At 64.4% G+C, this 461373-nt stretch carries 405 protein-coding genes, 2 tRNA genes, 5 pseudogenes and 1 riboswitch (2 of these 413 running past the window's edge); of the genes and pseudogenes, 213 read left to right on the top strand and 199 right to left on the bottom strand.

Going from position 1 to position 461373, the window contains the following annotated elements; all coding sequences use genetic code 11:
* A protein-coding gene (locus IVB18_RS02605; RefSeq protein WP_247987782.1) for a carbonic anhydrase family protein crosses the window boundary here: on the top strand, positions 1–93 show its 3' portion. It extends 660 nt beyond the left edge of the window; 93 of the gene's 753 nt are visible here — the last part of the coding sequence; its start codon lies off the left edge, out of view; it ends in the stop codon at positions 91–93.
* Here the strand turns inward: IVB18_RS02605 and IVB18_RS02600 are convergent.
* Positions 90–416, bottom strand: a complete 327-nt coding sequence (locus tag IVB18_RS02600; protein ID WP_247987781.1) for an antibiotic biosynthesis monooxygenase — start codon at positions 414–416, stop codon at positions 90–92. The two genes, IVB18_RS02605 and IVB18_RS02600, sit on opposite strands and share 4 nt — an antisense overlap.
* A gap of 152 nt (positions 417–568) precedes the next feature.
* Between IVB18_RS02600 and IVB18_RS02595 the strand changes: the two genes are divergently transcribed.
* The 3 genes from IVB18_RS02595 to IVB18_RS02585 all read left to right on the top strand — a co-directional run bounded on the left by IVB18_RS02595 (position 569) and on the right by IVB18_RS02585 (position 2915).
* Positions 569–1402 carry an AraC family transcriptional regulator gene (locus IVB18_RS02595; RefSeq protein ID WP_247987780.1) on the top strand — a complete coding sequence of 278 codons (834 nt, stop codon included), beginning with the start codon at positions 569–571 and terminating at the stop codon, positions 1400–1402.
* An 83-nt stretch (positions 1403–1485) separates the two neighbouring features.
* Positions 1486–2433 (top strand): 2-dehydropantoate 2-reductase, encoded by a 948-nt coding sequence (locus IVB18_RS02590; RefSeq protein WP_247987779.1) that lies wholly within the window; start codon positions 1486–1488, stop codon positions 2431–2433.
* Complete coding sequence (locus IVB18_RS02585) at positions 2430–2915, top strand: cupin domain-containing protein (RefSeq protein ID WP_247987778.1); 486 nt, start codon at positions 2430–2432, stop codon at positions 2913–2915. The genes IVB18_RS02590 and IVB18_RS02585 overlap by 4 nt, the downstream gene beginning before the upstream one ends.
* A gap of 21 nt (positions 2916–2936) precedes the next feature.
* On the opposite strand, the gene IVB18_RS02580 is transcribed toward IVB18_RS02585, so the two are convergent.
* The 5 genes from IVB18_RS02580 to IVB18_RS02560 all read right to left on the bottom strand — a co-directional run bounded on the left by IVB18_RS02580 (position 2937) and on the right by IVB18_RS02560 (position 7516).
* Positions 2937–4580, bottom strand: a complete 1644-nt coding sequence (locus IVB18_RS02580) for a lysine--tRNA ligase (RefSeq protein WP_247987777.1) — start codon at positions 4578–4580, stop codon at positions 2937–2939.
* Between the two features lie 254 nt (positions 4581–4834).
* Positions 4835–5743, bottom strand: a complete 909-nt coding sequence (locus tag IVB18_RS02575; protein WP_247987776.1) for a transporter substrate-binding domain-containing protein — start codon at positions 5741–5743, stop codon at positions 4835–4837.
* A gap of 248 nt (positions 5744–5991) precedes the next feature.
* A complete protein-coding gene (locus tag IVB18_RS02570) occupies positions 5992–6582 on the bottom strand; it encodes an SCO family protein (protein ID WP_247987775.1) in 591 nt (196 codons plus the stop codon).
* 24 nt (positions 6583–6606) lie between these two features.
* Positions 6607–6801: a hypothetical protein gene (locus IVB18_RS02565; protein WP_247987774.1), complete on the bottom strand. Its 195-nt coding sequence runs from the start codon at positions 6799–6801 to the stop codon at positions 6607–6609.
* Between the two features lie 244 nt (positions 6802–7045).
* On the bottom strand, positions 7046–7516 hold the full coding sequence (locus tag IVB18_RS02560; RefSeq protein WP_247987773.1) for a hypothetical protein: 471 nt from the start codon (positions 7514–7516) through the stop codon (positions 7046–7048).
* Positions 7517–7764: 248 nt separating this feature from the next.
* Here IVB18_RS02560 and IVB18_RS02555 point away from each other — a divergent pair, with 248 nt between their 5' ends.
* From IVB18_RS02555 to IVB18_RS02540, 4 genes are all read left to right on the top strand, one after another.
* On the top strand, positions 7765–9423 hold the full coding sequence (locus IVB18_RS02555; protein ID WP_247987772.1) for an FAD-binding dehydrogenase: 1659 nt from the start codon (positions 7765–7767) through the stop codon (positions 9421–9423).
* A gap of 11 nt (positions 9424–9434) precedes the next feature.
* A complete protein-coding gene (locus tag IVB18_RS02550) occupies positions 9435–10340 on the top strand; it encodes a PHB depolymerase family esterase (RefSeq protein ID WP_247987771.1) in 906 nt (301 codons plus the stop codon).
* Between the two features lie 91 nt (positions 10341–10431).
* Positions 10432–10782: a RidA family protein gene (locus IVB18_RS02545; protein WP_247987770.1), complete on the top strand. Its 351-nt coding sequence runs from the start codon at positions 10432–10434 to the stop codon at positions 10780–10782.
* Positions 10783–10940: 158 nt separating this feature from the next.
* Entirely contained in the window at positions 10941–11306 is a 366-nt protein-coding gene (locus IVB18_RS02540; RefSeq protein ID WP_247987769.1) for a nuclear transport factor 2 family protein, read from the top strand.
* Between the two features lie 192 nt (positions 11307–11498).
* Here IVB18_RS02540 and IVB18_RS02535 read toward each other — a convergent pair whose 3' ends face one another.
* The 11 genes from IVB18_RS02535 to IVB18_RS02485 form a co-directional block, all read right to left on the bottom strand.
* Positions 11499–12347 (bottom strand): amidohydrolase family protein, encoded by an 849-nt coding sequence (locus IVB18_RS02535; RefSeq protein ID WP_247987768.1) that lies wholly within the window; start codon positions 12345–12347, stop codon positions 11499–11501.
* 3 nt (positions 12348–12350) lie between these two features.
* Positions 12351–13328, bottom strand: coding sequence for an aldo/keto reductase (locus IVB18_RS02530; protein WP_247987767.1), 978 nt, complete (start codon positions 13326–13328; stop codon positions 12351–12353).
* A gap of 91 nt (positions 13329–13419) precedes the next feature.
* Positions 13420–14352, bottom strand: coding sequence for a sugar-binding protein (locus tag IVB18_RS02525; RefSeq protein WP_247987766.1), 933 nt, complete (start codon positions 14350–14352; stop codon positions 13420–13422).
* 91 nt (positions 14353–14443) lie between these two features.
* A complete protein-coding gene (locus IVB18_RS02520; RefSeq protein ID WP_247987765.1) occupies positions 14444–15526 on the bottom strand; it encodes an ABC transporter permease in 1083 nt (360 codons plus the stop codon).
* The gene (locus IVB18_RS02515) at positions 15526–16284 is read right to left on the bottom strand and encodes an ATP-binding cassette domain-containing protein (RefSeq protein WP_247987764.1); all 759 of its coding nucleotides are present in this window, start codon (positions 16282–16284) and stop codon (positions 15526–15528) included. The genes IVB18_RS02520 and IVB18_RS02515 overlap by 1 nt, the downstream gene beginning before the upstream one ends.
* Positions 16285–16296: 12 nt before the next feature.
* Entirely contained in the window at positions 16297–17619 is a 1323-nt protein-coding gene (gene xylA, locus IVB18_RS02510) for a xylose isomerase (RefSeq protein ID WP_247987763.1), read from the bottom strand.
* Positions 17620–19074, bottom strand: coding sequence for a xylulokinase (gene xylB, locus IVB18_RS02505; protein ID WP_247987762.1), 1455 nt, complete (start codon positions 19072–19074; stop codon positions 17620–17622). It abuts the gene before it with no gap.
* 81 nt (positions 19075–19155) lie between these two features.
* Complete coding sequence (locus IVB18_RS02500) at positions 19156–20211, bottom strand: LacI family DNA-binding transcriptional regulator (protein WP_247987761.1); 1056 nt, start codon at positions 20209–20211, stop codon at positions 19156–19158.
* Between the two features lie 96 nt (positions 20212–20307).
* Entirely contained in the window at positions 20308–20769 is a 462-nt protein-coding gene (locus IVB18_RS02495; protein WP_247987760.1) for a GNAT family N-acetyltransferase, read from the bottom strand.
* Positions 20770–20779: 10 nt separating this feature from the next.
* Positions 20780–21361 carry an XRE family transcriptional regulator gene (locus IVB18_RS02490; RefSeq protein ID WP_247987759.1) on the bottom strand — a complete coding sequence of 194 codons (582 nt, stop codon included), beginning with the start codon at positions 21359–21361 and terminating at the stop codon, positions 20780–20782.
* Between the two features lie 229 nt (positions 21362–21590).
* Positions 21591–21664, bottom strand: a tRNA-Gly gene (locus IVB18_RS02485).
* A gap of 175 nt (positions 21665–21839) precedes the next feature.
* On the opposite strand from IVB18_RS02485, the gene IVB18_RS02480 reads away from it, so the two are divergent.
* From IVB18_RS02480 to IVB18_RS02460, 5 genes are all read left to right on the top strand, one after another.
* The gene (locus tag IVB18_RS02480; RefSeq protein WP_247987758.1) at positions 21840–22418 is read left to right on the top strand and encodes a methylated-DNA--[protein]-cysteine S-methyltransferase; all 579 of its coding nucleotides are present in this window, start codon (positions 21840–21842) and stop codon (positions 22416–22418) included.
* A gap of 9 nt (positions 22419–22427) precedes the next feature.
* Positions 22428–23267 carry an AraC family transcriptional regulator gene (locus IVB18_RS02475; protein ID WP_247987757.1) on the top strand — a complete coding sequence of 280 codons (840 nt, stop codon included), beginning with the start codon at positions 22428–22430 and terminating at the stop codon, positions 23265–23267.
* Between the two features lie 56 nt (positions 23268–23323).
* Entirely contained in the window at positions 23324–23683 is a 360-nt protein-coding gene (locus IVB18_RS02470) for a VOC family protein (RefSeq protein ID WP_247987756.1), read from the top strand.
* Positions 23684–23811: 128 nt separating this feature from the next.
* The gene (locus IVB18_RS02465; protein ID WP_247987755.1) at positions 23812–24213 is read left to right on the top strand and encodes an SRPBCC family protein; all 402 of its coding nucleotides are present in this window, start codon (positions 23812–23814) and stop codon (positions 24211–24213) included.
* 171 nt (positions 24214–24384) lie between these two features.
* Positions 24385–24873, top strand: coding sequence for a hypothetical protein (locus IVB18_RS02460; protein ID WP_247987754.1), 489 nt, complete (start codon positions 24385–24387; stop codon positions 24871–24873).
* A gap of 57 nt (positions 24874–24930) precedes the next feature.
* Here the strand turns inward: IVB18_RS02460 and IVB18_RS02455 are convergent, their stop codons facing one another.
* The 4 genes from IVB18_RS02455 to IVB18_RS02440 form a co-directional block, all read right to left on the bottom strand.
* Positions 24931–25629: a hypothetical protein gene (locus IVB18_RS02455; RefSeq protein WP_247987753.1), complete on the bottom strand. Its 699-nt coding sequence runs from the start codon at positions 25627–25629 to the stop codon at positions 24931–24933.
* A gap of 166 nt (positions 25630–25795) precedes the next feature.
* On the bottom strand, positions 25796–27241 hold the full coding sequence (locus IVB18_RS02450) for an MATE family efflux transporter (protein ID WP_247987752.1): 1446 nt from the start codon (positions 27239–27241) through the stop codon (positions 25796–25798).
* A gap of 168 nt (positions 27242–27409) precedes the next feature.
* A complete protein-coding gene (locus tag IVB18_RS02445; RefSeq protein ID WP_247987751.1) occupies positions 27410–28462 on the bottom strand; it encodes a hypothetical protein in 1053 nt (350 codons plus the stop codon).
* Positions 28463–28630: 168 nt separating this feature from the next.
* Positions 28631–29737, bottom strand: coding sequence for a 2'-deoxycytidine 5'-triphosphate deaminase (locus tag IVB18_RS02440; protein WP_247987750.1), 1107 nt, complete (start codon positions 29735–29737; stop codon positions 28631–28633).
* Between the two features lie 109 nt (positions 29738–29846).
* Positions 29847–29926, top strand: a riboswitch (SAM riboswitch).
* Positions 29927–29999: 73 nt separating this feature from the next.
* On the opposite strand from IVB18_RS02440, the gene IVB18_RS02435 reads away from it, so the two are divergent.
* Positions 30000–31196, top strand: coding sequence for an O-succinylhomoserine sulfhydrylase (locus IVB18_RS02435; RefSeq protein WP_247987749.1), 1197 nt, complete (start codon positions 30000–30002; stop codon positions 31194–31196).
* A gap of 74 nt (positions 31197–31270) precedes the next feature.
* On the opposite strand, the gene IVB18_RS02430 is transcribed toward IVB18_RS02435, so the two are convergent.
* Genes IVB18_RS02430 through IVB18_RS02420 form a run of 3 tightly spaced genes read right to left on the bottom strand, consistent with a single transcriptional unit; the run spans position 31271 to position 34332 of the window.
* Complete coding sequence (locus tag IVB18_RS02430) at positions 31271–32269, bottom strand: SGNH/GDSL hydrolase family protein (protein ID WP_247987748.1); 999 nt, start codon at positions 32267–32269, stop codon at positions 31271–31273.
* A gap of 12 nt (positions 32270–32281) precedes the next feature.
* The gene (locus IVB18_RS02425) at positions 32282–33079 is read right to left on the bottom strand and encodes an SGNH/GDSL hydrolase family protein (RefSeq protein ID WP_247987747.1); all 798 of its coding nucleotides are present in this window, start codon (positions 33077–33079) and stop codon (positions 32282–32284) included.
* Positions 33079–34332, bottom strand: coding sequence for an OpgC domain-containing protein (locus IVB18_RS02420; protein ID WP_247987746.1), 1254 nt, complete (start codon positions 34330–34332; stop codon positions 33079–33081). Before IVB18_RS02420 ends, IVB18_RS02425 begins: the two co-directional genes overlap by 1 nt.
* 178 nt (positions 34333–34510) lie before the next feature.
* Between IVB18_RS02420 and apaG the strand changes: the two genes are divergently transcribed.
* The gene (apaG, locus tag IVB18_RS02415; protein WP_247991945.1) at positions 34511–34903 is read left to right on the top strand and encodes a Co2+/Mg2+ efflux protein ApaG; all 393 of its coding nucleotides are present in this window, start codon (positions 34511–34513) and stop codon (positions 34901–34903) included.
* Between the two features lie 25 nt (positions 34904–34928).
* On the opposite strand, the gene IVB18_RS02410 is transcribed toward apaG, so the two are convergent.
* From IVB18_RS02410 to IVB18_RS02400, 3 genes are all read right to left on the bottom strand, one after another.
* Positions 34929–35936, bottom strand: coding sequence for an Hsp33 family molecular chaperone (locus tag IVB18_RS02410; protein ID WP_247987745.1), 1008 nt, complete (start codon positions 35934–35936; stop codon positions 34929–34931).
* 243 nt (positions 35937–36179) lie between these two features.
* Positions 36180–37115, bottom strand: coding sequence for an ornithine carbamoyltransferase (gene argF / locus IVB18_RS02405; RefSeq protein WP_247987744.1), 936 nt, complete (start codon positions 37113–37115; stop codon positions 36180–36182).
* Positions 37115–38323 (bottom strand): aspartate aminotransferase family protein, encoded by a 1209-nt coding sequence (locus IVB18_RS02400; protein ID WP_247987743.1) that lies wholly within the window; start codon positions 38321–38323, stop codon positions 37115–37117. The genes argF and IVB18_RS02400 overlap by 1 nt, the downstream gene beginning before the upstream one ends.
* A 452-nt stretch (positions 38324–38775) precedes the next feature.
* Here IVB18_RS02400 and IVB18_RS02395 point away from each other — a divergent pair, with 452 nt between their 5' ends.
* Complete coding sequence (locus IVB18_RS02395; protein ID WP_247987742.1) at positions 38776–39288, top strand: GcrA family cell cycle regulator; 513 nt, start codon at positions 38776–38778, stop codon at positions 39286–39288.
* Between the two features lie 301 nt (positions 39289–39589).
* Here IVB18_RS02395 and phoB read toward each other — a convergent pair whose 3' ends face one another.
* From phoB to IVB18_RS02345, 10 genes are all read right to left on the bottom strand, one after another.
* Positions 39590–40297, bottom strand: a complete 708-nt coding sequence (phoB, locus tag IVB18_RS02390; RefSeq protein WP_247987741.1) for a phosphate regulon transcriptional regulator PhoB — start codon at positions 40295–40297, stop codon at positions 39590–39592.
* Positions 40298–40319: 22 nt separating this feature from the next.
* Positions 40320–41036: a phosphate signaling complex protein PhoU gene (gene phoU, locus IVB18_RS02385; RefSeq protein ID WP_247987740.1), complete on the bottom strand. Its 717-nt coding sequence runs from the start codon at positions 41034–41036 to the stop codon at positions 40320–40322.
* 11 nt (positions 41037–41047) lie between these two features.
* Entirely contained in the window at positions 41048–41869 is an 822-nt protein-coding gene (gene pstB, locus IVB18_RS02380) for a phosphate ABC transporter ATP-binding protein PstB (protein WP_247987739.1), read from the bottom strand.
* Positions 41866–42711 (bottom strand): phosphate ABC transporter permease PstA, encoded by an 846-nt coding sequence (pstA, locus tag IVB18_RS02375; protein WP_247987738.1) that lies wholly within the window; start codon positions 42709–42711, stop codon positions 41866–41868. The genes pstB and pstA overlap by 4 nt, the downstream gene beginning before the upstream one ends.
* A gap of 4 nt (positions 42712–42715) precedes the next feature.
* On the bottom strand, positions 42716–43705 hold the full coding sequence (pstC, locus tag IVB18_RS02370) for a phosphate ABC transporter permease subunit PstC (RefSeq protein WP_247991944.1): 990 nt from the start codon (positions 43703–43705) through the stop codon (positions 42716–42718).
* Positions 43706–43855: 150 nt separating this feature from the next.
* Positions 43856–44866 (bottom strand): phosphate ABC transporter substrate-binding protein PstS, encoded by a 1011-nt coding sequence (gene pstS / locus IVB18_RS02365; protein ID WP_247987737.1) that lies wholly within the window; start codon positions 44864–44866, stop codon positions 43856–43858.
* Between the two features lie 145 nt (positions 44867–45011).
* Positions 45012–46310 (bottom strand): ATP-binding protein, encoded by a 1299-nt coding sequence (locus tag IVB18_RS02360; RefSeq protein ID WP_247987736.1) that lies wholly within the window; start codon positions 46308–46310, stop codon positions 45012–45014.
* A gap of 32 nt (positions 46311–46342) precedes the next feature.
* A complete protein-coding gene (locus IVB18_RS02355; RefSeq protein WP_247987735.1) occupies positions 46343–47398 on the bottom strand; it encodes a lysylphosphatidylglycerol synthase domain-containing protein in 1056 nt (351 codons plus the stop codon).
* A 458-nt stretch (positions 47399–47856) separates the two neighbouring features.
* Positions 47857–48153 carry a hypothetical protein gene (locus IVB18_RS02350; protein WP_247987734.1) on the bottom strand — a complete coding sequence of 99 codons (297 nt, stop codon included), beginning with the start codon at positions 48151–48153 and terminating at the stop codon, positions 47857–47859.
* 2 nt (positions 48154–48155) lie between these two features.
* Positions 48156–49550: an OmpA family protein gene (locus tag IVB18_RS02345; protein ID WP_247987733.1), complete on the bottom strand. Its 1395-nt coding sequence runs from the start codon at positions 49548–49550 to the stop codon at positions 48156–48158.
* Positions 49551–49715: 165 nt separating this feature from the next.
* Here IVB18_RS02345 and IVB18_RS02340 point away from each other — a divergent pair, with 165 nt between their 5' ends.
* Positions 49716–50774 carry a polysaccharide deacetylase family protein gene (locus IVB18_RS02340; RefSeq protein WP_247987732.1) on the top strand — a complete coding sequence of 353 codons (1059 nt, stop codon included), beginning with the start codon at positions 49716–49718 and terminating at the stop codon, positions 50772–50774.
* Positions 50775–50798: 24 nt separating this feature from the next.
* Positions 50799–51446 (top strand): annotated as a pseudogene (locus IVB18_RS02335) (SDR family oxidoreductase); the annotation flags it as partial.
* Between the two features lie 229 nt (positions 51447–51675).
* Here the strand turns inward: IVB18_RS02335 and boxB are convergent.
* The 4 genes from boxB to IVB18_RS02315 form a co-directional block, all read right to left on the bottom strand.
* Positions 51676–53112 (bottom strand): benzoyl-CoA 2,3-epoxidase subunit BoxB, encoded by a 1437-nt coding sequence (boxB, locus tag IVB18_RS02330; protein WP_247991943.1) that lies wholly within the window; start codon positions 53110–53112, stop codon positions 51676–51678.
* A gap of 131 nt (positions 53113–53243) precedes the next feature.
* Positions 53244–54932 carry a 2,3-epoxybenzoyl-CoA dihydrolase gene (gene boxC, locus IVB18_RS02325; RefSeq protein WP_247987731.1) on the bottom strand — a complete coding sequence of 563 codons (1689 nt, stop codon included), beginning with the start codon at positions 54930–54932 and terminating at the stop codon, positions 53244–53246.
* A 222-nt stretch (positions 54933–55154) separates the two neighbouring features.
* Positions 55155–55973 (bottom strand): alpha/beta hydrolase, encoded by an 819-nt coding sequence (locus tag IVB18_RS02320; protein ID WP_247987730.1) that lies wholly within the window; start codon positions 55971–55973, stop codon positions 55155–55157.
* A gap of 255 nt (positions 55974–56228) precedes the next feature.
* Positions 56229–57770: a benzoate-CoA ligase family protein gene (locus IVB18_RS02315; RefSeq protein WP_247987729.1), complete on the bottom strand. Its 1542-nt coding sequence runs from the start codon at positions 57768–57770 to the stop codon at positions 56229–56231.
* 137 nt (positions 57771–57907) lie between these two features.
* Here IVB18_RS02315 and IVB18_RS02310 point away from each other — a divergent pair, with 137 nt between their 5' ends.
* Both IVB18_RS02310 and IVB18_RS02305 read left to right on the top strand, forming a co-directional pair.
* On the top strand, positions 57908–58816 hold the full coding sequence (locus tag IVB18_RS02310; RefSeq protein ID WP_247987728.1) for a helix-turn-helix transcriptional regulator: 909 nt from the start codon (positions 57908–57910) through the stop codon (positions 58814–58816).
* 13 nt (positions 58817–58829) lie between these two features.
* On the top strand, positions 58830–59225 hold the full coding sequence (locus IVB18_RS02305) for a group II truncated hemoglobin (RefSeq protein ID WP_247987727.1): 396 nt from the start codon (positions 58830–58832) through the stop codon (positions 59223–59225).
* A gap of 75 nt (positions 59226–59300) precedes the next feature.
* On the opposite strand, the gene IVB18_RS02300 is transcribed toward IVB18_RS02305, so the two are convergent.
* Together IVB18_RS02300 and IVB18_RS02295 are read right to left on the bottom strand one after the other, a co-directional pair.
* A complete protein-coding gene (locus IVB18_RS02300; RefSeq protein ID WP_247338730.1) occupies positions 59301–59633 on the bottom strand; it encodes a PRC-barrel domain-containing protein in 333 nt (110 codons plus the stop codon).
* An 86-nt stretch (positions 59634–59719) separates the two neighbouring features.
* The gene (locus IVB18_RS02295; RefSeq protein WP_247987726.1) at positions 59720–60505 is read right to left on the bottom strand and encodes an IclR family transcriptional regulator C-terminal domain-containing protein; all 786 of its coding nucleotides are present in this window, start codon (positions 60503–60505) and stop codon (positions 59720–59722) included.
* A 115-nt stretch (positions 60506–60620) separates the two neighbouring features.
* Between IVB18_RS02295 and IVB18_RS02290 the strand changes: the two genes are divergently transcribed.
* From IVB18_RS02290 to IVB18_RS02280, 3 genes and pseudogenes are all read left to right on the top strand, one after another.
* Complete coding sequence (locus IVB18_RS02290; protein ID WP_247987725.1) at positions 60621–61979, top strand: aromatic ring-hydroxylating dioxygenase subunit alpha; 1359 nt, start codon at positions 60621–60623, stop codon at positions 61977–61979.
* Between the two features lie 111 nt (positions 61980–62090).
* Positions 62091–63527, top strand: a complete 1437-nt coding sequence (locus IVB18_RS02285) for a glutamine synthetase family protein (protein ID WP_247987724.1) — start codon at positions 62091–62093, stop codon at positions 63525–63527.
* Between the two features lie 204 nt (positions 63528–63731).
* Positions 63732–65456: pseudogene (locus IVB18_RS02280) on the top strand (IS1634 family transposase).
* A gap of 141 nt (positions 65457–65597) precedes the next feature.
* Here the strand turns inward: IVB18_RS02280 and IVB18_RS02275 are convergent.
* On the bottom strand, positions 65598–67394 hold the full coding sequence (locus IVB18_RS02275; RefSeq protein ID WP_247983193.1) for an IS1634 family transposase: 1797 nt from the start codon (positions 67392–67394) through the stop codon (positions 65598–65600).
* Between the two features lie 487 nt (positions 67395–67881).
* Between IVB18_RS02275 and IVB18_RS02270 the strand changes: the two genes are divergently transcribed.
* Positions 67882–68259 (top strand): hypothetical protein, encoded by a 378-nt coding sequence (locus IVB18_RS02270; RefSeq protein WP_247987723.1) that lies wholly within the window; start codon positions 67882–67884, stop codon positions 68257–68259.
* Positions 68260–68454: 195 nt separating this feature from the next.
* On the opposite strand, the gene IVB18_RS02265 is transcribed toward IVB18_RS02270, so the two are convergent.
* Genes IVB18_RS02265 through IVB18_RS02250 form a run of 4 tightly spaced genes read right to left on the bottom strand, consistent with a single transcriptional unit; the run spans position 68455 to position 71779 of the window.
* Entirely contained in the window at positions 68455–69168 is a 714-nt protein-coding gene (locus IVB18_RS02265; protein ID WP_247987722.1) for an ABC transporter ATP-binding protein, read from the bottom strand.
* Positions 69161–69928, bottom strand: a complete 768-nt coding sequence (locus tag IVB18_RS02260) for an ABC transporter ATP-binding protein (RefSeq protein WP_247987721.1) — start codon at positions 69926–69928, stop codon at positions 69161–69163. The genes IVB18_RS02265 and IVB18_RS02260 overlap by 8 nt, the downstream gene beginning before the upstream one ends.
* Positions 69921–70865 carry a branched-chain amino acid ABC transporter permease gene (locus IVB18_RS02255; protein ID WP_247987720.1) on the bottom strand — a complete coding sequence of 315 codons (945 nt, stop codon included), beginning with the start codon at positions 70863–70865 and terminating at the stop codon, positions 69921–69923. The genes IVB18_RS02260 and IVB18_RS02255 overlap by 8 nt, the downstream gene beginning before the upstream one ends.
* On the bottom strand, positions 70862–71779 hold the full coding sequence (locus tag IVB18_RS02250) for a branched-chain amino acid ABC transporter permease (RefSeq protein ID WP_247987719.1): 918 nt from the start codon (positions 71777–71779) through the stop codon (positions 70862–70864). The genes IVB18_RS02255 and IVB18_RS02250 overlap by 4 nt, the downstream gene beginning before the upstream one ends.
* A 422-nt stretch (positions 71780–72201) precedes the next feature.
* Here IVB18_RS02250 and IVB18_RS02245 point away from each other — a divergent pair, with 422 nt between their 5' ends.
* Entirely contained in the window at positions 72202–73506 is a 1305-nt protein-coding gene (locus IVB18_RS02245; RefSeq protein ID WP_247984493.1) for an IS701 family transposase, read from the top strand.
* Positions 73507–73766: 260 nt separating this feature from the next.
* Here IVB18_RS02245 and IVB18_RS02240 read toward each other — a convergent pair whose 3' ends face one another.
* The 3 genes from IVB18_RS02240 to IVB18_RS02230 form a co-directional block, all read right to left on the bottom strand.
* Entirely contained in the window at positions 73767–73985 is a 219-nt protein-coding gene (locus IVB18_RS02240) for a hypothetical protein (protein ID WP_247987718.1), read from the bottom strand.
* Between the two features lies 1 nt (position 73986).
* Entirely contained in the window at positions 73987–74643 is a 657-nt protein-coding gene (locus IVB18_RS02235; RefSeq protein ID WP_247987717.1) for an acyl-homoserine-lactone synthase, read from the bottom strand.
* Positions 74644–74728: 85 nt separating this feature from the next.
* A complete protein-coding gene (locus IVB18_RS02230; RefSeq protein ID WP_247987716.1) occupies positions 74729–75457 on the bottom strand; it encodes a LuxR family transcriptional regulator in 729 nt (242 codons plus the stop codon).
* A 163-nt stretch (positions 75458–75620) separates the two neighbouring features.
* Here IVB18_RS02230 and IVB18_RS02225 point away from each other — a divergent pair, with 163 nt between their 5' ends.
* The 10 genes from IVB18_RS02225 (at position 75621) to IVB18_RS02180 (ending at position 85650) form a co-directional block, all read left to right on the top strand.
* Entirely contained in the window at positions 75621–75797 is a 177-nt protein-coding gene (locus IVB18_RS02225; RefSeq protein WP_247987715.1) for a hypothetical protein, read from the top strand.
* A 228-nt stretch (positions 75798–76025) separates the two neighbouring features.
* Positions 76026–76964, top strand: a complete 939-nt coding sequence (locus IVB18_RS02220; RefSeq protein WP_247987714.1) for a LysR family transcriptional regulator — start codon at positions 76026–76028, stop codon at positions 76962–76964.
* 132 nt (positions 76965–77096) lie between these two features.
* Positions 77097–77984 carry a shikimate dehydrogenase gene (locus tag IVB18_RS02215; RefSeq protein WP_247987713.1) on the top strand — a complete coding sequence of 296 codons (888 nt, stop codon included), beginning with the start codon at positions 77097–77099 and terminating at the stop codon, positions 77982–77984.
* Between the two features lie 57 nt (positions 77985–78041).
* Positions 78042–79172, top strand: coding sequence for an ABC transporter substrate-binding protein (locus tag IVB18_RS02210; RefSeq protein ID WP_247987712.1), 1131 nt, complete (start codon positions 78042–78044; stop codon positions 79170–79172).
* Positions 79173–79368: 196 nt separating this feature from the next.
* Positions 79369–80244 carry a branched-chain amino acid ABC transporter permease gene (locus tag IVB18_RS02205; protein ID WP_247987711.1) on the top strand — a complete coding sequence of 292 codons (876 nt, stop codon included), beginning with the start codon at positions 79369–79371 and terminating at the stop codon, positions 80242–80244.
* Positions 80241–81239, top strand: a complete 999-nt coding sequence (locus tag IVB18_RS02200) for a branched-chain amino acid ABC transporter permease (RefSeq protein WP_247987710.1) — start codon at positions 80241–80243, stop codon at positions 81237–81239. The genes IVB18_RS02205 and IVB18_RS02200 overlap by 4 nt, the downstream gene beginning before the upstream one ends.
* Entirely contained in the window at positions 81236–81979 is a 744-nt protein-coding gene (locus IVB18_RS02195) for an ABC transporter ATP-binding protein (RefSeq protein WP_247987709.1), read from the top strand. Before IVB18_RS02200 ends, IVB18_RS02195 begins: the two co-directional genes overlap by 4 nt.
* 10 nt (positions 81980–81989) lie before the next feature.
* Positions 81990–82727 (top strand): ABC transporter ATP-binding protein, encoded by a 738-nt coding sequence (locus IVB18_RS02190; protein WP_247987708.1) that lies wholly within the window; start codon positions 81990–81992, stop codon positions 82725–82727.
* Entirely contained in the window at positions 82724–83782 is a 1059-nt protein-coding gene (locus IVB18_RS02185; RefSeq protein ID WP_247987707.1) for a Gfo/Idh/MocA family oxidoreductase, read from the top strand. Before IVB18_RS02190 ends, IVB18_RS02185 begins: the two co-directional genes overlap by 4 nt.
* Complete coding sequence (locus tag IVB18_RS02180; protein ID WP_247987706.1) at positions 83779–85650, top strand: sugar phosphate isomerase/epimerase and 4-hydroxyphenylpyruvate domain-containing protein; 1872 nt, start codon at positions 83779–83781, stop codon at positions 85648–85650. Before IVB18_RS02185 ends, IVB18_RS02180 begins: the two co-directional genes overlap by 4 nt.
* A 195-nt stretch (positions 85651–85845) precedes the next feature.
* Here IVB18_RS02180 and IVB18_RS02175 read toward each other — a convergent pair whose 3' ends face one another.
* The gene (locus tag IVB18_RS02175; RefSeq protein ID WP_247987705.1) at positions 85846–87018 is read right to left on the bottom strand and encodes an ABC transporter substrate-binding protein; all 1173 of its coding nucleotides are present in this window, start codon (positions 87016–87018) and stop codon (positions 85846–85848) included.
* A gap of 299 nt (positions 87019–87317) precedes the next feature.
* Between IVB18_RS02175 and IVB18_RS02170 the strand changes: the two genes are divergently transcribed.
* Positions 87318–88583, top strand: coding sequence for an NAD(P)/FAD-dependent oxidoreductase (locus tag IVB18_RS02170; RefSeq protein WP_247987704.1), 1266 nt, complete (start codon positions 87318–87320; stop codon positions 88581–88583).
* 179 nt (positions 88584–88762) lie between these two features.
* Here the strand turns inward: IVB18_RS02170 and IVB18_RS02165 are convergent, their stop codons facing one another.
* From IVB18_RS02165 to IVB18_RS02155, 3 genes are read right to left on the bottom strand one after another with little or no spacing between them, the layout of a single operon-like run.
* Positions 88763–89974, bottom strand: a complete 1212-nt coding sequence (locus IVB18_RS02165) for an ABC transporter substrate-binding protein (RefSeq protein ID WP_247987703.1) — start codon at positions 89972–89974, stop codon at positions 88763–88765.
* Between the two features lie 58 nt (positions 89975–90032).
* Positions 90033–90356, bottom strand: coding sequence for a 2Fe-2S iron-sulfur cluster-binding protein (locus IVB18_RS02160; RefSeq protein ID WP_247987702.1), 324 nt, complete (start codon positions 90354–90356; stop codon positions 90033–90035).
* Between the two features lie 12 nt (positions 90357–90368).
* Positions 90369–91589, bottom strand: coding sequence for a cytochrome P450 (locus IVB18_RS02155; protein ID WP_247987701.1), 1221 nt, complete (start codon positions 91587–91589; stop codon positions 90369–90371).
* Between the two features lie 83 nt (positions 91590–91672).
* On the opposite strand from IVB18_RS02155, the gene IVB18_RS02150 reads away from it, so the two are divergent.
* Positions 91673–92179 carry a MarR family transcriptional regulator gene (locus IVB18_RS02150; RefSeq protein WP_247987700.1) on the top strand — a complete coding sequence of 169 codons (507 nt, stop codon included), beginning with the start codon at positions 91673–91675 and terminating at the stop codon, positions 92177–92179.
* 416 nt (positions 92180–92595) lie between these two features.
* Here IVB18_RS02150 and IVB18_RS02145 read toward each other — a convergent pair whose 3' ends face one another.
* Positions 92596–94452 carry a feruloyl-CoA synthase gene (locus IVB18_RS02145; protein WP_247987699.1) on the bottom strand — a complete coding sequence of 619 codons (1857 nt, stop codon included), beginning with the start codon at positions 94450–94452 and terminating at the stop codon, positions 92596–92598.
* Between the two features lie 153 nt (positions 94453–94605).
* Here IVB18_RS02145 and IVB18_RS02140 point away from each other — a divergent pair, with 153 nt between their 5' ends.
* The 3 genes from IVB18_RS02140 to IVB18_RS02130 all read left to right on the top strand — a co-directional run bounded on the left by IVB18_RS02140 (position 94606) and on the right by IVB18_RS02130 (position 98338).
* Complete coding sequence (locus tag IVB18_RS02140) at positions 94606–95112, top strand: MarR family transcriptional regulator (RefSeq protein WP_247987698.1); 507 nt, start codon at positions 94606–94608, stop codon at positions 95110–95112.
* 194 nt (positions 95113–95306) lie between these two features.
* Positions 95307–97115: an allophanate hydrolase gene (gene atzF, locus IVB18_RS02135; RefSeq protein WP_247987697.1), complete on the top strand. Its 1809-nt coding sequence runs from the start codon at positions 95307–95309 to the stop codon at positions 97113–97115.
* A gap of 182 nt (positions 97116–97297) precedes the next feature.
* Positions 97298–98338, top strand: a complete 1041-nt coding sequence (locus IVB18_RS02130; RefSeq protein WP_247986947.1) for an IS110 family transposase — start codon at positions 97298–97300, stop codon at positions 98336–98338.
* 307 nt (positions 98339–98645) lie between these two features.
* Here IVB18_RS02130 and IVB18_RS02125 read toward each other — a convergent pair whose 3' ends face one another.
* The 10 genes from IVB18_RS02125 to ugpB all read right to left on the bottom strand — a co-directional run bounded on the left by IVB18_RS02125 (position 98646) and on the right by ugpB (position 109915).
* Complete coding sequence (locus tag IVB18_RS02125) at positions 98646–99368, bottom strand: GntR family transcriptional regulator (protein ID WP_247987696.1); 723 nt, start codon at positions 99366–99368, stop codon at positions 98646–98648.
* A gap of 4 nt (positions 99369–99372) precedes the next feature.
* Positions 99373–99765: an oxalurate catabolism protein HpxZ gene (hpxZ, locus tag IVB18_RS02120; protein WP_247987695.1), complete on the bottom strand. Its 393-nt coding sequence runs from the start codon at positions 99763–99765 to the stop codon at positions 99373–99375.
* Positions 99766–99777: 12 nt separating this feature from the next.
* Complete coding sequence (locus IVB18_RS02115; RefSeq protein WP_247987694.1) at positions 99778–101172, bottom strand: AtzE family amidohydrolase; 1395 nt, start codon at positions 101170–101172, stop codon at positions 99778–99780.
* A 7-nt stretch (positions 101173–101179) separates the two neighbouring features.
* Positions 101180–101359 carry a DUF4089 domain-containing protein gene (locus IVB18_RS02110; protein ID WP_247987693.1) on the bottom strand — a complete coding sequence of 60 codons (180 nt, stop codon included), beginning with the start codon at positions 101357–101359 and terminating at the stop codon, positions 101180–101182.
* A gap of 18 nt (positions 101360–101377) precedes the next feature.
* Positions 101378–103108, bottom strand: a complete 1731-nt coding sequence (locus IVB18_RS02105; RefSeq protein ID WP_247987692.1) for an ABC transporter ATP-binding protein — start codon at positions 103106–103108, stop codon at positions 101378–101380.
* A gap of 313 nt (positions 103109–103421) precedes the next feature.
* Entirely contained in the window at positions 103422–104321 is a 900-nt protein-coding gene (locus tag IVB18_RS02100) for an ABC transporter permease (RefSeq protein ID WP_247987691.1), read from the bottom strand.
* Positions 104322–104386: 65 nt separating this feature from the next.
* The gene (locus tag IVB18_RS02095; protein WP_247987690.1) at positions 104387–105400 is read right to left on the bottom strand and encodes an ABC transporter permease; all 1014 of its coding nucleotides are present in this window, start codon (positions 105398–105400) and stop codon (positions 104387–104389) included.
* 120 nt (positions 105401–105520) lie between these two features.
* Positions 105521–107143 (bottom strand): ABC transporter substrate-binding protein, encoded by a 1623-nt coding sequence (locus IVB18_RS02090; protein ID WP_247987689.1) that lies wholly within the window; start codon positions 107141–107143, stop codon positions 105521–105523.
* Between the two features lie 258 nt (positions 107144–107401).
* Positions 107402–108370, bottom strand: coding sequence for an aminoglycoside 3'-phosphotransferase/choline kinase family protein (locus IVB18_RS02085; RefSeq protein WP_247987688.1), 969 nt, complete (start codon positions 108368–108370; stop codon positions 107402–107404).
* Positions 108371–108589: 219 nt separating this feature from the next.
* Complete coding sequence (ugpB, locus tag IVB18_RS02080; RefSeq protein ID WP_247987687.1) at positions 108590–109915, bottom strand: sn-glycerol-3-phosphate ABC transporter substrate-binding protein UgpB; 1326 nt, start codon at positions 109913–109915, stop codon at positions 108590–108592.
* A gap of 202 nt (positions 109916–110117) precedes the next feature.
* On the opposite strand from ugpB, the gene IVB18_RS02075 reads away from it, so the two are divergent.
* From IVB18_RS02075 to IVB18_RS02010, 14 genes and pseudogenes are all read left to right on the top strand, one after another.
* Positions 110118–110654, top strand: coding sequence for a hypothetical protein (locus IVB18_RS02075; RefSeq protein WP_346732606.1), 537 nt, complete (start codon positions 110118–110120; stop codon positions 110652–110654).
* Between the two features lie 6 nt (positions 110655–110660).
* On the top strand, positions 110661–112739 hold the full coding sequence (locus tag IVB18_RS02070; protein WP_247987685.1) for a HAMP domain-containing sensor histidine kinase: 2079 nt from the start codon (positions 110661–110663) through the stop codon (positions 112737–112739).
* Complete coding sequence (locus IVB18_RS02065; protein ID WP_247987684.1) at positions 112709–114454, top strand: DUF3369 domain-containing protein; 1746 nt, start codon at positions 112709–112711, stop codon at positions 114452–114454. The genes IVB18_RS02070 and IVB18_RS02065 overlap by 31 nt, the downstream gene beginning before the upstream one ends.
* A gap of 33 nt (positions 114455–114487) precedes the next feature.
* Positions 114488–115225, top strand: coding sequence for a response regulator (locus IVB18_RS02060; protein WP_247987683.1), 738 nt, complete (start codon positions 114488–114490; stop codon positions 115223–115225).
* A gap of 433 nt (positions 115226–115658) precedes the next feature.
* Complete coding sequence (locus IVB18_RS02055; RefSeq protein ID WP_247987682.1) at positions 115659–116270, top strand: sigma-70 family RNA polymerase sigma factor; 612 nt, start codon at positions 115659–115661, stop codon at positions 116268–116270.
* A 489-nt stretch (positions 116271–116759) separates the two neighbouring features.
* A complete protein-coding gene (locus IVB18_RS02050) occupies positions 116760–117467 on the top strand; it encodes a cytochrome c biogenesis protein CcdA (RefSeq protein WP_247987681.1) in 708 nt (235 codons plus the stop codon).
* A gap of 28 nt (positions 117468–117495) precedes the next feature.
* Complete coding sequence (locus tag IVB18_RS02045) at positions 117496–118059, top strand: thioredoxin family protein (protein WP_247987680.1); 564 nt, start codon at positions 117496–117498, stop codon at positions 118057–118059.
* 145 nt (positions 118060–118204) lie between these two features.
* A complete protein-coding gene (locus tag IVB18_RS02040) occupies positions 118205–119614 on the top strand; it encodes a cytochrome ubiquinol oxidase subunit I (RefSeq protein WP_247987679.1) in 1410 nt (469 codons plus the stop codon).
* Positions 119611–120621: a cytochrome d ubiquinol oxidase subunit II gene (cydB, locus tag IVB18_RS02035; RefSeq protein WP_247987678.1), complete on the top strand. Its 1011-nt coding sequence runs from the start codon at positions 119611–119613 to the stop codon at positions 120619–120621. The genes IVB18_RS02040 and cydB overlap by 4 nt, the downstream gene beginning before the upstream one ends.
* The gene (locus tag IVB18_RS02030) at positions 120621–120749 is read left to right on the top strand and encodes a DUF2474 domain-containing protein (protein WP_247987677.1); all 129 of its coding nucleotides are present in this window, start codon (positions 120621–120623) and stop codon (positions 120747–120749) included. The genes cydB and IVB18_RS02030 overlap by 1 nt, the downstream gene beginning before the upstream one ends.
* Before the next feature lie 17 nt (positions 120750–120766).
* A pseudogene (locus IVB18_RS02025) lies at positions 120767–120850 on the top strand (thioredoxin); the annotation flags it as partial.
* A gap of 84 nt (positions 120851–120934) precedes the next feature.
* Positions 120935–121909: a hypothetical protein gene (locus IVB18_RS02020; protein ID WP_247991942.1), complete on the top strand. Its 975-nt coding sequence runs from the start codon at positions 120935–120937 to the stop codon at positions 121907–121909.
* Between the two features lie 348 nt (positions 121910–122257).
* Complete coding sequence (locus tag IVB18_RS02015; protein WP_247987676.1) at positions 122258–122851, top strand: L,D-transpeptidase; 594 nt, start codon at positions 122258–122260, stop codon at positions 122849–122851.
* 111 nt (positions 122852–122962) lie between these two features.
* The gene (locus IVB18_RS02010; RefSeq protein WP_247991941.1) at positions 122963–124000 is read left to right on the top strand and encodes an amino acid ABC transporter substrate-binding protein; all 1038 of its coding nucleotides are present in this window, start codon (positions 122963–122965) and stop codon (positions 123998–124000) included.
* A gap of 138 nt (positions 124001–124138) precedes the next feature.
* Here IVB18_RS02010 and IVB18_RS02005 read toward each other — a convergent pair whose 3' ends face one another.
* The gene (locus IVB18_RS02005) at positions 124139–125278 is read right to left on the bottom strand and encodes an acyl-CoA dehydrogenase family protein (RefSeq protein WP_247987675.1); all 1140 of its coding nucleotides are present in this window, start codon (positions 125276–125278) and stop codon (positions 124139–124141) included.
* Between the two features lie 126 nt (positions 125279–125404).
* Positions 125405–126619, bottom strand: a complete 1215-nt coding sequence (locus IVB18_RS02000) for an acyl-CoA dehydrogenase family protein (protein ID WP_247987674.1) — start codon at positions 126617–126619, stop codon at positions 125405–125407.
* 156 nt (positions 126620–126775) lie between these two features.
* Between IVB18_RS02000 and IVB18_RS01995 the strand changes: the two genes are divergently transcribed.
* Entirely contained in the window at positions 126776–127321 is a 546-nt protein-coding gene (locus IVB18_RS01995; RefSeq protein WP_247987673.1) for a carboxymuconolactone decarboxylase family protein, read from the top strand.
* A 110-nt stretch (positions 127322–127431) separates the two neighbouring features.
* Positions 127432–127926 carry a VOC family protein gene (locus IVB18_RS01990; RefSeq protein ID WP_247987672.1) on the top strand — a complete coding sequence of 165 codons (495 nt, stop codon included), beginning with the start codon at positions 127432–127434 and terminating at the stop codon, positions 127924–127926.
* Between the two features lie 93 nt (positions 127927–128019).
* Here the strand turns inward: IVB18_RS01990 and IVB18_RS01985 are convergent, their stop codons facing one another.
* On the bottom strand, positions 128020–129252 hold the full coding sequence (locus tag IVB18_RS01985; RefSeq protein ID WP_247987671.1) for an MFS transporter: 1233 nt from the start codon (positions 129250–129252) through the stop codon (positions 128020–128022).
* Positions 129253–129487: 235 nt separating this feature from the next.
* Here IVB18_RS01985 and IVB18_RS01980 point away from each other — a divergent pair, with 235 nt between their 5' ends.
* The gene (locus tag IVB18_RS01980) at positions 129488–131248 is read left to right on the top strand and encodes an IS1634 family transposase (RefSeq protein WP_247983291.1); all 1761 of its coding nucleotides are present in this window, start codon (positions 129488–129490) and stop codon (positions 131246–131248) included.
* A gap of 164 nt (positions 131249–131412) precedes the next feature.
* On the opposite strand, the gene IVB18_RS01975 is transcribed toward IVB18_RS01980, so the two are convergent.
* Positions 131413–132660: an MFS transporter gene (locus IVB18_RS01975; RefSeq protein ID WP_247987670.1), complete on the bottom strand. Its 1248-nt coding sequence runs from the start codon at positions 132658–132660 to the stop codon at positions 131413–131415.
* A 187-nt stretch (positions 132661–132847) separates the two neighbouring features.
* Here IVB18_RS01975 and IVB18_RS01970 point away from each other — a divergent pair, with 187 nt between their 5' ends.
* Positions 132848–134917, top strand: coding sequence for a prolyl oligopeptidase family serine peptidase (locus IVB18_RS01970; RefSeq protein ID WP_247987669.1), 2070 nt, complete (start codon positions 132848–132850; stop codon positions 134915–134917).
* A 205-nt stretch (positions 134918–135122) separates the two neighbouring features.
* On the opposite strand, the gene IVB18_RS01965 is transcribed toward IVB18_RS01970, so the two are convergent.
* Positions 135123–135797, bottom strand: a complete 675-nt coding sequence (locus tag IVB18_RS01965) for a DUF938 domain-containing protein (RefSeq protein ID WP_247987668.1) — start codon at positions 135795–135797, stop codon at positions 135123–135125.
* A gap of 243 nt (positions 135798–136040) precedes the next feature.
* Here IVB18_RS01965 and soxX point away from each other — a divergent pair, with 243 nt between their 5' ends.
* The 10 genes from soxX (at position 136041) to IVB18_RS01915 (ending at position 143722) form a co-directional block, all read left to right on the top strand.
* Positions 136041–136394 (top strand): sulfur oxidation c-type cytochrome SoxX, encoded by a 354-nt coding sequence (gene soxX, locus IVB18_RS01960; protein WP_247991940.1) that lies wholly within the window; start codon positions 136041–136043, stop codon positions 136392–136394.
* A 27-nt stretch (positions 136395–136421) separates the two neighbouring features.
* The gene (gene soxY, locus IVB18_RS01955) at positions 136422–136913 is read left to right on the top strand and encodes a thiosulfate oxidation carrier protein SoxY (RefSeq protein WP_247987667.1); all 492 of its coding nucleotides are present in this window, start codon (positions 136422–136424) and stop codon (positions 136911–136913) included.
* A 12-nt stretch (positions 136914–136925) separates the two neighbouring features.
* On the top strand, positions 136926–137237 hold the full coding sequence (gene soxZ / locus IVB18_RS01950; protein ID WP_247987666.1) for a thiosulfate oxidation carrier complex protein SoxZ: 312 nt from the start codon (positions 136926–136928) through the stop codon (positions 137235–137237).
* Complete coding sequence (gene soxA / locus IVB18_RS01945; protein ID WP_247987665.1) at positions 137237–138100, top strand: sulfur oxidation c-type cytochrome SoxA; 864 nt, start codon at positions 137237–137239, stop codon at positions 138098–138100. The genes soxZ and soxA overlap by 1 nt, the downstream gene beginning before the upstream one ends.
* Positions 138097–138402, top strand: coding sequence for a hypothetical protein (locus tag IVB18_RS01940; protein WP_247987664.1), 306 nt, complete (start codon positions 138097–138099; stop codon positions 138400–138402). The genes soxA and IVB18_RS01940 overlap by 4 nt, the downstream gene beginning before the upstream one ends.
* 54 nt (positions 138403–138456) lie before the next feature.
* Positions 138457–140208 (top strand): thiosulfohydrolase SoxB, encoded by a 1752-nt coding sequence (gene soxB / locus IVB18_RS01935; protein WP_247987663.1) that lies wholly within the window; start codon positions 138457–138459, stop codon positions 140206–140208.
* Positions 140205–140663, top strand: coding sequence for a hypothetical protein (locus IVB18_RS01930; protein ID WP_247987662.1), 459 nt, complete (start codon positions 140205–140207; stop codon positions 140661–140663). Before soxB ends, IVB18_RS01930 begins: the two co-directional genes overlap by 4 nt.
* Before the next feature lie 235 nt (positions 140664–140898).
* Entirely contained in the window at positions 140899–141939 is a 1041-nt protein-coding gene (locus IVB18_RS01925) for an MBL fold metallo-hydrolase (RefSeq protein WP_247987661.1), read from the top strand.
* Between the two features lie 86 nt (positions 141940–142025).
* Entirely contained in the window at positions 142026–142178 is a 153-nt protein-coding gene (locus tag IVB18_RS01920; protein WP_247987660.1) for a hypothetical protein, read from the top strand.
* 335 nt (positions 142179–142513) lie between these two features.
* On the top strand, positions 142514–143722 hold the full coding sequence (locus tag IVB18_RS01915) for an MFS transporter (RefSeq protein ID WP_247987659.1): 1209 nt from the start codon (positions 142514–142516) through the stop codon (positions 143720–143722).
* Between the two features lie 96 nt (positions 143723–143818).
* On the opposite strand, the gene IVB18_RS01910 is transcribed toward IVB18_RS01915, so the two are convergent.
* A complete protein-coding gene (locus IVB18_RS01910) occupies positions 143819–145156 on the bottom strand; it encodes an MFS transporter (protein ID WP_247987658.1) in 1338 nt (445 codons plus the stop codon).
* A 144-nt stretch (positions 145157–145300) separates the two neighbouring features.
* Between IVB18_RS01910 and IVB18_RS01905 the strand changes: the two genes are divergently transcribed.
* From IVB18_RS01905 to IVB18_RS01890, 4 genes are read left to right on the top strand one after another with little or no spacing between them, the layout of a single operon-like run.
* On the top strand, positions 145301–145954 hold the full coding sequence (locus IVB18_RS01905) for an ABC transporter ATP-binding protein (RefSeq protein WP_247987657.1): 654 nt from the start codon (positions 145301–145303) through the stop codon (positions 145952–145954).
* The gene (locus IVB18_RS01900) at positions 145951–148413 is read left to right on the top strand and encodes an FtsX-like permease family protein (RefSeq protein ID WP_247987656.1); all 2463 of its coding nucleotides are present in this window, start codon (positions 145951–145953) and stop codon (positions 148411–148413) included. Before IVB18_RS01905 ends, IVB18_RS01900 begins: the two co-directional genes overlap by 4 nt.
* Positions 148403–149485 carry a lipocalin-like domain-containing protein gene (locus IVB18_RS01895; protein ID WP_247987655.1) on the top strand — a complete coding sequence of 361 codons (1083 nt, stop codon included), beginning with the start codon at positions 148403–148405 and terminating at the stop codon, positions 149483–149485. Before IVB18_RS01900 ends, IVB18_RS01895 begins: the two co-directional genes overlap by 11 nt.
* Before the next feature lie 27 nt (positions 149486–149512).
* Entirely contained in the window at positions 149513–149899 is a 387-nt protein-coding gene (locus IVB18_RS01890; RefSeq protein ID WP_247987654.1) for an MAPEG family protein, read from the top strand.
* Between the two features lie 331 nt (positions 149900–150230).
* Here the strand turns inward: IVB18_RS01890 and IVB18_RS01885 are convergent, their stop codons facing one another.
* The 4 genes from IVB18_RS01885 to IVB18_RS01870 all read right to left on the bottom strand — a co-directional run bounded on the left by IVB18_RS01885 (position 150231) and on the right by IVB18_RS01870 (position 157391).
* Positions 150231–151271, bottom strand: coding sequence for an IS110 family transposase (locus IVB18_RS01885; RefSeq protein WP_247987653.1), 1041 nt, complete (start codon positions 151269–151271; stop codon positions 150231–150233).
* A 216-nt stretch (positions 151272–151487) separates the two neighbouring features.
* A complete protein-coding gene (locus IVB18_RS01880; RefSeq protein WP_247987652.1) occupies positions 151488–152681 on the bottom strand; it encodes an ABC transporter substrate-binding protein in 1194 nt (397 codons plus the stop codon).
* 337 nt (positions 152682–153018) lie between these two features.
* Complete coding sequence (locus IVB18_RS01875; RefSeq protein ID WP_247987651.1) at positions 153019–156177, bottom strand: multidrug efflux RND transporter permease subunit; 3159 nt, start codon at positions 156175–156177, stop codon at positions 153019–153021.
* Positions 156174–157391, bottom strand: coding sequence for an efflux RND transporter periplasmic adaptor subunit (locus IVB18_RS01870; protein WP_247987650.1), 1218 nt, complete (start codon positions 157389–157391; stop codon positions 156174–156176). Before IVB18_RS01870 ends, IVB18_RS01875 begins: the two co-directional genes overlap by 4 nt.
* A gap of 347 nt (positions 157392–157738) precedes the next feature.
* Here IVB18_RS01870 and IVB18_RS01865 point away from each other — a divergent pair, with 347 nt between their 5' ends.
* The 7 genes from IVB18_RS01865 (at position 157739) to IVB18_RS01835 (ending at position 166474) form a co-directional block, all read left to right on the top strand.
* Positions 157739–158893: an iron-containing alcohol dehydrogenase gene (locus IVB18_RS01865; protein ID WP_247987649.1), complete on the top strand. Its 1155-nt coding sequence runs from the start codon at positions 157739–157741 to the stop codon at positions 158891–158893.
* 17 nt (positions 158894–158910) lie between these two features.
* The gene (locus tag IVB18_RS01860) at positions 158911–160461 is read left to right on the top strand and encodes an AMP-binding protein (protein ID WP_247987648.1); all 1551 of its coding nucleotides are present in this window, start codon (positions 158911–158913) and stop codon (positions 160459–160461) included.
* A 358-nt stretch (positions 160462–160819) separates the two neighbouring features.
* Positions 160820–162418, top strand: coding sequence for an ABC transporter substrate-binding protein (locus IVB18_RS01855; protein ID WP_247987647.1), 1599 nt, complete (start codon positions 160820–160822; stop codon positions 162416–162418).
* Positions 162419–162460: 42 nt separating this feature from the next.
* Positions 162461–163408, top strand: coding sequence for an ABC transporter permease (locus tag IVB18_RS01850; RefSeq protein WP_247987646.1), 948 nt, complete (start codon positions 162461–162463; stop codon positions 163406–163408).
* Between the two features lie 182 nt (positions 163409–163590).
* Positions 163591–164484, top strand: coding sequence for an ABC transporter permease (locus tag IVB18_RS01845; protein WP_247987645.1), 894 nt, complete (start codon positions 163591–163593; stop codon positions 164482–164484).
* Entirely contained in the window at positions 164484–165491 is a 1008-nt protein-coding gene (locus tag IVB18_RS01840) for an ABC transporter ATP-binding protein (RefSeq protein WP_247987644.1), read from the top strand. The genes IVB18_RS01845 and IVB18_RS01840 overlap by 1 nt, the downstream gene beginning before the upstream one ends.
* Complete coding sequence (locus IVB18_RS01835) at positions 165488–166474, top strand: dipeptide ABC transporter ATP-binding protein (protein ID WP_247987643.1); 987 nt, start codon at positions 165488–165490, stop codon at positions 166472–166474. The genes IVB18_RS01840 and IVB18_RS01835 overlap by 4 nt, the downstream gene beginning before the upstream one ends.
* Positions 166475–166624: 150 nt before the next feature.
* Here the strand turns inward: IVB18_RS01835 and IVB18_RS01830 are convergent, their stop codons facing one another.
* The 7 genes from IVB18_RS01830 to IVB18_RS01800 all read right to left on the bottom strand — a co-directional run bounded on the left by IVB18_RS01830 (position 166625) and on the right by IVB18_RS01800 (position 175582).
* Positions 166625–168601: an acetyl-CoA carboxylase biotin carboxylase subunit gene (locus IVB18_RS01830; protein WP_247987642.1), complete on the bottom strand. Its 1977-nt coding sequence runs from the start codon at positions 168599–168601 to the stop codon at positions 166625–166627.
* On the bottom strand, positions 168598–170214 hold the full coding sequence (locus IVB18_RS01825; protein ID WP_247987641.1) for a carboxyl transferase domain-containing protein: 1617 nt from the start codon (positions 170212–170214) through the stop codon (positions 168598–168600). Before IVB18_RS01825 ends, IVB18_RS01830 begins: the two co-directional genes overlap by 4 nt.
* Positions 170215–170327: 113 nt before the next feature.
* Complete coding sequence (locus IVB18_RS01820) at positions 170328–171194, bottom strand: 3-keto-5-aminohexanoate cleavage protein (RefSeq protein ID WP_247987640.1); 867 nt, start codon at positions 171192–171194, stop codon at positions 170328–170330.
* A gap of 219 nt (positions 171195–171413) precedes the next feature.
* Complete coding sequence (locus IVB18_RS01815) at positions 171414–172214, bottom strand: AraC family transcriptional regulator (protein ID WP_247987639.1); 801 nt, start codon at positions 172212–172214, stop codon at positions 171414–171416.
* Positions 172215–172504: 290 nt separating this feature from the next.
* On the bottom strand, positions 172505–173161 hold the full coding sequence (locus IVB18_RS01810) for a glutathione S-transferase family protein (RefSeq protein WP_247987638.1): 657 nt from the start codon (positions 173159–173161) through the stop codon (positions 172505–172507).
* On the bottom strand, positions 173161–174327 hold the full coding sequence (locus tag IVB18_RS01805; RefSeq protein ID WP_247987637.1) for an acyl-CoA dehydrogenase family protein: 1167 nt from the start codon (positions 174325–174327) through the stop codon (positions 173161–173163). The genes IVB18_RS01810 and IVB18_RS01805 overlap by 1 nt, the downstream gene beginning before the upstream one ends.
* A 118-nt stretch (positions 174328–174445) precedes the next feature.
* Entirely contained in the window at positions 174446–175582 is a 1137-nt protein-coding gene (locus IVB18_RS01800) for an acyl-CoA dehydrogenase family protein (protein ID WP_247987636.1), read from the bottom strand.
* Between the two features lie 270 nt (positions 175583–175852).
* Here IVB18_RS01800 and IVB18_RS01795 point away from each other — a divergent pair, with 270 nt between their 5' ends.
* Both IVB18_RS01795 and IVB18_RS01790 read left to right on the top strand, forming a co-directional pair.
* On the top strand, positions 175853–177406 hold the full coding sequence (locus IVB18_RS01795) for a long-chain fatty acid--CoA ligase (protein WP_247987635.1): 1554 nt from the start codon (positions 175853–175855) through the stop codon (positions 177404–177406).
* Positions 177407–177479: 73 nt separating this feature from the next.
* Positions 177480–178703, top strand: coding sequence for an ABC transporter substrate-binding protein (locus IVB18_RS01790; protein ID WP_247987634.1), 1224 nt, complete (start codon positions 177480–177482; stop codon positions 178701–178703).
* A 49-nt stretch (positions 178704–178752) separates the two neighbouring features.
* Here the strand turns inward: IVB18_RS01790 and IVB18_RS01785 are convergent, their stop codons facing one another.
* Both IVB18_RS01785 and IVB18_RS01780 read right to left on the bottom strand, forming a co-directional pair.
* On the bottom strand, positions 178753–180258 hold the full coding sequence (locus IVB18_RS01785) for a hypothetical protein (RefSeq protein WP_247987633.1): 1506 nt from the start codon (positions 180256–180258) through the stop codon (positions 178753–178755).
* 57 nt (positions 180259–180315) lie between these two features.
* Positions 180316–181086 carry a helix-turn-helix transcriptional regulator gene (locus tag IVB18_RS01780; RefSeq protein ID WP_247987632.1) on the bottom strand — a complete coding sequence of 257 codons (771 nt, stop codon included), beginning with the start codon at positions 181084–181086 and terminating at the stop codon, positions 180316–180318.
* Between the two features lie 186 nt (positions 181087–181272).
* Here IVB18_RS01780 and IVB18_RS01775 point away from each other — a divergent pair, with 186 nt between their 5' ends.
* The 3 genes from IVB18_RS01775 (at position 181273) to IVB18_RS01765 (ending at position 185367) form a co-directional block, all read left to right on the top strand.
* Entirely contained in the window at positions 181273–183537 is a 2265-nt protein-coding gene (locus IVB18_RS01775; protein ID WP_247987631.1) for a marine proteobacterial sortase target protein, read from the top strand.
* Between the two features lie 101 nt (positions 183538–183638).
* Positions 183639–184208: a class GN sortase gene (locus IVB18_RS01770; protein ID WP_247987630.1), complete on the top strand. Its 570-nt coding sequence runs from the start codon at positions 183639–183641 to the stop codon at positions 184206–184208.
* Positions 184209–184374: 166 nt separating this feature from the next.
* Complete coding sequence (locus IVB18_RS01765) at positions 184375–185367, top strand: glycosyltransferase (RefSeq protein WP_247987629.1); 993 nt, start codon at positions 184375–184377, stop codon at positions 185365–185367.
* 542 nt (positions 185368–185909) lie between these two features.
* Here IVB18_RS01765 and IVB18_RS01760 read toward each other — a convergent pair.
* Complete coding sequence (locus tag IVB18_RS01760) at positions 185910–187064, bottom strand: glycosyltransferase (RefSeq protein WP_247987628.1); 1155 nt, start codon at positions 187062–187064, stop codon at positions 185910–185912.
* Positions 187065–187221: 157 nt separating this feature from the next.
* On the opposite strand from IVB18_RS01760, the gene IVB18_RS01755 reads away from it, so the two are divergent.
* Both IVB18_RS01755 and IVB18_RS01750 read left to right on the top strand, forming a co-directional pair.
* Positions 187222–189441, top strand: a complete 2220-nt coding sequence (locus IVB18_RS01755; RefSeq protein ID WP_247987627.1) for an acetate--CoA ligase family protein — start codon at positions 187222–187224, stop codon at positions 189439–189441.
* Between the two features lie 150 nt (positions 189442–189591).
* On the top strand, positions 189592–190404 hold the full coding sequence (locus tag IVB18_RS01750; protein WP_247987626.1) for an MlaD family protein: 813 nt from the start codon (positions 189592–189594) through the stop codon (positions 190402–190404).
* A gap of 3 nt (positions 190405–190407) precedes the next feature.
* Here IVB18_RS01750 and IVB18_RS01745 read toward each other — a convergent pair whose 3' ends face one another.
* The 9 genes from IVB18_RS01745 to urtA form a co-directional block, all read right to left on the bottom strand.
* Entirely contained in the window at positions 190408–193479 is a 3072-nt protein-coding gene (locus IVB18_RS01745; RefSeq protein WP_247987625.1) for an autotransporter outer membrane beta-barrel domain-containing protein, read from the bottom strand.
* Between the two features lie 289 nt (positions 193480–193768).
* Complete coding sequence (locus IVB18_RS01740) at positions 193769–194809, bottom strand: aliphatic amidase (RefSeq protein ID WP_247987624.1); 1041 nt, start codon at positions 194807–194809, stop codon at positions 193769–193771.
* Between the two features lie 59 nt (positions 194810–194868).
* Positions 194869–195231, bottom strand: coding sequence for a zinc ribbon domain-containing protein (locus tag IVB18_RS01735; protein ID WP_247987623.1), 363 nt, complete (start codon positions 195229–195231; stop codon positions 194869–194871).
* A gap of 191 nt (positions 195232–195422) precedes the next feature.
* Positions 195423–196652, bottom strand: a complete 1230-nt coding sequence (fmdA, locus tag IVB18_RS01730) for a formamidase (protein WP_247987622.1) — start codon at positions 196650–196652, stop codon at positions 195423–195425.
* Positions 196653–196678: 26 nt separating this feature from the next.
* The gene (gene urtE, locus IVB18_RS01725) at positions 196679–197368 is read right to left on the bottom strand and encodes an urea ABC transporter ATP-binding subunit UrtE (protein ID WP_247987621.1); all 690 of its coding nucleotides are present in this window, start codon (positions 197366–197368) and stop codon (positions 196679–196681) included.
* Between the two features lie 257 nt (positions 197369–197625).
* Complete coding sequence (urtD, locus tag IVB18_RS01720; protein ID WP_011083791.1) at positions 197626–198381, bottom strand: urea ABC transporter ATP-binding protein UrtD; 756 nt, start codon at positions 198379–198381, stop codon at positions 197626–197628.
* Positions 198382–198391: 10 nt separating this feature from the next.
* Positions 198392–199534 carry an urea ABC transporter permease subunit UrtC gene (urtC, locus tag IVB18_RS01715; protein WP_247987620.1) on the bottom strand — a complete coding sequence of 381 codons (1143 nt, stop codon included), beginning with the start codon at positions 199532–199534 and terminating at the stop codon, positions 198392–198394.
* Positions 199535–199552: 18 nt separating this feature from the next.
* Positions 199553–200479, bottom strand: a complete 927-nt coding sequence (gene urtB / locus IVB18_RS01710) for an urea ABC transporter permease subunit UrtB (RefSeq protein ID WP_247987619.1) — start codon at positions 200477–200479, stop codon at positions 199553–199555.
* Between the two features lie 143 nt (positions 200480–200622).
* A complete protein-coding gene (gene urtA, locus IVB18_RS01705; protein ID WP_247987618.1) occupies positions 200623–201882 on the bottom strand; it encodes an urea ABC transporter substrate-binding protein in 1260 nt (419 codons plus the stop codon).
* 167 nt (positions 201883–202049) lie between these two features.
* Between urtA and IVB18_RS01700 the strand changes: the two genes are divergently transcribed.
* Positions 202050–205421 carry an ATP-binding protein gene (locus tag IVB18_RS01700; RefSeq protein WP_247987617.1) on the top strand — a complete coding sequence of 1124 codons (3372 nt, stop codon included), beginning with the start codon at positions 202050–202052 and terminating at the stop codon, positions 205419–205421.
* The gene (locus tag IVB18_RS01695; RefSeq protein WP_247987616.1) at positions 205405–206325 is read left to right on the top strand and encodes a response regulator; all 921 of its coding nucleotides are present in this window, start codon (positions 205405–205407) and stop codon (positions 206323–206325) included. The genes IVB18_RS01700 and IVB18_RS01695 overlap by 17 nt, the downstream gene beginning before the upstream one ends.
* Positions 206326–206552: 227 nt before the next feature.
* Here the strand turns inward: IVB18_RS01695 and IVB18_RS01690 are convergent, their stop codons facing one another.
* Together IVB18_RS01690 and IVB18_RS01685 are read right to left on the bottom strand one after the other, a co-directional pair.
* Complete coding sequence (locus tag IVB18_RS01690; protein WP_247987615.1) at positions 206553–208055, bottom strand: NAD(P)/FAD-dependent oxidoreductase; 1503 nt, start codon at positions 208053–208055, stop codon at positions 206553–206555.
* A 125-nt stretch (positions 208056–208180) separates the two neighbouring features.
* On the bottom strand, positions 208181–208939 hold the full coding sequence (locus IVB18_RS01685; RefSeq protein WP_247987614.1) for a trypsin-like serine protease: 759 nt from the start codon (positions 208937–208939) through the stop codon (positions 208181–208183).
* 110 nt (positions 208940–209049) lie between these two features.
* Between IVB18_RS01685 and IVB18_RS01680 the strand changes: the two genes are divergently transcribed.
* Positions 209050–209685: an HAD-IA family hydrolase gene (locus IVB18_RS01680; RefSeq protein WP_247987613.1), complete on the top strand. Its 636-nt coding sequence runs from the start codon at positions 209050–209052 to the stop codon at positions 209683–209685.
* A 6-nt stretch (positions 209686–209691) separates the two neighbouring features.
* On the opposite strand, the gene mtnA is transcribed toward IVB18_RS01680, so the two are convergent.
* The 3 genes from mtnA to IVB18_RS01665 all read right to left on the bottom strand — a co-directional run bounded on the left by mtnA (position 209692) and on the right by IVB18_RS01665 (position 212144).
* Positions 209692–210801 carry an S-methyl-5-thioribose-1-phosphate isomerase gene (gene mtnA, locus IVB18_RS01675; RefSeq protein WP_247987612.1) on the bottom strand — a complete coding sequence of 370 codons (1110 nt, stop codon included), beginning with the start codon at positions 210799–210801 and terminating at the stop codon, positions 209692–209694.
* Between the two features lie 18 nt (positions 210802–210819).
* Complete coding sequence (locus tag IVB18_RS01670) at positions 210820–211695, bottom strand: S-methyl-5'-thioadenosine phosphorylase (RefSeq protein WP_247987611.1); 876 nt, start codon at positions 211693–211695, stop codon at positions 210820–210822.
* Positions 211696–211871: 176 nt separating this feature from the next.
* A complete protein-coding gene (locus tag IVB18_RS01665) occupies positions 211872–212144 on the bottom strand; it encodes a phosphopantetheine-binding protein (RefSeq protein WP_247987610.1) in 273 nt (90 codons plus the stop codon).
* 357 nt (positions 212145–212501) lie between these two features.
* On the opposite strand from IVB18_RS01665, the gene IVB18_RS01660 reads away from it, so the two are divergent.
* From IVB18_RS01660 to IVB18_RS01645, 4 genes are all read left to right on the top strand, one after another.
* Positions 212502–213719, top strand: coding sequence for an acyl-CoA dehydrogenase family protein (locus IVB18_RS01660; RefSeq protein ID WP_247987609.1), 1218 nt, complete (start codon positions 212502–212504; stop codon positions 213717–213719).
* A 100-nt stretch (positions 213720–213819) separates the two neighbouring features.
* The gene (locus IVB18_RS01655; RefSeq protein ID WP_247987608.1) at positions 213820–214800 is read left to right on the top strand and encodes an amino acid--[acyl-carrier-protein] ligase; all 981 of its coding nucleotides are present in this window, start codon (positions 213820–213822) and stop codon (positions 214798–214800) included.
* Between the two features lie 37 nt (positions 214801–214837).
* The gene (locus IVB18_RS01650; protein WP_247987607.1) at positions 214838–215713 is read left to right on the top strand and encodes an acyl-CoA acyltransferase; all 876 of its coding nucleotides are present in this window, start codon (positions 214838–214840) and stop codon (positions 215711–215713) included.
* Between the two features lie 218 nt (positions 215714–215931).
* The gene (locus tag IVB18_RS01645) at positions 215932–218796 is read left to right on the top strand and encodes a PAS-domain containing protein (RefSeq protein WP_247987606.1); all 2865 of its coding nucleotides are present in this window, start codon (positions 215932–215934) and stop codon (positions 218794–218796) included.
* 52 nt (positions 218797–218848) lie between these two features.
* Here the strand turns inward: IVB18_RS01645 and IVB18_RS01640 are convergent, their stop codons facing one another.
* Positions 218849–220543, bottom strand: coding sequence for a bifunctional diguanylate cyclase/phosphodiesterase (locus IVB18_RS01640; RefSeq protein WP_247987605.1), 1695 nt, complete (start codon positions 220541–220543; stop codon positions 218849–218851).
* A gap of 220 nt (positions 220544–220763) precedes the next feature.
* Between IVB18_RS01640 and IVB18_RS01635 the strand changes: the two genes are divergently transcribed.
* Entirely contained in the window at positions 220764–221024 is a 261-nt protein-coding gene (locus IVB18_RS01635) for a hypothetical protein (protein ID WP_247987604.1), read from the top strand.
* A gap of 6 nt (positions 221025–221030) precedes the next feature.
* Here IVB18_RS01635 and IVB18_RS01630 read toward each other — a convergent pair whose 3' ends face one another.
* The 3 genes from IVB18_RS01630 to mtgA form a co-directional block, all read right to left on the bottom strand.
* Positions 221031–221684, bottom strand: a complete 654-nt coding sequence (locus IVB18_RS01630; RefSeq protein ID WP_247991939.1) for a hypothetical protein — start codon at positions 221682–221684, stop codon at positions 221031–221033.
* Positions 221685–221839: 155 nt separating this feature from the next.
* Positions 221840–222022: a 50S ribosomal protein L32 gene (rpmF, locus tag IVB18_RS01625; protein ID WP_007598106.1), complete on the bottom strand. Its 183-nt coding sequence runs from the start codon at positions 222020–222022 to the stop codon at positions 221840–221842.
* Between the two features lie 167 nt (positions 222023–222189).
* Complete coding sequence (gene mtgA, locus IVB18_RS01620; RefSeq protein WP_247987603.1) at positions 222190–222864, bottom strand: monofunctional biosynthetic peptidoglycan transglycosylase; 675 nt, start codon at positions 222862–222864, stop codon at positions 222190–222192.
* 161 nt (positions 222865–223025) lie between these two features.
* Between mtgA and IVB18_RS01615 the strand changes: the two genes are divergently transcribed.
* Positions 223026–223949 carry a polyprenyl synthetase family protein gene (locus IVB18_RS01615; RefSeq protein ID WP_247987602.1) on the top strand — a complete coding sequence of 308 codons (924 nt, stop codon included), beginning with the start codon at positions 223026–223028 and terminating at the stop codon, positions 223947–223949.
* A gap of 7 nt (positions 223950–223956) precedes the next feature.
* A complete protein-coding gene (locus IVB18_RS01610; RefSeq protein WP_247987601.1) occupies positions 223957–224646 on the top strand; it encodes a DUF1345 domain-containing protein in 690 nt (229 codons plus the stop codon).
* Positions 224647–224797: 151 nt separating this feature from the next.
* Here the strand turns inward: IVB18_RS01610 and IVB18_RS01605 are convergent, their stop codons facing one another.
* Both IVB18_RS01605 and IVB18_RS01600 read right to left on the bottom strand, forming a co-directional pair.
* Positions 224798–226630, bottom strand: coding sequence for a caspase family protein (locus tag IVB18_RS01605; RefSeq protein ID WP_247987600.1), 1833 nt, complete (start codon positions 226628–226630; stop codon positions 224798–224800).
* Positions 226631–226812: 182 nt separating this feature from the next.
* Positions 226813–227241, bottom strand: coding sequence for a GFA family protein (locus tag IVB18_RS01600; protein ID WP_247987599.1), 429 nt, complete (start codon positions 227239–227241; stop codon positions 226813–226815).
* Positions 227242–227335: 94 nt separating this feature from the next.
* Here IVB18_RS01600 and IVB18_RS01595 point away from each other — a divergent pair, with 94 nt between their 5' ends.
* From IVB18_RS01595 to IVB18_RS01585, 3 genes are all read left to right on the top strand, one after another.
* Complete coding sequence (locus IVB18_RS01595; RefSeq protein WP_247987598.1) at positions 227336–227710, top strand: nuclear transport factor 2 family protein; 375 nt, start codon at positions 227336–227338, stop codon at positions 227708–227710.
* A 148-nt stretch (positions 227711–227858) separates the two neighbouring features.
* A complete protein-coding gene (locus tag IVB18_RS01590; RefSeq protein ID WP_247983422.1) occupies positions 227859–229040 on the top strand; it encodes an IS110 family transposase in 1182 nt (393 codons plus the stop codon).
* A gap of 862 nt (positions 229041–229902) precedes the next feature.
* Positions 229903–231510 (top strand): Na+/H+ antiporter, encoded by a 1608-nt coding sequence (locus tag IVB18_RS01585; protein ID WP_247987597.1) that lies wholly within the window; start codon positions 229903–229905, stop codon positions 231508–231510.
* A 130-nt stretch (positions 231511–231640) separates the two neighbouring features.
* Here the strand turns inward: IVB18_RS01585 and IVB18_RS01580 are convergent, their stop codons facing one another.
* The 5 genes from IVB18_RS01580 to IVB18_RS01560 form a co-directional block, all read right to left on the bottom strand.
* Positions 231641–232387, bottom strand: coding sequence for an N-acetylmuramoyl-L-alanine amidase (locus IVB18_RS01580; protein WP_247987596.1), 747 nt, complete (start codon positions 232385–232387; stop codon positions 231641–231643).
* A gap of 56 nt (positions 232388–232443) precedes the next feature.
* Positions 232444–233340: a TauD/TfdA family dioxygenase gene (locus IVB18_RS01575; RefSeq protein ID WP_247987595.1), complete on the bottom strand. Its 897-nt coding sequence runs from the start codon at positions 233338–233340 to the stop codon at positions 232444–232446.
* Between the two features lie 143 nt (positions 233341–233483).
* On the bottom strand, positions 233484–234767 hold the full coding sequence (ispG, locus tag IVB18_RS01570) for a flavodoxin-dependent (E)-4-hydroxy-3-methylbut-2-enyl-diphosphate synthase (protein ID WP_247987594.1): 1284 nt from the start codon (positions 234765–234767) through the stop codon (positions 233484–233486).
* Between the two features lie 12 nt (positions 234768–234779).
* Positions 234780–235733: a DMT family transporter gene (locus IVB18_RS01565; protein WP_247987593.1), complete on the bottom strand. Its 954-nt coding sequence runs from the start codon at positions 235731–235733 to the stop codon at positions 234780–234782.
* Positions 235734–235768: 35 nt separating this feature from the next.
* Positions 235769–236263, bottom strand: a complete 495-nt coding sequence (locus IVB18_RS01560; RefSeq protein ID WP_247987592.1) for a transcriptional repressor — start codon at positions 236261–236263, stop codon at positions 235769–235771.
* A 155-nt stretch (positions 236264–236418) separates the two neighbouring features.
* Between IVB18_RS01560 and IVB18_RS01555 the strand changes: the two genes are divergently transcribed.
* The 3 genes from IVB18_RS01555 to IVB18_RS01545 are packed head-to-tail and all read left to right on the top strand — an operon-like array spanning position 236419 to position 239618.
* Positions 236419–236901, top strand: a complete 483-nt coding sequence (locus IVB18_RS01555; protein ID WP_247987591.1) for a MarR family transcriptional regulator — start codon at positions 236419–236421, stop codon at positions 236899–236901.
* A complete protein-coding gene (locus IVB18_RS01550) occupies positions 236894–238057 on the top strand; it encodes an HlyD family secretion protein (protein ID WP_247987590.1) in 1164 nt (387 codons plus the stop codon). Before IVB18_RS01555 ends, IVB18_RS01550 begins: the two co-directional genes overlap by 8 nt.
* A 4-nt stretch (positions 238058–238061) precedes the next feature.
* On the top strand, positions 238062–239618 hold the full coding sequence (locus tag IVB18_RS01545) for an MDR family MFS transporter (protein WP_247987589.1): 1557 nt from the start codon (positions 238062–238064) through the stop codon (positions 239616–239618).
* Between the two features lie 154 nt (positions 239619–239772).
* On the opposite strand, the gene IVB18_RS01540 is transcribed toward IVB18_RS01545, so the two are convergent.
* From IVB18_RS01540 to pcaF, 5 genes are all read right to left on the bottom strand, one after another.
* On the bottom strand, positions 239773–240837 hold the full coding sequence (locus IVB18_RS01540) for an ecdysteroid 22-kinase family protein (RefSeq protein ID WP_247987588.1): 1065 nt from the start codon (positions 240835–240837) through the stop codon (positions 239773–239775).
* A gap of 177 nt (positions 240838–241014) precedes the next feature.
* A complete protein-coding gene (locus IVB18_RS01535; RefSeq protein ID WP_247987587.1) occupies positions 241015–242706 on the bottom strand; it encodes a methyl-accepting chemotaxis protein in 1692 nt (563 codons plus the stop codon).
* A 259-nt stretch (positions 242707–242965) separates the two neighbouring features.
* Positions 242966–243568: a protocatechuate 3,4-dioxygenase subunit alpha gene (gene pcaG, locus IVB18_RS01530; protein WP_247987586.1), complete on the bottom strand. Its 603-nt coding sequence runs from the start codon at positions 243566–243568 to the stop codon at positions 242966–242968.
* Position 243569: 1 nt separating this feature from the next.
* Positions 243570–244271, bottom strand: a complete 702-nt coding sequence (gene pcaH, locus IVB18_RS01525; RefSeq protein ID WP_247987585.1) for a protocatechuate 3,4-dioxygenase subunit beta — start codon at positions 244269–244271, stop codon at positions 243570–243572.
* A gap of 190 nt (positions 244272–244461) precedes the next feature.
* On the bottom strand, positions 244462–245670 hold the full coding sequence (pcaF, locus tag IVB18_RS01520) for a 3-oxoadipyl-CoA thiolase (protein ID WP_247987584.1): 1209 nt from the start codon (positions 245668–245670) through the stop codon (positions 244462–244464).
* Between the two features lie 305 nt (positions 245671–245975).
* On the opposite strand from pcaF, the gene mutS reads away from it, so the two are divergent.
* Complete coding sequence (mutS, locus tag IVB18_RS01515) at positions 245976–248714, top strand: DNA mismatch repair protein MutS (protein ID WP_247987583.1); 2739 nt, start codon at positions 245976–245978, stop codon at positions 248712–248714.
* Positions 248715–248717: 3 nt separating this feature from the next.
* Here the strand turns inward: mutS and IVB18_RS01510 are convergent, their stop codons facing one another.
* From IVB18_RS01510 to IVB18_RS01490, 5 genes and pseudogenes are all read right to left on the bottom strand, one after another.
* Entirely contained in the window at positions 248718–249518 is an 801-nt protein-coding gene (locus tag IVB18_RS01510; RefSeq protein WP_247987582.1) for a hypothetical protein, read from the bottom strand.
* A 170-nt stretch (positions 249519–249688) separates the two neighbouring features.
* Positions 249689–250198 carry an OsmC family protein gene (locus IVB18_RS01505; protein ID WP_247987581.1) on the bottom strand — a complete coding sequence of 170 codons (510 nt, stop codon included), beginning with the start codon at positions 250196–250198 and terminating at the stop codon, positions 249689–249691.
* 54 nt (positions 250199–250252) lie between these two features.
* Positions 250253–251038: an ABC transporter ATP-binding protein gene (locus tag IVB18_RS01500; protein WP_247987580.1), complete on the bottom strand. Its 786-nt coding sequence runs from the start codon at positions 251036–251038 to the stop codon at positions 250253–250255.
* A gap of 2 nt (positions 251039–251040) precedes the next feature.
* On the bottom strand, positions 251041–251877 hold the full coding sequence (locus IVB18_RS01495; protein ID WP_247991938.1) for an ABC transporter permease: 837 nt from the start codon (positions 251875–251877) through the stop codon (positions 251041–251043).
* Positions 251878–252211: 334 nt separating this feature from the next.
* Positions 252212–253182: pseudogene (locus IVB18_RS01490) on the bottom strand (aliphatic sulfonate ABC transporter substrate-binding protein).
* A 187-nt stretch (positions 253183–253369) separates the two neighbouring features.
* Here IVB18_RS01490 and IVB18_RS01485 point away from each other — a divergent pair.
* The gene (locus IVB18_RS01485; protein WP_247987579.1) at positions 253370–256159 is read left to right on the top strand and encodes a [protein-PII] uridylyltransferase; all 2790 of its coding nucleotides are present in this window, start codon (positions 253370–253372) and stop codon (positions 256157–256159) included.
* 148 nt (positions 256160–256307) lie between these two features.
* Here the strand turns inward: IVB18_RS01485 and IVB18_RS01480 are convergent, their stop codons facing one another.
* Positions 256308–256838, bottom strand: a complete 531-nt coding sequence (locus tag IVB18_RS01480; protein WP_247987578.1) for a methylated-DNA--[protein]-cysteine S-methyltransferase — start codon at positions 256836–256838, stop codon at positions 256308–256310.
* A 97-nt stretch (positions 256839–256935) separates the two neighbouring features.
* Between IVB18_RS01480 and IVB18_RS01475 the strand changes: the two genes are divergently transcribed.
* The 3 genes and pseudogenes from IVB18_RS01475 (at position 256936) to IVB18_RS01465 (ending at position 260048) form a co-directional block, all read left to right on the top strand.
* Positions 256936–257292, top strand: coding sequence for a DUF1304 domain-containing protein (locus tag IVB18_RS01475; RefSeq protein ID WP_247991937.1), 357 nt, complete (start codon positions 256936–256938; stop codon positions 257290–257292).
* 133 nt (positions 257293–257425) lie between these two features.
* On the top strand, positions 257426–258652 hold the full coding sequence (locus tag IVB18_RS01470) for an ABC transporter substrate-binding protein (protein WP_247987577.1): 1227 nt from the start codon (positions 257426–257428) through the stop codon (positions 258650–258652).
* Positions 258653–258821: 169 nt separating this feature from the next.
* Positions 258822–260048 (top strand): annotated as a pseudogene (locus IVB18_RS01465) (ABC transporter substrate-binding protein).
* Positions 260049–260164: 116 nt separating this feature from the next.
* On the opposite strand, the gene IVB18_RS01460 reads toward IVB18_RS01465, so the two are convergent.
* Entirely contained in the window at positions 260165–260590 is a 426-nt protein-coding gene (locus tag IVB18_RS01460) for a DUF1330 domain-containing protein (protein WP_247987576.1), read from the bottom strand.
* A 166-nt stretch (positions 260591–260756) separates the two neighbouring features.
* Here IVB18_RS01460 and IVB18_RS01455 point away from each other — a divergent pair, with 166 nt between their 5' ends.
* A complete protein-coding gene (locus tag IVB18_RS01455; protein ID WP_247987575.1) occupies positions 260757–262967 on the top strand; it encodes a penicillin-binding protein 1A in 2211 nt (736 codons plus the stop codon).
* Positions 262968–263327: 360 nt separating this feature from the next.
* Here the strand turns inward: IVB18_RS01455 and IVB18_RS01450 are convergent, their stop codons facing one another.
* From IVB18_RS01450 to IVB18_RS01435, 4 genes are all read right to left on the bottom strand, one after another.
* Positions 263328–264167 carry a SprT family zinc-dependent metalloprotease gene (locus IVB18_RS01450; protein WP_247987574.1) on the bottom strand — a complete coding sequence of 280 codons (840 nt, stop codon included), beginning with the start codon at positions 264165–264167 and terminating at the stop codon, positions 263328–263330.
* A gap of 217 nt (positions 264168–264384) precedes the next feature.
* Positions 264385–265713, bottom strand: coding sequence for a polyhydroxyalkanoate depolymerase (phaZ, locus tag IVB18_RS01445; RefSeq protein WP_247987573.1), 1329 nt, complete (start codon positions 265711–265713; stop codon positions 264385–264387).
* A gap of 121 nt (positions 265714–265834) precedes the next feature.
* Positions 265835–266653: an ABC transporter permease gene (locus IVB18_RS01440; protein WP_247987572.1), complete on the bottom strand. Its 819-nt coding sequence runs from the start codon at positions 266651–266653 to the stop codon at positions 265835–265837.
* A complete protein-coding gene (locus tag IVB18_RS01435; protein ID WP_247987571.1) occupies positions 266650–267453 on the bottom strand; it encodes an ABC transporter ATP-binding protein in 804 nt (267 codons plus the stop codon). The genes IVB18_RS01440 and IVB18_RS01435 overlap by 4 nt, the downstream gene beginning before the upstream one ends.
* A 147-nt stretch (positions 267454–267600) precedes the next feature.
* On the opposite strand from IVB18_RS01435, the gene IVB18_RS01430 reads away from it, so the two are divergent.
* Both IVB18_RS01430 and IVB18_RS01425 read left to right on the top strand, forming a co-directional pair.
* Positions 267601–268911: an ActS/PrrB/RegB family redox-sensitive histidine kinase gene (locus IVB18_RS01430; protein WP_247987570.1), complete on the top strand. Its 1311-nt coding sequence runs from the start codon at positions 267601–267603 to the stop codon at positions 268909–268911.
* A 103-nt stretch (positions 268912–269014) separates the two neighbouring features.
* The gene (locus tag IVB18_RS01425) at positions 269015–269569 is read left to right on the top strand and encodes an ActR/PrrA/RegA family redox response regulator transcription factor (RefSeq protein WP_247987569.1); all 555 of its coding nucleotides are present in this window, start codon (positions 269015–269017) and stop codon (positions 269567–269569) included.
* Positions 269570–269674: 105 nt separating this feature from the next.
* Here IVB18_RS01425 and IVB18_RS01420 read toward each other — a convergent pair whose 3' ends face one another.
* Positions 269675–270166 carry an MmcB family DNA repair protein gene (locus IVB18_RS01420; protein ID WP_247991936.1) on the bottom strand — a complete coding sequence of 164 codons (492 nt, stop codon included), beginning with the start codon at positions 270164–270166 and terminating at the stop codon, positions 269675–269677.
* Between the two features lie 296 nt (positions 270167–270462).
* Between IVB18_RS01420 and IVB18_RS01415 the strand changes: the two genes are divergently transcribed.
* Positions 270463–272163, top strand: a complete 1701-nt coding sequence (locus tag IVB18_RS01415; RefSeq protein WP_247987568.1) for an alpha-amylase family protein — start codon at positions 270463–270465, stop codon at positions 272161–272163.
* A 142-nt stretch (positions 272164–272305) separates the two neighbouring features.
* Here IVB18_RS01415 and IVB18_RS01410 read toward each other — a convergent pair whose 3' ends face one another.
* Positions 272306–273907 carry an alpha-amylase family glycosyl hydrolase gene (locus IVB18_RS01410; RefSeq protein WP_247987567.1) on the bottom strand — a complete coding sequence of 534 codons (1602 nt, stop codon included), beginning with the start codon at positions 273905–273907 and terminating at the stop codon, positions 272306–272308.
* Positions 273908–274089: 182 nt separating this feature from the next.
* Here IVB18_RS01410 and IVB18_RS01405 point away from each other — a divergent pair, with 182 nt between their 5' ends.
* Positions 274090–274785, top strand: a complete 696-nt coding sequence (locus tag IVB18_RS01405) for an MBL fold metallo-hydrolase (protein ID WP_247987566.1) — start codon at positions 274090–274092, stop codon at positions 274783–274785.
* Positions 274786–274790: 5 nt separating this feature from the next.
* On the opposite strand, the gene IVB18_RS01400 is transcribed toward IVB18_RS01405, so the two are convergent.
* Entirely contained in the window at positions 274791–275159 is a 369-nt protein-coding gene (locus IVB18_RS01400) for a helix-turn-helix domain-containing protein (protein WP_247987565.1), read from the bottom strand.
* A 141-nt stretch (positions 275160–275300) separates the two neighbouring features.
* Here IVB18_RS01400 and IVB18_RS01395 point away from each other — a divergent pair, with 141 nt between their 5' ends.
* Both IVB18_RS01395 and IVB18_RS01390 read left to right on the top strand, forming a co-directional pair.
* Positions 275301–275627, top strand: coding sequence for a hypothetical protein (locus IVB18_RS01395; protein ID WP_247987564.1), 327 nt, complete (start codon positions 275301–275303; stop codon positions 275625–275627).
* A gap of 160 nt (positions 275628–275787) precedes the next feature.
* Positions 275788–276828, top strand: a complete 1041-nt coding sequence (locus IVB18_RS01390; protein ID WP_247987014.1) for an IS110 family transposase — start codon at positions 275788–275790, stop codon at positions 276826–276828.
* A gap of 316 nt (positions 276829–277144) precedes the next feature.
* On the opposite strand, the gene IVB18_RS01385 is transcribed toward IVB18_RS01390, so the two are convergent.
* A complete protein-coding gene (locus IVB18_RS01385) occupies positions 277145–278323 on the bottom strand; it encodes a PHB depolymerase family esterase (protein WP_247987563.1) in 1179 nt (392 codons plus the stop codon).
* 130 nt (positions 278324–278453) lie between these two features.
* Positions 278454–279866, bottom strand: a complete 1413-nt coding sequence (locus tag IVB18_RS01380; protein ID WP_247987562.1) for an MFS transporter — start codon at positions 279864–279866, stop codon at positions 278454–278456.
* 242 nt (positions 279867–280108) lie between these two features.
* On the opposite strand from IVB18_RS01380, the gene IVB18_RS01375 reads away from it, so the two are divergent.
* Both IVB18_RS01375 and IVB18_RS01370 read left to right on the top strand, forming a co-directional pair.
* Complete coding sequence (locus IVB18_RS01375) at positions 280109–281344, top strand: LLM class flavin-dependent oxidoreductase (RefSeq protein WP_247987561.1); 1236 nt, start codon at positions 280109–280111, stop codon at positions 281342–281344.
* A gap of 141 nt (positions 281345–281485) precedes the next feature.
* Positions 281486–282862, top strand: coding sequence for a cytochrome P450 (locus IVB18_RS01370; RefSeq protein ID WP_247987560.1), 1377 nt, complete (start codon positions 281486–281488; stop codon positions 282860–282862).
* A gap of 126 nt (positions 282863–282988) precedes the next feature.
* Here the strand turns inward: IVB18_RS01370 and IVB18_RS01365 are convergent, their stop codons facing one another.
* Positions 282989–283828 (bottom strand): glucose 1-dehydrogenase, encoded by an 840-nt coding sequence (locus IVB18_RS01365; protein WP_247987559.1) that lies wholly within the window; start codon positions 283826–283828, stop codon positions 282989–282991.
* A gap of 174 nt (positions 283829–284002) precedes the next feature.
* On the opposite strand from IVB18_RS01365, the gene IVB18_RS01360 reads away from it, so the two are divergent.
* The 13 genes from IVB18_RS01360 (at position 284003) to IVB18_RS01300 (ending at position 301762) form a co-directional block, all read left to right on the top strand.
* Complete coding sequence (locus IVB18_RS01360; RefSeq protein WP_247987558.1) at positions 284003–284968, top strand: sensor histidine kinase; 966 nt, start codon at positions 284003–284005, stop codon at positions 284966–284968.
* Between the two features lie 218 nt (positions 284969–285186).
* Entirely contained in the window at positions 285187–286923 is a 1737-nt protein-coding gene (locus tag IVB18_RS01355; RefSeq protein WP_247987557.1) for an EAL domain-containing protein, read from the top strand.
* A gap of 304 nt (positions 286924–287227) precedes the next feature.
* Entirely contained in the window at positions 287228–288667 is a 1440-nt protein-coding gene (locus IVB18_RS01350) for a sigma 54-interacting transcriptional regulator (protein ID WP_247987556.1), read from the top strand.
* A gap of 195 nt (positions 288668–288862) precedes the next feature.
* On the top strand, positions 288863–290173 hold the full coding sequence (locus tag IVB18_RS01345; protein WP_247987555.1) for an MFS transporter: 1311 nt from the start codon (positions 288863–288865) through the stop codon (positions 290171–290173).
* 124 nt (positions 290174–290297) lie between these two features.
* Entirely contained in the window at positions 290298–292352 is a 2055-nt protein-coding gene (locus IVB18_RS01340) for an acyl CoA:acetate/3-ketoacid CoA transferase (protein ID WP_256476686.1), read from the top strand.
* A gap of 105 nt (positions 292353–292457) precedes the next feature.
* Positions 292458–293642, top strand: a complete 1185-nt coding sequence (locus tag IVB18_RS01335) for a substrate-binding domain-containing protein (protein WP_247987554.1) — start codon at positions 292458–292460, stop codon at positions 293640–293642.
* A gap of 63 nt (positions 293643–293705) precedes the next feature.
* Positions 293706–294485, top strand: coding sequence for an ABC transporter ATP-binding protein (locus IVB18_RS01330; RefSeq protein WP_247987553.1), 780 nt, complete (start codon positions 293706–293708; stop codon positions 294483–294485).
* Positions 294482–295204, top strand: a complete 723-nt coding sequence (locus IVB18_RS01325; RefSeq protein WP_247987552.1) for an ABC transporter ATP-binding protein — start codon at positions 294482–294484, stop codon at positions 295202–295204. The genes IVB18_RS01330 and IVB18_RS01325 overlap by 4 nt, the downstream gene beginning before the upstream one ends.
* Positions 295201–296211, top strand: coding sequence for a branched-chain amino acid ABC transporter permease (locus IVB18_RS01320; RefSeq protein ID WP_247987551.1), 1011 nt, complete (start codon positions 295201–295203; stop codon positions 296209–296211). Before IVB18_RS01325 ends, IVB18_RS01320 begins: the two co-directional genes overlap by 4 nt.
* Complete coding sequence (locus tag IVB18_RS01315; protein ID WP_247987550.1) at positions 296208–297293, top strand: branched-chain amino acid ABC transporter permease; 1086 nt, start codon at positions 296208–296210, stop codon at positions 297291–297293. The genes IVB18_RS01320 and IVB18_RS01315 overlap by 4 nt, the downstream gene beginning before the upstream one ends.
* A 174-nt stretch (positions 297294–297467) precedes the next feature.
* The gene (locus IVB18_RS01310) at positions 297468–300581 is read left to right on the top strand and encodes an EAL domain-containing protein (protein WP_247987549.1); all 3114 of its coding nucleotides are present in this window, start codon (positions 297468–297470) and stop codon (positions 300579–300581) included.
* A 1-nt stretch (position 300582) separates the two neighbouring features.
* Positions 300583–301626 (top strand): diguanylate cyclase, encoded by a 1044-nt coding sequence (locus IVB18_RS01305; RefSeq protein ID WP_247987548.1) that lies wholly within the window; start codon positions 300583–300585, stop codon positions 301624–301626.
* 59 nt (positions 301627–301685) lie between these two features.
* Positions 301686–301762 (top strand) — tRNA-Arg (locus tag IVB18_RS01300).
* Positions 301763–301815: 53 nt separating this feature from the next.
* On the opposite strand, the gene IVB18_RS01295 is transcribed toward IVB18_RS01300, so the two are convergent.
* Both IVB18_RS01295 and IVB18_RS01290 read right to left on the bottom strand, forming a co-directional pair.
* Complete coding sequence (locus tag IVB18_RS01295) at positions 301816–302109, bottom strand: hypothetical protein (protein WP_346732691.1); 294 nt, start codon at positions 302107–302109, stop codon at positions 301816–301818.
* Between the two features lie 212 nt (positions 302110–302321).
* The gene (locus IVB18_RS01290) at positions 302322–303008 is read right to left on the bottom strand and encodes a DNA-3-methyladenine glycosylase I (RefSeq protein WP_247987546.1); all 687 of its coding nucleotides are present in this window, start codon (positions 303006–303008) and stop codon (positions 302322–302324) included.
* Between the two features lie 208 nt (positions 303009–303216).
* Between IVB18_RS01290 and IVB18_RS01285 the strand changes: the two genes are divergently transcribed.
* Positions 303217–304044, top strand: coding sequence for a metallophosphoesterase (locus tag IVB18_RS01285; protein ID WP_247987545.1), 828 nt, complete (start codon positions 303217–303219; stop codon positions 304042–304044).
* Here the strand turns inward: IVB18_RS01285 and IVB18_RS01280 are convergent.
* From IVB18_RS01280 to IVB18_RS01265, 4 genes are all read right to left on the bottom strand, one after another.
* Entirely contained in the window at positions 303983–304468 is a 486-nt protein-coding gene (locus tag IVB18_RS01280) for a cyclic nucleotide-binding domain-containing protein (RefSeq protein WP_247987544.1), read from the bottom strand. The genes IVB18_RS01285 and IVB18_RS01280 overlap by 62 nt on opposite strands.
* Positions 304469–304673: 205 nt before the next feature.
* Positions 304674–305414: a di-trans,poly-cis-decaprenylcistransferase gene (locus IVB18_RS01275; RefSeq protein ID WP_247987543.1), complete on the bottom strand. Its 741-nt coding sequence runs from the start codon at positions 305412–305414 to the stop codon at positions 304674–304676.
* 30 nt (positions 305415–305444) lie between these two features.
* Positions 305445–305819, bottom strand: a complete 375-nt coding sequence (locus tag IVB18_RS01270; protein WP_247987542.1) for a transcriptional regulator — start codon at positions 305817–305819, stop codon at positions 305445–305447.
* Positions 305806–306423, bottom strand: coding sequence for a hypothetical protein (locus tag IVB18_RS01265; RefSeq protein WP_247987541.1), 618 nt, complete (start codon positions 306421–306423; stop codon positions 305806–305808). The genes IVB18_RS01270 and IVB18_RS01265 overlap by 14 nt, the downstream gene beginning before the upstream one ends.
* A gap of 199 nt (positions 306424–306622) precedes the next feature.
* Here IVB18_RS01265 and IVB18_RS01260 point away from each other — a divergent pair, with 199 nt between their 5' ends.
* Complete coding sequence (locus IVB18_RS01260; RefSeq protein WP_247987540.1) at positions 306623–307873, top strand: trypsin-like peptidase domain-containing protein; 1251 nt, start codon at positions 306623–306625, stop codon at positions 307871–307873.
* Between the two features lie 167 nt (positions 307874–308040).
* On the opposite strand, the gene IVB18_RS01255 is transcribed toward IVB18_RS01260, so the two are convergent.
* From IVB18_RS01255 to IVB18_RS01235, 5 genes are all read right to left on the bottom strand, one after another.
* Complete coding sequence (locus tag IVB18_RS01255; RefSeq protein WP_247987539.1) at positions 308041–308778, bottom strand: thioredoxin family protein; 738 nt, start codon at positions 308776–308778, stop codon at positions 308041–308043.
* 21 nt (positions 308779–308799) lie between these two features.
* A complete protein-coding gene (locus tag IVB18_RS01250; RefSeq protein ID WP_247987538.1) occupies positions 308800–309144 on the bottom strand; it encodes an SRPBCC domain-containing protein in 345 nt (114 codons plus the stop codon).
* Entirely contained in the window at positions 309144–309608 is a 465-nt protein-coding gene (locus IVB18_RS01245) for a metalloregulator ArsR/SmtB family transcription factor (protein ID WP_247987537.1), read from the bottom strand. Before IVB18_RS01245 ends, IVB18_RS01250 begins: the two co-directional genes overlap by 1 nt.
* 105 nt (positions 309609–309713) lie before the next feature.
* Positions 309714–309992, bottom strand: a complete 279-nt coding sequence (locus IVB18_RS01240) for a DUF3551 domain-containing protein (RefSeq protein ID WP_247987536.1) — start codon at positions 309990–309992, stop codon at positions 309714–309716.
* Positions 309993–310152: 160 nt separating this feature from the next.
* On the bottom strand, positions 310153–311127 hold the full coding sequence (locus tag IVB18_RS01235; protein ID WP_247987535.1) for a tripartite tricarboxylate transporter substrate binding protein: 975 nt from the start codon (positions 311125–311127) through the stop codon (positions 310153–310155).
* Between the two features lie 126 nt (positions 311128–311253).
* Between IVB18_RS01235 and IVB18_RS01230 the strand changes: the two genes are divergently transcribed.
* Both IVB18_RS01230 and IVB18_RS01225 read left to right on the top strand, forming a co-directional pair.
* The gene (locus IVB18_RS01230; RefSeq protein ID WP_247987534.1) at positions 311254–311664 is read left to right on the top strand and encodes a VOC family protein; all 411 of its coding nucleotides are present in this window, start codon (positions 311254–311256) and stop codon (positions 311662–311664) included.
* Positions 311665–311798: 134 nt separating this feature from the next.
* Positions 311799–313376, top strand: coding sequence for an AMP-binding protein (locus IVB18_RS01225; protein WP_247987533.1), 1578 nt, complete (start codon positions 311799–311801; stop codon positions 313374–313376).
* Positions 313377–313553: 177 nt separating this feature from the next.
* On the opposite strand, the gene IVB18_RS01220 is transcribed toward IVB18_RS01225, so the two are convergent.
* The 3 genes from IVB18_RS01220 to IVB18_RS01210 form a co-directional block, all read right to left on the bottom strand.
* Entirely contained in the window at positions 313554–314648 is a 1095-nt protein-coding gene (locus IVB18_RS01220) for an HD domain-containing phosphohydrolase (protein ID WP_247987532.1), read from the bottom strand.
* 280 nt (positions 314649–314928) lie between these two features.
* Positions 314929–317211, bottom strand: a complete 2283-nt coding sequence (locus IVB18_RS01215; RefSeq protein ID WP_247987531.1) for a molybdopterin cofactor-binding domain-containing protein — start codon at positions 317209–317211, stop codon at positions 314929–314931.
* The gene (locus tag IVB18_RS01210; RefSeq protein ID WP_247987530.1) at positions 317208–317699 is read right to left on the bottom strand and encodes a (2Fe-2S)-binding protein; all 492 of its coding nucleotides are present in this window, start codon (positions 317697–317699) and stop codon (positions 317208–317210) included. Before IVB18_RS01210 ends, IVB18_RS01215 begins: the two co-directional genes overlap by 4 nt.
* A gap of 486 nt (positions 317700–318185) precedes the next feature.
* On the opposite strand from IVB18_RS01210, the gene IVB18_RS01205 reads away from it, so the two are divergent.
* From IVB18_RS01205 to IVB18_RS01195, 3 genes are all read left to right on the top strand, one after another.
* Complete coding sequence (locus tag IVB18_RS01205) at positions 318186–318950, top strand: alpha/beta fold hydrolase (protein ID WP_247987529.1); 765 nt, start codon at positions 318186–318188, stop codon at positions 318948–318950.
* A gap of 22 nt (positions 318951–318972) precedes the next feature.
* On the top strand, positions 318973–319320 hold the full coding sequence (locus IVB18_RS01200) for a hypothetical protein (protein ID WP_247987528.1): 348 nt from the start codon (positions 318973–318975) through the stop codon (positions 319318–319320).
* Between the two features lie 137 nt (positions 319321–319457).
* Positions 319458–320129, top strand: a complete 672-nt coding sequence (locus IVB18_RS01195) for a dienelactone hydrolase family protein (protein ID WP_247987527.1) — start codon at positions 319458–319460, stop codon at positions 320127–320129.
* Positions 320130–320149: 20 nt separating this feature from the next.
* Here the strand turns inward: IVB18_RS01195 and IVB18_RS01190 are convergent, their stop codons facing one another.
* Positions 320150–320380, bottom strand: a complete 231-nt coding sequence (locus IVB18_RS01190) for a hypothetical protein (protein ID WP_247987526.1) — start codon at positions 320378–320380, stop codon at positions 320150–320152.
* Between IVB18_RS01190 and IVB18_RS01185 the strand changes: the two genes are divergently transcribed.
* A complete protein-coding gene (locus tag IVB18_RS01185; protein ID WP_247987525.1) occupies positions 320379–320861 on the top strand; it encodes a hypothetical protein in 483 nt (160 codons plus the stop codon). The two genes, IVB18_RS01190 and IVB18_RS01185, sit on opposite strands and share 2 nt — an antisense overlap.
* A 170-nt stretch (positions 320862–321031) precedes the next feature.
* Here IVB18_RS01185 and IVB18_RS01180 read toward each other — a convergent pair whose 3' ends face one another.
* The 3 genes from IVB18_RS01180 to IVB18_RS01170 all read right to left on the bottom strand — a co-directional run bounded on the left by IVB18_RS01180 (position 321032) and on the right by IVB18_RS01170 (position 323057).
* Complete coding sequence (locus tag IVB18_RS01180; RefSeq protein WP_247987524.1) at positions 321032–321775, bottom strand: polysaccharide biosynthesis/export family protein; 744 nt, start codon at positions 321773–321775, stop codon at positions 321032–321034.
* A 177-nt stretch (positions 321776–321952) separates the two neighbouring features.
* Positions 321953–322609: a peptide-methionine (S)-S-oxide reductase MsrA gene (msrA, locus tag IVB18_RS01175; RefSeq protein ID WP_247987523.1), complete on the bottom strand. Its 657-nt coding sequence runs from the start codon at positions 322607–322609 to the stop codon at positions 321953–321955.
* A 130-nt stretch (positions 322610–322739) separates the two neighbouring features.
* Entirely contained in the window at positions 322740–323057 is a 318-nt protein-coding gene (locus IVB18_RS01170; protein ID WP_247987522.1) for a hypothetical protein, read from the bottom strand.
* 376 nt (positions 323058–323433) lie between these two features.
* Between IVB18_RS01170 and rpsT the strand changes: the two genes are divergently transcribed.
* The 11 genes from rpsT (at position 323434) to IVB18_RS01115 (ending at position 339426) form a co-directional block, all read left to right on the top strand.
* Positions 323434–323700 (top strand): 30S ribosomal protein S20, encoded by a 267-nt coding sequence (rpsT, locus tag IVB18_RS01165; RefSeq protein WP_247425792.1) that lies wholly within the window; start codon positions 323434–323436, stop codon positions 323698–323700.
* Positions 323701–324941: 1241 nt separating this feature from the next.
* Positions 324942–326354 (top strand): chromosomal replication initiator protein DnaA, encoded by a 1413-nt coding sequence (gene dnaA / locus IVB18_RS01160; RefSeq protein WP_247987521.1) that lies wholly within the window; start codon positions 324942–324944, stop codon positions 326352–326354.
* 387 nt (positions 326355–326741) lie between these two features.
* Positions 326742–327860, top strand: coding sequence for a DNA polymerase III subunit beta (dnaN, locus tag IVB18_RS01155; protein WP_247987520.1), 1119 nt, complete (start codon positions 326742–326744; stop codon positions 327858–327860).
* Positions 327861–327990: 130 nt separating this feature from the next.
* Positions 327991–328356: a DUF559 domain-containing protein gene (locus IVB18_RS01150; RefSeq protein ID WP_247991934.1), complete on the top strand. Its 366-nt coding sequence runs from the start codon at positions 327991–327993 to the stop codon at positions 328354–328356.
* Positions 328357–328442: 86 nt separating this feature from the next.
* Entirely contained in the window at positions 328443–329579 is a 1137-nt protein-coding gene (recF, locus tag IVB18_RS01145; protein WP_247987519.1) for a DNA replication/repair protein RecF, read from the top strand.
* Between the two features lie 253 nt (positions 329580–329832).
* Positions 329833–332268, top strand: a complete 2436-nt coding sequence (gyrB, locus tag IVB18_RS01140) for a DNA topoisomerase (ATP-hydrolyzing) subunit B (RefSeq protein ID WP_247987518.1) — start codon at positions 329833–329835, stop codon at positions 332266–332268.
* Positions 332269–332902: 634 nt separating this feature from the next.
* A complete protein-coding gene (locus IVB18_RS01135; RefSeq protein WP_247987517.1) occupies positions 332903–334234 on the top strand; it encodes an IS110 family transposase in 1332 nt (443 codons plus the stop codon).
* Positions 334235–334511: 277 nt separating this feature from the next.
* Positions 334512–335843, top strand: a complete 1332-nt coding sequence (locus IVB18_RS01130) for an IS110 family transposase (RefSeq protein ID WP_247987517.1) — start codon at positions 334512–334514, stop codon at positions 335841–335843.
* A gap of 167 nt (positions 335844–336010) precedes the next feature.
* Positions 336011–337306 (top strand): UDP-N-acetylglucosamine 1-carboxyvinyltransferase, encoded by a 1296-nt coding sequence (gene murA / locus IVB18_RS01125; RefSeq protein WP_247987516.1) that lies wholly within the window; start codon positions 336011–336013, stop codon positions 337304–337306.
* A gap of 246 nt (positions 337307–337552) precedes the next feature.
* Entirely contained in the window at positions 337553–338944 is a 1392-nt protein-coding gene (locus tag IVB18_RS01120; RefSeq protein WP_247987515.1) for an MATE family efflux transporter, read from the top strand.
* Entirely contained in the window at positions 338941–339426 is a 486-nt protein-coding gene (locus tag IVB18_RS01115) for a DUF2867 domain-containing protein (RefSeq protein ID WP_247987514.1), read from the top strand. Before IVB18_RS01120 ends, IVB18_RS01115 begins: the two co-directional genes overlap by 4 nt.
* Here the strand turns inward: IVB18_RS01115 and IVB18_RS01110 are convergent, their stop codons facing one another.
* Entirely contained in the window at positions 339427–340542 is a 1116-nt protein-coding gene (locus IVB18_RS01110; RefSeq protein ID WP_247987513.1) for an FUSC family protein, read from the bottom strand.
* Positions 340543–340666: 124 nt separating this feature from the next.
* Here IVB18_RS01110 and IVB18_RS01105 point away from each other — a divergent pair, with 124 nt between their 5' ends.
* The gene (locus tag IVB18_RS01105) at positions 340667–342037 is read left to right on the top strand and encodes an MmgE/PrpD family protein (RefSeq protein WP_247987512.1); all 1371 of its coding nucleotides are present in this window, start codon (positions 340667–340669) and stop codon (positions 342035–342037) included.
* A gap of 206 nt (positions 342038–342243) precedes the next feature.
* On the opposite strand, the gene IVB18_RS01100 is transcribed toward IVB18_RS01105, so the two are convergent.
* Positions 342244–343671 (bottom strand): serine hydrolase, encoded by a 1428-nt coding sequence (locus tag IVB18_RS01100; RefSeq protein ID WP_247987511.1) that lies wholly within the window; start codon positions 343669–343671, stop codon positions 342244–342246.
* 145 nt (positions 343672–343816) lie between these two features.
* Positions 343817–344878 (bottom strand): helix-turn-helix domain-containing protein, encoded by a 1062-nt coding sequence (locus IVB18_RS01095; protein ID WP_247987510.1) that lies wholly within the window; start codon positions 344876–344878, stop codon positions 343817–343819.
* Positions 344879–345148: 270 nt separating this feature from the next.
* Here IVB18_RS01095 and IVB18_RS01090 point away from each other — a divergent pair, with 270 nt between their 5' ends.
* The 3 genes from IVB18_RS01090 to IVB18_RS01080 all read left to right on the top strand — a co-directional run bounded on the left by IVB18_RS01090 (position 345149) and on the right by IVB18_RS01080 (position 349566).
* The gene (locus IVB18_RS01090; RefSeq protein WP_247987509.1) at positions 345149–346066 is read left to right on the top strand and encodes a pirin family protein; all 918 of its coding nucleotides are present in this window, start codon (positions 345149–345151) and stop codon (positions 346064–346066) included.
* A 78-nt stretch (positions 346067–346144) separates the two neighbouring features.
* Entirely contained in the window at positions 346145–347059 is a 915-nt protein-coding gene (locus IVB18_RS01085; protein WP_247987508.1) for a phosphoribosylaminoimidazolesuccinocarboxamide synthase, read from the top strand.
* Between the two features lie 290 nt (positions 347060–347349).
* Positions 347350–349566, top strand: coding sequence for a SulP family inorganic anion transporter (locus tag IVB18_RS01080; RefSeq protein ID WP_247987507.1), 2217 nt, complete (start codon positions 347350–347352; stop codon positions 349564–349566).
* 88 nt (positions 349567–349654) lie between these two features.
* Here IVB18_RS01080 and IVB18_RS01075 read toward each other — a convergent pair whose 3' ends face one another.
* Positions 349655–350536, bottom strand: a complete 882-nt coding sequence (locus IVB18_RS01075; RefSeq protein WP_247987506.1) for an NAD(P)H-binding protein — start codon at positions 350534–350536, stop codon at positions 349655–349657.
* Between the two features lie 117 nt (positions 350537–350653).
* Here IVB18_RS01075 and IVB18_RS01070 point away from each other — a divergent pair, with 117 nt between their 5' ends.
* A complete protein-coding gene (locus IVB18_RS01070; protein ID WP_247987505.1) occupies positions 350654–351466 on the top strand; it encodes an AraC family transcriptional regulator in 813 nt (270 codons plus the stop codon).
* A 74-nt stretch (positions 351467–351540) separates the two neighbouring features.
* Here IVB18_RS01070 and IVB18_RS01065 read toward each other — a convergent pair whose 3' ends face one another.
* On the bottom strand, positions 351541–353034 hold the full coding sequence (locus tag IVB18_RS01065) for an NAD-dependent succinate-semialdehyde dehydrogenase (RefSeq protein WP_247987504.1): 1494 nt from the start codon (positions 353032–353034) through the stop codon (positions 351541–351543).
* Between the two features lie 110 nt (positions 353035–353144).
* Entirely contained in the window at positions 353145–353465 is a 321-nt protein-coding gene (locus tag IVB18_RS01060) for a hypothetical protein (protein WP_247987503.1), read from the bottom strand.
* Between the two features lie 345 nt (positions 353466–353810).
* Here IVB18_RS01060 and IVB18_RS01055 point away from each other — a divergent pair, with 345 nt between their 5' ends.
* On the top strand, positions 353811–355004 hold the full coding sequence (locus tag IVB18_RS01055; RefSeq protein ID WP_247987502.1) for a serine hydrolase domain-containing protein: 1194 nt from the start codon (positions 353811–353813) through the stop codon (positions 355002–355004).
* Positions 355005–355160: 156 nt separating this feature from the next.
* Here the strand turns inward: IVB18_RS01055 and IVB18_RS01050 are convergent, their stop codons facing one another.
* Positions 355161–356162 carry an adenosine kinase gene (locus IVB18_RS01050; protein ID WP_247987501.1) on the bottom strand — a complete coding sequence of 334 codons (1002 nt, stop codon included), beginning with the start codon at positions 356160–356162 and terminating at the stop codon, positions 355161–355163.
* 123 nt (positions 356163–356285) lie between these two features.
* Here IVB18_RS01050 and murJ point away from each other — a divergent pair, with 123 nt between their 5' ends.
* The 16 genes from murJ to trmB all read left to right on the top strand — a co-directional run bounded on the left by murJ (position 356286) and on the right by trmB (position 371435).
* The gene (gene murJ, locus IVB18_RS01045) at positions 356286–357818 is read left to right on the top strand and encodes a murein biosynthesis integral membrane protein MurJ (RefSeq protein WP_247987500.1); all 1533 of its coding nucleotides are present in this window, start codon (positions 356286–356288) and stop codon (positions 357816–357818) included.
* 104 nt (positions 357819–357922) lie between these two features.
* A complete protein-coding gene (gene trpS, locus IVB18_RS01040; protein WP_247987499.1) occupies positions 357923–358975 on the top strand; it encodes a tryptophan--tRNA ligase in 1053 nt (350 codons plus the stop codon).
* Between the two features lie 108 nt (positions 358976–359083).
* Positions 359084–359578: a universal stress protein gene (locus IVB18_RS01035; protein WP_247991933.1), complete on the top strand. Its 495-nt coding sequence runs from the start codon at positions 359084–359086 to the stop codon at positions 359576–359578.
* 318 nt (positions 359579–359896) lie between these two features.
* On the top strand, positions 359897–360466 hold the full coding sequence (locus IVB18_RS01030) for a NifU family protein (RefSeq protein WP_247987498.1): 570 nt from the start codon (positions 359897–359899) through the stop codon (positions 360464–360466).
* An 87-nt stretch (positions 360467–360553) separates the two neighbouring features.
* Positions 360554–361249 carry a tRNA (adenosine(37)-N6)-threonylcarbamoyltransferase complex dimerization subunit type 1 TsaB gene (gene tsaB, locus IVB18_RS01025; RefSeq protein WP_247987497.1) on the top strand — a complete coding sequence of 232 codons (696 nt, stop codon included), beginning with the start codon at positions 360554–360556 and terminating at the stop codon, positions 361247–361249.
* Positions 361246–361731, top strand: a complete 486-nt coding sequence (gene rimI, locus IVB18_RS01020) for a ribosomal protein S18-alanine N-acetyltransferase (protein WP_247987496.1) — start codon at positions 361246–361248, stop codon at positions 361729–361731. The genes tsaB and rimI overlap by 4 nt, the downstream gene beginning before the upstream one ends.
* Before the next feature lie 37 nt (positions 361732–361768).
* Entirely contained in the window at positions 361769–362224 is a 456-nt protein-coding gene (locus IVB18_RS01015; RefSeq protein ID WP_247987495.1) for a Fur family transcriptional regulator, read from the top strand.
* The gene (locus IVB18_RS01010) at positions 362224–362904 is read left to right on the top strand and encodes an HAD family hydrolase (protein WP_247987494.1); all 681 of its coding nucleotides are present in this window, start codon (positions 362224–362226) and stop codon (positions 362902–362904) included. Before IVB18_RS01015 ends, IVB18_RS01010 begins: the two co-directional genes overlap by 1 nt.
* Positions 362905–363092: 188 nt before the next feature.
* Positions 363093–364490, top strand: coding sequence for a tRNA (N6-isopentenyl adenosine(37)-C2)-methylthiotransferase MiaB (miaB, locus tag IVB18_RS01005; protein WP_247987493.1), 1398 nt, complete (start codon positions 363093–363095; stop codon positions 364488–364490).
* A 64-nt stretch (positions 364491–364554) separates the two neighbouring features.
* Positions 364555–365553 (top strand): PhoH family protein, encoded by a 999-nt coding sequence (locus IVB18_RS01000; RefSeq protein ID WP_247987492.1) that lies wholly within the window; start codon positions 364555–364557, stop codon positions 365551–365553.
* A gap of 59 nt (positions 365554–365612) precedes the next feature.
* The gene (gene ybeY / locus IVB18_RS00995) at positions 365613–366110 is read left to right on the top strand and encodes an rRNA maturation RNase YbeY (protein ID WP_247987491.1); all 498 of its coding nucleotides are present in this window, start codon (positions 365613–365615) and stop codon (positions 366108–366110) included.
* A gap of 13 nt (positions 366111–366123) precedes the next feature.
* Positions 366124–367239, top strand: coding sequence for a hemolysin family protein (locus IVB18_RS00990; protein WP_247987490.1), 1116 nt, complete (start codon positions 366124–366126; stop codon positions 367237–367239).
* A complete protein-coding gene (lnt, locus tag IVB18_RS00985; protein ID WP_247987489.1) occupies positions 367236–368849 on the top strand; it encodes an apolipoprotein N-acyltransferase in 1614 nt (537 codons plus the stop codon). The genes IVB18_RS00990 and lnt overlap by 4 nt, the downstream gene beginning before the upstream one ends.
* A gap of 222 nt (positions 368850–369071) precedes the next feature.
* Complete coding sequence (locus tag IVB18_RS00980) at positions 369072–369485, top strand: helix-turn-helix transcriptional regulator (RefSeq protein ID WP_247987488.1); 414 nt, start codon at positions 369072–369074, stop codon at positions 369483–369485.
* A gap of 85 nt (positions 369486–369570) precedes the next feature.
* Complete coding sequence (locus IVB18_RS00975; protein WP_247987487.1) at positions 369571–370728, top strand: M20 family metallopeptidase; 1158 nt, start codon at positions 369571–369573, stop codon at positions 370726–370728.
* The gene (gene trmB / locus IVB18_RS00970) at positions 370725–371435 is read left to right on the top strand and encodes a tRNA (guanosine(46)-N7)-methyltransferase TrmB (RefSeq protein WP_247987486.1); all 711 of its coding nucleotides are present in this window, start codon (positions 370725–370727) and stop codon (positions 371433–371435) included. Before IVB18_RS00975 ends, trmB begins: the two co-directional genes overlap by 4 nt.
* Positions 371436–371492: 57 nt before the next feature.
* Here the strand turns inward: trmB and IVB18_RS00965 are convergent, their stop codons facing one another.
* Positions 371493–372575 (bottom strand): DUF2336 domain-containing protein, encoded by a 1083-nt coding sequence (locus IVB18_RS00965; RefSeq protein WP_247987485.1) that lies wholly within the window; start codon positions 372573–372575, stop codon positions 371493–371495.
* A gap of 368 nt (positions 372576–372943) precedes the next feature.
* Between IVB18_RS00965 and rimP the strand changes: the two genes are divergently transcribed.
* The 8 genes from rimP (at position 372944) to pnp (ending at position 383295) form a co-directional block, all read left to right on the top strand.
* Positions 372944–373705: a ribosome maturation factor RimP gene (gene rimP, locus IVB18_RS00960; RefSeq protein ID WP_247987484.1), complete on the top strand. Its 762-nt coding sequence runs from the start codon at positions 372944–372946 to the stop codon at positions 373703–373705.
* A 2-nt stretch (positions 373706–373707) separates the two neighbouring features.
* Positions 373708–375318 (top strand): transcription termination factor NusA, encoded by a 1611-nt coding sequence (gene nusA, locus IVB18_RS00955; protein WP_247987483.1) that lies wholly within the window; start codon positions 373708–373710, stop codon positions 375316–375318.
* A 23-nt stretch (positions 375319–375341) separates the two neighbouring features.
* Positions 375342–376025 (top strand): RNA-binding protein, encoded by a 684-nt coding sequence (locus tag IVB18_RS00950; RefSeq protein WP_247987482.1) that lies wholly within the window; start codon positions 375342–375344, stop codon positions 376023–376025.
* A gap of 72 nt (positions 376026–376097) precedes the next feature.
* On the top strand, positions 376098–378785 hold the full coding sequence (infB, locus tag IVB18_RS00945; RefSeq protein ID WP_247987481.1) for a translation initiation factor IF-2: 2688 nt from the start codon (positions 376098–376100) through the stop codon (positions 378783–378785).
* 155 nt (positions 378786–378940) lie between these two features.
* Entirely contained in the window at positions 378941–379375 is a 435-nt protein-coding gene (gene rbfA / locus IVB18_RS00940) for a 30S ribosome-binding factor RbfA (RefSeq protein WP_247987480.1), read from the top strand.
* Entirely contained in the window at positions 379372–380490 is a 1119-nt protein-coding gene (gene truB, locus IVB18_RS00935) for a tRNA pseudouridine(55) synthase TruB (protein WP_247987479.1), read from the top strand. Before rbfA ends, truB begins: the two co-directional genes overlap by 4 nt.
* Positions 380491–380492: 2 nt before the next feature.
* Positions 380493–380762, top strand: coding sequence for a 30S ribosomal protein S15 (gene rpsO / locus IVB18_RS00930; RefSeq protein ID WP_247425875.1), 270 nt, complete (start codon positions 380493–380495; stop codon positions 380760–380762).
* A 376-nt stretch (positions 380763–381138) separates the two neighbouring features.
* Positions 381139–383295, top strand: a complete 2157-nt coding sequence (pnp, locus tag IVB18_RS00925) for a polyribonucleotide nucleotidyltransferase (RefSeq protein WP_247987478.1) — start codon at positions 381139–381141, stop codon at positions 383293–383295.
* 76 nt (positions 383296–383371) lie between these two features.
* On the opposite strand, the gene katG is transcribed toward pnp, so the two are convergent.
* A complete protein-coding gene (gene katG / locus IVB18_RS00920; RefSeq protein WP_247987477.1) occupies positions 383372–385540 on the bottom strand; it encodes a catalase/peroxidase HPI in 2169 nt (722 codons plus the stop codon).
* Between the two features lie 113 nt (positions 385541–385653).
* Between katG and IVB18_RS00915 the strand changes: the two genes are divergently transcribed.
* The 3 genes from IVB18_RS00915 to IVB18_RS00905 are packed head-to-tail and all read left to right on the top strand — an operon-like array spanning position 385654 to position 387652.
* Positions 385654–386580, top strand: a complete 927-nt coding sequence (locus IVB18_RS00915) for a hydrogen peroxide-inducible genes activator (RefSeq protein ID WP_247987476.1) — start codon at positions 385654–385656, stop codon at positions 386578–386580.
* 14 nt (positions 386581–386594) lie between these two features.
* A complete protein-coding gene (locus IVB18_RS00910) occupies positions 386595–387059 on the top strand; it encodes a GNAT family N-acetyltransferase (protein WP_247987475.1) in 465 nt (154 codons plus the stop codon).
* Entirely contained in the window at positions 387056–387652 is a 597-nt protein-coding gene (locus IVB18_RS00905; RefSeq protein WP_247987474.1) for a glutathione S-transferase family protein, read from the top strand. Before IVB18_RS00910 ends, IVB18_RS00905 begins: the two co-directional genes overlap by 4 nt.
* Positions 387653–387666: 14 nt before the next feature.
* On the opposite strand, the gene fabI is transcribed toward IVB18_RS00905, so the two are convergent.
* From fabI to fabA, 3 genes are all read right to left on the bottom strand, one after another.
* Positions 387667–388473 carry an enoyl-ACP reductase FabI gene (gene fabI, locus IVB18_RS00900; RefSeq protein ID WP_247987473.1) on the bottom strand — a complete coding sequence of 269 codons (807 nt, stop codon included), beginning with the start codon at positions 388471–388473 and terminating at the stop codon, positions 387667–387669.
* Between the two features lie 165 nt (positions 388474–388638).
* A complete protein-coding gene (gene fabB / locus IVB18_RS00895) occupies positions 388639–389862 on the bottom strand; it encodes a beta-ketoacyl-ACP synthase I (RefSeq protein ID WP_247987472.1) in 1224 nt (407 codons plus the stop codon).
* A gap of 39 nt (positions 389863–389901) precedes the next feature.
* A complete protein-coding gene (fabA, locus tag IVB18_RS00890) occupies positions 389902–390423 on the bottom strand; it encodes a bifunctional 3-hydroxydecanoyl-ACP dehydratase/trans-2-decenoyl-ACP isomerase (RefSeq protein WP_247987471.1) in 522 nt (173 codons plus the stop codon).
* A gap of 350 nt (positions 390424–390773) precedes the next feature.
* Between fabA and irrA the strand changes: the two genes are divergently transcribed.
* Positions 390774–391265 (top strand): iron response transcriptional regulator IrrA, encoded by a 492-nt coding sequence (gene irrA, locus IVB18_RS00885; protein WP_027531564.1) that lies wholly within the window; start codon positions 390774–390776, stop codon positions 391263–391265.
* Positions 391266–391426: 161 nt separating this feature from the next.
* Here the strand turns inward: irrA and IVB18_RS00880 are convergent, their stop codons facing one another.
* Positions 391427–391957, bottom strand: coding sequence for an SH3 domain-containing protein (locus IVB18_RS00880; protein WP_247987470.1), 531 nt, complete (start codon positions 391955–391957; stop codon positions 391427–391429).
* Between the two features lie 335 nt (positions 391958–392292).
* On the opposite strand from IVB18_RS00880, the gene IVB18_RS00875 reads away from it, so the two are divergent.
* Positions 392293–393294: a D-glycerate dehydrogenase gene (locus IVB18_RS00875; protein WP_247987469.1), complete on the top strand. Its 1002-nt coding sequence runs from the start codon at positions 392293–392295 to the stop codon at positions 393292–393294.
* Positions 393295–393374: 80 nt separating this feature from the next.
* Here the strand turns inward: IVB18_RS00875 and IVB18_RS00870 are convergent, their stop codons facing one another.
* On the bottom strand, positions 393375–394286 hold the full coding sequence (locus IVB18_RS00870; protein ID WP_247987468.1) for a LysR family transcriptional regulator: 912 nt from the start codon (positions 394284–394286) through the stop codon (positions 393375–393377).
* 116 nt (positions 394287–394402) lie between these two features.
* Between IVB18_RS00870 and IVB18_RS00865 the strand changes: the two genes are divergently transcribed.
* Positions 394403–395410 (top strand): aldo/keto reductase, encoded by a 1008-nt coding sequence (locus tag IVB18_RS00865; RefSeq protein ID WP_247987467.1) that lies wholly within the window; start codon positions 394403–394405, stop codon positions 395408–395410.
* Positions 395411–395419: 9 nt separating this feature from the next.
* Here the strand turns inward: IVB18_RS00865 and moeB are convergent, their stop codons facing one another.
* A complete protein-coding gene (moeB, locus tag IVB18_RS00860) occupies positions 395420–396223 on the bottom strand; it encodes a molybdopterin-synthase adenylyltransferase MoeB (RefSeq protein ID WP_247987466.1) in 804 nt (267 codons plus the stop codon).
* Positions 396224–396313: 90 nt separating this feature from the next.
* Between moeB and IVB18_RS00855 the strand changes: the two genes are divergently transcribed.
* Both IVB18_RS00855 and IVB18_RS00850 read left to right on the top strand, forming a co-directional pair.
* Entirely contained in the window at positions 396314–397675 is a 1362-nt protein-coding gene (locus IVB18_RS00855; protein WP_247987465.1) for a serine protease, read from the top strand.
* Positions 397676–397951: 276 nt separating this feature from the next.
* The gene (locus IVB18_RS00850) at positions 397952–398695 is read left to right on the top strand and encodes a ParA family protein (protein WP_247987464.1); all 744 of its coding nucleotides are present in this window, start codon (positions 397952–397954) and stop codon (positions 398693–398695) included.
* A gap of 128 nt (positions 398696–398823) precedes the next feature.
* Here the strand turns inward: IVB18_RS00850 and mutM are convergent, their stop codons facing one another.
* Positions 398824–399705 (bottom strand): bifunctional DNA-formamidopyrimidine glycosylase/DNA-(apurinic or apyrimidinic site) lyase, encoded by an 882-nt coding sequence (mutM, locus tag IVB18_RS00845; RefSeq protein WP_247987463.1) that lies wholly within the window; start codon positions 399703–399705, stop codon positions 398824–398826.
* Between the two features lie 81 nt (positions 399706–399786).
* Between mutM and ubiE the strand changes: the two genes are divergently transcribed.
* The 12 genes from ubiE (at position 399787) to IVB18_RS00785 (ending at position 417897) form a co-directional block, all read left to right on the top strand.
* Positions 399787–400548 carry a bifunctional demethylmenaquinone methyltransferase/2-methoxy-6-polyprenyl-1,4-benzoquinol methylase UbiE gene (gene ubiE / locus IVB18_RS00840; protein WP_247987462.1) on the top strand — a complete coding sequence of 254 codons (762 nt, stop codon included), beginning with the start codon at positions 399787–399789 and terminating at the stop codon, positions 400546–400548.
* The gene (ubiB, locus tag IVB18_RS00835) at positions 400545–402119 is read left to right on the top strand and encodes a 2-polyprenylphenol 6-hydroxylase (protein WP_247987461.1); all 1575 of its coding nucleotides are present in this window, start codon (positions 400545–400547) and stop codon (positions 402117–402119) included. The genes ubiE and ubiB overlap by 4 nt, the downstream gene beginning before the upstream one ends.
* A gap of 56 nt (positions 402120–402175) precedes the next feature.
* On the top strand, positions 402176–403624 hold the full coding sequence (gene coaBC, locus IVB18_RS00830; protein ID WP_247987460.1) for a bifunctional phosphopantothenoylcysteine decarboxylase/phosphopantothenate--cysteine ligase CoaBC: 1449 nt from the start codon (positions 402176–402178) through the stop codon (positions 403622–403624).
* Positions 403621–404079, top strand: a complete 459-nt coding sequence (gene dut, locus IVB18_RS00825) for a dUTP diphosphatase (protein ID WP_247987459.1) — start codon at positions 403621–403623, stop codon at positions 404077–404079. Before coaBC ends, dut begins: the two co-directional genes overlap by 4 nt.
* Positions 404080–404270: 191 nt before the next feature.
* Positions 404271–406775 carry a PAS domain-containing sensor histidine kinase gene (locus tag IVB18_RS00820; RefSeq protein WP_247987458.1) on the top strand — a complete coding sequence of 835 codons (2505 nt, stop codon included), beginning with the start codon at positions 404271–404273 and terminating at the stop codon, positions 406773–406775.
* A complete protein-coding gene (gene tsaE, locus IVB18_RS00815) occupies positions 406772–408292 on the top strand; it encodes a tRNA (adenosine(37)-N6)-threonylcarbamoyltransferase complex ATPase subunit type 1 TsaE (protein ID WP_247987457.1) in 1521 nt (506 codons plus the stop codon). The genes IVB18_RS00820 and tsaE overlap by 4 nt, the downstream gene beginning before the upstream one ends.
* 88 nt (positions 408293–408380) lie before the next feature.
* Entirely contained in the window at positions 408381–408698 is a 318-nt protein-coding gene (locus IVB18_RS00810; protein ID WP_247987456.1) for a PilZ domain-containing protein, read from the top strand.
* A 153-nt stretch (positions 408699–408851) separates the two neighbouring features.
* Positions 408852–409574 carry a nucleotidyltransferase family protein gene (locus tag IVB18_RS00805; RefSeq protein WP_247987455.1) on the top strand — a complete coding sequence of 241 codons (723 nt, stop codon included), beginning with the start codon at positions 408852–408854 and terminating at the stop codon, positions 409572–409574.
* A gap of 193 nt (positions 409575–409767) precedes the next feature.
* Positions 409768–412914 carry a double-strand break repair protein AddB gene (addB, locus tag IVB18_RS00800; RefSeq protein WP_247987454.1) on the top strand — a complete coding sequence of 1049 codons (3147 nt, stop codon included), beginning with the start codon at positions 409768–409770 and terminating at the stop codon, positions 412912–412914.
* Positions 412908–416417, top strand: a complete 3510-nt coding sequence (gene addA / locus IVB18_RS00795; protein WP_247987453.1) for a double-strand break repair helicase AddA — start codon at positions 412908–412910, stop codon at positions 416415–416417. The genes addB and addA overlap by 7 nt, the downstream gene beginning before the upstream one ends.
* Before the next feature lie 62 nt (positions 416418–416479).
* Positions 416480–416800: a thioredoxin gene (gene trxA / locus IVB18_RS00790; protein WP_092289405.1), complete on the top strand. Its 321-nt coding sequence runs from the start codon at positions 416480–416482 to the stop codon at positions 416798–416800.
* A 161-nt stretch (positions 416801–416961) separates the two neighbouring features.
* Positions 416962–417897 carry an ATP-dependent DNA ligase gene (locus IVB18_RS00785; RefSeq protein ID WP_247991932.1) on the top strand — a complete coding sequence of 312 codons (936 nt, stop codon included), beginning with the start codon at positions 416962–416964 and terminating at the stop codon, positions 417895–417897.
* A 104-nt stretch (positions 417898–418001) separates the two neighbouring features.
* On the opposite strand, the gene IVB18_RS00780 is transcribed toward IVB18_RS00785, so the two are convergent.
* From IVB18_RS00780 to sdhC, 15 genes are all read right to left on the bottom strand, one after another.
* A complete protein-coding gene (locus tag IVB18_RS00780; RefSeq protein WP_247991931.1) occupies positions 418002–418742 on the bottom strand; it encodes a metallophosphoesterase family protein in 741 nt (246 codons plus the stop codon).
* 75 nt (positions 418743–418817) lie between these two features.
* The gene (locus IVB18_RS00775; RefSeq protein WP_247987452.1) at positions 418818–420161 is read right to left on the bottom strand and encodes a folylpolyglutamate synthase/dihydrofolate synthase family protein; all 1344 of its coding nucleotides are present in this window, start codon (positions 420159–420161) and stop codon (positions 418818–418820) included.
* On the bottom strand, positions 420158–421099 hold the full coding sequence (accD, locus tag IVB18_RS00770) for an acetyl-CoA carboxylase, carboxyltransferase subunit beta (protein ID WP_247987451.1): 942 nt from the start codon (positions 421097–421099) through the stop codon (positions 420158–420160). Before accD ends, IVB18_RS00775 begins: the two co-directional genes overlap by 4 nt.
* Positions 421100–421210: 111 nt before the next feature.
* A complete protein-coding gene (trpA, locus tag IVB18_RS00765) occupies positions 421211–422047 on the bottom strand; it encodes a tryptophan synthase subunit alpha (protein WP_247987450.1) in 837 nt (278 codons plus the stop codon).
* Positions 422044–423261 (bottom strand): tryptophan synthase subunit beta, encoded by a 1218-nt coding sequence (gene trpB / locus IVB18_RS00760; protein ID WP_247987449.1) that lies wholly within the window; start codon positions 423259–423261, stop codon positions 422044–422046. The genes trpA and trpB overlap by 4 nt, the downstream gene beginning before the upstream one ends.
* Positions 423258–423917: a phosphoribosylanthranilate isomerase gene (locus IVB18_RS00755; RefSeq protein WP_247987448.1), complete on the bottom strand. Its 660-nt coding sequence runs from the start codon at positions 423915–423917 to the stop codon at positions 423258–423260. The genes trpB and IVB18_RS00755 overlap by 4 nt, the downstream gene beginning before the upstream one ends.
* 66 nt (positions 423918–423983) lie before the next feature.
* Positions 423984–424376 carry a lipopolysaccharide assembly protein LapA domain-containing protein gene (locus IVB18_RS00750; protein ID WP_247987447.1) on the bottom strand — a complete coding sequence of 131 codons (393 nt, stop codon included), beginning with the start codon at positions 424374–424376 and terminating at the stop codon, positions 423984–423986.
* 69 nt (positions 424377–424445) lie between these two features.
* Complete coding sequence (locus tag IVB18_RS00745) at positions 424446–424751, bottom strand: integration host factor subunit beta (protein WP_247987446.1); 306 nt, start codon at positions 424749–424751, stop codon at positions 424446–424448.
* Positions 424752–424923: 172 nt separating this feature from the next.
* A complete protein-coding gene (sppA, locus tag IVB18_RS00740) occupies positions 424924–425904 on the bottom strand; it encodes a signal peptide peptidase SppA (RefSeq protein WP_247987445.1) in 981 nt (326 codons plus the stop codon).
* Between the two features lie 167 nt (positions 425905–426071).
* On the bottom strand, positions 426072–428030 hold the full coding sequence (locus tag IVB18_RS00735) for an ABC transporter ATP-binding protein/permease (protein ID WP_247987444.1): 1959 nt from the start codon (positions 428028–428030) through the stop codon (positions 426072–426074).
* 53 nt (positions 428031–428083) lie between these two features.
* Entirely contained in the window at positions 428084–430237 is a 2154-nt protein-coding gene (locus IVB18_RS00730) for a hybrid sensor histidine kinase/response regulator (protein WP_247987443.1), read from the bottom strand.
* Between the two features lie 190 nt (positions 430238–430427).
* Positions 430428–431210: a succinate dehydrogenase iron-sulfur subunit gene (locus tag IVB18_RS00725; RefSeq protein WP_247987442.1), complete on the bottom strand. Its 783-nt coding sequence runs from the start codon at positions 431208–431210 to the stop codon at positions 430428–430430.
* Positions 431211–431235: 25 nt separating this feature from the next.
* Positions 431236–433071: a succinate dehydrogenase flavoprotein subunit gene (gene sdhA, locus IVB18_RS00720; RefSeq protein WP_247987441.1), complete on the bottom strand. Its 1836-nt coding sequence runs from the start codon at positions 433069–433071 to the stop codon at positions 431236–431238.
* Positions 433072–433074: 3 nt separating this feature from the next.
* Positions 433075–433479, bottom strand: a complete 405-nt coding sequence (gene sdhD / locus IVB18_RS00715) for a succinate dehydrogenase, hydrophobic membrane anchor protein (protein ID WP_247987440.1) — start codon at positions 433477–433479, stop codon at positions 433075–433077.
* On the bottom strand, positions 433476–433874 hold the full coding sequence (gene sdhC, locus IVB18_RS00710) for a succinate dehydrogenase, cytochrome b556 subunit (RefSeq protein ID WP_247987439.1): 399 nt from the start codon (positions 433872–433874) through the stop codon (positions 433476–433478). Before sdhC ends, sdhD begins: the two co-directional genes overlap by 4 nt.
* Positions 433875–434380: 506 nt before the next feature.
* Between sdhC and IVB18_RS00705 the strand changes: the two genes are divergently transcribed.
* Positions 434381–435241: a sulfite exporter TauE/SafE family protein gene (locus IVB18_RS00705; protein ID WP_247987438.1), complete on the top strand. Its 861-nt coding sequence runs from the start codon at positions 434381–434383 to the stop codon at positions 435239–435241.
* Here IVB18_RS00705 and IVB18_RS00700 read toward each other — a convergent pair.
* Complete coding sequence (locus tag IVB18_RS00700) at positions 435238–435747, bottom strand: DUF3658 domain-containing protein (RefSeq protein WP_247987437.1); 510 nt, start codon at positions 435745–435747, stop codon at positions 435238–435240. The two genes, IVB18_RS00705 and IVB18_RS00700, sit on opposite strands and share 4 nt — an antisense overlap.
* Positions 435748–435774: 27 nt before the next feature.
* Positions 435775–437304: a malonyl-CoA synthase gene (locus tag IVB18_RS00695; protein ID WP_247987436.1), complete on the bottom strand. Its 1530-nt coding sequence runs from the start codon at positions 437302–437304 to the stop codon at positions 435775–435777.
* Positions 437305–437404: 100 nt separating this feature from the next.
* On the opposite strand from IVB18_RS00695, the gene IVB18_RS00690 reads away from it, so the two are divergent.
* The 4 genes from IVB18_RS00690 to IVB18_RS00675 all read left to right on the top strand — a co-directional run bounded on the left by IVB18_RS00690 (position 437405) and on the right by IVB18_RS00675 (position 440735).
* Complete coding sequence (locus IVB18_RS00690) at positions 437405–438166, top strand: SDR family oxidoreductase (RefSeq protein ID WP_247987435.1); 762 nt, start codon at positions 437405–437407, stop codon at positions 438164–438166.
* Positions 438167–438570: 404 nt separating this feature from the next.
* Positions 438571–439125: a fasciclin domain-containing protein gene (locus IVB18_RS00685; protein WP_247987434.1), complete on the top strand. Its 555-nt coding sequence runs from the start codon at positions 438571–438573 to the stop codon at positions 439123–439125.
* Between the two features lie 184 nt (positions 439126–439309).
* Positions 439310–439939: a cytochrome b/b6 domain-containing protein gene (locus tag IVB18_RS00680; protein ID WP_247987433.1), complete on the top strand. Its 630-nt coding sequence runs from the start codon at positions 439310–439312 to the stop codon at positions 439937–439939.
* Between the two features lie 13 nt (positions 439940–439952).
* Positions 439953–440735, top strand: a complete 783-nt coding sequence (locus IVB18_RS00675; RefSeq protein WP_247987432.1) for a molybdopterin-binding protein — start codon at positions 439953–439955, stop codon at positions 440733–440735.
* Here the strand turns inward: IVB18_RS00675 and IVB18_RS00670 are convergent.
* Positions 440722–441921: a YbfB/YjiJ family MFS transporter gene (locus IVB18_RS00670; RefSeq protein ID WP_247987431.1), complete on the bottom strand. Its 1200-nt coding sequence runs from the start codon at positions 441919–441921 to the stop codon at positions 440722–440724. The two genes, IVB18_RS00675 and IVB18_RS00670, sit on opposite strands and share 14 nt — an antisense overlap.
* Before the next feature lie 264 nt (positions 441922–442185).
* Here IVB18_RS00670 and leuB point away from each other — a divergent pair, with 264 nt between their 5' ends.
* Positions 442186–443298: a 3-isopropylmalate dehydrogenase gene (gene leuB, locus IVB18_RS00665; protein ID WP_247987430.1), complete on the top strand. Its 1113-nt coding sequence runs from the start codon at positions 442186–442188 to the stop codon at positions 443296–443298.
* Positions 443299–443457: 159 nt separating this feature from the next.
* Here leuB and IVB18_RS00660 read toward each other — a convergent pair whose 3' ends face one another.
* Together IVB18_RS00660 and IVB18_RS00655 are read right to left on the bottom strand one after the other, a co-directional pair.
* The gene (locus IVB18_RS00660) at positions 443458–443853 is read right to left on the bottom strand and encodes a hypothetical protein (protein WP_247987429.1); all 396 of its coding nucleotides are present in this window, start codon (positions 443851–443853) and stop codon (positions 443458–443460) included.
* A gap of 181 nt (positions 443854–444034) precedes the next feature.
* Complete coding sequence (locus tag IVB18_RS00655; protein WP_247987428.1) at positions 444035–444823, bottom strand: hypothetical protein; 789 nt, start codon at positions 444821–444823, stop codon at positions 444035–444037.
* Positions 444824–444939: 116 nt separating this feature from the next.
* Here IVB18_RS00655 and IVB18_RS00650 point away from each other — a divergent pair, with 116 nt between their 5' ends.
* A complete protein-coding gene (locus IVB18_RS00650; protein ID WP_247987427.1) occupies positions 444940–445974 on the top strand; it encodes an aspartate-semialdehyde dehydrogenase in 1035 nt (344 codons plus the stop codon).
* A gap of 47 nt (positions 445975–446021) precedes the next feature.
* Here IVB18_RS00650 and IVB18_RS00645 read toward each other — a convergent pair whose 3' ends face one another.
* A complete protein-coding gene (locus IVB18_RS00645; RefSeq protein ID WP_247987426.1) occupies positions 446022–446663 on the bottom strand; it encodes a carbonic anhydrase in 642 nt (213 codons plus the stop codon).
* A gap of 113 nt (positions 446664–446776) precedes the next feature.
* Here IVB18_RS00645 and IVB18_RS00640 point away from each other — a divergent pair, with 113 nt between their 5' ends.
* Entirely contained in the window at positions 446777–447658 is an 882-nt protein-coding gene (locus IVB18_RS00640; RefSeq protein ID WP_247987425.1) for a CoA ester lyase, read from the top strand.
* A gap of 3 nt (positions 447659–447661) precedes the next feature.
* Positions 447662–448327, top strand: a complete 666-nt coding sequence (locus IVB18_RS00635; protein WP_247987424.1) for an HAD hydrolase-like protein — start codon at positions 447662–447664, stop codon at positions 448325–448327.
* Positions 448328–448350: 23 nt separating this feature from the next.
* Here the strand turns inward: IVB18_RS00635 and IVB18_RS00630 are convergent, their stop codons facing one another.
* Entirely contained in the window at positions 448351–448770 is a 420-nt protein-coding gene (locus tag IVB18_RS00630) for a hypothetical protein (RefSeq protein ID WP_247987423.1), read from the bottom strand.
* Positions 448771–449072: 302 nt separating this feature from the next.
* Here IVB18_RS00630 and IVB18_RS00625 point away from each other — a divergent pair, with 302 nt between their 5' ends.
* Entirely contained in the window at positions 449073–450746 is a 1674-nt protein-coding gene (locus tag IVB18_RS00625; protein WP_247987422.1) for a caspase family protein, read from the top strand.
* 325 nt (positions 450747–451071) lie between these two features.
* On the opposite strand, the gene IVB18_RS00620 is transcribed toward IVB18_RS00625, so the two are convergent.
* From IVB18_RS00620 to IVB18_RS00605, 4 genes are all read right to left on the bottom strand, one after another.
* On the bottom strand, positions 451072–451296 hold the full coding sequence (locus IVB18_RS00620; RefSeq protein WP_247987421.1) for a helix-turn-helix transcriptional regulator: 225 nt from the start codon (positions 451294–451296) through the stop codon (positions 451072–451074).
* 225 nt (positions 451297–451521) lie between these two features.
* Complete coding sequence (locus IVB18_RS00615; protein WP_247987420.1) at positions 451522–452307, bottom strand: hypothetical protein; 786 nt, start codon at positions 452305–452307, stop codon at positions 451522–451524.
* 81 nt (positions 452308–452388) lie between these two features.
* Positions 452389–452994 carry a 3-isopropylmalate dehydratase small subunit gene (gene leuD, locus IVB18_RS00610; RefSeq protein WP_247987419.1) on the bottom strand — a complete coding sequence of 202 codons (606 nt, stop codon included), beginning with the start codon at positions 452992–452994 and terminating at the stop codon, positions 452389–452391.
* Between the two features lie 81 nt (positions 452995–453075).
* Positions 453076–453474 (bottom strand): metallopeptidase family protein, encoded by a 399-nt coding sequence (locus IVB18_RS00605; RefSeq protein ID WP_247987418.1) that lies wholly within the window; start codon positions 453472–453474, stop codon positions 453076–453078.
* 161 nt (positions 453475–453635) lie between these two features.
* On the opposite strand from IVB18_RS00605, the gene IVB18_RS00600 reads away from it, so the two are divergent.
* Entirely contained in the window at positions 453636–453914 is a 279-nt protein-coding gene (locus IVB18_RS00600; protein ID WP_247987417.1) for a hypothetical protein, read from the top strand.
* Between the two features lie 83 nt (positions 453915–453997).
* Here IVB18_RS00600 and IVB18_RS00595 read toward each other — a convergent pair whose 3' ends face one another.
* Positions 453998–454207 (bottom strand): hypothetical protein, encoded by a 210-nt coding sequence (locus IVB18_RS00595; protein ID WP_247987416.1) that lies wholly within the window; start codon positions 454205–454207, stop codon positions 453998–454000.
* A gap of 233 nt (positions 454208–454440) precedes the next feature.
* On the opposite strand from IVB18_RS00595, the gene IVB18_RS00590 reads away from it, so the two are divergent.
* The 3 genes from IVB18_RS00590 (at position 454441) to IVB18_RS00580 (ending at position 455731) form a co-directional block, all read left to right on the top strand.
* On the top strand, positions 454441–454674 hold the full coding sequence (locus IVB18_RS00590) for a hypothetical protein (protein ID WP_247987415.1): 234 nt from the start codon (positions 454441–454443) through the stop codon (positions 454672–454674).
* 94 nt (positions 454675–454768) lie between these two features.
* The gene (locus IVB18_RS00585; RefSeq protein ID WP_247987414.1) at positions 454769–455020 is read left to right on the top strand and encodes a hypothetical protein; all 252 of its coding nucleotides are present in this window, start codon (positions 454769–454771) and stop codon (positions 455018–455020) included.
* Between the two features lie 150 nt (positions 455021–455170).
* On the top strand, positions 455171–455731 hold the full coding sequence (locus IVB18_RS00580; protein WP_247987413.1) for a hypothetical protein: 561 nt from the start codon (positions 455171–455173) through the stop codon (positions 455729–455731).
* 146 nt (positions 455732–455877) lie between these two features.
* On the opposite strand, the gene IVB18_RS00575 is transcribed toward IVB18_RS00580, so the two are convergent.
* The 5 genes from IVB18_RS00575 to IVB18_RS00555 form a co-directional block, all read right to left on the bottom strand.
* Positions 455878–456081, bottom strand: coding sequence for a hypothetical protein (locus IVB18_RS00575; RefSeq protein WP_247987412.1), 204 nt, complete (start codon positions 456079–456081; stop codon positions 455878–455880).
* Between the two features lie 94 nt (positions 456082–456175).
* Positions 456176–457582, bottom strand: a complete 1407-nt coding sequence (gene leuC, locus IVB18_RS00570) for a 3-isopropylmalate dehydratase large subunit (protein WP_247987411.1) — start codon at positions 457580–457582, stop codon at positions 456176–456178.
* A gap of 325 nt (positions 457583–457907) precedes the next feature.
* The gene (gene rplS / locus IVB18_RS00565; RefSeq protein ID WP_247987410.1) at positions 457908–458291 is read right to left on the bottom strand and encodes a 50S ribosomal protein L19; all 384 of its coding nucleotides are present in this window, start codon (positions 458289–458291) and stop codon (positions 457908–457910) included.
* A gap of 108 nt (positions 458292–458399) precedes the next feature.
* A complete protein-coding gene (trmD, locus tag IVB18_RS00560) occupies positions 458400–459143 on the bottom strand; it encodes a tRNA (guanosine(37)-N1)-methyltransferase TrmD (RefSeq protein WP_247987409.1) in 744 nt (247 codons plus the stop codon).
* A gap of 59 nt (positions 459144–459202) precedes the next feature.
* Entirely contained in the window at positions 459203–460402 is a 1200-nt protein-coding gene (locus IVB18_RS00555) for an MFS transporter (RefSeq protein WP_247987408.1), read from the bottom strand.
* A 196-nt stretch (positions 460403–460598) separates the two neighbouring features.
* Here IVB18_RS00555 and IVB18_RS00550 point away from each other — a divergent pair, with 196 nt between their 5' ends.
* Positions 460599–461373 carry the 5' portion of a LysR substrate-binding domain-containing protein gene (locus tag IVB18_RS00550; protein WP_247987407.1) on the top strand. 137 nt of this gene lie beyond the right edge of the window, so only the first 775 of its 912 coding nucleotides appear in the window; it begins with the start codon at positions 460599–460601; the stop codon falls past the right edge of the window.

Below are 461373 nucleotides of genomic sequence, written 5' to 3'. Positions count from 1 at the left end.
GCCACCGATGTCGCTGCGTTTGCAAAACTCTATCCCATGAATGCGCGGCCGGTGCAGAAGGACAACCGCCGCTACGTGCTGCGCTCGATCTAATCACGAGGGAGCCGAGCCCGAACGTCGACGACGACCTCGTAGTTGGCGGCCGTTGCATCGAAGGCCGTCAGCATGGCTCGCGCATCGGAATCGACAATGGCCTTGTCGGGATCGGGACCGGTGAAGGCACGGATACTGTCGAGGTTCTGCCACAGCGTCAGCGCCAGCAACTCGGTGCCGCCCTCGGCCTCGCGCCGCAGCAGCGACGCACCGCAGACGCCATGGATCGCCTCAAGATGCGGAACGACCCTGGTCGCGAAATGATGCTGATAGGCGGCGGCCTTGTCCCGCGTGGCCGCCGCACGCCAGATGCGCGCGATCATTCGACTCTCCAAAACTTGCGACACAGACTTTTGACGGGGAAGAGGGGACTCGTATTGGCCGAAATTGCCGCAACGCTCCCATCCCGTTTTTGCGTCTCGCGCAATCCCGCCCGTGACGTCATGATGAGCGAGAGACGGGAAACGAGCTTGCAATGGCGCGCCGGAACACCGGGAACCACACGAACTACTGGCAGAGCCGGCGGATTGCCGGCATGAGCCTGCTGCGCGCCGATTTCCGCCATCACGACTACGGCACCCACACCCATGATGCCTTCGTGATCGCGGTGACCGAGGCCGGCGGCGCCGAAATCCGCAACCGGAACATTGCGCGGAAGGTCGGCCCGGCCACGCTGTTCGTATCCAATCCCGGAGACCGGCAGTCGGCGCGGATGGGCGACAGCGAACACTGGCGCTATCGCGCCTTCTATCTGGCACCGCCGGCGATCGACGATCTCGCCCGGCGCTTCGGCATCGACACCATGCCCCATTTCCTGGCGAGCATGCTCGACGACGGCGACCTGATCGAGCGGTTCGGCCGGTTGCACCGGGCGCTCGAGACCGAGCAGGACGGTCTCCTCGCCGACGAGCTCGTCATCGATGCGTTCGGCCGACTGTTCGCGCGCCATGGCAGCGGCGCCGGCCGCCGCAGCGTCCCCGCAGAACAGGACGCCGTCGCAATGCGGCTGATCGCGCTGATGCGGGAGCGCCACGCCGAAAACCTGAGCCTCGACGAGCTCGCCTGCGCCGCCGAGCTCACCAGCTTCCAGTTGATCGGACTGTTCAAGCGCGCCGTCGGGCTGACCCCGCACGCCTATCTCGTTCACATCAGGCTCAACGCCGCCTGCCGCCTTCTCAGGCGTGGCCATTCGCTGGCGGAAAGCGCGCTGGCGGCGGGCTTCTGCGACCAGGCGGCGCTCAACAAGCATTTCAGGCGCTGCTACGGCATCACTCCATTGCAGTTTGCGCAAGCCGCGCGAGCCGGCTGATCGGCGCAACGACAGCCCGCCGCAATTTCAGCCAATACTGACGAGGAATACGGGCCCTACAGCGATCCCCGGAGGTTCAATCGATGTCCCTGAGCGATCACGCCGCCACGTCTGCACGCCGCCGCATTGCGGTCATCGGCCTCGGCAGTATCGGCGGCATCATTGCCGGCTCGCTCGATGCGGCCGGCCGGCACCACGTCACCGCCTGCGTGAGACGCGGGATCGAACGGCTGGTCGTCGAACGCCCCGACCGCACCATCGAGGCGCGGCTTCCCGTCCTGACCGATCCGTCACGGGCCGATATCCATGACTGGGTGCTGTTGTGCACGAAGGCGCAGGACACCGCCTCGAGTGGGTCCTGGCTGCAACGGCTCTGCGGTCCCGGCACGCATGTCGCCGTCTTGCAGAACGGCATCGGGCATGCCGAACGGCTGGCGCCGTTCGTCGGACCGGCAACCGTGGTGCCGACCATCGTCTATTACAATGGCGAACGGCTTGCGCCCGACCGTGTCCGCTATCGCCGCGCCAGCGACTACGATTTTGCGGTCAGCGACGATGCCGGCGGACGCGCCTTCGTGGATCTGCTCGAAGGCACCTCGATGCAGATCCTGGTCAGCCTCGACTTCAAGACCATCGCCTGGCGCAAGCTCCTGCTCAACGCCGTGGCCAATCCGACCACCGCGCTCACGCTCCAGCGCCAGGGCGTGTTCCGGCGCGAGGACATGGGCGAGCTGGTGCTCTCCGCCCTCGAGGAGGCGGCTGCGGTCGCGCGCGCCGACGGCGCCCAGCTCACAGCCGACGAAGCCTCGAAATTGCGAGCGATGCTGACGACCTTCCCGCCCGACGCCGGCACCTCGATGTATTTCGACCGCATGGCCGGACGGCCATCCGAGGTGGATGCATTGACCGGCGCGGTGGTGGCAGCCGGCGAGCGCCATCACATCGCAACGCCGCTCTGTCGGATGTTGCTGACCCTGATGCGCGCGGCGGACGCTGCGCCGATCACCGATCTGACCAGGAAAGTGCAATGATCGCACCATCCAGATTAGCACTCCCTGCGTTCAATCCGGACGATGTGAGCGAGAGCAATTCTACGAGCTATCCGGCAGTGCATCGCGCCGCCAACCAGATGCGCTACAATCGCCGGCTCGGCGACTACGCGGGCCTGACAAATTTCGGCGTCAACCTGACCCGCATCATTCCGGGCGGCCAATCCTCGTTCCGCCACGCGCATTCGCGCCAGGACGAATTCGTGTTCGTGCTCGAAGGCGAGGTGGTGCTCGAGACCGATGGCGGCGCGCAGGTGCTGATGGCGGGAATGTGCGCCGGCTTCTCGGCGGGCAGCGGCGACGCACACCGCTTCGTCAACCGGACGGGGCAGGACGCGAAACTGCTTGTAATCGGCGACCGCACGGCGGACGATGAGATCAGCTATCCCGACGTCGATATGCGTGCCGAGCTCGGGCCGGATGGGCTTTACAAATTCACGACCAAGGCGGGCGAGCCGCTTTAGCCCCGCTCACCCATCCCGCAATCATGCGCTCCGCGCCAGCGCGCCGTCGATCATGTTGATCGCGTTCTGGATGCCGTAGACGGCGACGAAGGAGCCGAAGCGCGGGCCTTTCTCCTGGCCGAGCAGGACCTGGTAGAGCATGTTGAACCAGTCGAGCGTGACGCCGGGCCGGCCGTCCTTGCCCTTCTTGACAGAATCGAGAAACGGATCGCGGCGGCCGATCTCGTAGACGACGTTCTGGATATCCTCGGCCGAGGATTCCGGCGGCAGTTGCGACAGCGCATCGCGCAAATCCTGCAACGCCGCGCGTTCGGTCTCGGTCGGCTCGCGGAACTGCTTCGTCGGCGCCACGAAGTCACGGTAGTAGTTGATGGCGTAGCCGACCATCGCATCGAGCTTTGGATGCGTCTGCGGCGACACGCCGGGGCGATAGCGGCCAATAAAACCCCACAGCGTCTCGGCATTTTCCGCATTCGACGACGACACCAGCGTCAGCAGAAGCTGGAACGTGACGGGCATGTCGCCCTTCGGCGGATGGCCGCTGTGGATATGCCAGACCGGATTGCCGAGCTGCTGCTTTCCATCCTGCTTCGCAAAACCGTCGATGAACTGCTGGTAGTCGTCGACATTGCGCGGAATGACGTCGAAATAGAGCCGCTTCGCCGCCTTCGGCTCGCGATACATGAACAGCGACAGCGATTCCGGCGAGGCGTAGCGCAGCCACTCGTCGATCGTGAGCCCATTGCCCTTCGACTTCGAGATCTTTTGGCCCTTCTCGTCGAGAAAGAGCTCGTAGTTGAAACCTTCGGGCGGCGTGGCGCCGAGCGCCTTTGCGATCGCACCCGACAGCTTCACGGAGTCGATGAGGTCCTTGCCGGCCATCTCATAGTCGACGTCAAGCGCGACCCAGCGCATCGCCCAGTCGGCCTTCCACTGGCACTTGACGTTACCGCCGGTGACGGGCGTTTCAACTTCCTCGCCACTGTCCGGATCGACATAGGTCACGGTGCCCGCCGCAACATCGCGGCGGATCATCGGCACCTGGAGCACGATCCCGGTGGTCTTGCTGATCGGGAGGAACGGCGAATAGGTCGCGCGACGGTCGGGCCCGAGCGTCGGCAGGATGATCGCCATGATCTGGTCGTAGGCAGCGAGCATCTTCAGCAGCGTCGCGTCGAAGCGGCCTGATTTGTAATAGTCCGTCGAGCTCGCGAACTCGTAGTCGAAGCCGAAATGATCGAGGAAGGCGCGCAGGCGCGCGTTGTTGGCGGCGCCGAACGAAGGATATTCGTTCGAGAACGGGTCCGGCACGGCGGTCAGCGGCCGTCCGAGATACTGCGCCAGAAGATCCTTGTTCGGCACGTTGTCCGGCACCTTGCGGAAGCCATCCATGTCGTCGGAGAACGCGAGCAGGCGCGTCTTGATCTTGTCCTCGGTCAACACGCGAAAGGCGTGGCGCACCATCGAGGTGCGCGCGACCTCGCCGAAAGTGCCGATATGCGGCAGGCCGGACGGGCCGTAGCCGGTCTCGAACAGCACCTCGTCCTTGGGCGATTTTTTCAGACGCGCGACAATCGCCTTCGCCTGCTCGAACGGCCAGGCGCTGGATTGTTCGGCGAGCACACGCAGGTCGCTCGGGTTTGCGGCAAGATCGATAACGGACATTAAGGGCCTCCGGGCCGCGGAAAATAGCGATTTCCGGGCAGAATGCAAAAGTTCGTGCGGCTTTCGCCGCGCCTACTCCCTCGCCCCGTTCTTACGGGGCCGGGACGAGCTTCGCTCGCCCTGAGAGGGTTGGGTGCGGGGCTGCTTCCGCAATCACGGTGAGAGTTGGACTCGCGGAGAGTCCCCCTCACCCGGACCGCATCTGACGATGCGATCCGGCCTCTCCTCGCAGGCGGGGAGAGACGAAGAAGAACCTAAAACGGGCTCACCGAAAAATACCGCAGCCACAGATCGGTGTAGCGGCCCTTTTCCCAGACGCGGAACAGCGCCCAGTTCAGGGCCTGGCGCAGCACGTCGTTACCCTTGCGCACGGCGATGCCGATGCCCTCGCCGAAGAAGCGGCTCTCGACGAAGGGGCCGCCGGAGAAGGCGCAGCAATCGCCCGAATCAGTGCCGTTGATCCAGAACGCCAGCGAGATGGCGTCGCCGAAGATGAAATCGACTTCGCCCTTGCGCAAGGCGCCGCGCATCGCGTCGTCGTTGGGATAACCGTGCAGCTCGGCGTCGGTGAACATCGCCTTCAGATAGGCTTCATGCGCGGAGCCCGCGATCGCGCCGACCTTCTTGCCCTCGAGATATTCCGGGCGGATCTCCGGCATCACCGCATCCTTGCGCGAAGCGAAGCGCGCCGGCACACGATAGTAGGGATCGGTGAAATCGACGCGGGCGCGGAGCTGCGGGCTCACCGCCATCGAGGCGATGATGGCGTCGCCCCGGTTGGAGGCGAGCGCATCGACCAGCGTCTCGAAGCGGCGCATCTGCACCGTGCAGGTGACCTTGATCTCCTCACACAGCGCGCGGGCGAGATCGACGTTGAAGCCGGCCGGATTGCCGTCGGCGCCGGTGTAGTTGAACGGCGGATAGTCGGTCTCGGTCAGGAAGCGGATTACGGTCAGGCGCGACAGGTCCGGTCGCTCCGGGCGCCGTCGCGGGTCCCAGAAACCGGGCACGGCCTGGGGGGCGGCCCGAGGCGAGGCTTGAGGCGCCGCCGGGGCCTGGGCTTTTGCGCCGGTCAGGCCTGCGAGCAGGCAGAAGCCGGCCGCCAGCCCAAGCAGGACACGGCGAACGGTTTGGAGCGATTTTACCTGTCGCGATGCGGCCATCGGCGGGAAATGAACGAATTTCGTTGGGATCGGAGCGCCTTATAGACCATCCCGCCGGGAACGCGAGCGCCGATTGCGGCCTCAAAGGGCGGTGGACTCCCTCTCCCGCTTGCGGGGGAGGGCTGGGGTGGGGGTGCATCCGCAGGCGACGTTCCCCAAGAGGAGAGAGCCCCCACCCGGCGCTTCGCGCCGACCTCCCCCGCAAGCGGGAGAGGTGCAGCGGAGTTCGCGGCTCGATCGAACAAACGTCAGAGATACCGCTTCAGCTCTGTCGCCGCTTCTTCGGGGCTGCGCTTCAGGTTGAACGGCGAGACGAACCTGCCGTCGCGGTCCATCAAATAGATCAGCGCGGTGTGGTCCATGGTGTAGTCGCCGTCCTTGGTCGGCACCTTCTTGGCGTAGACCCGATAGGACGTGATCACCTTGGCGGTCTCGGCGGGATCGCCGCTCAGGCCCTCGAGATGCGGATCGAAGCTCGTGAGATAGTCTTTCATCGCGGCCTGGGTGTCCCGCTCGGGATCGACCGAGATGAAGATGGCGTTGACCTTGTCGGCATCCTTGCCCATCGCCCGCAGCACTTCCGAGATCTCGAACAGAGAGGTCGGGCAGACGTCGGGGCAATGGGTGTAGCCGAAGAAGATCAGGGTCGGCTTGCCCTTGAAGTTCTTGTCGGTGACGGTCTTGCCATTCTGGTCGGTGAGCTGGAACGGGCCGCCGATCGCGGCCGGCTGCGCCACCTTGCTCACCCCGCCCATGGCCCAGAATATGATCAGGAGCCCGACGACGAGGCTTGCGGCGAAGGCAGTTGCGATCACCAGCGGGCGGGTGGCGGAACTCATGGGCGGAACACTTCCTGTCGCGGATCAGAAGCAGGCGGCAAATCCGGTCCTGATCATTTCGAAGAACATTTGGGTGCCGTAGTGGAACCACAGCGCCAGCACGCCGATCACGACGAGCCCACTGATCCCACCAGCCGCGAACAGCAGCACGAACGGCGTCCGGCCGGCAGTAGGCGAATTGTCCGAGACCGGATGGGTGGTGTGCAGCGGTTGAGCCATGACAACGATCGGGGACGGAAGCCCCGGTTCCCTGCCTTTCAAATAGGCGCTGGCGTGCCGACCGGCAAGCGGCGGATGGACTGGAGATCACGTGCGAATGAGGTTCTCCGTCATGCCCGGGCTTGTCCCGGGCATCCACGTCTTTCGGACCGAGCGGACGTGCGTGGATGGCCGGGACAAGCCCGGCCATGACGAAACGGAAAAATCAGCGCGAGAAGGAGAGGCCGGCGTGAACCGGCCGCGCCTACCGCGACGACGGCTTGATCGCCGAGGCCTGCGCGTCGAGGTAGCAGGGCTTGTACATGGCCTGGAGCTGCTTGCCCCTCAGGAAGAGCATATGCGGGGTGAGGCCGCCGCGCTGCATAATCCAGCGTTTCACCTGCGACGGATACATCGCGTAGAGCATCTGGGTCGCCTCGGAATTTGTGATGGCCCGGCCGTTGGTGCCGAAATCCCAGGCGGCGTGGAAGCCGAGCGTCGCGTGCGAGGTGACGCAGATACGGTCGCGCGGAATGGCGCCGAGGACGATGGTGCAGGCGGAGGCACAGAGGCCGTCGATGATGACGGTGTCGCCGGACTGCCGCAGGTCCTGATATTTGTCGACGTAGGTTCCGATCCGGCCGCCGCGGTCATCCGCGATCCGAACCACTGCGTGAGAAGCCCCCATGCCCGCGATCAGGAGAACCGCCGCGAGCAGCCCCGTCAGAAACTTCATTGTGCCCCGCCCCAGTCGAATTCGAATCTGTGTGTCAGGTGGTGATGCGCCGCTAGCGTCCGTCGTAACCGCGGTTTTGTCTAGGCAGGCCGGCTCGCTCAAAACAAATTCAAATCCAGTGTTGCGTCCGCGCTGCACTCGGCGGGCTTGGTCCCAAAGTGGAACAAGTTAATGATGTCTTACGCGCCACACCCTTGATCTCAGCTGCAACCGCTGGCTTCAATCCGGACAACTACAGGGGGGAACTCATGACTGAGCAAGCGGACGTCATTGTCGTCGGCGGGGGACTATCGGGACTGGTGGCGGCAACCGAAATCGCGGATGCCGGCAAGCGGGTGATCGTGGTCGACCAGGAAGGTGAGCAGTCGCTCGGCGGCCAGGCGTTCTGGTCGTTCGGCGGATTGTTCCTGGTCGATTCGCCGGAGCAGCGCCGGCTCGGCATCAAGGACTCCTTCGAGCTTGCCTTCCAGGACTGGCTCGGCACCGCCGGCTTCGACCGCGACGAGGATTTCTGGCCGCGCCAATGGGCCGAGGCCTATGTGGCGTTTGCCGCAGGCGAGAAGCGCGACTGGCTGCGCGCGATGGGTCATCGCATCTTTCCCGTGGTCGGCTGGGCCGAGCGCGGCGGCTACGACGCAATGGGCCATGGCAATTCGGTGCCGCGCTTTCACGTCACCTGGGGCACGGGCCCGGGCATCGTCGAGCCGTTCGAGCGTCGCGCGCGCGAAGCCGTCAAGAGCGGGCGGCTCGTCTTCAAGTTCCGTCACCGTGTCGATGCGCTGTCCGTCACCAATGGCACCATCGATGGCATCAGCGGCGTCATTCTCGAACCTGATCATGTCGAACGCGGCAAGAGTTCGTCGCGCAATGTAGTCGGCGAGTTTTCGTTGAAGGCGCAGGCCGTGATCGTCGCCTCCGGCGGCATCGGCGGCAATCACGAGCTGGTGCGGCAGAACTGGCCGAAGCGGCTGGGCGAGCCGCCGAAATTCATGATCTCCGGCGTGCCCGAACATGTCGACGGCCGCATGATCGGCATCACCGAGAAGGCCGGCGCGCGGCTGATCAACCGCGACCGCATGTGGCATTATGTCGAGGGCATCCAGAACTGGAATCCAATCTGGCCACGCCACGGCATCCGGATCCTGCCCGGCCCCTCCTCGATGTGGTTCGACGCCACGGGCACGCGGCTGCCGGCGCCGCTGTTTCCCGGCTCCGACACGCTCGGACAGCTCCAATACATCATGTCCACGGGATACGATTATTCCTGGTTCATCCTGACGCAGAGCATCATCAAGAAGGAATTCGCGCTGTCGGGCTCGGAGCAGAATCCCGACCTCACGGGCAAGAGCTGGCGCATGACCTTGCGCCGCGCCACCAACAAGGGCGCGCCCGCGCCGGTAGAGGCGTTCAAGCGCCACGGTGTCGACTTCATCGTGCGCGACAAGCTCGAGGACCTCGTTGCGGCGATGAACAAGCTTGCCGGCAACGACCTGCTCAGGCTCGACGAGGTGCGGATGCAGATCGAGGCGCGCGACCGCGAGATCGCCAATCCTTACGTCAAGGATGCGCAGGTGATGAACATCCACAACGCGCGCCGCTACATCGGCGACAGACTGATCCGCACGGCCTCGCCACACCGGATTCTCGATCCCACGCGCGGGCCGCTGATCGCGGTCAAGCTCAACATCCTCACCCGCAAGACGCTGGGCGGCTTCGAGACCGATCTCGACTCGCGCGTGTTCGGAGAGGACGGCCAGGTCATTCCCGGCCTCTACGCGGTCGGCGAAGCCGCGGGCTTCGGCGGCGGCGGCGTGCACGGCTATCGCTCGCTCGAAGGCACCTTCCTCGGCGGCTGCCTGTTCTCGGGCCGCAATGCGGGCCGCGCCGCGGCGAAAGCGGCAAGCTAGTGCGACGGTGGATGCGCATCGGGCCGCTTGTTGCGGCATTGGCCGCCGCTTCGGCCGCATCCGCCGATACGATCGACGTCAACGGCGCGAAGCGATCCTATAGCGCGCAACTGCCAGCGAAAAAGCCGGCACCGCTCGTAATCGTGCTGCATGGCAAGACCCAGCGCGGCGCCGACATGGTCGCCCGGACGGCATGGCCGCAGGTCGCAAAGCGCGAGGGCCTGGCCGTGGTCTTTCCGGACGGGCTCAACAACGCCTGGGCCGACGCGAGGACCAAGGCAGGACCTGCGCTGCGTGGACCACCCGCGGGCACCGATGACATCGCATTCATCGCAAAGCTTGTCGAGAAGCTGGTGGCCGACGGCACGGCCGATACCAGGCACGTCTATGTCACCGGCGTCTCCAATGGCGGCGCCATGGCGATGACGCTCGCTTGCGCCCGCGCCGATCTGTTTGCGGCCGGCGCGAGCGTGATCATGAATCTCACCGACGAAGCCGCCGTCACGTGCCATCCATCGCGGCCGCTGCCGATGCTGATCATGAACGGCACGGCCGACCCGCTGGTCCCCTACGAGGGTGGACGCGGATCGAGCTATTATGCCGCGGACGGGTTCTGGTCGACCGCCGAGACGCTGGCGTTCTGGCGCAAGCTCAATGGCTGCGAGACCGGTGACGCCGGCGTGACGGACCTGCCCGACAGAGCGCCCTCCGACCAGTCCACCGTCACGCGGATTTCCTCGCGGTGTCCCGGCGGGCACGACGTCGTGCTTTATCGCGTCAACCGTGGCGGCCACCGCATGCCCGGATTTTCTCCGGATGCCCGTTTCCCGAAGGTCGCGGCGGGCCTGCTCGGACCGCAGAACGGTGACATCGACGGCGCCGAGACGATCTGGACGTTCCTCAGTCAATTTCCGTAGGCAGGCCTGCGTTGCCGACCACGCATGCGCCGCCGGGGTGGCGGAGCGCGAAGTGCTGCGCTAGACAGGGCCGCCATTCAAGGAGACCCCAATGAGCATTCAACGTTTTGAAACCGGCCCACGCATGAGCCAGGTCGTTGTGCACGGCGACACCGTCTATCTCGCCGGTGTCGTCGCCAACAACGCCGCCGGCGAGAGCGTGACCAAGCAGACCCAGGACATCCTGGCGACGATCGACAGCCATCTCGCCAAGGCCGGCACCGACAAGTCGAAACTGCTGTCGGCGACGATCTACATCACCGACATGAAGACGTTCCAGGAGATGAACGCGGTGTGGGACGCCTGGGTCTCGCCCGGCAACACCCCGGCCCGCGCCACCGTCGAAGCCAAGCTCGCGGCCGCGCAATATACCGTCGAGATCATGGTCACTGCCGCGAAGTAATTTTCGCAAAAGACCAGCATGCAACTGAGGCGCGATGAAAATATCGTCGCGCTTCAGTTCTTTGTGCGAGCATGATCTCCGAGGTAATCGATCCGCGCGCGTAATCCTTCGATAGTCAGGGACAGCCGAACGACACGGCGCCATCGAAGGAGAGCACCATGACCGATCCCACCGCTATCGCCCGCCGCTACATCGATCTCTGGAACGAGCGCACGGCAAGCCGCCGGCGCGCGCTGCTGAGCGAAAACTGGACGGCGGATGCGAGCTATGTCGATCCCCTGATGAAGGGCGACGGCCATGATGGCGTCGATGCACTGATCGCCAGCGTGCAGCAGCGCTTTCCCGAGTTCAAGTTCAAGCTGATCGGCGAGCCCAACGGCTATGGCGACCATGTCCGTTTCAGCTGGGGCCTAGGCCCCGACGGCGTCGACAGCCCGATCAAGGGTACTGATTTTGCGGTGCTCAGGGATGGGCGCATCAGGAGCATCATGGGATTTCTGGATCAGGTGCCCGCGGGGGCGTGAGGGGCCCTGCTCGTTGCTGCGCCCTCTCCCCTTGTGGGAGAGGGCAGCTCCGCTCGGAGACACGGGCTCACTGGGGTGAGGGGTTCTCTCCGCGCATGACTCTCGCGGAGAGGAATTCGCGGAGAGAGACCCCTCATCCGGCTTCGCCACCTTCTCCCACAAGGGGAGAAGGAAGAGCAGAGCGCGCAGGCTTTAGCCAGCCACCAACCGATACGCCTGCTGTGCATTCACCCCGAATGCCTTGTTGCGCACGTGCGGGCCAAGCTTCGCCAGACATTCCTCCAGCGCACCCTTGATCTCGCCGTAACTCCCCGCGAGCAAGCACACCGGCCAATCGGAGCCGAAGATCAGGCGGTCCGCGCCAAAACACTTTGCGGCGTGTTCAACGAACGGAAAGAGCCGCTCCGCATCCCAGTCGTTCCATTTCGCTTCCGTCGCGAGCCCTGAGATCTTGCACCAGACATTGCCGCAAGCAGCGAGCGCGGCGACGCGGTCGGCCCATTCGGTGCTCCAGCCATCGGCGATGGGCGGCTTGGCGGCGTGGTCGAGCACGAAGCACGCTTGCGGAAAGGCCTGCGCGGTCGCGATCGCGGCCGGCAGCTCGCGGGTGCGGACCAGGAAATCGTAGGCGAGATCGCGGGCGAACATTGCGGTGAGGCCGCGCTGGACGTCCTCACGCAACAGCCAATCAGGATCGAGCTCGTCATGAACCTGGTGGCGGATGCCGACCAGCTTTTCGCCGCCGGGCGAAGCACGCAGCCGGTCGAGCGTTTCGTCGAGCGAACCGTCGGTCAGATCGGCCCAGCCGACCACGCCGACAACGAAAGGGTTTTCGCGCGCGATGCGCAAAAACTCTTCGGTCTCCGCCAGCGCGGAGCGGCATTGCACCACGATGCTTGCGTCGATGCCGTTCGCATTCAACAGCGGTGCGAGATCCGCGGGACCGAAGGCGCGGCAAATCGGCGTAAGCTCAGGCGCGTCCATCCAGGGATAGTCGGCGCGTTCCGGGTCCCAGAAATGCTGGTGGCCGTCGATGATCATGCCTTACGCTCCTCCCGGCAGCGGCGCCCGCGCGTCGACGAGCTTTCGCGCACGCAGCTCCTGCCAGAAGCCCGGCGGCACCGTGCTCTCCGACATCGCGATGTTGTCGGCGACCTCCGTGGCGTTGCGCGCACCCATCACGGCGACCGTCACCGCGGGATGCGCCATGCAGAACTGGAGCGCGGCGGCCTTCAGCTCGGTGCCGTGCTTGCGGCAGAGCTCGTCGAGCTCGCGCGCCCGCGCAATCAGCACCGCGTCGGCATCCTGATAGTTGAACTTCGCGCCGGCATGCGGATTGGCGAGGATGCCGCTGTTGTAGATGCCGCCGAGCAGGACGCCGATGTTCCTTTCGCCGCAGACCGGGAACAGCGCATCCAGCGCGCCCTGGTCGAGAAGCGTATAGCGCCCCGCGAGCAGGAAGCAATCGACCGGCACGGCTTCGGCGAAACGAACCAGCATCTCCGACTGGTTCATGCCGGCGCCGATCGCCTTGACCGTACCGTCGGCGCGCAGGCGTTTTAGCGCGCGGAACGCGCCGGCAACCGCGTCGTCATAGTGATCGTCCGGATCATGCACGAGCAGGACATCGACGCGGTCGAGCCCAAGGCGAATAAGGCTCTCCTCCACCGACCGCATCACGCCGTCATGGCTGAAGTCGAACACCGGCCGTTCGCGCTGCCCGCTCTTGTAATGGTCGTCCTCGGCGGCAACGCCATCGGGCGCGCGCAGCAGGCGGCCGACCTTGGTCGAGATGGCGTAGGAATCACGCGGCTGTTGCCGCAGGAAGGCGCCCAGCCGCCACTCCGCCAGACCAAAACCGTAGAGCGGCGCGGTGTCGTAGAAGCGGATGCCGGCCGACCAGCCCCGCGCGATCGTCGCCTCCGCATCGGCATCGCTGACCGGTGCAAACAGTCCGCCGAGAGGTGCCGTGCCGAGACCGATTGATGTCACTTCGAGCGTGCCAAGCCGTGACTGTTTCATTCCCATTCCTTCCAACAGTCCAATTCAGCTCTCCCGCTTGCGGGATTCGCAAGCGGGAGAGAGCCGCAGGAGTGCGGGGCTGACAACACTCCTACTTCAACATCTGCGCAACGTTGTCCTTGGTCACGAGATCGAGGCCGGTGTAGACGATCTCCGGCACCTTCTCGCCCTTCTTGATGGCGAGGAGCGTGTCCATCGCCTTCTCGCCCATCTCGAGCGGGCGTTGGCCGACCAGCGCATTCGCATAACCGTCGCGCAGCAGCTCGAGCTGCATCTTCAGCGTATCGGCGACGACCAGCGTGAACTTGCCGGAATCGATGTCTCTCTTGTACCTGCTGGCGAAGGCCTTGAAGCCTTCCGGCGCGAACATCGGCCAGCCGCCGATGGGAACAATCGCGGCCAGATCCGGCGTAGCAGTGCGTAGGTCGGTCATCTGCTGGACTGCGAGCGCGGGATCGTCGTTGCAGAAGGTCGGCGAGCCGCCGACCTCGGTCCATTTCGAGCCTTTCAGCGCCTCGCGGACGCCATCGACGCGCTCGGCGAGATTCTTGGCGCCGGGACCGCCGGAGACCATGGCGTATTTGCCGCCGTCAGGCCGGAGTTTCAGCAATTGCTTGCCGAGCGCGACACCGAACTCCCTGTTGTTGGTGCCGATATAAGCGATGCGCTTCGAGCCCGGCGCATCGGCATCGAAGGTGATGACGGGAATGCCGGCCGCGGTTGCCGCCTCGATAGACTTGGTCATGGCGGCGACGTCGGCGACCGAAATCGCGAGGCCATCGACCTTCTGGGTGACGAAATCCTGGATGATCTGCGCCTGCGTCGCCGGCTCGTGCTCGACCGGTCCCTTGTAGATGCACTCGATGTTGCCGAGCTCCTTGGCACGCTTCTGGCAGCCGTCACGCGCGAAGTCGAAGAACGGATTGTTCATCGCCTTGGGCACGATCACGAAACGGTAGTTCGCCGCGAATGCCGGGGTCGCCATCATCGCGACGGCCATGCCAGCAAGAAGAAGTTTCCTCATTGTCTCCTCCACACATCTTATGCCTATCCTCTAAAAATCGTCCGGGAGACGGATAGACGATATCTTGGTTGCCCTCCCGAAAGACGTCACCTCAGATCATCCGCGAGCGGATGCGGTCGACCAGTACGGCCAGGATGATGATCACGCCCACCAACGTCTGCTGCCAGTAGGAGCTGACCTGCGCGAGAACGAGGCCGTTGCGAATTACCTCGAGCAGCACGCAGCCGACGATGGCGCCGAGCGGACCGCCGACGCCGCCCGCAAGATTGGCGCCGCCGATGACGGCCGCCGCGATGACGTTGAGCTCGTAGGACGTCGCCATGTTGGCCGGTGCCGACCCCAGCCAGCCGGAAATGATGATGCCCTGGAGCCCCGCGGCAAGCGCACAGATCACGTAGACCTCGATCTTCACCCGCACCACCGGGATGCCGGTCAACTCGGCCGCCTTTTCGTTGCCGCCGAGCGCGAAGACGTGGCGGCCGAAGGAGGTGTGGTGCAGGACGACGGCCATCATCAGCGCGAGGATCACGAGATAGATGAAGGGCACGGGTACGCCGAGCACGTCGCCGGAGGTGAGCGCATAGAAATAATCGGCGTCCGGGCCGCCCGGGAAACTGCCGCGGCCATTGGAGACGACGTAGCCGAGCCCGCGCACGATCGAGAGCATGCCGAGCGTGGTGACGAAGGGCGACAGGCCCAGCACCGCGATGCAGAAGCCGTTGACGAGTCCACCGATCAGCGCGACGCCAAGTCCGGCGAGCACCGAGACCAGCAGGATCAGGCCCGGCACGTTGGCCAGCACGGTCTTGCCGTCGGCGGCCATGTGCACGAACAGGGCGGCGCCGGGCATGCCGGGTGTCGACAGCTCGGTCATGACCATTGAGGTGATCATGGCGGAGAAGCACATCATCGAGCCGACCGACAGATCGATGCCGCCGGTGACGATGACGAAGGTGACGCCGAGGGTCGCGATGGCGATGAAGGAAAAGTTCTTCGCCACGTTCTGCATGTTGCCTTCGGTGAAGAAATAGGGGCTGGCGAAATGCATCACCACCAGTAGCACCATCAGCGCCAGCAGCACGTATCCGGTCTGCGACGCGAAGATGCCGCGCTGCCACCATCTGATACGACCGATGTTGGAGAAGGTGATCGGATTTTCCAGGGGCATGGCCATCACGCCGCCTCCTTCGCGCCGGTGATGAGGGCGGTGACCTCTTCGGGACTGGTCTGGTGGATCGCCTTGTCGGCCCGCTTTTCACCGCGGCGCATGACAACGACACGGTCGCAGACCGCAAACACGTCGGGCATGCGGTGCGAGATCAGCATGACGGCAACGCCCTGCTCCTTCAGGCGATGGATGAGGCTCAGAACCTGCTCGACTTGACGCACCGAAATCGCGGCGGTCGGCTCGTCCATCATCACCAGCCTGGCGTTGGAGAGCCGCGTCCGCGCGATCGCAACCGCCTGGCGCTGGCCGCCCGACATCTGCTTGACGAGATCGTGCGGTCGCGTCTCGGAACGCAGCTCACCGAACAATTCCAGCGCGCGCGCCGCCATCGCTGTGTGATCGAGCAGGGCGAACGGTCCGAATTTGCGCTTGAGCTCGCGGCCGAGGAAGACGTTGGCGGCCGCGGTCAGATTGTCGGCAAGCGCAAGGTCCTGGTAAACGACCTCGATGCCCACGGCGCGCGCATCGATCGGACGGTTGAAATGCACGGCGTTGCCGCCGAACCGGACCTCGCCATGGCTGGGGCGGAAATTGCCGGCGATGATCTTCACCAGCGTCGACTTGCCGGCGCCGTTGTCGCCCATCAGGCCGACCACTTCGCCGGGGAAGACCTGGATGTCGACGCCGTGCAGCGCGCGGATCGCGCCGAACTCCTTGCCAATCCCGGTCAGCTCAAGGACCGGTGTTGCTTCAGCACTTGCCATCAGCGGCCTTCCTCAGACATAGCGGTTGACCAGGGATTCCAGATATTCCTGCCGCCCCGAGCGCGGCTGCGGATCGAAGCCGGGACCGAGCGCGCGGTCGGCGAGATCGGCGAGCGAACGTTGTCCGCCGAGAATGGCGCGTCCCTCGCTGCCGGCCCAACCACCATAGCGCTCTGCGAGCGGCGCGGTGAGGACGCCGGCATCCAACATGTCGGCGGCGGCGAGGAACGCCCGCGCGCAGGCATCCATCGAGCCGACATGGGCGTGGATCAGGTCGTCGGGATCAATCGACTGGCGCCGGATCTTGGCGTCGAAATTGAGCCCGCCTGACGTGAAGCCGCCACGGTTCAGGAGCTCGTGGAATACCAGCGCGAGCTCGGGTACGTTCATCGCGAACTGGTCGGTATCCCAGCCGAGCAGATCATCGCCGCGATTGATGTCGAGCGAGCCGAAGATACCGAGGGCCTCGGCGAGCGCGACTTCGTGATGAAAGGAGTGGCCGGCAAGGATGGCGTGGTTCTGCTCGATGTTGAGCTTGACGTCTCTCAGGAGGTCGTAGCGTTGGAGGAAGCCGTAACAGGTGGCGACGTCGAAATCGTATTGATGCTTGGTCGGCTCCTTCGGCTTGGGCTCGATCAGGATCGGGCCGTTGAAGCCGATCTTGTGCTTGTGCTCGACGACGAGCGCGACGAAGCGGCCGAGCTGGTCGAGCTCGCGCTTGAGATCGGTATTGAGCAGGGTCTCATAGCCCTCGCGCCCGCCCCAGAGCACATAGTTCTGGCCGCCGAGCCGGTGCGTCACGTCGAGCGCGGCGCGGACCTGGCCTGCAGCATAGGTAAATATCTCGGGGTCTGGATTGGTCGCGGCGCCTGCCATGTAACGGCGGTGCGTGAACAGGTTGGCTGTGCCCCAGAGCAGGCGCACTTTGCTCGAGGCCATCTTCCGTTCGAACAGATCGGCGATGGCATTCAGGTTGGCGACGGATTCCGCGAGCGAGTTGCCTTCCGGCGCCGCATCGACATCGTGGAAGGTGAAGAAGGGCACATCGAGCAGGCGGAACAGCTCGAAGGCGACATCGGCCTTGGCCCGCGCCAGCGCCATCGGATCGGGGCCATGGTGCCAGGGCCTCAAGAATGTCTCGCCACCGAAGGGGTCGCCGCCGGGCCAGCACAACGAATGCCAGTAGCAGACGGCGAAGCGCAAATGATCCTCGAGCCGCCGGCCATGCACGATACGATCCTTGTCGTACCAGCGGAAGGCGAGCGGGCTCTTGGCATCCTTGCCGCCAAAGGCGATGGGTGCGCTTGCATCGAAGAATTTGGCTGACGCGTTCACTTAAGCAGGCTCCTTCAACGCGGGATAAAGCTCTCGCCAGCGGCGATAGGCGTCGTCATAGGCGGATGCGACGGATGCGCGGGGCGCGAAGCTCGCGAGCCGTCGTGGGCGCGTGCAGACCTGCGCGGGGTCTTCGCCCGTCGTAGCGAGCCGGCCGAGCCGCGCGGCGCCGAGCGCGGCGCCCACCTCGCCTTCCTCGACGCGGTGCACGGGGATGCCGAGCACGTCGGCGCAGATCTGCGCCCAGAGCGGCGAGCGCGAGCCGCCGCCGACGAGATCGACCTCCGCGATCGGCCCGCTCGCCGCTCTCAGCGCCGCCAGATTATCGCGCGCGGCGAAGGCGACGCCTTCGAGCACGGCCTGGACCATCTGCCCGCGCCCGGTCGCGCCGCGCAGACCGACGAAGGCGCCGCTCGCGGAAGCATCGTTGTGCGGCGTGCGCTCGCCGTCGAGATAGGGCAGGAACTTGACGGGACTGGGTCCATCGACGCGTTCGCCGAGCGGCGCCAGGAGCGCAGCGGCCGGCGTCTTCATCACGCCGGCGAGCCAGGCCAGCGAGGCCGCGGCCGACAGCATCACGCCCATCTGGTGCCAGAGGCCGGGCAGCGCGTGGCAGAAGGCATGCACGGCCGACGCCGGCGCTGGCGCAAAACTGTCGGTGACGCGGAACACCACGCCGGACGTTCCCAGCGACAGGAACGCATCGCCCGGTGCGATCGCGCCGAGACCGATCGCGCTCGCGGCGCAATCTCCGGCGCCGCCAGCGACCACGACATTTTTCGCCATGCCCCAGCGCTGCGCCAGTTCCGGCGCAAGCATCGCGCTGGCCTCGCTGCCTTCGACCAGGCGCGGCATGTGATGGAGATCGAGCCCGGTCGCATGCAGCAGAAGAGCGGACCAGCGGCGCTGGCCGACATCGAGCCACAGCGTGCCGGCCGCGTCCGACATGTCCTCGACCATCTCGCCGGTCAGGCGGTAGCGGACATAGGCTTTTGGCAGCAGCACTTTTGCCACCCGTTCGAAGATCTCGGGCTCGTGGCGCGCCACCCACAGCAGCTTTGGTGCGGTGAAGCCGGGCATCGCCAGATTGCCGCCAATGGCGTGCAGCGACGGACAGCGCTGCTCGAGCCGGTCGCATTCTGCCTGCGAGCGGCCGTCGTTCCAGAGAATGGCCGGCCGCAGCGGACGGCCGTCCTCGTCGAGCAGCGTCGCGCCGTGCATCTGGCCGGACAGCCCGATGCCGCGCACCTGCGTGACCTCGCGCGGATGGTGGACTGCGAGATCGTCAACCGCGCCGATCGCCGCATCGACCCAGGTGTCGGGATCCTGCTCGGACCACAGCGGCGCGGGATGCGACAGCGCAAGCTCGCGCGCCGCCGTCGCGACGACCGCGCCGGCTTTGCTCACGAGCACCGCCTTCACACCGGATGTGCCGATGTCCATTCCGAGATACACGCCGTCCTCCCTTCCGGCCTCGTTGCGGCGCGAACTGCGTCGCCTTCCCGCAATGGGCCGTTTTTTAAGTTCGTCCTGCCGCTACGGCAGATTGTCTCTCATCACGATGTCGATCCTGATCTTCTCCTGTTCACTCAAGATCGGCTCGCCACGGGCGAGCGCGAGCAGCACGCGCACGGCGGCGCGCGCCTCATGTCCCGGGTTCTGCGAGATCGCCGCATCCATCACGCCCTGCAACAACAGCCGTCGCGTCAACGCCGTGACGTCGTGCCCGACGAACACCACCTGCCTGTCGCGGCCGGCATCGCTCAACGCCTGATCGCTCAACGCCTTGGCCACACCCTGCGTGCCGGCGCCGACGTTATAAAGGCCGACAATGTCAGCATGCCTGCCGAACATCCGAGTCAAAACCTGTTCCGAACGATCGTCCTCGTCGCGCCCTTCCAGCACCGGCAGCACGCTGAGCCCCGGAAACTCCGACGCCATCACCTGGGTGAAGCCGAAGATGCGTTCGGCATGGTCGCGCAGGCCCTGCGAGCCCGCGACGATCGCGACCTTGCCGGACCGTTGGCCGGCCAGCCGCCCGACCAGCGCGCCTGCGGTGCGGCCGGCGGCGATGTTGTCGATGCCGACATAGTGGTGGCGGCGCGACGACGGCACGTCCGAGACCAGCGTCACCACCTTGGTGCCGGCATCGACGAGATCGTTGATCGCAGCGCGGACGCCCGGATGGTCCAGCGCCACGACGGCAACACCGTCGTAATCGCCCGTCAGCGCCTCAAGCGAGGCCGCAAGCACGGACGGATCGAACACGTCGGTCGCGACCGTCTCGACCGCGAGGCGGCGCGCGGAGAGCCAGGCCGACATCTCGCCGAGATAGGACTGGATCTGCTGCATGAACGGGTTCGGCCCCGACGGCATCACGAAGGCAAAGCGGCGGACGCGGCCGCGGGCGAGCTCGGCGGCGGCCACATGCGGCTGGAAGGAATTGCGCGCGATCGCCTCCTTGACGCGGCGAACCGTGTCCGGCCGCACGCCCGGGCGGTTGTGCAGCACGCGGTCGACCGTCGCGAGGCTGACGCCAGCCTGGCGGGCGATGTCCTTCAGCGTCAGCGGCGCGGTCGTTTCCTCGGCCATGCCTGAAGGCTAGCAGAGGTGATTTGAGGTACGCAACTCATTTTGAGGTACAAGCTCCGGCATTCGAGTTCCAGTTGTGCGATCCGCCACCCGCCCTTAGCTGCCGAGGTCGAGCGTCAAAAACAGACTGTTGGGATCCGCGACATAGCCCTCGAACGGACCGCAGCAGACAAAACCGTGCGCCTGGTAGAGCGCGTGCGCGGGCTTGAAATAGTCCCATGAGCCGGTTTCGAGGCTGAGCCGCGTCATGCCGCGCGCGCGGGCCTCGGTGATGATGTGGCTGAGCATCCGGCCGCCAAAACCGCGGCGCCGCGTGGTTTGCAGCGTGTGCATCGACTTCACCTCGCCATAATCGGGCGAAATCGTCTTCAGCGCGCCGGTGGCGACCAGCGTGTCGCCATCCCAGCCGGTCCAGAACGCGACATCGGGCGCGCGGAGCCCGGCGAGGTCGAGCGCATGGTCGCTGCCCGGCGCGGTCTGCGCCCGCGCCGCCGTGACGTGATGGTCGAACAGCGCGATCACGCGCGGATCGGTGGTGTCGCCATTGCGGATCTGCATCGTCGGGGCCTCACATTTTCCCGTAAGAGGCGCCGCGGCGCGTGATGATGACGTAGCGTGCGTCCTGCCTGGTTTCGTTCTCGAAGGTCACCGCGCGCATCACGTCGAAATCCAGACAGTCGCCCTCGCGCAGGCGAACCGCCTTGGCGTCGATGTGCACGGCGATCGCGCCCTCCAGCATCAGAAGCTGCTGGGTGAAGGCGTTGCGGCCCCAGGGACTGTAGGGCACCCGCGCGCCCGCCGGCAGGTCGACGACGATGACCTCGATGCCGCTCGCCGCATCCGTCGGCGAGGCGTGGCGCCGGCGATAGCCACTGTCGGGATCGCGCCAGTGTGGCTGGTCGGCAAGCCGCACCAGCCGCTCCGGCGGTTTTTCGGCGAGCGCCACCACGTCGCTGAGCGATACGTCGAGCGCCGCGCAAAGCTTGCCGAGCAGCGCGGCGGTCGCACTGCTCTGCGCCCGCTCCACCCGCCCGATCATGGCCCGGCTGACGCCGGAACGCGCGGCGAGTTCGTTCAGCGTCATGCCGGCCTGCGTCCTCAACGTCTTCAAGCGGCGGCCGATCGCGCGGTCGAGTTTTTGCTGGTCCATGGCCTTCATCCGAATACTAGCAGGCGTCCAAACCGCATTCGCCAAGGCATGAGCAAGCTTAGCGCGGAGCACGGCGAGCGCCGGGATCGAGAGGCCAATATATTAGAATCTTTGCGTGGCGCGCGACGGAGAACATCGGTTGCCCTTCTCCGCTAAAGCTTCGAAGGGCATCCTGCTTCGCGGTGCCGAAATATCGAAGTCCTGCGAAGCGCCTGGGCGCGAAGCAGGATGGAGCGGGCGAAGGGAATCGAACCCTCGTATGCAGCTTGGGAAGCTGCCGTTCTGCCATTGAACTACGCCCGCGTCGCGCAGTGGCCAGCGCCCGACCTGATTAGCCGAGACGGCGCCTCGCGCCAAGCGCTTTGGCGCGCCCGGCTTGACGCTTCTTAACGACTTGGCAAGATTCCGGGTGCGCCGGATTGTGGCGGTGTTATGATCTCGTGTCTGGGGAGAGACGTGCACTGAGTGGGGCGTGTGCATGGTAGGGCGTGCTTACGCGATATTCGACACGGCGATAGGGCGCTGCGGCATCGTCTGGAGCAATTCAGGCGTGGTGGCCGTGCAATTGCCGGAGGCGCGGGAGCTCGACACCCGGCGCCGGATCTTTCAGGTCCATCCCGAGGCGCGCGAGCAGCGGCCGTCCGAGAACGCCGAGCTTGCGATCGAGGGCATCGCGGTACTGCTGCAAGGCAATGATCCTGATTTTTCCGAGGTCAGCCTGGACGCCGGCGGCGTGCCCGGCTTCCACCGGCGCGTCTACGAAACCGCCTGCACCATCCCGCGCGGGGAAACGCGCACCTATCATGAGGTCGCCAAGGCGTTAGGGGCCTCCGGCGCCGCGCATTCGGTGGCGCAGGCGATCGCGAAAAATCCCTACATGCTCATCGTGCCCTGCCACCGGGTGCTGGAGGCCGGCAACTACGCCGACCGGCTCTCGCCTTACGGCGGGGAGATCTCGAAGCGGCGGCTGCTGGCGCTGGAGGGCGCCCATCCGGTCGCTAGCAACACGCTGTTCGAGGTGCTGCTGCCCGTTGCCCCGCCGCGGCCCGGCACCTAGATAGGCGCGATGGATGCGACCACGCTGCTGACGACACAGTCGATGACGGTCTCCGAGTTTCGCTGCGATGCGGGACCAGGCGACCAGCCATTTGCGGAGTGCCGCACCGGTCATTCGATCGCCTATGTCCGCGCCGGCAGTTTTGGCTGCCATTGCCGTGCCGGCTTCTTCGAGCTGGTGGCGGGCTCGGTGCTGGTCGGCGCCCCCGGCGACGAATACACCTGCACGCATGAGCATGTCAGCGGTGATGTCTGCCTGTGCTTCTTCTTCAGCGAGGATCTCGTCGAGGCCCTCGGCGGGCGCGGCGATGTTTGGCGGGTCGGCGCGACGCCGCCATTGCCGGAGCTGATGGTGTTGGGTGAGCTGGCGCAAGCGGCAGCAGATGGCAACAGCGACATCGCCCTCGACGAGGTCGGCCAGATTTTTGCGGGTCGCTTCCTCGATGTCGTGTCCGGCAAACCGCGCAAGCAGACGCGGCCTTCGGCGCGCGACCGCCGCCGCGCGGTGGAAGCAGCACTTTGGATCGACGAGAATTCGCAATCCGAGGTCGACCTCGAGCAGGCCGCGCGGCAGGCGGGCCTCAGCCCGTTCCATTTCCTGCGGCTATTTTCGGCCGTGCTCGGCGTCACCCCGCATCAATATCTGGTGCGTTCGCGGCTGCGGCACGCGGCGCGCCTGCTGACAGATGATGACATCGCGGTCACCGACATCGCCTATGACGTCGGCTTCGGAGATCTCTCCAACTTCGTCCGCACCTTCCACCGCGCCGCCGGCGTGTCGCCGACGAAGTTCCGCCAAGCCTCGCGGGGAGAGCGCAAGATTCTCCAAGAGCAGCTCGCCCTCAACTGACTAATTTCGTCTCCGGCGTGCGCCACTTGCGGCGCGCTTTGAAAATGGAGACGACCATGTACGACCACATCGGACTGCGTGTGGGCGACCTCGACGCCGCCACGCGCTTCTACACCGCGGTGCTGGCGCCGCTCGGCTACGTCCTGTGCTCGAGCGGCGACGGCTATGCCGGGTTCGGGCCGAAGGGCGAACCGGCGCTCTGGCTGCATCTGAACCAGGGACGGAAGGCCGACGGCGCCCACATCGCGTTTCGCGCCGGCGATCACGACGCGGTCAAGGCGTTCCACAGCGAAGGACTGAAGAGCGGCGGCCGCGACAATGGCGGCGCCGGCCCGCGCAAGGATTACAGCCCGACCTACTACGCGGCGTTTTTGATCGATCCGGATGGGAACAATGTCGAGGCGGTTTGTACGTGAGCGCGTGAAGAACGCGCTCCACATACGCCGTCATTCCGGGATGGTGCGTCAGCACCAGACCCGGAATCTCGAGATTCCGGGTTCGCGCTTCGCGCGCCCCGGAATGACTCCATCTCATGAGAGAGAACATGGCCTCCATCCACAACGACATTCCCCTCAACGCCTCCGCGCATGACGTCTGGGATGCGGTGCGCGATTTCGGCGCGCTACATCAGCGACTGGTGCCGGGCTTCGTCACCGCCTGCACGCTCGACGGCGATGCGCGCATCGTCACTTTCGCCAACGGTTCGGTGGCGCGCGAGGTGCTGGTTGATTGCAACGATGCACGGGAGCGCCTCGTCTATGCGATCAGCAACGAGCGGCTGAAGCACTACAGCGCATCGGTGCAGGTGATCGCCGACGGTAAAGGCAAGTGCCGCCTTGTCTGGATCATCGACATGCTGCCGAACGAGCTCGCGCCTTATGTGCAAGGGCAGACCAAGGAGGCCGTGATCGCGATGCACAGAGCGTTTCCGCCCGCTGCGGTGTGACCCTCTATTTGAGCATGATCTTTTCGGAAAACCGCTGCGCACTTTTCCGGATCATGCTCGCGGCTCTGTGATTTTTCTCACAGAGCCCCACCCTCCTCCGCCGTAACCATGGCGGCGTGCGTCCGGTTGGCTGCGCTCTCCCGGCGAGGCCACGCACGCGAGGAGCATGCCATGAGAGGTGCGGACAAGGTGATCTGCCAGGCGGCAGCCGTGCTGCTGCTATTTTCCGTCACGAGCACGCCGGCCAAGGCGCAGTTCGCGGGCTTCGGCGGCGGCGGAGGCGCCGGCGGCGAGGACATGATGACCCAGATGGCGCCGATGCTGGAGATGATGAAGGCAAAGATGGGCAAGCGCCGCTTCGGCATGATGATGCAGACCATGGGCCCGATGATGAGCCGCATGATGGAGAATGGCGGCGGCGGGCTTGGCGGCATGATGGGCGGCGGCAATCTCGGCGGCGGTTTCGGCGCGCCCAATTACGGCGGCTACACGCCGATGGGCGGTGGCGGCTATGTGCCGGCCGGCATGGGCGGCATGGGCGGCGGCGACATCATGGGCATGCTGGGTGGTTCCGGCGGCGGCGACATGATGGCGATGATCCCGCAGCTGATGCGGCTCGCCAATGTCGGCGGCGGCCATCGCCGCCACAAGCATCGCTAAAGCGCGCCGGCGTACCGCCGCCGCGTTTAAGCTTTTTTGGTTGATGCGCCGCCGATATCAGATCCGATCGTTGATCAGGACCCCGGAAAGCGAGGAGTCGCTTGCATTCGTCGGGTCGCTTGATCCCTTCGCGCTGTAGGTCGAATCCGCGAGCGAGCTTTTCAGCGACTGGAGAAATTGCTCAAGCAGGTCCGTCGCCGGATCGCCGCTTGACGAACTATCCGGGCCGTTGGTCGAAGACGATCCGCTTGCATTCGTGGTGTCGCTTGATCCCGTCGCGCTGGAAGAGGTCGAATCCGTGAGCAGGCTTTTGAGCGAATCAAGGAATTGTTGGAGCAGGTCCACCGCCGAATTGCCGCTTGACGAACTATCCGGGCCGGTGGCGGCAGCAGGCCCGTCGGATGGCGGCGGTCCACCCGGTCCGCCTGCTCCAGCCGGTCCATGGGAGAGCGCTGCCTTGAAAATACCTTGCAGCTCGGTGGCCTGCTGGTCGGTCAACTTTCCGGCCGAAACTTCCTGCTGGATAAGATCATCGATCTTCGACTTGAAAGCGTCAGGCGAAGATTTGCTACCGCTGGGCTGATCGCTCGCACTGCTTGATTGCAAGGCGGAGTCGATGTCGCTGAGCGCGGACGACAGCGCCGACTGATCGGACGAATTGATCGCGCCTGAACTGACTTCCGCTTGCAGTTCATCTTGTAGTCGCCGCAATGGTGATGCGTGGTGGTGGGAGGAGAGCGCCGAAATCGAGGTCATGGTGGCTTTCCGTGCTTTGGGGAACTCGAGGTGACGTTGTCCCCAAGAGCTGGCGCGGAGCCTTCGACATAGCGCAGCTTCGATTACTCAATATTGCCAAAGAGCGGTAAGAAACATTCAGAAACAAAATTGGTAGGCCGGCTTCGTCTACCTCAAGATCACCGTCCTAGTCCGCTGCGGCCGAAAGAGCCGGTCTGATCGCGGGCTTGCTTTCGCGCGGTCCCCAGCGTGTCAGCACCACGCTGGTGCATGAGAGCAGGCCGAGCACGACCATCGAGCTTGCGGCAAGCCAGAAGAAGTTTTGGGCAGTGGCCTCATGCGTCGACAGCCACCAGCCGCAGGCCGCGATGTAGATCAGCCGCACGGTCTGCGCGAGCACCGGCCCGATCACCTTGGCAGCGCCTTGCGACGAGAAATACATCGTCGATGCGAGCCCGATGAAGGCGTAGAACGGCGCCACCGTCGATAGATATTGATGGCTGGTGGCGAGCACCGTCGCGCTGTCGGTGAAGATGTTGACCCAGAGATCGGGAAAGAGCGCGACGAGGCATGCCGGCGCGCCGACGGCAACGAAAGCGCTCGCACCGGCGATCCAGGCGATGCGCCGGGCGCGCGCGATGCGGCCGGCGCCGACCGCCATGCCGATCATCGGCACCGAGGCGATGCCGAACGAGAACGCGATCGAGGTCAGCAAAAATTCGAGCCGCGCGCCGATGCCGTAGCCGGCGAGGATCGCGGTGCCGAACTTCGCCAGCATGTGGGTGAAGATCGAGATCGTCAGCACCGATTGCAGCGGCGAGAAGCAGGCGATGGCGCCGACCCTGAGGATGTCGAAGAACATCGCCCACTGGATCCGAAGCCCGCGCAGTTTCGGCACGACTCGGGCGCGGCCGGAGAACAGGTACCAGCCCATCACGCAAATATTCATGGAATAGGCAATCAGCGCGCCGGCCGCGACGCCGCGCATGCCGAGCTGCGGCACCGGCCCGAGTCCGAGCCCGAGCGTGCCGCCGAGCACGACCTGCCACACAGCAGAGTTGAGGATCAGCAGCGACGGCAGCTTCATGTTGCCGGTGCCGCGCAGCACGCCAGCCATGGTGTTGAGCAGCCAGGGCAGCACCGCGCCGCCGAAAAACACCTGCGTATAGGCGATCGCATGCGTCAGCACATCGCCGCGGCCGCCGAGCATTTCCAGAACGCGCGGCCCGAAGATCAGCATGCCCAGCATGAAGACGAGGCCGAACGCGATGCCGATCAAGAGCGCATGCGCCGCGAGCGTGCCGGCGCGCTCGCGATCTCCGGCGCCGATCGCGCGGGCGATGGCAGAAGCCACCGCGCCGCCCATGGCGCCGCCCGACATCGTCATGGTCAGGATCACGGTCGGAAATACCAATGCCATCGCGGCCAGCGCTTCGATGCCGAGCCGGCCGATATAGGAGGTCTCGGCGATCACCACGCAGGTGCCGGCGGAGAGCGCAACCACATTCGGCCAGGCGAGCCCGAGCAGCGTGCGCAGGATCGGGCCATCCATCAGCGCGCTTTTCACCGGCCGCGGGGGCGGCGGCAGCGGACGCTCTTGTTCATCGACCGGGATTTCGGCGATGTCGGACATTTCCTCTCCCGGGCACGAATCGCCGGATACGGCGCGGCAACGACAGGATGTGCCAATTGTTTTCTTCGCGCAAAAGGCGCGGCAAGGCGCTTGATAGCACGGCGTGCGGCGATTCCTCCTGCGCTAGACGCAAACGTGCCCTGCGGCGGCGCATCTCAGCGGGTGGAATTACTCGATCGTCCAGACCAGAGGCGGACGGCCGCCCGTGGCGGGGTGCATATGCACGCCAATATGCCGGCCACAGCCGGCGGCGAGACCTTCAAACAGTCCTTCCAGCACCTTGGCGCAGGCGCGGTGATAGTCGGCGACGTCGTCCATCAGCTTCCAGCTTTGCTGGCGGATTTCGAAGGCGCCTTCGGACTTCATCGTATCGGCGACATCGTCCTGCGCAACAAACAGCGCGTTGAGGAACGCTGCGAATTCGCTCGCGCCGCCGCGGCTCATCGCCAGTGCGGCTGCGACTTCATCAAAGTATTGCATGCCGATCAGCTTGCCGGTGAGATGCAGGAGATAGCCCGCATCCTCCGGCCCGAACAGTTGCACCATCACCGGCGCTGCCGTCCGCACATATTCCATGGCGTAGTTGCGATAGGCTTTTTCGAGCCGCGGCTTCGGCCAGCTCGCGACAGGCAGAGCCGGCGCGGTGTTCGCATCGAACAGCGGCGCTTCCAGATGCCGCGCGAACACCAGGCGCTGGTCGAGCTCGAGCGCATGATCGTACTGATGATAGTAGCCTTCGAGCCCGTCCTGGCCGTCGACGCTCTGCTTGGTGCAAACGAAGCCGAGCCTGATATCGCCGAGCGCGACGCCGTTGTTGGCGTGCCAGCCGCGCAGCATCGCGCGCGAGACTTCGCCCGGCACGCCGCAGATCGCGGTGCCCTTCCAGATCCAGCGCGGCGGCGGATAGCGGATCCAGGCCTTGGCAGCGCTCTCGTACATGTATTCGACATGCACGCCGCCGATCCAGTTGGAGAGATAGTGATATTGCGCCGCGGCGACGGCCGGCGGCAAATGACTGAGACCGAGCTTTTCCAGCCCGGGCAGGAAGCGCTCCTGCTGCTGGCGGCGAAACACGCGAAACACGAACTCCGCAGCATCCGCCGTGCCGCGCCGCGTGACGACGGTGAGGATGAGCCCGGTGAAATAGGCGTGATAGAGATCAGCAACCGCGCGCCAGCGTTTCCATTGGGCTTCCTGCGCGACGTCTGCTGCGGCGGCCATGTTCGCTCCCGGCTTGTTGTTTTGCAGGAGTGTGTCATTGCGGATGGGGGGACGCAACCGGAGGCGAGCTCAGCGGTAGCCCGGATGGAGCGAAGCATAATCCGGGATCGTGCAACAAGCGAGAGAGTCCCGGATTTCGCTTCGCTACATCCGGGCTACGGGAAACTGCTACACTCGAAAATGCTTGCTCAGCTTCAGCCCCTGCGCCTGGTAGTTGGAGCCGATACGCTGGCCGTACATCGCGTCGGGGCGCGCCAGCATCTTCTCGTAGACGAGGCGGCCGACGATCTGGCCGTGCTCGAGGATGAAGGGCACCTCGCGCGAGCGCACTTCGAGCACGGCGCGCGATCCCAGCCCGCCGGCACCGGCATAGCCGAAGCCGGGATCGAAGAAGCCGGCATAATGCACGCGGAACTCGCCGACCAGCGGATCGAACGGCACCATCTCCGCGGCGTAATCGGGCGGCACCTGCACGGCCTCTTTCGAGGCGAGGATATAGAACTCGCCGGGATCGAGGATGAGGCTGCCGTCGGGGCGCGCCGACATCGGTTCCCAGAAATCCTCGACCGCATAGCCGGCGCGACGATCGACGTCGACCACGCCGGTATGACGCTTGGCGCGATAGCCGACGAAGCCGCCACTCTTCTCGCCGGAGAGATCAACGGACACCGCAACGCCACCGGCGAGATCGGCATCGTCGACGTCGACGAGACGCTCAGCCGCGTGCAGCGCCTCGAGTTCGTCGATGTTGAGGATGGCGTCTCCGGTGCGGAAGCGCACCTGCGACAGGCGCGAGCCCTCGCTGACCAGCACTGGAAACGTCTTCGGGCTGATCTCGGCATAGAGCGGGCCGTGATAGCCGGCGCCGATCATGTCGAAGCGGCGGGTGCCGTCAGCGATCACGCGCGTGAAGACGTCGAGCCGGCCGGTGGAGCTCTTCGGGTTCGCGGCCGCGACGATCTCCGGCGGCAGCGCGAGGCTTTCCAGCAGCGGCACGATATAGACGCAGTTGGTCTCCAATACCGCGCCGTCGGCGAGGCTGAACTCGTGCAGCTTCAACTCGTCGATGCGCTCGGCGACGGTGGCGCCGGGACCGGGCAGGAAACTGGCACGCACACGATAGGCGATGTCGCCGAGGCGAAGGTCGAGGCTCGCCGGCTGGATCTGGCTTTCGACGAAGTCGTAGGCGGGCAGGATGAGCCCGCCCGCCGCCATCGCCGCGATCATGCGGTCGGGCAGGATACCATTGGCGTCGGCGGCAACCGTGAACGTCAAACGGTGGTCCTCTTCGGGGTCAAACGTATCCGAAAACAACGGAAAAACGAGCCGTTTACGGCTATCCGATGGACGCCTTGACGAAAAGGGCATTGCGGAATATGAGCATGACTTATCCCGTGGTGATTTGAGCCGGCCGGCTTGCAGCCACGTTAAATAAATCGCTAAACAGGCCGGGGACCTCTGTGATCCCGGCCAGTGGAAATATCCAGGCCGGTTTTTTTGTGACCATTTTCAGGAATGGTCACTTTGGAGAGGTCATATGTCGAAGTCCCCGGCGTCCGCCACGCAATACCGTCCCGAAACCCGCCTGGTCCATTCCGGCACCCTGCGCTCGCAATATGGCGAGACGTCGGAGGCGCTGTTCCTGACCCAGGGCTATGTCTACAACAGCGCCGAGGAATGCGAGGCGCGGTTCAAGGGCGAGGACCCCGGCTTCATCTATTCGCGCTACTCCAACCCGACTACCGCGATGTTCGAGCGCCGCATGATCGAGCTCGAGGGCGCCGAAGCGGCTCGTTCCGCCGCGACCGGCATGGCCGCGGTGACGACCGCGATCCTGGCGCCGCTGAAGGCCGGCGATCACGTGGTGGCCTCGCGCGCGCTGTTCGGTTCGTGTCTCTACGTCGTGCAGGATCTCCTGCCGCGCTACGGCATCGAGACCACGCTGGTCGACGGCCTCGATCTCGACCAGTGGCAACGTGCGCTCAGGCCGAACACCAAGACGTTCTTCCTGGAGAGCCCGACCAATCCGACACTCGACGTGCTCGACATTCCCGGGATTGCCGAGATCGCGCACAAGGGCGGCGCGCGGCTGATCGTCGACAACGTGTTCGCGACTCCGATCTGGCAGAGCCCGCTCGCATTGGGTGCGGACGTCGTGGTGTATTCCGCGACCAAGCACATCGACGGCCAGGGCCGTTGTCTCGGCGGCATCATCCTGTCGTCGGAAGCCTTCATCGCCGAGCATATCCACAATTTCATGCGCCAGACCGGCCCGTCGATCTCGCCGTTCAACGCCTGGGTCCTGCTCAAGGGCCTGGAAACGCTGGGCGTGCGCGTGCGCGCGCAGACCGAGACGGCGGCACGCATTGCGGACGTGCTGGCGAGCCATCCGAAAATTTCCCGGCTGGTCTTTCCCGGCCGCGCCGATCATCCGCAGGCGGCACTCGTGAAGAAGCAGATGCGCGGCGGCTCGACGCTGGTCGGCTTCGAGGTGAAGGGCGGCAAGCAGGGTGCGTTCCGCGTGCTCAATGAGCTCAAGCTCGCGAAGATTTCGAACAATCTCGGCGACGCCAAGAGCCTCGTGACGCACCCGGCCACCACGACGCATCAGCGGCTGAAGCCGGAAGACCGCGCCGCGCTCGGCATCAGCGAAGGCTTTGTCCGCTTCTCGGCAGGGCTGGAGCATCCGGATGACCTGATCGAGGATCTGACAGCGGCGCTGGAGAAGGCGTGAAGCAGCGAATGGCGAATAGGGAGTAGCGAACAGACCAGATTCTATTCGCTATTCGCCACTCACCATTCGCCACCTTACATCGGCCGATACGTCCGGACATCCGCGGGCACGTTGACGCCGAGCTTGATCTGGCCGACGGAGTGGATGATGTCGTCGCCGAGCAGCTGGGCGAAGCAGGCATAGCCCCAATCGTTCATGTGCAGGCCGTCGGCGATGACGAAGCTTTCCACCGGGATCGACTGCGTCTCGTGCCAATCGCGCATCACCTCGAAGCGCGGGAAGATGCCGACATGACGGAGCTCGGCAACCTTGCCGAGCAGCTTCACCATCTTGCCGGCACTTTCGGCGCGCTGGTTGACCGCCGGCGAGTATTGCGGATCGACCAGCACGATATCGGCGCCGCCGGCGGCCTGGATGCGGGAGATGCCGTCCTCGACCAGCTTGGCGGTGTCGCCGGGATCGAGATTGCGCAGCACGGCATTGGTGCCGACCTGCCAGATCACGAGATCCGGATGCACGTCGATCACCTCCTTCTGGAGGCGCTTCATCATTTCGGGCGCGTCCTCGCCGCCGACGCCGGCATTGGCGACGGTGATGTCGGCGGTCGGATACTGCCGGCGAAGCTGCGCCGCGAGACGGTTGGGATAGTTGAAATCGGGCGAGCTCGCGCCATAGCCCGCGGTCGACGACGAACCGAACGCGACGATCACGACGGGCTGTCCGGCGACGAGCTTGCCCGCGACATGCGGCAGCGAGCCCATCGCCTTCGAGCCGCCCTTGGACGCCAGACAGGGCACGCGGCTGAAGATGTCGCCGGCGGATTTCGCGACCTGCTTCACCTTGTCGATGGCGCGCGCGGTGATGCCGCGCTGCTCAGCGGACGGGTGGGTGGCGGCGACGGTGGTCTGGGAGGGCGACGCTGGCGCGGGATTAGCGGACTGCGTGGGCGCGGGCGTTGCCTGCGCGGCTTGCGCCTGCGCGCGGGACTGTGATGCCGGCGCCAGCAACAGCAGCGCTGCCGCTGCGGGCACAGCCAGCCATGCCGTCAGGCAAAAAGGGCGGAGAGAACTCATTAACGCTAGACCTCAATTTTGCTGCTGGGCGGGCTCCAGATGGGCAGCGTCCATCACAAACTGTGCCAACGCCCGGCCAAGGCAATCGTGGACCTGTTTCGCCAGTTCAGGGCCGCGGGACGGGCTGAACAGGTCGAACTGACCCTGATCATTCCATTGCCGCATGATCGCGAAACGGTCGAACAGTGGGACATCATGCTCCTGGGCCACCACCCGCATATTGTCGAGATAGGGCGGCACCGAGATCATGGTTTCGGTACGTGGGCTGTATTGCAAGTTCATCAAGACGACGTCAGCCCCTGCATTTTGCAAAGCAGCAACCCCTTCGGTCACTGCCCCGCGAAAATCGTCGGGATCGATGGCTCGGATAGCATCCACGGTCCCGGTCTGCCAGATGACCAAAGTAGGCCTTTTTGCTTCCAACAGCTTAACGAAGGTGGTGGCGGCCTCCTCTGCCGTTTTCTTGCTCTGTATTTCTACGGAGACGTGCACGGCCTCCGACGGCGGCAGCTTTTCCTTCAGGATCGCCTGCATACGCGCGGGGTAGGAGCTGTCCTCCGAGGCCGGAATCGTGGTCGAGCGGCTACCGATGACCAGAATCTCAAGGGGTTTGCCTGCTTTCACGGCATCAGCAACCTTGTGGAGCTGGCTGTCGGTCGCGAGCAGATAGGACGGCAATTCGCAGGCGGCGGGCGCGGCAGGAGCTGCGGATGCAGCAGGAACGGCGGACGCAGCATCGCCCGCGCGCGCCGGGGGCGCGGCGAGACCACCGCACAGCAGGATCAGGCTCAGGAGAACCTTCGCCTTCATCAGCCCCCTCCCGCCATATCGGCGCTGCCGATGGCGCTTTTGGTTTTCGAACCGCTCTTGTCAGCCACGCGCTTGTACCACGAAATCACCCACGCCATCGCCCACATGATCAGGATTCCCGAGAGACTAATCAGCGCATGCATGGCCGCGCCGCCGGAAACCTCGGCCAGGATGAAATGGCCGGCGAAGGCCAGGAAGACGCCGAGGCAGAATATCTCCAGGGAATGCTGGCCGCAGACGATCAGCGGCCGCAGCCAGGGCGATTTCAGGCCCGGCCAATCCCGTGGCAGGAAGCGCACCGTGAGCGCGGCCAGCGCCAGGAAGTGCGTGAAGCGCAGCACGTCGAGATCGGCCTTGTCGATCGGATACATCCACTGCTCGAGCCGCTTCGGCATGAGATGGGACAGCTGCGGCAAGTACCAGGTCAGCGTCACGTAGAACGCCGCGATGATATAGGCGATCGAGATCCACATCGTCACCGGCGAAGCCAGAATGCGCGACATGCGTCGCGCACCTCCGAGCGCACACCATGCACCGAACACGAAAAGCAATTGCCAGGCCATGGGATTGAACGCCCAGAACCCGTTCGGATAGGCCGACAGATAGAGGTCGTATTCCCAGGTGACGGCGTAGAGCGCGACCGAGAGGCCAAGCGTGATGTCGGGCCGCCACTTCATCAGCCACAGGATCAAAGGCAGCGCGAGCATCAAGACGATGTAGAGCGGCAGCACGTCCATGTTGACGGGACGGAACCGCAACAGCAGCGCCTGCACGATGGTGACGTCGGGCTGCTTGAGGAAATCCATGATGCCCATCTCTTCGGTGTAGAGCGGGTTCTCGAAGCTGGTCGCGACGTAGGAGATCTCGGCGAGGAAGATCGTGAACAGGAAGACGTGGGCGACATAGATCTGCCAGACCCGGCGCAGAATACGCGCGGTGGCGACGACGAAGCCGGATTCCAGCATCGCGCGGCCATAGACGAAGGCGGCGGTGTAACCGGAGATGAAGATGAAGATTTCGGTGGCGTCGCTGAAGCCGTAATTGCGGATCGTGAACCAGGTCAACAGACTCGACGGCAGATGGTCGATGAAGATCAGCCATAGCGCCAGTCCGCGGAACAGGTCGAGCCTGAGCTCGCGCTCGCCGATGACGGGCAGCGTGACGGCCGGCGCGGCCGCGCGCGGCTTCGCGCCTGCGGATTTGTCCGCGGTTCCCGCGATCGTCGATCCCGTTACTTGGTCGGCAATGGTCATCGGGCCCGAAACCCTTACGCAAATTGCGACATTGGAGGAGTGTATCGGCCCGGCCGCCGTCTCGCAAAGCGACCGGATCACATCGGGGTGTACTTCCCTTCGAATTCTGGCGGCACGATGTCGCGAAAGCCGCCTCCGGCATTTGGTTCCGGGCCGGGATTTCGCTATGATGGCAACCATGTACCGCGCCCTGACCCGCCAGATCGAAGTGACCGTCGAGCCGAACTTTGTTCCGGAGCAGTCGTCGGCCGACCGTTCCCGCTATTTCTGGTCTTACACCATCGTCATCACCAATTCCGGCGATGAGACCGTGCAGCTCAAGACGCGGCACTGGATCATCACCGACGCCTCCGGCCGGCAGCAGGAGATCAAAGGCGAGGGCGTGGTCGGCGAGCAGCCGACCCTCGCGCCCGGCGAGCGCTTCGAATACACCTCCGGCGTGCCACTCACGACCGCCTCGGGCTTCATGACCGGCCGCTACCAGATGGTCACCGAAAGCGGCGAACGTTTTGAAATCGACGTGCCGACGTTCTCGCTGGACAGCCCGGACAACAAGCGGGTGTTGAACTGAGGCTGCCGTAGATTGTTAGGTACGCTCACGCGTTCTCCACGCCCGCCTCGTGCGGCGTGAATTCGTACACCGACGAGCAGAATTCGCAGGTCACGACCACCTTGTCGTCCTTGACCATCGCGGAGCGATCGTCGGGCGAAAAGCTCTTCAGCATCGCGGCGACCGCATCGCGCGAGCAGGAGCATTGGGCTTTCAGGACCAGCGGATTGAACACGCGCACGCCGCGCTCGTGGAAGAGACGGTAGAGCAGCCGCTCGCCGGAGAGTTCGGGATCGATCAGCTCGACATCCTCGACGGTTTCGATCAGCGAGCGCGCCTCGACCCAGGCATCGTCCTCGGCGACGCTGTGCACTTGCGTGCCTTCCGGCGCATCGCCGTGATGCAGGTCGGCCTGCTGCGCGCGCTCCGACGCTTTCGGCAAGAACTGCATCAGCATGCCGCCGGCGCGCCAGCGATGCTTGCCGCCGTCGTTCGAGCGCCACTCCTCGCCGACGGCGAGCCGGACGCGCGTCGGTATCTGCTCCGAGCGCAGAAAATATTCGTGGGCGGCGTCTTCAAGGCTGCCGCCATCGAGCGCGACCAGCCCCTGATAGCGGCTCATGTCGGGACCCTGGTCGACGGTCATGGCGAGATGGCCGCGCCCGAGCAGCGCGCCGGAGTCATGCGCATCGCCAAGGCGCGCGGCGTCATAGCGGGCATAGGCGCGCAGGTGGTCCGGCGCCTTGTAGTCCACCACCAGGAACGACACCGGCCCATCGGTCTGGGCCTGGAGGATGAAGCGTCCTTCGAATTTCAGCGCCGAGCCGAGCAGCGTCGTCAGCACGATGGCTTCGCCGAGCAGCTTGCCGACCGGCGCGGGGTAATCGTGCTTGGTGAGGATCTCGTCGAGCGCCGGGCCAAGCCGCACCAAGCGCCCGCGCACGTCGAGTGCGTCGATCTCATAAGGCAGCACAGCGTCATCGATCGGAATTGCTGATGGCGCGCGGACCGGGCCTTCGGAGCCGGTTTTCATGTCAGGGGATTGGGGAACCATGGCGCTCTATTTGGGGTCGGAAGGCGGGAAATGGAAGGGCAGTGAGGCTGAGTGTTCCGGACGAGATTGGATCGTGTGCGGGCAGAACAAGTTCGGTGTCGTCCCGGCGAAGGCCGGGATCCATAACCACGGGCCTTGGTTTGGCGAAGACCCTCGGCCTCCACTTGCCTGCCACAAGAGAGATTCCGCGGTATGGGTCCCGGCCTTCGCCGGGACGACGGATAGCTACCTCACCGCGTCGCTTTATTTCACCGCGTCAAAGCACCAGGCCAGAATGCCCTTCTGCGCGTGCAGGCGATTTTCGGCCTCGTCGAACACGACCGATTGCGGGCCGTCGATCACCTCGTCGGTGACCTCCTCGCCGCGATGGGCGGGCAGGCAGTGCATGAACAGCGCGTCGGGCCTGGCGAGCGACATCAGCTTGGCGTTGACCTGGTAGGGCTTGAGCACGTTGTGGCGGTGCTCGCCTTCCTTGTCGCCCATCGACACCCAGGTGTCGGTGACGACGCAATCGGCGCCGTGCACCGCGGCTTCCGCATCGGTGCCGAGCACGATCGGGGCGCCGGTCGCCTTGATCCAGTCGCGCATCGCCTTCTTCGGCGCGAGCTCCGGAGGGGTCGCGACATTGAGCTGGAACTTGAAGCGCTCGGCCGCATGGGCCCAGGACGCCAGCACGTTGTTGTCGTCGCCGGTCCAAGCCACCGTCTTGCCCTCGATTGGGCCGCGATGCTCCTCATAGGTCATGAGGTCGGCCATCACCTGGCAAGGATGCGAGCGCCGCGTCAGCCCGTTGATGACGGGCACGGTGGCGTTCGCCGCAAGCTCGAGCAGCGCATCGTGGTTGAGGATGCGGATCATGATCGCGTCGACATAGCGCGACAGCACGCGTGCGGTATCGGCGATGGTCTCGCCGCGGCCGAGCTGCATCTCGGCGCCGGTCAGCATGATGGGCTCGCCGCCGAGCTGGCGCATGGCGACGTCGAACGACACCCGCGTCCGCGTCGACGGGCGTTCGAAGATCATCGCCAGCGTCTTGCCTTCGAGCGGCTTGACCGGCTGATGCGCCTTCTGCTTCGCCTTCATCGCGGATGATGCGGCCAGCATCCGCTTGAGCTCCGACAGCGGCAGCTCGTCGATATCGAGGAAATGCTTTGGCGTCTTGTTGGGCGTCTGGCTCATCAGCTTGCCGCCCGCTTGGTCTGGCCTGCGGAAATCGCGGCACAAGCGCGTTCGAGCCGCACGACGCTGTCCTCGATCTCCGTTTCCGTGACGATCAAAGGCGGCAGAAAGCGCACGACATTGTCGCCGGCCCCGACCGTGAGGAGCTTTTCGTCGCGCAGCGCCGCAACGAGATCGCCCGACGGCACCACGGCCTTGATGCCGATCAGAAGCCCCTCGCCGCGCACTTCGCTGACGACGTTGCCGTAACGGTCGATCACGGAGGCGAGCTTCTGCTTCAAGAGCAGCGACATCTTCTGCACGTGATCGAAGAAGCCGGGCTTGAGCATGACGTCGAGCACCGCATTGGCGGTGGATATCGCGAGCGGATTGCCGCCGAAGGTCGAGCCGTGCGAGCCGGGCGTCATGCCGGAGGCCGCCTCCGCGGTCGCAAGGCACGCGCCGATCGGAAAGCCGCCGCCGAGCGCTTTGGCCAGCGACATCACGTCGGGCGTGACGCCGAGGCGGCGATGGGCGAAGAGATCGCCGGTGCGGCCCATGCCGGTCTGCACCTCGTCGAACGCCAGCAACAGGCCGCGCTCGTCGCAGAGATTGCGCAACGCCTTGAGGAACGCCGGGGTGGCAGAACGCACACCGCCCTCGCCCTGGATCGGTTCGATCAGGATGCCTGCGGTCTGCGGACCGATCGCCTTCTTGACGGCTTCGAGGTCGCCATGCGGAACCTGGTCGAAACCGTCCATCGGCGGACCAAAACCTTCGAGATATTTCGCCGAGCCGGTCGCAGCCAGCGTTGCAAGCGTGCGGCCGTGGAAGGCACCTTCGAAGGTGATCATGCGATAGCGGTCGGGATGGCCTTTTGCGGCCTGGTAGCGGCGCACGACCTTGATCACGCATTCCAGCGCTTCGGCGCCTGAATTGCAGAAGAACACGAAGTCGGCGAAGCTCTCACTGCACAGGCGGCTCGCCAGACGTTCGCCGTCCGGGCTCTGGAACAGGTTCGACATGTGCCACAGTTTCGTGGCCTGCTCCTGCAAAGCCTTGACCAGCGCGGGATGGGCATGGCCGAGCGCGTTCACGGCGACGCCCGAGGTGAAATCGAGATAACGGTCGCCATTGGTCGCGATCAGCCAGCAGCCCTCGCCGCGCTCGAAACCGAGGTCGGTTCTGGCGAAAACGGGAAGCAGATGCGGCGCGGCGCTGTTGGTCATGACGTCACTTGGATGTTGCGGACGGACTGAGCGTGCATTGCGCAGCGCACCATTGACCGGCCCGGAAAACGAAACGTGCCGCCTTTTCAGGGCGGCACGTATCACCATCTTATGCCTGGTAAGACGGGTGTCAATGCCGCCCGGAAAGCCTCGCGAAACGCTGAATCCGTAGTCTTGCGGTGACGATTTTCCGGCTTTTAGCCACGGAACATGTGGAAGCGAGTCCGCGGACTCTTGCGCGTGAGTCACGCCATATTGTAGCGTTTGGCTTGTCAGATACGACATCTCGTGCAGCGGTTCTGATCTCTAAGTCCTCATGTACCGGCGTAACGTTCGGGCGCACTTCGCGCGCCCGGCGAGCCTCAAGGGATTCTGGCGGCACGGGTTTTTCAAGGCTTAGGCATTCGCTGTGAGGCCCCAGCATGGTGGTGCGCAGCGAGGGAAAGGGTGCAATGACGGTTTTGACCTGGTCCGACGATCGCGTCGAGCAGTTGAAAAAGCTCTGGGAGGCCGGACTTTCGGCCAGCCAGATCGCGGCTGAGCTCGGCAATGTGACCCGCAACGCCGTGATCGGAAAGGTGCACAGGCTCGGCCTGTCCGGCCGGGCCAAGAGCCCATCATCCGCTGCTCCTCGGCCGCGCAAGGCGCGCCCCGCGCAGCATATGATGCGGGTAACCCGTCCGATCTCGCGCGGCAACACCGCGCTGGCGCAGGCCTTCGAGGTCGAGGAGGAGCCGGATCCGGTCACCTACGACAACGTGGTGCCGATGAGCCAGCGGTTGTCGCTGCTCGAACTGAACGAGGCGACCTGCCACTGGCCGGTCGGCGATCCCTCGAGCCCGGACTTCTTCTTCTGCGGCGGCAGGGCGCTCTCGGGCCTGCCCTATTGCGCCCAGCATTCGCGTGTTGCGTACCAGCCGGCAGCTGATCGTCGCCGCGCACCGGCCAAGCCGGGGCCGCGCTGAGCTGGTCGGCGATCAAGGCTTCACCGTCCAGGCGACGGCAGCTCGACTGACGACGGCAAACTCCATTCGCTGTCGTCCTGGACAAGCGCGCGGAGCAGCGCGCAGATCCGGGACCCATAGCCACCGAAAGATGTAGTTATGGGGACTCGGAGTGACCTTTTTCGCGCAACAACCACTCCCTGTGGTTGTGGGTCCCGGATCTGCGCTCCGCTCTGGACAACGCTGCGCGTTGCCAGGAGCTACGCTTGTCCGGGACGACGGCTGAGATTGTAGCCGCAGCCAAACTCAAGCCCGCTAAAATTTACGCCTGCTCCGCCTTCGCGAAACGATCGTCCAGCGCGTAGCCGGCGCCGCGGACGGTGCGGATCGGGTCCTGCTCGCGGCCGAGATTGAGCAGCTTGCGCAGACGGCCGATGTGGACGTCGACGGTACGCTCGTCAATATAGATGTCGCGGCCCCAGACGCTGTCGAGCAGTTGCTCGCGCGAGAACACCCGACCCGGATGTTCCAGGAAGAACTCCAGCAGGCGATATTCGGTCGGGCCGAGATCGATCGGCCGGCCCGAGCGCGCCACGCGGCGCTTCTCCCGGTCGAGCTCGATATCGCCAAAAGCGAGCACGGTGGCAAGCCGCTCCGGGCTTGCGCGCCTGAGCAGGCCCTTCACGCGCGCCAGGAGCTCCGGCACCGAGAACGGCTTGACGATGTAGTCGTCGGCGCCGGTCGCGAGCCCGCGCACCCGCTCGCTCTCCTCACCGCGGGCGGTGAGCATGATGATCGGGAGCTGCTTAGTATCCGGCCGGGTGCGAAGCCGCCGGCACAGCTCGATGCCGGACAGCCCGGGCAGCATCCAGTCGAGCACGATCAGGTCGGGGATATGCTCCTTGAGACGGGTGTCGGCGTCGTCGCCGCGCATCACCGTCTCGACGTCATAGCCGTCGCCTTCGAGGTTGTAGCGGAGAAGCTCGGTCAGAGCTTCCTCGTCCTCAACCACCATAATGCGTGCGCCCATGGTGTCGTCGCTCCTTAACTATTCAAGTATTCGGGACCGTCGTGGCGAAGGTCGTCATGTCGCCCTTCGGACGCTTGTCGGTCATGGCCTGACCTTCGATCATGTAGAACACGGTCTCGGCGATGTTGGTGGAGTGGTCGCCGATCCGCTCGATGTTCTTGGCGCAGAACATCAGATGGATGCAGAACGAGATGTTGCGTGGATCCTCCATCATATAGGTGAGGAGCTCGCGGAACAGCGAGGTGCAGATGGCGTCGACTTCCTCGTCGCCTTTCCACACCGCCATCGCCGCCGGCAAATCATGCGCGGCATAGGCGTCCAGCACCGACTTGACTTGCTGCTGCACGAGGTCGGTCATGTGCTCCAGGCCGCGGAACAGCTTGAGCGGATGGAAATCCGTCTCCAGCGCCGCGACGCGCTTGCCCATGTTCTTGGCGAGATCGCCGATCCGCTCGAGATCCGTCGCAACGCGCATGGCGCCGACGATCTCGCGCAGATCCACCGCCATCGGCTGGCGGCGGGCGATGGTCAGTACGGCGCGCTCCTCGATGCGCTTCTGGAGCACGTCGATCTCGACGTCGGTTGCGACCACGCGCTGGCCGAGCGCGACGTCGCGCCGGATCAGCGCGTCGACGGAATCGACGATCATGCGCTCGGCAATCCCGCCCATCTCGGCGACCAGCCGGGTGAGTTCCTGGAGGTCGGTGTCGAAGGCCTTTGCGGTATGTTCAGAACCCATGTCCCGTCTCCTCAGCCGAACCGGCCAGTGATGTAATCCTGCGTGCGCCGATCGGTCGGCGACGTGAAGATCTTGCTGGTGTCGTCGAACTCGATCAGCTCGCCGAGATACATGAAGGCGGTCTTGTCGGAGACGCGGGCCGCCTGCTGCATGTTGTGGGTCACGATCGCGATCGTGTAGTTCTCGGACAGTTCCTGGATCAACTCCTCGACCTTGGCGGTCGAGATCGGATCCAATGCCGAGCAGGGCTCGTCGAACAGGATGACCTCGGGCCGCACCGCGACCGTGCGGGCGATGCAGAGGCGCTGCTGCTGGCCGCCGGACAGCGACAGGCCCGAGGCGTTGAGCTTGTCCTTGACCTCGTTCCACAGCGCGCCGCCGCGCAGCGCCTTCTCGACGCGGACGTCCATCTCGGACTTCGATATCTTCTCATAGAGGCGGATGCCGAAGGCGATGTTCTCGTAGATCGTCATCGGAAACGGCGTCGGCTTCTGGAACACCATGCCGACCCGTGCGCGCAGCAGGTTGAGGTCGAGCCTGGTATCGAGGATGTTGGTCTGGTCGAGCATGAGCTGACCGGTGGCGCGCTGGCCCGGATACAGATCGTACATCCGGTTGAAGATGCGCAGCAGGGTCGACTTGCCGCAACCCGATGGGCCGATGAACGCCGTGACGCGGTTGGTGCCGAGCGTCAGGTTGATGTTCTTCAGCGCGTGGTGCTCGCCGTAATAGAAATTCAGGTTGCGCACGGTCACCTTGGCGGGCGCATCGGGCAGCACCGGCGCATGGGGCAGTCCGCCGGACGCGCTCATCGATACGGAAAGATCACTCATTTTGCGGTCCTCTCGGCGCCAAGGATGCGCGCGCCAATATTAAGGGCAAGAACGGTCAGGGTGATGAGCAGCGCCCCGCTCCAGGCCAGCTGCTTCCAGTAGGCGTAGGGGCTCTGCACGAAGTTGTTGATGGTGACCGGCAGGTTGGCCATCGTCTTGTTCAGGCTCAGGCTGAAGAACTGGTTCGACAGCGCGGTGAACAGCAGCGGCGCGGTTTCGCCGGCGACGCGGGCGGTGGCGAGCAGCACGCCGGTGATGAGGCCGGAGCGCGCCGAGCGATAGGCGATCCGCTTGATCACCAGCGAGCGCGGTAGGCCGAGCGCGGAGGCCGCCTCACGCAGCGCGTTCGGCACCAGCAGCAGCATGTCCTCGGTCGTGCGCAGCACCACCGGGATCACGATCACGGCGAGCGCGAGACAGCCGGCGAGCGCCGAGAAGCCGCGCATCGGCACCACCACCGCACCATAGATGAACAGGCCGATGATGATCGAGGGCGCGCTGAGCAGGATATCGTTGATGAAGCGGATCACCGACGTCAGCCTGTCGTTGCGGCCGTATTCGGCGAGATAGGTGCCGGCGAACATGCCGAGCGGCGCGCCGATGCCGACGCCGAGCACGGTCATGATCAGCGAGCCGACGATGGCGTTGAGCAGGCCGCCCTCGTTCGATCCGGGCGGCGGCGTGTTCTCGGTGAAGAGCTGGAAATTGAGTCCGGCCAGGCCGTTGTAGAGCAGCGTGATCAGGATCAGCGCGAGCCAGGTGACGCCGAAGGCGGCGGCGGCGATGCAGAGACCGCGGATCACGAAGTCCTTGCGGCGGCGGCGTGAATAGATCGGGTTCATGGCCTTAATTCCCCGCCTTCTGTTCCAGCCGCATCAGCATCAGCCGCGCGCCTGCGAGCACGAAGAACGTCAGCACGAACAGCAGCAGGCCGAGCAGGATCAGGCCGGACTGGTGCAGGCCGTCGCTCTCGGCGAACTCGCTGGCGATCGCCGCCGAGATCGTGGTGCCCGGCGCGAAGATCGAGGATGAGATCCGGAACGAGTTGCCGATGATGAAGGTCACCGCCATGGTCTCGCCGAGCGCACGGCCCAGCGCCAGCATGACGCCGCCGATGATGCCGACGCGGGTGTAGGGGATCACCACGCTGCGGACGACTTCCCAAGTGGTGCAGCCGACGCCGTAGGCGGCCTCTTTCAGCACCGGTGGCACCGTCTTGAACACGTCGACCGAGATCGAGGTGATGAAGGGCAGCACCATGATCGCGAGGATCAGCGCGGCGTTGAACAGGCTGAGATAGGACGGCGGCCCGGCGAAGATCGCGCCCAGCACGGGAACGCCGTCAAAAATCTTGATCATGAAGGGCTGGAAGGTGTTGGCCAGGAACGGGCCCAGCACGAAGAAGCCCCACATGCCGTAGATGATCGAGGGAATGCCTGCGAGCAGCTCCACCGCCATGCCGATCGGGCGGCGCAGCCATTGCGGGCAGAGCTCGGTCAGGAAGATTGCAATGCCGAGACCGACGGGAATGGCGATCAGCATCGCGATGAAGGAGGTGACGAGCGTGCCGTACATCGGTCCGAGCGCACCGAGCACGGGCGGATCGGCGGACGGCGCCCAGCGCTGCGTCCACAGGAACGAGAAACCGAATTCCTTCATCGCCGGGAAGGCGCCGACGATCAGCGACAGGATGATGCCGCCGAGGATGAGGAGCACCGAGATCGCGCTGAGCCGCGTGATCCAGTAGAAAGTGACGTCGCCAAGCTTGAACGCGCTCAACGCCTTGGCGCGGTCGTACGGTCCGGCGTCGTCGACGATATCGCTCTGAACGGCCATCTCTGCCACGCCGATCCCCTGTACTAATTATACTTGTTCTTATGACACCGGTCTCTTGCCCCGGATGCAGCGCGACGCTGATCCGGGGCCGAAGTCGTGTGATGCACGGCGCAGCCGCTTGATGCCGCACTGCGTTTGGCGAGAATGAGCTTAGCTCTTGATCTCGGCAGCCCAGGTCTTCTCGATCAGGGTCACGACGCCCTCGGGCATCGAGATGTAGTCAAGCTCCTCGGCCGCCTTGCCGCCGCTCTTGAAGGCCCAGCGGAAGAACTTGATGGCTTCCTGCGAGGCCGCCTTGTCGGTGGCATCCTTGTGCATGAGGATGAAGGTCGCCGCCGTGATCGGCCAGGACTTCTCGCCGGGCTGGTCGGTCAGGATGACGTAGTAGCCCGGAGCCTTGGCCCAGTCGGCGTTGGAGGCGGCCGCCTGGAAGGCTTCGACCGTCGGCTGCACCGGCTTGCCGGCCTTGTTGACGAGGCCGGTATAGGTCAGCTTGTTCTGCTTGGCATAGGCGTACTCGACATAGCCGATCGAATTCTTGGTCTGGCTGATGTTGCCCGAGACGCCTTCATTGCCCTTGGCGCCGACGCCGACCGGCCACTCGACCGCCGTACCCTCGCCGACCTTGCTCTTCCAGTCCGCGCTGGCCTTGGAGAGGTAGTTGGTGAAGTTGAAGGTCGTGCCCGAACCGTCGGAGCGGCGGACCACGGTGATCGCCTCGGACGGCAGCTTCACGTTCGGATTGAGCTTCTTGATGGCCGGATCGTCCCACTTGGTGATCTTGCCGAGATAGACGCTGGCAAGCGTCTCGCCGTCGAACACCAGCTCGCCCGGCTTCACGCCCTCGATGTTGACGACGGGAACGATGGCACCCATCACCATCGGCCACTGCGCGAGGCCGTCCTTCTCGAGTTGCTCGGCCTTGAGCGGCGCGTCGGTCGCGCCGAAGGTCACGGTCTTGGCCTGGATCTGCTTGATGCCGCCGCCGGAGCCGATTGACTGGTAGTTCAGACCGTTGCCGGTCTCCTTCTTGTAGGCGTCAGCCCATTTGGAATAGATCGGGAATGGGAACGTCGCACCGGCGCCCGTGATATCGGCCGCGAAGGCCGACGTCGATGCGGCGACCAAGCCAGCAGCGACGATAGTTTTGATGAAATTCATGCTGGTCTCCCATACAGGGGAGCGAAGCGCCTTCCGCGCCCGATCGCGCTCCCCGTCCCGCCCCTTTAGGAGCGGTCGGCTGTGCTTTTACGAAGGTTTCGTGACAGTCGGATGACAGGCTTAAGCAACTGAAATCGCTAAGATTTCAGTTGAGGGCCGCAGGCCTGCTTTGGGGAAAACAGGCGGTGAAAGTGGCACCCTGCTTGGGCACGCTTTCGATCAAGAGCCGGCCGCGATGGCGGTTAAGAATATGTTTCACCAGCGATAATCCGAGACCGGTCCCCCCCTGCGAGCGGCTGTCGCCGACATCGACCCGGTAGAAGCGTTCGGTCAGCCGCGGCAGGTGCTCGGGCGCGATGCCGGGGCCGAAATCGCGCACCAGGACCCGGATTTCCTGAGTTCCGTCAGGGGCCGCACTCGAAGTCAGCGACACGATGACGCGACCACCCGAGGCACCGTATTTGAGTGCGTTCTCGATCAAATTCTCAAACAGGCGCAGCAGCTCCTCACGGTCGCCCGCGATCATCACCGACGCATTGGGCAGGTGGGTCTCGATCTCGACCTGGCGTTCCCCCGCCAGGGGTTCGAGCCCGTCGGCGACCTGGAGAATGATCGGCAGCAGGTCGACCAAAGTGTCGGGCCGGACATGAGCGGACAGTTCGACCCGCGACAACGACAAGAGATCGTCGATCAGGCGCGCCATGCGGGTGGCCTGATTGTGCATGATGCCGAGGAAGCGCTCACGCGCCTTGGGATCGTCCTTGGCCTGGCCCTGGAGCGTGTCGATGAAGCCGGACAGTGCAGCGAGCGGCGTGCGCAATTCGTGGCTCGCATTGGCGACGAAATCGGCCCGCATTTCCTCGACCCGACGCAGCGGCGTCTGGTCATGGAAGGTCATCAGCATGCATTTGTCGGCGCCGCCGAAGGTGGTCGGCACCGGCACCGGCGTGATCATCAGCTCCATCCAGCGGTCCACCGGGACATGGTCGAGATAGGTCGCGCGCCGCGGCTCGGTGGTCGCGATCGACTCGCGCAACGCGGTGATGATCTCCGGCGAACGCAGCGCGAACTGGGCGAGTTCGTTCCTGCGCAGCGCCGGCGCAAGCTGGGCCGCGGCGGCATTGAGATGGATGACGCGGCCAGCGCGGTCGAGCAGCACTGCCGGATCCGGCATGCCGGCGACGACCGCAGCCACCGCCGCGCTCTCGACCGGGTTGACGCGGCGGGTGTCGTCGCGCGAGGCGGCGGTATCGTGCAGGCGCCACGGGATCAGTGCCGCCGCCGCGATGCAGAGGAACACCATCGCCCCCCGCATCGCCGACAATTCGCCGAGCGAGACCACGACCGACAGCGCCAGCGCCGCAGCGATCAGGATGATGGTCGAGTGCCGCAACCGATCGGACCAGGGCTGGGCGGGGGGAGAAGATGGGGCGTCGATCGCCATCGGGGCGGGCTTCTCCTAGGGGCTTGCGCCGATCAGGCGCCGCTGTCGCTGCGCTCTCTCACATAGGCGGCTTCACGCGCCGGGCCGGGGTCGAGCTTGAGCGCCGCCTGCTGCAAGCGCTTCGATCGGGCGCCGATTATAACTTCGCGAAACGTCAGCAAGATTACAGATATGACGAAAGGGGACAGATAATAGAGGACGCGGAACAGGAGCATGCCGCCCAGAAGCTCCTCCCTGTCCATCTGCCAGAGGCCCACCAGCATGGCGGCGTCGAACACCCCGAGGCCCCCGGGCGAGTGACTGGCGAAGCCGAGCAGCGTCGCCGAGACGAAGATCACCGCGACAACGACAAAGCCGAGATTGGGTTCATCCGGGACCAGCACGTACATCGCGAGCGCGCAGAAGCCGAGATCGATGATGCCGATCGCAATCTGGAGCAGCGTCAGCGGGCCGCCCGGCAGCACAACGGTCCAGGGCCCGCGGCCGACCACCCGCGGCTGGGTCCAGACCCAGACCACGTAGCCGACCAGCGCCACGATGATCATCAGCGCCATCGTCCGGTTCAGCCAGGGCGGGAGTTGGTCGATCGCCGCGGCGGCCTCCGGATGATAGGAGATGCCGAGGCCCAGCACGGCGGCGTTACCGAGCCAGAAGGTCAGGCCGGCGAGGAAGCAGATTTTTGCGACGTCGATCGCGTTGAGGCCATAGGCCGAATAGATGCGGTAGCGCACCGCGCCGCCGGTGAAGACGCTGGCGCCGACATTGTGGCCGATCGAGTAACTGGTGAAGGCTGCGAGCGCGTTGATGCGGTAAGGCACGTGGGCATGGCCGATCGCGCGCACGGCGAACAGATCGTAGAAGGTCAGGGTGAAATAGCCCGCAGCCACGAACAGCGCCGCCATCGCAATCTGGCGCGGCTCGGTGCTCTTGATCGCCTCAATCACCTCATTGGAGTCGATGCCTCGCAGCATGTGGTAGAGCACATAACAAGCGATGCCGATGACCGCGACGCTGATCACAACGCCAAGCTTATGCAGGATTTGCTTCTGGCGCAGAAACGACATCGCCCTGCGTATGGCTTCCAGCATCTAGACCTCGAACAACGCTTCAGCGGCCGGGGTGGCCGGCGAACTGGCGGGCGACGCACAGGCAGTCAACGAACCCTTGCCGCCGGCTCCGGCATCGCGCAGGCCCCCCACCCCTCCACTAGCGCGTTTTCGGGCGGAGTGGAATTCGCCAATACGAACAAAATCACGTGCCTTCAATATTTTAGGCAGGCTTGCGGGTTCAGGATGCACGGTTTGGCGCTTTCGACGGCAAGGCGGACACGAATCTCCGTGGCAATCCTGCGCAGGGGCCATGAAGTTTTGATGATTTCGACCGCACAATGTTCCGTCACGTTTTAAGCTGACGTCAATCTATGGACCGCGCCCGCCCGTTGAAAGAGGGGCCGACCCGGTCGTTGTGCACGGATTTCCGATACGACGAAAGGCCAAGGCGCCTGAGCGGCCCGATAGGCACTGGCCGGGGTCTCGCAAACCCAAACTCAGGCCGCCGGCATGCTCCGCGAGACCACCCGGTCGCGCAGACAAGCGCCGACGCTGCAACCGACCAGGTAGCAGGCAAACATGATCAGCCCGAGGTCGAGCCAATAGCCGAGGCGGCCGGGGATCACATGCGCGAACGACGCGGCGACCAGGGCGGCGGCAAGCACGGCCAGCCAGCGCGCGGTCACCTTCGAGGTGCCGTTGCCGCGCTGGACCACCGAAATCCAGCCCATTGCCAGCCCCAGCAGCAGCGATCCGACGAGCCAGCCCAAATGGAACGAGACGAGATAGGGCATCCTTACCTCACCAGAAATTCGATACGGCGGTTCTGGGCCTTGCCGTCGTCGGTATCGTTGCCGGCGACGGGCTGCATGCTGCCATAGCCGACCGCGGTGAAGCGGTTGGCGGGCAGGCCGGCCTTGACCAGATAATCGATCACCGCCTGCGCGCGCTTCTCGGAAATGGCCTGGTTGAAGGCGTCCTCACCGTCGGCATCAGTGTGCCCGGCGACCTCGATATTGGTGGTGGGACAGCGCAGCGCCGTCTCGATGAGATGATCGAGGATGCCGGCGGAATCCGGATCGATGTTGGCGCGCTTCGCCTCGAAGCGGATCTTGCCCTTGCCGAGGAGCTCCGAGAACAATTGCTGGCAGACGGTGCCGTCCACCGGGCCCGCCGCGGGCTTCACGGTGATTTCAGGCTTGTACTGCCAGGTTTTTGGGAAGTCCTTGCTCAGGCCAGCGCGGATGTCGTTGGCCGCGCCTTCGTACAGCGCATCACCCGAAAGTTCCACCTCGCGATCGGACACCACGAGCGTGCCGGTCGACAGCCGCGACAGCGCGCCGAGCGCTGCGACCACAGCGGTGTTGAAGGAGCCAGGCGCCCCGATGCTGGCCTTGAGATTGTCGACGACCTTTTCGTTGAAGAACTTTCGCGACGCGCCGGTTGCGATCATCGCGTGCACGTTGTTGTCGGGCACGTAGCCGGTCAGCGTCACCGTCGCGGCAACCGGATCCTTGTAGGCCTGGAAGATGTAGGGCGGCGCCTTGATCTCGTTGGCGGCGATCGAAAACCCCTCGGGCAGGTTCTTCAGCGCGGCTCCGATCGCCTCGCGGCCGCCGAGTTCGCGCGCCATGCCCGACAGATTGACCTTGGTGTCGGAGATCGTGATCTTGCCATCCTTCAGCTTGCCGATCTGGTCGAGCAACAGCATCGCGGCAGCCTCGAAACGCGGCGGGGCGCCGCGCGCCAGGCCCATCTGATCCGCCACCTCGACCCCGCCGACTTCCTTGCGCGCCGCCTCCGTCAGCCGGCCTTTCATCGACGGCAGCGGCGCGGAGCCCGACAGGGTCACGCGCACCACATCACGCTCGGCGTTCCAGACGAAGGGCTTTGCTTCGGGAACCAGGCGGGTCCGATCGTCGACCAGGCGCACCCCGGGGACGGTCTCGACCGCCATGACCGCATCGCGGCGCCCTTCCTCGGAGAAGGCGTCCGCGGCCAGGCTGACGTCGCGGCCATCGATCGCGATCCGGGTCTTGTCCAGGACGGTGTCCTTGAGCGCGGCCGAACTGCGGGCCGACAGGTCGGCCTCGACCGGCAGCGTGTTGTTCCAGGCCGCAAATCCCCACATGACGGCCAGGGGGATCAACCCTGGCCACCATTTGCTGGCCCACCTGAAAAGCTTTTGCATTCGACGACCCGAACTCTGGAACCGGAGACAAAACAAACCCTTGGCGGGCTGTCAAACCGGAAATGGCGCCCTTCCGGGCGCCTGGCGTGGACAATTGGAATAACTTTTTCTTCAAGAGTGTGACCCTAAGTTGAGGGCGGAATGCCAGGGGTCGGCCAGCCGGTCATGAAACAACTCCGTAACAACGTCATCCGCGCCGGGCTGGGAGCACTCTATTTCAGCGGTGCGCACCACCTGTTGCGCCCGCTTTTGTCGGGCGTCGGCGCTATTTTCATGCTGCATCACGTGCGCCCGGCCCGCGAGGCCGCGTTCCAGCCGAACCGGCACCTCGAAGTCACCCCCGATTTCTTGCGCGCAACCCTGTGCCATTTGCGCTCGCGCGACATCGACGTCGTCAGCATGGACGAGCTGCATGAGCGGCTGGCGCAAGGCCGCTTTGCCCGCCGCTTTGCCGCCTTCACCCTCGACGACGGCTATCGCGACAATCTCGAATTTGCCCTGCCGGTGCTGCGTGAATTTGACGCGCCCTTGGCCGTCTATGTCGCGAGCGATTTTGCCGAAGGCACCGGACGGCTGTGGTGGACCGCGCTTGAGGCCGTGATCGCCAAGACCGATCAGATCGAGGTACAGATCGGCAACGCCGCGCTGCGGCTCGATGCGACGTCGCCCGCGGCAAAGCAGGCGGCGTTCGACCGCCTGCACGACTGGCTGCGCGCGTTGTCGGGCGAGCACGACCTCAAGCGCGAGATCGAGGCGCTCTGCGCCAGATACGGCGTCGACATCGCCGCACTGTGCCGCGGCCTCTGCCTGTCCTGGGACGAGGTGAAGCAGCTCTCCGCCGATCCACTGGTCACGATCGGCGCGCACACTATCAGCCATTGCAATCTGGCCAGGCAGAGCGAGGAGATCGCCGCGCAGGAGATGGCACTGAGCCGCGTGCGGATCGAGCATGCGCTGGAGCGTGCCGTGCTGCACTTCGCCTATCCCTATGGCGATCGCGAAGCTGCGGGCGGGCGCGAATTCGCGCTTGCCTCGGCCGCAGGCTTCAAGACCGCGGTGACGACGCGGCCCGGCATGCTGTTCGCTGAGAACGCCGGCCACATGACCGCGCTGCCGCGCGTCTCGCTCAACGGCAATTACCAGGACACGCGGATCCTCCCGGTGCTGACCTCGGGTGCCGCGACAGCGATGTGGAACGGCTTTCGTAGATTTGCAGCGGCTTAAGCTCAGCTTTCGGCTTGGCGAAAGCTCTCCGCGCAGTATGACGGCGAATGCATCGCGCTGCCGATCGACATCTCGACGCTCGCCGGGGCCGAGCTGCTGGCGAGTGAATTCAAAAAGCGCGAGCCAAAACTCGACATCCTCGTCAACAATGCGGGTGCGGCCTGGGGCGCGGAGTTCGATGAGTTTCCGGAGAGCGGCTGGGACAAGGTGATGAACCTGAACGTCAAGGCGCCATTCTTCCTGACCAAAGCGCTGGCCGCGCCGCTGCGTGCGGCCGCGAGCGCAGAGCGGCCGGCAAAGGTGATCAACATCGCCTCGATCGACGGCATCTTCGTGAATCCGATGGAGACGTATTCCTATGCCGCGAGCAAGGCCGGGCTGATCCATCTGACGCGGCGGATGGCGGTGAAGCTGATCTCCGATCATGTCGTGGTCACCGCGATCGCGCCGGGCCCGTTCCAGTCCGACATGAACCGCGCCGCGCGCGATCATGGCGACGAGGTCGCAACGCGCGTGCCCGCAGGCCGCATCGGCACCGACGAGGACATGGCGGGCACAGCGATCTATCTGGCCTCACGCGCTGGCGACTATGTGGTCGGCGCAACCATCGCGGTGGATGGCGGGATTGTTTATGCGAATCCCGGGATCAAGGGGAGCGGGTGGGATAGTTGAGGGGGCACTGACCGAGCGTCAAACTCCGCTGTCGTCCCGGACAAGCGAAGCGCAGATCCGGGATCCATAGCCACAGGATTTGGTTTGGCGAAGACTCGGAGTTGCCAGTTTCGTCACATAACCTCTCCCTGGGGTTGATGGGTCCCGGATCTGCGCAAACGCCTGGCAACTGCGTTGCCAGACGTTTGCTTGTCCGGGACGACACCGGGGTGTGGAGCTGGGCGAGCAGCTACGACTCGATCTTCACGTACTCGAAGTCACCCGGCTTGTTGTCGATGCCGACTTTCGGCGGCGAGATCCAGGAGGCGAACTGGCCGGTCTCGGTGACGGGCTGCATCAGCGAGCTGATGAAGTCGCCGTCGGCGGTCGAGGGCAGCCAATCATCCTTGCGCCTGGCCCAGGTGGCGTCGTCGATCAAAAGACCATCCGGCGTTGCATGGACGTCCTTGAACTCGCCGATGTGGCGATGGAAGGCGACGTTGGGCAGCTTGAGCTGGAAGTCGTAGCCCGCGGTCGAGATCACCTTGTTCCAGCGCAGCATGCCCTTGACGCAATCCTGGCTGTAGTCGTCACGCAGCCGCATGTTGAGTGCGGTCAGCGCCGGCTCGTCAACCAGTTTGATCTCGCCGTCGATGAACTTGAGCACCGGATAGGTCGCGTTCTTGAGCTGGTGATCGTCCTCGATCTGGGTCTCGTGATAGCGGCCCTTGATGCCGGTGTTGAAGGCGTTTGCCGCGTTGGTCGAGACTTCCGAGCCGAACAGGTCGAGCGACAAGGTATAGTGCAGGTTCAGCTTCTTCTGGATGGTCGGCAGGTCGATGACGCCGAGCGCGCGAACCTTTGCGATGTCGGTCGGATCGATGATGCCGGCCTCCTTCATCGCATCGCAGGTGCGCTGCACGACGCGGGTGATGCCGGTCTCGCCGACGAACATGTGGTGGGCTTCTTCCGTCAGCATGAAGCGGCAAGTGCGCGACAGCGGATCGAAGCCCGACTGCGCGAGGCTGTGCAGCTGCATCTTGCCGTCGCGGTCGGTGAAGTAGGTGAACATGAAGAAGGATAGCCAGTCCGGCGTCGCCTCGTTGAAGGCGCCCAGCATGCGCGGCGAGTCGGCGTCGCCCGAACGGCGGCGCAACAAATCGTCCGCCTCCTCGCGGCCGTCGCGACCGAAATATTTCTGCAGCAGGTACACCATCGCCCAGAGATGGCGGCCTTCCTCGACATTGACCTGGAACAAATTGCGCATGTCGTAGAGCGAGGGCGCGGTCTTGCCGAGGTGGCGCTGCTGCTCGACGGAAGCCGGCTCGGTGTCGCCCTGGATCACGATCAGGCGGCGCAGCATGGCGCGATATTCGCCCGGGACTTCCTGCCAGGCCGGCTCGCCAAAATGCTCGCCGAACGGAACGACGCGGTTTTCCTCCTGCGGTGCAAGCAGAATGCCCCAGCGATAGTCGGGCATGCGCACATAATCGAACTTGGCCCAGCCGCGCGGATCGACCGAATAGGCGGTGCGCAGATACACCAGCGATTCCTGGAAGCCTTCCGGCCCCATGTCGCTCCACCAATCCATGTAGCCGGGATGCCAGCCTTCCAGTGCCTTCAGCACCTGGCGGTCTTCGGCGAGATTGACGTTGTTCGGAATCTTGGTCGAGTAGTCGACGTTCATGATGTTCATTGTGGATCTCCCGTGTGGGACCAGTTCATTCGGTTACTGACGTCGGATTGCGGGCTCGCGAATGGCGAGTAGCGAGTAGCGAATGGAATTTTCCCTATTCGCTATTCGCCACTCCCTACTCGCTACACCCTCGTCATATCGAATTTCGGCTTCTGCCCGCTGCCGTAGCGGCGCAACGCGCCTTCCTCGCCGACGGCGTTCGGGCGCTGGAAGATCCAGTTCTGCCAGGCGGTCAGGCGCGAGAAGATTTTCGATTCCATCGTCTCGGGGCCGACGAAGCGCAGGCTCGCTTCCATGCCGGTGAGGCTGTCGGGCGAGAAGCTGGCGCGCTCCTCGAGGAACACACGGACCTCGTCGTCCCAGTCGATGTCGTCGAGCGCGAAGGTGACGAGGCCGAGCTCCTCGGCCTCCTCGGCATCGAGGCTTGTGCCGACGGTACCTTCCGCGCGATCCACATCGGACGGGTCGGCCTGGAAGCGCGATTGCAGGCGGGTCAGGCCATGGCTCATCGGATACGGGCCGAAATTCATCGCGGAAAGCTCGATCGATGGCGGCGGCCGGTTGTCGCCCTGGCGCGTGCCGATCAGCATGTAGGAGCGGTCGGCGGCGAAGACGAGCTCGGCCAGCGTGCCGGCAAAGCAGGAGCCGGGCTCGACCAGCGTCACCAGCGTGCGCGAGGTGACGTCGATGCGCTTCAATACGCGCTTCCAGTAGTGCCGGATCTCATTGACCAGCCAGTGCGCCTTGTTGGCTTCGAGGAAGGCGTCGCAGGCGAGCACATGGGCGCGGTCGCCATGGCTCTTGAACACCAGCATGGCGATCTCGAGCTCGTTGATGCGCAGATGCAGGATCGCGTCATCAAGCTCGCGCGCGACCTGGAGCGGCCAGAACGCGGCGCCCTGCGCCATCAGGCCGTCGATGTCGGCGGGCGGCGCGGCTTCAGGGGCCTTGATCGAGATGGTGGCGATACGCGCGGCACGGTCGATGTCGACGGTGACGAAACCGTAGCGCAGGCTGGTCTCGTCGATCGCGCGCCTGACCGGCGACAGCGCGATGCCCTTGCCGCTGCCGTTGCGCTTCGAAGCGGCTGCAAACTCCTTGGCGCGCTCGACGACCTTGCCTTCGAGCTTTGAATTCGGCGCAATCTCGTCGACGAGACGCCACTGCACGGCGCGCTTGCCCTTCACGCCTTCCTCGATGGTGCAGAAGAAGTCGGCATGGTCGCGGCGCACCTTGCGCTTGTCGACGACGCGCGTCAGCCCGCCGGTGCCCGGCAGCACCGCGAGCAGCGGCACTTCAGGCAGCGCCACCGCAGACGCGCCGTCATCGGCGAGCATGATGTAGTCGGTGGCGAGCGCAAGCTCATAGCCGCCGCCGGCGGCCGAGCCGTTCACCACCGTGATGAAGCGCTGGCCGGAATTCTCGGATGAATCCTCCATGCCGTTGCGGGTCTCATTGGTGAACTTGCAGAAGTTGACCTTGTGAGCGTGGGTTGAGCCCGCGAGCATGCGGATATTGGCGCCGGCGCAGAACACGCGGTTCTTGGCCGAGCGCATCACCACGACCTTCACCTCGGGATACTCAAAGCGCAGCCGCTGGACCGCATCGGCAAGCTCGATGTCGACGCCGAGATCGTAGGAGTTGAGCTTGAGTAAATAGCCTTCGAACAGGCCGCCGTTCTCGTCGACGTCCATGGTCAGGGTCGCGACGTCACCGTCGACCGCGAGCTTCCAGTGCCGGTAGCGGGACGGTTCGGTCTGGAAATCGATGAATGTCGCACCGCCTGCGAGGCGCCGATCTTCCCCGGCCATGTGCCACCCTTGAGCTTGATTATGAACTTCGGTCTCCACCGTTAGATGCACAATAATGCATCTTTTTGAGCAAGTCTAGTCCTTAACGGACGAGGCATGCACTTTGTTTCATGATATCTACCAGGATCGCACGGTCTCGCCGGGCACATAGGCCCGTTGCGGCCATGCCAGCGGTCCGCCCGCGTTCGGCGGCACATTCATAGGGAATGTGCCTCCGCAAAATCATGCGGCGCGTCCCTGAAGGCCCTGATCGTCGCGCAGGGCCGCTGCAGCAAATTGTACGATTGCGTCAAGCGTCGCCCCCGGCGCTTCACGATGCGGGGAATGCCCCGCGTCTGAAATGACTTTCAAATCTACCGGACAATAACACTCTTCCTGCGCGATCGCGACCTGACGCGGGGTCCCATATTGGTCGTCCACGCCTTGCAGGATCATGACGGGGACTCGGATATAGGCGAGGTATTCGGAGATGTCCCAGTCACGGAATTTGGGATCGAGCCAGGCGCGGTTCCAGCCGTAGAAGGCGTTGTCGACGTCCTTGTGCCAGCGCCCGAGTTTTGCCTTGAGGTCCGTGGTCTCGTAGGTGGTCTTGATCGCGGCGATCGATTTCACCGAGATGTCCTCGACGATGAAATGCGGCGCCATCAGCACGAGACCGTGCAGCCGGTGATCCTGATGCGCACCGGCGTAGATCGCCGCGATCGAGGCGCCGTCGGAATGGCCGAGCAGCAGGCCGCGCTTGAAGCCGATCGCGTCAAGCAGCTTCGGCAGCACGTCCAACGCCTCGCGCTGCATGTAGTCGAGCGGGCGCGGCAGGCTCACCGGGCTCGACTGGCCATAGCCCGCGCGCGAATAGACGAAGACGCCGGCGCCGGTCGCCTGCTGCAGCTTTTCCGGGAAGTCGCCCCACAGACCGACCGAGCCGAGCCCTTCATGCAGCATGACGATGGTGGGGGTGTCAGCGCTTTGCGGCGCGAGCCATTTGTATTCGAGGCTGGCGTTGCCGATGTTGAGGAAGCCGGTGGGGGTGAGGTTGGTCATGCTGTCACTCTGCTCATTCGTGCGACGAGGACGAGACGTGTCCGCTCGCTGCGTCGTTCCCTCCCCCCTTGCGGGGGAGGGCCAGGGAGGGGGGTGCCACACGGGGACTCTCTCGATTGGACAAGAGCGAACCGTTGTTCTTGATGACGGATAGACCTTTTGCTGAGTCCCCCTCCCCTGCCCTCCCCCGCAAGGGGGGAGGGAGCGCAGCGGAGTTTGCCGCAGCAGTGTCAGTCACACTCGGCACGCACACAATCAATTCGCCCCGTCTCGCAGCTTGAAGCGCTGGATCTTTCCCGTCGCCGTTTTCGGCAGCGACTCCACCACGTCGATCCAGCGCGGGTATTTCCACGGGCCGATCTTCTGCTTGACGTGCTCCTTCAGCATCTCCTGGAGGTTCGCCGTCTTCGCGCCCGGACGCAACACGACGAAGGCCTTTGGCTTCAACAGGCCTTCCGGATCGGCCTCGGGCACGACGGCTGCTTCCAGCACGGCAGGATGCGTGATCAGCGCGCTCTCGACCTCGAAGGGCGAGACCCAGATGCCGGAGACCTTGAACATGTCATCGGCGCGGCCGCAGAAAGTGTAGCGGCCCTCGCCATCGCGAACATATTTGTCACCGGTGCGGGTCCACGGGCCTTCAAAGGTGCGGCGGCTCTTGTGGCGCTGATTCCAGTAGCCCTCGCCAGCGGAAGGCGCGTCGACCAGGAGCTCACCGACTTCGCCGTCGGCGACATCCTGGCCGGCCTCGTTGACGAGCCGCACCGCGTACCCCGGCACCGGTTTGCCGGACGAGCCGTATTTGATGTCGCCGGGCGCGTTCGACAGGAAGATGTGCAGCAGCTCGGTCGAGCCGACGCCGTCCAGGATGTCGACGTTGAAGCGTGCTTTCCAGCTGTTGCCGACGGACTCCGGCAGCGCCTCACCCGCCGAGGTGCAGATACGCAATGCATTGCCGCCGCGCTCGGCCTTCATCGTCTCGTCGTTGAGCATCGCCGCGAACAGCGTCGGCACGCCGTAGAAGATCGAGGGATTGTAGCGGTTCATCAGGTCGAACATCCGCGCCGGCGTCGGACGCTCGCTGTTCAGCACCACGGTAGCGCCGACCGACATCGGGAAGGTCAGCGCATTGCCGAGGCCATAGGCGAAGAACAGCTTTGCCGCGGAAAGACAAACGTCGCTCTCGCGGATGCCGAGCACCTGGTTTGCGTAGGTGTCCGCGGTCGCCTGCAAATTCGAATGCAAATGGCGCACGCCCTTGGGCATGCCGGTCGAGCCGGATGAGTACAGCCAGAACGCCGGCTCGTCGGGATGCGTCGCCGCGGTCGTGAATTGATCGCTCTCGCCCGCGAGCTCCTCGGCGAGCTGCTTGTGGCCGTTCAGCTTGGCTCCGGAGACCACGACATGCTCGAGATCCGGCATGCGGCCGACGACGTCCTTGATGACGGGATAGAGCGCCTCAGAGACGAACAGCACGCGCGCGCGGCAGTCAGCGAGGATGTAGGCGTATTGGTCCGCGGTCAGCAGCGTGTTGAGCGGCACCGGCAGAATGCCGGCGCGGATCGCACCCAAAAACACGATGGGGAAATCGACCGTATCCAGCATGATCATCGCCACGCGCTCCTCGCGGCGGACACCGAGACGGCGCAGCATGTTGGCGGCGCGCCGGCTATCGCGCTGGAGCTCGCCATAGGTGAGCCGCGAGACGGTGTCGTCGAAAACGAGCTTGTTGCCGCGGCCCTCCTCGACGTTACGGTCGAGCAGCCAGGTCACCGCATTGTAGGATCCCTCGCCCACGGACTTCCCCTCCTGAATTTAGAATTATAATTCATAGAAAGACACTGCGGCGGCTTGCTGTCAATGCCAGCAGGCACTATGTTTCATTAAAACGCGCCGCGGGACACCCGCTAAAGAAGGCCCATGATCCGTAGTCCATGACCGACAGTCCCGACGCCGAATCCCGCTTCCTCGAACAGCTCGGCCAGCGTGTGCGCACCATGCGGGCGCTGCGCGGCATGTCGCGAAAGGTGCTCGCCAAGGTATCAGGAATTTCGGAGCGCTACATCGCGCAGCTCGAGAGCGGCAAGGGCAATGTCTCGATCGTGCTGCTGCGCCGGGTATCGGACGCGATGGGCGCGCATCTGGAAGATTTGCTGCCCAGCGCCGATCCGACGCCGGACTGGCAAATGTTTCGCGACCTGCTGCGCAAGGCGACGCCGAGCCAGATCGCGCAGGCCAAGGATTTGCTCGCCGGCGGCAGCGCATCCGCGCCGCGGCGCGCGCCGTTCTGCGGCATCGCGCTGATCGGCCTGCGCGGCGCCGGCAAATCCACGCTCGGCAAGGTCCTGGCGAAAAAGGTCGGCTGGAGCTTTGTCGAGCTCAACAAGGAGGTTGAGCAGCAGAACGGGCTCTCGGTCGCCGAGATCATCGCGCTCTATGGCCAGGAAGGCTTTCGCCGCATGGAGCAGGCGGCGCTGCAACAATTGCTCGCGCGCAACGAGCTGATGGTGCTGGCGACCGGCGGCGGTATCGTCTCCGAGCCGCTCACCTTCGACCAGATCCTGTCGTCGTTCTACACGATCTGGCTGAAGGCCGAGCCCGAGGAGCACATGGCCCGCGTTCGCCGTCAGGGCGACCTTCGCCCGATGGCCGACGATCGCTCCGCTATGATGGAACTGCGCAACATTCTGCTCAGCCGCGAGCCACTGTATGCGCGCGCGACCGCGGTGGTGGATACCGCGGGGCTCTCGGTCGACGCAGCGGCCGCCCGGCTGATCGACGCGGTGCGGCCGGTGCTGCAAAATGAAGCCCGCAGCTTCGGGCTGCGCAGCGTGGCGCTGTAGGCCGGGACGCGGGATGAGCGAGAGCGGCGTTGCGGTTTCCATATTCGAGCGGATCGGAGGCAGTGCCACGATCGACTGCCTGGTCGAGCGCTTCTATGAACGGATGGACACGCTTGCCGAGGCGCGCGCCATCCGCGTGATGCATGAAGCCGATCTCGGCGCGATCAAGGACGTGCTGAAGCGCTATCTCACCGAATGGACCGGCGGCCCAAAACTCTATTCGGTCGAGAAGGGCCATCCGCGGCTGCGCCAGCGGCATTTCGGCTTTGCCATCGGCGATGCCGAGCGCGATGCGTGGCTGCTCTGCATGCGCGGCGCGCTGGAGGAGACGGTGGCCGACGCGGCCGCGCGACAAGACCTCGACAAGGCGCTGTCCGGCCTCGCCGACTGGATGCGCAACCGGCCGTGAAAGCGTCGATCAAGGCCGACGTGTGACGTTCCGGGTACCGCTTCGCTGACCCGGACTATGAGACTTGCGACGCGACTAGATCGACCAGTAATTCGGATGCGGGTAAGGCCGCGAGCGGTCACCCCAGTCGAATTCATCGCCATCGACCTCGCAGGGGCCGCTGCTCAGTTGCTCCGGCGTCAGCTCGACCTGGAAGACCTGACGTCCTGGATCATATCTCAGTGCGCTCCACTGCAGAGGGTAATGATGGTGGGTGCCGAGCAGCCCGCCGGTCTTGATCACGGCATAGGCGACCGTTCCACTCACCTTGTCGAGCATCAATCGCTCGATCGTGCCGAGCTTGGTGCCGTCGCGCCCGTAGACGGCGACATGCTCCACGCGATCACTGGGAACCATGGTATGGTGCATGGTGTCCTCCCTGTTCTCTTTTTTGCCGTGCGCATTATAGCCTGCCAGGCAGGACGAGCGAGGGCTTTTTGCTCTCCTGGCCTCAGCTACAAAAGCTGCGAGCGCACCGACTCCGCACCTTCGCGCAACAGCGGCAGGAATCGCTCGATCAACTCCTTGGCCGGCACGCGGTCGACGTGGGCACCCATGTTGATGGCGGCGACGATCACATCATCATAGCGCCGTACGGGAACGGAGATCGAGCGGAAGTGTGGCTCAGCTTCGCGGTCGACCAGCGAATAGCTCTGCGCGCGGTCGGCTGTGATGCGCGCGAGCAGCGCCTTCGGATCGGTCACCGTCTGCGGCGTCAACGCTTCGCGCTTCATCGCCTTCAGGCGCGCGGCCAGCTCGGCATCATCGAGCTGGCCGAGCATGGCGCGGCCGACGGACGTGCAGAAGGCCGGCAGGCGGTAGCCGATGTCGAGCCCGCCCGAGAACACGCGCGCCGGGCCGCCGCGGGCGATGAACACGACGTCATCGCCGTCGAGCACCGCGAGCGAGGAGATTTCCTGCGCCGCGGTGGCGACGCAATCGAGCACCGGCTGAAGCACGGCGACGAGCTGGCTGGAGCGCAGGTAGGACGCAGCGAGCGTCAGCACATGCGGCGTCAGGGAGAACAGCTTTCCGTCGCCGGCGACGAAGCCGCCACGCTGGAGCGTGAACAGCATGCGCCGCGCGGTGGCACGGGGAAGATCCGCGGCCCGGGCGAGATCGCTCAGCGTCATCGGGCCGGCGGTCGCGCCGAAGCATTGCAGCAGACGCAGGCCGCGATCGAGGCTCTCGACGAAATCCGTCGCGCGTTCCTCGCTCTCGCTCCGCTTCAGCTTGGGCATGGGCCTCGGGTTATTCCTGCAAAATAGTGCTTGTTGCCGGATCGAGACATGTCATAATTCGCCCATTAGTTCAATAGGCGAACAAAACGCCCCTCCAGAAAAGGACGCGACCGCCATGATGAGCCAGGAGCAGAACGACCAGATCACCCGCACCGGGCCGAAGGACCCCTGCGGGAAGCTGATGCGGAGCTACTGGCAGCCGGCGGCGCTGGTCGATGAGCTCGAGGGCGCGCGGCCGATCCGACCCGTTAAGCTGCTCGGCGAGAATTTGGTGCTATTCCGCGACGAGACGGGACGCTACGGCCTGATCGACCGCCACTGCGCGCATCGCGGCGCCGACCTCGCCTTCGGACGGCTCGAACATGGCGGCCTGCGCTGCGCATTCCATGGCTGGCTGTTCGACGCGACCGGCCAGTGCACCGAAACCCCGGCCGAGCCGAAGGATTCAAAACTCTGCCAGAACGTCCGGCAACGCGCCTATCCCGTGGTGGAGAAGAGCGGCATCCTCTGGGCCTATCTGGGCGAGGGTGAGCCGCCGGCCTTTCCGGAGATCGACTGCTTCATCGCGCCCGGCACCCACACCTTCGCGTTCAAGGGCCACATGGCCTGCAACTGGCTCCAGGCGCTCGAAGTCGGCATCGATCCCGCACATGCGTCTTACCTGCATCGCTTCTTCGAGGACGAGGACACGTCCACCGCCTACGGCAAGCAGTTCCGCGGCGCCTCTGCCGGCTCTGACCTGCCGATGACCAAGATCCTGCGCGAATTCGACCGGCCGATCATCAATGTCGAGCACACCGAATACGGCCTGCGGCTGATCGCGCTGCGCGAGATCGACGAGGAGCGCACCCATGTGCGCGTGACCAACCAGCTCTTCCCGCACGGCTTCGTCATTCCCATGAGCACGGAGATGACGATCACGCAGTGGCATGTGCCGGTCGACGACGAGAACTGCTATTGGTACGCGATCTTCACCAGCTACGCGAACCCGGTCGACAAGCAGAAGATGCGCGACCAGCGGCTCGAGCTCTATGAGCTGCCCGACTACACCTCGCGCAAGAACAGTAGCAACGATTACGGTTTCGATCCGCACGAGCAGGCGACCGCGACCTACACCGGCATGGGCAATGACATCAACGTCCACGACCAGTGGGCGGTGGAATCCATGGGCGCGATCCAGGATCGCACCAAGGAGCATCTCGGCCAGAGCGACAAGGCGATCGTGCAATATCGCCGGCTGCTGCGGCAGGAAATCGAGAAGGTTTCGGGCGGCGAGAAGCCAATGCTGCATCTCGACGAGAGCACCGCACGCAGCATCCAGGGACCGGCGACCATGGACGGCATCGGGCCGACGCGGGGCTGGGAGACCTACTGGATGGAAGTCGACGTCAAGCGCCGCCGCGGCGCGCCCTGGACCGCACCGGTGCCGAAGGAGATCGCGGACAATGTGCATCGGCTAACGGCGGCGGAGTGATTTGAGGCACCGTCATTCCGGGGCGATGCGATAGCATCGAATCCGGAATCTCGAGATTCCGGGTTCTCCCTTCGGGCGCCCCGGAATGACAGGTAGCAAGGAGCGATCAAAGTGAGTTTCGTCGCGCGTCATGCGCTGTGGTCGGATGAGCAGAAGGACGCCGCGACGCGGTTGCGCCGTATCGTCGAAGAGAAGAGCCTCGAAGTCGTCCGCCTCGCCTTCCCGGACCAGCACGGCATCTTGCGCGGCAAGACCATCATCGCCTCCGAGGCGGTTGCCTCGCTGGAGAGCGGCTGCTCGATCACCACGACCATGCTCGCCAAGGACACCTCGCACCGCACGGTGTTCCCGGTGTTCACCGCCGGCGGCGGCTTCGGCATGAAGGAGATGGAGGGCGCGGCCGACGTACTGATGGTCGCCGATCCCACCACGTTCCGCGTGCTGCCATGGGCGCCGGCGACGGGCTGGGTGCTGTGCGATCTCTATTTCAGCGACGGCCGCCCCGTGCCGTTCGCGACCCGCGGGCTCTATCGCAAGGTGCTCGATGAGCTCGGCAGCCGCGGCTGCGATTTCGTCGCGGGGCTCGAGGTCGAATTCCACATCTTCAAGCTCGACGATCCGCATATGCGCGCGGAGGACGCCGGCCAACCCGGCACGCCGCCGTCGGTGAGCCTGCTCAGCCACGGCTATCAATATCTCACCGAGCAGCGCTTCGACCAGATGGAGCCGGTGCTGGAGATTTTACGGCGCGACATCGTCGCGCTGGGCCTTCCCCTGCGCTCTGTCGAGGTTGAGTTCGGGCCGAGCCAGTGCGAGTTCACCTTCCAGCCGAAGACGGGGATGGAGCCTGCCGACAACATGGTGCTGTTTCGGTCAGCGGTGAAGCAGATCGCGCATCGCCACGGCTATCACGCCACCTTCATGTGCCGGCCGAAACTGCCACACCTGTTCGCGAGCGGCTGGCACCTGCACCAGTCGATCGTCTCGCGCGCGAGCGGGGAGAACCTGTTCATGGCAAAGGCGGGCGGCGAGCCGCTCAGCGCATTCGGCCGCGCCTATCTCGCGGGGCTGCTCGGCCATGCCCGCGCGGCAACCGTGTTCACCACGCCGACCATCAACGGCTACAAGCGCTACCGCTCCTATTCGCTCGCGCCGGACCGCGCGATCTGGGGCCGCGACAATCGCGGCGTGATGATCCGCGTGCTCGGGGCCGCCGGCGACGCCGCCACGCGCCTGGAAAACCGCGTCGGCGAACCCGCCGCCAATCCCTATCTCTACATGGCCTCGCAAATCCTGAGCGGCCTCGACGGCGCCGACCGCAAGCTCGAACCCGGTCCGTCTGCCGACACGCCCTACGAAACCAAGGCGCCGCTATTGCCGAAGTCCCTGCGCGACGCCGTCGCCGCGCTAAAGGACGACCCATTCTTCCGCGAAAAGCTCGGTGGAGAGTTCGTCGACTACTACACCCACATCAAGAATGCCGAAATCGACCGCTTTCTCGCCGAGGTGACCGACTGGGAACATCGCGAATATTTCGAGATGTTTTAGCCCCGGCTTCGTCGTTCCGGGGCGGTCCGAAGGACCGATCCCGAAACCTCGAGATTCCGGGTGCGATGCTAGCCCGAACTTCCCCTCGGGATTTTTGTTAGAGCGTTGAGAGGATTTGAGAAGTTTGGATCGGGCTGATTTTGTAGGCATGTAAATGATGATTTTTGGCTTGCGAATGGCAGGTTTCCGTGATTCGATTCCGGCATGTTCGTCGCCCGCATTCCCAACCGCAACTCACCGCCCGCGATCCTGTTGCGCGAGAGCTATCGCGAGGGCGACAAGATCAAGTCGCGCACGCTGGCCAACCTGTCGCATTGACCGGATGAGAAGATCGATGCGCTGCGCCGCGTCCTGAAAGGCGAGGAGCTGGTCTCGCCGGCCGAGCAACTGCGGATCGAGCGCTCGCTGCCGCACGGCCACGTGGCCGCGGTGCTCGGCATGGCGCGCCAGCTCGGACTGCATCGCCTTGTCCCGGACAAGCCCAGACGGTTGGCCAGGCTGGCTTTGGCCTTGATCGTGGCACGGGTGATCGAACCGGCCGCCAAGCTGGCCACGGCGCGCCAGCTCAGCGAGGCGACGGCGGCGCATTCGCTGGGCGAACTGCTCGATCTCAGCGCCGTCGACGAGGACGAGCTTTACGAAGCGCTCGACCTGCTCGGCACGGCCCAACCGGGGATCGAGGCGACGCTCGCCAAGCGCCATCTGCATGACGGCTCGCTGGTGCTCTACGATCTCACCTCCAGCTATCTGGAGGGGCGACATTGCGAATTGGCGCGGCATGGTTACAGCCGCGACGGTCGTTCCGACAAGCTGCAGATCGTGTTCGGCTTGCTGTGCGCCGCCGACGGCTGCCCGGTGGCGGTGGAGGTGTTCGAAGGTAACACCGCCGACCCGAGCACGCTGGCCGCGCAAGTCGACAAACTGAAGGCCCGCTTCAAGCTGTCGCGTGTGGTACTGGTCGGCGATCGCGGCATGATCACCAGCGCCCGTATCGAAGCCGATCTGATGCCGGCCGGGCTCGATTGGATCACCGCTCTGCGGGCGCCGGCGATCCGCAAGCTCGCCGAGGACGGCGGCCCGCTGCAATTGTCGCTGTTCGACGATCGCGATATGGCCGAGATCACGTCCCCCGACTTCCCCGGCGAGCGCCTGATCGTGTGCCGCAACCCGGATCTGGCCGACGAGCGTCGGCGCAAGCGCGGCGAGTTGCTGGCGGCGACCGAGAAGGATCTCGCCCGCGTCAAGGCCGCCGTGCAGCGTCAGCGCAACCCCTTGCGCGGCGAGGATGAGATCGGTCTGAAGGTCGGCGCCGTGCTGGGCAAGCGTAAGATGGCCAAGCACTTCCACCTCGCCATCACCGACACTTCGTTCGACTTCAGTCGGATCGAGGATGCCATCGCCAACGAAGCGTCGCTCGACGGCTTCTATGTGCTACGGACCAACGTGCCGGCCGAGAACCTCGACACCGCCGCCACGGTGCGTGCCTACAAGAGCCTGGCCCAGGTCGAACGCGCCTTCCGCACCATCAAGACCGTCGAACTGGAGGTGCGCCCGATCCACCATCGCCTCGCTGGCCGCGTGCGCGCCCACGTCTTCCTCTGCATGCTCGCTTATTACATCGTCTGGCACATGCGCCGCGCGCTGGCCCCGATCCTGTTCGACGATCACGACCGCGAGGCCGCCGACGCCGCGCGCGTCTCGCCCGTCGCCAAGGCCAGAGTCTCGGCCGCGGCCAGAACCAAGGCTAATCGCAAGCACACCCACGATGGCCGGCCCGTGCACAGCTTTCGAACGCTGTTGCAGGATCTCGCCACGCTCACACGCAACATCGTTCGCATCGGTCAGGACGCCCCGGCCGCTATGCTCACAAGTCCAACCCCACTACAACAAGACGTCTTCAATCGGCTCGGCATTCCTATCGCCCCATAATGTAGGCAGACGCGCCGTCACGCCCGCTGGAATTACACGCCAGCTCAAATGCTTACGTCGCTACTCAAGGGGAAGTTCGGGCTAGCCCGTCTTCGCGGATTGGCGGGTTTTGAAGATACCCGGTCGTTGTAAATCAAAGGCTTATGTCAAAAGGTCTTCACTACGGCGGTTGGCTTGGGTGACGGCGGCTGTGGTGATCCTGGGCGGCGGCTGCGGTGGCAGGCGGAGTTTCAGCCGGTCGATCAGGAGCTGCAGTTCGGGTTCTGGGTGGGTATAGCGAGTGAGCAGGATCTCGCGCCCGTCGGTGGTCGGCAGATGGACGTCGATCATCTGGACGGCGGCGAACTTTTCGAGCGCGCTGCGCGCGGTCAGCCCGGGCGCCAGCGCATGAAGGCGACGGGTCAGCGTGATCTGCATGCAGTAGGCCAGGAAGGCGATGAAGATGTGGGCTTCGATCCGCTTCTCGTCCTGATGGAAGACCGGACGGATCGCCAGGTCGCCTTTGAGATTGCGGAAGGCCTCTTCGACGGCGACGAGCTGGGTGTAGTATTGCCATAGTTGGGCGGGATCGTTGTCGCTGAGATTGGTGCGCAGCAGGTAGCGGCCTTCGCGCCGCCGTGTCGTTCGCAGCTTCTTGCGATTGAGCGCGAAGGTGAAGCTCGGGCGCTCCTTGTCGATCTCGATATCAACCAGACGCCAGGCGGCCGGCGCCTTCGAACGCGCGCCGCCGAGTTTCATCAGCAGCTCTTCGCGCGTGACCTCCATCGCGTCGATTTGCCGGAGCCGCCTCCACAGCCACTTCAACTGCCGCCGCCGCATCGCGCGTTCCTTGGTGACCCGATCGGCGCTTTGCGCGAAGACATAAAGCTCGCCGTCCTCGGCCAACAGCTTCACCTTCACGCCCTCCCGCGCCTCCTGCCATGGCTTTTGCAGCAGGTGCTTCTCCAGCCGGTTCAGGCGTCCCTTCGGCGTTCCCACCAGATACTGCACCGGCGGATCGCTGTTGCGCATCTCGGCCAGCACCGCCTCGGTCGGCACGCCGCGATCCATCACCCAGACCCGCCGCGCCTTGCCATATTGCAGTTCGATCTTGCCCAGGAACATCCGCAGCGTCTTGCTGTCGGCGGTGTTGCCGGGCAGCACCTCGTAAGCCAGCGGCAAGCCGTCCGGCGTCACCACCAGCGCGATCACGACTTGCGGGCAGTCCGGCCGCTTGTCGCGGCTGTAGCCGTGGCGGCGCTTGCTGCCTTGCGGCAAGTCCGAGGCGTTGACCTCGAAGTAGGTGCTGGTCAGATCGTACAGCAGCACGTCGAAGTCGGCGTTGAACAGATCGCGCCAACGCCCGACCAGATGCGAGAACAGCGCCTCCTTATGCTCGAGCAACAGGTCATGGCAGGCATAGAGCTTGTGCTCTTCAGCCAGGCCGAAGTCAGTCCCCAAGAGATCGGCCATCGCGCTGTTGCCGAACCATTGCCGATGTAGCCGCCATTCGCTGCCCGGCGCGATCAGCCGATAGGTCGCGAGCACTTGCAGGATTTGATCCCACCTCGTCTTCTTGCGGCTCGGGGGCAACCGATCGGCCCAGAACCGATCAAGCTGAAGTTCCTGCCACAACTGCCCGGCCAGCCAGCACGCGCCCCATTGGCGTGGGCGACGAAGCTGCATCTCGGACAGGCGAAGCTGAACGACAGACGCATCGCCTGCGACCGCATCGCATCGATCCTCCGGGAATAGCGCCAGTGTCCGCGGGCGGCCGGCATCCTCGTCGAACACCTCGATCGCCTTGCGCCAGGCCGCCGCCTGCGAAGAGTTGATCTCGCCGAGATACAGCACATGCCGCTGTACCACGCGTCCGTCGTCGAGCCGCTTGCTCTCGACGACGTTCCAGTAATGGTGCGCCTTGCCGTTCTTCTTTCGCTCGGTGCGTCGCAGGAACATGACGCGCAGAATCTATCCGCATCATCCCGCCCTTGGGAATCGGGTAGGTCTTCACTACAGCCATTTTCGGCCGAATCCGACGACCTCGCTCCTTGCAAATCAATCACTTAGCCGAGCAAAAAATCTCAAAATCCGCGATTTCGAGCGCGAATCCGCGAAGTCGGGCTAGCGCATCGCGCCGGAATGACAGTACCTACCTCTCACACCTCCGTGAGGCGACTTCGTCCCGCCTGTTCCGACGACATCACATCTCGGTCCGACGAAGCCATTTTCCTCACTCGTCGAAAACCGCCGGAAAGACACCGGGGTTAACCTTCGGACCCATGATCAACAGTGGAGTTCGGTCATGTGGGATCAATTATTCAGCCTGATCTATCGCCTCTCCTGCCGCGCCACCCTGATCGAGATCGGCGCGCATCGCCTGTCGCGCTAGCCGCCGGCGGGTGTAAATTAGGTAAGACGGATTGACCAGATAACGGGGATTTCCATGCGCAAGCTGATCCTGATCGCGACGATGTCGCTGCTCGCAACCCAAGCCTATGCCCGTGGTCCGCGGAGCCTGAGCCTGGCGGCCAGCAACGCAAGCCAACAGGCAACCGAGCAGCCCGCTACAACGGCAACGGTCGCACCGACGGCGACGCAGGCGCCCGCGGTGACGCAGCCGGCGAATGTCAAGACGGCGACCACCACGCCGGCCTCGACGCCCCAGGCAGCAACGGTGCCGACCGCAACAGCGACGGCCCCTTCTCAATCGACCGCCGCGCCGGTTGCCAGCACGACCGAAACGGCCAAGCCGAAGCGCCACCAGGCATCCACCGAGGCGCGCGTGATCCGCGAGTTGCACCGCCATGGGATTTATTGGTAATTGAGACGGGACGTTCTCTCCCCGAGGTCGTCCTGGCGAAAGCCAGGACCCATTACCCCAGGGAGGAGTTGGCGAAAACTGGTCGCCCGGGACTCGCACCGCTCAAAATCGATAGATTCCGCGGTATGGGTCCTGGCTTTCGCCAGGACAACACCGAGCAAGCGGCATGGTCATGCCGCACACTCCAGCCGAAACCTAAATCCCCAGATATTTGTGCTGCAAATCCGGCTCGGCCATCAGCTGGTGCGAGGTGCCGCTCCACACCGTCTTGCCGCGCTCGATGATGGTGTGGCGGTCGCAGATGCGGGCGAGGTGGTCGACATTCTTGTCGACGACGAGAATCGACTGGCCGCGGCTCTTCAGCATCGACAGGCAGTTCCAGATCTCTTCGCGGATCAGCGGCGCCAGGCCCTCGGTCGCTTCGTCCAAAATCAGCAGCTTCGGATTGGTCATCAGCGCACGGCCGATCGCGAGCATCTGCTGCTCGCCGCCGGAGAGCTGGTTGCCCATGTTCGAGGCGCGTTCGGCAAGCCGCGGAAACAGCGAGTAGATCGCGGCCAGCGTCCACGGGTTGGCGCTGTTAAAACGATCGGCGGCGGCCGCGACCAGGTTTTCGCGCACGGTGAGGTTCGGGAAGATCTGGCGCCCCTCAGGCACTAAGCCGACGCCGAGTTTTGCGATTCTGTAGGACGGCTGCGTCCGTACCTCCGAGCCCGCAAAGCGGATGCTGCCTGCGCGCGCCGGCGTCAGGCCCATGATGGAGCGGATGGTGGTGGTCTTGCCCATGCCGTTGCGACCCATCAGCGAGACCATCTCGCCGGGCTTGATCGACAGGGACAAGCCGAACAGCACCTGGGAGAGGCCGTAGCAGGTCTCGATACCGTCGACGTCGAGCAGCGTGTCAGCCATGGTGCGTCACCACATGCTGGTCGCCGAGATAAGCGCGCTTGACCTCGTCGTTGCCGCGGATCGCGGCCGGATCGCCGGAGGCGATGACGCGGCCATAGACCAGCACCGTGATGCGGTCGGCGAGCGCGAACACTGCCGGCATGTCGTGCTCGACCAGCACGATCGAGACTTCCTTCCGCAGCTCCTGAAGCAGCTTCACCATGCGCTGGGATTCGGTGACGCCCAGCCCCGCCATCGGCTCGTCCAGCAGCAGCAGCTTTGGCTTGCTCGCGAGCGCAACCGCAAGCTCGAGCTCGCGCCGTTCGCCGTGACTGAGCCGGGACACCACGACGTCGGCGCGATGCAACAGCCCGACACGGTCGAGCGCGGCATGCGCCGCATCGCGCAAGCCCTTTTCCTTGCGCGCATTGGCGAAGAAGCGGAACGAGTGGCCAGCATGCGCCTGCGCCGCGAGTGCGACATTGTCGGCGGCAGTGAAGTCGAGCAGCAGCGAGGTGATCTGGAACGAGCGGGCGAGGCCCAGCGCGCAGCGGCGATAGGCCGGCAGATGAGTGATATCGCGGCCGCCGAGCGAGACGCTGCCGGCGTGTGGCTCGAGATGCCCGGTGAGCTGGCTGATCAGCGTGGTCTTGCCGGCGCCGTTCGGGCCGATGATGGCGTGCAGCTCGCCGGCCGCGACATCGAGCGAGACGTTATCCGTCGCAATGATGCCGCCAAAGCGGCGCACCAGCTTTTCGACGTGGAGCAGCGGTTCAGCCACGGTTGAGCCTCCCGAGCAGGCCCATGATGCCGCCGCGGCCAAACAGCACGATCAACAGCAGCAGCGGACCCATGATCAGCGCCCAGTATTCGGTGATCTGCGACAAAAACTCTTCCAGCAGCAGATAGACCACCGCGCCCATGACGGGGCCGAACAGCGCACCCATGCCGCCGAGGATCACCATCACCATGAGGTCGCCGGAGCGGGTCCAGTACATCACGGCCGGGCTGATGAAATCGGTGTTGTTGGCGAGCAGCGCGCCGGCGAGGCCGCACATCATGCCGGAGATGACGAAGCAGACGAGCTGGTAGCGTTTTGCCGGAAAGCCGATCGCCTGCATGCGCTGCTCATTGGAGCGCAAGCCTTGCAAGACGAGGCCGAAGCGCGAATTGGCGATGCGCCAGATCAGGAAGATCACGCCAAACAGACAAGCGAGGCAGAGGTAATAGAACTGCACGCGGTTGCCGAGATTGACCAGGCCGGAGAAGTCGCTGCGTTTGTAGACGGTAAGGCCGTCGTCGCCGCCGTATCGCGCCAGCCCCGAGGCGACATAATAGGCCATCTGCGCAAACGCCAGCGTAATCATGATGAAATAGACGCCGCGGGTGCGCAAACTGAGCGCGCCGATGACGAGCGCGTACAGCGCGGATGCGGCAAGCGCGACCGGAAACTGGATGAAGCCGGAGCCGACACCTTCCTGCGCCAGGATGCCGACGGCGTAGCCGCCGATGCCGAGATAGGCGGCGTGGCCAAAGCTCATCATGCCGCCATAGCCCATGATGAGGTTGAGGCTCGCGGCCGCCAGCGCCAGGATGACGATGCGGGTGAACAGCGTCAGGATGAAGATGTTGCCGGAGAGATGCGAATAGAGCGGCAGCAGCACGAGGCCCGCCAGCATCAGGGCCGTGACGGCCTTGCTCACAGTGAAAACCTTCATCGACGGCTGGCCGGAAACAGCCCCTCCGGCCGCACCACCAGCACGATCGCCATCAACAGATAGATCAGCATGGACGACAGCGCAGGCGCGGCGGTGGAGGCGGCGGTCGAGCTCAGCACCTGCCGCAGCAGGTTGGGCAGGAAGGCACGGCCGAGCGTGTCGATCATGCCGACGAAGATCGCGGCGAGGAACGCGCCGCGGATCGAGCCGATGCCGCCGATCACGATGATGACGAAGGCGAGGATCAAAATGTTCTCGCCCATGCCGATCTGCACGGTGAGGATCGGCGCCTGCATCAGCCCGGCGAGACCTGCGAGCGCGGCGCCGAGACCGAACACCAGCGTGTAGAGCAGCTTGATGTTGATACCGAGCGCGCCGATCATCTCGCGGTTGGAGGCGCCGGCCCGGATCAGCATGCCGATGCGGGTGCGCATCACGCCGAGATAGAGCAGCAGCGCGACGAGCAGCGCGACGACGATGATGGCAAGGCGGTAGGCGGGATAGTGAATGCCGGGCAGGATCGGCACCGGCACGGTGAGCCAGGCCGGCAGCGGCAGCGCAAGACCCGCCGGACCCCAGATCAGCCGCACGGCCTCGTTGAAGAACAGGATCAGCCCGAAGGTCGCGAGCACATGGTCGAGATGGTCTCTTCCATAGAGATGTTTCAGCGCCACCACTTCAAGCACGATGCCGAGCAGCAGCGTCGCACCGAGCGCCATCAGCGCGCCGAGCAGGAAACTGCCGGTCCAGGCTGCGAAGGTCGCGGCGAAATAGGCGCCCATCATGTAGAGCGAGCCATGCGCGAGGTTGACGAGATCCATGATCCCGAACACCAGCGTCAGTCCGGCGGCGAGCAGGAACAGCAGCAGGCCGAACTGCAATCCGTTCAAGAACTGTTCGACGACGAGCAGCATCAAAACTCTTTCAGGCGCACGCAGCGTCGCGCCGATGTTCGAACACGGTCGCCATCAGTGAAAGAGCTCCCCCCGCCTCTTCAAGGCCAAAAAATGGGTAATGGCAGTATCGTTCCGAGGCAAGAGCGATTCTACGCCAGACATGCACTTTGTTGCATCTCGGCGCGCGCGGTCGTGCGCGCCTTGCAAGCAGGCTGCCGGGCAGGATGGGTCAACCTGCCGCACCCATCCGGGCGGAGGCAACGAAGCGGCGCGCTACGCAAAAACGATCGCCCTCTCCGAGGGGAGAGGGCGAGGCCTTCCGTTGAAATGAGGGAAGGAAAGGATGCGTCTAGCTAGTTCTACTGAGTCAGAAAGTCGCAGTACCAGGGATTCAGGAATCAGGTAGTGGGCGGGATTCAGGCCAGCGGTAGGGGCTGAGGATGGATCGCCGAAGGTTTAAGAGCAGTGAATCGCGATTTGCCGCCTATGTCGAGGGGCTTGCGAGCGTGATCGGGCACAAAGACCGAGAGCAGCCGCTTCGCGATTATTGCACCGGGCTGATGCTGCGAGGCGAGCGCAAGAGCGTCGAACCGATCGCAGCGGTCACGGCACCGGCGCGGGTGGCCGCCCAGCATCAATCGCTTCTGCATTTTGTCGGCGAGGGACGTTGGTCCGACGAACGCGTCTTGGCCAAGGTGCGCGAGAAGGTCTTGCCCGAGATCGAGCGTCACGGCCCGATCGAAGCGTGGATTATCGACGATACTGGACTGCCGAAGAAGGGGCGGCAGTCGGTCGGTGTTGCGCGGCAATATTGCGGTCAACTTGGTAAGGAGGACAACTGCCAGGTCGCGGTGTCGCTGTCGATTGCCAACGAACATGCGAGCCTGCCGGTGGCGTACCGGCTGTATCTGCCGCAGGAATGGGCGGAGGATAGCGATCGTCTGCGCAAGGTGGGGGTTCCTGAAGATATTGGCTTCAAGACCAAGCATGAGATCGCGCTGGAGCAACTGCACTGGGCCTGCGCGGCTGGTCTGCCGCGTGGCGCGGCGCTGCTGGATGCCGGCTATGGCAATAACAGCAATCTGCGCGCCGACATCACGGCCCTGGGGCTGGCTTACGTCGCGGGCATTCTGTCGAATACGACGGTGTGGGCAGACGGGACGGGACCGCTGCCGCCGAAGACTTGGTCGGGCCGCGGACGGCCACCAAAGCGCCTGCAGCGCGACGCCAAGCATTGGCCGGTCTCAGTCAAAGACCTTGCACTCGGCCTGCCCAAGCGCGCCTGGCGCACCATCGAATGGCGAGAAGGTTCGGCGGAAACCATGTCTTCGCGCTTTGCGCGGGTGCGGGTGCGTGCCGCGCGGCGTGACGAAAGGCGCCACGAGCCGTGCCCGCAAGAATGGCTCTTGATCGAGTGGCCCAAGGACGAGACCGAGCCGACCAAATACTTTTTGTCGACGCTTCCCGCCGATATCGCCTTTCACCGTCTGGTCTACTTCGCCAAGCTGCGTTGGCGCATTGAGCGCGACTATCAGGAGCTCAAGCAAGAAGTCGGCCTCGGGCATTTTGAAGGTCGGGGATGGCGTGGCTTCCATCATCACGCAACGCTCTGCATCGCAGCTTACGGATTCCTGATCTCCGAAAGGGAGACGATTCCCCCCTCAGGACCTCGTCACGCCCCGATCTTCCCGCAACTTGCCCTTCCCGCAGGTTACCGACCCAGAGGTACTGCCGTTGCGGCCTGAACGTCACATCCCGAACTCAATCGCGACCATGCGCATCCGTTTGGCCAACGCGATCGCCAGAACCTTGCCGCGATGCCCGTGTTGCGGCCAAAGCAAAATGCGACCACGCCCGAAATTTGTGACGCAGTAGAACTAGAGCATGATCCGGAAAAGTGCGAAGCGGTTTTCCCTCGCGACAAACGCGGAACGCGTTTGCGCGGAGATCATGCTCAAACAACAACCTAAAGCGCGATGATGATTCATCCTCATCTCATCGCGCTTTAGTGCGACGTCATCGGGTGGAGAAGATCGTCCGGCTCGGCGAGCACGACGTTGGCCGTCGAGGCCTCCAGCGCGGCCATTCGGAACAGGTAGGCGAGCGTCGCCAATCCGGAGTCTTCCGCCATCTCCGCGAGCTCGAGCGCCATATCGGACATGTAGCCGAGATTCTCGTCACTGATCTGCGCGATCATCTGGCTGTCCCGCATCATGTTTGACATTTCAAGCGATCTTTCGTTGCGCGGCGAGGCCGCAGGTGTTGGCACGGGCGATGCAGTCGATACGCGGACCGTCCTGCTGGATGACGTTCGTCATCCCGATACGGTCGCGCACGACGTCGAGCGAATCCTGACGGACCTCGATGGTTGCGGCCATGGTCCAGGAATCCTCGACCAGTGCCGGCAATCCCAGCGGCGTGACGACGAATCCGATGTCGTGGAAGCGCGGCAGCCACCAGGTCTCCATGACGAGGCAGAGACGCTCGATACCCTGATCGAGGCAGAACTCCTGCATCGCGGCCATCAGTTGCAGGTTCAGCGCGCCGTCGCGGCGGTCGCGCGCCACGAAGAAGCGCGACCACTCCCAGATCAGCGGATCCGAGGGGCAACCGCGCACCGCGGCGAGATGCGGGAAGACATCGCTCATCATCGTCGGCTTGGTGGTCGGATACAGGCGGTAGCCGCCCACCACACGACGGTTGTCCAGCGCGAGGAGGTAGATCGCGTCCTCATTGTCGTAGACGTCGATCTCGCGGCCATCGGGCTTGCGCAGCGCGTCCCATTTCCGCTCCTCGACGAAAATCTCGTGGCGGACGCGGAAATGTTGCTCGATGACGTCTTCGTAGAGATGCCGGTTAACGGCCGAAATCACATGAATCATGAACTCCCCCATCGCTTGAAATGAGGGAAGCGTCAGCCAAAAAGGCGGAGCCGACTATTGGGAAATTTCCCAGTAGGCGACGATTTCAGGGATTGATGATTCTGTGGCGGATCGCGATCGCGACCGCATGCGTCCGGTTGACGGCGCCTAGCTTGCGCGCAGCGGTTGCAAGATGCTCTTCCGCGGTGCGTTGCGTGATGCTCAGGATCTCGCCGATCTCCCATGCGGACTTGCCCTGCGAGGCCCAGGCGATCACCTCGCGCTCGCGCGGGGTGAGGCGCATCGATGGGTGCGGCGCCGGATCCAGCAGACGGCGAATGTGGTCGAAGCCGTACATCGCGATCAGGTGCAGCGCCGGCTTGCTGCGGGCATTGAGATCGAGGTTGACGCCACCGAGCGAGACGCCGGCCTCGTAGCCGGTCAACCCGTGGATCGGCACGACGAAGCCACGCGACATGCGGAAATCGGCAGCGCGCCGCATCACCTCCACCGCGCCCGGTTCCAATTCCGGATCATACGGCGCCTCAGACCACTCGAAGGGGTTCACCGTCTGCCGGCATTTGCGGATGACGGGATCGACGCGGTCGTAGCTCTTTTGGGTGTAGAGGCTGAACCACTCCGCCGGCCACTTCTTGGCGAGCACCATCTGGGAAAAGCGCTGATCGGGATTCGGCAAGCCCGTTACGATGATGTGTTCGAAGCCGTACCGGCCGAACGCGGTCGCAAGCGCGTCCATGGCGTCCGGAGCCTTGGTATAGGCTCCAAGCCCCTCAATGAAATCGAGCGCTTCCCTGCCATAGTCTACGGCGGACATCGGTTCGAGCCCCCTTGATGCTTCCTATAGCATATCTTTGGGGGTCGTCTCAATTCGCCAATCCCGTAGTTTTCCGGAGATGTATGTGACGGCAAGATTTAATCTACTTGTGGCAGAAGGAGCGTCAAGATACACCTTAGTTGCCCGAAGGGGGAAAGCCACGATGGAAGATGAGAACATCGCCCTCAACAGCGTACTCGGCCTCGAGCTCAATCGCGTGTTTTTCGCTGTCCGCGATACGGCAAACAAGCAGAAGATCATCGAGTTCGCGCGCGAAGTGCTGCGAAGCGAGCGCGCGGAGCGCCCCGGCAGCGTGTCGCCCGAAGGACCGTCGAGTTAAGCCATGCGGTAGCAGCAGCGCGGCACGTGATCGCGCTCAGGCACCGCTGTCTCTTCCGAACGGGCCGACATTGGCCAACACAATCCGACTGTGCCGCTCTCCTGGCTTCCCCTTATGGGCGTGAGCGTGACACCCTCGCCGCGTCCGGTTGACCGACATTTGCCTGGATGACCTCGTGGCTCTCGTGAGATGATCGCCGCCGCGACCGCCTTTCGGGATGTTCAGGATATGATGACGCTGCGCCAGGTCGAAGTGATCCGTGCCGTGATGGTGACGGGCACCATTGGCGGTGCGGCGAAGCTTCTGAACGTCTCGGCGCCGGGCATCAGCCGGCTGGTCAAATACACCGAGCGCTCGCTCGGCATCCGCTTCTTCCAGCGCCAGAACGGACGCTACTTCCCGACACCCGAGGCGGAGAACATCTTCGAGCAGATCAACGGGGTCTACAAGAAGGTCGACGATCTCTCCGAGATCATCTCCAAGATCGGCCGCGGCGGACTATCCGAGCTGCGCATCGGCTCGGTGCCGAGCATCTCGCAGGTGATGGTACCGCGCGCGATCGAGCGCGTCCGACGGCGCTATCCCGATCTCGGCATCGACATCAATATCCTCAAGCTCGAGGAAGCCATCGACTACCTCCTGCTCGGCCGCGGCGAGTGCGTGGCGATGAGCTACCGGCTCGAGCACTCCGGGCTCGACTTCATGCCGCTCGCCTCGGGCGAGCTCTACTGCATCGTGCCGCCCGGCCACGAGCTCGCCGGCCGCAAGCAGGTCTCGGCAGCCGAGATCACCCGCTATCCGCTGATCGGCATCGATCCCAACGATCCCTATGGGCGGATCATGGCCGAGATCTTTTCGCGGCACCGGCTCGACTACAACATCACCATCCGCGCGCGCTTCGGCACCACGGTCTGCGCGCTGGTGAAGGCGGGACTCGGCATCGCCATCATCGACCAGTTCACGGTGGCCCATGGCGGCTACCCCGGGATCGAGCTGTTGAAGATCACCGAGCCGACGCGGTTCGACACCTACATCGCGGTCAAGCGCGGCGCGCCGCTGTCGCTCCACGTCGAATATTTTATCGAATCCCTGCGGGCCGAGATGCGCGCGGTCGAGCCGACCCGCGGCAACGGCAGGGCGGTCCCGGCGCGCGGGCGGAAGAAATAACATGATGTTAGGTTTAGTAGTTAAACGAGTAATTGTGTTAGGCGGGGGAAAGACTATCGTCGCGCTTGGACTTGCGCGGATTTCCCCGCTATTGGCCGGGGATAAACGCTCCTCACACGACGATTGCACACCATGTCGAAGCGCGGACCTGCCGCCAGCACGAAGCTCCTCACCGGCCTGATCGGCGCGCCGATTGCGCATTCGGCCTCGCCCGCAATGCACGAGCGCGCGGCCGAGGCGCTTGGCCTGCGCGGCCATTATCAGCTCATCGAGGTTGCCGGCGCCGACGCGGCCGGGCTCGCCATGATGCTCGAGGGGGTGCGGCGGCTCGGCTTTGCCGGCGTCAACGTCACCTATCCCTACAAGGAAGCGGTGGTCCCGCTGCTCGACGAGCTGGCGCCGGGCGCCGCCGCCATGGGCGCGGTCAACACCGTCGTCGTCAGGGACGGCAGACTGACCGGCCACAACACCGACACGACCGGATTCGCGCGCGCGGTGGCGCCGCTACTGGCGCCGGCCGGTAACACCGTCGCCGTGATCGGCGCCGGCGGCGTCGGCAAGGCGATCGCGTTCGCGCTGGCAAGCCTTGACGTGACCGACATCCGCGTTTTCGACAGCGAGCCGGAACGCGCCGGGAAGCTGGTCGCGCTGCTGGCGGCACAGGGTGGTGCCAGGATGGCTAGGATGGCCGGGAGCGTCGAGGATGCACTCAACGGCGCAACCGGCCTCGTCAACGGCACGCCGGTCGGCATGTTGCCGAACCGGGGCATGCCGGTCCCGGCAACGTTGCTGCATGAAAAATTATGGGTCGCCGACGCCGTCTATTCGCCATTGATCACGCCACTTCTGGCCGCAGCGCAAGCCAAGGGCGCGCGGATCATGACCGGGCGGGAGCTTGCGATCTACCAAGCGGCCGACGCCTTCGAACTGTTCACGGGCCTTGCCCCATCGACGGACGTCATGGGAGAGGCTTTTGATGGCGTGATGGCGGAGCGAAGCTCGACCTACAACGCAGCGTAACGAAAGCGGCCGGACACAAGGCCGTCGACCAAAACCGAAGAACCAAGGAGGAATGAGATGAGATCCACGCTACTGGCGGGCGCCCTGCTTGCCTTCGCCGCTGCAACCAGCGCCTACGCACAGGCGATCAAGCTCGCCGACGTTGCCGAACTCTCGGGCGGCGGAGCCACCGTCGGCACCAACTGGAAGAACGGTATCGACCTCGCGATCGAGGAGATCAATGCCAAGGGCGGCGTGCTCGGCCGCAAGCTCGAAGTCAGCCATGCCGACTCGCAGTCCAACCCCGGCGTGGCGCGCGCGCAGGTGCAGAAAGCGCTCGACGCCGAGCCGTACGTGCTGCTCGGGCCCGGCTATTCCGGCTCCGTGAAGGTGACGGCGCCGCTCGCCGCCGAGGCCGGCATCGCGCAGATCATGGGCGGCGAAGCCGCCGAGCTGACGCAAGGAGGCAACAAGTTCCTGTTCCGCACCTCGTTCGGCCAGCAATCGTCGATGCCGAAGGTCGCAAAATACATCCACGACGAAATCAAGGCGAAGACGGTCGCGGTGGTCTGGGTCAACAATGATTTCGGCCGTGGCGGACGCGACGTCGTCGTCAAGGAGCTCGACCGGCTCGGCTCCAAGGTGGTCGCAGACCTCTCGACCGAAGCAGGCCAGGCCGATTTCGCCGCCGACGTCGGCAAGATCAAGGCTGCGAGTCCCGACGCCGTGTTCGTCTACCTAAATGAGGAAGAGAGCGCGCGCATCCTGAAAGAGCTGAAGCGCCAGGGCGTCACCGCGCCGCTGATGGGCGAGACCACGCTGATCGGCCAGAAGGTGATCGAGCTCGCGGGCGATGCCGCCAACGGCGCGCGCGGCCATGTCGGCCTCACCACCGACGCGCCGGTCGACCTGATCAAGGCGTTCCGCGACAAGTTCTCGAAAAAGTACAACTACGTGCCCGATCATAACGGGCTGAAGGGCTACCTCGCCGTCTACATGGTGAAGGCCACCACCGAGAAGATGGGCAAGGTCGATTCCAAGGCGTTCGCCGACACGCTGCACGGGCTGACCATCAAGGCCGCCGACGAGCCCGGCATTTTGATGGATGTCACCTTCAGCGAGACCGGCGACATCGACCGCCAGAGTTTTCTGGTCGAGATCGTCGAAGGCAAGCAGGTGGTGAAGCAGGTGCTGCCGAAGGTGAAGTGAGGCTCTTTCTCTCCCTCGCCCCGCTCTGCGCGGGGAGAGGGTGGGGTGAGGGGTGCTTCCGCGCAGACGGTAACAGCTGGACTCGCGGATAGAGCCCCTCACCCCACCCTCTCCCCGTAAGAACGGGGAGAGGGCGTGACAGACCTGAACTCGCGTCGATCCAGTTCAATCGGGCTCTAACGATCAAAGAGAACCCATGTCCAATCTGTTCGATCTTCTGGTCGCAGGACTTGCCACTGGCGCGATCTACGCGCTGGTCGCGGTCGGCTTCACCCTGTTGTGGCAGACGTCGCAGACCATCAATTTCGCGCAAGGCGAGTTCGTGATGCTGCCGGCCTTCCTGATGCTGGCGGCGATGCATGCCGGGGCACCGTTCTGGCTTGCGATCATCCTCGGCATCCTGCTCTCGATGGTCCTCCTTGGGCTCGCCTTCAAGATGCTGCTGGTCGATCCGATGATGCGCCACGGCGTGCTGCCGCTGGCGATTGCGACCATGGCGCTGGCGATCGGCATCAAGGAGGCGGTGAAGCAGTTTTTCAGCGCCGAGGCCTCGCCCTTCCCGTCGATCGTGCCGACCGGCGATATCTCCATCCTTGGACATGCCGTGTCGCTGCAAAGCATCGGCGTTCTCGTCCTCGCCATCCTCGCCGTCGTCGGTCTGACCAACCTTCTCAGCCGCACTTCGCTTGGCCACCAGATGCAGGCGGCCGCGCAGAACCCGACAGTGGCGCGCATCATCGGCGTGCCGGTCGAGCGCATGATCCTGCTGACCTTCCTGATCAATGCGTTCCTGGTGGCGCTGGCCTCGCTGCTGATCACGCCGATCTATCTCGCCAAATTCTCGAGCGGCGAGGTGCTGGGTCAGGCCGCCTTCATCGCCGCGATCGTCGGCGGCTTCAACCAGGTGCGCGGCGCGATCGCCGGCGGGCTCTTGATCGGCGTGCTCGACAATCTCGCGGCGTCCTATGTCTCGACGCAATACCGCGCGGCGGTGCCGCTGATCTTCCTGATCCTCGTCATCCTGTTCCGGCCGCAAGGACTGCTCGGCCGCGCCGAGGAGCGCACGGTATGACCGGCTTCGCCAAACCGCTGAAGATCGCGCTCGGCCTCGCCGTCATCGCCGCGCTGATCGTCGTCCCCATGAACTTCAACCGCTACGGTCTGTTCATCCTGAGCCAGTGGGCGGTGATGACCATCGCCGCGATGGGCCTCAACCTGACGCTGGGTTATGCCGGCCAGGTGTCGCTGGCGCAGGGCGCCTTCGTCGGCATCGGCGCCTATGCGGCCGCGATCATGACCACGCATGGCTGGCCGCTGCCGGCCGCGATTGTCGCCGCGATCATCTTGAGCTTCGCAGTCGGCTGGGTGCTCGGCTATCCCGCGCTGCGCGTGCAGCACCATTATCTTGCCTTCGTCACGCTGGCCTTCTCGACGCTGGCCTTCCTGGTGTTCCGCAACGAGAGCTGGCTCACCGGCGGCATCTACGGCATCTCCAACATCCCGCGGCCGCACTTCTTCGGAATCGCCACCAACAAGCCGCTGCCCTTCTACTATGTCTGCCTCGGCTCGCTCGCGATCATGTCGCTCGCCGTATGGTGGCTGATCCGCTCGCCCTGGGGCCGCGCCTTCATGGCGCTGCGCGAAAATCCGCTGCGCGCGCAATCGCTCGGCGTCGACACAAGGCGCTACACGCTGATGGCGTTCGCGATCGGCTCGGCGCTCGGCGGCGTCGCCGGTGCGCTCTATGCACCGCTGACGCAATATATCGATCCCGTGCCGTTCAACCTGTCGCTCTCGCTCGACCTCCTGATGATGGTGATCGTCGGCGGCGCCGGCTTCTTCCTCGGCCCGTTCCTCGGCGCGATGATCGCGGTGCTGCTGCCGGAATGGCTGCGCTTCACGGAAGGCTATTACCTGATGCTCTATGCCGTCGCGGTGATGCTGCTGCTGATCTGGTCGCCGACCGGCATCCTCGGAATCCTCGACCGCTATCTCGCCGAGCGCCGCACCAAGGCCGCATCCGCGCTGCGCGCCGTCACAAAATCCCGGTTGGAGACGGTGAAATGACCGCGGTCCTCGAAGTCACCAACATCAAGAAGAATTTTGGCGGCATCAGCGCCGTCGCCGACGTCAGCTTCGACGTGCGCGAGGGAGAGATCCTCGGCCTGATCGGACCAAACGGCTGCGGCAAGTCGACCCTGTTCAACTGCATCCTCGGCCAGCTCACGCCAAGCGGCGGCGAGGTCAAGCTGGACGGCAAGGTCGTCACGGGCTTACGCCCCGCCGAGCTCAACAAGCTGGGCGTCAGCCGCACCTTCCAGCTGTTGCAGGTGTTTCCAAAGCTCTCGGTGCGCGAGAACCTGATCCTGGCCGGGCAGGAGCACCAGGGCAATATGGCCTCGCGCCTGGTCGGCCGCTCCGATGCCGGGCTGACGGACGCCGCCGACCAGATGATCGGCTTCTTCAAACTCGACCATCTCGCCGCCGAGCCGGCCGGCGGCCTCTCCTATGGCCAACAGAAGCTGCTCGACGCCGCCATGGCCTTCATGGGCGGCCCGCGCCTGGTGCTGCTCGACGAGCCCGCCGGCGGCGTCAATCCGTCGATGCTGACGGACCTGAAGGAACGCCTCGTTGCGATCAACCGCGAGAAGAACGCCACCTTCGTCGTGATCGAGCACAACATGGAATTCGTGATGTCGCTGTGCTCGCGGGTGATGGTGATGGCGGAAGGCAAGGTGCTGGCGATGGGACGGCCGGACGAAGTCCGCAAAAACCCCGCCGTGATCGAAGCCTATCTCGGACATTAGGAAACGAGCCATGAGCGACACGATTCTCTCGGTTCAAAATCTCGTCGGCGGCTACGGCAAGATGACGATCTTGAACGGCACGACTTTTGCCGTGCCGCAGGCGACCATCACCACCATCATCGGCCCGAACGGCGCCGGCAAGTCGACCGTGTTCAAGGCGATTTTCGGCCTCTTGAAGCTGCGCGAGGGCAAGATCAGTTTTGCGGACCGCGATGTCACCAACCTGAGCCAGCGCGCGCTGCTCAACGTCGGGATCTGCTACGTGCCGCAGGGCCGCAACATTTTTCCGGAGCTCTCGGTGCGCCACAATATCGAGCTCGGCGGCGTCTCTGCCAGGAAGGATATCGACCTGCCTACGCGGATCGAGGCCGCGCTCGACCTGTTCCCGGCGCTGCGGCGCAAGTCGGCGCAGCAGGCCTCGACGCTCTCAGGCGGTGAGCAGAAGCAGCTAGAGATCGCGCGCTCGCTGCTGCTCGAACCGAAACTGATGCTGATCGACGAGCCCTCGATCGGCCTGTCGCCGCTGATGGTGCAGCAGACTTTTGACATCCTCAAATCCCTGCGCGACCGCGGCGTCACCGTCCTGATGATCGAGCAGAACGCCCGCTCGGCGCTGGAAATCTCCGATTTCGGCATCGTGCTCGAGCTTGGCCAGACCCGCATGATCGACAAGGCCGAACGTATCCTGAACGATCCGCGCATCGGTCAACTGTTCCTCGGCGGAGCCATGGAGGAGAGCGCGGCATGAGCACGCGGTTGCGCATCGGCGTTGCTGGCGCCGGCCTGATCGGCCGCCGCCATATCGCGCTGATCGACGCCTCTCAGGATTGTGTGCTCGCCGGTATTGCCGATCCCTCACCGGCCACGAAGGACCATGCCCAGGCGCGCAACACGCCTTGGCTTGCGGACCATCGTGCGCTGCTGGCGGAGGAGAAGCCGGACGGGCTGATCATCGCCTCGCCGAACGCACTGCATCTCCAGATGGCGCTCGACTGCGCGGAGGCCGGCGTGCCGGCGCTGATCGAGAAGCCGGTGACCGATACGGTCGCGGCCGCGCAACGACTGTGCACGACGATCAAGCGGAGCGGCGTTCCGATGCTTGTCGGCCATCACCGCCGGCACAACCCGATCATCAAGGCCGCGCGCGAGACGGTCGCGAACGGCAGGCTCGGCCGGCTCACCGCAATCGTCGGACTGTGGCTGCTCAGGAAACCCGACGACTATTTCGAGGTCGCCTGGCGGCGTGAGCAGGGCGGCGGGCCGCTACTCATCAATCTCATCCATGACATCGACAATCTCCGCTTCGTCTGCGGCGAGATCGTCGAAGTGCAGGCGCTGACCTCGAACATGGTCCGCGGCTTTGCCGTCGAAGACACCGCGGCACTGCTGTTGCGCTTTGCCAATGGCGCGCTGGGGACAGTGACGGTATCGGACGCGACCCCGGCGCCGTGGAGCTGGGAGCTGACGTCGGGCGAGAACCCCGTCTATCCCCAACAGGAGCAGCCCTGCTACGTCCTCTCCGGCACCGAGGGCTCGCTCTCCGTGCCGACCATGGAGCTGTGGTCTTATTCCGACAATCCCGGCTGGCACGCGCCGCTGTCGCGCGAGACCATTGCTCCCCGGTCATTCGATCCGTTGGCCGAGCAGCTCCGGCATTTCTGTGCCGTGATTGCGGGCCGCGAGCAGCCTCTGATCTCAGTTGAAGATGCGATGGGAACGCTCGCCGTCGTCGAAGCCGTCAGCGAAGCCGCGCGCACGGGTCAAAAGGTGTCACCGGGGCGGATCATGGAGCAGGCAGCATGAACAAGCGCTCGATCGCAACCGTCTCGCTTTCAGGAGCTCTCGACGAAAAGCTCCGCGCCATCGCGGCCGCCGGCTTTGACGCCGTCGAGATCTTCGAGAACGACCTGCTGTCGTTCGGTGCGAGCCCGCGCGAGGTGGCACAGATGTGCAAGGATCTCAATCTCGCGATCTGCGCGTTCCAGCCGTTCCGCGATTTCGAGGGCATGCCGGAGCCGCAGCGAGCGCGCAATTTTGCCCGCGCCGAGCGCAAGTTCGACCTGATGCAGGAGCTTGGGACCGATCTGCTGCTGATCTGCTCCAACGTGTCGCCGGCCTCGCTCGGCGGCATCGATCGCGCCGCCGACGATTTTCGCCAGCTCGGCGAGCGCGCGGCCAAGCGCTCCTTGCGCGTCGGCTACGAGGCGCTGGCCTGGGGCCGGCACGTCAACGATTACCGCGACGCCTGGGAGATCGTCCGGCGCGCCGATCATCCCGCGATCGGCGTCATCCTCGACAGTTTTCATGCGCTGGCCCCTGGCTTTCCCACCCGCGCGATGGCCTCGATCCCCGGCGACAAGATCTTTCTGGTGCAGCTTGCGGATGCGCCGAAACTCGAGCTCGACATCCTGTCGTGGAGCCGGCACTTCCGCTCCTTCCCCGGCCAGGGCGATTTGCCGGTCGGCGAGTTCATGGAGGCGGTCGCGGCGACCGGTTATGCCGGGCCGCTGTCGTTGGAAATCTTCAACGACCAGTTCCGCGCCGGCTCGGCCGCGCAAACCGCGGTCGACGGCCTGCGCTCGCTGATCCTGCTGGAGGACCAGCTTGCGAAGACGTGGCCGAAATTGTCGAGCAAGCCGCTCGCGCCGCGGGCGGTGAGCCGCGGCACCGGCTTCATCGAATTCGCGGTGAACGAGACCAAGGCCGGTGAGCTCGCCCGCCTGTTCTCACAGCTCGGTTTCCGCAACACCGGCAAGCACCGCAGCAAGGCGGTGGAGCGCTGGTCGCAGGGCAAGGTCGAGCTCGTCATCAATTGCGAGACCGACGGCTTTGCGCATTCGCATTACGTCACGCACGGCCCCGGCGTCTGCGCCATCGCGCTCGACGTCGACGATGCCTCCCGCGCCATGGCGCGTGCGGAGTCGCTGAAGGCGCGCACCTTTTACCAGCCGGTCGGGCCGGGTGAATTGGAAATCCCCGCCATCCACGGCGTCGGCGGCAGCTTGCTGTATTTCCTCGACCAGGCTGGCAAGAATTGGGACACGGATTTCGAGCCGATCGCGAGCGACGCTGGCGCAGACGCCCTGCTCGCCGTCGATCACATCGCGCAGTCGATGCCTTACGACGAGATGCTGTCCTGGCTGCTGTTCTACACCGGCATCCTCGACCTGACGCGCCTGCCTCAGATGGAGATCGCCGATCCCAGGGGCCTCGTGCAGAGCCAGGCCGTCATTAACGGCGACCAGAGCCTGCGCTTCGTGCTCAACGGCTCCTCCGCCAACCGCACGCTGCCGGCGCGCTTCATCTCGGAGTTTTTTGGCTCGGGCGTCCAGCACGCCGCGTTCTCGTGCCGGGACGTCTTTGCGACAGTGGCTGCGATGCGCGAGCGCGGCGCGGACTTCCTGGATATTCCCGAGAACTATTACGACGACATCGAAGCCAAGTACGACCTTGCGCCCGAACTCATGGGGCAACTCCGCGCCAATCACATCCTCTACGACCGCGAAGGCGACGGCGAGTTCTTCCAGGTCTACACTCACATTTTTGACGAGCGCTTCTTCTTCGAGATCGTCGAGCGAAGGAACTATCAGGGGTTTGGTGCAGCCAACGCCGGGATCAGGCTTGCCGCCCAAGCCCGCGAGGTGCGCCCCGCGAGCATGCCGCGGGTGTAGGCCTTTTACCCTCTCCCCTTGTGGGCCCCCTTGTGGGAGAGGGTGGCTCGTCGCACAGCGGCGAGACGGGTGAGGGGTCTCTCTCCGCGCGCAAAACTCTCACACTTGAGCTCGCCGAAGCAACCCCTCATCCGGCGCTTCGCGCCACCCTTCTCCCACAAGGGGAGAAGGGGCAGCATGCTTCGTGTCTTCAGCTCACTTCATCGCGCACTTGTCGTGAAAGCGATCCTGGTTGTTCTCGACGATGGTGGCGACCGTCTTCAGTGCTAGCTGGCCTTCGGCGTCCTTGACCACGTCCTGGAGATAGAAGCTCTGCACCGGGATGTGGTTGTTGCCGAACTTGAAGGGACCGCGCAGCGACTTGAAGTTGGCCTTCTCCATCTCGGCTTTCATCGCGTCTTTCTTGCTGGTGTCGCCCTTCACCGCGACCACTGCGCTGTTGATGAGCTGAGCCGCGTCATAGGATTGCGCGCCGTAGAAGCTCGGCCGCAGGCCGGTATACTTCTTGCGGTAATCAGCGACGTAGCGCTTGTTTTCCTCGTTCGGCAGGTCGTTCACCCATTGCTGCGCGCCGGGAACGCCGAGCGCGTTGTCCTTCTGGAGCGGCAGCGACAATTCGTCGATGGTGAAGGCGGTGTAGAGCGGGATCTGCTGCTTCAGGCCGGCCTGGGTATACTGGTTGAGGAACTGCACGCCCGCCGCACCCGGATAGAACACGAAGATGGCGTCCGCCTTGGAGTTACGCGCCTTGGAGAGCTCGGCGGAGAAGTCGAGCTGGCTCGGCCACACCGTATACTCCTCGCCGATCACCTGGCCCTTGAACGTGCTCTTCACGCCGGCCAGCATGTCCTTGCCCGCCGCATAGTTCGGCCCGATCAGGAATACGTTCTTGATGCCCTTCTGGTTCATGTACAGACCCATGGCCTGCGGCGTCTGGTCGTTCTGCCAGGAGGTCGAGAACACGTAAGGCGAGCAGAGCTCGCCGGCGATCTGCGACGGGCCGGCATTGGCCGAGATCAGGAAGGTCTGCGAGTCCACGGCCGTCTTCAACGAGGCCAGCAGCACGTTCGACCAGATGTAGCCGACGATGAAATCGACCCTGTCGGACTGCACCAGCTTCTCGGTTTTCTGCTTGCCGACATCGGGCTTCTGCCCATCGTCCTCGTAGATCACCTCGACCGGCTTGCCGTCCATCTTGCGCCCGAGATGATCCAGCGCCAGCTCGAACGAGTTGCGCATGTCGTTGCCGATCACGGCGGTCGGGCCGCTGAAGGTCGAAACGAAACCGATCTTGATGGTGTCGCCGGCGAACGCCGGGCTTGCCAGCGCGAGCGCAGCCGCGCCCGCCAGCCAGAATGCTGTCCTCATAACCACTCCCCTCCTCAATTCTCTTTGTCCCGGAAACGGGGTGATCGCCGCCCCGGGTGGTCTCTTTAGAGCGCAAAATCCGTCGAGCCGCCAATGGCCTCGGCGTCTGCCCTGCACCATAATTCGCCCCAATCGTGAATGGCAAGAAATATAGTTCTACTCACTTCGGCGGGGCTTGCGGCGCTTTTTCGCGGACCTCGATGCACGCAGCCTATTCCCCAATTGATGATGACTATTGGACCGCGGGCCACTTTCAGCACTTAAATGAAGCAGCAGAGCAGCGAGATTCGAGGCGCATCATGACCACGACACCCCACCGCGTTGTCATCATCGGCGCCGGCTTCGGCGGACTGGAAGCGACCCATCGGCTCAGCGGAGCCCCGGTCGCGATCACCCTGATCGACCGGCGCAACCATCATCTGTTCCAGCCGCTGCTCTACCAGGTCGCCACTGCTTCGCTCGCCACCAGCGAGATTGCCTGGCCGGTCCGCCATCTCATGCGCGACCGGCGCGAGGTGACGACGCTGTTTGCGACGGTCAGCAGCGTCGATGCCGGCAGGCGCGCGGTGCTGCTCGATGACGGCAGCGAGGTGCCGTACGACACGCTGGTGCTCGCGACCGGCGCGCGCCATGCCTATTTCGGCCATGACGAGTGGGAGCAGTTCGCCCCCGGCCTGAAGACGCTGGAAGACGCGACCACGCTGCGCCGTCACATCCTGGTGGCATTCGAGCGCGCCGAGCGCGAGACCGATCCGGCCCGGCGCGCGGCGCGGCTGACCTTCGTCATCGTCGGCGCCGGTCCCACCGGCGTCGAGCTTGCCGGAACCATCGCGGAGATGGCGCACCAGACCCTGCCGGAAGATTTCCGCAACATCGACACGACCAAGGCGCGCGTGGTGCTGATCGAAGCGGGACCGCGCGTGCTCGCGGGCTTTGCCGACGACCTGTCGGCCTATGCGCAGGCCTCTCTCGAGAAGATCGGCGTCGAGGTCGTGCTGGGGCAGGCCGTCACGGAGATCGACCGCGACGGCGTGGTTTTCGGCGGCACGCGGCTCGACGCCAAAACCAAGATCTGGGCCGCCGGCGTGCGCGCATCGCCCGCCGCCGAATGGCTGGGCGCGCCGGCCGACCGCGCCGGGCGCGTGCAAGTGGAGACCGACCTGACGATCCCCGGCCATCCCGAAATCTTTGCGATCGGCGATACCGTGACCATCGACGCCTGGGAGGGCAAGCCGGTGCCCGGCATCGCGCCGGCCGCCAAGCAGCAGGGGCGTCATGTCGCCGAGACCATCAAGGCGCGCCTGCGCGGAGAGCCGACAGGCCCGTTCCGCTACAAGCATGCCGGCAGCCTTGCGCAGATCGGCAAGCGGCTCGCCGTGATCGACTTCGGCCGCATCAAGCTGCGCGGCACCATCGCGTGGTGGATCTGGGGCATCGCCCACATCTATTTCCTGATTGGGCTCCGCCACCGGCTCAGCGTTGCACTGAGCTGGCTCTGGACCTACGCCCGCGACCAGCGCGCCGCGCGGCTGATCACGCAGGGGAGCAGCAAGGTGGTGGGGTGAGGGTTTTTCTCCCTCTCCCCGTTCTTACGGGGAGAGGGTTGGGGTGAGGGGCTGCCTCCGCAATCACAGTGAGAGTGGGACTCGCGGAAGCTCCCCCTCACCCGTCGCGCTGCGCGCGTCGGCCTCTCCCCGCACGCGGGGAGAGGCGAAGAGAACCGCGCTCGCCGCAACGCCGTTCCCTACTTCACCAGCTCGCACCCACCCTCCGCCAACGGGCGAAACGCCTGGTCCGCCGAAATCGTCGAGACCAGCTTGTAATAGTCGTAGGGGTACTTCGACTCCTCCGGCTTCTTCACCTCGAACAGATACATAGGATGCACGACGCGGCCGTCCTGGCGGATGGCAGTGTCGCCGAACAGCTTGTCCTTGCCTTTGAACTTCTTCATCTCGGGCACGACGTCCTTTGCGTTGTCGCTGCCGATGGCCGCGACCGCGTTGAGATAGGCGAGTGTGGAGGCATAGACGCCGGCCTGGTTGCCGCTCGGCATCTTGCCGTTCATGCCGGGCCGCGCGGCGAAGCGTTTTGCGAAGGCACGGGTGTCGTCGTTCATGTCCCAGTAGAAGGCTTCCATGAGCTGGAGGCCCTGCGCGACCTTGATGCCCATGCCGTGGACGTCGTTGATGAAGAGCAGGAAGGCGACGAGCTTCTGGCCGCCCTGCTGAATACCGAATTCGGCCGCCTGCTTCACCGCGTTGATGGTGTCGCCGCCGGCGTTGGCAAGCCCGATCACCTGCGCCTTCGAACCCTGGGCCTGCAACAGGAAGGAGGCGAAATCGGAGGTGCCGAGCGGGTGCTTGCTGGAGCCCAACACCTTGCCGCCGTGCCCCTCGATGTATTTCTGCGCCTCCGCCTCGATGCCCTTGCCGAGCGCGTAGTCGACCGTGAGGAAATACCAGTCCTTGCCGCCGCGCGACAGCATCGCGGCCGCCGTGGTGTTGCCGGTCGCCCAGGCGTCGTTGACCCATTGGATGGTGTTGGGCGAGCAGGCCTTGCCGGTGAGATCGGAGCTTGCCGTCGAGGACGCCAGGAAGGTCATGCGGCTGTCGCGCAGCAGCGTGTTGATGGAGAGGCCGACCGCCGAATTCGGTACGTCGACGATGGCGTCGACGCCTTCGACGTCAAGCCATTTGCGCGCGATCGCATTGCCGACGTCGGCCTTGTTCTGGTGGTCGGCATAGACGATCTCGACCTTGATAGCTTTGCCGCCGCCGTTGAAGTCCTCGGCCGCCATGCGTGCGGCTTCGACCGAGCCCATGCCGTTGGTGTCCTGGAAGATGCCGGAAATGTCGTTGAGCACGCCGACGCGCACGACATTGTCCGACATCTCGGCGTTCGCCGCGCCGCTCATGAGGCTCGCGGCCAGCGCGAGCGTCCACTTTAGATGTTTCATGGTTTCCTCCCCTATTTGACTTGTTGTCGCGCCGGTCGTTTCCGGCACGTTTGAAAACTCAGACCTGCCGCTCCGGCAGTCTCAGCACGAGCCCGTCGAGCTCGGACGTGATCATGATCTGGCAGGACAGCCGACTCGCGGGCAGCCGCTCGGTGGCGGTGCCATCGAGCAGCGCGTCCTCGTCGTCGGCGATCGCCGGCAGCCGCGCGAGCCAGCCCTCGTCGACATAGACGTGACAGGTCGCGCACATGGCATTGCCGCCGCATTCGGCCAAAATTCCGTCGAGGCCGTGGCGGGTCGCGGCCTGCATGGCGCTCTCGCCGTCGCTGGTCTCGACGCGGTCGGACTTGCCGTCGGGATGGATGAAGGTAATGGCGGGCATCAAAACTCCTCGTCAGGCCGGGGTGACGGTGACCGGCAGGCTGTCGAGCCCGCGCAGCGTATTGTTGAAGCGCCGCTTTGGTTCGCCGGTGATCTCGATTGTCGCGATGCGCCGGGCCAGCGCGGTCAGCATCACCTCGCCCTCGAGGCGGGCGACGAGCTGGCCGACGCACATGTGGATGCCGGAGCCGAAGCCGACATGGCCGGACGTGCGGCGGCTGATGTCGTAGCTGTCCGGCTTGTCCCAGCGCCGCGGATCGCGGTTGGCGGCGGCAAGAAACATCAACACTTTCTCGCCCTCGCCGATCGTCGCGCCGGAGAGCTCGACGTCGCGCGTGGTGGTGCGGAAGAAGGTCTGCACCGGGCTTTCGAAGCGCACGGCCTCCTCGAAGGCATTGCGCGCGAGCGAGAGGTCGCCGCGCAAGCGCTGCCATTGGTCGGGAAAGCGCGCGAGGCAATAGAGCGCAGCACCGATGCCGTTGACGGTCGTGTCCAGCCCGGCCGACAGCAGCGAGCGCACCAGCAGCGGCGCCTCGGTCGCGGTGATCTCGCCGTCGTCGACGCGGGCGTGAATGCAGGCGCCAAAGCCGCCGGGTGCGAGATTGTCGCGCTGGCACTGCTCGGTGACATAGGCCTGGTGCGGCGCCGATCGCGCGATCGCTTCCTGGCGCAACTGGTTCGGTGGTCCGAACGCGTTGAAGACGAGGCTCGCGTAGGGGATCAGATGCTCGCGACCCTCCGGCTTGAGCCCGAGCGCATCCGGGAAGATCGAGAGCGGATAGGCCTCCGCGAGGTCCGCGATTGCATCGAAGCTGCGCTTTTCCAGCAGGGCATCGACCCGTTCCTCCGCCGCCGCGGCAAAGCGGTCGCGCGCCTGCTTCATCACGGTCGGCGACAGCACCTTGGAGAGTACGGCACGGGTGCGGGTGTGCGCGGGCGGATCGGCCTCGAGGATCAGGCTCGGCGGCCGCCACGGCGTCTCCTTCTTGAAATCGCTGAGACCGACGCCGCGGCTGGAGCAGAATGTTGCAGGATCATTCAGCACGGCATGGACTTCGGCATAGCGCGCCACGCCATAGACGTTCCATTTGTCGAGATAGACGACCGGTCCCGCCTCCCGTAGCTTCTCATGCGTGGGATAGGGGTCGGCAAAAAAGTTCATCGCGAAGGGATCGACGTCGAGATGCGGAACGGCCGTGCCGCCGGTGGATAGAGGGGAGCCAGATGCACTCATTGTTGTTCTCCCTCATTTTGATCTTGTGAAACGCAAGCGCATGCCCTTAGGTCTGCGGACACGCCGAAAGTCCAAATCAGGTTATGCCGCCGCCTTCGACCAGATCTCGCCAAAAACCTGCGTCCGCCGAGGTGGGACCGACGCTGGACCTCGACCGTTACGTTCCGGCGTTCATCACCTTCATCGCCAACAAGCTCTCGAACAGCGCGACCGCGTTCTATCAGCGGCAATTCGGCGTCAACGTCACGGAATGGCGGATCATGTCGCTGCTGGCGATCGAGCCCAGCATTCCGGCCTCCCGCATCTGCCAGGTCATCGGCTTTGACAAGGGTCCCGTGAGCCGGACGCTTGCCGGTCTGGAGAAGCGCGGACTGGTTTCGATCCGCACCGACCCGAATGACGGCCGCACCCATTCGATCTCGCTGACGGCCAAGGGCCGCGCCACCCATGACAAGGTGATCGCCGCGGCGTTCGAGCGCGAGCGACGCCTGTTGTCGTGCCTCAACAAGGACGAGCGGGAGGTGCTGATCGATCTGTTGCGCCGGCTGCACGAAAATCTCGGCGCGGTGACCGGCGGCAACGGTAGCTGACGCGTCGCGCGTCAGCCGCGATCCCCTGCCGTTCTTAGGTATACGCCGGCGTTTGCCCACGGCACTATTCCTGCCGAGCATGTTTCCTCCCAAATCAAGCGCAGCGGTTCCTCCGCCGTCATCCCTGTTTGGAACGGTTCGCATAAATTAGTTGCTTAGGCAACAAAAGAATCCAGCAGGATATTGCGGCAGAACAGCTGGCCTATTGGGCAAGCTGCTTCGCACCCTCTCCCCGCCCTTCACGGGGAGAGGGTGGGGTGAGGGGCTGCGTCCACGAACACGATGCTCATTGAAGTCGAGAGCGCGCCCAATCGCTGTCGTTGCGAGCGCAGCGAAGTATCCAGAGCCTTTCCGCGGCGGGATTCTGGATTGCTTCGCTGCGCTAGGAATGACGATGTGGCGCGAGGGTAGCGCATTCAAACTGCGCAGCCGATCCACTCACCCGACGCATCGTCGTTCAACCGCGCCACCGCATCCGCGCGGCGCGTCAGCACGGCGCGCTGGTTGATGTAACCCTTGTCGGTGATCTCGCCGCCGTCGACGGACGGCGGCTCTGCGAGCAGCATGGCGCGCGTGGCGTGGCCGGAGGAGTTGGCGCTCTGCCGCTTCAGCTTTGCAAGACCCTGCGCGATCGCGGTTCTGACCTTGTCGTGGCTCAGCACCTCATTCGCGCCCGACGTCTCTGGCAGGCCAGCATGCGCGCGGCAGGCGGCGATGTTCGGGAAGACCAGAAATCTCACCTCGTCGCCGCCATGACCGGTCACGACGATATCCTGCGCGAGCGGCGCCAACGCCGCGATGCCGGCAACGCGCAGCGTGCCGACGCTGACCCAGGTGCCGGAATTGAGCTTGAAATCCTCCGCGACACGGCCATCGAAGAACAGGCCGCGCTCCGGCCGCGCGGCATCGGCGAATGTCACGGCATCGCCGATGAGATAAAAGCCCTCCTCGTCAAAAGCATGCTTCGTCAGCTCCGGCGCCTTCCAGTAGCCCGGCGTGACGTTGGGGCCGCGCACGCGCACCTCGAGCTTGTCGCCGGAGGCAACGAGCTTCAATTCGGTGCCGGGAATGGGCACGCCGATGTTGCCCGAGCGTTCGGCGAGGAAATGGCAGTCGGTTGCGAGCGGCGAGGTCTCGGTCGAGCCCCAGGCCGACACCATCGGCAGTGGCCGGCCGACAGTCTCGACGGAGAGCTGTTCGAGCGCATCCCAGAGATTCTGCGGCAACGCGGCGCCGGCATAAAAGGCGAACTTCACCTCGCCGAAGAAGCGGCGGCGCAACTCATCGTCGCCGCGCAGCGCTGCGATCAGCATGTCGAAGCCGCGCGGCACGTTGAAATAGACCGTCGGCATCACGCTTTTCAAATTGGCGAGTGACGTCGCAAAAAGCCCGGGCGCGGGCTTGCCGCCGTCAACGTAAAGCGAGCCGCCATTGCGCAGCACCAGGTTGAAATTGTGGTTGGCGCCAAACGTGTGGCTCCATGGCAGCCAGTCGAGAATGACGAGACCGCCGCGCCCCTGCTCAAGAAAGGTCCAGGTCTGCGCCTTGGCTTGTTGGCTGGAGGTCAGCATGCGCTGGGTGTTGATGACGGCTTTCGGCGTGCCGGTCGAGCCCGAGGTGAACAGGAATTTTGCGATTGTGTCCGGCGTCACTGCGGCAAAGGCTTTTGCGACACCAGGCGTTTCGGGCGTTGCCGCGATGGTGCGGAACGCGAGCGTGTCGGCATCATCAGCATTGCCACTGATGATCTGCGCCTGGTGCAGCGGCTTGATTGCGGCGAGCGCCGCAGCGAACGGCTTTGTCGCGGAGACATAGATCGCGCCGGGCTCAAGCAGCGCAATCATGCTTCTCAGCTTGTCGAAGTCCCTGGACATCAGCGAATAGGCCGGCGAGATCGCAGCCGAGGGCACGCCGACATGCTGCGCGGCGAGCGCGAGCAGTGCGTGGTCGATGCTGTTGTCGGAGAGGATCACGAGCGGGCGTTCTGCGCTGAGGCCCTGTGCCAAAATCCAGGATGCTGCTCCCCTCACCTGCCGCAGCGCCTGCGCATAGGTGACGGTGGTCCAAGGACCTTCAATATTGCCGCGCTCGGCGAGGAAGATCGTGTCGGGCGTTTGCCGCGCCCAATGCTCCAGCCAGTCGCCGACGCAGCGCGCGCTCTCGCGCAAGGGCTCGGGCGAGCGCAGCACGATGCTGGCGTCGGCGCGATGCTCTGCGACGGTTTTCGGCATTGCAAACAGGCTTGAAGCGTCACCGCGTGGGGCGGCTGTCATGTGTTTCCTCCTCGCCCGCGACCCGGGATCGGCCGCAGCCTCGTTCCGGGCTGCTTTGCTTATGATGTTGGGCAGAGCAATTGTTGTCGTCAACAACAATCTTCCTCTTCTTCGGCGAAGGCGTTACAAGAACTGGAAGGCAGGAGACACGACGTGACAGCAAGCGTAGCCCGAACCGACACCCGCCCTTCCCCACGCAAACGTGCGGGCAACGGCTTGGCGCGGCGCAACGACGCGGACGAGATCGGGCTCGACGCGCTGGTCGGGCACGCCGGCTACGCGGTGCGGCGTTTCCAGATCTGGATTTTTCAGGACTTCATCAAGACGCTCGGCGACGTCGATATCCGGCCAACGCAGTATTCGGTACTGACCGTCATCGGAGCCAACCCGGGCCTCTCGCAGATGGCGGTGGCAAAACGCCTCGGCATCGAGCGCGCCCGGCTGGTGCACCTGCTCGACAGCCTCGAGCAGCGCAGGCTGGTGAAGCGGATCAAGTCAAAGGCGGATCGTCGCTCCCATGCGCTGCACCTCACCGCACAGGGCGATACGGCGCTGGCAAGATTCAAGCGGCTCGCCGCAGCGCACGAGCGGCATGTGGAGGAGAAGATCGGCAAGGCGAACCGGCAGCGGCTGCTCCAGATCCTGGCCTGCTTCACCTGATCCCGACTGCCCAGAATTTGGGCAAATGCCCATAATGGGACGCTGGCGCGACAGCCCGCTCGACAATCGAAATACCCCCCAACTCACTGATCCTTCGATAATATCCGGAACGTCGGCCCTGCCCGGATTCTGTACACAATGGCACATCGCTTGCTTCAATCCGGGTGAAGACAAGTTGCCGGAGTTTTGTCGCCATGAGGGCTGAGCAGCCTGAAACGATCGCCGCGATTGTGGCCGCGCATCGCGCGGGCACGGTCACGCCAGCGCAGACGATCGCGCGCAGCTATCAGCGCATCCGAGACCACAACGATCCCGCCGTCTTCATCAGCCTGCGCGACGAGACGGATGCGATCGCGGAGGCCGAGAGGCTCGCCGCGCGAAAGGACGCCGCCAGCCTGCCGCTGTTCGGCGTGCCGGTGGCGGTGAAGGACAATATCGACGCGCTCGGCTTTCCGACCACCGCCGCCTGCCCGGCCTTCGCCTACACGCCAACGCATGATTCCACCGCGGTAGAGCGCCTGCGCGCCGCCGGCGCCATCATCATCGGCAAGACCAATCTCGACCAGTTCGCAACCGGCCTCGTCGGCGTGCGCTCGCCCTATGGCATCCCCCGCAATTCGGTCCGCGACGATCTCATTCCCGGCGGATCGAGTTCGGGATCGGCGACCGCCGTTGGTGCCGGGCTCGTGCCGCTGTCGCTCGGCACCGACACCGCCGGCAGCGGACGCGTGCCGGCGATGCTCAACAACATCGTCGGCTTGAAGCCGAGCCTCGGCATGATCTCGACCGCTGGCCTCGTGCCGGCCTGCCGCACGCTCGACTGCATCTCGGTATTCGCTTTGACCGTGGACGATGCCGCCACGGCGCTGTCTGTGATGGCGGGGCCCGATCAGGCCGACCCGTTCTCGCGCGACCGGGCGCTGGGCGCGATCACGCCGTTCCCGGCGAATCTGCGCCTCGGCGTGCCGCGCAACGGGCAATTGATCTTCTTCGGCGACAAGAAAACGGAAGCAGCCTATGGCGAGGCGCTGAAGCGCTGGACGGCGCTCGGCGCGACGCTGGTCGAGTTCGACCTCGAGCCGTTCTACGAGACCGCCCGCCTGCTCTACGAGGGACCATGGGTCGCCGAGCGCTATCTCGTGATCCGCAATTTGCTCGCCTCTGCCCCGGACTCGATCCATCCGGTGACGCGCGAGATCACCGCAGCCGGCGCGCGGCTCACGGCGGCTGAGACCTTCTCCGCGCTCTATCGTCTGCAGGGCCTGCGCAAGATCGCCGAGCGGACCTTTGCCAACATCGACGCGCTGGTGCTGCCGACGGCGCCGACGGCGTATACAACCGCGCAGGTGCTCGCCAATCCGATCGAGCTCAACAGCCGGCTCGGCACCTACACCAATTTTGTGAATTTGCTCGACCTCTGCGGCCTGGCGCTGCCGGCAGCGATGCGCGCTGACGGCATTCCGTTCGGCATCACACTTCTCGCTCAGGCAGGACGTGATGCGCTGCTCGCCAGCATCGGTCGCGTCTTCCATGCAGACACCAAGCTGACCGTTGGTGCGAAGGGGACTGCGCAAGCACCGCTCGCGCCGTTAAAGGCAAGCACTGCTGACGAAATTCCGATCGCGGTGGTCGGCGCGCATCTTTCCGGCATGGCGTTGAACGGCGAATTGAAGACGCTGAACGGGCATCTGATCGAGACGACCAGGACCGCGCCGGACTACAAGCTCTATGCGCTGCAGACCACGCCACCGAAGCCCGGCATGCTGCGGGTCGAAGCCGGCAATGGCGCGTCGATCGAGCTCGAGATCTGGTCGCTGTCGTCGTCCGCCTTCGGCAAATTCGTCAACGCGATTCCTGCGCCGATGGCGATCGGCACGATCCGCCTCGCCGACGGCCGTTCAGTGAAGGGGTTTCTCGTCGAGCCGGAGGTGCTGGGCGAAGCCCGCGACATCACCGCCTATGGCGGCTGGCGCGCATATATGGCGGAAGCTGCGACGGCCTGAGTTCAACAACATCGTCGTCCCGGCGAAGGCCGGGATCCATACCCCAGGGAGAGATTGTAGCGCGAGGCCGGTAATCACGAATCTTCGCCTAACTCGATCCTGTGGTTGATGGGGTGGACGGCCCCCTACGGCATCAGTGTGCCAGAATGAGGTTGTTGCAATCTCAGACAAGGGAGCCGTCCGTGACGAAGATTATCCGCATTGGAATGGATACGTCGAAGTATATTTTTGTGCTGCATGGGGTTGATGAGGATGAGCGGCCTGTGCTGCGCAAGAAACTTTCGCGCAAGCAGGTGCTCGAGTTCTTCGCCAAGTTGCCGCCGACCGTGATCGGGATGGAGGCCTGCGGGGCTTCGCAACATTGGGCGCGAGAGCTTCGCCAGCTCGGCCACGAGGTGAAGCTGATGGCGCCGCAACTGGTGAAGCCCTACGTGTCGCGGAACAAGAACGACGGACGGGACGCGGAAGGGCTGTGCGAGGCGATGAGCCGACCGACCATGCGGTTCGTGCCGGTGAAGAGCGCCGAGCAGCAAGCCGCATTGATGCTGACGGGCATCCGCGACGGGCTGATCGCCCGGCGCACTCAGTTGACCAATACGATCCGCGGCCATGCGGCGGAGTTTGGCCTGATTGCGCCCAAGGGGCTGGACAAGATCGAGCCGTTGCTGGCGCAGATTGCGCAGGACGAGACGCTTCCTGTCCTGGCGCGCGAGCTGTTTGTCGTGCTGGGCCGCGAATGCGCTAAGCTCGAGAGCGAGCTGGAGGCGATCGAAGCCAGGCTGATGGCCTGGCACCGTGGCGATGCCATGGGCCGGCGTCTGGCGCAGATCCCCTCGGTCGGCCCGATCGTTGCCACCGCGCTGGTGATGAAGACGCCGGATCCGCGGGCGTTCCGCTCCGGTCGTCACTTTGCGGCCTGGCTCGGCCTCACGCCCAAGGACCACTCCACCGCTGGCAAGACCAGGCTCGGCAAGATCACCCGGGCGGGCGACGAGGATCTGAGACGGCTGCTCGTGATCGGGGCCACGGCGGTGATCCAGCAGGCCCGGCGAGGCCGCGGCCATCACTCGCGCTGGCTGTTGGCACTGATCCAGCGCAAGCCGCCGAAGCTTGCAGCCGTAGCGCTCGCCAACAAGGTGGCCCGCATCGCCTGGAAGCTGATGATCAGCGGCGAGAGTTACGACGCGGCACGGTTGAATGCCGCCGCGGTAGTCACCGCCTAACAGATTGGCCGGCCGGCGGTCGTTCGCCAGCCGACCCGGAAGCTGCAGGAGCAGATGGAGCGATCGATCGAGCAACGATGCGAGACATTCCGTGGGACCCATTGGCCGCCAGCAGGTCGCCGGGTTGTTTGGAACCCGCATCGCGCAAACCATCTTGGCCAGCGATCTAATCCATCGCACTCAACAGGCCGGACATATGGATGCAAGCGATCCGATCTCTCAAAAAGCTCTTGTGCCACGGGGGCCGTCCACATATGGGTCCCGGCCTTCGCCGGGACGACACTGAGTATGTGAAGACGGCGTCGCCTTAAACCGAGACCGCGTAGATCTCGTATTCGCCGCGCACCAGTTCGATATGTGCGCGCATCGCGGCCGCGGCGCCGAGCTTGTCGCCGCGCATGATGGCGACGACGACGCGGTCGTGCTCGGCTTGCGATTTGGCGAGACGGCCGAGATTGCGGAACTGGGCGCGGCGGAACGGCTGCACGCGGACGCGCGTGGCGAGGGTGATCTCGGCGATGTAGCCGTTCTGCGAGCCGGCATAGATCGCATTGTGGAAGCGCTCGTTGACCTCGTGGAAGCGATCGGGATTGCCGGTGTAGCTCAGCACCCGAAGTTCCTCGTGGACGGCTTCTAGGCCGTGACGCTCGGCGGCGGACATGCGCTCGGCAGCGAGACCCGCACACAGCGCCTCGAGTTCCGCCATCGCCTCGAACATGCTCTTCAGCCGCTCGATTGAGGGCTGCGCCACCACCGCGCCGCGATGGGCGCGGGCTTCGACCAGGCCGCTCGCCACGAGCTGGCGTAGCGCCTCGCGCACCGGTGTGCGGGAGACGTTGAAGCGGCGGGCGATATCGGTCTCGTCGAGCGGCGCGCCGGGCGGCAGGGTTCCGCGCACGATCTCGTCCGCGAGCTGGAGACGCAGCTCCTCGGCGCGCGTGACCTTCTGCACCGACGGCGAGGGACGGTCGACGCGCGGCAGCACCGGCTCGGCCGGCAGTGTTCCGGACGGAAAGTCGTCAAGCGTCATACGATCAGGTCTCTTTCGACTCGTCGATGATGCTGACATGGGCGGCGACGACACGCCAGCCCTCCGGGAAGCGAATCCAGGTCTGCATCTGCCGGCCGACCCTGCCCGGCGCGGTGTCGCGATAGAACAAGGTGGAGGCCACGGCGGTGTCGCGGCCATAGCTGGTGATGACGGTTTTCGCCGTGCGGCGGTTGAGGCCCACCGGCGAGCGGCCGGCGCGGAAGCCGGAGATCGCCTCATAGCCGTAGAGGTTCTCGCCGATGCCGTAGCGCAGCGTGCGCGGATCGTTGCGGAAGAGCTCGCCGAGCACGGCGACATCGTTGCTGATCAGCGCCTGCTCATAGCGCTCGAACGCGGCTTTGACTTCCGCGATCACGTCGGGGAGATCGATCTCCATCTTAAAATCCTCTTAAAGTCCTCTTGGCGACGGCGCAGACACCACGCCCGTCCGTTCCAATGCATGCGCGACGCGCAACGCGACGTCTTCGCGCCAGGGCGCGGCGATGATCTGCACGCCGATCGGCAGCGGGTCGAGCGGCACCGGAACTGCCACGACCGGCAAACCGATGAACGAGATCGGCTGGGTGTGGATGCCGATATTGGCGCGCACCGGCAATTCGACGCCGTCGAGATTGAAATTGACCTGACCGAGTTTTGGCGCAGCGCAGGGCGTTGCGGGCGCCAGCAGCACGTCGACGGATTTGAAGATCTCGGCGAGTTGCGCGCGATACCAGCGGCGGAATTTTTGCGCACGGTCGACCATCGGCGCCGGCACCATGGCGCCCGCGATCAGCCGGTCGCGCACCGCCGGATCAAAATCGTTGGGGCGCTTGCGCAGGCGATCGAGATGCAGCGAGGCGCCTTCGGTCGTGGTGATGACGTAAGCCGCCGCGCGGGCGCGCGAGGCTTCGGGCACGTCGACAACCTGCGTCGCGCCGAGCGCCTTGGCGACGCGGCTGACGGCTTCGACGGCTTCCGGAAACACGTTGTGCTGAAAGTACCCTCCGGCAATCGCAACACGCAGACCCGAGATGGACTCGCCGAGCAGCGGCGTGACCGGCTCGACACCACGCGCGGTACAGGCGCCATCGTCCGCATCCGGTCCCTGCATCACGTCGTAGGCGAGTGCGAGATCGGTGACCGAGCGCGCGAACGGACCGAGATGATCGAGGCTCGCGACGAACGGGAAAGAGCGTGCACGCGACAGCCGGCCATATGTGGGCTTCAGACCAAAGATGCCGCAGAACGACGACGGCACCCGGATCGAGCCATTGGTGTCCGAGCCGAGCGCGATCGGCACCAGCGCGCCACCGACGGCGCTGCCGGAGCCGCCGGACGAACCGCCGCTCATCCGTGTCGTGTCGTGCGGATTGCGCGAAGGACCGTCATGGACGTTCTCGCCGGTGAAGTCGTAGGCGTATTCGCCCATGTTGAGCGCGCCGACGAGAACTGCGCCGGCCGCTTCCATCCGCTCGATCAGCGTGGCGTCGCGCTTGGCCGGCGCGAGATCGCGATTGATCTTCGAGCCGGCGCGCGTCGGCAGGCCCGCGACGTCGAACAGGTTCTTCACCGCGAAGGGCACGCCGGCGAGCGGGCCGACTTTCTTGCCCGCGGCAACGTCGGCGTCGATCGCGCGCGCCTTGGCGCGGGCGCGATCGGCGGTGACGTCGGTGAAGGAATTGAGGATGGCGTCGTGCTGCTTGATGCGCGCGAGGGCGGCTTCGGTCGCAGCGAGCGCGGACAATTGGCCGCCGGCCACCGCCTTGGCGATGTCTGCGGCCGTCAAATCTGGCTTGGTGGTCATGGCGGCGTCAGGCAACAAATACGGGCGCCGGCTCGGTCTCGTCCGGCAGCGCGAAATCGTCGACCAAGCGGGCAAGCCGCAACGAGACCTCGAGATTGGCGCGAATGGCTGGCCTCCAGGCCTCCTCGACGGGCAACGCCAGCGCTTTCGCGACAGCGTCGATATAATCGTCCAGCGGTTCGGCCATCACGCTCCCAACAGGCTCTCAGTGCACCGGCAACGGCGGATGCGGGATCGCCGTCAACAGCTCCTTGGTGTAGTCGTCCTGCGGATCGCTGAGGACCTTCTCGGAAGACCCTTCTTCGACGATTCGACCCGTCCGCATCACAATGACACGATCGCACAACAAGCGCACTACGTTCAAATCATGCGAGACGAACAGATAACTCATACCTAGCCGCGCCTTGAGGTCCTGAAGCAGGTTCAGGACCACGGCCTGGACCGAGACGTCCAGCGCGGCCGTCGGTTCATCCAGGATGACGAGTTTCGGATGCAGGGCAATCGCGCGGGCGATGCCGACGCGGGCCTTCTGGCCACCGGACAATTGATGCGGGAAGCGATCCAGCAGGTTGAGCGGCAGCCCGACCATGGTCGCCAGCTCCTCGCAGCGTGCGCGGAGCGCGTCGCGCCCCCTGATGTCGCCGAGCTGCATGATCGGGTCGGCGATGGCGCGCGCGGCGGTGAAGCGCGGGTTGAGGCTGTCGGTCGGGTCCTGGAACACCATCTGGATGCGGCTGCGCTGCGGCAGCCGGGCGAACGCGGCCGGCGCGATGCCGCCGATATCCTCGCCATCGAACTGGATGAGACCGGAGGTCTGATCCAGGAGCCGCATCACCATCATCGAGGTGGTCGATTTGCCGCAGCCGGATTCGCCGACCAGGCCGACGCTTTCGCCATGGCCGATCGAGAGGCTGATGCCGTCGACGGCGCGGAATGCATCCGGCTCGACCGGCGGTTTGCGGCCGAACAATTTGCCGAGCGTCGCGGTCGCGCCCTGGCGGGGATATTCCTTGACCAGCTTTTCGATGAGGAGCAGAGGCTGCTTCCCGCTTGCGGGGAGAGCGAGGCTCTCCGCGGGGCCGCTGCTCGACGCCGTCGATGGACCCGCCTCGTCCTCCGGCAACAGATCCCGCAGCGACACGCCGAGCCGCGGCGTCGCGCGCATCAGCTTTTTCGTATAGGGGTGCTGCGGGTTGGCGAAGATGTCGGCGGCTTTCGCGGTCTCGACCACCCGGCCCTTCTCCATCACCACGACGCGATCGCAATAGGCTGCTGCAAGTCCGAGATCATGCGTGATCAGGATGGTCGACATCGCCTTGCGCTTGGTCAGCTCGACGATCAGGTCCATCACCGCCTTCTGCGTGGTGACGTCGAGGCCGGTGGTCGGCTCGTCCGCGATCAGCAGTTGCGGATTGCAGGCGAGCGCGAGCGCGATGACGACGCGCTGGCACATGCCGCCGGACAGCTCGAACGGGTAGGCGTGGTAGCGCTCGCGCGGGCGGGCGATCTTGACCTGCTCCAGCGCCTCGATCGCCTTTTCTCCGCGGTCCGAAACCATGGCCTGCTGCACATGGGTGCGCAGCACGTCCTCGATCTGGTCGCCCACTTTCCGGATCGGGTTGAGCGCGGCGCGCGGGTTCTGAAAGATCATCGAGACTTCGCGGCCGCGCAAATCGCGCATCTGGTCTTCGGTCGCGGCCTTGACGTCGATGCCGGAAAACATCACGGAGCCCTCGGCGATCCTGCCGGCGCGGTCGAGAATCCGCATCACCGCGTAGGAGGTCACCGACTTGCCCGAGCCGGACTCGCCGACGATGGCGAGCGTCTCGCCCTTGGCGACGGAGATGTTGACGTGCTGCACCGCCTTGACGATGCCGCGGCGGGTGGTGAATTCGACCGTGAGATCCTGGACATCGAGCAGGGGCTGGGCGGTCATGAAGGCCTCCGGGCCGCGGTGCCAATCAAAAAACGCGAAAACAACCCCATGCAAAGTAGAACGGGGTTGGATTCATTGGAGAATTTTAGCGGGGAATTTGTGTGTGAGGCGGGCACAACTCTCTCATTCCCTCCCCCCTTGCGGGGGAGGGGCAGGGAGGGGGGTAGCCACGAACTCAAACCCCGCCCGGGGCTACCCCCCTCCCATAGCCGAAGCTTCGCTACGGCGTTGACTAAGAGGACGGCCGCCGAAGGCGGCCTGCCCCTCCCCCGCAAGGGGGGAGGGAGCACAGCCGAGAATCTTGAAGCAGCCATCACGTCCTCCGCTGCGGGTCGACGATGTCGCGCAGGCCGTCGCCGAGGAGGTTGAAGCAGAACACCGCGATCATCAAAGCGAGGCCCGGGAACAGCGCGATCCACCATTCCCCTGACACCATGAAGCCGGCGCCCTCGGCGACCATGATGCCCCACTCGGCGGTCGGCGGGCGGACGCCGAGGCCGATGAAGGAGAGGCCGGCGGCGTTGAGGATGGCGTAGCCCATGGTCAGCGACATCTGCACGATCATGATCGGCATGATGTTGGGCAGGATGTGCACCAGCAGAATGCGGAATTCGCCGTTGCCGGACAGCCGCGCCGCCTGCACGAAGCCCGCGTTGCGGCGGACGTTGGCCTCGGCGCGCGCGACGCGGGCATAGAGCGGGAAGTTGACGATGGCCGTGGCCAGGATGATGTTCTGCACGGTGTTGCCGAGCGCTGCGACGATGCCCATCGCCAGCACGAACAGCGGGAAGGCCATGATGGTGTCGGCGATGCGGCCGACGATGCGATCGGTCCAGCCGCCGAAATAGCCGGCGGCAATGCCGGCGAGCCCGCCCATCAGGAACACCAGCACGACGGAAGCGACCGCGATGAACGTATCGAGCCGCGTCGCCACCACGACGCGGCTGAAGATGTCGCGGCCCAACTGATCCGTGCCGAACCAGTGCGCGGCCGAGGGCGGCTTCAGCGAAGCCGCGGTGTCGGACGCCAGCGGATCGTACGGCACCACATAGGGACCGAAGATCGCGGCAACGAGGATCACGATGAGGAGCGCAAAGGCGAAACCCGTAACCTTGTTCTCGCCGAGAACGTAGCGGGTCTGTTCGAGGATCGCGACCAGTCCCGACGTGCGCGCGGGACCGACCGGTTCAACAGCAGGTGCAACGGAGCTCATGGTGTCCCCTTTGTTTTGCGCATGATCCTGTCGGAAAACCGGCCTCCACTTTTCCGGATCATGCGCTAACCCTCAAGCCTGACGCGTGGATCGATCACGCCATAGAGAATGTCGATCACCAGATTCAGTAGCACGTACATCACCGCCATGGTCAGCACGAAACCCTGCACCGGCGCGAAGTCCGACGAGATCAGCGCTTCCACCGCGTAGGAGCCGATGCCGGGCCACGCGAACACCTTCTCCACCAGCACGTTGGCGCCGAGCAGGAACGAGAACACCATGCTCAGCGTGGTGATGACGGGGAGCATCGCGTTGCGGAATGCGTAGGTGACGATGACGGTTGCCGGCGACAGGCCGCTGGCGCGCGCGGTGCGCACGAACTCCGACGACAGCACCGCCAGCATCGAGGCGCGGGTCATGCGCGCGATCGGCGCCAGCGAGAAGATCGCAAGCGTGGTTGCCGGCAGGATGAGCTGGCTCATCGCCGAGCGGAACGCCTCGAGGTCGCGCGCGATCAGGGTGTCGATCAGGTAGAAGCCGGTCACCGTCGGCGGGGTGCTGTAGAACACGTCGAGCCGCCCGAGCGGCGCCGGCGACCAGCCGAGCCGGAAATAGAAGACATAGACCAGCACGAGGCCGGTGAAAAACACCGGCAACGATACGCCGGCCGTCGTCGTCACCCGACAGAGATGATCGACCCATGATCCCGGCCGCGTCGCCGCCAGCACGCCGAGCGGTATGGCGATCACGATCGAGACGATGAGGCCGAGCAGCGTCAGCTCGGCCGAAGCCGGCAGACGGTTGCGGATCTCGGCCGCGACCGGCTGGCCGGTCGTGAGCGAGTTGCCGAAATCGCCATGCGCGAGGTCGTTGGTGTAGCGGAAGAACTGCTCGATCAGGGGCCTGTCAAGGCCGAGCTTTTTGCGGATCTGCTCGACGGCTTCTTTCGTCGCGGCGGGACCGGCGAAGTACGCGGCGGGATCACCGGGCAATGCGCGCGTGAGCAGGAAGGTCACGATGACGACCCCGATCAGCGATGGGATCGCGAACATCAGGCGCTTGCCGATCATGGTCAGCATGGCGCTCGTTCCTCGCGCGCGAATAGCGAATAGCGAATGGCGAGTAGATGATTTCGATCGTGTGTGTCCATTCACTAGGCCCTATTCGCTATTCGCCACTCACCATTCGCCCCGCCCGTCTCACCCCTTCGCCATCGCGCGATAATCCAGGCGGCGGTGGAACCAGTATTGGTAACCGCTGATGTTCTTCTGCATCGCGACGTTGACGAAGGGCTGGTACAGCGGAATGCGCGGAGCGTCGGCGTAAGCGAGATCGACGAAGCCTTTCACGTCGGTGTCGTAGGTCGCCATGTCGCCGGTCGCGGCGGCGTTGCGGGCGCCGTCGATCAGCTTGTCCATCTCCGCCGACTTGTAGCTCATGGTGTTGAAGACGGAATTGTTGCCGTGATAGCACCAGTAGAAGAAGTACTCGGGGTAATCGAGCCAGCCCGAGAACACGTTGGTGAACAGCGGCATTTCCTTCTTGTTCAACTCGGTGCGCCAGTTGGCGCCGGGCACCTTGTTGATTGTGGTCTTGATGCCGAGCTGGGCGAGGCTCTCCTGCACGAGGATGCAGAGCGGCTCGTTGACGCCGGCGAAATTGAGGTCGAACGAGATCGTGGTCTCGAAACCGTTGGCGTAGCCCGCTTCTGCCAGCAGCGCCTTCGCTTTCTCCATGTCGGTGTTGTACTTGTGCTGCTGCGGCCAGGCGACTTCGGTGGCCTTGTCCTTGGCCGCGCCGAACATGGGATTGCCGAGGCCAAACAGCACCGCGTCCATGATCTTCTGGTACGGCAACGCATAGGCGATGGCCTGCCGCACCTTCACATTGTCGAACGGCGGCTTGGTGACGTTCATGCCGATATACTGGATGCCGTTGGAAAACGGCAGCGACACCACGTTGAGCTTGCCGCTCGCCTTCATCTCCTGGAAATCCTTGAACGGCAATTCGTAGGAGATGTCGGCGTCGCCGCGCTCCAGCAGCGCCCGACGATTGCCGGCCTGCGGCACCATGCGCCAGATCACGCGCTTGATCTTCGGCAAGGGACCACCGACCCAATCCTCGTTGCGTTCCATGATCACTTCGGTACCGGCGGTCCACTTCGTCACCTTGTAGGCGCCGGAGCCCGCGGTCTGCTGCTTTGTGAATTCAAGACCCCAGGGATCTTTCTCGCTGGCGTTCTTCTTCACGAGTTCGGAATTGACGATGCAAGGCACGATCACAGCGAGGTCAGGAATCGTGAGCCGATCCTGCTTCGCGAAATCAACCCGCACCGTGTTGTCGTCGACCACGACGAACTGCTCGGGCTTTGTGAGTGAGCCCGCGCTCATCTGGAAGGTCGGGAAGCCGCCGACGCTCACCGCGCGATCGAGCGACCATTTGACGTCCTTGGCGGTGACAGGCGTGCCGTCGTGGAATTTGGCGTTCTTCTTCAGCTTGAAGGTGACCGACATGTCGTCGATCTTCATGTCCTCGGCGAGCTCGCCCTTGAACTTGTCGCGGTCGTAATAGGGCACGCCGCCGGGACCGCTCTTCATCTCGTGGCTGATCAGACGGTCGTAGCAATTCCAGGACACTTCATAGCCGGGCACGTTGGTGCCGACGCCGTGGATGTCGAGATTGTTGGGGCCTCCCTCGGAGACGATCAGCAGCGTCTCGGAGCGCGCATCAGCCTTGGCGGAGGAGATCACCGACGGCATGGCCGGAAGCGCCGCGCCAGCGGCCAATCCGGAGACGGACTTGAGGAAATCGCGGCGCTTCATGAAATGGCTCCAACACAAAAGTTTCTGGTTGGAACTGGATTCGCAAGGTTCGTGCCAAAGCTTAATGAGGGCTTACAAGGACCTTAAACTTTTGATTTCCAATAATTATTCTGGCACGGGAGCATCTGGACACTCTCCAGGCAGCCCCTGATATTGCATACAAAGAGACGATTTTGCCTCAAAAGTAAGCTGAAAAATTGAGCGTCCCGGAATTGAGCATCCCGCCGCTGGGCGCAGGCCCGGCTAGTCGCGCGATGGTCAGGCCGCTCGCCCCGGCCAGATCAACTCCTGAAGCTCGACGAGATCGTTCGCCTTGTCCTGCCAGCCCTCGATGCAGATGTGGCTGTTGAGGTCGCTGGCGCGATGCAGCAGCATCAGGGCCATCAGCCGGCGCTTCAGCGCGTAGTCCGGCCTGGAATAGCCAAAACCTTCGAGCAGGCTGCGCACGCGGCCCGGACGGCCCGCCGCCATGAAGGCGCTCGGACCGAGCAGGTCGTAATCGCGCCACCCCGTCAGCACGTCGCCGAAGTCGAACAGGCCGGCGAGCGACCAGTCGCGGTCACGGCAGGCGAGCAGAAAATTCTGGGGGATGTACTCGCCGACCAGAATCACCGGCGGCGCATTCACAGGGATGAGCTCGGCCGCGTCGCGCAGGAGATCGTCGAGGCCGGCGAGAAATTTCGGCGCAAGACCGAGGCGGGCGTGGCGCGCGCGGCAACCCGCCATCTGCCCGCGCATGAATTCGTCCCAGCGCGGCTCGATGCTCGCGAGCGGACCGAGGGGCGCACACTGCACAGCCGCGATGGTCTCGCCGATCTGGCGCAGCAGACGCTCTTTCTGGTCTTCCGCGAGCTGCGGCCAAACCTCCGAGCCGAGCGTACCGGCAAGGCGCGTGATGACCAGATAAGGCCAGCCGTCGCGCTCGCCTTCCGCGACGATCTCGGGAATCGGCAGATGAAGGCGGCCTGCAAGCTGCCTCAGCGAGCCGCGCTCGGAGACGAACTGCGCGCGCAACAGCGGCGGGAAGATTTTCAGGATCAGCCCGTCATTGAGGCCGACGACGAGATTGGTGCCGGTCGCAAACGCATGCGGCGAGCCGCCGTCGAGACCATGGCTGCGGGCGATGTCGATTGCAATCGGCAGCCATCGCGCCGGATCGGAGCGCCAGGCACGAAAGCTCTCCGCGTCGGCGAAAGCCGGTAGTTCTCGCGTTGGAACGTTCCTCATCCGCGCTCGCTCGTGCAAGGCGGTTTTGGGCGATTCGGTGCATGCCGAGAAGGTGGTGCACCTCTCCCGCTTGCGGGAGAGGTCGCGCCGAAGGCGCGGGTGAGGGTTCTGTCCCCACGGGGGTCATCGATTGCGGAGGCACCCTCACCCCAGCCCTCTCCCGCAAGCGGGAGAGGAAGCGCACCTACAACACGGCTGCGACCCGGTCTAAACATGCTGCTACCGATCCGGGCTGGCGCGCTCGAACTGGCGCAGCAGCTTGTTGCCGCGTTCGACCGCGGAATCGAGCGCGGCCTGCGCCGCCTTCTTGCCGGAAAAGGCCTGCTCCAGCTCGTCCTCGATCGCGCCGCGGATCAGCACGAACGAGCCGAGCCGGATGCCCTTGGAGTTCTCCGTCGGCGGATGCAGCGTGACCTCCTCGAACGAGATCGCCGAGCCCGGGTTGCGTTCGTAAAAGCCCTGCGCGCGCGTCAGCTCGAACGCGGCGCGGGTGATCGGCAGGTAGCCGGTGTTCTGATGCCAGGCCGCCTGCACGCCGGGTTGCGACAGATAGGCGAAGAACCGCGCCACGCCCTTGTATTCCTCGCGCGGCCGGTCGCGCAGCACCCACAGCGTGGCGCCGCCGATGATCGAGTTCTGCGGCGCGTCCTTCACGTCGGGCCAATACGGCATCATGCCGTAGCCGATCTCGAACTTGGAATTCGCCTTGATGTCGGCGCGCGTCGCCGAGGAGCCGATGAAGATGCCGCATTCGCCGTTCTGGAAGCGCGGCTCGGCGCTTTGCCCGCGACCGCTATAGTCGAACAGCTTGCTCTTCTGCCACTCGCCAAGCTGGGCGACGTGATGCACGACGACAGGGTTGTTGATGGTCAACTCCGCATCGAGCGCGGCAAAGCCGTTGGCGCGGGTCGCGAGCGGCAGATTGTGGAAAGCGGAGAGATTTTCGACATGGATCCAGGACGGCCAGGACGTGGTGAAGCCGCACGCGGCGCCGCGGTCGCGCAGGCGTTTTGCGGCGGCGCCAAGCTCGGGCCAGGTCTTCGGCGGTTTCTCCGGATCGAGGCCCGCATCGCGGAACATGGTCTTGTTGTAATAGAGGATCGGCGTCGACGAGTTGAACGGGAAGGACAGCAGATTGCCGGCCGCATCGGTGTAGTAGCCGGAAACCGCGGGAAGGTAATCATTGAGCGAGAACGGCTCGTTCATATCCCGCATCATGCTGAACACGGGATAGATCGCGCCCTTGGCCGCCGTCATCGTGGCAGTGGCGACCTCGTTGACCTGGACGATCGCGGGCTGGCTGCGCGAACGGAAGGCGAAGATCGCTGCCGTCACCGTCTCGGTGTAGTTGCCCTTGTAGCTCGGCACGATCCGGTAATCGGATTGCGAGGCGTTGAAGTCGGAGGTCAGCTTCTCCAACTGCCGGCCAAGCTCCCCCGACATGGCGTGCCACAGCATGATGTCGGTGGCGGCGCGGGCCTGACAGCCCAATGCGAGGGCCGCGGAAGCGGCAACGACCTGCAAAAGGCGCAAGGCTGAAGTCACGATGGCTATTCCCGTGTCGCGCGGCAAAAGGCGACCATACCCTGCTTAAGGCGCGGCATTTGCGGTTTCAACCGGGAATGAGGGTTGGTCGCGCCGCACAATCAACCCGCGGGACGGGGCGGGATGGCCTTCCCTCGACCATCTGCTAGATTGCATTGAACCTTTTGGGTCCGCCATAGACTCCACCACTAAGGGGTTGAGTGTGCCAGTGTTGAACCGTGCCGAACTCTCGCGAACCGGGATGGTGTTCGTCGCGCTTCTGTTCGCCAAATGTGCGATGGCCATCTGCGCGACGGGCGCCGTTGCGCGCGAGTTCCGCGCTGCCGACACCCAGACCGAGGATTACCCGACCGTGCAGGCGCTGCGCTACATGGGCGCCCTGATCGCCGATCGCACCGGCGGCCGGCACGAGATCAAGGTGTTTCACTCCCGCCAGCTCGGCGAGGAGAAGGAAACGAGCCCTGAGGTGCTGGTGATCTCGCTCAAGCCCTGGCGGAGCCTCTCAGTGGACGACCAGCAGATCTTTCGGGAGGCTGCGGCTCGCTCCAGCCGCTTCATGCGCGAGAAATGGCGCGACCTCGAGGAGCAGTCGCAGCGCAAGGCGCAGGCCGCCGGCGTCACCATCGTCCGGGACATCGATCGCAAGCCGTTCGAGGACGCGATGGCGCCGATCTACGCCAAGGCCGCGCGGGATGCCGCCGCGGCCGCGCTGATCGAGCGCATTCGCAAGACGGAGTGAGTTTAGTTGGCCGCGCCTGGACACAGCGAGCACGCAGACAGGCCGCCCGGCCCGATCGGGCGGCTGCGCGCGCGTCTCGTCGGCGTGTTGCGGGCGGTGCCGATTCGCTGGCGCATCCTGTCGATCGCGGCGCTGAACTCGGCCGTGGTGGTGGTGCTGGTCGGGATGATCTGGAACGGCACGCAGGTGCTGGGCTCGGCCTGGGACGACGTCCGCCAGGTGCGCGAATCCGACCGGATCCTGGCGCTGCTCGAAAGCGAGACCGGACGGCTGCAGAACCTGATCCACCGCTACATCAACCAGCCGAGCCCGGACCTGTTCGCCGAGATCCTGCTGCTGCGCGAGGCGGTGCTGGGCACGCTGACCAACCGCGCCGCCAAGGACCCGATGCTTTCAGGCTCGGTCGAGGAGCTGGAGCGCACCACCGACCGCTTCCTCAACGGTTTCGGCGAACTGCGCGGCGTGCAGGCGACCATCGCAAAAACGTATGAGGACCAGGTGCAAGGCCCGGCCAAGGACATGGCGGGCCTGTATTCCATCATCGAAGGCGCCACCGGTCACCGCGACGCGCTGATCTGGCCATCGCTCGGCAAATCCCGCGAGGCCTTCACCGCGATGCTGGTGGCCGCGAATTCCTACTATCTGTCGCTGTCGCAGTCCGCAGCCGACGAGGCGAGGCGCAACACCGAGACGATCGAGAAGACCGTCCCGGTCATGCTCGATCTCGCCGACAACGACCTCCAGCGCATGGCGCTGCAGAAGCTCGCGAGCCGCACCACGGCGCTGCGCGAGGGCTTCGCAAGGCTCTCCGAACAGCTTGCGAGCCGCACCGAGCTGTTGCGCAACACCATCGACGCCAGCCAGGCCGAGGCGATCGGCGCCATCGACGACCTCTCGACCAAGATGCGCCAGCGCGAGCAGAAGGCGCAGGAGACGTTTGACCGCACGCTGGCGGATATTTCGCGGCGGGTGCTGTCGATCGCGGTGATCTTCCTCGGCATCATCCTCACCGCCGGCGTGCTGATCGCACTGTCGATCCGGCTGCCGCTCCAGCAGATCATGGCATCGATGCGAGCGATCACGCTCGGTAACCTCGACCGCGAGGTGCAGGGCACCACGGCGCGCGACGAGGTCGGCGCGATGGCGCGCGCGGTGGAAGTGTTCCGCGAGAACGCCATCGCCAAGCGCGAGACCGAGGACGAGCTGCGCGAGTCCAAGGAAAAGGCCGAGAGCGCTCTGCTCGAGCTCAACGCCGCGCAGCAGAACCTGATCGACGCCGAACGGCTCGCAGCGCTCGGCGGCCTCGTCGCCGGCGTCGCCCACGAGGTCAACAACCCCATCGGCATCAGCCTGACGGTCGCATCCAGTTTTGCACGGCGCAGCGAGATCTTCGAAGCTCAGCTCAGGGGCGATGGCGGCCTGCGCCGCTCGCAGCTCGAGGAGTTCGTGCAGTCCTCGCGTGATGCCTCGCAACAGCTCGTCGCCAATCTCCAGCGCGCCGGCGAGCTGATCCAGTCGTTCAAGCAGGTCGCGGTCGACCGCTCGCACGCCGAGCGGCGGCAGTTCTCATTGAGCGAAGCCACCGACCAGATCATCGCGAGCCTGCGCCCCGTGCTGAAGCGCTCGCCGATCACGCTCCAGGTCGACGTGCCCGAGGGGCTCCTGCTCGACGGCTATCCCGGCTCCTACGGCCAGATCCTGACCAACCTCTTTCTCAATGCCGCCAACCACGCATTCGCCGACGGGCGCGCCGGCACGATCACGATCTCGGCGCGGCCGCGCGGCGCCGACGATATCGAGATCAGCTTCGCCGATGACGGCGCCGGCATGACCCCTGACGTGCAGCGCCAGGCCTTTGACCCTTTCTTTACCACCCGGCGCAATGAAGGCGGCACGGGACTCGGCCTCCATATCGTCTATAACCTCGTCACCCAGCAGCTCGGCGGTCGCATGATGCTGGAATCCAAGCTGGGACAAGGCACTACTTTTCGCATTATCATGCCCCGCCTCGCCAAGGGCGGCGCGCAAAGCACAGAGAGTGACGGGACTTCTCAATGGCCGAACAGGACGATGTCCTCCACCTGATCGACGATACCGGTACCGCGTCGGAGGATACCAACACCCGTAAATGGAAGATCGCCGTCATCGACGACGATGCGGCCGTGCATGACGGCACCCGCTTCGCGCTATCCGACTACAGCCTGAACGGCCAGGGCCTGGAGATCCTCTCGGCCCATTCCGCGGCCGAAGGTCGCAAGCTGATGGCCGCGCACAGCGACATCGCCGCCGTGCTGCTCGACGTCATCATGGAAACGGATGTCGCCGGCCTCGAGCTGGTCGAATTCATCCGCAACGAGCTCAAGAACGAGACCGTGCGCATCATCCTGCGCACCGGCCAGCCCGGCCAAGCGCCCGAGCGGCGCGTGATCGTGCAGTACGACATCAACGACTACAAGGCCAAGACCGAGCTCACCGCCGACAAGCTGTTCACCTCGCTGACTGCGGCGCTGCGCTCCTACCAGCAGCTCGAGCGGATGGTGCAGACGCGGCGTGGGCTCGAGATCATCATCGATGCCGCCTCGACGCTGTACGACTTCAAGTCGATGCAGCGCCTCGCCGAGGGCGTGCTGACCCAACTCGCCTCGCTGCTCAATGTCGATTGCGCCGGCATACTGGTCTTGCGCGACAATGGCGGCATCGATCCCGAACTCTCGGTGCTCGCCGGCAGCGGCTGCTACAGCCGCTTCATCGGCACCACGTCGTCAAAGGCGCTCGACCCCGAATTGCGCGCCATGGTGGAGGCCGCGTTCCAGCGCCGCAAGAACGAATTCGCCGACCACCGCAGCGTGATCTATTTGCGCACCGGCAGCGGCCGCGAGGTCGTGGTGCTGCTCCAGGCCGAGCGCGAGCTGTCCGAGACCGACCGCTCGCTGGTCGAGATTTTCTCCAGCCGGCTCTCGATCGCCTTCGACAACGTGATCCTCTACCAGCAGCTCCAGGACGCCAATACGCAGCTCGAGGACCGCGTTGCGCAGCGCACCCGCGCCCTGATGCAGGCCAACCGGCGCCTCTCGGCACAATGGCTGCGGCTGCAGCGCGCAAACGGCTTCAAGAACGAGATTCTCGGCACCGTCGCCCACGACCTCAAGAACCCGCTCGGCGTCATCCTCGGCCGCACCGAGATGCTGAAGGAGCTGATCTCGACCGGCGCGTCGTCCAGCGGCGTGGTCGCCCAGGTCGATCACATCCGCGATGCCACCAAGCGCCTGACCACGATGGTCGATCATCTGATCTCGGACGCGATGGCCGATGCCTTCGACATCACCATTCGCCGCGAGCCGGTCGATGTCGCAGCCCTGGTCAAGGAGGTCGCCGATGCCAACCAGCCGCTCGCCGTCAACAAGCAGCAGGCGATCAGCGTTACGGCGCCATCCAACATCGTCACCATGTGCGACACCGACCGCATCCGCGAGGCGATCGACAATCTGATCAGCAACGCCATCAAGTACAGCCCGATCGGCGGCAACATCGGCGTCGCGGTCACGCATGAAGGCAGCGACACCGTCATCCGTGTCGGCGACGAGGGCGCGGGACTGTCGCCGGAGGATCTCGGCCGGCTGTTCGGCCGGTTCCAGCGGCTTTCCGCAAAACCGACCGCCGGCGAGAGCTCGACGGGGCTTGGGCTTTCCATCGTCAAGCGTATTATCGACATGCATGGCGGCGAGGTGACCGCCGAGAGCGACGGCCCCGGCAAGGGATCGACCTTCACCATCACGCTGCCCGCGACTGAATTGCCCTGATTTGAGTGCCGAGATCTGCGAGATCTGAATGACATGACCCAGAGCCAGCACATCATGATCGTTGACGACGAGGCCCCGGCCCGCGAGATGGTCGGCGATTACCTCAAGATGCACGGCTTCACCGTGACGCTGTGCGACGGCGGCAAGAGCCTGCGCATGGCGATCCAGGGCGGCATGCCCGACCTCGTCGTGCTCGACCTCAACATGCCCGAGGAAGACGGGCTGTCGATCATCCGCGACTTGAAGAGCCGCATCAACGTGCCGGTGATCATGCTGACGGCGACTGCGAGCCCGATCGATCGCGTGGTCGGCCTCGAGCTCGGCGCCGACGACTATGTGGCCAAGCCCTGCGAGCTGCGCGAATTGATGGCGCGCATCCGCTCGGTGCTGCGGCGGAGCACGCCGCTCAAGCTGGCCGCTTCCGAAGCAGCGCCCGCAAAATCGGACAAGGATCAATTGGTGCGCTTCGGCACCAAATGGCTCGATCTCGAAGCGCAGGCCTTGCGCGACGACGAAGGCAACGAGCATCCGCTGACCGCATCCGAGTTCGGGCTGCTCAAAGTGTTCGCGGCCAATCCGAAGCGCGTGCTGTCGCGCGAGCGCCTTTTGGAATTGGCCAATGCGCGCGACGCCGAGGCGTTCGACCGCGCCGTCGACCTCCGCATCATGCGCATCCGCCGCAAGATCGAGCCCGACCCGACCAAGCCCGCCGTGATCCGCACCATCCGCGGCGGCGGCTATCTGTTCTCGCCGGCGGGTGAGAAGGCGTAGGGCTAGCGGCACATACAGCCGTCGTCCCGGACAAGCGCAGCGAAGCGGAGTGCTGATCCGGGCCCCATAGCCACAGGGAGAAGTGTGCCGCGAGCTGGCAACCACGAGTCTTCGCCAAACCACATCCTGTGGCCATGGGTCCCGGATCTGCGCTGACGCTTGTCCGGGACGACAGTGGAGTGTGTGGCGCCCACAAACGCAAACACCCAAAATTCGTTCCGGGCGCCGTCAATCCTCCGTCCCCGTATTTTCCGTACATTGAAATTCCACGCCTTTTTACTCCGAATGTTTCGTCGCGGCCTTTCCGACGAAACAATTTGACGGCGCACGAAACCATTTTCCGCTTTTGGTGCAGACGTCCCGAAACGTTGGCTCATTAACACTTTGGTCCAAGGAAACGCCGCTCGGTTGCGGCGCTACGGGGAGCCAGTCAATGCAGAACGTCATCGCCATCAACGCCCAAGCCAGCCAGAGCATCGTTGCCGCTCAGGCGACCTCGGACGACATGCTTCTCGAAAGCATTGCCGACGGCAACCGGACGTCGATGCACATCCTCTATTGCCGTCATAATGTGCGCGTCTACCGCTTCATTCTGCGGATCGTGCGCGATGCCACCACGGCGGAAGACCTGGTCAGCCAGGTTTTCCTCGACGTGTGGCGGACCGCCGGCCAGTTCCAGGGCCGCTCGCAGGTCTCGACCTGGCTGCTGTCGATCGCCCGCTTCAAGGCGCTGACCGCGATGCGCCAGCGCCGCTTCGAGGACATCGACCAGGAAGACGTGCGGCAGATCGCGGATGACTGCGACACGCCGGAGACTTCGCTCGACCGCAGCGACACCAGCGCGATCCTGCGCGCCTGCGTCGCCAAGCTGTCGCCCGCTCATCGCGAGATCATCACCCTCGTCTACTACCATGAGAAGTCGGTGGAGGAGGTCGGTCAGATCATCGGCATCCCGCAGAGCACGGTGAAGACCCGGATGTTCTACGCCCGCAAGCAACTTGCCGAGTTGCTTAAAGGCTGTGGCGTCGACCGCTTCGCTGCCTGAAAGCCAAAGATTTCAACAGGATAGGATCGCCCCTCGACCCTACCCGGACACGGAAGTGTTACCGCCGACGAAACAATTGAAACGAAGCACAACATCAGGCGGAAAAACTTCCTCCCTATAAACGTCACATACGATTTTGCTCTAAACCTCCCAAGGACCTCCAGCGACCCGGACGGGATGCCCCCCTCCGGGTCGTTTTGTGTTTGGGGCGAACTCTCTCCGCGCGCTCCCGCCTCTCCCGCTTGCGGGAGAGGCCGACGCGCCCCGGGCGATGCGGAGCATCGTCCCGCGCGCGGCGGGTGAGGGCTTTTTCCTCTTGGGAAGTGTCCCATTGCGGAGACACCCCCACCCCGGCCCTCCCCCGCAAGCGGGAGAGGGGGCGCACCGTCGACGCGGCAACGGCTTCCCCCGTCACGAACGTGTGACACTGCGTAACGACTGACGCATTCATCCCGAAGCAACCTCGTGACCCCATTCACGAGTGGCCCGATGCTCGAACTCACCTTCGCTCTTCTTGCCGGTGTCCTCACCATCGCCGCGCCCTGCACGCTGCCGATGCTGCCGATCCTGCTCGGCGCCTCGATCGGCCGTGCCGGGCATTTGCGCCCCGCGATGATCGCGCTCGGCTTCGTCATCTCCTTCTCCGCGACCGCGCTGCTGCTCGGCGCGATCACGCGGCTGTTCGATTTCGATCCGAACGTGCTGCGTTCGGCGGCGTCGCTCCTACTGCTCGGCTTCGGCCTGTTGATGCTGTGGCCGGCGCCGTTCGAATGGCTGTCGATCCGGCTCAATGGCTGGCTCGATCTCGGCAACTCCAGCGCCACTCAGCGCGACGGCGCGCTCGGCGGTCTCGGCGGGCTGGCGCTCGGCACCACGCTCGGCCTGGTCTGGACGCCCTGCGCTGGCCCCGTGCTCGGCTCGATCCTGACGCTGGTGGCGACCTCGAAGAGCCTCTCCTGGGCCGGCACGCTGCTGGTCGCCTACGCCATCGGCGCAGCGATCCCGATGCTCGCGATCGCCTATGGCGGGCAGGCCGCGACCACACGCGTGCGCAGTCTCGCGCGGATCTCACCGCGCTTGCAGCAGGGATTTGGCGTCGTCGTGATCGCCTTCGCGGTCGCCGCCTACTTTCAATACGACACGCTGATCGTGGCGTGGCTCACCGGATTCTATCCCACCGGCCAGATCGGCCTGTGATCACACCATCTCAACGGAGGAAGCTTCCATGACGCTCAAACTGCTCGCCGTATCCGCCGCGCTCATCGGCATCGCCGTGACCGGCGCCGTCATCCCCGGCATTTGCGACGAGGCCGCGCGCGCGGCGCCGATGGTGACCGCTGCCGCTGCCCAAGAGACCGCGCCCGACTTCGCCGGCATCACCAACTGGTTCAACTCAAAACCGCTCAACCTCGCCGAGCTGCGCGGCAAGGTCGTGCTGGTGGATTTCTGGACCTATGGCTGCGTCAACTGCGTCAACACGCTGCCGCATGTCACCGAGCTCTACGCCAAATACAAAGATCGCGGCCTGGTCGTGGTCGGCGTGCACACGCCGGAATTCCCGTTCGAGCGCTCGGCCTCCAATGTGCAGGCGGCACTGAAGCGCCACGGCATCACCTATCCGGTGGCGCAGGACAACGATTCCAAGACCTGGAACGCCTACCGCAACCGATATTGGCCGGCGCAATACATCATCGACCAGAACGGCAAGATCGTGTTCCAGCACGAAGGCGAAGGCCGCTATGACGAGATCGACCGCACAGTGGCGCGGCTGCTGAACGCCAATAGCTGATGTCGTACAGGTTAGACAAAGAGTCCTATATGATGGGAGGACGGCATGGGTCATCATTCATAAGCTGGGCGCGATTGCGTAGCTGAGCAGCCAGATCGGCGCCCCCATAATAGCCACAACTTGTCGCGTTGTGACGGGAGCGCCGATGCTATCGAACCTTGATCCAATCGTGCTTGCACGAGCGCAGTTTGCATTCACGATGTCGTTCCACATCGTGTTTCCGGCGTTCTCGATCGGGCTTGCCAGCTATCTTGCTGTGCTGGAAGCCGTCTGGCTGTGGACCGGCCGTGAGGTCTTCCTCAACCTGTTCCACTATTGGCTGAAGATCTTCGCGATCGCGTTCGGCATGGGCGTGGTCTCGGGCATCGTGATGTCCTACCAGTTTGGAACCAACTGGTCGGGTTTCGCCGACAAGACGGGCCCCGTGATCGGTCCCTTGATGGCCTATGAGGTGCTGACCGCGTTCTTCCTCGAGGCAGGCTTCCTCGGCGTGATGCTATTCGGTCTCGAGCGCGTCGGCCCAAGGCTGCACTTCGTCGCGACGCTGATGGTCGCGATCGGCACGCTGATCTCGGCGTTCTGGATCCTCTCGGCCAATTCGTGGATGCAGACCCCGGCGGGCTACGCCGTCAATTCCGATGGCCAGTTCGTAGTCGCCGACTGGTTCAAGGTTATTTTCAATCCGTCCTTCCCCTACCGGCTCGTGCATATGGTGCTCGCCGCCTACCTGACGACGTCGCTCGTGGTCGGCGCGGTCGGCGCATATCATCTGCTGCGCGACCCGCATCTTGCCGGCCCCCGGGTAATGTTCTCGATGGCGATGTGGATGGCGGCACTGGTCGCGCCGATCCAGATCCTGGCTGGCGACCAGCACGGCATCAACACGCTGGCGCATCAACCGGCGAAGGTCATGGCGATGGAAGGGCATTACCTGAGCCACAAGGACGGTGCGCCGCTGATTCTATTCGGCCTGCCCAATCAGGACGCCGGCCGAGTCAAATACGCGATCGAGATACCGAAACTGTCTTCGCTCATCCTCAAGCATTCCCTCGATGCGCCGCTCGCGGGACTTGATACCGTACCGCGCGAAAACTGGCCGCCGGTACCGATCACATTCTGGTCGTTCCGCATCATGGTCGCGTTGGGCTTCCTGATCTTCGGGCTGGGGCTGTTCAGCCTGTGGACACGCTGGCGCGGCACCCTGTTCGACTCCCGGCCGCTGCACATTTTCGCGCTGACGATGGGGCCGGCGGGGTTCATCGCGGTGCTCGCGGGCTGGATCACCACCGAGACCGGCCGGCAGCCTTTCACGGTCTACGGCCTGTTGCGAACCGCGGACGCCGCCTCGCCGCTGGCCGCGCCCGCGGTGGGTTCGTCATTGCTGGCCTTCATCGTCGTCTATTTCGTCGTGTTCGCGGCTGGCGCCATTTACATTTTGCGCCTGATGGCGGCCTCGCCTCATCATGGAGAGCAGGGGCCACGCGGCGACATGCCGACGCGCGCCGCCGGCATCACACCGGCCTCGGGCGTTGCGGGACAGGGTGCGCTGTCATGATCGCCGCCATCGACCTCGCCACGGTCTGGGCGCTCATCATCGCGTTCGCGGTGTTCGTCTATGTCGTGATGGACGGATTCGATCTCGGCCTCGGCATGCTGTTTCCCTTGTTTCCCGCCAAGGCCGACCGCGACGTCATGATGAACAGCGTGGCGCCGGTCTGGGATGGCAACGAGACCTGGTTGGTGCTGGGCGGCGGCGGCCTGATGGCGGCCTTTCCGCTCGCCTACGCGGTGCTGATGCCGGCGCTCTATACACCCATGATCGCGATGCTGATCGGACTGGTCTTCCGCGGTGTCGCCTTCGAATTCCGCTGGCGTACCACCGCTGCACGAAACCGTTGGGACATTGCCTTTGCCGGAGGATCGCTGCTGGCGACGCTGGCGCAGGGCGTTGCGCTCGGCGCCATCCTGCAAGGCGTGCATGTCGAGGCGCGGAATTATGCCGGCGGCTGGTGGGACTGGCTGACGCCGTTCAGCCTCCTGACGGGAATTGCCCTGATGATCGGCTATTCCTTGCTGGGCGCCACTTGGCTCATTCTGAAGACCGAGGGCGCCCTGCGCGAGAAGGCCTACCGGCTGAGCTGGTATCTGCTGTTCGCGATGCTTGCGGCGATCGCAACGGTCAGCATCGCCACGCCGTTCCTCAGCATTCAATACGCGCAGCATTGGTTCGCCTGGCCGAACGTCGTCCTGGTCGCGCCGGTGCCGGTCGCGGTCGCCGCCGTCACCGCGCTCTTGATACGCAGCCTCGGGCAAAAGCAGGACTCCCGGCCGTTCTTTCTGGTGTTGGTATTGTTCGGGCTGTCCTATGCCGGGCTGGGTATCAGCATGTATCCCTATATCGTGCCGCAGAGCATCACGATCTGGCAGGCGGCTGCGCCGCAGAACAGCCAGATCTTCATGCTCGTCGGCGTGGCCGGACTGGTGCCGCTGATTCTCGGGTATACCGGCTGGGCCTATTGGGTCTTCCGCGGCAAGGTCCGGGCCGGGAGCGGTTATCACTGATGCCGCGCGAAGCAGAGCCGAGGCCGCTGGGGCGACGGCTGATATGGTTCGCCGTTCTCTGGCTCGGCGGGGTGGGCGCCATCACCGTGATTTCGTTCGGCCTCAGACTGTGGCTTGCGCCGAAATGATCGGCGCCGCCGCCAGCAAGATCGTGTTTCAGCACGAAGGCGAAGGCCGCTACGACGAGATCGACCGCACGGTGGCGCGGCTGCTGAACGCCAATAGCTGACGCCTCATGCGGTCGCTGGCGATGTCGCTTGACTCCACGGACCCGTCCGTGGAGTTTCGCACCGACGCAATCAGCCGCCCCGAAATGGTCGACGCGACCCCCAGCAACGAAATTCGCCTTCGTGAAGGCTCCTCGATCGTGCAGCGGCTGGTCATGGCCGGCTTTGCCGCGGCCGTTTCGCTCTGCTTCACGCCGGGCCTGTTCACGCACGATACCCTGGAGGTGAGCATCTCGGTGCTCGCGCTCCTGGTGGGCGCAGCGTTCGTCGGCGCCGTCATGCTTGCACCGGCGGTGGTGTGGATCATCACGCCGGACGAGATCCTGATCGGGCAACAGCGTCCGTTCGGGCGGCTCCGCACCAGGATCGTTGCGAGAGACGACATCGCGGGACTACAGGTGCAGCGAAGCAAGACATCCAAGACCCGCTTCAATCTGGCCTTCACACTCGCTTCGGGCGAGCGCCTGACGTCCCCGCCCATCTCCGACGTCACGCATGTCCGCGAAACGGTTGCCCGGATCGCTGCGCAGCTTGGCGTTCCCAATGTCGAAGCACCGGTCAATCCGCTCGATGCCAGCAATCCCGAGATGCATCTCGGCGAACCCCTCGAGCCGTTTTCCGCACGGGACGTTCGGATCGCGGCCTTGATCGTTGTCGGGCTCTCGGTCGTGCCCTACGCCTACAAGCTCTGGCGTGGTCTGTCGCCCAGCTCGATCGACATCATGCTGTTGCCGATCAGCGCGATCGCCGCGTTCGCCGTTCACCGATACGCCAATCTCGTGACCGGCGCCTTCTGGATCATCCGGCAAGGGGACATCCGCGTGGAACGTTTATGGGGGGACGGCACGCCGCGTGCGGACCATATCGAGGGCCACGACGTGCAGGCGATCACGGTGGAGCGCCGGGGCCGATCCGAGGACGAGCACTGCATCGTCGTGATCCGATTGCGGTCCGGGCAGAAATTCCGCAGTCCCCGTATTGGCTCGCGGAACGAGGCGCGCGCCGTCGGCGCCGAAATCGTCCGGCGCCTCGGGACCGCGCCGGAGAATAACCAGATATGACAGGATGCCTGTTGGCGCACGTGAAGTGGCCGCGCACTCCCTCAACCTCTCCCGCTTGCGGGAGAGGTCGGCGCGCAGCGCCGGGTGAGGGCTCTCTCCTCTGGGGGAGTCTCGCTGCGGAGATACCCTCTCCCCACTCCCGCAAGCGGGAGAGGGAGCGCACTGCCACCGCGGCGACAATCTGTGCTTTTCGCGCCATCCCCTGTTTGTGGCATTGCCCGGTCCCGTCAAAAAACCAAAGTATTCTCGTGACATACCAGCCGGGCGCGCCATCAACTTGCCACGAAGCTGCCCCTGAGTTCAGATGGTTCCGGATGATTTGCGCAGTGGCAGCGGGGAGAGCTTGAAATGACGGATTTTCGTCGTCTGACGGGGATGTTTTTGGCCGCGATCGGCCTGATCCTGTCTGCGCCCCAGGCCGTCGCCCAGCAGCCTGACCGCGGCGACGAGCCCGGTCTGGTGGCTGACGACGCCTATGAGCTCGATCCGGAATGGCAGAAGCAGGTGGTTTACTTCCGCACGACGGAGCCGCCAGGCACCATCATCATCTCAACTTCCGAGCGCCACCTCTATCTGGTGCAGCCCGGCGGACGCGCGATCCGCTACGGCATCGGCGTCGGCCGTGACGGCTTTCAGTGGCAGGGTCTGCTGAACATCGCCAAGAAGGCGGAATGGCCGGACTGGACGCCCCCGCCGGAGATGATCCAGCGCCAGCCCTATCTGCCGCGCTTCATGGCCGGCGGCCCCGGCAATCCGCTCGGCGCCCGCGCCATGTATCTCGGCACCACCGTCTATCGCATCCACGGCACCAACCGTCCCGATACGATCGGCACCAAGGTCTCCTCAGGCTGTTTCCGGCTGGTCAACAACGACGTCGCCGATCTCTATGACCGCGTTCCGGTCGGCACCAAGGTCGTGGTGCGGCAGAAGCCTGAACTGTAAGGGTTATCGTTTGAGCATGATCTTTTCGGAAAACCGCTTCGCACTTTTCCGGATCATGCTTCCCGCCCTCGCCCAAATTCCTTTTCCCGATATTTTCGAGAGAGCAACATGATGCGCACATTTCGAGGCGGCCTGCTGATCGGGCTCGCGGTTGCCGTGCTGGTCGGCGTCCTGGCGGTGATCTATGAGTTCTACGACACCCGCACGCTGAAGCGCACCGTCCGCCGCGGCGAGGTGCTGTGCGGCGTCAACAAGGGCCTGCCGGGCTTCTCGATCCCCGACGACAAGGGCAACTGGACCGGTTTCGACGTCGATTTCTGCCGCGCGGTGGCCGCCGCGATCTTCAACGATCCGGCCAAGGCCAAATTCGTGCCGCTCGACGCCAGCGAGCGCTTCAAGGAATTGCAGAGCCGCAAGGTGGACATCCTCTCGCGCAACTCGACCTGGAGCATGGCGCGCGAACTCGACTACGACCTCTATTTCCCGGCGGTGGCCTATTACGACGGCGCGGGCTTCATGCTGCCGCGCTCGCGCAACAAGGAGACCGCGCTGGACCTGACCGGCAGCAAGGTTTGCGTGCAGTCGGGAACCACCACGGCACTCAACGTCGCCGACTACTTCCGTGCCAACAACATGAAGTATGAAGAGGTGAAGTTCGACAAGCTGGATGACGTCGTGAAGGCCTACGACACCGGCAAGTGCGATACGCTCACTGCCGACGTCTCCCAGCTCTATGCGCTGCGGCTGAACCTCGGCAAGCCCGGCGACCACATGATCCTGCCGGACATGATCTCCAAGGAGCCGCTCGCGCCCGTCGTGCGCCAGCGCGACGACGACTGGATGATGATCGTGAAGTGGACGCTTTATGCGATGATCAACGCGGAAGAGCTCGGCGTCAGCTCGGAGAACATCGACGATGCCTTGAAGTCGAAGAAGCCCGAGGTGATGCGGCTGGTCGGCACCGAAGGCAATTACGGCGAGCAGCTCGGCCTCACCAAGGACTGGGTCGTCCGCATCATCCGCAACGTCGGCAATTACGGCGAGATGTACGAGCGCAACATCGGCGAGAAGTCCAAGCTGAAGATCCCGCGCGGCATGAACCAGCTCTGGAATGCAGGTGGCGTGCAGTACGCGCCGCCGGTGCGGTAATAAGCTTCGAGCGCAGCCACGCTCTCAATCGTCATGCCCGGGCTTGTCCCGGGCATCCACGTTTTGCAGCACCGAAAGAACGTGGATGGCCGGGACAAGCCCGGCCATGACGACCTCAGTCGCGCGTCGCCCCCCGCCTCAATACCCCCGCCCCCGGGCGAGCTGCTCGGTGTGGTAGTTCGTATCGCCGAACAGTTCCTCACAAACCCGCGCGCGCTTCATGAAGAAGCCGATATCGAACTGGTCGGTCATGCCCATGCCGCCATGCATCTGCACGCCTTCCTGCACCGCGCGGGTGGCGGTGGTGCCGGCGCGGGCTTTTGCCACCGCGACGGCCGATGCGGCCTTGGCGACATCCGTATCGAGCGCCTGGAGCGCCTTCATCACGGCAGCGCGGGTGATCTCGATGTCGACATAGAGTTCGGCGGCGCGGTGCTGGAGCGCCTGGAATTCGCCGATCAGCTTGCCGAACTGCTTGCGGTTCTTCAGGTACTCGACGGTGCGGTTGAACACCTCTTCGCTGAGGCCCACCATTTCGGAGGCCACGCCGCCGCGGCCGATGTCGAGCACGCCATCCAGTAGCGCAGCACCCTGATCGACCTCGCCGAGCACGCTGTCGGCATTGACCTCGACATTGGCGAACTCGATCCGCGCCGCATTGTGCGCGTCGACCATGATTGTGCGCTCGACCGCAACGCCCCTGGTCTTGGGATTGACCAGGAACAGCGTCAACCCATCGCGCTCGCCGGCCGAGCCAGCGGTGCGCGCGGCGACGATGAGAAGATCGGCGACGTGGCCGTCAACAACGAGGGCTTTGGCACCGCTCAGCTTGAAGCCGTTGCCGGCGCGCACGGCCTGGAGGCTGGTCTTGAGCGGACGGTGCTTTGCGCCTTCGTCAACTGCGAGCGTCGCGAGCAGCGAGCCGTTGGAGATCTTCGGCAAATATTCCGACTTCTGCGCCGCGTTGCCGCCGCGGTTCAGTGCCGACGCCGCCACCACGCTGGTGGCGAGGAACGGCGACGGCATCAGCGTGCGGCCGATCTCCTCCACCACGACGCCGGCCTCGACGAAGCCGAGACCGCTGCCGCCGAACTCTTCCGGCACCAGCAGGCCGGCGAAGCCCATCTCGGCGAAGGAATGCCAGAATTCCTTGGAGAAGCCGGTCGGATCCTTGGAATCGCGCAAGTGGCGCAGATGCGACACCGGCGCCTTGTCGCTGATCAGCCCGCGCGCGCTGTCGCGGAGCATCGATTGTTCTTCGGTGAGGACGAGGGCCATGGTGCAAGTCTCTAGCGTCTGGCGAAATACAATTTGTTGATGTCATTCCGGGGCGCGTCGAAGACGCGAACCCGGAATCTCGAGGTTCCGGGTTCGCGCTGTCGCGCGCCCCGGAACGACGTGAAATTACGCCCCCGGCAGATCGAGGATGCGCTTGGCGACGATGCCGAGCATCACCTCGCTCGTGCCGCCCTCGATCGAGTTGGCCTTGGTGCGCAGCCAGGCGCGCGGACGTGCGCCGTGCCTGGAGCGTTCGCTCTCCCATTCCAGCGCGTCGACGCCGCCGGCCGACATCAGGATCTCGTAGCGGCGCTTGTTGAGCTCGGTGCCGTAATATTTCATCGCCGAGGAGAACGCCGGGTGCGCCTGCCCGGCCTTGGCGAGATCGACGGCGCGCTCGGCACAGGCTGCGAGCGCGGCTTCGTCGACGTCGAAGCTGGCGATCTGGCCGCGCAGCATCGCATCGTCCAAGCGGCCTTGCGCGTCGGTGCCGACCGAGTCGGCCGCGATCTGGCCGAGCGGACGGCCGACGCCGCGCTCGCCCATGCCGGAGATCATCGCGCGCTCGTGCTGGAGCAGATATTTTGCGACGTCCCAGCCGCGATTGACGGTGCCGACGACATGCGACTTCGGCACGCGGACGTTGTCGAAGAAGGTTTCGCAGAACGGCGAATAGCCGGAGATCAAGAGGATCGGCTTGGTGGTCACGCCTTTCGACGCCATGTCGAACAGGATGAAGCTGATGCCGTCGTGCTTTTTCGCCGCCGGATCGGTGCGCACCAGGCAGAAGATCCAGTCGGCGTAATTCGCGTAACTTGTCCAGATCTTCTGGCCGGTGATGACGAAATCGTCGCCGTCGCTCTCGGCGCGGGTCTGGAGCGAGGCGAGATCGGAGCCGGCGTTCGGCTCGGAATAGCCTTGGCACCAGCGGATCAGGCCCGCCGCGATCTTCGGCAGATGCTCCTTCTTCTGCGCCTCGTTGCCGTACTTCAGCAGCGCCGGCCCGAGCATCCAGATGCCGAAGCTCGACAGCGGCGGCCGCGCGCCGATCTTCCCCATCTCCGCACGCAGCATCTTGTGCTCGGCTGCGCTGAGGCCGCCGCCGCCATATTCCTTCGGCCAATCCGGCACGGTCCAGCCCTTGTCGCGCATGCGCTCGAACCAGATCCGCTGCGGCTCGGACGAGAATTTTGCGTTGCGTCCGCCCCAGAACACGTCGGCGTCCGATGGCACGGGCTTGCGCATCTCCGGCGCGCAATTGGCCTCGAGCCAGGCGCGAGTCTCTACCTGGAATGCTTCGAGATCGGCGGTCTCAGAGTCGCCCGCTCTAGAATCTGTCATGGGTCGTTTCCATCAATCAAATCGACTTGTTGCCGGCGACTCTGAGCCATCGCCCCGCGGAATTCAACCACTTCCGCAGCAGCCGCCGCGCATGCCGAGCCGCATTGGGCTATAGTCGCCTCCGCGGCGAGGCTTGAAAATAAAGAGGAAACGAGAATGCGCCTGAAACTACTTTCGCCTGGCGAAATGAACGACAGCCAGCGGCAGACCTATGACGAGTCCATTGCCGGTAAACGCGGCAAGCCGCCGGCGCCGATGATGGCCTGGCTCAGCAGCCCGGAGATGGCCCGTCACGCCACTCGGCTCGGCGAGGTCTTGCGCTTCGATACGGTATTTCCTGCCAAGCTCTCGGAGATCGCGATCCTGGTGACGGCGCGGCACTGGACTGCGCATTACGAATGGTATGCGCATAAGCGTCTGGCGCTCCAGGGCGGCATGAAGGAGGAGATCATCGACGCGATCCGCGACCGCCGCACGCCGGAATTCGACGATGCCAAGGGCAAGATGATCTACGATGTGGCGAAGTCGCTGCATGAGGGCCATGGTGTCGAGAAGGGCCTCTATGACGACGCGGTGAACGTGCTTGGCGAGCGCGGCGTGGTCGAAGTGATCGGACTGTGCGGCTACTACACGCTGGTGTCGATGACGCTGAACACGTTCGAGTTCGGGCTGCCAGAGGGCGAGGTGTCGGACCTCGCTTGATTGCTCAACCGGATGCGCAGTTGCTCATCCGGAAACGCTGGGTTTCCAGGATCGCTCATGGCGCCGTCCCGAAGCCCCGCCTATGTGGACCTCGTCAACGGAGCACTCACATGTCGCAGAATCCAGCGGTCAATGCCGGTACCAGGATCGGCCACGTTCACCTCAAGGTCGCCGATCTCGATCGTGCGCTCGGCTTCTATTGCGGTGTCCTCGGCTTCGAGCTGATGCAGCGCATGGGCTCCGGTGCGGCCTTCATCTCGGCCGGCGGCTATCATCACCACATCGGGCTCAACACCTGGGAAAGCAAAGGCGGCTCACCGCCGCCGCCGGGCACGACCGGGCTCTATCACACCGCGATCCTGTATCCGACGCGGCCGGCGCTGGCGGACGCGCTGCATCGCGTGCTGTCGGCCGGCATTGCGCTCGACGGCGCCAGCGACCACGGTGTCAGCGAAGCGCTGTATTTGCGCGATCCCGACGAGAACGGCGTCGAGCTCTATCGGGACCGTCCCAGGGAGCAATGGCCGTTTGGGGCGGACGGGAAGCTTGCGATGGTCACGAAGCGGCTGGACCTTGAGGATCTGTTGAGGCAGCGAGAGGCGTGATGCCGTAGGGTGGGCAAAGCGAAGCGTGCCCACCAACTCTTCGGCGAGTAGAGAGTGAGGCGGTGGGCACGCCGCTACGCGCCTTTGCCCACCCTACGACGTTCGAACGCGCGAGCCGCGCACCATAATCAGCGCCGCCGCCACTATTTCCAATGCGATGCAGAGGTAGAACGGCAGCGAATAGCCGCCGGAGAAATCTCGCAGGATGCCGACCACGCCGGGCCCGAACGCGTAAGTCACCTGGTTGATCGCGGTGTTGAGGCTGATCAGCACGCCGAACGAGGCGGAATCGAACTCCTGCTGCACGATCAGCGACGGCAGCGTGATGAGGTTGCCGACCGAGAAGCCGAACACCGCGCAGGCCGCGATCAGCACATAGTCGTTGTGCAGGTTGATGACGACGCACAGCGCAGCCGCCTGGCTCAGGAACGACAGCGCGGAAGCAAGGCGTTGATTGAGCCGGTCGATCACCATCGAGAACAGCACGCGGCCGACCACGGCCATCGCCGTCAGCACCGCCACCGCGACAGCCGCACGCTCGCGGCCTATCACGGGATCGAGGAACGAGATCAGGTGCACGATGAAGCCGACCTGCGCGAACAGCACCAGCGCGAACGCGGTCGTCACGGTGAGGAAGCCGACATCGCGCATTGCGTGCTTGCGGATCTGCGCCGACGATTGCGGCTTCGGTTTCTCTGTTCCACGCCAGCCATGGAGATCAGGCGGCCGGCCGACGACGATCAGGATCACCGGCACCAGCAGCACCAGCATGGCGCCGGCGACGGTAAACATCGCGCTGGCGAAGCCGACATGACCGATCAAGGTCACCAGCAGCGGCACGCCGACGATGCCGCCGAAACTTGCGCCGTTGAGCGCCAGGCTGATCGCCATGCCGCGCTTCTGGTCGAACCACAGGCTGATCGTGTTGGTGATCATCGCAAGGCTGGTGCCGGCCCAGCCGAACGCGAGCACGGCATTCGCCAGATAAAGCTGCCAGGGCTCGCGCACCGCGCCGATCGCAACCGCGGCGGCTGACATCGCCAGCGTGCCCGCGATCAGGCCGAGCCGCGGCCCATACTTGTTGACGGCCTCGCCGACGAAGACGACGAGCAGCGCGCCGAACAGATAGAAGAACGTCGTGCCCGAGGAAATCAGCGAGGCCGACCAGCCGTGCGCGCGCTGGAGCTCGGCGACGTAGACGCTCTGGCCATAGAAGCCGAGGCCCCAACCGAAGGTCGCCAGCAAAAAGCAGACCGCGACGATGCGCCAGCCTTGGTAGCGGAGCGAGGATTCGTCGATCGTGGGACGTTGAGGATTGTCGAGCATGCCGCTTACTCCGTCATGCCCGGGCTTGTCCCGGGCATCCACGTTCTTCGATCCGTGCGCCTCGGACGTGGATAGCCGGGGCATCTGAAGACGCGCTTCGCGCTTTAGCCCGAAGTTTGCGCTTGGTTTGACCTGAAAGACGAATCCTTTCGGGCGGATGGGCGGAGAGTAGTTTGCAGTTTGTATCCATGTAACGGGGATTCCCAAATCAGTCGAGATGTGATTCGATTTGGGAATGTTCATCGAGACGATTCCCAATCGAGGCTCGCCGCCTGCGGTGCTGTTGCGGGAGGCGTATCGCGACGAGCATGGCCGCGCGCAGAAGCGGACCTTGGCCAATCTGAGCAAGCTGCCGGTGGATTTGATTGGCGGACTGAAGGCTCTGCTCAAGGGCGGCACGGTGATTGGCACCGGACCGGACGAGATTCAAATCGAGCGCTCACTGCCTCACGGCCATGTTGCAGCGGCGCTCGGGACGATCCGCAGAATTGCACTGGATCGGCTGATTTTAAGCACGACGAAGGATGAGGCATCGCGACGCCATTACGATCTGGTGGTAGCCATGATCGTTGATCGGTTGATTGCGCCACGCTCGAAGCTTGGCTTTGTACGGGCGGTGGATCAGGAGACGGCAATCTCCAGCCTCGGATCGGTTCTGCGCCTGGGCAAGGTGAAGGAGCGCGAGGCCTATGAGGCGCTCGATTGGCTGGTCGAGCGCCAGGCGCGGATCGAGACCGGCTTGGCGCGGCGACATCTCCAGGACGGCGTGCTGGTGCTCTACGACGTCAGCTCGTCCTACTTTGAGGGCCGCTGCTGTCCGCTGGCGCGCTATGGCCATAGCCGCGATCACCGGGGCGACCGGCCGCAGATTGTCTACGGGCTGCTCTGTACGCGTGAGGGGCTGCCGATTGCGGTTGAAGTCTTCGACGGCAACACGGCCGATCCGAAGACGCTGAGTTCTCAAGTCCAAAAGATCAAGGATCGCTTCGGGATCAGCCGTATGGTGTTGGTCGGGGATCGGGGAATGATCACCTCGGCACGCATCCGCGATGATCTCAAGCCGGCGGGCGTCGATTGGATCACCTGCCTGCGCGCGCCGGCGATCCAGGCTTTGGCGGCGGAGAACGGGCCGCTGCAGCTGTCGCTGTTCGATGACCGCGATCTCGCCGAAATCAGCGCCCCTGACCTGTTCCCAGGCGAGCGGCTGATCGTCTGTCGCAATCGCGATCTGGCAGCCGAACGAGCGCGCAAACGCGAGGATCTGCTGGCCGCGACCGAGCACGAACTTGCCCGCGTTCAAGCGCAGGTCCAGCGCAAACACTCTGCGTTGCGCAGTTCCGCCCAGATCGGCATCGCGGTTGGTGCGGTTTTGGACCGCAAGAAGATGGCCAAGCACTTCGACGTCGAAGTGGCCGATGGCTATCTCTCATGGCAGCGACGGATCGAGCAGATCGAGGAAGAGGCTCGCCTCGACGGCATCTACGTCATCCGAACCAGCATACCCGCTGGGCATCTCGACGCTGCAGAGGCGGTTCAGGCCTACAAGGACCTGTCGCGAGTCGAACGCAGCTTCCGGTCCATGAAAACCATCGATCTCGAAATACGGCCGATCCGCCACTGGACGGCACAGCACGTGCGGGCCCATGTCTTCCTGTGCATGCTGGCCTATCACGTCGAATGGCACCTGCGAGAAGCCTTGGCGCCGCTGTTGTTCCACGACACCGACCTTGAGGCCGCCCGGGGAGAACGGACCTCTCCCGTCGCCAAGACCGAACCATCTGAGGCGGCGAAGGCCAAGAAGGCAACAAAGCGATCAGCCGACGGCCATCACGTCATGAGCTTCGATGCGCTCATCGCCCATCTCGGCACGCTGGTCCGAAACACGATGCGCGTGCCCCTTCACACCAAGCATCGCTTCATGCTCCATTCCACACCAACCTCCGTCCAGGAGGCCGCGTTCAAGCTGCTCGATCTTGACCCGCTGCGTGTCCAGTAATTGAAAACACCGACCGTCAACTTATCGAGTCGGATCAATCCCTTGCACACTTCCCAAGCGAAAACTTCGGTTTAGCCCGGCCAAGACGGCATCTAAGCAACCCTTACAAGAAAAGCACTTCGGCAGAGATCGAAGTATCGACGCCGCTGACAGCCTCCTGCCAGTCAGATCGCGTCCGGGAACTCGCCCATCGCGGCTTCCAGCCGCACCTTGCGGCGGCGCGCATAGGAGACGAGCGAGAGCACGGCGAGGCCGAGCAGCACCGGCGGGAACACCACCATGTTCACGGCGGACCAGCCGTAACTGGCGAGCAACTGGCCGGACGAGAACGAGCCGATTGCCATCATGCCGAACACCAGGACATCGTTGAAGGCCTGCACCTTGTTGCGCTCCTGCGGCCGGTGCGTCTCCAGCACCAGCGCGGAGGCACCGATGAAGGAAAAATTCCATCCCACACCCAGCACGATCAGCGTGGCCCAGAAGTGCATCGCGGTGATGCCGGAGAGACCGATCGTGGCGCCGCCGGCTTCGAGCAGCAGGCCGGCGGCGACGATCTTCGGTGCGCCGAAACGGGCGATCAGCGCGCCCGTGAAGAAGCTCGGCCCGTACATGGCGACGATGTGCCATTGAATGCCGAAATTGGAATCGCTGACGCTGAGGCCGCACAGCTTCATGGCGAGCGGCGCCGAGGTCATCACCAGGTTCATCATGGGATAGGAGATCACGCCGCACAGCGCCGCCGCGATAAAGCGCGGCTGAGTCACGATCGTGAGCAGCGGCCGGCCGCCATGGAGATCGGCGGGCGCCGGCTTCGGCATGTCGACGCCGGCGACGATGCCCATCGCGACCAGCGCCACCGCCGCCTGCACCAGGAAGCTGAACGCGAACAGGTAAGGCGACCAGACGTCCATGGTCCATTGCACGAGCTGCGGACCGAGCACGCCGGCAAATACACCGCCGGCCATCACCCACGACACCGCCTTCGGCCGGTACGCCGCGCTGGCGCCGTCGGCGGCCGCGAAGCGATAGGATTGCGCCACCGCGCCATAGAGACCGCCGAGGAAGGTCGCGAGACAGAACAGCGCGAACGAGGCGTGCAGGATCGCAAACGAGCCGAGCAGGCCGGTCAGCGTGCCGCAGCCGGTGCCGATGACGAAGGCGGCGCGGCGGCCGAAGCGGCGCGAGATCGCGCCAGTCGGCAGCGTGCCGGCGGCCAAGCCCACCACATACATCGATATCGGCACGGTCGCGAACGACATGTCGGGCGCGAGCGTGGCGCCGACGATCGCGCCGGTGGCGAAGATCACCGCCGAGTTGGCGCCGGTCAGCGCCTGGGCCGCCGCAAGGCGCACCAGATTGGTACGCACGCGGGCATCGGCAGCGATTTCGTCGATTGAAGTCACGTCAAGCATCGGCATTTCCGCCTGAGGGGCCTTGTTGATTCCCGGCACTATGGAGAGGCGCGGGAGGGTGGGCAACCGGCGCAAACGGGCGCAGGCCATGCCTCTGACGCAATCGGACGGATGATAACGCGGCGCGCTCTTGACGGCTTGCGCTCGATCAAATCCTATCCCGCCGCGATCTTCCGGAGTTTGTATCATGTCCATCGACGACAGGCCTACGCTTAGCAAGCCCGACGATGATCCCTGGCTCTGGCTGGAGGAGATCGAGGGCCCGCGCGCGCTCGATTTCGTCGAGCGGCAAAATCGCGTGACGCTCGACAAATTCGGCGGGAAGGCTTTCGAACGCGACCGCGAGACGCTCGCCGCGATCTACGATCGCCCCGACAACATCCCCTATGTCAGCCGGCGCGGCGCGCATGTTCACAATCTCTGGAAGGACGCCACCAACCCGCGCGGCCTGTGGCGGCGAACCACGCTGGCGGAGTTTCGAAAAGCCAGCCCGGCCTGGGAGATCGTACTGGATATCGACCAGCTCGCGGCGAGCGGGGGCGAAGACTGGCTGCTGAGCTCGATCAGCTCACTGCCGGGACATTCGCGGACCATCTTGAGCCTGTCGCGTGGTGGCAGCGACGCCGTCACCTTGCGGGAATTCGACGTCGACACGCGGAGCTTTGTTGCCAACGGCTTTACGCTGCCGGAAGCCAAGGGCAGCGTCGACTGGCTCGATCCGGACACGCTGCTGCTGTCCAGCGCCCATGGCGAGGACATGATCACGAGCTCCGGATATTCGAGGACCGTTCGGCTGTGGCGGCGTGGCCAGCCTGTGGATCGGGCCGAAATGATCTTCGAGACCACTGTCGATCATATGGTGATCTATGGCGGCACCGACGACACCGGAGCGAAGCCGCGCGCGTGGATCACCGACCAGATCGACTTCTTCAACTACGGCATCTGGCTGCGCGATGCGGCCGGCACCATAACGAAGCTCGACCTGCCGACCAGTATCTGGATGCAAGCACATGGCGACTGGTTCGCGATGAAGCTGCGCGAGGCCTGGTCGATCGAGGGGCGAACCTATTCCGCTGACGCCGTGCTCGGCATTTCGCTATCGGCTTTTCTTTCAGGCAGCCGCGACTTCACGCTCCTGTTCGAGCCCGGACCACGGCGCGCCTTGCAAGGCTTGTTCTGGACCGCGGGCAAGCTGGTGCTCTCGATCCTCGACGAGCTAAGGCCGCGATTCGAGATCTGCACGCCATCCGTCACAGGCTGGAGCCGGGAGATACTCGGCGGCCTTCCCGACATCGGCGTCGTCGATATCTGGCCGCTCGATCGTCATCCGTCCGAGAGCAATGGCGACCTGCTTGCCAATGTGCAGGACCCGCTCACGCCGCCGTCGCTGATGCTGATCGAGCATGGTGTCGAAAGCCCGACCGTGCTGAAGCAGGCGCCAAAGACGTTCAGCGCCGATGGTCTCGTGGTGACGCAGCACGAGGCGATCTCGATCGACGGCGAGCGCATACCCTATGTCCAGACCGGCCCCGCGGGCGAGACCGGTGATGCGCCGGTCTATATGACCGCCTATGGCGGCTTCGGACTCTCGGTGAAGCCGTACTACAATGCCTCGCTCGGCAAGCTGTGGCTGGAGCGCGGCGGCACCGTTGTGCAGGCGAATTTGCGCGGCGGCGGCGAGTTCGGCACGCGCTGGCATGATGCCGGCCGGCTCGCCGGCAAGAAGCTGTCGCACGACGACTTCGCGGCCGTTGCCGCCGATCTCGTCCGCCGCGGCGTCACGCAGCCGAGGCGCATCGCGGCACAAGGCGGATCGAACGGCGGCATCCTGATCACCAACATGCTGGTGCGATACCCGGAGCGTTTCGGCGCGCTGTTCTGCACCATCCCGCTGATCGACATGCGCCGCTACACGAAGCTGCTCGCGGGCGCGAGCTGGATTGCGGAATATGGCGATCCCGACAAGGCCGAGGAGTGGGACTGGCTGAAGACCTATTCCGCCTATCACAACGCAAAACCCGGCCAGCCCTATCCGCCGATCCTGATCGCCACCACGCGGCGCGACGACCGCGTCCATCCCGGCCATGCGCGCAAGATGGCCGCAAAGCTCCAGGCGATGGGCTACGAGGCCTGGTTCTACGAGCCGGCGGCGGGCGGCCACGGCTACGGCAAGGACAACAAGGAGCGCGCCGGCTTCGAAGTGCTCGGCTATGAGTTCCTGAAGGACCGGATCGGCTGGCGGGACGGCGAGAGCTGACGGGCGTTGATTAGGTCGGTGCAAACCAAAGGCACCGCTCACCTCTCCCGCTTGCGGGAGAGGTCGGCGCGAAGCGCCGGGTGAGGGCTCTCTCCTCTTGGCGGTTCTCGATTGTGGAAGCACCCTCTCCCCAACCCTCCCCCGCAAGCGAGGGAGGGGGCGCACCTCCTTCGTGGCGTGCACTCAGACCTAAGTCAGCCGCCCCTTAGCCCCGCGCGAACACCAGCACGAGATTGTTCGCAGGCATCTCGATCGCATCGACCAGGCCAAGGCCTGCGCCTTTGGCCAGCTTCTCGACGTCGCCGGCGTCGCGCACGCCCCAATCGGGATTTCCTTCGCGCAAGGAGGTGTCGAACACGGCATTGCTGAGCGCGGTGTGCTTGCCGTCGCGCTTGAACGGGCCGTAGAGGAACAGCTTGCCGTCAGCCCGCAAATAGCGGCCGGCGCCGGCGAATAGACCCTCGGCCACGTCCCAGGGCGCGATGTGGATGACATTGGCGCAGAACACGGCCGCAAGACTTGTCGGCCCCTGCCCTTTCTTCATCTCCGGACACCAGTCGGGATCGGAGAGATCGATCCGCAAGGGAGCGCGGATGTTTGGCAGGCCCGAATGCACGCGCCAGGCCTCGATGCTCTTGAGGTGCCGCTGGTTGAGGTCGCTCGGCCACCAGATCAGGCCGGGCGTATGGCGGGCGAAATGGACCACATGCTGGCCGGTTCCGCTGCCGACCTCGACCACGTCGCCTGACATCCCGGCGAGATGCTTTTCCAGCGCCGCCCAGATCGGCTCGTAGTTGCGGTGAAATGCCGGCGCATCGAGTCGCCCGTCCGGCTCGACCCGCCCGCCGTCCCTGCCAAATTCAACGACATAGTCAGCCAATTGAGGTCCCCTGAAAAATGGAGAACGAGATCAAAACAGAATGAGCGCCCGAACGCTCCAAAATCGCCGGCCCGCGCCCATGGGCCGAATCCCCGAACAAATAATCTCTTCAGTTGCAATGCGGAAGATATTAACTCCATTTTGTCGCGTGCATAGTCTTGATTGTCAGGCGATGCCCTTTGTGCTTTGGAACGCTATATTTCTACAAACGGAATCATCGACATAACGCCTCGGAATGATGCCTTGACCGCCCTTTCCCGGAAGCCTCTGTTTGTCATGCTGGCCGTTGTCGCCGGCCTCGCCGCGAGCCCGGTGCGGGCGCAGTCCGCTGCGACCGACGGTCAAAAACTCGCCTTTGACCGCGGCAAGGGCAATTGCCTGACCTGCCACGTCATCAAGGGCGGCGACCTGCCGGGAACGATCGGGCCGGAACTGAAGGACATCAAGGCGAAATACCCCGACCGCAACGAGCTGGTCGCGATCCTGTTCGACGAGACCAAGCGTAACCCGCAGTCCATGATGCCGCCGTTCGGCCGGAACCGGATTTTGACCGACCAGGAGATCAACGCGATCGTTGATTTCCTGCAAACCCTATGAGACGGCCGGCACGCCAGGAGAGCTCAGATGACCACATTCACCGGCCCTCTCGCGACGCGGCGCCTGATCCTTCAGGGCGCGGTCTCCGTCGCGCTGCTCGGCCTCGGCAATTTGCCGTTCGGCGCCGCGCCTGCGCGCGCCGCGGCCAACGACAAATATCCGGAAGAGGCGTTCAAGCAGAAGAGCGAAGCCGACGCGATCAAGGCGCTGTATGGCAAGACCGCAGAGCCGTCCGATAAGGTCAAGCTCGATGCGCCCGAGATCGCCGAGAACGGCGGCGTCGTGCCGATCTCCGTGACGACCACGCTGGACAAGGTGACCTCGATCTCGTTCTTCGTGGCCGAGAACCCGAACGCGCTGGCGGCGTCCTACAAGATCCCGGACGGCACGGTGCCGAGCGTCGCCAACCGCCTGAAGATGGCCAAGACCACCAACGTGGTCGCAATCGTCGAGGCCGACGGCAAGCTCTATAGCGCGACCAAGGAAGTGAAAGTCACCGTCGGCGGCTGCGGCGGCTAGGAGGACAAATCGATGGCATCGACCATTCGCGTGCGCGCGACGTCCAACGGCGACATCACCGAGGTGCAGGCGCTGATCCAACACCCGATGGATTCCGGCTTCGTCAAGGACGCCAAGGGCGAGATCATCCCGGCGCACTTCATCCAGGAGCTGAAGTTCGAATACAACGGCAAGGACGTCTTCGTCGCCGACTGGGGCCCGGCCGTCTCCAAGGACCCCTACGTCAAGTTCAGCTTCAGGGGGGCCAAGAAGGGCGACGACCTCAAGATCTCCTGGACCGACAACAAGGGTGCGTCGGATACGACCACCGCGAAGATTTCGTGATGAAGGCCCGGTCTGCCCTCCTGCTTGGCTCGGTGTGCGCCGCGCTTGCCGCGTTCGCCCTTGCGTCTCCCCGCGTGATCGCGGCCGACAAGGTCGATCCCGTTGCCGATGCCAAGGCGTTCCAGAACTTCTTCTTCCAGAAGTTTCCGAACGTGAAGCACGAGGATTTCGTCAACGGTCCTTATTCCATGAACGAGGACATGAAGCGGCAGTGGCAGGAAAAGGAAGAATTCCCGCCCTACGAGTTCGCGCTCGATGCCGGCAAGGAGATGTTTTCCACCCCGTTCAGGAACGGCAAGACCTATGCCGACTGCTTCCCGAACGGCGGCATCGGCATTCGCCAGAACTATCCTTATTTCGACGAGAAGGAAGGCAAGGTCGTCACGCTGGAGCTCGCGCTTAATCGCTGCCGCGAAGCCAATGGCGAAGCGCTCTACTCCTACGTCAAGGACGAGATGGCCTCGCTCACCGCCTACATGGCCTTCACCTCGCGCGGCAAGCCGATGGACATCAGGATTCCCGACGATCCCCGGGCACTCGCGGCGTTCGAGAACGGCAAGCGCTATTTCTACACCCGCCGCGGCCAGATGAATTTCTCCTGCGCGAGCTGCCATGTGCAGAGCCCGGGTGAGCGCATCCGTGCGGAAGTCCTGGCGCCGGCGCTCGGCATCCTGAACGCATTGCCGATCTACCGCTCGGAATGGAGCGGCATGGGCACCACCAGCCGCCGCTTCGTCACCTGCAACAGCCAGACCCGCGCAGTTCCGCTGGAGCCGCAGGCGGACGAGTATCGCGACGTCGAATATTTCCTCTCTTACGTCGCCAACGGCCTGCCGATTTCCGGCCCGGGAGCGCGGCCATGAAGCGGTCACTTCCTCTCGCCATGCTGCTCGCGTTGAGCCTCGCGCCAGCGGCGCGCGCGGCAACCGAGGCGGACTACAAGGCGGCCTATGCCGCCGCGGAAACCGCCTCAAAGGAGGCAGCCGGCTTGCGCCACCAGTGGACCACGACCGTCTCGACGCTCGCCGCGGCGAAGAAGGCAGCCGACGGCGGCGATTTCGACCGCGCATTTGCCGCGGCGAAGGAGGCCGAGGCGCTGGCAAAGGCGTCGATCTTCCAGGCTACGTCTGAAAAAGAGGCCTGGAAGACGATGGAAATCCGCTAGACTGTTCCTTAGTGGAACGGTCTTGCGATCATTGAGGGGCGCGGAGAATTCGAGATGGCCATCCGCCGCCGCGATTTCCTGAAGAGTGTGGGCGTTGCCGCCGTCTCGGCCGGACTGCCGCGGCTTGCCCGCGGCGCTGAAGCTGCGAGCATCTACGACATAGAGCGCTTCGGCGACGCGCGGATCCTGCACATCACCGACACGCATGCGCAGCTCAATCCGGTCTATTTCCGCGAGCCCAGCGTCAATATCGGCATCGGCGAGATGGCGGGACGGCCGCCGCACCTGGTCGGCCGCGCCTTCCTGGAGCACTTCGGCATCCGGCCCGACAGCGCGGATGCCTATGCCTTCACCTGCTTCGAGTTCGAGAAGTCCGCAGGCCGCTTCGGCAAGCTCGGCGGCTTTGCCCACCTGAAGACGCTGGTCGACCGTCTCCGCGGCGACGCCGGCGAGAAGCACTCCCTGCTCGTTGACGGCGGCGATCTCTGGCAGGGCACTGGGCTCGCCAACATCATGCAAGGCCGCGACATGGTCGAGGTCGCCAATTTGCTCGGCATCGAGGCGATGACCGGGCATTGGGAATTCACCTATGGCGAGCAGGCGCTGCGTGACAATCTTGAGCGCTTCAAGGGCGAGTTCCTGGCGCAAAACGTCTTCCTGACCGAAGAAGCCGCCTTCAACGACGCCCAAGCCTTCGACAAGGCGACGGGCCGTGTGTTCAGGCCGTCGACGATCAAGGAGCTCGGCGGCCACCGCGTCGCCATCGTCGGCCAGGCCTTTCCTTACGTGCCGATTGCGCATCCAAAGCGGTTCACGCCGGACTGGACCTTCGGCATCCGCGAGGAGGAATTGCAGAAGCATGTCGACGCGTTGCGCGGACACGACAAGGTCGATGCCATCATCCTGCTGTCGCATAACGGCATGGATGTCGACCTCAAGCTCGCGAGCCGGGTCACCGGCATCGACGTCATCCTCGGCGGCCATACCCATGACGCCGTCCCGCAACCGATCGCGGTGAAGAACGCGGGCGGCACCACGCTCGTCACCAATGCCGGCTCCAACGGAAAATTCTTAGGTGTGCTCGATCTCGCCCTCGACAAGGGCAAGGTCCGCGATATCCGCTATCATCTGCTGCCGGTCTATTCCGAGCTGCTCAAGCCCGATCCGGCGATGGCCGAGCTGATCGGCCGGCTGCGCGCGCCGTACGTGACCGACTGGTCGGAGAAAATCGCAACGCCCGACCGACTGCTCTATCGCCGCGGCAATTTTTCCGGACCCGTCGACGAGCTGATCTGCACCGCGCTGCGCAGCGAGCTCGATGCCGAACTCGCGCTGTCGCCGGGCTTCCGCTGGGGCGTCACCACGCTGGCCGGCCAGCCACTGACCATGGAGGACGTGCTCGCGGAAACCGCGATCGCTTATCCCGAGACCTATGTGCAGGAGATGACCGGCAGCCAGATCAAGGACGTGCTCGAGGACATCTGCGACAACCTCTTCAATCCCGATCCCTATTACCAGCAGGGCGGCGACATGGTGCGCGCCGGCGGGCTTGCCTACACCTGCACGCCGACGGCCGCGATCGGCGGCCGCATTTCGGAGCTGAAGCTCGGCAACGGCAAGGTGCTCAACGCAAACCATCGATACAAGGTCGCGGGCTGGGCGTCGGTCAACGGCCAGCAGGGCGCGCCAGTGTGGGATGTCGTCGGCAAATATCTGCGCTCGGGCCGGATGATGCCGGAGCGGCTCGGCTCCGGCGTCACGTTGAAGGGCGTCGACGATAATCCAGGCATTGCGGGACAGGGATGACACGTTCGCAAATCTTTCGAGCGATGATGCTGGCGCTGTTCGCCTGTGCGGCAATAGCGCCGGCTTCGGCCCAGCAGGTGCCGCTCCAGGACAAACCGTTCGCGGAGCACAAGATCGTGCTCCAGCTCTCCGACAGCGATGTGAAGAAGCAGGCGCTGGTGCTGAGCGTCGCCAACAATCTCCTGAAGTTCTACGACCCCGACAAGGTCGCGATCGAGGTCGTGGCGTTCGGCCCCGGCATCGACCTCCTGCACACCGGCAGTGACCGTCGCAAACAGGTCGAAAGCCTGATCGCACAGGGCGTGCGCTTCGACATCTGCCTCAACACCGTCGACACGATCGAGCGGGAGACGGGAAAACGGCCGGACTTCATTCCCGCGGCCACGCCGGTGCAGGTCGGGGTCGGGCAGATCCTGTTCCTGGCAGAGAATGGGTATACGGTGGTGAGGCCCTGAGCCCTCCTCTTCATCCGGAGGGCAATCACATATGAGCATTCACAAGAGGTCGTCATGCCCGGGCTTGTCCCGGGCATCCACGTTCTTCGAGCCGCTTGGCCGGCCGTGGATGGCCGGGACCAAGCCCCAACTACGTAAAATAATATTCCCTATTTTCCTCTCCACACAGTGACTTGCTTCTCTTTTTGACCCGTGGCGTAGTAGAAACCGGAATCACTTCACGCCGGGTCTCGCCATGATCTTCCGCCAACTCTTTGACAGCGTCTCGGGCACCTACAGCTACGTCCTGGCGAGCCGCGCCGGCGGCGAGGCGCTGATTCTCGATCCCGTGCTGGAAAAGGTCGACCGCTACTGCCAGCTGCTGCGCGAGCTCGACCTCAAGCTGGTGAAGGCCGTCGACACCCATCTGCATGCCGACCACGTCACCGGGCTCAGCGAATTGCGCGACCGCACCCATTGCATGACCATCATGGGCGACCAGAGCAAAGCCGACGTGGTAGCGATGCGGGTTGCCGACGGCGACAAGGTGACGATCGAGGGCCTGTCGCTCGACGTGATGTACACGCCCGGCCACACCGACGATTCCTATTCCTACCTGATGGGCGACCGCGTCTTCACCGGGGACACGCTTCTGATCCGCGGCACTGGCCGCACCGATTTCCAGAACGGCTCTTCGCGCGCGCAGTACGAGTCGATCTTCAATCGCCTGCTCAAGCTGCCGGAGGAGACGATGGTATTCCCGGCGCACGACTACAAGGGTGACACCGTTTCCACCATTGGCGAGGAGAAGCGCTACAATCCGCGGCTCCAGGTGCGTTCGGTCGACGAATATATCGAGCTGATGGCGAACCTGAAGCTGCCCAATCCGAAGATGATGGATGTGGCGGTGCCCGCCAATATGCATGTCGGCCTGCATCAGGAGGAGCTTGAGAAAGAGGGCCGCGCGCTCAGCGCGGTCGAGGCGATCCGTTCGCTCGGCCGACCGGACATGCTGCTGGTCGATCTGCGCGAGAGCAACGAGCGCGCCAAGCACGGCATGCTCGAGGGCGCGCTGCATACGCCCTATCCGAGCGTTGAGGAGAGCCTGAAGCCCGGCGGCATGTTGCGCGAGGTCGCGGCCGCCACCGGCCGCCGCGTGGTGTTCTTCTGCGCTTTCGGCGAACGCTCGGCGATGGCGGTGGCGGCGGCCAAGGAAGCCGGGCTTACCAACACAGCACACATCGCCGGGGGCATCGATGCCTGGAAGAAGGCGGGCGGACCGGTGGTGCGGGTCTGACGGTCCGTCACGGGCTTGAGATAAGTCAGGAACCGCCCATATTTTCGGGCTAGAAGCGGATGACGCATCACCATCCGGGAACAGCCATGGCCAAGATCGCCAAGCCAAGCGAGCCGAAGAAGCCGGACGACAAGGCGAAGAAGCCTCCGCCCCCACGCGACACCGACGACGATCACGAAGACGGCGACATCGCCACGCCGAAGCGTGATCGCTACGGCCCGGATGATGAGCCGTTGTGACCGGCGGAGGGCGGAGGGCGTCTTGAACGCACGCCCGCACAACCTACTCAGCCGTCGTCCTGGCGAAAGCCAGGACCCATTACCCCAGGGAGTCGATTGGCGGAGGATCGTCGTTCGGTACTACGACCGATCACGATCGAGGGATCACGCGGTATGGGTCCTTGCCTTCGCCAGGACGACATTGGGGATGCAGCCCGCCTGCACTACTGCGGCCTTCGCCGCGACGACGCAGGATAGAGCCCCGGCCTCGCTACCTGCCATGCGCCTGCGTTCATGGACAAATAACCGCTGTCCCCGATAGTTTGCGCTCCCTCAGGGAGTGAAACGGTACTGCAATGGTCGACGTTCTCGCCGCACCGCAACAAGGCAAGGCGGACAGCGCGCTACGCACGCTGACCGGGATCTCGATCGCGCATTGGGTCAGCCATTTTCATCTGCTGGTCCTGCCGATGCTGTTCCCGTTCCTGAAGAGCCAGCTCGGCGTCGGCTATATCGAGCTCGGCTTCGCGCTCACCGTGTTCGCCGTTGTATCCGGCCTGACGCAGGCGCCGACCGGCTATCTCGTCGACCATTTTGGCGCGCGCAAAATTCTGCTGATCGGGCTCGCGCTCGGCGGCTGCGCGCTGATCCTGCTCGGCCTGCATCTGAGCTACACCTCGCTGATCGCCTGCGCCGTGCTGCTCGGGCTCGCCAACAGCGTCTATCACCCCGCCGATTACGCGATCCTGGCCGAACACATGGACGAGGCGCGGATGGGCCGCGCGTTTTCGATTCACACCTTTGCCGGCTATTTCGGCGGTGCGGTGGCGCCGGCGATCGTTGCGGCGCTGGTCACCGTGTCCGGCGGCAGCGGCGCGCTGATCGCATCGGGCGCGATCGGCCTGGTGGTGGCACTGCTGCTGGTCGCCATGAACATTCCCGACGCCGGCGCGCACAAGAACAAGCCCGGCAACGAGAACGCCCCGAAGCAGGCCGTGATCACGCCGGCTCTGATCACGCTGACCGCACTCTTCATGCTGCTCAGCCTGTCGGTTGCCGGCATCAACAATTTCGGCGTGGTGGCGCTGATGAGCGGTTACGGTGCGTCCTACTCTGCCGCCAACGTCGCGTTGACGGCATTTCTCGCGGCCGGTGCCGTCGGCGTGCTCGCGGGCGGTTTTCTTGCCGACCACACCGAGCGCCACGGCTACGTTGCGGCAGCCTGCTTTGCCGCGAACGCGGCGATCGTGCTGCTGATCGCGCTCGTCACGCTGCCGGGCTGGGCTCTCACCGCCGCGATGACGGCCGCGGGCTTCCTCTCCGGCGTGATCGCGCCCTCGCGTGACATGCTGGTGCGCAATGCAGCGCCCGCGGGCGCGGCGGGCCGCGCCTTCGGCATCGTCTCCACCGGATTCAATCTCGGCGGTATCGTCAGCCCGCTGCTGTTCGGCTGGATCATGGACCAGAGCGCGCCGCACTGGGTGTTCGGCGCTTCCGTGATCTTCATGCTGGCGACAGTGGTGTTGTCGCCGTTCACGGAGCGGCGGGCGCAAAGCGGTTCTTGAGCAGCGCGGCTACATACTCGTCCCGGCATAGTGCGCAATTGCGCACGGGGGCCGGGACGACGATTGTGATTGGGAAGGGCGGCAGCCCGCCGACCTTTACGTCGGCGATACCGCGCCCTTCAGCGCGGCTGCCTGCGGAGCCGTGCCCCGGGTCAGCCGGGCGCGCTCGGTGTTCGGCCACAGCAGCGCCAGGCCGAGGAGGCCGGAGCAGACCATGATCACGGCGTTGATGGTGAAGCCGGTCATGTAGCCGTCGATCATGCTGCCGGCGTGCTGGATCACGGTGCCCATCACGTTCGGCGCGATGATGCCGGAGAGCGTATAGAGCGCACCATAGATCGCGATGATGGCGCCGCGCTGCGAGGCCGGCGTGAACTCGCCGAGCATCGGAGGGCAGACCACGTAGATCGCGCCGCACAGGCCGGAGCCGACCACGAGCAGCGCGATCTGGAAGCCGGCGCCCTGAACATGCGGCATCATCGCCAGGATCAGGCCGCCGATGATCAGTGGCACCGAGCCGAGCACGCCGCGGGAGATGCGCGTCGTGTAGCCGCGCGCCATCATCACCTGCGAGATCCAGCCGGTGAGGATGACGATGGTGGCGCCGAACACCCAGGGCAGGATCGAGACGAAGCCGGCCTGGCTCTGCGAGAAACCGAGACCCTTGACGATGAAGGGCGTGAACCAGGTGAGCCCCAGCGACAGCGCCCAATAGGCGCCGAAGGTCGCAATCACGCAGCCGAGGAAGGTGCGCGAGGTGAGCAGCTGAACGTAGGGAATTTTCGTCTCGGTGGCAGCGAGAACCCGCGTGTCCTCCAGCGGGCCTTCCTTGCCGAGCGTGAGCCAGGCCGCAACCCAGATCAGGCCGACGACACCGAGTGCGCCGAAGGCATAGTGCCAGGAGTGGTTGACGATGATCCAGTTCAGCGCCGGCACCGCGAGGATCACACCGAAGGCCGAGCCCTGCGACAGGATCGCGGTCGGCATCGTGCGCTTCTCGTCCGGGAACCATTTGTAGATGGCGTGCGTGGCGACCGAGAAGGCCGGGCCTTCGCCGGCGCCCAGCACGATGCGGCAGATCAGCAGCGTGGTGAAGCTGACGGTGCCGACCATCGGAAACTGCGCCAGCGCCCAGATCACGGCGAGTGTCAGCAGCACCCAGCGCGTCGGCACCTTGTTGACGATGAAGCCGACCACGATGGCCGAGATCGAGAACAGGAAGAAGAACGACGAGCCGAGCAAGCCGAACTGCTCCGGCTCGAGCTTCAGGTCGGTCATGATTGGAACGCCGGCGAGGCCGACGACGATCTTGTCGGCGAAGTTCACCAGCATGAACAGAAACAGGAGAAAGGTGATGGTCCAGGCGCCCTTTGGTGTTTTCTTGGACATCCCCGCCGTGTTGTCCGCCGCTTTGGGCGTTCCCTGAGCGCTCATGATTCTCCCCGTCTGTCTTTTTTGGCACTTTTATGATTTGGCCTTCGTGGAGCTAACAACGGCTTCGACGCCAACGCAACCCGGCATTTCCGCGTCAAGTGTGCTACGCAGCATTTCCGTTAATTCCGTCCGGCGCCATCGATCGTGCTGAGCATCAAAAATCTCTCCAAGACCTTCTCGTCGGCCGGCGAACCGGTCCATGTCCTGCGCGGTGTCGATCTCGACCTCAAGCGCGGCGAGCGCGTCGCACTGACCGGCGAATCCGGCAGCGGCAAGAGCACGCTGTTGCATCTGATCGCCGGGCTGGATGCCGCCGATGGCGGCACGATCCGGCTGGAGGACACCGAGGTCACCAAGCTGTCGGACGCGGGCCGCGCGGCGCTACGACGCGATCGGATCGGCCTGGTTTTTCAGCAGTACAATTTGATCCCGAGCCTGTCGGTGGAGGACAATCTGGTCTTCCAGGCGCGGATCGCCGGCCGCCATGATGCGGCCTGGACCAAGGAGCTGGTCGAGCGGCTCGGGCTCGGCGGCCTGCTCAAGCGCTATCCCGAGCAATTGTCCGGCGGCCAGCAGCAGCGGGTCGCGATCGGCCGGGCACTGGCGACCAAGCCCCTGCTGCTGCTCGCGGACGAGCCGACCGGCAATCTCGACGAGTCGACCGCCGACGACGTGCTGGCGCTGACGCGCGACCTCGTCGCGCACACCGGCTGTGGCTTCCTGATGGTAACGCACAGCCTGCACCTGGCGGGCACGCTCGACCGCCACGTCATCCTGCATGCGGGGCGGATCGCATGAGGCGCGCGCTGTGGGTCCTTGCCGTACTGCTGAGCCATTGGCGGAGGCACAAGATGCAGTTCGCGACGCTCCTGATCGGGCTGATCTCGGCGACCGCGCTGTGGAGCGGCGTTCAGGCCATCAATCAGCAGGCCCATGATGCCTATGACCGCGCGGCGGCAACGTTCGGCGGCGTGCGCACGGCGATGCTGGTCGCGCCGAATGCCGCGACCTTTCCGCAGGATTTGTTCGTCAAGCTCCGGCGCGCGGGCTGGCCGGTCTCGCCGATGCTCGAAGGCCGAGTCCAGATCAACGGACATTCGGTGCGGCTGCTCGGCATCGAACCGGTGACGCTGCCGGCCGATGTCGGCAATGCGCCACGCCTTGGCGCCGCGGATTTGGGCAACTTCGTCGCCGCGCCGGGCCAGACGCTGGTGGCACAGGAGACACTGACCGATTTGCAGGAGCAGGACGGCGCGGTCACATCGATCAGCGACGGTGCGAAGCTGCCACCGCTGCGCGTGCTGCCGCAGCTCGTGCCCAACGTGCTCGTCGTCGACATCGGCGTGGCGCAGCGTCTGCTGAACAAGCCGGACCAGGTATCGCGGCTGCTGATCGGCAAGCCGAAGGGCAAGCCCGCGCCGCTCGCAGGCATCGTCGGAGACCGATTGCAGCGGATCGAGCCGACAGCGGAGACCGAGCTGGAACATCTCACCGACAGTTTTCACCTCAACCTCACGGCATTCGGACTGTTGTCGTTCTTCGTCGGCCTCTTCATCGTCAATTCCGCCGTCGGCCTCGCCTTCGAGCAGCGGCTGCCGATGCTGCGCACGTTGCGGGCCTGTGGCGCGTCGGCGCGCCTGGTCAACACGGTGCTGGTATTCGAGCTGGTGGTGCTTGCGCTGGTCGCTGGCCTGATCGGGCTCGTCTGCGGCTATTTCATCGCGGCTGCGCTATTGCCCGATGTCGCGGCCTCGCTGCGCGGGCTCTATGGCGCGCAGATCCCGGGGCAGCTCACGCTGCGCGGCGAATGGTGGTTGGCCGGCATCGGCATCAGCATCGCCGGCGCGATGGTGGCAGCCGCGACCAGCCTGATCAAGGCGTTCCGGATGCCGGTGCTGGCCACGGCGCAGCCGCGCGCCTGGCAGCAGAGGCAACGCCGCTGGCTGATCCTGCAAGGCGCCGCTGCGTGCATCGTGTTTGCAGTCGCGCTGCTGCTGCTTCGCTACGGGCAATCGCTGATCGCGGGCTTTGGCGTGCTGGCGGCGCTGATGCTGGGCGCGGCGCTGATCTTGCCGGCCTGCCTCGAAATCATCCTGCTCGCCGGCCAGCGCTACGCGCGGAGGCCGCTTGTGCTGTGGTTCTGGGCGGACAGCCGACAGCAACTCTCCGGATTGTCGCTGGCGCTGATGGCGTTGCTGCTCGCGCTCGCCGTCAATGTCGGCGTCTCCACCATGGTGGAAACTTTCAGCCGCACCTTTGTCGGCTGGCTCAACGGACGCCTCGCGGCCGACGTCTACATCAGCACCTCCGACAATGCGCAAGGCGTCGCGATCCGAAGCTGGCTGCGCGACCGCAGCGAAGTCCAGGCGATCCTGTCGGGCGGGCGCGCGGAGACGCAGATCGAGGGCCAGCCAGTCGAGTTGCTGGGCCTTCCCGATCACGCGCTCTATCGCGAACGCTGGCCGCTGCTGGAAACCGCGCCGCGCGCCTGGACCCGACTCGTGCCGGGCAATGCCGCCTTTATCAGCGAGCAGCTGAGCCGCCGCATGAACGTCCGCGTCGGCGACGTCGTCGAGGTGCCGGCACCGGGCGGGACCTGGGAGCTCGACATCGTCGGGATCTACGCCGATTACGGCAATCCGAAGGGACAACTGGCGGTCAATGTCGCGGCGCTGATCCGGCAGTTTCCGCAGACGCCGCAGACGCGGATCGGCCTCATCGTCGCGCGGGACAAGATTCCGGGATTGATCGCTGCATTGCAGAAGCAGTTTGCGCTCGACGACCGCAACGTCGCTGATCAGGCAACGGTGAAGGCGGAATCGATCCGCATCTTCAACCGCACCTTTGCCGTCACATCCGCCTTGAATGCCTTCACGCTGGGCGTGGCCGGCATCGCGCTCTTGACCAGCCTGTTGACGCTGGCGAACTCACGGTTGCCGCAGCTCGCGCCGCTCTGGGCGATCGGCATCACCCGGCCGCGCCTCGCCGCGATCGAACTGACCAAGACGCTGTCGGTTGCGCTGTTCACGTCCCTGCTCGCCGTACCGCTCGGGCTATTGGTGGCGTGGTGCCTGATCGCGATCGTCAATGTGAAGGCGTTCGGCTGGCGGCTGCCGTTCCATGTGTTTCCACTGCATCTGGTCGAGCTGGTCGCGGTTGCGTTGTTTGCCTCGTTGCTCGCTGCACTGTTGCCGCTTGCGCGGCTGGCGCGGATGCAACCCGCGAATCTCGTCAAGGTGTTCGCCAATGAGCGCTGACAGAATCTCTCGGCGCGCTTTGTTCGGCGGTGTCGCTGCGCTCGCCCTCGCACGCCGTGCAGGCGCGCAAGGCTATGCCGGGCTCGGCGAGAAGGCCGACGGCTTTGCGCCGGTGACGCCGGGAAAAACGTTCGCCTTCCCGGCCGATCACGGCCCGCACCCGGAGTTTCGCATCGAGTGGTGGTATCTCACGGCGAACCTCGTCGATGGCAGCGGCGCGGCTAGCGGCCTGCAATGGACCCTGTTCAGGCAGGCAACGCAGCCGGGGCCGCAAGGCGAGGGCTGGGCCAATCAGCAGCTATGGATGGGGCACGCCGCGGTGACACGGGCCGATACCCACCGTTTCAACGAGGCATTTTCACGCGGCGGTATCGGGCAGGCGGGCGTCACGGCAAAACCGTTCGCGGCGTGGATCGACGATTGGGAGATGAAGGGATCTGACAATGCCGGCGATCGCACTTTGGCGCCGGTGACCCTGAAAGCCTCGGGCTCCGACTTCAGCTACGCGCTCACACTCGAGGCCGATCGTCCGGTCGTGTTGCAGGGCGATGGCGGCTTCAGCCGCAAGTCCGAGCGCGGTCAGGCATCCTACTACTACAGCCAACCGTTCTTCCGCGCGCGCGGCACGCTCACCATCGACGACAAGCCGGTCGAGGTGTCGGGCCAGGCATGGATGGACCGGGAGTGGAGCAGCCAGCCGCTCGACACCGACCAGACCGGCTGGGACTGGCTGTCACTGCATCTCGCGTCCGGCGACAAGCTGATGCTGTACCGGCTGCGGCAAAAGGACGGCAAAAATTATCCGTTCGGCAACTGGACCAGTGCCGCCGGCGACACGCAACTGATTGCGGGCAGCAATATTCATATGACGCCGAAGGCAACGGCGGAAGTCGCGGGACACAAGCTGCCAGTGGAGTGGCAGATCGTAATTCCATCGCGATCATTCTCGATCCTCTGCAAGCCGCTCAACCCAAAGGCCTGGATGGGGACCGGCTTCTCGTATTGGGAGGGACCGATCAGCTTTGCCGGCACGCATGAGGGCGTTGGCTATCTCGAGCTGACCGGGTATTGAACCGCGACCTCTTTCAAGGGACTAGCGATGTATCACCTCACGGCCCTCGTCACGCTGCTGGCGATCCTGTTTTATTTCGTCACCTGCATCAACGTGTCGCGCTCGCGCACCAAGACCGGCGTCAAGGTGCCGGCGATGTCCGGCCATCCGGATTTCGAGCGCGCCTTCCGCATTCAGATCAATACGCTGGAATGGATGCCGATCTTCCTGCCGCCGCTCTGGCTGTTCGCGATCTATATCAGCGATGCGATCGCAGCGGGAATCGGCGCGGTCTGGATCATCGGCCGCATCGTCTATTTCATCGGCTATTCGAAGGCTGCCGCGAAGCGAGGCCCGGGCTTTGCGATCCAGGGCATCGCCAGCATCGCGTTATGGGCCGGCGCGCTGGGGGCGGTGGTGTTGCGGTTGGTGTAGGGGGCACCGCGGCGCCACTCATTCCGCCGTCGTCCCGGACAAGCGCAGCGAAGCGGAGCGCCGATCCGGGACCCATATGTGGACGGCCCCCGTGGCACAAGAGCTTTTTGAGAGATCGGATCGCTTGCATCCATATGTCCGGCCTGTTGAGTGCGATGGATTAGATCGCTGGCCAAGATGGTTTGCGCGATGCGGGTTCCAAACAACCCGGCGACCTGCTGGCGGCCAATGGGTCCCACGGAATGTCTCGCATCGTTGCTCGATCGATCGCTCCATCTGCTCCTGCAGCTCCGGGTCGGCCGGCGAGCGAGCCCGCCGGTCGGCCAATCTGTTAGGCGGCCCCTGCCGCAGCGGCATTCAACCGCGCCGCATCGTAACTCTCTCCCGTCACCATGAGCTTCCAGGCGATGCGGGCCACCTTGTTGGCGAGCGCCACGGCCGCAAGCTTCGGCGGCTTGCGCGCAATCAGCGCCAGCAGCCAACGTGAGTGTTGGCCGCGGCCTCGTCGGGCCTGCTGGATCACGGCCGTGGCCCCGATCACGAGCAGCCGCCTCAAGTCCTCGTCGCCCGCCCGGGTGATCTTGCCAAGCCTGGTCTTGCCGGCAGTGGAATGGTCCTTGGGCGTCAATCCCACCCAGGCCGCAAAGTGACGACCGGAGCGGAACGCCCGCGGATCCGGCGTCTTCATCACCAGCGCGGTGGCAACGATCGGACCGACCGAGGGGATCTGCGCCAAACGCCGGCCCATGGCATCGCCACGGTGCCAGGCCATCAGCCTGGCTTCGATCGCCTCCAGCTCGCTCTCGAGCTTGGCGCATTCGCGGCCCAGCACGACAAACAGCTCGCGCGCCAGGACGGGAAGCGTCTCGTCCTGCGCAATCTGCGCCAGCAACGGCTCGATCTTGTCCAGCCCCTTGGGCGCAATCAGGCCAAACTCCGCCGCATGGCCGCGGATCGTATTGGTCAGCTGAGTGCGCCGGGCGATCAGCCCGTCGCGGATGCCCGTCAGCATCAATGCGGCCTGCTGCTCGGCGCTCTTCACCGGCACGAACCGCATGGTCGGCCGGCTCATCGCCTCGCACAGCCCTTCCGCGTCCCGCCCGTCGTTCTTGTTCCGCGACACGTAGGGCTTCACCAGTTGCGGCGCCATCAGCTTCACCTCGTGGCCGAGCTGGCGAAGCTCCCGCGCCCAATGTTGCGAAGCCCCGCAGGCCTCCATCCCGATCACGGTCGGCGGCAACTTGGCGAAGAACTCCGCCACCTGCTTGCGCGACAGCTTCTTGCGCAAGACCGGCTGCTCCGCCGCATCAACCCCATGCAGCACGAAAATATACTTCGACGTATCCATCCCAATACGGATAATCTGGTTCACGGGCGGCTCCTGCGAATGAGTTTCTGACAACCTCATTCTGGCACACTGATGCCGTAGGGGGCCGTCCACCCCATCAACCACAGGGAAGCATTGTGCGCGAGCTGGTAACTCTGAGTCCCCGTAACCACGTCCGTTTGTGGTTATGGTTCCCGGATCTGCGCGCACTTGTGGCGCGCTTGTCCGGGACGACAGTGAGAGCGAGGCGGCAGCGTTGCCTCACTTCGTCAGCGGGCAGCCGCTGTCCTTGGCGGTGAAGAAAGCCTTATCGCCCGGAACTGTTGCGAGCAGCTTGTAATAGTCCCAGGGCTTCTTCGACTCCGACGGCTTCTTGACCTCGAACAGATACATGTCGTGGACCATGCGGCCGTTCTCGAGCACCTTGCCACCTTGCGCAAAGCCGTCGTCGACCGGCAGCTCTTTCAGCTTCTTGGCGACCGCATCCGGGTCCTTGGTGCCGGCGGCCTTGACCGCCTTGAGATAGCTGATCGTCGCCGAATAGGTGCCGGCCTGAATCATGTTCGGCATCCGCCCGGTGCGCTTGAGGAAGCGTTCGCCGAGATTGCGCGTGCGGTCGTTGATATCCCAGTAATAGCCCTCGGTCAGCACCAGGCCTTGCGCGGCCTGCAAGCCGAGCCCGTTCACTTCGGCGAGCGTCATCAAGAGGCCGGCGAGCTTCTGGCCGCCGGAGACGATGCCGAACTCGGCCGCCTGCTTGATCGAGTTGGTGGTGTCGAGGCCGGCATTGGCGAGGCCCACGATCTTCGCCTTCGAGCTCTGCGCCTGGAGCAGGAAGGAGGAGAAGTCAGACGAGTTGAGCGGCACGCGCACCGAGCCGACCACCTTGCCGCCATTGGCGGTGACGATCTCGCTGGTGTCCTTTTCCAGCGCGTAGCCGAAGGCGTAATCCGCGGTGAGGAAGAACCAGGTGTCGCCGCCGGCCTTGGTCAGCGAGCCGCCGGTGCCGACGCCGAGCGCGCGGGTGTCATAGGCCCAATGGAAGCCGTAGGGTTGACAGGCGTCGCCCGTGAGGCGCGAGGTCGCGGCACCGACGACGATGTCGATCTTCTTCTTTTCCTTGGAGAGCTCGTGGATCGCCAGTGCGACCGAGGAGGTCGTCAGCTCCGTGATCATGTCGACGTTCTCGACGTCATACCAGCGCCGCGCGATCGAGCTCGCGAGGTCGGGCTTGTTCTGGTGGTCGGCGGTCACGAGCTCGATCTTCTGGCCCAGCACCTCGCCGCCGAAATCCTCGATCGCCATCCTGGCGGCCTCGACCGACCATTTTCCGCCGTAGTCGGCATAGACGCCGGACTGGTCGTTGAGGATGCCGATCTTGACGCCTTGCGCGAAGGCCGGCGCCGCCAGCAGCAAAGCCGAAGTTGCGACAGCGGCCAAAAGTGCTGATTTCATATGTTAGCTCCCAGCAGTTTTCTGTTTTGAAATCGCGCGGATACTAGTGAAGAACCCCGCGCCTGCCCATCCATTTTCGGCGTAGGCCGTTAGTATGGAGGTGCGCGTCAAAAACCGATGTCGTCCCGGACAAGCGCAGCTTCCGACAACGCGCAGCGTTGTCTGGAGCGGAGCGCCGATCCGGGACCCATAGCCACAGGAAGGAGTTGTGGCCTGAGCCAGTGGTTACCCGTCTTGGCCAAACCACTCCCTGGGGGTATGGGTCCCAGATCTGCGCTTGCGCTTGTCCGGGACGACAGCGTGATTGTGGATACGCTGATGGCACGACCGGCAGCGATCAGGCAACTACCTCCGGCTTCTTGTCGCGGCGGCCCTCGGCGAGATTCCGCACCACCACATAGAAGATCGGCGTGAACAAAAGTCCGAACAAGGTGACGCCGATCATGCCGAAGAAGACGGCGACGCCGACGGCCTGCCGCATCTCCGAGCCCGAGCCGGACGAGATCACCAGCGGCAGCACGCCGAGGATGAAGGCGAAGGACGTCATCAGGATCGGCCGCAGGCGCAGGCGGCAGGCGTCGATCACGGCCTCCAGCCGCGGCTTGCCTTCGAGTTCGATGTCGCGCGCGAACTCGACGATCAGGATCGCGTTCTTCGCCGCCAACCCCACCAGCACGACGAAGCCGATCTGCGTAAGGATGTTGACGTCCTGCCCCATGATACGCACGCCGATGGTCGCGGCGAGCAGACACATCGGCACGATCAGGATCACCGCGAACGGCAAGGTCCAGCTACCATACTGCGCGGCGAGCACCAGATAGACGAACAGCACGCAGATCGGGAATACGTAGAGGCCGGCATTGCCGCCGGTGATCTGCTGATAGGATAGATCGGTCCATTCGAAGGTGAAGCCGCTCGGCAGGGTGTCGTCCGCGAGCTTCTTGATCGTGTTGAGCGAGGTCGTCGAACTCGTGCCCGGCGCAGGCTCACCCTGCAATTCGGACGCCGCATAGAGATTGTAGCGCGCGACGCGATCGGGACCCGAGGCGTCCTTGAACTCCACCACGCTGCCGAGCATCACCATGTCGCCGGCGGCATTGCGCGTGCGCAGCCGCGCGAGATCGCTCGGTTCTTTGCGGAACGGCAGGTCGGCTTGGGCGGTGACGTGATAGGTGCGGCCGAACAGGTTGAAGTCGTTGACATAGGTCGATCCGAAATAGGTCTGGATCGTGTCGTTGATATTGGCGATGGGAACGCCGAGCTTCTGCGCCTTGGTGCGGTCGATGTCGACGAAGAGCTGCGGCGTGTTGGCTGTGAACGGCGAGAACACCGAGGTGAGGCTCGGCGCCTTGCGCGCGGCGGCGACAAGCTCGTCGGTCGCGGACGCAAGCAGTTCCGGCCCACGGCCCTGCCGGTCCTGGATGCGGATGGTGAAGCCGCCGCCGGTGCCGATGCCCGGCACGGCCGGCGGTGGAATGACGATGATGAAGGCGCCCTGGATCGCGGCGAGGCGCTTGCGCAGCTCGGCAGTGATGGCGTTGGCGGACAGCCCCTTCTTTATCCGCGCCTCGGGCTCGTCGAACACCGGAAACAGCGCAGCCGCATTGCCGGCCTGGGTGCGGGTGGCGCCGGAGAAACCGGCGAAGGCGGCGACGCGAACGATGCCCGGCGTATCCAGCGAGATCCGCTCGATCTCGCGCACGACCTCGGTTGTACGCGCCAGCGACGCCGCGCCCGGCAATTGCACGGAGATGATGACGTAGCCGCGATCCTGCGACGGAATGAAGCCTTGCGGCGTCGTCACGATCAACCAGCCGGCGCTGCCGATCAGCACGACGTAGATCAGGATCATCACCACCGAATGCCGGATCACGAAATTAGCGACGCCGGCATAGCCATGCGCGAGCCGGTCGAACACGCGGTTGAAGACGCCGGTGAAGGCGTTCCAGCCGCGCGCGACAAAGTTCCAGCGCGCCGGCGGCCGCTTCTGCTCGTGCGGGACCAGGATCTGCGAGGCCAGCGCCGGCGACAGCGTCAGCGAACAGAAGCAGGAGATCGCAGTCGCAACCGCAATGGTGACGGCGAACTGCTGAAAGAACTGGCCGGAAATTCCCCCTAAGAACGCCGTCGGGACGAACACCGCGCACAGCACCAGCGCGATCGAGACCAGCGCGCCGCCGACTTCCTCCATGGTCTTGAGTGCGGAGTCACGCCGGCTCATGCCGTGCTCGAGATGGCGCTCGACATTCTCGACCACGACGATGGCGTCGTCGACCACGATGCCGACGGCGAGCACGAGGCCGAACAGCGTGAGATTGTTGATGGAGAAACCGAGTGCCGCCATCACCGCGAAGGTGCCGACCAGCGAGACCGGTATAGCGATGATCGGAATGATCGCCGGTCGCCATCCTTGCAGGAACACCAGCACCACGATGACCACCAGCAGCATGGCCTCGTAGATGGTCTTGATCAGCTCGTGGACGGACTGCGCGATGAACTCGGTCGGGTTGTAGCCGATATTGTAATCGAGGCCCTTCGGGAAGCTCGCCTTGAGCTTCGTCATCGTGTCGGAGATGTTTTTTGCCGTCGCGAGCGCGTTCGATCCCGGCCGCTGCGTCACCAGCATGGCGACTGCCGATTTGCGCAACAGGAAGCTGTTGGTCGAGTACGCCAGCGCACCGAGCTCGATGCGCGCGACGTCGCGCAGCCGAACCGTGCGGCCGTCGGAACCGGCCTTGATCAGAATGTCCTCGAACTGCTTCTGGTCCTTCAGGCGCCCGGTGAAAACGAGGTTCGGCTGGAAGGCGCGGTCCGCGATCGGCGGCTCGGCGATCTGGCCGCCCGCGATCTGCACGTTCTGCGCACGGATCGCCGCGAGCACTTCGGTCGAGGTCAAGCCGAGATTGGCGATACGGTCCGGATCAAGCCACAACCGCATCGAATAATCGCGTGCGCCGAAAATCTGGATGTCGCCGACGCCGTCGATCCGCAGCAGCTGGTCGCGGACCTGGAGCAGCGCGTAATTGGAGATGTAGAGCTGGTCGAACGTGTCGTCGGGCGACAGCATGAACACGACCATCAGGATGTCGGGCGAGTTCTTGCGGGTGACGACGCCGTTGCGCTGCACTTCGTCCGGCAGTTGCGGCTGCGCGATCGCGACGCGATTCTGGACCAGCACCTGCGCCTTGTCGAGGTCGGTGCCGAGCTTGAAGGTGACGGTGATCGTCAATTGCCCGTTCGAGGTCGCTTGGCTGTAGAGATACAGCATGTCCTCGACGCCGTTGATCTGTTGCTCGATCGGAGCGGCGACGGTGTCGGAAACGGTTTGCGCCGAGGCGCCCGGATATTGCGTGGTGACGACGACGGTCGGCGGCACCACTTGCGGATATTCGGAGACCGGCAGTGTGGTGTAGGCGAGCGCGCCGACGATCAACAGCACGATCGACAGCACCATCGCCAGAATGGGCTGGTTGATGGAGAGGCGGCCAAGATTCATGACTTGTCACCGGGCTTGCCACCGGCCGGTGCTTGCGCGGGAGACGGAGCCACCTTGGCGCCGACACGGGCGCGTTGGATGCCGTTGACGATGACGCGGTCCTCCGCCTTCAGCCCTTCGCGGATCACGCGCAGGCCGTCATCAAACGGCCCCAGCACCACGGGACGCGCCTCGACGGTGTCGTCCGGCTTGACCACCAACACGATCTTGCGGGACTGGTCGGTTGCGACCGCGACGTCGGGAATCAGCAGCGCCTCATAGGGCGCGCTGCCGATCAGCCGGACGCGGCCGAACTGGCCGGGCAGAATCGAGAGGTCGGTGTTCTTGACGACGGCGCGGCTGCGTAGCGTGCCGGTCGAGACGTCGAGGCGGTTGTCGAGGAAGTTGATGGTGCCCTCATGCGACGGCTTGGTCTCGCCGGCCAGCATCACCTGCACCGGGTTCGCCGTATCGCGCGAGCTCGGGCGCCTGCCTTCGAACCACAGCTTGCTGTACTTGATGAATGTCGCCTCATCCATGTCGAAATAGACGTAGATCGGATCCAGCGTCACAATCGAGGTCAGCAGCGTCGAGGTGCCGTTGTCGCTGCCCTGCACGAGATTGCCGGGGCTGACGAGATGGCGGCTGACGCGACCCGTCAGCGGCGCCGTCACGTGCGTGAATTCGATGTTGAGCTTGGCGGCCTTCAGCGCGCCTTCGGCCTGCACCTCCGCGGCGTGGGCGGCCTGCAAGGCCTGGCGGCGCTGGTCGACGACCTGCTCGGACACGGCGCTGGTCTGGACCAGGTTCAGGCCGCGGTCGAGCTCGCGCTTGGCGAGTTCCACCCTGGCGCGCGCGTCCGAGAGCTGGCCGTCCGCCTGCTCCGCCACCGCCTCGAACGGGCGCGGGTCGATGACGTAAAGCAGATCGCCCTGATGCACGATCGCGCCGTCCTGGAATTCGACGGAGTTGACGAAGCCGCCGACGCGGGGGCGCACCTGCACCTCCTCCATTGCCTCGAAGCGGCCGGTGAATTCGTCCCAATCGGTGACGGTGCGTTTGACCGGCTCGGCGACGGTCACCGCCGGCGGCGGCGGGGCGGCGGCTTGCGAGGCCGGCTGTCCACAGCCGGCGAGGGCGAATGCCGCGGCAAGAAGCCCGGCGATTGCGCGGGGCCGAAGCGAAACGAAATCGTGCGTTTTGACAAATTGCTCGCTTCCGTCCGGTCCGCTCATCCCAGGTCCTCGCATAAAAGCCGCAGAGACAGCAGGGTACGCGCCTACCCGCAAGCGCCACAAGATGGGTTTCAATGATGAAATATTCAAGACGACGGCGGGCGCCATCTCCGGTGGGATACCCCAGCCGGATGACGGGCTGACACAGAGATAGCCGGCTTCTCACGGGACGATTAGCGGGCGGTGCGCGAATGGGCTTATTCGCCGGGCTCATGAATATGGCGGGCGATGGGTGCGCGCCGCATCCAGCGTGGGCCTCACGCCAGCGTCTTCGCGCATGACGGACGCCGCTCCCTCGATTAGACTGCCATAACAAAACCAAGACGAATTGTCCGGGGAGAACAGACGTGCACCAGGGACGTGTCGTTTACGGCGCGATCGAGGAGGTTGTGTTCGGCCATCCCGCGGCCGCAGCCATCGTCGCGCAGATGGACCGGCTGGGGACACGTCGCGCCTTCCTGATGGTCTCCGGCACGCTGAACCGGCAGACCGACGAAATCGAGAAGATCAGGCAGGCGCTCGGCACGCGCTGCGCCGGGCTGTTCGACGCCATGCCGGCGCACACGCCGCGCGAGGCTGTGATTGCGGCAGCCAATGCGGCGCGCGAGGCAGGTGCCGATTTGATCGTTACCGTGGGTGGCGGCTCGATCACTGACGGCGCCAAGGCGGTGCAGCTCTGCCTCGCCAACGGCATCGACAACGTCGACGGCATCGAACGCATCCGCGTGCACAAGGGCGTCGCGCCCGAGATGACGCCGCCGACCGTGCGCCAGATCAGTGTCCCGACCACGATCGCCGGCGGCGAGTTCAGCGCGATCGCGGGCGTGACCAACCGCCGCACGCATGTGAAGGAAATGCTGCGGCATCCGCTCACCGTGCCGCGCGCGACCATCCTCGATCCCGCCATCACCGTGCACACGCCGGAATGGCTATTCCTGTCGACCGGCATCCGCGCCGTCGATCATTGCGTCGAGGCGATCTGCTCGCGCGAGACGCACCCCTACGCCGACGCGCAATCGGTGAAGGGCCTCGCCATGCTCGCCGACGCGCTGCCGCGGGTGAAAGCCAACCCCGCCGATCTCGACGCGCGGATGGATGCGCAGATCGGCACCTGGCTGTCGATGGGCGCGCTTTCAGCCGGTGTGCCGATGGGCGCGAGCCACGGCATCGGCTACGTGCTGGGTGCGGCCTTCGACGTGCCGCATGGCTACACCTCCTGCGTCATGCTGCCCGCGGTGATGCGCTGGAACGCGCACGACAATGCCGAGCGCCAGATGATCGTCGCCGCTGCGATGGGTTTTCCCGGCCGGGATGCCGCCGACGTGCTGGACGCCTTCATCCGTTCGCTCGGCATGCCGCGCAGCCTGTCGGACGTTCGCGTCTCGCCGGAGCATTTCGATGCCATCGCCGAGCAGGCCATGCGCACGCCCTGGGTGCCCCGCAACCCGCGCAAGATCGATGGCCCGGCACAGGTGCGCGAAATCCTGCTTCTCGCCGCATAACCCAAACCGGAGGACTGATGTACCCAGGTCAGCATGCCCGCCTGCGCCCGCTGCAGCCCGCTTTCATCATGGCGGCAACCGGCGAGGCCGTCAGCTATCGCGAGCTCGATGCACGCAGCAACCGGCTGGCGCAGCTGTTTCGCAAGCACGGCTTGAAGCGGCTCGACCATTATTCGATCTTCATGGAGAACAATTCCCGCTATCTCGAAGCCTGCGGCGCGGGCGAGCGGTCCGGGCTGTACTACACCTGCATCAACTCGTTCCTCACCGCGGGCGAACTCGCCTACCTCCTCGTCAACAGCCGGTCGAAGATCCTGATCACGTCGGTGGCGAAGCTCGACATCGCCCGCGAGGCGATCAGCGCCTGTCCCGACGTCAAGCTGTGCATCGTCGTCGACGGCCCAGGTGAGAGCGACCGTATCGTTGGACTTGCGGAGGTGACCGCCGATCTGCCGAAGACCCCGATCGCAGATGAGTGGCTCGGCACCGCCATGCTCTATTCGTCGGGAACGACGGGACGGCCGAAGGGCATTGTGCGGCCGTTGCCGGAGGAGCCGCCAAAGCACAATCTGCCGCTGTTCGATTTCCTGACAAAGCTTTGGCACTACCGCGAGGGCATGATCTATCTGTCGCCGGCGCCGCTCTATCATTCCGCACCGCAGGCCGCGGTCAATCTGACGATCCGCATGGGCGGCACCGTGGTCATCATGGAGACGTTCGATCCCGAGCGCTATCTCCAGCTCGTGCAACAATGGGGCATCACCCACAGCCAGCTCGTGCCGACGATGTTTTCGCGCATGCTGAAGCTGCCGGAAGAGGTGCGCAACCGCTACGACCTGTCCTCGCTCGAGATCGCGATCCACGCCGCAGCGCCCTGCCCTGCGCTGGTCAAGGACGACATCATCAAATGGTGGGGGCCGATCATCCACGAATATTACGGCGCGACCGAAGGCCTCGGCTTCACCGCCTGCAACAGCGAGGAGTGGCTCGCCCATCGCGGCACCGTCGGCAAGGTGCTGCTCGGCGACCTGCATATTCTCGACGAGAACATGAAGGCGTGCCCGACCGGCACGCCCGGTCAGGTGTGGTTCAAGACGGCATCGCCATTCGAATATTTCAACGATCCGGAGAAGACCAAGGAAGCGCGCTCGGCCGACGGCAGCATGAGCACGGTCGGCGATGTCGGCTATGTCGATGCGGATCGCTTCCTCTACCTCACCGACCGCGCCACCTTCATGATCATCTCCGGAGGGGTGAACATCTATCCGCAGGAATGCGAGAATCTGCTGATCACCCATCCGAAGGTCGCCGACGCCGCCGTGTTCGGCGTGCCCAATCCCGATCTCGGCGAAGAGGTGAAGGCGGTGGTTCAGCCGATGCCGGGCGTGATGCCCGGGCCGGCGCTGGCGGAGGAACTGATCGCCTTCTGCGGCGCGTCGCTGTCGCGGCAGAAGGTGCCGCGCTCGGTCGATTTCGACAAGGAACTGCCGCGGCTGCCGACCGGCAAGCTCTACAAGCGGCTGCTGCGGGACCGGTATTGGGGGAACAAGACGTCGAGGATTGTCTGAGGGTGCAGCCTCATTCTCAGCTGTCGTCCCGGCGAGGGCCGGGAGCCATAGCCCAGGGAGCAGTTTGGCGAAGATAGTCGTTCGGTACTCCTGCCTACAGCAATCGATAGATCACGCGGTATGGGGTCCCGGCCTTCGCCGGGACGACGGTTGAGCTTGTTGAGACAGCCCAGCCCAACACCTGCGCAGGAACCGATCCACACTCCCCCACTCTCACATCGTGAGAGAAAACCCCTGCGGCCTTCCGTCATCCGAATTGTCGAGGCGGTCGCCGGCCTTGCCGGTTGCCTCGCTCCTCTTGCGTCGCTATCGTCGCCTCAAACAGGCCGCAAAAGGCCGTTGTCCAGGGAGGACGAGGATGCGGAGCGTGTGGGCGCTTGCCGCGACGGCGGCGCTATCTTTGCTGGCGTTTTCGACCATCACATTGGCCGGCGAACCCAAGCAGGGCGGGATTTTGCGGATGTACCACCGCGACAGCCCCGGCAACGCCTCGATCCATGAAGGCGCGACCTATTCGCTCAACGTTCCCTTCATGCCGGTGTTCAACAACCTCGTCATCTACAAGCAAGACGTGGCGCAGAACAGCATGAACACCATCGTCCCGGAACTCGCCGAGAGCTGGGCCTGGGTGAACGACAACAAGACGCTGACCTTCAAGCTGCGCCAGGGCGTGAAATGGCACGACGGCAAGCCGTTCACCTCGGCGGACGTCAAATGCACCTTCGACATACTGATGGGCAAATCGCAGCAGAAGTTCCGACAGAATCCGCGCAAGACCTGGTACGAGCAGGTCGACGACGTCACCACCAGCGGCGATTTCGAGGTCTCCTTCAATTTGAAGCGGCCTCAGCCTTCGCTCATAGCACTGCTCGCCTCGGGCTACACGCCGGTCTATCCCTGCCACGTCTCGCCCGGCGACATGCGCACGCATCCGATCGGCACCGGCCCGTTCAAGTTCGTCGAGTTCAAGGCCAATGAGTCGATCAAGCTGACCCGTAATCCCGACTACTGGCGGAAAGGCCGGCCCTATCTCGACGGCATCGAATTCACCATCATCCCGAATCGCTCGACCGCCATCCTCGCCTTCGTCGCCGGCAAATTCGACATGGCTTTTCCGACGCATATCACGATCCCGCTGCTGAAGGACGTGAAATCCCAGTCACCGAATGCGGTCTGTACCGTCGAGCCCACCAACGTTTCGACCAACATCATCGTCAATTCAACGTCGTCGCCCTTCGACAACATCGACATCCGCCGCGCCATGGCGATGGCGCTCGACCGCAAGGCTTTCGTTTCCATCTTGTTCGAGGGGCAAGCAGATATCGGTGGCACGATGCTGCCGCCACCGCAGGGTCTGTGGGGCATGCCAAAGGCCATGCTGGAGAGCATTCCCGGCTATGGACCGGACGTGAACGCCAACCGCGAGCAGGCACGCAAACTGATGCAGAAAGCGGGCTACGGTCCGGAAAAGCACCTTGCGGTCAAGGTCTCCACCCGCAACCTCGCGGAATATCGCGATCCCGCGGTGATCCTGATCGACCAGCTCAAGAGCATCTATATCGACGGCGAGCTCGACGTCGTCGAGACCGCGAACTGGTTCCCGAAGATCGCGCGCAAGGATTACATGCTGGGCCTCAATTTGACCGGCAGTGCCGTCGACGATCCCGACCAGTCGTTCTACGAGAACTATTCCTGCGGTTCGGAGCGCAACTACACCAATTACTGCAACAAGGACATCGAAAAGCTGTTCGACGCGCAGTCGCAGGAAACCGACATCAACAAGCGCAAGAAGCTGGTGTGGGACATCGACAAGAAATTGCAGGAGGACGTCGCCCGCCCGATCATCTTCCATGCGCGCGCCGGCACCTGCTGGCACCCCTACGTCAAGGGTGTGACGGTAATGTCGAACAGCTCTTACAATGGCTATCGCTACGAGGATGTCTGGATGGACAAGTAGCGCAGGTCGCGGGCAGCTTACGAGATCGGCAGGAGGCGAGAGATGTTTGCCTATCTGGTACGGCGCCTGTTCCTGATGCTCGTGACCCTGTTCGGGATCTCGATCGTCATCTTCTTCCTGCTGCGCGTCGTGCCCGGCAACATCGTCGATATCCTGTTTGCCGCGGCCGGCTATGTCGACCCCGCTGACAAGGCCAGTCTGGAAAAGGAGCTCGGCCTCGACCAGCCGATGGTGGTGCAATATCTGCACTGGATCGGCGGTTTCCTGCGCGGCGATTTCGGGTACTCCTACGTCTCGGAGAAGCCGGCGCTTCAGGAAATCCTGCCGCGGATCCCGATCACGGCGCGGCTTGCGGGCCTGGCGCTGCTGTTCTCGGCCTCCATCGGCATTCCACTCGGCGTTATCAGCGCGGTGAAGCAGGGTACGCGGCTCGACTACGCGCTGCGCGTGGTCAGCCTGAGCGGATTGTCGCTGCCTTCGTTCTGGCTCGGCCTGTTGATCCTCACCGCGTCGGTGGCGATGTTCGGCCAGATGCCGATCTTCAACCCCAATCCGCAGACATATCTGGAAGCCTTCGCGACCTATGCCGTCCCCGCCGCCGTCGTCGGCTTCCGCAGCGCCGCGCTGACCATGCGCATCACCCGCTCCTCGATGCTGGAGGTGCTGCGTCAGGACTATATCCGCACCGCGCGCGCCAAGGGCGCATCCGACGCCGCGGTGAACTATCAGCATGCGCTGAAGAACGCCATTTTGCCTGTCATTACCGTGATCGGAATCGAGGCGGCGTTCCTGATCGGCGGCCTGATCGTCACGGAAACCGTGTTCAACATCCCCGGCGTCGCCCGTTTCCTGGTCGAGGCGATCCGCTGGCGCGATTATCCGATCGTGCAGAACCTCGTGATGCTGATTGCCGTCGTGGTGGTGAGCGCGAATTTCATCGTCGACATGCTCTACGCGGTTTTCGATCCGCGCATCCGATATACGGATTAGCCACATGATTATGCCTCACACAGCGTTCGCGCGTTCCTTCACCTCTCCCCGCTTGCGGGGAGAGGTCGAATTTGCGCAGCGCGCAAAGGGGGACTCTCCGCGAATCCAACTCTCGCCTCCCCGCGGAGAGCCCCTCACCTCAACCCTCTCCCCGCAGGCGGGGAGAGGGAGTTAGGCAAAGCATGGCCGCGATCGACTATGATCTCGAATTGAGGCGCGCCGGTGCGCATGCGACCGGCGGCTGGCGACGCGTGCTGTTCCTGGCGCAGCGGCACGTGTTGGGCGCGGCCGGCCTCGTCATCATAACCGTATTCGTGTTCACCGCGATCTTCGCCGACTTCATCGCACGCGATGATCCCCTATCGATCGATTCCGCCCGTGCGCTGGCGCGCCCAAGCCTGGCGCACTGGATGGGCACGGATTCCTTCGGCCGCGACGTGTTCAGCCGTATCATCCACGGCGCGCGGGTATCGCTGGCAGTCGGAATCGGCTCGACCGCGCTCGGCGGCACGATCGGCGTGATCGTCGGGCTCACCTCCGGCTATCTCTCAGGCTGGGTCGATCTCGTGTTCCAGCGCGTCTCCGACGTCCTCCAGGCGCTGCCGCTCCTGGTGCTCGCGCTAGTGATGACGGCCGCGCTCGGGCCGTCCTTGCCGAACGTCATCATCGCTATCGCCATTCCGCTGATCCCGACGGTCGCCCGCGTCATCCGCGCCAACACGCTGGCACTGCGCGAACTGCCTTTCATCGAAGCCGCCAAGTCGATCGGCATGAGCGAGACGCGGATCGCGCTCCGCCACGTGCTGCCGAACACGCTGGCGCCGCTGATCGTGCTCGCGACCGCGCAACTCGGCTCGACCATTCTCACCGAGGCTTCGCTGTCCTTCCTCGGCCTCGGCATTCCCGAGCCTTATCCGTCCTGGGGCCGCATGCTCTCGGAGTCCGCCGCCGAATATGTCCGCACCGCGCCGTGGCTTGTTATCTTCCCCGGCATTGCGATCAGCCTCGCCGTGTTTGGCGCCAACTTGTTCGGTGATGCCCTGCGCGATATTCTCGATCCGAGGCAGCGCGGCTGATGAAACAGGCAACCGATCTCGTGCTCGAGGTGAAGAACCTGAAAACGGTATTCTTCACCAATTCCGGTCTGTTCAAGGCCGTGGACGACGTCTCGTTTACCGTGAAGCGCGGCGAGACGCTGGCGATCGTCGGAGAGTCCGGCTGTGGCAAAAGCGTCACCGCGCTTTCCTTGATGCGGCTCGTACCCGATCCGCCCGGCCGCATCGTCGGCGGCACGGTCACGCTCGAAGGCACCGATTTGCTTGCGCTCGACGAAGCAAGGATGCGCGCGATCCGCGGCAACCGTATCTCCATGATCTTCCAGGAGCCGATGACCTCGCTCAATCCGGTGATGCGGATCGGCGACCAGATCGTCGAGGCTGTGCGGTTGCATCGGGCGATGTCCACCAGAGAGGCACGCGACATCGCAGTCGAGATGCTGCGCCTGGTTCGCATCCCCGAACCAGCGCGGCGTGCGCGGGAATATCCGCATCAGCTCTCCGGCGGCATGCGCCAGCGCGCGATGATCGCGATGGCATTGGCCTGCCGACCGGCGCTGCTGATCGCGGACGAACCGACCACTGCGCTCGACGTCACCATCCAGGCACAGATCTTGGCGCTCATCCTCGACCTCCAGAAGGAGCTCGGAACGGGCCTCGTGTTGATCACGCATGATCTAGGCGTCGTTGCGCAAACGGCGCAGCGCGTGATCGTGATGTATGCGGGCAGGAAGGTGGAGGAGGCGAGCGTCGAGGCGCTGTTCGCCGCGCCAAAACATCCCTATACGCGCGGGCTGATGGCTTCGATCCCGGCAGTGCCGACGTCCGGTCTCGCGGCGCATGCGCGACTGAACGAAATTCCCGGCACCGTGCCGTCGCTGGTGCGGCTGCCGCAAGGCTGCGCTTTCGCGCCGCGCTGCAAGCTCGCGATCAAGCGCTGCCTGGACGAGTATCCCCCGCTCGCCGATTGGGGCGGCGGCCATCTCGCGGCCTGCTGGCGCGCAGAGGAAGTCGCGGAGGTGGCATGACCGAACCGCTGCTCGAAGTCACTGATCTGACAAAGCACTATCCGGTGCGCGCGGGCGTGCTGCGCCGGCAGGTCGGCACCGTGCACGCGGTCGACGGCGTCTCATTTTCGGTTGGCATCGGCGAGACGCTGGGTCTCGTCGGCGAATCCGGCTGCGGCAAATCGACGGTGGCGCGCAGCGTGCTGCGGCTGGTCGAGCCGACGTCGGGCCAGATCCGCCTCGACGGCGAGGACATCACCCACCTTTCCAAGACTGCGCTACGTCCACATCGCCGCTCGATGCAGATCGTGTTCCAGGACCCGTTTGCCTCGCTCAATCCGCGCATGACCGCGGGTGACATCGTCGGCGAGCCACTGGCCGTGCATGGTCTCGCCAGCGGCAAAACACTGGAGGCGCGTACCGCAAAGCTGTTCGAACAGGTGGGCCTGCGGCCCGACCAGATGCGCAACTTCCCGCATCAATTCTCCGGCGGCCAGCGCCAGCGCATCTGCATCGCGCGGGCGCTTGCGCTCGGACCCCGTCTGATCGTGTGTGACGAGCCGGTTTCGGCGCTGGACGTCTCGATCCAGGCACAGGTGATCAATCTCCTGATCGACCTGCAACGGCAGCATGGCTTCTCCTATCTCTTCATTGCCCATGATCTGGCGGTCGTCGCCCATATCAGTCACCGCGTCGCCGTGATGTATCTCGGCCGCATCGTCGAGATCGCCGACAAGGACGAGCTGTTTCGCAATCCGCGGCATCCCTACACGCAGGCGCTGCTCGCCTCAGTGCCGGTTGCGAACCCGCTTGCAAAAAAGCTCGCACCGCTGGTCGACGGCGACGTGCCGAGTCCGGTCAACCCGCCGCCGGGATGCGCGTTTCACACGCGCTGCCGGTTTGCGATGGAGCGGTGCAGGACGGAGCGGCCGGCGCTGGTGGACGCGAGCGATGGACACCAGGTGGCGTGCTTGTTGAACGAGGGGACGGGGCGCGGTCAATAATTTCGCCGTCGTCCCGGCGAAGGCCGGGACCCATAACCCCAGGAAGAGGTTATGGCGCGAGCTGGCAACTCCAAGTCTTTGTCAAACTCAATCCTGTGGCTATGGGACCCGGCCTTCGCCGGGACGACGAGTTGAGTTTGACGCGCTAGTCTAGCTCGCCCCGATCTCCACTACGATCCTTCCCGTCGTGATCTGCTCGCCCTCGGCGACGTCGATCGCGGCGATCACGCCGTCGATGCCGGCCTTGTGCACGTGCTCCATCTTCATCGCCTCCAGCGTGATCACGGGCTGGCCGGCGGCGACGCGATCGCCGGGCTTGACCAGGACGGCAACGACGCGGCCGTTCATGGCGGCGCGGACTTTTCCGTCGCCGCCGTTGGTTACGGCGGTCTTCGGCGTGGCGAGGGTGAGATCGGTGACCGCAAGTGGTATGCCGCGATGCGCGAAATAGAGCCGGTCGCCGTCCCGCAGAAATTTCGCGCTGTCCATCACGCCATCATGGCGGAAGCGAACGGCATCGGGATCGAGCTGGTCGATCTCGAACCTGTCCTGACGGACGTCGACCGCAACGGTGTAGCTGCCATCGCGTTCGCGGGTGACTTCGAGTTCGCAGATTTCGCCGGCGATCTCGATCTTCGCCGGCAGCGGAAACGTTGCCGCAAGGCTCCGCCCGCTGTGCCATGACGGCGCCCTTGAATTGGTGACGTAGAGCAGGAGGCCCGCCAGCGTCGTGTCGAATGCGCCATTCCCTGGCGGCGCCAGCAGCTCATCGCGATGCGCGCCGATGAACGCCGTCGTTGCTTCCCCCCTGGCAAAGCCGGGATGACGCAGGCACGACATCAGGAACGCCTGGTTGGTGGTCACCCCAAATGCAGTCAGCTGCTCCAGGCCGCAGATCAGCCGGCCGCGCGCCTCCTCGCGGGTGGCACCATGGCTGATGACCTTGGCGATCATGGAATCATAGAACGCCGGGATCTCCGAGCCCGATTGCAGCGCGTGCTCGACGCGAATGCCTTCCGGCACCTGCCAGCACGCCATGCGGCCGGACTGCGGCATGAAATCATGCGCAGCATCTTCCGAGCACAACCGCACCTCGATGGCGTGGCCTGAAAACCTGATGTCCTGCTGCCTCACCGGCAACGGCTCGCCGCGCGCGACGCGCAATTGCAGCTCGACGAGATCGAGCCCGGTGATCGCCTCGGTCACGGGATGCTCGACCTGGAGCCGCGTGTTCATCTCCATGAAATAGAATTCGCCGCTTGGGTCGAGCAGGAACTCCAGCGTGCCGGCGCCCTCGTAGCGTAGCGCCTTCACGGCGGCGACCGCGACCTCGCCCATTTTCGCACGCAGCTCTGAAGTCACCGCGGGCGATGGCGCCTCCTCGATGAGCTTTTGGTGCCGTCGTTGCACCGAACAGTCTCGCTCACCGAGATGGATGGCGTTGCCATGGCTGTCACCGAAGACCTGAATCTCGATGTGGCGCGGATTCCGGATGGCGCGTTCGAGGATCACGGTCGGATCACCGAACGCGGCCTTCGCTTCGGAGCGCGCGCTGCGCAGAGCATCGGGAAACGAAGCCGCGTCGGTCACGAGCCGCATGCCGCGGCCGCCTCCGCCGGCGACCGCCTTGATCATCACGGGGAAGCCGATCCTCTTTGCTTCCGCGAGCATGACCTCGTCGCCCTGGTCGGCGCCCTGATAGCCGGGCACACAGGGTACGCCGGCCTTGCGCATGATCTCCTTGGCGCCGGCCTTGTTGCCCATGGCTTCGATCGCCTGCGGCGACGGACCGATGAAGACGAGGCCGGCATCCTTGCAGGCCTGCGCAAACTCCTCGTTCTCGGCGAGGAAGCCATAACCTGGATGCACGGCATCCGCACCGCTCGCTTTCGCCGCGGCAATGATCGCGGGGATGTTGAGATAGGATTGCGCCGGCAGCGCCTCGCCGATCCGCACGGCCTGGTCGGCCTGCCGCACATGCAGCGCATCGCAATCCGCGTCCGAATAGACCGCGACGACGCCAAGGCCCAGTTGCCGCGCGCTACGCATCACACGGAGCGCTATTTCACCGCGATTGGCGATCAAAACCCTGAAGAACGGCCGGTGCTGCACTGATCCGTTCCTCATGGGCGGGCCACCGAGAATTGCATGCGCTGGGGCGTGCGTGCGTCGCCCTCGCGGCAGATGGCGAGCACCTCGGACAGGACCGCGCGGGTGTCGCGCGGATCAATCACGCCGTCGTCGAGCACGCGCGCGCTGGTCGAGAACACGTCCATCTGGCCGTCGAACACGCCGACGATCTGTGCCTTCATGGCCTCCAGCTTGTCCTTCTCGATCGGCTTGCCGCGGCGCGCGGCAGCAGCCTCCGTTACGATCGCCATGGTCTCAGCGGCCTGCTCGCCGCCCATCACAGCGGTCTTGGCGTTGGGCCAGGAGAAACAGAAGCGCGGATGGAAGCCGCGGCCGCACATGCCGTAATTGCCGGCGCCGAAGGAGGCGCCGCAATAGATCGTGATCTGCGGCACCGTCGCCGAGGTCACCGCCTGGATCATCTTCGAGCCGTGCTTGATCATGCCGGCTTCTTCATAGGCTCGGCCGACCATGTAGCCGGTGGTGTTGTTGAGATAGAGCAGCGGGGTCCGGGTCTGGCAGCACGCCTGGATGAAATGCGTCGCCTTGTTGGCGCCGGCCGGGTCGAGCGGGCCATTGTTGGTGATGATGCCGATCGCCTGGCCCTCGATGCGGGCGTGACCGCAGACGGTGGCGGGGCCGTAATTCGGCGCCATCTCGGTGAAGTCGGAATCGTCGACGATGCGCGCGATCACCTGCTTCATGTCCACAGAGCGCTTGTGATCCATCGGCATGATGCCGAGGAGCTCGTCCTGGTCGTAGCGCGGTGGCTTGTATTGCGCGGCCACCCTGCCCGGCCGCTCCCATTCCAGCGCCGCCATGATCTCGCGCGCGATGCGCAGGGCGTCGCGATCGTCCTCGGCGAGGTAATCGCCGAGGCCGGAGACCTGGGTGTGCATCTCGGCGCCGCCGAGCTCCTCTTCGGTCGCGATCTCGCCGGTTGCGGCCTTCAGCAGCGGCGGCCCGGCGAGGAAAGCACGCGTGCGGCCGCGCACCATGACGATGTAGTCGGACAGGCCGGTCTGATAGGCGCCGCCCGCGGTGGACGAGCCGTGCGTCACGGTGACGACCGGCAACCCCGCCGCCGAGAGCCGCGCGAGATTGCGAAAGATATTGCCGCCGCGCACGAAATCCTCGACGCGGTACCGCAGCAGGTTCGCACCGGCGCTTTCGACGAGCTGGACGTAAGGCAGCTTGTTCTCGAGCGCGAGTTCCTGGACCCGCAGCGTTTTGTCGAGGCCGTAAGGCTGGAGTGCGCCGGCATCGATGCCGGCGTCATTGGCGCTGACCATGCAGCGGACGCCCGAGACGAAGCCGATGCCGGCGATGACGCCGCCGCCGGGCACGCTCTTGTTCGGATCAGACACATCGAACATGTAGCCGGCGAGCGTCGACAGCTCGATGAAGGGCGCGCCGGGATCGAGCACCAGCGCGACGCGCTCCCGCGGCAGCAGCTGGCCGCGCTTGTGGAAGCGATCCTTTGCCGCGGCGGATGCGCTACGCGTGCGCTCTTCCAGCGCACGCATGCGGTCGATCAGGCCGAGCATGCCGTCGCGGTTGGCGTGATAGGCGGCGCTGCCGGGGGCAATGGTGTTTTCGAGAATGGACATGACTCTATCCTGCTCGTCATTGCGAGGAGCGAAGCGACGAAGCAATCCAGACTGCCTCTACGGAAAGATTCTGGATTGCTTCGCTTCGCTCGCAATGACGGTTGAGGCGATACCTACCGATTCGTCCCAAAGATCTTCCGCGCCTCGGCCGGGCTCGCGATCTCGCGGCCTGCGCGCCGCGCGCAGGCGGCAGCGGCCTCGATCAGCTGGCCGTTCGACGTCACCTTCTTGCCGTCGGCGAGATAGAAGGTGTCCTCCAGGCCGGTGCGCAGATGGCCGCCGAGCTCGGCGCAACGCTGATGCAGCGGCCAGATCTCTTCGCGGCCGATGGCGGTGACCTGCCAATGCGCCTCGGGATGCTTCAGCCTGAGCAGGATCGGAAGCAGCTCGGGATCCGACGGCATGCCGGAGGCGACGCCCATCACGAAGTTATATTCGAGCGGGCCCTTGTACATGCCGACCTGGTTGTACATGCCGACGCAGCGCACGATGCCGACGTCAAAACACTCGAACTCGGGGATGGTGCCGACCGCGTTCATGACGTCGAGATAGTCCTTCACCTTCTCGACGGCGTTGTCGAACATCATCGGCGGCCAGGCCCAGGTGTTGTCAGCCTTGACCTTCAGGTAATTCAGCGAGCCGGCGTTGCAGGCGGCGATCTCCGGCCTGGTCTCGCGGATACAGTCGAGCGCGCCGCTGTAGTTTGGCCCGGAGATGCCCGAAGTGTGGTTGATGATCACGCCGGGGCACGCCTCGCGGATCGCCTGCTGGATCTCCTTGCTGACGCCGACCTCCCAGGACGGCAGGTGACCCTTGTTCGGCGCCTGCTGGCGCAGATGGATGTGCATGATGCTGGCGCCCGCATCGAACGCGGCCTTGGCCTCGCGTGCCATCTGCTCCGGCGTGACCGGCACGTTGTGCTGCTTGGGATCGGTGAGCACGCCGTTCAGCGCGCAGGTGATGACGGCCTTGTCGCTCATGCCTTGTCGCTCATGACCTGGATGTCTCGCACGTTGAGAATTCAACGCTTGCGATCATGTGACGCGCGACATGCGGCTTCTTGCGCGGAGAAGCTAGCGATTTAAAGGCTGCGCGTAGGGTGGGCAAAGGCGCACTTGCGCCGTGCCCACCATCTCTCCGCGGTTGCGCTCGAAACGGTGGGCACGCTTCGCTTTGCCCACCCTACGAAAACGACGACCCTAGCTCGCTTCCGCAAGCCTCACCGTCTCGCTGCTGCGATAGATCGCGAGGTCCCGCGAGCCGACGAAGATCGCGCGCGGCTTCAATCCATAGAAGCGGCGGATCGAATGGCTGAAATGGGTCGAATCGGGATAGCCGATGTCCTGCGCGAGATGGGCGAGGTTGAGGTCCTGATTGGCGAAATGCAGCAGGTGCCGCGCGCGTTTCCAGGCGCGGAAGGAGCGGAACGAGATGCCGGTCTCTTCCTTGAACAGGTGCAGGAAGCGCGAGGCCGACAGGCCCGCCTCCGTGGCGCAGCAATCCGCCGTTACCGGCTCACCGGAGAAGCGCTCGATGCGCGCGACCGCACGCGTCACCCGCGGGTCGAGCACGCGGCGCGGCAGCGCCTCGCCAAAGCACATCTCGTCGAATTCGGCGGTGGCGATGTCGCCATAGCGGCGCTGCCGCAGCAGCGCGTAGGCGGCCAGGATCTTGCGGGCATAGACGGCCTTGTCCGGTCCGGTGAGCCGCTCCGCCAATGCCTCCGGCGCGCCGTCCGGCATGCTTTCCGGTTCGAGCGTCACGCTGATCGCAGTGCGGTAGTCACTGGCGATGGAGTGCCGCTGGTTCGGCAGGGTCACGATCAATTCGCCGGTGGTGTGGACGTCGTCGATCGTCAGATGCAGGTTGCCCTTGACCGCCACATAGACGTGGCAGCAGCCGGGTGTCCGCTTGCGCGGGCGGCCGAGCAGGCCGGCATAAAACACCCGCTCCGGCGTGATCAGCATCAGATGGTCGGATTCGCGACCCAGATCTTCCATTGGCGGTCCTCCTCGCGCGGCTCTCTGGCCGCTGCGGACGGAGGTCACCTTAGCGGAAATTTGGGCGCTGTCACGGCGGGATAGCGCTGTCAAAAGATACAGGTGGTCGTGCCAGGACGGTCCGCAGGACCGAACCCGGAACCTCCAACAAAACCGTCGTCCCGGCGAAGGCCGGGACCCATACCGCGAGGTCTATCGATGCGGATGGTGCTAATCCCGAACGACCAATCTTCGCAAAACATCTCCATGGGGGGTATGGGTCCCGGCCTTCGCCGGGACGACAAGGGAGATTACGCCCTTACCCGCGGCGCGATGTTCTGCTCGACTCCTGCTTTCTGCTCCGCCGCAACCGCGCGCTTGAAGCCGTCGCGCTGCTGCAGGCGGGCCCAATAGGCTGCGACATTCGGCCCAAAATCCTTGGCGAGCCCGATATTGTCCGCGAGCCGGAGCGCATAGCCGATCACGATGTCGGCCGCGGTGAAGCGGCCGGCGCACAAGGTTTCGGCAGTTGCGGTCGCTGCCTCAACGGCGCGCAGCCGGCCCAGAAACCATTTTGCGTAGTCGCCGGCGACCTGCGGATTGCGACGCTCCTCCGGCTCGAGCTGGCTGTACCGGAGCACCAGCGTTTGCGGGAAAGTTAACGTGGCGTCGCTGAAATACATCCAGTTCAGGAAGGCGCCATAAGCGGGATCGCTGGGGTCCACCATCAGCGGCGTCGGGGCGTATTTGATCCCGAGATAGTGGCAGATGCCGGAGGACTCCGTCATCCGCGCTTCGCCGTCGATCAGGAAGGGAATCGTGCCGAGCGGATTGATGCCGAGATAGTCCTTGGCGAACACCCGCGGCGGGAACGGCAGCATCTTCAATTCGTACGGCAGCCCCATTTCCTCCAGCATCCAGAGCGGGCGGAAGGAGCGCGCGGCGTCGCAGTGATAGAGCGTGATCATCAGGCGTTCCCTCTGGTGCTGCCGGGCAGCGTCCCCATCATCTTGCACAGGACCATCAGCATGACCTCGTCGGCGCCGCCGCCGATCGAAGTCAGGCGGCTGTCGCGATAGGCACGGCTGACCGGCGTCTCGTTGGTAAAGCCCATTCCGCCCCAATATTGCAAGCAGGCGTCGGTGAGCTCGCGCCCGAGCCGGCCGGCCTTCAGCTTGGCCATGGTCGCAAGCCTTGTGACGTCCTCGCCCGCCACCAACGCCTCGCCGGCGCGATAGATCAGCGCGCGCAACAGCTCGACCTCGGTCTGCATCTCCGCGAGCTTGAAGTGCACGGCCTGGTTGTCGAGGATGCTCTGGCCAAAGGCTTTTCGGTTGCGGGTATATTCGATCGTCTCGTTGATGATGTATTCATGTGCCTTGAGGCAGGCGGCCGCGCCCCAGAGACGCTCCTCCTGGAACTGGATCATCTGGTAGGTGAAGCCCTTGCCCTCCTCACCGACCCGGTTGCGCTTGGGCACGCGGACATTGTCGATGAATATTTGCGCGGTGTCGGAAGAGCGCATGCCCATCTTGTCGAGTTTTCGCGCGACCGTGACCCCCTTGGCCTTCATGGGTACGCAGATCAGCGACTTGTTGCGGTGAACGGGTCCATCGCCGGTATTGGCGAGCAGGCAGATCCAGTCGGCCTGGGTGCCGTTGGTGATCCACATCTTGCCGCCATTGATGACGTAATCGTCGCCGTCCGAGCGCGCAGCGGTCTTGATCGAGGCGACGTCCGAGCCGGCGCCGGGCTCGGAGACGCCGATACAGGCGACATAGTCGCCCGAGATCGACGGCGCCAGGAACTCGCGACGGACCTCGTCCGAGCCGAACCGCGCCAGCGCCGGTGTCGCCATGTCGGTCTGCACCCCGATCGCCATCGGCACGCCGCCGCAATCGATGGCGCCGAGCTCCTCCGCCATCATCAGCGCGTAGGAGTAGTCGAGGCCCGAGCCGCCGAATTCGACCGGCTTGTTGAGCCCGAGGAAGCCGAGATTGCCCATCTTCTTGAACAGCTCGTGCGCCGGGAAGATGTCGGCCTTCTCCCATTCATCGACATGAGGGTTGATCTCGTTGGCGATGAACTTTTGCAAGGAGCGGCGGATGTCGTCGTGGTCGGCGGTGAACAGCATTTTGCTTCCTGTCATTCCGGGGCGACGCGTAGCGTCGAACCCGGAATCTCGATGTAATAGGACTCATCTCTGGATTCCGGGTTCGCGCTTCGCACGCCCCGGAATGACGGCCTCTCCGTCACAACCCCATCTGCCTCGACGCCAGATCCTTCATGATCTCCTCGGTCCCGCCGCCGATGGCGTTGACCTTGACCTCGCGGTAGATGCGCTCGGCCTTGATGCCGCGCATGAAGCCGGCGCCGCCGAAAATCTGCACGGCTTCGGAGGCGCAGAACGCCATGGTCTGCGTCGCCTGGTTCTTCATCATGCAGATTTCTGCGACTGGGCTGTCGCCCTGTTCCAGCCGCCAGGCCAGTAATTCCAGCATCGCCTGGCTCGCCGCAACCTTCTGCGCCATGTCGACGATCTTGTGGCGAATGACCTGGTGTTGGGCGAGCGGCTTGCCAAACGTCTTGCGTTCCTTGGCGTAGGCAATCGCCTCGTCGAGGCAGACGCGAGCGAAGGCGGTGCAGCTCGCCGCCATGCCGATACGCTCGCTGTTGAAGTTGTGCATGATGATCTTGAAGCCCTGGCCCTCCTCGCCGATCAAATTCTCGGTCGGAACGCGGCATTCGTCAAAGTGCAGCGTCGCGGTGTCGGAGGCCCACCAGCCCATCTTCTTCAGTTTTGTCCGCGACAGGCCGGGCGTGCTGCCCTCGATCAGAAGTAGGCTGACGCCGCCTGCGCCCTCGCCGCCGGTTCGCACCGCAACGGTCAGATAATCGGCGCGCATCCCGGAGGTGATGAAAGTCTTCTCGCCGCTCACGACGTAGTGATCGCCGTCGCGCCGCGCTCTGGTGCGGAGGTTCGCGACATCGGAGCCGCCGCCCGGCTCGGTGATCGCGAGCGCGGAGATCTTTTCGCCGGCGAGCACCTGCGGCAGCACCCGTGCTTTGACCTCAGGACGTGCCGCCCGCGCGATCGGCGGCGAGCCGATGGTGTGGCTCATCAGGCTTGCACTGACGCCGCCGGCGCCCGCGCGCGCCAGCTCCTGGCTCGCCACGATCTTCATGAACTGGTCAGCGGCGATCCCGCCATATTCCTCGGGAAATCCCAGTCCCAACAGCCCGATCCCGGCGGCCTTGCGATAGAGCGCGCGGGGGAATTCGCCGGCCTCGTCCCACTCATGGGCGAAAGGCTCGATCTCCTTTTCGACAAAGCGGCGCATCACTTCGCGGAAGGCGTCGTGCTCGGCGGTATAGAACGGGCTCTTCATCGCGCATTCGCCTCGCTGTCGGCGACTCCTGCCAACCACCATGGCCGGAACATCGGCGCCTCACTTGCGCGGAGTGGCTGGCCTGGGCGAACCGCTCCGATCAGCCGCGACCTAGCAACTTAACGCAAGACGATTTTCGCCCCCCGCAGGCCAACTCCGGGTCAAGAAAAGACGTCATGCGCAAAACTCCGGCTGGCCTCCAAGGCCGTGCCGACCATGTTGCGCGGCAATGAAAATGCTGGCGGCACAAGACCGTCGAGGGAGGGATTTTTGGCCGTTCGTCACTACGACTGGATCGCCCATCATGGCCGCCGCACGCCGAACAAGGTTGCGGCCATCGACCTCGCGAGCGAGCGCCGCTTCACCTATTCGCAGTTGGATACGCGCGTCTCGCGTCTCTCCTCATTCCTGCGCGATACGCTAAAAGTCTCGCGCGGCGACCGCGTCGCGGTGCTGGCGCTAAACACAACCGATACGCTGGAGGTCCAGTTCGCCTGCGGTCGGCTCGGCGCCGTCTTCGTGCCGCTCAACACCCGCCTCACCGTGCCCGAGCTTCAGTTCATCACCGACGATTGTGCGCCGAAGGTGATGATCCATGACACTGATCTGGCCGGGACCGCGCTGACTGTGGCGAAGCTCTGCGGTGTCGCCGTCAGCCTGCTGCTCGGCCCCGGCGGCTCCTACGAGGCCGGCATCGCCGCTGCAAGGCCGCTCGACCGCATCGAGGAGGTCACGCTCGATGACGTCTCGACCATCATGTACACCTCGGGCACCACGGGCCGTCCAAAGGGCGCGACCATCACCCACGGCATGACCTTCTGGAATTGCATCAATCTCGGCGGTCCCGCCTGCATCGGGCCGGCCTCGGTGCTGCTCACCGTGCTGCCGCTGTTCCACACCGGCGGGCTCAATTGCTACACCAATCCCGTGTTGCATGCCGGCGGCACCGTGATGATCATGCGCGCCTTCGACCCCGGTGTCGCACTCGGCCTGATCAACGATCCCGCGCAGGGCATCAACGTGTTCTTCGGCGTGCCCGCGATCTACCAGTTCATGGCGCAGCATCCGGCGTTTGCGACGACCGATCTCGGGCGACTGATCGTCGGCGGCGTCGGCGGCGCACCGATGCCGGTACCGCTGCTGAAAGTCTGGGAGGCGCGGGGCGTCGCGCTCCAGCAGGGCTATGGCATGACCGAGACCTCGCCGGCCGTGCTGGTGCTCGATCGCGAGGATGCGGCGCGAAAAGCCGGCTCCGCCGGCAAGCCGGTGCTGCACACGGAAGTGCGGATCGTGCGTCCCGACGGCAGCGACGCCGCCGTCGGCGAACTCGGGGAGCTCTGGGTCAAGGGACCGAACATCACGCCGGGCTACTGGAACAGGCCGGAGGCGAACAAGTCCGCCTTCACCGACGGCTGGCTGCACACGGGCGATGCGACGCGAATCGACGAGGAAGGTTTCTACTACATCGTCGACCGCTGGAAGGACATGTACATCTCCGGCGGCGAGAACGTCTATCCGGCCGAAGTCGAGAACGTCCTGCACCAACTCACCGCGATCGCGGAAGCCGCCGTGATCGGCATTCCCGATCCACAATGGGGCGAGGTCGGCCTTGCCATCGTCGCGGTCAAACCGGGGCAACGGCTGATCGAGGCCGATGTCTTTGCGCACTGCGCGGCTAATCTCGCGCGCTTCAAATGTCCGCGCCAGGTTCGCTTCGTCACGGCACTCCCGCGCAACGCCACCGGCAAGATCCACAAGCCGACCTTGCGCAACGAGTTTTCAGTGGCCTCGGAAGTCGACAAGGCCAAAGTGGCCGACGCCTGACCGAAGCGCCCCTCGCGGGCGCTTTTTCTTTCGAAGTGCCTGCCCCAACTCACAAGAAACCCAAGGAATTTCCATGAAGAACAAGAAACTTTCGCTGCTCGCCGCGGCGACGGCTCTGACATTGCTCTCGGCCCAGGGCGCTTACGCGCAGAAGAAATACGACACCGGCGCCAGCGATACCGAGATCAAGATCGGCAATGTCGAGGCTTATTCCGGTCCCGCCTCGGCCTACGGCATCATCGGCAAGACCGAGGAGGCCTACTTCAAGATGATCAACGACCAGGGCGGCATCAACGGCCGCAAGATCAACTGGATCTCCTATGACGACGCCTATTCGCCGCCCAAGACGGTGGAGCAGATCCGCAAGCTGATCGAGAGCGACGAGGTCTTCCTGGTGTTCAACGCACTGGGCACGCCGACCCAGACCGCCGTGCAAAAATATCACAATGCCAAGAAGGTGCCGCAGCTCTTCCTCGCCACCGGCGCCAGCAAGTGGAACGATCCGAAAGGCTTCCCATGGACCATGGGCTTCCAGCCGAGCTACCGGGTCGAAGCACGCGTCTTCGCGAAGTACATCCTGCAAGCGAAGCCCGACGCCAAGGTCGCGATCTTCTATGCCAATGACGATTTCGGCAAGGACTACGTCGCCGGCATCAAGGAGATCTTCGGCGACAAAGCGTCCTCGCTGATCGTCGCGGAAGAGAGCTACGAGACCACCGAACCCTCGATCGATTCCCACATCGTCAAGCTGAAGGGCACCGGCGCCAACGTCTTCGTCAACATCGCGACGCCGAAATTCGCGGCGCAGGCGATCAAGAAGATCGCCGAGCTGGAATGGAAGCCGATGCAGGTGATGACCGACGTCTCGATCTCGATCGGCGCGGTCATGCAGCCTGCGGGCCTGCAAGCTTCCGAAGGCGTGCTGTCGGCGACTTATCTGAAGGATGCATCCGACCCGCAGTGGAAGGACGATGAGGGCATGAAGAAGTTCATGGCTTTCATCAACAAATACATGCCGGGCGCCAACGTCTCCGACATCAACCTCGTCTACGGCTACGCCGCCGCGCAAACCATGGCGCAGGTGCTGAAGCAGTCCGGGGACGATCTCACACGGGAGAACGTGATGAAGCAGGCGGCGCGCTTGAAGGACTTTGCGCCAGAGGTCCTGATTCCCGGCATCAAGATCAACACCTCGCCCAACGACTTCGCCCCGATCGAGCAGCTCAAGATGATTCAGTTCAAGGGCGGCAAGTGGGATCTGATCGGCGACGTCATCAGCGCCGAAACCGGCGGCTAACGCGACTTACGTTCCCCGTCTGAAGATACCGAATAGCGGCCGAAGGCCGCTATTCTCTTTCAGTGAAGGGCGGCGCGTCCTCGGTCTCACGCGCGTCCTGCCCTACGTCGATGGCCACGATCGACAGGCCAAGACAACGCGAATCGCCGACACCCCTTAACACCGGACATGCCCACGCAAGGGTAGCGATGCCCGATGGCGGCAGATAGAGGCTCAACGTGTAGCTGTCGCGACCGATCACGATCGCGGCGGGATCGACGCGCGCGCCGTCAAGATAGAAATACGCACCGATCTTCTCCAGCGGCGCGCGGAGGGCAGGGCTTCGGATGCGGACAATGTTGCGGCCCGGAACTCCTTTGATGCGGACCGCGGCCTGCGGCTCGCTCCAGCAAAATGTGTGGCCGGCTGAGGATTCCATGCAATGGAATCCGAGCTGCGCAAGGACGCCGCCGCCGCGCACTTTCGCAGCGGGCCTTGCTTGCCGGCGAACGCGACGGATGCAATCGAGTCTCTGAAGCCGGATCAGCGCTGCGATATAGCGCTTCAACCATCGTGCGATGGCCTCGCTCGATCCGACCATGGTCAGTGCGGCCAGGATCGCGCGCGCATGCACGACACCGAGACGCGCGGCGATGCGCGCACGATGGTCGCCGAGCAATGCAGGAGCGGCCCAGCGCCGGAAGGCACGCAGCTTCTCGTCAGGCTGCTTCCAGCCCCGGCCCGAGAGGCTGTAGCGCACGAGTGCGGTCAGCGCATTGCGGGCGAGCGAGGCGTCGAATTTGTCACGCTCGCTCCATTCGATTGGAATTTCGAGCAGTTCGCTGCCGGGATCGCGGCGCTCCTCGCTGAGATAGCGAATCTCGCCCTCAACAAAATCGAGCGTGAATTTCTTCAGCTCGCCGAGCCGGCCGATGTAATAGTGATGGAAGCGCGCCTCTTCCAGATAACCGATGGCATAGCCCCGCGCAAAATATCCGGCGGCGAGCACCCATTCGGCGAAATGGCCGAGCTCTTCGCGCAAGCCCCCGCATTCCTCGTAGACGTCGCGCCGCGTCACGAAGCACTGATCCAGCACCTTGCGCCAGGGATGCTGCTTCATGCCGAACTCGATATCGGCCTGATACATCGCAGCTTCCGCCACAGACAGGCGATTGTGGCAGATCGGGACCGACCGGCAGGAAAACCCCGCCCAATCCGGATGATCATTGATCGCGCGGATGCAGAGTTCGATCACGTCGGGCTCAGGCCAGCAATGCGATTCCGTGAAGAACAGATAGCTGCCGCGAGCCCTGGTTGCGCCGAATGCGCAGAGCCCGATGTCGTGCTCGGATTCGGTGAATTCGAGGCGCGCCCTGTCGCCGGCGAGGACCTTCAGCTCTTCGCGCGCCGTGAAGTCCGGCGGCACGACAAGGATGATCTCATAGAGAGACTGGTCCGCGGTCTGCGCCGTCCAGCCGAGCCAGGATTGCTCCCACTGCCCGCGGTGATATTCGAGCGGGATGATGACCGAGAACAGCGGGGATACACCGCCGGATTTTGCGGGCGCGTCCAGCATGACGGACTTATAAACGGATGTGCGGCGGATGCTGGACTATTTTGTTCGCGAAACGAACTATACCGGAAGAAACAGCGCAAACGGTTCTTCCACCGTGCGGCGCAGATGGCTGCGATACAGTGCGTGGTTGGCATTGTCGGGCGCGATCCGTCCCAGGGTCGGCTCTTGAACGATTCTAATTGGAACATAGGCGATTGGCGCGGCGATCGGCGTCAGCTGCGAGCCGGGGCCGGCGCGGAGCGTCGAGATGATGCCGTACATCTCGCCGGCCACCGTCGGCCGCGACACCGTGATCACACGATGCTGGCCGTGCTTGATGATGACGAGATAGATGAAGCCGGACTGATGCGGCACGGCGACTTCGCCGGTGTGCTCGTAGGCGGCATCGGTCCGCTCGCCCTCGCGGAAGACCAGTGAAGGGATCTTCGGCTCCCAGACGATCTCGGTGCGATAGGCAAAGATCGCGTCCTTGTCGCCGAACGACGGCCGCAGTGTGATGTAGACATCTTCCAGCCAGCTCACCGCGCGATGCGAATAGGAGCCGAGACTGTCTGGCGCGACATCGTTTGTGGCCGGAGGCGTCGCCACGACGGCACTCTTGCGCAGGGACACGCCCAGCGCCTGTTCCAGCCGGACCGTGGTTGCCAGTGTGAATGGGCGGCGTCCGCCGAGCACCTTCTCCAGCGTCGAGAGGCTGAGCTTGGCCTGCTCGGCCAGCGCTTGCCGCGAGATGCGGCGTCTGGCGAGCTCCTCGCGAATGGTCTCCGCGATCTCGCGGCTTTGCTCGTCCGAAAGCTGCTTGTCGGCGAGTTTATCCTGCGTCTGCATCTCTAGCCCCGCTCCAGGGCGGCCATTCTAGCAGAGCGGACAAGTCAGCACAAAACCGCACATGGCCGTCCCGGCGGCGGTCCGCCCGGGCCGGCCATGGCGGAATATTGCCGATCGTTCTGCTCGCGAAATCTGCTTCTCCGGCGGAAGCTGAGATCACCAAAACATCCTTCGGGAGCAGGCCAAATGGACACCTACGACGCAGCCGACAGCGACGAACACCCCATGCTGGGCAGGCTGATCAAGATCGGACTGTTTCTTCTCGTGCAGGGCATAGCGGTGATGCTGCTCAGCTTCGTGGCCCTGCTGGTGAGCTTCGAGCCGGGCTGGTCGGCGACCACGGAGCAGGCGAGCCTGCTCCAGCCCGGCGATGCCCGCTCCGGCACCCTCCTCGTGAAGGAGGACGGCGCCTATACGGAAGCCATCCGTCTCGGCATCGACATCGACATCACGGTGTCGGGCCCGACGCTGCGCGCCCGCGTCACCCAGGTCTTCCGCAATCCGACCAAGGATTGGGTCGAGGCGACCTATGTCTACCCGCTCGCCACCGACGGCGCCGTCGATACGCTGAAGATGGTGGTCGGCGACCGCGTCATCGTCGGCGACATCAAGGAACGGCAGCAGGCGCGCGTCATCTACGAGCAGGCGCGCCGCGCCGGCCAGAAGGCCGCGCTCACGGAGCAGGAGCGTCCCAACATCTTCACCAACTCGGTCGCCAATATCGGTCCGGGCGAGACTGTGCTGGTGCAGATCGAATACCAGGAGCCGGTGCATCAGTCCGGCAGCGAATATTCGCTGCGGCTGCCGCTGGTGGTCGGACCGCGCTACAATCCGGCGCCGATCGTGCAGAGCGTCGAGTTCCGACAGGATGGCTCCGGCTGGGGCGCCACCACCTCCAGCCCGGTACCGGACAGCGACCGCATCTCGCCGCCCGTGCTGGACCCCGCCAAGAATCCACCGATCAATCCGACCAGCATCACGGTGCGCCTCAAGGCCGGCTTCGCGCTCGGCGAGGTGAAGAGCCATCACCACAACGTCAAGATCGAGAGCCCGGATAATACGACGCGCGTCGTCACGCTCGCCGACAGCACCGTTCCCGCCGACCGCGACTTCGAGCTGACCTGGAAGCCGGCCGCGGCGAAGGCGCCCTCGGTCGGGTTGTTCCGTGAGCATGTCGGCGATGCCGACTACCTGCTCGCCTTCGTCACCCCGCCGACGGCCGAGCAGACGACGCAGAAGCCGCTGCCGCGCGAAATCGTGTTCGTGATCGACAATTCCGGCTCGATGGGCGGCACGTCGATCGTGCAGGCCAAGGCAAGCCTGGCTTACGCACTCTCTCGTCTCCAGCCGAATGACCGCTTCAACGTCATTCGTTTCGACGACACCATGGATGTGCTGTTCCCGGCCTCCGTGCCCGCGGATGCGGCGCATGTCGACGAGGCGACCTCGTTCGTGAGCGCGTTGCAGGCCCGCGGCGGCACCGAGATGGTGCCGGCGATGCGCGCGGCGCTGACCGACAAGCTCGCCGACACCGGCATGGTTCGCCAGGTCGTATTCCTGACCGACGGCGCAATCGGCAACGAGCAGCAATTGTTCGAAACGATCACCGCGATGCGCGGTCGCTCGCGCGTCTTCATGATCGGCATCGGGTCCGCGCCCAACACCTACTTGATGACGCGCGCAGCTGAGCTCGGCCGCGGCGCCTTCACCCATATCGGCTCCGTCGAGCAGGTCGAGGAGCGCATGCGCGGCCTGTTCGCCAAGCTGGAGAATCCTGCCGTGACCGGCCTCACCGCAAAATTCTCCGAGGCCAAGGCCGACGTCACCCCGGCGATCATTCCCGACGTCTATCGCGACGAGCCGCTGGTGCTGGCGGCGAAGCTCGACAAGCTCGCGGGCTCGCTCGAGATCAAGGGGCGGGTCGGCGACCGACCGTGGTCAGTGACGCTGCCGCTGCAAAATGCCGCCGAAGGCAAGGGCCTGTCAAAGCTCTGGGCGAAGCGCAAGATCGGCGACGCGGAAGTGGCGCGCACCATGCGCGAGATGACACCGGAAGAGACCGACAAGACGATCCTGGCGCTGGCGCTCGACCATCAGATCGTCACCAGACTGACCAGCCTTGTCGCGGTCGACAAGATGCCGAGCCGTCCCGAAAGCGAGCCGCTCAAGCTCAGCGAATTGCCGATCAATCTGCCGGCCGGCTGGGATTTTGAGAAGGTGTTTGGCGAACGGCCGCAGCAGGCACCCACGCAATTGCGCGATCGCCGCGCCGATGCAAATGGCCGGCCTGCGGCAAGGCGGCTGACGCCTGCCGCACCTGACGCGATCCGTCTGCCCAAGACCGCAACCTCGGCCGAGCTGAAGATGATCGCAGGCCTGATCCTGATCATGCTCTCCCTGATCCTGTTCGTGTTCAACCGGCGTCAGCCCTTGCTCACTGACGCCGCTTGAGAGAGGAGCCCCCGAACTCCTCTGCTTCAGCGCGCGCGGCTGCCCGTCCCACCCCAACGGCCGCGCGCGCCTTTTTTGAACGACGAACAACCTCGATACCCATGCCCCGCCTCATCTCCCCCCTCGTTCTGGCGCTGGTCGGCATCATCCTGTTCAGCGACGGCACTTACATCCACGCCAAGGCCTGGCTCGCGCAGGTGCTGCTGGAGCGCGCGTTCGACAGCAGCGTTGCGACGGGCCAGACGGTCAAGCCGTGGTCCTGGGCCGACACCTGGCCGGTTGCCCGGATCGAGGTGAAGCGGATCGGCGCCAGCGCCATCGTGCTCGCAGGCACAAGCGGCCAGGCGCTTGCCTTCGGTCCCGGCCATATCGACCAAACGGTTGATGCCGGCGAGCGCGGCAGTGTTGTATATGCCGCACATCGCGACACGCATTTCCGTTTCTTGCGGAATGTTGCCGTCGGTGACGTGATCGAGATCACACGCCGCGACGGCAGGCACTTCCGCTATCGCGCGGATTCCTCGGCCGTGGTTCGTTTCGATGCATCGGGCATCGATCCGGCGACCGAGCATTTCGAACTGGTGCTCACGACCTGTTGGCCGTTCGACGCTGTCACGTCCGGGCCCGAGCGCTACATCCTTCATGCAACGCTGATCGAGACCGGCGGGTAGGTTTGTCTGCGCCCCTGTTGGAATCAGCCGACCCTACTTGGACTGCAAGTAAAGGCGCCGCGCGATCGCATTTTGATGGGACCTCTGAACTGGCGCGATCGGCCGGAGACCTATAAGAATGGCCGGCTGATTTATCTATTCTGCGCCAGCCGGGAAGAAACGGTAAATGGACGAAGAGTTCAGGCAGCGTCTCGAACAGCGATTGGAGCAGCTCGAAAACCGCATCGCGCTACTGGAAAGGAATCTGGATCTCGTTGCCGCGGGGCAAAGACGATCCTCGCTTCGCAGCCTCTGGCGGCGGCCGCCGATATGGACCTTCGAGCAATATCCGCCGCGTCTGCTCAACCTGAACGACTTCAAGCCTGCACCCGCGATCCCCGCGGATGCGCCGCAGATCGCGATGGTCACGCCGAGCTACAACCATGCGCAATATATCGGCGCCACGATCGAGAGCATCGTGAGCCAGGGCTATCCGAAGCTGCACTATCACGTGCAGGACGGCGCCTCGATCGACGGCACGCTCGATCTGCTGAAGAGCAGCGGCGGCGGTATCAGTTGGAAGAGCGAGCCGGACAAGGGCCAATCCAACGCCATCAATCTCGGCTTCGCCGGCGTCGACAGCGAGATCATGGCCTATCTCAACAGCGATGACATGCTGCTGCCCGGGACGCTCGCCTATGTCGCCAACTACTTCATGTCGCATCCGGATGTCGATGTCGTCTACGGCCATCGCGTCTTCATCGATCGCGAGGGACTCGAGGTCGGTCGCGCCGTGCTGCCGCCCCACGACGGCAAGGCGCTGAAATTTGCCGACTACATTCCGCAGGAGACGATGTTCTGGCGCAAGCGCGTGTGGGACAGCATCGGCCCGATTGACGAAAGTTTCCACTATGCGATGGACTGGGACTTCATCCTGCGGGCGCAGGCCGCGGGTTTCAAGTTCGTGCGCCTGCCGCGGTTTCTCGCCTGTTTCCGTATCCACGACGCACAGAAGACGGCCGCAACCTATGCAGTCGGCGTGCGGGAAATGGGCATTTTGCGACGCCGCGTGCTCGGCTTCGAGCCGACGCATATCCAGATACGGCGTGCCATCGCGCCCTATCTCATGAAGCAATTGGCCTATCACTACGGCTACAGACTTGGCCTGGTGCAGTACTGAGCAGGCAGCGATCAAGAACCCGGTGGAGCACTGATCCCGGCGGCCTCGATCCACATCCGTTCGAGCCCGATACCGAGCGGCCGCACATCGGAGCTCAGTGCCAGATCGGGCGGGCGAGCGCGGATCGTACAGCGCGAGGCTGATGGTCAGCGTTCCGTCGGAAGCAACCGCGGCCGGGTCGAGCTTCAGCCTGCGCAGGCCGGTGAACGCTTCCATCGAGAACATCAATTCCTGCGGCGCCCCGTTGCCGACGCGGCAGACGGCGCGCAGTTGCGGATTCCCGTCGGAGACGAAAGCCCGGCACGATAAGACGATTTCGGCCGGTCGTGACGGAACGGGGCGCACCTCGAAGCGGAGCACACATTGCCTGGCAACGGACCAGGCGCCCCATTCCTCAGGCTCGCCCCATCCCGCGATCAGCGCCGCAACACCGTTTCCGTCGCGCGCGAAGCCGAGCTCGTCTGCGCCAAGCATCGACACGGGCACCGGCGCTTCGAGACCTGCCGGATCGACCGGCTCCTGATCCGGAACGAATTGCGCAATCACGCGCACCGCATCCGCGATCGAATCGAGTCCGAGCGTCGAGCCGTCGAGTTCATAGAGCATACGGGCGGGTCCGGTTGAACGCACGCCCCGGCCGGGCGGCGGACGATCGGCAAGGCATGCCGGGACGATGATGTCGGCGGCATCGAGCGCGAGAGTTCGCCGATCGTCTGCACGGTCTGGTCATACAGCAGCGGCCGATTGTTGATGTCGGTCGCAAGCGCCTGCGCCAGCGCCTTGAAGTCGACGCGCACCTTGGCGTCATCGGAGAGAAGCAGACGCTTCAGGACGAGCATGTCCTTGGCGATGAAGAGCTGAAGCGCGTTGAGATCGGGAAGTTTGGGATCGCCGTCAATGGCTCCGAAGTCTCGAGACCCTCGTGCGGTCGCGAGAAGATCTGGGGTCTCGAAGAACAGCGCGTGGCCGGTGCTGTGTTCCGAAAAGCCGGCCATGCCGAGGGGGCGTGAAAGACGAACGAAGCTGTCGGTCAGCGCGGCATTGGCGATTCCGGACGCCACGTCTGGCGAAAGTCCGATGAAATAGCGGCCGCCGATTGCACGCATCCGGTCGATGACGCTGCGGCGGACGAACGAGTTGTAGACCATCGGCAGATGCGAATAGTGAAGCTGGAAGCCGAAGATGCGCGCCAGTTCGTCGCGTGAAGAGATGCGCCTTGCCGACGAAGTGAGGTCGATCTCGGCAAGCAGCCGGTTGCGGAAGGCCGGATGATAGTAGTTCGGCCAGTAGTAGCTGTAGGCGCGCCAGCTCAGGAGATCGATTGTTCGGTCTGCGAGAATGCCCACTGCCGTCGCGCAGGCATAAGGCATCAGGCCATCGTCATTGCCGATGAAGGTGACGTACTCGCCCGACGCGTGGCCGAGTGCCGCCTCCCAATTATCGGTCATGGTGAGAACGGCATCGCTGGCAAAATGCTTGAAGCGTTCGTCCCGGAGTCCTGCGACCATCTCCGTAATATCGGGATTGCCGCCATTGTTCTGGACGATGAACTCGCAATCCGCGTTCACGGGCTGACAGGCCATGGTCGCCAGCGCATGACGAAGCGTATCGGGACGGTTGAGCGTCGGCACCACGACGGACAGCAGCGGCATGAGCACCACTTCGGGGATGATCGTCGGCCATTCGTAGCACTTCACCAGATTGTTCGCACTTTCGCCGAAAGTCTGGTGATGCTAGCCTTCTCGTGAGGTCCCACCCATTCCGTCACGCGGCATGGAGCACGTCACGTTTAGCCCCGCCAGAACTCGGCGCACGACTGCGCGCTGCAACAAAAACAAAATGTGAGGATGCGCCATGGAAGCCCAGGTGTTCGCTGCGTCGGTTTCTTCGCGGCCATGGTCTCCGCGACCCGATGCCAGCGATGTCGTCAAGGGCATCCACGCCTTGCTGCACCCGCACAACATCGTGCTGGTGGGCGCGACCGACAAGCCCGGCAACTATGCCGAGCGGATCTGGAACAATCTGGTCAAGTACGGCTTCGAGGGTGGGCTCTATCCGGTCAATGCCAGACGCGAAACCATCTGGGGCGTCCCCTGCTACAAGGACTTTGCCAGCCTCCCGGAAAAGCCTGATCACGTGCTGGTGCTGGTGCCCGCACGCTTTGCCGTGCAGGTGATCCGCGACGCCGCCGCGGCCGGCGCACGCTCGGCCACCATCGTCACCTCGGGCTTCAGCGAGTTGCAGGATGAGGAGAGCCAGAAGCTCGCCGCCGAATTGCACCAGGCGGTGCGCGAAACGGGCCTCGCCGTCACCGGTCCGAACTGCCTCGGCAATTTGAGCGCCGGTGAAAGACTCTTCACCAATATCGACGACCGCATCGTCACCGTGGAACAAGGTACCGTGGCGATCGCCGGACAGTCCGGCGCCATCGTCATGGCAATCCGCCAGGCGCTGGAGGATCGCGGCGTCGGTGTCGGCTACATGGTGACGACCGGCAACGAGGCCGGGCTCGAGACGCCGGACCTGATGCGCTATTTCGCCGAGGATCCAAGCATCAAGGTGATCGTGGTCTATCTCGAAGGCGTGCGCAACACCAAGGCGTTCCGCGACGCCTGCAAGGCTGCGCGCGCGGCGAGCAAGCCGGTGATCGCGCTCAAGCTCGGGGCGTCCGAGGGCGGCCGCGCGGCTGCGATGGCACACACCGGTGCGCTCGCGGGGTCGATCGAGACGTTCGACGCCGTTGCGACCCGTGAAGGCGTGATCCGCGTGGGCGGGCTCGACGAGCTGATCGAGACCACCGAATGCTTCGTGCATGCCGCGGTACCCAAAGGCGACCGGCTCGCCGCGGTCACGCTGTCCGGCGGCAAGCGCGGCATGCTGATCGACGCCTTCTACGCAGCCGGCCTGAACTTCGCGCCGCTGAGCCCGCATGTCAGCAGCGAACTGGCAAAGATGCTCGGGCCGGGCTCGATCGTCGGCAACCCGCTCGACGCCGGATTTGCCGCGGTGGTCGATCCCTCCGTCTACATGAAGTCGATCGAGCTGATGATCGACGACCCCGAGATCGACATCGTCATCATCGATTCCGAGCTGCCGAAGGCGCCGCATGAGCTGCGCGAGCGCAATTTGCGCATCGTCGATAAGATGGCGAGCCGGGCCTCGAAACCCGTGATCTATATCAGCGCGATGTCGATCGGCTTCACCGACTTCACCAAGGGCTTGCGTAAATCGCTGCCGCATCTGGCGGTGATGCAGGGCATGGACCGCGCGGTCACCGCGATCAAATCCCTGCTCGACTATGCGAAGTTGCGCAAGGAGGTGCCCGACATCGCCTCGAGCTCGAAGCCTGCCGCGCGTGCGGTGCTGGAGAAGGCGCTGAAATCGGCGAGCGGTGCCGCGCTCGACGAGGTCGCCTCGAAGAAGCTGCTGAAGGCCTACGGCATCCCGGTCTCGAAGGAGGAAATCGCGCGGACGGCAGCGGAGGCCGTGAAGATCGCCAAACAAATCGGCTTTCCGGTCGTGGCGAAGGTCGTCAGCGCCGAGATCCTGCACAAGTCTGACATCGGCGGGGTGGTGCTGAACCTCAACAGCGCGGCCGAGGTGAAGAAGGCGTTTGCCGATATCACCGCGCGGGTGAAGAGGCTGAAGGGCAAGCCCAGGCTCGACGGCATCCTGATCGCGCAGCAGGTCAAAGCCGATCTCGAGCTGGTGGTCGGCGCCTCGCTCGATGCCGAGATGGGGCCCGTGGTGCTGTTCGGCACCGGCGGCATCGACATCGAGCTGATGAAGGACGTGGCGCTCGCCGGCGCGCCGCTGGACGAGGTCGAGGCGCGACTTTTGATCGGCCGCACCAAGGCCGGCGTCAAGATAGGTGGCTATCGCGGCAAGCCGGCGTTGCACGAGGCCTCCGCCGTGAAGGCGCTGGTAGGTCTGTCCAACCTGATCGCAGATGCCGGCGACCGGATCGCATCGATCGACGTCAATCCGTTCCTGATCAACGCCAGGACGGGCGTGGCCGTCGATGCCCTCATCGTCCTGAACAATGCCGCGGCAAAACGCGCCGCCGGGCACTAACGTCGTGTGGGGCGCATTGGCGCGGCGCAATCCGCCAATTCGGCCCCATGCACGCAAGAGACAATGGCGGATTACACTTCGCTAACCCGGCCTACTTAACATTGCGGCCATGCTTCCAACTTCTCCGCTTTGGCCGTAGAATCGCACCTGATGGCACGCGCGAGCAATCTGGTGATCGGAACGGCGACGCTGGCGGTGATCGCCGTGGCGTTCGGCGGCATGCTCGGCGTGCAGAAATGGCGCACTATCCAGAGCCGCAGCCAGTTGCGCGTCGTGTTCGAAGGCGGTTCCGCCAGCGGCCTGCGCCGCGGCGGCCCGGTCAATTTCGACGGCGTGCCGGCGGGCCAGATCCTGTCGATCAAGCTCGACAATCCGCGCAAGGTCGTGGCGCTGGTGATGCTCGACAACGTCGCGCCGATCCGCAAGGACACCGTGGCGGGCATCGAGTTCCAGGGTCTCACCGGCGTCGCCGCGATCTCGCTGATCGGAGGCGCCCCCTCCGCGCCGCCGGTGCCGCTGGATGCGGACGGCATTCCCGTGCTGACCGCCGATCTCAGTGACGCTGAATCCATCGTCGACACCCTGCATAGTGTCGATCGCACGATCGTCAGCAACGCTCCCGCAATCAAGGACGGCCTGCACACGTTCGAAAATTACACCGCCGATCTCAGGAGCAAGGGCGCGGAGATCGATTCGGTCATGACCAAGATCGACAGCGCCTTCGCGGGCTTCGACAAGGCGGTCACGAAGATCGAAGGCGTGGTGCCCGGCTTCGTCAACGGCAAGGCGGACGAGCTGTTCGAGAAGGTGCAGGGACTGCACGAGCTCGCCGATACCATGAAGAAGAAATCGGCGTCCTTCCTCGAGGACGGCCGCAGGACCCTGCCCGACATCAGCGAGGCCGCCAACAAGATGAGCGGCACGCCCGTAGCTCCGCGCAAGCCGCCGCAGAAGAAGCAGTAAAGCCTACCACGCGTAACGCACGACACCTTTGCCGGCGTAGGAGCGCGTGACGCTCGAGAACTCGCCCTCGAAGGTTGCCGACGCGGACCAGCCGTTCATCCAGTTCATCTCCACCGACGCCGTGGTCAGAGCGGAGTCGCGCGCCTGCGCAGCGCCGTTCACGACGAAGGCCGCGCCCGGCAGCGTCTGGAACACCGCGCCGACGCTGCGGTCCGGGTTGAAGTCATGTGCCCAGGCGGCGCGACCGCGCAGCGTCACCACGCCGCCGGCGGCCGCAAACGACCTGTCAGCGCGCAGGCCGAGCTCGGTGCGGGTGCTGGTCACGCTCTTGGCGGCATAGTTGAGCGCAAAGGCGTTGTTGCCGACCACTGCAAACTCCGAATAGCTCGGAAGGCTGAACATGGTGGCCTGGAGCGCAGCATAGGGCGTCAGGCCGATCCAAGATGTGGCTTGGCGGTAGCCACCTTCGATACGGCCCGAGACGACATCGGCGTTGAACCGTGCACGCAACTGATCGACACCGGCGATCGTGACGATGCGATTTGTCGTGACGTCCTGCCAGCCATAGGCCAGCGCCGCCGTGACATAGGCCGGTCCGACGGTATGACGCACAAAGGCGCCTGCCTGGAACAGGTCCGAGCGGCCCCAGCCGAGCCCGTTGACGTTGAAGCCGGTGCCGCCGCCGGCAAGCGCAAAGCCGGCGATCGTCGACGGCGAAAAGCGGTAATCAACACCGACGGCGGTGCCATAGACGCTGCTGGTGGTGTTGTTCGACCCGAGCGCTGCGTTGCCATCGGTCGTCTGCGAACCGCCGTAGCCGGCGGCCCACACGTTCCAGCGCTGCTCGAAAGTCGGCGGTGGCGCCTTGCGCTGGATCGCGGCGAAGGCATCGCGCGGACGCTTGCCGGAGGCAGCATAGGCATTCACGCCCGCCTCGTCGGCAAACGGTGTCGCGCCGGGCGCGCCATTGCGCCCGGCGCTGAAGACGTCGGTCAAGAGGCCGAGGAACAGGTTCATTGCGTTGAACGTCGTCTGCTGCGAACCCGTTGCCGGCTCGCCGGAGGCCTGCGTCAGGCCAGCCAGCGAAAGATTGGCCAAGGCCACGGGAAGGCTGCCGGTGCTATCGAAGTAGCGTGCCAGCACGTTGGCGACGTTCTGCTGATTGACGTTGAGGCCGGTGCCGTAGCTCAGCGAGAGGTCCAGGAAGACGTTGTTCGGGTCGTAACTCAGGCTGGCTTTCAGGTTTGACGACAGACCCGCAACGACCGGGTTGAACGTATCGGGAAGCGTTGTTCCCGCGTTCAGGATTGTGTAGTGCTTCGCGATCGAGCCGGTCGGCACGACCAAGACCGTGGCGCCGCCAAGCGTCGCCGTTCCAGTCACGACGGTGAGGCCGCTGCTGGCACCCGAGACCTGCACCATGTAGCTCGACGCCGTCGTGAACGAGAGGTTGCCGGACACGGTGAGTGTCCCGGTCGGATTGCCCGGCGCCAGCGTGCCGCCATTGACGACGGTGTTGCCGACCGTGCCGATGCCACCGAATGTGCCGCCGGCGGCAACGGTCACATTGCCGTTGATGGTGCCAGCGAGCATGAGCGTACCAGCCAGCACATTCCAGTCCTGATTGCCGGTACCCGTCACCGTCCAGGTCGAGCTGTCGATCTTGTTGAAGGTCGAGAAGCCGTCGTACTGGAGGCCGGTGCCGATCAGGTCGAGGTTGAACGTATCCTTGCCGGTGCCGCCGAGCTGGAACGTGTCGGTGCCGGTGCCGAGCACCAGGCCGTTGATGATGCTGCCGGGCCCGAGCGTAAGCGTGTTCGGACCGCAGATACAGAACTCGATCGCGGCAAAGCCGGTCGCGGCGTTTATGGTTCCCGAGTTGAAGACGTTGGCGCCGCCATTCACGCTGATGCCGATACCGTTGGCGCCGACGGTGATGGTGCCGGTATTGACGACCTGATTGGTCGTACTCGCCGTGTACACGTCGATGCCGATGCCGGAAGCGCCAACGGTGATCGTGCCATTGTTGGTGACGACGTTGGAGTCGCCGTCGACGAAGATGCCTTCGGCAGAATCGGCTCCGGTGATCCGTCCGCCGTTCGTGACCGTGCCGGACAGGCCGGAATAGCCAACGGCCACGCCGAAGGCGCCGACACTGATCGTCCCGTTTTGGCTGATCGCGCCCCGGTCGCCCACCACCGAAATGCCCACCGATCCGCCGTCGCCCGTCGTGATCTTGCCGCCGTTGGTCACCTTGGCGTCATCGCCCTGCACGGAAATGCCCATGCCGAAACCGACGGCCGTGATGCTGCCGAAATTGCTGACAGTCTCAAAAGCGCCTTGCATGAGGACGCCGACGGCGTTCGTGCCCACCGAGATCGTGCCGGTCGCTGTGTTGGTAACCGTATTGCCGTCGGCGCTCGCCACAATGCCGCCGGTGAAACCGGTGCCAGCGCCGACCGTGATCGCGCCTGCATTGGTCACGGTGCCGCCCCCAAAGACGAAGATTCCGGTCGAATCGACGCCCCCGGTGATCGTGCCCGTCGCGGCATTGGTGATTGTGTTGGCCTGGCCCGAGAAGATGCCTGTCGCCAATGTCCCAACCGTCAGACCGCCGCTATTGGTGATGACGTTGTTGTCCTGGACCGAGATCGCGGCGCCCCCATCACCCGTGGTGATCGTCCCGGCGTTGGCGATCGTGTTGTTATTCAGCGCGGAGATACCGAGGCCGTTGTCAAGCACCGTGATGGTGCTGTTGTTGGTCACGGTGTTCGAATTGCCCACGCTGATGCCGGTCAGACCCGCGCCTGCGGACAGCGTTCCGTTGTTGGTCACGGTGTTGGAGTCGTTGACGCCGATCGACACCGCGCCGTTATCGTTCACGGTCGCGCCGGACACCACGTTGACGGTGAGGCTGTCGACGCCGACGCCGGCCTGAAAGCCGTCGGCGTCGGTGCCGCTACAGGTGACGGTCTGGCCACTCGTGGCCGGATCGGGCGCGCATTGCGCGTTGGCCGATGTCGTCGAGAGGCCGAGGACAAGCGTCAGGATTGCCGACGCGCCGATAGACGACACGACGCCGCGCCGGCGCAGTCGATTCTGCTGCCTCGATAGCCCCTCGCCCTTCACGTCACATTCCCCAATCCCAGCCGTTCCGCGACGAACTTAGGCCATGGGGAGGTTCCGTAAACCTCGACTCGGCCGGTAGCGTCCGTTTGGCGCACAACTTAGGCAGATTCGCCAGCCGATGTTGCAACCGGGCCACGCTTTTGCGTAGCCCACTGGTTATTCCACGCATAGGCAGGCCGAACCAGATCGATCCGGGTGTTGACCGCTGTTCGCATCTTGCGGTCTCAGCGGCGACTCAGTAGTTGCTCGCGCCCGCCTCATTCGGGATGCCGTCAATCGGGCACTCGTCGGTCCCCGGCGTCGACCGCGTCATCGCCTCGACCATGTCCCGCGTGCCTTCGGGATCGGCGATCCAGTTCTTGTAGAAATCATACGGGCAAGCCGCGACGCCGCGCGGGCTTTCGCCGGAATTGATCATGCCGGTATAGCCGCGGTGGACCAGCTTGTAGAGATGGTTCTGCGACTGGCCATTGCGGCGCGCATCGCGGATCAGATTTTTCGACAGCTGGGCATACTGGATGCCGTATTCCTCCTCACCGGTCTCGCCCAGGGTACGACCGTCGAAGCCGATGATCGCGGAATGACCGAAGTAGGAATAGACGCCGTCGAAGCCGGCGGCATTGGCGACCGCGACATAGACGTTGTTGGCCCACGCCATGGCCTTGGAAATGAGGATCTGCTGTTCCTTGGCCGGATACATGTAGCCTTGGCAACGCACGATCAACTCGGCGCCCTTCATGGCGCAGTCACGCCAGATCTCCGGAAAATTGCCGTCGTCGCAGATGATCAGGCTGACCTTCATCCCTTTCGGGCCGTCGGAGACATAGGTGCAATTGCCGGGATACCAGCCCTCGATCGGCACCCACGGCATGATCTTGCGGTACTTCTGCACGATCTCGCCCTTGTCATTCATCAGGATCAGGGTGTTGTAGGGCGCCTTGTTCGGATGCTCCTCGTGGCGCTCGCCGGTCAGCGAGAATACGCCCCATACTTTCGCCTTGCGACAGGCCTCGGCAAAAATCGCGGTCTCTTCACCGGGCACCGCCGAGGCGGTCTCGTACATCTCCTTGGAGTCGTACATGATGCCGTGCGTGGAGTATTCGGGGAAGATTACCAGATCCATGCCGGGCAGGCCGGTCTTCATGCCCACCACCATGTCGGCGATCTTGCGAGCGTTATCGAGCACCTCGGCCTTGGTGTGCAGGCGGGGCATCTTGTAGTTCACCACCGCGACGCCGACAGTGTCGTTGCTGCTGGAAATGTCACCGTGAAGCATCTTGACCGCTCCTGTACTTTATTCGTTTGAGGTTACCGCCGGGAGGTCGGCCGCATGCGTTAATGGCTGATCATCCAGGGCCGCGCGGTGGGAAAGCCCTTGGCGCCGCTCTTGGTCTTGGTCACCAGCCGCGCGGGCTTTTTCTTGTCCGATGCGGTTTTGCCCGATGAGCAACAGCCGCAGCCGGGGCCATGCAAGGCCTTGTATTGCGCGAGTGTCTGCGGCGCGTGCGTGCTGCGCTCGTTGACGGCGTGGGCTTTGCGCTTCTCGGACGGCATACAGAAGAAGTTTGGCGCGGTCAGGATCACGCGCGGCGCCATCGTCTCGCAATTCGGGCAGGCCTGCGGATCGTCGCACTCCGCCATCGGGCGCAGGTCCTTGAACGGACCGCAGTCGCCACAGAGATATTCATAGACCGGCATCTTGTATCCCTTCGCGTTCGGTGATGACGGAGCATCCGCTTCACCTCGCCCCGCTTGCGGGGAGAGGTCGGAACGCATCGCAAGATGCGTTCCGGGGGAGGGGGAGTCTCCGCAAACTCACTGCTACCGTTCGTGCGGAAGCCCCTCACCCCACCCCTCTCCCCGTAAGAACGGGGAGAGGGAGCGCAGTGTCATTTGTCCGGCGATATCGGCATCTGGATATCGCCCGTGATGTGCTTGATCGGACCTGCCGACGACGGCATCACGTCGAAGTCGAAGATCTCCGTCGGCAGCCACAGCGTGGCGCAGGCATTGGGCACGTCGACCACGCCCGAGATGTGCCCCTGGCACGGCGCGGTGCCGAGGATCGAATAGGCCTGCGCGCCGGAGTAGCCGAACTTCTTGAGGTATTCGATCGCGTTCAGACAGGCCTGACGATAAGCGATGTGAACGTCGAGATAATGCTGCTTGCCGGCCTCGTCGACCGAGATGCCTTCGAAGATCAAATAGTCCTTGTAGTTCGGTGTGATCGGCGACGGCTTGAAGATCGGGTTCTTGATGCCGTACTTCGCCATGCCGTCCTTGATCACCTCGACCTTCAGATGCAGCCAGCCGGCCATTTCGATGGCACCGCAGAAGGTGATCTCGCCGTCGCCCTGGCTGAAGTGCAGATCGCCCATCGAGAGACCGGCACCCGGCACGTAGACCGGGAAGTAGATCTTCGAGCCGCGCGAGAGATCCTTGATGTCGCAATTGCCGCCATGCTCGCGCGGCGGCACCGTGCGCGCGCCCTCCGCGCCGATCTTGGCCTTGGCGTCGCCCTTGGCGCGGCCGCCATGGGCGGTCGGTGCGAACGGCGGGTTGGCGAGGCCGGGAACGCGGGTCGGGTTGGTCGAGATCAACTCGGCCTCACGCTTGTTCCACATGTCCAGCATCTTCGGATCGGGCAGACAGCCGATCAGGCCGGGATGGATCAGGCCCGCGAAGTTCACGCCGGGTATGTGGCGCGACGAGGTGTAGAGACCCTTGATGTCCCAGATCGACTTCTGCGCCAACGGGAAGTGGTCGGTAAGGAAGCCGCCGCCGTTCTGCTTCGAGAAGAAGCCGTTGAAGCCCCACAGGCTCTCCTTGAGCGGTCCGACATCGAGCAGGTCAACCACCAGCAAGTCGCCGGGCTCGGCGCCCTTGACGCCGATCGGGCCCGAGAGGAAGTGCACGATCGATAGATCGATGTCGCGCACATCATCGGCGGAATCGTTGTTCTTGATGAAGCCGCCGGTCCAGTCATAGGTCTCGATGATGAAATCGTCGCCGGGATTGACCCAGGCCACGATCGGGATGTCGGGGTGCCAGCGGTTGTGCACCATGTCATTTTCATAGGGCGACTTCGTGAGATCGACCTTGATCAGTGTCTCTGGCATCGAGATGCTCCCCTTTACACGGTTGGTTAGACGGACAGATATTTCGAGACCTGCGCGGCATCGACGGCGTCCCGCGGATCGTCACGGACGATCTCGCCGTTCTCGATCACCAGCACGCGGTCGGCGATGTCGAGCGCAAAGCTCAGGACTTGTTCGGATACGACGATCGATAGCCCCCGCTCGTCGCGGATGCGCTTCAGGGTGCGCGCCATGTCCTTGATGATGGAAGGCTGGATGCCTTCGGTTGGCTCGTCCAGCAGCAGCACTTTCGGCTTGGTGGCGAGCGCCCGCGCGATCGCAAGCTGCTGCTGCTGGCCGCCGGAGAGATTGCCGCCGCGGCGGCCCTTCATCTCCAGCAGCACCGGAAACAATTCGTAGATGTCGCCGGGCACCTCGGTCCCGCCGGAGACAACGAGGCCGGTCTCGATGTTCTCCTTCACCGTCATGGTCGAGAAGATCATCCGGCCCTGCGGCACATAGGCGAGGCCCTTGGCCACCCGCTCGTAGCTCGGCAGGTTTCCGAGCTCGGCGCCGTCCATGGTCACCGAGCCGCTCTTGGCCGGCAGGATGCCCATCAGCGATTTCATCAGCGTCGTCTTGCCCATGCCGTTGCGGCCCATGATCGCGACGATCTCGTTGGGCGCGACCTTGACGTTGAGCCCGTGCAGCACCTCGCTCTGGCCGTAGGCGACGTGAAGATCGGAGATTGCCAGCATGATCGCTTCCCGGGTCAGTGTGAAATCTAGTGAGGCGGTTTTGCCGTGAACGCCTTCCTTCTCCCCTTGTGGGAGAAGGTGGCGCGGACGAAGTCCGCGCCGGATGAGGGGTCTGCATCTGCGGATACGAAAGGCAGATTGGCGCGCGGAGAGATACCCCTCACCCGGATCGCATCTGGCGATGCAATCCGACCTCTCCCACAAGGGGAGAGGTAGACCGTCAGTGCCGCAGCGGATTCACTCGACTTCGTCATATCTCAGTGCCCCAGGTAGACTTCGACGACCTTGGGGTCGTTCTTCACCTTCTCCATGGTGCCCTCGGAGAGGATCTGGCCCTGGTGAAGCACGGTGACCTTGTGCGCGATGTCCTCAACGAACTTCATGTCGTGTTCGATCACCAGCACGGAACGGTTCTTGATGATGCGGTTGAGCAGCTCGGCGGTCTTGGCGCGCTCGGAGACGCTCATGCCGGCGACGGGCTCGTCCAGCATCAACAGGTCGGGGTCCTGGATCAGCAGCATGCCGATCTCGAGCCATTGCTTCTGGCCATGACTGAGCAGATCGGCGTTCACGTTCAGCCGGTCCTTCAGAAAGATCATTTCGGCGACTTCATGCACCCGGTCGCGCACGGCGGCGTCGCGGGTGAAGGTCAGCGCACCGAACACCGAGCGTCCGCGCGGATAGGAAATTTCCAAATTCTCGAACACCGTGAGATCGTCATAGATCGACGGGTTCTGGAACTTGCGGCCGACCCCGGTCTTCACGATCTCGTTCTCCTTCATCCGGGTCAGCTCCTTGCCGCGGAACTGGATCGAGCCGGACGTCGCTTTGGTCTTGCCGCAGATCAGGTCGAGCACGGTGGTCTTGCCGGCGCCGTTCGGACCGATGATGACGCGGATCTCGTTCTCGTCGACGTAAAAGGAGAGATCGTTGACCGCCTTGAACCCGTCGAACGACACGGTCAGCGCCTCGACGGCGAGCAGAAATTCCTTGGGCTGGTGACCTACGAGCATGATGATCTCCTCACTCCGCCGGGGCGCCGTCGGCGACCGAGCTGTCGGTCCAGCCCTCGGGTTTCGATTTGCGCGACGAGATCAGGCGATCGATGCGCGGCTGCACATAGTCGCCCCAGATTCCGGCAAGACCATTCGGGAAGGCCAGGACCACGGCAATGAACAACCCGCCCAATCCGAACAGCCACAATTCGGGAAAGGTTTCCGACAGGCTGGTCTTGGCAAAATTGACCAGCAGCGTGCCGTAGACCGCACCGAGGATCGAAAGCCGGCCACCGACCGCGGTGTAGATCACCATCTCGATCGACGGCACGATGCCGACGAAGGACGGTGACATGAAGCCGACATTGAGCGCGAACATGGCGCCGCCGATCGCGGCGAACACGGCAGCGATGCAGAAGGCGAAGATCTTGAAGTTCGCGACGCTGTAGCCGGAGAAGCGGACCCGGTCCTCTTTCTCGCGCATCGCAACCAGGATGCGTCCGAGCTTGGAGTGCCGGATGAACTGCGCGATCATGATGCAGACGAACAGCAGTCCAACTTCGAAGAAGTACAGCACGATCTTGGCGTGATCCGGCCGGATGTCCCAGCCCTTCAGCGTCCGCAGATCGGTCATGCCGTTGATGCCGCCGGTGTAGCCCTGCTGTCCCACGATCAGGATGGTCAGGATGGCCGCGACCGCCTGGGTGATGATCGCGAAGTAAGTGCCGCCGACCCGGCGCTTGAACATCGCCGTGCCGATGATCAGGGCGAAGATGCCGGGCACCAGAATGATGGCGGCAATCGTGAAGGTGAGGCTGTGAAACGGCTTCCAGAACAACGGCAGCGCGGTGATCTGATTCCAGTCCATGAAATCGGGGATGCCGGGCGTGGATTGGATCTTGGTGTTCTCGGGGCTGGAGGCTTCCAGCTTGAGGAACATCGCCATGCAGTAGCCGCCGAGCCCGAAGAACACGCCCTGGCCGAGACTGAGAATGCCGCCATAGCCCCAGCAGATCACCAGCCCCAGCGCGACGAAGGCATAGGTCAGGTACTTTGCGACCAGATTGAGCCTGAAGACATCGAGCGTGAGCGGAAGGATCACCACCAGGAAGACCGCGAGCAACAGGACTCCGATGAGCTCCGATCGATTGAAGAACCGATTGTCGGTCATTGCATCAGCCTCTGTTTCTCACTTGCGGACCTTGAGGGCGAACAGTCCCTGCGGCCGCAGCATCAGGATTCCGACAACGGCAAGCAGTGTCAGCACCTTGGCCATCGAACCCGACAAGAAGAACTCGAGGGTGGATTGGGTCTGCGAGATCGAGAAGGCCGAAGCGATGGTGCCGAGCAGGCTCGCGGCACCGCCGAACACGACCACCAGGAATGTATCGACGATGTAGAGCTGTCCGGACGTGGGACCGGTGGAGCCGATCATCGTGAAGGCGCTGCCGGCGACGCCGGCGATCCCGCAACCGAGGCCGTAGGTATAGCGATCGACTTTTTCGGTGTTGATGCCGACGGCGCCGGCCATGATGCGGTTCTGCACCACCGCGCGCACCTGGCGGCCCCAGCGCGATTTGTACATCACGTAGGCGACGCAGACGGTGATCAGGACGGTGAGGCACATCACGAAGACGCCGTTGATCGGCACTTCGATGCTGTCGGTCACGTGCAGCGACCCGAGCATCCACTGCGGCAGCTCGACGCCGACCTCGCGCGCGCCGAACACGGAACGATAGGCCTGCTGGAGCATCAGGCTGAGGCCCCAGGTGGCAAGCAGCGTGTCGAGCGGTCGCTTGTAGAGATGCCGTATCAGCACCCATTCCACCAGCATTCCCAATGCGCCGGAGGCGATGAAGGCCAGGATCATCGCGAGGAAGAAGTAGCCGCTGAACAGGCTTGGCAAATAGGACTGGAAGAAATTCGAGGTCATCCAGGTGACGTAGGCCCCGAGAATCATGAACTCGCCATGGGCCATGTTGATGACGCCCATCTGGCCGAAGATGATCGCAAGCCCCAGCGCCATCAGGACGTAGACCGAGAACAGGATCAGTCCTGCAAAACCCTGCATGACGAAGATGGAGCCAAGGTCACCAAGCGAGTAGTCGCCGAACATCGATGTCCTCCGTCGGGGGATAGGGTCCCGCGTCGCGAGCAGGTTCGCGACGCGGGGGTCTTGGGCGTGGACTTGCGATCCACGCCAGGGAGAGGCTTGATCTTGAGGAAAACCGCGGCAAACGCCGCGACTTCGCCCGCGTCTTACTGGTAGCCCTTGGGGAACGGATCCGGCTCGACCAGATCGGCGGTCTCGTAGATCAGCTCGAACTGGCCATCGAGCTTGGCGCGTCCCACCCGGGTCTTCGACCAGAGGTGATGATTTTCGTGGATACGCACATAGCCTTCCGGAGCGCCCTTGAACTCGATGCCCGGCGAAGCCGCCGCGATCTTGTCGACGTCGAAGGAGCCCGCCTTCTCCACCGTCAACTTCCACAGCCACGGGCCGAGATAGGCAGCCTGGGTGACGTCTCCGATGACCGTCTTCTCGCCCCACATCTTCTTGAACGCGGGCACGAAGGCCTTGTTGTTCGGATTGTCGAGCGACTGGAAGTACTTCATGCAGGCATAGGCGCCCGCAATGTTCTCGCCGCCAATGCCGTCGATTTCGTCTTCGGTCACCGAGATCGTCAGCAGCGCCTGCTTGGAGAGGTCGATGCCGGCCGCCTTGAGCTGCTTGTAGAACGCGACATTCGAGCCGCCGACAACGTCGGTGAAGATCACGTCGGGCTTGGTCAGCTTGATCTTGTTGATCACCGAATTGAACTGGGTGTTGCCGAGCGGATAATACTCCTCGCCGACGACCTTGCCCTTCAACACGTTTTCGACGTGCTTGCGCGCGATCTTGTTCGAGGTGCGCGGCCAGATGTAGTCGGATCCGATGAAGAAGAACGACTTCGCGCCCTTTTCCTTCGCGATCCAGTTCAGGCCGGCGAGAATCTGCTGGGTCGCCTCCTGGCCGGTGTAGATCACGTTCTTGGACTGCTCGAGGCCTTCGTAGAAGGTCGGGTAATAGAGCATGCCGTTATACTGCTCGACCACCGGCAGCACGGCCTTGCGCGAGGCCGAGGTCCAGCAGCCCATGATCGCCGCGACCTTGTCGTTGACGAGCAGCTTCTTGGCCTTCTCCGCGAAAGTCGGCCAGTCGCTGGCGCCGTCTTCCTGGATGAACTTGATCTTGCGCCCGAGCACGCCGCCGGCGGCGTTGATCTGCTCGATGGCAAGTTTCTCGGCCTCGATCGAGCCGGTCTCGGAGATGGCCATGGTGCCAGTCGCCGAATGCAGGATGCCGACCGTCACCTCGGTGTCGGTGACCGCAAGACCCGTGGTGTTGACCGCCGAGGTCGCCGGCGACTGTGCCAGCGACGGCCGCGGCAGCATCGTGATGGCCGGCAATGCCGCCATCCCCATCAACAGTTTTCGCCGGAGCGGCGACAACAGGCCTTTGTTTGCTTCGTCTGACATGAGCACCCCACTTTTTGTTCGAGGACACGCGATTGGTGCCATGAGGATGGCTCGAATTTGTGCACTGCAAGCATACGCAAGATCGCGTATACTGCACCGCAAAATACCGACGTAGGCTTTTGGTACGGGATTTGCGAGGGACCGGACGACTTCGGGAGTGGGGTTAAGTGGCAGGGCGGCAGCGAATAGACCGCGTCAGGCGCCAGTACAATCAATGGGTCGCCAACCAGACGCTGGAAGACTACGCGCTGCGCTTCACCGCCAAGAGCGCGCGCCGCTGGTCCGCCGCCCGCGTCGCCAACACTGCCATCGGCGCGATCTCATTCCTGGTGCTTGAAGCGATCGGCGGCACCATCACCCTCAATTACGGCGTCACCAACGCCGCTGCCGCGATCCTCGTCGTCTCGGCCATCATCTTCTGCTGCGGCGTACCGATTGCCTATTATGCCGCCAAATGCGGCATCGACATTGACCTCCTCACCCGCGGCGCCGGCTTCGGCTATATCGGTTCGACCATTACGTCGCTGATCTACGCCTCCTTCACGTTCATCTTCTTCGCGGTCGAGGCAGTAATCTTGGCGACCGCGCTGGAGATGTGCCTGGGCATACCGCGTCCGATCGGCTACCTCATCAGCGCGGTCGCGATCATCCCGCTCGTGACCTACGGCATCACGCTGATCAGCCGCTTCCAGCTCTGGACGCAGCCGCTCTGGGTCATCCTGCACATCCTGCCTTTTACCGCGATTGCATGGGCTAACCCCCACTCCTTTGCGGAATGGCACAAATTCGCCGGCGAGCACGGCGACCTCGGCGGACATTTCGATCTGTTGCTGTTTGGCGTCGCCTCCTCGGTGGTGTTCTCGCTGGTGGCGCAGATCGGCGAGCAGGTCGACTTCCTGCGCTTTTTGCCACGCGACCGCCGCACCTCCAGGACGTCGTGGTGGATTGCGCTGATGAGCGCAGGACCGGGCTGGATCGTGCTCGGCGCGCTAAAACTTCTGGCCGGCTCGTTCCTCGCCTTCTTTGCGCTCAGCCACGGCGTGCCGCCGGAAGAGGCCGCCGAGCCCGCGCATATGTATCTCGTGGCATTTCGATACGTGCTGTCGGACCCGGACCTCGCTCTGGCGTTGACCGGCACGTTCGTGATCCTGTCGCAGCTCAAGATCAACGTCACCAACGCCTATGCCGGATCGATCGCCTGGTCGAACTTCTTCTCGCGCCTGACGCACAGCCATCCCGGGCGCGTCGTTTGGCTGGTATTCAACGTGATGGTGGCGCTGCTCTTGATGGAGATCGGCGTTTATAAAGCACTTGAGCAGACGCTTGCGCTCTACTCCAACGTCGCGATTGCCTGGGTCGGCGCTCTGGTGTCCGATCTCGTGGTCAACAAGCCACTCGGCCTGCGTCCGCCGCAAATGGAGTTCAAGCGCGCGCATCTCTACGACATCAACCCGGTCGGTGTCGGCGCGATGACGCTCGCGATCATCGTCTCAATTGCGGCGTTCTACGGCCTGTTCGGCCCGACCATGAAGGCGCTTGCCGCCTTCGTCGCGCTGACGGTTGCCTTTGTCACCGCACCGGTCATCGCCTGGCTCACCGACGGGAAGTTCTACATCGCGCGCAAGCCGAAGCGGAGCTGGGCCAACATCGAGTCGATCCAGTGCTGCATCTGCGAGCACAATTTCGAACCCGAGGACATGACGTCCTGCCCCGCCTATGCCGGCCCCATCTGCTCGCTGTGCTGCTCCCTCGACGCTCGCTGCCACGACCTCTGCAAGCCGCACGCGCGCGCGCAGGTGCAATTCTCGGACGCGCTTGGCAAGATCCTGCCGCAGGCGATCTATCAGCGGATCAACTCGCAGTTCGGCCATTACATCGGCGTGTTCGTCGTCTCCGCCGGCCTCGTCGCGCTGGTGCTTGGACTGATCTATCTCCAGACCTTGGCCAGCGTGCACGGCGAGAACGTGCTCGTCTCCAACGTGCTCTGGAAGGTGTTCTTCTCGCTCAGCATCATCATCGGCGTGGTGGCCTGGCTGTTCGTGCTGGCGCAGCAGAGCCGCCGCGCGGCGGAGGCCGAAACTAAACGACAGACGACGCTGCTGATCCAGGAGATCGACGCCCACAAGCGCACCGACGCCAAGCTTCAGCGCGCCAAGGAGGTCGCCGAATCCGCCAACCTTGCCAAGAGCCGCTATGTGGTGGGCCTGAGCCATGAGCTGCGCTCGCCGCTGAACGCGATCAGCGGTTATGCTCAGCTCCTCGAGCAGGATACGACGCTGCACGCCAAGCCGCGCGGCCAGGTCCGCGTCGTCCGCCGCAGCGCCGATCACCTCTCCGGCCTGATCGACGGCATTCTGGATATTTCCAAGATCGAGGCGGGACGGCTCTATCTGTCACGCGACGAGGTGCGGCTTAGCGAGTTTCTGGATCAGCTCGTCGGCATGTTCCGCCTTCAGGCCGCGGCCAAAGGCATCGACTTCGTGTTCAGGCGTCCGGCAACATTGCCGACCGTGGTGTATGCCGACGAGAAGCGGCTGCGTCAGGTGCTGATCAATCTGCTCTCCAACGCGATCAAGTTCACCCAAAGCGGCAGCGTGCAGTTCGTGGTGCACTACCGCAGCCCGGTCGCCGAGTTCGAGGTGATCGACACCGGTCCCGGCATCCGAAGCGACGATCTCGAACGCATCTTCGCTCCCTTCGAGCGCGGTGCGCTCGGGGTCTCGCAACCGCACAGCGGCACCGGGCTCGGCCTGACCATCAGCCGGCTGCTGGCCGGCGTGATGGGCGGCGACATCAGGGTGACGAGCACAGTCGGTATCGGCAGCACGTTCAAGGTCAAGATCCTGCTCTCGGAGGTCACCAATCCCCGGCGTATTGCGCCGGTGGAGGCCCCGGTCTCGGGCTATCACGGTGCGCGCAAGACCATCCTCATCACCGACGACGATCCCGTCCATCGCGACCTCCTGCGCGAGGTGCTGACGCCGCTCGGCTTCATCCTGCTCAGCGCCGCCGACGGCCCGGGCTGCCTCGCGCTGGCGCAGCATTGCCGGCCCGATCTGTTCCTGCTCGACATCTCGATGCCGGGCATGGACGGCTGGACCGTGGCGGAGTCGCTGCGCGCGAGCGGACATCACCAGGCGCGCATCCTGATGGTGTCGGCGAGCGCGCTGGAGGCCCACGGCACGCCGCTGGCGCAGCCCTTCCACGACGGCTATCTGATGAAGCCGATCGACATCCCGCGGCTCCTGGAAGCTATCCGCCAGCTTCTCAAGATCGAATGGCAATACGGCTCCGACGAGATCGTCGTGCCACTGTGGCAGCCGGAAAGCGGTTCACGGCCGCCGGTGCGGCACGTCGAGGCGCTGATCGGGCTCGGTCAGATCGGCTACGTCAAGGCCATCCAATTGAAGCTGGACGAGATCGGCAGCGAGTATCCGGAGCACGCCGACTTCGTCGCGCAGATGCAATCGCTGGTCGATCGCTTCGACCTCGACCAGTATATGGCCACATTGAAGACATTGCATGCGTATGAACACTGAGCCGAAAAAGCGCGACGTCGCGCTGGTCGTCGACGACTCCCCGGAGACGCTGCGGCTGCTCACCGACGCGCTCGACGGCGCAGGGATGACGGTCATGGTCGCGCTCGACGGCGCGGCCGCAATGCGCATCGTAGAACAGATCACGCCCGACATCGTGCTGCTCGACGCCGTGATGCCAGGCATAGACGGGTTCGAGACCTGCCGGCGCCTGAAGCGCGATGCGGGGCTCGCCAATGTGCCCGTGATCTTCATGACGGGTTTGGCCGAAACCGAGCATATCGTGCGCGGACTAGAAGCCGGCGGCGTCGACTATGTCGCCAAGCCGATCGTGATCGAGGAGATGCTGGCGCGTATCCGCGTCCATCTCGGCAATGCACGGCTGACCCAGAGCGCACGTGCCGCGCTCGATGTCTCCGGGCGCTTCCTGTTCGCGGTCAACCAGCAGGGCAAGGTTCTCTGGGCCACGCCGCAGGCGCAGAAGCTGCTTGCCGATCATCAAGGCGCGCAGGCCGATGACGACTTCGTCCTGCCGCCATCTCTGCTGCAATGGCTGGAGCAGGCAAAAGGCAAGGGCAGCTCGAAGTCGCAGGCGGCCTCCCTGCCCGACAATGCGCAACTCCGGCTCTACTACGTGGGCGAAACCGCGCCGAACGAGTTCCTGCTGCGGCTCTCCAGGGAGGCCGGCACCACGCTGCCGCCCGAATTCACCAGCGAGCTCGGCCTCACCACCCGCGAAGGCGAGGTGCTGGGCTGGCTCTCCAAGGGCAAGACCAACCGCGACATCGCGCAGATCCTGGGACTGAGCCCGCGCACGGTCGACAAGCATCTCGAGCAGATCTACTCCAAGCTCGGCGTGGAGAACAGGACTGCGGCGGCGGCGATTGCGACGCGGAGGAATTCGTAGCCTTGCTGCGAATGAGTTGAGCTACTACCCGCCAAACAAACAGTGTCGTCCCGGCGAAGGCCGGGACCCCATCAACCACAGGGAGAAGTTTGGCGACGACCCGTCATCGTGGGACTGCCACCATCGGGACCGATAGATTCCGCGGTATGGGTCCTGGCCTTCGCCGGGACGACAGCGAAGTGTGTGGCGACCGTATCCGCCCCTCACATGTACAAGAATAGCCCCCCTTACCTATACACGAACGCCCTGTCGTCCAGATCCGTCTTCGGGATCTCGTCCTTCTCGGTCCAGTAATCCTGGCTGTGCTGCCATTCCGGCTTGTCACCACGCCTGGGCAACAGGTCCATGTTGCGCATCATGTAGCCGGGGTTGAAGTTTTCCGGATCGATCCAGGGCAGGATCGGCATGTTGTGATCCTCGGGACGCAACTCGACCTCGACCTTGTTCGCGCCTTTCTCCTTCATATGTCCGAGCAGACGGCAGACGAAATCGGCGACGAGGTCGACGCGCAGCGTCCAGCTCGCGCGGAAATAGCCGAAGACCCAGACCATGTTCGGCACGCCCGTGAACATCATGCCGCGATAGGTGACGGTATCGCCGAAGGCGAGCGGCTTGCCGTCGATCTCGAAGGCAATGTCGCCGAGTGCGGCGAGGTTGAAGCCGGTCGCGGTGACGATGATGTCGGCATCGAGCAGCTCGCCCGATTTGAGCTGAATGCCGTTCTCGACGAAACACTCGATCTCGTCAGTCACGACGGAGGCTTTGCCGCTCGCAATGCCCTTGAACAGGTCGGCATCGGGCACGAAGGCAATGCGCTGCCGCCACGGCCGATATGTTGGCGTGAAGTGCGTCTCGACGTCGTAGTCCGGCCCGAGGACCGCGCTGATCTGGCCGATCAAATCCTTCTTCACTTGCTCGGGCTTGCTCACGCAGAGCTTCGTGAACGCATCCTGCTCGAACAATATCTTTCGGCGGACGATCTCGTGGATCCAGGTCTCCTCGACCTGGAGCCTGCGCAACTCCTCTGCGATCTCGATGGCGTTGCGGCCGAGCCGGAAATAGGTCGGCGAACGCTGGAGCATGGTGACATGCGCGCAGTGGTCCGCGATGTTCGGCACCAGCGTCGCCGCGGTCGCGCCCGAGCCGATCACGACCACCTTCTTAGCCGCGAGATCGATATCATCCGGCCAGGTCTGCGGATGGACGACGCGGCCCTTGAAGCGGTCCATGCCCTTCCATTCCGGCGTGTAGCCTTCCGAATGGCGATAGTAGCCCTGGCACATCCAGAGGAAGTTGGCGGTGAATGTCTTCGCCTCGCCGGTATCGGTCGTTACCGCCTCGATGGTCCAGAGATTTTGCGCGCTCGACCAGCTCGCTGAATTGATCTTGTGCTTGTAGCGGATATGCGTGGCGATTTCGTTTTGGTCGATCACCTCGTTCATGTAGGCGAGGATCTTCTCGGCGGTTGCGATGGGCGGACCGACCCAGGGCTTGAAGCTATAGCCGAAGGTGTGGAGATCGCTGTCCGATCGGATGCCGGGATAGCGATGCGTGGTCCAGGTGCCGCCGAACGTCGCCTGCGTCTCCAGGATGACGAAGCTGGTGCCGGGAAGCTGCTTTGTCAGATGATAGGCGCTGCCGATGCCGGAAATGCCGGCACCGACGATCAGCACGTCGAAATGCTCTGAGGCCTGTTTGGTCGTGGCGTGACTGCGAACAGCGACATTCATTGTTGCTTCTATGCCTTGCTTGTTTTTATGGCCGTCCTTGACCGGACGGCGCGTTTCCTCCGCGACGGGCATGGTCGCCGATCGCGCTTCCACTTCAAAATGACATAGATCAAGCCGCGGTCAAATCACAGCGCCGCACCCCAGCTCCGCGCGGTCTGCAAGATCCAGTCGCGATAGAGCGTGAGCGGCGTGACCCCCGTCAATCCGCCGCAGCCGGCGGCGCCGTTCGGCCCGGTCGACCAGCTGATGACGCCGACGAGCACGGGACCGCTCGGCTTGTCCTCCAACACCGGGCCGCCGGAATCGCCGGTGCAGGCGCCGATTCCGTCGCGAACACCGTTGGTTACGGGATCGACCAGCCGAATTTGGAGCGTGCCGGGTTGACCGGTGGCAACAAGCGCGGCTACGCGCGTCGCACCGCCGCTCTTGCCGTCACCGCGCACTGTCACGCCGATACCGGCGATGGTGAAGCGGCTGCCGACCTGAATTGGAATATTCGGCGCGCCGACCGGCACCGTCGATTTTCCTTTCAGTGGAATTTCCAGTTGCAAGAGCGCCACGTCGGCGGTGGCGCGATGCCCCTGCATCGCCTGCATGTTGAAGTTCGGATGGATCGCGAGGGTACGGACATTCAGCAATTGCGGCTTACCATCGGCGCCGTAGTCGACGATCTTGTAGTCGGCGCCGGGCTGCACGCAGTGGGCAACGGTGAGCACCAGCTTTGGCGCGATCAGGCTACCCGTGCAGAAATTGCCGCGCGAGCCGACAATGGTGACGACCGCGCGTGCGACACCATCAGCCTGCGGCGTGCCGCCACCGACGACGGCATGGGCGGGTGTGGCGAGCAGCAGCGCGGCTGCGATGAGTGTGGCAGACTTTGGCATGGGAATGCGTCTTATCGATCGAAGCGATGAGGGCTTGGGATGGCTTCGGACTGGCCCTTGTCCATAGCGCATGCTAGCCGTTTTGGCAGAGAATTGACGAGGGCGGAACATTGGCAATCGAGGCTGTGATCTTTGATTTTGGCGGCGTGTTGACGACCTCGCCGTTCGAGGCGTTTGCGCGGTTCGAGACGGAGCGCGGCCTGCCCATCGACATCATCCGGCGCACCAATGCCGCCAACCATCTTGAAAACGCCTGGGCCAAGTTCGAGCGCGCCGAGGTCGACATCGACACGTTCGACAAGCTGTTCGCTGTCGAATCGCTCGCGCTTGGCGCGGAAGTGCGTGGGCGTGACGTGCTGCCGCTGCTTCAAGGAGATCTGCGCCCCGAGATGGTCGAGGCCCTGAAGCGTATCAATGCGCAATTCAAGACCGGCTGTATCACCAACAACCTTCCGGCCAACGCGATCGGCAGCCTGACCGGACGCACGCTCTATGTCGCCGAGGTGATGGCGCTGTTCGACCACGTGATTGAATCCGCCAAGATCGGCCTGCGCAAGCCCGACCCGCGCATCTACCGGATGATGGTCGAGATACTGAAGGTCGATCCCAGCAATTGCGTCTATCTCGACGATCTCGGCGTCAATTTGAAGCCCGCGCGCGAGATGGGCATGACCACGATCAAGGTGGCCAGTGGCGCGCAAGCGGTCGCCGAGCTCGAGGCGGCGACGGGATTGAAGCTGAGCTAGCACCAACTACTCCGTCGCGGCCGCGATCCGGTCGGGGAAGGCTGCCGCAAGCGACGCGCGATCCGGCTTCAGGACGCCGCGCTCGGTGATGAGCCCGGTGACGAGGCGCGCCGGCGTCACGTCGAAGGCATAGTTCGCGACCGGTGAGCCCTCCGGCACGATGCGCACGGTCTCGAGCCGGCCGTCCGCGGTGCGCCCGGTCATGTCGGTGACCTCCGTGCCGCTGCGCTGCTCGATCGGAATATCCTTGATACCGTCATTCACTGCAAAATCGATCGTCGGCGACGGCAGCGCGACGTAGAACGGCACGCCGTTGTCGTACGCGGCAAGCGCCTTCAGATACGTACCGATCTTGTTGCAGACGTCGCCATTGGCCGCGACACGGTCGGTGCCGACGATGGCAAGGTCGACCATGCCATGCTGCATCAGATGTCCGCCGGTATTGTCGGCAATCACGGTATGCGGCACGCCGTGATGACCGAGCTCCCAGGCGGTGAGCGAGGCGCCCTGGTTGCGCGGGCGGGTCTCGTCGACCCAGACATGGACCTTGAGGCCACGCTCATGCGCGAGATAGATCGGCGCAGTCGCGGTGCCCCAGTCGACGGTCGCGAGCCAGCCGGCATTGCAATGGGTCAGCACGTTGACCACCTCACCCGGCTCCTTCTTGCCCGCGATCGCCTCGATCAGCCGCAAGCCGTTGCCGGCAATGCCGCGGTTGATCTCGACGTCCTGCTCGACGATCTCGTCGGCGCGCGCGTAGGCAGCCTCGGCCCGCTCCAGCGGATCGATCGGTGCAAGCGTCGCGCGCATCTCGTTCAGCGCCCATTTCAGATTGATCGCGGTCGGCCGCGCCACGACAAGCGTCTCGTAGGCGCGCTTCAGGCCGGCATCGGAACTGTCCTCGCGCATGGCGAGCGCCATGCCGTAGGCCGCCGTCGCGCCGATCAGCGGCGCGCCGCGCACGAGCATGTCGCGGATCGCGGTGGCGGCGTCCTCGCACGAGATGAGCCGCGCGACGACGAACTCATGCGGCAGCCTGCGCTGGTCGATCGCGCCGACCGACCAGCCGTCGCGCTCGCGCCAGATGCTGCGAAAATGCTTGCCGTCGACTTTCATGGCATTCTGCCTTTCGTCTCAGCCGCGCAACACGCGCCCCGCCACCGCATCGAGCTTCTTCAACAGTTCCGGATCGCGCGCCTCGGGCGCCGTGATCAGCGCGGTGTCGAGCGCGCGATCCGAGCCGATCGGGCACGGCTCATGCTCGCGCGGAAACTCCTTGGCCAGCCGCGCCACCAGTGTCTTGGCCTTGTCGGCGTTCGAGCTCAGCACGCGGATGATGTCCTGAACAGTGACGGCGTCGTGATCGGGATGCCAGCAGTCGAAATCCGTCACCATCGCGACCGTGGCGTAGCAAATCTCCGCCTCGCGAGCGAGCTTTGCCTCGGGCATGTTGGTCATGCCGATCACGGAATAGCCAAGAGTCTTGTAGGTCATGCTCTCCGCATAGGTGGAGAATTGCGGTCCCTCCATGCAGACATAGGTGCCGCCCCGCGCGACCGCGATGCCCTCGGCTTCGGCCGCTGCGGCCAGATGGATGCGCAGCCGCGGCGAAACCGGATGTGCCATCGACACATGCGCGACGCAGCCTCTGCCGAAGAACGAGCTCTCGCGCTTGTAGGTGCGATCGACGAACTGGTCGACCAGGACGAAGGTTCCGGGCGGCATCTCCTCCTTGAAGGAGCCGCAAGCCGAGAGCGAGATCAGATCGGTGACGCCGGCGCGCTTCAACACGTCGATATTGGCGCGATAGTTGATGTCGGAGGGCGATAGCCGGTGGCCCTTGTCGTGGCGCGGCAGGAACACAATCGGCAACCCTGCGATAGTCCCGCGCCGCAGCGGCGCCGATGGCTCGCCCCAGGGACTGCTGATCACCTCTTCCTGCGCGCCCTCGAGTCCCGGCAGATCGTAGATGCCGGAGCCGCCGATGATGCCCAATACCGCCTGCGTCATGCCTGCTCCACCCGTTCGCGCCGCGCGATCCCGTGGAGAAGCTATGCCAGTTTTGCGGGGGTTTTGGAACGGGGGTCGTGGGTTGGGTGTCGTCAGGAGAAGGACACGCCGCGCCAAACATTCGGTGTCGTCCTGGCTTTCGCCAGGACGACCCGGGGAGGAAATCGTGCGTCTAATTAAGCCGCCGTTGCCGGCTGCAACTGGCTCGCCACCATGCGCTCCAGCGTCTCGACCGACTGGAAATTCTCAGGCGTGATCTCGGACTGCGGGATGGTGAAATCGAACTCGGCTTCCACGCCCAACATCAGATTGACCATGTCCATCGAGGTCAGGCCGGCGTCGACGAGCTTCGCCGCCGGCGCGACATCAGCCGCGAGCGAATTCTGTTCGAGAATGCCCTTCACCAGCTTGATGATGCGATTGCGCACGTCGGTATCGAAGGCCTGCATCGGCAAATTCCCATCTGTCTATCGAGGTCGGACCGGATTGCCAGCTACGATGGGCACGGCCAGCCGATCCCGCAATGGGCGGCACCATTACTTCGCGTTTCTTAGTAAACGATGACTCAGATTGACTAAACTTCATGCTTCTTCCAAATCGCTAACGCGACACCGGGAATTTCGGCGACGCCAACAACCCGACCTTAACTGTTCATTGGGAATTGCAGTTCGTTTACCCTCTATTTCATCGACGAATTTGAATTAAATCCGTAGCCTCACCTCACAAGCAAAGATGGCCGGAGGATCGCTGCACGGCATCGCGAGTGATGCCGGCGATCCTGAACGGCGAACCGGAGGCGGACGAGCATGAACGTGCGTGAAGCGATCCTTACTGTCGACGAAACGCAGGCGAGCCTCCTCGAACAGGGTCCCTCCTTGGTCGAGCGCGCGGCGCGAACCGCCACTGCGGCCGCCGCCGACGCCGACGGCGTCGATCGCGATGCCCGCTTTCCGCATAAGGCTTTCGAAGCCGCGCGCGAGCAAAAGCTGCTCGGCGTCATGATCCCCGTCGAGTTCGGCGGGCTCGGTGCCTCGATCCACGATGTCACCGACATCTGCTACGCGCTCGGACGCGCCTGCGCCTCCACCGCGATGATCTACGCGATGCACCAGACCAAGGTCGCCTGCGTCATCAGGCACGGCCACGGCATTCCGTGGATGGAAACCATGATGCGCCGAGTCGCCCGCGACCAGTGGCTGCTCGCCTCCTCCACCACCGAAGGCCAGAACGGCGGCAATATCCGCGCCAGCGCGGCCGCCGTCGACCACGCCGGCGATACCGTCTCGCTCGTGCGGGACGCCACGGTGATCTCCTACGGCGCCGAGGCCGACGGCCTCGTCACCATCGCCCGCCGCGCCACCGACGCTTCTGCGTCCGACCAGGTGCTGCTGGCACTTGCCAAGGACGATTATTCGCTGAAGCGGACGCTGGGCTGGGAAACGCTCGGCATGCGCGGCACCTGCTCGACCGGGTTCGAGCTCAGGGTGGACTGCCCCGCCGATCGCGTCTTCCCTGAGTCCTACGACAAGATCCATGCGCAGACGATGACACCGTTCGCGCATCTATGCTGGTCGTCGACCTGGGCCGGCATTGCGGCTGCGGCCGTGACCCGCGCGCAGGCCTTCGTCCGTAAGGCGGCCCGCAGCTCCGGCGGGCAGATGCCGCCGGCCGCCGCGCATTTCACCGCCGCGAAGATGTCGCTGGCAAAGCTTCGCGCGCTGATTGCGGCCAATCTCGATGCTTTCGCCCGCGCCGAGCACGATGAGCGCGCGCTGAGCTCGCTCGACTTCCAGTCGTCGATCACGCTTCTGAAAGTCCAGGCCTCCGAGCTCGCGGTCGAGACCGTGATGCATGCGATGCGTACGGCCGGCCTCTCCGGCTATCGCAATGACGGCGAGTTCACCATGGGCCGCCACCTGCGCGACGTGCTGTCGTCGCCGATCATGATCAACAACGACCGCATTCTGGCCAATGCCGCAACATCGACGCTGATGAGCGGCGTGCCGGCAAGCCTTCGTGACTGACAAGCCTTCGAGACTGACGTGCCTTCAGGATTGACGAGCCTCCAAGATTAACCAGCCTTGGCGACCAACAAGAATAATTTCAGATAGCAGGAAGTCGAACATGAACATTGCTGTTCTCCCCAATTCGCCCGAAACCGCGCCGCAGGCCGTCGATCCGCTCGATCATCTCGCCGACACGCTGTTCCACCGCATGGGCGCGGATGGCGTATACGCCCGCACCGCGATCTATGAAGGCATAGTCGAGCGGCTCGCCGCGCTGATCACCCGGCACCGTGAAGCGGGCACCGAAGTGATGCGCTTTCCGCCGGTGATGAGCCGCGTCCAGCTCGAAAAGTCCGGCTACCTGAAGAGCTTTCCGAACCTGCTCGGCTGCGTCTGCGGCCTGCACGGCACCGAGCGCGAAATCAACGCCGCGGTGAGCCGTTTTGATGCCGGCGGCGACTGGACCACCTCGCTCTCGCCGGCCGATCTCGTGCTGTCGCCGGCCGCCTGCTACCCCGTCTACCCGATCGCGGCGAGCCGCGGCCAGCTGCCCAAGGGCGGCTTGCGCTTCGACGTCGCCGCCGACTGCTTCCGCCGCGAGCCGTCGAAGCATCTTGACCGGCTGCAATCGTTCCGGATGCGGGAATATGTCTGCATCGGCACTCCCGACGACGTCGCCGATTTCCGCGAGCGCTGGATGGTGCGTGCGCAGGCAATCGCGATCGATCTCGGCCTGAGTTTCCGCGTCGACTACGCCAGCGACCCCTTCTTCGGGCGCGTCGGCCAGATGAAGGCGGTGAGCCAGAAGCAGCAGCAGCTCAAGTTCGAGCTGCTGATCCCGCTGCGCTCCGAGGAGCAGCCGACCGCCTGCATGAGCTTCAACTATCACCGCGAACATTTCGGCACGACCTGGGACATCCAGGACGCCAATGGTGAACCGGCCCATACCGGCTGCGTCGCCTTCGGCATGGATCGCCTGGCCGTCGCGATGTTCCACACCCATGGCACCGATCTCTCCGCCTGGCCCGCCAAGGTGCGAGACATCCTGGGCATGCAGCCGCAGGTCGCGGCCGACGCCCATGGCGAAGGCTGGCGCTAACGGAACGAGGCCTATCATTTCCACGGGCAAGACGAGCGTGATTCATACCAAGGTCCGATGCCGCGAGATCACCGAGTCCGATGTTGAAGCCATCGCGGACTTGCTGACGCGCGGCTTCGTCGGCCGCTCGCGCAACTACTGGATCCAGGGCCTGCGTCGGCAGGCCTTCCGACCGGTACCGGAAGGCTATCCGCGTTTCGGCTACATGCTCGACGATGACGGCACGCCGGTCGGGGTGCTGCTGCTGATCTACACGACGCGGAAGGACGGCGAAGACACCGCCATCCAGTGCAACCTGTCGAGCTGGTATGTCGAGCCGGCCTACCGCAACTATGCCCCGCTGCTGACCAAGATCGCACAGCGGCACAAGCACGTGACCTATCTCAACATCAGCCCTGCTGTGTGGACCTGGCCGATCATCGAGACGCAGGGCTTCCGCCCCTATTGCCGCGGCCTGTTCTTCTCGGTGCCGGCGCTGTCGCGCGCCTCGCGCTGGAGCAAGATCGAGGTGATCTCGCCGCACACCAAGCAGATCGAAGGTCTCTCCGAAGCCGAGACCGAGCTCCTGACGCGGCACGCGCGCTACAATTGCCTCAGCCTGGTCTGCCGCACCCCGCAGGGCACTTTCCCCTTCATCCTGCAAGCGGTACGCATCCGGCGCGGTTTCATCGCCCCGCCCGCGATGCAACTGATCTATTGCCGCAGCGCCGCCGAATACACCGCCTGCGCCGGCCGCATCGGCCGGCTGCTGCTGCGGCTCGGCAAGATCTCGGTGATCGTCGATTCCAACGGCCCGATCCCCGGCCTCGTCGGCGTCTACACCGAACGGCGCGGCCGCAAATATTTCAAGGGCCCGCACCGCCCGCGCCTGGCCGATCTGACGGATACCGAGCTCGTGCTGTACGGGCCTTAAGGACGCATCACACACCCGCTGTCGTCCCGGCGAAGGCATTTATTGCGCGCTCCCACACCTCGCAGTCGCGCGCCCGAGATACACGCGCACTCCATACCGTCAGTCACCCTCCGTAAACTACGGCGCTTAAGGGAATTTTCCCGCCTCTTCGCTACCCTCGGCAGCTGAATTACGTTTGCGTTAGGTCAATTGCCCGCCGAGACCGTCCCGATCCGATGATGTCGACCCGTAACAACGAGCTTGGTGCACGCCGCGAGCAGGGCCCGGAGGCCCTGGTCGCGCTGAGCCAGCTTGCGCTCGACCACATGGAGCAGGGCGTCTGCGTCTACGACGCCGCCAACCGGATCGTGCTGGTCAATCAGCGCTATCTCACGCTGTTCAACATGTCGGCCGAGATCGTGCACGTCGGCACGAGCTATCGCGACGTGCTCACCCACAGCGCATCGCTCGGCAACTTCCCGGTGAGCGAGCTCGACGCGCTCTACACCACGCGCGTCAAGCAGATCGCGACCGGCGAGCCGTTCCGCACCGAACAGCGGCTTGCAAGCGGCCTCGTCATGGCGCTCGAGCTGAAGCCGCTCCCCGGCGGCGGCTGGATGACGATCTGCGACGACGTCAGCCGCCTCGCCCGGCTCGAGGTGGAATTGCGCCTCCAGACCGAGCGCAGCCAGCATGCGCTTTCCAACATGTCGCACGGCCTCATCATGTACGATGCCGACAGCCGCGTCGTCGTCTGCAACGAGCGCTTCCTGCGCCTCTACAACCTCGACGCCGACGTCGTGAAGCCGGGCGTCCCGCACTGCACGGTGATCGATCACTGGATGTCGCGCGGAAACCTGCCGGGCATGTCGGGTGACGAGTTCCACGACACCAGACTGGACGATGTGCGAGCCAGGAAGGCGAAAACCCTGCTCGTGATGCGTTACGATGGGCGGATGGTGCAGGCAGTGTCCCGCTTCCTGCCCGACGGCGGCTGGGTGACCGTGCACGAGGACGTCACCGAGCGGCTGCAATACGAAGAGACCCTGAGGCAGCAGAACTTCATCCTTGATGCGGCGCTGGAGAACATGGCGCACGGGCTCGCGTTCTACGACAGCGAAATGCGCCTTCGCGTCTGCAACACCACCTACCGGAAGATCTATCTGCTATCGCCGGAGGAGACCAGGCCCGGCACGCATCTCTCCGAGCTGATCGAACGCTCGATGACGAACGGCGCCTTCGCCTCGGAGTACAGCCCGCAGCAGCTTCTCGAAGTGGCCAGCGCGCGGATCGCGAGCCGCGATTCCTCGCCGATGCGGCGGAGCATGTCGAACGGCACCGTGATCTCGGTGCGCTACTGCGCGCTGCCCGACGGTGGGTTTGTCGCCACCTACGAGGATATCAGCGAGCGCGAGCGTGCAGTCGAGGAGTTGAGCGAGCAATATCGTCGCTTCGACGCGGCGCTGAACAACATGGGCCAGGGCCTGTGCATGCTCGACTCCGTTCTGCGCGTGATCGTCTGCAACCGCCGCTACATCGAGATGTATGGCCTGTCGCCGGACATCGTGAAGCCCGGCGTCTCGATGCGGGAGATCATGGAGCATAGCTGCGCCCTCGGCATTCATCCGAACACCACGGCGGTCAAGCTCTATGCCGACTATGTCGAGCGGCTGCGCGAGGGCGAGCACACCCTGCACCGCCATTTGAGCGACGGCCGCATCATCAAGCTCAACCACAAGCGGATGGAACACGGCGGCTGGGTCGTCACCTACGAGGACGTCACCGAGCGCCACAAGGCCCAGGCTCGCGTCGCGCATATGGCGCGGCACGATTCGCTCACCGATCTGCCCAACCGCACGCTGTTCCGCGAGAAGATGAGCGAGGGGCTGAACCAGGTCGCCATCGCCGGCGGCGCCATGGCCGTGCTGTGCTTCGACCTCGACAATTTTAAGACCGTCAACGACAGGCTCGGACACGCCGCCGGCGACAGGCTGCTGCGCTGGGTCGCGGCGCGGCTGAAGGAGAATGTCGGCGAGCACGACACCGTTGCGCGACTCGGCGGCGACGAGTTCGCCGTTCTCCAGCGCGGTCCGCAGCCGCAATCGGCCGAGCGGCTCGCGCGCCGCCTGGTCGAGATCATCGGCCGTCCGCCGCCGCTGGAAAGCCAGTCGATCCATATCGGCGTCTCCGTCGGCATCGCGATCGCACCCGATCACGGGCTCGACGCCGACGAGTTGATGAAATGCGCCGATCTCGCGCTCTACCAAGCCAAGGCCAAAGGCCGCGGCGCCTATCAGCTGTTCGAGCCAGAGATGGAGGAACATGCACGCAGCCGGCACGCGCTGGAGCACGATCTGCGCGGCGCACTGGAAGCCAACGAATTCCACCTGGTGTTCCAGCCGCAGGTGCGGCTCGACACGTCCGAGCTCACCGGCTTCGAGGCGCTGCTGCGCTGGAAGCATCCGTCACGCGGCATGGTCTCGCCGGCCGAGTTCATTCCGATCGCCGAGGAGACCGGCCTCATCGTTCCGATCGGCGAATGGGTGCTGCGCACCGCCTGCGCGACCGCTGCGTCCTGGCCTGACTTCACCGTCGCGGTCAACCTGTCCCCAGTACAGTTCCGCTCGCGCGGGCTGGTGGCGATGGTCACGAGCGCGCTCGCCGAGGCCGGTCTGCAGCCGCGGCGGCTCGAGCTCGAGGTCACCGAGACGGCACTGCTCGACGACAGCGAGGCGACAATCGAGATCCTGCATCAGCTCCGTTCGCTTGGCGTGCGCGTCAGCCTCGACGATTTCGGTGTCGGGTATTCCTCGCTGAGCTATTTGCGCAAGTTTCCGTTCGACCGCATCAAGATCGACCGCTCCTTCGTCGGCACGCTCGGCGAAAGCCCGGAGAGCATCGCCATCGTCCGCACCATCGCGAGCCTCGGCTCAGTGCTCGGCGTCGAGACCACTGCGGAGGGCGTGGAGACGATCGAGCAGCTCGACTTCGTACGCGAATGCGGCTGCACCGCGGTGCAAGGGTATTATTTCGGCAGGCCGTGCCCGGCGGCCGAGGTCGGCCACACGATCGAGCGCCTCAACGCGGTCCGGCGGGTGGCGTGAGGTCTCTCCACACTCTCACTCGTCAAGCCCGGCCATGACGTTGGGGAATGCCCTACCCCGCCGCCGGCAGCGCGCTGTCCGTCGGCACACCCCACGGGCGGTCGGCTGACGCCAGCCCGATCAACCGGCCCTGGATATAGTCGCAACCCCAGTCGCGCAGCATGCTTGCCGCCTCTTCGTCCTGCACCCATTCGGCGACTGTCTTGATGTCGAGGCGGCGGGCGAGGTCGATCAGGGTCTGCACGAAAGCACGGTCGTCGGCGGAGCGGGTGATGTTCTGCACGAACGCGCCGTCGATCTTGACGATGTCCACGCCGAGCTTGCGCAGATTGCGGAACGAGGTGTAACCGGCGCCGAAATCGTCGATGGCGATGCGGCTGCCGAAATTCTTCAGCCGCGTGACGAAGCCGCGCACGTCGTCGATGTCCTGGATCGCGACCGTCTCGGTGATCTCGACGATCAGCCGCTCGGCGACGCCGGGATGCGCCTGCATGAGCGACTCGATTCCCGCCCACCAGTCCGGGTCCATGGTGGTGTCCGGCGAGATGTTGAGGCTGAGCCGGATGTCGGGCGCGGCCGCGAGCTCGGCAACCACGAGCTCGAGCACGCGATGATCGACCAGGCGGATGAGACCGAGCCGCTCAGCCACCGGCACGATGTCGGGCGCGAGCAGCACCTGGCCGTCGCCCTGATCCATCCGCACCAGGCATTCGTGGAACGCGCCCTCGCGCGAGGCGGCCGATACCACCGGCTCATAGGCGAGCCTGATGCGGCGCTCGTTCAGCGCGGTGACGATCTCGTCGGTGACGCGAATGTTCACGCGGCGCTGCGCGTCGCGCTCGGCATTCGGCCGCCACGCCGCGAACGAGCCGGCGCGGCGGCGCTTTGCGGCGTCCAACGTTTCGTGGGCGCGGTTGACCGCCTCATCGGTGCTGCGGGCATAGCGCGGCAGGCTGACGGCACCGATCGAGGCAGTGACCGACACCGGGCCGGATTTGGTCGGCACCACCTCGTCGCGAATGCCGGCGAGGAAGCGCTCGGCGGCGACGTTCATGTCGTCGACGGTGCAGTTCTTCAGGATCAGGCCGAACTTGTTGCCGGAGAAGCGGCCCAGCACATCGCCGCCGCGCAACCGCGGGCGGATGCGTTTTGCGACATCGAGGATCACGGCATCCGCGACATCGAAACCGAAGGCGTCGTTGACACGCGCGAGACGATCGATGCCGACCAGCATGAAGGCCGCGGTCGAGCGGAAACGGGTCGTCTCCTCGATCGCCTCGGCCAGCGCCGCGATCAAATGGGAGCGGTTGAGTTCGCCGGTCAGGGGATCGAGCCGGGCGAGCCTTGTCAGCTCCTCGTCGCGGGCGTGTCGCTCATTGTTGATGCGGATGGAGCCCATCGCGCGCACCGGGCGGCCGTCGGGGCCGGCGAACCACCGGCCGGTCTCCTCGATCCAGACCACGGGATCGGAGGCGCTCATGCGCACGCCGTACTCGACGCGGTAGGGCGTGCCGTCGGCGCCGTGGACCGCGGAGGTCTGCGCCAGCGCGGCGGTCCGCAATGATTGCGCGGGCTCAATCAGCTTGGCGAACTCGGCGCCGGTCGCAAGCCGCGCGGCGGGGATGCCGGAGAAGACGGCATCGATCTGCTCGCCCCAGACGATGGCGTCACTGGCGATATCCCAGACGAACACGGCTTGGCCGAGGGCGGCAAGGATTTCGGAGGCTTGCGGCAATGCGGGAGTCAAAATCGCCTCGTTTCGGGACAGCAGGGAGTCCTGAGCCGGCACAGAATAGGGCCAGATTCGCCCTTGAACCTAGGCAAAGTTCATAAACAAATTGGAAACCACGTTCCAAGGCGGCTTGGGAACCAAATCGGCCCGGCCGGCATAGGCCTTGCGAGTACATGACACGCACCGGCACCAGCGTCCCGAAACGCAACAGTTGGCCGGATCAACGGTGATTGCGATGTTGAGTACCGATCGATCGGACGAAGCGGAAAGCGGCACGGGAACGGCCCTGGTGTCGCTGATGCCGACGCTTGCGTGGGCCCACAAGGCGCCGCTGCCGCGCCCCGATCCGAGCTTCGTCACCCAGCTCATGGCCAATGCCGAGCACCTGCCCCAAGCCAGCCGGCTCCGCCGCGCTTCTTCCGAGGATGCGCGGATGGCCTATGGCAGCAAGCGCCCGCTGCCGAGCGTTACCGCCCGCACGCGGCAGGTGGCTTGAGGTCGATTAGCGCGGTGGCACATCGGGCGAGGACGGCGTGCCGTTGCCCGGCTGCAAATGCGGCGAGGGGATTTCCGGCGACGGCGTGATGCTCTGCGCGGGTTTCGGCGCGGGGGGATCCATCAGTACGGATTCGGCGACCGATTGCGCCGAGGGCGCGGGTGGTGCCACCGGTGCTGCTTGCGGCGCGGACACCGGCTCGAACTTGTGCTCGGGCGCAGCTTCATCCGCCGGTGCTTCGGCTTGGCGTTTACCCTTGCGCGGCGCCGGCGCCGCCTCGGCGGCATAGGTAGCGCGGCGGCGCGTGCGCTGGGCGATACCGCCGAGGAAATCGGCCATCGCGAGCAGCACCAGCAGGAAATAAGTGGAGTTACCGAATTTGGGCCACATCACGAATTCGGCCGCTGCCGCGCCGAACACGATCAGCGACAGCAAATGATCCATCAGGAATTTCGAGCCGGGCCGCGCACCCTTGACCACCTCGAGCAACAGCAGCACCACGCCGAGCGCGAGCATCACGTCGGCGAGTGTGACCGGCCAGGTCTCGCCCGTGATCATCGGCACCTTGAACAGCACGTCCGTGAAGGACACGCTGGGCATCAGGAAGGCGATGATGTTGTAGACCGCGAGCGGGATCAGAAGCAGCGGGAAACCGACCATCGGCGAAATGCCTTCTCGATCAAGATGTCCGGGCAGGACAATGCGGCGGCGAAGCATTCGCTCCGCCGCCGTCACCGTCATATCTCAAGGTTTGGCCGAAATCAGGCAGATCACGTCGAAGTCACGTCGTGCTGCCTGAGTTAAAGAGTCCTGCCTCAGGACTCTTTCTTCTTCAGGACCTGCCGGCCCTTGTACATGCCGGTCTTGAGGTCGAGATGGTGCGGACGACGGAGCTCGCCGGAGTCCTTGTCCTCGACATAGGTCGGCTTCTTGATGGCGTCCGCCGAGCGGCGCATGCCGCGGCGCGACGGCGAGGTTTTTCTTCTCGGAACGGCCATTTCAATATCCTCTAGGGATTGGTGTTGTCCGGGCATCGTCCGCGGGGAACTGCTCAGCACCCCAACAGGAGGCGAGCTGAATGCCGATCAAGGCCGGGCTTATAGAGGAAGGCTGGCCGCAAAGCTAGGGTTCTGGACCGCAAAATGCGCCCGAAAAGGGCCCACAATCAGCGATTTTCCCGCCAGCAGGTCAAAAGCGAGCTGGCCTGCGCCCTTGCCACATAGGTCCCGGCCAGCCGCCGGACGCCCGGGCCCGGGGTCCTGGCGCTGCGTTTGACCGGATTCGGCAGGATCGAGGCCAGCAGCGCCGCCTCCCGGGGGGAAAGGCTGGCGGCGGACTTGCCGAAGGCATAGGCGCTGGCCGCCTCGACGCCAAACTGCCCCTGGGGCCCGAGCTCGGCGATGTTGAAGTAAATTTCCAGGATCCGCGCCTTGGGCAGGACCAGATCGATCCACAGTGCCAATGGGAATTCCAGCGCCTTGCGGACGAAGTCCCGCCCCTGCCAGAGGAACAGGTTCTTGGCCACCTGCTGGGTAATGGTGGAGGCGCCACGGAAAGGCGTGCCGTCCTCCTGCGCGTCGTCGATCGCCTCCCGCAGCGCGCCCCAGTCGATGCCGTGATGCTTGCAGAAATGGGCATCCTCAGCCGCCACCACCGCACGCGGCAAAGAGGGCGACATCGCCGCCAGATCGATCCATTGCCGCTGCATCGGCGCGCCCCGGAGCAAGCGCCAGGCCATCAGCGTCGAAACGGGATGGCCGGTGCGGTAGAACGGCGCGATCACATAGGGCGCGAGAGCTGCGACCGCGAGCATCACCAGCAGGATTTTGACGATGCGCAAATCGACCTTTCCGGCGCAAAATGAAACGCGGCCATCGGCCCAGCCATTAAGTCTGTGATAATTCGGGCCTTTTCCAGCACTTTTTAGGCCTTCCAAACGATTGACTGAGGCGGGCGCATAAAGGATTGTCCCGCCGAATTTTAGTTCTGGAGCCTTTCTTGATGACCGGCACGTCCCCGTCCGATTTCGCCAAACGTCTGGACAAGACCGCTGATGACACCGAAGCCCTGCTCGGGCGCCTCTTGGCGGACGACATCCTGCCCGATGAAATCGCCCGTCCCAAGCGGCTGATGGACGCAATGCGCTATTCGAGCCTCAACGGCGGCAAGCGCCTGCGGCCGTTCCTGGTGGCCGAGAGCGCGGCCGTGTTCGATGTCCCCCGCGAGGCTGCGCTGCTCGCCGGTGCGGCGCTCGAATGCATCCACTGCTACTCGCTGATCCATGACGATCTGCCAGCGATGGACAATTCAGACCTGCGACGCGGCCGCCCGACCCTGCACAAGAAGACCGACGATGCCACCGCGATCCTCGCCGGCGACGGCCTGTTGACGCTCGCCTTCGACATCATCACCCGCGACGAGGTTCATCGTGATGCCAATGTGCGGCTGCTCCTGACGCGCGCGTTGGCGCGCTGCGCCGGCATCGGCGGCATGGTCGGCGGCCAGATGCTCGATCTCGCCGGCGAAGGCCGCTTCGGCGACCGCGAGCCGGTCGACGTCGCCCGTCTCCAGCAGATGAAGACCGGCGCGCTGTTGCGCTATGGCTGCATCGCCGGCGCGATCCTCGGACAGGCCACGGCCAAGGAATATCAGGCGCTCGACGATTACGGCCGCGCGCTGGGCGAAGCCTTCCAGATCGCCGACGATTTGCTCGACGTCGAGGGCGATGCGGCCGCGCTCGGTAAGCCCTCGGGCCAGGACGCAGCAATGGGCAAGACCACCTTTGTCACCCAGCTCGGCATCGAAGGCGCCAAACAGCGTGTGCGCGACCTGCTCGCGCGGGCCGACAGTGCGGTCTCGATCTTCGGCGATCGCGCCGCCGTGCTGCAGGCCGCCGCGCGGTTTGTCGCCGAGCGGAAGAGCTAGCCAAGCGATGGCGGGCGGCAGCAAGGAAGATCCCGTCCTCGCTCGCTTCCGCAAGATGTCGCGCCCGGTGCGGCTGGTGTATGCGCGGCCGCGGACGTTCATCTCGCTGGGTGTCGGCATTCTCGTCTGCCTGCTGGTGCCGGGCGTGCAGCGGCCGGTGACGCGGCTCGTGCTCGGCTGGGACGCGCTGATCGCGGTCTATCTGATGCTGGTCTACGCAATGATGCTGTGCAACGATCACCAGCACATCCGCCGCGCTGCCGCGATGCAGGACGACGGTCGTTTCGTCATTCTGCTGGTGACGGCGGTGGGCGCGTTCGCGAGCATCGCGGCGATCGTCGCCGAGCTCGGCACCCATCGCGGCGCGGCGGAGCTGACCATCGCGATCGCTACCATCGCGCTATCCTGGGCCGCGGTGCACACGACATTCGCGCTGCACTACGCATATGACTATTACCGCCAAGCCGAGCCCGGCGGGTTGCAGTTCCCGAGCGGCGACAAGGAAGATCACGCCGACTATTGGGACTTCGTCTATTTCTCCTTCGTGATCGGCATGACCGCGCAGGTCTCCGACGTCGGCATCACCGACAAGACCATCCGCCGCACCGCCACCGCGCACGGCATCGTGTCGTTCATCTACAATACGGCGTTGCTGGCGCTGACGGTGAACATCGCGGCGAGTGCGATTGCGACGTAAACTCCGTGTCGTCCTGGCGAAAGCCAGGACCCATTACCCCAGGAAGAAGTTGCGGCGCTCAATTGCCAACCAAGAGTCTTCGCAAAACCAGGGCCGGTGGTTACGGGTCCTGGCTTTCACCAGGACGAATGTGGAGAGGCACTAACTCGCCCTAGTTACACACCTCGGCATTGGCCGCATTGCCCGGGCCGCCGCCGCCGCGATATTCCAGGTGGCAGCCGCGGTTGACTTGGCGGCAGGTGCTGTTGTCGCAATAGATCTGACCACTGCCGCCGCCTGAGGCGCGGCCCGAGCCCGCCGCGATGCCGGCGGCAGCGCCGCCATATCCGCCCATGCCGCCCGCAGAGCCCATCTGCGGACGACGCTGCCGCGCCGGCCGGTCCTCGCTGTCGTCGCGCCGCGAGGTCGCGGGCTTCGACGGCGCGGGTTTTGCGGCACGCTTCTTCTCGCATTCATTGTCGTCGTTCAGCGCATAGCCGTCGCCGCAGACGATCTTGGTGCATTTTTCACCATCGACCTTGAAGCCGTGCTCGCAGACCAGCGGGCAGACGCGCGACGGCTTGGCCTTGACGGTATCGAGCGCGTCGGTGCTCGCCAATTTCACGTCGAGCTTGGTGCCGGCGTAGCGGTTGAACTGCGACAGCGAGCGCTGCGAAGACGTGCTCCAATTGCCATCGGCTTGTCCTGCGAAGCAGCCGACGCGGCCGAGCTCGGTCTGCACCGAGCGGTTGAGATCGGCCGGCGTGGTCGCTGGCGTCAATGAGGCCACTGCGGTACCGGCCGGGCTCGCTGTGCTTGCCGGCGCGGCGCTCGGCGCCGCGGCGGCGAGGTTGACGCGCTGCTGCTCGGCAGCGGCCGCCTGCTGCTGCGCCTGCTCCTTGGCCTTCTGCGCGGCGAGCTGCACCTGCTCGGCCGCTTTCGCATCGGCAGCGGCCTTGGCCTGAGTATCCTTCTGCGCGCCGAGAGCGGCGAGACGATCACGCTCGGCCTCGGCCTGCTTGGCCTTTTCGGTCGCCGCCGCATGGGCCTGCTCGGCCCCGATCTTCTCGAGCTGGAGCTTGGCGAGGCTCGCATAGAAGCCGTCGGGGTGCTGGGCGAGGAACGCGTCCCATGCCGGCCTGTTGCCGACCTGGAGCGCGAGCTCGTAGTCGCGACGCATGTCGGCCTGCGGATTCGGCGCGGGCGCCGCCGCGGTCGCGGCCGTCACCTTGACCGGCACCAGCGGCACATCCTCGCCGCCGAGCGAGCCATACACGAAGGGCTCCTGCTTGTTGGCGGTCGACTTGAGCACGTCGTCGCGCACGAAGCCGAAGGCGCGGCGGACATCGAGGCCCGGAGTGGTCAGATGCTTCGACAGCGCGACGGTGAACGGGCTGTTAGCGCCGTCGCCGTCCTGCGCCGTGAAACCGGCCTTGGCCGAATAGGCGACCAGCGTGTTGGGGCTGGTGGGCTCGACCTGGGCCAGGCCGCGGCCGATGCTGCGCGAAGCGACCGTGCGCCTCATGGTCTTGCCGAACGTATTGTCGCGGCAGGCGTCGAGGATCACCAGGCGAAGCTGTTTTGCGGGCTCGACCGCAACCAGGACGCGGTCGAGCGACAGCGCTTCGTCATAGACGTCGGTATCGCGCTCGAGCTTGGCGTCGACCGGGATCAGATAGTTCGATCCCTCGACCTCGATGCCGTGGCCGGCGTAGTAGACCACCGCGATGTCGGCATCGCGGGTCGCATCGGCGAAGTCGCGCAGCGCGCGTCGCGTGTCGAGCGCCGAGAGGTCGTGGCGGGAATCGACGACGTCAAATCCGGCCTCCTTCAGCGTCCTGGCCATGACCGAGCCGTCGTTGACGGGGTTCGCAAGCGAGGGCGCGTGCTGATATGCGGAATTGGCAAGCACCAATGCTACGCGCTTCCCGGCGAAAGCGGGTTCGGCGCCAACCAGCAGCGCGAAAGCGAAGAGAAGCGGGCAAAGTCTGAGCAGGTTGCGCATGACACGGCTTCCGAGTTCCGGGCAGTTCGAGGCCCTTTGACATCGCTTTAGCAAGTCCCACCATTGGCGCTTGTGATGGAGGTCACGAAGGCGACGCCGACGACAGGCCGAAAGCCCCCTTTTGTTTGTCGCGCCAGCGCGGTGGCGGTTCGCTGCCGGACACGTGCGGGGCCGGATTCCCCCTAGGCATCCCCGATGTGCCCCCGATATTGCGGCAGATTGTCCGTAATTTCGTACCACGGCGCCTTGGAGCCCACAAAAATGTGGGCACTCGGCCGAATGGAGGGGGCATCGACCAGGGTTCCCATGGCGACATGGACCCATTTTCCTTCACGGACCCGGGAATAAAGCAGCGAGCCGCAGCGGGCGCAGTGCGCGTCATGGGTCGTGTCGTCGCCGAAAATGGTCCGTTGGTCCTCGCCCCGGACGATGCGGAGCTTGGTCTGTTCGATCCCGGCGAACGGCTTGAAGGCAGAACCGGTGGTGCGGCGGCAGTTCGAGCAGTGACAGTTCATCGCGTAGGAGAACTCGTCCGCCACCTCGTAGCGCACCGCGCGGCAGTAGCATTCGCCGATCAGGATACGAGCGTTCGATTTTTCTGATCCGGTCATCACAGTGCCTCGCGCGAGTGGCGGGAGACAGCCATAGCGCAATTTGGTCTGTACGACTAAGTTCCTTCCGAGCCATCATTCAAAGGGATGACCCATGAGCCAGAATCGTTCAAGCGTCGAAGCCGTCGTGCAAAGTTATTTTGACGGACTTTACGAAGGCGACGCAGAAAAGCTCGGCGCGATATTCCATCCCTCCGCCGATTTGCGCTGGGTCGAGAAGGGCGAATTGCAGGTGCTGACCGTGCCCGACTGGCTCGACCGTGTGCGCAAGCGCGCGTCCGCCAAAGCCGAAGGCAAGCCGCGCGAGGATTTCGTCGTCACCATCGACCGTTCGGATGACAACACCGCCTTCATCAAGGTCAAATGCCAGCTGCCGCCGCGCTATTTCACCGACTATCTGGTGGCGATGAAGCTCGGCGACGGTTGGCAGATCGTGTCGAAGTCGTACCGGTATGATCTGAGGGAGTGAGGGGCTCGGCCTTCCGCTGCCCGAAATTGGGCGCGCTCGCCTCCCATTCTCCGTCATTGCGAGCGCAGCGAAGATTCCATGGGGAGTGGATAGCGACCAGGTCTGAGGCCAGACTGAGGTTGCTGACCCCCTCAACCTGGAGACGACGATGTTGCTCGATCATCCTTCCGACGGACCGACCGCTATCCGCACGCAGTTTGGCGCAATTTTTGTGTCTTTGGAACTGAGCCGTTCGACGTGGGTGATTACGTCACTTTCGCCTGGTACGGGCGAGAAGATGTCCAGGCACAGCGTCACGGCCGGCGATACGGCTGAGCTGATGAAGCTGTTTGCGGAACTCAGGCGCAAGGCGGAGGCCAGGACCCGCGAGAGCTATCCGATCATCACGATCCAGGAAGCTGGGCTGGACGGGTTCTGGCTGCACCGTGTTCTGCAACAGAACGGCATTGAGAGCCACGTGGTCGATCCCGCCTCGATTGCGACGTCGCGACGGCGGCGGCGGGCCAAGACTGACAGGCTCGATGGCGAGGCGCTGTTGCGGGCGCTTCTGGCCTACAAGCGCGGCGAGCCGCGGGTCTGTGCGATGGTGGTTGCGCCCTCGCCTGAAGAGGAGGACCGGCGCAGGCTGTGTCGCGAACGAGCGACGCTGATCGCCGAGCGCATCACGCATGTGAACCGGATCAAGGGTCTTCTGTTCGCGCAGGGGATATCCGACTACGTGCCGCTGCGGCGCAATCGGCGGGCGCGGCTTGAGGCCTTGCGCACGGGCGACGGGCGGGAGCTGCCTTCGCATTTGAAGGCGCAGATCGGCCGCGAGCTCGATCGGGTCGAACTGCTTCTGGAACAGATCAAGGCGGTCGAGGCCGCGCGAGATGCTCTGCTGGCCGCAGCCCGGAAGCCTGCAGACAAGAACGCTGCAGACAAGGTCGCGCCGGATCCGGTGGCGATGCTGCTGGCCTTGAAAGGGCTCGGCGCCAACTTTGCGGCCGTGCTCTGGTCGGAGGCGTTCTACCGGCAGTTCTCCAACCGCCGCCAGGTCGCCGCCTATGCGGGGCTTGCGGCGACGCCGTGGCAAAGCGGAGGCATCCGGCACGAGCAGGGCGTGTCGAAGGCCGGCAATCCCAGGCTGCGGACCACAATGATCCAGCTCGCCTGGCTGTGGATACGTCACCAGCCGCAGTCGGCCCTGACGCGCTGGTTCAAGGAGCGAAGCCCGCAAGGCCGCAAGCGCGCGATCGTGGCGCTGGCGCGCAAGCTTCTCGTGACCTTGTGGAAGTATGTCACCGCGGGCGAGACCATCGAGGGGGCCGTGATGAAGCCCGCCGCCTGATCCGGACCGCACCAAGCGGCGTGCTTCGCCGCCCGCGCGCAACGAAAGAACCATAACCCATCTGCCGAGGCCCGATCAGTCTCGGAAGATCCGGGTGGACGAACCGATGGATTGCATGGCTTCAAACGCCGCAACGAAGAATGGCCTCGTCCTCTCGAGCCTGCCCGCCGCAAGCGGAATCGTGGTGCAGTCGCCTTGTGCGACGACCGAATGTGAGTTTGATCTGGCAAGCAACCCAGATCGTCGAACCGGCTCGACCCTTGGATCGCAAATGCGAGGATGGCAGATGCCCTGACAGAACCGCCAACGCGAGGAGCTCCTATCGGCCCAACGCACCAAGCATGATGGCGTGCTCGCTCAACTCAAGGCCAAGCCGCTTCGCGGCGGCCCTAACAGGCCGGCCTTGACTTGATCTGCGCGCGCCATCCTGCAGAACCCGCGGTCGGGACGAAGAGGTGGCTGCAGTCGAACAAAAAGGTGACTGCTCATCCTTGACATACACATTCCCCATGTGAGCAATCCAGAATCTCTCCGCGGAGGCAGACTGGATTGCTTCGCTACGCTCGCAATAGCGGTGCGGATAAACTGTCCGCTGCATCCCCATCTCCGTTTCCTCCTAAGGTCTCTCCATGTCGCTCGACCGCCGCTTCCTCCTCGCCTCACTCTGCTGGATGGCCGCCGGCCCCGCGCTCGGCCCAGGCCCGATACGCCGATCCTGATCGCGGCCTATACCCAGGGCAGCACGCCGAGCGCCGCGCAGATCGAGGCCGTATTCGCGCGCATCGGGCACATGGTGGCCGAACGGCTGGTCTAAGAGCACCGCATTGACCTCGCGCCCGCTTCCGGGCGAAGACAGGCCATCATGGAAGCGAAGTTTCAGATCTTTCTCATCCTGCTTGCCGTGCTGGCGGGTGTGGCGCTTGCCGCGCGCCGCTTCAACGTCGCGCCCGCCATTCTCCTGATGCTGGCCGGCGTCGGCCTCGCCTTCGTGCCGGGCATGCCGGCGGTCGAGCTGCCGCCGCAACTGGTGCTGCTGATGGTGCTGCCGCCGCTGATCTATTCGGCTAGCGTCGCCATGAGCTGGCGCGAGTTCCGAAAGAATCTTCGCCCGATCGTGCTGCTCGCGGTCGGCGCGGTGATCTTCACCGCGGCGATGGTGGCGACCGCCACGCACTATCTGATCGGCCTGCCTTGGGCCATCGGCTTCCTGCTCGGGGCCATCGTGGCGCCGCCCGACGTGGTGGCGCCGCTCGCGATCGCGCGCCGGCTGCACATGCCGCGCCGGATCCTGATCGTGCTCGAGGGCGAAGGCCTCGTCAACGACGCCACCGCGCTGATCCTCTACCGTTTTGCGGTGGCCGCGATCATGGTCGGGCATTTCTCGCTGCCGCTGGCGGCAGGCGAGTTCTCTCTGATCGTCGCCGGCGAGATCGCCTTCGGCATCGGCGTCGGCTGGCTCTCCCTGCGCGCCCGCAATTGGTCCAGGGATCCGCAGGTCGAGCTCACGCTGTCGCTGATCACGCCGTACGTTTCCTTCTGGCTGCCCGAGCATGTCGGCGGCTCCGGCGTGATCGCCACGGTGGCCTGCGGCCTCTATGTGAGCTGGAACGGCCCGCTGCTGATCTCATCGGCGACACGCCTGCAGGGCATCTTCTTCTGGGACCTCGTGGTCTATTTGATCGAGGGCCTGCTGTTCCTGCTCACCGGCTTCCAGATGCGGGCGCTCTACGAAAAATCGAAGGCGTTCCCGCTCGACGACATCATGATCGCGACCGCCGTGGTCGTGGTGATCATCATCATCGCGCGCTTTGCCTGGCTCTTTCCCGCGACCTATCTGCCGCGAGTATTGAGCAAAAGTCTGCGCGAGCGCGATCCGTCGCCGCCCTGGCAATGGGCCTTCACGCTCGCCTTTACGGGTGTGCGTGGCGCGGTGTCGCTCGCAGCGGCGCTGGCGCTGCCGTTCACGCTGCCGGGCGGCGAGGCCTTTCCGTACCGCGACCTGATCCTGTTCGTCGCCTTCGGCGTCATCTTCATCACACTAATCGGCGTCGGCCTCGCCCTGCCGCCGGTGGTCCGCTGGCTCGGCATCGCAGATGCCGGTCGCCACGAGCATGCACTCGAGCACGAGGCGGAAATTGCCGCGCGGCGTCAGGCGCTCGACGCCGCGCTGAAATCGCTCGACGCGCTGACGGAGGAGAAAGAGGTTTCAGAGGAAGTGATGAGGCTCTTGCGCGCGCGGCACGAGATCCGCGCCAACCAGCTTCCGGACTCGCTCGACCCCGGCCGCCACGACGTCTCCGCCGCCGGCACCGCGCTCACACGCGAGCTGATCGCCGCCGAGCGCAAGTTCATCCACGAGCTCCTGCGCGACGGCCAGATCACCGACGAGACCCGGCGGCGGATCGAGCGCGATCTCGATCTTGAGGAGGCGAGCCTGGCGAACCGGGAGTATCAGGGGGCGCCGTTGTAGGCACCGTCGTCCCGGACAAGCGCAGCGAAGCGGAGCGCTGATCCCGGACCCATATGTGGACGGCCGTCGCGCAACAGGCTTGATTGTTTGTGTGCGAAAGCCACAACGTTTGTCACAGGCCCGCGATCGTCTACCGCTTCTCGCAAAACCCCCTCGTCGCCGCCGTTACGGCCACAGCAATCATCTCCTGCCGCTCCGGCGAGTTCATCGCCATCTCCTCGCCGCGGTTGATGAGCGAGCCGGCCTCGAGCAGCACCGCGGCGCTTCTCGTTCGCGACAGCACGACGAGCCCGTCATAGCGGTAGACGCCGACATCCTTGTCGAGCAGCTGGTGCCGGTAGCGGCCCATCAGCGGCAAGGTGTACTGGCTGGCATATTGCAGGCCGCGGTCCTTCAGCTCCTTGCCGAGCAGCCGGGCAAAAGCGAGGCTTGCGCCGAACCTCGGATTGCGCTCGGACACGAACAGCGAATGGCCGCCGAAACGGTCGCTGAAGAAGCTCTTGGCGCCTTCGAACTCCCATTCCTCGAGCATCTTGTCCGGCACGGAGTCGTGGTGGATAGACAAGAAGAAATCCGCATGCGCGTCATTGGCGGTGCCGACGCGCTTGAGCAGGCTCGCCTTCGCCTTGCCTTCGGTCACGAGCACACGGGTCGCGGCAAAGCCTGCCGACTTCAGTCTCTCGCCGATGAGCTTCGCCAAGTGAAGGTTGAAGCCGAACTCCGGGTCATTGCGCGCGCTCGTCGCGCCTTGCGACTCGGAGGTGTGCCCGACATCGAGGATGATCCGGAATTTGCGCGGCTCGCATTTCTCCGTCGCGGGCGGCTTGGCTCTGGCTTTAGCGAACTTACGGATACCAGCCGCCTGGCTAAAGTTCATTGGCGAAAATGCAAACAGTGAAACGGCAATGGCGAAGATGGAGCACCATGGGCGCTTCACACCGGCCGCTCCCCCTTCACCGTCACGCGTGTCCCCGACCGCGTATGCGGCCAGTAGTCCCACATCGCGCGGTGCTGGGTGCAGCGGTTGTCCCAGAACGCGATGGCGTTCTCGGTCCAGCGGAAGCGGCACTGGAACAGCGGATTTTCGGCGTGCTGGTAGAGATAGGCGAGGATCGCGTCGCTTTCGTCGCGGGGGACGCCGTTGATGTGGCGGGTGAAGCCGCGATTGACGTAGAGCGCCTTCTTGCCCGTGACCGGGTGCGTGCGCACGACGGGGTGCTCCGCATGGGGATAGGAGGGACGGTCGGCAACGCCGTAATTCGCATAGAGCCCGCGATAGATCGGCTCGCCGTCATGCAACGCGGTCAGCCCATCGAGATAGGCCTTCATGCGGTCGGACAGCGCCTCGTAGGCCGCGTACATGTTGGCGAACAGCGTGTCGCCGCCGCGCGGCGGGCACTGCTTGATGTAGAGGATCGAGCCCATCGGCGGCTCGAGGTCGCAGGAGACGTCGGAATGCCAGCCCTCGCCATTGGCCCGCGGCGAGTTCGCATCCGCATAGATCTTCATCAGCGCCGGATCTTCATTCTCATGCGGGGCGGCGGGATGGAAATGCAGCTCGCCGAACTTGCGGCCAAAGGCGAGATGCTGTTGTGGCGTGATGTGCTGGTCACGGAAGAAGATCACGAGGTTTTCGGCGAGCGCGCGGTGGATCTCGTCCATCTGGCGGTTGGAGCGGGCGTCGTCCGAGACGAGCTTGCCGATGTCGACGCCTGAGATCTCTGCGCCGATGATCGGGGTGAGTTTCTCTACCGCGATAGTCTCATACGGTGCGCCGTCCTCCGACGTGTGGCGGTAGCGCGGACCCTGCTTGCCGGCGAGCGAGCTCATCGGTGTTGCTCCCAATCGTTATTGATTGGAGGCATCGTAGCCCGGATGGAGCGAAGCGCAATCCGGGACCAGCCCGTCAGCTTGCGAGAAGGCCCCGGATTTCGCTTCGCTTCATCCGGGCTACACGCGACAGCGGAGTAGAACTACTCCGCCGCCGTCACCGGCACCTTGGCGCCCTGGCCGTAGCGCTGCTCGATGTAGTCGATCACCAGCGCCTTGAAGTCGGCCGAGATGGTCGGGCCACGCAGGGTGCGGAACTTCTTGCCGTCGACGAACACGGGCGCGGCCGGGGCTTCGCCGGTGCCAGGCAAGGAGATGCCGATATTGGCGTGCTTGGATTCGCCGGGGCCGTTGACGATACAGCCCATCACCGCGACGTTGAGCTCTTCAACGCCCGGATATTTCGTCTTCCAGTTCGGCATCTCGTCGCGGATGAAACCCTGGATCGAGCTGGCCAGCTCCTGGAACGTGGTCGAGGTGGTGCGGCCGCAGCCGGGGCACGCCGCAACCAGCGGCACGAAGGTGCGGAAGCCCATGGTCTGCAACAGTTCCTGGCCAACCTGCACTTCGCGGGTGCGGTCGCCACCGGGCTCGGGCGTCAGCGAGATGCGGATGGTGTCGCCGATGCCCTGCTGAAGCAGGATGCCGAGCGCGGCGGAGGAGGCGACGATGCCCTTGGTGCCCATGCCGGCCTCGGTGAGGCCGAGATGGATGGCGTAATCCGAGCGAGACGCGAGATCCTGGTAGACTGCGATCAAATCCTGCACGGCCGAGACCTTGGCCGACAGGATGATGCGATCCTTGGACATGCCAAGTTCCTGGGCGCGCGCGGCCGAGAGCAGGGCCGACTGCACCATCGCTTCGCGCGTCACCGCGCGCACGTCGCGCGGATTGGACGACGCGGCGTTCTCGTCCATCAGCTTGGTGAGCAGCTCCTGGTCGAGCGAACCCCAGTTGGCGCCGATGCGCACCGGCTTGTTGTTCTTGTTGGCGATCTCGATGATGTCGGCGAACTGGGTGTCGCGCTTGTCCTTGAAGCCGACATTGCCGGGATTGATGCGGTATTTGTCGAGCGCCTCGGCACAGGCCGGATAAGCGGCCAGCAGCTTGTGGCCGATATAGTGGAAGTCGCCGATCAGCGGCGTGGTGAGGCCGCGCTTGCGCAGGCCGTCGCGGATGTGCGGGACGGCAGCGGCAGCTTCCTCGCGGTCGACGGTGATGCGGACCAGCTCGGAGCCGGCGCGCGCGAGCGCTGCGACCTGGGCGATGGTGCCGTCGATATCGGCGGTGTCGGTGTTGGTCATCGACTGCACCACGATCGGCGCACCGCCGCCGACGGCGACGTCGCCGACCTTGACCCGGGTGGTCTGGTTCCGGGGCGCAGGGCCTGCGACGTCTGAATCGATGTTGTTTTCGAGCTTGTTCATGGGGTCCAAATATCAGGTTTTGGTGACGTTCAGCAATGCATCGCGCGGCGCCGCAGCCATTTGGCTCGGACGGTTAACCAGAAAAAGCCCAGCAATTACAAGGAGAGCAGCCGCTCCGAAAGCCAGGCTCAAGCTGTCGTGCATGATGAAATAGCTACCCACCACGCCAAACAAAGGGGTGATGAAGGTAAAAGCCGACAATTTGCTGGCCGAATAGGTCTTCACCAGCGCGAACCAAAGCGTGAACGTGGTTCCCACCACCCAGATCGCCTGGAAGGCCATCAGGCCGAGCGACAGCGGCGCCGGCGTGTGGGTGATGGATTCGCCGAACAGCCAGGCGGCAATGCCCAGGATCGGGATCGAGATCGCAACCTGATAGCCCAGCGCCTTCTCCGGCGCGGCGAAGCGCAGCCGCGTGCTCTTCGCAACCAGCGTGGTGGCGGCCCACAGTGCGGCGCCGCCGACGATCATGAGATCGCCGAGCAGGACGTGCGAATCGACATTCGGCTGCGGCACACCGATCGCGAGCGCGACGCCGGCAAAGCTTACGGCGAGCCCCAGCCATTGCGGGGCGCCAAGCCGCTCACCGAGCACCTGATAGGAGCCGAGCGCGACGAAAAACGGCGCGGTGTAGAGGAACACGACCGCGCGCGAGGCGGGGGTGAGGCGCAGCCCCTGGAAGATCAGCACGAATTCGATGCCGAACATCAGCCCGGCAACGAGGCCCGCCTTCCATGTGCCGTCGCGCTCGAAGAATTTGACGCCGCGCAGGGTGCCGACGATGAACAGCACCGGCAGCGCGCCCATCGAGCGGATCATCGCCTGGAGCATCGGCGGGATGTCGGGCAGTACCAGCTTCACCGCGATCTGGTTGAAACCCCAGGTCAGGCACAGCATGAGCATCAGAGCGATGGCGCCGGCACTCAGAGGACGCCCGGCGGAGGGTATTGCTTGAGGTGAGGACATTTCTTCCCGAAAACCGGCTTCGTGCCGTTGTTGCTTCAAGATGTTTTCTGACAATGGGTACAGATGCCCGCGATCTCGACCACGGACAATTTCGGCGCAAAGCCCGAGGCGCGCGCGGCGGCATTGATATCCTTGGCGAACGACGCCGACGGAATTTCGCCGACCAGGCCACAGCGCTCGCAGATCAGGAACGCCACCGCCGAGGTCGCGTCGTGGTCGTGGGCGGCGCAGGCGAGATAGGCGTTGCGGCTTTCGATGCGGTGCACGAGGCCGTTCGTCATCAAAAAATCGAGAGCACGGTAGACCGTGATCGGCGCCGGCCGCGGCATCGCCTTCGCCAATTCGTCGATGACCTCATAGGCGCCGAGCGGGCGGTGGCTCGAGAGGAGCGCCTGGAGCACTTGACGTCGAATCGGCGTGAATTTTTGGGCGCGCTGCTCGCAAACCGCCTCGGCATGTGACAGCGCGTCCGCAGTGCAGCGGCCGTGATCGTGGTCAGGCGTCGGAAATGCCGGCTTTGCGAGGGTCATGTGAGCTGCGTTCTAGCATTTCAGCCGGGGAACCCAAAGCGCGACCGACGAACGGCTGTCAGCCATGCTTTTGTAGCGGGACAGCGTCCCGTTAACCCGCCATGAAATAATCATAAGCTTGCTTATTATATTCAAGCTTATTGGAGACAAAGCTTATGAGCCGCGGGTCCGTGGACCAGAACTTCCTGTTTACGCTCGGCGAACTCTACCGCCTGCTGCGCGTGTATGCCGACAAGGAAGCGTCTCGCTTCGGCATTACCCGCGCGCAATGGGCGGTGCTGGCCAAGGTCGAACGCAGCGAGGGCATGAAGCAATCGGAACTCGCCGAGCTCCTGGAGATGCAGCCGATCACGCTGACTCGCCTGATCGACAAGCTCTGCGACAACGACTGGATCGAGCGCCGCAGCGATGCCACGGACCGCCGCGTCAAACGCTTGCACCTCAGGAAGGCCGGCCGGACGTTGCTCGGCAAGATGAGCGGCCTGAAGTCCGAACTCACAGCGAACGCGCTCGAAGGCATCAACCCCGCGGACGCCCACCGTCTCCTCACCCAACTCGAAACCATCAAGGAAAACGTGCGTGACGCCATCCAGACATCTGGAGCGGAACAAGCGCGTAAGGAGCAGCGCTATGGCTGATCAGGTGCTCAAATTCCAGCCCGAGCAGAAGGCCGACGGCGGCAAACCGACAAAGAAGGCCGGCACCGATCCGCGCCGCCGCCTGGTGGCCGCCTTGCGCCGCTATCGCCGTTTCCTGCTTCTGGTCGTGCTGCCGGCCGTTGTCGCCGTTGCCGGCTTCACCTTCTATCTCAATGGCGGCCGCTATGTCGGCACCGATGACGCCTATGTCGGCGCGCAGAAGGTGCTGGTGACGCCCGACATCTCCGGCAAGATCGAAAAGGTCGTCGTGAAAGAAGGTCAGCTCGTCAAACAGGGCGACGAGCTGTTCGAGATCGATCCCGTGCCGTTCCGCCTCGCGGTGGACGAGGCCAAGGCGCAGCTCGCGCAGGCGCAGTCGACCTACGACAACCTCCGTGCCAACATCAAGATCTATGGTGACATGCTCGATCTTGCCCAGCGGGGCGTCGACCTGAAACAGCGCGACGTCGAGCGCAAGCAGGCGCTGGTCAAGAACAGCTACGGCTCGCAGCTCGATCTCGACAACGCGGCGAACGCGCTGGTGACGTCCGGCTCCATCGCGCAATACGTCAAGCAGCAGATCTCGACGGCCAAGACGCAGCTGCTCGGCGATACCGACCTCCCGCTGGAGAAATTCCCGCCCTACGCGCAGGCCAAGTCCAAGCTCGACAACGCCGAGCGCAATCTCGACCACGCGGTGGTGCGCGCGCCGATGGGCGGCGTGGCGACGCAGGTCGAACAGATCCAGCTCGGCCGCTATGTCGCCGCCGGCACGCCGGTATTCTCCATCATCGACGTCGCCCACCCCTGGGTCGACGCCAACCCGAAGGAGAGCGACCTCACCTACGTCATCGAAGGACAGCCCGTCACGCTCGAGGTCGACGCGTTCCCGAACCATGTCTTCAAGGGCAAGATCGGCTCGCTCTCGCCCGGCACGGGGGCGCAATTCGCGATCCTGCCGCCGCAGAATGCCACCGGCAATTTCGTCAAGGTGGTGCAGCGCGTGCCGATCCGGATCTATTTCGACGAGACCGACAAATATGTGAGGAAGCTGAAGGCCGGCATGAGTGTCTACGCCACCATCGACACCGGCCATCGGCGCTCGCTCGCCGGCCTGTTCGGATTGTCGGCGACCGCGAACCAGGACAAGGACTGATCCGATGTCCGGCCCCAATGCCAGCCTGATGGTCCCCGGCCTGCGCCGGAACATGGTGACGATCTGCGCCATGACCGCGACCATCATGCAGGCGTTGGACACCACCATCGCCAACGTCGCCCTGCCCTACATGCAGGGCACGCTGTCGGCCTCGCAGGACCAGATCAACTGGGTGCTGACCTCCTACATCGTCGCCGCAGCGATCATGACGGCGCCGGTGGGCTGGATCGCCAATCGCTTCGGCCGCAAGCGCATCTTCATCATCTGCTCGGCCGGATTCACCTTCGCGTCCGTGCTGTGCGGGCTTGCGCAGGACATCAACCAGATGGTGCTGTTCCGTCTGCTGCAAGGCGTGTTCGGCGCCGCCCTGGTGCCGCTGTCGCAATCTGTCATGCTCGACTATTACACGCTCCAGGAACGCGCCAAGGCGATGTCGATCTGGGGCATGGGCGTGATGATGGGGCCGATCATGGGACCCTCGCTCGGCGCCTGGCTCACAGAGACCTATTCCTGGCACTGGGTGTTCTTCGTCAATTTGCCGTTCGGCGCCATCACCGTGCTCGGGTTGATCGTCTTCATGGACGAAACCAGGAAGGATATCAGCCTCAAATTCGACTGGTTCGGCTTCGCGGCGCTGGCGATCGCGATCGGCTCGCTTCAGCTCGCACTCGACCGCGGCGAGCAATTGGGCTGGCTCGAATCCGGCGAGATCATCGCAGAGTTCATCGTCTCGGCCGTCGCCTTCTATTTCTTCGTCGCGCACTCCTTCACGACCTCGACGCCCTTCATCCGCTTCGCGCTGTTCAAGGATCGTAATTTCGTCACCGGCTGCATGTTCATGGTCGTGATGGGGCTCGTGCTGTTCTCGACCATGGCGCTGGCCTCGCCCTATATGCAGAATGTGATCGGCTATCCCATCATCACGGCGGGCCTGTTGCTGGCGAGCCGCGGCTTCGGCACCTTCTTCGCCATGATGCTGGTCGGCCGCATGATGCGCTATTTCGAGGCGCGTACGCTGATCATCACAGGCCTGACGCTGACCGCGGGCTCGCTGTTCCAGATGACCGGCTGGACCGACCTGACCCAGGTGCCGGAGATCGTGACCGTCAGCATCATCCAGGGCTTTGGCTTCGGCCTCGTCTTCGTGCCGCTCTCGACGGTGGCGTTCCTGACCCTGCCGAACCAACTGCGCACCGACGGCACCGCGATGCTGACCCTGATGCGCAACGTCGCGAGCTCAGTCGGCATTTCGGTCGTGATCGCCCAGCTGACGCAGGGCACGCGGCGGACCTATGCGATCCTCTCCGAGCACGTCAATCCGTTCAACCACGCGCTCCAGATGCCCGACGTCAGCGGCATGATCAATCTCTCCACCGACGCCGGCCGCGCCATGGCCGACAGAATGGTCAGCGTGCAGGCGCAGATCATCGCCTTTGCGCATGACTACCAACTCGTGATGGTCTTCATCCTCTGCACCATCCCGCTCGCTTTGTTGATCGGCTCGACCAAGGCCACGCTGCGCAAGCAGGCGGCCGGGCCGGAACATGCGGTGATGGAGTAGAGAGCTCCAACCTCCGCCGTCGTCCCGGCGAAGGCCGGGACCCAACCACAGGATTTGGTTTGGTGAAGACTCGGGGTTAACAGCTCGCGTTACAACGTCTCCCTGGGATTATGGGTCCCGGCCTTCGCCGGGACGACACTGAATATGCCGCCGCCTAACCCAAAAACTCTTCGCAGCCGAGATCGTCGACCGCGAGCATCACGCGCTCCAGATTATTCCACCAGATCACCTGCGGAATGTTGAGGCTCCACTGCCAGACCGGCTTGGTGATGTGCCAGAGCACTGACCAGCGATAATCCTGGTCGAGCGCCCCGCGCGTATAGCCGTTGACGCCGTGCGCGATCAGCGTGTCGTGGTAATGGTTGAGCAGAAGACGTTCGAGCGCCTGCCTGCGCTCCGGATACCAATGCATCGCCATCATGTAGGCGAGGTCGCCGGTCGGCACGTCGATATGCCACTGGTCGAAATCGAAGATGCGCACGGTATCGGCCACGCCGGCACGCGGCAGCAGAAAATTCCAGATATGGGCATCGCCATGGGTGACGGTGACGTGGCGGCGCGAATGGTAGCGCCGTGACAGCCGGTCCGACTGATTGATAAAGCGGCGGTAGAGTGTGCGGCGCTCTTCGCTGAGGCGATCGCCGAGCTGATCGGCGAAGCGGTCGTAATGGGAGGCGAACGTCTCCATCTGGCCCGCTGTGTCGTCGGCGCTGGCCCAGGTCCCGACGGTCTCGCCGAGGCTGCCATTGTCCCACCACGCTGCGTGCCAGCGTGCGAGCGCCGTGGCGATCGCCATCGCCTGACCGCGCGATGGCGGCAGCGGCCAAGCGGTTGCGATCTCGTGACTGTCGGTGAGATCCTCCAGCAGGAGATGCCAGGCGAGGCTCTCCTCGTCGAAATTCCCGTCGAAGCAGCGCGGCACCAGCAGCGCCGGCATTCTGGCTGCAAGCTGCGTGTAGTAGGCCACCTCTTGGCGGCCGGCGTTCGCCAGCGGCTTGGCCAATGCGGCATGCGGCGTCTTGAGAATCAGAGACTGCGGCGAGCCGGCGGATTCCCCGACATAGCGCAGGCCGAGCCGGGTGATGTGCGACACGACCGTATCGCGCTCGTGCAGCACCTTCACCTCGCGCACGGCCCCGGCGTCCAGCGCGCCGGCCTTGCGCAGCGCCGCGGTGAGGCGTGCCGCGTCCGCCACCTCCGGCAATCGTGAACCTGTCATGAGAGCCCGCCCCCCGTCGCGTTGCTCCATTCTGCACAACCACCCTGTCGGGCGCCAGCGGCCTTGGAATGGCCGGCTAAAGCGCGATGAGATGAGGATGAATCATCATCGCGCTTTAGGTTGTTGTTTGAGCATGATCTTTTCGGAAAACCGCTTCGCACTTTTCCGGATCATGCTCTAAGCCGCCGCCGTCGAGTCGCGCACGGTCCGGACCACGACCGACCGCAGCGCTTCGAGATTGGCCGCCATGCCGGCGATCGCCTGCCTGACTTCCGCGGCGCGCTCGTTCACCGAACCGGCGTCGCGGCTGACATTTGCGATTTTGGTCGAGACTTCCTTTGCGGCGGAGGCCGATTCGGAAATCGACCGTGCGATCTCCCGTGTCGCGGCGTCCTGCTCCTCCATCGCCACGGCAACCGAGGTCGCGACGCCGTCGATCTCGACGATGTGGCCTCCCATGGTCTCGACGGCATCGACCGCGGCCTGCGTCGAGGCCTGGATTTCGGCGATGAGGCGCGCGATCTCCTCGGTCGATTTGGCGGTCTGGTCGGACAACGATTTCACTTCGGCTGCGACCACCGCAAAGCCGCGGCCGGCCTCGCCGGCGCGCGCCGCCTCGATCGTGGCGTTGAGCGCCAAGAGGTTGGTCTGGCCGGCGATGCCGCCAATCAGGTCGGTGACCTCGGCGATCTTCTTCACCGATCCGGCCAGCGCCTGGATGGTCGAGCGCGCCTGCTCGCGGCCGGCGACCGCCGATTTGGTGACAGTGCTGGTGCGTGCGACCTGGGTGGCGATCTCCCGGATCGAGGCGCTCAGCTCTTCGGCCGCGGCTGAGACGGTTTGCGAGCTGCTCAGGGCCTGGGTGGACGCCGAAGCGACCGCCTGCGACTCCGTGGACAACGACCGGGCGATCTCGGACAGGCTGGAGGCGGCCCGTTCCACGCCTTGGGTCGCGGCGCTCGCGGTGTCGACCGAGCGGCCGGTTTCCCGTTCGACCGTCTCGGCCATCTGGTGCAGGGCGCCGCGCTTGGCGAGCGCCGCCTCCTGCTCCGTCTGGAGCTGTTCCTCGCGCAGCCGGGCATTGTCGACCGCCGCTTGCTTGAACACGAGCAGGGCGCCCGCCATCGACCCGACTTCGTCCTGGCGCTGTGCGAAGGGGATGTCAGCGGCGAGATCGCCGGTCGCAAGCTTCTGCATCGTATCCGTCATGCGCACGATCGGCCGCACCACGCCAAGCGCGACGCCGAGCAGGCCCGCGGCAATGAAGGCCAGGACGGCGGCGGAAACGCCCAGGAGGATGTAGAGCATGGAGCTGTCGCGGTCCGCAGCCAGCTTCTCCATGTCGGCATTCTGCTTGTTGGCGCTCTCGACGATACCGTCGATGACGGCGCGATGTGCGGTGTAGGCGTCCTTGAGCTGCGCATAGGCGCGCTCGGAAGCGGCGGTGTCCTTGGCCTTGAGGGCCGGCAGGAGCTGGTCGGACAGGAGCTTCCAGAACTTCTGTACCTCGGCATCGGATTTCGACACCAGCGCAGTCTTCAGGTCGGCCGACAGGCTCGAGGCGATCCAGAACGCCTTGCGCTCGTCATAATCCTTGCGGAGCTGGATCAGGCGCTCGCCATGAGCCGCCAGCTGGTCCGGCTCGCGCATCGCAAGCGTAGCCTCAAGGTAGGCTTCGATCACGTATTCCGGCGGCGGCAGGATGTCGGCGATGAGGTCGTTGCCCAGCTTGATGTCGGAATAAAGCGGGCCGCCGACCTTGAGCTCTTTCAATGCGTACAGGCTGGTGGAGACCACGGCGGTAAAGCCGATGGCGAGAACGATCCCGAACGCGATGATCGCGGAGGACAACGACAGGCGAATTTTCATGGAGAGATCCAGGGCCACGCGTCAGATTCGCTGATCCTAGCTCGTTACGGTAAATACGGGATTGCCTCGCGCGGAAATTGTATCGCGCAAACACCGCAAGACTACGGGGATGAGGCGTCAAACAATCGGTTTTGGGTCAGCCAGACTGACGCACAAACATGAAAGAGGATCAGTTCAGGCCTGGTGCAGGTAGCACGAGCTCAATTGCGCTGGATGAGAAGCCCGTGCCGACGACTGGATATCGCCGACACGCGTTGCATCATACGTCGAAGAATACCGTCTCGTCGCCGCCCTGGAGCCGCAGGTCGAGGCGATAGACCGGCTTGCCGGCCTCTCGCACCGCGATCAGCGTGGCACGGCGGTCGGCGGGCACCACCGCCAGCACGGGATCGGCGGCGTTGCCGGCCTCGTCGCTGAAATAGATGCGGGTGTAGAGATGCCGCAGCATGCCCCGGCCGAACACGGCAAGGAGGATATGCGGCGCCTGCGGCTTGCCGTCCGGATCCGGCACCGCGCCCGGCCTGATGGTCTCGAAGGAATAGTTGCCGTCCTTGTCGGTGCCGCAGCGGGCGAAGCCGCGGAAGCTTGCGTTGGGCAGCGCACGCTTGTCCTGCGGATCGGCAAAGCGGCCTTGCGCGTCCGCCTGCCAGATCTCGAGCATGCAATCCGGCACGGCGACGCCGTCGCCGTCGAACACGCGGCCCTCGACGCGGATTCGGTCGCCGGTGACGTCAGGCGTGAGCGTGGAGTTGGTGAATGCGTCGTTCCAGGCGTAGTCGCCGTTCGGCGTCAGACCGTACTTGAAGAACGGACCGACGGTCTGCGATGGTGTGATCCCGTTGTCCTTCAAATTATCCTGCACCTTAGTGGTTCTCCATTGGCGTGGCGTTTTTGCCGCGCAGCACGATGTCAAAGCGGTAGCACAGCGCCCATTCGGGCTTGGTGTTCTCGAGATCGAACGACGAGACCATCCGCGCGCGCGCCTTCTCGTCCGGCACCGAGTTGAAGATCGGGTCGAACGGGAACAAGGGATCATTCGGGAAATACATCTGCGTCACCAGCCGCGTGACGAAGGAGTGGCCGAACACCGAGAGATGGATGTGGGCCGGCCGCCAGGCATTGTGGTGATTGCCCCAGGGATAAGCGCCGGGCTTGATGGTGACGAAGCGGTAGTAGCCCGCGGCATCGCTTTGCGTGCGGCCGGCGCCGGTAAAATTCGGATCGAGCGGCGCGGGATGCTGGTCGCGGACATGGACGTAGCGGCCGCAAGAATTGGCCTGCCAGATCTCGACCAGCGAGTTCGGCACGCCGCGGCCGTCCTCGTCGCGCACATGGCCGTGCACGATGATGCGCTCGCCGAGCGGCTCGCCGGTGTGCTGGGTGGTCAGGTCGTTGTCACCCTCGCGCACGGTCTCGTGACCGTAGACCGGGCCGGTCAGCTCCGACAACGTATGGCGCATCGGGATCAAGGGCTTGTTCGGGGCGCGCTTGATCGAGCTCTTGTACTCAGGCGACAGCGGCAGCGGATGCGCCTTGTTGCTGTCGACGGGATAGATGAATGTCATTGGCGAACTCCTCCCCGGCCATTTTGGTCCGGCCGGTCGTCTACACTTCCGCCAATCATTATAGGATATAACTAATCGGGGGAAGCTCCCTGTCATGCCGGGGCAGCCCGACAGGGCTGAACCCGGAATCTCGAGATCCCGGATTCCGCCCTAAGGGCGGCTCCGGGATGACGGGATGCTGCGCGTCCCGTCAATTCAACTTCTCGATCGCGACCGCGACGCCCTGGCCGACGCCGACGCACATGGTGGCGAGCGCGAGCTTGCCGCCGCGCTTTTCCATGCCGTGCACGGCGGTCAGCGCGAGACGCGCGCCGCTCATGCCGAGGGGATGACCGAGCGCGATGGCGCCGCCGTGCGGATTGACGAAATCGGCATCGTCGGCAACGCCGAGCTGGCGCATGCAAGCGATGCCCTGCGAGGCGAAGGCTTCGTTGAGTTCGATCAGGTCGAAATCGCTGATCTTCTTGCCGAGCCGCTCCATCAGCTTGCGGGTCGCCGGCACCGGACCGATGCCCATGATGCGCGGCGGCACGCCGGCTGAGGCCAGACCGAGGATGCGGGCGCGCGGCGTCAGGCCGTGCCTCTTCACAGCTAGCTCGGATGCGAGGATCATCGCGGCGGCGCCGTCATTGACGCCGGAAGCATTGCCGGCGGTGACCGTGCCGGGATTGCGTACGATCGGCCTCAGTTTCGTGAGGGCTTCGAGCGTGGTCTCGGGGCGCGGATGCTCGTCCTTGTCGACGGTGATCGGGCCGGCCTTGCCGCCAGGAATGGTGATCGGCGTGATCTCTTCCGCGAAATATCCTGCCGCGATCGCCGCACCGGCGCGCTGCTGCGAGCGGATCGCGAAGGCGTCCTGATCGGCGCGCGAGACCTGGAATTCCTCGGCGACGTTCTCGCCGGTCTCCGGCATCGGATCGACGCCGTACTGCGCCTTCAGCAATGGATTGATGAAGCGCCAGCCGATGGTGGTGTCAAAGATCTCGGCGGAACGCGAGAAGGCTTCCTGCGCCTTGCCCATCACAAAGGGCGCGCGCGTCATGGATTCGACACCGCCGGCAATGGCGAGTTCGATCTCGCCGGAGCGAATGGCGCGGCCAGCGGCGCCGACCGCATCGAGGCCGGACGCGCAGAGCCGGTTCAGGGTCTGGCCGGGAACCGAATCCGGCAGGCCCGCGAGCAGCAGCGCCATGCGCGCGACGTTGCGATTGTCCTCGCCAGCCTGGTTGGCGCAGCCGAAGAAGACTTCGTCGACCTGCGACCAGTCGAGGTTCGGATGCTTGGCCATCAGCGCCTTGATCGGCGCTGCGGCCAGGTCGTCGGCCCGCACCTTGGCGAGCGAGCCGCCGAAGCGGCCGATCGGGGTCCGCACGGCATCGCAGATAAAGACGTCACGCATCGCTGTTCTCCCTGAATGCCGCGGTTCGGCCAAAATTCTTCAATGACGGCGGAGTTTTAGGAGGGCGCCCGCGGCAGGTCAATTGACGGTTTCGCGCACGTTCCGAGGGGCCCACGCGCGGGCAACGCATGCCGCGGTGCGGACAACGTGGAAAACCCGCCCTCCCCGACCAAAGCGATAGGACCGTGCAGCGAAATTTTGTAGGTTGCGCCGCTTGGAGCGCGGTCAGAACCGCACTCCAAGTCTCTTATTTTTGACGCGTTTTCTTTACGCGAACCGGTGCCACTTCACTCGAAAACGCTCTGATGACACTGCAACAGCCCATTCCCACGCCAGAACCTGAACCCACGCCAGCGCCGCAGGCCGAAGCTGCCGCGCGCGTGACGCCGATGATGGAACAGTATCTGGAGATCAAGGCGGCCCATCCGGGCCTGCTGTTGTTCTACCGAATGGGCGATTTCTACGAATTGTTCTTCGAGGATGCCGAGATCGCCTCGAAGACGCTCGGCATCGTGCTGACCAAGCGCGGCAAGCATCAGGGCATGGATATCCCGATGTGCGGCGTGCCGGTCGAGCGCTCCGAGGATTATCTGCACCGCCTGATCACCGCCGGCCACCGGGTCGCGGTGTGTGAGCAGACCGAGGATCCCGCCGCCGCCAAGGCGCGCGGCAACAAGAGCGTGGTGCGCCGCGGCGTGGTGCGGCTGGTCACGCCGGGCACGCTGACCGAGGACACGCTGCTCGATGCGCGCGCCAACAACTATCTGCTGACGATCGCGCGCGCCCGCTCCTCCGCCGGCGGCGACCGCTTCGGGCTCGCCTGGATCGACATCTCCACCGCTGAGTTCATGGTGACGGAATGTTCGGGCGGCGAACTCGCTGCCACGCTGGCGCGCATCAATCCGACCGAGGCGATCGTCACCGACGCGCTCTATAACGACAGCGAGCTCGGGCCGACCTTGCGCGAGCTGCCGGCCGTGACGCCGCTTACCCGCGACGTCTTCGACGGCGCCACCGCCGAAAAGCGCCTGTGCGATTATTTCGCGGTCGCGACCATGGACGGGCTGGCACAGCTGACCCGGTTAGAGGCCACAGCAGCGGCCGCTGCCGTCACCTATGTCGACCGCACCCAGGTCGGCAAGCATCCGCCGCTGTCGCCGCCCGCGCGCGAGGCTTCCGGTGCGACCATGGCGATTGATCCGGCCACGCGCGCCAATCTCGAACTGACGCGGACGCTTGCCGGCGAACGGCGCGGCTCGCTGCTCGATGCCATCGACTGCACGGTGACGTCGGCAGGCTCGCGCTTGCTGGCGCAACGACTGGCTGCGCCGCTGACCGATGCGGCAGCAATCGCGCGACGGCTCGATGCCGTCGGCAGCTTCGTTGCGGATTCGGCCGCGCGCGAAGACATTCGCAGCATCTTGCGCGGCGCACCGGACATGTCGCGAGCGCTGGCCCGTCTCTCGGTCGGCCGCGGCGGACCGCGCGACCTTGCCGGCCTTCGCGATGGCATCGTGGCCGCCGACCAGGCGCTGGCGCGGCTCGGCGAGATCGACCAGCCGCCACAAGAGATCGCTGCCGTCATGGCGGCGCTGCAACGGCCGTCGCGAGAGCTCGCAGCAGAGTTTGCCAGTGCGCTCGACGAGCAATTGCCGCTGATCAAGCGCGATGGCGGCTTCGTCCGCCACGGTTACGAGCCCGCGCTCGACGAAACGCGAAACCTGCGCGACGCCTCGCGCCTGGTGGTGGCCTCGATGCAGGCGCGCTACGCCGACAACACGGGCGTCAAGGGCCTGAAGATCCGCCACAACAACGTGCTCGGCTATTTCGTCGAGGTGACCGCGCAGCATGGCGACAAGCTGATGTCGCCGCCCCTCAACGCGACCTTCATCCATCGCCAGACGCTGGCGGGCCAGGTACGCTTCACGACGTCAGAGCTCGGCGAGATCGAGGCCAAGATCGCCAATGCCGGCGACCGCGCACTCGGGCTCGAGCTGGAGATCTTCGAGCGGCTGTGCGCCAAGGCGCTGGCGATCAGCGACGATTTGCGTGCTGCGGCGCATGGCTTTGCATTGCTCGATGTCGCAACGTCGCTGGCAAAGCTTGCGGTCGACGAGAACTACGTGCGACCCGAGGTCGACTCCTCACTCGGCTTTGCAATCGAGGCCGGGCGTCATCCCGTGGTCGAGCAGGCCTTGAAGCGTAACGGCGAGCCGTTCATTGCCAATGCCTCCGATCTCTCGCCGGCACCCGGGCAAAAGTCCGGCCAGCTCTGGCTGCTGACCGGTCCCAACATGGCCGGTAAATCGACCTTTCTGCGCCAGAACGCGCTGATTGCGTTGCTCGCGCAGATCGGCAGTTTCGTGCCGGCCTCGCGCGCGCGGATCGGCATCATCGACCGGCTGTTCTCGCGCGTTGGCGCCGCCGACGATCTCGCCCGCGGCCGCTCCACCTTCATGGTGGAGATGGTCGAAACGGCTGCAATCCTCAATCAGGCCGGCGAGCGCTCGCTCGTCATCCTCGACGAGATCGGCCGCGGCACCGCCACCTTCGACGGTCTCTCGATCGCCTGGGCCGCGATCGAGCATTTGCACGAGAGCAACCGCTGCCGCACGCTGTTCGCTACACACTACCACGAGCTGACCGCGCTCTCCGCAAGACTGCCGCGGATGTTCAACGCGACGGTGCGCGTGAAGGAATGGCAGGGCAATGTCGTATTCCTGCACGAGGTGCTGCCGGGCTCGGCTGACCGCTCCTACGGCATCCAGGTCGCCAAGCTCGCAGGCCTGCCACCGGCCGTGATCACACGCGCCAAATCGGTGCTGGCAAAACTTGAAGCCCAGGACCGCGGCCAGACCGCGCGCGCGCTCGCCGACGATCTGCCGCTGTTCGCCGTGCCCTCGCGCGCAGCCGCGGAAGCCGCGCCGCCGAGCGAAGCCGAGCTGTTGATGGACGCGGTGAAGGCGCTGCACCCCGACGAGATGTCGCCGCGCGAGGCGCTCGACGCACTTTATGTGTTGAAGGCAAAACTGCCGAAACGGTAACGATTACGCCGCCGCCAGCCGCTTCCGACGTCCGTTCCACCACAGCGTCAAATTCCAGGCGATGCAGGTGGCGAGCGCAAGGCTCAGGCCGATCGTGGAGCCGAAGTTGGCGGCGCCGACGTGAACCACCGCGATTGCCATGCCGAAGCCGAGCAGGCCCCAGGCGGAATTGGCGAGCAACGCGGCGGTCGGCGGACCGGCGATGCGGGGATGCAGGATCACCATCATGCTGGTGAAGACGACGGGATACAGCGCGATGATGCCGCTGATGCGGGGGCCGACCCAGCCCGAGGTCGACACGACAATGGCGACCAGGGTTGCGACCAGCGCAGCCCGCATCGGCACGTCGTACCAGCGGCGTGCCACCAGCGGCATCTTCACATGGCGATAGCCCGCCAAGAGAGGAATGCAGATGCCGAACGCGATCAGGTTGACGGCAAGCCCAGCCGTCAAGGTCCAGTCGAACTGACGGATGATGGATGCAAGCACGATCCAGACCGCGACTGCGCTGCCGCAACTCACCAGAAGTCTGTGCCGCTGCGACAGCACGACATAAGTGAGGCACATGAAGATCGTCGCCGCGTTGACCGGAAGACTCGACAGGGCGCCCTGCGCGATGAAGGCGGCGTCATGGTCGAGCGCGAGGAAGACGTAGGACGGACCGGCCGAGACCGGCAAGGTCGCGACCAGCGCGCCGATCACAGGGCCCGAGCGCTCGGTGATGATCGAGGCCGTCACGACGAACGCCGCCGCGATCGCCATGCGCAGGAGGAGGAAGAGGATGAAGTGGAGCTCGGGGGGCATTTTTTTCTTTGTCGTCCCGGACAAGCGAAGCGCCGATCCGGGATCCATAACCACAGGCTTCGCTGTGTTGGACGGCGGTGGTTACCAGCTTCGCAAAACAATTGGTGTCGGGGGTAACGCGTGCTGGCTTTCGCCAGACCGACACCGATTGTCGGGCTGCGGCCCTCGCCTCACATCCGCTGCATCGACACCGAGACCTTCGGGCCGTTCTTGATGGTCTGGTAGACCACGCAATAGCGCTCGGTGAGTTTCAGCAGCAGATCGAGCTTGTCCTGTGGCGCGTCCGTGTCGACCTCGAAGCGCAGGCGGATCTCGGCGAAGCCGACCGGGGTCTCCTTGTCGACGCCGAGCGTGCCGCGGAAATCGAGATCACCCTCGGCATAGACGTTGCCGGTCTTCAAGGGCACCTCGATCGCCGTCGCGACCGACTTCATCGTGACGCCGGCGCAGGCGACCAGCGCTTCCAGAAGCATGTCACCCGAGCAGAGCTCGAGGCCGGAGCCGCCGGTGGCCGGATGCAGGCCGGCCATTGCGATGGCGCGGCCGGTCTCGACCTTGCAGGCGATGCCTTCACTGTCCGTCGAGCCCTTGGCCTTCAGCGTGATCATCGCTGTCTTGGGATCGGTCTTGTAGCGTTCCTTGATCGGGGCCTGCATCTGGCGCAGTTCTGCGGCGTCCATCTTGTTCTCTCCCGGAAAAATTGCCCCTCGATGTACCGGCTTGGAGCGAAATTGTCACCACCACATGGCCTGGCCGGGACCCTGGGTTGCGTCCCGGTCAGGCACGCTGCGGTCGAGCGAACGGTCGAGCGACGTCAGCACACTGCGCTTGAAATTCTCGAACAGCGGCGAATTGCGGTCGCGCGGACGCGCCAGATTGATTTCGATCTGGTCGAACAGCCGGCCCGGCCGCGGCCGCATCACCAGCACGCGATCGGCCAGCACCACGGCCTCGTCGACGTCATGGGTGACGAGGATGAGTGTCGGGCGCGTGTCCGCCCAGAGGTCGAGCAGATGGTCCTGAAGGTCGCGGCGGGTGAAGGCGTCGAGCGCGGAGAAGGGCTCGTCGAGCAAGAGCACCTCGGGCTGCGGCACCAGCGCGCGTGCGATCGCGACGCGCTGCGCCTGCCCGCCTGAGAGTTCGCGCGGCCAGGCCTCCGCCTTGTCGGCAAGTCCAACGCGCGCGAGCGCACGTGCCACTTTCTCGCGCCGTTCCGCTGCGGGCAGGCCGGCGAGGCCGAAACCGATATTGTCGGCGACGCTGAGCCAGGGTAGCAGCCGCGGCTCCTGGAAGATGATGCCTATCTTGGCGTGCGGCGAAGCGATCGCCTCGTTGTCGAGCGCCACCGTGCCGGAGCTCGCACGATCGAGCCCGGCGACCGCGCGTAGCAGCGTGGACTTACCGCAGCCGGAGCCACCGATGATGGCGACGATCTCGCCTTGCCTGATCTCGGCCGAGAAGCGCGCCAGCGCCTGCACGCCGTTTGGATAGGTCTTGCTGACCCGGTCGAGCGCCAGCATGACTAAGCTTCCTTCGTGCGCCCGAAAGCGTCCTGCCAGCGCAGGAACGGCGCCGCCCCGACCTCGATCAGCCAGTCGGTGAGCTTGCCGAGAATGGCGAAGATCACGATCGCAGCCAGGATCTGCGCGGGCTTGCCGAGCTGCTGGCCGTCGAGCAGGAGATAGCCGAGGCCTTCGGAAGCGCCGATCAATTCGGCCGCCACTACGAACATCCAGCCAAGCCCGAGGCCGACGCGCAAGGACACCACATAGGCCGGCAGCACCGCGGGCAGCAGGATGCGGCGGATCATGGCCGGTCCGGAAAGACGAAAGGTGCGGCCGACCTCGACGATCTTGCGATCAACGATGAGGATCGCGCCCATGACGCCGAGATAGACCGGGAAGAACACGCCGACCGCGATCAGCACAATTTTCGAGGTCTCGAAGATGCCGAGCCAGAGGATGAACAGCGGCACCCAGGCGAGCGACGGGATCGCGCGCAGGGCCTGCACGGTCGGATCGAGCAGACGGCGCGCGAGCGACCAATAGCCGGAGATGGCGCCGAGCAGCGTGCCCGCGACCACGCCGAACGCAAAGCCGAGGCCGACGCGCCACAGCGTCGCGGCGATGTGGCGGATCAGTTCGCCGGAACGGGCGAGCTCCAAGATGGTGGCGAAGACCCGCGAGGGCGGCGGCACCAACCGGCCGTTGGACCAGCCAAGCCAGACCACGAGTTCCCAGCCGAGCGCGAGAGCAAGTGGCAGCAGCAGTCCCAGCATCGGCCGCGCATAGCGCGAGGGCGCGGGCGCGACCTCGGCTTGCTCCGAGGTTTGTTGCAGGACTGGCGCTTCAGAGATCATGGCCATAGCAAGCGCGTCTGATCAGGGAATGCAAGGGCGTGCGGCAGTCTCCGCTGTCGTCCCGGACAAGCGAGCGGAGCGAGCGCAGATCCGGGACCCATAGCCACAGGAAGGAGTGATTACGGGGACTCGGAGTTATCGCCTTCGCGTCAAACCACTCCCTGTGGTTATGGGTCCCGGGCTCGCTTCGAGCCCCGGGACGACGGCGGTGTTTGTGGCGGCGGCGCGCCTCTCTCCAGCTGCGTAGCCCGGATAGAGCGCATCGCAATCCGGGGCCGTGCCGCGCAAAGATATCCCGGATTTCGCTTCGCTCCATCCGGGCTACGGGTCCGCCTCAATTCGTCGGCAGCGGGACCTGATCGTCAATCAGGGCATCGAGCGTGGCCTTCACATCGACCTTGGCGTCGACCACACCGGCCTGCTGGAGCGCGAGACCGGCGGCGAGGATCGACTCGCGCTGCGGCGCGCCGATGCGGCTGTGGGTAAGCTCGGTGCGCCCCTTGAGCTGCTTGTCGACGACCGGCTCCGGCAACTTCGTGACGGCAATGAAGGTCTTCTTCAGGTCGTCGTAATTCGCCAGCGAATATTTTCGCGCGTCTTCATAGACAGCGAGCACGCGGCGGACGATGTCCGGATTGTCCTTTAGAAACTGCTCGCGCACATTGAGGATGCCCCAAGTGTTGGCGTCGGCCTTGCGATAGAACAGTTTTGCGCCCTCTTCGACCTCGGCCTGCGCCATCATCGGATCGAGCCCGGCCCAGGCGTCGACGTCGCCGCGGATCAGCGCGGTCTTGCCGTCGGCGTGCTGCAGCAGCACCGGCGTGATGTCCTTTTCGGTCAGGCCCGCACCGAGCAGCGCACGCACCAGGAAGATGTGCGGATCGGTGCCCGCGTCACCGCAACTCGCTTGCCCTTGAGATCAGCCACGCTCGCGATCTTGGACTCTTTGGCGGTGACAAGCGCCGTCCATTCGGGGCGGGAATAGACATAAACCGACTGGATCGGGTTGCCGTTGATCCGGGCGACCAGCGCGGCAGAGCCCGCGGTCGAGCCGAAATCGATCGAGCCGGCATTGAGGAATTCGAGCGCCTTGTTGGAGCCTGCCGACTGCACCCAGGTGATGGTGATGCCGTCCTTGGCGAACTCCTTTTCCAGGAGCCCCTTCTGCTTCAGGACCAGCGACACCGGATTGTAGGTCGCCCAGTCGATGCGGATCTCCTTGAGCGGATCCGCCGCCCTTGCCGCAGGGGTCACAGCGAGAGCCACGGCCCCCGCCAACAGAATGCGTCGTGTCATCTTGGTCATGCCCGGCCCTCCTAAAACTTCATTGTTTTTCAATGAGTTATATCTAGAGGTCAACCAGAAAATCCCTGTTCCGAAAGCACGTCGGCCGAGAACAACTTTGCCCAAAGCCAGCCTTTCCAAGCATGGAACGACTATTGCGAGAGAATGGCGGGTGACAGCGCCTGTCCCCTCTTATATCCGGTGAGACATGGACAGCGTCGCGACTGAGCACAAGGCAGAGGCGGATGATCGCTTCGACACCGCGCGGATCACCGCCGCGGTCGACGCACTTGCCGAAAAGCATCAGGGCCGCGAGGACGCGTTCCGCACTGCGGTTGCGCAACTGCTCAAGGCCGAACTGATGGCGGCGCGCGCCGCGGCGCAGGCAATCCTGCTCAAGGACCGTCACGGCCGGCGCTGCGCCGAGCGGCTGTGCCATGTGCAAGACGAGATCATTCGCATTCTGTATTCGGCGGCGACCCGTCATCTCTACCGCTCGCCGATTCCGAGCGGGGCCGAGCGCATGGCGGTGGTGGCGACCGGCGGCTATGGCCGCGGCTTGATGGCACCCGAGTCCGACATCGATCTGCTCTTCATCCTGCCCTACAAGCAGACCGCCTGGGGCGAGCAGGTGGCCGAGGCGATTCTCTATTGCCTGTGGGACATGGGCTTGAAGGTCGGGCATGCCACGCGTTCGGTGGATGAATCGATCCGCCAGGCGCGCGGCGACATGACCATCCGCACCGCGATCCTGGAGACGCGCTTCCTCACCGGCGACAAGCCGCTGTATGAAGAACTGGTCGCGCGCTTCGACAAGGAAGTGGTGCAAGGCACCGCGTCCGAATTCGTCACCGCAAAACTCGCCGAGCGCGAGGAGCGCCACCGTCGCGGCGGCCAGTCGCGCTATCTGGTCGAGCCCAACGTCAAGGACGGAAAGGGGGCCTTACGCGACCTGCACACGCTGTTCTGGATCGCCAAATACGTCTACCGCGTCCGCGACACCGACGAATTGGTCGAGCGCGGCGTGTTCGACGCGCAGGAATACCGCAGCTTCCGCCGCTGCGCCGATTTCCTCTGGTCGGTGCGCTGCAACCTGCACTTCTATTCGGGGCGGCCTGAGGAGCGCCTGTCGTTCGATCTCCAGCGCGAGATCGCGGTCCGGCTCGGCTACACCTCGCATCCCGGCATGCAGGACGTCGAGCGCTTCATGAAGCACTACTTCCTGGTCGCGAAGGAAGTCGGCAATCTCACCGCCATCCTCTGCGCCAAGCTCGAGGATCAACAGGCCAAGCCCGCACCGGTGCTGAGCCGGATGATGGCGCGGCTGCGTCCCACCGCCGTGAAGCGGCGGGTGCCCGACAGCGACGACTTCATCGTCGACAACAACCGCATCAACGTCGCCGCGCCCGACGTGTTCAAGCACGATCCGGTCAATCTGATCCGCATCTTCCGCCTGGCGCAGAAGAACAACCTCGCCTTCCACCCGGATGCGATGCGCGACGTGACGCGCTCGCTCGGCCTGATCAACGCGCAGCTTCGCGAAAATCCCGAGGCCAATCGGCTATTCATGGAGATTCTGACCTCCAACGATGCCGAGACCGTGCTGCGGAGGATGAACGAGACCGGCGTGCTCGGCCAGTTCATCCGCGCCTTCGGCAAGATCGTCTCGATGATGCAGTTCAACATGTATCATCACTACACCGTCGACGAGCACCTGATCCGCTGCGTCGGCTTCTTGCAGGACATCGAGCGCGGCGGCGTCGAGGAATTCACGCTTGCGAGCGACTTGATGCGCAAGATCCGGCCCGAGCACCGGCCGGTGATCTATATCGTGACGCTGCTGCACGACATCGCCAAGGGCCGGCTGGAGGACCATTCGATTGCGGGGGCCAAGGTGGCGCGGCGGCTCTGTCCGCGGCTCGGCTTCAGCCCCGCCGACACCGAGCTGGTGGCGTGGCTGATCGAGGAACATCTGACCATGTCGACGGTCGCACAGTCGCGCGACCTGTCCGACCGCAAGACCATCGAGAATTTCGCCGCCGTGGTGCAGTCCGTCGAGCAGATGAAGCTGCTGACGATCCTGACCACCGCCGACATTCGCGGCGTCGGCCCGGGCGTATGGAACGGCTGGAAGGCGCAGCTGCTGCGCTCGCTTTATTACGAGACCGAGCCGGTGTTGACCGGCGGCTTCTCGGAAGTGGACCGTGGCAAGCGTCTGGCGGCCGCCCACGCCGAATTCCGCATCGCCTTTGCCGAATGGCCAAAGGAGGAGCTCGACGCCTATATCGGCCGGCACTATCCGGCCTACTGGCTCAAGGTCGAGCTGCCGCGAAAGATCCGCCACGCCCGCTTCGTCCGCTCCAGCGAGCAGGCCGGCCACAAGCTCGCGATCAATGTCGGCTTCGACGAGGTGCGTGGCGTCACCGAGCTCACGATCTTCGCGGCCGACCATCCCTGGCTACTCTCGATCATCGCCGGCGCCTGTGCCTCGGCCGGCGCCAACATCGTCGACGCGCAGATCTACACCACGACCGACGGCCGTGCCCTGGACACGATATCGATCTCCCGCGAGTACGATCGCGACGAGGACGAGGGAAGGCGCGCCACCCGGATCGGCGAGATGATCGAGGACGTGCTGGAAGGCAAGCTGCGTCTTCCGGAAGTGGTGGCGCGGCGCACCGTGCGCAGCAAGGCGCGGCCTTTCGTGATCGAGCCGGAAGTGACCATCAACAACCAATGGTCGGACCGCTACACCGTGATCGAGGTGTCCGGCCTCGACCGCCCCGGCCTGCTCTACGAGCTGACCACCGCGATCTCGAAGCTCAACCTCAACATTGCGTCCGCCCATGTCGCGACCTTCGGCGAGCGCGCCCGCGACGTGTTCTACGTCACCGACCTCCTCGGCGCCCAGATCAGTGCTCCGACACGCCAGGCCGCGATCAAGAGCGCGCTGACCCATGTGATGGCCGGCGACAAGGCGGTTCAGCCGGTGGCGTGAGGGCGGCAAGCGCGCGCCTCTCTCCTTTCGTCATTCCGGGGCGCCGCGTCAGCGGCGAACCCGGAATCCATCTCGCCACCGATGACGTGGATGAATGGATTCCGGGTTCGCGCTCCGCGCGCCCCGGAATGACGAGGGGATAGAGACGCTAAACCTCCACGCCCTCATGCCGCAGCAGCCAGCGCTTGCGCTCCAGGCCGCCGCCATATTTCACCAGCGAACCATCTGCGCCGATCAGGCGGTGACAGGGCAGCACGACGCTGATCGGGTTGGAGCCGTTGGCATGGCCGACGGCGCGAACCGCTTTGGGCATGTCGAGCCTGGCAGCGAGCGCGCCATAACTTTGCGTGGTGCCAACGGGAATTTGCGCCAGCGCGGTCCAGACCTTGCGCTGGAACGGCGTGCCGGCGACGCGCCATGCGATCGACGCAAGCTGCGCGAGATCGCCGTCGAAATAGCCCGACAGCGCGGCCTTCACCGCAGCCGCCGCGGCACGCTCGCGCAGCTCGACCGCGCCATAATGCAGGCGCAGCAGCTCGCGCATCCGGTGCTCGTAGTCCTCCCAGTCGAGCGCGCGCAGCGCGCCTTCCGCATCGGTGACAAGCAGGGCGATCCCGATCGGCGTCGCCAGCCGATCGAGGTCAAAGCTTTCGGACGGATAGGCTGATCGGCCGGCCATTGCGACACCATTTCATCCAAACACGTGTCGCACTTGCCATGCCGGGCATGCTAACGTCCACCCGAAAGCTGACGCTTTGGGGGAGCTCAACTTGATTCTGATCGCCAATGTCCCAGTGGCGCTGGTCGCCGTCCTGCATGTCTTCTTTCTCGTCCTCGAGATGTTCCTCTGGGACAAGCCGCTGGGCTTGAAGGTCTTTCGCCAGACGCCGGAGAAGGCCGAGATCACAAAAGTGCTGGCCGCCAACCAGGGCCTCTATAACGGCTTCCTCGCCGCCGGCCTGATCTGGGGCCTCATGCACGGCAACCCGGCCTTCGCGTTCCAGATCAAGGCGTTCTTCCTGCTCTGCGTGATCGTCGCCGGTGCTTACGGCGCGGCAACCGTCAGCGCGCGCATCCTGCTCGTCCAGGCCCTGCCGGCGGCGGTCGCGCTGGTAGCACTGTTCCTGGCCTGAGACGCTACGGCGCAGCGTCGCGATCCTTGCGCGGCGTCGGACCTTCCTCCACAATCTTCGGCAGCGATGGCGACCGTTGCAATCAACGGAAAAAGACCGTCGACCGAAAATTCCGTCAGGAGGAAAACCCAAGATGAACAATCGCAGAGCCTTCATCGCTGCCACGGCGGCGCTCGCCTTCGCGTTCTCCGCCAGCCAAGCCATCGCACAGAAGAAATACGACACCGGTGCGAGCGACACCGAGATCAAGATCGGCCAGACCGTGCCGTTCTCCGGCGCCTACTCCGTCTACGCCAATATCGGCAAGACCCAGGCCGCCTATTTCAAGATGATCAACGACCAGGGCGGCATCAACGGCCGCAAGATCAACCTGATCCAGTATGACGACGCCTACTCGCCGCCGAAGACGGTCGAGCAGGTGCGCAAGCTGGTCGAAGGCGACGAGGTGCTCTTCACCTTCCAGCTCATCGGCACCGCGGCGAACGCCGCAGTGCAAAAATATCTCAACGGCAAGAAGGTGCCGCAGCTGCTGGCTTCCACCGGCGCCGCGCGCTTCAACGATCCGCAGAACTATCCCTGGACCATCGCTTATAATCCCAACTACGTGTCCGAGGGCCGCATCTACGCAAAGTACATTCTCGCCAATCACCCCAACGCCAAGATCGGCGTGCTCTACCAGAACGACGACATGGGCCGCGACTATCTCGCGGGCCTGAAGAGCGGTTTGGGCGACAAGGCTGCCGGCATGATCGTCGGCGAGGTCTCCTACGAGGTCACCGATCCGACGGTGGACTCGCAGGTGGTCAAGCTGAAGTCGCTGGGCGCCGATCTTTTCTACGATGCCTCGACACCGAAGTTCGCGGCGCAGGCAATCAAGAAGGTGGCCGAGCTCGGCTGGACGCCGGTGCACATCCTCGACATCAATGCGAGTCCGATCTCGGCGACGCTGAAGCCGGCCGGCCTCGACATCTCCAAGGGCATCATCTCGACCCAATATGGCAAGGAGCCGAGCGATCCGCAGTGGAAGGACGATCCGGGCGTGAAGGCCTTCTTCGCCTTCATGGACAAGTATTTCCCCGAGGGTGACAAGCTCAACACCGTCAACACCTATGCCTATTCGGTGGCCGAGTTGCTGACGCAGGTGCTGAAGCAATGCGGCGACGACCTGACGCGCGAGAACGTCATGAGGCAGGTCGCCAACATCAAAGATTTCACGCCGAGTTTCGCGCTGCCCGGCATCAAGATCAACACCGGCCCGAACGATTATCGCGTCAACAAGCAGATGCAGATGATGAAGTTCAACGGCGAACGCTGGGAGCTGTTCGGCCCGATCATCGAGGACGCAGGTCCGGCGGGTTAGCTGCTTCGTAGGGTGGGTTGGCGAAGCGTAACCCACCCTACGAACTGCGGGCACGCGCCCACCTTGCGTTGCAGCAACGGCTCCTCCACACTCCCGAGCAGCGATGACGCCGGACGCGCAGCAGCGCGCCCGGCAGATCACCGACAAAAACAAAACGAGGAAACTGCGTATGAGGAATGGAATTCGGCATCTGGTCACGGGAACGGCGCTGGCTTTGGCGCTGTCGCTCTCTGCGGCCAATGCCCAGAAAAAATATGATCCGGGTGCGACCGATACCGAGATCAAGGTCGGCCAGACTGTGCCATTCTCGGGACCGGCATCGGCCTATGCGTCGATTGGCAAGACCCAAGCCGCTTACTTCAAGATGATTAACGACCAGGGCGGCATCAACGGCCGCAAGATCAATTTGATCCAGTATGACGACGCCTATTCGCCACCGAAAGCGGTGGAGTAGGTGCGCAAGCTGGTCGAGAGCGACGAGGTGCTCCTGACCTTCCAGATCATCGGCACGCCTTCGAACGCGGCCGTGCAGAAATATCTCAATTCCAAGAAGGTGCCGCAGCTGTTCGCGGCCACCGGCGCCTCGAAGTTCACCAACCCGAAGAATTTCCCGTGGACGATGGGCTACAACCCCAACTATTTCGTCGAGGGCAGCATCTACGGCCAGTACATCCTGAAGGAATATCCGAACGCAAAGATCGGCGTGATCTATCAGAACGACGATCTCGGCAAGGACTATCTGAACGGCATCAAGGCCGGCCTTGGCGGCAACGCTGCCAAGATGATCGTCACGGAAGCCTCCTACGAGGTCTCCGATCCGACCATCGACTCGCAGATCCTCAAGATCAAGGATGCCGGCGCCGATCTGTTCTTCAGCGCCACCACGCCGAAGCAGGCCGCGCAGGCAATCAAGAAGATCGCCGAGATCGGCTGGCATCCGGTGCAGATCGTCGACATCAATGCCACCTCGGTCGGCGCGGTGATAAAGCCGGCAGGGCTCGATGCCGCCAAGGGCGTCATCAGCGTCAACTACGGCAAGGACCCGCTCGATCCGACCTGGAAGGACGACGCCGGCCTGAAGAAGTATTTTGACTTCATGGCGAAGTACTATCCGGACGGCGACAAGGACTCGAACTTCAACACCTACGGCTATGGCACCGCCCAGCTTCTCGCTCACGTCCTGAAGCAGTGTGGCGACGACTTGATGCGCGAAAACGTCATGAAGCAGGCCGCTTCGCTCAAGGACGTCACCAGCGACATCGCGCTGCCCGGCATCAAGGCCAACACCTCGCCGACCGACTACCGCGTCAACAAGCAGCTTCAGATGATGAAGTTCAACGGCGAGCGCTGGGAGCTGTTCGGCCCGATCCTGGAAGATGCAGGTCCGGCGGGTTAGTCAAAGGCAAGAGTGTCTCAACGACGTCGTGCCCGGGCTTGTCCCGGGCATCCACGTTCTTAGGCCGACAAAGAAAGGGCGTGGATGGCCGGGTCAAGCCCGGCCATGACGGGAAATCAATCCGGCACCTCGCCAAAGTTCTTCCCCACCGGCAGCACCGCGTGCCGGATCAGCAGCGAATCCTCCACCGCGGCTTGGCGATGCTTGACCGCTTCGCGATAGACGGAATCGCGGATCATCTCGACGAAGGCGCTGACGCTTGGATATTCGGCGATGAAGCAGTGGTCCCAGCGCTCTTCCTGCGGACCGATCAGCATCAACTCGAATTTGCCTTGCCAGACGATGCGGCCGCCGAGGCGTTCGAACACCGGGCCGCTCTCGCGGCCATAGGCCGCATAGGCTTCCGCGCCGCTTGCCTTGCGGCCGTCCGGATAGGCCGCCTCTTTGCGCAGCCGTACCAGGTTGAGCATGTGGATCGGGCCGGGGCGGTCGTTCTCCCGGAATTGCGCGAAAATCTCCTTGGTCGGATCGATATGGCCCATGCGGGTTCCCTCTTTTTGTGCCGCCGATCCTAGCTTCCCCGCCGCACTAACGGAACTGCGGCGGACGAATGCCGCACCTCCTAATCGCGCGTTAAGCTCCGGGTAACCGGGCCTTAAACAGCGACCGCTAGCGTGCGGCGGGGCGGGCTGACCGGGCGTTTTTCGTATGGCGTGGGGAAAGAAAAAGGGCGGCGGGCGGAAGGAGCCGCTATTCGGCTTGCCCGCGGCGCTCGCCGATCTGCGCCTGACGGTGGCGGACCGCATCCCCAACGCCGACGACAAGCCAAAAAAATCCGCGAAATCGTCCGCCAAGCGCAAGAGCGAGAATTCCGGCGGCGAGCCGCCGCGTGAGCGGAAGGCGCCGGCCGGCCGCAGCGGCGCCAAGCACCGGTCGAAGTCGCGCGGCGGTTTCGGCATCGGCCGCCTGGTCTATTGGGGCGCGGTGCTGGGTCTCTGGGGCGGAATCGCCGTGATCGGCGTCGTAATCTGGGTCGGCGCCCATCTGCCGCCGATTCAGTCGCTAGAGATCCCCAAACGCCCGCCCACAATCCAGATCGTCGGCATCGACGGCAGTATGCTGGCGCAGCGCGGCGAGATGGCCGGCGCCAACGTTTCGCTGAAGGACCTGCCGCCTTATTTGCCCAAGGCGTTCATCGCGATCGAAGACCGCCGCTTCTATTCGCATTTCGGCATCGACCCGATCGGCATTTTGCGCGCCGCCGTTACGAATGTCCTCCATCGCGGCGTATCGCAGGGCGGCTCGACGCTGACGCAGCAACTCGCGAAGAACCTGTTCCTGACCCAGGAACGCACCATGCAGCGCAAGCTGCAGGAGGCGGAGCTCGCGATCTGGCTGGAGCGCAAGCATTCCAAGAACGAGATCCTCGAACTCTATCTCAACCGCGTCTATTTCGGCTCCGGCGCCTACGGCGTCGAGGCTGCGGCACAACGCTATTTCGGCAAGTCGGCCAAGAACGTCACCGTCGCCGAAGCCGCGATGCTAGCCGGCCTCGTCAAATCGCCCTCGCGGCTCGCGCCGAACCGCAATCCGGAAGGCGCCGAGCAGCGCGCGCGGATCGTGCTCACGGCGATGGCGGATGCAAAATTCATCACCGAAGCGCAGGCGCAGGCCTCGATCGGCCATCCCTCCTACAACGTGAAGCCTGTCGGCGCCGGCACGGTGAACTACGTCGCCGACTGGATCGGCGAGGTGCTGGACGATCTCGTCGGCCAGATCGACCAGAGCATCACAGTCGAGACCACGATCGACCCAAAGCTTCAGAGCGTGGCAGAAGCCGCCATCATCGACGAGCTCGCGGCCAAGAGCGTGAAGTTCAATGTCAGCCAGGGCGCACTGGTGGCGATGACGCCGGACGGCGCGGTACGGGCCATGGTCGGCGGGCGCAATTATGCCGACAGCCAATACAATCGCGCGGTCACCGCCAAGCGCCAGCCGGGCTCCTCTTTCAAGCCGTTCGTCTATCTGACCGCGCTCGAGCAGGGGCTGACGCCGGACACGATCCGCCAGGACGCGCCGATCGAGGTCAAGGGCTGGAAGCCAGAGAACTACACGCATGAATATTTCGGCGCCGTGACGCTGACGCAGGCGCTCGCGATGTCGCTCAACACCGTCGCAATTCGCCTCGGCCTCGAGGTCGGACCAAAAAACGTGGTGCGCACCGCGCACCGGCTCGGCATCTCCTCGAAGCTCGAGCCCAATGCCTCGATCGCGCTCGGCACCTCCGAGGTCTCGGTCGTCGAACTCGTCGGCGCCTATGCACCGTTCGCCAATGGCGGCTTCGCGGTGGCGCCGCATGTGGTGAGACGGATCAAGACGCTCGACGGCAAGCTGCTCTACATGCGCCAGGCTGACGAGCGTAATCAGGTGATCGATCCGCGCATGGTCGGGATGATGAACACGATGATGCGGGAGACGCTGATCTCCGGCACCGCGAAGAAGGCGGAGATCCCGGGCTGGCCGGCGGCCGGCAAGACCGGCACCAGCCAGGATTACCGCGACGCCTGGTTCATCGGCTACACCGCCAACCTCGTCACCGGCGTCTGGCTCGGCAATGACGACAACTCGCCGACCAAGAAGGCGACCGGCGGCGGCCTGCCGGTGGAGGTCTGGTCGCGCTTCATGCGCACGGCGCACGACGGCGTACCGGTCGCAAACCTGCCGAGCTCGCAAGGCGGCTGGGGTCTGTCGAACCTCGCGCAAGCCGCCTCGCAAGTGTCGCCGCCGACACCGGCAGCGCCAGCGCCGGCCAACAATGGCAGCTATCGCCCGCCCCCCACGCGCGCCAATGCGCGGCCGGAGGCCGCGGCAGGACTCGATGGCTGGTTGATGGACCGGCTGTTCGGCGGGAACAGGTAGATTCGGCCTGAGGTCCTGATGGCCTCAAAACAAAAAACGCGAAAACAACCCCATGCACAGTAGCCGGTGATTGCCGGCGCGATGCGCGGTGGATCGAACGAAAGCTTTGAGGCGGCGGGGCAAATAACGAACGCCGCGCAATTACCGCAGCGTATGGGATAAGTCGCGCGAAAACGCGAAAACGTCCTTATCCTCAACCGTCATTCCCCGCCACCGGGTCTCGCCTTCGGCGAGGCCGATGACAGGCTCCGGCGGGGAATCCAGTATCCGAGACATCGAGATTCACAACGACCGCTGCGACGTACTGGGTCGCCCGGTCAAGCCGGGCGACGACAGCGTCTACTCGATCAGCACCGAGTCCTAATCCTCGGCCCCGTACCGGTGCAGGTCATTGCCGTGCGTATCGAGCCACTTCTTGGCGCGCTCCATTGACGGGCAGGCCTTCCCGCACACCCGCCAGAACCGCGCCGAGTGGTTCATCTCGACGAGATGGGCGACCTCGTGCGCGGCGAGATAGTCGAGCACGAAGGGGGGCGCGAGGATCAGGCGCCAGGAGAACGACAGCGAGCCCGCCGAGGTGCAGGAGCCCCAGCGGCTGGACTGATCGCGGATCGAGAGACGCTTGACCCTGACGCCGAACTCGACGGCATAGGCTTCCGCCGAACGCTGAAGATCGCGGCGCGCCTCGCGCTTGAGGAAGTCATGGACGCGACGGTCGGCATGGTCGACGCCGCCGGCAACGCAGAGAATGCGCTCACCGGAGTCACGCACTTCCGTCCACACCGTGCCGCGTGTGCCGGCGCGATGAACGATGCGATGGGGAACACCGCGAAGCGGTATCACTGTGCCAGGCTGGAACGGTGCGGCCTTCGGCAAGCGGCCGAGACGCGCCGCGATCCACGCGCCGTGACGCTGCGCGAAGTCCCTTGCCTCGGCGAGCGTGCCGCGCGGCGGCATGGTGAGGATGGCTTCGCGGTCGCTCGGATGAATTCTCAGCGTGTAACGGCGCGCTCGGCGGTGCCGGCGCAGCCGAATCGCAAAAAATTGCGATCCGTGGGTGATCAGGAGGGTCTTTGGTTCGTGGGGCCGACGATAGAGGAGCGCGCGAGTGGCCATGTCTGTCAGTCCGGGGGGCAGGAGTGCGCCCCGATTCTGCCATAACCGCCGCCAGGGAAAGCGCTCGGCGCAAAAACAAATCATTTGCCCAATATACAGGGGTCTGGCGTCCGGGAGACCCTACAGACTGGGGTCGGAACCCCAATTTTTCGCCCCCGCTGGACGCATGTGTCCTCCCCAAGGGGTGAGGACAGACTCACTCCTATAAAGCTACCTAAATACCGCGAATCTGGCGGAACCCGAGCCCTGCCGACGGCTCCGGCAGGGTCCGGATTTTCGACGGGAAAGCCGAAAAACGCAGCTATTCGGCTGCGAGAGCCTGCGATGCGTTCGGATTCGCTGCCGAGACCATGAAATCGTGAATCCGCGGCACGATTTCCGACTTGAAGCGCGAGCCGTTGAACACGCCGTAATGTCCGACACCCTTCTGGACGTAATGAACGCGGCGATGATCGGGAATCGAACTGCACAATGCGTGCGTCGCTTCGGTCTGACCGAGACCGGAGATGTCGTCGTTCTCGCCTTCGACCGTCATCAACGCCACGCGCGTGACCTTCGAGGGATCAACGCGAGTTCCGCGATGGGTCATCTCGCCCTTCGGCAGCGAGTGCTTCACGAACACGGTGTCGACGGTTTGCAGATAATATTCGGCAGAGAGATCCATCACCGCGAGATACTCGTCATAGAAGTCGCGATGCTTGTCGACGAGGTCGCCGTCGCCCTTCACCAGATTGGCAAAGAGCTGCTTGTGGGCATCCATGTGCCGATCGAAATTCATGCTGATGAAGCCGTTGAGCTGCAGGAATCCCGGATAGACGTCGCGCATCATGCCAGGATGCGGGAACGGCACCTTGGTGATGACGTTGTTGCGGAACCAGTCGATGCCGCGCTCCTGGGCGAGGTCGTTCACCGCGGTCGGATTGCGGCGCGTGTCGATCGGACCGCCCATCAGCGTCATCGAGGTCGGCACGAAGGGATCGCGCCGCGCTTCCATGATCGAGACGGCGGCGACGACGGGAACCGAGGGCTGGCACACCGCGATCACATGGTTGTTGCCGCCAAGCACGTGCAGCATCTCGATCACGTAGTCGATGTAGTCGTCGAGATCGAAACGGCCTTCGCTGAGCGGCACCATGCGCGCATCGGCCCAATCGGTCATGTAGACGTCATGCGCCGGTAGAAGGGCTTCGACCGTGCCGCGCAGAAGCGTCGCGTAATGACCGGACATCGGCGCCACGATCAGCACGCGCGGCTGCGGACTGCGCAGCGGACGGGTGAACTTGCGTTCGAAGTAGAGCAGCCGGCAAAACGGCTTTTCCCACACGGAGTGAACCTCGACGGGGACGCGGATGCCGTTGACCTCGGTGTCGTTGAGACCCCATTCCGGCTTGCCGTAGCGCCGCGTGGTGCGCTCGAACAATTCGCAGGCCGCGGCCACCGACTTGCCGACCTCGGTACGCGCCCAGGGATTCAGCGGATTCTGAAACAGGAGCCTGATCGCGTCGGTGATGGCGCGCGCCGGATTGAGAGAGGCCTGCGCCATCTCGTACATCCAGTACATCGGCGTCGTCAGGACCGGACTGCCTTCGGCCGCCAGGGGCGGCGCGCCGCCAAACTCACCAATAGGCATTGTCAAATTCCTCTTCGCATCGCAGCATACTGCCGAATGCGCAATATTGCGTCAATGCATGGTACCGCACATCTACGCAGCCTGCCCGGCCAAATCAGTCTGAATCCACGAGAAAGTGAGGTCATTCACCGCCCGACAGCAGCGAGCCATGTTTCTTGGCGCTGCGCAAAAGGGCAAGGAATGCCCCAAAAGATGCAACCAGCAGCACCGCATTGATGACTAACGCAGCCAGCATCAGGTCGGTCCTGAAGGTTTGTTCGATCAGGAGCGCGCGCATCCCCTCGAACACGTAGGTCGGCGGCAGCGCCCAGGCGATATATTGCAGCGAGGTGGGCAACACGCTGACGGGATAGTAGACGCAGGCGAGCGGCAGGATCGCGAACATCAAGGTCCAGACGATGCTCTCGGCCCCTAACCCGTTCCTCAGCACGAGTCCCGAGACGAAGATGCCGACCGCCCAGCTCGTGAAGATCAGGTTGCAGAAGAAGGCAATCAGCGGCAGGCCGAGACCGTAGACGTTGAAGTGAAACAAGAACAGCGCGAGCAGCGTCATCGGAATGACGCCGATCGCGAGCCGGATCAGGCTCATGATCATGAGCGACAACAGAAACTCGATCGGCCTCAGCGGGCTCATCATGAGATTGCCGATGTTGCGCGCCCACATCTCCTCCAGAAACGAGATTGAGAAGCCGAGCTGTCCGCGGAACAGGATGTCCCAGAGGATGACCGCGCCGATCAGTGTGCCGCCGGCGCGCGCGAAGAAATTGGCGTTTTGGGCGATGTAGAGCTGGAGGAAGCCCCAGGTGATGACCTGGAGCGCCGGCCAGTACAGCAGCTCGAGCAGCCGCGGCCAGGACGACATCAGCAGATACCAGTAGCGCAGGATCATCGCGCCGATGCGTTGCACGGAAATGCCGCGATAAAGGACGAACTCGCTCATCGCGCGTCCTCCGGGACGCCGTTCACCCGGCCGCGCGCGACGTCCAGAAACACCTCCTCCAGCGTGGTGCGGTTGTAGCGGGCCATGATGGCCTCCGGCGTATCGTCGTCCTCGATGCGACCGCGCTTCATGATGATGACGCGGTCGCAGAGCCGCTCGACCTCGAGCATGTTGTGCGAGGCCAGCAGGATGGTGGCGTTGTGCGCCTTGCGATAGGTCTCCAGATGCGCCCGCACCCAGTCGGCTGTATCAGGGTCGAGCGAAGCGGTCGGCTCGTCCAGCAGCAACAGTTCGGGCTGGTTGATCAGCGCTTTGGCGAGCGCGACGCGGGTCTTCTGGCCCGCGGAGAGCTTGCCGTTGGCGCGGTCGATGAATTCGGTGAGATCGAGATCGTCGGCCAGCTTTGCGATGCGGTCGGCGAGATTCTTCACCGCATAGAGCTTGCCGAAGACGGTGAGGTTCTGCCGCACCGTAAGCCGCATCGGCATGTCGACATAGGGGCTCTCGAAATTCATCCGCCCCAGCACCGCGGCGCTCTGCTCCGGCATGCGATGCCCGAGCACCTGCACGCGGCCGGAAGTCGGCAGCACCAGCCCCATGATCATCGCGATGGTGGTGGTCTTGCCGGCGCCGTTACCGCCCAGAAGGCCGGTGATGCTGCCGCGAGCAAGCGAAAAGGAGATGTCGTCGACCGCGCGGGTCTGCTTGTAGACCTTGACGAGACGGTCGGCCTCGATCACCGCGGACAAAGTGCCATCCGCGACAGTCGGCCGACTTGAAGCATTGTCGTTCCCGGTCATGCTGGGCGTTCTTCCGCCATTGCACGGCGGAGCGCAAGGCTTGATGTAAAGACTTGATGTAAAGGCTTGACGTAAGAAGCTTGTAACCAGACTGGAAGTGAGCCGGCGTGTTTGTGACCGGACACGCGCATCACTAGATTGGCCGAGATGACCGAGACCGCCGACACCAACTTCCGCCACGCGCAGCGACACATCCGCCTGGACACGATCCTGCGATTGCGCTGGCTCGCGGTGCTGGGCCAGCTCGCCGCGATCTTCATCGTGGCGCAGGGGCTCGAGTTCAACGTCGAGATCGTCCCCTGTGTCAGCATCATCGCCCTGTCGGCAGCGCTCAATCTGGCTCTGCAAACCGCGGCCAATCCGATGCAGCGGCTCGAGCCGATCCAGGCGGCCGGACTGCTTGCGCTGAACATCGTGGAACTGGCGGGGCTGCTGTTTTTCACCGGCGGGCTACAGAACCCGTTCTCGTTCCTGTTCCTCGCGCCCGTGCTGATCTCGGCCACGGCGCTGCCCGCCCGCCTCACATTCGGCCTCGGTCTCCTGGCCGTGGCCTGCGCCTCGATCCTGTTCTTCTTCTATCTGCCACTGCCCTGGGACGCGGATGACCCATTGGTGCTGCCGCCGATCTATCTCGTCGGCGTCTGGCTCTCGATCGTGCTCGCGATCGGCGTCACAAGCCTTTACTCGTTCCAGGTGACCCAGGAGGCGCGGAAGCTTGCGGACGCGCTGGCTGCAACAGAACTGGTGCTGACGCGCGAGCAGCATCTGACCCAACTCGACGGGCTGGCTGCGGCCGCCGCGCACGAGCTAGGCACGCCGCTCGCGACCATCTTCCTGATCTCGCGCGAGCTGGAAAAGACCGTGAAGGAGCCGATCTTTGCCGCCGACCTGAAAACCTTGCGCGAACAGACGCAGCGCTGCCGCGACATCCTGAGCAAGATCACCCAGCTCTCCTCCACCGGCGCGCCGTTCGATCGCATGAAGCTGTCGGAGCTGATCGAGGAGGTGGTGGCGCCGCACCGCGACTTCGGCGTCGACATCAAGATACGGATTGCGATTGCCGCCGCGACCGAGCCGGTCGGCTCGCGCAACCCGGCGGTCCTCTACGGCGTCGGCAACATCATCGAGAACGCCGTCGATTTCGCGCGCACCACCGCCGAGGTGAATGCCTGGTGGAACAACGACACCATCGAGATCGTGATCTCCGACGATGGACCGGGCATTCCGCCCGATATGTTGAACCGGATCGGCGAGCCGTATCTGTCGCGGCGGCGCACCCAGGATGAAGGCGGCGGCCTCGGGCTGGGCGTGTTCATCGCACGAACCTTGCTGGAACGCACCGGCGCCAAGGTCTCGTTTACCAATCGGACCTTCCCGGACCACGGTGCGGTAGTCCAGATTGCGTGGCCGAGGGAGCGTTTTGAGGCTATCGAGACCTTCGAAGAAACAATAGGATAGACCGCGACCTTGCGTCGCACAACACGGCCGATCGACTATTGGCGGCCTTGGCGCCACCCGATTGCGACGCCATATGTAGACGCGCTGGAGAGAGGACAAAACCTTGAACGCCATCGCCGAACTGAACGAACAGACCGACCGCTCGCTTCTCATCGTGGAGGACGACAAGCCGTTTCTGGAGCGGCTGTCGCGCGCGATGGAGACCCGCGGCTTCGCGGTGACATCTTGTGACACCGTCTCGGATGGCCTCGCACAGATCGGCAAGGCTGCACCCGCATTCGCAGTGGTCGATTTGCGGCTCGGCGACGGCAACGGCCTCGACGTGGTCTCGGCGCTGAAGAAGAAGCGGCCCGAAGCCCGCGCCATCGTGCTGACCGGCTATGGCAACATCGCCACCGCCGTCACCGCGGTGAAGATGGGCGCAATCGACTACCTCTCCAAGCCGGCCGACGCCGACGACGTCGTCGCCGCGCTGCTCTCGACCGGCACGGACAAATCCGAGCTGCCTGCAAACCCGATGTCGGCTGACCGCGTCCGCTGGGAGCACATCCAGCGCATCTACGAGATGTGCAACCGCAACGTCTCGGAGACGGCGCGGAGGCTCAACATGCACCGGCGTACGTTGCAGCGCATTCTTGCGAAGCGCGCGCCGAGGTAATTCTGCGTAGCCCGGATGGAGCGAAGCAAAATCCGGGATCTCTCGCACGGCAGGCGACCCCGGATTACGCTTGCGCTCCATCCGGGCTACGAAATCGCTGCCCCGCTATTCCCAAAAATCCGCGTGCCCCTGCGGATCGACCAGCCGGTTGATCCTGAGCGCCGCCGCCATCGCGAAGCGCACCGTCATCTGCTTGCGCGTCGGCGCGGGCAGTTTGTGCTCGGGCGCCTCGCAATGCAGATGCGCGCCATAGGCATCGGCAATGATCAGGCCGGTGCCTTCCGGAAAAATCTCGCAAGGCAGATCCTGCGTGAAGGCAAAGAACAGCCGGTCGCAATGGGCGCGGTATTCGTGCCATTTCTGATCGGCGCGCAGATCCTCCACCGACGACTTGATCTCGACGATCCAGATCTCGCCGCACTCGTTCAGCGCGACGAGATCTGCGCGCCGGCCTGACGGCAGCGGCAATTCGCTGATGCAGGCGAAACCAAGCGAACGCAGCAGCCGCGCCGTGCCGCGCGCGATCGCCAGCGCCGTCTCGGATTGACGCCCGTCGGGCGGCGGCACGAGGGCGATGTTGCGGGCGGTGTTGTCCATGGGGGGAAGTGTAGCCGATTCCGTTGTGTGCGCACACTGTTCGAGAGATGCGACCTCTATCCCTCCGTCATTCCGGGGCGCGCGAAGCGCGAGCCCGGAATCCATAACCATAGGGAGCAGTTGTGACGCGAGGCCGATCACCCCGAGTCTTCGCCAAACCCAATCCTGTGGGTATGGGTCCCGGGCTCGCGACGACGTCGCGCCCCGGGACGACGGCAGCGGCGGGAACCTCCCCCTTCCCCCAGCACTTATCACGCAGCCGCCGGGCCCTGGGCGGAGCATCGAGGCTGCGGCGCATGATCGACGATCTCTGGTACAAGAACGGTGTGTTCTACTGCCTGTCGGTCGGCACCTATATGGACGCCAACGGCGACGGCGTCGGCGATTTCAAGGGCCTGTTGCGCCGGCTCGATTATCTGCACGGCCTCGGCATCACCACGATCTGGCTGATGCCGTTCCAGTCCTCGCCGGGCCGCGACGACGGCTACGACATCGCCGACTATTACAGCGTCGATTCCCGCTACGGCACGCTCGGCGATTTCGTCGAATTCACCCACGGCTGCAAGCAGCGCGGCATCCGCGTCATCATCGATCTCGTCGTCAACCACACCTCGGACCAGCATCACTGGTTCAAGGAGGCGCGGCGCTCGAAGGATTCGCCCTATCGCGACTGGTATGTGTGGTCCGACAAGAAGCCCGCCAACGCCAACCAGGGCATGGTGTTTCCCGGCGTGCAAAAGTCGACATGGACGCGCGACAAGGAAGCCGGCGCCTGGTACTTCCACCGCTTCTACGATTTCCAGCCCGATCTCAACACCTCGAACCCGCACGTCCAGGCCGAGATCCTCAAGATCATGGGTTTCTGGATCCAGCTCGGCGTGTCCGGCTTCCGCATGGACGCCGTGCCGTTCGTGATTGCGACGAAGGGCGCGAAGATGAAGAAGCCGGTCGAACAGTACGACATGCTGCGCGCGTTCCGCGAATTCCTGCAATGGCGGCAGGGCGATGCCATCATCCTCGCCGAAGCCAACGTGCTGCCGGAAACGGACATGGAATATTTCGGCCGCGATGGCGACCGCATGCACATGATGTTCAACTTCCACGTCAACCAGCATCTGTTCTATGCGCTGGCCTCCGGCGACTCCCGTCCGCTGGCGAAAGCGCTGAAGGCGACCAAGCCGCGGCCGGCCTCGGCGCAATGGGGGCTATTCCTGCGCAATCACGACGAGCTCGATCTCGGCCGGTTGACCAAGGCGCAGCGCGACCTCGTGTTCAAACGCCTCGGTCCCGACAAGGACATGCAGCTCTACGACCGCGGTATCCGCCGCCGCCTCGCACCGATGCTGGGCGGCGACCGACGGCGGCTCGAACTGGCCTACAGCCTGATGTGCACGCTGCCGGGAACGCCTGTGATCCGTTACGGCGACGAGATCGCCATGGGCGACGATCTTTCGCTGCCCGAACGCAATTGCTCGCGCACGCCGATGCAATGGTCGACCGAGCCGCGGGGTGGCTTCACCAAGAGCGACAAGCCGGCGTGCCCGGTCATCGACAAGGGCCCCTACGGGTTCGAACACGTCAATGCCGCAAAACAGCGGCGCGATCCAAATTCGATGCTGAACTGGACCGAGCGCATCGTCCGCATGCGCAAGGAGGTGCCAGAAATTGGCTGGGGTGATTTCGCGATCGTTCCAACGCGCGATCCCGCCGTCTTCATCGTGCGCTACGACTGGCGCAACAATTCCGTTCTGTTCGTGCACAATCTCGACGAAAAGCAGCGTGAGATCGCGTTCTCGGTCCGGCTGCCCGGCGACGCGGGAGAGCACCTGATCAACCTGCTCGCGGAAGACCACAGCCACGCCGACAAACGCGGCCAGCACCGCATCGTGCTGGAGCCCTACGGCTATCGCTGGTACCGCGTCGGCGGGCTGGACTATCTGCTGAAGCGCAGCGACGTCGGCGGGAATACGGCTCGCGGGGGAGCGCATCCGAGGTGATGCGGCCACACTCTCAGCTGTCGTCCCGGCGAAGGCCGGGACCCATACCCCCAGGGAAAAATTTGGCGCGCAGGTAGTAACCCAGAGTCTTCGTCAAACTACTTCCTGTGGCTATGGGTCCCGGCCTTCGCCGGGACGACAGTTAAGAGGGCGGCGCCACCACGACCCCCTCATTCCCACGCAAATCCAGCACGCCTTCTAGCCTCTCGCCCTCGCGATCGAGAAACGTCGACAGCAATATCTCGCTACCGAAGCGGACAGAGCTGGTGGTGACGGCGATCGGGTCGGGGCCGAGATTGAGCACCACGATCATCGCCCTGCCCTCGGCCTCGCGGCGATAGACCAGCAGATCGCCCTGCGCCGCGATCGGATGATAGTCGCCCGAGACCAGCGGAGGACATGTCTTCCGCAACGCGATCAGCCGCTTGTAGAGACTGAGGATCGAGCGAGTATCGGCTTCGAGATTGACGACGTTCTCACGGATATGGTCCTCCGGCAGCGGCAGCCACGGCCTGACTTCCGAGTAGCCGCCAAAGTTGGAGGAATCCCACTGCATCGGCGTGCGGCAGCCGTCGCGGCCGACGCCGATGCCGGGCACGTTCTTCTCGAAGGGATCGCGCACGTCTTCGGGCGCAATCGCGAGCTGATGCATGCCGATCTCGTCGCCATAATAGAGCGTCGGCGTGCCGCGCAATGTCAGGAGCAACATGGCGGCAACACGGGCCTGCTCCGGCCCGACGCGGCTTGCGACGCGCGGACGGTCGTGGTTGCCGAGCACCCAGTTCGGCCAGGCGCCTTTCGGCAGCGCCTGCTCGTAATCCTCGACAATCTTCTCGATCGACCGCGCGCTCCAGAAGGTCGAGAGCAGCGCGAAGTTGAACGGCATCTGCGCGCCGGTGAGATCGTTGCCGTAATAGGCCATGAGGCGATGCAGCGGCAGATAGATCTCGCCGATCAGCACGCGCGCGCCATAGGCATCGGTGACGCGCCGCATCTCGGCGATGACGTCATGCACCTCCAGCTGGTCGGTGGAGTATTGCGTCAGGATCTTTTCGTGCGGCGGTCGGCCCTCGACGTAATGCGGGTTTGGCGGATTGTCGCGGAATTCGGCGTCTTTGATCAGGTGCCAGATCACATCGACGCGAAAACCGTCGACGCCCTTGTCGAGCCAGAACCGCATCACGCCGTAGATCGCCGCGCGGACCTCCGGATTACGCCAGTTCAGGTCTGGCTGCTGGGCGAGGAAGGCGTGGTAGTAATATTGACCTGTGGTGTCGTCGAACTGCCACGCGCTGCCGCCGAACTCGGACAGCCAGTTGTTCGGTACGCCGCCGTCAGGCCCCGGATCGCGCCAGATGTACCAGCCGCGCTTGGGATTGTCGCGCGAGGACCGGCTCTCGACGAACCAGGGATGCCGCTCGGAGGTGTGGTTGGGCACGAGATCGAGAATCAGCTTCAGCCCGTTGTCATGCGCGGAGCTGAGCAGCGCGTCGAAATCCTCCATCGTGCCGAACAGGGGCTCGATGCCGGTATAGTCCGAAATGTCGTAGCCGAAATCGGCCATCGGCGAAGGAAAGATCGGCGATAGCCAGATCGCGTCGACGCCGAGCGATTTCACGTAAGGCAGCCGCCGGAGGATGCCGGCGAGATCGCCGACGCCGTCACCATCTGAGTCCTGAAAGGAGCGCGGGTAAATCTGATAGAAGATGCCGTCGCGCCACCAAGTCTCGTCGCCCTGAGCCATGCCGGCAATTCCACCCAAATCTGACTTGAAAATCTCCCTCGCGCGAGAGAACGCGCAAGGAACGCCCCGGTTCAAACCAGCAAGCCAATTGGGACGGCCGTGTGACGCTTGCTGCGGCTGTTCCCGGGCCCCGGCGCGAATCTTTTGCTTGGCGACATGGCAAAAATCAGCATTGTGAGGCCATGACCGAGCAAAACGAGACCCAAGACTCACAGCAGGCCGAATCCCAAACAGCAAAGGCTGGCGCGATCATCGTTCCCGTGACGCTGTTCGAGCAGAACTGCACCATCATCTGGGACGAGCCCGGCAAGAAGGCCGTGGTGATCGATCCCGGCGGGGACGTGCCGAAGATTTTGGACGCGATCAAGCAGACCGGCGTCACCGTGGAGAAGATCTGGCTCACCCACGGCCATATCGACCATGTCGGCGGCGCCGCCGAGCTGCGCGATGCGCTGAAGGTGCCAATCGAAGGTCCGCATGTGGCCGACAAGTTCCTGCTCGACAATGTGGTCGAGAGCGGCGCGCGCTTCGGCATGACCGGCGTGCGCAACTTTGCACCCGATCGCTGGCTCGACGAAGGCGACAGCGTCTCGATCGGCGGCTTGCAGTTCGAGATCCTGCATTGCCCCGGCCACTCGCCCGGCAGCGTGGCGTTCTTCAACAAGGAGCTGCGCTTCGCCCATGTCGGCGACGTCCTGTTCGCCGGCTCGGTCGGGCGCACCGACCTGCCCGGCGGCAGTCACGCGACGCTGATCAACTCGATCAAGACCAAGCTGCTGCCGATCGGCGACGATGTCGGCTTCATCTGCGGCCACGGCGCGGGCTCGAGCATCGGCCAGGAGCGGATGACCAATCCGTTCATCACCGGCGAGATTTAACGGGATTATTCGGCGGCGTCGGCCAGCGCCGCCGCTTCGCCGAGGTGACGCTCGCCCCAGTCGCGGATCGCGGCGACCACGGGCACGAAGCTTTTGCCCCTGCGCGTCAGGCGATACTCGACCTTGGGCGGCACCTCGCCAAAATCCTTGCGGTCGATCAGGCCGCTTTGCGTCAGCGCCTTCAGTTCACGGCTGAGCACGCGCGGCGTGATCTCGGCGCTGCCTTCTGTGCCGCGCAACAGTCCGCTCCTGATCTCGCCGTAGCGGCGCGGGCCGTCCTTGAGGTCCCAGACGATGCGGAGCTTGTACTTGCCGCTGATCATTTTTTGAAAAGCCGCGACCGGGCAGGTGCGAACCATCTTTGCCTTCGCCATGTCGCCTCCTCCATGCGCCAGCTGAACTCGCGGCCGAGGATAGGAGCGACGGTGAAAAAGTCCATACTATCAATTTTGTCCATACTTGCAGGATCGCTCCCAGCGCGCAGATGATGACGCACGACGAACAGGGAGCGTCACATGAAGCACTTCATGATCAGATACGAATTCAAGAACGGCACGACGGAGGCCTGGCACCAGGAGATCGGCCGTTTCATCAAGGCGATCGACGACGATCCGGAGCTGAAAGGGCGGATCGGCTATCGCTGCCTGAAGAACCGCGACGACGGCCACTATTTCCATCTCGCCAGCGTCACCGACGATGCCACGCAGAAGACGCTGCAATCGCGCGACTTCTTCAAGCACTATCAGGAGATGACGCGGAAGGTTGCCGGCGGCGAGGTGACGGTGACGCCGATCGAGATGATCGATCAGACGGCCGATTCGTCATTCCGGGGCGCGCGATAGCGCGAGCCCGGAATCCATAACCACAGGGCGTAGTTTGGCCAAGACTCGTGGTTGCCGGCTCGGGTTGCAATGCAAGTCTGTGGTTGATGGTGTGGACGGCCCCCTACGGCATCAGTGTGCCAGAATGAGGTTGTCAGAAACTCATTCGCAGGAGCCGCCCGTGAACCAGATTATCCGTATTGGGATGGATACGTCGAAGTATATTTTCGTGCTGCATGGGGTTGATGCGGCGGAGCAGCCGGTCTTGCGCAAGAAGCTGTCGCGCAAGCAGGTGGCGGAGTTCTTCGCCAAGTTGCCACCGACCGTGATCGGGATGGAGGCCTGCGGGGCTTCGCAATATTGGGCGCGAGAGCTTCGCAAGCTCGGCCACGAGGTGAAGCTGATGGCGCCGCAACTGGTGAAGCCCTACGTGTCGCGGAACAAGAACGACGGGCGGGACGCGGAAGGGCTTTGCGAGGCGATGAGCCGACCGACCATGCGGTTCGTGCCGGTGAAGAGCGCCGAGCAGCAGGCCGCATTGATGCTGACGGGCATCCGCGACGGGCTGATCGCCCGGCGCACTCAGTTGACCAATACGATCCGCGGCCATGCGGCGGAGTTTGGCCTGATTGCGCCCAAGGGGCTGGACAAGATCGAGCCGTTGCTGGCGCAGATTGCGCAGGACGAGACGCTTCCCGTCCTGGCGCGCGAGCTGTTTGTCGTGCTGGGCCGCGAATGCGCCAAGCTCGAGAGCGAGCTGGAGGCGATCGAAGCCAGGCTGATGGCCTGGCACCGTGGCGATGCCATGGGCCGGCGTTTGGCGCAGATCCCCTCGGTCGGTCCGATCGTTGCCACCGCGCTGGTGATGAAGACGCCGGATCCGCGGGCGTTCCGCTCCGGTCGTCACTTTGCGGCCTGGGTGGGATTGACGCCCAAGGACCACTCCACCGCCGGCAAGACCAGGCTTGGCAAGATCACCCGGGCGGGCGACGAGGATCTGAGGCGGCTGCTCGTGATCGGGGCCACGGCCGTGATCCAGCAGGCCCGACGAGGCCGCGGCCAACACTCACGTTGGCTGCTGGCGCTGATTGCGCGCAAGCCGCCGAAGCTTGCGGCCGTGGCGCTCGCCAACAAGGTGGCCCGCATCGCCTGGAAGCTGATGGTGACGGGAGAGAGTTACGATGCGGCGCGGTTGAATGCCGCTGCGGCAGGGGCCGCCTAACAGATTGGCCGACCGGCGGGCTCGCTCGCCGGCCGACCGGAGCTGCAGGAGCAGATGGAGCGATCGATCGAGCAACGATGCGAGACAATCCGTGGGACCCATTGGCCGCCAGCAGGTCGCCAGGTTGTTTGGAACCCGCATCGCGCAAACCATCTTGGCCAGCGATCTAATCCATCGCACTCAACAGGCCGGACATATGGATGCAAGCGATCCGATCTCTCAAAAAGCTCTTGTGCCACGGGGGCCGTCCACATATGGGTCCCGGATCGGCGCGCGCTTAAGGCGCGCTTGTCCGGGACGACGAACTGGGTTGCAGCTACTTCATCAACCCCGCGGCGGTCAGCGCCCGCGTGATGATCTCGCCGATATCCAAGCTGCGGCCTGTCTCGCGCTTCGGCGCGGCCGGCTGCTCGGCGACTGCCGCGCGGATCGAGCGTGCAAGATGCGGTGCGGGCGACAGTACCGGCTTCGGCGGGGCGGCAGGCTTTGCCTCCGCCTTCTTCGCCGCGTCCAGAATCCAGCCGGTCAGGCCGAAGAACTTTGCGATGTGGTAGGACGAGGAGATGCCGGCTTCGATCAGAAACGCGCCTTCCACGCCATAGCGCTGATCGTTGTCGGCGACGCCGAGCGGCGTGCCATGTGCCATATCGGTGATGGTGTAGGATTCGACGATGGTCTCGCCGTTCCCATTCCACCATGCCTGGCGCGGATAGCCGTCGACATTGGTCTCCGCCATCGGCACGGCCGGAAGGTCATGCAGATCGAGCCACTGCTTGACGATCTCGTTGGCATTGCCGGGATTGACGGTGCGATCGGCGCTGCCATGCCACACCGAGATCTTCGGCCAGGGCCCACGATGGCTCGAGGCCTCCCGCACGAGATCGCCGAGCTCGTCCGCCGAACGCTCGGGTGAATGGAACATGCCGTCCAGCGCTTCGCGCAGGTTGGTCGCCACGCCATAAGGCAACCCCGCGATGACCGCGCCGGCCGCGAAGACCTCCGGATAGGTCGCGAGCATGACCGATGTCATGCCGCCGCCCGCGGAGAGACCGGTGATGAAGATGCGCCGTGCGTCGACGCGATGCGTCGCGACCATATGCGCGATCATCTCGCGGATCGAACGCGCCTCGCCGCTGTCGCGCGCGGTGTCTTCCGGATTGAACCAGTTGAAGCAGGTGTTGGCGTTGTTGGAGCGCTGCTGCTCCGGCATCAGAAGCGCGAAGCCATAGTGTTCTGCGAGCGTCGACCATCCCGCGCCGAGATCGTAGCTCGCCGCAGTCTGGCCGCAGCCATGCAGCACCACGACGAGCGCGCGCGGCTGCTGCAATTGCGCCGGCACGAACGCGAACATGCGCAGATTGCCGGGATTGTCGCCGACGCCCGTGACTTCCTCCAACGGACTGGACGCATCAGCGCTTGAACCGAACTCGGCAAAGCGCAGACCGTCCAGCCGTGGCAGACGTCTTAAGAGATCGACATTTCTGGTTAACGACACCGGCAGCTCCTGGAGGGCGACTTCCAACGTTACCCAAACCAGATAGTTGCTGCAGCGCAAAATAAAAAGTGTGTGTGCTGTCAATTACCAGAAATTCACGGGGAATCCGCACGTATTTCACTGCAATGCCTCAACTTCGTGCAGATGCGCGGCGCATCCACGCCAGAAATGCGGCGCAGATCATGATTAACGTCGCAAACAGCACGAGCGAGACGACAAATCCTGCGCGCGCTGATTGCAGCGCTTCGACGGCGAAGAACACCGCGCCGATTGCGGCCACTCCGGCCGCATTGCCGATTTGCGCGGTGGTGCCATACATCCCTGAGGCAGAACCTGCGGCGGCCGGCTTCACAGTCGAGAGCACTGCGCCGGAGAGCGGCGCCATCACCAGGCCCTGACCGTAACCGACGATGATCATCGCGAGCGCGAGTTCAATCGGCGTCGGCGCGTCGACGTAAGCTGCAACGAGCGCGAGCGCTGCGAGGCCCGCGATCTGGAGCGCACAACCTTCGATCAACACCTTGGTGCCGCGCCGCCGCGCCCGCGCGCCGCTGTGCCGCGACGCCACCACGAAGGCGAGCGCGAGCGGAATGAAGGCCATGCCGGCCGAGAGCGGCGGGATCTGCAATCCCCTCTGCATGAACAGCGTCATGACCAGATAAAACGAGAGATTGGCGGCGAAGAAAAAGAAGGCCGCCCCGAGTCCGCGCAGGAAGGCCGCGTCCGACAGCAGCGTGAGATCGATCAGCGGCATGCCGCCGGCGCGCGCGACCGCATGCTCGAGCCTCAGGAACGCTGCGAGGATCACGCCGCCGATCGCCATCACCGCCCACAACCACGGCGCACAGCCGACATCATGGCCGAACAACAATGGCCCGATCAGGCAGAGCAACCCCGCAAACAGCACGGCGCTGCCCTTGATATCGAGCCTTGTGCCGGCCCGGCGCGACACCGACGGCATGATGCGCCAGGCGGCGGCTGCGATGACGAGACCGCACGGCACGTTGACGAAGAACACCGAACGCCAGCCGGCGCCGGCGAGATCGATCGTGACGAGGACACCGCCGAGCAGGAATCCCGCGGCACCCGCGAGCCCCAGCACGATGCCGTAGATGGCGAAGGCGCGGCTGCGCGATTCATCGGTGAACAGGAGATGCAGCGTCGCCAGCACCTGCGGCACCATCAGCGCGGCGGTCGCGCCCTGCGCTAGCCGCGCGACGATCAGCTCGGCGCCGGATTGCGCCAGGCCACACCAGAGCGACGTCAGGGTGAAGCCGAGCACGCCGGCCAGGAATATGTTTTTCGCGCCATGGATGTCGCCGAGCCGGCCGCCGGTGACGACCAGGGTCGCATAGGCGATCAGGTAGATCGCGATGACGGATTCGATCTGCGCCGGCGTCGCATGCAGATCGATCGCGATGGTGGGAATCGCGACGTTGACCACGAAGGCGTCGACGCCGAACATGAACTGGGCGGCCACGACGATGGCCAGCACCCACCAGCGGCGGGCCGCATCGATTTGTTTCGTGACGGCTTGATGCATCGGTGCGCGTCCCCTCGAATTTCGGCGCCGATAATTTCAGACCTGATGCGGTGCCGCGATTACCTCAGAGGTAGGATTCGCGCGCTCTTCACCTCGCCCCGTAAGAACCGGGAGAGGGAGAAGAGGCACCTTGGTCGCATGCCTGCATTCCGCTGCGCGGGACATCGTGCGATTGCCTTCGCTGTCGCCAGCACGTAGCTTCGCAGCCTCAACAAACAAAAAATCCAGCCGGAGAGAACGTCATGGCGCGCCTGAAATTCGGAGCCTTTCTTGCCCCGCATCATCCGATCGGGGAGCATCCGATGCTTCAGTTCCGGCGCGATCTCGACCTGGTCGAGCAGCTCGATGCGCTCGGCTATGACGAGTTCTGGTGCGGCGAGCACCACTCCTCCGGCTGGGAGATGATCGCGTCGCCCGAGATGTTCTTGGCGGCAGCCGGCGAGCGCACCAAGCGGATCAAGCTCGGAACCGGCGTGGTCTCGCTGCCCTATCACCATCCCTACAACGTCGCGCAGCGGATGGTACAGCTCGACCACATGACCGGCGGCCGCGCCATCTTCGGCTCCGGCCCTGGCGCGCTTGCGTCGGACGCGCACACGCTCGGCATCGACCCGATGACCCAGCGCGACCGCCAGGATGAGGCAATCGGCGTGATCCGCCGGCTCTTCAATGGCGAGCGCGTCACCGCCAAGAGCGACTGGTTCACGATGAACGACGCCGCGCTCCAGATCCTGCCGTTGCAGGAGGAGATGCCGTTCGTGGTGGCGTCGCAGATCTCGCCCTCCGGCATGACGCTTGCCGGCAAATACGGCATCGGCATCATCTCGCTGGGCTCGATGACGACGCAGGGCCTGATGTCGCTCCAGCAGCAATGGCAGTTCGCCGAGGATGCCGCCAAGAAGCACGGCACAAAAGTCGATCGGGCGAACTGGCGCGTGCTGCTGACCTGGCACCTCGCCGAGACCCGCGAGCAGGCCCGCCGCGAGGCCGGCGCCGGCCTGATGCGCTGGCACAACGAATATAATGTCGGCACGCTGCAGCGGCCCGGCCTGACCGCGTTCGCCTCGCCCGACGAGGCCGTGGACAAAACCGCCTTCGTCGACGGCGCGGCGTCCGTCATCGGCACGCCGGACGATCTCGTCAAGATGATCAAGAACGTGATGCAGGTGTCCGGCGGCGTCGGCGCCGTCATCGGCTTCGTGCATGACTGGGCCAATCCGGAGAACACGCGCCGGAGCTGGGACCTGGTCGCGCGCTACGTCGTGCCGGAGATCAACGGCTACATCGACAGCCTGCGCAAGTCGCAAAAGTTCGTGATCGAGAACCGTGCGATCTTCGAGCGCGCGGGTCAGGCCGTGATGGCCAAGATCATGGAGAACGAGAAGGCTGCCGAGGCGCTCAAGGTGACCGGCGCCGGCCGCGTCGCCATTCCCGCCGTCAACGCCCCGGATTTGCAGAAGGAAGCGGCGAAGCGATAAGCCTCGTCACTGCCTCCTCGTCGGATGGTGACATGTAAGACGTTTCGGCTTGTGCTATGCTGATCGCATCAGCCTGGCGCGGGCCGCAATAATGCCGTGGTCGCGCGTTCTCTGTTCGGTCAGCCTACCGGAGCAGTCGTCATGTCGATGCAGAATGTGGCCTCGCCTGCACTTAGCTTTACGGCGCCAAAACGTAACGAGCTGACGCACATCCCCGGTGACGAGGGCTGGCCAATCATCGGCAAGACCTTCCAGGTGCTCGCCGACCCAAAGGGCCACATCGAAAAGAACGGCGTCAAATACGGCCCGGTCTATCGCACCCACATTTTCGGCGAAACCAATGTCGTGTTGCTTGGCCCCGAAGCCAACGAGCTCGTGCTGTTCGACCAGCAGAAACTGTTCTCCTCGACCCATGGCTGGAACAAGGTGCTCGGCCTGCTGTTTCCGCGCGGATTGATGCTGCTGGATTTCGACGAGCACCGCCTGCATCGCAAGGCGCTGTCGGTCGCGTTCAAGTCCGGACCGATGAAATCCTATCTCAACGATCTCGACCGCGGCATCGCAGGCCGCGTCGCGCAGTGGAAGGCCAAGCCGGGCGAGATGCAGCTTTATCCGGCGATGAAGCAGCTCACGCTCGATCTTGCAGCGACGTCGTTCCTCGGCGCCGATATCGGGCCTGAGGTTGACGAGATCAACCGCGCCTTCGTCGACATGGTCGCAGCCGCCGTCACCCCGATCCGGCGCCCCCTGCCCGGCACCCAGATGGCGCGCGGCGTGAGGGGCCGCAGGCGCGTCGTCGCCTATTTCCGCGAGCAGATCCCGCTCCGCCGCGCCAAGGCGGGCGGCGAGGATCTGTTCTCGCAGCTCTGCCACGCCACTCATGAGGACGGCGCGTTGCTCTCCGAGCAGGACATCACCGACCACATGAGCTTCCTGATGATGGCCGCGCACGACACGTTGACCTCGTCGCTGACCTCCTTCATCGGCGAGCTCGCGGCACATCCGGACTGGCAGCGAAAGCTGCGCGACGAGGTTCTGGCGCTCGGGTTGGCCGCTGATGCGCCGACCAGCTTCGATGATCTCGAAAAGATGCCGCTGTCGGAGATGGCCTTCAAGGAAGCGCTACGGATCAAGCCGCCGGTGCCGTCGATGCCGCGCCGCGCCATGCGCGATTTCAGCTTCAAGGGTTTTACGATTCCCGGCGGCACCGCGATCGGCGTCAATCCGCTCTATACCCATCACATGAAGGACATCTGGCCGGAGCCGGATCGCTTCGATCCCCTGCGGTTCACCGAGGAGGCCCAACGCAACCGCCACCGCTTCGCCTGGGTGCCGTTCGGCGGCGGCGCGCATATGTGCCTCGGCCTGCACTTCGCCTACATGCAGGCCAAATGCTTTGCGCGGCATTTCCTGCAAAACATCGAGGTGTCGCTGGAGCCGGGCTACAAGCCGGACTGGCAGATGTGGCCGATCCCGAAGCCGCGCGACGGGCTGCGGCTGACGGTGAAGGCGGTGTGAGCTCCGATCACCGTCATTCCGGGGCGCACGAAGTGCGAACCCAGAATCTCGAGATTCTCAGGTGCGCAACTGCGCACCATAGTTCGATGCTCCGCATCGCCCCGGAATGACAGCACATCATTGCCGTTACGCCCCCTGATCGAACGCCTTGCGCAGCGCGACGTAGCCCTGCTGCTGCTGGCTCCAGTTGCGGCCGCCGGTGATGGCGCCGTCGACGACGAGGTCGTGGCCGTTGATGAAGCTGGATTCGTCGCTCGCCAGGAATACCGCGGCGTGCGCGATGTCGTCGGGCAGGCCCGCGCGCGGGATCGGCTGCGCGCTCTTGTAGACCTCGCGCATGACAGCCGGCGTCTTTTCTGCGGCTTCGGTCGTCAATCCTAGCGCCTTGCCGAAAATGCCGGTGGCGATCGCGCCGGGCGAGATCGAGTTGACCCGCACGTTGGACTCGCCGAGCTCCATCGCCACGCATTTGGTGAGATGAATCACCGCGGCCTTGGCCGCGCCATAGACCATCGAGGACGAGAAGCCGGCGAGGCGGCCGGCGATGCTGCCATTGTTGATGATGCTGCCCGAGCCCTGCTTCTTCATGTAAGGCGCGGCGTGCTTCATCCCGAGCATGACGCTGCGCACCAGCGTCGCCATTGCGGCGTCGAAGCGCTCGACCTCGAGGCCTTCGATGCCGCCGGTCTGCGCCGGGCCGCCGGCATTGTTGAAGAGACAATCGATCCGGCCGAACTTCTCGACCGCGAGCGCGATCAGCGCGTGCATCTGCTCTTCGACCGTCACGTCCGTCTGGCGGAAAACGCAGGCCGCACCGAGCTGCTTCGCCAGCGCCTCGCCTTCCGGTAGACGCCGGCCTGCGATCACAATTTTGGCACCTTCGGCAACGAAGACTTCCGCGGTACGCAATCCGATCCCGCTCGTCGCGCCCGTAATCACCGCAACCTTGCCGTCCAGCCTGCCCATGGAGTGTTCCTGTTTTCGAACCATTTGATGCCAAACGGCGGGCACCCGCCGGGGGCCGCGGAGCTCACTATCCCTGCCGGCTCCCGACAAGGCAAGCTATGCTTGCGCGGGCGACATGCGTAACATTCTCGCAGACAGCTCGATTTTGGAACGCAGATCGCAACCGGGCGGCGCATGGGGAAACTGATCAACGAATTCCGTAAAGGCTGGCATGGCATGGCACCGCCGTCGCTCGGCCTGAGCATCGCCTTCGCGATCGCCTGCCTGCTGGTCGCGACGCTGGCGCGCTGGGGCCTCGCGCATGTGCGGCCCGACGTCTACTTCACGCCGTACTTCCCGGCCGTGTTCTTTGCCGCCGCGTTCGGAGGCTTGCGGATCGGCATCATTACGGCGCTGGTCGGCGGCGTGCTTGGCGTCGTCCTTAATTTCGGCGATACCTTTGCCGATCGGGCGCGATTTGCCCTGCTGGCGCTCTATTGGGGCGTATCTGCGCTGACCATCTGGGGCGTCGAGCATTATCGCACGATGCTGGCGGAGCAGCGCTGGATTTCAAAACGCCTGATCGAGGAAGAAGACTATCGCAAGCTGCTGGTGGACGAACTCCAGCACCGGCTGAAGAACAAGCTGTCGACGGTGCATGCCGTGCTGCATCAGGTACTCCAGGACCAGCCGCAGATCTGGGCCAGGATCGATCCGCGGCTGCGGTCGCTGGCCGCGACCGACGACCTGATCTCGCGGATCGACAAGGCCGGGTGCGACATCCGCGATCTCCTGATCTCGGAGCTCGGGCCTTACGGCCATGTCCGCTTCACCCTCAACGGCGACCGGCTGTTCCTGCCGCCGAAGCTCGCGGTCACGCTGTCACTGATGTTTCACGAACTCGCCACCAATGCGGGCAAATACGGCGCGTTCTCCGCACCGCGCGGCTTATTGCAGGTGTCATGGACCGTCAGCGACGACCGCTTGGCCATCACCTGGGACGAGACCGAGGGGCCGAGCATCGACAAGGTGTCCGCGCCCGGCTTCGGCACCAAGCTGCTGAAGTCGGCGCTGTCCGCCTTCGACGGCAAGACCGATATCTCGTACATGAAGACCGGGCTGCATTGCATCATGCAATGCCGCATCCCCCGAAGCGAATAGCCTGGCTCGAAAGCAAAGCGGATCGCGTACTCCGCGCACAGTTTCGCACGCGGCGTTGACGCTCCGTTAATGACGATCGCCTGCGCGTGCTGCAATGCCGCAGGTTCGCCCTCGACACTCCCGTATTTCTGCGGACCGCTTAACCAAACCTAAGAGGGAACTGCGCAAGATCGCGTTCATTGCAAAGGCGCGCTGAAACAACAAGATTCATGACTTCTATGAACGACAGTAAATATTCCGGCGCGACTGAGGCCGAACTCGGATTCCTCAAGGAGATCGTTAAATTGCTGCCGGCCGGCCTGACCGTGCAGGACGCGCATGGCGAGCTTCTGCTGGTTAACGATGCCGCGGCGGCCCTGCTCGGCATGGACGGCAGCCGGCCGTCGCCGGATCTTGCGCAACGCCGGGAGGCCTGCCGGCAGGCGCTGAGCGCCGGCCAGCCCGTCGTCACCGAGGAAGCGCTCCACGACGGAGCTGCACGCCAGGTGCTGCTCACCACCCATCGTCCGGTCCACCTCGCCGGACGCCAGCTCCTGATCTCGGCTTCCGCAGACATCACCGAGCAGAAGAATTTCGAGGACCAGCTGTTCCGCTCGGCCTATTTCGACGAGCTGACCGGGCTGCCTTCGCGGCGTGTGATCGAGCATCGCGCCAACAGCCTGCTGGCGCGCGATGGCGTCGGCGAGCGCTTTGCGCTCGCCTTTCTCGACGTCGACAATTTCAAGCACATCAACGACTATTACGGCCATACGGTCGGCGATACGCTGCTGGTCGAGCTGTCGAAGCGGCTCGGGCGGGATCTGCGCGAATCCGACATGCTGTCGCGCATCTCCGGCGACGAATTCCTGCTGCTGCTGTCACCGATCCAGAGCCAGGAGGAAGTCGCCGAATTCATGCAGTCGGCGCTGGAGCGGCTGACCGCGCCGTTCTTCATCGACAATTCGGAAGTCTTCGCCTCCACCTCCGTCGGCGTCAGCCTCTACCCCGATCACGGCCGCAGCTTCGAGACGCTGCGCCAGAACGCCGATATCGCGATGTACCGCATCAAGAACAACGGCAAGGGATCGGCAGCCTTCTTCGATTCCGGCATGGAGCGCGAGGCACTCGCGCGGATGAAGATCGAGCAGTCGCTGCGGCTTGCAATTCTCGAGAAGCGCTTCTGCTGCGCGTTCCAGTCCAAGGTCGACATTAGGACCCAGGCCGTAAAGGGCATCGAGGCCCTGGTGCGCCTGCGCGACGACGAAGGCGTCATCCAGGCGCCCGGCTCGTTCATCAATCTGGCCACTGAGCTCGGGCTGATCGACGAACTGACCCATCTCGTGCTCGCCGAGATCGTGAAATCGATCGACCTGATCAACGACACTTTTGGCGCGGAAGCGAGCATCAGCATCAACGTGGCCGCCAAGCAGGCCGGCAATCCTGAATTCATGCGGGCGTTTTCACGCGCGCTGGAGGCGACCGGGTTCCCCGCCCGCTTCATGATCGAGCTGACGGAAGAGGCATTCGTCGCCAAGAATCATTTCCAGTCCGAGATCCTGCCGATGTTCCGCAAGCTCGGCGTCGGCATCTCGATCGACGATTTCGGCACCGGCTATTCCTCGCTCTCGGCGCTCGCCGACATCACCGCCGATGAAATCAAGATCGACCGTTCCTTCATCACCGACATTCACAAGCGTCCGCGCAACCAGGGCATCTTGCGCGCGATCGAATCCCTGAGCGAGGCGCTCGGCATGACCGTCATCGCCGAAGGCCTCGAATCCTACGAGGAACTGGCCTATCTGCAGGCCGCAACCAAGATCCGCTATGCGCAGGGTTATTATTTCTCCCGCCCGATCTTCCTGGAAGAGCTGAAGCTCGCAACGCCCGCCTCCAGCGAGTCTCGCGCCAGCGTCACCAGCCGCCCGATGCAGCAGAACCGGCAGGGCTATTCGCGGGCGAGCGGATACCGGCGGTAGGGCGCGGAGGCAGATCGCCGCCAAGACGCGAAGGCGGCACGACGATCTCGGTGTCTTCCTGGCGAAAGCCAGGACCCATTACCCCAGGGAGCGGTTGCGGCGCGAGATAGCGGTTACCCATCTTCGCCAAAACAGCTCTTGGGGTAATGGGTCCTGGATCTGCGCTACGCTTGTCCAGGACGACAGCTGGGGGCTGGGGCAAACCTCCGCGCAGTCCGTTTTCGTCCTTTGAAATTGCTGGCCTTTTGGTAATAAGCAGACGGCCCTCCCAAGCCCGCGGGCCTGGCAGCCATCGAGGTACGCCATGCCTGTTCCTTCCGCCGTCAGCGACCCCGCCTATATCCGCGCGCGTGCGATGGAGACGCTGTTCGAGCGGCTGGAAACTCTCTGCGAGGGCGCCATCGCGATCGATCGCGGCGGGCGGGTGGTTTATGTCAACGAGAAGTACCTCGCGGCGCTCGGACTGAAACGGACCGACGAGGCGATCGGCCGGCCGATCGAGGAGATCATCCCCAACAGCCTGATGCGCAAGGTGGCCGAGACCGGCGAGCCAATCCTGCTCGACATCATGGAGCTCGGCGGCGAGCAGCTCGTCGTCACGCGCATGCCGATCGAGGACGAGAACCGCAAAGTCATCGGCGCGATCGGCTTCGTGCTGTACGACCACCTGGAAAGCCTCAAACCCCTGCTCGCCCGCGTCACCCAGCTTGAGAGCGACCTGCGGCTGGCGCGACGGCAATTGTCGAACGCCCGTGCGGCGCGCTTCACTTTCGCCGATTTCGTCGGCGGCACGCCGGCGATTGCCCGGGCCAAGGAGCTCGCGGGCCGCGCCGCGCGGCAGAGCGTCACGGTGCTTCTCACCGGCGAGACCGGGACCGGCAAGGAGATGCTGGCGCAGGCGATCCACAACGCCTCCTCCCGTGCAGAGAAACCGTTCGTCAGCGTCAACGTCGCCGCCATTCCCGACACGCTGATCGAATCCGAATTTTTCGGCACCGCGCCCGGCGCCTATACCGGTGCCGACCGCAAGGGCCGTGAGGGGAAGTTCCGCGTCGCCGACGGCGGCACGCTGTTCCTCGACGAGATCGGCGAGATGCCGCTCCAGCTCCAGGCAAAACTCCTGCGCGTCTTGCAGGAGCGCGAGATCGAGCCGCTCGGGTCGGACAAGGTGTCGAGGGTCGACGTGCGCGTGGTTGCTGCCACCAATGTCGATTTGCACAAGCGCGTCAGCGACGGCGCATTCCGGGCCGATCTCTACTACCGTCTGAACGTGCTTGCGATCGACCTGCCGCCCCTGCGCGATTGCCTCGATGACTTACCCGATATCTGCTCGCGATTGCTCGATGACATCAGCGCATCCGGCGACTACGTCAACGTCAGGATCACGCCGAGCGCGCTTGCTGCGCTCGCCCGTTACGACTGGCCGGGCAATGTCCGCGAACTCCGCAACATCCTGGAACGCGCGCTGATCCTCAGCGATTCCGGGCGGCTGACCGGCGACGATTTCGTCCGCATCCTGCCTGTCGGCGCGGATGCAAGGCCTGCGGCGCCGGTGCGATCGACCGGCATCGTGGTGCCTTATGCGGAGGCCGAGGCCGAATTCGAGAAGCACACGCTCGAACAGGCACTCGCCGCCAGCAACGGCCAGATCTCGGAAGCAGCCAAGATGCTGCGGATCTCGCGTGCGATCTTCTACAAGAAGCTCGCCAAGTTCGGCTTGGCCTCGGGACCGGCCCCCGTCTGAGTTTCGAGACTCGGACTGTCCGGAGTCTCGGATTCCTGACAGGGTATCCTGCGCCACTTTCCCGACCCAGGCGCGGAAATTGCCGGATTTTCAGCCACTTTGCGTAAACCGATCGCATCTGGCGCGGAGCTTGCTCTTCGCTTTGCACAATGACGCATGCTGCACATGCGCATTCGCAAACAGGGAGGACGCCAGATGAGTGAAGCGATCACAGTCCATCAGCTTCAGGCGAAACAGCCGTCGCACGTGACGGTCGCCACCGCGAGCCTGATCGGCACCGCCATCGAATGGTACGATTTCTTCCTCTACGGCACCGCGGCGGCGCTGATCTTCAACAAGCTATTCTTTCCGACCTTCGACGCGACGGTCGGCACGCTCTTGGCCTTCGGGACCTACGCTCTCGGTTTCATCGCGCGTCCGCTCGGCGGCGTCGTGTTCGGCCATTACGGCGACAAGATCGGCCGCAAGACCATGCTCTATCTCACGCTCCTGATCATGGGCGCCGCGACCGCGGCGATCGGCTTCCTGCCGACCTACGAGACCGCCGGTATTTGGGCTGCGGTCCTGCTCGTCACCTGCCGCCTGATCCAGGGTTTTGGGTTAGGCGGTGAATGGGGCGGGGCCGTGCTGATGGCGGTCGAGCACGCACCGGAGGACAAGAAGGGTTTCTACGGCAGCTGGCCACAGATGGGGGCGCCGCTCGGCCTGGTGCTCGGCACGCTGGTGTTCTCAGTGGTGTCGTCGATGCTGACCGACGCCCAGCTCTACGCCTGGGGCTGGCGCATCCCGTTCCTGTTCTCGATGGCGCTGGTGCTGGTCGGCCTGTGGATCCGCTTCACCATCGCGGAATCGCCGGAGTTCCAGAAGGTCAAGGACACCAAGCAGGAGGTGAAGATGCCGATCGTCGAGGCGATCCGCATGTATCCCAAGAACATCCTGCTGGCGATGGGCGCGCGATTCGCGGAGAATGGCTTCTTCTACATCTACGCCACCTTCGTGCTGGCCTACGCGACGCAATCGCTTGGCATGAACAAGCAGGACATGCTCAATGGCGTGCTGATCGGAGCGGCGATCGAGACCTTCACCATTCTCGCCTTCGGGGCGCTGTCCGATCGCGTCGGGCGGCGGCCGATCTACATCTTCGGCGCGGTGTTCTCGGCGCTGATGTCGTTCCCGCTGTTCATGCTGCTGGCGACCAAGAATCCGCAACTGGCCTGGATCGCGATTGTGCTCGGTCTCGCCATTGGTCATGCCGCGATGTACGGCCCGCAGGCGAGCTTCCTGTCGGAGCTGTTCGGCACCAAGGTGCGCTACAGCGGCGTCTCGCTCGGCTACAATCTTGCCTCGATCTTCGCCGGCGCACTGTCGCCGCTGATCGCCACTGGCCTGATGACGGCCTACGCGCCCGCGACCTGGCCGATCTCGCTCTACATGATCGTGCTGGCGCTCATCACCGTCGTCTCGGTTTATTTCGCCACCGAAACACGCAAGATCGTTCAGTCCTGAACGGACTGATCGCAACCCTCACGGCGCCGGAGCGGCTGGTCGCGGGCCGCTCCGGGCGATACGAACAAGGCAAAGCAAGACAAACGGGGTCATGCGGCCTGCAACAGATATGGGAGGAAACGCCGTGAGCCAGCATCCTGCCTTGCCCTACCTGCCCAACTCCGAGAAGGGCAAGATCGTCACGGCGGCCGAGGCCGTCATGCTGATCCGCGACGGCGACACGGTCGCGACCGGCGGCTTCGTCGGCATCGGCTTTGCCGAGGAGATCGCGCTAGCGCTCGAAGAGCTCTATCTCTCCAATGAGGGCGATGCGCCCTACACGCAAGGCAAGCCGCGCAACCTGACGCTGGTCTATGCTGCGGGTCAGGGCGACGGCAAGCATCGTGGCCTCAACCATTTCGCGCATGAAGGGCTGGTCCGCCGCGTGATCGGCGGCCATTGGGGCCTCGCACCGAAACTTCAGCAACTCGCGATCGCCAACCAGATCGAGGCCTACAATCTGCCGCAAGGCGTGATCACGCATCTGTTCCGCGACATCGCAGCGCACCGGCCCGGGCACATCACCCGCGTCGGCATGGGCACGTTCGTCGATCCGCGCCATGACGGCGGCAAGCTGAACGCGCGTACCACCGAGGACATGGTGGAGCTGATCATGATCGGCGGCGAAGAGTGCCTGCTCTACAAGACATTCCCGATCCATGTCGGAATCATCCGCGCCACCACCGGCGATCCCGACGGCAACCTCACGATGGAGAAGGAGGCGCTGACGCTGGAAGCGCTCGCCATCGCCATGGCCGCGCATAATTCCGGCGGCATCGTCATCGCCCAGGTCGAGCGCGTCGCCGAGAGCGGCAGCCTCAATCCGCGCCAGGTCAAGATCCCCGGCATCCTCGTCGATTGCGTGGTCGTGGCCAAGCCCGAGCACCACTGGCAGACCTTCGGCACCCAATACAGTCCGGCCTTCAGCAGCGAAATCCGGGTGCGCGCCGCCTCGCTGCCGGTGATGCCGATGAGCGAGCGCAAGATCATCGCCCGGCGGGCCGCCTTCGAGCTCAAGGCCAACAGCGTGGTCAATCTCGGCATCGGCATGCCCGAGGGCATCGCCTCGGTCGCCAATGAAGAGCGGATCATCGACCTCATCACGCTGACCGCGGAGCCGGGTGTGATCGGCGGGATCCCAGCGAGCGGCATCGATTTCGGCGCGGCGATCAACACGCAGGCCGTGATCGATCAGCCCTATCAGTTCGACTTCTATGACGGCGGCGGCCTCGATGCGGCCTTCCTCGGCCTCGCGCAGGTCGACCGGGCCGGCAACCTCAACGTCAGCAAGTTCGGGCCAAAGCTCGCCGGCGCCGGCGGGTTCATCAATATCAGCCAGAACGCCAAGGAGGTCGTGTTCGTCGGCACGTTCGGTGCTGGCAGGCAGCGCATCGCGGTCAACGACGGCAGGCTTTCGATCCTGGAGGAAGCGACGTCACACAAATTCGTCGACAAGGTCGAGCACGTCACCTTCAGCGGCCCGTTTGCCGCCGCGCGGCAGCAGCGCGCGCTGTATGTCACCGAGCGCTGCGTCTTTGCGCTGCGCCCCAACGGGCTCGAACTGATCGAAGTCGCGCCCGGTATCGACATCGAGCGCGACATTCTACGCCTGATGGATTTCAAGCCGCTGATCCCACGCGACCCGGCCTTGATGGATGGGCGCATCTTCCGCGACGAATCGATGGGCCTGCGCGAGCGCCTGCTGACCATCCCGCTCGACCAGCGTTTCACGCTGGACGAGCGGCAGAACCTCTTCTTCGTCAACCTGGAACGCTATCCGCTGCGCAGCAAGGCCGACATCGACGCCATTGCGCGGATCGTCGAGGCCAGGCTCGCCCCGCTCGGCCGCCGGGTCTACGCCATCGTCAACTATGACAACTTCTCGATCCTGCCGGAACTGCTCGATGACTATTCGGCCATGGTCCGCAGCCTCGTCGACCGTTTCTATTCCGGCGTCTCACGCTACACCACGTCCGGCTTCCTGCGCATCAAGCTCGGTGAGGCCCTGGAGAAGCGCGGCGTAGCGCCGCACATCTTCGAGAGTGCGGACGAGGCGCAATCAGACTGGCGGCAGATCGAAGGAGGCGGCTCTTCCGCCGGATCGGGCGACGTACGCGCGACGCGGCAGGCCCAAAAATGATGCACGCTCGTATGTCGGCGGGCTCGGCCGGAAGGTTGGATTGCAATGTTAGTACTGTTATGCAAATCGCTGTTGCAGAGAAACTTTGAATCAGGAGGGACCACCGTGCGTCGATCACTCATTTTAACAGCAGCCATTCTCGGCCTGGCCGCGAGCAGCTCCGCGCGGGCCGACGACCTCAAGGTCGCGCTGATCTACGGCAAGACCGGGCCGCTGGAGGCCTATGCCAAGCAGACCGAGACCGGCCTGCAAATGGGCTTCGAATACGCCACCAAGGGCACGATGATGCTCGACGGCCGCAAGATCGTCGTCATCACCAAGGACGACCAGGGCAAGCCGGACCTCTCCAAGGCCGCGCTCGCCGAAGCCTATCAGGACGACAAGGCCGACATCGCGATCGGCACGACCTCGTCGGCCGCGGCACTCGCGATCCTGCCCGTCGCCGAAGAGAACAAGAAGATCCTGATCGTCGAGCCGGCGGTCGCGGACCAGATTACCGGCGAGAAGTGGAATCGCTACATCTTCCGCACGGCGCGCAACTCCTCGCAGGACGCGATCTCGAACGCGGTCGCGATCGGCAAGCAGGGCGTCACCGTGGCGACGCTGGCGCAGGACTACGCCTTCGGCCGTGACGGCGTCGCCGCCTTCAAGGAAGCGCTCGCCAAGACCGGCGCGACGCTTGCTGCGGAAGAATATGCCCCGACCTCCACCACCGATTTCACCGCGGTCGGCCAGCGCCTGTTCGACGCTCTGAAGGACAAGCCGGGCCGCAAGGTGATCTGGGTGATCTGGGCCGGCGCCGGCAATCCGCTGGCAAAGCTCCAGGACATGGATCCGAAGCGCTACGGCATCGAGTTGTCCACCGGCGGCAACATCCTGCCGGCGCTGGCCGCCTACAAGGGCCTGCCCGGCATGGAGGGCGCGACCTACTATTTCTATGCTATCCCGAAGAACCCGGTGAACGACTGGCTGGTCGCCGAGCACCAGAAGCGCTTCAACGCGCCGCCTGACTTCTTCACCGCGGGCGGCTTTGCGGCCGCGATGTCCGTCGTCGCCGCCGTCACCAAGGCGAAGTCGACCGACACCGAGAAGCTGATCACCGCGATGGAAGGCCTCGAGTTCGACACGCCGAAGGGCAAGATGGTGTTCCGGAAAGAAGACCATCAGGCGCTCCAGAGCATGTATCACTTCAAGGTCAAGGTCGATCCGAACGTCGCCTGGGCTGTGCTCGAGCCGGTGCGCGAGCTGAAGATCGAGGACATGGACGTTCCGGTCCGCAACAAGCGCTGATATCCCATCTCCTCTCCCCGCATGTGCGGGGAGAGGTCGTTCAAACTCCCCAGAGTTATCCTGATGGCCCTGACGTTAGAGACGCGCGACCTCACCATCCGCTTCGGCGGCCATGTCGCGGTCAACAACGTCACCTGCAGCTTCCGCCCGGGCGAGCTCACCGCCATCGTCGGCCCGAATGGCGCCGGCAAGACCACCTATTTCAACCTGATCTCGGGCCAGTTGCGCGCGTCGAGCGGCAGCATCCTGTTCGACGGCACCGACATCACGCAGCATTCCGCGCCACTGCGCACCCGTGCAGGCCTGGGCCGCGCCTTCCAGCTCACGAATCTGTTCCCGAACCTGACGGTGGAAGAAAACGTCCGCCTCGCCGTGCAGGCCGCCGACGGCACCCATTACGACATGCTGCGGCCCTGGATGGTGCGGCGCGACCTGATCGCCCGCGCCGACGCCATCCTCGACCAGGTCGCGCTTGGTACCCGCCGCGGTGTCGCCGCGACCGCGCTGTCGCACGGCGATCAGCGCAAGCTCGAGGTCGCGCTGATGATCGCGCTCGAGCCGAAGGTCTTCATGTTCGACGAGCCGACCGCGGGCATGAGCATCGACGAGGTGCCGGTCGTCCTCAATTTGATCGCGCAACTCAAGCAGGACAGGAGCAAGATCATCCTCCTGGTCGAGCACAAGATGGATGTGGTGCGCTCGCTCGCCGACCGCATCATCGTGCTGCATAACGGCCAGCTCGTCGCCGACGGCCTGCCGGCCGAGGTGATCGCCTCGCCGATCGTGCAGGAAGCCTATCTCGGCATTGCCCCGAAGAACGCGACATCAGGGAGTGCAGCATGACGGATCTGCTCAAACTCTCCGGCGTGCACACCCATATCGGCCGCTACCACATCCTCCAGGGCATCGATCTCGCGGTGGCGCAGGGGCAGACCACGATGCTGCTCGGCCGCAACGGCGCCGGCAAGACCACAACGCTGCGCACCATCATGGGTCTCTGGCAGGCATCAAGCGGCGAAATCAGCCTCGCCGGCGAGCGCATCGAGAGCCGCACCACGCCCGATATCGCGCGGCTCGGCGTCGGCTACGTGCCAGAGAGCATGGCGGTGTTCTCCGATCTCACGGTGAAGGAAAACCTGGTGCTGGCGGCACGCGACGGACCGCTCGACGATAGCCAGCTCGACTGGATTTTTGGCTTCTTCCCGGCACTGCGCCGGTTCTGGCTGTCGCGCGCCGGCAGCCTCTCGGGCGGCCAGAAGCAGATGCTTTCGATCGCGCGCGCCATCATCGAGCCGCGCAAGCTGCTGCTGATCGACGAGCCGACCAAGGGGCTGGCGCCCGCGATCGTGATGGCGCTGATCGAGTGCCTGAAGGAGATCAAGCGCAAGGGCGCCACCATTCTCATGGTCGAGCAGAATTTCTTCGCCGCCCGCGAGCTCGGCGACAACGTGCTGGTCATGGACAACGGCACCATCGTCCATCGCGGCGCGATGGCGGCCTTGGCCGCCGACGTGCCGCTCCAGGAGCGGCTGCTGGGCCTCAGCCTGGAGGCGCATCAATGACCGAGCTTGCCGCAACCGATCCGCTGCCGAAGCCGAAGCGCGATATCGCGCCGATCCTGCTGCCGATTGCGCTGGCGATCGCCGTGATCCCGCTGATCGGTTCGCCCAGCACCTGGCTGACGCTGACCGCCGCGAGCCTCGCCATGGGCATGATGATCTTCATCATGGCCTCCGGCCTGACGCTGGTGTTCGGCCTGATGGATGTGCTCAATTTCGGCCATGGCGCATTCATCGCGGTCGGCGCCTATGTCGCGACCCTGGTGCTGGCACCGTTCGCGGCCTCCATTCAGGCCGACTCGCTGTGGACCAACCTCGCGGTGCTGGCGCCGGCGGCGCTGCTCTCGATGGCCGTGTCCGGCGCGCTCGGCCTGATCGTCGAGCGTGTGCTGATCCTCCCGGTCTACGGCCAGCACCTGAAGCAGATTTTGATGACGACAGGCGGCCTGATCGTCGCCGAGCAGACGCTCTATGCGCTGTGGGGGCCGCAGATCATCCCGGCGCCGCTGCCGACTTCGCTGCGCGGCTCGTTCATCATGGGCGACGTCGCGATCGCGAAATACCGCGTCCTGGCGATGCTGATCGGCCTCGCCGTGTTCGTCGCGATCCAGCTCGTGCTCAATCGCACCAAGCTCGGCCTGTTGATCCGCGCCGGCGTCGAGAACCGCGAGATGGTGGAGGCGCTCGGATATCGCATCCGCCGGCTGTTCCTCGGCGTATTCATGACGGGATCGGCGCTCGCCGGCCTCGGCGGCGTGATGTGGGCGCTCTACCGCGAGCAGGTCCATGCCTCCATGAGCGACGAGCTCACGGTGCTGATTTTCGTCGTCGTCATCATCGGCGGACTGGGATCGATCGGCGGCTGCTTCATCGGTGCGATCCTCGTGGCCATGGTCGCCAATTACGGCGGCTTCCTGGTGCCGAAACTCGCCCTCGTGTCCAATATCCTGCTGATGGTCGCCATTCTGATGTGGCGGCCGCGCGGCCTCTATGCGGTGACCAGCCGATGATGATCCTGTCAGGCGATCCGCCCCGCAGCCGTGTCCTCACGCTCGTTCTCGTCGTCATCATCCTGGCACTGGCGGCGACGCCGTTCCTGTTTCCGGGCGCCAAGGCGCTGAACGTCGCGGCCAAGATCTGCGTCTTCGCGGCTCTGGTTGCGTCCTACGACCTTCTGCTCGGCTATACCGGCTCGGTGTCGTTCGCCCACACCATGTTCTACGGCATCGGCAGCTACGCGGTCGCGATCGCGCTGTATGGGATGGGCCCCAATTGGGCCGCGGTCGCAACCGGCATCGTCGTCGGCCTGCCGCTCGCGGCCCTGCTCGCGCTCGCCATCGGCCTGTTCTCGCTGCGGGTTGCGGCGATCTTCTTTGCCATGATCACGCTTGCGGTCGCCTCCGCCTTCCAGGTGCTGGCCTCGCAGCTTTCCTGGCTCACCGGTGGCGAAGACGGGCGCAGCTTTCAACTGCCGGAGCTGCTCAGGCCCGGCACGGTGCTGATCTCCAAGAGTCTCCTGGGCTTCGAGATCAACGGCCGGATCCTGACCTACTATCTGGTGTTTGCCACCTCGGCCGTGATGATCCTCGCCCTGTTGCGCGTGGTGAACTCGCCGTTCGGGCGGGTGTTGCAGGCGATCCGCGAGAACCGCTTCCGTGCCGAGGCGCTCGGCTTCCGCACCGTCTTCCATCTGACTTACGCCAACTGCCTCGCCGCGCTGGTCGCCGCCAGCGCCGGCATTTTGAACGCGCTATGGCTGCGCTATGCCGGCCCCGACACATCGCTCAGCTTCTCGATCATGCTGGACATCCTGCTGATGGTGGTGATCGGCGGCATGGGCACGATCTACGGCGCGATCATCGGGGCCACGATCTTCATCCTTGCCCAAAACTATCTGCAGTCGCTGATGGGCGTCGCCTCCAAGGCGGCATCGGAAGCCGGCCTGCCGCTGCTGCCGGGGCTGCTGCACCCCGACCGTTGGCTGCTGTGGCTCGGGCTGCTCTTCATTGCCAGCGTCTACTTCTTTCCGACCGGCGTGGTCGGACGGCTGCGCAATAGCGGCGGCAAGAAGAACGCAGGCGCCTCGCATTAAGCTGCGATTAATGATGCACCGCAGCGCTTGATGCCGGCGACGTGCAACCGCAGAGCGATTCCCGCATTGCGGCACGCCAGTGCGTTACGCAACCGCATTTAATCCTTAGGTAACTGGTTTTCCTAAGGTTTACGCCATTTGTGCATAGTATTCCTGTTCCCTCAGGGAGGGGGAATGCGCCAGGTCTTTTCCAAGATCGCATCCGGAATGTCCCTAGCCGCAAACAACGGCTGGGAGGCAGCGGCGCGGCGTGGCCCGGTGCTGTGGCTGACCCTGTGCGGCGCGCTGCTGGTTGCCGGCATCTTCGCGGTGACCGCCATGGCCGTCGGCGATTTTCGCGAGCGCACGCTGGCGAACCGTGAGCGCGAGCTGGAAAATACCGTTCAGTTGATCGCGCGCCATTTCGATCAGCAATTCGAGGACTCCGACGTCGTCGCCGCCGATCTGATCGGGCAGATGAACCTGCCGGAGATCACCTCGCCCGCGATGTTCCGCGCGCAGATGTCCGGACCTGCCGCAAACCAGATGCTGCGCGGCAAGCTCAGCGCGGTATCCTACCTCGGCGACATCGTGATCTACGACGCGGACGGCGACATCATCAACTGGTCGCGCGCCCAGCCCCTGCCTAACATCAACGTCTCGTCGCGCGCCTATTTCCAGACCTTCAAGTCGAACCCGCGATCCGAGCCGGTGCTGCTGGAATCCGTGCGCAGCTACGTCATCGGCAAATGGACCACGATCGTCGCGCGACGGCTGAACATGCCGGACGGCACTTTCCTCGGCGTCATGGTGCGGCGGATCGATCCCGACAACTATCACCGCTATTTGGCCTCCGTAGCGCTCGCCGAAGGCGCGGCCATTTCGCTGTTCGATCGCGAAGGCACGATGCTGGCGCGATACCCGCATGTCGAGGAGCTAATCGGCAGGAATTTCAGGGACGCGCCGCTGATGCGCAAGACGCTGACCGAAGGTGGTCGTCGGCACACGCTGCGCGTCAAGGGTCCGATCGACGGCGAGGACCGCCTCGGCTCGGCGGCCTCGCTTTCGCATTTCCCGCTGGTCATCGTCGCGACCAACACCACGAGCGCCGCGCTTGCGGACTGGCGCCATCAAACCGGCTTCATGGTCACCACGGCGACGCTTTCAGCCGCGGTGATTGCGCTGATCCTCTTCCTGATCATTCGCCAGATTAGCCGGCAGAACCGCGAGGCCCAGGAGCGGCTGGAAGCGGAGCGGCGGCGGCTCGACACCGCCCTGAACAACATGACGCAAGGGCTGATCCTGTACGACGCCGCCGGGTACATCGTCACTTGCAACCGCCGCTATGCCGATATGTTCGGCCTGTCCACGGACGTCATCAAGGCCGGCTGCCACATCCATGAGGCGATGTATCATCGCAAGGAGCGCGGAGCGTTCGAGGGCGACGTCGAGGCGTTTTGCGCCGACGTCATGAGGATCGTCGCCGAAGGCACGGTCTCGACGAGAGTCCATGAGCTGCCCAACGGCCGCGCGTTCCAGGTCATCAACACCCCGCTCGCGCAGGGCGGATGGGTCGCCACGATCGAGGACATCACCGAACGGCGCAATCTCGAGCAGGAGCGCGACCGCAACTACACTTTCCTGCGCGAGATCATCGACCATATTCCGTCGCAGATCACGGTGAAGGACGCCCGCACGCGGCGCTATTTGCTGATCAACGGCGTCGCCGAGCAGCAGTTCGGCCAGTCGCGTCAAGAGGTCGTCGGCAAGACGGCGTTCGACATCTTTCCCAAGCCGTCGGCGACGCTGGTGACCGAGGATGACAGCGAGGCTTTGCAATCGCCCAAGGGGTTGTTCAAAGACGAGCACCCTTGGCAGACCCAGGCCATGGGGCTGCGCTACATCACCTCGACCCGGATCGGCATTCGCGACGACGCCGGCGAGCCGCGCTACCTCATCCATGTCGTCGATGACGTCACCGAACGGCGGCGCGCCGACGAGAAGATCGCGCATATGGCGCATTATGATGCGCTGACCGACCTGCCCAACCGCGCGCTGTTCCGCGAGCAGATCGAGCGCGAGCTGGAGAAGGTCGGCGACGGCGGCCAGTTCGCGCTGCTCTATATCGACGTCGACGAGTTCAAGGGTATCAACGATTCGCTCGGCCACCACGTCGGCGACGAGTTGCTGAAGGCGATCGCGGGCCGCATCCGCGACTGCCTCAAGCAGGGCGACCTGATCGCACGGCTTGGCGGCGACGAATTCGCTGTCATCCAGACCGGGGTCGAATCCTCCGCCGATGTGCTGTCATTCGTGACCCGGATCCACGAGGCGATCCGCCGGCCCTATCACTGCCTCGGTCACCAGCTCTCGACCGATGCCAGCATCGGCATCGCGCTGGCGCCGCAGGACGGCACCGACCTCGATCAGCTCATCAAGAACGCCGACCTCGCGATGTATGGCGCCAAGGCGGAGGGACGCCGTACCTATCGCTTCTTCGTGCCCGCGATGGACGCGAGCGCCAAGGCGCGCCTCACCATGGAGCAGGACCTGCGCCAGGCGTTGGCCGACGGAGGCTTCCAGATCCACTATCAGCCGTTGGTCGATCTGCGCACGAACGAGGTCTCCGGCTGCGAGGCGCTGCTGCGCTGGCGCCATCCCGAGCGCGGCATGGTGTCGCCGGCCGAATTCATTCCGATCGCCGAGGATACCGGCCTGATCAACGAGCTCGGCGACTGGGTGCTGCGCACTGCCTGCAACGAGGCCGCGACCTGGCCGGCGCATGTGCGGCTCGCGGTCAACGTTTCGCCCGTGCAGCTCAAATGCGACACGCTCGCGCTCAAGATCGCAGGCGCGCTCGCCGCCTCCGGGCTTGACCCACGCCGGCTCGAGCTCGAAATCACCGAGGCCGTGCTGATCCGCGACGACGAGGCGGCGCTGTCGATCCTGCACCAGCTCCGCTCGATCGGCGTGCGCATCGCGCTCGACGATTTCGGTACCGGCTACTCCTCGCTGAGCTATCTGAAGCGCTTTCCGTTCGACAAGATCAAGATCGACCGCTGCTTCGTCGCCGACATCGCAGACGCCGGCGGCGCGCCCGTCATCGTGCAGGCGGTGGTGAACATCGCCGCCGCCAGCAACATGACCACGGTCGCCGAAGGCGTCGAGACCGGGGCCCAGCGCGAGATGCTGCGCGCGCTCGGCTGCACCGAGATGCAGGGCTATCTGTTCAGCGCCGCGAAGCCGGCCGCCGAGGTGCGGAAGCTATTCGGCCCGGGCGGCGACGCCCCGGTGGCAGCGGTGGCCTGAGATGGCGAAACCTACCAAAACCGTCGACATCGCGGATTCCTACGCGGTGCGGCTGATGCAGCATCTGGTGGTGCCGACCTTCGTGATCGACCCGAAGCGCCGCGTCGTGATCTGGAATCGCGCCTGCGAGCGGTTGACCGGCGTCGCCGCCTCGGAAGTGACGGGCACGACAAAGCACTGGCAGGCCTTCTACGAGACCAAGCGCCATTGCCTCGCCGATTTGGTCGCGCTCGACCGGCCGGGACAGCTGCCGGAGCTCTATTCGGAATATGCCGCGCGCGGTCACAACGGCCTCGGCTTCAGCGCGGAAAACTGGTGCGTGATGCCGAAGCTCGGCAGCCAGCTCTATCTCGCCATCGACGCCGGTCCGATTCACGACGAGGCCGGCAATCTGATCGCGGTGGTGGAGACGCTGCGCGACCTCACCGATCAGAAGCGCGCCGAGATGGCGCTCAAGGAGCTCGCCACCAAGGACGGCTTGACCGGGCTCTCGAACCGCCGCTCCTTCGACCAGATGCTGATGACGGAGTGGGCCCGCGCCCAGCGGACGCAGAAGCCCTTAGCGCTGCTGTTCGTCGACGTCGATCATTTCAAGCTGTTCAACGACCGGCACGGCCACCAGCCCGGGGACGAATGCCTGCGCGCGGTCGCCGCCGTCGTCAGCCGGCATGCGATGCGCCCGCTCGACCTCGCCAGCCGCTATGGCGGCGAGGAGTTCGCATTGATCCTGCCGGAGATGAATAGCGACGCCGCCTGTGCCATCGCCGAGGAGATTCGCAGTGCGGTCATGGCCTTGCGGATCGCCCATGCCGCCGTTGGGGCCGGCGACCACGTCACCCTCAGTGTCGGGGTCGCCAGCCACATCCCGGGCGAGAGCGATGGCGGACCCGACCGGCTGCTCGGATCGGCCGATGAGGCCCTGTACGCCGCAAAACGGCTCGGCCGCAACCGCGTCATCTGCGCCGAACGCCTGCTCGCCGAACTCGGCGGGCTCGGCCGCGACCCCTTGCCGGTTCCGGCGCCGGCCCGGCGCAAATCGGCCTAGCCGGCCGCGGCGAGAAGCGGTTGCCCGCCCCTCGCCAATCGGCTACATGAGGCCTCGTTGCACCCGTAGCTCAGCTGGATAGAGCGTTGCCCTCCGAAGGCAAAGGTCACACGTTCGAATCGTGTCGGGTGCGCCACGCCGTGGCGATTCTTCCCCACCAATCGACTGCCACTTTGTACCACCTAGCGCTCAGTGCTTCATCTGCTCGAACACGACGATCACACCGGTCGGCTCCGGCTCATGCGCCGTCAGGCGGGTCAGGTCCGAATCGCTCCAGTTGGCGAGACTGACGACTTCGCCGGTCTGGCGTTCTGCTCCGAGCGATGGGGCAGGTTCGAGGACCTTGAGCCCTGACTCATCGACGAAGAACGTGTGCTCGCCGAACATGCTGCTGAGCTGAGGCATGGCGGGATGCTCGTCGGGCAGCACCTGGGCGCCGAGTTGATGGATGGTCTGCTTCACCTGCGCGGATGTTAGCTTCATGAGCTGCTCCGTTTCTGTCATGTCCGGTTTCAATGGCTTGAGCCAGAGCGGGCGTTCCCTGCGCCTGTGTTCGCCTGGCTCAAACTCCCGAACGGGCGCCACGCACAAATGTTCCCGCAAAATGTATTTCGTGATCGCGAGTTGCATCTGCCGCGCTTACGTCGCGAGATCGCCACGCGATGATCACGATCCGGATGACGGGACGGGAACGTTCATTCGCTTCGTTGCTCGCCCACCGACAGCGCGCAGATGCGCGACAAGTATGTGTAGGACAGACCGGTCTCCTCGGCCCAGGCGTTGAACTGCGCCTGCACCCTGGCGAGATCGCGCTTTGACTTGACCTCTTCGGCAATGTCGAGGCCGGCATCACGCAGACAGGCGACGACGTCCCTGGACGTGACGAAGCCGTCCCAGCCGACGAAGCGCAGCAGCATCTGGCCGGTATTGCCGCCTAGCCGGCTGCCGCGCTTGGTGAGGAGATCGAGCAGGCCGATTTCGTCGGACGACGGCCAACTCGCCAGAAACTTGCCGAAGCTGCCGTGCTCCTTGGCGATCTCCTGGACGAAGGCGGCGTTGTCGCGCACCGAGAGAATCTTGGCACCGTTGCGCACGATGCGCGCGTCGCGCAGCAGGCCCTCCCAATAGTCTTCGGGCTGGAAGGCGAGCTTGGCCGGCTGGAAGTGCAGGAAGGCGTCTTTAAAACCGTCCCATTTCGCGTCGATCACGCTCCAGGCAAAGCCCGCGCAAAACACCCGCTTGGTCATCTCGGCGAGGATGCGATCGTCGCCGAGCCTGGCCAGCCGCTTCAGGTCGGGCTTTGCCGGCATCAGCTTGTCCAGCGCCTTGGGCCCGCCCTTGCGCTTTTCGGCGCGGGCGCGAACGGTCTTGAAGGAGGTCATGCGATCACCGCGTTGGGGGCGCGTCACGACATCAGAATTGGACGATCCGGTCCAGCCCTGCGACGCCCCGCCACTTGCGCGCCCGAATGCGTCGGAGCATGCTTCCCTGATCGGATTGAGAGATGCGGCGACCATGCTGGTCTGCTTCTTGCTTATGAACGTTTTGCAATTCCCAAACATTTTCAACGTCTGACCCACGGATTTCCAAATGCGCTGCCTGGTCGTGGCCGACCTGCACTACTCGCTGCCGCAGTTCGACTGGCTGGTCAGCGCGGCGCCGCAATTCGACCTCGTGATCTTCGCCGGCGATGCGCTCGACATCGGCTCGATGGTGGATTTTCGCGCGCAGATCGTGGTGGTGAAGAAATACCTTGCGTTGCTTGCCGCACAGACCAAGGTCATCCTCTGCTCCGGCAATCACGATCTCGACGAACGCAATGCGGACGGCGAGAAAGTCTCGCGCTGGATCTCGGAGGTCCGCGAGCTCGGCATTGCCTGCGACGGCGACAGCCTCACCATTGGCGATACGCTGTTCACGGTGTGCCCGTGGTGGGACGGTCCGCTGGTCAAGCAGCGCCTCGCCGATCAGCTGCGTGACGCCGCCACCGGCCGGCCGCAGCGATGGATCTGGGCGCATCATGCGCCGCCGGCGGATTCGCCGACGAGCTGGGGCGGCAAGCGCTTCTTCGGCGATGTCGAGCTGGTGCAGTGGATCATGCAATATCAGCCGTCGCTGGTGATCTCGGGCCATGTGCATCAATCGCCGTTCATCAAGGACGGCTCGTGGTTCGACCGGCTCGGCCCGACCTGGGTCGTCAACGCCGGCCTGCAACCCGGCCGGCCGCCGACGCACATCGTGCTGGACCTCGACGCTGACAAGGCGTTCTGGCTGGCGGCGGGCGAAGCACAGTGGATCGATCTCAGCGCGCCATTGAGGCGGCCGGCTCTGCCGGTCGAGGCTCCACCCGACTGGCTTACATCCTTGGATCGGATTGTCGATCCGAGCCTGGCGAGACCTCAAGCGGCGGCAGGTTGATCATGCTCTGGAGCACCTCGCCGACCATGGCCAGATGCGTGCCATGGCCGGCATATTGCCGCTTGAGATCGGCGAGATACGTATTGGCGACATTGAGCCGCTGCGCCAGCAGGCGCGCAATCAGGAGCGCGACCTCAGGCTCCCGCTTGAGGACCGAGGCGGCATCCTCGAACTCGTAGACGACCGCGTCGGAGCAGGCCCGCACCGTCGCCGTGTGCGGCTGTCCCAGCAGCACCGACATCTCACCGAGCACCGCGCCGGGCTCGGTGACGGTGGCGACCACCATCTCGCCCTTGAGCACCTCGAGCTTGCCTTGCATCAGCACATAGAGATGGCCGGTGGTGCCGCCCTCGGTGATGATGAGCGTCCCGGCCGTGACCTGCCGCTCCGTTCCGCCGGTGCAATAGTCCAGAACTGCGCGCATCGCCAAAAGCTCCCATCGCGGGAGATAGTAGAGCACGATCCGCGGAAGCGTGCAGCGATTTTCGATTGCGCTGCACGCCTGCTCAGGTTCGCGGCAAGCCCGGCTATCGCGGCAGGCGTTTTGCGAGGTGAACCGACTGCCAATCTCCGAGTCCGGTATCCCCGAACCCCGCTTTCTTCGCGAGCTCGCTTCCCTGTGCCGGACGTCACACACGGGAGAGTGAAGGCACCTCCTCCGGCATGATCGCCTGCAAGCCGCCGAAACGGCGCTCACGGCCGTGGAATGACGCCAACGCGTCCGCGAGATCGGCGGCATCGAATTCAGGCCACATCCGCTCGGTGAAGTGCAATTCCGCATAGGCGCCTTCCCACAGCAGGAAGTCCGACAGCCGCTTCTCGCCGCTGGTGCGGATGATGAGATCGACATCGCGCAAGCCGGCCTCGCCGGTGACGAGCTGCGAGAATGCCTCGCGGGTGAGGTTCGTCAGCGCGGCCGCCTTCGCGGCGGCATTGAGGATGGCGTCGCGCGCGGAATAGTCGACGGCGATGCGCAGATGCAGCGTACGGCCATGCGTGGTGGCGTCCTCCGCGCGCGCAATGGCGTTAGCGATGCCGTCCGGAAGCCGGTCGCGGCGGCCGATCACGGTGAGGCGCACGCCGTTTTTCACCAGGCTCTGCACCTCGTTGGCGAGATAGAAGCGCAACAGCGTCATCAGCGCGGCGACCTCGGCTTTCGGCCTGCGCCAATTGTCGGTGGAGAAGGCGTAGAGCGTCAGCGTGCCGATGCCCTGCTTGGGCGCGATCTCGACGATGCGGCGGATCGCCTCGACGCCGGCTTCATGACCGCGCGCGCGCGACAGGCCGCGGCGCGTCGCCCATCGTCCGTTGCCGTCCATGATGATGCCGACATGAAGCTTTTCGGTTTGGGACGTGACGTCACTTTGCATTGCAAAGTCTCCGGTCAAAAAAGGGGACGATCAGGTCGAGAGAATGCCGAGGCGGCCGAGCGGGGCCCCCTCGCGGCCGGCGGCCTTGGCGGCGTCGCGCACCAGGCGCTCCAGCACGGCGAGATAGTCGAGGAAGCGGCGGCGGCCGGCCTTGGTCAGGCGGCAGGTGGTGTGCGGGCGATTGCCTTCATAGCCCTTGGTCACCTCGACGAGGCTTGCCTCCTGAAGCACGGCGAGATGCCGGCTGAGATTGCCGTCGGTGAGGCCGCAGAGCTGCTTGAGATCGGCGAACGCCAGACCTTTGGGATGCGCCATCAGCGAGGTCAAAAGCCCGAGCCTCGCCTTCTCGTGGATCACACGGTCGAGCCCTTCATACGAAAAGGGCGCGCTGTCAGTCTTCGACATCATGGTCTCCGGACGCGAAATACAGAATGGCCGCCATCACCGACTGGCCGATCACGAAGGGCAGACCCATGGTCCATGGCGACAGCGTATGGGTCCCGCTCGCCAGCACCACCACGGCGAAGCCCGAAATGAAATACCAGGCGCCCGCGAGCGCGACAGTGCGCGGCAGCGAGCGGATGGAGGCGAACATGCCGAGCGACACCAGGATCTGCCACAGGCCAGGCAGTAGCCATAGCGTCTCGGCCGCAAACTTCCACATCACCACCGCAAGGAGCACGCCAGCGACGCCTGCGGGGAGGAACTGCTCGACCGCCTGGTGGATCATGGCATCGGCGAGACCGGAATGATGGCGGCGCGAACGCGCCCGCATCTCGATCCCGATGATCAGGCCGGAGAGCGCCGCGGCAATGAACCAGCCGAGGAAGAAGCCGAGCGGCTCGCTCGTGGGATCGCCGAGCAGCCAGAATTGCAGGATCGCGGTAACGAGAGCGACCGCGCCGGTCGCAGCCATGGTCGCCGGGCCGTAGCCGCGGAATGCGGTGCCGGCCGCGATCTGGCTGCGGATCGCCACGATGTCGGCCAATGCCTTGTCGAGATCACGCATTGGCAACGCCAAGCCTCGCTCCGCCCGTGCTTTCGGGATCACTTGCCCCGCCACTTTGTATTGCAAAGTATATAGGGTTGCAAAGTAAAGGCAAGATCGAGAGTCGCCCAGACGAGACCCGGCCTAAAACGACAACTGTCGGTTGCGCGGCGCAGCTTCCCACGGATAAGATGGGCCCAACGCGTTCCCGGGGGGTGTTATGTGGCTTAAGTCATTGATCGTTGCGTTTCTATTGCAGGTGAGTGTCGCCGGAGCAGCGAATGCGGCGGGACCGTTCGGCTCGGTCAATATCGGCAACTGGATCGGCGGCGCCTTCAGCAATGATGAAACCGGCGCTTTCTCCCATTGTGCGGCGACGACGCCCTACGCGAACGGCGTCATCCTCGTCGTGGGCTACAGTGCTGCCGGCACATGGTCGTTGGCCTTTGCGAGTCCCGGCTATCGCTTCAACAAGGGCGAGAACGCCGCGATCGACGTCATCTTTGACGGACAGGAACAGGCCCGGCTGTTCGCCAGCGCCAATCAGCCGAACATGCTCACGGCCGTCATGCCGGCCAACGTCGTGCGAACCTTTCAGAAGGCAAGCCTGATGGTCGCAACGGCCGGCCGCACCGTCCTGAATTTCGATCTGACCTCGACCGGGCCCGTGATCGCGGCATTGGCCAATTGCGTCACCAAAGTGAAGGCCGACGGACTCGGCAAGGCCGGCGATTTCACCAAGGTGGCGGCAAAGCCCGCAGCGCCCGGCGACAAGCAAGGCACACCGCCCGCCGCCAAGCCGGGACGGACCGGCAGCTTCAGCGGCACCGGCTTCGTGGTCAGCACCAACGGACACATCGTCACCAACAGCCACGTCGTCGAAGGCTGCGTCGGCGATATCAAAGGCAATCTCACCGGCGACGCGGCGCTGGTGCTGCGCGTGGTGTCCAAGGATTCGACCAACGATCTTGCCTTGCTCCAGGCGCCAGCGACGACAATTTTCAAGGATTTCGCCAGGATCCGGGACCGCTCGATGAAATCCGGCGATGCGGTGGTCGCGATCGGTTTTCCCTTCCACGGCTATCTCACCTCCGATTTCACGGTAACCAACGGCATCGTGAGCTCGCTCAGCGGTCTGCGCAACGACACCAGGCATTTGCAGATCAGCGCGGCCGTCCAGCCCGGCAACAGCGGCGGGCCTTTGTTCGACATGTCCGGTCAGGTGGTCGGCGTGGTCTCCAGTAAACTCGACGCCTTAAGGGTTGCGAGAGCGACAGGAGCTCTCCCGGAGAACATCAATTTCGCCATCAAGACCGGCGTGTTGCGCGACTTCCTGGACAACAGCGTGGTGCCTTACCAGACGGCGGAGCCGAAGGGCGAGCTGAAGACCACCGACATCGCCGGCAACGCCCGGGCCTACACGATGCTGATCTCCTGTAACGCTGCCGAGCAGGCCGACGCGAAGAGGTAGTGGGGACGCACATCGCCGCAGCAACCTCGGTTGTCATTCCCCGCGCAAGCCGGGAATCCAGTACGCCGCGGCTTCTCGGGTGAACCAGCGCCGTCTCTGGAATACTGGATCGCCCGATCAAGTCGGGCGACGACAGCGCCAATGTGGACCCAGCGTGCCCATCCACCTCACCCGTGACAACACGACACCTTCGCCGCCTGCGGCTCGTACTGATCACGCAGCCGCACCCAATCCATCGGATAGGGCAGTCCCTCCTCGTGACGACCGAGCGGGGTGAGGTCGAGGTATTGATATGCGGCGTTCATCATGTCGAGGCCGCGGGCGAAGCAGGAGTAGGTGTGGAAGATCTCGCCGGCGTCGTTGCGGTAGAACACGCTGATGCCGGGTAGCTCAGGACCATAGATCGGCGTGGTGCCGAAATTGTACATCGGCTTGCCGGTGGCGATCTGCTCGGGCGAGAACGTCACGCCGTAATCGTGGTTAAAGCCGTTGCTGCCTGAGGAGACCCAGTCGAAGGTCCAGCCCATCCGCGTCTTGAACGCCTCGAGCTTGGCGACCGGGGCCAGGGACACCGCGACCATGGTGGTGTCGCGCGCGGCCAGATGGGGCACCATGCGCTCAAAACCATCCGCCCAGAACGAGCAGCTCTTGCAGGCCGCGTCCCAGTCAGGCGCAAACATCACGTGCTGGACCACGAGCTGCGGTCGCCCCTTGAACAGGTCGTTAAGCGCCACCTTGCCGTTCGGACCGTCGAAGACGTAGTTCTTGTCGACCCTGACCCATGGCAGTGCGCGCCGCTCCTCGGCGAGCCGCTCGCGGGCTTCCGTCAACTCCTTCTCGTGCGCCAGATGAGCCTTGCGGGCTGCGATCCATTGCTCGCGCGAGACGATTTGATGTTGCTGCATGGTTTCCTCCTTTGACAGGGATCAGGCGACGAAGGCGTCGAGCTTGTCGAAGAACGAGCTCCAGCCGCGCTGATGGTTGTCGCGTGCGGTCTCGTCGAAGAACTGCGCGTGATGGAACACCATCAGCGTGCCGACGCTGTCGGGCTTCAGCGAGATCGTCACCAGCGACTCGCGTTCGGGCGTCGAATGCCAGGCCCAGGTGAAAACCAGCCGCTCGTTCGGCACGACCTCGCGGTAGGTCCCGCGAGCTTCAAAATATTCGCCGTCGTCGCGCGTGAAGCTGATCCGGTAGTGGCCGCCGGTGCGAACGTCGAGCTCGGCGTTCAGCGTGGCCGGCTTCATGTTCGGCGGACCGAACCATTGCATTAGCTGTTCGGCTTGCGTCCAGGCGGCGTAGACTTTTTCCGGCCGCGCACGGAGCCGGCGCGTGAGCGTGAGGCTTGGGCGTTCGGTTGGGCGTTCGCCGGCGCGGGGATCGGGGTTGACGGCTGCGTTGGCCATGAGTCTTCCTCCACAAAGGCGGCAAGGCGATCGAGATTGTCGGACCAGAACTGCGCGTAGCGATTGAGCCAGTTCATCGCCTGCTCCATCGGCTGCGCGGTGAGCCGGCAGGAAACCGTGCGGCCGGTCTTCTCCCGCACGACCAGGCCGGCGTCCGTCAGCACGTCGAGATGCTTCATGATCGCCGGCAGCGAGATCGAGAACGGCGCAGCCAGCTCGCTCACCGACAGGCTGTCCTGTTGGCCGAGGCGTGCAAGCAATGCGCGCCTGGTCGGGTCGGACAGCGCCGCAAAAGTCCGGTCCAGCGTCTCGTCCTGATACTTAACCATGTGGTTTAGTATAGGCGTGAACGGAAGGACGTCAAGCTGGAACCCGCGCCTGCGGGCCCACACGACTCCGTGACCGTGGACCGAATGAAAGAATGCGGCGCGCGATTAATTCGGCGCGACGGGCCGCGTACGCCGGTGCGGCCGGGATTGCGGCTGAGACGCCTGACCGTAAGCGACGAGCGGATTGGGACCACAGTACAGCAGCCGGCCGGAGACGCTGGCCTGGCATTGCTCATAGGTGCTGTAGGCGCATTCGCCGGGATAATCGTACTCCCCGCCCTGCGCGCACCAGGGATAGTCGCGCGCCGCCGCGGGAGTGACGTCGACGAAACCGGCAAGGACCGTCGCGCCCAGCGTCAGCAGCGCCAATTGCATCTTGCGCATGATCCCAACTCCTCTCTTGGTGGCGCGAGATACGGCGCCATCTACCATCAGGTTTCGTAGCGCCGTTTTATTCCAGACCGACGGGACAAGACACCCAAGAAAAAAGCCCTGCCATACGGCAGGGCTCCATCCTTGGTCGATTCTGACCATCACAAGATCGCTACTCGACCTTCAGGCCGGCGAACTCGACGACCTTCTTCCACTTCTCGGTCTCGGCCTTGATCTCCTCGCCGAACGCCTCCGGCGTCTGCACCCGTGGATCGCCGCCGAGGTCGACCAGGCGCTTGGTCATGTCCGGCTCCTTCATGAGCGTGTTGATCTCATTGTTGAGCCTGGCGATGATCTCCTTCGGCATGTTCTTCGGCGCCCCCATCCCGAACAGCGCGCTGGCCTCGTAGTCTTTCACGGTCTCGCCGATTGCCTGCACGTCGGGCAGCTGCGCCGAGCGCTCCGCGGTGGTGACGCCGATCGCGCGCAGGCTGCCGGAGCGGATGTGCTGGATGATCGAGGGCATGTTGTCGAAGATCACCTGCACCTGGCCGCCGAGCATGTCGGTGATCGCGGGCGCCGCGCCGCGATAAGGCACGTGCTGCATCTTGCAGCCGGTCATCGCCATGAACATCTCGCCAGACAGATGCACGGAGGTGCCGTTGCCGGAAGAGGCCATGTTCACCTTGCCGGGATTGGACTTCACATATTCGATGAACTCGGCGACGTTCTTGGCCGGCACGTCCTTGTTGACCGTCATCACGTTCGGCACGCGCTGGAACGAGGCCACCGGCGCGATGTCGCGCACGAAGTTGAACTTGAGGTTGGCGTAGAGCGTGGCGTTGATGTAGTTGGCTGGATTGACCAGCTGCAGCGTGTAGCCGTCGGGCTCGGCATTGATGACCGATTCGGTGGCGATATTGTTGCCGGCGCCCGGCTTGTTCTCGATCACGAATTGCTGACCGAACCGTTCTGACAGCCGCTGGCCGATCAATCGCGCCAGGATATCGGTGGCCCCGCCCGGCGGATAGCCGACCACCCATTTCACCGGCCGGGCCGGATAATCGGCGGCGAGGGCCTTCGACAGCGGGGTGGCTGCAAGCGGACTGGCGGCGAGCAGGCCCAGCGCGGTACGGCGAGTGATCATCTCAAGGGTTCTCCCAACGTGTTGTTCTTGAAAGCCAGATGTCTTGAAAGTGGCGTGAGCGGCGTTGTAACAAAGCCCGAAGCACGCGGAAAGTGCGCAACGAACATAGCGACGAAAGGATTAAGCATGCCGGTCAAGGTTGAAGCCCTCGATCATCTCGTGATCAACGTCGCCGATGTCGCGCGCACCACCGATTGGTATCGCAAGATCCTCGGCATGGAAGTCAAGCTGTTCGAGCCCGGCGGCGGCAAAGCGCCGCGGACTTCGCTTCAATTCGGTAACCAGAAGATCAACGTCCGGCCGCGCGATGCCGACAAGGTCGAGTGGTTCACCGCGGACCATGCGACCGCCGGCAGCGAGGATCTATGCTTCCTCACCTCCGCGACACCCGACGAGGTGGTGGCGCATTTGCAGGCACACGGCGTCGCGATCGAGGAGGGTCCCGGACCCAGGCAGGGCGCCCGCGGCACGCTGCGCTCGGTCTATTGCAGGGATCCCGACGGCAGCCTGATCGAGATTTCGTCGTACGAGGATTAGTCCGTCATTCCGGGGCGGTGCGCGAGCACCGCCCCGGAATGACAAGCAAATTTGCTCCCCGCGCCATCCAATGGCAGAAAGTCTCCCGACAATATCAGCAGCCGCCAGCAAGAGCAGGCTGCAGGGGAGAAAACATGCCGAACGATACGGCCGCCGGAATCGTAGGTCCATTCGCCGGGCTCGACGTGCCCTGGCTGCTCAAGATGCGGGCCGAGGTGCGCCGCGATCATCCGTTCCTGACATGGGCGCCGTTCGATGCGCCGGCCCGGCACTGGAGCTACGGCGAGTTTCACGAGCGGGTCGGCGCGCTGGCCGCCGGGCTGGCGAAGCGCGGCGTCGAGCCCGGCGAATATGTGCTGATTCATCTCGACAATTGCATCGAGGCGATGCTCGCCTGGTTTGCCTGTGTCGAGCTCGGCGCCATCGCGGTGACCACCAACACGCGTTCAGCACCCGCTGAAATGGAATATTTCGCGGATCATTGCGGCGCGATCGCCGCGATCACCCAGCCGGCCTATGCGGAGATCGTCGCAAGGCACTGCCGTAATTTGCGCTGGATGGCGGTGACCTCGCACGATGCCGGCGCGGCACCTGCGCAAGCGGTCTCCCGCGGTGACGGTTTTGAGGCACTGTTTGCTGACAGCGCGGACCGGCCGCGGCGCGCGATCGATCCATTGGCGCCGTGCAGCGTGCAATATACCTCGGGCACGACGTCGCGTCCGAAAGCGGTGCTCTGGACTCACACCAACGCGCTGTGGGGCGCCAAGGTCAACGCCGCGCATGAAGACCTGCACGCAAGCGACGTGCACCAGACTTATCTGCCGCTGTTCCACACCAATGCGCTCGCCTATTCCATGCTGGCGACGCTGTGGGTCGGCGCGACCTGCGTGATCCAGCCGCGCTTCTCGGCGAGCCGGTTCTGGCGCGTCGCGCGCGAGCACGGTTCGACCTGGACCTCGACCATTCCCTTCTGCATGAAGGCGCTGCTGGAGCAGGAGATCCCGAAAGACCACAAATTCCGTCTGTGGGGCACCGCGATCAACGAACCGCCGGCCTTCGCCGCCTTCGGCGTCAAGATCATCGGTTGGTGGGGCATGACCGAGACCATCACCCATGGCATCGTCGGCGAAGTCGACCAGCCCAACATTCCGATGTCGATCGGCCGCGCCGCGCCGGAATATGTCATCCGCATCGCCGACGATGACGGGCGGCCGACCGAGGTCGGCGACACCGGCAATCTCTCGATCAAGGGCATTCCAGGCCTGTCGCTGTTCGCCGAATATCTGCACAACGAGAAGGCCACGCGCGAAAGCTTCGACGAGCACGGCTTTTTTCTCACCGGCGATCGCGTCACGCGGCTGGAGAACGGCAGCATCAGGTTCGGCGATCGCGCCAAGGACATGCTGAAGGTCGGCGGCGAGAATGTCGCGGCGTCCGAGATCGAACAGGTGATCGCCGTCGTCCCCGGCGTGCGCGAGGCGGCCGTGGTGGCCAAGAAGCATCCGATGCTGGACGAGGTGCCGGTCGTCTTCATCATCCCGCACGGCGGCGTCGGCGCCGCCCCGCCCGATCTGCATGACAGCGTGATGGCCGCCTGCCGCAAAGGCCTTGCCGACTTCAAGCTGCCGCGCGAGATCCACTTCGTCGACGACATGCCGCGCTCGACGCTGGAGAAGGTCGCGAAGGCGGAGTTGCGGAAGATGGTGGAGTAGCAATGTCGTCCCGGCGAAGGCCGGGACCCATACCGCGTGATTTATCGATGGGGCGCGGGGCCTATAACGGACGACGAGTCGTCGCCAAACAACTCCCTGTGGTAATGGATCCCGGCCTTCGCCGGGACGACACCGAGCGTGTAGTGCTAGCGCCGCAAGATTCGCAGCAACTGATCGTCAGAACGATCCCAGCGCCACCGGCCGGAACGCCTGCAACAGCTGCTGATCGAGCTTGCCGCCCATGCTTTCCATCATCGCAAAGGCGCGGGAATGGGTGAAGGGCATGCGGTAGGCGCGTTTCTCCACCAGTGCGGCGTAGATATCGACGATGGTGGTGAGGCGCACGATGTCGCTGATCTGGTTCGACGAGAGGGCGTTGGGATAGCCACTGCCGTCAAGGAATTCGTGGTGATGCAACACCACGTCGAGCATCTCCGGCGGGAAGCCGCCTTGCGCGGCGAGCGCGTCGTAGCCGCGGCGCGGATGCTGGCGGACCTCGTCCATCTCCTCGTCGGTAAGCTTGCCCGGCTTGTCCAGCAGCGCGGACGGAACGAAAGCCTTGCCGACGTCATGCAGCAGGGCGGCGCGGGTCAGGCGGCGCTGATCGTCCTCGCGCATGCCCAGATGCTGCGCGAAGGAGACCGCGAAGCCGGTAACGAATAGGCAGTGCCGATAGCTGCCGGCATGGTGGCAGCCGACGGTGGTGAGCCATTCGCGCAGCGAAGAGTGCCTGATCGCCTTCAGTATCTTGCTCTCGGCGGCGATGACATCGTCGAAGGTCAGGGGCACGCCGAGCGGCAGCTTCTCGAACATCTTCCTCAGCACCGCATGCGCCGCCTCGACGCCGCGGTTGAGCGTCTTGCCGCGGTCGGTCGCGTCATAGGTGGCGGTGTCGGGGAACGCGGCGCGGATGCGTTGCAGGATGTCCTCGGGCTGAAGCGGCCGCGAGATCGTGTCGGTTGCGCCCAGCGCCCAGGCCTGCATGGTGCCGTGATGCAGCGCGTCCGCGAGCACGAACAGCCGCGGCATCGCGCGATAGGCGTCACCGCGCAGCTTGTTGCGCACCCGCTGCACGCTCTCGGGCGAGCGCAGGTTGATGTCGACGACGAGGCCGGAGAGATCGCGCGCCGGCTGCTCGGGGATCTCCCGGGTCGTCACCGTCGCGACGTCGCCCACCGCCTTCAAAATGCTGGCGAGCTCGGTGCTCTCGTCGCTCCGGTCGGAGGCGAGCAGAAGCCGGCGTTTGGCGGCTGGTTTTGCTGAGGCGTTCATGGCTTCCCCAAGAGCACTGAATTGAGAGCACGGGACTGGATTAGGGCGAAAGCCTAAGCCGGATCAGGTTCTCCGGCCCTTAAGAGGCGTGCTCAATGGAACCCTGCGGTTTCAGGTCCAATTTTACGGATTTGTCTTCCGCGGCGGCCCCAATCAAAAAAAGTCGAAAACAACCCCATGCAAAGTAGAACGGCCATTGTAAACGCTGAGGTTTTTCGCAAGACAAATCCGCCGGAGGCTGCCTCCGGCGGATCGTGTCACGTCACAATCGTAACCACCTTTACGCCTTCATCGCCCCCTTCACGGCTTCGGCCGTGATCGGCAAGGCCCGCACCCGGGCGCCGGAGGCGTTGAAGATGGCGTTGCCGATGGCCGGGGCGATCACCGTCACCGCCGGCTCGCCGACGCCTGTGGCCTTTTCGCCATTGGCGATCACGGCGATCGCGACCTCGGGCATCTGGCTCATGCGCAAGGGCGTGTAGCTGTCGAAGTTGGTCTGCTCGATGCCACCGTCCTTCAGCGTCGCCTTCTCGTACATCGCCAGCGACAGGCCCCACAGCGCCGCGCCCTCGACCTGGGCGCGGATATTGTCGGGATGCACTTGCGTGCCGACATCGGTTGCGACCGTGAGCTTCTTCACGGTCACCTCGCCCGAGGGCGCGACGGCAACGTGAGCGACGCAGGCGGTCCAGCTCGCGGTCGCGCGTTCCTGCGACGAGACGCAGGCGACGCCCATGCCCTCGCCTTTCGGCAGCTGCTTGGTGCCGTAGCCGGAGAGCCCCATCGCGGCGAGCAGCGTGTTGCGCAACCGCTGCGCGCCGCCGTCGTTCTTGCCTTTGCCGTCGAGCAGCGCGATGCGGAACTGGGCGGGGTCCTTGCCCGCCGCAACCGCGATCTCGTCGATCATGCTTTCGACAGCCCAGAAGGTCCAGCCCGGCGCCACCGAGCGAAGCTGACCCGACGGGGTGGCGTTGTGCGCCATCTCGTTCTTGATCGCCCGCACATGGTGATTGGGCACGGTGTAGAAGAAGTCCGCACCATTCACCGTGAAGGAGTCGAGCGGCTCCTTCTTGTCGACCGAGGGCGTCAGGAAATCGGGGATTCCCCAGCGCTGGGTTGGCCAGGCCGAAACCACGTCGTGGCTGAGCGCGACGAGCTTGCCATCGCCGTCCACGCCGGCCTTCACTTTCTGGTAGGTGAGCGGACGCGAGAAATCCATCGTCATGTCGTTTTCGCGCGTGTAGATCACCTTAACCGGCTTGCCGATCGCCTTCGCCGCCTGCACCGCCGGAATCATCATGTCGGCGTCGAGCCTGCGGCCAAAACCGCCGCCGAGCCACGTCTGATGCATGACGACGAATTTCGGATCGATCCCGGCCGCACCGGCTGCGATCGCGCCGGAGCGTGTCGCGAACTGGTTGCCGGAATAGATGTGCAGGATGTCGCCCTTGAACTCCGCGGTGGCGTTCATCGGCTCCATCGGCGCGTGGATGTTGATGCTGGTGGTGTATTCCGCCTCCAGCACCTTGGCCGCCGAACCGAACGCCGCCGAGGGATCGCCGTCCTTGACGAAGAACTGGCCGGAATCCTCTAACTTCTGAAGCCGCTTGGCTTCATCGAGCAGAGACTGGCTCGACACCTTCGCGTTCGGACCGCCGTCATAGGCGATCTTCAGCGCCGCGGCCGCCTTCTTGGCGTTGGCGTAGGTGCTGGCCACAGCGACGACCCAGCCGGATGTCGTTCCGGTCTTGTCGTCGAGGGTCACGGCCTTGATGAAGCCCGGCACCTTCTTCGCGCCGCTGTCGTCGACCGATTTCACCGTGGCGCCGAAGCGCACCGGCGGCGTGACCACCGCACCATAGGCCATGCCCGGCAGCATCACGTCGATGCCGTACTTCGCCGTGCCGTTGGTCTTGGAGGGGATGTCGAGCTGCGGCACCGACACGCCGATCATGGTGTACTGATCCGGCGTCTTCAGCTTGATCGCCTTCAGCTCGTCCGGCGCGAAGCTCTTTGTCGCCTTGCCGCTCTTGATGACGTCGGCGAACGACATCTGCTTCTTCGACTTCGGATGCGAGATCACGGAATCGCGCACCACGAGCTCGGACGCCGGCACGCCCATCGTGGCGGCAGCACCTTCGGTCAAGGCCATCCGTCCGGCTGCGCCGGCGCGGCTCATCGCGTCAAAATTCATCATGGTCGACCAGCTTCCGCCGGTGAGCTGCGCGCCCAGCACGGGGTCGTTGAACTTCGGATCGTTGGAGGCGAGTGCGACGCGCATGTCGCTCCATTTCGCGCCGAGTTCTTCAGCCACGATCTGCGCCATGGTGGAGGCGATGTGCTGGCCCATATCGGCCTTGCCGCAGGTCACGGTGACGAGACCATCTGGCGCGATCGCATACCAGACGCTCGGCTCGAAGTTCGAGGGTGCAGCAAGCGCCTCACCGATGCCGGGTACACCGGCATAGCCGAGCACGAGGCCGGTCGCGGCGGTGCCGACGAGGAAGGAGCGGCGGCTGAGATCGGTCGTCTCGGGTGTGATGGTCTTGATAAGCTGATTCATGTGGGCCTCCGTTCGTTGCCGGAGGCGGAAGCGGTGCGCATTTCGGTGGCAGCCCGCATGATCGCCTTCTGGATCCGCGAATAGGTCATGCAACGGCAGAGATTGCCGTCCATATGCGCCACGACCTCGTCCTTGGTCGGATTGGGATTCTTCGCAAGCAGCGAGGCCGCCTGCATGATCTGCCCGGACTGGCAGTAGCCGCATTGCGGGACTTGCTCGGCAATCCACGCCTTCTGGAGCGGATGATCGCCCTTGGCGGAAAGACCTTCGATGGTGGTGATCTTCTTGCCGGCGACGTCGCCGACCATGGTCTGGCACGAGCGCACGGCTTCGCCGTTGACGTGCACGGTGCAGGCCCCGCACAGGCCGGCACCGCAGCCGAACTTTGTGCCGGTCATCTGCAATTGTTCGCGGATAGCCCAAAGGAGCGGCGTGTCGTTTGCCGCATCCACGGACAGACTCCGCCCGTTGATAGTGAGAGTTGGCATAGGCGTCTTCCCCTGCCGGTGCATGAAGCCGCTTACGGCGGCAACTTGTATTGGCGGACGCCCACCGGGCCGGCGCCCACCTTGATCGCAAGAATGATCGGGTTCAGGCGCTGAGGCAAATGCAATTTGGAATCGATCGAAACAAGCGCAGCGTCTGCTTGTTGTGCGTTGCGACAGCGGCGTTGATGCAGCGACTGGACGCAACAGAGAGTGCTCTCAGACATGCATGCCATGGCGTTCAGGCAGTTTCTTCGAGGTAACTTGGCGGGCTAGAGTGCAACCGCCGACGCGGACGCCCCTTCTCCCCTTGTGGGAGAAGGTGGCGCGAAGCGCCGGATGAGGGGTATCTCTCCGCACAAAGAGAGGGCTCACGCGTGGATAGATACCCCTCACCCGTCTCGCCGCTACGCGGCGAGCCACCCTCTCCCACAAGGGGAGAGGGTGCACCGACGTTGCGGCGAGAATAAAAATGGAAGGGCGGAAACAATGCCAAGGATCGATCGAGACGGCGTTGGGATCCATTACGAGGTCCATGGCGATGGTCCGCCGCTGCTGCTCACCCACGGTTACTCCTCGACCTCGGCGATGTGGCACGGCCAGGTCGACGCGCTCGCGCGAGATCACAGGCTGGTGCTGTGGGACATGCGCGGTCACGGCCAGTCCGATTACCCGGATGATCCCAGCGCCTACAGCGAAGCGCTCACCGTCTCCGACATGGCCGCAATCCTGGACGCGATCGGCGCCGAACGCGCCATCATCGGCGGGCTCTCGCTCGGCGGCTACATGTCGCTCGCGTTCTATCGCGCCCATCCGCAAGCCACCCGCGCACTCCTGATCGTCGACACCGGTCCCGGATTCAAGAAGGATGACGCGCGCGAGGCCTGGAATGCGCGTGCGCTCGCCACCGCCGACAAGCTCGATCGCGAAGGTCTCAACGTGTTGAAGGCGGCAACGCGCGAGCGCGCGACCGCGAGCCATCGCAACGCCAAGGGGCTGGCGCTTGCCGCACGCGGCATGCTGACCCAGCGCGATGCGAAAGTGATCGAGCTGTTGCCGGATATCAAGGTGCCGTCGCTGATCGTGGTCGGTGCCGATGACACGCCGTTCCTCGCAGCGTCCGATTACATGGCGGCAAAAATCCCCGGCGCACAAAAGGTCGTGATCCCCGCGGCCGGACACGCCGTCAACATCGATCAGCCACAGGCTTTTGTTGACGCGGTGGTGCCTTTCCTGAAGAACTTGCCGGGATAGGCCGGTCACGGGGACGCAAACGATGAAGCACGCGACGTTGGCCGCTGGCGCTATGGCGACACTTCTCTCGACGTCAGCCGCGACGCAGGCCGAGCAATTCGGTGGAACGCCGCCGCGCCTGCCCTTCGTCGCGACATTGTCAAACAACACGCCACTGGCATTCGGCATGGACGCCGGGCAGACAGCGCGCGCCCTTGGGCAGCCCCTGCAATACATCCGCGGGCGTCCCGGCAACGAGATCTACCTCGCCCTGCGCAACGTCGGCGGCAGCGGATTGATACCCTATCGCCACCGCCTGTTCCTTCAATTCCGTCATGGCCGGCTGGCAGGATGGAAGGAGGACTACGGCGAGAACTGGATGTGGGAGTGAATGTCACTTCTCATGGCCTAAGGCAATCGCGCGCGGCGAACGGAGTTGTGCGCTGGAGTTTCCGCATCGTCATGGCCGGGCTTGTCCCGGGCACGGCGAGTTTGTGGAGCGATCGACAACAAAGAAGGACAACCCGCGTGGGACAAGACATCAAACTGACGGCCTCCGACAATTTCCAGTTCAGCGCCTATCGTGCCGATCCCGCAGGCGCGCCGAAGGGCGCGGTGGTGGTGATCCAGGAGATCTTTGGAGTCAATCACCACATCCGCTCGGTCTGCGATCGGCTGGCAGGCGAAGGCTATGTCGCGATCGCGCCGTCGATCTTCGACCGTACCTCACCCAACTTCCAGTCGGGCTATTCCCCCGATGAGATCGCGGAAGCGCGCAAATTCGTCACCAATCCGGATTGGGCCGCGATGCTGCGCGACACCCAGGCCGCAATCAATGCGGTCAAGGACGTCGGCCCCGTCGGCATCATCGGCTTTTGCCTCGGCGGCAGTATCGCCTTTGTCGCGGCGACGCGGCTGTCGGGCCTGAAAGCGGCGGTCGGCTATTACGGCGGCGCGGTCGTGCGCTTTGCCGACGAGACGCCGAAGGCGCCGACGCAACTGCATTTCGGCGAGAAGGATGCCGGCATTCCCCTGACCGACGTCGAGACCGTCAAGGCGAAACGACCGGACGTGGACGTCTTCATCTATCCGGGCGCCCAGCACGGCTTCCATTGCGACGAGCGCGCCAGCTGCGACAAGGCCAGCGCCGACACCGCCTGGCCGCGCAGCCTAGAATTTTTCGCGAAGCATTTGAAGTAGCGCGCCGACTCTCTCCACCGTCATTCCGGGATGCACCGCGAAGCGGTGCAGGCCCGGAATCCATCGAACGTCAGAGTTGGTGGCGAAATGGATTCTCTGATGCGCAATTGCGCATCATAGTTCGCGACGTTGTCGCGCCCCGGAATGACGAGAGGAGAGGGGTGCGCCAGCCCTCTGGCAGGAATCGGGTGGGCGCTGCGATACCGCCGGCGATAGAGATGATCAAGCCAACTCACGCCGGAGATCGTCATGCAGCAAGTCATCACGCACCTCGTCATTCGCAATCCGTTCGGAACCATGGACGTCCCCGAGCCGGACGATCGCGAGGTGATGGACTATGCCACGACCGCCACGCTTGCCGGCGATGCAGCCGACGGCAATGCGGCGCATTGGGCGTCGATCCCCGCGCTGTCCGATCCGCTCGAGGGCACCTGGGCGAGCCGCTGGAACGGCGGCGCCGATCCGACCATTGCCGGCGACACGCCGGAGAGCTGGAAGCAGGGCCGCGCCGAGGTTCGGGTCAAAGGCGAGCGGATCTATCTGCGCTTCGACTGGGACAATGGCCGCCGGCACGGTCTCATCGACGCAACGCGCGACGGCGCAAATCGCCTGGTGGGCAAGTACATCAACCTGACCACTCCCGCGATCACGCGGCCATGGGTCGGGCTCGTCGTCGATGCCGCGCGCATTGACGGGTGTTTTCCGAACGGGCGGCTCGATTTTCGGCGGTAGGTCGCGAGCGGCAACGCGCCGTCGACATCACCTGCGCCGTCATTCCGGGACGCGCCGAACAGGCGCGGGCTATGATGCGCAATTGCGCATCAGAGAATCCATCGCGCCTCAGAGTTGGTCGCGCGATGGATTCCGGGTTCGCGCTACGCGCGCCCCGGAATGACGGTGAGCTAGAACCAGCGCTCGCCGACGAACACGGTGTCGCCGGGGGCCAAGGGCGTGCCGAGCGGCACCACGGCGCGCATCGCACCGCCGGCTTCGGTGTGCGTGACAGTGACCACGTCGCGCTTGGCGCGCGGCGAGAAGCCGCCGGCGATGGCGACCGCGCTTTCGACCGTCATGCTCGGCACGTAAGGATATTGGCCGGGCGCGGAAACCTCGCCGAGAATGAAGAACGGGCGGTAGGCCTCGATCTCGACCGCCACCGAGGGCTCGCGGATGTAGCCGTTGCGCAGGCGCGCCCCGATTTCGCCGGCCAACCCCGCCGTGGTGCGGCCGCGCGCCGGCACCGCGCCGATCAGCGGCATGGTGATCGAGCCGCCGGCATCGATCGCGTAGCTGTTGGTGAGACCTTCCTGGCCGTAGACCACGACGCGCAGCTTGTCGCCGGCATCGAGATGGTAGGACGCATCGTAGCGGACCGGCGCCGCCATCGGCGCGGCGTAGCCGACCGGCACGGGCGCAGGGGAAGAAGCAAAGGAATTTCGCAGCGCGTTGATGGCGCCTCCGCCGTCGGCAACGACGACCGGCTGCGGCGCGCCGTAGGGCTGGCCATAGGCCATGGAGTCGAGATCGGCACGCGGCTGCGCGATCGCGACCGGGCCGACGGTCTGCATGCAGCCGCCGAGGGCAAGCGCGGCGGACGCTGCCAGGATCGACAATCTAAACGCGCGCGCAACCCGCACCGGAGCCATCCCTCGAAACGAGACAGCTCAAGTGATGCACCCGATATGGTTAATAAAGCGTTGAGGGGATCTATTGCGACATCGTCATGGCCGGGCTTGTCCCGGCCATCCACGATCTCTCTCGCGGCACAAAGAACGTGGATGCCCGGGACCAGCCCGGGCATGACGGACGAGTTCGTGGCTAGATCACGCGCTCACACCGACGCCAATCGGGCAGGACACGCCGGTGCCGCCGAGGCCGCAATAGCCGGCGGGATTCTTGGCCAGATATTGCTGATGGTAATCCTCGGCGAAGTAGAACTCACCGGCGGGCGCGATCTCGGTGGTGATGGCACCGAGGCCTTTTGCGGCAAGCGCCTTTTGATAGAGCGCCTTCGACTCGACAGCTGCCTTCTGTTGCGCATCGGAGTAAGTGTAGATCGCGCTGCGGTACTGCGTGCCGACGTCGTTGCCCTGACGCATGCCCTGCGTCGGGTTGTGATTCTCCCAGAACGCCTTCAACAGGCGCTCGTAGGAAATCTTCTTCGGATCGAACACGACCAGCACCACTTCGGTGTGGCCGGTGCGTCCCGAACAGGTCTCTTCATAGGTCGGGTTCGGCGTGTGACCGCCGGCATAGCCGACGGCGGTGGCGTAGACGCCGTCGCCGAGCTCCCAGAACTTGCGCTCGGCACCCCAGAAGCAGCCGAGCCCGAACACGGCCTGCTCGAGACCCGCGGGATAAGGCGGCTGCAACTTCGCGCCGTTGACGAAATGGGTGGTGGCGGTCGGTAAAGGCTTGGCGCGGCCCGGCAGCGCTTCGGCTGCGCTCGGCAGTGCGGTGGTCTTGCGCATGAACAGCATGGTCGGATCTCCGAAACGAGCTGTGCGTCGACTAAGCCAGACGCTCAGGCGGCGTGCTCGCGATAGAGGGGGAATATAGGCATTTACGCGGGAGGAGGCAGCTCTGTTACGTCGTTCCCTGCGCGAAAGCTCAGTCCCGGGAATAGCCGATCAAGGGCCTGCGCGGCCGGAACAGGATCATCAGGAGGATGCCCAAAATGCCGAGGACGGCGAAAACCGGCTGATCCAGCACCAGGCGGATCACCGAGGTCCAGAGCCAGGGCGCCTTAGCCTCGACCCAGGTCCGGAACGCCTGCTGGCTGGCCTGGTGGATGTCGTTCCAGAACTGGCCGAACCGGGTGAACCGCAAGGTCTGGTCGGCGACCCAGCGGGCGCCGTCATAGACCATGAAGATGAAACCGCCGGCCAGCAGCAACAGCCCAATCAGTCGGAAAAAGCCGCGGATCATACCTCACCTTATATGGTCGTCCGATCGGACGATCCGCCAGCCAATACCCGGGAGACGGCAGAAATTCAACCTCATCAGGGCGTTACGGCCCGCATCCAGACCACCCAAGGCCTGTTTTCCAGGCCTTGAAAGCGTTGACGGTGCCTCAGACCCCCTCTATAAGGGCGCCAACTGGCGGCGGGCGCAATCCTGCCGCCGCTGTTCTTTGAGCAGTTGCAGGCTCTTTGGGCCTCAGAGATGGCCGCAAGGCTGTCGCTCATGTTCCGAGAACAGCCTTGCACCGAACATCCTAAATCCGAGCGTCGATTACGCGGTCAAGCAGCCGGCGCTACCCCGATCAAGACGCGACCGGTACCCGCAGAGGACATTTGAGACCATGGCCAACACCACTTCCGCCAAGAAAGCGACGCGCAAGATCGCCCGCCGCACCGCCGTCAACAAGTCGCGCCGCACCCAGATGCGCGGCGCCGTGCGCACCGTCGAGGAAGCCATCAAGACCGGCGATCGCGCCGCCGCCGTGACGGCGCTGGCGAGTGCAGAGCCCGCCCTGATGCGCGCCGCGCAGCGCAACATCATTCACAAGAACAATGCCAGCCGCAAAGTCTCGCGGCTCACCGCGCAGATCGCAAAGCTCGCCAAGTAACCAGGCAAGCAAGCTGGCGAAACCATCGATCGATCCGATCGATGATCGCGATCATAAATCAGCCCGGCATCTCGCCGGGCTTTTTTATTGCCTGTCATATTCACGCAAGCGGTCGTTCGACGAACGATCTTCCGTTGGAAGAATTGCCTCGCTGACTGTGAGCTGCCCCCGTAGTTTTACCCGCCGGGTGATCTTGCAACCAGAAACTTTACACTGCGCTGCGAAAAACCCCTGCGGGGCGGGCTTAAGTTGAATTCGCGCCCCTGCACACCGTAGTTTCACTGGAACATCCTCGGACGGAGTTACCCTGCGAAACGAGACTCAAAAAACGGTGCTTCGATAATCACTTATCCACATAGTGACGACAAGCATTTGGAAAATGAGCTCGCACGGTATCCACGTGAAGGTTTTGTAAAATATTTTTGGCCGCCGTTCGAGAATTGTCACACAACGCGCTTCGCTTTCGATTCTGCACGCTGATTCAAAACCTTGCTCTCGGGCCTGTGAACAACTCACGCGCGGCGTTAACGCAGATCAAGTTTTTAGTTGCCTCAAGTGTGAATCAATTCCGTTGCGAGTCTTTCCGCTTAGTGTATTCCTTAAGTCGTTCGCGGCGCCCACGATCTTGAGACCAGCGCGGTTTTGGAAACGGGGCGAGCGTGCAAATCGGCGGCGGTGTGCACGTTGGCGACGCTTTACCAAGCGATTGTCGGTTCAAAACCCATAGTAATATGGGAACGGTAGCTCTTTGTCCGAATGTCTCCAGGCGGGATTTTCGTATCTCGCTCGCGCCATGCGCAAATGAGAGAAGTGAGAGACACGTTGAAGCTACCCGACACGCGTGACGGCAAAGCCAGGCGAACGACTAGTACAGACGGGCGGGACATCCGCGACTTTTGACGCGGTTGTCTTCAAGACACGCAGGACCTTGCCGTGAGCGATCACGGCAGGACGGGGAGGTATCATGTCTTACGGACTCAACGCGGTATTGAATCACGTTTCCTATTCCAACGATGCCGTTCTGGATCAGTCCGACCACCAACCTCCGACGTGTGACGGAGCGCCGAGTACGCGCTGACCTCGCGACCCCTCCATCTCTGACATCGCTGATCTGACCCGCGGCGTTCGCGCCGAACGGTCGAGCTATGTCTGAAGATGAAATCGCTCGAGGTCGCGCCATGGCAGGAACTCTGCATGGCGCTCACAACGCAACTTTATCTCTCACGAGAAGTTTTCAAACGATGACAACACCGGAACAAGATCGCTGGTCACGCGTGAAGGGCCGTCTGCGCTCAACCGTTGGCGAAGACGTCTATACGAGCTGGTTTGCGCGTATGGATTTGGAAGGTGTGCAGGAAGAGAGCGTGCGGCTCTCGGTTCCGACCCGCTTCCTGAAGAGCTGGATCCAGGCCCATTACGCCGAGCGCGTGCTGTCGTGCTGGCAGGCCGAGATGCCGGAAGTGCATCGCATCGATCTCACCGTCCGCACCGCGGTGCGCCCGGTCGTGCAGCCCAAGGAAGCGCCCGCACCGGTCGAGACGCGCCGCGCGCCCGCGCCGGAGCTGCGCTCGACCGCGACCGCGCCGGTCTCCGCCAATCATGATGCGCTCGGCGGCTCGCCGCTCGATCCGCGCCTGACCTTCGCGAGCTTCGTCGTCGGCCGCTCCAACACGCTGGCGCATGCGGCCGCGCGCCAGGTCGCAGAGGGACGCCGCGGCGATCCCGTGATGTTCAACCCACTCTACATCCATGCCGGTGTCGGCCTCGGCAAGACGCATCTGCTCCAGGCGGTGACCTGGGCCGGCAATTCCGGCAACGAGCGCAAGGTGCTCTATCTCACCGCGGAAAAATTCATGTACGGCTTCGTCGCCGCGCTGAAGACGCAGACGGCGCTCGCCTTCAAGGAAGCGCTGCGCGGCATCGACGTCCTCGTCATCGACGATCTCCAGTTTCTCCAGGGCAAGTCGACGCAGGCCGAGTTCTGTCACACGCTGAACGCGCTGATCGATGCCGGCCGCCAGGTCGTGATCGCGGCCGACCGTCCGCCGTCCGATCTCGAAAGCCTCGATGATCGCGTGCGCTCGCGGCTTGCCGGCGGGCTCGTGGTCGAGATGGCTTCGCTCGGCGAGGAGCTTCGGCATGGCATTCTCAAGTCGCGCGTCGCGGCCGCCCGCGCCCATCATGCGACCTTCGACGTGCCGGAGGAGGTGCTGCTTTATCTGGCGCGCACCATCACCCATAACGGCCGCGACCTCGAAGGCGCGATCAATCGGCTGCTGGCGCATTCCAAGCTCAACAACCAGCCGGTGACGCTGGAGATGGCCGAGCGCGAGGTGCGCGACCTGATCCGGCCGCAGGAGCCGAAGCGGATCAAGATCGAGGACATCCAGCGCGTGGTGGCCCGTCAGTATAATGTCAGCCGCTCCGACCTGCTGTCCTCGCGCCGCACGGCCAACGTGGTGCGTCCGCGGCAGGTGGCGATGTACCTCGCCAAGACGCTGACCTTGCGCTCGCTGCCGGAAATCGGCCGCCGCTTCGGCGGACGCGACCACACCACGGTGCTGCACGCCGTGCGCAAGATCGAGGCACTGGTCTCCAAGGACACGGCGCTGTCGGAAGAGGTCGAGTCGCTGAAGCGCCAGCTTCAGGAATAAACGCCTATCTTTTTCACCTCGCCCCGCTTGCGGGGAGAGGTCGGAATGCGCGCATAGCGCGGATTCCGGGTGAGGGGGACTCTCCGCGAGTCCGATTCTCACCTTCCCCGCGGAGACTCCCCCTCACCCCAACCCTCTCCCCGCAAGCGGGCGAGGGAGCGCAGCCACGCCGGGGCGGCGGTCGCGTTTTTGCCTGTAAATCGTGGGGAACTACCCCTCAATCCCTTGAATTGGATGGCCATTCGCGCCACCTTGCACGACCCTGGCGGCTTTGGTCATATCGGCTGGATGATCCGGCTTTTCGGGGTCTTCGGTGCCGCGGTGTGCTTATTCGGCCGCCCGGCTTTTTCAACGCTATGTTTTCTTGGGGATCGGGCGAGTAGTGCAATGAAGGTTACGGTCGAACGCGCGCAACTCCTGAAGTCGCTGGGTCACGTCCACCGCGTGGTCGAACGCCGCAACACGATTCCGATCCTCGGCAACGTCCTGGTCCGCGCCGAGAACGCAAAACTGTCGCTGAAGGCGACCGACCTCGACCTCGAGGTGACCGAGACGCTCGCGGCGGAAACCGCGACCGCGGGCTCCACCACCGTGCCGGCGCACATGTTCTACGACATCGTGCGCAAGCTGCCGGACGGCTCGCAGATCGTGCTGGAAGCCGACGGCGACCGCGCGGTGCTGGCGATCCGTGCCGGCCGCTCGCGCTTCACGCTTCAGACCCTGCCGGAGAATGATTTTCCGGATCTGGCCGCCGGCGACATGTCGCATTCCTTCTCGCTCGCCGCCAAGGACGTCAAGCGGCTGATCGACCGCACCCAGTTCGCGATCTCGACCGAAGAGACGCGCTACTATCTCAACGGCATCTATCTGCACGCTGCCGGCACCGCCAAGGCCGCTACCCTGCGCGGTGTCGCCACCGACGGACACCGCCTCGCCCAGCTCGACCTGGTCCAGCCGAAGGGCGCCGACGGCATGCCCGGCGTCATCGTCCCGCGCAAGACCGTCGGCGAGGTGCAGCGCCTGATCGAGGACACCGAGGCCGAAGTCACGATCGAGCTGTCGCAGGCCAAGATCCGCTTCACCATCGGCAATGTGGTGCTGACCTCAAAACTGATCGACGGCACCTTCCCCGACTACGGCCGCGTCATCCCCCAGGGTAACGACAAGGAACTCGTGGTCGACAAGAAGGACTTTGAGAACGCGGTCGATCGCGTCTCCACCATCTCCAGCGAGCGCGGCCGGGCCGTAAAACTCTCGCTGTCGCCCGGCAAGCTGGTGCTGTCGGTGACCAATCCGGATTCCGGCAGCGCGACCGAAGAGATCGAGGTCGAATACGCCTCCGATGCGCTCGATATCGGCTTCAACTCGCGCTATCTGCTCGACATCGCCTCCCAGATCGAAGGCGAGGTCGCAACGCTCAGGCTCGCCGACCCCGGCTCGCCCACCCTGGTGCAGGACCGCGACGACAAGAGCGCGCTGTACGTGCTGATGCCGATGCGGGTGTGAGGGCGGTGGCTCAGCGCCGGTACGGAGCTATCTCTCGTGAACCAGGCGCGATGCGCGTTGCTGCGCCCTCTCCCCCTGTGGGAGAGGGCAGCTCCGCAGGCAGATACAGGCTCACTTGGGTGAGGGGTTAGTGCCGGAAGAGCCGTCTCATCGGCCGGTCCCCAAACATCTCCGCGAGTTTGCGAAGAATATGCGGCGCGAGCCGACTGATGCGGAAGCTGCGATGTGGCGGCTCCTGAGGGAGCGTCAACTATCCGCCTTCAAGTTTCGCCGGCAAGTCCCCTTCAAAAACTACATTCTCGACTTCGTCTGCTTCGAGAAGCGCCTTGTGATCGAGATCGACGGAAACCAGCACGCAGAATCGCAAGGCGATGCGACCCGTGAGGCCGCGCTTGCGGCCGAAGGTTTTCAGACGGCGCGCTACTGGAACAACGATGTGTTACAGCAACCCGTGGCCGTGCAGGAGGACATCCTTGCAAAGCTTGCCGGGCGGTAACATACCCCTCACCCGTCGCCTCACTACGTGAGGCGCCACCCTCTCCCACAAGGGGAGAGGGGATCAGAGCGTGCCGCAGTTCCAACATGACCCCCTCCCGCATTCATCGCCTGACGCTGACGCATTTTCGCAATTACCGGGCGGCGGGGCTCGAGACGGCGGCTGACATGGTGGCGCTGGTCGGGCCGAACGGGGCGGGCAAGACCAATTGCATCGAGGCGATCTCGTTTCTGTCGCCGGGCCGGGGCTTGCGGCGCGCGACGCTGGACGATGTCGCCGACAATCAGGGCGACGGCTCCTGGGCAGTCTCGGCGCAGGTCGAGGGCGCGCTGGGCCTTGCCACGCTCGGCACCGGCATCGACGCGCCGCTGCCCGACAGCGCGGTCAGCCGGCGCTGCCGCATCGACCGCGAGCCGGTCAATTCGGCGAGCGCCTTCGGCGACCATATCCGCATGGTGTGGCTGACACCGGCGATGGACGGACTGTTCATGGGGGCTGCCTCCGAACGTCGCCGTTTCTTCGACCGTTTGGTTCTCGCTATCGATAGTGACCATTCCAGCCGGATCTCGGCGCTCGAACGTTCCTTGCGCTCGCGCAACCGCCTGCTCGAGGTGCGCAACTATGACGATCATTGGTGTGACGCGATCGAGCGCGAAACCGCGGAGCTTGCGGTCGCAGTGGCGGCGACCCGCGGCCAGACCGCGGCACGATTGACCGGTATGCTGAACGCCCGGGCGCAGGCTTCCGCTTTCCCATCGGCGCAGATCGCGCTCGACGGCTGGATGGAGAACGCGCTGCTCACCGAGACCGCGACCGCGGTCGAAGACCGCTACCGCCAGATCCTGCGCGACAACCGCGCGCGCGACGCCATCGCCGGCCGCACCACCGACGGCCCGCATCTGACCGATCTCCAGGTGATCTATGCGCCGAAAAGCATGCCGGCGCGCGACGCCTCGACCGGCGAGCAGAAGGCGCTCTTGATCGGCCTCGTGCTGGCACACGCGACGCTGGTGGCCGAGATGACCGGAATCGTGCCGCTGCTGCTGCTCGACGAAGTCGTCGCCCATCTCGATCCGAACCGGCGCGCGGCGCTGTTCGAGGAACTGCGCAAGCTCGGCGCGCAGGTGTGGCTGACCGGCGCGGACCCGGCCGCCTTCGCCGAGATCAGCGCCGGGGGCGAGGTTTTCGACGTCGAAAACGGGCGCGTGTCGGCGCGGCGATAGGGCCTCCCGGGCGCTCGCTTTCCGGGAAAAACGCGGCCTCCGAAGCGGCCAAAACGGGACCCCCGAATCGGGCTTTTCGCAGGCCTGGAAAACGGCTTTGAAACGCCTTGAAAACCGGGCAAAAATCCCTATCTGGTCAAAGGGTTGGGGGAGGATACTTTGCGCTAGGCGCAATCCTCCTTTCATGGCACAAATGGCTGTAATCAGCGCCTTTTTGCGCCGCTGATTCGACGACATCCGCGAAGGCCTCTCAATGACAGAACCTGCCCGGCAGACGACCGCCGAAACCGAGCCCTCTATCGCAAGCGAATACGGCGCGGAATCGATCCGGGTGCTCAAGGGTCTCGATGCTGTCCGCAAGCGACCGGGCATGTATATCGGCGACACCGACGATGGCTCGGGCCTGCACCACATGGTCTACGAGGTCGTCGACAACGCGATCGACGAGGCGCTCGCGGGCCATGCCACGCGCGTCGACGTCGTGCTCAATGCCGACAATTCCGTCACCGTGCGCGACGACGGCCGCGGCATTCCCGTCGACATCCACAAGGGCGAAGGCATCTCGGCGGCCGAGGTCATCATGACCCAGCTCCACGCCGGCGGTAAGTTCGACCAAAACTCCTACAAGGTCTCCGGCGGCCTGCACGGCGTCGGTGTCTCCGTCGTCAACGCGCTGTCGAGCAAGCTCACGCTTCGCATCTGGCGCGACAACAAGGAACATTCCATCGAATTCGCCCATGGCGATGCGGTCGCACCGCTGAAGGTCGTCGGCGATGCACCGGGCAAGCGCGGCACCGAGGTGACGTTCCTCGCCTCGCCCGATACCTTCAAGAACATCGAGTATGATTTCGCGACGCTGGAGCACCGGCTGCGCGAACTCGCCTTCCTCAACTCCGGCGTCAACATCGCCCTCTCCGACATGCGCCACGCGGTCGAGAGGCGCGAGGAGATGCACTATTCCGGCGGCGTCGAGGAGTTCGTCAAATATCTCGACCGCAACAAGAAGGCGATCGTGCCGGCGCCGATCATGGTGCGCGCGGAGCTGAATGGCCTCGGCGTCGAGGCGGCGCTGTGGTGGAACGACAGCTACCACGAGAACGTGCTGTGCTTCACCAACAACATCCCGCAGCGCGACGGCGGCACCCATCTCGCCGGGTTCCGCGGCGCGCTGACGCGCCAGGTCAACGGCTATGCCGAGACCAACGCCAAGAAGGAAAAGATCGCACTGACCGGCGACGACTGCCGCGAAGGCCTCACCGCCGTGCTGTCGGTGAAGGTGCCCGATCCGAAGTTTTCGTCGCAGACCAAGGACAAGCTGGTGTCCTCGGAAGTGCGCCCCGTGGTCGAGAACGTGCTCAACGAGGCGCTCCAGGCCTGGTTCGAAGAGCATCCCAGCGAAGCCAGGATGATCGTCGGCAAGGTGATCCAGGCCGCCGCCGCCCGCGAAGCCGCGCGCAAGGCGCGCGAGCTGACGCGCAAGAGTCCGCTCTCGGTCTCCTCGCTCCCCGGCAAGCTCGCCGACTGCCAGGAAAAGGACCCGGCCAAGTCCGAGCTCTTCATCGTCGAGGGTGACTCGGCAGGCGGCAGCGCCAAGCAGGGCCGCAACCGCGAATTCCAGGCGGTGCTGCCGTTGCGCGGCAAGATCCTCAACGTGGAACGCGTGCGCCCCGACAAGATGCTGGGCAGCGAGCAGATCGGCACGCTGATCACTGCGCTCGGCACCGGCATCAGCGACGAATTCTCGATCGAGAAGCTGCGCTATCACAAGATCATCGTGATGACGGACGCCGATGTCGACGGCGCCCACATCCGCACCCTGCTGCTGACCTTCTTCTACCGGCAGATGCGCGACATCATCGACGGCGGCTATCTCTATATCGCCCAGCCGCCGCTCTATAAGGTCTCGCGCGGCAAGTCCGAGCAGTACCTGAAGGACGAGCGGGCGCTGGAAGACTACCTGATCGATACCGGGCTCGATGACTGCGTCTACATTCCCGGAACCGGCGGTGATCGCACCGGCCGCGACCTGCGTTCGCTGGTCGACGACGCCCGCGTCGTCCGCAGCATCCTGCGCAGCCTGCACAGCCGCTACAATCGCAAGGTCATCGAGCAGGCCGCCATCACCGGCGTGCTCAACAAGGCGATCTACGGCGATCCCGAGAAAGCTGCCGCTGCCGCACAGTACATCGCCAGTCGATTGGACAATCAGGCCGAAGAGGTCGAGCGTGGCTGGGTCGGCCAGTACGTGGAAGGCCAGGGATTCCAGTTCGAGCGCACGGTGCGCGGCGTCAAGGAAGCCGCCGTCATCGACGACGCCTTTCTGGGATCCGTCGAAGCCCGCAAGCTCGACGAGTACACGGTGAAGCTCCAGGACGTTTATGTCCGCCCCGGCAAGCTGCGCCGCAAGGACGTCGAGCACCCTGTCCACGGTCCGGTCGACCTGTTCGAGGCGGTCACCGACGCCGGCCGCAAGGGCATCACGCTCCAGCGCTACAAAGGTCTGGGCGAGATGAACCCGGGACAGCTCTGGGAGACGACGCTGGATACCGACGCGCGCTCACTGCTCCAGGTGAAGGTCAAGGAGGTCGACGAGGCCGACGACATCTTCACCAAGCTGATGGGCGACGTGGTCGAACCGCGCCGCGACTTCATCCAGGAGCACTCGCTGAGTGCGACGATCGATATCTAAAGCGGAATGGCTTTAGGTTGAATCGATTGGGCCGCGGGCTCGCAGCAAGCTCTCCCGCTTGCGGGCAGGGCTATCGCATATGTTCCTTCACTGGAGGTCGTCATGCCCGGGCTTGTCCCGGGCATCCACGTTCTTCGTACGGCGCGGCAAGACGTGGATGGCCGGGACAAGCCCGGCCATGACGGCGTGGAGGCTTCGGTACCCCAAGCGCTCGCCATATGCGATGGCCCTGCGCCTGCGGGGGAGGTCGCAGCCCATTGAAGATGGGTTGTGGGGGCTCTCTCCACATTAGGAGTCTCGATTGCGGCCTTCATGGTTCGCCCGGCGATGCGAAGCATCGTCCGGAGACGCGCGTTCCGCGCTCCTTACCATGAGCCCCCAGCTCCGAAACCGGCGCTGCACACGGACCATGAACACGGTATCGTGGCTGCGGGGTTCCGCCTGGAGCAGTGTGGCCGCATGATCCTCTGGTGCACTTGGTTGCCCGGCCATGAGGTTGGCTCCGATCGCTGGCGATTGCACATTTTGGCGAGCATTGCGCTTCCCGTTGGAGAGGTTTGCAATCTCAAAGCGCGGTTGGGCTCTTGGCGGGGCTTCGCACCAGAATGGACAGCAGAAGGACATGAGGGCTTGAATGAGTGAATTGGCGGTGCTGGATCCGCGTGCAGCCTTTGTTGATGTCGGCAGTGAGAAAATGCATGTGTCGATCGCGGGTGGGCCACCCGCGCTGTTCGGCACGGTGACCTCGCAGCTGCATGCGCTGCGCGACTATTTGGCCGAACATCAGGTGCGCTCAGTCGCGATGGAAGCGACCGGGGTCTATTGGTTGCCGCTCTATGGGGTTCTGGAAGCTGCGGGCATGGAGGTGGTGATGGTCGATGGCCGCCAAACGCGCAATCTTCCGGGGCGCAAGACCGACATGAAAGACTGCCAGTGGGGCGCCACGCTGCATGCGCATGGCTTGCTGCGGGCGGGCTTTGTTCCCCCGGCCAATATCCGCCGTCTGCAGGACTATCTGCGCCTTCGCGGGGACCACATCGCGGCGGCCGCCGGACATGTCCAGCACATGCAAAAAGCGCTGGAGCGGATGAATATCAAACTGCACGAAGTCATCAGCTCTCTGACCGGGGCGAGCGGTCTGACCGTGATCCGCGCCATCCTCGCCGGTGAACGCGATCCGCAGGTCCTGTTGGGTCTATGCGATATTCGAATCCGCAACGTCAAAGCTGAGCGCGTCGTCGAATCGCTGCGCGGCGACTGGGCCGAAGAACATTTGTTCGCCCTCGCGCAGGCCGTTCAAAGCTGGGACCATTATCAAGGCCTCATCGCCGCCTGCGATCGCCAGATTGCGGTCGTCCTTCGCCAGATGCCGGACGCGAAGGTGCCGCCACCGGCCGCTTCGACAAAGACAGGAAAACCGCGCACGCGGCCGGGCGTCAATGCGCCGGATATCGCGGATCTGCGGGAGATCCTCGCACAGATCTGTGGCGCCAAGGATTTGACGACGCTGCCCGCCCATAGCGAGTACAGCGTTTTGCAGCTCATCGGTGAAGTTGGCACGGATCTGACCAAGTGGCGGACTGAAAAGCACTTCACCTCGTGGTTGGGGCTTGCTCCCGGAAGCGCTCAAAGCGGCAAACGCAAGGCTTCGGTCAAACGGCGCCGCAACCGAGCCGGCCAGATCTTTTGTGTGATGGCCCGTGCCTTGGCCCGCAGCAAATACGTCGCGCTCGGCGGCTTTTACCGGCGCATGGCGGCACGGCGCGGCGGCTTGGTGGCGAACAAGGCCCTCGCGCGAAAACTAGCCACACTCTTCTGGCGCGTGATGGTCAAAGGCCTCGACTTCGTCGAGACAGGTGTGGCTCAATACGAGGCGAGGGTATTGGAAACCAAGCACCGCATTCTGCACCGACTGGCTCGCCAGCTCGGCCAGCAAATCGTCCCCAATCCAGCCGCCGTCGTCTGACAGCGTGTTCATGGAGAGCCCCCAGCTCCGAAACCGGCGCTGCACACGGACCATGAACACGGTATCGTGGCTGCGGGGTTCCGCCTGGAGCAGTGTGGCCGCATGATCCTCTGGTGCACTTGGTTGCCCGGCCATGAGGTTGGCTCCGATCGCTGGCGATTGCACATTTTGGCGAGCATTGCGCTTCCCGTTGGAGAGGTTTGCAATCTCAAAGCGCGGTTGGGCTCTTGGCGGGGCTTCGCACCAGAATGGACAGCAGAAGGACATGAGGGCTTGAATGAGTGAATTGGCGGTGCTGGATCCGCGTGCAGCCTTTGTTGATGTCGGCAGTGAGAAAATGCATGTGTCGATCGCGGGTGGGCCACCCGCGCTGTTCGGCACGGTGACCTCGCAGCTGCATGCGCTGCGCGACTATTTGGCCGAACATCAGGTGCGCTCAGTCGCGATGGAAGCGACCGGGGTCTATTGGTTGCCGCTCTATGGGGTTCTGGAAGCTGCGGGCATGGAGGTGGTGATGGTCGATGGCCGCCAAACGCGCAATCTTCCGGGGCGCAAGACCGACATGAAAGACTGCCAGTGGGGCGCCACGCTGCATGCGCATGGCTTGCTGCGGGCGGGCTTTGTTCCCCCGGCCAATATCCGCCGTCTGCAGGACTATCTGCGCCTTCGCGGGGACCACATCGCGGCGGCCGCCGGACATGTCCAGCACATGCAAAAAGCGCTGGAGCGGATGAATATCAAACTGCACGAAGTCATCAGCTCTCTGACCGGGGCGAGCGGTCTGACCGTGATCCGCGCCATCCTCGCCGGTGAACGCGATCCGCAGGTCCTGTTGGGTCTATGCGATATTCGAATCCGCAACGTCAAAGCTGAGCGCGTCGTCGAATCGCTGCGCGGCGACTGGGCCGAAGAACATTTGTTCGCCCTCGCGCAGGCCGTTCAAAGCTGGGACCATTATCAAGGCCTCATCGCCGCCTGCGATCGCCAGATTGCGGTCGTCCTTCGCCAGATGCCGGACGCGAAGGTGCCGCCACCGGCCGCTTCGACAAAGACAGGAAAACCGCGCACGCGGCCGGGCGTCAATGCGCCGGATATCGCGGATCTGCGGGAGATCCTCGCACAGATCTGTGGCGCCAAGGATTTGACGACGCTGCCCGCCCATAGCGAGTACAGCGTTTTGCAGCTCATCGGTGAAGTTGGCACGGATCTGACCAAGTGGCGGACTGAAAAGCACTTCACCTCGTGGTTGGGGCTTGCTCCCGGAAGCGCTCAAAGCGGCAAACGCAAGGCTTCGGTCAAACGGCGCCGCAACCGAGCCGGCCAGATCTTTTGTGTGATGGCCCGTGCCTTGGCCCGCAGCAAATACGTCGCGCTCGGCGGCTTTTACCGGCGCATGGCGGCACGGCGCGGCGGCTTGGTGGCGAACAAGGCCCTCGCGCGAAAACTAGCCACACTCTTCTGGCGCGTGATGGTCAAAGGCCTCGACTTCGTCGAGACAGGTGTGGCTCAATACGAGGCGAGGGTATTGGAAACCAAGCACCGCATTCTGCACCGACTGGCTCGCCAGCTCGGCCAGCAAATCGTCCCCAATCCAGCCGCCGTCGTCTGACAGCGTGTTCATGGAGAGGATCGTGCGACGTCGTAAGCCCAAATGGCCTCTTCGAGCTGCCGGACGGGAACGGCGCCGCGGCAAGTGCATTTGCTACCGCGCGCAATTCTCTGTATTTTCCGCCTCGTAGAGCAGCCCCGCCCCACACAGGACAGCGAGAGACCCAAGTGGCGCCCATCCAATATATCGTCGAGGGCGGTCATCGGCTCTCGGGCTCGATCGAGCCGTCCGGCAACAAGAATTCGGCGCTGCCGATCATCGCGGCCGCGCTGCTCACCGAGCACCCCGTGACGCTCGAGAACGTGCCGCGCATCCGCGACACTGAGACGCTGGTGGAGCTGATCCGCTCGGTCGGCGCGTCGGCCGAATGGACCGCCCGCAATACGCTTGTCATTCACGCCAAGAGCATCCGCGCCGCCGATCTCGATCCCGAGCTCTGCGTCCGCATCCGCGCCTCGATCCTGCTCGCGGGCCCCCTGCTCGCCCGCTGCGGCGAGGTGATGCTGCCGCCGCCCGGCGGCGACGTCATCGGCCGCCGCCGTCTGGACACGCATATGCTGGCGCTGGAACAGCTCGGCGCCAAGGTCACCGCGACCGACCGGCTGGAATTCCGCGCTTCGAAACTCACCGGCGCCGACGTGTTCCTGGACGAGCCCAGCGTCACCGCGACCGAGAACGCACTGGTCGCGGCCGTGGCCGCCGACGGCACCACGTTCCTGCGCAACGCGGCCTCCGAGCCGCATGTGCAGGACCTCGCCAACTTTCTGGTCGCGCTCGGTGCGAAGATCGAAGGCATCGGCACCAACACCATGATCGTGCATGGACCGGCGACGCTGGGAGCAGCGACTTACTCCATTCAGCCTGATCATATCGAGGTCGGCTCGCTGATCGGCTTGGCTGCCGTGACCCGCTCGCCCTTGCGCATCGTGCGCGCCGGCGTCGAGCATCTGCGCTCGGTCCGCATGGGATTCGAGCGGCTCGGCATCGTCTGCCGCGTCGAGGGCGACGACCTCATCGTGCCCTCGAACCAGACGCTGAAGATCCAGGACGACTTTGGCGGCCACGTGCCGAAGCTGGAGGACCAGCCCTGGCCGGCCTTCCCCGCCGACCTGATGTCGATCGCGATCGTCACCGCCACGCAATGCGAGGGCGTAATCCTGATGTTCGAGAAGATGTTCGAATCGCGGATGTTCTTCGTCGACAAGCTGATCGCGATGGGCGCCCGCATCGTGTTGTGCGACCCGCACCGCGCCATCATCGCGGGTCCCAGCCGCCTGCGCGGCGCGCCGATGACCTCGCCCGACATCCGCGCCGGCATGGCGATGCTGCTTGCCGCCGTTTGCGCCGAGGGTACGTCCACGATCAACAACGCCGACCAGATCGAGCGCGGCTACGAGCGCATCGAGGAACGGCTGAACGCGCTGGGCGCGAAGATCAAGCGCGTGCCCGAGCGGAAGAGCTGAGGCGCTTGCTCTCACCTCGCCCCGCTTGCGGGACCTCTCCGAGTGCTTCCCTTCTCCCCTTGTGGGAGAAGGTGGCGCGAAGCGCCGGATGAGGGGTTGCATCGGCAAACTCAAATCGTAAGAACGGATTCGCGGAGAGACACCCCTCACCCGTCTCGCCGCTACGCGGCGAGCCACCCTCTCCCACAAGGGGAGAGGGTGAGCGCAGGCCATGGTTTCGACGCGTGGCTGTGCTATTGACCGGCCATGCTCGACACCGTCCAGCCTCGTTCGCAGCCACAAGGCGTGCAGCCCAACCATCTCGCCGATGAATTCGTCGAGACGCTGCGGCTGGCCGTGCCGATGATGCTGACGCAGCTCGGGCAGATCGCGATGATGACGACCGATCTCGCGCTGATCGGGCGGCTCGGCGAGGACGCGGTGGCGGCCGCGGCGTTGGCACATACGGTGTATTTCGTCAGCTTCACTTTCGGACTCGGTCTCGTCGTCGCAGTGTCGCCGCTGGCGGCGCAGGCGTTTGGTGCCGGCGACGTCAGACGGCTTCGACACGCCTTGCGCGCCGGCTTGTGGGTCGCGCTGCTGATCTCACTGCCGATGATGGCCTCGCCGCTCTATGGCGAGCAGATCCTGCTGGCGCTTGGACAGGCGCCGCATTCCGCCGCGCTGGCCCAGCACTATCTGAACGGGCTGGCCTGGGGCATCGCGCCGGCGCTCGGCTTCGTCGCGCTGCGCAGCATGATGAGCGCGGTGAACCGGCCGCAGGCGCCGCTGTGGATCACGCTTGCGGCGATCCCCGCCAATGCCGCGTTGGTCTATTTGCTGATCCACGGCCTGTTCGGCCTGCCGCAGCTCGGCCTGCTCGGCGCCGGGCTTGCGACCACGCTGGTCAATGCCGCCACCTTCGCTGCCGCGCTCGGCATCGTCGCCTTGCGAAAGCCCTTCGCCGACTATCATCCGCTCGCCTATCTATGGCGGATCCACTGGCCGCTGATGCGCCAGCTCATCGCGATCGGCGCTCCGATCTCGTTGTCGCTGCTGATGGAGTATGGCCTGTTCTCCTCGGCCGCGCTGCTGATGGGGCTGATCTCGACCAGCGCGCTTGCCGCGCACCAGATCGCACTTCAGGTCACGGCGGTGCTGTTCATGGTCCCGCTCGGCATCAGCATGGCGGCGACGGTGCGGGTCGGCCACGCCTTCGGACGTAACGAGCCGGCGGCCGTGAGGCGCGCGGGCTTGGTTGCGGCGCTGCTCGGGATCGCATTGGTCTCCGCTCTCACGATCGCGATCGTGCTCGGCCGCTATGCGCTGGGGCGACTGTTCTTCGGCAGCGGCGAAGCCAGCGCAGCCACCGTCGAGCTGACCGCAACGCTGCTCCTGGTCGGCGCCACCTTCTTCATCGCCGATGCCCTCCAGACCATTATAGGCGGGGCGCTGCGCGGCCTCAATGACACGCGGATGACGCTGGTGTTCGCCGCCATCGGTTATTGGTGCATCGCCTTCCCGATCGCCTGGATACTGGCCTTTCACGCCGGGCTTGGTGCCGTCGGCGTCTGGATCGGGCTGTCGATCGGGACATTCGTCTATGCCGGGCTCCTGATCTTGCGCTTTCGGATGCTGGCGCGCAGATTGGGCGGATGACATCCGTCCGCGAAGTTACCCCCGAGGTCGATGCCGGTGCAGTGCTGGCCGGCGCGCAGTTTATCGATGCCTATCGCATCGAGATCGGCACGGCCGGCCTCGATGCCCGTCAGGCCTGCGTCCGGATGGTCCTGCACGGGCCGCGCTGGATCGATGCGCTGCTGCGCCTGCGCAACATCCTGGTGACACCGTTCGGGCTGAAGACATCGGGCGAAGGCGCGCCGGCACCGGGTGGCCTGATCGGCCTGTTTCCGGTGGTCAGCGAAACGCCGGAGCGGTTGGTCGCAGGCTTCAACGACCACCATCTCGACTTTCGCATCGTCGTCGACGTGGCCGGCGACGCGACAGGTCGGCAGGTGACGTCGACCACGCTGGTGCGGACACATAATCTCTTGGGCCGGACGTATCTCACGCTCATCATGCCGTTCCACAAGCTCGTCGTGCGCAGCATGATGGGAAGCATCGTAGAGCCGGCCCGATAACTAATCGGCAACCCGCGCAGGCGCGTCTGCGGCAGCCTCCGACCATTCGCCGACGACACGATCGAGATCGCACAGGTTCTGGTGCATCTGCTCCAGCGAGAAGCCGATGGCGAAGAAGCGCTCGGCGGTGTCGCCGGGCTGTCCGCGGATCAGGCCGTCCTGGCGCACGGCGGCGACCGCCTCGGCGTAGTGCTGAAGCGCGACGTGCACGGGATGGATCGGCGGCGCGCCCGCGCCTGCCCGCAGTGCTTCGGCCGCGGACTTCAGAAAGCGTGCGATCGCCGCACTGACCTCCGCCAGCGGCGCGGCAAGCCTGATCTGCACGTCCGCCGGCAGCGGCACCACGGTCGAGCGCCCGATCATCACGACATCATGGCGCAGCCGCAAAATCGTTCGCAGCAGCGGGCCGGTGTCGGGCCCGCCTGACAGCCGCGCCGCGCGCTCGCGCTCGGCCTCTGCGCCGATCGCATTGAGGCCGACCATCGCAGTGCCGATGCCGTCCTGGATCCGATGCAGCGCGTCGTTGTCGCGCCCGCGTGTCAGGCCTGCGAGCAGTTCGGTGAGGGCCTCCGCGATCAGTTCGAGCAGCCGCGCTGCGCTGGCTCGAATCTGCCGCACCGCGCGCGACGGCAATACCAGGAACGAGACCAGCAGCCCGGTGATCGCGCCGACCGCAACCTCGCTGACGCGGTCGATCGCCGAGGTCATCGGATCGGAATGATGCATGGTTGGAACCAGCAGCACGATCACGGCCGTCACCGTGGCGGCACTCAGGCTCGGATTGATCGCGGCAATGAACGCGAGCGGGGCGACCGAGAGCACCAGCAGCCCCAACAGCCCGGCCTCGCTGGAATAGGGGATCAGGATCGCGATGGCGCCGCCATAGATGGCGCCACCGATCGTGCCGAGCATGTAGTCGCGCGTCGCCTTCAGCGAACGCCCGACGCTCATCTGGGTCACGATCAGCGAGGTCAGCACGGCCCAGAGCGGCAACAAGAGATGCAACGCGGTGGCGATCGCATAGGCCGCGGTCGCCGCCACCGTGACCCGGATCGCCAGCCCCACTTGCGTTCGGCGCGACCGGATCCGGTCGAACAGCTGTCTTGCAAGTGCCATCGTCGAACGTCCCCGGTCCAATCCTCGTAACCAACCCAAAAGCATGGCTGATGCCCGCGGCTGCGAGGCCGCTTGAAAGGCCAAATCAGCCCGCCTAATTTGCCCGGCAAAACGAGGAAACACGATGGCCCACGAAACCGCAACGCTTGCCGCCTATGTCGCCAACCTGAAATTCCAGGATATTCCGGCGGAGGTGCTGGATCGCGCAAAAGTGCTGACGCTGGATTTCCTCGGCAGCGCCATCCGGGCCCGCAGCGAGGCTGAATCCACCCCGTCGATCCTGAAGATGCTGGAGGCTCTCGCACTCGACACCAAGGGCGAATCCACCGTGTTCGGCGACAGCAAGACCTGGACACCAGCGGTCGCGGCGCTGCTCAACGGCGCGCTCGGCCATTCCCTCGACTTCGACGATACGCACGCGGATTCCTCGCTGCATCCGAGCGCGCCGGTCGTCCCGGCCGCCTTCGCCGTCGGCGAGATGGTCGGCGCCTCCGGGCGCGACGTGCTGACCGCGATCGTCGCGGGCTACGAGGTCTGCTGCCGGCTCGGTAACGCGCTCGACCCGACCTCGCATTATGCGCGCGGCTTCCATCCGACCGCCACCGCCGGCACCTATGGCGCGGCGGCGGCAGCTGGCAAGCTGTTCGGTCTCAGCGAGACGCAGATCGTCGCCGCCTTCGGGGTCGCCGGCAGCCAGGCCGCGGGCTCGCTCCAATTTCTGGTCAACGGCGCCTGGAACAAGCGCTACCAGGTCGGCGCCGCCGCGATGAACGGGGTGATCGCCGCGACGCTGGCGCGCAACGATTTCGTCGGCGCGACGGAATCGGTCGAGGGCAAGCACGGCCTGCTCGCCGGCTATACCGACGACGCGCATCCGGACAAGGCGGTCGCCGAACTCGGCAAGACCTATGAAACGATGAAGATCGGCGTCAAGCCGTATCCGAGCTGCCGCTATACGCACGCCGCGATCGACGCGCTGATCGCGATGCGGCGCGAGCACAATCTGACGCCCGACCAGGTCAAGCGCGTCGAGATCGGCCTGCATCGCAACGGCATCACGCTGACCGGCGATGCCGCAACCAAGCGCCATCCGACATCCATCGTCGGCGGCCAGTTCTCGATGTTCTTCACCGGCGCGCTCGCGCTCGACCAGGGCAGTTTTGGCTGGGACGATTACAGCCGGCTCGGCGATGCCGCCATCGACGCGCTCGCCGACAAGTTCGACGTGGTGCAGGACGACCGGCTCGAGATCGGCCGCACCCATCCGTTCGGCGCGCGCGTCAGCATCATCACCGATGACGGCGTGCACGAGCGGCTCTATGCCGATCCCTCCGGCGAGCCGACCTCGTTCCCCGACGCGCAGGCGATGCAGCAGAAGTTTTTGACACTGGCGCGGCCGGTTTTGAATGCGCGGGCGGAGAAGTTTGCCGATGCGATCCTATCGCTGGAGCGGTTCGATCGCGTGGCGAAGGCGACGGAGCTGGGACGGCAGTAGATTCGAGTTCGCGCCGCGCAGACGGTGCACCCTCGCCCCTTGTGGGAGAGGGTGGATCGCCGCGAAGCGGCGAGCCGGGTGAGGGGTTCTCTCCGCGAATGAATCTCTAGCGATCGAATCGGTGGATAGAGACCCCTCATCCGGCGCTTCGCGCCACCTTCTCCCACAAGGGGAGAAGGAAGAAGAGCAGGCGCTCCGCTCTGTCGTCAATTCACCCCCGCCAACTTCCCCTTCTCGCGCGTCGCTGCCACCACGTCGCGCACGAGATCAAACACGCCATCCGCTTCCGGTGGCCAATTCGGCGAGCGGCCTAGCCGCACGATGACCAGGCGCTCCGACGGGATCACAATGGTGTACTGCCCGATCGTGCCCTTGGCGAAGAAGGCATCGCGCGGCCAGCCGTGCGCGATACGAAAATGCGCACCAAAGCTGCCGCCCTGGTTGGTCCAGAAGCCGGCGCCGATGCCGACCCACGCGTTCGGCGTGGCCGTGGCAGAGTAGTTCACCCAACCTTCGGGCAGGATGCGCTTGCCGCCGACGGTGCCGTCGTTGAGGTAGAGCTGGCCGAAGCGCGCCCAGTCGCGCGCGGATGCCAGCATCTCGCCGGAGCCCTCGATCGTGCCGGCGCCGTCGAGCTGGAGCGTGACGTTGTTCATACCGAGCGGCGCAAACAATTCGCGGCGCGCGAAGGCAAGCGCATCCGCGGGCCTGCCGCCGGCGGCGTTGCGGATCAGATGCGCGAGAATGAGGAAGTTGCCGTCATGATACTTCCATGCCGTGCCCGGTGCAGTCGCAAGCGGCGCGCGCTCGGCAAAGCTGGCCATATCGTCCTCGGCGTATTTCATGGCATTGACCGGCTCCAGCGCGGAGCTGAGCGAGGCCTGCAATGAGCTTCCGAGCGCGATGCCTGCCGTGTGACGCAGCAATTGATCGACGGTGATGGCATGGCGCGGATCATCAGGATTTTGCCAGGCGGCAATTGGCGCGGGCCCGTCGAGCTTGAGCTTGCCCTGGCGCACGAGAATGCCTGTCAGCGCCGACATCACCGACTTCGTCATGGAGAAGCCGAGCAGCTGCGTCTCCGGTCCGACACCATCAGCATAGCGCTCGGCAACGATGCGCCCGGCCTTCATGACAACGATCGCGCGGGTGCGGCGATAAGGCGGTTGCGCGGGCTCGGCGAAAGCGCAGTCGAGCGCGGCGGACAGCCCCTCGCTTTGCGGCGGCACGAGTCCCGGTTCGGCGATCTCGTGGAGCAACGTCGGCTGTTTGTCATCAGGCGGCAACGCGACTTCGGCGATCCCCTGGCCGTGCTCGAGCGTGCAGCCGAGCCCCTCGCGATAGACGGCATGGCTGCGGCCGATGCCGAACAGACTCACCGTGACATCCTTGCGGGCGCGATCGACCCGAAAATCCATCGCCCAGGTCAGAAGACCCGCACCTGGCATCGCGTCGGTGGTCTCGGCGAGGTCGCGCATGGGATCGAGGCCGGAGACGAACGTCTCCGAGCAGAGCGTGTCGGCGATAAAGCCGGTGGCAACCTTCGGCACGTCGCGGGCCCGCGCCGCGCCGAGCGCGAGGCCGGCAAAGGCGATGGCGGTGGTAGCGAGGATGATCTTGCGGCGGCGGGTCACGGGCTTTCTCCGGCTTCGGGGCGAGTGGCGGAGAAGGAACCGGATGCGGGCGAAGCGTGCTCGCCGGATTTGAAATACGACCTCGCCGAAACTGACCGGGGCTAGTCGATTCTGGAATTCTTACGTAACTTCAACGAAATAAGCTCTAAGCCACCTCGGCTTTGAGCCGCCGATATTCGGTTGGCGTCACGCCCGTGACGGCCTTGAAGGCGCGGTTGAAGGGGCCGAGCGACTGGAAGCCCGCGTCCATCGCGATGGTGATGACGGGAACCTCGGCCTGGGCGGGATCGGCGAGTGCGGACTTGGCTTCCTCGATCCGGTGGTTGTTCAGGAACACATTGAAGTTGCGATAGCCGAGCCGCTGGTTGATCAGCCGGCGCAGCCGGTATTCCGGAATCTTCAGCCGCCCCGCCAGAACACCGATGGTGATGTTCTCCCGGCGATAGATCCGCTCGTCCGCCATCAGCCGCATCAGGGCGTCGATGAGCTTTTGATCGGCGGCGACGTCGGCCGCAGGCTGACTGAAAACAATCGGCGCTGCGGGCTCCGCCGCGGCCGGAAACAGATCCGCCCCGTCAACGCGCATCATGGCATAGACGATCGCCGCAACGGTGCAGGCGAGCACGCCGGCATTGATGGTTTCGGCGACATCGCCGACGTGGTGCCCGGCGACGGCGATCTGGAGCACCGCGTTCAGCCCGCCATAGAGCGCGGTTGCGCAGACGATGAAGACGCGAACGCTGCGGCGGCGCTCGACCAGGTCGGCCGGCCAGGAGGCGATCGTCTGCCCGACCGCAAGCGCGATGAAACCGAGCACGATCAGATTGACCACCGTCACCGAGAACCGCACATGGCCGCTGGGTGCAATCCAGACGCAGCCTGCGAAGCTGAAGGCCGTCACCAGCGCCCAGACCGATCCGTGCCACCAGCGGAGGTGAAACTCGTCGTCGAACAGGGAGCGTGTGAACAGCCAGAACACGACGATGCTGCCGGTCGACAACGCGATCAGCGGTGCATGCCAGAGCGGGATCCGCGACGTGACATCCAACGAATAGCTCACAGCATGCGCGGCCGAGCTCAGCACGAACGCAGCGCCGAGCCGCCCCGCCGGCACATTGCGAAAATCGGCGAGCAATGACGCCGCCAGCACCAGCAGCAGCGCGACGCTGGCGGCGCGAAAGGCGAGCTCGGTTGCGGCAAGGGTCATCGGGCGATGCGATCGGTCGCGGTTGAAAACAGCCGAACATCGTTCGTTGCGCACTTTTTTTCAAGGACCCTCCTCACCCACAACTGTCATCGCCTGGCTTGGCCGGGCGATCCAGTACTCCGAGACGGCAATGATTGAACCGAGAGGCCGCGGCGTACTGGATGCCCCGCCTGCGCGGGGCATGACAGAGGGCTTCGTCGCGACGGCGATGCCAAAGTCTGCTACCATCGGGCCCAACAGAACCAAGAATAAAGCCAAAAGGAGTCCGCCATGAGCTGGCAACCCTCGAACGATCCCGTCCTCGGCGATCCCATGTCCTGCGATGCGCTCGATCTCGTCATCGTGCCGCGCACCCGCGACCTTGGCGACGGGTTCACGGTTCGGCGCGCGCTGCCGCATGGCAGGCGGCAGATGGTCGGCCCCTTCATCTTCTTCGATCATTTCGGACCGGTGCAGTTCATGTCCGGCAAGGGCATGGACGTGCGGCCGCATCCGCATATTGGGCTTGCCACCGTCACTTATCTGTTCGACGGCGCGATCATGCATCGCGACAGCGAGGGCAACGTCCAGGAAATCGCGCCCGGCGCGATGAATTTGATGACGGCCGGGCGCGGCATCGCGCATTCCGAACGCACGCCGGATGCGCAGCGCGCCTCGGGACAACAGATGCTCGGCCTGCAAAGCTGGATCGCGCTGCCGGCCGGATCGGAGGAGATCGCGCCGTCGTTCCAGCATTACGGTGCCGGCGATCTGCCGATGATCTCCGAGCGCGACTTCACCGCGCGGGTGATCGCGGGCTCCGCCTTCGGCATCACCTCGCCGGTGTCGATGGTGTCGCCCTGGTTCTACACCGAGGTTACGGCTGTCGCGGGCGCCAGCGTGCCGCTCGACCCCGATCACGAGGAGCGTGCGATCTATATCGTCGACGGCGAGGTCGAGATCGCGGGCGAGCGCTATGAGGGGCCGCGGCTGCTGATCTTCCGCCCCGGCGACCGCATCACCGTGAAGGCGCTGAAAGCCACGCGGATGATGTTTCTCGGCGGCGATGCGCTGGAAGGGCCGCGCCACATCTGGTGGAATTTCGTCTCCTCCAGCAAGGAGCGGATCGAGCAGGCCAAGCAGGACTGGAAAACCGGCCGCTTCGCCGCGGTTCCGCAGGAACATGAGTTCATTCCGCTGCCGGAATAGGCTATCCCGGTTTCCGGTCGCGCTGTCCGGCGCGGCCGGATTTCCTGCCCGAAGGCCATATCTGCGAAAGCTTTGCCGATGACCACCATGCACTCCAGCGACCTGCCTTTGCCCAAGATCGGGCGCGGCAAGGTGCGCGATATCTACGCCGTCGACGACGACCGCCTGCTGCTCGTCACCACCGATCGCATCAGCGCCTTCGACGTCGTAATGGGCGAGACCATCCCGATGAAGGGCGCGGTGCTGACCCAGATCAGCGCGTTCTGGTTCAACGAGCTCGAGGGCGTGGTGCCGCATCACATGATCAGCGCCGACACCGACGAGATCATCGCAGCGGTGCCGGCGCTGAAGCCGCATCGCGCCGAGATTCTCGGCCGCGCGATGCTGTCGCGCCGGACCACCGTGTTTCCGATCGAATGCGTGATCCGCGGTTATCTCTCCGGCTCGGCCTGGAAGGAATATGCCGCCAGCGGCACGCTCGCCGGCGAGAAGCTGAAGGCTGGCCTCGTCGAGAGCGAGAAGCTGAACCCTCCGATCTTCAGCCCGGCGACCAAGGCCGAAACCGGCCATGACGAGAACATCACCATCGCGCAGATGCGCGAGGTCGTCGGCGATGAGGTCGCTTACACGCTCGAGAGCATGACGCGCGCGATCTACACGCTCGGCGAGGAGCTCGCGCGCGAGCAGGGCATCATCATCGCGGACACCAAGTTCGAGTTCGGCCGCGACAAGGACGGCCGCATCATCCTGATCGACGAGGTCATGACGCCGGACAGTTCGCGCTTCTGGGCGGTCGATGCCTACAAGCCCGGCCAGCCGCAGGCGAGTTTCGACAAGCAGCCGCTGCGCGACTATCTCGACGTCGAACGCCGCGCCGGCCGCTGGAACGGCGATGCCCCGCCGCCGCCCTTGCCGGCAAGCGTGGTGGACGCGACCAGCGAGCGGTACCTGGAAGCATATCGGCGGGTGACGGGGAGTGAGCTGAAGATTTAGCCCGACTGTTTCGTCTCGCTCCGTCATTGCGAGCGAAGCGAAGCAATCCAGACTGTCTCGGCGGAGGGATTCTGGATTGCCTCGCTACGCTCGCAATGACGTGGAGGGGTCTACCGTCTTCCGGCATTCCCTGCCCGGCTCCATCCCCGACGCCCTCCGGGCGAAAGCCGGGAGGACGCCGAGAGCGTGCCCGAAACTGTTGCCAATCTCATATTTGCAAGAATCCTGTTGCGCTAACCTCGCACTCGTCTACCTCTCGGACGGGAATTCTCATGAGCGAGTGTCGGGGCGTGACAGATCCAGCAATTGGCCTCGATCCGGTCACAGGATTGAATCCGTCCATCAAACGTGCGCTGAATGATATACTGGGCGGAAGCGCCGCCAGCGTCCTGACCGTCACCTTCGGGCTTTCCTATGCGCTGCTGATCTTCACCGGCCCGCTGTCGCCCTATCTGTCCTACGGCATCGCCGCGACCTTCATCAGCTCTGCCGTGCTCGCGGCTGTCATCGGGCTTGGCAGCTCGCTGCCCTTCGCGGTTGCCGGCCCTGACAGCTCGACCGCCGCGGTGACGGGCATTTTGGCCGCCTCGCTGGTCGAACGCATCGAAGCGGCTAATTTATCGGCACCCCTGCTCTCGCCCGTCCTGATCACGCTCGGCCTGTCGACTGTGCTGACCGGAATCGTGCTGTGCGGATTGGGACTGACGCGGATGGGCCGCGCGATCCGCTACGTGCCTTATCCGGTGATCGGCGGCTTCCTGGGGGCCACCGGGCTTCTGATCGTCATGGGCGCGATCCGGGTGATCACCGATCATCCCGTGCAGTTTGCCACGCTGTTGCGCTTCACCAACGGCGTCACGCTTTCGGAGCTGGGCGCCGCCTGCGCGATGGCGCTGGTGCTGTATCTGGCCTGGCACCGCTCGCGCAGCCCGTTCGGATTGCCGATCATCCTGGTCGGCGGCATGCTCACGGCACATCTGGCGTTCTGGATCGCAGGGATTTCGACGGAGGAGGCGCGCGCCCTCGGCTGGACCTTCCAGCCCCCGCCGCCGGCGACATTCATGTTGCCCTGGCACACCGACGATCTTGCCAATTATCCCTGGTCCGCGGTGCCGGACCTGCTCGGCAACCTCGTCGCGGTCATCTTCGTCACGGCTTCCAGCACGCTGTTCAACACCACCGGGATCGAAGTCGCCGTGCATCGCGAGGCCAATCTGGAGCGCGAGCTGAATGTCACCGGCGCCGCCAACATCCTGACCGGCGCGCTCGCCGGCTATGCCGGCTGCGTTTCGGTCAGCCGCTCGATCCTGAATTTCAGCAGCGGCGGCCGCGGACGCCTGTCCGGCCTCACCGTTGCGGCCATGTCGCTGCTGATGCTCGCAGTTGCGCCGGAGCTGCTCGGCTTCATGCCGAAATTCGTGCTCGGCGGCCTGCTACTCTATCTCGGCGCCGACCAGCTGCACAAATGGCTCATCGAGTCGCGCAAGCGGCTCTCGAAGCTCGAATATCTCTCGCTGCTCGCCATCATCGCGATCATCGTCGCCTGGGGTTTCGTGCCGGGCATCCTGATCGGCGTCGTCATCGGCTGCGCGACCTTCGCGTTCAGCGCGGCGCGGGTCGAATCGATCAAGTACAGTTTTGACGGTTCCGAATATCGCTCTTCGCTCGATCGCTCGCGGGACGACCAGGAGGTGCTGCTGGCCCATGGCGGCAAGATCCGGGGCCTCAACCTCCAGAGCTATTTGTTCTTCGGCTCCGCCAACCGACTTTACCAGCATGTCAAGCAACTGCTCCAGGAGCGCCCGGAGTGCCGCTATCTGCTGTTCGACTTCAAGCTCGTCACCGGCGTCGACTCCTCGGCCGCCTACAGTTTTGCGCAGATCAAGCGCAGCGCGGGTGACCTCGGCGTCGAGCTGATCCTGGTGCACCTGTCTACCGCGGCCAAGAAGGTGCTGCGCTCCAGCGATTTCATCGGCGAAGGCGTCACCATCATTCCCGAGCTCGATCATGCGCTGGAGTGGTGCGAGAACGAACTCATCGCGCAACATCAGGAACTCGCGCAGGAGGAGGCAAACTTGCGCGACTGGTTCACGGGGATTCTCAACAGCGAGGACGATGCCGACGAGCTGATCCGCCGCTGCCAGCGCCTTGAGGTCGAGGCCGGCGACGTCATCGTGCAGGCCGGCGATCCCGCGGATTCCATGCACTTCATCCTCGACGGTCGCGTCGGCATCATGATCCCGGCCGAGGACGACCGCACCACGCGCGTGCGCAGCCTCGGCCGCTACACCACGATCGGCGAGATGGGGCTGGTGTCACAGACGCCGCGTAGCGCCACCATCCAGGCCGAGGTTAACAGCGTGCTCTATGTGCTGAACACGCACCAGTTCGACGCCATCAGGATCGAGGACCCCGCGCTCAGCCACAAGCTGCTGACCTATTTCGTGTCGGTCATGGCCGAACGGCTGACGTTCGCGAACCGGACGATTGCGGTGCTGCGGCGGTAGAGCGACCGAGGGAGATCCCCGGGCACCGGCGCATCGAACGCTTTGTTCGCTCATTATATTTTTTCCTCGTCATATTCATGCTCGCCGTTTACGGCAGGGTGTCGCGGATCATCGTGTCCAGGCTGCTCGCGGTGACGCCCAGAAGTTTCTCCGTATCACCAGCATCGACCAGAAGCGGCTTTTCGAACAGGTAGGACATCTCGATCGCTTCGTGAAAGCCGATGCGCTCCAGTTCGACCGGCGTGAGCGGAAGCAGATTCGGAACTTCAATCTTCAGCGCGGCTGCGAATTTCTTCACCAGGTCGCGAACAGACGCCGGCTGCGACGGCACATGAAACGCGCGTCCCCATTCTCCGGTGAAGCGCGATGCCGCGACCAGAGTCCTCGCGGTGTCCTTCGTGAAAGACCAGGCATGCATCGCGTCCGGATTGCCCAGGAAGGACACCGGCTCGTTCCTGAGCAGCGACGGCAATGCCAGCAGGGAAAAATAGGTGACCGCCCCCTCGCCCAGATAGTCGCTTGCGCGGACCTCGAGGGAAGGAACGTTCGATCGAACTGCGCGCTGCCACATGATGTGCCTGGCTGTGCCTTTTCTGGTGGTCGGGTCCGGCTCCAGGTCTGGAGTGAGGGGGCTCGCAGCCCGCTCGCCGTAACCGTAGACATTCCCGAGCACGATCAGCCTGGCACCAACCTGCCCGGCGGCCTTGACCGTTCCATCCATGATCGGAAAGAAGTCGGTCGGCCATCGATGATAGGCCGCCATGGCGCACATGAAGATCGCATCAGCGCCCTTGCTTATTCCGGCCAGTCGCGCAGCGTCGGTAGCATCCGACGAAATCGTGCGCACATTTGCTGCATCGAGTGACCCGGCGTTTCTACTCGTCAGGACGACGTTGTGTCCCTCCTCCGCCAAGAGACGTGCAGTTTCGCGTCCGACAGGGCCGGCTCCGACAATTACGTAAGTACCCACTTGGCATCCTCATTTGTCATAAGCGACTGATGAGTTCTTGGCCTCGGAGCCGTTGAAAATCGCGCACAAGGCGCCAAATACCGGTCAGATTCCGCCAAGACCCGGAGTGCCCGTCCCATGCGTGCGAAATCGAGCTCGACGCCGACATCGTTCGGCACCACCGCAGCGACGACACGAACCGAGCCTGATTCCATTGCGCTGGAGCCGACTCCCGATCACAGGGTCATTATCCATCTCAGCCCTGCCACTCGTTCGCGTTGCCTTGAGACCGGAGGCCAGTTCCTGCGTCAAGCCGGCGATATCGACCTGATTCCGTCGGGCACCGCCGGAGGCTTCGTTGCGGAGACACCCTATCAGTCGCTTCAAATCCGGCTCGCGCCCGGGATGCTAGACTATGCAGCAGCCAGAGCTGGACGAAGGGCATCCGTCCAGCTCGGGACGCATCACATGCTCCGAAATGAGCGCATCGTTTTCCTCGGGCAGGCTCTCGAAAGTGACATGAAAGCGGGCTCGCCGAGCGGCCCCTTATTCGCCGAAAATGTTGGAATGGCCCTGGCGGTCGAACTGCTCGGCCTGGCGGATGACCCACCAAGTCAGACCACTCGCCTCTCAAATGCGCAACTTCAGAGAGTCCTGTCGTATGTCGACGCGAATCTAGACCAAGCGCTCACCATCGACGTTCTCAGCCGCGTGGCCGCCGTGAGCAGCTCGCATTTGCGGACCTGGTTCAAGGTGGCCATGGGCGTCACGGTTCACCGTTACGTTTTGAAAAAGAGGGTGGAGCGCGCGCAATTGCTTCTGCTTCAAGACGATCGCAAACTGAGCATGGTTGCCCTTGACGTCGGCTTCTCCCATCAATCTCACCTTGCCAAATGGATGCGCCGCGAACTCGGGCGCAGCCCCAGTCAACTGCGTCGGAGCAAGCGTTGACTGGCGGCTTCGGCGAAGGCCAGCCGTCGCGCTGACCAAACTCGCCACGGCATCGCAGTGCAGATGCAGAGACCTCACACCCCCGCCATCATCACGTATTTGATCTCGACATATTCTTCCATGCCGTGGTGCGAGCCTTCGCGGCCGAGACCGCTTTCCTTGACGCCGCCGAAGGGCGCGACTTCCGTGGTGATCAGGCCGGTGTTGACGCCGACCATGCCGGATTCCAGCGCTTCGGCGACGCGCCAGACGCGGCCGAGATCGCGGGAGTAGAAGTAGGAAGCCAGACCAAACGGCGAGGCGTTGCACATCGCGATGACGTCGGCTTCGTCCTTGAAGCGGATCACCGGGGCGAGCGGGCCGAACGTCTCTTCCTGCGCGACCAGAGAATCCGGCTTGACGTCGGAAAGCACGGTCGGCTCGAAGAAGGAGCGTCCGAGTTCGCTGCGCTTGCCGCCGGTGACGATCTTGGCGCCGCGCTTCACCGCGTCGGCAATATGGCGCTCGACCTTGTCGATCGCTTTCATGTTGATCAGCGGGCCCTGCGTGACGCCGCTCTCGGTGCCATCGCCGATCTTCATCGTCGCAACTTTCTTCGACAGCTTCTGCACGAACTCGTCGTAGATCTTGTCCTGAGCGTAAAGGCGGTTGGCGCAGACGCAGGTCTGGCCCATGTTGCGGTATTTCGAGACGATCGCGCCTTCGACCGCCGCATCGATGTCGGCGTCGTCGAACACCACGAACGGCGCATTGCCGCCAAGCTCCAGGCCGAGCCTCTTCACGCCGACGGAGGCCTGCTGGTAGAGAATCTTGCCGACGGCGGTCGAGCCGGTGAAGCCGACGAAGCGCACCGCCGGATGCTCGCACAGCACCTTGCCGATCGGCGGCGCATCACCCGTGATGATGTTGAACACGCCCTTGGGCACGCCGGCCTTCTCCGCGAGCACGGCGAGCGCGAGCGCCGACAGCGGCGTTTCGTTGGCGGGCTTCAGCACCACGGTGCAGCCGGCTGCAAGCGCGGGCGAGACTTTTCGCGTGATCATCGAGTTCGGGAAATTCCACGGCGTGATCGCGCCGCAAACGCCGATCGGCTGCTTGATCGCGAGCAGCCGCGCATCGGGCCGCTGGGTCGGAATGGTCTCGCCATAGACGCGGCGCGCTTCCTCCGCAAAGAATTCGACATAGGCACCGCCGATGTCGACCTCGCCGAGCGCCTCGCTGAGTGGCTTGCCCTGCTCGGAGGTGAGGATCAGCGCGAGATCCTCGCGGTTGGCGATAATCAGCTCGAACCATTTGCGCAAGATGTTGGAGCGCTGCTTGGCGGTGTGCTTGGCCCAGGCCGGGAATGCACGCTCGGCGGCCTCGACGGCCTTGGTGGCGTCGCCCGCCGAGAGCTGCGGGATTTTTGCAATCTCGACGCCAGTCGCGGGATTGTTAACGGCAAAGACCGACGAGCCAACCCACGCGCCGTCGATGTAGCAGGCCTCCTTCAGCAGCGAAGGGTCCTTCAACCGGTCGCGCAGGGTGGAGGTGGCTTGCTGAGCGCGTGCGGCGGCGGTTGGGGTCATGGCGTTGCTCCTTCGGACGATCGGATCGGCCCGGAATATAGGGACAGGTGGCGCGCAATGCACGGTCCCGCAACGCGCATCTGCTGGGAGCTAAACTGGGAACAGCGTAGTTACGCCGCGCCGCTCAGATAGGTCTCGCGCCGGCCGATCATGCGCTCGGCGGCCGCCTTGGCATCGGCCTTCGACGAGGTCCCGCAGGTGCGGTATTCGAGATCCGGCGCGTCGGAGGTGTCCCGGCGGCCGAACCAGGACTTCGAGCCGACCGGAAGCAGCGCCAGCGCCTGCGCCAGATTGTCGACCGCGCCGAACGAATAGAGCGCACCAGTGCCGGCGATCCGGACCTCGTAGATGCCGGGCGAGATCGGCGCCTCGAGATTGTCGCCCCGTCCGGGACGGGGATAGCGCTTCCATTCGTTCCAGGTCGAAATCATCAGAGGTCCCCTCGCGGCCGATCGGCCGCCAAATTTGTATCAAGTCTTAGCGTCAGCCGCCGATTAGGCCGAGTGCTGAACACCGCAACGCACAAAATGTTTCAAGTGCTCGAAAACTCTCGAAACATATCGCGTGGGCCGATCCGCGGTCACGGCGAAATGCGCCGATCTACCGCAGATTGCAAGGAGACGTTGCAGTTCAGCGGCCTTGTCGTCCTGCGCAGGGCGCGGGCCGTCAAGTCACGACATCGCGACCGGCGCGGAGCCATGGATGCGCTTGCCGCGCGGAGCACGCGGGAGGACAATCGATCGCTTCCAACAATAATCAAACCGGAGGAAACGCGTATGCAAAGCCAAGCCCAGATCGACGAGATTCTGCGCCAGAAAAGCGACGCCCAGGAGATTCCCGGCGTCGTCGCCATTGCCGCGAGCGGTAACGAGGTGCTGTACCAGGGCGCGTTCGGCAGGCGGGACCTGTCCAAGCCCGATCCAATGACGACCGACAGCGTATTCTGGATCGCATCGATGACGAAGGCGGTGACGACCGCCGGGGCGATGCAACTGGTCGAGCAGGACAAGCTGTCGCTGGATGCGCCGATCAGTGAGGTGTTGCCCGATCTCGCCAAGCCGCAAGTGCTCGAAGGTTTTGATGCCAATGGCGAGCCGAAGCTGCGGCCTGCGAACAAGCCGATCACGCTGCGTCACCTCATGACCCACACCGCCGGCTTCTGCTACAACATGTGGAATGGCGACAATGCGATTTATCTGGAGAAGACCGGCACGCCGGCGATCACGACGTGCCAGAACGCCGCGCTGAAGACGCCGATCGCCTCCGATCCCGGCACGCGCTGGGAGTACGGCACCAATATCGACTTCGTCGGCAAGGCGGTGGAGGCTATCAGCGGCAAGCGGCTCGATGCTTATCTGCGGGATCATTTGTTCGCGCCGCTCGGCATGAATGAGACCGCGTTCAAGATCACCGACAGCATGCGCGAGCGGCTTGTCGGCATGCATGCGCGCGGCGAGGACGGCCAGCTCGCCGCGATCCCGTTCGAGCTCGAGCAGGAGCCGGAATTCCACATGGGCGGCGGCGGCCTCTATTCGACCGCAGGCGACTACATCAAGTTCACCCAGATGATCCTGAACAAGGGCCGTGGCAACGGCAACCAGGTGCTGAAAGCGGAGACGGTCGCGACGATGGGGCAGAACCACATCGGCGACCTCAACGTCACCAGGATGAATTCGGTGGCCCCGATGTACTCCAACGACGTCGATCTCTATCCGGACCAGGTGAAGAAATGGGGCCTGAGCTTCCTGATCAACACCGCCAAGACACCGGAGGGACGCAGCCCGAACAGCCTCGCCTGGGCGGGCCTCGCCAACACCTACTACTGGATCGACCCGTCACGCGACGTCACCGGTGTGATCCTGATGCAGGTGTTGCCGTTTGCCGACGCGAAGTGCCTGGAGGCCTTCGCCGAATTCGAGCGTGGTGTGTATGCCGGGCTCGATGCGGGCAGCGGGCGGAAGGCGGCGTAGACGAGCACACACCTCTCACAGCGCGTCATGGCCGGGCTCGTCCCGGCCATCCACGCCTCACACCGCGGTACGAAGAACGTGGATGCCCGGGACAAGCCCGGGCATGACGACTGAGGATGAGGCGCGTACCTGCCTCCACGGGGCGAGAGGCGAGCTCTACCCTGTCAGCCCACGCTGCTCGGCCAGCTCCTTCAGCGACACTTGCGGTCGCGCGCCGATGTGCTGGATCACTTCGGCGGCCGCCAGCGCGCCGAGACTGCCGCACTGCTTGTACGGCAGCTCACGCGCGAGGCCGAACAGGAAGCCGGCAGCGAAGAGATCGCCGGCGCCGGTGGTGTCGACCAGCTGAGCAATGGGGAAAGCAGGCGCGGCGACGGCGTCTTCCGGGGAGACCACCATGCAGCCCTTTTCGCTGCGGGTGACCACGCCGAGGTTGACGTCGTTGCGCAGCTGCTTCAGCGCGGTGTCGAAGTCCGAGGTCGTGTAGAGCGAGTGCAGCTCGGATTCGTTGGCGAAGACGATGTCGACGGTGCCGTTGCGCATCAGCGCCAGGAACTCGTCGCGGTAGCGATCGACACAGAACGAATCCGACAGCGTCAGCGCCACCTTGCGCTTTGCGTCATGGGCGACCTTGGCCGCCTTGACGAAGGCGTCCTTGGCGTTCTTGGGATCCCAAAGGTAGCCCTCGAGATAGACGATGCCGGCAGCAGCGATCTCGGCCGGATCGATGTCGGCGGGCGACAGGTCCTGCGCCGCACCGAGATAGGTGTTCATGGTCCGCTCGCCGTCGGCCGTCACCAGGATATAGGAGCAGCCGGTGGCCGAACCGTCCTTCGCGGCGGGCGTGTTGAAGGCGACGCCGGCGGCGCGGATGTCGTGGATATAGAGATTGCCGATCTGGTCGTCCTTGACCTTGCCGACATAGGCCGCCCGCGCGCCGAGGCTGCCGATGCCGACAATGGTGTTGGCGGCCGAGCCGCCCGAGACTTCCGTCGCCGGACCCATGTCCTTGTAGATGGCAGCGGCGCGCGCCTCGTCGATCAGGGACATGCTGCCCTTGGTCATGCCATGCTTGGCGAGAAAAGCCTCATCGGTCCTGACCAGCACGTCGAACAGCGCGTTGCCGATGCCGAGCACGTCATATTTCACGTCAGCCATTCACCTTGATCCTGTTGCCGGATTGCGATCTCGCGGAAAATCCGCTTCCTGTCGGCCTGAAATCTGGCTCGCGGCCTATCACGACCGGGCCTTAGCGGGCAAGCAACGGTATTATTACTCCAGATGATCCGCTCCTTCCTGACCGTCTCGACGGGAACACTGGCCTCGCGGCTGCTGGGCTTTGCCCGCGATTCCCTGATCGCGGCGCTGCTCGGCACGGGCGCCGTGGCGGATGCCTTTTTGGCGGCCTTCCAGCTCGTCAACGTCGTGCGCCGGCTGCTCAGCGAGGGGGCACTTAATGCGGCACTGATCCCGGCTTGGCTACGCATCCGTGACCGCGATGGCGAGGAGGCCGCAGCCACGTTTGCGGGACGCGTGCTCGGCACGGTCAGCGCGGCCCTGATCGCGCTCTCGATCGTCATTGCGCTTTTGATGCCGCTGATCATCACGATCATTGCGCCGGGCTTCGTAGGCAGCGTATCGCTCGATCTCGCCGTCCAGAACGCGCGGCTGATGCTGCCATATCTCGCCTTTGCCGGCCCCGTCACCGTGCTGATGGGACTGCTCAACGCGCAAGGACGCTTTGCCCTCACGGCGTTCTCGCCGCTGCTGTTCAACATTGCGCTGATTGCGGCAATCGCGGCACTGCTGCTGTGGCACGCCGATGCAATCGTCGCCGTGTGGATGCTGGCCGCCACGGTCGGCGTCGCTGGCCTGCTGCAACTCCTGATGCTGCTGTCGCAACGGAGTGCACGTCTTGCGACGCCTTTGCGTGTGCGCTTCGACAAGGAGATGCGCGGCTTCTTTGCGAAAGCGATTCCGGGCATGATCGCCAGCTCGGGTCCGCAATGGCTGATGGTCGCCGGCGCGATCATCGCCTCGGCCACGCCCTCCGCCGTCTCCTGGCTCTATTTCGCCAACCGCCTGATCGAATTGCCGCTCGGCATCGTCGGCGTCGCGATGGGCACCGTGCTGGTGCCGGAGCTGACCCGCGCGGTCGGCAGCGGCGACCGTGACGCGGTGGCACATGCGGAATCGCGCGCGCTGGAGCTTGCGACCGGGCTCGCGCTACCGGCCACGCTCGGCCTGATCGTGCTGGCCGCGCCGATCGTGCGGCTGCTGTTCGAGCATGGCGCCTTCGGCGCGGACGACAGCACGGCGACCGCGCGCGCGCTGATGTGGCTGGCGCTGGGCCTGCCGGCTCACGTGCTGATCAAGGCGTTGTCGCCGGCCTTCTTCGCCCGTAGCGACACGATGACGCCTTTGCTGGCGACGGCGAAAGGCTTCGTCGTCGCGGTCGCGCTCGCCGTCCTGCTCGGTCACTTCTTCGGCGCAACCGGGATCGCCGCGAGCATCGCGGCCGGCGCCTGGAGCAGCGCGCTCTCCCTGCTACGAAAAGGCACGACCGAGTTCGGCTTCTCGATCGACGCGGCCGCCCGAAAACGGCTGCCGCGGATCGTGCTTGCCGCTCTCGCCATGGGTGCCCTGCTCTGGCTGACAACGGGGCTCCTGCCCACCGACATCCATAGCCTGGTCCGCTTCATTGCGCTGGGCCTGCAGATCGCGGCAGGAATCGCCGTCTACGGTTTGCTCCTCCAGATCCTCGACGTCGCCTCCTTGCGCGAGGCGGTTAACGCGCTGAGGCGCCCGAGCTAACCCTCCCCTGGCGCGCGAGCCTCCAAATTACCCTTGACGGGGCAGCGCCGCTGTTGGAAACGACGGCCGATTACCTTCAGGAAGGCTTGCCAGGAAAACTAACCATGCCATTCGTTGAACGGGTTTTTTCGGGCGTCCAGCCGACGGGCAATCTGCATCTCGGCAACTATCTCGGCGCGATCGTCAACTTCGTGAAGATGCAGGAAACCCACAACTGCATTTACTGCGTCGTCGACATGCATGCGATCACGCAAGGGGTTGACGTCTGGGGCGGACCGGCCGAGCTCGCGCGCAACACCCGCGAGGTGACCGCGGCGTTCATCGCAAGCGGCATCGATCCGAACAAGCACATCGTGTTCAACCAGAGCCAGGTCTCGGGCCACGCCGAGCTCGCCTGGATTTTCAACTGCGTCGCGCGTATGGGCTGGCTGGGCCGTATGACCCAGTTCAAGGAGAAGGCCGGCAAGGACCGCGAGAATGCCTCCGTCGGGCTGTTCGACTATCCCGTGCTGATGGCGGCCGATATTTTGCTGTATCGCGCCACCCACGTGCCGGTCGGCGAGGACCAGAAGCAGCACCTCGAGCTCTCACGCGACATCGCGCAGAAGTTCAACAACGATTTCGGTGACTCGATCCGCAGCCACGGCGCCAATGACGGCCTGTTCTTCCCGTTGCCGGAGCCGTTGATCACCGGACCGGCGACGCGTGTGATGAGCTTGCGTGACGGCACCAAGAAGATGTCGAAGTCGGAAGCGTCCGACAATTCGCGCATCAACCTGACCGACGATGCCGACACCATCGCGCAGAAGATCCGCAAGGCGAAGACCGATCCGGAACCGCTGCCGACCGAGGAAAAGGGCCTGGAAGCACGTCCCGAGGCCGACAATCTCGTTGGCATTTTTGCAGCGCTCTCCGGCCGTCCGAAGGCCGAGGTGCTGCGCGAGTTCGGCGGCGGCCAGTTCTCCAGCTTCAAGAACGCGCTGGCGGAGCTGTGCGTCACCAAGCTTGCGCCGATCGCCGGCGAGATGAAGCGCCTCGTCGCCGACCCCGGCCATATCGACGCCATCCTGAATGATGGCGCCGACCGTGCCCGCGCGATCGCCGACGAGACCATGAAGCTTTCGAAGGACATCGTCGGCTTCATCCGCCGGCGCTGAATATTGCAGCTGCGAAGTCAGGCCGATGCTCCGGCGTCGGCCGACGTCCCCCTCCCAAACGAACAGGGAGTGTGGCAGCATGTCGACCGTGCACACGCCGGGACATGCATGACCAGAAAGCGACAGTGCTTCGAGCCGGGTCACAAGCCCAAATGCCTTGTCATCGTCGACGACACCGCCGAATGGGATCGCGCGGTCTATTACGCCAGCCGCTGGGCGATCCGCGCCGGCGGCGGCGTGGTGATGCTGCGCATCATCGAGACCGAGCAGCAGAACCAGGAATGGCTGGGCGTGGCCGACATCATGCGCGCCGAGGCGCATGAAGCAGCGGAAGCTGCGCTCGACCGCGCCGCCGGCCGCGCCAACGGCATCGCCGCGATCACGCCGGAACGCGTGATCCGCGAAGGCGCCGCGATGGAACAGCTGCTCGCGGTGATCGACGAGGACCCGGACATCGCCATGCTGGTGCTCGCCGCCAATCCCGGCGCGGAAGGGCCCGGGCCGCTGGTCGCGCTGCTCACCCATGCGGTGGGCACGTTCCCGATTCCGGTGACGATCATTTCCGGGGCACTGAGCGATCAAAGCGTGGATTCGCTGTCGTAGTTTGGGAACGCTCTCCGCGAGCTCGGTTCACCTCTCCCGCTTGCGGGGGAGGTCGGCGCGAAGCGCCGGGTGGGGGGTCTCGCCACACGGGGAGTGTCTCGACCGCGGAAGCACCCCCACCCCAGCCCTCCCCCGCAAGCGGGAGAGGGAGTGCACTTCCGCCCAGGCCCGCGGATTCCACCCTCCTTAATTCTCCCCTATCTCACTGATCGTGCTTCGAATTTCCTCGCCCACCCCTTGACCGTGCGTTCGCCGTCGCCATCTGCTACTGGATAGCTCACGCGCCGGCCTTGAACCGGCGACGTTCGGAGAAAAGCGATGTTCATCCAGACCGAAGCCACCCCTAATCCCGCCACGTTGAAATTCATTCCCGGCCGCGTCGTGATCGACGGCAGCCCGATGGAGTTTGCCAGCCGCGAAACCGCGGCGCGTTCGCCGCTCGCCGAAAAGCTGTTCGACGTGCCCGGCATCACCGGCGTGTTCTACGGATCGGACTTCATCACCGTGACCAAGGCGAACGGTGAATGGCAGCAGCTCAAGCCCGCGATCCTCGGCGCCATCATGGAGCACTACATGTCGGGCGCGCCGCTGCTCGCCGACGGCGCGGCCGCGGGCGATGCCGATCTCGACGACGAGGACGAGTTCTTCGACGAGGCCGATGCCGAGACGGTCGACATGATCAAGGATCTGATCGAGACCCGCGTGCGGCCGGCGGTCGCCAATGACGGCGGCGACATCACCTTCCGCGGCTTCAAGGACGGCATCGTCTATCTCAACATGAAGGGCGCCTGCTCCGGCTGCCCGTCATCGACCGCGACGCTCCAGCACGGCATCCAGAACCTCTTGAAGCACTTCGTGCCCGACGTGGTCGAAGTCCGGCCGATGTAATCAACAGCGAATGGTGAGTAGCGAATGGCGAATGGAACTCCGATCGGCTAAACTGTCTGCCATTCGCCACTCACCATTCGCTCATCCATGCTGATCCTTGCCATCGATACCGCGCTGGAAGCGTGTGCGGCCGCGGTTCTCGACACCGAGGCCGGCGAACTCCTTGCGCAGGAATCGCTTCTCATGAAGCGCGGCCACGCCGAGGCGCTGATGCCGATGATCGCGCGCGTCATGCAGGCGGCCAATCTCGCATTCACCTCGCTCGACCGGATCGCCGTCACCGTCGGCCCTGGAAGCTTTACCGGCCTGCGCGTCGGCATTTCGGCCGCACGCGGCCTTGCGCTCGCGGCCAAGCGGCCCGCCGTCGGGCTGACGACGTTGTCGGCCTACGCTGCCAGCATCGTCGGCCAGAGCGGACCGGCGCCCGTGATCTCGGCGATCGATGCGCGGCACGATCACGTCTATTTCCAGATCGTCGCCAGCGACGGCAGCCAGTTGGTGCGGCCGAAAGTAGCCGCCATCGACGAGGCGATCGCGGCATCGCAATTCGGAGCGCCGCACCTGGTCGGCAATGCCGCAAAAATCCTCGCCGAGCGCTGGCCGAAGGATGCGCCACAACCGGCTGCGGTCGACGCGCGGGCCGCGCCCGACATCGGCTGGGTCGCGTGGCTCGGCGCGGCCGCCGATCCCGAAACAACGCCGGCGCGACCGTTTTATCTGCGTGCCCCCGATGCAAAGCCGGCAGCAATACCGCCGTTCGCAGCACAAGCCGCAAGCTCATGATGAGATGGCTGCCGGAATGGTGGCGCGGCGGCACTGCCGCCGTGGAGCCGGCTGTTGCGCGCGACGCCGCCCGGCTGGCGCAGCTTCACGGCGAATCCTTCGCGCGCGGCTGGGGCGAAGGCGAGTTCGAGACGATGATCGGCGAGCGCAACACGCTCGTGCATCGGTTGCGCCTGGGCCGCAAGACGATCGGCTTTGCGGTGTCGCGGATCGGCGCGGATGAAGCCGAAATTCTCTCGATCGCAGTCGACCAGGCCCATCGCGGCCGCGGCCTCTCCCGCACGCTGCTGATGACCCATCTCGGTCATCTCGCAGGGCGCGGCGTGCGCACGATATTTCTCGAGGTCGAGGAAAATAACCAGCCGGCGCGGCGGCTCTATGACCGGACCGGATTCATGGTGGTCGGGCGCCGCGAACGCTACTATAAGCAGCCGAACGGGGAACAATTGAACGCACTTCTGATGCGACGTGACTTGTCGTAACATTGATGGCACAAGCGCCCCGTCAGGCAGACAATCTATGACCGTACTGAAACCTTCTTCCGCATCCACCGCGACCGGCATCGAGGCACGCTGTGCCGCCACCGGCATGCGCATGACCGAGCAGCGGCGCGTCATCGCCCGCGTGCTCGCGGAGGCCGTCGATCATCCCGACGTCGAGGAATTGTACCGGCGCTGTGTCGCCGTCGACGACAAGATCTCGATCTCGACGGTCTATCGCACCGTAAAGCTGTTCGAGGATGCCGGCATCATCGAGCGCCACGATTTTCGCGAAGGCCGCGCGCGCTACGAGCAGATGCGCGACAGCCATCACGACCACCTCATCAATCTGCGCGATGGCAAGGTGATCGAGTTCACTTCGGAAGAGATCGAGAAGCTGCAAGCCGAAATCGCCCGCAGGCTCGGCTACAAGCTGGTCGACCACCGGCTAGAACTCTATTGCGTCCCGCTCGACGACGACACGCCGACAAGTTAGTGGCACTAGACCTCATCATCTTCGATTGCGACGGCGTGCTCGTCGACAGCGAGGTGATCTCCTGTCGCGCGCATGCGGATGTGCTGACGCGGCACGGCTATCCGATCACCTCGGAGCAGGTGCTCGTCCGCTTTCTCGGCGTATCCGAGCGAGACGCGCGGCGGATGGTCGAACAGGAAATCGGCCGCAATCTCCCCGACGATCTGGAGCAGCAGGTGAATGCGGCCACGCTGCAATCTTACGCCGGCGATCTGCAGGCGATTACCCATGTGACCGCAGCGATCGGCGCAATCAATTTGCCCAAATGCGTTGCATCGAGCGGAACACCGGAGAAGATCCATCACGGCCTGACTTGCGCCGGGCTCTACGACCTGCTCGCTCCGCACATCTTTTCCGCGAGCCAGGTCGCACGCGGCAAGCCCGCGCCCGATCTGTTTCTGTTTGCCGCCGAGCAGATGAAAGCCGCGCCGGAACGGTGCCTCGTGATCGAAGACAGCGTCCCCGGGGTGACCGGCGCGTGCGCCGCCGGGATGACCGTGCTGGGCTTTCACGGTGGCAGCCACTGCCCACCAGGTCACGCCGCCCGGTTGCGTGCCGCCGGCGCTGGGTTGACGTTCGACGATATGCGGCAATTGCCGGAGCTGGTCCGGCGGGCCGAGGCGGACGTCCTGGCGGGGTAATTGCCCCCTCATTGTCATTCCGGGACGCGCGTACAGCGCGTGAACCCGGAATCCCAGGATTTTGGGTCGAGATTCCGGGTTCGCGCTGAGGCGCGCCTCGGAATGACTGCTCATTTGGACCCATTCGCTGGATTTTCGCCGCGCCAGCCTATATCTGAGGGCCGTCCTCCACCTCAATTCCGGGTTCCATGAAGCCGCCGCGCAAGCTGCACATCAAATCATATGGCTGTCAGATGAACGTCTACGATGCCCAGCGCATGGTGGACACGCTGGCCCCGGAAGGATTCGTGGAGACGGCGAGCGCGGAGGATGCCGACCTCGTCATCCTCAACACCTGCCACATCCGCGAGAAGGCCTCCGAGAAGGTCTATTCCGAGCTCGGCCGGCTGCGCGTCGCCAAGGACGAGGCCGCGCGCGGGGGCCGCTCGATGCAGATCGCGGTGGCGGGCTGCGTGGCGCAGGCCGAGGGCGAGGAGATCGTCCGCCGCGCACCTGTCGTCGACGTCGTGGTCGGCCCGCAGAGCTATCATCATCTGCCGGAGCTTTTGAAGCGCGCGGGCAATGAAGGCCGCGCGATCGAAACCGAGTTTCCGGCCGCCGACAAGTTCGGCTTCCTCGCCCAGCCGAAGCCCGCAGCGATCCGCGCGCGCGGCATTTCCGCCTTCGTCACGGTGCAGGAAGGCTGCGACAAGTTCTGCACCTTCTGCGTCGTGCCCTATACGCGCGGCTCCGAAGTCTCGCGTCCGGTGGCAAAGATCGTCGACGACGTGAAGCGGCTTGCCGACAACGGCGTCCGCGAGCTCACGCTGATCGGGCAGAACGTCAATGCCTATCACGGCGACGGGCCCGATGGAAAAAGCTGGCCGCTCGGCCAATTGCTCGCGTACCTGGCACGGATTCCCGGCATTGCGCGGCTGCGCTACTCGACCAGCCATCCCTGCGACGTCGACGACAGTTTGATTGCAGCCCATCGCGATCTCGAGGCGCTGATGCCGTTCGTGCACCTGCCGGTGCAATCGGGCTCGGACCGGATTCTGGCCGCCATGAACCGGAAACATACCGCCGATGATTATCGGCGTGTCGTCGACCGTTTCCGGGCCGCGCGCCAAGACGTTGCTTTTTCATCAGATTTTATCGTCGGCTTCCCGGGCGAGAGCGAGCAAGATTTTCTCGCGACACTCGCGCTTGTCACGCAAATCGGCTACGCTGCGGCTTATTCGTTCAAATACTCCGCCCGGCCGGGAACGCCGGCCGCGGATATGCAGGAGACGGTGTCCCCCGCCGAAATGGACCAGCGATTGGAGCGGCTCCAGGACCTGATCGACAGCCAGCAATCGGCCTTCAACAAGGCCGCGATTGGCACAACGGTCGACGTGTTGTTCGAGCGCGCCGCGCGCAAGGATGGCCAGATCGTCGGCCGAACCGCCTTCCTGCAACCTGCGCATGTGATGGCTTCGTCCGAGATCATTGGCAAAATCCTACCGGTCCGGATCGACAGCCTCGAGCGCTACAGCTTCCTCGGTGAGCTCGTGACGCCGCGTGCTGCGCGCGAGCCCGCTTTATCACCCATCGCCACTGGAGCCTGAACCCTTGCCAAAAAGCGCATCGGATTCGTCCTCGTTCGCTCCCAGCCGCAAATTTGACCGCGACATGCAGGTTCCGCCCGAGACCCAGGTCGTCATCGACTTCGACGACAACCGCGCCGCTTCCGCGCTGGTCGGCCCCTACGGCCAGAACCTCGCGCAGATCGAGCGGCGGCTCGGCGTCGTCGTGGATTCCAAGGGCAACCACATCACCATCGGCGGCACACGCGACGGCTGCGATGCCGCGCGCCGCGTGCTGGAGATGCTCTACGCCCAGGCGGTGAAGGGACAGGACCTCGACCAGGGCGAGGTCGAAGGTGCGATCCGCGGCGTGATCGCGCAGGGCTCGCTGTTCGAGTTCGACGCCAAGTCGGCCAAGTCGACCTTCGAGAGCATCAATCTGCGCAAGCGCCCGGTGCGGGCGCGCACCGCCGCGCAGGATTCCTACATCCGTGCGCTGAAGCGCCATGAGCTGGTGTTCGGCGTCGGCCCCGCCGGCACCGGCAAGACCTGGCTCGCGGTCGCGCATGCCGCTCAGCTGTTCGAGCGCAAGGAAGTCGACAAGATCATCCTGTCGCGCCCGGCGGTGGAAGCAGGCGAGCGGCTCGGCTTCCTGCCCGGCGACCTTCGCGAGAAGGTCGATCCCTATCTTCGCCCGATCTACGACGCGCTCTACGATTTGATGGACGCGCGCATCGTCGAACGCGCACTCCAGACCGGCGAGATCGAGATCGCGCCGCTCGCCTTCATGCGCGGCCGCACGCTAACCAATGCCGCCATCATCCTGGACGAAGCGCAGAACACCACGTCGATGCAGATGAAGATGTTCCTGACCCGTCTCGGCGAGAACAGCCGCATGATCGTGACCGGCGACCCCTCGCAGATCGACCTGCCGAACGGCCAGACCTCGGGCCTCGCGGAAGCGACCCGGCTGCTGAACGGCGTCGAGGGCATTTCGCAAGTTCATTTCACGGCCGAAGACGTGATCCGCCACGAGCTCGTGGCGCGGATCGTCTCGGCCTACGAAGGCTTGCCGCAGCGGCCGGCCGCCGGCAACAAATCCTGACGAGATAACAGCCGGACCATGCGGGCGCGAACACAGCGCCCTTCGTTCCGAACAAAGCCATGTCGCATCCCAACCTTCCCATGACCGAGGTCCTCGTCGTCGCCGATTGCTGGCAGAGCGAGCCCGACGCCGAAACCGTGATCCAGCGCGCGATCGCGGCCGCGGCGGAGTCGGTCGACGAAGACGTGGCGGACGCGGAAGTGGCCGTGATGCTGACCGATGATGCCGGCATCCGCACCCTCAACGGCAACTGGCGCGGCATCGACAAGCCGACCAATGTGCTGTCGTTTCCCGCGCTCCAACCGGAAGGCGAATGGAAGCCGGGCGATGCGCCGCGCATGCTCGGCGACATCGCGATCGCCTACGAGACCATGCGGCGCGAGGTGGACGAGGAACAGAAGCCGTTCGACCACCACTTAAGCCACCTCGCCGTGCATGGTTTCCTGCACTTGATCGGCTACGACCACGAAAACGACGACGACGCGGAGGAGATGGAAGCGCTCGAAACGCAGATCCTGGCTCATCTCGGCATCCCCGACCCCTATGCAGACCGCTGACGGATGGATTGAGATGCCGGATTCAGACCCGACCCACGACAATCCGCGCAACACGCGCAATCTGCCGGCCGTGGTGACGCCCGGCGAGGTGCCGCGCCCGACCGCGGATGGCTGGCTGCTCCGCGCGATCCGCACGCTGTTCGGCTGGAAGGCGGGATCGGTCCGCGACGATCTCCAGGTCGTACTCGACGCCACGACGCCCGGCGATACCGGCTTCTCGACCGTCGAGCGCACCATGCTGCGCAACATCCTCAGCCTGCATGAGCGCCGTATCGCCGACGTCATGGTGCATCGCGCCGATATCATCGCGGTGAAGCGCGACATCCCGCTCGGCGAATTGATGGGCCGTTTCGAGAGCGCCGGCCACTCGCGCCTCGTGGTCTACGACGAGACGCTCGACGATCCCGTCGGCATCGTCCACATCCGCGACCTGCTCGCCTTCATGACTGCGCGCGCGCGCGTGCCGGAAGCCACCAAGGCCAAGCGCAAGAAGCCGCTGCCGGCCGGGCTCGATCTGCGCTCCGTCGATCTCGCGTTGCCGCTGCAGGATGCGCGGATCATCCGCAAGCTGCTCTACGTGCCGCCGTCGATGCGGGCGATCGACCTGCTCGCGCAGATGCAGGCCACGCGCATTCACCTGGCGCTGGTTGTCGACGAATATGGCGGCAGCGACGGGCTGGTTTCGCTCGAGGACATCGTCGAGCAGATCGTCGGCGAGATCGACGACGAGCACGACAGCGACGAGCCGCCCTCGATCGTGCGCCTGCCCGACAACGCCTTCATTGCAGACGCCCGCGCCAGCCTCGATGACGTCCGCTCGGTGATCGGCGAGGACTTCGTCACCGGTGAAGCCGGCGAAGAGGTGGAGACGCTCGGCGGCTATCTCGTCAGCTTCGTCGGCCGCCTGCCGGTGCGCGGCGAGGTGATCTCGGGCCCCGGCAATTACGAGGTCGAGGTGCTCGATGCCGATCCGCGCCGCGTCAAGCGGCTGCGCATCTCGACGCGGAAGGAACGCCCCGCGCCGCGCACCCAGCGTGAGACCCGCCGCCGCGAGGCGGCGCCGGAGAGCGGTCAGCCCGCCAGCGACACCCCGAGCCCGCCGCCTGCCGACGGGACCGGGCAACAGTGAGCCTCTTCCAGCGACTTCGGCAGATCGCCCTCGCCGTCATCCTGACCTGGGGATGGAAGCGCGCCCTCGTGGCGATGGCGGCGGGTGCGCTGTCGGTGCTGGCGCTGGCGCCCTTCAACGCCGTCCCGGTGCTGTTCGTCACCTTCCCGCTGCTGATCTGGCTGATCGACGGTGCCGGCGCCGGGCGGCTCGGCGGCATCCCCGCGGCGGCACTGACCGGCTACTGGTTCGGGCTCGGCTATTTCGTCCCCGGCCTCTATTGGACCGGCTATGCCTTCTTCGTCGATGCCGACATCTTCGCATGGCTGACCCCCTTCGCCGTGCTTGGCCTGCCCGCGGGTCTCGCCGTATTCCCCGCCATCGGCTTCGCGCTGGCTCGCTTGCTCTGGACCAAGGATGCCGCGCGCGTGCTGGCGCTTGCTGCGGGCCTCACCGTCAGCGAATGGCTGCGCGGGCACGTGCTGACCGGCTTCCCCTGGAACGCCCTCGGCTACGCGCTGTCGGAGCCGCTGCCGCTGGCGCAGACGGCGTCCCTGATCGGCTTGTGGGGCATGACGTTCCTCACCGTTGCGATCTTCGCCAGCCCCGCGGTGCTGATCGACCGCACGCGGGATCGCCGCCTGTCGTGGCGTGTGCCGGCCGCAGCAGTCACGCTCCTGATAGTCATGAGCATCTTCGGCGCGATCCGCTTGTCACTGCATCCGACCACAATGGTCGCGGGCACCAAGCTGCGTCTGATGCAGCCGAACCTCCAGCAGGACGTAAAATTCAACTACGCCGCCAAGGCGGAGGTGATGAAGAAATATCTCGCGCTGTCGGACCGCGCGTCCGGACCGCAATCGACCGGCGTGCGCGATGCCACCATCCTGATCTGGCCCGAATCCGCGTTTCCGTTCTTTCTGACCCGCGAAGCCGACGCGATGGCGCAAATCGCCGAGCTTTTGCCCAAGGGCACGGTGCTGATCACGGGATCGGTCCGCGCCCCTGACCTGCCGCCGGGCAAGCCGATCACGCGCGCCTATAATTCGATCTACGTGATCGACCACGACGGCAGCGTGCTCGCAATCTACGACAAGCTGCACCTGGTACCGTTCGGCGAATATCTTCCGTTTCAGGATGCGATGGAGAAGCTCGGCTTCGAGCAACTGACGCGGGTGCGCGGCGGCTTCATTCCGGGCACCGCGCGGCACGCGCTGCCGGTGCCGGGCGCGCCGCCGGCGCTGCCGCTGATCTGCTACGAGGCGATTTTTCCCGACGAAGTCGGAGCGCGCAACGAACGCCCGGGCTGGATCGTGAACCTCACCAACGACGGTTGGTTCGGCATTTCGACCGGCCCCTACCAGCATCTGGAGCAGGCGCGGATGCGCGCGATCGAGCTTGGATTGCCGCTGGTCCGCTCCGCCAATACCGGCATATCGGCGGTGATCGATCCGGTGGGACGAACGGTCGCGAGCCTTGGCCTCGGCATCGAAGGCATTTTGGATGCAAGCTTGCCCGCCGCGATCCCGCCGACGATCTTTGCAAGGGTCGGCGACGCGCCCGCCGCCATGCTCGTCGCACTGGCTGTGTTTCTGGCGCTACGACGACGTGTTGCCAAACGGCACCCCTGATCACGCCGTCGCTGCCGAAGCGTCCGGAAACCTTTGACAACCGTAGCCCCACGGTTGACAGATTGCAGGCGGCCTCCTCATTCTGCATTGGCTGCAAAAGACAGCGGTGCATTGCTAAATTTCTCCGCAATGTTTCCCCAATCAGAGTGAAGTTTTGACGTCGCTGTCACCCGAGGCAATACTTCCTATTGCGCCGAGGGTGGTGTTTGGAGGGCTGAGGAAATGTCGAAAGCGCCCAACCCTGTTGACAAATATGTCGGCAGTCGCGTGCGCATGCGCCGCATCATGTTGGGCATGAGCCAGGAAAAGCTCGGTGAAGCTTTAGGCCTGACTTTCCAGCAGATCCAGAAATACGAGAAGGGCACCAACCGCGTCGGCGCGAGCCGCATCCAGCAGATCTCCGAAATCCTCCAGGTGCCGGTGTCGTTCCTGTTCGAGGGCGGCCCGAGCGGCGTGGCAGGCCCGGACGGCTTCGCAGAAGGCGCCTCGCCCTCCTACGTCTCCGACTTTCTCGCGACCTCCGAAGGGCTCGCTTTGACCAAGGCGTTCACCCGAATCACGGATTCGAAGCTGCGCCGCTCCATCGTCGATCTCGTCGAACAGATCGCCGCCCGCGAGGGCCCCGACAAGCGCTGACGCGCCATCTCAATCCGGTTTGAGACTGCGTCAAATCTGGCCTATGTCGTCATTTGCGGGCGCGCCGTGGTGTGCGTCCTCCTCGATGATCCGATTCAAGGGCACAGATACTTCCATGACGGGCTCCAATTTGTTCGATTCCCAAACTATTCTCGATGGCATCCGCCGCTGGGTGGAGATCGAGACGCCGACGGAAGTGCCTGAACAAGTCAACAAGCTGATCTCGATGGTCGCGGAGCAATATCGCGATCTGCCTGTCACGCTCGAGCGCGTCGCCGGCATCGATGGCTGCGGCGATCATCTCGTGGTGCGCTCGACCTGCGGCCAGGACCAGCCGGGTATCCTGGTGCTGAGCCACCTCGATACCGTTCACCCCATGGGATTCATCGCGCGCCTGCCATTCAAGGTCGAAGGCGACAGCGCGTTCGGTCCCGGCATCTACGACATGAAGGGCGGCGCCTACATCGCCTATCACGCCTTTCGCGCGCTTTGCGCCACGGCCGATCGTTCGCCGCTCGGCATCACGCACGTGTTCACGTCCGACGAAGAGATCGGCAGCCCCACCTCGCGCGCGCTGATCGAGAAGGAGGGACGCAAGGCCAAATACGTGCTGGTGACGGAGCCGGCCCGCGACGGCGGCAAGATCGTCACCGGGCGCAAGGGCGTCGGACGATTCCAGGTGTTCATCAAGGGTGTGCCCGCGCATGCCGGGACGCGGCCCGAGGATGGCCGCAGCGCCGTCCGCGAACTCGCCAACGTCATCCAGGCGCTGGAGGGAATGAACGATCTGAAACGCGGCGTCACCGTCAATGTCGGCGTGGTGCGCGGCGGCTCGCGGCCCAACGTGACGCCGGAAGAGGCCTATGCCGAGATCGATCTGCGCGTGCCGAGCTTCGAAGACGCAGAGGAATTCGTCGGCAGGATTCTCGGTCTGGAATCGAAGACGGAAGGCGTTACAGTCAAGGTCACGGGCGAACTCAATCGTCCGCCCTATGAGAAGAGCAATTCCGGCGCATCGCTGTACGAGCATGCAAAGACACTCGCCGCGGAGATCGGCTTCGACCTGGTCGACACCCACACCGGCGGCGGCTCGGACGGCAATTTCACGGCGGCCAATACCGGCACGCTCGACGGACTCGGCGTCGACGGCAAGGGCGCGCACACCCATTATGAGCAGCTCTATGTCTCCTCGCTCGAACCGCGCGCGCGGCTGCTCTATCGCCTGTATCAGACGCTGCGATGAGCGAGCGCAAATCAGATCCCGGTCGCGACGACAGCGAGCGCGCGTTCTTCGGACGCCGCAAGGGCCACAAGCTCAGGCAGCACCAGGCCGAGCTGATCGATCATTTGCTGCCGCATCTTGCGCTCGATATCGCGACCGAGGTACCGGCGAATGCGTGCGAGATCTTCGATCCCGCAGCGGACGATGTGCGGCTCGAGATCGGCTTCGGCGGCGGCGAGCATCTTGCGGCGGAGGCGCAGAGCTTTCCAGCGACCGGCTTCATCGGCTGCGAACCCTATGTCAACGGCATGGCGAAAATCCTCGCGCAGATCGAGGCCGGCAAGATCGGCAATATCCGCCTGTTCGCAGGCGATGCCGCTGAGCTGCTGGCCTGGCTACCGCAAGCCTCGCTGTCGCGGATCGACTTGATCCATCCCGATCCCTGGCCGAAACGGCGGCACTGGAAGCGGCGCTTCGTTCAGGACAGGACGATCGCGGCGATGGCGCGTGTGCTGAAGCCAGGCGGCGAATTCCGCTTCGTCTGCGACATCGACGATTACTGCGCCTGGACGTTGTCGCATCTTTCGCGCTCGCCGGACTTCCAATGGCTCGCGGAGCGCGCCGACGATTTTCGGCGGCCCTGGGACGGCTACACCATGACGCGTTATGGCCGGAAAGCTGCGCGCGAGGGACGCAAGGCTGCGTATCTGCGATTTCGCAGGCTCTAGATTCTTGTTGACGCGTTTTCTTGACGCGAACCGGCGTCCACTTCGCTGGAAAACGATCTATATCGTCTGCCGGTTGCGCCAGAAATTCACGACGCGCTCGGCGGTCGCGGGCATCAGGCGCGTGAAGTTCATGCGCGCCGCCTCGATGTCCGCATCGGCGGGCGCGCGATGCGGCCCGTACCACACCAGGATGAGCGCGCGCACCGTGGGCCAGCTTAAATTCAACATCCGCCCCAGGATCAGAATTGGATCGTAGCGGTCGCCCGCGATCAGACGGTCGAGGATCGAGAGCCTAAGGCCGGACATCGCCGAGAGCGCGGCGATCGACTCCTCGTATTTGTGCGCCTTGGCGAATCCGAGCAGCGCGCTTTCGCCGAGATGACCGCCGCGATGCAGGCCGAGCACCGTGCGCTGCGCCGCCGAGAAATCGCGCCGCGGCCCGGGCGGCAGCGCGGCATCCTCGATCGAGACCATCGCGCGCTTGATCTGGACCTGGCGCGCGGGGTTGACCACGGTGGACAGGCGGCGGCGGATGACGTCGAGCGTGCCGTTCAGGAGCGCCTTGAGATGCTCGCCGGAAAGATCCTCGCGCTGGCCGATCTTGAGCGTCAGCACGCCGTCCTGGGCGGCGCGCTTGATCAACTCCGAATAGCCGTCCGGCGAGAACGTCGCGCCGGCATTGCCGGCGGCACGGCGCACCACGTCGCGATCACCGCGCTCGACCAGCACGTCGGTGACCTGCACCGACAATGTCGGCCGCTCCGTCATCGCCAGCAGATGGCCCTGGCCCTTCAGCCGTGCGATCTCGATTAGCGCGGCGTCATCGAGCACGGGCGAGCGCCGCAGCACGGGGCTTGCCACCATGATCTCGTTTTCGCGGGCGAGCTGACCCACGAGATGGGGCGGCGCATTGTTCAGGTGCGAGAAGCGCTCGGCGAGATCGACGCGCGAGGCAAGCTCTACATGAGGGACGAGATCGATCAGAAGATTGTCGAAGAGATCGACGAGGTCGGGACGGAGCTTTGCAGCATCGTGGAAGAACAATTCAGCGATGGCGCGCGCCACCTCGCCGCGGCGTCTCGGATCGCCGCGTTTGACGATATCGTCCAGTCCTGGAATGAGCGACGTGGCAACAGTCATGGAACGCTACTCGAATCTGGCACGCCGTGGGCGCGCCATAGGCTCAAGCCGCCCCACGATCGGGGAATTTAGGCCCCCTTGATGAAGGAAGCGTTGCGCGGGGGCGCCTCGAACCGGCCGCAAAAAGCCCGTCAACGCCTGGGATGGGCCTTGTCCGGGAGGACGGAAAGCGCTATATCAGCGCTAACTTCATCTTCTCATACGATCCGCGTAGTGAGAGTGGGCCCGAAAGGACCCGCTCTTTTTTATTACCTGAACGCGGCTTGGCGGAGGATGCGCGGACCGACTATCTGTCGGGACGAAGAGTTCCGAAGCAGGCTATGAATGTCTTAACCAAGCCTTAACCATCGAGCGCCTTGACCCTGGATATGACCGAACCGAACCCTGGTTCCACGGATGCCGAGTTGCTGGCCGAGCCACGGCTTGTGGTCGAGCCGGGCGTGGCGGCGCGGGTGTCCGCGATCGCAGGTCCGGTGCTCGAAGGCATGGGCTACCGGCTGGTGCGGATCCGCATTTCCGGGGAAGCCGGCTGCACCGTGCAGATCATGGCCGAGCGGCCGGATGGCACGATGCAGATCGAGGATTGCGAGGCGATCTCGCGGGCGCTGTCGCCCGTGCTGGACGTCGCCGACCCCATCGAGCGTGCCTACCGGCTCGAAATTTCCTCGCCGGGGATCGACCGGCCGCTGGTGCGTCGCTCCGATTTCGAGCGGTATACCGGTCATCTGGTCAAGGTCGAGATGGCAAACGCCCATGAGGGGCGGAAGCGGTTCCGTGGCACCCTCGCAGGCGTCGAGGGCGACCGCGTGCGGCTGATACGCGACGACGTCAAGGCCAAGACCAATGACGATGCCGAGGTCCTTCTGGTGATGGAGGATATCGGCGAGGCGCGGCTGGTGCTGACCGACGAGCTGGTCGCGGAATCCATGCGGCGCGGCAAGGCCGAGGCGCGCGAGATGCGCCGCAATCTCGGCTTGGAGCCGCCGGCTGCACCGCACGCCAGCATCAGTGAGAAGACGACCAAGAACACCAAGCCGCAAAAGAAGCCGGCCCCGACCAATACAAAGAAGCATCGCCTTGCTGCCGAACGAGCGCGGCGCGGCGAGATCGAGCCTGACGAAGGAGACTAGCCATGGCAGTCAGCGCCAATCGACTTGAACTGCTCCAGATCGCCGACGCCGTTGCGCGCGAAAAATCGATCGACCGCGGCATCGTCATCGCGGCGATGGAGGACGCCATCGCCAAGGCGGCGCGGGCACGTTACGGCAGTGAGACTGACGTTCATGCCGAGATCGACCCGAAGAAGGGCGAACTGCGGCTGTCGCGCCACATGCTGGTGGTCGACACGGTCGAAAACCATTCCAACCAGATCTCGCTGGCGGACGCGCAGCGCGCCAATCCCGGCGCCCAGGTCGGCGACACCATCGCCGACACCCTGCCGCCGCTGGAATACGGCCGTATCGCCGCGCAATCGGCCAAGCAGGTCATCGTGCAGAAGGTGCGCGAGGCCGAGCGCGACCGGCAATATCAGGAATTCAAGGACCGCATCGGCGACATCGTCAACGGCGTCGTCAAGCGCGTCGAATATGGCAGCGTGATCGTCGACCTCGGCCGTGGCGAAGCCATCATCCGCCGCGACGAGATGCTGCCGCGCGAAGTCTTCCGCAACGGCGACCGTGTCCGCGCCTACATCTTCGACGTCCGCCGCGAAACCCGCGGCCCGCAGATCTTCCTCTCCCGCACCCATCCGCAGTTCATGGCGAAGCTGTTCGCGCAGGAAGTGCCCGAGATCTATGACGGCATCGTCGAGATCAAGGCGGTGGCCCGCGATCCGGGCTCGCGCGCGAAAATCGGCGTGATTTCCCGCGATTCCTCGGTCGATCCGGTCGGCGCCTGCGTCGGTATGCGCGGCTCGCGCGTGCAGGCGGTGGTGAACGAATTGCAGGGCGAGAAGATCGACATCATTCCCTGGTCGCCCGACATCGCGACCTTCGTGGTTAACGCGCTGGCTCCGGCCGAAGTCTCCAAGGTCGTGATCGACGAGGACCGCGAGCGTATCGAAGTCGTGGTGCCCGACACCAACAACCAGCTCTCGCTGGCGATCGGCCGCCGCGGCCAGAACGTCCGTCTCGCCTCGCAGCTCACCGGCTGGGACATCGACATCCTGACCGAGCAGGAGGAATCGGAGCGCCGTCAGGCTGACTTCGAGAATTCCACCCGCGTTTTCATGGAATCGCTCAATGTCGACGAGGTCGTCGGCCAGTTGCTGGCGTCCGAAGGCTTCACCTCGGTCGAGGAACTCGCGATGGTGGATATCAAGGAACTCGCCGGCATCGAAGGCTTCGACGAGGAGACCGCGCAGGAACTTCAGAACCGCGCCCGCGAATATCTCGAGCAGCAGGAAGCCGAGCTCGAGACCAAGCGCAAGGAACTCGGCGTCGAGGACGCAGTCAAGGACGTGCCTGGCGTGACCTCGAAGATGCTGGTGAAGTTCGGCGAGAACGACATCAAGACCGTCGACGATCTCGCCGGCTGCGCCACCGACGATTTGGTCGGCTGGACCGAGCGCAAGGAAGGTGGCGAGCAGACCAAGTTCGCCGGCGCGTTCGAAGGCCTCGACGTCTCCCGCGACGATGCGGAAGCCATGATCATGCAGGCGCGCGTCAAGGCCGGCTGGATCACCGAAGCCGACTTGGCCAAGCCGGCCGAAGAGGCTGAGGCGGCCGAAGATCAGCCGGCTTAAGGGCAGCAGGAGATGTCGCCCGGATGCTTGCGGATACTGACCACGATCTCGACAATGGCCCGCGGACCGAAAGGTCCGCGACCACGCGGATGTGCGCGGTCAGCCGCGAGGTCCGGCCGATCGACGAGCTGATCCGCTTCGTCATTTCCCCCCAGGGCGACATAGTTCCCGATCTCAAGCGCAAGCTGCCCGGGCGCGGCATGTGGATATCGGCCTCGCGGCAGACGGTTGCGGAAGCCGTCCGTCGTCACCAGTTTAGCAAAGCCTTCAAGCGCGAGCTGCGCACTCCTCAGACGCTTCCGTCCGACATCGAGGTGCTCCTGGTCCGGAGCGTGATGGAAGCCCTTGGGATCGCCGCCAAGGCGCGCCAGATCGTGGCCGGCTTCGGCAAGGTCGAGAGCGCCCTGCGGGAAGGCACGGTCGAGGTCCTGATCCACGCTAGCGACGGGGCCGCGGACGGAATCCGCAAATTGGACATGCTGGCGCGTCAAAATGACGGGAATCGCGGCGCCAAGCCGCAGATTCCCGTCGTGACCGCACTGAAATCGGTAGAATTGGATTTGGCACTTACCCGGTCAAATGTGATACATGCTGCGCTGCTCGCGGGCCCGGCGAGCAGGTCATTCCTGTCACGTAGCCAGATGCTGGTCCGATACCGGATGGCGGACGATGACAAGATTACCGAAAAGCGCGGCCAGGATTTCTGAGAGACAACGATCACCCGATAGGACGGTGCGGCAACGCACAACGTTAACAAAGATCAGGATTAGGACTGCTGAATGGTTGATACCAAGACCCCTGGCGACAAGAAGCTGAGCGTTCCGAGCAAGACGCTATCGCTCAAGCCGCGCGTCGAAACGGGCACCGTGCGCCAGAGCTTCAGCCATGGCCGGAGCAAGCAGGTCGTGGTCGAGAAGCGCGGCAAGCGCCGTATCGACGGCGGCCCCGAGCCGCATGCGCCCGAGGCCGCCAAGCCGGCGCCGGTCGCGCCCGCTGCGGAGCCGCGCCCCGTGCCGAAGGCTGCCCCGCCGCGCAACGCCGGTTCCGGCGTGGTGCTGCGTACGCTGACCGAGGACGAACGTTCGGCCCGCGCCAGTGCGCTCGCCGATGCCAAGGTGCGTGAAGTCGAGGAGCGCCGTCAGGCCGAAGACGAAGCCCAGCGCCGCGCCGTCCGCGAAAGCGCCGAGCGCGTCGAGCGCGAGGCCGCCGAAGCCCGCCGCAAGGCCGAGGACGAGCGCCATCGCCACGAAGAGGAAGCCAAGCGCAAGGCCGAGACCGAGGCCAAGAAGCGCTTTGGCGAGGGTGAACAGTCGCAATCTGCGGCTCGGGCTGCGACGGCCGCACCGGCCACCAGCGCACCGCGATCCGCGACGACCACGTCACGACCTGCGACCACCACAGCGCGACCTGCGACGACGACCGCACAGCGGCCGGCCGGCGCGCCAGGTCGTGCCCCCGGGGTCGCGGCCGGGCCGGACGAAGAGGAGGCTCCGCGCCAGATCCGTCGCGGTCCCGGCGGCGCCATGCGTCCCGTGGCAGCCCCCAAGACCACCCACAAGCCGGGTCCGCAGAAGGAGCGCGGCCGCCTGACGCTCGTCACCGCGCTCAGTGCCGGCGACGTGCGTGAGCGCTCGATCGCGTCGTTCCGCCGCCGCACCCAGCGCCTGAAGGGCCACGTCTCGAACGAGCCGAAGGAAAAACTTATCCGCGAGGTGGTCATTCCGGAAGCGATCGCCATCCAGGAACTCGCCAACCGCATGGCCGAGCGCGCGGTCGACGTCATCCGCATGCTGATGAAGCAGGGCGCGATGCACAAGATCACCGACGTGATCGATGCCGACACCGCCCAGCTCATCGCTGAGGAACTCGGCCACACCGTGAAGCGCGTGGCGGCCTCCGACGTCGAAGAAGGCCTGTTCGACGCCATCGAAGATTCCAGCGACACCGAGCCACGCTCGCCGGTCGTGACCGTGATGGGCCACGTCGACCACGGCAAGACCTCGTTGCTCGACGCGCTCCGCCACGCCAACGTTGTCTCCGGCGAAGCCGGCGGCATCACCCAGCATATCGGCGCCTATCAGGTGGTGTCGCCCGAAAGCGGCAAGAAGATCACCTTCATCGACACGCCCGGCCACGCTGCGTTCACCGCAATGCGCGCCCGCGGCGCCAAGGTGACCGACATCGTCGTGCTGGTGGTTGCGGCCGATGACGGCGTGATGCCGCAGACGATCGAAGCCATCAACCACGCCAAGGCGGCGCGCGTGCCGATCATCGTTGCCATCAACAAGATCGACAAGCCCGACGCGAAGCCCGAGCGCGTGCGCACCGAGCTGCTCCAGCACGAGGTGCAGGTGGAGTCGTTCGGCGGCGAAGTCGTCGACGTCGAAGTGTCCGCGAAAAACAAGACCAATCTCGACAAGCTGCTCGAGATGATCGCGCTCCAGGCCGACATCCTCGACCTGAAAACCAACTCCGAGCGCCCGGCCGAAGGCACCGTGATCGAGGCCAAGCTCGACCGCGGCCGTGGTCCGGTCGCGACCGTGCTGGTCCAGCGCGGCACGCTTCGTGTCGGCGACATCATCGTCGCCGGCGCCGAGATGGGCCGCGTCCGCGCACTGATCTCCGATCAGGGCGAGACGGTGCAGGAAGCAGGTCCGTCGGTGCCGGTCGAGGTGCTCGGCTTCAACGGCCCGCCGGAAGCTGGCGATCGTCTCGCGGTCGTCGAGAACGAAGCCCGCGCCCGCCAGGTCACCAGCTACCGCGCCCACCAGAAGCGCGAGAACGCGGCGGCCTCGATCTCCGGCATGCGCGGCTCGCTCGAGCAGATGATGTCGCAGTTGAAGACGGCGGGCCGCAAGGAATTCCCGCTGATCATCAAGGCCGACGTGCAGGGCTCGCTGGAAGCGATCCTCGGCTCGCTGGAGAAGCTCGGCACCGACGAAGTCGCCGCCCGCATCCTGCATGCCGGCGTCGGCGGCATCTCGGAATCCGACGTCACGCTGGCGGAAGGTTTCAACGCCGCGATCATCGGGTTCTCGGTTCGAGCCAACAAGGAGGCGGCCGCGGCCGCCAAGCGCAACGGCATCGAGATCCGCTACTACAACATCATCTACGACCTCGTGGACGACGTGAAGAAGGCGATGAGCGGCCTGCTCGCGCCGACCTTGCGCGAAACCATGCTCGGCAATGCCGCCATCCTGGAGATCTTCAACATCTCCAAGGTCGGCAAGGTCGCCGGCTGCCGCGTCACCGACGGCACCGTGGAACGCGGCGCCAATGTGCGCCTGATCCGCGACAACGTCGTCGTGCACGAAGGCAAGCTGTCGACGCTGAAGCGCTTCAAGGACGAAGTGAAGGAAGTCCAGGCCGGCCAGGAATGCGGCATGGCCTTCGAGAACTATCACGACATGCGTGCCGGTGACGTGATCGAGTGTTATCGCGTGGAGACGATCCAGCGCTCCCTGTAAGTCCAAATCTTACCGAAGCGTCCGGATCTTTTTGAACTGAAATTGCGAGAACGCGATGGCCGGATTTTTCCGGCCATCCGCGCCTCATTCGTTTCAACAGGACAAATGACAATGCCCGTGTCGCAAACACGGGCATGACGAGGTGATTTTCAGCAATGCCCCGCCACCATCAGAAGAAAAGTTCCGCGCCAGGCGGAGGCTCGCAGCGTCAGCTGCGGGTCGGCGAGCAGGTTCGCCACGCGATAGCCGATATTCTGGCGCAAGGCAGCGTGCATGATGCGGACCTTGAAGGCCACATCGTCACCGTGCCGGAGGTACGGATGTCGCCCGACCTGAAGCTCGCGACAGTCTATGTGATGCCGCTTGGTGGCCGCGACACCGAGGTCGTGATCGCTGCGCTCGAACGCAACAAGAAATTCCTGCGCGGCGAGGTCGCGCGGCGCGTTAACCTGAAATTTGCACCTGACCTTCGCTTCCGCGTCGACGAACGATTCGACGAAGCGGAACGGATCGAGAAGCTTTTGCGAACGCCTGCGGTGCAGAAGGACCTGGAACAGGATCCGGATTCGGATCGGGAAGAAGAACAATGACGATGGACCCCGCTCACGGTACGATCGGCGGCGAAGAGCCTGATGTGCGCGACGTGCAGAAAAATAATTTTGCAGACGTCGGCGGCGATGCTCAGCCGCATCAGGAGCCGCGCCGCGTCAACAACGATCCACGTGCCAACAAGCAGAAGGGCAATCAGCCGCGCCGCGACCGGCGCGACGTCCACGGCTGGGTCGTGCTCGACAAGCCGATCGGCATGACCTCGACACAGGCCGTTGCCGTGCTCAAGCGCCTGTTCCAGGCCAAGCGCGCCGGCCATGCCGGCACGCTCGATCCGCTCGCCTCCGGCGGCCTGCCGATCGCGCTCGGGGAAGCCACCAAGACGGTTCCCTTCGTCATGGACGGGCGCAAGCGCTACCGCTTCACCGTGTGCTGGGGCGAGGAGCGCGACACCGACGATATCGAGGGCCGGGTCACCGCGACCTCCGACCAGCGGCCGACCCGGGAGGCTATCGAGGCCCTGCTGCCCCGTTTCACCGGGGTGATCGAGCAGGTCCCGCCGCGTTATTCCGCGATCAAGGTCCAAGGCGAGCGCGCCTATGACCTCGCCCGCGACGGCGAGATCGTGGAGCTGGCCCCCCGCCCGGTCCAGATTCACCATTTATCCCTTGTAGATCAACCAGATAAGGACCGGTCGACGTTCGAGGCCGAGTGCGGCAAGGGCACCTATGTCCGCGCGCTGGCCCGCGATATGGGCCGGATTCTCGGCACCTATGGCCATATCTGCGCGCTGCGGCGGACCCTGGTCGGCCCATTCGGCGAGAACGACATGATTCCGCTGGATCAGCTGGAGGCTTTGTGCGATAGAGCCGCGTCCGGCGAGGGCAGCCTCGCCGACGCGCTTATGCCCGTTGAGACCGCGCTGGACGACATCCCGGCACTGGCCGTCACTCGGGCTGATGCGGCAAGGCTCCATCGGGGCCAGGCCGTTTTGTTGCGCGGACGGGATGCGCCCAATTGTAGCGGCACAGTCTATGTCACGGTGGCAGGCCGGCTTCTCGCGCTTGCTGAAGTTGGCAATGGCGAAATCATCCCCAAGCGTGTGTTCAACCTGACCGGCCTGACTGCCAACTCCGGTCGCAACGAGAGAAATTGACGATGTCGATTGCCGCAGAACGCAAAGCGGAAGTCATCAAGACGAATGCCAACAAAGCCGGCGACACCGGTTCGCCCGAGGTGCAGGTCGCGATCCTTTCGGAACGCATCAACAACCTCACGAGCCATTTCAAGACCCACGTGAAGGACAACCATTCGCGTCGCGGCCTCTTGAAGCTGGTCTCGACGCGCCGCTCGCTCCTCGACTATGTGAAGAAGAAGGACGAGGCGCGCTACAAGGCGTTGCTCGAGAAGCACAACATTCGTCGTTAAGTGTTCCTGCGCGCGCCAATGGCGCGCGTTTTCGCGCGTGGTTTCGAACGAAAGCGTTTGTTTAAAGGTTTTTGATCGAGGCTGCGTGCGCGTCGGGTGCGAGCCAACGATGATTCGCATCCGGGGCATGATGGGCGAAGACCGCGTTTCGGTGTTCGCGTTCGTGCCGACTGACAGTCCAGCAGCAATCCGGCGGCTGGGCGCAACGGGCAAGGCGCCCGTATGACCCGAAAAGATGGACGCCATCCGAAATCCAAAAACCATGGCAGGATCGCAGGACGCTGATCGCCCGCTCCGATCAACGTCCCGCAATCTTGCGCATGGTTTTTGTTTTTCGACCCGTCCTTCTTTCGAGAACCCATGAAAGAAGACATCTATGTTCAATAAGCATTCCGTCGAGATCGACTGGGGCGGACGCCCTCTCAAGCTCGAAACCGGCAAGATCGCACGCCAGGCCGACGGCGCCGTCGTCGCCACCTACGGCGAGACCGTGGTGCTCGCCACCGTCGTCGCGGCGAAGTCGCCGCGCGAAGGCGTCGACTTCCTGCCGCTGACCGTCGACTATCAGGAAAAGACCTACGCCGCGGGCCGCATTCCCGGCGGCTATTTCAAGCGCGAGGGCCGTCCGACCGAGAAGGAGACGCTGGTCTCCCGCCTGATCGACCGTCCTATCCGTCCGCTGTTCGTCGACGGCTGGCGCAACGAGACCCAGGTGATCGTCACCGTGCTGTCGCACGACATGGAGAACGATCCCGATATCGTGGCGCTGGTGGCATCGTCGGCTGCGCTGACCCTGTCGGGCGCTCCCTTCAAGGGTCCGATCGGCGCAGCGCGCGTCGGCTTCGTCAATGACGAATACGTGCTCAATCCGACCCTCGACGAGATGGTCGACACCCAGCTCGACCTCGTCGTCGCCGGCACCGCCGACGCCGTGCTGATGGTGGAATCGGAAGCCAAGGAACTGAACGAAGACATCATGCTCGGCGCGGTGATGTTCGGTCACCGCCACTTCCAGCCGGTGATCAACGCGATCATCGAGCTTGCCGAGAAGGCCGCGAAGGAGCCGCGCGAGGTCACCACGATCGACAATTCGGCGCTCGAAAAGGAAATGCTCGGCATCGTCGAGCAGGAGCTGCGCGACGCCTACGCCATTCCGGTCAAGCAGGATCGCTACGCCGCGGTCGGCAAGGTCAAGGAAAAGGTGATCGCCCATTATTTCCCTGAAGGGCAGGAGCCGAAATACGACAAGCTGCGCATCGGCGGCGTGTTCAAGGAGCTCGAAGCCAAGATCGTTCGCTGGAACATCCTCGATACCGGCAAGCGCATCGACGGCCGTGATTCCAAGACCGTGCGCAACATCATCGCCGAAGTCGGCGTGCTGCCCCGCGCTCACGGCTCGGCGCTGTTTACCCGCGGTGAGACCCAGGCGGTGGTCGTGACCACGCTCGGCACCGGCGAGGACGAGCAGTACATCGACGCGCTGTCGGGAACGTACAAAGAGACGTTCCTGCTGCACTACAACTTCCCTCCCTACTCGGTCGGTGAGACCGGTCGCCTCGGCGGCACCAAGCGCCGCGAGATCGGCCACGGCAAGCTTGCCTGGCGCGCGATCCACCCGGTGCTGCCGCCGCATCACGAGTTCCCCTACACGATCCGCGTGGTCTCGGAGATCACCGAATCCAACGGCTCTTCGTCGATGGCTTCGGTCTGCGGCGCTTCGCTCGCGCTGATGGACGCCGGCGTGCCGTTGAAGCGGCCGACCGCGGGCATCGCGATGGGCCTGATCCTCGAAGACAAGCGCTTCGCGGTTCTGTCGGACATCCTCGGTGACGAGGACCATCTCGGCGACATGGACTTCAAGGTCGCCGGCACCGAGCAGGGCATCACCTCGCTCCAGATGGACATCAAGATCGAGGGCATCACCGAGGAGATCATGAAGGTCGCGCTCGGCCAGGCCAAGGATGGGCGTATCCACATCCTCGGCGAGATGTCCAAGGCGCTCACCAATGCGCGCGCCGAGCTCGGCGAATACGCGCCGCGCATCGAGACCTTCAAGATCGCCACCGACAAGATCCGCGAAGTGATCGGCACCGGCGGCAAGGTGATCCGCGAGATCGTCGAGAAGACCGGCGCCAAGGTCAACATCGAGGACGACGGCACCGTGAAGGTCGCTTCCAGCGACGGCGAGGCGATGAAGGCCGCGATCAAGTGGATCAAGTCGATCGCCTCCGATCCGGAAGTCGGCCAGATCTATGAGGGCACCGTCGTCAAGGTGATGGAGTTCGGCGCCTTCGTGAATTTCTTCGGCTCCAAGGACGGCCTCGTCCACATCAGCCAGCTCGCTTCGGCGCGCGTGCAGAAGACCTCCGACGTCGTCAAGGAAGGCGACAAGGTCAAGGTCAAGCTGCTCGGCTTCGACGACCGCGGCAAGACGCGGCTGTCGATGAAGGTGGTCGACCAGGAGACCGGCGAGGACCTCGAGGCCAAGGGTGCCGACGGCCAGCAGGCTCCCCGCGAAGCGGCCGGCGAGTAAACGCCAGCACATATCGGAAAAACGAAGGGCGGCCTCACGGCCGCCCTTTTTGTTGAACGCTTGCTGATCGTCAGGATCAGGCGGCGAGATCGAACCGGTCGAGGTTCATCACCTTGGTCCAGGCCGTCGCAAAGTCCTTCACGAACTGCTCCTTGGCGTCCGACGAGGCATAGACCTCGGCGAAGGCGCGGAGCTGCGAGTGCGAGCCGAAGATCAGGTCGGCGCGGGTGCCGGTCCACTTCACCGCATTGGTCTTGCGGTCGCGTGCTTCGTAGGTGCCGTCCGTGCCGGCCGGGGCCCACTGCGTGCTCATGTCGAGCAGGTTGACGAAGAAGTCGTTGGTCAGCGTTCCCACCTTCGAGGTGAGGACGCCGTTCTTCGAATCACCGGCATTGGCGCCGAGCACGCGCAGGCCGCCGACGAGCACAGTCAGCTCGGGCCCGCTGAGCCGCAGCAGCTGCGCGCGATCGACGAGAGCTTCCTCGGGCATCATGAACTGATGCCGCTTGCCAGTGTAGTTGCGGAAACCATCGACCCGCGGCTCGAGCGGTGTGAAGGAAGCAGCGTCAGTCTGCTCCTGCGAGGCATCCATGCGGCCCGGCGTGAAGGAGACCTTCACGTCGACGCCGGCGTCCTTCGCGGCTTTCTCGACCGCGGCAGTGCCGCCGAGCACGATCAGGTCTGCAAGAGAGACCTTCTTCGCACCGGCCGAAGCGTTGAACTCCTTCTGGATCGCTTCGAGCTTGCCGAGAACCTTCGAGAGCTGGGCCGGCTGGTTCACCTCCCAGTCCTTCTGGGGGCTGAGGCGAATGCGCGCGCCGTTGGCGCCGCCGCGCTTGTCCGAGCCGCGGAACGTCGATGCCGACGCCCACGCCGTCGAGACCAGCTCCGGCACCGAGAGACCCGAGGCCAGGATCTTCGTCTTCAGCGAGGCGATGTCCTGATCACTTGCCAGCTCGTGATTCACCGCCGGAATCGGATCCTGCCAGATCAGCGTCTCCTTCGGCACCAGCGGACCGAGATAGCGCACGATCGGTCCCATGTCGCGATGGGTGAGCTTGAACCAGGCGCGGGCAAAGGCGTCCGCGAACTGATCGGGATGCTCGAAGAAACGCCGCGAGATCTTCTCGTAGGCCGGATCGAGGCGCAGCGAGAGGTCGGTCGTCAGCATCGTCGGCAGATGCTTCTTGGACTTGTCGAACGCGTCCGGGATGCTCGCCTCCGCACCCTTGGCCTTCCACTGCTGCGCGCCCGCCGGGCTCTTCGTCAGCTCCCATTCGTACTTGAACAGGTTCTCGAAGAAGAAATTGCTCCACTTCGTGGGAGTCTGCGTCCAGGTGACTTCCGGGCCGCCGGTGATCGCATCGGCGCCGACGCCGGTGCCATGCTTGCTCTTCCAGCCGAGGCCCTGATCCTCGAGCGCGCCCGCTTCCGGCTCAGGCCCGACGAGCGACGGATCGCCTGCGCCATGGGTCTTGCCGAAGGTGTGACCGCCGGCGATCAGCGCGACGGTCTCCTCGTCGTTCATTGCCATGCGGAAGAAGGTCTCGCGGATGTCCTTTGCCGCAGCGATCGGATCCGGCTTGCCGTTAGGTCCCTCCGGATTGACGTAGATCAGGCCCATCTGCACCGCGCCAAGCGGCTCGGCCAGCTGGCGCTCGCCGCTGTAGCGTTCGTCGCCCAGCCAGGTGCCTTCAGGACCCCAATACAATTCTTCCGGCTCCCAGACGTCGGCGCGGCCGCCGGCGAAACCGAACGTCTTGAAGCCCATCGATTCCAGCGCGACGTTGCCGGCGAGCACCATCAGGTCGGCCCATGAGATCTTGCGGCCGTATTTCTGCTTGATCGGCCAGAGCAGCCGGCGCGCCTTGTCGAGGTTGGCGTTGTCGGGCCAGCTGTTGAGCGGAGCGAAGCGCTGCTGGCCAGCACCGGCGCCACCGCGGCCGTCGGTGATACGGTAGGTGCCCGCGCTGTGCCAGGCCATGCGGATCATGAGACCGCCGTAATGGCCGAAGTCGGCGGGCCACCATTCCTGCGACTCCGTCATCAGCGCGGTCAGGTCCTTGATGACCGCGTTCAGGTCGAGGCTCTTGAACTCCTTGGCATAGTCGAATTCCTTGCCCATCGGATCGGACAGGCCGGAATTCTTATGCAGCATCTCGATGCTGAGCTGAGTTGGCCACCAGTCGCGGTTCGCCCGCGCGGGTTTTCCGCCCGGAAACGGGCACTTCGAAGTGTCGTCCATGAATACCTCCTCTGGTGGCGTCAGACTGCGCCTTTGACCAGGTAAAACCACTCTAAGCCTCGCATCCTATCAGGGGAAGTTGACTTTAATGATCGCTGCGATAGGATTTTCTGATGGTCAACGTGACGATGCGCCAGCTCCGGTATTTCGATGCGCTGGCGCGTCAGGGCCATTTCGGCCGTGCGGCAGAGGCGTGCTCGATCTCGCAGCCGGCCCTGTCGATGCAGATCAAGGAACTGGAGGAGGCGCTCGGCGGCCTGCTGCTGGAGCGCAGCGCCCGGCAGGTGGCGCTGACGCGGTTCGGCGAAGAGCTCGCGCCGCGCGTCCGCGATATCCTGCGCTCGGTCGACGAGCTCGGCGATTTCGCGCGCGCCTCACAGGACCGGTTTGCCGGCCGCCTGCGCATCGGCATGATCCCGACAATCGCGCCCTATCTCTTGCCCAAGATCACCAAGAATCTCACACGCATGCACCCGGAGCTCGACATCCGCGTCCGCGAGACGATGACGCCGCGGCTGATCCAGGAACTGGTCGAAGGCCGCCTCGACACCGCCATCGTCGCACTGCCGGTGTCCGAACCCTCACTCACCGAGGTCGCATTGTTCGAGGAGAAGTTCTTGCTGGTCCGCCCGGGCACGGACGAGGGAACGCCAGCACCTTCCCGGGAGATGATGCGGGAAATGCGGCTGTTGCTACTCGAAGAGGGGCACTGCTTCCGCGATCAAGCGCTGTCGTTCTGCAACATGCAATCGGCGCCGCCACGCGAGATGTTGGATGCGAATTCGCTGTCGACGCTGGTCCAGATGGTCAGCGCCGGCATCGGCGTCACCCTGATTCCTGAAATGGCCGTGCCGGTGGAAACGCGATCGGCCTCGGTCTCGCTCTCGCGCTTCCGCGACCCGGAGCCCTCGCGCACCATCGGCATGGTCTGGCGCAAGACCAGCCCGCTGGCGCGGCAGCTGCTGCAAATTTCCGAGGTGGTGTGCCTGTCGGCCGGCAAGGCGCGCCCGCAGCAAATTGCGCTCAGCCACCGGGCTTGAACGAAGAGCACCCCATGTCCGATCCGATCATCCGATCCGGCCACGCGGACGAATATGACGAGATCGCCCGGGTCTGGATGCAGAGCTGGGTTTCGACCGGGCTCGCCGAGGCGAGCAACTTCCTGCTCGCGAATCTGCGCGCGCGTATCAGGCGCGAGATCGAGGGCGGTTGGAGCCTGTTCGTCGCCGACGATCACGGCACGATCGCCGCAATGCTGGCATTGCATCTACCGAAGCTCTATCTCGACCAGCTCTTCGTTGCACCCGCCTACCAGGGCAAATCGCTCGGCCGGAAACTGCTCGCCTTCACACGTACGCAACTGCCGGATGAAATATACCTGCGTTGCGTGCGCGAGAACGAAAAGGCCTGGCGCTGGTACGAGCGTGAGGGCTTTGTGTTCGAGAAGGAAGGGATCGAGCCGTCGAACGGGTTTACGATGAAGTATTGCCGGTGGAAGAAAAAAGGAAACGCGCCATGATCAAGCTCTATTGGTCGCCCCGCTCACGCTCCTTCACCACGCTCTGGCTGATGGAAGAGAGCGGACTGCCCTATGAGCGCGTGCTGACCGACATTTCGACCCGCGCGCAGAAGGCGCCGGATTTCCTCAAGGTCAATCCGATGGGCAAGGTGCCGGCGCTGACCGATGGTGACGCCGCGCTCGCCGAAGCGGCGGCAATCTGCGCCTATGTTGCCGACCGCTATCCCGAGACGAAGCTCGCGCCGCCTGTGACCGATCCGCGCCGCGCGCGCTATCTGCAATGGCTGTTCTTCTCGCCGGGCTGCATCGAGCCCGCCATCATCCAGATCTTCACCAAGATCGAGATCCCGGCCTCGACAGCGGCCTGGGGCAGCGCGACGCAGGTCTTCGACGTGCTGGAAGCTGCGCTCGCCAAAGGACCATGGATTCTCGGCGAGGAATTTTCCGCCGCGGATATCACGGTCGGGTCGGGCCTGAATTTCGCGGTGCGCCTGTTCAAGATGGTGCCGTCGCGTCCGGCCTTCGAAGCTTATCTGGCGCGCTGCATGGCGCGACCGGCCTTCCAGCGCGCGGAGAAGATCGCGGCGGGATAATAGCCGCTAGCACCTTAGTCCTGCTCCGACGCCTTCATATCCTCCGGCTTCGGCATCAGGACGATGTTGTAGCCGGAATCGACATAGTGGATTTCGCCGGTCACGCCGCCGGACAGGTCCGACAACAGATACAGCGCCGAGCCGCCAAGCTCGTCGAGCGTGACACCGCGACCGAGCGGCGAGTGCTTCTGCTGGAATGCGAACATCGCGCGCGCCTCGCCGATGCCGGAGCCGGCGAGCGTGCGCACGGGGCCGGCGGAGATCGCGTTGACGCGGATGCCGCGCGGTCCGAAATCCGCGGCGAGATAGCGCACGGATGCTTCCAGCGCTGCCTTGGCGACGCCCATCACGTTGTAATTCGGCATCGCGCGCATCGAGGCGCCGTAGGTCAGCGTGATCATGCTGCCGCCCTGCGGCATCAGCTCGGCGGCGCGCTTGGCCACCTCCGTGAAGGAGAAGCAGGAGATCACCATGGTGCGCGAAAAGTTCTCGCGGCTGGTGTCGGCGTAGCGGCCCTTCAGCTCGTTCTTGTCGGCGAAGCCGATCGCATGAATCACGAAGTCGAGCTGTCCCCATTTTTCGCGCAGCGCAGCAAACGTGGCATCGACGCTGGCGAGGTCCTCGACATCGCAGGGCAGCACCAGCTCCACACCGAGCTGCTCCGCCAGCGGCTTGACGCGCTTGCCCTGGGCGTCGCCCTGGAAGGTGAAGGCGAGCTCGGCGCCATGGGCATGCAGCGTCTTCGCCATGCCCCAGGCGATGGAGTGATCATTGGCGATGCCCATGATCAGACCGCGCTTGCCCTTCATCAATTCCTGCATCTTTTCGATCGCTTTCCGTTTTCGTCATGGCCGGGCTTGTCCCGGGCATCCACGCCCTTTGCAGCCGCCCGCCAAGACGTGGATGGCCGGGACATCTAGCGCGAAGACGCGCTTCGCGCTTTTGCCGGCCATGACAAGAAAATCAATGACGCGTCGACAAAGACGTCACGCATCCAGCCGGCTGAACACCAGCGTGGCGTTGGTGCCGCCGAAGCCGAAGGAGTTCGACAGCACGGCGCCGATTTTGACGTTGTCGATGCGCTTGCGCACGATCGGCATGTCGGCGAACACGGGATCGAGCTCCTGGATGTGCGCGCTCTCGCAGATGAAGCCATTGTTCATCATCAGCAGCGAGTAGATCGCCTCCTGCACGCCGGTCGCGCCCAGCGAGTGGCCGGTCAGCGCCTTGGTCGCCGAGATCGGCGGGCACTTCTCGCCGACGCCGAAAACCCTTCGGAGCGCTTCGATCTCCGGCGGATCGCCGGCCGGCGTCGAAGTAGCGTGCGGGTTGATGTAGTCGACCTTGGTCTTCACCGTCGACATCGCCATGCGCATGCAGCGCTCGGCGCCCTCGCCGGAAGGAGCGACCATGTCATAGCCGTCGGACGTCGCGCCGTAGCCGACGATCTCGCCATAGATGCGCGCGCCGCGCGCCTTGGCATGATCGAGCTCTTCCAGCACCAGCACGCCGGCGCCGCCGGCGATGACGAAGCCGTCGCGGTTGACGTCGTAAGGACGCGACGCCGTGGCGGGCGTATCGTTGTACTTCGAGGACATCGCGCCCATGGCGTCGAACAGCACCGACAGCGACCAGTCCAGCTCCTCGCAGCCGCCGGCGAAGATGACGTCCTGCTTGCCGATCTGGATCGTCTCATAGGCATTGCCGACGCAGTGGTTCGACGTGGCGCAGGCCGACGAGATCGAATAGTTCACGCCCTTGATCTTGAACCAGGTCGCGAGCGTTGCCGACGCCGTTGACGACATCGCCTTCGGCACTGCAAACGGGCCGACGCGCTTCGGCCCCTTGGTGCGGGTGATGTCGGCGGCCTCGACGATGGTGCGGGCGGACGGGCCGCCGGACCCCATGATGATGCCGGTGCGGACATTGGAGACTTCGTCAGGTCCGAGACCGGAATCCTGGATCGCCTGCTCCATCGCAATGTGATTCCACGCAGCACCCTGGCCGAGGAAGCGCATCGCACGCCGGTCGACAACCGTCGCAGGATCGATCGTCGGCGCACCCTGCACCTGCGAACGGAAGCCGAGCTCGGCATATTTCTCAGCCCGCGAAATGCCCGACTTCGCCTCGTGAAGGCTCGCAAGCACTTCCTGGGTGTTGTTTCCGATGGAGGAGACAATGCCCATCCCGGTGACCACAACCCGCCTCATGACAGCCTCGCCTCAATCGTTGTCTTCTTGGTGATGCGCTCAGCCCAGGCTCGTGCCCTGCTTGAACAGGCCGACCTTCAGATCCTTCGCGCGATAGATAATCTGGTCATCGACCGAAAGCCATCCGTCGGCGATACCGAGCACCAGCTTTGAACGCATCACGCGCTTGATATCGATGTTGTACACAACCTTGCGGGCCTCGGGCAGCACCTGGCCGCTGAACTTCAACTCGTTCAGGCCAAGCGCGCGGCCGCGACCTTCACCGCCGCTCCAGCCTAAATAAAAGCCGACCATTTGCCACAGCGCATCGAGGCCGAGGCAGCCGGGCATCACCGGGTCGTTCTTGAAGTGGCAGCCGAAAAACCAGAGGTCGGGCTTCACGTCGAGCTCGGCGCGCACCACTCCCTTGCCGAATTCACCGCCGGTCTCGCTGATTTCCGCAATGCGGTCGAACATGAGCATCGGCGGCAGCGGCAATTGCGCGTTGCCCGGGCCGAACATCTCGCCGCGGGCACATGCCAGCAAATCCTCGTATTCGTAACCGTTGCGCCTGTTCAACATGCGGAAGCCTCTTTTCTAACCCCGATTGAGCGGCGTTTCTGGCAAAAATGGGCCCCGTCTTGCTCGGAAGCAACGCCCATTGCCGTCGTCAGGCGCGAATACCGAGAGCCCGGATGGTCTGCGGACCAAGCCTCAATGCTTGGCTGCGCCAAAATCGGTTAAGCGGAACCGGGCGCTCTCTAACACAGGCTATTTCGGGTGGCAAAGTGGTCTCATGAAGGTAAAATGACGCCCATCCCTCCCCGGTTCCAAGCTTGATTAGAACCGCTCTAGTTGCGAGAAACTTGCATCTGCATCTATCTCTCCTTATATTGCAGAGAGGTAGTGTTCACGCGTGCCCGAATTTGGAAATGAGCGAAAACAACGCGACCCATCACGACGAAGACGCCCATGCGGCGGCCCTTCTGTCCGGCCGCCAGCCGGCCCTGACCGGCTGCCCCTGGCACGACGTCAACGAAATGCTGCAGTCCGCCGGCCTCCGGCCGACGCGCCAGAGGATGGCGCTTGGCTGGCTGCTGTTCGGCAAGGGTGCACGCCATCTCACGGCTGAAATGCTCTACGAGGAAGCGACGCTGGCCAAGGTCCCGGTCTCGCTGGCCACCGTCTACAACACGCTGAACCAGCTCACCGATGCCGGCCTGCTGCGTCAGGTCAGCGTCGACGGCACCAAGACCTATTTCGACACCAACGTCACCACGCACCACCACTATTACCTCGAGAACAGCCACGAGCTGGTCGACATCGAGGATCCGCATCTGGCGCTGTCCAAGATGCCGGAGGTGCCGGAGGGTTACGAGATCGCGCGCATCGACATGGTCGTGCGCCTGCGCAAGAAGCGCTGAGATTTCTCTCTTCCGTTGTCCCGGCGAAGGCCGGGACCCATACCGCGAGGTTTATCGGTAGGCGCAGGTGTCTGTACCGCGGGACAACCGGGTAACCACCAGTCTTCGCCAAATTTCTCCCTGTGATTATGGGTCCCGGCCTTCGCCGGGACGACATAACGTCAGTTCACCTGTTCGTCCGAGTAGACGCCCCAGAGGCGTTCCTGCTGGATCCAGCCGTCGAAGCCGTTGCCGGTGACGCGGCACCAGTTCGCGGTGCACTTCTTCACCTGCGTGACGACACCAACCTGGAGCTTTGCCGCGATCGCGCTGTCGGGATCGGCCCGGTCATAGATCGGTGCGAGCTCGTCCTTGTGCTTCATGGTGACGACCGCAGTGCGGCGGCCCGATAGCAGCGAGTGATAGACCCAGCCTTCGGAGCCTTCGGAATCACGCACCCGGCGCCAGTTCTCGAACTCCGCGGTGATCTCGACCGGCAGGCCGGAGCGGGTGTAGACCCAGGCCACGTCATTGTCCTTGGTCGGGCCGGCGCGGACGTTCACGTGATCCGACTTGAGGCTGACATAGCGCGGCACTGGCAGGCCGCTGGCTGTCTGAGGTGTATTATCTTTCGCCGAATGCCCGGGGCTGACCGAGGCGCTCAACCAGCCGCAAACGAGCGCCATCACCGCACAAAAACGCCCCAACGCCATCAACCCGTCTCCTGTCGAGGACCGGCTGAGCCGGGTCCTCACCCCAAAGTCCAAAACCCCGCCGCGCAGCCCTTGTCCCGCCCCACGCGGGTGTTCCCGAAGCGAGATCCGCAAGCCAGACCCGTGGTTCTTGTCTTGGCCCAGTCTTCTGCTAGAGAGGACGGGCGCTTGAACAACCAGTTTGCCCCGATTTTCCGCGTGGAAATGTCGGGAGCGCTTGAAGGAAACGCCGGGGACGACGCGGCAAGCGCAGTGTCGAACAACCGGGTTAATGAGGCCTGAACGGCCAGCCTTTGGCGACAGAGGCGGCTTGCGACGCCTGATGAGAGCAGGAAATGTCGGTGAAGAAAAAGCCCCTCGTCGTCGTGACGCGCAAGCTGCCGGATTCGATCGAGACGCGGATGCGCGAACTGTTCGACGCGCGGATCAATCTCGATGACACGCCGATGTCGCCCGAGCAGATCGCGGAAGCCGCGCGCACCGCCGACGTGCTGGTTCCGACCGTCACCGACCATATCACCGCCGACATCATCAACCAGCCCGACTGCAAGCTCCGCCTGATCGCGAATTTCGGCAACGGCGTCGACAATATCGATGTCGAGGCCGCGCATGCCCGCGGCATTACCGTCACCAACACGCCGAAGGTTTTGACCGAAGACACCGCCGACATGACCATGGCGCTGGTCCTGGCCGTGCCGCGCCGGATGATCGAAGGCGCCTCCATTCTGACGGAAGGGAAACCCTGGGCCGGCTGGTCGCCGACCTGGATGCTCGGTCATCGCATCGGCGGAAAGCGGCTCGGCATCATCGGCATGGGCCGCATCGGCCAGGCGGTCGCACGTCGCGCCCGCGCCTTCGGCTTGCAGATCCACTATCACAACCGCCGGCCCGTGGCGCCGAAGATCGCCGAAGAGCTTGGCGCGACCTATTGGGAAAGCCTCGACCAGATGCTGGCGCGGATGGACATCATCTCGGTGAACTGTCCGCACACGCCGGCAACCTATCATCTGCTCTCGGCGCGGCGGCTGAAGCTGATCCGCAAAGACGCCTACATCGTCAACACCGCGCGCGGCGGGGTGACCGACGAGGATACGCTGATCAAGCTCATCGAAGCCGGCGAAATCGGCGGCGCCGGCCTCGACGTCTACGAGCACGAGCCTGCGGTCAATCCAAAACTGGTGCGGCTCGCCAAGGCCGGCAAGGTGACGCTGCTGCCGCATATGGGCTCGGCCACCATCGAAGGCCGCGTCGAGATGGGCGAGAAGGTGATCATCAACATCCGCACCTTCCTCGACAATCACAAGCCGCCGGATCGCGTGCTGCCGAGCATGCTCTAAGGATTATTGTTTGAGCATGATCTCCGCGCAAACGCGTTCCGCGCTTGTCGCGAGGGAAAACCGCTTCACGCTTTTCCGGATCATGCTTTATGCGTCTCGCGCTTGCGCCAGCTTGCGACGAAATCGATGAAGGCGCGCAATGCCGGCGGCACCTGTCGCCTGCTCGGATAGTACAGGAACGGGCCCGGGAACGGCTCGCACCAATCTTGGAGCAAGCTGACCAGCGCGCCGGACTTCAGCGCGTCATGCACGTAGCCATCAAGGGTTGCCCATATGCCGGCGCCGTCGAGCGTAGCGCGCATGGCAAGGCCCATATTGGTCGAGATCAGCTTTGCCGGCGGATCGACCTTCATGAGCTGGCCTCCCTTCTCGAACTCCCAGTCATGCATGACACCGCTGCTGAAGCGGGCGCGGATGCAGTCATGGTCGAGAAGGTCCTTGGGATGCCTGGGCCTGCCGCGGCGCGCGACGTAAGCAGGCGATGCGACGACGACATAGCTCTGCGGGCCGCTCAGCGGGATCGCCACCATGTCCTGCGCGAGATGCTCGCCATAGCGCACGCCAGCGTCGAAGCCCGCGCTGACGATATCGACGAACCCGCTTTCGGAAACGATGTCGAGATTGACCTGCGGATGCGCCTCCAGGAATGGCCCGGTCATTGGCGCCAGCACGAGGTCGACCGCCGGCGGCGGCGCGTTGATGCGCAGGCGTCCCGACGCCACCTCGCGCAGGCCCCGGACCTGATCGAGGGCATCGCCGACGTCACGCAAAGCCGGAGCGACGCGCGACAGCAGCAGCTCACCCGCCTCGGTCAGCGCGACGCTGCGGGTGGTGCGGTTCATCAGGCGGACGCCGAGGCGCTCCTCCAAGTCCCGTAATCGCTGACTAAGGCTCGACACTGACACGCGAATTTCGAGCGCTGCGCGCCGGAAATTGCGGGTGCGGGCGACCGCCACGAAGACGTCGAGGTTGCGCAGGTCGGGATCTGCCATTGTTCGATATAATGAACAAGCCATTCTTGATTGTCCAGCTTATCGGCGCAATGGAGCGGACGCATATCTGCCTTTGTCACGCGGCGCGATCAGCCGCCTTTTCGAGGAGAGCCATCATGGAACAACGCAAACTCGGTTCAACCGGCCCTACTGTCGCCAGCCTCGGTCTCGGCTGCATGGCCATGTCGGACGCTTATGGACCAGCCGATCGCGGCGAGAGCATCGCCACCATCCATGCGGCCCTCGATGCGGGCATGACGCTGCTCGATACCGGCGATTTTTACACCATGGGCCACAATGAAATGCTGGTCCGCGAGGCGCTGAAGGATCGGCCGCGCGACAAAGTCCAGATCAGCGTCAAGTTCGGCGCGCTGCGCGGTCCCGCCGGCGAATTCGCCGGAATGGATTGCCGGCCGGCTGCGGTGAAGAACTTTCTGGCCTATTCGCTGCAGCGCCTCGGCACCGACTACGTCGACATCTACCGCCCGGCGCGTCTTGATCCCAACGTTCCCATCGAGGAAACGATCGGCGGCATCGCCGAGATGGTGAAGGCCGGCTACATCAGGCACATCGGCCTTTCCGAGGTCGGTTCCGACACCATCCGCCGCGCGCACGCCGTGCATCCGATCGTCGATCTCCAGATCGAATATTCGCTGATCGAACGCGGTGTCGAACGCGACATCCTGAGGACCTGCCGCGAGCTCGGCATCGGCATCACCGCCTATGGCGTGCTGGCGCGGGGCCTGATCAGCGGTCATTGGTCGAAGGACAGCGGCAAAGCGGGGAAAGACTACCGGCTGATGAGCCCGCGCTTCCAGGGCGCGAACCTCGATGCCAATCTCGCGCTGGCTGAGCAGCTGCGCGCGATCGCCACCGAGATCGGTGCGACGCCCGCGCAGGTCGCGATCGCCTGGGTGGCGGCGCAGGGCAAGGAGATCGTGCCTCTGGTTGGCGCCCGCACCCGCAACCGCCTCACCGAGGCGCTCGGTGCGACCAAGGTCAATCTGACGCCGGCTCATCTCGCGGCGCTGGCAAAGGCGTTTCCGCCCGATGTGGCCGCTGGCACGCGCTACACGGCCGAGCAGATGGCACATCTGGACAGCGAGAAGCCGGCCACCGCGTAACGGCGGCAATCAGGTGCGATGGGCGCTCAGGTCAGTCATGACCGGCCCATCGCCGTTGAGCGGATTGGCAGGATCGCGCGCGTAACGCAGCGTCTCGAAACGCATCGCGCGCGCATCGATCATCAGGAGGCGGCCGACCAGGCCGTCGCCGAAGCCGACGATCTCGCGGATCGCCTCCAGCGCCATCATCGAGCCCATCACGCCCGCAAGCGCGCCCATGACGCCGGCCTCCGCGCAGGCCGGCACCGTGCCGGGCGGCGGCGCCTCCGGAAACAGGCAGCGGTAGGTCGGGTTGAATACATCGTCGGCGTTTTTCTCATGCGCGCGGATGGTGGTGAGCGAGCCGTCGAAGGTGCCGAGAGCTGCCGTGATCAGCGGCCTCTTGGCGAAGAAGCAGGCGTCCGAAGCCAGATAGCGCGTCGAGAAATTGTCGGAGCCGTCGAGCACGAGGTCGTAATCGCCGATCAGCGACAACGCGTTATCGGCGTTGAGCCAGGTGGCGTGGCCGACGAAGCGCACATGCGGATTGAGCGCGGTGATCCGCTCGGCGGCGCTCTCGACCTTGTGCCGGCCGATATCGGGCGTCGTATGGATCACCTGGCGTTGAAGGTTGGAGAGCGAGACCACGTCGTCATCGACCACGCCGAGCGTGCCGACGCCTGCGGCGGCCAGATACATCAGGGCGGGCGCGCCGAGCCCGCCGGCGCCGATCACCAGCACGGACGCGCGTTTCAGCGCAGCCTGGCCCGGCCCGCCGACATCGCGCAGCACGATATGGCGGGCATAGCGTTCAAGTTCGTCCGGGCTCAGCACCTTCTCTACTCCTGAACCACCCCGAGATTGTTCGCGACCAACGAGATGTGCTTCAATGGTATCACGTTCAATGGGCTGGCTGGATTTGTCATGAGATCGATGCTTGCGGCAACACTGATGTTCGCGACTGCCGCAGGCGCGAACGCCCAGATGACGACGCCGCCGATCCCCGGCACCAAGCCGAAGGTGGTCCAGACCGTCCCGATCCGACCTCCCGCCTTGCAGACGCCATCCGAGACCGCCGACGCGATGGCGCAGGCGGAACGGCTGTCGCTGCAATCCGACCTCGCCTGGGTCGGCCAATATAACGGCGCGATCACCGGCGACGTCAGCGCGCGCATGGTCGACGCGATCAAGGAGTACCAGAAGGCCAAGGGCGGCAAGCCGACCGGCGTGCTCAATCCGCAGGAGCGTGCCGCACTCGCCGAGACGGCGCGCCGAAAGCAGGACAACGTCGGCTGGAGGATCGTGATGGAGCCGACCAGCGGCGCCCGGCTCGGCATCCCCGGCAAGCTGGTACCGCAGCAGGCGACCGACGCCAACGGCTCGAAATGGACTTCGCCGACCGCAACGGTGCAGGTGCTGCTCAGCCGCCGCAAGGAGGCGAACCCGACCACCGCAAAGCTCGCCGAGCAGGAGAAGAAGGAGCCGGCCGGGCGCAAGATCGACTACACCGTGGTGAAGCCAGATTTCTTCGTTCTCTCTGGACTCCATGGCCTGAAGAAATTTTACGTGCGCGGCACCTTCAAGGGCGACGAAGTCCGCATCATGACGATCCTCTACGACCAGGCCACCGAGAACACGGTCGAGCCGGTCGTGATCGCGATGTCGAGCGCGTTCAACGCGTTTCCGTCGGGACCGCAAGCCGGACCGCCGCCGAGCAAGACGGTCGAATACGGCACCGGAATCGTCGTCAGCGACGACGGCGCGATCGTCACCGACCGCCTCGTCACCGATAACTGTCTCGCGATCACGATCGCCGGCTATGGCAGTGCCGACCGTCTTGCCGAGGACAAGGAGCACGACCTCGCGCTGCTGCATATCTACGGCGTGCGCGGGCTGAAGCCGCTCGGCCTCGCAGGCGGCGCGGCGAAGACGAGTGTCGATGTCGTCGGCATCACGGACCCGCAGAGCCAGGGTGGTGCTGCCGGCGCATCAAGCGTCAAGGCCGCGCTGGTGACCGTGGGTGGCGGCGATTCCGCCCTGTCGCCACCGCCGGCACTCGGGTTTTCCGGCAGTCCGGCGATCGACAGTGATGGCAAGTTCGCCGGCATCGCACTGTTGAAGCCGGTCATGGTCGCAGGACCCGCGACATCGGTGCCGGCGTCACAAGCCGTGATGGTTTCTGCGGATGCAGTCCGCGACTTCCTGAAGGCGAACGAGATCACGGCGAACGGCAATTCGACGGATGCGAGAGCCGCCGTCGTGCGCGTGATCTGCGTGCGGAAGTAAACCGAGCGACGATAGCTCTCCTCTCATTTGCCGGACGCAGCGGGCACGAGATCAATTGTATCGTCGCGACATCACACGTACAACTACTGGTCCAGTAATGGTACGGATTAGCTGGCATTCCCTATTCCGCCATCATTGTGACTGCTGATTCGGACATCCGCGATCCCCTTTGGATCGGGCCGGCACGTCCTGAGCGAGAAGAGCTCAGCATCGACATCGATGCACGTTCGCGTGGCGTTACCCCGGGACCCAAGCACTCCAAAGGATTCAACATCTATGCATACGATCGTATTGGCCACTCAAAAGGGTGGCAGTGGCAAGAGCACGCTCGCCATCGGCCTCGCGCTCGCGGCCAAGCAGGCCGGCTTCACCGTCCGCCTGATCGAGACCGACCCGCAGGGCACCTTGTCCAACTGGCAGCGCCGCCGCACCGACGCTGATCCCGTCGTCGAACCCATCTATCATGCCGCCGACATCGAGCCGCGGCTGAGGATGCTGGCCGACAGCGGTCTCCAGCTTGCGATTGTCGACACCGCGTCCGGCCTCAGCGCCGTGACCACGGCCGCCATCCGTCATTCCGATCTCTGCCTGATCCCGGCCCGGCCGAGCGTCGCCGACATCGAGGCCACCGCCTCGACGCTGAGCGTCGCGCGCGCCTGGAAGCGGCCCTACAGCTTCGTGCTGAACCAGACGCCGATCCGTGGCCAGCGCATCGACAATGCAGCCAACACGCTCGCCGAGGAAGCGGCACTCGATCTCGCCGACGTGCTCGCGCGGCCCCTGATCGTGATGCGCAACGATCACCAGGACTCGCTCGCCGCCGGCCTCGCCGTCAGCGAATTCGCGCCGAACGGCAAGTCGGCAGACGAAATCCGCGGGCTCTGGCAGTGGATCGAGACCCGTCTCGATCTCGCCGCCACGACCAATGTCACGATCGACCAGGTCATCTCGGCCACCGAGGGCATGTTGCACGTCGCCGCCGAGCTCGCGTCGGACGAGACCACGACACTGGCGTCCTGAGCGGACGATCGCTCAGACGGCAGCCGGGCTCTTCGCCATCCAGCAAAAGAGCCCAAGCGACGAGGCAATCCGGCCACCAGCCCGGCCGGATTGCTTCGCTTCGCGTTTTTCAGGCGCGAGTGTCGCGCTCACTTCTGACATTTCGGGCACCAGAAGGTCGATCGGCCGTTCTGGGTAAAGCGCTTCACGGTGCCGCCGCAGCCCAGCGTCTTGCAGGTCTCGCCTTCGCGATCGTAGACCTTGAACGCGTGCTGGAAGTAGCCGAGCTCGCCTGAGGTCTGGCGATGGTCGCGCAGCGACGAACCTCCGGCCTTGATGGCGTCGTTGAGCACGGTGTGGATCGCACCGACCAATCTGTTGGCGTGGTCGGTCGGCTCGCCCTTCTTGGTCGACAGCGTCGCAGCGATCCGACGCGGCGACAGCTGCGAGCGATGCAACGCTTCGCAGACATAGATGTTGCCGAGCCCGGCCACCACACGCTGGTCGAGCAGCGCGGCCTTCAGGCTCGTGGTCTTGCCGGCGCAGGACCGCGCCAGCATCGCGGCGTCGAACGCGTTGCCGAGCGGCTCGGGGCCAAGCCCGCGCAATAGCGGCTCCTCGTCGAGCCCGTTGCGCGCAATCACTTTCATGTAACCGAAGCGGCGCGGATCGTTGAAGACAATGTCGGCGCCCGAGGACATCCGAAACAGCACGTGGTCATGCGTGGTGTCCTTGCCGCGCGGATAGTGAAACTCGCCGGGCGTCGAATCGTTGTCCCGCTTGATAACGCGGAACGAGCCCGACATGCCCAAATGCATCAACAGCACGTCACCGGAGGCGAGATCGGCCATGAGATATTTTGCACGGCGGCCGAGCCCGGTGACGACCTGCCCCTGGAGCCGGGCCACGAAATCCGGCTGAAAAGGAAAGCGCAAATCGGGCCGCCGGGCCTCCGCGACGAGGATCTTTGCGCCTTCCATGACGGGCTGAAGGCCGCGGCGGACGGTCTCGACTTCGGGCAATTCAGGCATGGTCGGGCATTCACCTTATGAGGGCGGTGTGATAGCGCCATTGCGGCGGGCGCGCTATGGTCCGCCTCGCGGAGTAGAGTAATGGATCGGCAGGGCGAAACCACGCATTTTGGCTTCAGGGACGTTCCCCTGGGCGACAAGCAGACGCTGGTGAACGATGTGTTTCACAGTGTGGCTTCGCGCTATGACATGATGAACGACCTGATGTCCGGTGGCCTGCACCGGGTCTGGAAGGACATCATGATCAATGCGCTCGATCCGCCCAGAAGCGAGCGGCCGTTCGCGCTGCTCGATGTCGCCGGCGGCACCGGCGACATCTCTTTCCGCGCCGCCAAGGCGGCGGGCACCGGCTTCCACGCCACCGTCTGCGACATCAATACCGACATGCTGACCGTAGGCCGCGAGCGCGCCGCGAAGCGGCATCTCGAGACCCAGGTCGATTTCGTCGAAGGCAATGCCGAAGCGCTCGCTTTCGCAGACCGGAGCTTTGACGCATATACGATCGCTTTCGGCATTCGCAACGTCCCGCAGATCGATCTGGCGCTGCGCGAGGCCTATCGCGTGCTGAGGCCCGGCAGCCGCTTCCTGTGCCTGGAATTCTCCACCGTCGAGATGCCCGGGATCGACCGGCTTTATGACTTGTTCTCGTTCAAGGTGATCCCGCCGCTCGGCCGCATGGTGACTGGCGACGCCGAGTCCTATCGATACCTCGTCGAATCGATTCGCAAATTTCCAAAGCCCAACGCCTTCGCCGACATGATCCGCGATGCCGGCTTCGCCCGCGTGAGCTGGCAAACACTCACCGGCGGCATCGTCGCACTGCATTCGGGCTGGCGTTTGTGATCTCTGCCATCACCCACGTTTCGCGCCTGATCCGCGCCGCGTTCGTGTTTGCGCGCGAAGGCGTGTTCGGCTCCGTCGATCCGAGCCTGGTCCCGCCGCCCGGACAGCTCGCGCTGAAGCTCGCACGCATTATTGAACGACGCGGCCCAAAGCACGGACCGCGGCTGTCGCGCGCGCTGACCCGGATGGGCCCGGCCTATCTCAAGCTCGGGCAGTTTCTGGCCACGCGTCCCGACGTCGTCGGTGTCGTCATGGCGCGTGATCTGGAAAGCCTCCAGGATCGCTTGCCGCCGTTCTCGCAAGCCGAAGCGGAAGCCACGATCGCGACCTCGCTGGAGCGTCCGCTGACGGACGTGTTCGCGAGCCTCGGCCCGCCGGTCGCGGCCGCCTCGATCGCGCAGGTGCATCGCGGCGAAGTCTTGCGTGACGGTATCCGCAAGGCGGTCGCCGTGAAAGTGCTGAGACCCAACGTGGCCGCGCGCTTCCGCCGCGACCTCTCCGATTTCTTCTTCGTCGCAGACAAGGCCGAAGCCTACTCGGCCGAGGCGCGCCGCCTGCGCCTCATCGAAGTCATCAACACCATGTCGCGCTCGGTCGCGATGGAGATGGACTTGCGGCTGGAAGCCGCGGCGCTGTCGGAGATGGCGGAGAACACGCGCGGCGATCCTGACTTTCGCGTGCCGACCGTCGACTGGGACCGCACCACGCACAACGTGCTGACGATGGAATGGATCGACGCCATCGCGCTGAACGATCACAAGCGCCTGGAAGAGGCGCAAGTCGACCTGCCCGATCTCGGCCGCAAGGTTATCCAGAGCTTTCTACGTCACGCGCTGCGCGACGGGTTCTTCCACGCCGACATGCATCCGGGCAATCTGTTCCTCGATGAAGCCGGACGCCTCGTCGCGGTCGATTTCGGCATCATGGGCCGGCTGGGGATGAAGGAGCGTCGTTTCCTCGCCGAAATCCTGCTCGGCTTCATCACGCGCGACTATCGCCGCGTCGCGGAGGTGCATTTCGAGGCGGGCTATGTGCCTGCGCATCACTCCGTCGAGAACTTCGCGCAGGCGATCCGCGCCATCGGCGAGCCAATTCATAACCGCACGGCCGAAGAGATCTCGATGGCGCGGCTGCTGACGCTGCTGCTCGAGGTCACCGGCATGTTCGACATGACGACGCGGCCCGAGCTCATCCTGCTCCAGAAGACCATGGTGGTGGTCGAGGGTGTGGCGCGCGGCTTCAATCCCAAGCTCGACATCTGGAAGGTCGCCGACCCCGTGGTGCGTGAATGGATCGAGCGCAATCTCGGACCGATCGGCCGGGTGCAGGGCGCGCTGTCCGGCACCGGCGACCTCGCACGCGTGCTGATGCGGCTTCCCGACATCGCGCATCGCTCCGTCGTGGTGCTCGAGCAGCTGGAGACCATGACGCGGGAGGGCCTGCGACTATCGCCGGAGAGCATCGCGGCGATGGGCCGCAGCGAGGGCCGCAAGAACCGCTGGCGCACCGTGGCGCTATGGATCATCGCCGCGACCTTCATCGGCATCCTGATCGCCGTCCGGAATCTGTGATTGCACTGCATTCACACGAGTGATAGCATCGCTATCATCCCGTGCTGGAGGGCGTCATGGCGAGCCTGACCATCCGCAAGCTCGACGAGAACGTCAAAACCTATCTGCGCCTGCGTTCGGCCAAGAACCGAAGGTCGGTCGAGGAAGAGGTCCGGGTCATCCTGCGGGAGCTGATCGAGGGCCGCGAGGAGCCGCTGACGCCGTTTGCGGTGCCTCCCGCGGCGTCCACCGCCCCGACGCCTCAGCGCGGCGCCCTTCCCGAGGCCAGCGTCACCCTGATCATCGGCGGCGGAATCGCGGCCTACAAATCGCTCGACCTGATCCGCCGGCTGAAGGAGCGGCGCATCGAGGTGCGCTGCGTGCTGACCAAGGCGGCGCAGCAGTTCGTCACGCCGCTTGCCGTGAGCGCGCTCTCGCATGAGCGCGTCTACACCGACCTGTTCGATCCCCAGAGCGAGTTCGACGCCGGCCATATCCGGCTGGCGCGCGACTGCGACCTGATCGTGGTGGCGCCGGCGACCGCCGACCTGATGGCCAAGATGACCAACGGCCATGCCGACGATCTCGCCAGTGCCATCCTGCTCGCCACCAACCGCAAGATCCTGCTCGCGCCGGCGATGAACCCGCTGATGTGGAACAACGCGGCCACGCGCCGTAACGTGGTGCAGCTTCAGCGCGACGGCGTGGTGCTGATCGGCCCCAATTCCGGCGAGATGGCCGAAGCTGGCGAGGCCGGCGTTGGTCGGATGTCCGAGGCGGTCGAGATCGCCGCCGCTGCCGAGCGCCTGTTGCGGCCGCCGGTGCCGCGCCCGCTCGCGGGCAAGCGCGTGCTGATCACCGCAGGTCCGACGCACGAGCCGATCGATCCGGTGCGCTACATCGCCAACCGCTCCTCCGGCAAACAGGGCTTTGCCATTGCCGCCGCCGCACAGGCCGCCGGCGCCGAGGTGATCCTGGTGAGCGGCCCGGTCGATCTCGACGATCCCCAGGGCGTCACGGTCAAGCATGTGGAATCGGCACGGCAGATGCTGGAGCAGGTCGAGGCCGCGCTTCCGGCCGACATCGCGATCTTCGCCGCCGCCGTGGCCGACTGGCGCGTCGTCAATGAAGGCGAGCAGAAACTAAAGAAGACCCCGGCCGGTATGCCGCCGCTTCAGCTCGTCGAGAACCCGGATATCCTCGCCACGATCTCGAAGCTGACGGACAAGCGCCCGCCGCTGGTGATCGGCTTCGCCGCTGAGACCGAGCATCTTATCGACAACGCCAAGACAAAACTCGCGCGCAAAGGCTGCGACTGGATCGTCGCCAACGACGTTTCGCCGGCGACCGGCGTGATGGGTGGCGACCGCAACACCGTTCATCTCATCAGTCGCAAGAATGGCGAGAATAACAGCGAGATCGCAGTTGATTCCTGGCCCGGGATGACCAAGGAACAGGTCGCCACCGAGCTGATCGCACATGTCGTAAAGAGCGTGGCCGGCAAATCCCTGGAGCCCGCATCTTGAGCACGAAAGTCACCGTCGAACTGCAACGCCTGGTCCATGCCGAAGGCCTGCCGCTGCCGGCCTATCAGACCGCAGAGGCCGCCGGCCTCGACCTCATGGCCGCGGTTCCGGACAATGAACCTGTGACGCTTGCCCCGGGCCAATATGCGCTGGTGCCAACGGGTCTTGCGATCGCATTGCCGCCTGGGCACGAGGCGCAGGTGCGGCCGCGCTCGGGGCTCGCCGCCAAGCACGGCGTCACCGTGCTGAACTCACCGGGAACGATCGACGCGGATTATCGCGGCGAGATCAAGGTGATCCTGATCAATCACGGCGCAGCGCCCGTCGTGATCAAGCGCGGTGAGCGCATCGCGCAAATGGTGATTGCGCCCGTGGTGCAGGCCGCGCTGGTTCCCGTGGCCGCGCTGTCGGCGACCGATCGCGGCGCCGGCGGCTTCGGCTCGACCGGCAGCTAACGCACGGCAACTCCAGCGAAATTACCCGAAGAAACGACGTGGGTTGGAACAGCGCGGCCGGCATTTTTGTGGGGCCGCCTTTGCGTTCACGATCTGGACTCTTACCGGTCGAGTTACGATGAGGATATTGTCCTTTGATTCGCGCGCGACGGGGGTCGCCGCGCGTAGATTTGTGCGGTCTTGGGGCAACTATGTCAGGCGTGATCGTGTTGATGCGTCGGACGCTGCTGTCGTGCACATCGTTGGTGCGCAACGGCCTGCTGGGAAGCGCTCTCGCGGCGCTGCTGCCGGCTGCGCCGGCTGAGGCCGCCGACCTCGCCGACACACTCTCCACATTGCTGGACTTCAACCGGCAGGAGCTCGCGGTGCTGGCGACCGCGCTGGCCCTGCTGGGCTTCTCGGTTCTGGCCGCCATTCTGCTGATGCGCACGCGCGTACGCACGGCGAAGAACGAGGCACGGCTGGGTGCGCGGATCGGGGAACTGCAACTCCAGGCCGATCGCTTCGGCGCGCTGCTGTTTGCCGAGCCGCAGATCCTGATTTCCTGGCCGGCCGGAGACAATCGCGCGCAGATTTCTGGCGACATCTCCATGGTGCTGCCGCGCGACTCCTCTCCGCAGCGCGTGCTCGCGTTCGGAACCTGGCTGCCGCCGGAGCCGGCGCTCCAGATCGACCACGCGGTCGAAGCACTTCGCGACCGTGGCGACGGGTTCCAGCTGACGCTGACCACCGCCAACGGCCACACCTTGGAGGCCATCGGCCGCGCCATCGGCGGTCAGGCCATTGTCCGGATTCGCGAACTCTCGGGCCTGCGCCGCGAACTGGCCGAAACCAATCTGCGCCACAAGGCGCTCTCCGACGAGACTGAGATGCTGCGCGGCTTTGCCGCGGCGGCGCCGTGGCCGATCTGGGCCAAGGGCCAGAACGGCGCGCTGACCTACGCCAATCCCGCCTATGTGCGCGCGACCGAGGCGACCAGCGTCAGCGATGCCCAGGAGCGCAAGCTCGAGCTGCTCGACAGCGCCGACCGCACCGCCATGGAGCGCGGACTGAAGGACGCCGCCAACTTCACCTCGCGGCTGCCGATCGTGATCGGCGGCGAACGGCGCATCTACGACGTGCGCGCCGTCAATGTCGGCAGCGGCAGCATCGGCGTCGCCATCGATGCCAGCGAGGCCGATGCGCTGAGCTCGGCGCTGGTGCGGATGGCGGAAGCGCATCGCCGCACGCTCGATCAGCTCTCCTCGGGGGTCGCCCTGTTCGACGGCCAGCGGCGACTCGCCTTCTACAACGATTCGTATCGGCGGCTGTGGGATCTCGACCGCACCTTCCTCGACGGCAGCCCCGATGATTCCAGCGTGCTCGACCAGCTCCGCGCCGCGCGCAAACTGCCGGAGCAACCGGACTTCCGCGCCTGGAAAGTAAAGCTGCACGAGGCCTATCGCGCGGTCGAGACCGCCAAGGACACATGGTTCCTGCCCGACGGCCGCGCGCTCTCGGTCGTCACCACGCCGAATCCGGAAGGCGGCGTCACCTATCTGTTCGACGACGTCACCGAGAGCCTCGAGCTCGCCCGCCGCTTCGACGGCCTGATCCGGGTCCAGCGCGAGACGCTGGACAGTCTCGCCGAGGGCGTCGCGGTGTTCGGCAGCAACGGCAAGGCACAGCTGTTCAATCCGGCCTTCGTCCGGATGTGGAAGCTGTCGAGCGACGCCATGCGCGACGAGCCGCATATTCAGACCGTCGAGGGCTGGTGCCATCAGCTGTTCGACGACGCGATCGTCTGGCGGCAGATCCGCGAGGCCATCACCTCGATCGAGAACCGCGCCGACGTGCCGCTGAAGCTGGAGCGCAACGACGGCAGCGTGCTCGACGGCATGATCCGGCCGCTGCCCGACGGCGCCACCATGCTGACGTTCCAGGACATCACCGACACCGAGAACGTCGAACGCGCGCTGCGCGAGCGCAACGAGGCGCTGGAAGCCGCCGACCAGATGAAGGTGGATTTCGTCCACCACGTCTCCTACGAGCTGCGCTCGCCGCTGACCACCATCATCGGCTTCGCGCACTTCCTCAGCGATCCCTCGACCGGGCCGCTGACGCCGAAGCAGGCGGAGTATCTCGACTACGTCACAAAATCGACCAACGCACTGCTTGCGCTTACCAACAACATCCTCGATCTCGCGACCATCGATGCCGGCGCGATGAAGCTGGAGCTCGGCCCGGTCGACGTCATCAAGACCATCGAGCTTGCCGCCGAAGGCATCCAGGACCGGCTCGCCACCGACCGCATCCGCCTCAAGGTCGAGATCGCGCCGGATGTCGGCAGCTTCATCGGCGATGAGAAGCGCGTGGTGCAGGTGCTCTATAACCTCCTGGCCAACGCCGTCGGCTTCTCGCCGCAGGATTCCAGCGTCGGCATCAGCGCGCGCCGAACTGACCGCAATGTCGTCTTCACCGTGACAGATTCAGGGCCTGGAATACCGGCCGACATGAAGGACAAGGTGTTCAACTGGTTCGAAAGCCGCTCGCAGGGGTCGCGCCACCGCGGCGCCGGGCTAGGGCTGTCGCTGGTGCGCTCCTTCGTCGAGCTGCATGGCGGCAAGGTGCGGGTGGATTCGATCGTGGGCACGGGCACGGTCGTGATCTGCGACTTCCCGACCGACCAGGCGGCGCATCGCGACGCCGCCGAATGACCGCGCCGACCACATTCTCCGTCGCGCTTGTCAACGAGACGGCCACCGCAGAGCTGATGGCCGATCTCGCGCTGCTGGTCGGACCTGGCGACGTCATCACGCTCACCGGCGATCTCGGCGCCGGCAAGACCGCGGCCGCGCGGGCCATGATCCGCTATCTCGCTGGCGACGAGGCGCTGGAAGTGCCGAGCCCGACGTTCACCCTGGTGCAGGGCTATGAGCTGCCGCCTTTCCCGGTGCTGCATGCCGACCTCTATCGCGTCGAGGACGAGAACGAACTCGAGGAGATCGGACTGTCGCCGCTGCCGGAAGCCACGCTCGTCCTGATCGAATGGCCGGAGCGTGCGCCGTCGGCGATGCCCGAGGACCGTATCGACATCGCGCTGACGCACCGGCCGGCGCTGGGCTCGACCGCGCGCGCCGCCGACATCACCGGCTACGGCAAGGGTGCCGCGCAGGTCGCGCGACTGAAGGCACTGCGGGAATTCCTCGACGCATCCGGCTATATCGAGGCGACACGCCGACGCATGGCCGGCGACGCCTCGACCCGCTCTTATGCACGGCTGAAGCGCGACGACGGCATCGTCATCCTCATGAACTTTCCGCAGCGCCCCGACGGCGCCGCCATCTACAACGGAAAGTCCTATAGTGCCGCGGTGCATCTTGCCGAAAACGTAAAACCCTTCGTGGCCATCGACGAAGGCCTGCGCGCGGCAGGAATCTCCGCGCCGGCGATCCACCATTCCGATCTCGACCACGGGTTCCTGATCACCGAAGATTTCGGCAGCGAGGCCGTGATCGAAGGCAACCCGCCGCGTCCGATCGCCGAGCGCTACGAGGCCGCGACCGACCTGCTGGCCGCGCTGCACGGCAAGACGCTGCCGGACACGCTGCCGCTGGCAGATCAGAGCTACGCCATTCCGGTCTTCGACACCGATGCGCTCCTGATCGAAATCGGGTTGATGCCGGACTGGTATCTGCCCGATCGCAACGCCCCGCTGAGCGACGTGGCCCGCGCGGAATTTTTCGCGATGTGGCGTGAGCTGTTGCAGAAGCCGCTGGCCGCGCCGAAAACGTGGATCATCCGCGATTATCACTCGCCGAATCTGATCTGGCTCGCCGACCGTGCCGGCATCGAGCGCGTCGGCGTGATCGACTTCCAGGACGCCGTGCTCGGACCGCAATCCTACGACGTGGTCTCGCTGCTCCAGGATGCCCGCATCGACGTGCCCGAAAGCCTCGAGCTGACGCTGCTGTCGCGCTACATCAAGGCGCGCCGCGCGGAAGATGCGAGCTTCGATCCGGCCGGCTTCGCCGAGCTCTATGCCATCATGTCGGCACAGCGCAACACGCGCCTGCTCGGCACCTTCGCCCGCCTCAACCGCCGTGACGGCAAGCCGCATTATCTGCGCCACCAGCCGCGGATCTGGACGTATCTCCAGCGCTCGCTGGCGCATCCTGCGCTTAGCCCGCTGCACGACTGGTATCTCGCCAACGTCCCCCAGCCCCAATCCTGAATTAGGCCCTGATTTACCGGCTGTTAGCCAAGATGCCGGTATTCTGGCGGCGAGGCAGCCGGGTAACTAGGGGGCTGGAGCAGGGCAGATGGCGGTGAAGACGGACCAGCGCGACAACAGCCGGATTGTTTTCGAACGCGGGATTGCGGCCCAGATGATGGGGATCGACGGCACCTGGCGGCGCGACTGCACCATGGAGGACGTCTCCGAGAGCGGCGCCAAGCTGACCATCGACGGCTCGGTCGAAGGCCTGCATCTGAAGGAATTCTTCCTGCTGCTGTCGTCCACCGGACTCGCTTACCGGCGCTGCGAACTGGCTTGGGTCAATGGCGACCAGATCGGCGTCAATTTCCTCAAGCTGCGCGACAAAAAGAAAAAACTGCGTTCCACAGCCGTTGGAGCATGATGGCAACACCCGTCGTACAAACGTCACGCCGGGTGATTAAGGCGGTTGTGGTTCGGTGCGGCTGACCAAGGCCCGTGCTAGGATTGCTGCGAACGCGAAGTCAAAAAGTCTGAGAAAGCCAAGTTCGAGAAAGAAAGTCCGAGAAAGCGAAGGATGTCCGTCAAGCCGACCAAAGCCATGGTGCTCGCCGCAGGGTTTGGCCTGCGCATGCGTCCGTTGACGGACAAGATGCCGAAACCGCTGGTGCCGGTGGCCGGCCAGCCGCTGCTCGACCATGTGCTGGACAAGCTCGACCAGGCCGGCGTGACCGAGGCGGTCGTCAACGTGCACTATTTGCCGGACCAGATCATCAATCACGTCGCGCCCCGCCTGCGTCCGCGCGTGACCATCTCGGACGAGCGCGACCAGGTGCTCGGCACCGGCGGCGGCGTGGTCAAGGCGCTGCCGCTGCTCGGCGACGCGCCGTTCTTCCATGTCAATTCCGATACGCTGTGGATCGATGGTGTGCGCTCGAACCTGGCGCGCCTTGCGGAAAACTTCGATCCCGCACGGATGGACATCCTGCTGCTGATGGCGCCGACCGCGACCAGCATCGGCTATAACGGCCGTGGCGACTACGGCATGCTGCCCGACGGTGCCTTGCGCAAGCGCAAGGAAAAAGAGGTCGTTCCGTTCGTCTATGCGGGCGCGGCGATCCTGTCGCCGTCAATCTTCGCCGGCGCGCCGAAGGGCGAGTTTTCGCTGACAAAAATGTTCGACCGCGCCAACGAGCAGGAGCGGCTGTTCGGCCTGCGCCTGGACGGTGTCTGGATGCATGTCGGCACCCCCGACGCGGTGCACGCCGCGGAAGAGGCGTTTCTGGAGAGCGTGGCGTAACGGTCATTCCAGGGTGCGCGCAAGCGCGAACTATGGTGCGCAATTGCGCACCTGAGAATCTCGAGATTCCGGGTTTCGATGCTACGCATCGCCCCGGAATGACACCGGGACAGCGGGGAAGACTCGGCCTGCACCAATGACCATTTGAGTTCGCTTCGCTATATTGGCGCCTGATCCCCGAATCAGGCAGCTCATGCGCGTTTTCAGCGTTCCAGTCTCAGTTCCGTTCCTGCGCACCGTCGTCTCGGCGCTGCTCGACGGCCAGCTGGTCGACGGCTTCGAGGCGCGAAACGAGCCGGCGCGGCTTGCGGACGCCACGCTCTATTTGCCGACGCGGCGCGCCATGCGCGTCGTCCGCGAGATCTTCCTCGACGAGATGAGGACGGACGCGGTGGTGCTGCCGCGCATCGTCGCGCTCGGCGACATCGATGAGGATGAGCTCGCCTTTGCGGAGGAGGCGGAGCAGTTTTCCGGTGCGACGCCGCTCGACATTCCACCGCGATTGGACGAGCTCGATCGGCGGCTGACGTTGGCGCAACTGGTCGCAGCCTGGGCCAAGGGCCCGGTGCTGGCGCCGCTGGTGGTCGGCGGCCCCGCCTCGACGCTGGCGCTGGCCTCAGATCTCGCGCGCCTGATCGACGACATGGTCACGCGCGGCGTCGACTGGAGCGCGCTCGATGGCCTCGTGCCCGACCAGCTCGATCAATATTGGCAGCACTCGCTTCAGTTCCTGCACATCGCCCGCATCGCCTGGCCCAGCCACCTCGCCGAGATCAACAGGATCGAGCCTGCGGCGCGGCGCGACCGGCTCATCGCCGCCGAAGCGACGCGGTTGACCACGCATCCCAACGGTCCCGTGATCGCGGCCGGCTCGACCGGCTCGATGCCGGCCACTGCAAAATTTCTTCATGCAGTCGCCTCGCTCCCGCACGGCGCGGTGGTGCTGCCGGGGCTCGACACCGATCTCGACGAGGACGCCTGGCGAACCATCGGCGGCGTGCGCGATGCGCTGGGCAAATTTGTGGAGCATCCGGCGTCGAACCATCCGCAATATGCCATGCACGCGCTGCTGCAGCGTTTCGGCGTCAAGCGCAGCGACGTCGACATCCTGCTTCCGCCGGCGGAAGGTGGACGCGATCTCCTGGCGTCCGAGTCGATGCGGCCATCCGCCACGACGGAGATCTGGCACGACCGGCTGAAGCAGCCGGATGTCGCAGCAAAGATCGCCGGCGGCATGAAAGACCTCTCAGTGGTCGAGGCTTCCAATCCCGAGATGGAAGCGCTTGCGATCGCCATTGCGATGCGCGAGGCACGGCATCTCGACAAATCGGCGGCACTGGTGACGCCGGACCGCGCGTTGGCGCGGCGGGTGATGGCCGCACTCACCCGATGGAATCTCGCCTTCGATGATTCCGGCGGCGACGTGCTGATGGAAACCTCGGCCGGCATTTTCGCACGCCTCGCAGCCGAAGCGGCGACCAAGGGATTGGAGCCGTCGACGCTGCTGGCGATGCTGAAACATCCGCTGTGCCGGCTCGGCCGCGCGCCAGGCGCATGGAAGGCAGCGATTGAAGGCCTGGAGCTTGCAGTACTGCGCGGCACGCGTCCGCCCGCGGGCACCGCAGGCCTGCTGCGCGAGTTCAACCGTTTTCGCGAGGAGCTCGCAAAACTGTGGCGCAACGAAGTCTCCGCGCTGCACCGCGCAGAGCCACGCGCGCGCCTCAAGGCGGAGGATCTCGATCGCATCCAGGCGCTGATCGATATCCTGCAAAAGGCATTGGCGCCGATCGAGAGACTGGCGTCGTCAAAGCCCTATGACTTCGCCGAGCTGGCGCATCGCCATCGCGAGATCCTGATCGAGCTGTCGCGCGACGAGCAGGGCATCCCGCTTGCTCTCGAAGAGCGCGAAGGCCTCGCGCTCGCCGCCGCCTTCGACGATCTCCTGCGCGGCGGCACGGCCAGCGGATTGTTGGTGCCGCTACCGGAATATCCGGACGTCTTCCAGACCGCGTTCGGCGAACGCGCGGTGCGGCGGCCGGACAGACCGGGCGCGCGGCTCCACATCTACGGCCCGCTGGAATCGCGCCTGATGCAGGCCGACCGCGTCATCGTCGGCGGTCTGATCGAGGGCGTCTGGCCGCCGGCGCCGCGCATCGATCCCTGGCTGAGCCGGCCGATGCGGCACGAGCTCGGTCTCGATCTGCCGGAGCGGCGCATCGGCCTCTCCGCCCACGATTTCGCGCAGCTGCTCGGCGCGGATGAGGTGATCCTCACCCATTCCGCCAAGGCCGGCGGCGCGCCGGCGGTGGCCTCACGCTTCCTGCACCGGCTGGAAGCGGTCGCGGGCGACGCGCACTGGAAAACGGCAAAACACGCCGGCGAGAAATACGTGCAGTTCGCGGGCGCGCTGGACCAGGCCGCCGAGGTCAAGCCGATCAAGCAACCCGAACCGCGGCCGCCGCGTGCGACACGGCCGCTCAAGCTCTCAGTCACCGCGATCGAGGACTGGCTGCGCGATCCCTACACCATCTACGCCAAACACATTCTGCGGCTCGATGCGCTCGATCCCGTCGACATGCCGCTGTCGGCCGCCGACCGCGGCTCGGCGATCCACGATGCGCTCGGCGAATTCACCGAAACCTATGCAACGCATCTGCCTGACGATCCTACCCGCGTGCTGCGCGCGATCGGCGAAAAGTACTTCGCGCCGCTGATGGAGCGCCCCGAGGCACGGGCGCTGTGGTGGCCGCGCTTCCAGCGTATCGCACGCTGGTTCGGTGAATGGGAGACGACGCGCCGCGACGTGATCGAGGCCATCACCGCGGAGACCCGCGGCGAGATTTCGATCGCGCTGGACAAGGAGCGCAGCTTCCGCCTCTCCGCGCGCGCCGATCGCATCGAGCGGCGCCAGGGCGGCGGCTACGCCATCCTCGACTACAAGACCGGCCAGCCGCCGACCGGCAAGCAGGTCCGCATGGGCCTGTCGCCGCAGCTCACACTGGAAGCCGCAATCCTGCGCGAGGGCGGCTTTTCCGGCATCGACGCCGGCTCCTCGGTGAGCCAGCTCGTCTACGTTCGCTTGAGCGGCAACAATCCGCCGGGCGAGGAGCGCATCCTCGAGCTCAAGATCAAGCAAGGCGACGAGGCCCAGCCGCCGGACACGGCGGCCGCCGAGGCTCGGCGAAAACTTGAGGCGCTGATCCGCGCCTTCGAGGATGAGAATCAGGCCTACACCTCGCTGAACCTGCCGATGTGGACGAACCGCTACGGCACCTATGACGACCTCGCCCGCATCAAGGAATGGTCGGCGGCCGGCGGACTGGGGATCGAAGAATGGTGAGAGCACCGCGTCCCATTCCCGATTCCGTGCGCGCGACGCAGGCGCGCGCGTCCGATCCGACCGCATCGGCCTTCGTGTCGGCCAACGCCGGCTCGGGCAAGACGCATGTGCTGGTGCAGCGCGTGATTCGCCTGCTGCTATCGGGCGTGCCGCCGGAAAAGATCCTCTGCATCACCTTCACCAAGGCCGCCGCCGCCAACATGGCCGAGCGCGTGTTCACCACGCTCGGGCATTGGGTGACGCTGGACGATACCGCGCTCGATACAGCGATCCGCGCGGCCGGCATCCCGCACCCCAGCGCAAAGCTGCGGCGCGAAGCGCGAAAGCTGTTCGCCTGCGCGCTGGAGACGCCGGGCGGCTTGAAGGTGCAGACCATTCACGCGCTGTGCACGCGCCTGCTCCAGCAATTTCCGTTCGAGGCCAACGTGCCGGCGCGCTTCGCCGTGATCGACGAGCGCGACCAGACCGACATGATGGAGCGCGCCAATCTGAAGGTGCTGCTGGAGGCCGCGCGCGACCCCGATAGCGTTACCGGCCGCGCGATGCTGACGGCGATGGCGAACGCTGCCGACGTCACCTTCAAGGAGGTCGTACGGGAAGCTTGTCTGAGCCGCGACCATTTCATGGCCTGGACCGATGAGGCCGGCAGCGCGGAAGCCGCTGCCGTGGAGATGGCGGCGGTGCTGGGCGTGGATGCGAACGACCGTATCGAGGACATCGAGCAAGAGATTCTCGACGGACCGTTCCTGCCGCGATCACGCTGGGACGATATCGCCTTTGCGCTGGAAGACGGGAGCAAGTCAGACAACGACCAGGCGGATCGCCTGCGCGCGGCCAAAATGTTTTCCGACAGTGCGCAGGTCGATGCTTATCTCAGTGTCTTCCTCACCGACGAGAAGCTGCCGCGCAAGGCGGTTTTGACCAAGAAGTTCTGCGATCACAATCCGTCCGTCGCTCGCCTGTTCGAGGCCGAGGCGCAGCGCCTCAGTGGACTGATCGAAAGGCGCCGCGCGATAACCGTGCGCGACCGCACCGCGGCTCTCCTGCATATCGCGACTGCCGCTGCCGCAAATTATCGGCGCGAGAAGCAGGAGCGCGGACTGCTCGACTACGACGACCTGATCGACAAGACGCTGGCGATGCTGAACCGCGTCTCTTCGGGCTGGGTGCACTACAAGCTCGACCGCGGCGTCGATCACGTCCTGATCGACGAAGCCCAGGATACGAGCCCGCGGCAATGGGATATCGTCGCGCACATCATCTCGGAATTCACCGCCGGCGAAGGCGCGCGCGAGGGCCTGAACCGTACGGTTTTCGCCGTCGGCGACGAGAAGCAGTCGATCTTCTCGTTCCAGGGCGCAGCACCCCACGAATTCGACGCACGCCGGCGCGAGCTGAACCGCAAGTTCACCGCCGCCGGGCTGAAATTCGATCCTGTTGCCTTCACCTACTCGTTCCGCTCGGGCGCGACGATCCTGCACTCGGTCGACCACGTGTTCCGCGAGCCGGAGATCTACAAGAGCATCCATGCGGTCGAGATCGGCCATCCCCTGCACAACGCGCTGACAGACGCAGGTCCGAGCGTGATCGAGCTGTGGGATCTCGCCGAAGCTGACGACAGGCAGGACATTGAGGGCTGGCGCGCACCGTTCGACGGCGTCGCCGTCACCAGCCCGGAGGTGAAGCTTGCCCGCCGCATCCAGACCGAGATCAAGCGGTTGGTCGAGAGCGGCACGCTGACCGGACACGAAGGCGAGCGGCGGCCGCTACGCTATGGCGACATGCTGATCCTGGTGCGGCGGCGCGGCAACGCGTTCGATGCCGTGATCCAGGCGCTGAAGCATGCCAATGTCCCGGTCGCCGGCGCCGACCGGCTGAAACTCACCGAGCACATTGCGATCATCGATCTGATGAACCTTGCGGATGCGTTGCTGCTGCCGCAGGACGACCTCGCGCTTGCGGTCGCGCTGAAAAGCCCGCTGTTCGGCCTCGACGACGACGACCTGTTCGCGCTCGCCTGGGATCGCAAGGGATCGCTGCGCCGCGCGCTCGGCGAGCGTGCGGCCACCAGCGAAAAGTTCGCCACGGCTCTCCGGCGCCTGGAAACCTGCGCAGTCCGCGCCCGCGACGAGACGCCGTTTGCCTTCTATGCCTGGCTGCTCGGCGGCGACGAGGGACGCGCGCGCATCCTGCGCCGGCTCGGCCACGAGGCCAACGACGCGCTCGACGAATTTCTGGAGCTCGCGCTGAATTACGAGCGCAAGGCGCCGGCCTCGCTGCAAGGCTTCATGGCCTGGCTGCGCTCGGCCGACACCGAAGTGAAGCGCGACATGGAGATTTCGCGTGACGAGGTGCGGGTGATGACCGTGCACGGCGCCAAGGGCCTGGAGGCCTCCGTCGTGTTCATGGTTGACACCACGTCCTCGCCCGCGGACACGCAACGCTTGCGACTGATCCATGTGCCGCGCGGCAATGGCGGCGAGATCGTGGTCTGGGCCGGCCGCAAGGCGGACGATCCAAAGCCCGTCGTCGACGCGCGCAAGGCCATGCTCGAAGAAACCGAGGACGAGTACCGCCGCCTACTCTATGTGGCGATGACGCGCGCGGCCGATCGCCTGATCGTTGGCGGCTGCATGCCGGGCAACATGAAGACAGTCCGCAAGCTCAGCTGGTACGACCTGATCGACAAGGGCCTCACTGGATCGGGCCTGGAGAAACAGACGGTCGAGACGCCGCTTGGAAAGGTGACCCGCTTTGCCCGGCCGGAGGACGTCGCGGCGCTCGGCACCCCCGCGACCTCGGTGGACCAGACCGTCGAGCTGCCAGCCTGGCTGCGGACGGCGCCGCCGCGCGAGACCATCGACGACGATCCGCTGCGCCCCTCCGGCCAGTCGGCCGAGGCGGGCCGCGCGGTGCGGAGCGGCGAATCGGTCCAGTCCCGCGCGCTTGCGCTGCAACGCGGGACGCTGGTCCACCGGTTGCTGCAATCGCTGCCCGACATCGCCTACGAGCGCCGGCGTGAGGCAGCGCTCGGCTTCATGGCGCGCAACGCCTCGGACTGGACGGAGGCTGACCGCGCCGCATTGGCCGACAAGGTACTCGGCTTGATCGCCGAGCCGCGATTCGCACCCGTCTTTGGCGCCGGCAGCCGGGCGGAGGTCGCTATCGTCGGCCGGCTAGAACGGCCGGACCGGCCACCGGCGCTGGTGTCCGGCCAGATCGACCGGCTGGTGGTCACACCGGAGGAGGTCCTGATCGTCGATTTCAAGACCAACCAGAGCCCTCCCAGCAGCGCGGCCGAGGCGCCCGCGGCCTATGTCCGGCAGCTCGCGCTGTACCGGGCGGTGCTCGCCAGGCTTTATCCCCAAAAGCCGATCCGTGCGATTCTGCTCTGGACCGAGGCCCTTGAATATATGGAGATTTCAGAGCCCGCGCTGGACGCGGCGCTGGCATCCCTTCATGTCGGCGTGAGCGTCCTTGACCCGGCAAGGAGCCATTCATAGGTTGACGCCATGATCTCGGTGCGATTCCCATCGCGCCCTTCTCTCAGGTACGAGGTATTCCCATGGCCGTTGGTAAGGTTTCCGATTCCGATTTCGAAGCCGAAGTGCTCAAGGCGAACGGCCCGGTCGTGGTCGATTTCTGGGCCGAATGGTGCGGCCCCTGCCGCATGATCGCACCCGCGCTCGACGAAATCGCCGGCGCCATGGGCGACAAGGTAAAGATCGTCAAGCTCAACGTCGACGAGAGCCCAAAGACCGCGTCGAAGTATGGCGTGATGTCGATCCCGACCCTGATGATCTTCAAGGGCGGCGAGATGGCCTCCCGCCAGGTTGGCGCGGCGCCGAAGGCGAAGCTTCAGCAGTGGATCACCTCCGCGGTCTGATCCGCTTCGCGAAAACGAATATTTTTTTAAAGCGGCCGGCGAAATGCCGGCCGTTTGCGTTGAAGGGGCGTGTCCCGCGTTTGACGAGACGCTTTTGACGAGTCTTGTGCTTGCCCGCCCCTCCCGCAAAACGTGCGCGAAAATTCACCACTTTCGTTGCAATGGAAGCACGCTCGGTCGATGCGATCCCGCGCGGCAAGGAATGGCAGTACGAACCGAAATGGGACGGCTTTCGCTGCCTGCTCTCGCGCGATGGCGAGCGCGTCGATCTCCGCTCCAAGTCCGGCGAGGATCTGGCGCGCTATTTTCCCGAACTCGTCACCGTGGCCCTGAAGCTGAAGGCAGATCGTTTCGTGCTCGACGGCGAGATCGTCGTGCCGCACGGCAAGGGCTTCTCCTTCGACGCGCTATTGCAGCGAATTCACCCTGCCGCTAGCCGCGTGAAAAAACTCTCTCAGCAAACGCCGGCGCTTTATCTCGCCTTCGATCTGCTTGCGACCGCCAAGGAGAAACAGCTCGCCGGGAAGCCGCTCGGCGAGCGAAGGCCGGCGCTGGAAGCTTTTGCGAAAGCCAATCTGAAGGGCAGCATCTTCCGCCTCTCGCCGGCCACGACGAGCTACGCCACGGCCCAAAAACGGCTGGCGCAATTCGGCGGCGGTTCGGACGGGGTGATCGCCAAGCGCATCGATCTGCCCTATCAGGCCGGAAATCGCGACGGCATGCAGAAGATCAAGAAATTCCGCAGCGCCGATTGCGTGATCGGTGGTTTCCGCTACGCGACCAGCAAACTAGCGGGCCGGAAGGTGGTGGGTTCACTACTGCTCGGGCTCTACGATAATGAGGGCCTGCTGCATCATGCCCCCGGCTTCACTGGCAACGCGCCGGGCGGCCGGAGCCGATGGTCCACCGAGCGCTCGGCGAGATGGTGTCCGCTCAAGCCGAAGCTCGTGATCGAGGTCAGCTACGACCATTTCAGCGGCGACCGCTTCCGCCACGGCACCTCGATCCTGCGTTGGCGCCCAGACAAGGCGCCGCGGCAATGCACGTTCGAGCAGTTGAAGCAGAAGGTCGTCGATCCCATGAAGCTGTTGAAGTGAGCGTCGCTCGTAGCCCGGATGGAGCGCAAGCGTAATCCGGGAATTGTGCGCGTGGAGGCAACCCCGGATTGCGCTTCGCTCCATCCGGGCTACGAAGAATATGTTTACTTGATCCATCCGGTCGCCAGCGCGTTCGCCAGCTCCGGCTGGCCGTTGCGACGCGCGAGCGCGGCCATCGCTTCGTAATCATACGCAACATGACGGAACGTCACCTGCCAGGCGCCCTCGACAAGCTCGAGAATCGCATAGCGCGCGTGCGGCGTGCCGGCTTCGACGACATGCGGGAACGGATGCTTGTCGCGATAGCCGGGGCTGCCGACGCTGCCGGGATTGACGATCATGCGGCCGTCGCGAAGCCGCACGGCACGCGCGAGATGCGTATGCGCGCAGAGGATCAGGGACTGCGTGACGCCTTGAGCAAATTGCTCGATCCGGTCGAGCAGGGACATCGCGACTGTGCCGTCGGGATGCACTGTATCGAGCCAATAGACCTCATCGTTGTCGGGCGTCGCGTGGCAGAGGAAGACCTGGTCGCGGAACACCCGCGTCATCGGCTGCGCGCGCAGCCACTCCAGATGCGCGGCATCGAGCTGCGCATGCGCCGGACGATCCCATGAGCCCATCTTCTCGGGCGCGCGGTCGAGCAGATAGCGGTCGTGATTGCCGAGCACGTGCACGGCGTCGAGATTCATCAGGATCTCGATGGTCCGCCGCGCATCGAGCGGGCCGCTCAGCATGTCGCCGAGATTGACGATGTCCGCAATGCCGTGGGCGCGGATGTCGGTGAGCGCCGCCTCCAACGCGAGATAATTTCCGTGGACGTCGGCAATCGCGGCAAAACGCATCGTCATCCCTCAATCGTGCCGCGGCTCTGCGGCTCCTCGCTTCCGCGACGAGCCTTGTCCGGGACACGAGACCGTCTATGCAGGAGGCGTGCCGTTGATGGCGAGCACGTGGCCGGCGAGATAGAGCGAGCCGGTGATCAGGATGCGCGGCGGTACTTCGTAAGCTAGCTTCGACAACGCACGCAGCGCAGCCTCGATGCCCGGCGCGATCTCGACGCGCATGCTGAGGCTGCGCGCGGCACCCGCGAGGCGGTCCACCGGCATCGCGTTCTCCGTTTCGGGAATCGGCACCGCGATGATGTGACGGGTGAGGCCGGCGAAATTGGCGAGGAAAGCCCGCGCATCCTTGTTGGCCATCATGCCGGCAATCACGACCAGCGGCCGCGACACCCGCTCTTCGAGGTCGGCGAGCGCAGCGGCCGCGACGCGGCCGCCCTCGGCATTGTGGCCGCCATCGAGCCAGATCTCCGAGCCCTGCGGACCCCAGCCAAGCAGCTCGCCGGAACTGACGCGCTGCATCCGCGCCGGCCATTCGGCATTGACGATGCCGGCTTCGAACGCCGCCTGATTGACCTTAAAGGCGTTGGTGGCGCGCAGCGTCGCGATCGCGAGGCCGGCATTGTCGAACTGGTGGCGGCCGAACAGACGTGGTGCCGTAAGATCCATCAGGCCGCGATCGTCGGAATAAACCAGCCGCCCGTGCTCGACATTCACATGCCAGCCTTCGCCCGCGGCAAACAGCGGCGCGCGCATGCGCTTGGCTTGCGCCTCGATCACCGCCATCGCCTCCGGCGCCTGCTCGGCCGAGATCACGGGCACGCCGCGCTTGATGATCGCAGCCTTCTCGCCGGCGATCGACGCCAGGGTGTCACCAAGAAATTCCACATGATCCATGCTGACCGGCGTGATCACGCAGGCCGCCGGTGTCTCGATCACGTTGGTTGAATCGAGCCGGCCGCCGAGGCCGACTTCGAGCAGCACCACATCGGCCGGGTTCTGGGCAAACAGGTGCAAGGCGGCCGCGGTCTTGAGTTCGAACACGGTCGCGGCCTCGCCGGCGTTGACGCGCTCGACCTCCTCCAGCGCGGCGCGCAATTCGTCGTCACCGACCAGCACGCCGCCACCGACACGACCGAGGCGGAAGCATTCGTTGATGCGGACCAGATAGGGCGAGGTATAGGCATGGACGCGCAAGCCCGCGGCTTCCAGCGTCGCGCGCAGATAAGCGAGGGTCGAGCCCTTGCCGTTGGTGCCGGCGATGTGGATCACCGGCGGCAGCTTGCGCTCGGGATGGTCGAGCCGCTCGAGCAGGCGGTGCATCCGCTCCAGCCCGAGGTCGATGCGCTTCTGATGCAGCGCCGACAGCCGCCCGATCAATTCACCGAGCGACGGTTTTGCACTGTCCGCGGAGGCGTTCACGCGTGCGGCGCGGCCGGCGCGACCTCGGGGGCCAATACGATCTGGGCCGGGTTAATGACCGGCTGCAGCGATTTCGGCGCAGTCTCCAGTGCCGGCGATTTTGTCAACAGGCGGCAGAGCCGCGCCAGCGTCGAGCGCAAATCATGGCGATGCACGACCATGTCGACCATGCCGTGCTCCTTCAGATACTCGGCGCGCTGGAATCCCTCCGGCAGCTTTTCGCGGATGGTCTGCTCGATCACGCGCGCGCCGGCGAAGCCGATCAGCGCGCCGGGCTCCGCGATCTGCACGTCGCCGAGCATCGCGTAGGACGCGGTGACGCCACCGGTGGTCGGGTTGGTCAGCACGACGATGTAGGGCTGTTTTGCCTCGCGCAGCATCTGCACGGCAACCGTGGTGCGCGGCATCTGCATCAGCGACAAGATGCCTTCCTGCATGCGCGCGCCGCCGCTTGCAGCGAACACGACGAAGGGCGACTTCTTCTCGACCGCGAGCTCGAGCCCGCGCACGATGGCTTCGCCCGCGGCCATGCCAAGGGAGCCGCCCATGAAATCGAAATCCTGCACAGCCACGACAATCGCCGCGCCTTCGAGCTTGCCGTAGCCGACCTTGATCGCGTCGTTCAAATTGGTCCGCGCACGCGCATCCTTGATGCGGTCGACGTATTTCTTTTCGTCACGGAACTTGAGCGGATCGGGCGTGACGTCGGGCAATGCGACGTCGAACCAGGTCTCGTTGTCGAAGATCGACTTCAAACGCGCCACCGCGCCCATGCGCATGTGGTAGTTCGAGCCGGGGATGACGAACTGGTTGGCCTCGACGTCCTTGTAGAACACAAGCTGCCCGGAGTCCGGGCACTTGATCCACAGATTCTCCGGCGTCTCCCGCCGCAGCATGTTGCGGATCTTCGGCCGGACCACATTGGTAAGCCAGTTCATGGTTTGCTCCGATTAGCGGTCCTGCTTCGGGACCGCCTGAAGGGATATATGGCCGCCGGACCCAGCCCCGGCAAGCCGCCGTGTGACCCGCCCAGAGAGCGGAATTATGGCCTATTCCGCCGCCGCTCGCGCACCCTTGACGCCATGGGCCAGGGATGCCGTCAATTCGGCAACGGCGTTAACGGTCTTGGCGGTCGCCCGGCCCTCGGTATCGAGGCTGTTCTTGAGCGCATCGACCAGCGCCGTGCCGACCACGGCGCCGTTGGCATGCGACGCGATGGAGCGGGCGGTCTCCGGCGTACGGATGCCGAAGCCGACGCAGACCGGCAGTTCTGTGTGCCGCTTGATGCGGGCCACAGCCCCGCTGACAGCCGTGCTGTCGGCAGCCGCCGCGCCGGTGATGCCGGTGATCGAGACGTAGTAGACAAAGCCCGACGTGTTGGCGAGCACCGCCGGCAGGCGCTTGTCGTCGGTCGTCGGCGTCGCCAAACGAATGAAGTTGAGGCCGGCCTTCATCGCCGGAAGACAGAGCTCGTCGTCTTCCTCGGGCGGCAAGTCGACGATGATGAGGCCGTCGATGCCGGCGGTCTTCGCATCCGCAAGAAACTTGTCGACGCCGTAGATGTAGATCGGGTTGTAGTAGCCCATCAGCACGATCGGCGTGGTGTTGTCGTCCTTGCGGAAGCCGCGCACCAGCTCGATCGTCTTCTTCAGCGTCATGCCGGCCTTGAGCGCGCGCAGGCCGGCGGCCTGAATCGACGGACCGTCGGCCATCGGATCGGTGAAAGGCATGCCGATCTCGATCACGTCGGCGCCCGCCTTCGGCAGCGCCTTGATGATCTCGAGCGAGGTCGCCGGATCGGGATCGCCGGCCATCAGGAAGGTGACGAAGGCCGAGCGGCCCGCTTTCTTCAACTCGGCAAAACGGGTGTCGATACGCGTGGTCACTTGGCCTTGCCTCTCAGGATGTCACCGACCTGCGGTACGTCCTTGTCGCCGCGGCCGGAGAGATTGACGACCATCAGGTGATCTTTGGGCCGCTTCGGCGCGAGCTCCATCACCTTGGCGATGGCATGCGCGGGCTCGAGCGCGGGGATGATGCCTTCGAGCCGCGACAGCAGCTGGAACGCCGCGAGTGCCTCGTCATCGGTCGCGGAGAGATAGTTGACGCGGCCGATCTCGTGCAGCCAGGAATGCTCGGGGCCGATGCCGGGATAGTCGAGACCGGCCGAGATCGAATGCGCGTCCTGGATCTGGCCGTCCGCGTCCATCAGGAGATAGGTGCGGTTACCGTGCAGCACGCCGGGACGGCCGCCGGCGATCGAGGCGGCGTGCAGTTGCGTCAGCCCATGGCCCGCAGCTTCGACACCGAAGATCTCGACTGTGGAATCGTCGAGGAACGGATGAAACAGGCCCATCGCGTTCGAGCCGCCGCCGATACAGGCAACCAGCGAATCAGGCAGGCGGCCTTCGACCTCCTGCATCTGCACCTTGGTCTCGTTGCCGATGATCGACTGGAAATCGCGCACCAGCGTCGGATAAGGATGCGGACCCGCCACCGTGCCGATGCAGTAGAAGGTGTTGTGCACGTTGGTGACCCAATCGCGCAGCGCCTCGTTCATGGCGTCCTTCAGCGTGCGCGTGCCCGACTGCACGGGGATCACCTCTGCGCCCAGCATCACCATGCGAATGACGTTGGGCTGCTGCCGCTCGACGTCGACGGCGCCCATATAGACCACGCATTCGAGGCCGAAGCGGGCGCACAGCGTCGCGGTGGCAACGCCGTGCTGGCCGGCGCCGGTCTCGGCGATGATGCGCTTCTTGCCCATGCGCCGCGCCAGCATGATCTGGCCGAGCACGTTGTTCACCTTGTGCGAGCCGGTGTGGTTGAGCTCCTCGCGCTTCAAATAGATTTTTGCGCCGCCGAGATGCTCAGTCAGGCGCTCCGCGAAATAGAGCGGCGAGGGCCGGCCGACATAGTGCTTGAGATAGCCGTTCATCTCGGCCTGGAAGGCCGGGTCGGCCTTGGCTTCAGTGTAGGCCTTCTCCAGATCGAGAATCAGCGGCATCAGGGTTTCGGCGACGAAGCGGCCGCCGAAAATGCCGAAATGCCCGCGCTCGTCGGGACCGCTGCGATAGGAGTTTGGTTTGGCGATGTTCATCGGACGCTCAACTCTTGCGGGGCGCGCGCGGCGCGAATGAAGGCGTTGATCAGCTCCGGATCCTTCACGCCCGGGGCGCCCTCGACGCCGGAGGACACGTCGACGCCGCCGGCACGGGTGAGGCGAACAGCCTCGGCGACGTTCTGGGCATCAAGTCCACCCGAGACCATGTACGGAAGCGATAGCTCGAGGTTTTCGAGCAGATGCCAGTCGAAGGGCGCTCCGAGGCCGCCAGGCCGGGTCGCGTCTTTCGGCGCGCGCGCGTCGAACAGGATGCGGTCGGCGACCGCGGCATAGCCGGGCAGCACGGCGAGCTCGACTGCCGTCTCGACCGGCACCGCCTTCATCACCGGCCGGCCGAACCTCTGCTTGATGTCGCGCAGCCGCGCCACGCTCTCCTTGCCGTGAAGCTGGAGGATGTCGGGCGACAGCGCGTCCACGATATTTTCGAGGGTGGCGTCGTCGGCATCGACGCTGAGCGCCACCTTGAGCGCGCGCCGCTTCACCTGCCGGCCGAGCTCGCGTCCCAGGTCCAGCGACAGATGCCGCGGCGACGGCGGAAAGAACACGAACCCCACCATGTCGGCACCCGCGTCGAGCGCCGCTTCGAGCGTCTCGCGCGTGGACAGGCCGCAGATTTTGACGAGCAGGGACATGGGCTCAAAGCAAATGGAGGCCGCGGGCCCGCGGCTGGAAAACAGGGCTTTTGGTTGCGGCCGCTTCTACAACGTCGCGCGCTGCTTGTCTCGCCCGATGGGCCCGTAAAGGCCGATCCCGGAGGGGGCTGGAAGGCGCTGCGGATCCGGCCGCGCCGGGGTCGTCGAGGCCCGTAGATCAGCCAGCTCGGCCCTGGCGGTGCGCGCATCCGCCTCATGCCGGCGCGCCGCGCGCCGCCAGTGTCGTTGGCCGAACCAGACGGCAGAGCCGCCGGCCAGGACACCCAGCGCGGCTACCAGGATCAGGAGCAGGAACAGCGGCACCGAGCGGGACAGTAACGCATCGGTCGAGTTGAAGGGGTCAAAGGAGACGGTAACGAAATGCCGGTTGGCGACGGCGAAAACCACCAGGAGCAGGCCCAGCGGAATCACGACCAGCGCGGTCAGGAACTTTCGCATCTCGCTTCGCCCGCCTTGAATCAAGCTTCCGGCCGCTCCACGCGGCCGTTGGAAATCCTGACGCCGGCCTCAGTCTGGCGCGCCGGGATCCGGATGGTCGCGATTCAGCCGCTCGCGCATTTCCTTGCCGGTCTTGAAGAACGGAACGCTCTTCTGGTCGACGGGAACATGGGCGCCGGTGCGCGGATTGCGTCCGGCGCGTGCAGGGCGATGCTTCACCGAGAAGGCACCGAAGCCGCGCAACTCGACGCGGTCACCGCGCGCGAGGGCCGCTACGATCTCTTCGAGAATCGCATTCACAATGTTCTCGACATCCCGCTGGTACAGATGCGGGTTGTGCTCGGCGATATGCTGAACAAGTTCGGATTTGATCATCGAGAGATAGGACCCGGGAGCGTGCGGATGACCATTTCCGTGAAAATACCTTGATCTGTCAAGACGCTAAATCAAGGTTGAGCGGCGTGAAAATGCGTGACAAATGCCGAAAAAAGGGGCTGGCCAAATACCCGCGGGACGGGAAAAAGATCAGGCGCTCGCCCGGTTCCGGTCAATTCGACGCTGCCGGCTGCCACAAGGCCAGCATTCCATCCATTCCGAAGCGATCGACCGCCTGGACGACGCCGGTTTGGCCGATCTGATGCGCAATCGAGCCTAAACCAAGCGCTTCCAGTGTGACGGCAGCAGCCGTCTTGAGGAACGGCAGGTCGCTGAAACGGGGTTGAAGCTTGTAATCGCGGACCGGAAGGCCCTTCTTGACGCCCTTCTGCTCGACCAGCCAGGTCACGGCCGTCTTCTCGTCGCCGATCTGATCGATCAGCTTGAGATCGATCGCCTGACGTCCGGTGAAGACGCGACCATCGACGACTTTTTCGAGCTGCGTGTCATCCATGCCACGCCGATCCTTCACCAATCCCTTGAACCAGGCGTAGGAGTCCTTCACCAGTGCGTCGAGCGCGGCGCGCGCTTCGGGGCTGGTCGGCTCGAAACCGTTGGGCGCGGCCTTCAGCGGGGAGGACTTCACCTCCTCGACCTTGACGCCGACGGTCTTCAGGAGCTCGGTGACGTTGGGAAACTGGAACAGCACGCCGATCGAGCCGACCAGCGAGCTCTGCTGGGCGACAATGTGATCGCTGGCGATCGCGGTGATGTAGCCGCCGGAGGCGGCGAGACCTTCGACCACGACGACGAGCGGCTTCTTCGCCTTCAGCCGCGTCAGCGAATCGTAGAGCTGCTCGGAGCCGGCGGTGGTGCCGCCCGGCGAGTTGATGTGGACGATGACGGCGGCGGCCTGCGAATTCTCGAGCCGCTCCAGCGCCTGCGTGCGATCGGAATCGCTGCGGATCAGGCCGTCGATCTGGACGCGCGCGATCGATCCGGCGGATGCGAACGTGCCGCGCGCGCCGGGCGTCGCGATCAGGGCAAAGCTCGCAATCGCCGTGATCGCGATCAGCGCCGCCATCACGCGCCAGAAGGTCAGCTTGCGGCGGATCCTGCGGCGATCGACGATGATGTCAGAATCGAGCGACATCGGAATATCTCCAAATGATAGGCCAAACTCGTTGTGCCATCACAGCGTGACCATTGGCCTATCTGGATACATCAATTGCGGCGCAATTTGAAGAAATGAAGGCCTGTCCTCGAGCACGCCGGGACGACGAAGAGAAAATCTCGCCCGCGTGCGCGCCTTGCTACGCCTCACGCCGCCTTTTTCGGCGCCGGCTTGCGCTGGCGCAGGAAGCGGCCGAGCAGCTTGCGCTTGCCCTTGCGCGGGATCAGGTCGATGTCGCTGACCAGCTTTGCCCCGCCCTTGCGCCGCTCCAGCACGATCTTGCGGCTGTGGAAGGCTTCCAGCTCGGCGCGGTGCGCGACGCTGACGATGGTCGCCTTCGGCAGTTCGTCGGTGACTATCTTCATCATCTTTTCCTGGCTCTTCTCGTCGAGCGCCGAGGTGGCCTCGTCGAGCACGACGATGTCGGGGTGGTGCAGCAACAGCCGCGCAAACGCGAGGCGCTGCTTCTCGCCGCCGGACAGAGTCTGGTCCCACGGACCCTCCTCCTCGATCTTCTCCTTGAGATGGTCCAGGCCGACCTTGTGCAGGGCTTCGCCGATCTCCTCGATGGTCCAATCTTCTTTCGCGCCGGGATAGGCGACCGCGCGGCGCAAGGACCCGGAGGGCACGTAGGGCCGCTGCGGAAGCATGAACAGCCGCCGGTCGGGATGGAAATTGACGCTGCCGCCGCCCCATGGCCACAGGCCAGCGATGGCGCGCACCAGCGTGCTCTTGCCGGTGCCGGATTCGCCGGCGACCAGCAGCCGCTCGCCGGGCTCGATCACCACCTCGGTCTCACCGACCACGGCGGTACCGTCATCGAGCGTGACGGAGAGATCCTTCATCTCCAGCATCGCGTCATTGTTGGTCTCGCCGCGCTTGATGCGACCGAGGCCATCGCCCTGTTCAGCGCGCTCGAGGCCATCCAGCGACATCATCAGCGAGGCGATACGGCGGGCGCAGGCATTCCAGTCGGCAAGCCGCGGATAATTGTCGACCAGCCAGCCGAACGCGCTCTGCACGATGGTGAAGGCGGAGGCCGCCTGCATCACCTGCCCGAGCGACATGCTGCCGTCGAGGAATTTTGGCGCGCAGAGCAGCAAAGGCACGACCGGTGCAACGAGGCCCGAGCCCTGCGACACAAGTGTGGTGCGCATGTGCTGGCCGGCCAGTCGCGCCCATTGCCGCAACACGCTGGTGAAGTTGCGGTCGATGCCATCGCGTTCTTCTTCCTCGCCGCCGAGCAGGGCGATGCTCTCGCCGTTCTCGCGCACGCGCGTCAGCGTGTAGCGGAACTCGGCCTCGGCCTGGTTCTTGTCCTCGGAGACCTGGACGAAGCGCCGGCCGATCACCAGGATCGAGCTGGATGCGATGGCGGCGTAGAGGATCGCGGCGATCACGAGAAAGCCGGGAATGGTGATCACCGATCCCGCAAGCGTGACCGTGAGCGCGCCGCCGATGGTCCAGAGCACGACGATGAAGGTCACGGCCGACAACAGCGCCGAGGTCACACCGGCGAGAAAATCGACCGGCGCGTCGGTCGCAACGCGCAGATCCTCCGCGATCCGGGATTCGGGGTTCTTGTGGTCGCCGCCGACGAGGTTGAGCTGGTAGTAGCGGCCATTGCCGAGCCAGCGCGTCAGCACGCTGGCGGTGAGCCAAGCCCGCCAGCGCCGCTGGATGCCCATGCGCGCGAACACCTGCGCCACGCCGAGCACGACACTGCCGATCGCGAGCGGAAAGAATACCGCAGAGAGATGGAAGACGGCCGTCGCATCGCGTTTCTCGATCGCGTCAAAGATCGCGCGATTCCAGACATTGATGCCGTACTGGAAGCCGAGGGTCAGGACGATCAGCACGCCGAGGCCGATCGAGAACGGCCAGGCGACACCATCGCCCTTGCGGCCCCAGAAGCCGCGGGCGCTGATCCAGAAGCGCGTCAGCAGATAGTCCTTGCGCGCCTGCTCGGCCTCCTCGGGCGAGAGTTCGGGGTCAGGCTCGACCAACTCGGGCGGCGGCGGAGCCACCTCGTCGCCGCTTTCGCCGACGATTTCGACAATGGGCGGCTTCTTGCCCTGCTCGCGCTTTCCGTCCGGCTTTTGCATGGGCGAATAACGCAAGAGAAATCAAACGGTTCCTAGCGGTTCCGAATGCCGGTTCATTCGGCGGCGCCGTCACGCACCGGGCGGAGCCGTGCGACCCGGTGCAGGACGCGCGACAGCTGATCGATCGCGTAGGGCTTTTGCACAAGCTCGAAATCGAGGTTGCCGTCCTGGGACAGCGCTTCGCTGTAGCCGGTGGTAAGCACGACCGGCACGCCGATGCCGCGATCGCGGATCGCCTGCGCGAGATCGAGCCCGGTCATGCCCGGCATGACGATATCCGAGAACATGACGTCGAAGCGATCCGCGTCCACGACCAACTCAGCCAGCGCATCGGTCGCATTATCGACCAGCGTGACGCTGTAGCCGAGCTCGGTGAGGCCGTCGGCGGCGAAATTGGCGAGCTCGATATTGTCCTCGACCACCAGCACAGACATGCCGCTGCCGGCGACGGCCGGCGCCGTATGCGGCGCTTGCCGCTGCGGCAGCAGGTCCGGCGGTACGCGCGGCAGATAGAGCGAGAACGTGCTGCCCTGCCCCACTTCACTCTCAACCGTCACCTCGCCGCCGGACTGCCGGGCGAAGCCGAACACCTGCGACAGGCCGAGGCCGGTGCCGTGACCGACCTGCTTGGTCGTGAAGAACGGTTCGAAGATGCGTCCGATGCGGCCTGCGGGAATGCCGACGCCGGTGTCGCTGACGGCGACGCTGACGAAGCCATTGCTACCCGAGATATGGCTGCCTGTGCGGTGTGCCAGCGTGTCCGGGACGGTTGTCGCCGGCTGCACCGAGAAGGTGATCCTGCCTTTGCCCTGCATGGCATCGCGCGCATTGGTCGCCATGTTGATCAGTGCCGTCTCGAACTGGCCGGCGTCGGCGTTGACGAGGCAGGGCTCCGCCGGCAGCCGCGTGGCGATCTCGATCGCCGGTCCCAACAGCGTCGCAAGCATGTCGTGCAGCGATTGCATCCGTTCGCCGATGTCGAACGCCTCCGGCTTCAGGGTCTGGCGCCGCGCAAAGGCAAGGAGTTGCGAGGTCAGCTTGGCGGCGCGGGCGACCGCATCCGCGATCGCGGTGATGTAGCGCTGCCGCCGCTCCTCGCTCAGCTGCGGCCGGTTCAACAGGTCGACGGAGGCGCGGATCACGGTCAGAAGGTTGTTGAAGTCGTGCGCGACGCCGCCGGTGAGCTGTCCGAGCGCCTCCAGGCGCTGGCTGTGCTTAAGCGCTTCTTCGGCCTCGCGTCGCCGTGCGGCTTCGGCCTGGAGATGCTGGGTGCGCCGGAACGCCAGCGCCAGCAGGAGAAACAGCAGCGCGGTGGCGGGTATGCCGAACACCAGATGCTGGCCCATGGTGGCGAACCAGCGGGCGCGGATCGCCGAGGTCTCGAGCCCGGCGCTGACATAGATCGGATATTCGGCGATGCGCCTGTAGCCGATGCGCCGCTCGGTCCCGTCCGACGGCCAGGCAACGGTGATGAGGCCGTGCTCGGGGTTGGCTGCGATCTTCTGCCCGACCGGTCCGCTGGGATCGAGCCGGATCTCCCGGTCGAGCCGCGGGAAATGCGCCAGCACCACGCCGTCGCTGCGCCCCATCGCGAAGAAGCTGCCGGGATCGGAGCCGATCCTGGCGTAGAAGCTCTCGAAATATTCCGGCAGGACGGAGGCCTGGATCACGCCGATGAAGCTGCCATCGTCGCGGTCGCGGCGGCGACTCACGCCAAAGAAGCGCGCTCCCTGATAAGGCGCACGCGGCGCCAGCGAGGCGCCGATGAACGTGCCGATGTTCTGGTCGACATGGGCATAGAAGTAATCGCGGTCTGCGAAGCTCAATTCCGGCGGCGGAGAGGCGAGACTGTTGACCAGCGACTTTCCGTCCGCATCGAAGATCCAGGCCGATTTGAGCTGCGGCAGCGAGTCGGTCAGCCGCTTCAGGCGGCGGTGCAGCACAGGTTCGCGCGAGCGGATGACGTCGTCGGGGAGGCCGCGCACGACCTCGTTGAGTTCGGCGAGGCTGCGGTCAATCGTCTCGAACACCTTGAGCGCGTGCTCATGCGCGACATCGAGTGTGCGCTCGATCTCGCGGTCGGCGATGTCCCTGGTCGAGGTGTAGGAGGTCGTGGAGGCGATGGCGAACAGCGCAATCGGCAGCGCCAGGGATGCGGCCATCATCCACTGCAAAAGCCTTAGCGAGTTGCGTTGCGCGCCCTGCACAGTTGTTCCGGTCCCTAACCGGAGAGCTTACTTGAATTTCGCGCAGGGAAGGAAGCATCTTATGCCGGGAACCAGGGGTTGCAATCCGTGGATTCGCGCGTTGCGCGGGTCGGAGAACAATTCTACTCAAAATGGCGCCGACTGTAGAATACCCCGGCCGCTCGGCCGGGGATCGCAGCGTGAATGGCGTCTAAATCTGGCGCTCGACCATCTTGAGCTTGAGCTCCGCGATGGCTTCGGCCGGGTTGAGACCCTTCGGGCAGGCTTTTGCGCAGTTCATGATGGTGTGGCAGCGGTAGAGCCGGAACGGGTCCTCGAGATTGTCGAGCCGCTCGCCGGTGGCCTCGTCGCGGGAGTCGGAGACCCAGCGGTTGGCCTGGAGCAGTGCGGCGGGACCGAGATAGCGTTCGCTGTTCCACCAGTAGCTCGGGCACGAGGTCGAGCAGCAGGCGCAGAGGATGCACTCGTAGAGGCCGTCGAGCTTCTCGCGGTCCTCGTGGCTCTGGCGCCATTCCTTCTGCGGCGTCGGCGAGGTCGTCTTCAGCCACGGCTCGACCGAGGCGTATTGCGCGTAGAAATTGGTGAGGTCGGGGACGAGATCCTTCACCACCGGCTGGTGCGGCAGCGGGTTGATCTTCACCGCGCCGTCTTTCACGTCGTGCATCGAACGGGTGCAGGCCAGCGTGTTCTGGCCGTCGATGTTCATGGCACAGGAGCCGCAGACGCCTTCGCGGCAGGAGCGGCGGAAGGTCAGCGACGGGTCGATGTGATTCTTGATCCAGATCAGGCCGTCCAGCACCATCGGACCGCAATCATTGGTGTCGACGTAATAGGTGTCGACGCTCGGATTCTTGCCGTCGTCCGGATTCCAGCGATAGACGCGGAATTCACGAACCTCTGCCGCGCCCGCGGGCTTCGGCCAGGTCTTGCCGCCGGTGATCCTGGAGTTCTTCGGAAGTGCGAATTCAACCATTTTCGATAAGGCCTTCGCTGTTCGATCAGTACACGCGCGCTTTCGGCGGGATGTACTGCACGTCGTTGGTCATGGTGTAGTCGTGAACCGGACGGTACTCGATCTTGACCTTGCCGGCGCCATCGAGCCAGGCCAGCGTGTGCTTCATCCAGCTCTTGTCGTCGCGGTCGGCAAAATCCTCGCGCGCATGGGCGCCGCGGCTCTCGGTGCGGTTGGCGGCCGAGTTCATCGTCACCACCGCCTGCGAGATCAGATTGTCGAACTCCAGCGTCTCGACGAGGTCGGAATTCCACACCAGCGAGCGGTCGGACACCGCGATATCGGTGATGCCGCCGTGGACCTTCTCGATCAGGTTCTGGCCTTCGCTCAGGATGTCGCCGGTGCGGAATACGGCGCAGTTGTTCTGCATCACGTGCTGCATGCCTTCGCGCAGCTTCGCGGTCGGCGTACCGCCGGAGGCGTAGCGGTAATGGTCGAGACGGGACAACGACTTCTCCGCCGAGTCCGCCGGCAGCTCCGGCTGCTCGGCGTTGGCGGTGAGCTTCTCGGCGCAGCGCAGCGCAGCTGCGCGGCCGAACACCACGAGATCGATCAGCGAGTTGGAGCCGAGGCGGTTGGCGCCGTGCACGGAGACGCAGGCCGCTTCGCCCAGCGCCATCAGGCCGGGGATGGTGGCGTTGTCGTCGCCGTCGCGCTTGGTCAGAACCTCGCCGTGATAATTCGTCGGGATGCCGCCCATGTTGTAGTGCACGGTCGGCACGATCGGGATCGGCTCGCGCGTCACGTCGACATTGGCGAAGATCTTGGCGGATTCGGAGATGCCCGGCAGCCGCTCGGCCAGCACCTTCGGATCGAGGTGATCAAGATGCAGAAAGATGTGGTCCTTCTTCTTGCCGACGCCGCGGCCTTCGCGGATCTCGATGGTCATGGCCCGCGAGACGACGTCGCGCGATGCGAGGTCCTTCGCCGACGGCGCATAGCGCTCCATGAAGCGCTCGCCCTCGGCGTTGACGAGATAGCCGCCTTCGCCGCGCGCGCCTTCGGTGACGAGGCAGCCTGAGCCGTAGATGCCGGTCGGGTGGAACTGCACGAACTCCATGTCCTGGAGCGGCAGGCCGGCGCGCAGCACCATGCCGCCGCCGTCGCCGGTGCAGGTATGCGCCGAGGTGCAGGAGGCGTAGGCGCGGCCATAGCCGCCGGTCGCAAGAATCGTGGTCTGGGCGCGGAAGCGATGCAGCGTGCCGTCGTCGAGCTTGAGCGCGATTACGCCGCGGCAGGCGCCCTGGTCGTCCATGATCAGGTCGATGGCGAAGAACTCGATGAAGAACTCGGCCGCGTGACGCAGCGACTGGCCGTACATCGTGTGCAGCATGGCGTGGCCGGTGCGGTCGGCGGCGGCGCAGGTGCGCTGCGCCTGGCCCTTGCCAAAGTCCAGGGTCATGCCGCCGAACGGGCGCTGATAGATCTTGCCGTCCTCGGTGCGCGAGAACGGCACGCCCCAATGCTCAAGCTCGTAGACCGCATCGGGCGCGTTGCGCACCATGTATTCGATCGCGTCCTGGTCCCCCAGCCAGTCCGACCCCTTCACGGTGTCGTACATGTGCCAGCGCCAGTCGTCCTTGTGCATGTTGCCGAGCGAGGCGGAGATGCCGCCTTGCGCTGCGACCGTGTGCGAGCGGGTCGGAAACACCTTTGTGATGCAGGCGGTGCGCAGGCCGGCCTCGCTGCAACCGACCACGGCGCGCAGGCCCGCGCCACCGGCGCCGACCACAACCACGTCATAGGTGTGATCTTCGATCGGGTAGGCTTTTCCGTTGGTGGCGGGAGCGCCGTCGCCCTTGCCATTCGTCGTGGCGGCCATGGGTTAGACTCCGGATGAAAGTTTCAGGATCGCGTAGGTCGAGGCGAGCGCCACGGCGACCGAGAAGAAATTGTTGAGCATGATCGAGACGAGCTTCAGCTTCTCGTTATGGACGTAGTCCTCGATCACGACCTGCATGCCGATCTTCATGTGCCAGGCGCTGGCGGCGATGAAGAGCAGCAGGATCACCGCGATCGGCAGCGAGCCGAGGATCTGTGCGGCGCCGGCCTGGTTACGGCCGAGCAGCATCATGATGATCACGAGCACCGGAATCATCAGCAGCACCATGGCGACGCCGGTGATGCGCTGGCGCCAGAAATCGGACGTGCCGGAATGGGCGGCGCCGAGATTGCGGACGCGGCCGAGCGGGGTGCGCATGCTGCGCTTCGGCGTATCGGTTGCGCTCATCGTCCACCTCCGATCGCGTAGGCGACGATCCAGATCAGCACCGTCAGCACAATGCCACCGATTAGCGCGCCCCAGGTCAGGGCTTCGCGCTCATTGGCCTTGAAGCCATAGCCAAGGTCCCACACGAAGTGCCGGATGCCGCTCAGCATATGGTGCATCAGCGCCCAAGTGTAGCCGAACACGATCAGCCGGCCGATGATGCTGCCGGTGAAGGCCTGGACGTGGCCATAGGCGGCGGGGCCGGAGGCTGCCGCGATCAGCCACCAGGCCAGCAGCAGGGTTCCGACATAAAGGGCAATACCGGTAGCGCGATGGACGATGGAGAGGGCCATCGTCAGCGTCCAGCGGTAGACTTGCATGTGCGGGGAAAGCGGTCGTTCGATCCGTGCGGACATGGGCTTTGATGCTTTATTGCGGCCCAGCATGGGGCGCGTGGGGATCGCGAAAGGTCGGCTCTATTTACGGAGTCGATTTCGCCTGCGCAATCACCAATTCGCCATAGATCGAACCCGGGTTCAGCGCTATGGCGTTGATGAAACAGGGCCAATCAGGGGCTTGGTATACCAGAACGTTGGCCTATCGACTAAAGATTGAATTCTAATTCTTTCTTTCAAGCAACCCTCCAGGGACATTGAAATCGCTGTTGGAACGCCTCTAAACGGACCATGCCGTCCAAACCGCTCAAGGTGTTGGCCAGCAATCTCTCTAACTCCGCTCGCCCGGCCTCCACCCGCTACCCACCAATTTTTGTGGCCGTCCCGGATATGCACAGCCTGCATTCCACCCCAGCCGGAAGGGGCAGTGTGTCGACCGCGGAAATCAGATCGCCTACCTTTGCGCGCAGCGATTCCCGAACGGACGTATCGGAGAAGTTGCGACCAGTCGCCGGGGCAGGTCAGGGGTGATTGAAGGTCTGAATCTTCAAGAAGCCGTAGAGCTCGCGCTGTTGCTGGTCGCAGTCGGCGCGCTCTCCGGATTTTTGGCCGGCGTGTTCGGCATTGGCGGCGGTGCCATTCTGGTGCCGGTGTTCTACGAGTGCTTCCGCATTGCCGGCGTGCCGCTCGAGGTACGTATGCCGCTCTGCGTCGGCACCTCGCTCGCGGTGATCATCCCGACCTCGATCCGCTCGTTCCAGGCGCACTACAAGCGCGGCGCTGTCGACATGGCGATCCTGCGCGTCTGGTGGCTGCCGATCCTGATCGGCGTCATCGCCGGCAGCGTGGTCGCGCGCTACGCACCGGAGCGGTTGTTCAAGATCGTCTTCGTCTGCGTCGCCTGGTCCGCCGCGGTACGGCTGATCTTCGCGCGCGAGAGCTGGAAGCTCGGCGACGATCTGCCGAAGGGCCCCTTGATGCGCATCTACGGCTTCTGCGTCGGCATTTTGTCGACGCTAATGGGTATCGGCGGCGGGCTGTTCTCGAATCTGCTGATGACCTTCTACGGCCGGCCGATCCATCAGGCGGTGGCGACCTCATCCGCGCTCGCGGTGCTGATCTCGATTCCCGGCGCACTCGGTTACATCTATGCCGGCTGGCCCGCGGCGGCGAGCTATCCGAGCGTTGTAGCCCTGCAAATCCCGTTCGCACTCGGCTACGTCTCGCTGATCGGCGCCGTGCTGGTGATGCCGATGAGCCTCGTCACCGCGCCGCTCGGCGTCAGGGCTGCGCATGCAATGTCGAAGCGGACGCTGGAGACCGCGTTCGGCTGCTACCTATTCATCGTGGGCAGCCGGTTCGTGATGAGCCTGCTTGGCGGGCACTAATTTATAAGCTCGTCCTTCAAGCGCACTTCGCTATGGCGCCACATCCGGATGTCGCCAATCCCCTCGATGCGATCGGAGTCGGAGAGCACCTTCAGTCGCGCTGCGATCATTTCGTCACTGATCAGCAATCCAAGTTCCTTGCAGCGGTTCATCACAAGAATCACCATCATGGCGGTCTTTCGCCAATACGGCTCCATGAGCGAGAAAATGATCTCGTCGAGCTGATGTTCGGTTACCGACGACGGGAGACGAACGTCATCCCACGTGAGCTCGCTGGTAATTGTAGGTAGCTCCCCATCGCGCCTTGGAGGCTCGAGATCAGGATACTGCCTGTAAATTGGCAAGAGCACCTCTTCCTCCAAATCGAGGACGATGTCGTGAAGCCAGTCTCCGAGCTCGATCCGCTCAGTTTTGCCAAGACCTGCGATGGCGATTCGGGCCTGATCAAGTGCCGCCAAAGCATCAAGGAGATGATCGTTGATCCTGACGGCCTGCTCGCGTTTCATGTCCCCATCCCCGGAGCAATTGCGCCCCTATTTCTTCGCGTAAAGATCCTTGTACGTATCCCGCAGCACGTTCTTCTGCACTTTGCCCATGGTGTTGCGCGGCAGCTCGTCGACGACGAAGACGCGCTTGGGCATCTTGAATTTTGCCAGCCGGCCGTCGAGCGCTTTCAGCACCGAGGCTTCGCTGATTTCAGCGCCCTTGTTGCAGACCAGCACCGCCGTGACCCCCTCGCCGAAATCGGCATGCGGCACGCCGATCACGGCCGACTCGATCACACCAGGCATCGCGTCGATCTCACTCTCGATTTCCTTCGGATAGACGTTGAACCCGCCGGAGATGACGAGATCCTTGCCGCGGCCGAGGATGTGGACGTAGCCCTTGGCGTCGACCTTGCCGAGGTCGCCGGTGATGAAGAAGCCGTCGTCACGGAATTCCGCCTTGGTCTTCTCCGGCATGCGCCAATAGCCCTTGAACACGTTCGGACCCTTCACCTCGATCATGCCGATCTCCTCGCGCGGCAGCTCCTTGCCCGTCTCAGGGTCCGTGACGCGCACCGACACGCCGGGCAGCGGGAAGCCGACCGCGCCGGGCACGCGCTCGCCGTCATAGGGATTCGACGTGTTCATGTTGGTCTCGGTCATGCCGTAGCGCTCGAGCACCGCATGACCCGTGCGCGCCGACCATTCGCGGTGAGTTTCGGCGAGCAGCGGCGCTGAGCCCGAGATGAACAGCCGCATGTGCTTGGTCGTCTCGCGCGACAGCGCCGGGTTTTGCAGCAGGCGGGTGTAGAAGGTCGGCACGCCCATCAGCACGGTGGCTCGCGCCATCAGCTTGATGATCAGGTCCGCATCGAGCTTCGGCAGGAAGATCATTGCGGCGCGCGAAAACAGCGTCACGTTGGTGGCCACGAACAGGCCGTGGGTGTGGTAGATCGGCAGCGCGTGGATCAGCACGTCGTTGTCCGTGAAGCGCCAGAAGCCGACCAGGCTCAGCGAATTCGACGCGAGATTGTCGTGGGTGAGCATCGCGCCCTTGGAGCGCCCCGTCGTGCCGGACGTGTAGAGGATCGCGGCAAGATCGTCGCTCGCGCGCGGCACGGTCGCGAACTCGCTGCTCGCCTTGTCGGCGGCCTCGGTCAGCGAGCCCTTGCCGTCCGGCCCGAGCGTCTCGACCCCGGCCTTCACCTTTGCGGCGAGCGCGGCGAGGCCCTTTGCCTTGGAGGGATCGCAGACCACCAGCGACGGCTCGGCGTCACCGATGAAGTAATCGAGCTCGTTCAGTGTATAGGCGGTGTTGAGCGGCAGGTAGACCGCGCCGGCCCGCACGGTTCCGAGGTAGAGCACGATATTGGCGACGGACTTTTCCACCTGCACCGCGACGCGGTCACCGGGCTTCACGCCGCGCGCGACCAGCACATTCGCCATCTGGCCGGCGCGCGCGATCAGGTCGCCGTAGCTGATGTGGGCGCCGTCATGGGTCTCGATCGCGAGGCGCTTGGGATCGTCCAGGCCGTCGAACAGGCGGGAAAACAGGTTGGCGTCGGCAGCTTGGTTCATGCAAGATTTCCTCGACCGCAAGGCTTGTAAGACAAGGCCGGTCAAAACCGAGGGCTGGATTAGCAAAAACCGCCCCAATGAAGCAACGGAGACAGTTTGCATGACCAAAAACGGGAAACGCGTGGCCTGGGTCACGGGCGGTGGCAGCGGGATCGGGGAGGCCGGCGCAGAGGCGCTCGCGGCCGACGGCTGGACCGTGGTGGTCTCCGGCCGGCGCAAGGATGCCCTGGATACCGTGGTCGCCAAGATCACCAGGGACGGGGGGGCGGCAGAGGCCATTGCGCTGGATGTGTCCGTCGCCGCCGAGGCCCAGAAGGCGGCCGATCAGATCGTCGCGAAGCACGGCCGTATCGACCTTCTCGTGAACAACGCCGGCATCAATGTCCCGAAGCGGAGCTGGAAGGACCTGGAACTGGAGGGCTGGGACAAGCTGGTCCAGGTCAACCTCAACGGCGTGCTCTACTGCATGCGTGCGGTGCTGCCGACGATGCGCAAGCAGCAGGATGGCTCGATCATCAACGTCTCATCCTGGGCCGGCCGCCACGTCTCGAAGATGCCGGGCCCGGCCTACACCACCACCAAACATGCGGTGCTGGCGCTGACCCATTCCTTCAACATGGACGAATGCGTCAACGGCCTGCGCGCCTGCTGCCTGATGCCGGGCGAGGTGGCGACGCCAATCCTGAAGCTCCGCCCGGTGGTGCCGAGCGAGGAAGAGCAGACCAGGATGCTGCAATCCGAAGATCTGGGCCGCACCATCGCGTTCATCGCGAGCATGCCGGCGCGGGTCTGCATCAACGAGCTGCTGATCAGCCCGACGCACAATCGCGGGTTCATTCAGACGCCGCAAAGTCGCGACTGAGGCGCCCAGCGCGCACCACATTCTCCGTTCGTCGTCCCGGACAAGCGCAGCGAAGCGGAGCATAGATCCGGGACCTATAGCCCCAGGGAGGAGTTGTGGCGCGAAGCCGGTAACCACGAGTCTTCGCCAAGTGTCGTCCTGTGGGTATGGATCCTGGGCTCGCGACTGCGTCGCGCCCCGGGGGACGACGATTGAGAGAGCGGCGCCGTCGCGCCATCACACGAACGACCGCACACAAAGTTTCACCCATCACAAAGAAGTTTTGTTCGAAACCGCTTCGCGAGCCCTCCCGTAGTTCGGTCCAACGACGGCGCCGCTGCCTCACGTCAAACTGTCGCAAGCGCCGTTGTTGCCCAACTCGAACGCCGGCAACCGCCGGTCACAATCCAATCGGGAGACTCACCATGTCGAAGCGCTTTGCCTATCTTGCCGCCGCAGCTTTCAGCGCCCTGGCCATCACCGCGACCGTCGTCGCGCCCGTTCGTGCCGAGGAGAAGACCGTCATGGTCGGCGGCGCCGCGATGTTTCCCTCGAAGAACATCGTCCAGAACGCCGTCAACTCGAAGGACCACACCACGCTGGTGGCAGCGGTGAAGGCGGCCGGTCTCGTGCCGACGCTGGAAAGCAAGGGCCCGTTCACGGTGTTCGCGCCGACCAACGCCGCCTTCGGCAAGCTGCCGGCCGGCACCGTCGATACCCTGGTCAAGCCTGAGAACAAGGCGACGCTGACCAAGATTCTCACCTACCATGTCGTGCCCGGCAAGCTCGAGGCCTCCGACCTCACCGAAGGCAAGAAGCTGAAGACTGCCGAAGGCGAGGAACTGACCGTCAAGAAGATGGACGGCAAGACCTGGATCGTCGACGCCAAGGGCGGCACCTCGATGGTAACGATCTCCAACGTCAACCAGTCCAACGGCGTGATCCATGTGGTCGACACCGTGCTGATGCCGGCGACGTAACACCGCGCGGTCCTGTTTCATCCCTCGGGCAGGATGCGACGAAACGGCGAGCCGGGGGAACCCGGCTCGCTTTATTGTGAATACGATGTCCCGCAGGCATCGATTCGATAGTAAGCGGGGCGTAACGAAAGCGGACTTGCAGGCGTATATTCACTGTCACGCGATGCCAGAGGACGGAACCACCATGTCGACCCTCACCGCAACCGACGAGCAGGTCAGCGCCACGCCAGCCAAGGTGGTCCAGCCGGCCTGGGTCCGGGCGATGCACTGGACCAACGCCGTCGCCATGGTCCTGATGATCCTGTCGGGCTGGCAGATCTACAACGCCTCGCCGCTGTTCGGCTTCAGCTTCCCGCGCGACTACACGCTTGGCGGCTGGCTCGGCGGCGGCCTGCTCTGGCATTTTGCCGCGATGTGGCTGCTGATGATCAACGGCCTTGCCTATCTCATCACCGGCTTTGCCACCGGCCGCTTTCGCAAAAAACTGCTGCCGATCACGCCGTCGGGCGTGATCCACGACGTCAGGGCGGCGCTGACCTTCAAGCTCGGCCATGACGACCTCAGCGTCTACAATTACGTGCAGCGCCTGCTCTATGCCGGCATCATCGTGGTCGGCGTGCTCATCGTGCTGTCGGGCCTGTCGATGTGGAAGCCGGTGCAGCTCTACTATCTGGTGATGCTGTTCGGCGATTATCCGACCGCGCGCTACGTCCATTTCTTCTGCATGGCCGCGATCTGCGCCTTCATCGTGGTCCACGTCGCGCTCGCGCTGCTGGTGCCGAAGAGCCTGCGCGCGATGATCATCGGTCGCTGAGAGGGAGGAGATTATGGCCAAGCGTTCATTCCTGATCCCCGGCGTCGATAAGCGGCTGCTGATCAAGGATTCCATCAAGGCGATGCCGGATCCCACCCGCCGCCGTTTCATCACGGGCGGCGCGAGCTTGGGCGCGCTGACGCTGCTCACCGGCTGCGACGTCATCGATTCGTCCTCCGCCGAGGAGATGCTGAAATCGGTCTCGAAATTCAACGACGCCGTGCAGGCCTTCATCTTCAATCCCGACGCGCTGGCGCCGACCTTCCCGGAGAGCGCAATCACAAAGCCATTTCCGTTCAACGCCTATTACGATCTCGACGACGCTCCCGATGTCGACGGCAAGGACTGGAAGCTCGAGGTGCGCGGCCTCGTCGACAATAAGAAATCGTGGACGCTGGACGAGCTCTACAAGCTGCCGCAGGTCACGCAGATCACGCGGCATATCTGCGTCGAAGGCTGGAGCGCGATCGGAAGCTGGACCGGCACGCCCTTGCGCGACTTCCTCAAGCTGATCGGCGCCGATACGCGAGCAAAATATGTCTGGTTCCAGTGTGCCGACAAGGACGGCTACAACTCGCCCCTGGACATGCGCAGCGCGCTGCATCCGCAGACGCAGATGACGTTCAAATACGCCAACGACATCCTGCCGCGCGCCTACGGCTTCCCGATGAAGATCCGCGTGCCGACAAAACTCGGCTTCAAGAACCCGAAATACGTTGTGTCGATGGAAGTCACCAACGACTACAAGGGCGGCTATTGGGAAGACCAGGGGTATAATTCGTTCAGCGGGAGCTAGCCTTCGCCCCCACCTTCCGCTGACACAGCGCCGCAACCGCGCCGAGCGCCAGCAGCGCAGCAGATACATTCAGCGCATAGCTCAGACTCCCCAGCGCATCGGTGATTGCGCCGACAACGATCGGCCCGAGCGTCTGGCCGATGCCGAACGAGATCGTCATCGCCGCGATCGCGGTCGGCCACACCTCGTGCGGATAGTTGAAGCGCACGAAAGCGGTGGTCGAGCCGACCACCGCGAAGAAGGCGACGCCGAACACCACCGCCGAGATCGCGAGCCACGCGGTCGAATGTCCCAGCATCGGCAAGCTTGCGCCGAGCGCGTTGGTGCCGAGGATGATGGCGGTCGCAAGCCCCCCGCGGTTGAGCGCGAGCACGCGACGCCAGATCCAGGGCGTCACGAAAGCACTCATGCCGATCAGGCTCCAGAACGCGGCCTGCGCCGCGGCACCGCCGCCGCCGTCGCGCACATAGGCGATCATGAAGGTCATGTAGGCGATGTAGCCGGCACCGAACAGAAAATAAGCGGCGAGATAGATCAGCACAGGCAGGACCGCGAAGGAGGCGTGGCTGCTGTCGGTGAACCGCGCCTCGCTCTCGATGCGGACAAGGAACAGCGGGATTGTCATGGCCCCCGAAAGTAGGGCCATGGCCCACCACACGATCCACCACGAGCCCGGCCCGAAATGCGCCAGCGTGAATGGCGCGATCAGGCCCGAGGCGAGAATGCCGACGCCGGGCCCGGCATAGAACAGGCTGAGCAGGAAATTGGCGCGCGCGGGATGCGACTGCGCGATGGTTGCGGCCAGCGCACCACCGGCGACGAAGCCGGCCGCCGCGCCGAGCCCCAGCACCAGCCGTGCCAGACTTAGCGCGACAAAATTCCCGGTCAGCGCACAGACCGCGAGCGCGGCGACGCAGGCCAGGGTTCCACCGCGGATCGCGGCCGACCAGCCGACGCGTCGGATCAGCCGCGACGCCATCAGCGCGCCCGCGAGATAGCCGACAGCGTTGATGGTGTTCATGAAACCGGCCGCCGAGTAGGACCAGCCCAGGTCCTCCCGCATATCCGGCAGCACCAGCGCGTAGGCAAAGCGGCCAATGCCGAGCCCGACCGTCGCAGCCAGCGACAGGATCAGGATCAGTCGCGCGGGATGCGCGTCGAGCGGGGGGCGGTCAGGGGCGTGCAAGGGGTACTCCGGCGACGCGATTGTGGCAGGCCCTGCCCGCCTTGCACAGCGGCGAAGCGGCAATGGTGTCTTGCCAAGCGCGCAACGCCGCTCTAGCACTAACGCCGCTCTAGCACTCCGGCCGGCCGTCATTCCGGGGCGCGCACACCTTTGGCGCGAGCCCGGAATCCATTTACCCGCTTGCGCCGTGGCCCGATGGATTCCGGGCTCGCTCGCTTTGCTCGCGCCCCGGAATGACGACGCAGGATTGAGAAGGATCCGACCATGACGACCCACAAACTGCTGCTGCTCCCCGGCGACGGTATCGGCCCCGAGGTGATGGGCGAGGTGAAGCGGCTGATCGACTGGCTCGATGCGGCGGGCATCGCCAAATTCGAGACCGACACCGGGCTCGTCGGCGGCGCCGCCTATGACGCGCACAAGGTGTCGATCTCGGAAGGCGACATGGCCAAGGCCAAGGACGCCGATGCGGTGATCTTCGGCGCCGTCGGCGGCCCGAAATGGGACGCCGTGCCCTACGAGGTGCGCCCCGAAGCCGGCCTGCTGCGGCTGCGCAAGGATCTCAGCCTGTTCGCGAACCTCCGTCCCGCCGTGTGCTATCCGGCGCTCGCGGATGCATCGAGCCTGAAGCGCGAGGCGGTCGAGGGCCTCGACATTATGATCGTGCGCGAGCTCACCGGCGGCGTCTATTTCGGCGAGCCCAAGACCATCACCGATCTCGGCAACGGCCAGAAGCGCGCCATCGATACCCAGGTCTACGACACCTATGAGATCGAGCGCATCGCCCGTGTCGCCTTCGACCTCGCCAGGAAGCGCCGCAACAAGGTGACGTCGATGGAAAAGCGCAACGTCATGAAGTCGGGCGTGCTCTGGAACGAGGTCGTGACGCAGGTCCACAAGCGCGAATACGCCGACGTGACGCTGGAGCATCAGCTCGCCGATTCCGGCGGCATGATGCTGGTGAAGGCGCCGAAGCAGTTCGACGTCATCGTGACCGACAATCTGTTCGGCGACATGCTGTCGGACATCGCGGCGATGCTCACCGGCTCGCTCGGCATGCTGCCGTCGGCCTCGCTCGGCGAGGTCGACGTCAAGAGCAAGAAGCGCAAGGCGCTGTATGAGCCCGTGCACGGCTCGGCGCCGGATATCGCGGGCAAGGGTCTCGCCAATCCGATCGCGATGATCTCGTCGTTCGGCATGGCGCTGCGCTACTCCTTCGACATGGGCGCGCTTGCCGACAAGGTCGATGCTGCAATCGCCGCGGTGCTCGCAAGCGGCCTGCGCACCGCCGACATCAAGTCGGAAGGCACCACTGCAGCGTCGACCACACAGATGGGCGAAGCGATTTTGAAGGAATTGCAGAAGCTGCACGCGTAAGGTTTACACCGTCATTCCGGGGCGGCTCGAAGAGGCCGAACCCGGAATCTCGAGATTCCGGGTCTGGTGCTGAGGCACCATCCCGGAATGACTGCGTCGCAAAAAACAAAATGGCCGGGCGTGAGCCCGGCCATTTCGATTCCATCAGTCGCGTCCGCTTCAGTACAGCGGGAAATTCTGCGGATAGCCGCCGACATCGGCCGGCGTCGAGAGCGGCTGGCGATCGATCGGACGGTTGAGGTTTTCGCGGGCGAATGACGGATAGCCCAGCGCCGGCGGGTAGGCATAGTCGGTGAACTTGCGATCGCCCGGATTGACCTCGGTGCCGCCGTCGAGCCAGGAGCGCTTGCTCACATAGATGCGGGTGCGTCCCTGCCGATAGACCGCGTTGGGGCCGCTCGGTCCGTAATAAGGCCGACCGCGATCGTCATAGCGCTTGGTCTTGGTGTCGGCCGAGGCCGGCGTCGCGAAACCCATGGCAGAGGACATGGCAATGACGGCGCCCGCCGCAAGCCAGATCGCCAATTTGTTCGCGGCAGAGAATTTCGAGCTCATCACGTCCCCTTTAGGCGGCAAGCCGCCAATCGATTTCGCCCCATACTAGCCCGGCTAGGGCGGCCGCAACTAGGTCTATTGGGTCACACCAGCCCGGAATAATCGTGCGCGCAGGCAAAAGTTGCATGAAAACCAGCCACTTGAGCAGTTCACTTGGGTGGTCATTTGGGCTTGATGCCGCTCACAGTGCCCCGCGCAATTGCGCGTTGGCGGCGCCCAGCAGCCAGTCGGATGACCCGGCCGGGTCGCAACTGCGGCGCTTGAGCTCGGCATGGGCGAACAACTCCGCCAGCTTCGGCTCATTGCCCGAGGTCAAAAGCGTCAGCCGGTTCAGCGTACAGGCGATCACCGCGCGCCGGGCAGGCAGGGTCTCGCCCTGGCAGGAGAAGCCCGAGATCTGGAGCGCCGGGTCCTCGTTGCGCTTGAGATAGCCCAGGCAAGTCTGCGTGCCCTTCGCTGTGGTGCCGGGGCGGAATAACGCAACGGGTCCGAATTTCGTGTCGATCATTCCGGCTTGCTCGAGCGGCGCCTCGGCGCCAAGGCCCATCTGGATGGCCAGATCGGCGGCGGCTGGACGAACCAGGTCGAACTCGCCGCCCGGCCGGTAGATTTCGACCTCGGCGAACGGCCGGTCTCCTTCCCCGGTCCAGCGGATCACATCCTTGCGGCCGCCTTCGGGGTGTCTGAGGATAGTGTAAGAGGCTGTTTTCTCTGATGAATCGAGTCGGCTCACGGCGAAAGCCGGATGCGAGCGGTCGGCGACACTCCAGCCGGGTTTCAGCGCCGGCTCGTCGTCGTGCAGGCTCGGCAATTGGCCGAGGCCCGCGAGGCCGAGGATGGCAAACAGCACCAAGACCCCCACATAGGCGAACAGGCGCGCCAGCGTACCGACGACCTCGTCGGCGAAGTTGGCGAGCGCCAGATGGATCTGGGTAGGAGTTGCGGCCGTGCCGGCCTCAGGCGACTGCATCCACGGCCTTCAGGCATGGTCCAACGTTGTCTTGAGGCCGGTTCTCGCATAGAAGCGCTGCTCTTCCTGTTTAAGCGTCAGCTTCAGGAAAGGGCTTTTTCATCGGAGAGTGAACGATGGGTTACAAAGTCGCAGTCGTCGGCGCGACCGGCAATGTCGGACGGGAAATGCTCAACATCCTTGATGAGCGCAAATTTCCCGCGGACGAGGTCGTTGCATTGGCGTCACGCCGCAGCATCGGCGTCGAGGTCTCCTATGGCGACCGGACCCTGAAGGTCAAAGCGCTCGAGCATTACGACTTCTCCGACGTCGACATCTGCCTGATGTCGGCGGGCGGCTCGGTGTCGAAGGAATGGTCGCCGAAGATCGGCGCCGCCGGCACGGTCGTGATCGACAATTCCTCGGCCTGGCGCATGGACCCGGACGTGCCGCTGATCGTGCCGGAAGTGAACGCAGACGCGACGGCGGGCTTCAAGAAGAAGAACATCATCGCCAACCCGAACTGCTCGACTGCGCAGCTCGTGGTCGCGCTGAAGCCGCTGCACGACAAGGCCACCATCAAGCGCGTCGTGGTCTCGACCTATCAATCGGTGTCGGGCGCCGGCAAGGATGCGATGGACGAGCTGTTCTCGCAAACCAAGGCCGTCTACACCAATAGTGAACTGATCGCGAAGAAATTCCCGACGCGCATCGCCTTCAACGTCATCCCCCACATCGACGTCTTCATGGAGGACGGCTACACCAAGGAAGAGTGGAAGATGATGATGGAGACCAAGAAGATTCTTGATCCCAAAATCAAGCTCTCCGCGACCTGCGTGCGCGTGCCGGTGTTCGTCGGCCACTCCGAAGCCGTCAACATCGAGTTCGAGAATCCGATCACGGCGGATGAAGCGCGCGATATCCTGCGCAAGGCGCCCGGCTGTCTCGTCATCGACAAGCAGGAGCCCGGTGGATACGCCACGCCGTATGAAGCGGCCGGCGAGGACGCGACCTATATCAGCCGTATCCGCGAGGATGCGACGGTGGAGAACGGTCTCGTGCTGTGGTGCGTGTCGGACAATCTGCGCAAGGGCGCCGCGCTCAACGCGATCCAGATCGCGGAGGTGCTGATCAACCGCAAGCTGATCAGCGCGAAGAAGAAGGCGGCGTAGCCGGCGAATGGTGAGTGGCGAATAGCGAGTAGATCATTCGCCACTCGCTATTCGCCATTCGCCCTCTTGAATTCCTTCGCAACCTGATCCAGCACGAACAGCGATCCCTCCGCGACGCCGAAATAGGCGCCGTGGAGCTGCATCTGGCCGGCATCGACCGCCTGCTGCACGAACGGAAAGGTCATCAGGTTTTCCAGGCTGCGGAACACTGCAGCCTTCTCGATGCGCACCACGAAATCCTGCATCGACTCGTGGCCGCGCTGCTCGACCACCTCGCCGGGCTTGATGAACATCTGCATCCAGCGACCGATGAAATCGCCTTCCGACAACGGCGCGGTCTTGTCGACGAAGGCGCGGATGCCGCCGCACTGCGCGTGCCCGAGCACCACGATATGCTCGATGCGCAAAACGCTCACCGCATATTCCAGCGCGGCCGAGACGCCGTGTGCGCCGCCGTCGGGCTGATAGACCGGCACGAGGTTGGCGACATTGCGCATCACGAACAGCTCGCCGGGGCCGGCGTCGAAGATGACCTCCGGCGATACGCGGGAGTCGCAGCAGCCGATCACCATCACTTTGGGCGACTGCCCTTTCACCGATAAGTCACGGTAACGGGTCTGCTCAGTCGGCAGCCGCTGGGTCGCGAAGGCCCGATAGCCTTCCAGCAATTGCTGAGGGAACGTGATCATGGCTATGCCTAATCATATACCGATCGAGCGAACAAGCCTTTCGAACAGGCAGGCCAGGTGCTATCGGCTCAGGTCGAGAAAGATGCTCGAGGAAACCGGAAGGAATGCTTGCCATGACCCGCCCGCGCCGCAGCCATCTATTCATGCCCGGCTCCAACCCCCGCGCGCTGGAAAAGGCGCAGAATTTGCCGGCGGACGGCCTGATCCTGGATCTTGAAGATTCCGTTGCGCCCGACGCCAAGGCGGTCGCGCGCGACCAGATCGCTGCCGCGATCGCGGCCAAGGGGTTCGGCAAGCGCGAGATTTTGATCCGGACCAACGGCCTCGACACGCCCTGGTGGGCCGATGATTTCGCGATGGCCGCAAAAGCTTCGCCGGACGGCATCCTGGTTCCAAAGGTGTCGAGCGTTGAGGACCTCGACACGATCGGCCGCAGGCTGGCCGAGCTCGGCGCGGCGCCGACGGTGAAAGTCTGGGCCATGATCGAGACAGCGCGCGCGGTGCTGCATGCCGAAGAACTGTCCGCCGCCGGACGGGATCCGAAGACGCGCCTCTCAGGCTTCGTGTTCGGCCCGAACGACATCTCGCGGGAGACTCGAATCAAGATGCTGCCCGGCCGCGCCGCGATGATCCCGATCATCATCCACTGCATCCTGGCGACGCGCGCCCATGGCCTCGAAATTCTCGACGGGCCCTACAGCGACATCGCCAATTCGGACGGCTTCGCCACCGAATGTGCGCAGGGCCGCGATCTCGGTTTCGACGGCAAGACGCTGATCCATCCGTCGCAGATTGAGGCCTGTAACGCGATCTTCACGCCGCCGGAGGAGGAAGTCGCCCGCGCGCGAAAGATCATCGCGGCCTTCGAACTGCCGGAGAACGTCTCGCGCGGTGCGATCCGGCTCGACGGCGCGATGGTGGAGCGGCTGCACGCCGACATGGCGCGGCGGACGATCGAAATCGCGGACGCGATCGCCGCGATGGGCAAGGGTTAAGGAGTGTCTCCGTCGCGATCCGTACTCCTGGATCTCGACGGAACGCTGGTCGATTCGCAGCCGGGCATTGCCGCAAGCTGCCTGGCCGCACTGCGTGCACTCGGACACGATCCCGGCGAAGCACTCGATATAGAGCGCTTTATCGGACCACCGCTCGAAGATGTGTTGCACGCATTGCTGGCGACGCAAGGAGACGACCGGATCGATGAAGCCGTGGCCGCCTATCGTCAGCACTACGGCGCAAGCGGTCTGCTCGGGAGCGAGCCCTATCCCGGAATCCGCGGCGCGCTTGAGGAGATGCGGGAAGCGGGACTGCAAATCTACCTGGCCACATCGAAGCGCGAAATCTTTGCGCGACGAATCCTCGAGAACCTAAATTTCGCGACATACTTCGACGGCATCCACGGCTCGGTGCCGGGCGGCGCGCTGGATCACAAGCCTGAGTTGCTTGCCCATATCCTGTCTGCACAGAATACCCGTGCTTCGCACAGTCTCATGGTCGGGGATCGCCGGCACGACATCGTCGGAGCCCACGCGGTCAAGATGCGCGGCCTCGGCGTGCTCTGGGGATATGGCAGCCGGGATGAGCTCGAAGCGGCTGGCGCAGATCAATTGGTGGAACGTCCTGCTGATCTCGCGCACGTCGTCTTGTCAATGTTGAACGGATAGCCTCCGTTTCAAGGCGCTGCGCGTCAGCGCGGTGCGAGGTCGGCGCGGCCTAGCGATTCCAGCGTCGACGCATTGGCACAGTAGCCATGGCGGTTCTCCGCCGCGGTACCGCCGGCGAGGTCGCGGTCGCATTGTCCCTTGTGATGGCACAGCGAGCAGACCCGCTCCATGTCGCGCAGCAGCAGCGGCTGTGCACGGCCTAACCCTTCCGCGCTGATGCCGCGCTGCGCCAGCATTTTTGGCAGCTCGTCGGCGGCGTGCCGGCCGTGACGGACCAGTTCCTCCAGGTCGTCGGGCGCGATCCTGAGATCGTTCGCGATCCGGTCGAAATCGGCGCGATCGAGCTGCCGCAACTCGTTCAGCTCGCGGCGATGCTTCAGCCAGCTCGCAAAGGATTCGATGAGGTCCTGAACCACGGGATAGGGTCTGTTCGCAGCGCTCATGCGAAGCTCCATTGGGCTCATCCAGCTGGAGCCGAATAGAGCACACCGGTGCAGATGCGCGTTGCGCTGGATCAAATACAGCTTTCGTGTCCCGGACGCGGTGCGGCGCGAAGTGCCGCTCCGCTGAGCCGGGACCCATCTCGCCGCAGTGCTGGGTCCCGGCTCGGCAGCGCATTACTGTGAACCTCTCCACCGCCTATGCGTAGACTTCCCTCGAAGCCCACAATTTGCAGCTTTACCCGTTGCCGTGGTGAACAGGGGTGCTACCCTCGCGGCCGATATTTGAGCCGGGCAATCATTTGATGCAGATCTTTCGGGCAGCAATCTTTCTCGTCACGCTACTTTGGTTCTCCCAGCCGGCGATCGCGCAGCAGGTCCGGGTCGCTCTTGTCATCGGCAACGGCGCCTACGAGAAGGTGCCCGAGTTGCCGAATCCGACTCGCGATGCGGCCGACATCGGTCGCGCGCTGGAGCGGCTGGATTTCAAGGTCACTCAAGTCAAGAACGCGACCGCGCAAGAGATGAGGAAGGCCGTCGTCGGGTTCGGCCGATCTGCCGAAGAGGCTGACATAGCCGTCGTTTTTTACGCCGGGCACGGCATGGAAGTCGGTGGCGAGAATTGGCTGATTCCAATCAGTGCGGAGCTGCGCAGCGATGTCGACATCGAAAGCGAGGCCATTAGTCTGCGCTCGGTGAGCCTTCAAGTTTCGAAGGCACGAAAGTTAGGCCTCATAATACTGGACGCGTGCCGCAACAACCCTTTTGCCGCGAAGATGAAGCGCTCGGTGAGCACCCGGGCCGTAGCTCGTGGGCTCGCGCCGACGGAACCTTCCGACAATGTTCTGATCGCATATGCCGCACGGGACGGCACTACAGCAAGCGATGGCGACGGTCGGAATAGCCCCTTTACGGCGTCGCTTCTTCGCCACATCGAAACGCCAGGTCTGGAAATATCGTTTCTCTTTCGGCGGGTTCGTGACGACGTGATGACGGCAACCAAGCGCGAACAGCAGCCTTTCGTGTACGGCTCCTTGTCGAAGGAAGAGATTTACCTAAAAGCTCCTGCCGTTGCCGGTCAGGCGCCAGTCGCGTTGATCCCGGCGCCTCCAACCCTCGCGGAAGACGAGAAGTTTTGGCTGGCCATCCAGACGTCGACGGTGGCAGGCTTCTATGAGGAATTTCTGGAAAGATATCCCCGCAGCAACCATGTTGCGGAAGCTCGCCAGCGGATCAAAGGTCTCAAGGCGAACGAAGTCGCGGCACTATCGACTCCGGCCGCCCCTCCCAAATCGGATGCGAGCGGGCGCCCGGGCACTGATGTCAAGCGCGTCGTCCGAAATCCATTTACGCCGGAAGATAACCAAAAAATTTCTGTCATCGCAGCAGCTCAGCAACTCGAACTGCCGAGCTTCACCGTCTCGCCCGATCAGAACGACACTCTCAATGCCGATTCCAAATTTGTCGGCGTGTGGTCCAACAAGCGGGGATGGTCCAATGGCAAGGGTCGCTACGCCATGGTGATTATCACGGAGGTCTCCGCTACGGGCTTGGCCAAAGGGTTCTACCTCTGGGGGCCGCCAACGAAACTATCGTGGATGAAGGATGTGGCGGGATACAGACCGTTCGCAGAGTATATTGTGAACGACAAATTCTCCATCGGCGGAACGCCAGTTAGCGTCAGGCTAGACAAGAATGTCCTCGCCCTGTCCTCCTTCAAAAAGGAGAATTCGTCCGAGACTGCGAGCATCGAGCTTCGTCCGGTCTGGCAGCTTGTGCCAGTCCCTGAGGATGTCGAACCATCGACCAGGCGCGAGAAAACTTCGCGACCTCATGCGGTCAAAAAAGAGAGCGCGGCCAAACCGAGCGCTCTGAGCAATGCCGGCGGAGCAAGCATGGAAGAGCGTTATCGTGCGTGTAGAAAGCTCGTGAAGGGATTTGCCCAGCGCGATGCTTGTGCGCGAAACGGAGCGATCTAGATCTGGACGACGGTCCGCCGGAAGGGTCGAGCCGCCGCATTTCGTTCATCTCGCCGCGGTGCTTAAGCAGGCGGAAGGACTCGACGAGATCCTGGACCACGGGATAGGGCGCCGCTTGCGGTGCTCTTGTGAAGCTCCATTCGAAACGCGAAATTGGAGCGGAATAGAGCGCAATGGTGCAGACGCGCGTCCGCTCCACCGCCCACGCATACAGGCTGCCCTGAATCGGCTTCTCGCCGCCGCGGCATTTTGGCGAAATGTGCAGGGTGATGATGTCGGGGTCGGTGACGAGGCCGAGATAGCTCGACGCCTCGAAGAACAGCTTTCAGCGCCGGAGGACCTTGATGCCGTTTTCCTTGAAGTCCTCAAAGAATGAAACGCCCCCTTCCTCCAGCGCAACTCGCATTGCCGTTAAATTATTCCGCGTCGGCTCCCGCCGTCCTGCCTCAAAGTCTCTCACCGTCGAAACGCCGACGTTCGCGTTCTTTGCAAGCGCGTCCTGAGGCCAATTTAGCCATGCTCGCGCGGCTCGACACTGTTCCGGGGTCATTCCCAAAATATGATGATGAAAACGAATTTCGTCAAGCTCAACGATTTAAGTTGATGTTGGTTATTGTCGACGTCTAGCAATGAGATGAACGGAAAATGCTGGTCCTCATGTTGCAACACTTCCTTCTAGTCTAACGGCGAAGGCGAGGTCTGATCTCGTGTCCCGGATGCGGCTCTGCGCAGTGACGCCAAGCACGCTGCAGCGCGTCCGGGACATAAGAGGGAGTTACGCGAACCGCTCCGCCGCCCACGCATACAGGCTGCCCGGGATCGGCTTCTCGCCGCCGCGTCCCTTGGGCGAGATGTGCAGGCCGATGATGCCGGGATCGGTGACGAGGCCGAGATAGCTCGACGGTTCGAAGAACAGTTTTGGCTCGGCATGCACGGCGTAAAACGACTGCTTCGGCAACGCGCAGCTCAACTCCCCGGTGCGGCGCGCGAGTGCGGTCAGCGCTGCCGGCCCGAAGATCGCGATGCGAATATCCGAGAGGCGATTCGAGCCGCCACGCAGGCGGCGCATCGCAAACGTGATGCGATGGCGCAGCGACAGCCAGTTGGGCGTCAGCTCCCCCTGCTCCATCAACTCCTCGAAGGCGGCAACGATGCCGTGCTCCGGCGGAAGATAGATCACGGAATTGCCGAGCTGCCGCGGCCGCTCCCAGGCAAAGTAGGGTTTTGCCGGATCGATCTCGGCGGACTTCAAGAGCAGCACGTCGGCATCGAGCCAGAGGCCCAACCCCTTCGCCATCAGCTTCATGCGGAAGAAGTCGCTGAACTGAAGCGTGGTCCAGTCGCGCCAGCTCCCGTCCGGCTGCGGCGGCCGCAGCCGTTCGGAGAAAGAATGCGGCAGAATCGCTTCGGCGTCCGCATTGCCGACGCCCGCGGGCAGGCCGGGAATGGTGTCGAAGCTATAGACCGTGACCTTGTGGCCAGCCGCGAGCTGCGAGCGCAGACAGGTCTGGCGCAGTGCGTCCATCGGGCCATGCCAGAAGGTGACGATGTCGGGCAGCATACGCGGAAGCTATAAGGGATAATCAGGGCAAAGAAAAAGCCCCGGCGCTGATGACGCCGGGGCTCAAACGGGAAGTCGATCTCAGGCCCAGGCGCGTTCGCTCTTGAGCTTCTCCTCGTAGGTGTCGATCGAGGACTTCTTCTCCATCGTCAGTCCGATGTCGTCGAGGCCGTTGATCAGGCAGTGCTTGCGGAACGGGTCGATCTCGAACTTGACCTTGCCGCCGTCGGGACCGCGGATCTCCTGGTTCGGCAGGTCGATCGTCAGCGTCGCATTGGCGCCGCGCTCGGCGTCGTCGAACAGCTTGTCGAGGTCTTCCTGCGAGACACGGATCGGCAGGATGCCGTTCTTGAAGCAGTTGTTATAGAAGATGTCGCCGAACGAGGTCGAGATCACGCAGCGGATGCCGAAGTCGAGCAGCGCCCAGGGCGCATGCTCGCGGCTCGAGCCGCAGCCGAAATTGTCGCCGGCCACCAGCACCTTCGAGTTGCGATAGGCGGGCTGGTTCAGCACGAAATCCGGGTTCTCGCTGCCGTCGTCCTTGTAACGCTGCTCGGAGAAAAGCCCCTTGCCAAGGCCGGTGCGCTTGATGGTCTTGAGGTACTGCTTCGGAATGATCATGTCGGTGTCGACATTGATGATCTTCAGCGGCGCCGCGACGCCTTCCAGCGTGGTGAACTTGTCCATGGTTGCGCTTCCCGGGGTGGGTTCAGGGGAACGTGTATTTATCGCGATCGGGGCCCGAATCCTAGGCCGAATTCGGCAGATCTAGTCTGCCTGAGCCTCAATTGCGGCCATATCGTCGTCCGAGAGGCCGAAATGGTGGCCGATCTCGTGGATCAGCACATGGCGGACGATATGGCCGAGGTTCTCGTCGTGCTCGGCCCAATAGTCCAGGATCGGCCGGCGGTAGAGCCAGACCATGTTTGGCAGCCGCGCCACGTCGCCAAAACTCTGCTGCGGCAGGCCGACGCCCTGGAACAGGCCGAGCAGGTCGAACTCGCTCTCGCATTCCATCTCGTCCAGGACCTCCTCGGTCGGGAAGTCATCGACACGGATGATCACGCCCTCGCAGAGGCTGCGAAATTGCGCCGGCAGGCGCTCGAAGATGTCGTGCGCCGTCGCTTCCATCTCGGCCAGCGAGGGCGCTTTCAATTCCGTCCACATGCGCTTCTCTTAGCGCGGGTTTCCCGCCGATGCATCCGGCTTTATAAGCGCGGCGAGGTTGACGGGCGCCGCCAAAACGGGGAGCGTACGGCACCTTGATGGGGACGTTTCAGGTGGGTGGTACGATGCGGGCGGGAACAGCGGTACTGATTCTACTTTGCATGGGGTTGTTTTCGCAATTTTGCGGTAGCGCCGAAGCCCAGACGGCCGGTCCCGAAGTCCGATTGGCCCAGGCCGCCTCGCCCGACGGCCCGCCGCCGCGCAAGCGGCCGCCCGCCCGGCTGCGCGTCACGCCCTACTACACTCCGGACGGCGTCTATCCGCGCTACAATCCGGGCCCCGATGCGGTCCGCGAGTGCAACGCGACCTATGTGCAGGAATATAGGCCCAGCGGCACGGTGATCGTGCCGCATATGAGCTGCTACTGGCGCCGGGGCTGACGGCAGCATGATCCGGAAAAGTGGCGTCCGGTTTTCCGACAAGATCATGCTCAATCAAGAATCTCAAGCGCGACGATCGCGCCTCAATGTCCGCGTAGCGCGCCGATCAATCCGGCGCCGACGATCAGCGCGGACGCGCCATAGACCAGAATCGCCATCACGGATTGTGTGAGCGGGCTTGCCGCGCCGGCCTCGACGCCGGGTCCCTGCGCGGCAAGCGCCGTGCTCGCGCCGAGGGCGACGCTCGCCGCGATCGCGAGGCGAGATATCCGCAGTCCGTGAAAACGTGCCATGACCATCTCCCGTATTCGCTCGACCAGAAGGTACGTGCGTCGTGGACGGCTGGTTGTTGGTGGCGCGTGAAATGTTGCGCCGGCATTTTGGAACTTGCCGCCTGTCTTTCGCATTCACGTCGGCGGCGCGTTCATTCATACGCGATTCAGGCGGTGGACTCTAGCGTCGTCCCCGTGTCGCAACGTCTGGTCAGTGCGCGCACCGCAGGAACGATGTCAGGAGATCCAACCAAATGCAGTCTTTGAAAGTCTTGGGCCTTGCGAAAGTCTTGGGCCTTGCGGCCACCGGAGCGTTGTTCGTCCTCGCCGCGCCGGTCGAGCGCGCGCAGGCGGTGTCGCTGATCAATCCGGGTGCCGCGCAATCGGTGCAGGATGAGGCCAAACCAACGACCGAGGTGCGCTGGCATCGCCATCACTGGCGTCGTCCTCACTGGCGTGGACACCGTTGGCATCACCGTCGTTGGTGAAGCGGCGGCGTTGATAGGAACAGGCCCGGATCCCGGGCCTGTTTTAACTTGCGAACGGCCTCACGAAGCCCGCATGCTGAGGGCGGAGGTCGTTATGACGAGATGGATCGGAGTTGCCGTTGTTCTGGCAATCATGGCCGGCTTGCCGGCTGCGGCGGCCAAGAGTGCAACGAAGCAACAGACGTCAGCGATGGATATCGGCGCAGGGCGCCAGCATCGACACCACGACGGTGCGCGCCGCTCTATCCCCTACGAGCCGCACTACTATGCGCGACCTGTTTACTACCGGCCTTATCCCTACCGCGTGCCCGCGCCCTTCGTGTTCGGCTTCGGACCGTGGTGGTGAAGCAGCAGCGTGATGCGCGGAATGTCCTTCATTCATGACGCGTTCACGTCGCTATCCCTAATTTAATGTCGGGAGCGACCGCAAATGAACAGCGACGGCGAGCCGAGATGCGGCGTCGCAACCTCGCTGTCCAAATTCATGGAGAACTCTATGCTGAGGATTGTTGATCCCAGGACAGGCGTGCGCTTGATCCGCCTGCTCGGGGTTGCGGCCGTCACAACGCTGATGCTGTCGGCGGGGACTGCGCATCGCGCCGAGGCGATGACTCCAATCAATCCGACAGCGTTGCCGGCGGCGAAGCCCGTCGCCGACGACATGATCACGCAAGTTCGGCACGGTGGCGGGGGTGGTGGACATGGCGGAGGTGGCTTCCATGGCGGCGGCGGTTTTCGCGGTGGCGGCGGCTTCCATGGTGGCGGGGCGCATTTCGGCGGCATCCGCGGCGGCGGTTTCCATGGCGGCCATATCGGCGGCATCCGCGCCGCGCCCGTCTATCACGGCCACGTTGGCGGCTATCGCTATGGCGGCTTCCATCGCTATGGCGGTTTTCACCGTCCCCATTACGGCTATCGTCACTTCCACCGGCGGTACTACGGCGGCTACTATCCCTATTACAGCTATCCGCGCCGCTGCCGGGTCATCTGGACCTATTACGGTCCGCGCCGCATCTGCCGCTGGCATCGCTGGCACCATCCGTACCGCTATTGGTAATTTGAGCCGCGCTGCCGAGGTCTATTCGTAAAGCGTCATGCCGATCGCACCGTCATTCCGGGATGGCGCATCAGCGCCAGACCCGGAATCTCGAGATTCCGGGTTCGATGCTTTGCTTCGCCCCGGAATGACGTGCGTGGCTACAGCTAATCCTTCAGCTTCCACGACGCGGCCTTCCACCGCATCAGGTTCTCGAGCTTCCACTGCTTGAACATCGCCGGCGGCCAGCGGCTGAGCCGTGAGGTCTCCTCGACCTCCGGCCTGGCGACAATGCGCAGCGGCGTTGCGCGACGCCGGTGCTGGCGGGTCGCCTCGCCGATCAGATCGACATATTCAGGCTTGTTGGCCATGGCGCGCGTCCTCGCGTATCCGTCGCGAGGACGCAGTGTCGGCAATGCCGATTAACAGCCGTTTGCCGCTTTAGTTCAAATTGCAGGGAGCGGCTCAGCGCCACTCCCGCACGTCGACGAAGTGACCCGCGATCGCGGCCGCCGCCGCCATTGCCGGCGACACCAGATGGGTGCGGCCCTTGAAGCCCTGGCGGCCTTCGAAATTGCGGTTCGAAGTCGAGGCGCAGCGCTCTTCCGGCTTCAGCTTGTCCGGGTTCATGGCGAGGCACATCGAGCAGCCCGGCTCGCGCCATTCGAAGCCGGCCGTGATGAAGATCTTGTCCAGACCCTCAGCCTCGGCCTGCTCCTTCACGAGGCCGGAGCCCGGCACGACCATGGCGTTGACATGCGCCGAGACCTGCTTGCCTTCCGCGATCTTGGCGGCGGCGCGCAGATCCTCGATGCGGCCGTTGGTGCAGGAGCCGATGAAGATGCGATCGAGCTTGATGTCGGTGATCTTCGTGCCCGCGGTCAGGCCCATATATTTCAGCGCGCGGTGCTTCGAGAGACGCTTGGCCTCGTCCGCGATCTTGTCGGGATCAGGCACGATGCCCGTCACCGAGATGACGTCCTCAGGGCTCGTGCCCCAGGTCACGATCGGCGGCAGCTTTGCAGCATCCAGCCGCAGCTCGTGGTCGAAATGCGCGCCCTTATCGGAGCGCAGTTTCTCCCAGTAGCGCATCGCCGCGTCCCAGGCGGCGCCCTTCGGCGCCTTGGGACGATCACGCAGGAAGTCGTAGGCCTTCTGGTCGGGCGCAACCAGTCCGGCGCGCGCGCCGCCTTCGATCGACATGTTGCAGACCGTCATGCGGCCTTCCATCGACAGCGCGCGGATGGCATCGCCGGCGTATTCCAGCACGTAGCCGGTACCGCCGGCGGTGCCGATCTCGCCGATGATGGCCAGGATGATGTCCTTGCCCGTCACGCCCTCCGGCAATTTGCCGTCGACCGTGACGCGCATGTTCTTCGCCTTCTTCTGGATCAGCGTCTGCGTCGCCAGCACGTGCTCGACCTCGCTCGTGCCGATGCCGTGCGCGAGCGCGCCGAACGCGCCATGCGTCGAGGTGTGGCTGTCGCCGCAGACGATGGTGGTGCCGGGCAGCGTAAAGCCTTGCTCGGGGCCGATGACGTGGACGACGCCCTGGCGCTTGTCGAACTCGTCGTAATATTCGATACCGAATTCCTTGGCATTATCAGCCAGCGCCTTGATCTGCTCGATGCTCTCCGGATCCGGATTCGGCTTGCTGCGGTCGGTGGTCGGCACGTTGTGATCGACGACGGCGAGTGTCTTCTCGGGGGCGTGGACCTTGCGCCCGGTGGCGCGCAGACCCTCGAACGCTTGCGGTGAGGTCACCTCGTGCACCAGATGGCGATCGATATAGAGCAGGCAGGTGCCGTCCTCGGCTTCGTGCACCAGATGGTCGTTCCAGATCTTGTCGTACAATGTGGTCGGCTTGGACATGAGCGTCAGCTCCGGGAATGTTGTGCAGCGGATATGCGCGGTTACGCGCGGGGCAACAAAGTCGTCTTCGGCGCAGCGTTTAAGCTGCGGAACTAAGCTCTGACGTTGCCGAGGTCGCGAAGCGTCCGAAGAACCGGCCAGGCAGCCGCGAGCGATCGTCGATGACGATGCGCTTGACGGGTCCGAAGCTGGTCAGATCTGGAAACATTCCAAGAATATATAGCAGGCCGAACTGGAATCGCGAGGGCTTTGACGCGCACGGCTGACGCAACAAAAAAGCGCGGGGTTTGGCCCCGCGCTCTTCGAAACTCGCCTGTCTTCGAGACTACTCGTTGACGGCGGTGGGGCGGTCCTGCTTCTTCTCGACGATGCGGGCCGACTTGCCGCGGAGATTGCGGAGGTAATAGAGCTTGGCGCGACGCACCTTGCCGCGGCGCACCACCTTGATCGAGTCGATCATCGGCGACATCACCGGGAACACGCGCTCGACGCCCTCGCCATAGGAGATCTTGCGGACAGTGAAGCTCTCGTTGAGGCCTCCGCCGGAACGACCGATGCAGACGCCTTCATAGGCCTGAACGCGGGTACGATCGCCTTCGACGACCTTCACGTTGACGATCAAGGTGTCGCCGGGCCCGAATTCCGGAATGTCCTTGCCGGCGGAGAGCTTGTCGAATTGCTCTTGTTCGAGCTGCTTGATCAGGTTCATGGGTAATCTCCATCGGCGCGCCCAGCCTTGGAAACGGGGGCTGCGCAAAATTCGTCTATCCAGCCATTGCGGATTTGGCCGCTGCTATAAGGCAAGCCGGAACGTTTGTCACCCGTCTGTCGTGCTTTTTGGCGTTTTTTGGCCGGCCGCCCGATTCGGGGCCTTCGTCCACAGATCCGGCCGCCGGGCCGCCGTCAGAGCCTCGGATTCCGCCCGCCGCCACGCCGCGACCTTAGCGTGATCGCCGGAGGTCAGGATCTGGGGGATCGGAACCCCCTCGAAGGTCTGCGGGCGGGTGTATTGGGGGTATTCCAGCAGCCCGTCGGAGAAGCTCTCCTCGGTTCCCGAGGCCTCTTTGCCCATGACCCCCGGCAGCAGCCGGACACAGGCATCAATGAGCGCCATGCCTGCGATTTCGCCCCCGGACAGCACGTAGTCGCCGATCGAGACCTCCTCCAGGCCACGGGCGTCAATCACCCGCTGGTCGACCCCTTCGAACCGCCCGCAGACGATAAGGGGGCCGGGGCCCTGGGCAAGCTCTGCAACCCGGGTCTGGGTCAATGGCCGACCGCGCGGGCTCATCAGGAGTTTCGGCCGTTCCGGGCCGATCCCGGCCGTGTCGATCGCGGCGGCCAGAATATCCGCCCGCAGCACCATGCCCGGGCCGCCACCGGCCGGGGTGTCGTCGACGCTGCGGTGGCGGTCGGTCGCGGAGGCCCGGATGTCTCGCGCCTCCAGCTCCCAAAGCCCGGACGCCAGCGCCCGCCCGGCCAGGCTCACGCCGAGCGGTCCCGGAAACATCTCCGGAAACAGCGTCAGCACGGTCGCGCGCCAGGGTGAGGAGGTGGTCATGGCCGCTGGTTATGCCATTGCAGCCGACAGGTCGAGGCCTCGCGCAAGCAGAGCGCTCCTCAGGCGTTGGAGCAATGCCCGCCGGGCTCCTCGGACAGGTGCGATGCCAGCATCAGCGCCAGCGGGCAGATGACAAGTGCGGTGGCGGCGGTCGCCGCGGTCGCCATGGCCGGGCCGAGGACATCGCCGAGCAGGCCATAGAGCACGGGCGCGATCGCGCCCGAGCCAATCGTCCCCGTGTAGAACAGCGCGAAGGCGCGTTCGGTGCGATCACGCGGTGCAAGTTCGGGGACCGTCCCATAGAGGACGGAGGACGTGCCGTTGAGCATCACGCCGAGCAGCGGCAGCGCAATGATGGCCGACGTGAGCGGCAATGCCAGCACGGCCATGATTAGCAGCGCCGTTCCGCCTTCGGTGAGCAGCACCGTGCGCAGCGTGCCGATGCGCGCGCCGAGCCAGCCGCAAGTGAACTTGCCGGCCGCCCCTCCGATGAAGACCAGCGCGAGCGCGAAGCCGTTGGTCGGCAGCGATGCGCCCTTGTCACGCAGCAGAAAGGGCAGGAATGTGAGAAAACCCATCCTGACGGCGGTGTCCAAAATTCCGATCGCGAGCAACCAGTGGAAGCCGCCGCGGCCGGCGTGCGTGCCTTGCGATGGGCCTTTCGATTGGCTGGCGGGCCCCTTGCCAACCGCCGGCATCAGCAGGGCGAGGCCGGCCGCGACGAGCAGTCCTGCCAGCGCCAGCAGAAGCAGGGCGTGCCGCCACGACATCACCACCAGCAGCAACGCGGTCAGTGCGGGGATGGCTGCCTTTCCGAGATCGCCGGTGAAATTGTAGATGCCGAGCGGTCCCCGCGCCGCCTGGCCATAGGCGCGCGCCACCGCCGTCGAAGCGATCGGGTGCTGCGTGCTCGACCCGGCGCCGGAAAGTGCGAGCGCGAGGCCCAATGCCACCACCCCGCCGGACAGCCCGGCGCAGACATAACCGAGCGCCGCCACCAGGGTGCCGATCGCCAGAATGATCTTCCCATCGATCCGCTCGGCGAGACGGCCGACGGGGATTTGCAGCCCGGCCATGGCGCCGGAATAAAGCCCGCGCATCACCGCCAGCAGCCCGTAGCTCAGGGCAAACTCGGTCTGCCAGAGCGGCAGCAGCACGTAGATCAGGTCGGTATAGCCATCGTGGAGGGCGTGGTTGACGCCCGTCGCCGCAAGTGTGCGGGCCGCCCGGCTCCGGTCCTGCGATCCGGATTCAGCCATAGGCGCCTCCCGCGAAGAGCAGGGCGGATCGAGCTAGTGACAGTAAAGCTGAAGACGAGATTGCCACGATATCGCGCCCGCGGATCTGGAAAGGGAAGCCGTGCGAATGCCTTGGAGCGCATTATGAGATGTTTTATGGTTCTGTCACAAACCAGTAATAATTGGACCATGCGTTAGAAATTCTGACAGAGCGCTCATGTCCGTCCCGCGTCGCAGCCTGCCTCCCCTGAATGCGGTCCGTGCCTTCGAGGCGGCCGCCCGGCTCGGCAGCTTCAAGGAGGCGGCCGTCGAGCTTGCCGTGACCCATGGTGCGGTCAGCCAACAGGTCCGCCTCCTCGAAGAATGGCTCGGTGCACCGACGCTATTCCGGCGATCGGTCCGGCGGGTGGTGCTGACGCCGGCCGGCGCGGCGCTCCTGGCGGAGTTCGGCCCCGCACTCGATCGGATATCGGCCGCCGTGCAGCAGCATCGGGCGCGGCGCGGGGATCCACCGGCGGCCGTGTTGCGCGTCAATGCGCTGGCGACGTTCAGCCTGCGCTGGCTGCTGCCGCGCATGAGCAGGTTTCGCGCCGAGCATCCCGACATCGAGGTGCGCCTGTCGACGTCGAACGATCCGGTGGATGCGTTGCCTGAGCTTTTCGACGTGGTGATCCGCGGCGGCCCGGACAGCTTCCACGGCTTCGCGTCGCGCGTCCTGTTGTCGGAGCGCAGGCTGCCGGTCTGCAACCCGTCCCTGCTTGCGCAATTGCCTCTGGCGGAGATCACGGATCTATCGCGGCACACGCTGTTGCATGTCACCTCGACGCCGCGCCTGTGGCGGGACTGGCTGACCGACGCAGGCCAGCCGTCGCTGGAGCCTGCGGCGTCGCTGACGTTCGATCATTTCTATCTGACCATCCAGGCCGCGCTCGACGGTCTCGGCGTGGCAATGGGGCCGACGGCCCTGATCGCCGATGATCTCGCGGCCGGGC

The organism is Bradyrhizobium sp. 186 (genome assembly GCF_023101685.1).
In the GTDB taxonomy this organism is placed as follows: Bacteria; Pseudomonadota; Alphaproteobacteria; order Rhizobiales; family Xanthobacteraceae; genus Bradyrhizobium.
Note: the sequence above shows the minus strand (reverse complement) of the source record. Positions and strands in the feature narration are given on the sequence as shown.

What these genes read in the sequence shown, in the direction of transcription:
- IVB18_RS02600 (WP_247987781.1), bottom strand. Translation starts at nt 416, where the DNA reads ATGATCGCGCGCATCTGGCGTGCGGCGGCCACGCGGGACAAGGCCGCC.
- IVB18_RS02595 (WP_247987780.1), top strand. Translation starts at nt 569, where the DNA reads ATGGCGCGCCGGAACACCGGGAACCACACGAACTACTGGCAGAGCCGG.
- IVB18_RS02590 (WP_247987779.1), top strand. Translation starts at nt 1,486, where the DNA reads ATGTCCCTGAGCGATCACGCCGCCACGTCTGCACGCCGCCGCATTGCG.
- IVB18_RS02585 (WP_247987778.1), top strand. Translation starts at nt 2,430, where the DNA reads ATGATCGCACCATCCAGATTAGCACTCCCTGCGTTCAATCCGGACGAT.
- IVB18_RS02580 (WP_247987777.1), bottom strand. Translation starts at nt 4,580, where the DNA reads ATGTCCGTTATCGATCTTGCCGCAAACCCGAGCGACCTGCGTGTGCTC.
- IVB18_RS02575 (WP_247987776.1), bottom strand. Translation starts at nt 5,743, where the DNA reads ATGGCCGCATCGCGACAGGTAAAATCGCTCCAAACCGTTCGCCGTGTC.
- IVB18_RS02570 (WP_247987775.1), bottom strand. Translation starts at nt 6,582, where the DNA reads ATGAGTTCCGCCACCCGCCCGCTGGTGATCGCAACTGCCTTCGCCGCA.
- IVB18_RS02565 (WP_247987774.1), bottom strand. Translation starts at nt 6,801, where the DNA reads ATGGCTCAACCGCTGCACACCACCCATCCGGTCTCGGACAATTCGCCT.
- IVB18_RS02560 (WP_247987773.1), bottom strand. Translation starts at nt 7,516, where the DNA reads ATGAAGTTTCTGACGGGGCTGCTCGCGGCGGTTCTCCTGATCGCGGGC.
- IVB18_RS02555 (WP_247987772.1), top strand. Translation starts at nt 7,765, where the DNA reads ATGACTGAGCAAGCGGACGTCATTGTCGTCGGCGGGGGACTATCGGGA.
- IVB18_RS02550 (WP_247987771.1), top strand. Translation starts at nt 9,435, where the DNA reads ATGCGCATCGGGCCGCTTGTTGCGGCATTGGCCGCCGCTTCGGCCGCA.
- IVB18_RS02545 (WP_247987770.1), top strand. Translation starts at nt 10,432, where the DNA reads ATGAGCATTCAACGTTTTGAAACCGGCCCACGCATGAGCCAGGTCGTT.
- IVB18_RS02540 (WP_247987769.1), top strand. Translation starts at nt 10,941, where the DNA reads ATGACCGATCCCACCGCTATCGCCCGCCGCTACATCGATCTCTGGAAC.
- IVB18_RS02535 (WP_247987768.1), bottom strand. Translation starts at nt 12,347, where the DNA reads ATGATCATCGACGGCCACCAGCATTTCTGGGACCCGGAACGCGCCGAC.
- IVB18_RS02530 (WP_247987767.1), bottom strand. Translation starts at nt 13,328, where the DNA reads ATGAAACAGTCACGGCTTGGCACGCTCGAAGTGACATCAATCGGTCTC.
- IVB18_RS02525 (WP_247987766.1), bottom strand. Translation starts at nt 14,352, where the DNA reads ATGAGGAAACTTCTTCTTGCTGGCATGGCCGTCGCGATGATGGCGACC.
- IVB18_RS02520 (WP_247987765.1), bottom strand. Translation starts at nt 15,526, where the DNA reads ATGGCCATGCCCCTGGAAAATCCGATCACCTTCTCCAACATCGGTCGT.
- IVB18_RS02515 (WP_247987764.1), bottom strand. Translation starts at nt 16,284, where the DNA reads ATGGCAAGTGCTGAAGCAACACCGGTCCTTGAGCTGACCGGGATTGGC.
- IVB18_RS02500 (WP_247987761.1), bottom strand. Translation starts at nt 20,211, where the DNA reads ATGGCCGAGGAAACGACCGCGCCGCTGACGCTGAAGGACATCGCCCGC.
- IVB18_RS02495 (WP_247987760.1), bottom strand. Translation starts at nt 20,769, where the DNA reads ATGCAGATCCGCAATGGCGACACCACCGATCCGCGCGTGATCGCGCTG.
- IVB18_RS02490 (WP_247987759.1), bottom strand. Translation starts at nt 21,361, where the DNA reads ATGGACCAGCAAAAACTCGACCGCGCGATCGGCCGCCGCTTGAAGACG.
- IVB18_RS02480 (WP_247987758.1), top strand. Translation starts at nt 21,840, where the DNA reads ATGGTAGGGCGTGCTTACGCGATATTCGACACGGCGATAGGGCGCTGC.
- IVB18_RS02475 (WP_247987757.1), top strand. Translation starts at nt 22,428, where the DNA reads ATGGATGCGACCACGCTGCTGACGACACAGTCGATGACGGTCTCCGAG.
- IVB18_RS02470 (WP_247987756.1), top strand. Translation starts at nt 23,324, where the DNA reads ATGTACGACCACATCGGACTGCGTGTGGGCGACCTCGACGCCGCCACG.
- IVB18_RS02465 (WP_247987755.1), top strand. Translation starts at nt 23,812, where the DNA reads ATGGCCTCCATCCACAACGACATTCCCCTCAACGCCTCCGCGCATGAC.
- IVB18_RS02460 (WP_247987754.1), top strand. Translation starts at nt 24,385, where the DNA reads ATGAGAGGTGCGGACAAGGTGATCTGCCAGGCGGCAGCCGTGCTGCTG.
- IVB18_RS02455 (WP_247987753.1), bottom strand. Translation starts at nt 25,629, where the DNA reads ATGACCTCGATTTCGGCGCTCTCCTCCCACCACCACGCATCACCATTG.
- IVB18_RS02450 (WP_247987752.1), bottom strand. Translation starts at nt 27,241, where the DNA reads ATGTCCGACATCGCCGAAATCCCGGTCGATGAACAAGAGCGTCCGCTG.
- IVB18_RS02445 (WP_247987751.1), bottom strand. Translation starts at nt 28,462, where the DNA reads ATGGCCGCCGCAGCAGACGTCGCGCAGGAAGCCCAATGGAAACGCTGG.
- IVB18_RS02435 (WP_247987749.1), top strand. Translation starts at nt 30,000, where the DNA reads ATGTCGAAGTCCCCGGCGTCCGCCACGCAATACCGTCCCGAAACCCGC.
- IVB18_RS02430 (WP_247987748.1), bottom strand. Translation starts at nt 32,269, where the DNA reads ATGAGTTCTCTCCGCCCTTTTTGCCTGACGGCATGGCTGGCTGTGCCC.
- IVB18_RS02425 (WP_247987747.1), bottom strand. Translation starts at nt 33,079, where the DNA reads ATGAAGGCGAAGGTTCTCCTGAGCCTGATCCTGCTGTGCGGTGGTCTC.
- IVB18_RS02420 (WP_247987746.1), bottom strand. Translation starts at nt 34,332, where the DNA reads ATGACCATTGCCGACCAAGTAACGGGATCGACGATCGCGGGAACCGCG.
- apaG (WP_247991945.1), top strand. Translation starts at nt 34,511, where the DNA reads ATGTACCGCGCCCTGACCCGCCAGATCGAAGTGACCGTCGAGCCGAAC.
- IVB18_RS02410 (WP_247987745.1), bottom strand. Translation starts at nt 35,936, where the DNA reads ATGGTTCCCCAATCCCCTGACATGAAAACCGGCTCCGAAGGCCCGGTC.
- argF (WP_247987744.1), bottom strand. Translation starts at nt 37,115, where the DNA reads ATGAGCCAGACGCCCAACAAGACGCCAAAGCATTTCCTCGATATCGAC.
- IVB18_RS02400 (WP_247987743.1), bottom strand. Translation starts at nt 38,323, where the DNA reads ATGACCAACAGCGCCGCGCCGCATCTGCTTCCCGTTTTCGCCAGAACC.
- IVB18_RS02395 (WP_247987742.1), top strand. Translation starts at nt 38,776, where the DNA reads ATGACGGTTTTGACCTGGTCCGACGATCGCGTCGAGCAGTTGAAAAAG.
- phoB (WP_247987741.1), bottom strand. Translation starts at nt 40,297, where the DNA reads ATGGGCGCACGCATTATGGTGGTTGAGGACGAGGAAGCTCTGACCGAG.
- phoU (WP_247987740.1), bottom strand. Translation starts at nt 41,036, where the DNA reads ATGGGTTCTGAACATACCGCAAAGGCCTTCGACACCGACCTCCAGGAA.
- pstB (WP_247987739.1), bottom strand. Translation starts at nt 41,869, where the DNA reads ATGAGTGATCTTTCCGTATCGATGAGCGCGTCCGGCGGACTGCCCCAT.
- pstA (WP_247987738.1), bottom strand. Translation starts at nt 42,711, where the DNA reads ATGAACCCGATCTATTCACGCCGCCGCCGCAAGGACTTCGTGATCCGC.
- pstC (WP_247991944.1), bottom strand. Translation starts at nt 43,705, where the DNA reads ATGGCCGTTCAGAGCGATATCGTCGACGACGCCGGACCGTACGACCGC.
- pstS (WP_247987737.1), bottom strand. Translation starts at nt 44,866, where the DNA reads ATGAATTTCATCAAAACTATCGTCGCTGCTGGCTTGGTCGCCGCATCG.
- IVB18_RS02360 (WP_247987736.1), bottom strand. Translation starts at nt 46,310, where the DNA reads ATGGCGATCGACGCCCCATCTTCTCCCCCCGCCCAGCCCTGGTCCGAT.
- IVB18_RS02355 (WP_247987735.1), bottom strand. Translation starts at nt 47,398, where the DNA reads ATGCTGGAAGCCATACGCAGGGCGATGTCGTTTCTGCGCCAGAAGCAA.
- IVB18_RS02350 (WP_247987734.1), bottom strand. Translation starts at nt 48,153, where the DNA reads ATGCCCTATCTCGTCTCGTTCCATTTGGGCTGGCTCGTCGGATCGCTG.
- IVB18_RS02345 (WP_247987733.1), bottom strand. Translation starts at nt 49,550, where the DNA reads ATGCAAAAGCTTTTCAGGTGGGCCAGCAAATGGTGGCCAGGGTTGATC.
- IVB18_RS02340 (WP_247987732.1), top strand. Translation starts at nt 49,716, where the DNA reads ATGAAACAACTCCGTAACAACGTCATCCGCGCCGGGCTGGGAGCACTC.
- boxB (WP_247991943.1), bottom strand. Translation starts at nt 53,112, where the DNA reads ATGAACGTCGACTACTCGACCAAGATTCCGAACAACGTCAATCTCGCC.
- boxC (WP_247987731.1), bottom strand. Translation starts at nt 54,932, where the DNA reads ATGGCCGGGGAAGATCGGCGCCTCGCAGGCGGTGCGACATTCATCGAT.
- IVB18_RS02320 (WP_247987730.1), bottom strand. Translation starts at nt 55,973, where the DNA reads ATGACCAACCTCACCCCCACCGGCTTCCTCAACATCGGCAACGCCAGC.
- IVB18_RS02310 (WP_247987728.1), top strand. Translation starts at nt 57,908, where the DNA reads ATGACCGACAGTCCCGACGCCGAATCCCGCTTCCTCGAACAGCTCGGC.
- IVB18_RS02305 (WP_247987727.1), top strand. Translation starts at nt 58,830, where the DNA reads ATGAGCGAGAGCGGCGTTGCGGTTTCCATATTCGAGCGGATCGGAGGC.
- IVB18_RS02300 (WP_247338730.1), bottom strand. Translation starts at nt 59,633, where the DNA reads ATGCACCATACCATGGTTCCCAGTGATCGCGTGGAGCATGTCGCCGTC.
- IVB18_RS02295 (WP_247987726.1), bottom strand. Translation starts at nt 60,505, where the DNA reads ATGCCCAAGCTGAAGCGGAGCGAGAGCGAGGAACGCGCGACGGATTTC.
- IVB18_RS02290 (WP_247987725.1), top strand. Translation starts at nt 60,621, where the DNA reads ATGATGAGCCAGGAGCAGAACGACCAGATCACCCGCACCGGGCCGAAG.
- IVB18_RS02275 (WP_247983193.1), bottom strand. Translation starts at nt 67,394, where the DNA reads ATGTTCCTGCGACGCACCGAGCGAAAGAAGAACGGCAAGGCGCACCAT.
- IVB18_RS02270 (WP_247987723.1), top strand. Translation starts at nt 67,882, where the DNA reads ATGCGCAAGCTGATCCTGATCGCGACGATGTCGCTGCTCGCAACCCAA.
- IVB18_RS02265 (WP_247987722.1), bottom strand. Translation starts at nt 69,168, where the DNA reads ATGGCTGACACGCTGCTCGACGTCGACGGTATCGAGACCTGCTACGGC.
- IVB18_RS02255 (WP_247987720.1), bottom strand. Translation starts at nt 70,865, where the DNA reads ATGAAGGTTTTCACTGTGAGCAAGGCCGTCACGGCCCTGATGCTGGCG.
- IVB18_RS02250 (WP_247987719.1), bottom strand. Translation starts at nt 71,779, where the DNA reads ATGCTGCTCGTCGTCGAACAGTTCTTGAACGGATTGCAGTTCGGCCTG.
- IVB18_RS02245 (WP_247984493.1), top strand. Translation starts at nt 72,202, where the DNA reads ATGGATCGCCGAAGGTTTAAGAGCAGTGAATCGCGATTTGCCGCCTAT.
- IVB18_RS02240 (WP_247987718.1), bottom strand. Translation starts at nt 73,985, where the DNA reads ATGTCAAACATGATGCGGGACAGCCAGATGATCGCGCAGATCAGTGAC.
- IVB18_RS02235 (WP_247987717.1), bottom strand. Translation starts at nt 74,643, where the DNA reads ATGATTCATGTGATTTCGGCCGTTAACCGGCATCTCTACGAAGACGTC.
- IVB18_RS02230 (WP_247987716.1), bottom strand. Translation starts at nt 75,457, where the DNA reads ATGTCCGCCGTAGACTATGGCAGGGAAGCGCTCGATTTCATTGAGGGG.
- IVB18_RS02225 (WP_247987715.1), top strand. Translation starts at nt 75,621, where the DNA reads ATGGAAGATGAGAACATCGCCCTCAACAGCGTACTCGGCCTCGAGCTC.
- IVB18_RS02220 (WP_247987714.1), top strand. Translation starts at nt 76,026, where the DNA reads ATGATGACGCTGCGCCAGGTCGAAGTGATCCGTGCCGTGATGGTGACG.
- IVB18_RS02215 (WP_247987713.1), top strand. Translation starts at nt 77,097, where the DNA reads ATGTCGAAGCGCGGACCTGCCGCCAGCACGAAGCTCCTCACCGGCCTG.
- IVB18_RS02210 (WP_247987712.1), top strand. Translation starts at nt 78,042, where the DNA reads ATGAGATCCACGCTACTGGCGGGCGCCCTGCTTGCCTTCGCCGCTGCA.
- IVB18_RS02205 (WP_247987711.1), top strand. Translation starts at nt 79,369, where the DNA reads ATGTCCAATCTGTTCGATCTTCTGGTCGCAGGACTTGCCACTGGCGCG.
- IVB18_RS02200 (WP_247987710.1), top strand. Translation starts at nt 80,241, where the DNA reads ATGACCGGCTTCGCCAAACCGCTGAAGATCGCGCTCGGCCTCGCCGTC.
- IVB18_RS02195 (WP_247987709.1), top strand. Translation starts at nt 81,236, where the DNA reads ATGACCGCGGTCCTCGAAGTCACCAACATCAAGAAGAATTTTGGCGGC.
- IVB18_RS02190 (WP_247987708.1), top strand. Translation starts at nt 81,990, where the DNA reads ATGAGCGACACGATTCTCTCGGTTCAAAATCTCGTCGGCGGCTACGGC.
- IVB18_RS02185 (WP_247987707.1), top strand. Translation starts at nt 82,724, where the DNA reads ATGAGCACGCGGTTGCGCATCGGCGTTGCTGGCGCCGGCCTGATCGGC.
- IVB18_RS02180 (WP_247987706.1), top strand. Translation starts at nt 83,779, where the DNA reads ATGAACAAGCGCTCGATCGCAACCGTCTCGCTTTCAGGAGCTCTCGAC.
- IVB18_RS02175 (WP_247987705.1), bottom strand. Translation starts at nt 87,018, where the DNA reads ATGAGGACAGCATTCTGGCTGGCGGGCGCGGCTGCGCTCGCGCTGGCA.
- IVB18_RS02170 (WP_247987704.1), top strand. Translation starts at nt 87,318, where the DNA reads ATGACCACGACACCCCACCGCGTTGTCATCATCGGCGCCGGCTTCGGC.
- IVB18_RS02165 (WP_247987703.1), bottom strand. Translation starts at nt 89,974, where the DNA reads ATGAAACATCTAAAGTGGACGCTCGCGCTGGCCGCGAGCCTCATGAGC.
- IVB18_RS02160 (WP_247987702.1), bottom strand. Translation starts at nt 90,356, where the DNA reads ATGCCCGCCATTACCTTCATCCATCCCGACGGCAAGTCCGACCGCGTC.
- IVB18_RS02155 (WP_247987701.1), bottom strand. Translation starts at nt 91,589, where the DNA reads ATGAGTGCATCTGGCTCCCCTCTATCCACCGGCGGCACGGCCGTTCCG.
- IVB18_RS02150 (WP_247987700.1), top strand. Translation starts at nt 91,673, where the DNA reads ATGCCGCCGCCTTCGACCAGATCTCGCCAAAAACCTGCGTCCGCCGAG.
- IVB18_RS02145 (WP_247987699.1), bottom strand. Translation starts at nt 94,452, where the DNA reads ATGACAGCCGCCCCACGCGGTGACGCTTCAAGCCTGTTTGCAATGCCG.
- atzF (WP_247987697.1), top strand. Translation starts at nt 95,307, where the DNA reads ATGAGGGCTGAGCAGCCTGAAACGATCGCCGCGATTGTGGCCGCGCAT.
- IVB18_RS02125 (WP_247987696.1), bottom strand. Translation starts at nt 99,368, where the DNA reads ATGACGCTTGACGACTTTCCGTCCGGAACACTGCCGGCCGAGCCGGTG.
- hpxZ (WP_247987695.1), bottom strand. Translation starts at nt 99,765, where the DNA reads ATGGAGATCGATCTCCCCGACGTGATCGCGGAAGTCAAAGCCGCGTTC.
- IVB18_RS02115 (WP_247987694.1), bottom strand. Translation starts at nt 101,172, where the DNA reads ATGACCACCAAGCCAGATTTGACGGCCGCAGACATCGCCAAGGCGGTG.
- IVB18_RS02110 (WP_247987693.1), bottom strand. Translation starts at nt 101,359, where the DNA reads ATGGCCGAACCGCTGGACGATTATATCGACGCTGTCGCGAAAGCGCTG.
- IVB18_RS02105 (WP_247987692.1), bottom strand. Translation starts at nt 103,108, where the DNA reads ATGACCGCCCAGCCCCTGCTCGATGTCCAGGATCTCACGGTCGAATTC.
- IVB18_RS02100 (WP_247987691.1), bottom strand. Translation starts at nt 104,321, where the DNA reads ATGAGCTCCGTTGCACCTGCTGTTGAACCGGTCGGTCCCGCGCGCACG.
- IVB18_RS02095 (WP_247987690.1), bottom strand. Translation starts at nt 105,400, where the DNA reads ATGCTGACCATGATCGGCAAGCGCCTGATGTTCGCGATCCCATCGCTG.
- IVB18_RS02090 (WP_247987689.1), bottom strand. Translation starts at nt 107,143, where the DNA reads ATGAAGCGCCGCGATTTCCTCAAGTCCGTCTCCGGATTGGCCGCTGGC.
- IVB18_RS02085 (WP_247987688.1), bottom strand. Translation starts at nt 108,370, where the DNA reads ATGAGGAACGTTCCAACGCGAGAACTACCGGCTTTCGCCGACGCGGAG.
- IVB18_RS02065 (WP_247987684.1), top strand. Translation starts at nt 112,709, where the DNA reads ATGGCCGAACAGGACGATGTCCTCCACCTGATCGACGATACCGGTACC.
- IVB18_RS02060 (WP_247987683.1), top strand. Translation starts at nt 114,488, where the DNA reads ATGACCCAGAGCCAGCACATCATGATCGTTGACGACGAGGCCCCGGCC.
- IVB18_RS02055 (WP_247987682.1), top strand. Translation starts at nt 115,659, where the DNA reads ATGCAGAACGTCATCGCCATCAACGCCCAAGCCAGCCAGAGCATCGTT.
- IVB18_RS02050 (WP_247987681.1), top strand. Translation starts at nt 116,760, where the DNA reads ATGCTCGAACTCACCTTCGCTCTTCTTGCCGGTGTCCTCACCATCGCC.
- IVB18_RS02045 (WP_247987680.1), top strand. Translation starts at nt 117,496, where the DNA reads ATGACGCTCAAACTGCTCGCCGTATCCGCCGCGCTCATCGGCATCGCC.
- IVB18_RS02040 (WP_247987679.1), top strand. Translation starts at nt 118,205, where the DNA reads ATGCTATCGAACCTTGATCCAATCGTGCTTGCACGAGCGCAGTTTGCA.
- cydB (WP_247987678.1), top strand. Translation starts at nt 119,611, where the DNA reads ATGATCGCCGCCATCGACCTCGCCACGGTCTGGGCGCTCATCATCGCG.
- IVB18_RS02030 (WP_247987677.1), top strand. Translation starts at nt 120,621, where the DNA reads ATGCCGCGCGAAGCAGAGCCGAGGCCGCTGGGGCGACGGCTGATATGG.
- IVB18_RS02020 (WP_247991942.1), top strand. Translation starts at nt 120,935, where the DNA reads ATGGTCGACGCGACCCCCAGCAACGAAATTCGCCTTCGTGAAGGCTCC.
- IVB18_RS02015 (WP_247987676.1), top strand. Translation starts at nt 122,258, where the DNA reads ATGACGGATTTTCGTCGTCTGACGGGGATGTTTTTGGCCGCGATCGGC.
- IVB18_RS02010 (WP_247991941.1), top strand. Translation starts at nt 122,963, where the DNA reads ATGCGCACATTTCGAGGCGGCCTGCTGATCGGGCTCGCGGTTGCCGTG.
- IVB18_RS02005 (WP_247987675.1), bottom strand. Translation starts at nt 125,278, where the DNA reads ATGGCCCTCGTCCTCACCGAAGAACAATCGATGCTCCGCGACAGCGCG.
- IVB18_RS02000 (WP_247987674.1), bottom strand. Translation starts at nt 126,619, where the DNA reads ATGACAGATTCTAGAGCGGGCGACTCTGAGACCGCCGATCTCGAAGCA.
- IVB18_RS01995 (WP_247987673.1), top strand. Translation starts at nt 126,776, where the DNA reads ATGCGCCTGAAACTACTTTCGCCTGGCGAAATGAACGACAGCCAGCGG.
- IVB18_RS01990 (WP_247987672.1), top strand. Translation starts at nt 127,432, where the DNA reads ATGTCGCAGAATCCAGCGGTCAATGCCGGTACCAGGATCGGCCACGTT.
- IVB18_RS01985 (WP_247987671.1), bottom strand. Translation starts at nt 129,252, where the DNA reads ATGCTCGACAATCCTCAACGTCCCACGATCGACGAATCCTCGCTCCGC.
- IVB18_RS01980 (WP_247983291.1), top strand. Translation starts at nt 129,488, where the DNA reads ATGTTCATCGAGACGATTCCCAATCGAGGCTCGCCGCCTGCGGTGCTG.
- IVB18_RS01975 (WP_247987670.1), bottom strand. Translation starts at nt 132,660, where the DNA reads ATGCTTGACGTGACTTCAATCGACGAAATCGCTGCCGATGCCCGCGTG.
- IVB18_RS01970 (WP_247987669.1), top strand. Translation starts at nt 132,848, where the DNA reads ATGTCCATCGACGACAGGCCTACGCTTAGCAAGCCCGACGATGATCCC.
- soxY (WP_247987667.1), top strand. Translation starts at nt 136,422, where the DNA reads ATGACCACATTCACCGGCCCTCTCGCGACGCGGCGCCTGATCCTTCAG.
- soxZ (WP_247987666.1), top strand. Translation starts at nt 136,926, where the DNA reads ATGGCATCGACCATTCGCGTGCGCGCGACGTCCAACGGCGACATCACC.
- soxA (WP_247987665.1), top strand. Translation starts at nt 137,237, where the DNA reads ATGAAGGCCCGGTCTGCCCTCCTGCTTGGCTCGGTGTGCGCCGCGCTT.
- IVB18_RS01940 (WP_247987664.1), top strand. Translation starts at nt 138,097, where the DNA reads ATGAAGCGGTCACTTCCTCTCGCCATGCTGCTCGCGTTGAGCCTCGCG.
- soxB (WP_247987663.1), top strand. Translation starts at nt 138,457, where the DNA reads ATGGCCATCCGCCGCCGCGATTTCCTGAAGAGTGTGGGCGTTGCCGCC.
- IVB18_RS01930 (WP_247987662.1), top strand. Translation starts at nt 140,205, where the DNA reads ATGACACGTTCGCAAATCTTTCGAGCGATGATGCTGGCGCTGTTCGCC.
- IVB18_RS01925 (WP_247987661.1), top strand. Translation starts at nt 140,899, where the DNA reads ATGATCTTCCGCCAACTCTTTGACAGCGTCTCGGGCACCTACAGCTAC.
- IVB18_RS01920 (WP_247987660.1), top strand. Translation starts at nt 142,026, where the DNA reads ATGGCCAAGATCGCCAAGCCAAGCGAGCCGAAGAAGCCGGACGACAAG.
- IVB18_RS01915 (WP_247987659.1), top strand. Translation starts at nt 142,514, where the DNA reads ATGGTCGACGTTCTCGCCGCACCGCAACAAGGCAAGGCGGACAGCGCG.
- IVB18_RS01910 (WP_247987658.1), bottom strand. Translation starts at nt 145,156, where the DNA reads ATGAGCGCTCAGGGAACGCCCAAAGCGGCGGACAACACGGCGGGGATG.
- IVB18_RS01900 (WP_247987656.1), top strand. Translation starts at nt 145,951, where the DNA reads ATGAGGCGCGCGCTGTGGGTCCTTGCCGTACTGCTGAGCCATTGGCGG.
- IVB18_RS01895 (WP_247987655.1), top strand. Translation starts at nt 148,403, where the DNA reads ATGAGCGCTGACAGAATCTCTCGGCGCGCTTTGTTCGGCGGTGTCGCT.
- IVB18_RS01890 (WP_247987654.1), top strand. Translation starts at nt 149,513, where the DNA reads ATGTATCACCTCACGGCCCTCGTCACGCTGCTGGCGATCCTGTTTTAT.
- IVB18_RS01880 (WP_247987652.1), bottom strand. Translation starts at nt 152,681, where the DNA reads ATGAAATCAGCACTTTTGGCCGCTGTCGCAACTTCGGCTTTGCTGCTG.
- IVB18_RS01875 (WP_247987651.1), bottom strand. Translation starts at nt 156,177, where the DNA reads ATGAATCTTGGCCGCCTCTCCATCAACCAGCCCATTCTGGCGATGGTG.
- IVB18_RS01870 (WP_247987650.1), bottom strand. Translation starts at nt 157,391, where the DNA reads ATGAGCGGACCGGACGGAAGCGAGCAATTTGTCAAAACGCACGATTTC.
- IVB18_RS01860 (WP_247987648.1), top strand. Translation starts at nt 158,911, where the DNA reads ATGTACCCAGGTCAGCATGCCCGCCTGCGCCCGCTGCAGCCCGCTTTC.
- IVB18_RS01855 (WP_247987647.1), top strand. Translation starts at nt 160,820, where the DNA reads ATGCGGAGCGTGTGGGCGCTTGCCGCGACGGCGGCGCTATCTTTGCTG.
- IVB18_RS01850 (WP_247987646.1), top strand. Translation starts at nt 162,461, where the DNA reads ATGTTTGCCTATCTGGTACGGCGCCTGTTCCTGATGCTCGTGACCCTG.
- IVB18_RS01845 (WP_247987645.1), top strand. Translation starts at nt 163,591, where the DNA reads ATGGCCGCGATCGACTATGATCTCGAATTGAGGCGCGCCGGTGCGCAT.
- IVB18_RS01840 (WP_247987644.1), top strand. Translation starts at nt 164,484, where the DNA reads ATGAAACAGGCAACCGATCTCGTGCTCGAGGTGAAGAACCTGAAAACG.
- IVB18_RS01835 (WP_247987643.1), top strand. Translation starts at nt 165,488, where the DNA reads ATGACCGAACCGCTGCTCGAAGTCACTGATCTGACAAAGCACTATCCG.
- IVB18_RS01830 (WP_247987642.1), bottom strand. Translation starts at nt 168,601, where the DNA reads ATGAGGAACGGATCAGTGCAGCACCGGCCGTTCTTCAGGGTTTTGATC.
- IVB18_RS01825 (WP_247987641.1), bottom strand. Translation starts at nt 170,214, where the DNA reads ATGTCCATTCTCGAAAACACCATTGCCCCCGGCAGCGCCGCCTATCAC.
- IVB18_RS01820 (WP_247987640.1), bottom strand. Translation starts at nt 171,194, where the DNA reads ATGAGCGACAAGGCCGTCATCACCTGCGCGCTGAACGGCGTGCTCACC.
- IVB18_RS01815 (WP_247987639.1), bottom strand. Translation starts at nt 172,214, where the DNA reads ATGGAAGATCTGGGTCGCGAATCCGACCATCTGATGCTGATCACGCCG.
- IVB18_RS01810 (WP_247987638.1), bottom strand. Translation starts at nt 173,161, where the DNA reads ATGATCACGCTCTATCACTGCGACGCCGCGCGCTCCTTCCGCCCGCTC.
- IVB18_RS01805 (WP_247987637.1), bottom strand. Translation starts at nt 174,327, where the DNA reads ATGCTGTTCACCGCCGACCACGACGACATCCGCCGCTCCTTGCAAAAG.
- IVB18_RS01800 (WP_247987636.1), bottom strand. Translation starts at nt 175,582, where the DNA reads ATGAAGAGCCCGTTCTATACCGCCGAGCACGACGCCTTCCGCGAAGTG.
- IVB18_RS01790 (WP_247987634.1), top strand. Translation starts at nt 177,480, where the DNA reads ATGAAGAACAAGAAACTTTCGCTGCTCGCCGCGGCGACGGCTCTGACA.
- IVB18_RS01785 (WP_247987633.1), bottom strand. Translation starts at nt 180,258, where the DNA reads ATGCTGGACGCGCCCGCAAAATCCGGCGGTGTATCCCCGCTGTTCTCG.
- IVB18_RS01780 (WP_247987632.1), bottom strand. Translation starts at nt 181,086, where the DNA reads ATGCAGACGCAGGATAAACTCGCCGACAAGCAGCTTTCGGACGAGCAA.
- IVB18_RS01775 (WP_247987631.1), top strand. Translation starts at nt 181,273, where the DNA reads ATGGACACCTACGACGCAGCCGACAGCGACGAACACCCCATGCTGGGC.
- IVB18_RS01770 (WP_247987630.1), top strand. Translation starts at nt 183,639, where the DNA reads ATGCCCCGCCTCATCTCCCCCCTCGTTCTGGCGCTGGTCGGCATCATC.
- IVB18_RS01765 (WP_247987629.1), top strand. Translation starts at nt 184,375, where the DNA reads ATGGACGAAGAGTTCAGGCAGCGTCTCGAACAGCGATTGGAGCAGCTC.
- IVB18_RS01755 (WP_247987627.1), top strand. Translation starts at nt 187,222, where the DNA reads ATGGAAGCCCAGGTGTTCGCTGCGTCGGTTTCTTCGCGGCCATGGTCT.
- IVB18_RS01750 (WP_247987626.1), top strand. Translation starts at nt 189,592, where the DNA reads ATGGCACGCGCGAGCAATCTGGTGATCGGAACGGCGACGCTGGCGGTG.
- IVB18_RS01740 (WP_247987624.1), bottom strand. Translation starts at nt 194,809, where the DNA reads ATGCTTCACGGTGACATTTCCAGCAGCAACGACACTGTCGGCGTCGCG.
- IVB18_RS01735 (WP_247987623.1), bottom strand. Translation starts at nt 195,231, where the DNA reads ATGCCGGTCTATGAATATCTCTGTGGCGACTGCGGTCCGTTCAAGGAC.
- fmdA (WP_247987622.1), bottom strand. Translation starts at nt 196,652, where the DNA reads ATGCCAGAGACACTGATCAAGGTCGATCTCACGAAGTCGCCCTATGAA.
- urtE (WP_247987621.1), bottom strand. Translation starts at nt 197,368, where the DNA reads ATGCTGGCAATCTCCGATCTTCACGTCGCCTACGGCCAGAGCGAGGTG.
- urtD (WP_011083791.1), bottom strand. Translation starts at nt 198,381, where the DNA reads ATGCTCGTAGGTCACCAGCCCAAGGAATTTCTGCTCGCCGTCGAGGCG.
- urtC (WP_247987620.1), bottom strand. Translation starts at nt 199,534, where the DNA reads ATGACCGACAATCGGTTCTTCAATCGATCGGAGCTCATCGGAGTCCTG.
- urtB (WP_247987619.1), bottom strand. Translation starts at nt 200,479, where the DNA reads ATGTTCGGCGACTACTCGCTTGGTGACCTTGGCTCCATCTTCGTCATG.
- urtA (WP_247987618.1), bottom strand. Translation starts at nt 201,882, where the DNA reads ATGTCAGACGAAGCAAACAAAGGCCTGTTGTCGCCGCTCCGGCGAAAA.
- IVB18_RS01695 (WP_247987616.1), top strand. Translation starts at nt 205,405, where the DNA reads ATGCGTATGAACACTGAGCCGAAAAAGCGCGACGTCGCGCTGGTCGTC.
- IVB18_RS01690 (WP_247987615.1), bottom strand. Translation starts at nt 208,055, where the DNA reads ATGAATGTCGCTGTTCGCAGTCACGCCACGACCAAACAGGCCTCAGAG.
- IVB18_RS01685 (WP_247987614.1), bottom strand. Translation starts at nt 208,939, where the DNA reads ATGCCAAAGTCTGCCACACTCATCGCAGCCGCGCTGCTGCTCGCCACA.
- mtnA (WP_247987612.1), bottom strand. Translation starts at nt 210,801, where the DNA reads ATGAAAGTCGACGGCAAGCATTTTCGCAGCATCTGGCGCGAGCGCGAC.
- IVB18_RS01670 (WP_247987611.1), bottom strand. Translation starts at nt 211,695, where the DNA reads ATGACGCAGGCGGTATTGGGCATCATCGGCGGCTCCGGCATCTACGAT.
- IVB18_RS01665 (WP_247987610.1), bottom strand. Translation starts at nt 212,144, where the DNA reads ATGCAGGCCTTCGATACCGACGTGCGCAATCGCATCATCAAGCTGGTG.
- IVB18_RS01660 (WP_247987609.1), top strand. Translation starts at nt 212,502, where the DNA reads ATGAACGTGCGTGAAGCGATCCTTACTGTCGACGAAACGCAGGCGAGC.
- IVB18_RS01655 (WP_247987608.1), top strand. Translation starts at nt 213,820, where the DNA reads ATGAACATTGCTGTTCTCCCCAATTCGCCCGAAACCGCGCCGCAGGCC.
- IVB18_RS01645 (WP_247987606.1), top strand. Translation starts at nt 215,932, where the DNA reads ATGTCGACCCGTAACAACGAGCTTGGTGCACGCCGCGAGCAGGGCCCG.
- IVB18_RS01635 (WP_247987604.1), top strand. Translation starts at nt 220,764, where the DNA reads ATGTTGAGTACCGATCGATCGGACGAAGCGGAAAGCGGCACGGGAACG.
- IVB18_RS01630 (WP_247991939.1), bottom strand. Translation starts at nt 221,684, where the DNA reads ATGGTCGGTTTCCCGCTGCTTCTGATCCCGCTCGCGGTCTACAACATC.
- rpmF (WP_007598106.1), bottom strand. Translation starts at nt 222,022, where the DNA reads ATGGCCGTTCCGAGAAGAAAAACCTCGCCGTCGCGCCGCGGCATGCGC.
- IVB18_RS01615 (WP_247987602.1), top strand. Translation starts at nt 223,026, where the DNA reads ATGACCGGCACGTCCCCGTCCGATTTCGCCAAACGTCTGGACAAGACC.
- IVB18_RS01610 (WP_247987601.1), top strand. Translation starts at nt 223,957, where the DNA reads ATGGCGGGCGGCAGCAAGGAAGATCCCGTCCTCGCTCGCTTCCGCAAG.
- IVB18_RS01605 (WP_247987600.1), bottom strand. Translation starts at nt 226,630, where the DNA reads ATGCGCAACCTGCTCAGACTTTGCCCGCTTCTCTTCGCTTTCGCGCTG.
- IVB18_RS01600 (WP_247987599.1), bottom strand. Translation starts at nt 227,241, where the DNA reads ATGACCGGATCAGAAAAATCGAACGCTCGTATCCTGATCGGCGAATGC.
- IVB18_RS01595 (WP_247987598.1), top strand. Translation starts at nt 227,336, where the DNA reads ATGAGCCAGAATCGTTCAAGCGTCGAAGCCGTCGTGCAAAGTTATTTT.
- IVB18_RS01590 (WP_247983422.1), top strand. Translation starts at nt 227,859, where the DNA reads ATGTTGCTCGATCATCCTTCCGACGGACCGACCGCTATCCGCACGCAG.
- IVB18_RS01585 (WP_247987597.1), top strand. Translation starts at nt 229,903, where the DNA reads ATGGAAGCGAAGTTTCAGATCTTTCTCATCCTGCTTGCCGTGCTGGCG.
- IVB18_RS01580 (WP_247987596.1), bottom strand. Translation starts at nt 232,387, where the DNA reads ATGAACTTTAGCCAGGCGGCTGGTATCCGTAAGTTCGCTAAAGCCAGA.
- IVB18_RS01575 (WP_247987595.1), bottom strand. Translation starts at nt 233,340, where the DNA reads ATGAGCTCGCTCGCCGGCAAGCAGGGTCCGCGCTACCGCCACACGTCG.
- ispG (WP_247987594.1), bottom strand. Translation starts at nt 234,767, where the DNA reads ATGAACAAGCTCGAAAACAACATCGATTCAGACGTCGCAGGCCCTGCG.
- IVB18_RS01565 (WP_247987593.1), bottom strand. Translation starts at nt 235,733, where the DNA reads ATGTCCTCACCTCAAGCAATACCCTCCGCCGGGCGTCCTCTGAGTGCC.
- IVB18_RS01560 (WP_247987592.1), bottom strand. Translation starts at nt 236,263, where the DNA reads ATGACCCTCGCAAAGCCGGCATTTCCGACGCCTGACCACGATCACGGC.
- IVB18_RS01555 (WP_247987591.1), top strand. Translation starts at nt 236,419, where the DNA reads ATGAGCCGCGGGTCCGTGGACCAGAACTTCCTGTTTACGCTCGGCGAA.
- IVB18_RS01550 (WP_247987590.1), top strand. Translation starts at nt 236,894, where the DNA reads ATGGCTGATCAGGTGCTCAAATTCCAGCCCGAGCAGAAGGCCGACGGC.
- IVB18_RS01545 (WP_247987589.1), top strand. Translation starts at nt 238,062, where the DNA reads ATGTCCGGCCCCAATGCCAGCCTGATGGTCCCCGGCCTGCGCCGGAAC.
- IVB18_RS01540 (WP_247987588.1), bottom strand. Translation starts at nt 240,837, where the DNA reads ATGACAGGTTCACGATTGCCGGAGGTGGCGGACGCGGCACGCCTCACC.
- IVB18_RS01535 (WP_247987587.1), bottom strand. Translation starts at nt 242,706, where the DNA reads ATGAAAATTCGCCTGTCGTTGTCCTCCGCGATCATCGCGTTCGGGATC.
- pcaH (WP_247987585.1), bottom strand. Translation starts at nt 244,271, where the DNA reads ATGACATTCATCTATCCCGTCGACAGCAACAAGGCGCATCCGCTGCCG.
- pcaF (WP_247987584.1), bottom strand. Translation starts at nt 245,670, where the DNA reads ATGCGTGACGTCTTTATCTGCGATGCCGTGCGGACCCCGATCGGCCGC.
- mutS (WP_247987583.1), top strand. Translation starts at nt 245,976, where the DNA reads ATGACACTGCAACAGCCCATTCCCACGCCAGAACCTGAACCCACGCCA.
- IVB18_RS01510 (WP_247987582.1), bottom strand. Translation starts at nt 249,518, where the DNA reads ATGCCCCCCGAGCTCCACTTCATCCTCTTCCTCCTCCTGCGCATGGCG.
- IVB18_RS01505 (WP_247987581.1), bottom strand. Translation starts at nt 250,198, where the DNA reads ATGGACGCCGCAGAACTGCGCCAGATGCAGGCCCCGATCAAGGAACGC.
- IVB18_RS01500 (WP_247987580.1), bottom strand. Translation starts at nt 251,038, where the DNA reads ATGCTGGCGCTCGACCGGGTCAGCAAGACCTATCCAAACGGCGTGCAG.
- IVB18_RS01495 (WP_247991938.1), bottom strand. Translation starts at nt 251,877, where the DNA reads ATGATCTCTGAAGCGCCAGTCCTGCAACAAACCTCGGAGCAAGCCGAG.
- IVB18_RS01485 (WP_247987579.1), top strand. Translation starts at nt 253,370, where the DNA reads ATGGACAGCGTCGCGACTGAGCACAAGGCAGAGGCGGATGATCGCTTC.
- IVB18_RS01480 (WP_247987578.1), bottom strand. Translation starts at nt 256,838, where the DNA reads ATGGCCGGCCGATCAGCCTATCCGTCCGAAAGCTTTGACCTCGATCGG.
- IVB18_RS01470 (WP_247987577.1), top strand. Translation starts at nt 257,426, where the DNA reads ATGAACAATCGCAGAGCCTTCATCGCTGCCACGGCGGCGCTCGCCTTC.
- IVB18_RS01460 (WP_247987576.1), bottom strand. Translation starts at nt 260,590, where the DNA reads ATGGGCCATATCGATCCGACCAAGGAGATTTTCGCGCAATTCCGGGAG.
- IVB18_RS01455 (WP_247987575.1), top strand. Translation starts at nt 260,757, where the DNA reads ATGGCGTGGGGAAAGAAAAAGGGCGGCGGGCGGAAGGAGCCGCTATTC.
- IVB18_RS01450 (WP_247987574.1), bottom strand. Translation starts at nt 264,167, where the DNA reads ATGATTTGTTTTTGCGCCGAGCGCTTTCCCTGGCGGCGGTTATGGCAG.
- phaZ (WP_247987573.1), bottom strand. Translation starts at nt 265,713, where the DNA reads ATGCCTATTGGTGAGTTTGGCGGCGCGCCGCCCCTGGCGGCCGAAGGC.
- IVB18_RS01440 (WP_247987572.1), bottom strand. Translation starts at nt 266,653, where the DNA reads ATGAGCGAGTTCGTCCTTTATCGCGGCATTTCCGTGCAACGCATCGGC.
- IVB18_RS01435 (WP_247987571.1), bottom strand. Translation starts at nt 267,453, where the DNA reads ATGACCGGGAACGACAATGCTTCAAGTCGGCCGACTGTCGCGGATGGC.
- IVB18_RS01430 (WP_247987570.1), top strand. Translation starts at nt 267,601, where the DNA reads ATGACCGAGACCGCCGACACCAACTTCCGCCACGCGCAGCGACACATC.
- IVB18_RS01420 (WP_247991936.1), bottom strand. Translation starts at nt 270,166, where the DNA reads ATGGACAACACCGCCCGCAACATCGCCCTCGTGCCGCCGCCCGACGGG.
- IVB18_RS01415 (WP_247987568.1), top strand. Translation starts at nt 270,463, where the DNA reads ATGATCGACGATCTCTGGTACAAGAACGGTGTGTTCTACTGCCTGTCG.
- IVB18_RS01410 (WP_247987567.1), bottom strand. Translation starts at nt 273,907, where the DNA reads ATGGCTCAGGGCGACGAGACTTGGTGGCGCGACGGCATCTTCTATCAG.
- IVB18_RS01405 (WP_247987566.1), top strand. Translation starts at nt 274,090, where the DNA reads ATGACCGAGCAAAACGAGACCCAAGACTCACAGCAGGCCGAATCCCAA.
- IVB18_RS01400 (WP_247987565.1), bottom strand. Translation starts at nt 275,159, where the DNA reads ATGGCGAAGGCAAAGATGGTTCGCACCTGCCCGGTCGCGGCTTTTCAA.
- IVB18_RS01395 (WP_247987564.1), top strand. Translation starts at nt 275,301, where the DNA reads ATGAAGCACTTCATGATCAGATACGAATTCAAGAACGGCACGACGGAG.
- IVB18_RS01380 (WP_247987562.1), bottom strand. Translation starts at nt 279,866, where the DNA reads ATGCATCAAGCCGTCACGAAACAAATCGATGCGGCCCGCCGCTGGTGG.
- IVB18_RS01375 (WP_247987561.1), top strand. Translation starts at nt 280,109, where the DNA reads ATGGCGCGCCTGAAATTCGGAGCCTTTCTTGCCCCGCATCATCCGATC.
- IVB18_RS01370 (WP_247987560.1), top strand. Translation starts at nt 281,486, where the DNA reads ATGTCGATGCAGAATGTGGCCTCGCCTGCACTTAGCTTTACGGCGCCA.
- IVB18_RS01365 (WP_247987559.1), bottom strand. Translation starts at nt 283,828, where the DNA reads ATGGGCAGGCTGGACGGCAAGGTTGCGGTGATTACGGGCGCGACGAGC.
- IVB18_RS01360 (WP_247987558.1), top strand. Translation starts at nt 284,003, where the DNA reads ATGGGGAAACTGATCAACGAATTCCGTAAAGGCTGGCATGGCATGGCA.
- IVB18_RS01355 (WP_247987557.1), top strand. Translation starts at nt 285,187, where the DNA reads ATGAACGACAGTAAATATTCCGGCGCGACTGAGGCCGAACTCGGATTC.
- IVB18_RS01350 (WP_247987556.1), top strand. Translation starts at nt 287,228, where the DNA reads ATGCCTGTTCCTTCCGCCGTCAGCGACCCCGCCTATATCCGCGCGCGT.
- IVB18_RS01345 (WP_247987555.1), top strand. Translation starts at nt 288,863, where the DNA reads ATGAGTGAAGCGATCACAGTCCATCAGCTTCAGGCGAAACAGCCGTCG.
- IVB18_RS01330 (WP_247987553.1), top strand. Translation starts at nt 293,706, where the DNA reads ATGGCCCTGACGTTAGAGACGCGCGACCTCACCATCCGCTTCGGCGGC.
- IVB18_RS01325 (WP_247987552.1), top strand. Translation starts at nt 294,482, where the DNA reads ATGACGGATCTGCTCAAACTCTCCGGCGTGCACACCCATATCGGCCGC.
- IVB18_RS01320 (WP_247987551.1), top strand. Translation starts at nt 295,201, where the DNA reads ATGACCGAGCTTGCCGCAACCGATCCGCTGCCGAAGCCGAAGCGCGAT.
- IVB18_RS01315 (WP_247987550.1), top strand. Translation starts at nt 296,208, where the DNA reads ATGATGATCCTGTCAGGCGATCCGCCCCGCAGCCGTGTCCTCACGCTC.
- IVB18_RS01310 (WP_247987549.1), top strand. Translation starts at nt 297,468, where the DNA reads ATGCGCCAGGTCTTTTCCAAGATCGCATCCGGAATGTCCCTAGCCGCA.
- IVB18_RS01305 (WP_247987548.1), top strand. Translation starts at nt 300,583, where the DNA reads ATGGCGAAACCTACCAAAACCGTCGACATCGCGGATTCCTACGCGGTG.
- IVB18_RS01295 (WP_346732691.1), bottom strand. Translation starts at nt 302,109, where the DNA reads ATGAAGCTAACATCCGCGCAGGTGAAGCAGACCATCCATCAACTCGGC.
- IVB18_RS01290 (WP_247987546.1), bottom strand. Translation starts at nt 303,008, where the DNA reads ATGACCTCCTTCAAGACCGTTCGCGCCCGCGCCGAAAAGCGCAAGGGC.
- IVB18_RS01285 (WP_247987545.1), top strand. Translation starts at nt 303,217, where the DNA reads ATGCGCTGCCTGGTCGTGGCCGACCTGCACTACTCGCTGCCGCAGTTC.
- IVB18_RS01280 (WP_247987544.1), bottom strand. Translation starts at nt 304,468, where the DNA reads ATGCGCGCAGTTCTGGACTATTGCACCGGCGGAACGGAGCGGCAGGTC.
- IVB18_RS01275 (WP_247987543.1), bottom strand. Translation starts at nt 305,414, where the DNA reads ATGCAAAGTGACGTCACGTCCCAAACCGAAAAGCTTCATGTCGGCATC.
- IVB18_RS01270 (WP_247987542.1), bottom strand. Translation starts at nt 305,819, where the DNA reads ATGTCGAAGACTGACAGCGCGCCCTTTTCGTATGAAGGGCTCGACCGT.
- IVB18_RS01265 (WP_247987541.1), bottom strand. Translation starts at nt 306,423, where the DNA reads ATGCGTGATCTCGACAAGGCATTGGCCGACATCGTGGCGATCCGCAGC.
- IVB18_RS01260 (WP_247987540.1), top strand. Translation starts at nt 306,623, where the DNA reads ATGTGGCTTAAGTCATTGATCGTTGCGTTTCTATTGCAGGTGAGTGTC.
- IVB18_RS01255 (WP_247987539.1), bottom strand. Translation starts at nt 308,778, where the DNA reads ATGCAGCAACATCAAATCGTCTCGCGCGAGCAATGGATCGCAGCCCGC.
- IVB18_RS01250 (WP_247987538.1), bottom strand. Translation starts at nt 309,144, where the DNA reads ATGCAATGGTTCGGTCCGCCGAACATGAAGCCGGCCACGCTGAACGCC.
- IVB18_RS01245 (WP_247987537.1), bottom strand. Translation starts at nt 309,608, where the DNA reads ATGGTTAAGTATCAGGACGAGACGCTGGACCGGACTTTTGCGGCGCTG.
- IVB18_RS01240 (WP_247987536.1), bottom strand. Translation starts at nt 309,992, where the DNA reads ATGCGCAAGATGCAATTGGCGCTGCTGACGCTGGGCGCGACGGTCCTT.
- IVB18_RS01235 (WP_247987535.1), bottom strand. Translation starts at nt 311,127, where the DNA reads ATGATCACTCGCCGTACCGCGCTGGGCCTGCTCGCCGCCAGTCCGCTT.
- IVB18_RS01230 (WP_247987534.1), top strand. Translation starts at nt 311,254, where the DNA reads ATGCCGGTCAAGGTTGAAGCCCTCGATCATCTCGTGATCAACGTCGCC.
- IVB18_RS01225 (WP_247987533.1), top strand. Translation starts at nt 311,799, where the DNA reads ATGCCGAACGATACGGCCGCCGGAATCGTAGGTCCATTCGCCGGGCTC.
- IVB18_RS01220 (WP_247987532.1), bottom strand. Translation starts at nt 314,648, where the DNA reads ATGAACGCCTCAGCAAAACCAGCCGCCAAACGCCGGCTTCTGCTCGCC.
- IVB18_RS01215 (WP_247987531.1), bottom strand. Translation starts at nt 317,211, where the DNA reads ATGAATCAGCTTATCAAGACCATCACACCCGAGACGACCGATCTCAGC.
- IVB18_RS01210 (WP_247987530.1), bottom strand. Translation starts at nt 317,699, where the DNA reads ATGCCAACTCTCACTATCAACGGGCGGAGTCTGTCCGTGGATGCGGCA.
- IVB18_RS01205 (WP_247987529.1), top strand. Translation starts at nt 318,186, where the DNA reads ATGCCAAGGATCGATCGAGACGGCGTTGGGATCCATTACGAGGTCCAT.
- IVB18_RS01200 (WP_247987528.1), top strand. Translation starts at nt 318,973, where the DNA reads ATGAAGCACGCGACGTTGGCCGCTGGCGCTATGGCGACACTTCTCTCG.
- IVB18_RS01185 (WP_247987525.1), top strand. Translation starts at nt 320,379, where the DNA reads ATGCAGCAAGTCATCACGCACCTCGTCATTCGCAATCCGTTCGGAACC.
- IVB18_RS01190 (WP_247987526.1), bottom strand. Translation starts at nt 320,380, where the DNA reads ATGACGATCTCCGGCGTGAGTTGGCTTGATCATCTCTATCGCCGGCGG.
- IVB18_RS01180 (WP_247987524.1), bottom strand. Translation starts at nt 321,775, where the DNA reads ATGGCTCCGGTGCGGGTTGCGCGCGCGTTTAGATTGTCGATCCTGGCA.
- msrA (WP_247987523.1), bottom strand. Translation starts at nt 322,609, where the DNA reads ATGCTGTTCATGCGCAAGACCACCGCACTGCCGAGCGCAGCCGAAGCG.
- IVB18_RS01170 (WP_247987522.1), bottom strand. Translation starts at nt 323,057, where the DNA reads ATGATCCGCGGCTTTTTCCGACTGATTGGGCTGTTGCTGCTGGCCGGC.
- rpsT (WP_247425792.1), top strand. Translation starts at nt 323,434, where the DNA reads ATGGCCAACACCACTTCCGCCAAGAAAGCGACGCGCAAGATCGCCCGC.
- dnaA (WP_247987521.1), top strand. Translation starts at nt 324,942, where the DNA reads ATGACAACACCGGAACAAGATCGCTGGTCACGCGTGAAGGGCCGTCTG.
- dnaN (WP_247987520.1), top strand. Translation starts at nt 326,742, where the DNA reads ATGAAGGTTACGGTCGAACGCGCGCAACTCCTGAAGTCGCTGGGTCAC.
- recF (WP_247987519.1), top strand. Translation starts at nt 328,443, where the DNA reads ATGACCCCCTCCCGCATTCATCGCCTGACGCTGACGCATTTTCGCAAT.
- gyrB (WP_247987518.1), top strand. Translation starts at nt 329,833, where the DNA reads ATGACAGAACCTGCCCGGCAGACGACCGCCGAAACCGAGCCCTCTATC.
- IVB18_RS01135 (WP_247987517.1), top strand. Translation starts at nt 332,903, where the DNA reads ATGAGTGAATTGGCGGTGCTGGATCCGCGTGCAGCCTTTGTTGATGTC.
- IVB18_RS01130 (WP_247987517.1), top strand. Translation starts at nt 334,512, where the DNA reads ATGAGTGAATTGGCGGTGCTGGATCCGCGTGCAGCCTTTGTTGATGTC.
- IVB18_RS01120 (WP_247987515.1), top strand. Translation starts at nt 337,553, where the DNA reads ATGCTCGACACCGTCCAGCCTCGTTCGCAGCCACAAGGCGTGCAGCCC.
- IVB18_RS01115 (WP_247987514.1), top strand. Translation starts at nt 338,941, where the DNA reads ATGACATCCGTCCGCGAAGTTACCCCCGAGGTCGATGCCGGTGCAGTG.
- IVB18_RS01110 (WP_247987513.1), bottom strand. Translation starts at nt 340,542, where the DNA reads ATGGCACTTGCAAGACAGCTGTTCGACCGGATCCGGTCGCGCCGAACG.
- IVB18_RS01105 (WP_247987512.1), top strand. Translation starts at nt 340,667, where the DNA reads ATGGCCCACGAAACCGCAACGCTTGCCGCCTATGTCGCCAACCTGAAA.
- IVB18_RS01095 (WP_247987510.1), bottom strand. Translation starts at nt 344,878, where the DNA reads ATGACCCTTGCCGCAACCGAGCTCGCCTTTCGCGCCGCCAGCGTCGCG.
- IVB18_RS01090 (WP_247987509.1), top strand. Translation starts at nt 345,149, where the DNA reads ATGAGCTGGCAACCCTCGAACGATCCCGTCCTCGGCGATCCCATGTCC.
- IVB18_RS01085 (WP_247987508.1), top strand. Translation starts at nt 346,145, where the DNA reads ATGACCACCATGCACTCCAGCGACCTGCCTTTGCCCAAGATCGGGCGC.
- IVB18_RS01070 (WP_247987505.1), top strand. Translation starts at nt 350,654, where the DNA reads ATGCGTGCGAAATCGAGCTCGACGCCGACATCGTTCGGCACCACCGCA.
- IVB18_RS01065 (WP_247987504.1), bottom strand. Translation starts at nt 353,034, where the DNA reads ATGACCCCAACCGCCGCCGCACGCGCTCAGCAAGCCACCTCCACCCTG.
- IVB18_RS01060 (WP_247987503.1), bottom strand. Translation starts at nt 353,465, where the DNA reads ATGATTTCGACCTGGAACGAATGGAAGCGCTATCCCCGTCCCGGACGG.
- IVB18_RS01055 (WP_247987502.1), top strand. Translation starts at nt 353,811, where the DNA reads ATGCAAAGCCAAGCCCAGATCGACGAGATTCTGCGCCAGAAAAGCGAC.
- IVB18_RS01050 (WP_247987501.1), bottom strand. Translation starts at nt 356,162, where the DNA reads ATGGCTGACGTGAAATATGACGTGCTCGGCATCGGCAACGCGCTGTTC.
- murJ (WP_247987500.1), top strand. Translation starts at nt 356,286, where the DNA reads ATGATCCGCTCCTTCCTGACCGTCTCGACGGGAACACTGGCCTCGCGG.
- trpS (WP_247987499.1), top strand. Translation starts at nt 357,923, where the DNA reads ATGCCATTCGTTGAACGGGTTTTTTCGGGCGTCCAGCCGACGGGCAAT.
- IVB18_RS01035 (WP_247991933.1), top strand. Translation starts at nt 359,084, where the DNA reads ATGACCAGAAAGCGACAGTGCTTCGAGCCGGGTCACAAGCCCAAATGC.
- IVB18_RS01030 (WP_247987498.1), top strand. Translation starts at nt 359,897, where the DNA reads ATGTTCATCCAGACCGAAGCCACCCCTAATCCCGCCACGTTGAAATTC.
- tsaB (WP_247987497.1), top strand. Translation starts at nt 360,554, where the DNA reads ATGCTGATCCTTGCCATCGATACCGCGCTGGAAGCGTGTGCGGCCGCG.
- rimI (WP_247987496.1), top strand. Translation starts at nt 361,246, where the DNA reads ATGATGAGATGGCTGCCGGAATGGTGGCGCGGCGGCACTGCCGCCGTG.
- IVB18_RS01015 (WP_247987495.1), top strand. Translation starts at nt 361,769, where the DNA reads ATGACCGTACTGAAACCTTCTTCCGCATCCACCGCGACCGGCATCGAG.
- miaB (WP_247987493.1), top strand. Translation starts at nt 363,093, where the DNA reads ATGAAGCCGCCGCGCAAGCTGCACATCAAATCATATGGCTGTCAGATG.
- IVB18_RS01000 (WP_247987492.1), top strand. Translation starts at nt 364,555, where the DNA reads ATGCAGGTTCCGCCCGAGACCCAGGTCGTCATCGACTTCGACGACAAC.
- ybeY (WP_247987491.1), top strand. Translation starts at nt 365,613, where the DNA reads ATGTCGCATCCCAACCTTCCCATGACCGAGGTCCTCGTCGTCGCCGAT.
- IVB18_RS00990 (WP_247987490.1), top strand. Translation starts at nt 366,124, where the DNA reads ATGCCGGATTCAGACCCGACCCACGACAATCCGCGCAACACGCGCAAT.
- IVB18_RS00980 (WP_247987488.1), top strand. Translation starts at nt 369,072, where the DNA reads ATGTCGAAAGCGCCCAACCCTGTTGACAAATATGTCGGCAGTCGCGTG.
- IVB18_RS00975 (WP_247987487.1), top strand. Translation starts at nt 369,571, where the DNA reads ATGATCCGATTCAAGGGCACAGATACTTCCATGACGGGCTCCAATTTG.
- trmB (WP_247987486.1), top strand. Translation starts at nt 370,725, where the DNA reads ATGAGCGAGCGCAAATCAGATCCCGGTCGCGACGACAGCGAGCGCGCG.
- IVB18_RS00965 (WP_247987485.1), bottom strand. Translation starts at nt 372,575, where the DNA reads ATGACTGTTGCCACGTCGCTCATTCCAGGACTGGACGATATCGTCAAA.
- rimP (WP_247987484.1), top strand. Translation starts at nt 372,944, where the DNA reads ATGACCGAACCGAACCCTGGTTCCACGGATGCCGAGTTGCTGGCCGAG.
- nusA (WP_247987483.1), top strand. Translation starts at nt 373,708, where the DNA reads ATGGCAGTCAGCGCCAATCGACTTGAACTGCTCCAGATCGCCGACGCC.
- IVB18_RS00950 (WP_247987482.1), top strand. Translation starts at nt 375,342, where the DNA reads ATGCTTGCGGATACTGACCACGATCTCGACAATGGCCCGCGGACCGAA.
- infB (WP_247987481.1), top strand. Translation starts at nt 376,098, where the DNA reads ATGGTTGATACCAAGACCCCTGGCGACAAGAAGCTGAGCGTTCCGAGC.
- rbfA (WP_247987480.1), top strand. Translation starts at nt 378,941, where the DNA reads ATGCCCCGCCACCATCAGAAGAAAAGTTCCGCGCCAGGCGGAGGCTCG.
- truB (WP_247987479.1), top strand. Translation starts at nt 379,372, where the DNA reads ATGACGATGGACCCCGCTCACGGTACGATCGGCGGCGAAGAGCCTGAT.
- rpsO (WP_247425875.1), top strand. Translation starts at nt 380,493, where the DNA reads ATGTCGATTGCCGCAGAACGCAAAGCGGAAGTCATCAAGACGAATGCC.
- pnp (WP_247987478.1), top strand. Translation starts at nt 381,139, where the DNA reads ATGTTCAATAAGCATTCCGTCGAGATCGACTGGGGCGGACGCCCTCTC.
- katG (WP_247987477.1), bottom strand. Translation starts at nt 385,540, where the DNA reads ATGGACGACACTTCGAAGTGCCCGTTTCCGGGCGGAAAACCCGCGCGG.
- IVB18_RS00915 (WP_247987476.1), top strand. Translation starts at nt 385,654, where the DNA reads ATGGTCAACGTGACGATGCGCCAGCTCCGGTATTTCGATGCGCTGGCG.
- IVB18_RS00910 (WP_247987475.1), top strand. Translation starts at nt 386,595, where the DNA reads ATGTCCGATCCGATCATCCGATCCGGCCACGCGGACGAATATGACGAG.
- IVB18_RS00905 (WP_247987474.1), top strand. Translation starts at nt 387,056, where the DNA reads ATGATCAAGCTCTATTGGTCGCCCCGCTCACGCTCCTTCACCACGCTC.
- fabI (WP_247987473.1), bottom strand. Translation starts at nt 388,473, where the DNA reads ATGCAGGAATTGATGAAGGGCAAGCGCGGTCTGATCATGGGCATCGCC.
- fabB (WP_247987472.1), bottom strand. Translation starts at nt 389,862, where the DNA reads ATGAGGCGGGTTGTGGTCACCGGGATGGGCATTGTCTCCTCCATCGGA.
- fabA (WP_247987471.1), bottom strand. Translation starts at nt 390,423, where the DNA reads ATGTTGAACAGGCGCAACGGTTACGAATACGAGGATTTGCTGGCATGT.
- irrA (WP_027531564.1), top strand. Translation starts at nt 390,774, where the DNA reads ATGAGCGAAAACAACGCGACCCATCACGACGAAGACGCCCATGCGGCG.
- IVB18_RS00880 (WP_247987470.1), bottom strand. Translation starts at nt 391,957, where the DNA reads ATGGCGTTGGGGCGTTTTTGTGCGGTGATGGCGCTCGTTTGCGGCTGG.
- IVB18_RS00875 (WP_247987469.1), top strand. Translation starts at nt 392,293, where the DNA reads ATGTCGGTGAAGAAAAAGCCCCTCGTCGTCGTGACGCGCAAGCTGCCG.
- IVB18_RS00870 (WP_247987468.1), bottom strand. Translation starts at nt 394,286, where the DNA reads ATGGCAGATCCCGACCTGCGCAACCTCGACGTCTTCGTGGCGGTCGCC.
- IVB18_RS00865 (WP_247987467.1), top strand. Translation starts at nt 394,403, where the DNA reads ATGGAACAACGCAAACTCGGTTCAACCGGCCCTACTGTCGCCAGCCTC.
- IVB18_RS00855 (WP_247987465.1), top strand. Translation starts at nt 396,314, where the DNA reads ATGAGATCGATGCTTGCGGCAACACTGATGTTCGCGACTGCCGCAGGC.
- IVB18_RS00850 (WP_247987464.1), top strand. Translation starts at nt 397,952, where the DNA reads ATGCATACGATCGTATTGGCCACTCAAAAGGGTGGCAGTGGCAAGAGC.
- mutM (WP_247987463.1), bottom strand. Translation starts at nt 399,705, where the DNA reads ATGCCTGAATTGCCCGAAGTCGAGACCGTCCGCCGCGGCCTTCAGCCC.
- ubiE (WP_247987462.1), top strand. Translation starts at nt 399,787, where the DNA reads ATGGATCGGCAGGGCGAAACCACGCATTTTGGCTTCAGGGACGTTCCC.
- coaBC (WP_247987460.1), top strand. Translation starts at nt 402,176, where the DNA reads ATGGCGAGCCTGACCATCCGCAAGCTCGACGAGAACGTCAAAACCTAT.
- IVB18_RS00820 (WP_247987458.1), top strand. Translation starts at nt 404,271, where the DNA reads ATGTCAGGCGTGATCGTGTTGATGCGTCGGACGCTGCTGTCGTGCACA.
- tsaE (WP_247987457.1), top strand. Translation starts at nt 406,772, where the DNA reads ATGACCGCGCCGACCACATTCTCCGTCGCGCTTGTCAACGAGACGGCC.
- IVB18_RS00810 (WP_247987456.1), top strand. Translation starts at nt 408,381, where the DNA reads ATGGCGGTGAAGACGGACCAGCGCGACAACAGCCGGATTGTTTTCGAA.
- IVB18_RS00805 (WP_247987455.1), top strand. Translation starts at nt 408,852, where the DNA reads ATGTCCGTCAAGCCGACCAAAGCCATGGTGCTCGCCGCAGGGTTTGGC.
- addB (WP_247987454.1), top strand. Translation starts at nt 409,768, where the DNA reads ATGCGCGTTTTCAGCGTTCCAGTCTCAGTTCCGTTCCTGCGCACCGTC.
- addA (WP_247987453.1), top strand. Translation starts at nt 412,908, where the DNA reads ATGGTGAGAGCACCGCGTCCCATTCCCGATTCCGTGCGCGCGACGCAG.
- trxA (WP_092289405.1), top strand. Translation starts at nt 416,480, where the DNA reads ATGGCCGTTGGTAAGGTTTCCGATTCCGATTTCGAAGCCGAAGTGCTC.
- IVB18_RS00785 (WP_247991932.1), top strand. Translation starts at nt 416,962, where the DNA reads ATGGAAGCACGCTCGGTCGATGCGATCCCGCGCGGCAAGGAATGGCAG.
- IVB18_RS00780 (WP_247991931.1), bottom strand. Translation starts at nt 418,742, where the DNA reads ATGCGTTTTGCCGCGATTGCCGACGTCCACGGAAATTATCTCGCGTTG.
- accD (WP_247987451.1), bottom strand. Translation starts at nt 421,099, where the DNA reads ATGAACTGGCTTACCAATGTGGTCCGGCCGAAGATCCGCAACATGCTG.
- trpB (WP_247987449.1), bottom strand. Translation starts at nt 423,261, where the DNA reads ATGAACATCGCCAAACCAAACTCCTATCGCAGCGGTCCCGACGAGCGC.
- IVB18_RS00755 (WP_247987448.1), bottom strand. Translation starts at nt 423,917, where the DNA reads ATGTCCCTGCTCGTCAAAATCTGCGGCCTGTCCACGCGCGAGACGCTC.
- IVB18_RS00750 (WP_247987447.1), bottom strand. Translation starts at nt 424,376, where the DNA reads ATGCGAAAGTTCCTGACCGCGCTGGTCGTGATTCCGCTGGGCCTGCTC.
- IVB18_RS00745 (WP_247987446.1), bottom strand. Translation starts at nt 424,751, where the DNA reads ATGATCAAATCCGAACTTGTTCAGCATATCGCCGAGCACAACCCGCAT.
- sppA (WP_247987445.1), bottom strand. Translation starts at nt 425,904, where the DNA reads ATGTCGCTCGATTCTGACATCATCGTCGATCGCCGCAGGATCCGCCGC.
- IVB18_RS00735 (WP_247987444.1), bottom strand. Translation starts at nt 428,030, where the DNA reads ATGCAAAAGCCGGACGGAAAGCGCGAGCAGGGCAAGAAGCCGCCCATT.
- IVB18_RS00725 (WP_247987442.1), bottom strand. Translation starts at nt 431,210, where the DNA reads ATGGTTGAATTCGCACTTCCGAAGAACTCCAGGATCACCGGCGGCAAG.
- sdhA (WP_247987441.1), bottom strand. Translation starts at nt 433,071, where the DNA reads ATGGCCGCCACGACGAATGGCAAGGGCGACGGCGCTCCCGCCACCAAC.
- sdhD (WP_247987440.1), bottom strand. Translation starts at nt 433,479, where the DNA reads ATGAGCGCAACCGATACGCCGAAGCGCAGCATGCGCACCCCGCTCGGC.
- sdhC (WP_247987439.1), bottom strand. Translation starts at nt 433,874, where the DNA reads ATGTCCGCACGGATCGAACGACCGCTTTCCCCGCACATGCAAGTCTAC.
- IVB18_RS00700 (WP_247987437.1), bottom strand. Translation starts at nt 435,747, where the DNA reads ATGAAACGCGAGCAGGCCGTCAGGATCAACGATCATCTCCTTGATGCT.
- IVB18_RS00695 (WP_247987436.1), bottom strand. Translation starts at nt 437,304, where the DNA reads ATGAACCAAGCTGCCGACGCCAACCTGTTTTCCCGCCTGTTCGACGGC.
- IVB18_RS00690 (WP_247987435.1), top strand. Translation starts at nt 437,405, where the DNA reads ATGACCAAAAACGGGAAACGCGTGGCCTGGGTCACGGGCGGTGGCAGC.
- IVB18_RS00685 (WP_247987434.1), top strand. Translation starts at nt 438,571, where the DNA reads ATGTCGAAGCGCTTTGCCTATCTTGCCGCCGCAGCTTTCAGCGCCCTG.
- IVB18_RS00680 (WP_247987433.1), top strand. Translation starts at nt 439,310, where the DNA reads ATGTCGACCCTCACCGCAACCGACGAGCAGGTCAGCGCCACGCCAGCC.
- IVB18_RS00675 (WP_247987432.1), top strand. Translation starts at nt 439,953, where the DNA reads ATGGCCAAGCGTTCATTCCTGATCCCCGGCGTCGATAAGCGGCTGCTG.
- leuB (WP_247987430.1), top strand. Translation starts at nt 442,186, where the DNA reads ATGACGACCCACAAACTGCTGCTGCTCCCCGGCGACGGTATCGGCCCC.
- IVB18_RS00660 (WP_247987429.1), bottom strand. Translation starts at nt 443,853, where the DNA reads ATGAGCTCGAAATTCTCTGCCGCGAACAAATTGGCGATCTGGCTTGCG.
- IVB18_RS00655 (WP_247987428.1), bottom strand. Translation starts at nt 444,823, where the DNA reads ATGCAGTCGCCTGAGGCCGGCACGGCCGCAACTCCTACCCAGATCCAT.
- IVB18_RS00650 (WP_247987427.1), top strand. Translation starts at nt 444,940, where the DNA reads ATGGGTTACAAAGTCGCAGTCGTCGGCGCGACCGGCAATGTCGGACGG.
- IVB18_RS00645 (WP_247987426.1), bottom strand. Translation starts at nt 446,663, where the DNA reads ATGATCACGTTCCCTCAGCAATTGCTGGAAGGCTATCGGGCCTTCGCG.
- IVB18_RS00640 (WP_247987425.1), top strand. Translation starts at nt 446,777, where the DNA reads ATGACCCGCCCGCGCCGCAGCCATCTATTCATGCCCGGCTCCAACCCC.
- IVB18_RS00630 (WP_247987423.1), bottom strand. Translation starts at nt 448,770, where the DNA reads ATGAGCGCTGCGAACAGACCCTATCCCGTGGTTCAGGACCTCATCGAA.
- IVB18_RS00625 (WP_247987422.1), top strand. Translation starts at nt 449,073, where the DNA reads ATGCAGATCTTTCGGGCAGCAATCTTTCTCGTCACGCTACTTTGGTTC.
- IVB18_RS00620 (WP_247987421.1), bottom strand. Translation starts at nt 451,296, where the DNA reads ATGACCCCGGAACAGTGTCGAGCCGCGCGAGCATGGCTAAATTGGCCT.
- IVB18_RS00615 (WP_247987420.1), bottom strand. Translation starts at nt 452,307, where the DNA reads ATGCTGCCCGACATCGTCACCTTCTGGCATGGCCCGATGGACGCACTG.
- leuD (WP_247987419.1), bottom strand. Translation starts at nt 452,994, where the DNA reads ATGGACAAGTTCACCACGCTGGAAGGCGTCGCGGCGCCGCTGAAGATC.
- IVB18_RS00605 (WP_247987418.1), bottom strand. Translation starts at nt 453,474, where the DNA reads ATGTGGACGGAATTGAAAGCGCCCTCGCTGGCCGAGATGGAAGCGACG.
- IVB18_RS00600 (WP_247987417.1), top strand. Translation starts at nt 453,636, where the DNA reads ATGGGGTTGTTTTCGCAATTTTGCGGTAGCGCCGAAGCCCAGACGGCC.
- IVB18_RS00595 (WP_247987416.1), bottom strand. Translation starts at nt 454,207, where the DNA reads ATGGCACGTTTTCACGGACTGCGGATATCTCGCCTCGCGATCGCGGCG.
- IVB18_RS00590 (WP_247987415.1), top strand. Translation starts at nt 454,441, where the DNA reads ATGCAGTCTTTGAAAGTCTTGGGCCTTGCGAAAGTCTTGGGCCTTGCG.
- IVB18_RS00585 (WP_247987414.1), top strand. Translation starts at nt 454,769, where the DNA reads ATGACGAGATGGATCGGAGTTGCCGTTGTTCTGGCAATCATGGCCGGC.
- IVB18_RS00580 (WP_247987413.1), top strand. Translation starts at nt 455,171, where the DNA reads ATGCTGAGGATTGTTGATCCCAGGACAGGCGTGCGCTTGATCCGCCTG.
- IVB18_RS00575 (WP_247987412.1), bottom strand. Translation starts at nt 456,081, where the DNA reads ATGGCCAACAAGCCTGAATATGTCGATCTGATCGGCGAGGCGACCCGC.
- leuC (WP_247987411.1), bottom strand. Translation starts at nt 457,582, where the DNA reads ATGTCCAAGCCGACCACATTGTACGACAAGATCTGGAACGACCATCTG.
- rplS (WP_247987410.1), bottom strand. Translation starts at nt 458,291, where the DNA reads ATGAACCTGATCAAGCAGCTCGAACAAGAGCAATTCGACAAGCTCTCC.
- trmD (WP_247987409.1), bottom strand. Translation starts at nt 459,143, where the DNA reads ATGACCACCTCCTCACCCTGGCGCGCGACCGTGCTGACGCTGTTTCCG.
- IVB18_RS00555 (WP_247987408.1), bottom strand. Translation starts at nt 460,402, where the DNA reads ATGGCTGAATCCGGATCGCAGGACCGGAGCCGGGCGGCCCGCACACTT.